We start from the raw sequence: 461,373 nt of genomic DNA, 5'->3' as shown, positions 1-461,373 counted from the left end.
CAAATCAGAGAAGGAAAAAATAAAGCTGAAATTTCAGCACTTTTCTCTTTGGATGGCTCATTAAAAGAGTTCATTTCAAACTGGCTAGATGAACAAGGTTTCAATATAGAAGACGATGGCTCTACTCTGATTCTCAAAAGAATTATTGACTCATCTGGACGAAGCCGTGCATTCATCAATGGCAGCATAGCCACCCTTAATCAAACAAAAGAATTAGGCAATCATTTAGTCGACATTCATGGTCAACACGCCCATCAATTGCTACTAAAAACGGGGGCGCAACGAGACCTTCTTGATCATCAAGCTCAACTGCAAGAGCAAGTGCTAACCGTTAAAGGTCTATATCAAGAGTGGCAAGCTGCCAAAAAACAATTAGAACTTGCGAAAAGTGCTGGTGAGAGCCTGCAAAAAGAACAAGAACGTCTGTCTTGGCAACTTGAAGAACTAGATCAACTTGCGCCCAAAGCAGGTGAATGGGCTGAAATTGATGTTGAGTATTCACGACTAGCCAATGCTGCTAAGTTGATTGAAGGGTCACAAAATGCTCTAGCAATGCTAAGCGAGCAAGAAGGCAATGCTGAAGAGCTTTTGGGAAAAGCTTTTACAGAAATCGAAGATTTAGCAAAACTTGATAGCCATCTTGAAGACGCAAAAATTTCATTAGAGTCAGCTCAAATACAAATCAGCGAAGCAACGCACAGCCTTAATCGTTACCTACAAAAGATTGACGTTGATCCAGACAGGCTAGCCGAAGTCGAAGAGCGCCTAAAAGCGTTACATAGCGCAGCAAAAAAATTCAAGGTAACGCCCGAAGAATTACCAACTATTTGGCTTGATATCAAAGAAAAGGTTAATGCCATTAAGGACTCTCAAGACTTAGCAGCCCTTGAAAAGAATCTTCTTACCACCCAAGCCGAATACAACAAAGCAGCAAAGTCATTGAGCCAAAATAGAAACAAAGCTGCGAAGATATTAGAAAAGCTCGTAACTGAAGCCATGCAAGATCTATCTATGGCAGGTGGTCAATTTGTCATCGGTATTGAGCCATTAGCTGAAGGTAACGCTTATGGCCTAGAAAATATTGAATTTTTAGTAGCAGGTCATCCTGGCGTTTCTCCAAAACCATTATCAAAAGTAGCATCAGGCGGTGAACTAGCGCGCATTAGCCTAGCTATCAGCGTGATCACTTCAGAAGCCAGTCAAATACCAACTTTGATTTTTGACGAGGTTGATTCAGGCATTGGCGGCGCTGTTGCTGAGACTGTTGGTAAGCGCCTCAAAGAACTTGGTCAGGCCCACCAAGTGTTATGCGTTACTCATTTAGCGCAAGTTGCTGCACAAGGTCACCAACATTGGAAAGTTGAAAAACAAAGTTCGGACAACTCCACCACATCTTCCATCACAAGCCTCAATCGCCAAGAACGTGTTGAGGAGATTGCGCGCATGCTTGGTGGCACAGAGATCACCGACACAACTAGACGTCACGCAAGAGAGTTACTGGGTCAGTAAAACCTTTTGCCATAGTGTTGTTACTGCCATCCTAGCGTCTTGCAAAGATGAATCCATGAGATCTGGGTGTATACGAGTTTTATCAGCGCCATCTAAACGTATTCGATGTTGATACTCACGATAAAGTCGGTACGCATTTGCCACAGATTGAGCTAAGCCCTCAGGAATTAACTTCTCTTCTGCTGCGTAACCCAATAAAGCAATGTTGCCCCAGTTGCCCACTAACTTACGATGCTCAGCACTAAAACGAAGTACCAAATATTGCACAATGAATTCAATATCAACCATGCCTCCAGAATCATGCTTGATATCAAACATTCCAGAATCATTCGGATGGCCATCACTCACTTTTTTGCGCATAGAGAGAATTTCTTGCTTTAAAAGTTGTTCATCTCTTGGTTGCGCAAGAACCTCGGAGCGGATCTCCTCAAACTTTTGCCCAATCATCACATCACCAGCGCAAAAACGTGCGCGAGTTAAAGCTTGATGTTCCCAAAGCCATGCAGAGTTATCCCCCTCTCGCAATTGATAGCGTTTAAATGCATCTATGCTCGTGACTAGCAAACCTGCTGCACCATTTGGTCTTAAGCGCGTATCAATTTCAAAAAGAACTCCAGCCGAGGTTGATGCAGTGAGCCATGCAATTAATCTTCTGGCAAACATGGCGTATCGCTCAGAAGCACCTTGGTCAGAATCTGGTGCGTCGTATAAAAACACAATGTCTAAATCAGAGGCATATCCCAACTCTTTGCCACCTAACTTACCGTAGGCAATGACAGCAAAAGCTGGTGGAGTATTTGGATTTAAACCATACTTATTCGCAACGATTGGCCAAACTCTTTCCAGAGTAATTCCCAATATCAAATCTGCTAAAGCTGACAAACGATCACTAACCTTCTCAATTGGTAAGGGCTTGTCTCTACCAATACCTAATTCAGCCAATAAAGTTAAAAATGTCTCGGTGTGATGTGTTTGCCTAAGAATGTCCATGGCCAACTCAGCTTGGTCACCATGCTGTGCAGCATCGTCTAACAAAACGTTTATTTGAGACCGTAACTTTGTCCAGTAAACATTAGGGTGATCTTCTGGCGAATATTGACCAAAACCATTCAATAAATCATCTAGTAAGTGTGGGTGTTTGATTAAATAGTCAGCACCCCATTTTGATGCGGCCATTAAATCAATTAATCTACCTAAAATATTTGGATACTCAACTAACAACGCTAAATAAGATGCGCGTCTAGAAATTGAGTCCAGCAGGTTCATCATGCGCACCATCACACGATCCGCCTGCTCTAGTGCCCAACCTTGTATACGAACATGCTCTGAAGATTGAGCCATTAACTGGATAAATCTTCTGCGCGCAGTATCAGACAAAGATCTCTGGCGAGCGCTGCCTACCCATGCAGCCCACCTCTCAGACAACTCTACATAGTCAGTTGATGGCGACCAAATAGTCGAAGCCTCATCACTAGACTCAGCTTCTACGCCCTGCTGCTTTAATACAAATGCGTTCTCAAATAAATTAGCCACATTGGCTCGATGCGAAGATAGTACTTTTCTAAACTCATCTAGATTTTGATGACCCATTGATAGAGCAATTCTTCCTTGTGATGCATCATCACCTGGTAAGTGGTGAGTTTGAGCATCTTCCCAATACTGCAAACGATGTTCTAACTTCCTCAAATAAAGGTAAGCATCTGTCAATTGCACAAGATCAGACTCACTGATGTAATTTCGCTCATGCACTGCCTTTAAAACCTCTAAAGTTGGCTTGATTCTTAAGCCTGGATCTTGACCACCGCGCACTAGCTGAAACATTTGCGCCATAAACTCAATCTCCCTGATGCCACCGCGCCCTAGTTTTATGTCTGCAGCCCTCTCAGGGTGCGCAATGCTTCTTTTTTCTGCCTCTTGCTGAATTTGGGCATGCAGTTCTCTAATCGCAGCTATCACGCCAAAATCCAAATAGCGCCTATATACAAAAGGTCTCACTAGATCCTGGAGGCCTTTTAGCGATGTTGCATGAGCTAAATCAAGCTCTGTCGGATAAATCATCCGCCCCTTAATCCACGCATAACGCTCCCACTCACGACCTTGAACACTGAAATACTCTTCGAGCATTCCTAGGCTACACACCAATGGTCCTGAATCACCATTGGGTCGCAAGCGCATATCAACCCTAAAAACAAATCCTTCAGACTTGAGTTCACTCAAAAGAGCAATCAATTTCTTACCCAATCGGGCATACCACTCATGATGAGAAATACTTTTTACTCCGCCTTGAGTATCCCCATCCTCTTCATACAAAAAAACCAAATCAATATCAGATGAGACGTTTAACTCTTTTCCACCCAACTTGCCCATACCAACAACAATCAACGGTAAAAACTGCCCATCTTTGGACTGCGGCTGACCTACCAAGGGATACATATCCTTGTGTAAGGCACTAATGCCTATCGCAATTGCTTTTTCTGCAAAGTAACTCATAGCCTCAGTCACTTCAAAAACATCGGCAAACCCACTCAAATCCCTTAAGGCCAACAAAAGCATCAATTTCTGCCGCGAAACCCTTAATTGAGCACCCAAAACCTCTAAATTGATAGGTTCTTGGCTCAGAACTTGGCTAGCGGGCTCAAGCAGTTTTTCAATAACAAGCGAGTTAATAGGGGTATTTATTCCACCTATCAGATCCTCTGCCCACTGCGGTTGAGCAGCCAACCAACGGCTTGCATAAGCAGAATGCTGGTGAAGAACCGAAAGTCGGGAATCATTAATCGTCATAGGTATCATGTTATCGCTATCAATACCTTCTCGGCTACAGCATAATTACGAAAATGTCTTGGTTAAGTCTTTCTACCATCTTAAAAAAGGTTCGCGAACATTCAATGGACGCGAATCAACTCCTTACATGGAAAAAAAGACTTAAATATGTCAGCCTTGCTGTTGGCATATTGTTTATTGCCATACACATTACTGTTAGATTCTTTTTATGGCCCCAAGTTGAGAGCCATAAAGCTACTTTTGAAGAACTTGTCAGTCAAAACATTGGCGCCCAGTTAAAGATTGAGGAAATCAAAACTGACTGGAACTTTCTATGGCCATCATTCAGTATTAAAAATATTGCCATATATGACCGCTCAGAAAAAAATTCCAGTCCCCGCCTAACCATTCCAGAACTCACCGGCAATGTTTCTTGGGAAAGTATCTGGACTTTTCAGCCACACTTTCATGACCTTAACTTTAATAATGCAACCATTTATGCGCATCGAAGCCAAAATGGCAACTGGGATATCGGCGGAATCAAGTTAGATAAAAAATCTGCTGGATACAAATCGGCAAACTGGTTTTTCGAGCAAGACAGCCTGAACATTAATGACGCAAAAATTATTTGGCTAGATCAACTCCATCAGAGTGCAGAATATCAAATTGAGATTCAATCACTGATTCTCAAAAATACTTGGTATAAGCACCGCCTGGAGCTAACTACAAAAACCCCATGGAATAAAGATTTAGCAAAAATAACTGCAAAATTTCGCCACAACGTTTTAGGTAATGCTGGCAACTGGCAAGACTGGAATGGTCGAATTGATTGGCAGATTAGTGACGTTAACCTGCAAAAAGTCAACCAACTATTTGATAGCTCAGTCAAGGTTATTGACGGCAAAATTAGCAGCGAAGGGTACGCTTACTTAGATAGCGGATCACTTGATGGTGGCGAAACTAACTTACAAGCCAGTCAATTACATTTTGAATGGGACAGGATTTCTAAACCATTAAAAATACATAGCCTTAATAGTGAAATCAAACAAGATACTCAAGGCAAAAAAATGTCTTTGAGCGCTTCTTCACTTAAATGGCAAATCGATAAAACATCTAAAGCAACAGAGCTCAATGACATTACCGTGTATTGGGAAAAAGCCAAAGACATCGACTCAATCAAACATGCTGGAATTAAAGCTTCAGAAATTGACTTAGGTTTGGTAGAGCAATTGGCGGGACAATTTCCACTACCGAAAGATATCAGCAGTTTTATAAAAAATTACCAACCAGAAGGTCAACTAGAAGACTTAGATGCAAGTTGGAATGCAGACACAAGCCAGTTACCTTTTGATATCTCATTGCCTGGATTTAATAAGTCGCATTACAAACTAGCATTTAAATTCTCAAAACTTTTCTTAAAGCCTGAAAGAAAAGATTTTCTAGCAGTCTCAAATTTGAACGGAAAAATATATGCCACCGAATTGGGTGGCGAAGTTAGCATCGCCGGCAAAAATACTTCATTTGTTCTACCTGGCATTCTAGAAAATGATCATCTAGCTCTTGATAAAGCTGATGGACTAATTGAATGGACAAAAAATCAAGAGTCCTTTAAATACGTAGCAAAAAATATGCGTTTAGAAAATGCTGACGCATCTGTCAATTTTGATGCTGAGTATCGCCCTTCCACAAAAAAAGTTGCCGAATTTCTGAGCATCAAGGGAAATATTGACCGCGCCGAAGTAAATAAAATTACCCGCTACTTTCCGTTGACTATGTCCAAAGATGCGCGCGCATACATCAGAGGTGCGCTGAAATCTGGATTCATTAGCAACGGCAGCATTAACATCAGCGGCAACCCTGAGCATATTCCATTTGACACAAAACATCCGGGCATCTTTGACCTACATCTACCAATCAAAAATGTTCAATACTCCCCAGCACCTAATGAAACAAAAAAACAGGGGCAATGGTCAGACTTTACTAACGTAACGGGGGTTGTTGCTTTCAAAGGTCCGCAACTGCAAGTGGACTTCACTCATGCAGTATTTGAAAGTGTTAACTTAAAAGATATTCATGGCAGCATATTAAATGTCGTCAGCCCTAATGCTGTTCTGAAGATAAATGGGGAAGCGTCTGGATCAAGTGAAGATCTTCTGAAATACTACATACAAAGTCCGCCAGGTTTAAAGTTACAAAAAACTGCCGAACAAATTAACTTAACTGGTAATGGAAAATTAAAAATCAATATTGATTTGCCATTAGCAAATACAGCAAAAACAACAATTCAGGGCAGCGTCTTCCTTGATAAAAATCAGGCGAACATCAATAAAACCATTGATGTTAGAGATATCACTGGTGAAATACTTTTTTCAGAAGACAATGTCTTAGGTAAAAACCTAAAAGCAAATTTATTGGGTGGCAACATTACATTTGAGAGTGGCAGCAACCTACCATGGAAGAATGCTGACGGCATGAAGGTTCATGGTCAAGTCAGGATTCAGCAACTCATTGATGTACTCAACGCTAACTCAGACGAGCAAATCAAAACACTTCAACAACAGTTAGACGGTTTGGCATCTTATGATGGATCTTTAGCGATCACTTCTGGCGGATACAAGCTAGATTTAGGACTCCAACTCAAAGATATGAGCTCAAACTTCCCAACCCCATTTAATAAAAAATTGGGCGAAGCACTTTCAGGAAAATTAACTCTTAATAACACCAAAGAAACCAACTTCGAAACAGTTGGTCAATTAAAAATCAGCAAATTGATCGATGCTAACTTTGTCTTTAAAGATAAATCAGATCTTCGCTTAGGCATTGGCATTAATACGCCTGGCTATGTACCTAGCAAAGGAGTTACCAGCGCAATTGTTTTTGATAACCTAGACACTAGCATTTGGCAAAACTGGCTATCAAAAACCTTTCCAGAGTCAACAAGTAACAAAAATCAAACGCAGAAAAAATCTGCAATCCAACTCAATGCAGTTTCTGCATATATCAAAAATTTAAGAGTTGCAGATCGAGATCTAAAAGATGTCAGCATCTTGGCAACACATGATGAGGATTTATGGCACGCTAGCATTAACTCATCTCTAGCCATAGGTTTAGTGCAGTGGCGCTCGGCGACTGCTGGTCTACCGCAAGGAAAACTCACAGCACGTTTGCAAAAACTTACTATTGAAAACTCAAGTTCTGGTGAAACCATTACAAAGAGTATTAATCAACGCATCCAAAAAATACCCGCCCTTGATATTCAATCAGATCAATTTATTCTTAATGGACAACCCTACGGAAAAATTGAACTATTAGCCAACAATGACAAGAATGACTGGAAAATTGAAAAGCTATCTTTAAAAACTGAGGATGCCGAAGTAAAAATTACTGGTCGGTGGATTCTTCCGAAGCAAGCCAAGAAACTTGACTCAGGTAGAACAGAACTTAATTTTGACCTTGATATTGATAATGCCGGCAAACTTTTATCAAAACTAGGCTTCCCAAAAGCGATTGACGATGGCTCAGGAAAGCTGGTTGGTCAACTTAGCTGGGCTGATGCACCTTATAAATATGATCTGCAAACATTACAAGCAGACCTATCACTAGATATTGTTAAAGGTACCATCTTGCAAGTAGATCCAGGCCTTGGCAGACTTTTAGGAGTGCTAAGCTTCCAAGGTTTAACAAGAATTGCAACATTGGATATTGGTGGCGTATTAAAACCAATCGTGACGCAAGGCACCCCATTTGACCGCATCACATCAAGAGGTACCATCACTAATGGTGTGGCTAATATTAAAGATCTGAATATGAAAGGTCCTCAAGGAAATGTTCGCTTGACTGGTCATGCAAATCTCTTGAACGAAACACAAGATATGCGTATTACCGTGTCGCCGAACTTTAATGCAGGTACAGCATCGCTTGGCTACACTTTCATTAACCCAATCATCGGATTGAGCACACTGGTGGGCCAGTATTTAATTGCAGACGAAGTTAGCAAACTATTTCAACTAGACTACTTAGTACAAGGAACATGGGCGACACCTCAAATTATTGCTTTGGATAACAAAGGTAACCCGCTTGACGAAAAACAACTCAAAGAAATCAGAGATAAATCCTTACTTCGTCAGCAGCAAAGTCCTAATAAGAAATAAAATTGGCGAATGAATAACAAAGGCCAACTAAATATCGCCAGCATCCAAATGGTTTCAAGTAGTTCAGTTGAAACTAATTTGGATGTCGCAGAGGAGCTTGTGGCTAAGGCTAAAGCTGCTGGGGCAGATTTAGCAGTATTACCAGAATACTTTTGCCTAATGGGCCACTCTGATACCGATAAAGTAAAGGTTCGTGAGACTTTTGGCTCTGGCTTTATACAAGACCGATTAAAGAAAATTGCACGCAACCATAAAATTTACTTAGTTGCAGGAACTATTCCACTAAGTAGCGAACAACCCAATAAGGTTAGAAACACCAGCTTAGTTTTCGATTGCCAAGGCGAAGTGATCGCTAGATACGACAAAATTCACTTATTTGGCTTCAAGCAAGGTGAGGAAGAGTACCAAGAATCGAACACCATTGAACCTGGCTCAAAACCTACAAGCTTTGAAATTCAGGTTAATAATGAAACTTGGCGGTTTGGCCTCACGGTCTGTTATGACTTGAGATTCCCTGAGCTTTATCGTGAAATTGGCATTGTTGATTGCCATATTCTTTCAGCAGCCTTTACCTACACGACAGGCAAGTCCCACTGGGAAATATTACTAAGAGCAAGAGCCATTGAAAATCAGTGCTATGTTTTAGCAAGCGCCCAGGGTGGTCGTCATGAGAACGGCAGAACGACTTGGGGACAAAGCATGCTCATTGACCCATGGGGTGAGATTAAATCTGAATTGAAAGATGGGCAAGGATTTGTAATCGGGCAATTAGAAAAAAGCACGATTCATGAAATTCGAGCAAAATTACCTTCACTTCAACATCGGACACTCTGATTAAGCAATGAATTCACCTTTGGCATTAGAAAATCCACTTCAGCTTAGTAGAGCTGATGCACTGAAAATTGCTAAAGACATTCTTTTGGCGCCGGCAGGCATTACAGAGCAAGATTTACAAAAAACTTTGTCTCACATGCATCAGCATCATCTAGATGATGCTGATTTATATTTCCAAAGAACTCACAACGAAGCTTGGAGTCTTGAAGAAGGTATCGTCAAATCTGGTAGCTTTAGCATTGATCAAGGCGTGGGTGTTAGAGCCGTTAGCCATGACAAAACTGCTTTTGCCTATTCTGATGAAATTAGCGCCACTGCATTAAAAAATGCCGCAGAAGCAACTCGAGTGATTGGTCCAAATAACAATAAGACTTATATCAGCCCCAAGTGGGCAACGCCAGCAACTCACGCCTTATATCAATCACTAAACCCTTTAGATAGCCTAGATGCAAAAGCAAAGATTGCCTTACTAGAGGATATTGAAAGAAAGGCAAAGGCTAAAGATCCACGTATTGTTCAAGTAATGGCAGGACTTGCCGGCGAATTTGATGTGGTTCTTGTCGCGCGCGCCAATGGTGTATTAGCTGCAGATATCAGACCGCTGGTACGTGTATCAATCACGGTAATTGCGGAACAGAATGGTCGCCGTGAAGTCGGGTCATCAGGTGGTGGTGGCAGATTTGATTATCACTTTTTTGTGACTGAGAAAATTGATCATTGGATCAATGAAGCCGTTAGATCTGCACTCGTTAATTTAGAGTCAAGACCAGCTCCTGCTGGACCCATGACTGTCGTGTTAGGTCCGGGTTGGCCAGGAGTGCTTCTACATGAAGCAATTGGTCATGGCCTTGAAGGTGACTTTAACCGCAAGGGGTCATCGGCCTTCTCAGGGAAAATTGGTCAAAGGGTCGCCGCCAAAGGTGTCACTGTTGTTGATGATGGCACGATTGCAGGACGTCGTGGCTCACTATCAGTAGATGATGAAGGCAACCCAACACAATGCACCACACTCATTGAAGATGGCATCCTAAAGGGATACATACAAGATAGCCTCAATGCTCGTCTCATGAAAATGCCAGTCACAGGCAATGCAAGACGTGAGAGCTACGCATCCCTACCAATGCCTCGCATGACAAATACCTATATGCTCGGTGGCAAAGATGACCCTAATGAAATCGTTGCAAGCATTAAAAAAGGCTTGTATGCCGTCAATTTTGGTGGCGGGCAAGTCGATATCACCAGCGGTAAGTTTGTGTTTTCAGCATCAGAGGCATACTGGGTCGAGAACGGCAAAATTCAATACCCCGTCAAAGGCGCAACGATTATCGGAAATGGCCCTGAATCACTCAAAGATATCAGCATGATTGGTAATGACATGGGCCTAGATAGCGGTATTGGAGTTTGCGGGAAAGATGGTCAAAGCGTCCCGGTAGGAGTTGGCCAACCAACCCTCAGAATCGACAATATGACCGTCGGTGGCACTACCCAATAGCGAAAACCACAAAAACTGTGCTACATTAACCACATGTCTGCAAATAACTTTTACTTCTTTTACTTTTGGTTCTCAGCCCTAGGCGGTCGAGAGGCGGAAATTCAAGCGTAAATTTCAAGCACTCAAAATAACCGCCGACGCAAACGGCGGTTTTTTTTTACACATATATGAATTTAGAAATAGCAAAAAGGGGTTAATGAAATGGTTGATAAAGCTCTTAGCAATCGAGATAGCTGGTATGCCAGCGTCGACAAAACATCTGAGACTGATGATGCGCGCATCCAAAATATTACGGTGCTGCCTCCACCAGAGCATTTGATTCGCTTTTTCCCAATTCAGGGCACATCTGTTGAAAAGTTAATCAACAAAACACGTAAGAAAATACGTGAAATCATGCACGGCAAAGATGATCGACTATTAGTGATCATTGGCCCTTGCTCTATTCACGATCCAAGCGCAGCTATTGACTACGCCACCAAACTTCTAGAGCAAAGAAAGAAGTATGAAGGCGAACTAGAAATTGTTATGCGCGTGTACTTCGAAAAACCACGCACAACGGTGGGCTGGAAAGGCTTGATCAACGACCCATACCTAGACGAGAGCTATAGGATTGATGAAGGCCTTCGCATTGCACGCCACTTGTTAATTGAAATTAACCGCATGGGTATGCCAGCAGGTAGCGAGTTCCTTGATGTTATCTCCCCACAATACATTGGCGATTTAATTTCTTGGGGCGCTATTGGTGCAAGAACAACGGAAAGCCAAATCCACCGTGAATTAGCCTCTGGTATCTCAGCACCAATCGGATTTAAGAATGGTACAGACGGCAACATCAAAATTGCTACTGATGCCATCCAATCAGCAAGCAGACCTCATCATTTCTTATCCGTTCACAAAAATGGTCAAGTGGCTATTGTTGAAACAAAAGGTAATGAAGATTGTCACGTTATCTTACGTGGTGGCAAAACCACAAACTATGATGCAGAGAGTGTTGCCAAAGCTTGCACTGAACTTGAGGCAGCAAAACTACCAGGTACATTGATGGTCGACTGTTCACACGCTAACTCAAGCAAGCAACATGAGCGTCAAATCGAAGTATCAAAAGATATCGCAGGCCAGTTAGCCGGCGGTTCAACACAAATTTTTGGTGTTATGGTGGAAAGTCACTTGTGCGCCGGAGCACAAAAGTTCACTCCAGGCAAAGACAATCCAAATGACCTTAAATATGCAACAAGCATTACTGATGCATGCATAGGCTGGGATGACTCTTTGAATGTTCTAGAGATACTTGCTGAAGGTGTAAGACAGCGCAGAAAAAAGAAGTAAGCAAATAAGCTATGACAACTAAGACCCTTCGGGGTCTTTTTTGTGATGCCACAAAACATCAGAGCCACCAGCCTCTTTGTTTAAGACTCGCGCCAAAACAAATAGCAAATCTGACAATCTATTGACATATTGGCGAGGTGTGTCATGAATAGGTTCATGACGTCCTAGCTTCACAATAGATCTTTCCGCACGGCGACACACAGTTCGGCAGACATGGGCTTGGGCAGCAGCACGAGTGCCTCCGGGCAAAATGAACTCTTCTAATCTTGGCAAAATGGCATTGTATTTTTTAAGCCAAATATCTAGTTGAGCTACCTGCTCCTCTTTTAACAAGGTGTAATTGGGAATACATAACTCCCCACCTAAATCAAATAAGTCATGCTGAATGGCAGAAAAAATATCCCTGAACTCTACGGCAACACTCTTAGGGATATCTTCAGTAATTAATACCCCAATTTCCGAGTTAAGCTCATCAACATCTCCCATAGCGCAAATACGTAGATGATCTTTATCTACACGTTGACCATCCCCCAAACCAGTGGTTCCGGAATCGCCAGTTCGAGTCGCTATTTGCGTTAATCGATTGCCCATAAGACTGATTATAGGGAAATAGCTAGAATAGAGTTAAACCACAAGAAAATAGAGACTCATGAACACACTCACTGATAATCCAATTACCCAAATAAAAAACCGGCAAGCTCAGCTAGTCAAGGCTTTAAAGCCACTTTTACCGGAGCATGCCCTACTTTGGGAGCCAGAAGACACGATTCCTTATGAATGTGATGGTTTGGCGGCTTACCGTCAAATGCCTTTAGCTGTTGCCCTTCCAGAAACTGAGGCCCAGGCTGTTGCAGTCATCAAAGTTTGTCAAAATTTGGAGATTCCCATCGTCCCAAGAGGGGCGGGAACCGGTTTATCTGGCGGAGCAATGCCAATTGCCCAAGGATTGGTCCTATCCTTGGCTAAATTTAAAAAAATATTACACATAGACCCTATTGCCAGAACAGCAGTCGTTCAACCTGGCGTTAGAAATCTAGCAATCTCTGAGGCGGTGGCTCATCATGGCTTGTACTACGCTCCAGATCCATCATCACAAATTGCCTGCTCGATTGGTGGCAATGTCAGCGAAAACTCTGGCGGGGTTCACTGTCTTAAATATGGCCTCACACTTCACAACATATTAAAAGTCCGAGCCATCTTAATTTCTGGAGAGGTAGTTGAGTTCGGTAGTCTCGCTCCAGATGCTCCGGGATTAGATTTAATGTCAATTTTGGTGGGTAGCGAAGGCATGCTCGCAGTGATTACAGAGGTAGTAGTCAAATTAGTACCTAAACCTCAACTAGCTCAAGTCATCATGGCTAGTTTTGATGATGTTGAGAAAGGCGGCAACGCAGTTGCAGCCATCGTTGCCGCAGGCATCATACCTGCCGGCCTAGAAATGATGGATAAGGCTGCGACTAGGGCTGTTGAGGAGTTTGTCCACGCAGGATATGACATCAATGCCGAGGCTATTCTTCTATGCGAATCTGATGGCACCCCAGAAGAGGTGGCTGAAGAAATCGAAAGAATGACAGAAGTTCTAAAAAATAGCGGTGCCATCAGAATACAAGTGTCACAAAGTGAAGCTGAACGTCTTAAGTTTTGGAGTGGTCGCAAAAATGCGTTCCCTGCTGCAGGTCGAATTTCTGCAGACTATTACTGTATGGATGGCACGATTCCGCGTCAGCACATCGCCACTTTACTCAAGCGCATTCAAGATATGGAAAAAAAATATCAACTGCGTTGCATGAATGTTTTTCATGCAGGTGATGGCAACATGCACCCACTGATTTTGTTTAATGGCTCTGACGAGGATGAATGGCATCGTGCTGAAGCATTCGGCAGTGACATTTTGGAAACATGCGTAGAACTTGGCGGGACAATCACTGGCGAACATGGTGTGGGCATCGAAAAGATTAACTCTATGTGTGTTCAATTTAGCGAATCAGAAAGAGAGCTCTTTTGGGGAGTAAAAGCAGCATTCGATCCAAAAAAACTTTTAAACCCTGATAAAGCAATTCCAACTCTTAATCGCTGCGCTGAATATGGTCGCATGCGCATCACAGGTGGTGCGCTACCTCATCCAGAATTGGAGCGCTTCTAATGAGCCACTCATTTATTCAAGATACGCAAGAGATTATTCGCAACACGATCGATTCAAAAGGTTTACTTAGAATCACAGGGGCAGGAACCAAAGATTGGTTCGGTGGGGAGCTCAAGGGGAATACGCTATCAACAAAAGGTTACCAAGGAATCATTAATTACCAACCTGATGAATTAGTAATCACAGTTAAATCTGGTACATCCATCAAAGAGGTTGAGTTAGCTCTTGATGAAAAAAATCAACAATTCGCATTTGAACCTCCTTACTTTGGTGAAAATGCCACCATCGGCGGCATGGTTTGTTCAGGGCTTGCTGGCCCAGGAAGAGTTAGCGCCGGAAGTTTGAGAGACTTTGTATTAGGCGCAAAGATCTTGGATGGTCAAGGGCAAGTGATGAACTTTGGTGGAACCGTGATGAAAAACGTTGCGGGATATGATGTATCAAGATTGATGCCTGGATCACTTGGCACCTTAGCATTATTACTAGACGTCTCCATTAAAGTTTTACCAAAACCAGTGGCTACAGCCACTCTTCGATTAGAGATCGAGCAAGACAAAGCCCTGCACACCATGAATTTATTAGCCAGCCAACCTTGGCCAATCAATGCGAGTTGCTGGCAAGGTGAACAAAATGGGGTTTTACACATTCGATTAAGTGGCGCCAAAGCTGCCGTAGAGTCAGCCACCAATTCTTTTAAGAAAAACTTAGGTATGCAATTACTTGAGCCTGAAGAAGCTAAAAAGTTCTGGGCAGCTCTTAAAGAGCACCAATCAGATTGGTTCAAATCAAGCAACGGCGAAGCCTCACCATTATGGAGGTTTGCGGTCGCGCCCACATCTAAACCTCTCGAGCTTACTGGATCCACCCTCATTGAGTGGCACGGAGGACAGCGCTGGTGGCAGGGTAAATTAGATGCAGCAACAGCCAAGGCAATAGCAGCTAAAGCGCACGGACATGCAAGCATATTTAGGTCAAGTGAAAAAGATATCGCAATGCTTAGCTCACTTAATGACAACCCATTAACAAAAGCCCTGGTACCGGTACAAGATCGTCTTAAAAAAGCCTTCGATCCACATGGCATTTTTGCTACAGGAAGGTTGGCTTAATATGCAAACAGAATTAGCTCCTCAATTTGCTGGGACTCCAGATGGCGTGATGGCCCAGAGCATTTTGAATAAATGTGTTCACTGTGGGTTTTGTACGGCAACATGTCCAACTTATCAAATACTTGGTGATGAATTAGATGGACCACGAGGTCGAATCTACCTAATTAAACAAATTGCTGAAGGCAGACCTGCAACTGAAAAAACGCGCGAGCACTTAGATCGTTGTCTAACCTGCCGAAACTGTGAAAGCACATGCCCAAGTGGCGTCGATTATGGACACTTAGTTGATATTGGTCGCAAATGGGCCGAAGAACAAACTAGTCCAAGACCTATCGTTGAGCGTCTTTTACGTAAAGCATTAGCTTTTGGTCTAACCAATAAAATTCTCTTTGAGAATGGCATGCGACTTGGCAGAATTGTTAGGCCACTGTTACCAAAGGTCATTCAACAAAAAATGCCACGTGGAAAACAACCAGGTTTACGCCCTCCTAGCAATCTTCACCACACCAAAATGTTAATGCTAGAGGGCTGCGTTCAACCCGGCATGCTACCTAATATCAATAACGCCACCGCTCGAGTGATGAGTCAATTAGGCGTTGATGTTCTAGTTGCAGCCAAAGCAGGATGTTGTGGCGCACTAAAATATCACCTCAATGAGCAAGAAGCTGGCTTAGCTGATATGCGAAGGAATATTGATGCTTGGTGGCCTTATGTTACGGGTGAAGCACCTGAATGCAATGGCCATAAAGTTCAAGCACTAATCATGAACGCATCTGGTTGCGGTGTCACCGTTAAAGAATACGGTCATATATTGCGCGACGATCCTCACTATGCAGAAAAAGCCAAAGTCATATCAGATCTTTGCAAAGATCTGATTGAGATACTGCCAAGTCACACACAGTCCTTAAAACAGCTAATTGGCGACAAGTCTAAGAAAGGTGTGGTCTATCACCCTCCTTGCACTTTGCAACATGGTCAAAAAATTAAAGGTCAGTTAGAAACTATGCTTGGGCAATTGGGTATTGCAATAAATACGTGCCAAGATAGTCATTTATGTTGTGGCTCGGCTGGAACCTACTCAATCTTGCAAGCTGGTTTATCCAAACAGCTCAAAGAACAAAAATTAAATCATCTTCAAAAAGCTGTTTCTCAGCATCAAGCAGATCGAATTGTGTCAGCGAATATTGGTTGTATTACACATTTACAAAATGAAAATACAACGGTTGAACACTGGATTGAACTGATTGATTCATTAATAGAGCAAAATGAGGGATATGTCCTTCATAAAAGCTAACTTAGAGAATATTAAAGAGCGTATCACTCAAGCCGCCAAGGCTTGTGGTCGCTCGCCAGAAGATATTCAGCTTTTAGCAGTTTCAAAAACATTTCCTGCAGAAGATGTAAGAACTTGCTTTGATAGCGGGCAGCGTGCCTTTGGGGAAAACTATGTCCAAGAAGGTGTGGCAAAAATTGCATCACTTCAAGATTTACGAGCTGAAATTAAATGGCATTTTATTGGCCCATTACAAAGCAATAAATCTCGCGATGTTGCCGAAAATTTTGACTGGGTTCATAGCATCGACCGCCTAAAAATTGCTCAAAGATTAAATGATCAAAGGCCATCTAACTTACCGCGATTGAATGTATGCATACAAGTTAACATCAGTGGCGAATCTAGTAAAAGCGGTGTGCAAGCCAATGATCTCATTGAGCTTTGTAAGCATATATCCGAGCTACCAAATCTTTTACTGAGAGGACTCATGAGCATTCCAGAGCCCACAGATGATGTAGCCCAACAAAGACAGGCTCATCACGAGCTACGCCAACTCCTTGAGATTTTGAAGTCAAGTGAGGAACTTGATCAATCTAAAATGCAACTAGATACCCTCTCTATGGGCATGTCTTCAGATATTGAAGCTGCGATAGCAGAAGGTAGTACGATGGTACGTGTTGGCACAGCAATTTTTGGCAAGAGAACCTATTTATGAATAACTTATCAACTCTAAAAATTAGTTTTATTGGTGGCGGCAACATGGCTAGCGCACTAATAGGCGGATTAATTAAAAAAGGGGTTGCTGCAAAAAATATTTTTGTTGCTGACCCTTATGATCAAACCCGTCAGCGTCTAGAGTCTGAGCTATCAGTTATTACTGCACAAAATATTAAAAAATTAGCAGCACACATCGAATCTTCTGACGTAATTGTGATGGCCGTAAAACCACAACAGTTCAAAGAAGCATCACTAGAACTTGCTGAAGTACTCAGTACTTTCAACACAAAACCTCTGTGTTTGAGTGTGGCAGCAGGAATTAGAACATCTGATATGGCAGCATGGCTAGGCCATACAAGATTAGTAAGAGCTATGCCTAATACACCTGCATTAATTAGCCAAGGTATGACTGGCTTATATACAAATGCCAATACTCCGAAGAGCGATAAAGAATTAGCTGAAAATATTTGTCAGGCAGTTGGCAAAGTTGTGTGGGTTGATAACGAAAAACAGATGGATGACATCACCGCTGTATCAGGTAGCGGCCCTGCATATGTTTTTGCATTTTTAGAGGCTTTAGAAAACGCTGGTATTGCTCAAGGACTAACACCTGCTCAAGCTCGTTTATTAGCTATACAAACCGTTCAAGGTGCAGCAAGTTTAGCTGCCCAATCTTCAGAACCACCATCAATATTGCGCGAGAAAGTCACCTCTAAAGGTGGTACAACTTATGCGGCTTTGCAGGTTCTTGAAAAAGAGTCTTGGGCAGAAATTATGGCTAAAGCTATTAAAGCTGCAAGCGCTCGTGGTGCTGAAATGGGTGATGAATTTAGCCGTCAGTAACTTAAGAAAAAGCCAAGGCTAAAAATAAAGCTGCCCCTAACCAATTGTTTCTTTTAAACGCCAAAAAGCATTGCTGAGGGGCTCGTGTAGACACTAGCTGATAGTAATAGACAATCAACCCCAAACCTAGAACCCAAAAAACCCAGAATAAACTCGACAAATCATGTCGTAGAGCAATCCAAGCAAAACTTGTCATAGTGATTGCATAACAAATCATCATCACCAAAACATCATGCTTACCAAAAGTAATAGCGGACGTTTTTATACCAATGGTTAAGTCATCCTCTCTATCAACCATGGCATATGCTGTGTCATAGGCTATGGCCCACGCAATATTAGCAATTACTAATAACCAAGCATCAACAGGAATACTGTTTTGTACCGCTGCGTATGACATCGGTATTCCGAAGGAAAATGCGATCCCTAATATTGCTTGAGGAATTGAAAAAAATCTTTTTGTGAATGGGTAAATTGCTGCAATCAAAACAGCAGGAATAGATAAAAGCTTGGTAAATAGGTTGAGTGGCAGAATTAGTAAAAATGAAATTAGCGCCAGAAATGCAGCAACCAACAAAGCCTCTTTGGGGCTCACTCGACCCGCTGTAACAGGTCTATCTTTAGTTCTAGAAACATGCTTATCAAAGTCTCTATCTGCATAGTCATTAATGGCGCAACCTGCACTACGCATTAAAAAACAACCCATTGAAAAAATAAGCAGATGAGCCAGCTGAGGATGCCCATTAGACGCCATCAATAAACCCCACAATGTCGGCCACAGAACTAATAATGTGCCAATTGGTTTATCAAAACGAATGAGCGCTAAATAGTCTGAAAACTTTGAAGCCATTACAAGAACTCAACCCCCGACAAACCACAAGATTTAATCGCATCAGCCAATGCATGCATGGCAGCAGTTCTTGCATAGCTTTTACGCCACGCTAAAACAACACGACGCTTTGGAATCGGGTTAGCAAATGGAATATATCTAATCAAACTATTCGGACTGTTCTGATCGACAATTGAAGTAATTGGCAAAATAGTAATTCCAATCCCACCTGCAACCATCTGCCTAATAGTCTCTAGCGATGAGCCTTCAAAGCTACTTAACTCACCCTCTTTTTGATGTCTTTGCATGTCAGGACAAATATCAAGCACTTGATCTCTAAAGCAATGTCCTTGACCCAATAATAGGGTTGTTTGCGACTGCAAATCAGCATGCTGAATCATCGCCAGACTTTCCCAAGGATGCCCCTGAGGAACGGCCACCATAAAACCTTCATCATATAAAGGCAACACCTCTAGCCCACCTTGCGGGAAAGGCTCAGCGAGTACTGCAGCATCTATATCACCCTGCTTCAAAAGCTCCAATAGTTTGACTGTGAAGTTTTCTTGTAAGTACAAAGGCATTTGTGGCAACAAGCTTCTACTGTTGGCAATTAACTTGGGTAGCAAATAAGGGGCAATCGTATAAATGCTGCCCAAACGCACAGGGCCAGATAAAGGATCTTGGCCATGCTGAGCCAAATGCTTGATTACCTGTGCCTCCTCTAACACCTTTTGAGCCTGATGAATGATGCTCTGACCCAATGGAGTAATAGCTAACTCAGCACCAGATCTCTCAAAGATCTGAATGTTTAACTCTTCCTCAAGCTTTTTAATTGCTACCGATAAAGTGGGTTGAGACACAAAGCAAGCATCAGCCGCACGACCAAAGTGTCGCTCTCTAGCTACAGCCACGATATAACGTAGTTCAGTTAATGTCATATTGAGAGGATATCAAGCTTTTAGATATTCAGCTCGACTACCTAACCATCTTGATAGATGCTGCTCGGCAATTTCTGGGTAATTCGATAACAAAGCCACAGAAAGTTGCTGTGTTTTTTCTATGAGCCACTGCTCTTTTTGTAAATCAATAAACCGCAACATAGCATCCCCTGATTGTTTAGAACCCAACAATTCTCCAGGGCCTCGCAAGGCTAAATCTCGTTCAGCAATTAAAAATCCATCTTGGGTTTCTTTAAGGGTTTGCAATCGCTCTTTTGCAGCCAACGATAACTCTTGACCATATAACAAAATACAAACAGACTCAGCCGACCCACGCCCTACTCGACCTCGTAACTGATGCAATTGCGCGTAGCCAAATCTTTCGGCATGCTCAATGACCATTAATGAGGCATTAGGGACGTCAACACCAACTTCTATCACTGTTGTAGCCACCAAGATTTGAATGTCCCCAGAAACGAAACTTTGCATCACTGAGTTCTTTTCTTGAGACTTCAACCTTCCATGCACCAAACCAATTTTGACATTTGGTAATGCTTTTACCAAAGCTTCATGTGTTTCCACAGCCGTCTTCAGTTGCAAGGTGTCCGATTCTTCAATGAGCGGGCATACCCAATATACCTGCCTGCCTTTAGCTAATTCTGCCAACAAGCCACTAACAACCTCCTGGCGCCTCTCATTTTTGACTAACTTTGTCACAATGGGGCTTCTTCCTGGCGGCAACTCATCTATGACCGATACTTCTAAATCAGCATAAAAAGTCATGGCTAAAGTTCTAGGGATTGGTGTAGCTGACATCATTAATTGATGACAGTGAACTTCAACATCATCAATTTTTTGCTGCAATTGCAAACGTTGCTTAACACCAAAACGATGTTGCTCATCAATCACAGCAAATCCAAGCTTGGCAAATTCAACACCCTCCTGAATTAAGGCATGAGTGCCAATAACCAGGTGCGCACCACCACTACTAATTTGCTCTTGAGCTTCCCTCTTTTCCTTTACCTTAAGTGATCCTGTTAACCATGCAATCTTCACACCCAAAGGCTCCAACCAGAGCTTTAATTTACGATAGTGTTGCTCGGCTAATATTTCTGTGGGGGCCATGATGGCAGCCTGGCATCCATGATCAATAGCATGCAAAGCTGCTAATGCAGCAATCACAGTCTTGCCACTCCCCACATCACCTTGCAACAAACGATTCATAGGATAGGCACGACTCAAATCTTGAATAATTTCCTGCCAAACTTTTTTCTGAGCTCCAGTTAGATCAAAGGGCAAAGATTTGATAAATTGATTCAAAACGCCCCGCTCAAGAGGTGCTGGACTCATTGATACTGCTTGCCTGTTTAAACGTTTTTGCCTTGCCTGCTGCAACGATATCTGTTGAGCCAACAACTCTTCGAGTTGCACGCGACGCCAGGCAGGATGTGTTCTATTTTGTATAGACTCCAAATCATCAGATTTGCTTGGCTGATGCAAAGTCTGTAAAGCTGAAATCAATGTAGGAATCGTTAAACCAGGAAAAGTCTTCGCAATTAGCTCATTTGGTAAAAATTCTTTTAAGCTGATTTGCAAACCTGGGTCTTGAATTGCTTTCGCAATTGCCTTACGAATCAATGTTTGACTAACTCCTGCCACAGTAGAGTAAACAGGGGTCAATGTAGACGGTAGCGGTGCATCAGGCGTCACTGCTTTAACTACTGGGTGAACCATCTCCGGACCATAATACCCGTCACGCACCTCACCCCTTACACGCAAGTGAGCCCCCATCGACATTTGCTTTTGCTGACTCGGGTAAAAGTTCAACCAACGTAAAAACAACTCTTGACCATCATCATCTCTAATTTGGACTAGCAACTGACGACGCGGACGAAACATCACCTCTTGTCGGATCACATACCCCTGAACTTGGTAGGTCAAACCGCCAAATGAGCCAATTGCCTCTGCAATGGTTGATAATTTGGTTTCATCTTCATAACGAATAGGTATATGGAGCGCACAATCCAAACTGGAGCGCAAGCCTAGCTTATCGAGAGGAGATGAATTGGTTTTACCGGTCATTAATTAAATAGTAATGTTCCAATGGGACTGTAATGCGTCTTTCTGACTTTAACTACAACTTGCCACCTGAGTTAATTGCTCAACACCCCCTGCCAGACAGAAGCTCAAGCAGGTTATTAGTACTTAATCAAACTATTAATCAAGAACCAATCATAGAAGATAAACAGTTTACCGACCTTCTTGAACTTCTTAAACCGAATGATTTACTCATTTTTAACGATACCAAAGTAATTCCGGCTCGACTTTTTGGTAAAAAAGAAAGCGGTGGAGCTGTTGAGGTTCTCCTAGAAAGAATCATTGACACAAACAAAGCAGTAGTTCAAATCAGAGCATCAAAGCCACCTAAACCTGGCAATCAAATATTGATCGGCCATGCAGATGATGGTTTTTCCATCAAAGTCATTGGTCGACAAGAGCTCAACAGTCCTTTTTACGAAGTGGAATTTTCATCAGCCTGCATTCCTCTTCTTGAGAAATATGGTCAACTGCCATTACCTCCTTACATCACACATCAAGCGAACTCTGATGACCAACAGAGATACCAAACAGTTGTGGCAAAAAATCCAGGCGCAGTAGCAGCACCCACGGCAGGGCTGCACTTTGATGAGCATTTACTTGAAAAAATCAAAGCCAAAGGAACGCAATACGCAACAATCACATTGCATGTTGGTGCAGGCACATTTACCCCCGTTCGCACAGAAGATTTATCCGAACACAAAATGCACAGCGAATGGTTCTCAATCCCCAAAGAAACTCAAATGGCGATTGATGAGGCTAAACGCCTAGGCGGCAGCATCATTGCTGTAGGCACCACCAGCCTCAGAGCCCTAGAATCAAGTGCAGAGCTCGGCATCACAGAGGGTGAGACCAGATTATTTATTACGCCAGGCTACACATTTAAAGTGATTGATAAGCTAATCACCAACTTTCATTTACCCTGCTCTACTTTATTAATGCTTGTGAGCGCTTTTGCTGGGGTTGAACCCATCAGAAAAGCTTATGATCATGCCATTACACAACAATATCGCTTCTTTAGTTATGGCGATGCTATGTTTTTAACTCGTCAATGAAACCACTTAACTTCAAACTCATCAAAAAAGATAGTCGTACACACGCTCGCAGAGGTGAAGTGAGTTTGCCGCATGGCAAAGTACAAACACCTATCTTTATGCCAGTGGGAACCTACGGCACAGTCAAAGGCATGACGCCAAGAGACTTAGAAGAAGCTCAAGCACAAATCATTCTAGGAAACACCTTTCACTTGTGGCTTAGACCTGGCCTTGAAGTCATTAATCAACATCATGGCTTACATGACTTCATGGGTTGGAAAAAGCCAATTCTCACTGACTCTGGCGGATTCCAAGTATTTAGCTTAGGCGCACTCAGAAAAATCACAGAAGAAGGTGTGGCATTTGCCTCACCCGTTAATGGCGATAAGCTATTCATGTCTCCTGAAATCTCCATGGAAATTCAGGCAGAACTCAATAGCGATATTGCAATGCAGTTTGATGAATGCACACCCTACGAAACAAACGGCATTCCTACCGATGAAAAAACCGTTAAAAACTCACTAGAACTATCACTTCGCTGGGGAGAGAGATCAATTAAGCGCTTTAGAGATCTTGATACTGGTAATGCTCTATTCGGAATTGTTCAAGGCGGGATGTTTGAGCATTTAAGAGATGTGTCACTAGACGGCGTTTCACAACAAGATTTCGACGGTATTGCCATTGGCGGCCTATCAGTCGGAGAACCAAAGCCAGAATTTGAAAGAATCTTAAGTCATATTGGACCCAAGCTTCCAGAAAACAAGCCTCACTATCTGATGGGCGTGGGCACACCAGAGGATTTGGTACTAGGAGTTAGCCAAGGTATTGATATGTTTGACTGCGTCATGCCAACACGCAACGCCAGAAACGGTTGGCTATTTACGCGTTTTGGTGACTTAAAGCTCAGAAATGCATCATTTAAAACAGACACCAGACCATTAGATCCAACTTGCAGCTGCTACACATGCCGTAACTTCTCTAGGTCATATTTACATCATTTACAAAAAGCGAATGAGATTTTAGGGTCGCAGTTAAATACGATTCATAACATCCACTACTACCTGAATTTAATGTCCGAAATACGGGATGCTCTAGATCAGGATCAATTCCCTGAATTTATTAAGGAATTCCACCAAAATCGCGCCATAGGCGTGCTTGAAACTACAGGGTAAAATCCTAGTTTCTAATTGGAGGAAATAACATGTTTATTAGCAACGCATATGCGCAAGCCGCTGGAGCGGAAAGTGGCGGCATTATGGGCTTTTTGCCATTAATTTTGATGTTTGCGGTGTTGTATTTTGTCATGATTCGTCCGCAAATGAAGCGCCAAAAAGAACTCAAAAACATGCTAGAGGCATTGGCTGTTGGTGATGAAGTTGTGACTGTTGGCGGCCTAATGGGCAAAGTAACAAATCTTAAAGACCCATATGTGACAGTTGAACTACTCCCAGGTACAGAAGTAAAAATGCAAAAAAGCGCAGTAACGGCTGTTTTGCCTAAAGGCACTATCAAAGCTATCTAAGAAAGATTTGGCATGAATCGTTACCCGCTGTGGAAATACCTAGTAATTGCTGTGGCTCTCTTAATTGGAGCCATTTATACCCTTCCTAATTTCTTTGGGGAGGCACCAGCTGTACAAGTTTCAGCGGGTAAAGTGACTGTCAAAATTGATTTGGGCACACAAGAACGCATTACTCAAATTTTGAGCAATGCACAAATCCAGCCCACAGGCATTCAATTTGAAAGAATTGGCGCTAACGGCACCATCAAGATCCGTTTAGATAGCACCGACAACCAATTAAAAGTAAAAGACACTTTACAAAAAGCACTCAACCCAGACAGTAATGACCCAAGTTATGTCATTGCATTGAATTTGATTTCTAACACGCCAGCGTGGTTAGGCTCTATGGGTGCCATGCCGATGTATCTAGGCTTAGACCTAAGAGGTGGAGTCCACTTCTTACTTCAAGTTGATATGCGTGGCGCACTACAAAAGAAAATTGAAAGCCTAAGCGCCGATGCAAGATCACAGCTACGTGAAAAATCAATTCGTCACTCTGGCGTAGAACGTCAAAATGATTCAATCATCATCAAATTTGCTAAAGAAGATGAGGCACTCGCGGCAAGATTACTACTCAATAAAAACATCCCTGACCTAGAGTTCAACTCACAAAAATCAGCGGATGGTTTTAAATTAGTTGGCGAATTTAAAGCTTCCGCCATCAAAGAAGTTCAAGAAAATGCGGTTAAACAGAACATCACCACGTTACATAATCGCGTCAACGAATTAGGCGTGGCAGAACCAGTTATTCAGCAACAAGGTCAAGATCGCATCATCGTTCAACTACCTGGCGTGCAGGATACAGCTAGGGCAAAAGACATTATCGGCAGAACCGCAACTCTAGAATCTCGCTTGGCCGATCCAGTTAAGACATACCTTCTATCTGGAGAACTACCTCCTCCAGGATCTGATGTTTTCAAAACTGGTGATGGTCGCCAAGTCGTTTTTAAAAAATCAGTGATATTTAGTGGCGACAGAATTACTAGCGCATCTGCAGGCTTTGATAACAATCAACGTCCATCTGTGAACATCACCTTAGATTCTGCTGGTGGCCGCGTAATGCAAGAAGTTACACGTGAAAACATTGGTAAACCAATGGGTATGATCTTGTTTGAAAAAGGTCGCGGAGAAGTTTTGACAGTTGCGACTATTCAAAGTGAATTTGGATCAAAATTCCAAATCACCGGTCAACCAAGCACTGAAAGCGCCAATGACTTAGCACTGTTGCTACGTGCAGGCTCACTAGCAGCCCCTATGGAAATCATTGAAGAAAGAACAATTGGTCCAAGTTTGGGTGCTGACAATATCGCCAAAGGTTTCAATTCAGTTATTTACGGATTTTGCGCTATCGCAATCTTCATGATTGCCTACTACCTACTTTTTGGCGCATTTTCAGTCGTCGCATTGGCAGTTAATTTATTTCTATTAGTCGCCATCCTCTCTATGCTGCAAGCCACCTTAACTTTGCCAGGTATTGCAGCTATGGCTTTAGCCTTAGGTATGGCGATTGACTCAAACGTTCTAATCAATGAACGTATTCGTGAAGAACTACGCTCAGGCGCCAGCCCACAAGCAGCAATTGCCACAGGCTTTGAAAAAGCATGGGGAACCATCCTTGACTCAAACATCACCACACTAATTGCTGGTGTTGCGTTGCTTGCATTTGGCTCAGGCCCAGTTAGAGGCTTTGCTGTTGTTCATAGCTTAGGTATTTTGACTTCAATGTTCTCTGCAGTTTTCTTTGCTAGAGGCCTCGCCAATCTTTGGTATGGCCGCAAAAAGAAACTTGAAAAACTATCTATTGGCCAAGTTTGGCGCCCAACTGAATAAAAGGAATATTAGCCATGGAATTTTTCCGTATCCGTCGTGACATTCCCTTTATGCGCCATGCATTGGTGCTAAATGTCATATCAGCGTTAACATTTGTTGCCGCGATCTTTTTCTTGAGCACTAAAGGTTTGCATCTATCAGTGGAATTCACAGGCGGCACTGTGATGGAAGTTAGCTATACACAAGCTGCCCCATTAAATTCAATCAGAGACGATTTAACTAAGTTGGGCTATCAAGATGTTCAAGTTCAAAACTTTGGCAGCTCTAAAGACGTTTTAATCCGTTTGCCACTACAAAAGGGGGCTGATGGCCAAGTTATTTCATCAGCACAACAAAGTGATCAAGTATTAACAACTTTAAAAGCCTCTCAAGATGACGTTAAATTAAAGCGCGTTGAATTTGTTGGACCGCAGGTTGGTAAAGAATTAGCAACAGATGGCTTGCTAGCGCTTTTATTTGTTGTCCTCGGCATCGTTATTTATTTATCTATTCGCTTTGAGTGGAAATTTGCTCTTGCCGGCATCTTGGCTAACTTACATGACGTCGTAATCATTCTGGGATTCTTCGCCCTCTTTCAATGGGAATTCTCCCTATCTGTTTTAGCGGCTGTTTTAGCAGTTTTAGGTTATTCAGTTAACGAATCAGTTGTTATTTTTGACCGTATTAGAGAAAACTTCCGCAAATACAGAAAGATGGAAGTTTCTGCAATTATTGATAACGCCATCACCAGCACCACCAGCCGCACAATCATCACTCACGGCAGCACACAAATGATGGTTCTTGCGATGCTTCTATTTGGCGGCCCTACTCTGTACTACTTTGCACTAGCTCTAACGATTGGTATTTTGTTTGGTATCTACTCATCTGTTTTCGTGGCTGCTGCTTTAGCAATGTGGTTTGGAATTAAGCGCGAAGATTTATTAACTCCAGAAACAAAAGCAAATCCTAATGCTAGCAATAGTGATGATCCAAACTTTGGCGCTCAAGTTTAAATAGCCAATATTGAGGCATTAAAAAAGCGGGCATTGCCCGCTTTTTTATTTGTAATGTAATTACATTACTAAATAGCCGCTGCCATACCTTTAGAGGCTTTCTTTGATAGATTAAATTGAAAAGCTGTAGCGCCAATTGCAAATAACCAAGGCAACAATTTCAACAGCCAGCCATCTATTGAACTTAAGGTAGAGGCAAACAGTGGCTCTTTAATCACCATTTGAACTGCAACAGCGAATAGAACAAAGCTGCCAACAAATACCGCATTAGGCCAACGATCTAGTATTTTTGTAACCATACTAGAACCAAAAATTACCACTGGGATGCTAATCAATAAGCCCATGATAATGAACCACCAATTGCCATTGGCAGCTGCCGCAATGCCCAATGCATTATCAATGCCCATCACTGCATCTGCGATCACTATCGTACTAATTGCGGACCAGAATGTATCCGCTGCTTTAACGTCTTCATGACTTTCCTGGAATGCTAGCTTCCAGCCAATCCAAACCAAGGCTACTCCACCCACCAATCTAAGCCCAGGAATCATCATTAAGTAAGTGATGATTGCAACAGAAACAAAGCGAATTGCGATGGCACCAAAAGTACCCCAAAAAATTGCTTTTTTACGCAAATCAGGAGGCAAACGATTTGCAGCCATGCCTATAACAAGGGCATTGTCGCCGGCCAATACAAGGTCAATCAAAATAATGGCAAGAACTGCCCAGACTGCATTTAAAGATAAAAAATCCACGGGAACGCCCTCTTAAAAGTTGGTCTCGCCAAGAACCCATTCCCCTCATATACCGGACATATTCATGTCGTATTGACGATATACAAGACTCACATATGTGAGCTGGCTACTCCCCAATGGTTTGAAGAAATTCTATCTGAATATTTTTAGGCTTGTACTGCTGATGATTTAACCCCTTGAACGTTAGGGGTACTTGATTAGTGACTTGCTTGAACAATAGCTAATATTTTTTGAGTTGCCCCAGTGTGTTGGTTAGCAAAATCTAGAGCATTGGTGCTCATGGCTTCTTTGAGCTCATGATTTAGAAAAAGTAATCCCATTGCTTGACTAAGACCTTCAATACCGTCGACTCTCAACCCAGCCTCAGCATCTATCACATCAATACCAGCTTGTTGGAAATTGAATGTATGCTGCCCCAAAATGATAGGCCTACCTAGCGCGCATGCCTCAATAAAATTTTGGCCGCCCAAAGGTTGCAAACTACCGCCCATCACCACGAAGTCAGATAAGGCGTAATAAAAACTCATCTCACCCATTGAGTCACCAAGCAAAATGCCTTGCTGATTAATTGCTGTAGCCAAATCTGCGTTAGTTTTCAGCAAAGACTTTCGTGCCACCTGAGGAAAACTCTTGGTTAATAATGCATACACATCATCAAATCGTTGAGGATGTCTTGGAACAATCAATAAGCAAATATTTTTTAAATCGGGGTGATCTTGTTTGAGTTTTTGCCAAGCAGCAACAATTAACTCTTCCTCGCCCTCACGTGTACTGGCAGCACAAACTATCTGCATGCCTGCATTTAATTCTTTTCTCAAAAGCAATGCTTCATTAACTTGAGAAGAATTAGCGGCAACATCAAACTTCAAGTTACCAGTTACCAATACATTATTTAAATGAAGTGATTGATAGCGCTTGGCATCCAAACCAGTTTGAGCCAATATCTTTGTAAAAGATTGATAAATGTATGTAGCAATTGCGCCAAAGCTAGCTGCTCTCTTGGCACTTCTATTAGATAACCTAGCATTTACTAGTATTGTGGGTATCTTATGACGTTTAGCAGATAAAACAAGCGTTGGCCAAACCTCTGTCTCCATAATTAAGCCAATTTGAGGAGAAAAATATCGGTAAAAGGCATTTACTGCCCACGAGACGTCATAGGGCAAATACACTTGTTGCAAACAACCGGATTTCAGATGTTGTTCAAATATTTGCTGCCCCGTAGCTCGTCCTGTAGGCGTCATGTGAGTTAACAAAATTGTTTTGCCACTAGCGATTAAAGCCTCCACAAGTGGTGCCGCAGCTCTAGTTTCCCCAACAGAAACAGCATGAAGCCAAATCAGGTTAGAAGTTTTTTGACAACTGTAAAACCCAAATCGCTCTGCCACATGCTGACGATAACCAGGTAATCTTCTACCCTTCCAATACAACCTAATTAATGCCACCGGTAATGCTAAATACCAAAGACATTCATAGAGCCACAATAGCAAACGAATCGAGATGCTCATCGTGACTCTAGTCTGATCAATCATTATTTTTTCAAACGCTTAGCAAGCTCAATAGCTTTACCAATGTATGAAGCGGGCGTCATTTTTAATAGAGACTGTTTTGCGTCATCAGGTATTGCAAGACCTTGAATGAACGTCTTAAGACCTTCAGGTGTAATTCCCTTACCGCGTGTTAATTCTTTTAATTGTTCGTAAGGGTTAGGAACACCATAACGACGCATCACGGTTTGAACCGGTTCAGCCAAAACTTCCCAACAGTTATCCAAGTCTTCAGCCAAACGAGTTGGATTGGTTTCCAATTTACCCAAACCTCTCAAAACACTGTCATAAGCCAATAAGCTATGTCCTAGAGCAGTACCTAGGTTACGTAAAACAGTTGAATCAGTTAAATCGCGCTGCCAACGAGATACAGGCAACTTCTCTGACAAATGCTTTAACAAAGCATTGGCAATGCCTAAATTACCCTCTGAGTTCTCAAAGTCAATTGGATTTACTTTGTGAGGCATTGTTGATGAGCCAATCTCACCAGCTTTAGTTTTTTGCTTGAAATAACCTACAGAAATGTAACCCCAAATATCTCTATTCAAATCAAGCAAGATCGTATTGGCTCTAGCAACTGCATCAAACAACTCAGCCATGTAATCATGCGGCTCAATTTGAATCGTATATGGATTAAATTGAAGACCTAAACGCTTCTCAACCACCTCTTTAGAAAAGCTCTCCCAATCAACATCTGGGTAAGCCGACAAATGCGCGTTGTAGTTACCTACAGCACCATTCATTTTTCCTAACAAAGGCACATTCTCAATATTGCGTATCGCGCGCTCTAAACGCATCGCCACGTTAGCCATTTCTTTGCCTAAAGTCGTTGGCGATGCAGGCTGACCATGCGTTCTAGATAGCATAGGGATATCAGCATTTAAAACAGCTAAATTAGTTAATGAAGCTAAAACTTCTTTTAACTTAGGCAAGATTACTTCTTCTCGAGCGCCTTTGAGCATTAAGCCATGTGAAGTATTGTTGATGTCCTCTGAAGTGCACGCAAAATGAATGAACTCACTCGCTTTTTCTAACTCAGCGTGACCAGCAACCTTTTCCTTCATCCAATACTCAACTGCTTTAACGTCATGATTTGTGACAGCCTCAATGGCTTTAATTCTTTGTGCATCAGCATCTGAGAAATCGGCCACAAGCTTTAATAAAACCGCTTCAGCAGCTGCGCTAAAACTAGGAAAATCAGGTAACTTTGCTTGAGATAAGGCAATTAACCAATGAACTTCAACTTGAACACGCTGGCGCATAAATGCCGCTTCAGATAACCATGGGCGCAAACCATCAGTTTTACCTGCATAACGACCGTCTAATGGGGATAAGGCACTTAATGTTGATAATTGAGTAGTCACAGCTAAATCCTAAAAAAATCGCTTAAAACATGATTTTAGTCGTTCTAGACGAACTTCCCTAAATAGCTATACTAATGACATGAAATTAATTGGATCCCTCACTAGCCCATACGTCAGAAAGACTTTGATTGTCTTTACTGAAAAAAAGATTGAAGTGCCTTTAGTTGTTGAAGATGTTTGGTCAAAAACATCAGAAATCACTTCATCAAACCCCCTAGGCAAGGTGCCGTGCCTAGTCATGGATGATGGCGGAGCCATGTTTGATTCACGCGTGATTGTTGAATACGCTGATACGCTAAGCCCCGTTAATAAATTAATTCCGCCAACAGGCAAAGATAGGGCAGCAGTCAAAACCTGGGAGGCACTGGCTGATGGGATTGTTGATGCAGCCTTACTTGTAAGGCTAGAGCCAACCTGGCATCCAGGCAATCAAGCGAGTCAACCATGGATTGATCGCCAACTCGATAAAATTAACCACGGCCTAAAAGCCATGTCTGATGGCTTAAACGATCACGAGTGGTGCTTTGGCAACCAAATGAGCTTAGCTGATATCGCAGTTGGCTGTGCTTTGGGCTATTTATTGTTTCGCTTTCCAAATATCAAATGGCAAGCCAGCTACCCTAATTTAGATAAGCTTTATCAAAAGCTTATGAAGCGCCCGTCTTTCATACAGACAAATCCGCCTCAGTAAAAATATTAGCTGTTAATTGGTAATAATGCCGCCGCCTAGGCAACGGTCACCGTTATAAATAACGGCTGACTGCCCAGGCGTTACAGCCCACTGAGCTTCATCAAAATTAAGCGTAAATAAATCTTCAGTTAAAGCTGTTAGTTGGCATGGCGCATCAACTTGTCTGTATCTTGTTTTAGCTGAGTAAGCTCCTAGAGTAGGGGCAATATCAGATGTCCAACTAATTTGTGACGCACTTAACAATGGGTTTAATAACCAAGGATGTTCATGTCCTTGAACGATATACAAGGTGTTACTCTGAATATCCTTCTTGGCAACAAACCAAGGATCGCCCGTGCCATCTTTACTACCGCCCATGCCAATACCTTTGCGCTGACCCAGGGTATAGAACGCCAAGCCAACGTGTTCGCCAACCGTTTTGCCATCCTCAGTTTTAATCGGACCAGGCTTATTGGGTAAGTAACGATTTAAAAACTCTCTAAATGGTCTCTCACCAATAAAACAAATTCCTGTTGAGTCTTTCTTGGCTGCATTAGGTAAACCAATTTTTTGAGCAATTTCGCGAATCACTGTTTTCCTAATCCCGCCCAAAGGAAAAATGACATGCTTTAACTGCTGCTGATTTAAGCGATACAAAAAATAGCTTTGATCTTTAGTCTCATCAATTGCCTTTAGCAAATGAACTTCATTGCCAACTCTGGCAGTTTTAGCATAGTGACCAGTAGCAATCGCCTCAGCACCCAAACTCATCGCATGATCTAAAAATGCTTTGAATTTAATTTCAGCATTACACAAAACATCTGGGTTTGGTGTTCGGCCAGCTGAATATTCTCTTAAAAATTCCGCAAAGACTCGATCTTTATATTCAGAAGCAAAATTAACTGCTTCCACATCAATACCAATTAAATCTGCTACAGAGACAACATCTAACCAATCTTGTCGCGAAGAACAATATTCGCTGTTGTCATCGTCTTCCCAATTTTTCATGAATAGACCAATGACTTTGTAACCCTGCTGTTTCAAAATCCAAGCTGCAACAGATGAGTCGACACCACCGGACATGCCAATCACTACCGTTGCCGGAGGCAATACGGGTGCGGCATCTAAAAAACTAGTGTCAAAAGCAGGGAAAGTCATAAAAATTGAGATCGAAGTTGCAAATTATAGCTAGCTAAAACAGCTAAATTAGGTAAAAAAACTCTAAAATTCGGGTTTTATCCGCTTAGAAATATCCCTAATTTAGGGTAATCTTAAACTTTTATATAACAACAGGGAGAAACCCATGCGCATTGGCGTGCCCTTAGAAACGCGGGCGAATGAAACGCGCGTTGCTGCAACACCTGAAACTGTGAAGAAATTCATTAGCCAAGGTCACACAGTCATAGTTCAAAGTAATGCTGGTCTAGCAAGTAGCCAACCTGATTCAGCTTATGAAGCTGTAGGTGCAACTATTGGTTCTGCTGCTGATGCACTTGGTGCTGAACTAGTATTAAAAGTTCGTGCACCAGACTCCAACGAATTAGCTCAAATGAATACTAATGCTGTTTTACTTGGCATGTTAGATCCATTTGATAACAGCAATAATGCAGCGATGGCTGCTAAAGGCATTACAGCCTTTGCACTAGAGGCAGCCCCAAGAACCACAAGGGCTCAGAGCCTAGACGTGCTATCTTCACAAGCAAATATTGCTGGATACAAAGCTGTGATGGTTGCAGCAAATGAATACCAACGCTTTATGCCAATGTTGATGACTGCAGCTGGTACCGTTAAAGCTGCTCGCGTATTAATTTTGGGTGCAGGTGTTGCAGGTCTTCAAGCCATCGCCACAGCAAAACGTCTTGGCGCGGTGATTGAAGCATCTGATGTTCGTCCTGCTGCTAAAGAACAAATTGAGTCATTAGGTGCTAAGTTTGTTGACGTGCCTTACGAGACAGAAGAAGAGCGTGAAATCGCTCAAGGTGTTGGCGGTTATGCTCGTCCAATGCCAGCTTCTTGGATGCAAAGACAAGCTGCTTTAGTAGCTGAGCGTGCAAAACAAGCTGATATTGTGATTGCAACAGCCTTAATTCCGGGTCGTAAAGCGCCAACACTGTTGCATTCTGAAACAGTTTCTCAAATGAAACCTGGTTCTGTAGTCATTGACTTGGCTGCTGGCAAAGGTGAGAACGGCGGCGGCAACTGTCCACTGACAGAAGCAGATAAAGTGGTGACAAAACACGGCGTAAAACTCGTTGGTTACACCAATTTAGCTAGCATGGTTGCTGCAGATGCCTCAGCTCTTTATGCACGCAACTTATTAGACTTCATGAAACTGATCATTGATAAGGAAGCCAAATTGGCGATCCCTACTGATGACGACATCGTTACAGCTTGCTTGATGTGTCAAAGTGGTCAAGTTCTTCGCCAGAACGCATAAGAAGAATTAAAAGGAAAAAATCATGGACATGATCAGCCCAACTATATATAACTTAATCATCTTCGTTTTAGCCATTTATGTTGGTTATCACGTTGTTTGGAACGTTACCCCTGCATTACACACACCTCTAATGGCTGTGACCAATGCTATTTCCGCCATCATCATCGTTGGTGCCATGCTAGCTGCTGCACTAACAGAAGGTGCTCTTGGCAAATCAATGGGTACGATTGCTGTAGCGCTTGCTGCTGTGAACGTATTCGGCGGCTTCTTGGTTACAAGACGCATGCTAGAAATGTTTAAGAAAAAAGATAAAAAAGCTAAGGGAGAAACAGCATGAGCTTAAATCTTGTCACGCTGCTCTATTTAGTAGCTTCTATCTGTTTTATTCAAGCCCTTAAAGGCTTATCTCATCCGACCACATCAATTAAAGGTAATTTATTTGGCATGACTGGTATGGCAATTGCTATTGCCACTACAGTTGGTCTAGTGATGATGCTTGCGCAAGAGTCTGCTGTTACTGGCATGACTTATGTACTAGCAGGCTTGGTCATTGGCGGCGGCGCTGGTGCCATCATGGCCAAACGTGTTGAGATGACAAAAATGCCTGAGCTAGTAGCTTTCATGCACAGCATGATTGGTTTAGCGGCTGTGTGTATTGCTGTTGCCGCTGTTGCAGAGCCAAATGCTTTTGGTATTGTTGCAGCAGGACAGCCTATTCCTTTGGGCAATCGTCTTGAACTATTCATCGGTACATTTGTTGGCGCCATTACTTTCTCAGGATCTGTGATTGCGTTTGGCAAACTATCTGGCAAATACAAATTCCGCTTATTCCAAGGTGCACCAGTAACATTCCCTGGCCAACATATGCTTAACCTAGCGTTAGCGATTGTGATGGTTGGTAGTGGTGTGATGTTTGCGATTGCACCAGGCGCTGAGCCAGCATGGAACTACTTTGTTGTGATGACAGTGGTAGCTTTTATTCTTGGCGTGCTAATCATCATCCCAATTGGCGGTGCTGATATGCCGGTGGTGGTTTCAATGTTGAACTCATACTCTGGCTGGGCTGCAGCAGGTATTGGTTTCTCATTAAACAACTCCATGTTGATTGTGGCAGGTTCATTAGTTGGCTCTTCTGGTGCCATCTTGTCTTACATCATGTGCAAGGCGATGAACCGTTCATTCTTCAACGTGATTCTTGGTGGTTTTGGTGGTGATGCTGCAGCAGGTGCTGCTGGTGGCTCGCAAGAACAACGTAACGTTAAGTCAGGCTCTGCTGATGATGCTGCGTTCTTAATGACTAATGCTGAAACAGTCATCATCGTTCCAGGTTATGGCCTGGCAGTTGCTCGCGCACAGCATGCCCTAAAAGAATTAACAGAGAAGTTAACTCACGCTGGCGTTACAGTTAAATATGCGATTCACCCAGTGGCTGGCCGTATGCCTGGCCACATGAACGTTCTTTTAGCTGAAGCTGAAGTTCCATACGATCAAGTATTCGAAATGGAAGACATCAATAGCGAATTTGGTCAAGCTGACGTTGTGCTTATCCTCGGCGCCAATGACGTTGTTAACCCAGCAGCTAGAACGCCAGGCAGCCCAATCTTTGGCATGCCAATTCTAGAAGCATACAAAGCTAAGACAGTGATTGTTAACAAACGTTCAATGGCATCTGGTTACGCTGGTCTGGATAACGAGTTGTTCTACATGGACAAGACAATGATGGTCTTCGGTGATGCGAAGAAAGTTATTGAAGACATGGTCAAAGCTGTTGAGTAATAACGTAGTGATTCAATGAATCTTTACTAACTTAAAAACCACTCTACGGAGTGGTTTTTTTGTGCCCATAAATTGATTGACGTATAGTCATCACATGAATATTAAAAAACGCTTATCAATCTCACAAATTAAAAGGCATGCCCTTTTAACTGCGGGTATATCTCCAAATGCATACGGTCAAAAGAAATCTACAAAATTAATCAAGAGCCGCAAAAACGCATTAGTCACGAGAGGACAAAAACACAAACATCAAAGTGATGGCCAATAAAAAGGCGCCTTGCGGCGCCCTTTTATTGAGTATGGACTCAAATTACATCATACCGCCCATACCACCCATGCCACCCATACCGCCGCCCATATCAGGCATTGCAGGAGCATCATCCTTTGGAGCTTCTACAACTGAGCAGTCTGTTGTTAACAACAAACCAGCCACAGAAGCAGCATTTACCAAAGCAGTCTTAGTTACTTTAGCTGGATCGATAACACCCATCTCAACCATGTCACCGTACTCACCACTTGCAGCGTTGTAACCATAGTTAGCTTTACCAGCTGCTACGTTATTAACTACAACACTTGCTTCATCACCAGCGTTAGAAACGATGATTCGTAGTGGCTCTTCCATAGCGCGCAACACAATGCTAATACCAGCATTTTGATCTGCGTTATCGCCTTTTAGTGATGTGATTGCTTGCTTAGCACGAACTAAAGCAACGCCACCACCAGGAACGATACCTTCTTCAACAGCAGCGCGAGTAGCATGCAATGCGTCATCTACGCGAGCTTTCTTTTCTTTCATTTCAACTTCTGTTGCTGCGCCAACGCGAAGAACTGCTACACCACCTGCTAATTTAGCAACACGCTCTTGTAGTTTTTCACGATCGTAGTCGCTTGTAGCTTCTTCGATTTGTGCACGGATTTGTTTAACGCGTGCCTCAATGTTTTTAGCATCACCAGCACCATCAATAATGGTTGTGTTTTCTTTACCAATTTCAACACGCTTAGCTTGACCCAAATCTTGCAAAGTTGCTTTTTCTAGTGTCAAACCAACTTCTTCAGCAATCACTTGACCACCAGTCAAGATAGCGATGTCTTCAAGCATTGCTTTACGACGATCACCAAAACCTGGAGCCTTTACTGCACAAGTTTTCAAAATGCCACGGATATTGTTCACAACCAATGTTGCTAATGCTTCGCCTTCAATATCTTCAGCAATGATCAACAATGGACGACCTGCTTTAGCAACTTGCTCAAGCACAGGCAACAAGTCACGAATGTTGCTGATCTTCTTGTCAAACAACAAGATGAATGGGTTTTCCAAAACAGCAACTTGCTTCTCTGGATTGCTGATGAAGTATGGTGACAAGTAGCCACGGTCAAATTGCATACCTTCAACAACGTCCAACTCATCAGCCAATGACTTACCGTCTTCAACAGTAATCACGCCTTCTTTACCTACTTTTTCCATCGCTTCTGCAATGCGCTCACCAATGCTGTAGTCGCTGTTTGCAGAAATAGAACCAACTTGAGCGATTTCTTTAGTAGTTGTACATGGCTTGCTAATCTTTGTAATTTCTTCGATAGCTGCAGTTACTGCCTTGTCGATACCGCGCTTCAAATCCATTGGATTGTGGCCGGCAACTACATACTTCATGCCTTCACGAACGATTGATTGAGCTAATACTGTTGCAGTTGTTGTACCGTCACCAGCGTTATCTGCTGTTTTAGATGCAACTTCTTTAACCATTTGTGCACCCATGTTTTGAAGCTTATCTTTAAGCTCAATCTCTTTAGCAACAGACACACCGTCTTTTGTTACTAATGGGCCACCAAATGAACGCTCTAGAACTACGTTACGACCTTTAGGGCCTAGAGTTACCTTAACTGCGTTAGCCAAAATGTTAACGCCTTCGACCATGCGCGTACGAGCGCTGTCACCAAAAAATACTTCTTTTGCTGCCATTTGAATTCCTTTCGATGTCTCTTATTAATTACTTCTGAACAACAGCCATGATGTCTTCTTCGCGCATCACGAGAAGCTCATTGCCATCAACTTTTACTGTTTGACCTGCATACTTGCCAAACAAAACACGGTCACCCACTTTGACGTCCAAAGGGATTACCTTGCCAGAATCATCTTTTTTACCTGTACCAACAGCCAAAATTTCGCCTTGGTCTGGTTTCTCTGCTGCTGTGTCAGGAATCACAAGTCCTGAAGCTGTTTTAGTTTCATTGTCTAAACGCTTGATGATCACACGATCATGTAAAGGGCGTAGATTCATATAGACTCCTTTAGTATGTTAGTAAGTATTAACTTATCAGTTAGTAAAAATAATTAATTATAATTTCCAGAAGTAGTTCAAACAGATTGTTAGCACTCTTACTGGTTGAGTGCTAATTATAAGGACGCTACCCCACCTTTTCAAGGGTAGTTACAACATCAACCCCTTAAAAAATCTTTCTCAGAGATGGATGCGGGAAAGTTTTTTCAAGGATTTTTACCTAAAACACACGCTATAAACCTAAAAAAACACATAACTTATTGATTTTTATTGGATTTAATTATGAAGCCCAAGTCTCGCTTATATACCTTAGTTAAAAATTGGAGCAAAAAACCTCCAACGGTTATTAAAGAGGCGGGAAATAGCAAGCTTTATGGTTCTGCTACCCAAAACATCAATCAACAAATTGAAAACTGGGGTCAAGCTCAAGACTTATTCTTCGAACTAGTTCTTGAGACTAAGACTCAATTGACGCAATTTGTCATTCTGAATTCATTGATTGATTGCCCAGAAGAAGATGTTTTAAGACTATTTAATGATGGCATTCGAGCATCCTGCTACTGGCACAGCTATAGCAAACCAACTGCAATCATGATTCCAGTTAAATGTGAGTGGTTAATAAACCAAAACATCCAAAAAGGTCTTCAAAACGCCTTGTTGAACTGCCACCTGCCAATTGGGCTCATCAATGTTGGCCTAATCAATAGACCAACAACAGACAACAAGATCACGTTTCAAGACTCCATCATCAAACTACAAAGATTAGGTGTATTGCTTCATCTAATGAACTTTGATGGCACGCAAATGGATTGCGAGTTATTAAACGATCACGACTTTAAATATGTTTATCTTTCAGGAGCGCTGTTAAGACAAGCAATTCCAGGCAGTCAATGTGAAGAAAAATTATCGGCTCTTATGAAGATCGCAAAAAAGTATGACTGCAAAGTAAGCGCGGGGCCAATCAAGCTGATATATGAAAAATTAGCTGCAGAAAAATGGGAGGTTGATAGTTATTTTGGGCAACACATCATGCCTGCAATGACTATTCATCAAGTGGTGAAGTTGGGCAAGAGTACAAAACAACAAACTGCTATGCGCAGTCACTTGAATAAGAAACCATCATGAAAACTGCTGCCAGAAAAAAGGTCCTGCTCGTTGACGACCACCCTGCAATGATTTGGGCACTAAAAAACATGCTCAGTGAAAATGCTCATTTTGAGATAGCAGGGGAAGCCACAAACGGCGAAGAATGTATCGAGTTCTCTAGGCTGAATCCTCCAGATCTCATCATTCTTGATTTAGACATGCCAAGAACTGATGGTCTTGATGTTATTCGTCGACTACGAATTGCATCATCACAGATTCGTATTCTGGTGGTGTCTAGTTTGGACCCCAAGATTTATGGCACCAGAATTAGAACAGTTGGGGGTCATGGATTTATCAGCAAAACAGCTAACTCAGACATTATCTTAGCGGCATGTCTAGCGGTATCTCAGGGCTACACGTTCTTTCATGTGAATGATGAGGGCGACCCTCCAAATAGTGATGAAGAAATCATTGCATCATTTTCTCCACGAGAATTCCAGGTCATGAAGTACCTAGCTGACGGCTATTGCAATTCTGATATATCTGAGTTTTTGCACATCAGCGGGAAAACGGTATCCACATACAAATACCGCGTATATAAAAAAATTGGCGTTAGCAACTTAGCTGACATGATTTCATTTTGCAGATCAAACAGAATTATCGATGTCTAACATCAATCCATTGATTCCCATATTGGCTGTTTTCAATCTAGCATTAATTGTTTACCTAATCCTAAAAAGTAAGCAAGTGCAAAAGCTCATACTGATCAAGTCAAGCGAGAATGAACAACTAAAAAAATTAATTACATCAAAAGATGTAACGCTATCAAACATCAGTCATGAAATTAAGAATCCAATTAGCGCCATCATTGGCATACATGAAAAAATATTAGCCAATAAGACACTGCCAACTTACGAGCACAGAATCCTTGAAAGTGCGAAAGAATCTGCACAATCAATGCTTGAAATGCTTAACCAGGTGCTAGATGCATCAAAGATTGCAGCAGGCAAAGTCCAACTTGAAGAAACAGCTAGCGACCTAAAGAATTTATTAAAAAATATTGATAGAACACTATCAATCGCCGCAACAAAATCTGAGGTGAAGCTCACGACACATATCTGCCCAGAAATTGCGCCTAGCCTAGTATTTGATGGGGTTAAGCTCAATCAGGTTCTTCATAATTTGATTAGTAATGCCATTAAATTTTCAAACAAAGGTCAAGTCATCCTCACAACACGAGTAATTGCTAATGATCACTTTGCACAAATAATTTATTTTGAAATCGCTGATGACGGCGTAGGTATGCCCTCAGAACAAATTAATAGACTCTTACGCCCTTATGAGCAGATAAACACCCAGCACCTAAACATTGAAAATATTGGGACTGGCTTAGGTCTAGGAATAACAGACCATCTACTAAAACTTATGCACAGTCAGATATCAATTGAGTCTGAAATTAATCAAGGAACTACAGCAAGCTTTCAGTTATTGCTAACTAGATCTACAGATGAGCCAAAGTATGGTTCAAAGACAGTCAAAGAGAGCTCACCCTTAACAAATGTGATCAAGAGTAAATCAGTACTAATTGTTGATGACCATGCCCCCAGTAGGTTAATTACAGAATCTCAATTTAAAGATATGGGCTACTGTGTACACAGTTATCAAAATGCGTTACTAGGGAAAGACTTCTTGTTAAACACTCCCTTTGACATATTGGTCACTGATTTTTCAATGCCAGAGATGGATGGTGAAAAATTAGCTCAAATGGCTAGAAACGCCTACGCTGAAAATATTCAGATATATGGAATCACCGCTCACACCGATGGAGCCAAGAAATTATTAGACCAAAATAGCCCTTTTGACTCTGTTTTGATTAAACCAGCATCAATATCTGACTGGAAAAGAGAGCTAAATTTGTATGACACCTATACAACCTCACTTGTACAGTTAGGCCAAGGTAAATCAGGTATTTATTTAACAATTGCGAAGGAGATACTCGCCTTTCAACAACAGGCAATTAGCTTACTTAATTCTGGGCTATTGGATCACCAAATAAAATTGCCTGAAAGAGAGGTAAAAGCTATGGCCCACAAAGTACTAGGTGGCGCAAACTTAACTAGAGATATGTATTTAATTAAAGTTGCAAGCCAATTTGAGAAGAGTTGCCCCCAACCTAATAAGCCGCTTTTTAGTGAGATGTGTATTGCACTTACCAAATCCAATAAAATTCTTAAAAAAATTATTACCGAAAAAACATTCATTAATTGAATTATTTTGGCTATATTATTAGCCATGCCAAAAAACAAAATCACTGTTGTCATAGTAAGCTTTCTGTGGGTCATAACTAGCTCTTATGCATCTACAGAAATCAAACTACCAATAGATGTTGAACGGGCTATCAGCAAAAGCAACATTCCTAAAGATGCTATTTCGATTTCTGTAAAAAAAGTTACCACCCAAGAGACTTCAACCAAAACATTTAAATCGGCTGATGTGATTGACTGGCAAGAAGATCTGGCAATGAATCCAGCTTCAACCATGAAGCTATTAACTAGCTTAGCGGCCATGGAAATACTAGGCCCTCAATATCGCTGGAAAACAGATATTTTTACCAATGGGAAAATTCAAGCGGAAACACTCAAAGGCGACCTCCTTATTAGAGGTAGTGGTGACCCCAAATTAATTCCAGAAGAAATTAACAAGATTTTGAATAATCTGAAAGATTTTGGAATCAAGAAAATTGATGGTGACTTGATTTTTGATCGTAGTGCCTACGACTCATCTGTCAAAGAGTCTTCATTCTCAGATGGAGAAACTACTAGGTCATATAACGTACTTCCAGATGCCCTTTTATTTGCATTCAATAGCTTTAGCTTTCAATTTTTCCCAAGCGTTGATAGTCAGTACGTCATCATTAAACAAACTCCTCGAATTGCCAACTTAAAAATTGATAACAATTTAAAAGTGGTGGAAGCCCCATGTAACGATTGGCGAAAAAATATATCCATGTCAATTAACATGGATAAGAATGGATCTTGGTTAGCAAGCTTTGATGGCGAGTTTCCCAATGGTTGCCCAACAGCTAATTGGAACGTCGTTGCATCAAATAGTGATGATTTTTTATCTCAGAGCATCATCGCTGCATGGGAAGATATTGGAGGCCGCTGGCTCAGAAAGCCTAAAGTTAGAGCTGCCACTATGGATAATTCATTTAAGCCGATCGTTACCCATCTGGGGGTCCCGCTACATGAATCAATCAAAGATATAAATAAGCTATCTAATAATGTGATGGCTAGGCAAGTTCTTTTGACAATTGCTCTTGAAAAGTCAGGCAGACCCAGCAATACCAGCAATGGAACTAAATTAGTTAAAGACTGGCTCAAAAAATATCAACTCGATATGCCGGAATTAATCATTGAGAATGGGTCAGGTCTTTCCAGAATTGAAAGAATCAGTCCCAAACATTTAAATCAAGTTCTCTTACTTGGCCTTAACTCTGCATCTAGAGACTACTATGTTGAGTCACTTCCGATTGCTGGTGTTGATGGCACGATGAAGCATCGACTTTTAGATAAATTCAGAAAATATGTGCCCAAAAGAAGCGAAACAGAAGCTTTAGAAAAAAATACATCTTCACTACCAAGCTCAATCAGAAAATATGGCGCGTATATTAAAACTGGATCTCTGGCAGATGTTAGATCAATTTCTGGCTACGTAGTCAGCAGAACCGGTCACACCTACACCGTGACATCATTTATCAATCATAAAAATGCTGGCTCTGGTCGAGGCATTCATGATGCATTATTAACGTGGCTTTTAGATGATGGGCCACTTCAATCATCAAGCTCCAGAACCCACTGAGGCCCTACCCAACCTATCCCTCACGGCATCCCACTGTTCAGAATCTGGTATTTTTTCAAAGTAAATAATATCTACGCTCAGTTGATCTAATGAGCGTAATGTTGCATATAAACATTTAGCCAACTCATGAGAGGCGCCCGGTAAAACAATCTCATCTAGATGACTTGATGAAGAAAAATCAATATTGATAGTGTTTTCAAAATGAGCCCAAGCCACTCGTTTACCAGAGCAATTGGTTAAGTTCATAGACTTAACATCATTGGGATCATATAAAACTAATTTAGTTCTTGGAGCGTAATGAGCACTCAAACTACCTGAAACTCTCGGCTGACTAGCGTCACCTTGCTTAAGAGGTTGCAAGCTTTCACCAGGGTTTAGATTACGTAAAACCTCATCAATCATTGCTTTTGATATGGCGCCCGGTCTCAATATCACTGCACCATGGCTATCCCATCGGGATAAATCAACAATCGTAGATTCAATTCCAACATCACATGCGCCACCATCCAGAATCAAAATTGATCCATCAGGAAACTCATCTCTCACATGATCTGCTGTTGTTGGAGAAATTCTTCCAAAACGATTAGCTGACGGTGCAACAAGTGCGCTATCGAATAACTTTAATAACTGCTGAGTAAGTGGATGATTGGGACAACGAACACCTACCGTTTCCTGGCCACCCGTAACCTCGAGCAAAACACTCTTTGCCTTAGGCAAAATAATCGTTAAAGGCCCAGGCCAAAATGCTTGGGCTAATGCCAAAGCTTGAGGAGAAACATCTCTAGACCAGTTAAGCAATACTTCTTGCCAAGCATTTTGCGATTCGAAGCTGCTCATGGTTGGCAAAGTTGGATTAGCAATGTGTACGATTAAAGGATGTCCACTAGGTCGCCCTTTTGCCGCAAAGACTTGATTCACTGCAAGAATGTTTTTTGCGTCTGCAGCAAGACCATAAACAGTTTCTGTGGGTATAGCAACCAGATGACCATCACGCAGTTGCTTAACTGCCGAATCGAGTAAATCAGGCATGATTAACGCGTAATACGCAATACCTTCACGGCACTTTCACATGCAATCTGTACATCGCCTGAAGTTGCTCCAACAAAATTTATATGGCCCATCTTTCTACCATGACGAGGCTCAGCTTTTCCGTAGAGATGCAATTTTGTTTTTGGCTCTTTAAGAATTTCATTCCAAAGTGGCTCAGACTGCTGGCCATTAATAAGCCACTCATCCCCCAGGATATTCAACATGATGGTTGACTGTACCAATTCAGTGCTACCCAGAGGAATCCTTGCCATCGCTCGAACTTGTTGCTCAAACTGACTAGTAATACATGCATTCTGTGTGTAGTGCCCAGAATTATGGGGACGTGGCGCAATTTCATTAGCAACAATGTCACCACTCTTCAACACAAAAAATTCCACACACAAAACACCAACATAATCCAAGCGCCTAATAATTGCCTTAGCAGCCTCAACAATTTTCTTTTCTTGCGTCGGGTTAATAGATGGGGCTGGAACTGTTGTTGTATGCAAGATACCTGACTTATGAATATTTTCAGCAACAGGGTAGGCCACCACCTGATCATCGTGACCTCGCACAACCAATGCAGAAACCTCAAAATCTAAATCCATGCGCTTTTCTAAAACGCAAATAACTCGATTAAATTTTTCCCAAGCCTGACTCAATTCTTCTCGAGTATGAACAGTAATTTGACCCTTACCGTCATAACCCATTCGAGCCGTCTTCAAAATACCAGGAAATAAATCATCAGGAACATGAGCAATATCAGAGTCATGCTCAATAACTAAGTGTGGGGCAGGTCCAATTCCAGCTTCATCTTTCCAAGTAGCCAAGAACTTCTTCTCAGCCACCCGATTTTGAGCAACCGATACACCAGAACTTGTTGGCGCAACATACACACCTAAAGACTCCAACTCATCTAATGCTTGCGCTGGGACATTTTCGAACTCTGTACTAACAGCTTGGCAAATAGATGCCATTTCTTTTAGGGCTGCATGATCAACATAATCAGCTTGTATGTGTTTCTCTGCCACTGCTCCAGCAGGACTGTTTGGGTCAGGATCTAATACACACACTTTATAACCCATTGCTTGGGCAGCATGAGTAAACATGCGACCCAACTGGCCACCACCTAAAATACCTAGGTATGAACCGGGCAAAATGGGGTCTAAACGATCAGCCATATCTTAAGAATGTCCTGGTAAATTCATGGCACGAGCTTTTTCAGTTTGAGTAGCTCGGAATGTGTCTAATTTTTTTGCCAAAGCAGCATCATTGACTGCCAAGTTGGCGATAACGTGTAAAGCTGCATTAGCCGCGCCTGCCTCACCAATAGCGAAAGTAGCCACAGGAATACCTTTAGGCATTTGCACGATGGAATACAAAGAATCTTCTCCACGCAAATACTTAGAAGCGACAGGCACACCAAAAATAGGAACGATTGTTTTGGATGCTAGCATGCCCGGTAAATGAGCAGCGCCACCAGCACCTGCAATGATCGCTTTTAAGCCGCGATCCTGCGCAGTTTGAGCATAAGCAAACATATCATCAGGCATACGATGAGCAGAAACTACTTTGGCTTCATAGGCAACACCAAATTCTTGCAAAATCTGAGCAGCGTTTTGCATGGTGTCCCAATCAGAGTTAGATCCCATCACTATTCCAACAATTGGTTTCTGGCTCATAGTTTTTCCTTTTTGCTTATGCAGTAGGTATTAAGCGGTTAAAGTTTCAAGTGCTTCACGGTATTTTGCAGCTGTTTTTTCAATGACATCTTGAGGCAACTGGGGTGCTGGAGCAGACTTATTCCATGGCTTACCATTGACCTGTGCCAACTCCAACCAATCACGCACAAACTGTTTATCAAAAGATGGTGGGTTTGAACCTACTTGATATGAACTAGCAGGCCAAAAACGTGAAGAGTCAGCAGTTAATACCTCATCCATAAGCACCAAGTTACCAGCCTCATCAAGACCAAATTCAAACTTGGTATCTGCAATGATGATGCCCTTGCTTGCAGCATAAATAGATGCTTCTTGATACAAACGAATGCTGACATCTCTAATCTTGGCTGCTAAATCTTTACCAATACGTGATTCAACGTCTGCATATGAAATATTTTCATCATGCTCTCCAACTTCTGCTTTAGCAGCTGGAGTAAAAATTGGTTCAGGTAATTTTTGAGCATTTTGCAAACCAGCAGGCAACTGAATACCGCAAACAGAACCCGTTGCTTGGTAATCTTTCCAACCACTACCAGATAAATATCCACGCACAACCGCCTCAACCATAATTGGCTTTAAACGCTTAGTCACAATCGCACGACCAGTTACTTGAGGCACTTCATTGGCTGCAACTACAGTTGCAGGATCAATTCCTGTCAAATGATTTGGAATTACATGACTTAACTTATCAAACCAAAAGTTAGCCATTTGATTAAGAACAATTCCTTTGCCAGGTATAGGCTCACCCATCACCACATCAAAAGCAGATAGGCGATCTGTTGTAATCATCAATAATTGATCATTGCCAATAGCGTAGATATCGCGAACCTTGCCCTTTGAGATTAAAGGTAAAGACTTGATTGAAGATTCGTATAGAGCTTGCATGTACACCTTATTTAACTAATTGAGCCAACTGACCTGCCTTATAGCGCTCAGCCATTTTTTCCAAAGGAATAGATTTAATTTTTCCAGCCTGACCTTCGCAACCAAAGGCCAAGTAACGTGCCTTACATATTTCTTTAGCTGCTTCGCGCGCAGGCTTCAAATAATCACGAGGATCGAACTTACTTGGGTTTTCAAATAAGTAACGACGGATAGCTGCGGTCATTGCCAAACGAATATCTGTATCGATATTAATTTTTCTAACACCGTGCTTAATGCCTTGTTGAATTTCTTCCACAGGAACGCCGTAAGTCTCTTTCATGTCACCACCAAACTCACGGATGATTGCCAACAACTCCTGAGGAACGCTAGATGAACCATGCATCACCAAATGAGTATTCGGGATACGTTGGTTAATTTCTTTGATGCGATCAATAGCAAGAATGTCACCAGTAGGTTTTTTAGTGAACTTATAAGCACCATGGCTTGTGCCAATAGCAATTGCTAAAGCATCACATTGGGTCTTCTTAACAAAATCAGCAGCCTGCTCAACATCAGTTAACAGTTGTTCACGTGTCATCGCACCTTCTGCACCGTGACCATCTTCTTTATCGCCCATCATTGTTTCCAATGAACCCAACACACCCAACTCAGCTTCAACTGTTACGCCAATTGAATGTGCAAATTTAACAACTTCTTGAGAAACCGCTACGTTGTATTCATAAGAAGCTACTGTCTTACCATCATCCATCAATGAACCATCCATCATCACAGATGTAAAGCCAGATCGAATTGCAGCCATACAAACTGCAGGACTCTGACCATGGTCTTGATGCATCACAACTGGAATATGCGGATACGCTTCAACAGCAGCATCAATCAAATGACGTAAAAATGCTTCACCTGCATACTTACGAGCGCCGGCTGAAGCTTGCATGATCACAGGCGCATTCACCTCATCAGCAGCAGCCATGATTGCTTGAACTTGCTCTAAGTTATTAACGTTAAATGCAGGTAATCCATAAGCGTTCTCAGCTGCATGGTCCAATAATTGGCGCATAGATACAAGTGCCATAACTCTTTCCTTAAATTAAAATTTATTTCACATCAACAATTTTTAACGTGTTAGTTCCACCAACTTGACCCATCGGCTCACCAACCGTTAACACAATCTTGTCACCCACATTAACTGCGCCCAACTTTTTAACGCAAGCCTCAGCCTGCTCTAAAGCTGTATCTCTATCGTTACTAGTATCCAAGTGCAATGGATGCACATTTCTATATAAAGCCATACTTCTCTGGCTGGTAACTTTAGTTGTTAATGCAAAAATAGGTACCTGAATTTTGTGGCGACTCATCCAAAGCGCCGTAGAGCCAGAATCAGTTAACGCCGCAATCGCTTTGACGCCCAAGTGATAAGCCGTGAACAAAGCGCCAAAAGCGATAGATTGATCAATGCGCGTGAATTTCTGATCAAAGAAATCCGCATCTAAATGATGTACTTCAGTCTTCTCTGCCTCAAGACAGATTGCAGCCATTTGCAGAACAGTCTCTACTGGATACTGACCTGATGCAGTTTCTGCTGACAACATCACTGCATCTGTACCATCTAATACCGCGTTAGCAACGTCACTAACCTCTGCTCTTGTTGGCACAGGATTAACAATCATTGACTCCATCATTTGCGTAGCGGTAATTACCACCTTATTAGCCTCACGGGCCATGCGAATCATTTTCTTTTGTAAAGCAGGCACAGTGGCATTACCCACCTCAACAGCCAAATCGCCACGAGCGACCATGATGCCGTCACTAACTTCCAGAATGCCTTCTAAGACTCCAGGTAAAACAGCTTCGGCACGCTCAATTTTGGCAATCAATTTAGTCTTATGACCAAGCTCTTGAGTTGCTTGATTTGCAAGATCTCTGGCAATCTTCATATCGTCTGCATTTTTAGGGAAGCTGATTGCTATGTAATCTGCGCCCAAACCTACAGCAGTTTTAAGATCTTCTTTGTCTTTATCAGTCAATGCTGGCGCAGTTAAACCACCGCCAGCACGATTAATACCTTTATTGTTCGACAGCTCACCACCCAACTCGACCACAGTATGAATGCAAGTGCCTTGAACTTCTTGAACACGAATCACCAACAAGCCATCGTTGAGTAATAGCTTGTCACCAACCTTAACGTCATTGGGCAAGTTTTTATAGTCCAAGCCGACTTTGTCTTGATTGCCCAAAGTACAGTTGGCATCTAAAGTAAAACGCTCACCTGCTTTTAAGATAATTTTGTTATTTTCAAATTTGCCAACCCTGATTTTTGGTCCCTGCAAATCTGCCATGATTGCTACTTCACGACCAACTTTTTTAGAAACCTCTCTAACAAGTTGTGCTCGAGCTTGATGATCTGCAGCTGTGCCATGAGAAAAATTCAGGCGCACCACATCGACTCCAGCCTCAATCAATTGTTTTAATGTTTCAGCACTGCTTGAGGCAGGGCCAAGTGTTGCAACTATTTTTGTGGCGCGTAATGTCATTCAGCTCTTTCAGACAAAATTGCAAATGCTGGCAACGTTTTACCCTCTAAGAACTCCAAGAAAGCGCCACCACCAGTTGAAATATAGTCAACTTGCTTATCAATTCCGTACTTAGCAATTGCAGCCAATGTGTCACCACCACCAGCAATTGAGAATGCTGGTGAATGAGCAATCGCAGCAGCTAACATTTTTGTACCGCCACCAAACTGATCAATCTCAAAAACACCAATTGGACCATTCCAAACAATCGTTCCTGCATGAGCAACAATGCTAGTCAACTCAGCAGATGTTTTTGGACCAACATCCAAAATCATGTCATCAGGCTGAACATCTGTTGAAGCAACTCTATTTGCACGAGCGAGTGGAGATAGTTCGTTAGCAACCACTACGTCAACTGGGATAGGCACGCTGGCGCCACGCTTAGCCATCATATCCATGATTGCTTTTGCCTCATTCACCAAATCCGGTTCCGCCAAAGATCTACCAATTGGTAAACCTGCTGCCAACATGAATGTATTAGCAATACCGCCACCAACAATCAGTTGATCAACTTTTTCAGCTAGTGACTTCAAAATGGTTAACTTGGTTGAAACTTTAGAACCAGCAACAATAGCCACCAATGGTCTCTTAGGATCTGTTAATGCTTTACCCAAGGCATCTAATTCAGCGGCCATCAATGGGCCCGCACAAACAACTGGTGCGTACTTAGCCATACCATGAGTCGTTGCTTCAGCGCGATGCGCAGTACCAAAAGCATCATTGACATAAACGTCACATAACTTAGCAATCTTTTGGGCTAATTCTTCGTTATTCTTTTTCTCACCCTTATTGAGTCTGCAGTTCTCAAGCAATACCAAATCGCCAGGCTGCAACTCAAACCCGCCATCTACCCAGTGACTAATCAATGGAACTTTTCTTTCCATCAATTCTGCGATTCTGTCGGCTACCGGAGCCAGCGTGTCTTCTGGTTTGAATTCGCCCTCAGTTGGACGACCTAAATGCGAGGTCACCATGACAGCTGCGCCAGCTTCTAGAGCCACCTTGATTGCCGGAATGGATGCACGAATACGGGTGTCCTCAGTAATATTTCCCGCTTCATCTTGCGGCACATTCAAATCTGCACGGATAAAAACACGCTTACCCTTAAGTTGACCTGCAGCGGCTAAATCAGATAGGCGATTAAATTTAAGTTTGGATGTACCTGGCATGATGATTATGTGAGTTTTAACTAAAAGACTAGAAACTCAGATTTTACCTTTTTACAGGACTTTCTGACCGTTTTTTAGGGCTAAATAAACCTTGCGCCCGTATAGACGACCATCCCCGAAATAATGGTGAAAACCATACTTTTAGTCGCCAAAAAACCCAATATTGAGGCTATTCCACCCCAAAGCTGAGGATTATTGAGTTCCATTTCAGCTGACCCCGGCGGAAAAAATATTTCAGGCACGATGACAGCCACCAAAGCAGCTGCTGGAGCATAACGGAGAGATTTTTGAATAGTTGGACTTAACTCAACCCTAGTACCCATCAATAAGAAAAAACCTCGGGTTAAGTATGTAATGGCAGTTAAACCAATGATGACGATCCAAGTTTCGAATGAAGTCATTGCGTAGACCTCCCGAAACGTCTCTCTAAATAAGACTCAGACACAATACCCACAATAATTGCCACCAAAACCGCAATGACTATATTTAGCTTATAAGGCAGATCTACTGTCGCCAATGCGGCAACTGCAGCAGCAATAGCAGCCAATCTTGATGACCATCCCTCCAACATCGGCAACAGAATCGCAATTAATGCCAAAGTACCCGCATAAGCCAAGCCCCATGAGCTAGGTATGAAAGACGCTAAAAATATCCCTGCCAATGAGCCCGTTTGCCAAACTGTCCAATTGGCTGCTGCCATACCAATAAAAAATGGCGCATGAGATGGATTGCCGTCTGCACTCGGGTATCGCGACATAAACAGTGCAAAGGTTAAATCGCCATTGATATATCCCAAAATGGAGCGCTTCCAGTAGGCTTTATCTTTGAAATATGGCTGAATCCCAGCACTAAATATGACAAACCTTAGATTAACAATGATGGCAGTTAAAAAGATGGTCCAAAAAGGAAAATTACCGGCAATTAGAGGCAAAGCTGCCAGTTGTGCGGAACCTGCATAGACCAGCAAAGACATGCCCACAGCCTCTGCGGTAGTGATATCTGATTTGGCCATCGCAATACCTGTCACCAAGGCCCATGTAAACACAGCAAATCCTGAGTGACCCATTGTTTTGAGTCCATCTATCAGAGCTTCTTGCTGTTGTTTCGACCAGGTCAAATCAGATTACCAATTTATTTTTTCAAAGTTTGATTATAGGTAGGGGCTTGCTTTTTAACATAGCCATCTCTACCCGCCTGTTTTACAATGGCATTTCGACTCATTTTTCTCAGAATTTAGGAAATACACCATGTCAATGGCAAATCGTGATGGCTTTATTTGGATGGATGGCAAATTGGTGCCATGGCGTGACGCGAACGTCCACGTTCTAACTCATACCCTTCACTATGGCATGGGTGTTTTTGAAGGTATCCGCGCATACAAAACTGATGCTGGTCCAGCCATTTTCCGCCTTAAAGAACATACACGTCGCTTATTTAATTCAGCAAAAATCTTCCAAATGAAGATGAATTACACAGAAGAAGAGATTTCTAAGGCAACGATTCAAGTTGTAAAAGAGAATAAATTGGCTTCTTGCTACATTCGCCCAATCGTATGGATTGGTTCAGAAAAATTAGGCATTTCTGCAAAAAATAATTCTACGCATGTGGCAGTTGCCGCTTGGGAATGGGGTGCATACCTTGGTGAAGATGGTTTAAACAAAGGTATACGCGTTAAAACTTCATCTTTCACAAGACACCATGTGAACGTATCCTTGGTTCGCGCTAAAGCATCTGGTTACTACATCAACTCAATCTTGGCCAATCAAGAAGTAACAGCTCATGGTTACGATGAGGCTCTTTTATTAGATACAGATGGCTATGTTTCAGAAGGATCTGGAGAAAACGTTTTTATCGTTAAAAACGGTATTGTTTACACACCAGATTTAGCATCATGTCTAGACGGCATTACGCGTGATGCTATTTTCACGATTGCCAAAGACCTTGGTATTGAAGTTCGCGAAAAACGCATTACTCGCGATGAAATGTATTGCTGTGATGAAGCCTTCTTCACCGGCACCGCTGCTGAAGTAACACCTATTCGTGAACTTGATGATCGCATGATTGGCGATGGCAAGCGCGGTCCAATCACAACAAAAATTCAACAAGTTTTCTTTGATGCAGTTGCTGGTAAGAGCGACAAATATCGCCACTGGTTAACTGTAGTTTGAGGTTGATATGAGTACAAAAAATATTGTTCAAGTTGATGGTCATAAGGACTTACCTTTACACTGCCCAAATCCAGGTTCACCGGCTTGGAGCTTACATCCTCGTGTCTTTCTAGATGTTGTATCAACAGGGCACGTTAAATGCCCTTACTGCAGCACTGAGTACCAACTAAAACCTGGTACTGAACCACACGGTCATTAATATGGCAAAAATTCTCATCATCGCCCCCAACTGGATTGGTGATGCGGTGATGACTGAGCCATTAATCACCCAGCTCAAAAAAAATCATCCCGATAGCGTTATCGATGTTATTGCTACCCCTTGGGTAGCATCCGTGATGCGAGCTATCCCAGCAATCAATGAAGTCATTATTGGAGACTTTAAGCACGGATTGTTACAGTGGGCAGAAAGAAAAAAATTGGCAAGTCAACTCAAACTCGCCGGTTATACCCATTCGTATGTTTTGCCAAACAGCTTTAAGTCTGCATTAATACCTTGGCTAGCCAAAATCCCAAACAGAATTGGCTACAAAGGTGAAATGCGCTGGGGCTTAATTACAGCGCCATTAGAAAATCCGTCGAGATCCAATAGACCATCGATGTCAACGCACTACTTTGCTCTTTCAGGCAATCAGGCAAATGACACATTGCAACCAAAATTAGAATTGCCTCGGCTTTTCTTGAATGAGATGAAAGAAAAACTTCAGCTCATTCAGAACCATGACAAGCTGTTTATTTTGTGCCCAGGCGCTGAATATGGTCCAGCTAAACAATGGCCAACGGAGCATTTTGGCAAACTTGCGCAAATGCTCGTAGAGCAAAATAACAATGCATTAGTTTTAATTCTGGGAAGCAAAAAAGAATCGTCATTAGCGGACGAGATCGTCAAGCTCAGCAACTCCAGTAATCAAGTTATCAACTGGTGTGGGCACACAACACTTGATGAAGCAATGGCGTGCATTGCGATTGCCGATAAAGTCATTAGCAATGACTCAGGACTTATGCATATTGCCGCCGCATTTAGACGCCCCCAAGTGGCGATATTTGGCTCTAGCGATCCGAGACACACACCGCCCTTATCCCCTGAAGCAAAAGTCCATTGGCTACAGTTAAAGTGCAGCCCATGCTTTAAAAGAACTTGCCCGTTAGGGCATCTAAAATGTTTAGTAGACATCCAACCTCAAGACGTCCTAAACTCTTTAAATAATTAACTCAACAAATACACCATGCCACGTCAAGCCCGCTTGTTCCAAATACCTGATGAAGTGCTTGATGCTTGGAGAGAATCTCTGCATCGCAACGACTTAGATGGCTCTATTGATTTATGGATGGATGAAGATTCCATCACATGTATTCTTCCTGGTGGCAAACGGTTGACTGGTCACGCTGAACTACGTGAAGGCTTAAAAAAGATTTTAGAAGATCACTTTTTATGGCTAGACCCCATCCAAGCAATTGGTCACACTGGTATTGGTATTGCATTCTTTGACACAACAGAGGCTGTCAGACTAGAGCCAGATCAAGTGGAGCCTGAGTTCTTTTTGAACTTCTCATATGTTCTAGTACAAAGCCCCATGGGATGGAGAATTGCTCACATACACGCAAGCCCTGCCCAAGAAGAACATATACAACTACCTAGCACCATTCACGGCTTTCATTAAATATGGATGAGCAGGTCATACGCTCACTTATTAAATGGCCTGATGTACCAGTTTGTCATGGATGGCTTGCATTTGACCGACGTGGTTCTTGGCGCATGCGCAATGAGTACGCGCAGGCTCATAACTTACCTGGCGACGCCATCCAGCACGAAGGCCTCATTCATTTCATTCAAAGAAATTTGGCACACAATGAATCTGGGGAGTGGTTTTTTCAAAATGGCCCTCAAAGGGTATACATTGATCTAGGCTACACGCCATTCATTGCAAGAATTTATCCATCAAAGGATGATTTATTACTAAAAACAACTGATGATCGAGAAATACAACCTATTGATATTTTTCTAGATGAATGCGGCCAAATTCTAATAAGCTGTCAATTTGAAATACAAAGTAGTAAAGATTTAACTGGTCCAATGACAACTTTTGAAAAAAGGTTAGAGACAGTTTTTGTTTTGCTGCATGACCATGACTTAGAAATTTTTTCTAAGAGCGCGCAATTTGCTAATGCCTGCGGTTATGCAGGCAAATGGTGCTGGCAAGGCAAAGATTATGAAATCAATTTAATTAGCTCGAAAGAAATTAAAAAGCATCACGGCCTTTTATTCTCTGCGCGCAATTCTTGACGATATAGCTCTTGTATTTGCCGAGCTCTAGCCTCAATTTCTGAGGCTTGATAAAAATCAGCATCACCCGCCGCTTTAGCAAACTTCATTTGCTCTAATGCCCCAACCCAAGCGCCTTGAGAGACATACTTCTCGGCCAGCGCTGCATGTTGTAAAGATTTTTTACCAGATTGGGCATAAGCTCTAGATAACAAATCCCACCACACAGAATTCTCTGGATGAGCTCTTGATTGAGTTTTAAGCCAAACAATAGCCTGCTCGTGCTGACCTGTTTTTAACTGCCCCTCAATGAGCAACATACTTAATGACCTAGATTGAGGGTAAAAAGCTTTTAAATTGGCAATCTGTTTGATGCCTTGCTCATATTGTGATTTTGCATACATCAACTCAATGGCAGTGCTCTCAAGCGACAAACTCCAGCGCTGAATAGGTGAACCATTTCCTGACATTGCCTGAATCAAATTTCTACTTTTTTGCAGGTAATTCTCTGCATCAATATTTTTCTGCTGTTTAAAACTCAAAAGCGCCAAACCGTAGCTACCCTCTAATTGTTTAGCAAGATCTTGCTTGCGCAATAAACTCTCGTAGTATTGCTTTAACTCTGGGTAGTTACTGGAACTAGTAGTTTGAGTTAACCGAGCTCTCGCCTTCAATAGATAAAACTCAATTGATGACGACACCTTCTGAGTAGCAAGACCTCTAACACGATCTTGCATGTCTGCAATACGGTCCGTTGTTAAAGGATGAGTTCTGACATAACCAGGAACGCCGCTTTCCATGATGCTATTGGCTCTTTGCATACGCTGGAAGAAATCTGGCATACCCTGAACATCAAAGCCACCTGCCTGAAGAATCTGAAAACCAACACGATCAGCCTCCCGCTCAGCATCTCTTGAGTATGACAACTGATTTTGTATGGCCAACGCTTGACCGCCTACTGCAAGACCTTGAGCGGCATTAGGGTTACGACTAACGGCAACTGCAGCTAGGATAATTGATGCCAGAGCAATCATCGAGTTAGTACCTTGCTGACCATACATCCTAGCAATATGCTTTTGCGTAACGTGCCCGATTTCATGTCCCAGAACTGAGGCCAACTCAGACTCTGTTTCCGCAGAGACAATTAATCCGGTGTGAACTCCAATGAAACCGCCGGGCAATGCAAACGCATTAATACTTTTATCTCTAACACCAAATAGTTCAAAATTAACAGCAAAGCTACCACCTCCCTCTAGGCCAGCGATACCTTGCTTTCTGGCAGAGCTAACTAAGTGCTGCCCGATATTATTTAGATAGTCATAAAAAACCGGATCTGATGAGTAATCTGGATCACGACGTATTTCACGCATGATGCGCTCACCTAATTGACGCTCATCCACTGGTGCTAGCGATGCGCTAGAAGAGTCGCCTAAATCTGGCAACACCAAAGTGGGTTGCTGCACTCTTTTACTAGCCGGTGTAAATTCAGATTTAGCCGCCGGCGTCTGCATGGCACGATTGATGTTCTCCTGAGCAGTGATATTTGCATCACTTTGTGCAAGCAAATAACTTGGCTGGAAAACTACCGCCAAAGCTATTGCCATCAATTTTTTCGAAAATTTATTATTTTTTCTATCCATATCTCTAATTATGGTACAAATAATGTATGAACAAACTAACTCATTTTGATGAAACTGGCCAAGCTCATATGGTTGATGTTGGGCAAAAAGCCAGCACACATCGCATTGCCACGGCCACAGGCTGTATTCAAATGCAAAAAAGTACATTTGATATGGTTATGTCTGGCACCCACAAGAAGGGTGACGTGATTGGTATTGCACGAATTGCAGCCATCCAAGCCACCAAAAAGAGCCCTGATTTAATACCTCTTTGCCACCCAATTGCGCTCACAAGAGTTGCTGTTGAATTTCAACCAGATGAAGCTAACTCAACCATTCATTGCACAGTAACAACTGAGAATATTGGTCAAACAGGTGTTGAAATCGAGGCGTTAACTGGTGTGCAAATTGGCCTACTAACAATCTACGATATGTGCAAAGCGGTAGACCGTGGCATGGTGATTAAAGAAGTAAAGTTGCTTGAGAAGAGTGGCGGCAAGTCTGGAACTTGGAAAGCGGCGTAATTAGTACTACTTAATTTGCAGTAATTAATACGCATTAAAAAAGGCAAACCATGGTTTGCCTTTTTCTTTGGATGAATCTTAAATTTACTTGCAATCAGCAGGCAACAACTTCGCTGGCAAAGTTGTTTCAGGTGATTTGCATGACCAAATACCCGCCCAAGGTTGCTCTTGCTTATCGCTCAAATCAACTGCTTTTACTCCTTCAGTGGCAGCGTTATTAACCGGAATAATACTTAACTGATTTGCACCCTCCGGAGCAACACTTGACTGATAAGTAATCAAGATAGCACCTGATTTTTGAATGCTTACTTCTTTAATACTGTTAGTTGAAGTTGACTTAAATGTAGCCTCAGTTGCCACACTCATATCTGTAGCGCCCTTACCTGCATATACTTCAGTCACAGCTAACTTTGCTCCAGCTGCAAGACTAAATCCTTCTGCAACACGAGTTTTAGCTATGTAATCCTGATACTTGGGAACTGCTATGGCTGCCAAAATACCAATAATGGCAATAACAACCATTAGCTCAATTAGTGTGAATCCATTTTTTTCTTTTAACTGCAAGTGACTTCTACCTTCATTCATATTTAACGACCTCCCAATTAAGACTCACCATCATCTCAGATGGTGAGCGTTTTGGGGGATGATATTGCTGTAGGAAAACTCTGATTTTTGTGTTGAATCAAACTACAGCAAATAATTATTTCTTTCGTTTACTACGTTTTGCTAACTCTCCAAAAATCATCACACCCAAAGCAGCAATGACTCCAGCTGTTGTTGAATAAGCCTCGATATGATTACCCACATATTGGATCAAACCAGGATCAGTAAAAATCATACCTCCGGCAATCCAACCTAATAAGCCAGCACCTAAGGTAACAATGATTGGGAATCGATCAATCAAATACAAAACTATTTGGCTACCCCCAACAATTAATGGAATAGAAACAAGCAAACCAAAGACGATATAACCAAACTGATGATGACCTGCATCCACTTGGCCTGCAGCACCAGCGATTGCAATAACGTTATCCACACTCATTGCGATATCAGCAACAATGATGGTTTTCACAGCGGCCCAAAGCTTGTCTGATGCCTCCAACTCATGGCCATCGTCATCTTCTGTTTGAACCATTAACTTATAACCAATCCATAACAACAAAAGACCACCAGTAAACTTTAAGAATGGTATTTTTAGCAATGTGACAGCAAAAACTACCAAAATAATACGTAATATGATGGCTCCAGCAGTTCCCCACATGATGCCGCGGCGACGCTGATTTGGATGTAAATTGCGGCAAGCCAACGCAATTACTACAGCGTTATCTCCGCCCAACAAAACATCAATCATGATGATTTGAGCAATCACCGCCCAATCAATTGTTGTAAAAAATTCCATGTCATCCTCTTTTTTTGTTTTATCAATAAAAAACGGGAGCTAGGCTCCCGTTTTGTTTGCCATTAGATGGATATTACAACAATGCTTTAAGCAATTTGCCCATTTCTGATGGATTACGTGTCACTGTAAAGCCACACTCTTCCATGATGGCCAATTTGGCATCAGCAGTGTCTGCACCGCCAGAAATCAACGCACCAGCATGACCCATGCGCTTACCTGCAGGAGCTGTAACACCAGCAATAAAGCCTACAACTGGTTTTTTCATATTAGCTTTGCACCAGCGAGCTGCTTCAGCTTCGTCTGGGCCACCGATTTCACCAATCATGATCACTGCATCTGTATCTGGATCATCATTAAAAGCCTTCATCACATCAATGTGTTTAAGACCATTAATTGGGTCACCACCAATACCAACAGCAGAAGATTGGCCCAAGCCGATTTCTGTTAATTGAGCAACTGCTTCATAAGTTAATGTACCTGAGCGGCTTACTACGCCGATACGACCCTTACGATGAATATGACCTGGCATGATGCCAATCTTGATTTCATCAGGAGTAATCAAACCTGGGCAGTTTGGTCCTAGCAACAAAGTTTTCTTGCCGCCTTTAGCTTCTTTAGCAGCCATTTTGTTGCGAACTTCCAACATGTCGCGAACAGGAATACCTTCTGTAATACAGATTGCCAAATCTAAGTCAGCTTCAACAGCTTCCCAAATAGCAGCTGCAGCACCTGCTGGTGGCACATAAATCACAGAAACTGTTGCACCTGTTTCAGCAGCAGCTTCTTTAACTGATGCATAAATAGGAATATCAAAAATTTTCTCGCCAGCTTTTTTAGGATTTACGCCAGCAACAAAACATTCTTTGCCATTTGCGTACTCTTGACACTTTTCAGTGTGGAACTGACCAGTTTTACCAGTGATACCTTGAGTAATAACTCGTGTGTTTTTATTAATAAGAATAGACATTTAAATTCCTTTCGTGGCCTGAGGCTTACTTAACTGCTGCAACAGCTTTAGTCGCTGCTTCAGCCATCGTGTCTGCACTAATAATCGGCAGGCCAGAATCAGCCAACATCTTCTTACCGAGCTCTTCGTTAGTACCCTTCATACGAACAACCAAAGGCACGCTCAAGTTCACAGCTTTACATGCAGTGATAACGCCATCTGCAATCACGTCACACTTCATGATGCCGCCGAAAATGTTAACCAAAATTGCTTTTACTTCTTTGTTCTTCAACATGATCTTGAATGCTTCAGTTACTTTTTCAGCTGTAGCACCACCACCAACGTCCAAGAAGTTTGCTGGCTCGCCGCCAAACAACTTAATTGTGTCCATTGTTGCCATCGCCAAACCAGCACCATTCACTAAACAGCCAATATTGCCGTCTAATGAAATGTAGGCCAAGTCAAATTTAGATGCTTCAACTTCAGCTGGATCTTCTTCATCAAGGTCGCGATAAGCCACGATTTCTGGATGACGGAATAGAGCATTTGAGTCAAAGTTGAACTTAGCGTCCAAAGCCTTGATATTGCCGTTACCTTCAAGAATCAATGGGTTAATTTCAACCAAAGATGCATCTGTATCCATATAAACTTTGTACAAGCTTTGCAACACAGCCTTAGCTTGAGCTTGTGAAGCCTCTGGAACGCCAATACCTTGCGCCAATTTAGCAGCGTCTGCATCTGTCAAACCTACCAATGGGTTCACAAACGCTTTAATGATTTTTTCTGGTGTCTTAGCAGCTACTTCTTCAATATCCATACCACCTTCACTTGACGCCATCACAACCACTGATTGTGTTGCACGATCTGTCAAGATACCAACGTAGTATTCTTTTTTAATATCTGCACCGTCTTCAACTAGTAGACGACGAACTTTTTGACCTTCTGGGCCAGTTTGATGAGTTTTCAACTGCATGCCCAAAATTTGAGACGCATATGTTTTTACTTCATCAAGGCTCTTAGCAACCTTAACACCACCACCTTTACCGCGGCCACCTGCGTGGATTTGAGCTTTAACAACCCAAACTGGTCCACCCAATTTCTTTGCAGCTTCAACAGCTTCATCAACGCTTAATGCTGGAATACCATTTGGTACTGGTACATTGAACTGACGCAAGATTTCCTTGCCTTGATACTCATGGATCTTCATTGAGGCTCCCTCTTTAATAGTCCGAAAATACTAATGTTTCTAACTTACTCAACTCTGTCTATTCTGTTTTTTTACTAACTAAGCTTCTCATTATCGCAATTTCGGGCTTCAGAATCATTTTTTCGGTATGTCCTTGGGGGTCAAAGGCATTCCAAACCATGTTGGATGGTATTTTTTTACAGCATCACCGTCGGTTCTAAGGGCATGGCAACGATTTAATTGGAATGGCATTTCCCCTGTACCGTGATCTGCCACCTTGATTACCTCACCAGCAAATGCCTGAATGGCTGCAGTTGGCAAGATGGTCGATAGCTCTGTCATATGTGAGCAACCGAGTATGCCTGCAAATTTCTCTTTGACTGCGCCACGGAACCCATTTAGTAAGTTAAGACCCACTAACATTTGATAATTTGGTTCTATTTTGGCGCAGTAACCAGCATATGGAACAGACTGCGCCCTAGCGCTAGCAGCCAAAACATTAAATTGATCATCAATAACCAAAGACAAAATCATGTGGTGTATGGGCTCACCCGCCAATTTAACGCCACTAGCAAGAGGAAAATCCTTTGCTTTGGTGTCAATTAAGCTGGCCTCAATATCCCAAAGCCCATCCTCTCGGCGATAGACCTGGGTTTTGATTTCACGGGTATGAATTAATTGGCGGGCTACTGGACAGGATGACATGTAGAAAGTCTACACCAGCAGAAATTTTTTAGATTAAAGACTCTTGATTGGGTGTAAATCGACCAGAAACGACCTTTGAAACAACATCTAATGGAAAACCTTTAGCCACAAGGTACCTCATTTGTTTAGCTCGATCTTTGGGTTCAACCGCAACAACACTCGAAAATTTTCTATCCCACAAAGCCCACGCACGCTCTAAATCTGATTGCTTGAGCTCTTCCTTAATTTTGCTAACGGTATGTGGATTGATTGACTGCTGCTTTAACTCATCAACAATCTTTAAGCTGCCGTATCTGTCGGATTTACGTCTAGCAAGGCCTTCTGCATAGCGCTCATCGGATAGCCAAGACTGCTTTTCTAACTTAATCAGTAACTCATCGACCTCATCTTCAGTTTCTGCATAAACCAAGAGCTTCTTACGAAGCTCTTGGCGACTATGCTCTCTTCTTGATAGATATCGTAGAGCTCGCCCCATGAGACTGGGGGCTTGACCTTTAGGCATCAGCCTCTTCTTTTAGCGTGATTACGCTACCGCTGTTAACACCCAACTTCTCACGAATTTTTTCTTCAATTTCTTTAGCAATTTCAGGATTTTCTTTTAAGAATTCGCGCGCATTGTCTTTACCTTGCCCAACACGCTCACCGTTGTAGCTATACCAAGCACCAGATTTTTCAACGATGTCACACTCAACCCCTAAATCAATGACCTCACCCTGTCTTGAAATACCTTCGCCATACATGATGTCAAAAATAGCCTCTCTGAATGGGGGCGAAACTTTATTTTTAACAACCTTGACACGGGTTTCATTACCAACAATCTCATCACCCTTCTTAATGCTACCAATACGGCGAATGTCTAAACGCATCGATGCATAAAACTTCAATGCATTACCGCCAGTTGTTGTCTCTGGAGAACCAAACATCACACCAATTTTCATACGGATCTGATTAATAAAGATCACCATTGAATTAGTGCGCTTGATAGTTCCTGTTAATTTGCGCAGAGCTTGGCTCATCAAGCGTGCTTGCAAACCTGGCAATGAATCCCCCATATCACCCTCAATCTCTGCACGAGGCACTAGGGCTGCTACTGAATCGATCACGATGAGGTCAATAGAACCTGAACGAACCAAAGCATCTGCAATTTCCAAGGCTTGTTCGCCTGTATCTGGCTGAGAAATCAATAGATTGTTTACATCTACACCCAACTTTGCTGCGTATTGAACATCCAACGCATGCTCAGCATCAATGAACGCACATGTGCCACCTAACTTTTGCATTTCTGCTACGGCGTGCAAGGTTAATGTCGTCTTACCTGAAGATTCTGGGCCGTAAATCTCAATCACGCGCCCCCTAGCCAAACCGCCAACACCCAAGGCAATATCCAAACCCAGTGAACCAGTTGAAACAACTTGAATGTCTTGGCCAATATCGCTGTCCCCAAGACGCATGATGGAACCCTTACCAAATTGCTTTTCAATCTGCGCAAGTGCTGCATTCAACGCTTTTTGCTTATCAGAGCTCATTCCTTCGATATCAGTGGGCGCTGATCCAGATTTCTTCTTATGGTCTTCCATAGTCGTCCTTATTTAAAATTAGGTGTATTTTTGTCATATAGTTAATTTACAGTGATTACTGTATATAAAAACAGTATTCTGCGCAAGCCATTTTTTTGTCCCGCTAGAATATGTATTAAAAACTAGTATTTTGCTGATGAATATCAGCAAATATCTGATTAACAAGCAGGATTTTGCTGATAAGGTTGTATGAGAATACTGATTGCAGAAGACGATAGCGTGTTAGCCGACGGGCTAACTAGGTCACTTAGACAGTCTGGTTACGCTGTAGACCATGTAAAAGACGGTCAATCAGCCGATCTTGCCCTGTCGGCACAAGCTTTTGATTTGTTAATTCTGGATTTAGGACTCCCCAAAATGACGGGCTTAGAGGTTCTCAAACGCCTAAGGTCCAGAAACTCGATGCTACCGGTCTTAATTTTGACCGCCGCCGACTCAACAGAAGAACGCGTCAAAGGTCTAGATCACGGCGCCGATGATTACATGGCGAAACCTTTTGCATTATCAGAACTAGAAGCTCGTGTTAGAGCGCTAACTCGCCGAGGAACTGGTGGTGGCCCAACTGTAGTTAAACATGGCCCTTTGCAATTTGATCAAGTCGGTCGCGTTGCCTACATCGATGAAAAAATGCTTGAGCTATCTGCTCGCGAGTTAGGTCTTCTTGAAGTACTTCTCAAGCGCGTAGGCCGCCTTGTTTCAAAAGATCAGTTGGTTGACCATCTATGCGAATGGGGCGAAGAGGTCAGCAACAATGCGATCGAAGTTTATGTTCACCGCTTGCGCAAGAAAATTGAAGTAGGCGGAATTAGAATCGCAACAATCAGAGGTCTTGGCTATTGCTTAGAAAAATTTCAAGCCCCTGCCGTAGCTAAATCTCCAGAAGCATAATTTTTTCCACATGGTAGATGTTCAGCCCGCATTAGATGCGGAACTACAAAAACTTCTACCGCCGGAGTCTTATGACTTGCGCCCAATTAATAAAGGGCCAAGATCACTATTTGGAGAAATCTTAGATTGGATGTTGGCGCCACTTTTACTTTTGTGGCCCATGAGTATTGCTGTTACATATTTAGTAGCACAATCTATTGCAAATGCACCTTTTGATAGAGGTCTAGAAAATAGCGTTCTGGCAATTTCTCAACAAATATCAGAAACAAATGGCCATATCTCTTTAACGCTACCGATGTCTGCAAGACAGATATTAAGAGCGGATGACAATGACACAATTTATTTCCAAGTGGTAGGTCAACATGGTCAGTTGATTGCTGGAGACAAAGATGTGCCACTACCCCACGATGGTGATGCGCTACAAGTGGGAGTTGTAACGTACAGAGATAGCAGAATTGCTGGCAATGAAGTTCGGGTTGCAGCCACTCAAATAATCTTATCCCCATCAAAAAATAGTCCGCCCATCCTGGTGCAGGTAGCTGAAACTCTTGAAAAAAGATCTCAGTTGGCCAATGAAATTATCAAAGGCGTCATCCTTCCACAATTTATTATTTTGCCGATTGTGGTTGTACTGGTTTGGTTTGGTCTAACCAGAGGTTTAGCCCCACTTAACGCCCTACAAAATAGAATTCGAAATCGTCGGGTAGATGACACAAGCCCGATCGAAGAAAGAGCCGCGCCACAAGAAATCATGCCGCTCATCTCCAGCTTTAATGATGTTCTATATCAATTAGAAGATTCAGTTCAGTCTCAAAAACGATTTATTGCTGATGCCGCACATCAATTAAAAACACCTCTTGCCGGTTTAAGAATGCAAGCAGAACTTGCTCAACGTGAAAGTAGTCCTGATGAACTACAACGCTCCTTGGAACAAATTGCAGACAGTTCAACGCGCGCTACTCGTTTAGTTCAGCAGTTACTCTCATTAGCGCGTATGGAGAACGCTTCCAACCTTAGCGAAAAAATTCTTTTTGATTTATCTCAAGCTGCTGAGGATGCAACTAAAAACTGGCTATCAGCAGCTTGGGAAAAAAATATTGACTTAGGATTTGTGCCACCCACCCAAGCACACAAAATATATGGCAATCCAGTGATGATCAAAGAGCTATTCAATAATCTCTTAGATAACGCCATTAAATATACCCCCGCGAATGGCAGCGTCACCGTTGACGTTAGACACTCGAATCGACCAGGCTTGCTGATTGTTGAAGTGAAAGATACTGGCCCTGGAATTCCGCCTGAAGAAAGACAACGTGTTTTAGAGCGCTTTTATCGAGTACTAGGTAGTGACATTGAAGGCAGTGGATTAGGCTTGGCAATTGTTAAAGAAATTGCAACCCAACATGGTGGCAAGCTAGAGATTTTAGAAAATGTGTACCAAGAAAACCCTCTCAAATACGGCACTTGTATGAGGGTTTATTTACCAGTAGGTCGCCCATGAAAACTTGGCCAAAAAATAAACGGCTCATCTTGATATTGCTAGTAATTTGGTTCATGACAACCTTAGTTGTAGGTCTTGCCCCAGAACCCTTACGATTTGACTTTTTTGGATGGAACTTTACTTATTGGTGGGGCGCCCAGGGTGCTTTATTTATTTATTTGGGTTTAATTTGGTTCTATGCCCACAAAATGCATCAGTACGAAAAGAAAAAAAATAAAACTGATTGACCAAAATTTATCTTCACCCCTCAAAAGCCAATACCTTTTCAATAGTCTGATTTTGAGATAGCGCACAAAGTACTATATAATCATGGTCTTTGGCGAATTAGCTCAGCCGGTTAGAGCGACGGAATCATAATCCGCAGGTCCGGGGTTCGAATCCCTGATTCGCCACCACTATTCTTCTTACGGCTTTTGCTTGTGAGACTGTCTCAAAGGGTTATTTAACCCTACCGCATTACAAGAATCATCAAAAATTAACAGATAAATCAGGTATTTACTTATTTTTTTGGGTTTTTCACCAACCTACAATAAACCCAATAAAATTTGAACTCACAAGGCTCAAAATGAATCCGACCAATCTACAGATCATCGCAACAACACTTTTTGTAATCGCCGTATTACATACATTCTCATCATCTTTTTTTGAAGGTTTAGCCCACAAGCACCCAAACCATTCTGGTCTTTGGCACCTTCTAGGTGAAGTAGAAGCTGTATTTGGTTTTTGGGCCATGATCTTGATTGTTTTTATGGCCATTACTTTAGGTGACCATAAACCTTCTGTGGAATATTTAGAAACACGCAACTACACAGAACCTCTATTTGTTTTTGCAATCATGGTGGTAGCTGCTAGCAAACCAGTTCTTCATTTTGCATCTGAATTAGTTAGATTGGTTTCAGCACTTTTAACGAAAATATTTTCTATCAATAGCATCATTACCAACTACTTCGTGACCCTAAGTTTGGTACCGCTACTAGGCTCGTTTATCACTGAGCCCGCAGCAATGACTTTGGCCGCATTACTACTAAAGAGAAAAATATTTAGTCAAACATCAGATATCAAGTTAATGTATTTGACGATTGGTGTTCTGTTTGTCAACGTGTCAATTGGTGGCGCGCTTACAAATTTTGCCGCACCTCCAATATTGATGGTTGCAAGCACGTGGGGATGGGATACAGCGTTTGTTTTTAATACATTCGGCATTAAGGCTGGCATAGCAGTTTTAACTAACGCCTTGCTAGTAACGCTCCTCATGCACAAATATCTACCTAAGGATAACCCCTCAGAAGATAAAGACGTCATGCCACTCGTTGTCATGCTTGTACACCTAACATTCTTAGCAGGCATTGTTATATTTGCTCATCACCCTGTAGTTTTTATGGGACTTTTATTATTTTTCATGGGCTACACACATGCCTATTCGAAATTTCAAAATCCGCTATTGCTAAAAGAAGCCTTGATGGTTGCCTTTTTCTTAGCCGGCTTAGTTGTTTTGGGTGGCATGCAGCAGTGGTGGCTTCAGCCCATCTTAGAAAAAATGAGTAGTACGCTTGTTTATTATGGTGCTACAGCACTAACTGCAATCACTGATAATGCTGCCTTAACTTATCTTGCTTCTCTTGTTGAGGGCACCAGCAATGAATTCAAATACGCTGTTGTTGCAGGAGCCATCACGGGAGGCGGTCTAACAGTGATCGCTAATGCGCCCAATCCTGCAGGCATGTCCATATTGCGCGAACACTTCCCCGAAGGTAGTGTGTCAGCTCTTTGGCTATTTGTGGCTGCTCTACCACCTACAATCATTGCTGTTCTAGCATTTCAAGTGCTCAAATAATGAAAAAAGTTTACGTAAAAACATTTGGCTGTCAGATGAATGAATATGACTCTGACAAAATGGTGGATGTCTTAAACCATCACGATGGAATGATTAAAACTGATCATCCAGAAGATGCCGACGTGATTCTTCTAAATACCTGCTCAGTTCGAGAGAAGGCACAAGAAAAAGTTTTTTCAGACTTAGGTCGCTTGCGTGAACTAAAAGCCCAAAAACCAAATTTACTAATTGGTGTTGGTGGATGTGTTGCCAGTCAAGAAGGCAAGCATATTGTTAATAGAGCTCCTTATGTTGATTTTGTGTTTGGACCACAAACACTACATCGACTTCCAGAGTTAATTGAGGCAAGACATCAAACAGGCTTACCGCAAGTAGATATTAGCTTTCCAGAAATTGAGAAATTCGACAATCTCCCTCCAGCAAAAGTCGAAGGTGGCGCAGCCTACGTATCAATTATGGAAGGCTGTTCAAAATATTGCAGCTACTGCGTCGTACCCTACACGCGTGGTGAAGAGGTTTCGAGACCTTTTGAGGATGTGCTCACAGAGGTTGCCGGTCTAGCGCAACAAGGTGTTCAAGAAATCCATCTGCTAGGTCAAAACGTAAATGCTTATCGTGGCAAGATGAGTGGCTCTGAAGAAATTGCTGACTTTGCCATGCTGCTTGAATATGTTTCAGATATTCCTGGGGTTGAGCGAATTAGATTTACTACTAGCCATCCCAAAGAATTCACACAACGCCTAATTGATGCTTACGCAAAACTACCTAAATTAGTTAATCACCTTCACCTGCCCGTGCAACACGGCTCCGACCGGGTGTTAGCTAACATGAAGCGTGGCTATACCGTTTTGGAATACAAAAGTGTCATCAAAAAGATTAAAGCAATTCGCCCAGATATAGTTATTTCAAGTGATTTCATCGTAGGGTTCCCAGGCGAAACTGATGAGGATTTTGACCAACTCATGAAGTTAGTCAAAGAAATTAAATTTGACAACAGCTACTGCTTTATTTACAGCGAACGTCCTGGCACGCCAGCAGCCAATCTCAAAGACGACACCCCTACCCAAGTAAAAAACGAACGCCTAAAAACACTTGTTGCCCAAATTGACCAACATGTCCTGGAAATCAATCGAAGCATGGTTGGTAAAACAGAAAAAGTCATGATGGAAAGCATGGCTCGTGATGGAATTCATTTGCAAGGTAGAACCGAAAATGGTCGTGTGGTGTTGATTGAGGTCAATAACGATCACGCAAAAAGATTGATTGGCAAACTTGAATCAGTCAAATTTACAGAAGCTATGGCACACTCATTACGCGGTGAGCTTATCATTCAAGAATGAAAGCCAAAGCCCCTCCTAAATTAGCACTAGAAATTCAGTTTGCCACTTCAGCCATGGCTCAAAAATGGCAAGACTTAATTACAAAAAGAAAAGTAGGCAATTGGATTAAAAAAGCTCTACAAGAAAATGCGACGATTACCGTTAGATTTGTTGGTCAAGCTGAAAGCAAAAAACTAAACGCTAATTATCGGAACAAGGATTACGCCACAAATATTTTGACGTTTCCCTATGAACTACAAAATGGCATTGACCATCTTTCAGCTGATTTAGTGATTTGTTTGCCGGTACTTGAAAAAGAAGCGAAACAGCAGAATAAAACACTTGAGCAACACCTCATTCATCTAATCGTGCATGGCACTCTTCATGCACAAGGATTTGATCATGAAGATGAAGTAGAAGCGGAAGCCATGGAACAACTAGAAATCTCCATACTCAAAAAGCTAAAACAGGCTAATCCCTACATATAATTTCATCTAAATAAGCTATGCTTATACATTATGACAACTGAACCAGAGTCGAAAAGCCTCCTAGAACGCCTCAGCGATTTGCTGTCGCCAACCCCTGCATCAGCATCAGAAAGAAGGGTTGAACTCCTCGAAACCCTCAGAGAATCTCATAAAGAGGGATTAATTGACGCAGATGCCCTAGCAATGATCGAGGGTGTTTTTCAAGTTGGGGAATTGGCTGCAAGAGACATCCTAGTGCCAAGGTCGCAAATCGATTGGATTGATATTAACGAATCAATCGAAGACACAATCGCTGAAGTGATTAAAGCAGCACACTCAAGATTCCCAGTTTATGAAGACAACCGCGATAACGTCATTGGCATACTTTTAGCAAAAGATTTATTGCGTCACTCCCAGGAAGATGACTTTCAGCTAAGAGATTGGCTCAGGCCCGCGGTATTTATTCCTGAATCAAAACGTCTTAGCGTCCTACTAAGAGACTTTAGAGAACACCGCAATCACATCGCCATTGTTGTTGATGAATATGGTGGCGTTGCAGGTCTTGTGACAATTGAAGACGTGTTAGAACAAATCGTAGGTGACATTGAAGACGAGCATGACACAGACGACATTGAAGACAACATCATCAAAGTCAGCGAATCCAAATTTAGAATTCGGGGCATCACAGAACTAGAGCAAGTAAACGACGCTTTAGGCACATCGTTTCAAGATGATGACAATGACACCTTAGCTGGATTCATTCTAAAAAACATAGGCAGAGTTCCTCATAAAGGGGAATCGATCAAAATTAATAACATTATTTTTGAGATTCAACGGGCTGACGCAAGACAGGTACACGTTTTACTCGCAACAAAAACTGAAATTGATTAAAAGCCTGCTGTTTTTCGCTCTAGGTAGCATCTGCTCTTGGCTAATTGAATTGCCATATGGCGGATGGTTTCTGATTGTTGGCTTAGCGATTTTTTTCCGTGCCATTTTTTCAGACGCACACCCATTTCGTTCTAGCTGGATTTTTTCCTTAGGCTACTTTTGTAATTCTTTATGGTGGATATTTGTTAGCCTACACGACATAGGCGGACTTCCAGCAGCACTCTCTATTTTTGCCGTTATTGTCCTATCAGCCTACTTAGGCTTGTTTTATGCTGCGGCAGTAAAACTGACCCATCTTTATCAATCCAACACCTTACGAATCATCGGAATTGCCTGTAGTTGGGTTATTTTCGAGTGGTTAAGAGGTCAACTATTCACAGGGTTTCCATGGGCTGGTTTTGCCGAATCACAAGTTGATGGCCCATTTTTTGCGTGGGCGCCACTCCTGGGGGGACTTGCATGCACATGGCTATGCGTAGCTTTAGCAGCTTACTTAAGCCTAGGTAAAAATAACTTCTTTACGAAGATTGTAGCCACTATCGCCGTCATTTCTGCCAGCCATGCAATAGGTCTTTTTTCATTTACCCAACCAATTGGTCGACCAATTGATCTGTCCTTAATTCAGGGTAACTTTGCACAAACCACCAAATTTGATCCAGCGAGTATTAGTCAACAAATTGAGTATTACTACGATGCCATCAAAAAAAGTAAAAGCTCTTTAATCATAGCCCCAGAAACGGCTATTCCAGTCCAACCAACCAAATTTGACCCACTATTTGAGAACCTTAAGCCAAAAAATAATTCTCAAAACATCATTCTTGGTGCGATTGGTATGGGCCCGAATGGGCAACTCTCCAACTCGGCAATAGGGCTAAAAAGTAAAGGTGAAAATTACCAATACAACAAGTCCCATCTAGTGCCATTTGGAGAGTTTGTGCCATGGGGTGCCCAATGGTTCGTTGATTTATTTAAAGTTCCTCTTGGTAACTTTTATCGTGGATCAGACAGACAAGCTCCATTCATCATTCTTCAAGGTATCGACGAGATTGCTGTTGGAATCTTGATTTGTTACGAAGATGTGTTTGGTAACGAATTAGCTGCCCGTCAAAGAAATTCTGCGGTTGACCACCACCTTTGGGTTAACTTGACCAATCTCGCTTGGTTTGGTGACAGTCAAGCTGCTGAACAACAACTTCGATTGGCTAGGTTAAGGTCTATCGAAACGGGCATCCCCACCCTAAGAGCTACGAATACTGGCATCACTTCAGTGATTGACCACCAAGGTCAAGTATTGCGCCAACTACCAAAATTTCAGCAAGGAATCTTAAAAGCAGAAATTCAGGCATATTCAGGCAAAACCCCCTATGTCTGGGTCGGAGATATTCCAATTCTGATGATCTGTGGCTTATTTTTAATCTTGGCTTGGCGCAAAAACAAAAAGTAGGCTTAACCTGGCAAGAAAGGTAAAATCTTAGGGTTCAGGAAACCTATCATATGCTTACCTTTCAGCAAGTCATTCTTACTCTACAAAATTACTGGGACCAACAAGGTTGCGCCCTACTTCAACCAGTCGACCTAGAGGTTGGCGCTGGGACATCCCATACGGCCACCTTCTTGAGATCTATTGGTCCAGAGCCATGGAAAGCTGCGTATGTCCAACCATCACGTCGCCCTAAAGACGGTCGTTATGGTGAGAATCCAAACCGACTTCAACACTACTATCAATACCAAGTAGTTTTAAAACCAGCTCCTGAAAACATTCTTGATCTTTATCTTGGTAGCTTAGAAGCGCTCGGGCTAGATTTAAAACAGAATGACATTCGCTTTGTAGAAGATGACTGGGAAAACCCAACGTTGGGCGCTTGGGGTCTTGGTTGGGAAGTCTGGCTTAATGGCATGGAAGTGACTCAATTCACATATTTCCAACAAGTTGGCGGTATCGATTGCAAACCAATTCTTGGTGAAATTACGTATGGCTTAGAACGTTTAGCCATGTATTTGCAAAAAGTTGAAAACGTATATGACTTGGTGTGGACTGATGGAGTCAGCTATGGCGATGTCTACCACCAAAACGAAGTAGAACAGTCTACCTACAATTTTGAGCACTCAAACGCTGACTTACTGTTCCAACAATTTGGTAACTATGAAAACGAAGCTAAGCGTCTGATGGATATTCCTTTGGCATTACCTGCCTATGAAATGGTTTTAAAAGCAGCCCACACATTTAACTTATTAGATGCACGTGGCGCCATCTCAGTTACCGAACGAGCTGCATATATTGGTCGTATTCGCAATTTATCTCGTAGCGTGGCCCAGGCCTACTATGAGTCTAGAGAAAAATTAGGTTTCCCTATGTGTCAAAAATTAGAGGGTGTTAAATGAGTACAGCACCTTTAATTCTCGAACTATTCACCGAAGAGCTTCCTCCTAAGGCTCTTAAAAAACTTGGCCAAAGTTTTTCAGAAACGATTGAACAATCTCTAAAAAGCCAAGGTTTATTAACTGAAGCTAGCGTGACGACAAGTTTTGCTACTCCACGCAGATTAGCTGTTCATTTATCCGCAGTATTAAACAAAGCACCTGATCGCGCAGTTAAAGAAAAACTATTGCCCGTATCTATTGCCTTGGATGCAGATGGAAAACCAACCGCACCCTTACTTAAAAAACTAGCCTCACTCGGTTACCCCGATGTGTCAGTCAGCCAGCTAGAAAGACAGGGGTCCGATAAATCTGAAGCATTCTATTTAACAATTGATGTGGCAGGCCAAACGCTTGCTGCTGGTCTCCAAACTGCTGTTGAGCAAGCCATTAGCAAACTGCCAATCCCTAAAGTCATGCGCTATCAAATAGCGCCAGGTACTGCTCAAGTTAAAGATGTTGAATTTGTAAGGCCTGCTCACGGCTTATTGGCTGTACATGGCACAACAACTATCTCAATTGAAGCGCTAGGTTTGCAGTCCAGTAACACCACCATTGGTCATCGATTCTTATCCAAAGGATCTATCACAATTGCTCATGCTGATGAATACGCTAACTCTCTTGAAAAAGAGGGGAAAGTAATTGCCAGCTACTCAGCAAGGATTGCAAAAATTCGTGATGCGCTAAACCAAGCCTCGAATGGACAATCCGTTTTAATGCCAGAGTCTCTTCTAGAGGAAGTTTGCTCATTAGTTGAATGGCCTGTTATCTACACCTGTGAGTTTGAAAAGGAATTCTTAGAAGTTCCTCAAGAATGTCTAATTTTGACAATGCAGACCAATCAAAAATACTTTGCCATGACCGATAAAAATGGCAAATTGAGTAATCAGTTTTTGATTGTTTCAAATATTGAAACAAAAACTCCAGAAGCAATTATTTCCGGAAACGAGCGTGTTGTAAGACCTCGCCTAGCAGACGCCAAGTTCTTTTACGAACAAGATCGTAAAAAATCTTTATTAGAAAGAACTCCTCTTTTATCTAAAGTTGTTTACCACAATAAGTTGGGCACTCAACTTGAGAGAACAGAACGAGTTGGCAAAATTGCTCAAAGCATCGCAACAGAACTCAAAAAAAATAACCCGGCGATCAGTATTGAATTAGCAGAGCGTGCAGCAAAAATTGCTAAAGCTGATTTGCTAACTGACATGGTTGGCGAATTCCCAGAATTACAAGGCATTATGGGTCGCTACTACGCCCTGAATGACAATGAGCATCCAGACGTTGCGGCAGCTTGTATGGAACATTACTCACCAAAATTTGCTGGTGATGCACTACCTAATACAAATACCGGAACAATTTTAGCCCTTGCAGATAAGCTAGAAACTCTAGTAGGCATTTGGGGAATTGGCTTAGCACCAACAGGCGAAAAAGATCCTTTTGCGCTTCGCCGTCATGCTTTGGGGATTTGCAGAATTCTTTTGGAGAAAAAATTACCGCTCAATGTTTGTAATTTAATCACCACAACTCTTGCAGCTTTTGCGCAGGACGAGGTCAAGAAAAATGTGGATGTTGCTGTTATTCATGGCTTCATCTTAGATAGGTTACGCGCTTATCTAAAAGATCAGAGCTTAGATGGCAAAAATTACTCTACTAATGAAGTTGAATCAGTTGTAAGTCAATTACCTGAAGTATTCAATGATGTTTTGGATCGACTCAAAGCTGTTAGATTGTTTGCTGCGCTAGATGAATCAGCAGCACTCGCTGCAGCCAACAAACGTATTGGCAACATACTGAAAAAAGTTGACTTCAAAATTCCAGAAACAATCAATCATGATTTATTAAGCGTTGAAGCAGAAAAATCTCTGGCTGCAGCGCTTGAGAACATCATGCCCCAGATTAATGCGTCTTTTAAGGCAGGTAACTTTACAGATGCTCTACAAGCATTTGCTACATTAAGAACTGATGTTGATAACTTCTTCAATGATGTGATGGTCATGGATCCAAATACGGCTCTAAGAGATAACCGTCTTGCCCTACTTACAAAAATGCATACCTTGATGAATCAAGTTGCAGATATTGGTAAATTGGCTGCATAGTTATGGCATCAAAACTTGCTTCTAAACTGGTCATACTTGATAGAGATGGCGTTATCAATGAAGATAGCGATCACTACATCAAATCGCCAGACGAGTGGAAACCTATTCCTGGCAGCTTAGAAGCAATCGCGAAACTCAATCAAGCAGGGTATCAAATTGCGGTTGCCACCAATCAATCAGGCATAGGTCGTGGCTTATATGATATGGACATCTTAAATGCCATCCACGAAAAGTTTCATCGCCTACTTAACAAAGTAGGCGGTCATGTTGATGCCATTTTCTTTTGTCCGCACACTGATGCAGACTCCTGTCATTGCAGAAAACCACTACCAGGCATGATTGAGCAGATTGCGCTGCGCTATGGCATCTCTATCAAAGGAGTGCCTATCGTTGGTGACAGCGTTAGAGATCTAGTTGCTGGTGTTGCTGTAGGTGCAGAACCACATTTAGTGCTAACAGGCAAAGGTGAAAAAGCCAGAGCCTCTGGAGAACTACCTCCTTACACAGCGATACACCAAGATTTAATGGCTTTTGCCAACCACTTCATACAACGCACATGATTGTTATCAAATCGAGTCTTTTCTTTTTATCCATGTTGGTTTTTACGCCAGCATATGCTGTGATGTGTATCGTAATTTTCCCGCTCATTTCTGCAGAAAAGCGCTATGAGTTAACTAAAGGTTGGAATATCACGATGACCTACCTTGCTAAAAAGATTTGCGGAATTGAATATGAAATCTTGGGCATGGACAACCTCAAAGCGATGCTTGATAAGCCGGTCATCTTATTATCCAAACATCAGTCTGCTTGGGAAACTATTGCATTTATTGCCCTCATACCAAAACAGTTGTGCTTTGTTTTCAAACGCGAATTACTTTGGATTCCTTTCTTTGGCTGGGCATTAGCGCTACTAAGAATGATTCACATCAATCGCTCGAATAAAGCTGCAGCGTCACAATCAATTGCTGGTCAAGGTAAAAAATACTTAGGTCAAGGTCTTTGGATCATCATTTTCCCAGAGGGTACGCGCACCAAAGTAGGTGCACATACACTTTACAGAAAAGGTGGAGCTCGTCTTGCAAGCGCAACAAAAGCTTGGGTAATCCCTATTGCTCACAATGCAGGCCATGTATGGCCAAGAAATAGCTTTCTCAAATATCCAGGAAAAGTAACAATTTCAATTGGACCAGCTATTTCATCTGAAAATAAATCAGCCGAACAACTACACCAAGAAACTGAAAAGTGGATTGAGGCTGAAATGCGCGTTATTGATGCGCCAGCTTACGCGCCCAAGTAATGTAATCATCTACAGCAATATCTTGAGCCCGTAGCGCCAAAGTCTCATCGGGCAAATCCAATTGATCTCGAACGCTAGATAAATTGTTACGTAGTACCTTCCTTCGCTGAGCAAATGCCATTGAAACAATCGTCTCTAGCGCGGCATACTCTTCTGAAGTCAACTTTAAATCAACTCTAGGAATCATCTTAACTACGGCAGAATCTACTTTTGGCGGTGGATCAAACGCCTCTGGCGGCACGTGTAGCACATTCTCCATGTGATAACGAGACTGCAACATCACTGATAAGCGACCGTACTCAGAATCCCCATGATGGGCCACCATACGCTCAATTACCTCAGCCTGAAGCATAAAAACTTGCTCATCGACATAATCTGCCGCACTCATCAAATGAAATAACAGCGGTGAGGAAATGTTGTAAGGTAAGTTGCCAACGATTTTGACGCGAGGCTCAACCAAATTAGCAATTTTTTGTTTAGCTAATTTCGCCCATTCCAAAAAATCAAACTTAAGTGCATCAGCCTCAAAAATTTGTAATGTTGCAATGTTTTGAGATTGCCAACGCTTCACCAAATCTCGATCTAACTCAACTACCGACAACTCATCCAATGAACCCAGTAAGGGTTTAGTCATAGCACCCAAACCAGGTCCAATTTCAATTACTTGATCAATTGGATGAGGTTGAATAGCACGAATAATGGAATAAATAATTCCAGTATCAACCAAAAAGTGTTGTCCAAAGCGCTTACGAGCCTGATGTGCCACTCTGATTCCTTGCCATTAAAGTTGCCATCTGTAAAGCAGCCAACATGCTTGTCACATCAGCAATATTTTTTCCCGCCAAATTGAGTGCAGTTCCATGATCAACAGAGGTTCTGATGATTGGCAAACCCAAAGTGACATTAACACCCTCTCCAAAAGTTGCGAATTTAAAGGGGGCTAAACCTTGATCGTGATACATCGCCAAAATAACATCTGCTTTTTGCAAATGATTGGGACTAAACATGGTGTCTCCTGCCAAAGGACCCACCAAAACGTAACCTTTTTGCCGCATCAACTCTATGGCTGGAACAATGACGTCAATCTCCTCACGCCCCATATGCCCAGATTCTCCAGCATGCGGGTTTAATCCAGAGACGTAAATAGTTGGTTGATTAATGCCAAATCTATCTTTTAAATCTTTACCAATAATCTCAATGGTCTTTTGCAGTAAATCAATCGATAAATGACTAGAAACATCGTGCAATGGAATATGAGTTGTCGCCAAAGCAACACGCAACATCTCTGGCAATAAATCAGATTTAAATACTGGTTTGCCACACAACATCATGACAACAAGAGACACTCCGCACTTTTCAGCGAGATATTCTGTGTGCCCACTAAATTTAATACCCGATTCTGAAATAACACTTTTTTGGACAGGCGCCGTTACCATTGCTTGGTAATGCCCATTAAGACAACCTTCGATCGCCTGATCCAAAGTATTTAATACGTAACTGGCATTAGCCCTATCTAGTTGACCAGGGACTACATTTGCCCGAAGAGGCGTATGTTGTACCGTCAATCGATCATGCAAATTTTTTGCAAATAGAGATTTATCACCAATTAGATTGATTTCTACATCTGGATTTTCTTGAAGAAATATCTCCGCTGCCCTCAGGCTGATCTCAGGCCCAATACCTGCAGGCTCACCTGTTGTAAGGGCTAATCGAATCATCTTTAATCAATTGAGCGAATTTCTACAGTCGCTGCATCTCTAATTTGTCTGAGCCAATCTTGATAAGCCTGATCAAGCTTTTTCTCGCGCAGAGTGGCACGAGCATAATCTCTTTGTTTATCAGCAGACAACTGAGCCTGACGACGTTCAATCACCTGAATTAAGTGCCAGCCAAACTCTGTTTTCACTGGATCACTCACCTCACCAACATTCAACTGATTCATTGACTGCTCAAACTCAGGAACCAACTCACCTGGCGACATCCAACCAAGATTTCCTCCATTTGGCGCAGAGCCATCTTCAGAATGTTTCTTTGCTAACTGAGCAAAATCCGCAGCTTTAACTTTAATTTGGTCTTTAAAGCTGTTAAGACGTCTTTGAGCTTCCAAATCAGTTACGCCATTACGATGCCTTAATAGGATATGTCTTGCCTGAGTTTGTGTAACCACAATATTCTGTGTGTTGGCAACAACAGAACCTTTACGATCAATCACCTTAATAATATGGAAACCTGCGCCACTTTGTAATACTCGCGACACCAATTGATTCGAACCAAGACCTTGAGTTGCATCAATGAATAACTGTGGCAATCTGTCCAAGGTTCTGTAACCTAAATCTTCAACCCTTACTCCAGAGCCGGGTGTTGCAATACGTTTGCCATAAGCTAAGAAGTCTTTTTCTGCTCCAGCATCCTTCAAAATATCTTCAGCTTTTTTCTTTGCAGAAGCTAACTCAGAATCGCTAGCATTAGCCGGTAGGCTCACCAACATTTGCGCCAAATAAATTTCATCATTACCGGCTTGCAACAATCTACCTCTGTCTTTTTCAGCAATGTAACTGTCAATCTCTGACTCGCTCACCTGAACCCTAGCATCGACCTCACGCTCACGAAGCCTCGCTAACTGGACCTCTTTTCGTAGCTCTTCTTTATATTTAGAAAAAGTGGTGCCCTCTTTTTCGACCTTATCCTTGAACTCTGTTGGACTTAATTTATTCTGCCCAGCAATATTGCCAATAATTCGATCCAAGTCTTTATCACTGACTTTAACGCCAGATTCTTTTGCAAGATTTAATTGAATACGCTCAGAAATCAAACGCTCTAAAACTTGATCCCTTAACTCATTACTTGGAGGCAAAGGTCTATTAGCTGCTTTAAATTGCCTCTCAATTAATGCAATCCGATTTTCCAACTCAAGCTTAGTCACCAAGCTTGTATCGACGATAGCAATCACCTGATCAATGGCACGATTTTTATTTTGCGCAAACCCTGTTTGCCCAATAATCATCAAACCTAATGCGCATAAAACAATCTTAACTAGCTTCATTCGTAACTTTCAAATGGTGAAATTGGTGCGGGATTTGAGTTAACTGGCTCATATCCAGGTATGTTAAATCGAATTAAATTAATTGGGTTACTGCCAAAACTTGAAAAACCCTTAAAGTCTAACTGCATATAAATTTCTGACGTGGCCAATGTTGATGTATTTTTAAAACGTCTCTGAACTACTCTCACCACCCAACAATCTGCATCATACTCAACACCAGTCACTCTATTTAGAACCTCATTCGAGATGAAGTCGTAGTTATACCTCGCAATACCATACCACTGACGAGCAATTGGCCACTGCCCAGAAACCTCATATTGATTTGTTGTTGTTGCCAAGTCGGATGGGTTAATGGTTTTCTTATAACTAACGTTTAACAATTTTCTTACTTCTGGACGATAGCTGGCTGTCACGCTTTGCTGCACTAGCTTAGAAATCTGTTCGTTGTATTGAACCAATCCGTCTACGTTAAAGTTACCCATTAATCTTGTAGATAATCCAGCAAGAATATCTGAACGTTTTGTTGAGTTTTGCTCGGCAGTCAAACCAACTTTTTGACCACTAATATCAATACGCTGAGCAACTACACCCCTAAGACGCTCTACTCCTGTATCGGCATCAAGAATTCTAGAGGTAATACCAAAAGTTACTTTATTGTTATCAGCAATACGATCGTTACCAGCAAACGAGTTTTCGCTAAAAATTTGAGATATACCGAAGCCAGCATCTGCTGTATCAAATAATGGCAAATTGTTTTGATAGGTATATGGTGTGTAGACATAAAAAGCCCTTGGCTCCAAGGTCATCAACATATTTTTTCCAACAATACCGTTTAACTCCAGCGCATCTCTCTCCAGTATGACTCCAGAATCTAAGCTAAATGTTGGCAAAGTAACATTTCGGCTAATATCAGCTTGTCCTGGGAATGGATCTACGCTGTACTGCGTTGACCTCAGAGTTACCTTCGGGGTCAAATAATAGCCCGGGGTCATAAATGGTTTAGCGACTGAACTAACCATGTATGCACGATTACCTTCTTTGAAAGTTCTTCCTGAATATAAGGAGTTGGCTGGGTCAAACAAACCTTTATAGGTAAATCTAGTTATGTCTGACTCAAATGAGAAATTTAGGCCATTCCAATTATTTTTAATGAACTTAGCGTTAACTTGAGGCTCTCGCTCATATGGCAACAAAATAGGATTTGTTGGATCAGGTTGTAGTGTTTGGAACTTTTGAACTCTTGTTAAAACACTCCAACCATTAATCGCATAACGAGCACCTACCTCTTGGTTATATTGTCGGTTGACAACACCATTTAGACTTTTACCTAAATCATCAACATAACGATCATCTGAAACACGACTGTAATCTGTATAAGCCACCAGACCTGGTCGAACTGTTTGAGCATGTTTAAGTCCGAACGCCCAACGATCCTTTCCATAAGCAGCATCAGAAATTGCCTCAGCCGTCAAAATACCTTGGTAATTTTTTTCTAGATAGCGGAACTCACCACCCAACTGCTCCCCACGATTTTGGATATACCTAGGGAATAAAGTCATATCTCTATTGGGTGCTAAATTTACGTAGTATGGAACCGTAATATCCCATCCAGAAACCCCACCACGCTTTACTCGACCATAAGTTGCAGATAAGAATCCGGATCTGCGTGATGAACCAGAAGGTAATGCAAATACTGGCGTATAAAAAACAGGGATGTCAAAGAAATGCAACACCCCATTAGTGCCAATAATTACATCGACGTCTCTTTCAACATCCATTTTGCTGGCAGATAAATACCAGTCAACATTATCTGGTCTACACGTTGTAAATGTAGGCTTCTCAAATTCAAATTCATTATTCTCTTTGAAGTCAACTCTAGAAGCTTTACCGCTAGCCCCAACCTCTTTCAACTCATATGTCGGCTCATCCATCCAGCCTTCTTGCGCGTCCAAGCGGATTTTTGCTTTAGGCCCCTTAAAAGACGTTGCATCCTTAATTAGGGATGCATTACCTTCTACGTCAGCAATATCTGTATCTGGGTCATAAGTAATTAAATCACCCTTAACAACGGTGCGATTTCTTCTAATGACCGCATCACCCTCAAGGCGCATTTGACGATCAACTACCCCATCTAATTTCTTAGAAGAGGTAAAGGTTGGAGCCAGATCATCTGGAACCACTGGACGAACCAACAATTGGTCCTCCAGCTTAAGATTTAGAGGCTCATCTAGCTTAGGGGATTCTTGAGCATGTAAAGCTGGTAAAGCAAAACCATATGCCAAAATCCCTAAAAACAATTTCTTGAATTTAGGGTGCTTTAAACCAGGAGATAGGCGCTTGGCGATAAAAGTTTTAGGCATAACTGTTAAGTGCTTTTATTATACGAATCCATGAACCCAGATAACCGCTTATCTCAATTAAATACTTGGCTAGGTACTTTAGCCTCCAAGTGGTCTTTAGACCTAACAACTACCCAACCAGCCTCGAGCGACGCCAGTTTTAGGCGTTACTTTAGGGTTTTAGGGAATAAAAATGGTCTCCAAACCAGCTTTATTGTCATGGATGCCCCACCAGCCACAGAGGATACCAAGCCATTTATTAACGTTTCCAAGCTCCTAGCCGATGCCAAACTAAATGTCCCAGTAGTTCTTGAAAAAGATATTGAGCAAGGATTTTTACTATTAACGGATTTAGGTAATCAGACATACCTATCAGTCTTAAATCAGCAAACTGCCCCAAAACTGTACCAAGATGCTAATAACGCTTTAATTCAAATGCAACTTGCCAGCAAACCCGGGCTTTTACCTGAATATGACAAAGCTCTATTGACCCGTGAACTAGACCTATTCCCAGAGTGGTACTTAGGTAAACACCTACAAATTGAACTAGATGCCAAACAAAAAGATGATTTGGCAAAGGTGTTTGACCTCATTTTGCAAAATAATCTTTCTCAAGCAAAAGTAATAGTCCATAGGGACTATCACAGTAGAAACCTAATGGTCACAGATCAGAATAATCCAGGTATTTTGGATTTCCAGGATGCTGTGTATGGTCCTATTACATATGATTTAGCCTCTCTTTACAGAGATGCTTATATTGAATGGGAAGAGCCAGAACAAATGGATTGGCTAATTCGGTATTGGGATAAAGCTCGAAAAGCTGGCTTACCAGTCCAAAACGAATTTGGTGACTTTTACCGTGACTACGAATGGATGGGTCTACAAAGACATCTCAAAGTATTAGGCATATTTGCAAGGCTTTACCACCGTGATGGCAAGGATGGCTATCTAAAAGACATTCCTTTGGTTTTCAAATACACAAGAAAAGTTGCGGAGAGATATATTGCCTTGAAACCTTTGGTGCAGCTACTAGATAGCATTGAAGGCATTCAAAGACCAGACGGACTGACCTTCTGATGCATAAAACCCAGACAATTCCTTGCATGGTATTAGCTGCTGGTCGTGGCGAAAGAATGCGCCCTCTGACTGACCATACGCCGAAGCCTTTACTGCAGGTAAAGGGGAAAGCATTGATTGACTGGCATATTGATGGGCTTGCTACCAATCATTTAACTAATGTTGTGATCAATCACGCTTGGTTAGGCGAAAAAATTATTCAACACTTTAGTCAAGATAGATTTAAAAAATTAAACATTCAGTTATCTGCTGAGAATGAGGCTTTAGAAACTGCAGGCGGACTTCGTCAAGCAATGTCTCTTATGAAAATTGATGATTACTTTTTTGCAATAAATGGAGATGTGTTTTGCCCGCAGTTTCCTTTTGAAAGAATTTTAGAAATCACGAATCAGCTAAGAAAACACAAGCAACCCCCAATGGCTTATCTTTTTTTAACTCAGAATCCCAGCCACCATCCTGAAGGTGATTTTCAGCTCAATGGTAATTTGGTAACAGACAAAACTAGCTCATCAATTAACCATACTTTTTCAGGGGCAGGCCTGTACCACCAAGATTTATTTAAAAGTATTAAGATGGGGTCTGTGGCAAAACTGGCGCCCATACTAAGATCAGCCATGAGTGAAAATTTGGTCTTAGGAGAAATGCTAAATGTTTTATGGGTAGACGTTGGCACCCCAGAAAGATTGGCTGAACTAAATAGCAATGACAATATTTAATCAAGAATTTCCCCAAGCACTTTATGCGCAAAGAAGAAATCGCGTAGCCGAATCTATTCTTGCAAAAAGTGGTGGCGGCATTCTGATCATTGATACCGCTGCTGAAAAATACCGCAATAGAGATAGCGACTTTCCATATCGCCATGATTCTGATTTCTACTACTTAACAGGTTTTGATGAACCAGGCGCAACACTGGTGATGATCGTCAAGTCAGATAAAACTGAAACCATTCTATTTTGTAGACCGAAAGATTTAGATAGAGAGATTTGGGATGGTTGGCGTCTAGGCCCTGAAGCAGCCCCTAAATATCTAGGAATTAATTCTGCATTTTCTAACGCACAATTAGATGAAAAAATGCCAACCTACTTAGCCAATCAAAATGCTATTTTTTCAAGATTGATTAATGCTGAGCCCATCAATAACCAATTAAAAAATTGGCTCAATGAAGTAAAAGGTATGGCAAGAACTGGCGCAAACACACCTGCAGTATTGTTTGATGCAGAAACGATTGTTCATGAAATGCGCTTATTCAAAGATCAACATGAAATCAACATCATGCGCCAAGCTGGGAAAATTGCAGCAAAGGGGCACATTAGGGCAATGCAAGCTAGTCGCCCAGGCCTACGTGAATACCATCTAGAAGCAGAGCTATTACACACTTTTAGATACGCGGGCGCACAAAGTGTTGCATACAACAGCATTGTCGCAACTGGCGCTAACGCATGCGTCTTACACCACAGAGCAGGCAATGCAGAATTAAAAGATGGTGATTTATGTCTTATTGATGCAGGATGCGAGTTAGATGGCTATGCCTCAGACATCACTAGAACTTTTCCAGTTAACGGAAAATTTTCAGGTGCACAAAAAGCGGTCTACGAAATTGTTCTAGCCGCACAAATAGCAGCAATAGATAAAACAAAACAGGGCTTAGACTTTCAAGCGCCACACGATGCTGCCTTACGCGTCTTAACCCAGGGCTTATTAGACTTAAACTTAATTGATCGCTCAACGATTGGCAGTTTGGATAATGCACTTGAAACCAAAGCTTATCAGCGTTTTTACATGCACCGCACTAGCCATTGGCTAGGCATGGACGTGCATGATGTTGGCCAATACAGAGAACCTGGTAGCAATACAGAGCCCAAAGCCTGGAGAACATTGATGCCGAACATGGTTTTAACCATCGAGCCCGGCTTATATATTAGAAAATCAGATGATGTTGACCCACAATATTGGGACATTGGCATCCGCATTGAGGATGATGCATTAGTTACTACTGGCGATTGTGAGCTAATGAGTAGAGATGTGCCAGTCAGCGTCAATGAAATTGAATACTTGATGAAACACTCATCATGAAAACAATCGCCATTATCGGTGCAGGCCCAGTCGGACTAGCGTGTGCCAGTTGGATTTTGCATAAGAAACCTGATGCCCATGTTCAGTTATATGATCGATTAGCTAGCGGTGATGCTGCGGTCACTCAGGGTGACAGTCGAGGTTTAGCGGTTTCTCAAGGCAGTCATTTACTACTAAAAACAATAGGTGCATGGCCAAATCAATCCCCATCGATTCATACTATTCACGTGTCTCATCGTGGTCATTTTGGTAGAGCCATTGTGCGCAGAGAAGAATTGCAGCAAGATGCCTTGGGGCATATTGTTAGATACGCAGATATCCATTTATCTCTTAGACACGCACTTCAAAAGATTGCAGCTAATTCTCCTCATTTCCAATGGCACTTTGATCAAAAAATTGATGCTTTAGATATTAGTAACTTAGCAGATGTAATTATTCATGCTGAAGGCGGGTTGTTTAAACAACAGGACTGGCAAGAAATCTATCGTGACTACCAGCAATCAGCAATCGTTGGCTGGGTTAGGATGAATCAATCAAACCATCATATGGCTTGGGAAAGATTTACCAATGAGGGGCCGCTTGCCCTACTACCTAGCCACAAGGGTCCTGAATACTTAAACCTTGTATGGTGCGGTAGCCCCGAATCAACTGATCGACGCCTCCAATTAGATGCCTCAGCTTTTTTAAGCGAGCTACAAACTTCATTTGGCACTCGCGCAGGAACCTTTTTAGAAGCTGGTGAGCTACGTAGCTACAACTTAGGATTAAATGCTAGAAAAAAAATAATTGATAAAAATGAAGTATGGATTGGTAATGCTGCACAAACCATGCATCCAGTTGCGGGCCAAGGACTTAACCTAGGGTTAAGAGATGCACACACCTTGGCTGACGTTCTCACAGAATCAGATAATGTGACCGAGGCACTCGAAAAATATCAAGAACTAAGAAAACGCGACAGAAATACAACGATTACTACGACAGATTTCTTAGCAAGAATATTTACATCAAAACTTAAACCAGTCATTTGGGCTAGAGGTATTGCACTATCAAGCCTACAACTGATGCCTCCTATTAAACAAGGCCTTACTCGCCAAATGATGTTTGGACAACGCTAGTCGCTATTTGCTTAAAATTTAAGCAAAAGTAAGCTTCTCATGTTAGAGTTGCGCCCTGATGAAATTAGGTCCGCACACACTTCCAAATAACTTATTTGTGGCCCCCATGGCAGGGGTAACGGATCGCCCATTTCGACAATTATGTAAAAAACTAGGGGCTGGCTACGCCGTTTCAGAGATGATTGCCTCTAATGCCATGCTCTGGAATAGCGCCAAAACTCTAAGAAGAGCCAATCACGATGGTGAAGTTGAACCCATATCGGTTCAAATAGCTGGAGCGGATCCTGAGATGATGGCTGAAGCAGCAGTTTTAAATATTGACCGTGGCGCACAAATTATTGATATCAACATGGGTTGCCCAGCCAAAAAAGTTTGTAATGTTGCATCGGGATCAGCTCTATTAAAAGATGAAGCCTTGGTAGGCAGAATCTTAGAAAAAATTGTCAATACAGTTAAGAGAGATTACCCCCTGGTGCCCGTCACATTAAAAATCAGAACTGGCTGGGATCGTGATAACAAAAACGCTTTAAAGATTGCTCAAATTGCAGTTAACAGTGGCATTGAAATGCTTACTATTCACGGTCGAACAAAAGCAGACCTATATCGTGGAGAGGCCGAATACGAGACAATTGCTGCAGTTAAATCCTCCATCAAAATACCAGTGGTTGCCAACGGCGACATTAATTCACCACATAAAGCTGCTCAGGTACTCAAGTTAACTGGGGCTGATGCATTAATGATTGGTAGAGCTGCTCAAGGACGTCCATGGATATTTAGAGAAATCTTGCACTACCTGCAAACAGGTACATTATTAGATGCTCCCAAAGTTGCGGAAATACAAGGTATTCTCAACAACCACCTCATTGATCACTATGAGTTTTATGGTGAATATGCGGGTGTTCGCACAGCACGTAAGCACATTGGCTGGTATTGCAAAGGGCTTAAAGGATCGCATGTGTTCAGGCATCACATGAATACAATTGATGACTGTCAAAAACAATTAGAAGCAGTAAATCAATTCTTTGATTCACTCAAAGAAGAATCAGAACATTTAATTTATTTAGAAGCAGCTTAATATGCAAGCCCCTCAACAACATCCAGTTAGCCAAACCATTGAAAAGCATCTCAAAAGATATTTAGATGATTTAGGTGACACCGCACCAAGCAATGTTTATCAAATGGTCTTGAGCGTGATGGAGAAACCAGTTCTTGAATTAATCATGAAACATGCTGGCCAAAATCAATCTCTTGCTGCCAACTATCTAGGCATCAATCGCAATACCCTTAGAAAGAAACTACTAGAACACGGTCTCTTATAACCTCCTATTTATTAACTTTTTTATTTTCAAAAGACTCTTATGATTCGTACAGCCTTACTTTCCGTTTCTGATAAATCTGGCATTGTTCCTTTTGCCAAATCACTACATGACTGTGGTGTTAAATTAATCTCTACTGGCGGCACAGCCAAGTTATTAGCTGAAAACGGCTTACCAGTAGTAGAGGTGTCAGAAATTACTGGCTTTCCTGAAATGTTAGATGGTCGTGTTAAGACACTCCACCCAATGGTTCATGGGGGCTTATTGGCTCGCAGAGATTACCCAGAGCACATGGCTGCCATCAAAGAACACGGCATTGGCGCAATCGATATGCTTGTGATTAATTTATATCCATTCCAAAAAACCGTTGCTCAAGAAGAGTGCTCTTTTGAAGATGCTATTGAAAATATTGATATTGGTGGACCAGCCATGCTTCGTGCCGCTGCCAAGAATCATAAAGATGTAACCGTCTTAATATCACCAACTGACTATGACGCCGTATTAGCAGAGATGCGTGCTAACAAGAATGAAGTTTCTTTTGCTACCAACTTCAAACTAGCTAAAAAGGTTTATGCTCACACAGCCCAGTACGATGGTGCCATTGCCAACTACCTATCAAGCCTTGGCGATAACTTAGAACACACTACTCGTAGCGAATATCCTCAGACGCTTCACTTGGCATTCGATAAAGTACAAGAAATGCGTTATGGTGAAAACCCACATCAAAGTGCTGCGTTTTACAAAGATACGCAATTAGTTCCTGGCGCCCTTGCAAACTATCGTCAGCTACAAGGCAAAGAATTGTCATACAACAATATCGCTGATGCGGATGCCGCATGGGAATGCGTTAAGAGCTTTGGTAACACTGTTACTAGCGGCCAACCAGCTTGCGTAATCATCAAACATGCCAACCCTTGTGGCGTTGCGGTAGCAAACTCTGCGCTTGAGGCTTACCAAAAAGCTTTTAAAACAGATTCGACTTCAGCTTTTGGCGGAATTATTGCCTTTAATAGGCCATGTGATGGTGCCACTGCCGAGGCAGTATCTAAACAGTTTGTGGAAGTGTTAATTGCCCCAGCTTTCTCACCAGAAGCTTTAGCAATTTTTGCTAGCAAGCAAAATGTTCGCTTATTAGAAATTGAACTTGCTGAAACAATCAATCCACAAGACATTAAACGTGTAGGCGGTGGCTTATTAGTGCAAAGTCCAGATGCTAAAAATGTACTACCAAGTGAATTACGCGTTGTTACAAAACGTCAGCCAACGCCTAAAGAAATGGAAGACTTAATGTTTGCTTGGCGTGTTGCGAAATACGTTAAATCAAATGCAATTGTTTTCTGTGGCGATGGCATGACACTCGGTGTTGGCGCTGGCCAAATGAGTCGTATTGACTCAGCCAGAATTGCTAGCATCAAAGCTCAAAACGCCGGTTTAACACTCCAAAATTCAGCTGTAGCTAGCGATGCATTCTTCCCGTTCAGAGACGGATTAGATGTTGTGGTGGATGCAGGCGCTACCTGCGTTATTCAGCCAGGTGGCAGTATGCGCGATGACGAAGTTGTTGCCGCGGCCGATGAACGTGGTGTAGCAATGGTCTACACAGGCACACGTCACTTCCGTCATTAATATGCGCATTTTAGGTATTGACCCAGCACTTCGCGTCAGTGGATTTGGCGTTATTGAAGTTCAGGGTCAACGTCTAAATTACATAGCATCGGGCACAATCGAAACAGGTGGAACTGAAATTTCAGTTCCACAACGATTAGCCACGCTGTACGCAGGCATTAGAGAGGTGGTTGATTTATACAAACCAGATGCTGCCTCGATGGAACAAGTTTTTTTAAACGTAAACCCAAGATCGACACTTCTACTTGGCCAAGCTCGCGGAGCAGCAATTGCATCTTTAGTGTCTGGTGGCTTACCCATGGTTGAGTTCAGCGCTCTAGAAGTTAAAAAAGCAATTGTGGGCTCTGGAAGAGCGAGCAAAAGCCAAGTCCAAGAAATGGTAAAACGTTTGTTAAAACTAAATAAAGTTGCCGGCACAGATGCATCTGATGCATTAGCTGTCGCTATTTGCGCAGCACATCACAGAGAACTTAATGAGCGACTACAACAATTTCGATAATCAGCTTAAGATGTCGACATGATTGGAAGAATACAAGGCATCTTAATTGCCAATACCCCGCCCAGACTTATTGTGGATTGCCATGGCGTAGGCTATGAAATTGACGTGCCCATGAGCACCCTTTATCAAATGCCAGCGATTGGCCAACAGGTTACGTTGCTCACTCATTTTGTGGTGCGCGAAGATGCCCAACAATTATTTGGGTTTGCCACCGACTCTGAAAGAGAAGCATTTAGATCTCTTATCAAAATTAGCGGTATTGGAGCAAGGACTGCTTTGTCACTGCTATCTGGCATGAGTGTTGAAGAGTTAGCACAAGCTGTCACGCTACAAGAATCTGCTCGACTCACTAAGGTTCCAGGTATTGGCAAAAAGACAGCTGAACGCCTGCTTTTAGAGCTTAAAGGGAAAATCGGTGCAGATATTGGCTTATCAAATCAAACTCATCAAACAGATAACCAACTAGAAATTCTGCAGGCATTAACGGCCCTAGGCTACTCTGATAAAGAGGCCCAATTGGCACTAAAACAAGTAATCCCAGGAAGCTCAGTGTCTGATGGCATCAGACTAGCCCTCAAGGCCTTATCTAAAGCGTAAGTAGATTGTCCAAATAGTAATAAACTCTACTCATGGCGATAAAAACTGACGACATCACCCCTTCGGCAAACAACCAAGAAGAACGCTTGGTTACAGCAGCCGCAAGCACTGATGACAATGCATTAGAGCGAGCGCTACGACCCAAACAATTAGAAGAGTATGTTGGTCAGAAAAAAGCTCGTGGCCAACTAGAAATTTTTATATCAGCAGCTAAACAAAGACAGGAAGCTCTCGATCATGTGCTTTTATTTGGCCCTCCTGGATTAGGTAAAACCACTCTGGCTCATATTATTGCCAGAGAGATGGGTGTCAACCTACGTCAAACGAGTGGGCCAGTGCTAGATCGCCCTGGTGACTTAGCCGCACTCCTTACCAATCTTGAAGCTAATGATGTTTTATTCATTGACGAGATTCATAGACTATCTCCAGTTGTAGAAGAAATTCTGTACCCAGCACTTGAGGATTACGCGATTGACATCATGATTGGCGATGGCCCAGCTGCCAGAAGCGTGAAACTAGATTTAAAGCCATTTACCCTAATCGGTGCAACAACACGCGCAGGAATGCTCACCAATCCACTCAGAGACCGATTTGGTATTGTTGCGCGCTTAGAGTTCTACACAGTTGAAGAGTTGTCATTGATTGTAAAACGCTCTGCTAATTTACTAAATGCTGGGTTAGATGATGGTGGCGCCCTAGAAATCGCTAAACGATCTCGTGGCACACCAAGAATTGCTAACCGCCTATTAAGGCGGGTCAGAGACTATGCTGAAGTCAAAGCCAATGGTCAAATTACGCAATCAATTGCTGATGCAGCCCTATCAATGCTAGATGTAGATGCAGTAGGTTTTGATGTTATGGATAGAAAGCTATTAGAAGCCATTGTCCATAAATTTGATGGCGGCCCAGTAGGCGTGGATAACCTCGCCTCCGCCATTAGCGAAGAGAGAGAAACAATTGAGGATGTTATTGAGCCTTATTTGATTCAACAAGGGTTCTTACAAAGAACACCTCGCGGCAGAGTAGCTACAGCTTTAGCTTATGCTCACCTTGGACTACCATCAACCTCGTCTAAAGATTTATTAAGCTGACCAGTTGAGCTCTCTAGGTGACTCACATCACCCCACTTAATTAACTCAAAACGTCCATTTTTATAGCTTAGTGTATTTAAGCTCGCATTAAGAATTTCAAAATCTCGTGCCTGCGCAAGCGTTTTGTTGGTCGCAGCTCGATTTAAACAATCAAGCACACCACCATGAGCCACTACAGCAATCTCCTGATCAGGATAGGCATCAGCCCAATGCTTAACAGCATCAACTACCCGGTCATAAAACTGCTGCAAACTTTCACCAGACTCAGGTTGAAAATCTACTTCTCGGTTTTTCCAAGCCGCATGATTGCGCGGATGGTTCTCTGCAATCTCTTGATGGCTTAAACCCTGCATGATGCCGTAATGCCTCTCACGTAACGCAGGATCAAAGATTAAATCGAGCTCATGATGCTCAGCAATTGGTTTAGCAGTATCAATGGCTCGACTTAAATCACTAGAAATAACAGCAGCCAAATTTTTACCAGCCATATGTCTAGCCAAGCATTCAGCTTGCCAAAAACCAGCATCATTTAAACCAATATCAATATGACCTTGCAATCGCTTTTCACGATTCCACATTGTTTCGCCATGGCGAATTAAATAAACAATCGTCATACTTGCTTAAGAAAGCGTGATTTTTGCAAATCTACGTTTGCCAACCTGAATAACAAATGTGCCAGCTTCAACTTTCAGGGACTTATCACTAACAGTAGTGCCGTCAATTTTTACTCCGCCCTGTTCTAAATTACGCATCGCTTCAGATGTACTTGGAACCAAGTTAGCCTGCTTCAGTAACTGTCCAATACCCAATGGTGCACCAGTTAATGTCACCTCTGGAATATCGTCAGGAACACCACCTTTTGCGCGGTGATTAAAGTCCTCTAAAGATTTTTCTGCTGCGGCAGAACTATGGAATCTCGCCACAATCTCTTGACCTAATGCAACCTTAAAGTCTCTAGGATTGCGCCCAGATGCTACCTCTTCTTTCATCTTAGCAATTTCAGCAAGTGGCTTAAACGATAAGAGCGTGAAATAACTCCACATCAAATCATCAGAAATACTCATTAACTTGCCAAACATATCATTAGGCGCTTCACTAATACCAATGTAGTTATTCTTAGACTTACTCATCTTGTCGACACCATCAGTGCCAACCAACAAGGGCATCGTCAAGATACATTGAGCTTCTTGACCATACTCTTTTTGCAACTCACGACCCACAAGTAAATTGAACTTCTGATCCGTACCACCCAACTCCAAATCACTCTTTAGCGCAACCGAGTCATAACCTTGCATTAACGGGTATAAAAACTCATGAACAGAAATTGGGATACCACCCTTATAACGCTTCGTAAAATCATCACGTTCTAACATGCGGGCAACGGTATATTTTGCCGCCAACTGAATCATGCCTCTAGCGCCTAAAGGATCGCACCACTCACTGTTGTATCTCACTTCAGTTTTAGATGGGTCTAAAACTAAACTTGCCTGCTGATAGTAAGTCTGAGCATTAACTGCAATTTCTTCTTTAGTCAGAGGCGGACGAGTTGCATTCCTTCCTGAAGGGTCACCAATCATGCTGGTAAAGTCGCCAATCAAGAAAATGACCGTATGGCCCAAATCCTGCAACTGACGCATCTTGTTCAAAACAACTGTATGACCCAAATGAATGTCAGGGGCAGTAGGATCTAAGCCTAACTTAATCCTTAACGGGGTTTTTGTAGCCTCACTACGGGCCAATTTAGAAACCCACTCCGCTTCCACCAATAATTCCTCGCAACCACGCTTGGTGACGGCTAAAGACTCCAAAACACGGTCTGTAATTGGATATTTAACTTGTTCTGTTTTATTCTCGTTAGCTAAAGACATAATCTATCGGTTACATTTATTTCCTAGAACATCATTGTCGCATCACTTAAGAGTCAACCCTATGAAGAATTACTATATTGGCATTATGTCCGGAACGAGCATGGATGGAATAGATGCCGTTTTAGCTGAGATTCCTAAATCCGGGAAAACCAAAATTTTGCTGCACGTTGAAGTGCCAATGGACAAAAATCTTCAGGAAACATACTTCAAACTCCAAGCGCCTAGTGATAATGAGCTACATATTGAGGCCCTAGCAGCCAATCAATTGGCACACCACTATCACCTAGCAGTCACGGAAATACTCAAAAAATCTAAGCTTGAAGCATCAGAAATCCAAGCGGTTGGAGCTCACGGACAAACCATTCGACATCAACCTCAATTACATGATGGCATTGGATATACCAAGCAGTCACTCAATCCTGCATTATTGGCAGAACTATCCAATATCGATGTGATTGCAGATTTTCGAAGTAGGGACATTGCCGCTGGCGGACAAGGCGCTCCATTAGTCCCGGCCTTTCATGCAACTCAATTTTCAAGCGATCAACCTGTTGCCATACTTAATATCGGCGGCATTGCAAATCTGAGCCTGATTTCCAACAAGATCATTGGTTTTGACTGCGGTCCAGGTAACGCCCTAATGGACTACTGGACTAATCACTCCCTAGGCAAGGCCTATGATGATGGTGGTCAATGGGCAGAGCAAGGTCAGCCCATTGAAAAGTTAGTAAATAGCATGCTAGCTGATCAGTATTTTGCAAAAAGAGCGCCTAAGAGCACAGGACGCGACCTTTTTAATCCTACCTGGCTCAAGCATCATCTAGAGCAAACTGGTAGCAGTAAAGCTAACCCACAAGACGTTCAAGCAAGTTTGTTAATGCTCACAGCTCAATCGATTGCTCAAGCTTTGAAGGAATATGCCCCAGAAACAAAACGCCTCTTGATTTGTGGGGGTGGTATTAAAAATACAGCCTTGATTAATTCCCTAAAAAGAATCTGCTCGTGGATTCCAAGCGCAGGCTTTCAAAGTACAGCAACAGAAGGCATTGATCCACAAGCAGTTGAAGCAGCCGCATTTGCTTGGCTGGCTTGGGCGCACAAAGAAAAACAGCCAGCAAATATGCCGGCTGTTACTGGTGCTAGAGGTCTGCGCCCGTTGGGCGCTTGCTACCCCGCTTAATTAGGCTGAGAAAGAAGATCCGCAACCACATGTTGTTGTGGCATTAGGATTTTTAATCACGAATTGAGAACCGTTGATATCTTCTTTGTAATCAATCTCTGCGCCAACCAAATATTGGAAGCTCATTGAATCAATCAACAAAGTCACATTACCTTTGGTTACCAATGTGTCGTCTTCATTAACAGCTTCATCAAATGTGAAACCATACTGAAAACCTGAACAACCACCACCTTGCACGAATACGCGCAATTTCAAATCTGGGTTGCCTTCTTCTGCAATCAAATCTGCCACTTTTGCTACAGCACTATCTGTAAAGATAAGTGGCATTGGTGGCTCTAAATTATCTGTTGCTTGTGTTGTTTGTGTAGCGGTCATCTTGGACTCCTTTTGTTACATAACTAATATTGTATGCCTCAATTCCAATATTTACTGTAGGGGCTTTATGGCAATAATGCGATGTGGGTTAATCCCGTATTTTCTGGCAAGCCAAACATGAGGTTCAAACACTGAACGCCTTGTCCGGATGCCCCCTTAACGAGGTTATCCTCAACCACCAAAATTACCAACATATCGCCACCTTGAGGGCGGTGTACTGCAATCCTAAGAGCATTACTACCTCTCACCGAGCGAGTCTCTGGTGTGCTGCCAGCTGGCATTACGTCAACAAACGGCTCACCCTCATAAAACTTCTCAAATAGGGCTTGATAGTCAACATCCTTGCCCTCGGGAAGAATTCTGGCATACAAAGTTGAATGAATACCTCTGATCATGGGTGTTAAATGAGGTACAAAAGTTAGCCCCACCGGTTTACCACCAGCAATCGCCGATAAACCCTGACAAATTTCAGGATGGTGCCTGTGGCCTTTAACACCATACGCTTTAAAGTTATCACCGGCTTCAGCTAATAAAGTGCCCACCTCAGCTTTGCGGCCAGCCCCAGAAACACCTGATTTTGAATCAGAAATTAAAGTACTCAAATCAACTAGGTTTTTGCCACCCGTTGATTTCGGTGATAACAATGGTGCATAACCTAACTGAACAGAGGTTGGGTAACAACCTGCCAAACCCACGACTCTTGCTTTCTTAATGGCTTCACGATTAATTTCAGCCAAGCCATATACAGCTTCTGCCAAGATCTCAGGGCAGGCATGTGGCATTCCATACCATTTTTCAAACTCTGCCGTATCTTTAAGGCGAAAATCCGCAGCTAAATCTAATACCTTCACACCAGCGGCAAGAAGTTCTTTAGCTTGAGCCATAGCAACGCCATGTGGTGTTGCAAAAAAAACAGCATCACACTCTGTTAATTTGGCCTCTTCTGGCGTCGTAAAGCATAAATCAACCCTACCCCTCAGAGATGGGAACATCTCAGCCACAGGCATTCCCGCCTCTTTACGAGACGTTATAGCCGTTAACTGAACCTTTGGGTGCTGTGATAACAAACGCAGTAACTCAACGCCTGTATAGCCCGTTCCACCAACAATGCCAACTTTGATCATTTAAATCCTCCAATATCGCTATTGTAGAAAAGAAAAAGCCGCGCAGTGCGCGGCTTTTCGTAGAACAGCAAAAAAAATTAACGTTTGCTGAACTGTTTGCGACGACGCGCGCCATGCAAACCAACTTTTTTACGTTCAACTTCACGAGCATCACGTGTTACGAAACCTGCTTTAGATAGCGTTGGCTTCAATGCTGCATCGTAGTCGATCAAAGCACGTGTCACACCGTGACGAACCGCACCAGCTTGACCTGTCTCACCACCACCTGACACGTTTACTTTAATGTCAAATGTTGTACCGTGATTAGTCAACTCTAAAGGCTGACGAACGATCATGCGTGATGTTTCACGAGCAAAGTATTCAGCAATTGGCTTGCCGTTTACAAGAATTTCACCTTTACCAGCCTTGATGAATACGCGGGCTACTGAGCTCTTACGACGGCCAGTACCATAGTTCCAGTTTCCAATCATATCGGCTCCTTAGATCTCAAGAACGCTTGGCTGTTGAGCCGCGTGTGGGTGGTCAGCTTCTGCATAAACTTTCAATTTCTTGATCATTGCATAGCCAAGTGGGCCTTTAGGCAACATGCCTTTAACAGCCTTCTCGAGAGCACGACCAGGGAAACGAGCTTGCATCTTGTCGAAGTTAGTTTCGTAGATGCCGCCAGGATAGCCACTGTGCGTGTAGTATTTTTTATTCAAGCCCTTAGTGCCAGTCACGCGCAACTTAGAAGCATTAATAATGACGATAAAGTCGCCTGTATCAACGTGTGGGGTGAATTCTGGCTTGTGCTTGCCGCGTAGACGGTGTGCCACTTCACTGGCGACACGACCGAGGACTTTGTCCGTAGCGTCAATCACGAACCACTCACGCTTCACCTCATGCGGTTTTGCTGAGAAAGTTTTCATGATTACCTTAAATTGTTAAGCCCTATCAAAACAACCATTACATCATTCCTTTGGCTCCGCTTATGTTTGCAGGCTCGCAGTTCAAATGAACAGTTGGCACATCACTTTTCCCATGGGCAAACTGGGAAAGCCTTCTATTGTAGCAAAAAAAAGCCCAGGAAACACTTCCTGGGCTGAAATCCACCTTTTTGGAGGGTGGAGGAGACAAACTGAGAATTAGCTAAAATCCCAAAAATTAGTTAATTCGATATGAAAATTATAGCTAGGCATATCAAATATGCAAGAAAGTTATTGTTTTTATTGACTATTTTATGTTTTGTCTAAGTCAAAAGCCTTATGATGAGGTTTATTAGTTAAGTTCAAAATTTGAGGAAAACATGCAAGCAACGATCAAATGGCTAGGAAAAGATGGCATGGCATTTAGTGCCGAAACAGGCAGCGGACACCTAGTCAATATGGATGGCGCGCCTGAAGCAGGGGGTAGAAACCTGGCTCCTCGCCCAATGGAAATGATGTTAGTTGGGGCTGGTGGTTGCACTTGCTTTGACGTAGTCATGATCCTAAAACGAGCTAGACAAGATATTCATGACTGCCAGGTCAGTTTAGAGGCAGAACGAGCCAATGAGGACCCAAAAATCTTCACAAAGATTCATATGAAATTTACCGTCACGGGGAAAAATCTCGAATTAAGCCGTGTTGAGAAGGCTGTTGCCTTATCTCATGATAAGTATTGCTCTGCCACCATTATGCTAGGCAAAACTGCTGAAATTACTCACAGCATTGAAATTGTAGAAATATAAAAAGTGCAGAGCCGGCTATTAAGCCGGATTCTGTCGCCCATACTTTCGTAAAGGGGCAATCATTCATCTAGTTTCACTGTTACCAGTGAACTCAAGCTCCCTACCCGCAAGCTCAGCGGACCGCCTCAACGCTTGCCTATTTGGGATTGCTCCGAGTGGAGGTTACCGCGTTTCACCGTAACTAAATACGCTCGTCTCTGTGGCCCTATTCCTCACGTCACCGTGGATGGCCGTTAGCCATCACCCTGTCCTATGGAGTCCGGACTTTCCTCTCCTTTGTTACCAAAGCAGCGATTGCCTTACCGACTCTGCGCCTCTAGTCTAACCGACTATTGACCAAGCAATGGTTTCGCCAGCACGTAATGGCACCACTGTGCCACTACCCATAGGGAATTCATCAGGTATTTGCTGAGTCTGGCGACGTAAAGTTAATTTCTTAGTATTTCTTGGTAAGCCATAAAAATCAGGTCCAAATTGGCTAGCAAACCCTTCCAAACGATTTAATGCATTAGCTGCATCAAATACTTCTGCGTACAAAGGCATAGCATGCCAAGCCGTATAACAACCTGCGCAACCACATGCATTTTCTTTAGTACCCTTCAAATGTGGCGCACTATCGGTTCCCAAAAAGAATCTGGAGTTACCAGAAATCGCAACTCGCACTAACTCCTGGCGATGCTCTTCTCTTTTTAAAATTGGCAAGCAGTAGTAATGAGGTCTTATACCTCCAGTAAATATCGCATTACGGTTGTACAACATGTGTTGCGGTGTAATGGTTGCAGCAATAGCGCCATACCTTTGGGTATCTGCTGACTCCACATATTGAGCTGCTTGTTTAGTAGTGATGTGCTCAAAAACCACTTTTAAGCCAGGATGTCTTGCGCGCAAAGGCTCCAATACTTGCTCAATAAAAACGGCCTCTCTATCAAATACGTCAATATCAGAATGAGTCACCTCACCATGAACCAAAAGTGGCATTCCGCAATTGGACATTGCATCAAGAGCACTTGCACATTTCTTAATATCTGTAACACCAGCATCACTATTTGTTGTAGCTCCCGCTGGGTACAACTTAAAGCCAACCACCCCAACTTCTTTAGCGCGCTTAACATCATCAGCACTGGTGTTATCAGTCAAATACAAAACCATCAATGGTTCAAAATTTGAGCCAGACGGCAAAGCATTCAAAATCCGAGTTTTATAAGCAACTGCCATGTCTGCATTAGTGACTGGTGGCTTCAAATTTGGCATGATGATTGCGCGCGCAAACTGACTGGCTGTATGCCTTAATAAATCAGGCAAAAACTCACCATCTCTTACATGCAAGTGCCAATCATCAGGCTGACAAATTTCAATCGTATTCACAGAACTCATTAATCAACTTTCACTATCAATTAGCAATATTCGAAAATCATTCACATTAGTTAATGTAGGGCCGGTGTGAACCAATGCATTCATTTTCTGAAAAAACCCATAACTATCGTGCTTACTCAAACAATCCCTTACAAAAAAATGCTGATCTTTCTCAGCATTCCTAAACCCCGATACAAACCAAGCACCTGCATTATCCTCACTACCGTCGATACCATCGGTATCTGCCGCTAATCCTGATAATGTTTTTAAATCTTCTGTAGCAGCAAATAGGGATAGCAAAAACTCACTGCAACGGCCACCGCGACCCTTGACCCCCGATGGAATCGTCACAGTGCACTCACCGCCAGACAGCAAAGCCACTGGCTTGTTAAATGGTTTGTCGTATAAATAAATTTCTCTGGCAATTGATGCTTGCATCAATGCCACATCTTTAGCCTCACCCATCACGGTATCGCCCAAAATAACAGGCTTAACACCTTTTGACTCGCAATATTTGGCAGCCACTTCTAAGCACGCGTGCGCTGTCGCAATTAGATGGTTATTACTTTGCTTAAAAATTGGATCATTTGACTTTGGTGTCTCCGGATGAACCCCACTTAAGCCATCGTTTAAATACTTAACAACGGATGCAGGTAACTGCCCACCCAGCAAACCATAATCTTTCAAAATCTGTAATGCATCACCAAATGTTGAGTCATCTGGCGCACAAGGTCCGCTAGCAATACTTGATGGATGATCACCAGTAACATCAGAAATTAAAAAAGCATCTATCTTGGCTCCACGCGCCACAGCTTCTCTAGCCATATGCCCACCCAAAATAGCAGATAAATGTTTACGCACAATATTCATCTGTCCGATTGGAGCGCCAGATCTTAATAGTGCCTGCGTGGTCAATCTCAAATCTTCAATAGTCAAACCATCGGCAGGTAGCGTCAATAAACTCGAACCGCCACCTGATATAAGTGCAATCAAATGATCGCCGGGTCGCAACGTCTTCACCAAATCCAAGGTGGCTTGCGCAGCTTTCATACCAGATTCATCTGGAACAGGATGCCCCGCTTCAACTACCTTAATAATTTTTGTTGGCAAGGCATGGCCATACCGAGTAATTACTTGACCCTCCAGTTGTGCTTTGGGCCAATTATTAGCAGCAAACGACTCCAAAGCCACTGCCATTGAAGCCGCGGCTTTGCCGGCGCCCAAAACCAAACAGCGCCCTTCCAAAGGTTTTGAAAACACCTTCTCAAGACTCATTGGTAAAACAACCAGTGGGTCTGCCGCCTTAAGCGCTACTTCAAATGCCCCTTTCAAGAAAGAAGCTGGATCTTTAATTGCCATATCAGGATATTAGCTCGATTTGGGATTGCTGTACTCGCCACATTTCAGCATAACGACCGCCATATGCCAATAGCTCTTCATGAGTTCCTCTTTCGATGATGCAGCCATCATCCATCACTAGAATTTGATGTGCATGAATAATCGTAGACAACCTATGTGCAATGATTAAAGTTGACCTATTCTGTGCTAAAGCAATTAATTCTTTTTGGATTGCTCTTTCAGTTTCAGAATCAAGCGCAGAAGTGGCTTCATCAAAAATCAATAAAGACGGATTCTTTAATAAAGTTCTAGCAATAGCCACTCTTTGTTTTTCGCCACCAGATAACTTCAAACCACGCTCACCAACAGTAGTCTGATAGCCATCAGGCAAAGACATAATAAATTCATGTATCTGAGCTAGGCGAGCAGCTGACTCAACCTGCTCTTGAGTTGCACCAGGACGACCATAAGCAATGTTATGTGCCACAGTATCATTAAATAAAACGGTGTCTTGAGGAACGATGCCAATTGCCTGTCTCAAACTTTTTTGCGTGACACTTTTTATATTCTGATGATCTAAATAAATAGCCCCATCAGTTACATCATAAAAACGGAATAACAATCTAGCCAGCGTACTTTTACCTGCGCCACTATGCCCCACCACTGCAGTTGTCTGACCGGGCGAAACCTCAAAACTAATATTTTTAATAATGCCTCTTGCAGGCTCATAAGAAAATGACACTTGGTCAAAGATAACCCGCGGCCCTAATGATTGGTTGGCTATTGATAAATCACTAGCATTAGGATCATCAGCAATTTCTTGATTAGTGCCCAAGAGGCTAAACATACGATCCATGTCTGTTAATGCCTGTTTTATCTCTCGGTAAATAACACCCAAGAAATTCAAAGGAATATAAAGTTGAATCATCAAAACGTTGACCAACACCAAATCACCTAGTGTCATTACACCGTCCGACACTCCTTGCGTGGCCAACCAAAGGATTAGTATTAAACCAACAGCAATGATAGTTTGCTGACCAGCATTTAATAAGGCCAGCGAACGCTGTGACTTAATCGCAGCCTCTCGATATCGATGCAGATTCTCATCGTATCGTTTTGATTCATATTGTTCATTCCCAAAATATTTAACAGTTTCAAAGTTAATTAGAGAATCAATAGCTCTCTGATTTGCCTTTGAGTCGAGTTCATTCATTTTTCTTCTGTACTGCGTACGCCACTCGGTAACAACAATGGTGTAAATCACATACAACACCAGAGCTATCAGCGTAATAACTGCAAACAAATAGTTATATGCCCAAATGAAATAACCCAATACCAAACATAATTCAACAATCGTTGGAATAATGCTGTACAAAGAATAAGAAATTAGCGACTGAATACCTCTGGTGCCACGCTCGATATCACGTGTCATACCCCCTGTTTGACGAGATAAATGAAACCGCAAAGATAAAGCATGCAAATGCTCAAACACCTTAAGTGCCACAGTACGTACAGCACTCTCTGTCACTCTAGAAAAGAGCAACTCTCTTAGCTCAGTAAATATAGAAGCTGATAAGCGCAATAACCCATAAGCCAATATTAGCGATACGGGCACAACCAATACAGCCTCAACCCCTAAAGGCACACTCATTGCATCAATCAGAGCTTTGAGCAAAATTGGGACACCAAGATTAGCTACCTTAGCAGCAATCAAGCATGTCAAAGCCAACCCAACGCGCCATTTAAAAGCCCATAAATATGGCAATAAATTAGCTATAACCTTCCAGTCGCTAGCTTTTTTATTATCAGGTCTGACTGAATTTTCGTCGTACGAGGCACGCCTCATATGCACACTCTTTCAAATTAAATAGGCAACTTCACAATCAATTGATTTTTGGTATTTCTTTATCTTTAACACTGATTGTTAATAAACTCATTGTGGCTCTAACGAAAACATATACCACCCAATTGAATACTTTTTTAAGATAGGATCTTTGGGCATAAACATTAGGCTCTACTTTAATCCCATTGTCATTTGCTTGATCAGCTATTTTCCAACGAATCTCTTTAATCACCTGGTGGTTTCTGATGATTAAATTTGCCTCATGATTTAACAAGAAAGATAGATGATCACAGTTAGATGATCCAAGCGTCGCCCACCTTCTATCAACAACCATTGCCTTAGTGTGCAGCAAGGCCTTGGGATATTCATATATAACAATATTTGCAGCCAGCAATTGACCGTACAAACTAGGAACTGCCCAATTTAAAATCTTGAACTCATCTGTTCCCAGCAACAAATTAACTGAAACACCACGCTTTGCCGCATTAACCAAAGCCTTTCTTAAGCGACGCCCTGGCAGGAAGTAGGGTGTTGCCAACCATATTTCATCTCGAGCCTGACCAATTGCCTTTAAATATGCTCGCTCAATATCACGACGATGATGCAAGTTATCTCTAGCTATGAATGCCAAACCCTCTTTATTGCCATGTCGCAATCCAAGAAAATGGCTCGAACTCCAAGGTAATTCTTGCGCAAGAATTCTCTTTAAAATATTTTTGGGGTGTAAAGCATTCGGCTGAAGCCGTTGCCATTGCCGAAGGAAGGTGGCATGTACTTTCTCCACGATTGCACCAGTCACCTCTAGAGCAAGATCCCAACGTATACCAGGCAATTGATTGCCTAGAACATCTTTTGAATCGTCACAAATATTCACTCCGCCAACAAATGCAACCAGCTCATCAACCACGATTAACTTTCGATGAGTTCTAGAAAATCCTAAAGTTCCAAACCAGGCAGGGTTGTAATAACTAAATTGAACGCCAGCGGATAAAAAATCTTTTTCATACTGAAAAGGCGATGAACCTAACCAGTCTAAGATTACCTTCACCTCTACACCTCTTTGAGCAGCAAGACAAAGAATATCGACTATTTTTTTTGCTTGAGAATCCGCTGAGAAAATATAAACCTCTAGATATATAGATTTTTTTGCGGCCGTCAAAACAGCCTCAACCCGCTCAAAATAATCTATACCTCCCTCAAGCAATTTGAGGGTTTGAATACTTTGCCAACGATCTCTTCGCAACAATGACATAAGACAATTCTAATCAGAATTTAGTCTTAATATTGCCTCTTGATTACTAGGGGAAAAACAAAGTTTGGCAGCCGACTGCATATCAAGCCACTGATGAGAGATATGCTCTCTTGGCGATAACTTAATAGGCATTTTGCTAGGTAATTGCAGCTTAAACCAATGCTCAGTATTTTGAGTAACACCATCAGGGTACCGGTGGCGCCACTCAGGATAAATTTCATAGTCAATATGATGATTCATTGATTGAAGAGCTCCATCTGGCAATTGATGAGTATCTATACCAGTCTCTTCAAACACTTCTCTAGCGGCCGCCATCTGCAACGGCTCATCAATTTGATTAAGGCTACCAGTTACAGATTGCCAGTAGCCATGATGATCTGCTCTTTCTATCAAGAGCACCTCGTTGCTAGTCGTGTAAATCACGACTAGTACCGAGATAGGGATCTTCATGCAGGCATCTGAGTGTTACGTAGACGAATGTGCAATTCACGTAACTGCTTTTCATCCACAGGGCTTGGTGCTTGAGTTAACAAACATTGTGCGCGCTGAGTTTTAGGGAATGCAATGACATCACGAATTGATTCCGCACCAGTCATCATCGTCACAATACGATCCAAACCAAATGCGATACCCCCATGTGGAGGCGCCCCGTATTGCAAAGCATCTAACAAGAAACCAAATTTAGCCTGAGCTTCTTCAGGGCCAATCTTCAATGCTCTGAAAACTTGGCTCTGAACAGATTCCTTATGAATACGAACTGAACCACCACCAATTTCCCAGCCATTAAGAACCATGTCATAGGCTTTTGCCAAGCACTTACCAGGATCTGTTTCTAAGTAATTTAAATGCTCATCTTTAGGACTTGTGAATGGATGGTGACAAGCAACCCAACGAGCCGCATCTTCGTCGTAATCAAACATTGGGAAATCAACAACCCACATTGGCTTCCAACCCTGCTCCATCAAGCCATTTTCTTTTGCCCATGCAGAATGGCCAATCTTCAAACGCAATGCGCCAATTGCATCATTAACAACTTTTTCCTTGTCAGCGCCAAAGAAAATAATGTCGCCATCTTTTGCATTGGTACGTTTTAGAATCTCAGCAATTGCGGCGTCATGAAGATTTTTAACAATCGGTGATTGCAAGCCATCACGACCTTTAGCAATCTCATTAACCTTAATCCAAGCTAAACCCTTAGCCCCATAAATTCCAACAAATTGGGTGTAATCATCAATATCGCTACGGCTGATTACTGAGCCACCTGGTATACACAAACCAACTACACGACCATTAGCTTGATTAGCTGGGCCAGAGAACACTTTGAAATCAACATCCTTCATAACGTCTGTTAATTCTGTGAACTCTAACTTCACACGCAAGTCAGGCTTATCCGAACCAAAACGTGCCATTGCCTCAGAGTAAGGCATCACTGGGAATGGATTCGCCAACTCAACATTCATGACTGTTTTGAAAATATGGCGAACCATGTTTTCAAAAAGATCTCTAATCTCATATTCATCCAAGAATGCTGTTTCACAGTCTATCTGAGTAAATTCAGGTTGACGATCCGCGCGTAAATCTTCATCGCGGAAACACTTAGTAATTTGATAGTAACGATCAAAGCCGGCAACCATCAACAACTGCTTAAATAGTTGCGGGGATTGAGGTAACGCAAAGAACTGACCATCATGTACACGTGATGGCACCAAATAGTCACGAGCACCTTCTGGGGTGCTCTTTGTCAACATGGGCGTTTCAATATCAATGAAACCAGCTTGATCAAGATATTTTCTTGTCTCAATAGCAACGTTATAACGTAGACGTAAATTCTTTTGCATTTGCGGACGACGCAAATCTAAAACACGATGAGTTAAGCGAGTGGTCTCTGATAGATTGTCATCTTCCAATTGGAATGGAGGAGTAACAGATGCGTTCAGAATATTTAACTCATGGCACAACAATTCCACTTTGCCACTAACCAAATCATTATTTTCAGTACCTGCTGGACGCGCACGAACCAAACCTTTGATCTGCACACAGAACTCATTACGCACTTGCTCAGCCATTGCAAACATATCGGCACGATCTGGATCGCAAACAACTTGAACAAAACCATCTCGGTCTCTTAAATCAATAAAAATAACGCCACCATGATCGCGACGACGATTGACCCAACCTGCTAATGTAACTTCTTGTCCGATTAAGGCTTCTGTGACTTGGCCACATTGATGGCTACGCATTGACATAAAACTTCCTACTTTGCTGATGGTACTGATTGACTTAAAGGGGGAACTGAGCCCATTGAAACAATGTGCTTAAGCGCTTCCTCAACACTCATTTCTAACTCGATGATGTCCGCGCGCGGAACAATCATAAAAAATCCAGAAGTTGGGTTGGGTGTTGTTGGTAAAAAAACATTGACGTGCTCAGCACCTAATTTTGCGGCAACCTCTTCCGCAGGGGTGCCTGTTACAAATGCGATCGTCCATGATCCGTTTCTAGGATATGGAATAAGCACTGCTTTTCTAAATGCATTGCCGTTACTTGAAAATAAAGTACCCGATACCTGCTTCACACTTGAATAAATTGATTTAACAATTGGTATGTGGGTAATGATTCGATCCCAAAGCTTAATCCACCATTGACCAGCGAAATTAGCTGCAAACACACCAGTAGCCAGAATGATTGCCAAAACAATCAAAATGCCAACGCCTGGTAGATCTCTGAACGACTGCAGAGCTGGTTTTAAAGCGGATGGCAATATCGCCATAAGAGCGCTCATTACAGAGCCAAAGACCCCATCCAACACAGATAGGCCCCAAGTCATCACCCAAATAGTGATGGCCAAAGGAGCCCAAACCAGCATGCCAGCAATAAAATATTTTTTCATGAAGCTTGAAATTATAGGGCTTAGCTAAGCCAAGTGAGCGTAAATAAGGTTCCGCCTAGTAAACCACTCAAGAAAAGAATGCTTCCCCAGATCAATTTTCTAGTTTGCTTTTGCTCTAAAAGCAGCTTAAGCATCAACTCTTGGGTGGCATCTTTGTCCTGATTTTGACTCTTATCCAACCACTGAGCAAGCAATCTAGGAATAGTAGGCACTAACTTAGCCCAGTGTGGCGCCTCGTCTTTAATGCGCTCTAAAAATCCTCGAATGCCAATTTGCTGATCAACCCAACGCTCTAAAACTGGTTTGGCAGTCTTCCATAAATCCATATCTGGATCTAATTGGCGACCCAGACCCTCAACATTCAACAAAGTTTTTTGCAATAAAGTTAACTGAGGCTGAATTTCAACATTGAATCTTCTGGAGGCCTGAAACAATCTCATTAAAACAATACCCAATGAAATTTCTTTCAAAGGACGATCAAAATAAGGCTCGCATACTGCTCTCACAGCACCTTCTAATTCTTCCACCCTCGTTTCTTTTGGCACCCAACCAGATTCAATATGTAATTCAGCTACTCGTCTGTAATTGCGATTAAAGAAAGCTAAAAAATTCTGAGCCAAATAATTCTTATCAGAATCAGATAACGCCCCCACAATTCCGAAATCTAGAGCAATGTATCTGCCAAAAGATTCTGGAGCAACGCTCACAAAAATATTTCCAGGATGCATATCGGCATGGAAGAAACCATCATGGAATACTTGCGTAAAGAATATTTCAACTCCATCAGATGCCAACTTCTTAAGATCAACACCTGCAGCCTTTAACTCTTCTAATCTTGAGATAGGGATGCCGTGCATCCTCTCCATGACCATCACATTGAGACCACATAAATCCCAATACATTTCAGGAATCATGAGTTTTTTAGAACCTTCAAAATTGCGACGCAACTGACTTGCATTGGCAGCCTCTCGCATTAGGTCTAATTCATCATGCAAATAAGTGTCAAATTCATCGACGTTTTCTTTTGGCTTCAACCGCTTGCCATCACGCCATAATTTCTCTACCAAACCGGCGAGCATTCTTAGTAATGCCAAGTCACTCTCAATAACAGGCAGTATCCCTGGGCGCAAAACTTTCACAGCTACTTGTTTGCCTTCCCACTCTGGATATTTATCCGTACCTCTTAGAACAGCAAAATGCACTTGCGCCACCGAAGCGCTAGCAACGGGTTTCTCATCAAATGAACTAAATACCTCTGATATTTTTTTACCCAATGAAGCCTCAATTAAAGACATGGCTTTCACTTGGGAGAATGGTGGCACTTGATCTTGTAACTTTGCCAATTCATCAGCAATATCAGTCGGCAATAAGTCACGTCGCGTAGATAGCACTTGACCAAATTTAACGAATATCGGCCCTAGTGCCTCTAGCGCCAAGCGCAAACTCTCGCCACGGGTATACGATCCTGGGGTCAACCAAGATGCGACAGTCAAAACAACTTTAATAAGACCTGGCTTAAGACTATCCCTAATAACTTTTAGAACACCGAATCTCCAAATCGTATAGAGAATTTTAGATAACCTTAAAAACTGCCTCACGAAGACTTCTCCAATAAACGCTCTATACGTTTTTCAATTCTATCCACGTCATCTCGTAGTCGACGCAAATCTTCTTTATAACGAACTAGTTCATCTGCCTTAACCAAGGTTGGCTTTTCATGCACTAAATATTCCAGAACACTAGCCCCAAAATCTTTGATGGCTGACTCACCAAATGATCGACCTTTTTTGGCCGACTGAACAATTCTGTGAGCTAGAGCATCTCCAACCAACTTAGATAAATCTTCCTCAAACTCCCAACGAAGTTGGCTAGCCAACTTTGACATTGCTTGCGCCAAATCGACATCACCAGAAACTTTAACGTGTTGAGCTGCAGCATCCTTACCGCCAGCAATATACGCATTTAAAACATCTGCTGAAATTGTTAAGGTGACATTAGGATCTTCGCCATCCTCTTTCGCCAATGAAAACTCAGCTTGGTCATTAATAAGTAGTGAGACTTGAGTAATGGGAAGAATAAATTTAACTTTTTTACCAATATGCTTACGCAAAAGGTCACTGGCCCAAGAATCTTGGGCCAGTAAGTAATTAAGAGTTTTAACTATTGCGTTCAGATTAAACCAACTGTTGTATACCCGCTAACACCCACCCACCTTGGCCATTAACAGGCTTGATTAAATTCCACACTTCTACAAATGATTCTGCAGGACCATCAGACTGCTCACGAATCATCCCTGAGAAACGCACACTTGCCATGTAAACATCAGAGCTTGACTCAATACCTAGTAAATCAGCTTCTAATGTTAATACCTCTGTGCGGTTTTGTAACGTAGCTCTCGCTTCTAAATCCTGCCTCAATTCTTCAAACATCTCAGCGGTGGCAAATTCTTTTAATTTTGCTAAATCACCCTGATCCCAAGCATCTTGTAAATGAACGAAATGTTTCTTTGCATTAATCAAGAAGGACTCTTGATCAAAGTTTTTAATAGCAGGATCGATTTCAGGGGCTGTTGAAGGAGCACTAACAGTAGCTGAACCAGACGATGTAGGTTCTTGTCGATCAAAGCGATCATTAGAATCCCATGCTGGTCCTCCAGCAGGACTCGTCTTATAGGTCGCTTGATTGCCAGAAAAACGTCTAAACAACCAAGCACCCACCATCACCACAAGCAAAACAACTAACAAGCCCATGAAGAATGAAGCTGCCGCTTCACCCAAACCAAAGTGTGACAACAACCAACCAAGTCCAAGGCCAGCTGCTAAACCACCCAAAATACCAGCCATACCAAAACCTTTTTTAGGTTGCGCTGCGGGCGCAGCAGGAGCTGGCTTTGCTGCAGGTGCAGGCGCTACTGCAGGAGCTGCCGGTTGGGCTGGCGCAGCTTGTTGCTTCTGGGTCACGCTTTGAGACTGCTTACCCATGCTCTTAGAACCCCCCAAACGTTTAGCATCAGCATTGAATGATGTGCCAGCTAAAACAAAAGAAGAGAGAACTAAACACACAAAACTTTTCTTCAAAACCATCTTTAACCTCTTTATTGAAATGAAGCAAACAATCAATTAATACTTATAACCAATGTGAAGAGCAACAATACCACCTGTTAATGAATGATATTCAACCTTATCAAAACCCACACTTTCCATCATGGTTTTTAAAGTCTCTTGATCTGGATGCATACGGATTGACTCAGCAAGATATCGATAACTATCTGCATCACCCGCCACCTTCTCACCAAGCCACGGCAAAATCTTGAATGAATATGCATCATAAATTGGCTTGAGAGCCTCAACTGGTTTTGAGAACTCCAAAACCATGACTTTTCCACCAGGCTTAATCACACGCAACATTTCTTTAAGTGCGACATCTTTATGGGTCATGTTGCGAAGCCCAAACGCTACTGTTGTTAAGTCAAAGTAGTTCGATGGAAAAGGAATTTGTTCTGCATCCACCTGAGCGCAGGGCAAGTGGTAGCCCTTGTCCAAAAGACGATTACGGCCAAACCCGAGCATTGACGCGTTGATATCAGTCAACCACACTTGACCGCCAGTTTCTCGCTCCAATCCAACTTGTTTAGCAAAACTCAAGGACAGGTCACCCGTGCCACCAGCGATATCTAAAACTTTTTGCCCTGATTTAACCGCTGCTTTACTAATAGTGAAATGCTTCCAAACTCGATGCAATCCACCCGACATCAAGTCATTCATGATGTCGTACTTGTTAGCTACAGAATGAAAAACCTCGGCAACCTTGCTAGCCTTTTCAGTTTCATCAACTGTTTTATATCCAAAGTGTGTTTGAGCCATATCTGATTAGTGTCCACATGAGTGACCAGCATCTTTGGTCATAGGCGCATCTCTATCAACGCCTTCTTTTTCTAATCGACCCAGATAGTCTTGCCACATAGCCTCATAGTTTTGGCACATTTCATAAAGATATTCCCATGAGTAAATGCCTGAGTCATGCCCATCAGAAAAGACAGGCTTAATTGCATAGTGTCCTACCTGCTCAATGTTATTAATCAACACATCTCTTTTGCCAGTTTGCAAAGTCTCTTGTCCAACGCTATGTCCACGAACTTCAGCAGATGGCGACCATACTCTCAAAAACTCAAATGGCAATTTATAAATATCCGCGCCATATACCAACTCTAGAACTTTCGATTGTTGATGAACCACAATATTTTGTGGCAATGGGGCTTTATTTGACATAGCTTTTAAACCAATACCCTTTCGATACCGCCTTGATTAGCACTCTTCACGTAATTGGCCATCCAATCCTCACCCAACAAGTGATTAGCCATCTCTACAACAATGTAATCAGCCTTGGTTTCAGAGTCGTCGTTATATCGAGACAAGCCCTGCAAACATGAAGGGCAACTTGTTAAAACTTTTACCTCTCCGTCAAAGTTGCTTCTTAAATCAGCCGCACCCTTGCGCATCTCGATTTCTTTACGGAAACGAATTTGCGTAGATATGTCTGATCGAGTAACTGCCAACGTGCCAGACTCACCACAGCATCGATCATTTTTTGAAATAACCGTGCCATCTTCAGCTGTCACAAGACTATTCACTGTTTTGAGCGGGTCTTGTAATTTCATTGGGCTATGACAAGGGTCGTGATACATGTATCTAACACCTTTAGCACCTTCTAACTTTATGCCCTTTTCTAGCAAGAACTCATGAATATCAACAATCCTGCAACCCGGGAAGATCTTGTCAAATTCATAACCAGATAACTGGTCGTAACATGTGCCACAAGAAACCACAACGGTTTTTATATCCAAATAATTTAGAGTGTTAGCCATACGATGGAAAAGCACTCGATTATCAGTAATGATCTTATCGGCCTTATCAAAATCACCAGAACCACGCTGAGGGTAACCACAACACAAGTAACCCGGTGGCAATACTGTTTGAACACCCGCATGCCACAACATCGCTTGCGTCGCTAAACCAACCTGTGAAAATAATCTCTCAGATCCACAACCTGGGAAATAAAAAACCGCTTCCGTATCTACCGAAGTTGTTTGAGGATTACGGATAATCGGAACAATGTCAGAGTTCTCAATATCTAACAAAGCACGCGCTGTTTTCTTAGGCAAGTTGCCAGGCATCTTTTTATTTACAAAATGTATGACCTGTTCTTGTAACGGTGGCTTACCCACTGTTGCACGCGGCTTAGCAGTCTGAGCCTTAGCAAACTTTTTCAAGAAATCGTGAGCCAACCTTTGAGCCTTGTAACCCCAGTCAATCATTAACTTACGTGTTAATTGAATCGTCTCTGGATTAGTTGCATTCAGGAAGAACATGGCTGCAGACGCACCTGGGTTAAAACGCTTTTGACCCATCTTGCGCAACAAGTTGCGCATATTCATGGTAACGTCACCAAAATCAATTTTGACCGGGCATGGAGTCACGCACTTATGACAAACAGTGCAATGCGCTGCCACATCATCAAACGCCTCCCAATGTTTCACTGAAACGCCACGTCTTGTTTGCTCCTCATACAAGAAAGCCTCTACTAATAATGATGTGGCCAAAATCTTGTTACGTGGGCTGTAAAGCAAATTAGCGCGAGGAACGTGTGTAGCACATACTGGCTTGCATTTACCGCAGCGTAAACAATCTTTAACGCTAGATGCAATATTGCCAATATCACTTTGCTGCATGATCAAAGACTCATGACCCATCAAACCAAAGCTTGGCGTGTAGGCATTTCTTAAGTCAGCACCAGGCATTAACTTACCCTTATTGAAACGACCCTCTGGGTCTACTTTCAATTTGTAAGATCTAAAGTCTTTAATTTCAGATTCAGTTAGGTACTCAAGCTTAGTAATACCAATACCATGCTCACCAGAAATGACGCCATTCAAAGATCTAGCTAACTTCATGATGCGATCAACAGCTTGATGCGCGTCTTGCAACATGTCGTAGTTATCAGAGTTCACCGGTATGTTGGTGTGCACGTTTCCATCACCAGCGTGCATATGTAATGCAACAAAAACTCGGCTACGCAACACTCGTTTATGAATTGCTTCACATTCTTTTAGGATAGGCTCAAATGAGGCGCCACTAAAAATTTTTCTCAGCTCAGCTCTAACCTCTAATTTCCATGACGCCCGCAAGCTTCTATCTTGTAAGCCAGAAAAATGCTGATTGATATTTCCAGCCCACTCAGACCATTCACTACGAACCGTGTCAATCAATTGCAATGCTTGTGAAACACGTCCCTCAAGCATTTCAGCCTCAGGTATGTCGTGACCATCATCAGACTTTCCTAAAGGCAGATTACCTTGTCTAAAAAAGCTTTCAAGCTCATTTAATAGTTGTAGCTTGTTTTTTAACGACAACTCAATATTGATTAACTCAATACCATCGGTGTACTCACCCATTCGATCCAAAGGAATCACAACGTCTTCGTTCACCTTGAATGCGTTTGTATGCTTAGCAATAGCAGCGGTTCTTGATCGATCTAACCAGAATTTTTTGCGCGCCTCTGGGCTAACCGCAACAAAACCTTCGCCCACTCTTGTATTGGCCAAACGAATCACTTCGCTTGCGGCTGTTGCCACAGCATTTTCATCATCACCAACAATGTCGCCAATCAATACCATTTTTGGCAAAACATTACGTTTTGATTTTGTGGCGTAACCAACAGCCTTCAGATAGCGCTCATCTAAGTGTTCTAAGCCTGCAAGAATTGCTCCACCCTGCTTGGTTTGTTGATCTAAATAAGCCTTTACTTCAACAATGCTTGGAATAGCATCTCTAGCTTGACCAAAAAACTCTAAGCAAACAGTTCGTATTTGCTTAGGCATGCGATGCAGTACCCACCTCGCACTTGTAATTAGACCGTCACAACCTTCCTTTTGAACACCAGGCAGACCAGCCAAGAACTTATCTGTAACGTCTTTTCCTAAACCTTCCTTACGGAAACGTTTACCCTCAATCCTTAATTCCTCAGTTTTGATAACTCGAAGACCTGGGGCATAAAGACCATCTGACCAAGTTAATTTGAATGTTGCAAAGTCAACATCATGAATCTTGCCCATATTGTGACCAATACGCTCAACATCCAACCAGTTACCTTCTGGATCAACCATTCTCCATGATGCTAGGTTATCTAAAGCAGTTCCCCACAACACAGCTTTCTTACCACCAGCATTCATGGCAATGTTTCCGCCAATGCAACTAGCTTCAGCAGAAGTTGGATCTACAGCAAATACGTTTCCAGACTTATCAGCAGCGTCAGAAACTCTTTTTGTCACGACCCCTGCGCCAGAGTAAATAGTGGCAACTTCATGATCCAAGCCCGGCAAACGCAGCATCTCAACAGAGCCCAGTGTCTCTAGCTTTTCAGTATTAATGACAGCTGACATCGGCGAGAGTGGCACAGCGCCACCCGTATAACCAGTACCACCTCCACGAGGAATAATCGTCAAACCTAATTCGATACACCCCTTAACCAAACCAGGTATTTCGTCCTCTGAGTCAGGTGTTAAAACCACAAATGGATACTCAACGCGCCAGTCAGTGGCATCTGTCACATGAGAAACGCGCGCCAGACCGTCATATGCAATGTTGTCTGTGGCAGTGTATTTACCCAATACTTTTTTTACTCGCTTGCGTAAAACAGCAACACGATCAAATTCAGCATTGAAAAATTCAACAGCATCTTTTGCACTACTTACCAACTTACCGACTTTGTCAGCCAAGTCAGTTGTCATACGCTTTTGAACTTCTCTTAGGCGGTGATGCAACGCCTCAATCAATTGTTTGCGACGATGTGGGTTATCCAGTAAGTCATCTTGTAAATAAGGATTGCGTTGCACAACCCAAATATCACCCAAGACCTCGTAAAGCATTCTGGCTGATCGACCTGTTTTACGACCTGACCTTAATTCATCTAAGATTTGCCATGCTTGCTCACCCAACAAACGAATAACAATCTCTCTATCTGAGAAAGATGTGTAGTTATAGGGAATTTCACGCAAACGCGGAGCATTTTGGGCATGCTCAGCAAAGCTATTCAGGGGCAAAGGTGCGTTCATATCACTGGCTTTAACTAAAACGCTATTTTAAAGGACTATGAGCCTAGTCGTCTCATTCTTGAATAACCCTTTAAAACATGCCCGTATTGCGGCGATCAAATTAGGCCCAACCATTGCCCAATAGCACTCCAAAAGCCATCCGGCACCATCAACAATGCATACGTCATGGTGAGATAACGCAAAAACTTACCAATAGCCATGTAAATTAAGCAAGGCACCCATGGCAACCTCAGCCAACCTGCCACAGCGCACAATGGATCACCCACTATTGGTAACCAAGACAAAAGCAGGGCTTGGGGGCCTAATTTCTCGAACCATTTCAATAACTTATGCTCTTTGGGGCCTAATAACTTCTCATGAGCTTTACTAGCCCCAAAGCCCATCAGCCAGTCCAACATCCCCCCCAAAGTATTACCAACTGTGGCAACTAATATTGCCACCCAAAACATATCGGGATTGAGCCTTAGATAGCCAAATAAAACAGGTTCAGAGCCCATCGGCAACAAGGTTGCTGATACAAATGAAACCGTAAATACTGCTGGTAACCCAACAATAGGTAACGAGAGCCAAACTAAAAAATTATGTAAATTGCTTTCCATGTTTGGTCATTTTAGGCTGATGACGTGATACGCTCACAGGATGCCAAAAGATTATTTAAGAAAAATTCTAACCGCTAAGGTATATGACGTTGCTCGGGAAACCGAGCTTGAGCTTGCCTCACACTTATCAGCTCGAATCAAAAATAAGGTCTTACTCAAGCGCGAAGATAACCAACCAGTGTTTTCATTCAAGCTCAGAGGCGCCTATAACAAAATGGCGCACCTTGGTTCAGCTGATTTAAAACGTGGAGTAATTGCAGCCTCAGCAGGTAATCACGCTCAAGGCGTAGCTCTTTCGGCTGCCAAATTGGGTTGCAAGGCCATCATTGTGATGCCTACGACCACGCCACAAGTAAAAATTGATGCCGTAAGATCTAGAGGCGGTAACTCTGTAGAAATTGTGCTTCACGGCGAGTCTTACAGCGATGCCTATCAACATGCTTTAGCACTTGAGAAAAAACATCACCTTACGTTTGTTCACCCATTTGATGATCCAGATGTCATCGCAGGTCAGGGCACGATTGCGATGGAAGTACTACAACAACATCAAGAACCTATTGATGCCATCTTCCTAGCAATAGGAGGAGGCGGTCTTGTTGCTGGTGTTGGCGCATACATCAAAGCTGTTCGCCCCGATATTAAAGTTATTGGCGTGCAAACAGTTGACTCCGATGCCATGAAAAAATCTTTAGAAGCAGGCAAAAGAGTTGAACTAAAAGATGTTGGCCTATTTTCTGACGGTACAGCAGTCAAACTTGTTGGCAAAGAAACGTTCAGGTTATGCCAAGAGGTTGTTGATGAAATCATTACCGTTGATACGGATGCAATATGCGCCGCGATTAATGACGTCTTTACTGACACTAGAAGCATTTTAGAACCCGCCGGCGCCCTTGCGCTTGCAGGCCTGAAATCTTATGTCGAACGCGAGAAATGCAAAGATAAAACCTTGGTAGCGGTTGCTTGTGGAGCAAATATCAATTTCAACCGCTTAAGATTCGTTGCTGAGCGCGCAGAAGTTGGCGAGGCTAAGGAAGCAGTTTTTGCTGTGACCATTCCAGAACAAAGAGGTTCTTTCAGGCGCTTTTGCGAATTGTTAGGCGACAGAAACGTCACAGAATTTAACTACCGGATTGCCGACTCTGATAAAGCACACATCTTTGTAGGCATTGCCACACAAAAAGCGACTGACAGCACACAAATAGCAAGGTCTTTCAAAAAATCTGGTTTTGACACAATTGATTTGACGCACGATGAATTAGCTAAATCTCATCTGCGTCATATGGTTGGCGGTCGATCAACGCTTGCAAAAAATGAATTACTTTACCGCTTTGAATTCCCAGAAAAACCTGGGGCGCTGATGAAGTTCCTAACGAGCATGGCTCCAAACTGGAATATCAGCTTGTTTCATTACCGGAATCATGGCGCCGACTATGGTCGAATTTTGGTGGGCATTCAAGTTCCAAGTAGCGATAAAAAAGAGCTGAAAAAATTCCTAGCAGGTCTTGGTTATCCTCATTGGGACGAAAGTGATAACCCTGCCTACAAACTTTTCCTAGCTTAAAAATGGCCTTCTCATTAGATGGAAAACTTGTTGTAGCCATCTCATCGAGGGCCCTTTTTAACTTCGAAGAAGAAAATCAAATTTTTGAAGCCACAGATGACAGCGCTTACATGCAATTGCAACTTGAGCGTATCGATCAAGCCGCCAAACCAGGTGTTGCGTATCCGCTAGTAAAAAAGTTACTTGGCTTTAACCAAGGTAAACAGCAAATGGTTGAAGTGGTCATTCTTTCAAGAAATGACCCAGTGAGTGGTCTGAGAGTTTTTAGATCTGCAAAAAGTGTGGGATTAGCTATCGAGCGTGGAGTATTCACTCGCGGCAGACCTCCCTATCACTACCTTAAATCATTACAAGCCAATCTATTCTTGTCTGCAAATGCAGATGATGTGCGAGCAACCCTTGATGCCGGCTTTCCTGCGGCAATGGTTTTTCCTCAAAGTAAGCAAATTGCAGAGTCCAATCCTGATGAGATTCGTATTGCCTTTGACGGAGATGCCGTGTTGTTTTCTGATGAGGCTGAGCAAGTCTTTCAAAGTAAAGGACTAGATGCTTTTGTGGCACATGAAAGCAAAAAGGTTGAAATACCTCTTCCGCCAGGCCCATTCAAGCCATTGTTAGAGGCTTTGCATCGCCTCCAGAACGCCACGAAACAAGATAATCGCCCGATGCGAATTAGAACAGCGCTGGTAACTGCACGATCTGCACCCGCGCACGAAAGAGCAATTAGGACTTTGATGGCATGGGGCGTGACAGTGGATGAAGCCATGTTTCTAGGTGGCTTAGCGAAAAAAGATTTTTTAAAAGAATTCCAACCCGATTTCTTTTTTGATGACCAATTAGGGCACTGCGAATTAGCTTCAGATGTTGCCCCAACGGGTCAGGTTCTATCTGGCATTGCCAATCAAATTAAAAAATAATCATGAGTCATTTAGAGCACGCTCCACTGGGTAAAAACTCAGAAAATCCGAACCAATACAGCCCAGATTTACTGTTTCCAATTAGTAGAGATGAAAATCGAGCCAAGCTAGGTATCCAATCTCAATCATTACCTTTTTTTGGCGTTGATATTTGGAATGCTTATGAATTAAGTTGGTTGAATGCCAAAGGCAAACCTCAACTGGCAATTGCCACATTTATGGTGCCAGCCAACTCACCTAATATCATCGAATCAAAATCTTGGAAACTTTATCTAAACAGCTTAAACAATCATCGCTTTCACTCTAACGATGAATTAATTGACACGCTACGAAAAGATTTATCAAAGGCAGCTGGCGCCACAGTTACAGTGCAACTCCACAGCCCAGAATCTCAGAGCGCTGGCGGGATGAAAGAGCTCCCAGGAAAACTTTTAGATCGATTAGATCTTGAAATTAATCCTTCGCAAAAACCAACATCAGATTTACTAAGCTCCGACCCAAGCTTAGGTTTAGTAGAAGAAACTTTGGTAACTCACCTACTTCGCTCAAACTGCCCAGTCACTGGTCAACCAGACTGGGCCAGCGTACAAATTAACTACGTAGGCCCCACGATTAATGAAGAGGGTTTACTACGTTACTTGCTCGCCTTCAGAGAGCATCAAGAGTTTCATGAGCATTGCGTAGAAAAAATATTCATCGACATTAAAAACAAATGCCGCCCTAACAAACTATCGGTTTATGCCCGATACACTCGCAGAGGCGGCATTGACATCAACCCATTCAGAGCTGATTACAACGCAGAGTGGCCTGATAACAAGCGCCACTCACGTCAATAGAAATTAAAACGGAATATCGTCGTCTATATCACCAAGACTAGGACTACTCATTGGCGCAGAGGATTTAGGCGCTGCCATTGATGGTGAGCCACCATCTGAAGAGCCTGGTGCACGACCACCTAACATTTGCATTGTTTCGGCAACAATTTCAGTAGAGTATTTTTCTTGACCACTTTGATCTGTCCACTTGCGTGTGCGTAAGCGACCTTCAACATACACCTGAGAACCTTTTTTCAAATACTTCTCTGCAACCTCGGCCACTTTGCCAAAGAATGCAACTCTGTGCCATTCTGTGTTTTCACGCATCTCGCCAGATTGCTTATCGCGATAACGATCTGTAGTTGCAATTGAAATATTTGTTACTGCATCACCACTTGGTAGGCGACGAGTTTCTGGATCACGGCCAACATTACCCACAATAATTACTTTATTTACTGATGCCATCTTTGTCTCCCGAAGAAAAAATTTGTTGTACCGAAATTAAATCATTTGTATCTATGTTAGATCCCCAAACTCAACCTTGAATAGGTTTTTGAGGCAACTCTCTCATAGATGAAGCAATTATAAGCCAGGCAAAAATCATGGCTGAACAGGCATAAAAAACTGATGCCTCACCCCAATTCTGTAATAGCCAACCGCCCAAGAGACCGCCTAAAAATAAACCAGTTGATTGAGTGGTGTTGTAAATACCCAAAGCCGTACCTTTTGCATGACTAGCCCACCTAGAAACTAGTGATGGTTGCATGGCTTCAAGAATATTAAATCCAATAAAGTAAACCAGTACCGCTAAAGCCAATCCAGGTAAACCAACAAAATTAGCCATCATTAATTGGGCCACTAACATGGCAGTAATACCCAAAATAAATGCCGGCTTCATACGTTTACGCTTCTCACTCATCATGATGATTGGAGCCATGAACGCAAAAGAGATTAAAACAGCAGGTAAATACAGTTGCCAATGCGCAGATAAAGGTAGATCAGCTCGAGCCAACAACCTAGGTAAAGTTAAAAATAGAGCAATTTGCGCGGCGTGTAAGACCAGTACGCCCACATTAAGACGCAAAAGATCTTTGTTAAAGAAAACTTCTGAAAACTTTGCTGTAAAAGGTGTTTGACTTAACTTGCTTTGCTCTGGCACCACGAATAAGGCTATTAACAAGGCTCCAATACCTAAAAAAGCCATGACATTGAACATACCATCCAAACCTATTGATTCATGCAAAGGAGAGGCCACAACCAAGGACAGCGCGAAAGTAAGCGCAATACTGCCTCCCACCATCGCCATAGCTCGAGTTCTAGTCTCTTCCCTAGTTAAATCAGCCAACCATGCTGTTACAGCAGCAGAAATTGCACCCGCCCCTTGAATCGCCCTACCAACTGTTATCCAAACTAAGTCGTCATGGCTAGCCGCAATAAAGGCGCCCAAGACAAACAATGCCAAGCCAAGAACCACAACAGGGCGACGACCGTATTTATCTGACAGCATGCCAAGAGGTATATGTAAGCAAGCCTGCACAAAGCCATAGATGCCTAAAGCCAAACCTACTAAAAGGGCCTGATCCCCGCCAGACAAGGATTTGGCGTGAATACTAAATACCGGCAAGATTAAAAAAAGGCCCAACATGCGTAGGGCAAAAATGCCGGCTAAAGCCAAAGATGCGCGAAGTTCTGATTTTTCCATAAAGAAGAGCTATATTAACTGGTTACGCAAAGAAAAATCATGGATACGATAAAAATTAGGGGTGCACGCACCCACAACCTAAAAAGCATCAACCTAGATATCCCAAGAGATCAATTGGTGGTCATAACTGGGCTATCTGGATCAGGCAAAAGCTCTTTAGCTTTTGATACCTTGTACGCGGAAGGTCAACGTCGCTACGTTGAGTCACTTTCCGCCTACGCCAGACAGTTTTTACAACTTATGGAAAAACCTGATGTTGACTCTATTGAAGGTTTATCGCCCGCAATATCTATTGAACAAAAAGCAACAAGTCACAACCCGCGATCAACTGTGGGTACCGTCACAGAAATCCATGACTATTTAAGATTACTTTTTGCACGAGCTGGTACACCCCACTGCCCAGAGCACCATTTACCTCTAGAAGCTCAAAGCGTATCTCAAATGGTTGATACCGTTATGGCAAAACCAGAAGATACAAAGCTGATGATTTTGGCTCCGGTGGTGAGTGAGCGAAAAGGTGAGCACGTTGACCTATTTGAAGATCTTCAAGCCCAGGGATTTGTACGTTTTAGAGTTCGCTCAGGTGGCGGCACCGCACAACATGCCACCGCAAAAATATATGAAGTAGACGATTTACCAAAATTAAAAAAGAATGAAAAGCATTCCATTGATGTTGTGATTGATCGCATCAAAGTTAAGGCGGATATACAACAACGCTTAGCTGAATCATTTGAAACAGCGTTAAGACTTGCAGATGGCAGAGCTATTGCGCTAGAGATGGATTCAAACGAAGAGCAACTCTTCTCCAGCAAATTTGCATGCCCTGTTTGCTCATACTCACTGCAAGAACTTGAGCCAAGATTGTTCTCATTTAACAACCCAATGGGCGCTTGCCCAAGTTGTGATGGCTTAGGTCACATTACTTTCTTTGACCCAAAACGAGTTGTTGCACACCCAGAACTATCTCTGGCATCAGGCGCAATCAAGGGATGGGATCGTCGTAATCAGTTTTACTTTAGGCTCCTACAAAACTTAGCAAAACATGCCAATTTTGATTTAGAAACGCCTTTTGAAGAACTGCCCAAGAAAGCTCAAGACTTAATTCTTTTTGGTTCAGGCAATCAAGATATTCCATTCGAATATCTCAATGAAAAGGGCAAAGTCATTGTGCGCGAGCATGCCTTTGAAGGCATTGTTGCAAATTTTGAAAGACGCTACAAAGAGACAGATTCAGCAACCGTTAGAGAAGAGTTAGCCAAATACCAAAACAATAAACCTTGCCCAACATGCGAAGGTACACGTCTGAGAACAGAGGCAAGAAACGTCAAAGTGGGTGATGGCTCCCAGTCTCGTGCCATTTATGAAATTAGCAATCTCCCACTCGGCAAAGCCCTCACCTATTTCAAGACACTAGAACTAAAAGGTGCAAAAAAGGAAATTGCTGGAAAAATTATTTCAGAAATCAGTTCCCGCCTAAGTTTCTTAAATGACGTTGGGCTTGATTATTTATCCTTGGACAGAAGTGCAGATACGCTGTCAGGTGGCGAGGCCCAGCGTATTAGATTGGCATCACAAATTGGTTCAGGATTAACTGGCGTCATGTATGTTCTTGATGAACCTTCTATTGGTCTACATCAACGCGATAATGATCGCCTCATTGGCACACTCAAACATTTGAGAGATTTAGGTAACTCTGTTTTAGTTGTTGAACATGATGAAGACATGATTCGCGCCTCAGATCATGTGATTGATATTGGTCCAGGTGCTGGGGAGCATGGTGGAAAGATTATTGCCCAAGGTACGCCAAAAGAAATTCAGGGACACCCCACATCACTAACGGGCGCATACCTGTCTGGCAAAGAATCAATCGCAGTACCTAAAAATCGCACTCCCATTGGCGATAAAAACTTAAAAATTATTGGTGCCACTGGTAACAATTTAAAAAATGTTGACGTTGAAATTCCTCTAGGTTTATTAACCTGCGTCACAGGTGTATCAGGCTCAGGCAAATCAACCTTAATCAATGACACACTTCATCATGCTGTTGCTCAGCATCTTTACGGCTCAAATGCAGAACCTGCTGAACACAAAGAAATTCAGGGCTTAGAGCATTTTGATAAGGTAATTAACGTTGATCAATCACCGATTGGTAGAACACCAAGATCCAATCCTGCAACATACACAGGATTGTTTACTCCAATTAGAGAGTTATTTGCTGGGGTACCTGCAGCTAGAGAAAGAGGCTATGAGGCTGGCAGATTCTCATTTAACGTTCGTGGTGGCAGATGCGAAACCTGTGAAGGTGATGGCGTTCTAAAAGTTGAAATGCATTTCTTGCCTGATGTTTACGTTCCTTGTGATGTATGTCACGGTAAACGATACAACCGTGAAACATTAGATATTCGCTATAAAGGCAAAAATATTCACGAAGTTTTATCCATGACAATCGAGCAGGCGCACGAGTTTTTTGATGCCGTTCCTACTGTCAAGAGAAAGCTAAAAACACTTCTTGATGTTGGTCTTGGTTATGTCAAGCTAGGTCAAAGTGCAACTACCTTATCTGGCGGAGAGGCTCAACGTGTCAAGCTATCACTTGAGCTATCTAAACGTGACACAGGTAGGACCTTATACATTCTTGACGAGCCCACCACTGGACTACATTTCCACGATATTCAACTGCTTTTAAAAGTAATACACACCCTGAAAAAGCATGGGAATACAATTGTCATCATCGAGCACAACCTCGATGTAATTAAGACGGCTGACTGGATTATTGATTTAGGCCCTGAAGGCGGTGGTGGTGGTGGCGAAATTATTGCCGTAGGAACCCCCGAAAATGTTGCTAAAGTAGCAAAAAGTTATACCGGCAAGTACTTAGCCCCCTTATTGAAATAAGGCCAAAGACATATACTTCTGTTATGAACAAGCAAACCGACCTGCAAAGACAAAGAGCCATTGACCTTGCTAGAGAAACTTTAGCTATTGAAGGCGAGGCCATACTAACCCTGCAGAAAAATCTAACCAATCAGAATGCTGAGCAATTTGCTCACGCGATTGAAATTTTATTAGCCTGCACTGGTCGCGTAGTGGTTTCAGGAATTGGTAAATCTGGTCACATTGGCAGAAAAATTGCTGCAACTTTTGCATCTACTGGGTCACCGGCATTTTTTGTACATCCAGCAGAAGCAAGTCATGGCGATTTGGGCATGGTTACACAACATGATGTATTTGTAGCTTTCTCAAACTCTGGTGAAACAAGTGAGTTAACAGCTATTGTTCCAATCATTAAACGCACTGGGGCCAAACTAATTGCTCTCACTGGCAATCCAAATTCATCTTTGGCAGTACTAGCTGACTCGCACCTCAATGTAGCTGTTGAAAAAGAAGCATGCCCACTTAACTTGGCCCCAACGGCCAGTACAACTGCCGCACTAGCCATGGGCGACGCATTAGCTGTGGCTCTTCTTGATGCTAGAGGATTCAAACCAGAAGACTTTGCAAGATCGCACCCTGGTGGCAGCTTAGGTAGAAAATTGCTCACTCATGTCAGAGATGTCATGAGAAGTGGCTCAGAAGCTCCCAAAATTAATATCAATGCCAGCATCACAGATGCCCTATTAGAAATCACAGCAAAACGAATGGGCATGACTGTTGTGACAGATGATGAAAATAAAGTTTTAGGTATTTTTACAGATGGTGACTTGCGTCGCTTAATCGAGAAAAATATTCAGTTCCAGAATACTTCCCTTAAAGCTGCCATGACTGCAAACCCCAGAACAATTTCACCTGATTTATTAGCAGCTGAAGCTGTTGAAATGATGGAGCGCCACCGCATTAACCAATTAGTTGTCGTCGATGGCCAACATCGTCTACTAGGCGCGCTTAACTTGCATGATCTTTTTGCGGCCCAGGTTATTTAATATGACAAATGCATTTAATCCAATGGTAACCAACCCTCTCACAAATCATCCACAAGCCATTGAGAGAGCTGCCAACATCAAATTACTTGTTCTTGATGTTGATGGTGTACTTACAGATGGAAGTCTACTTGTTGGGTCAGATGGAAAAGAGTTCCTAAAAACATTTGATAGCTTGGATGGGCACGGTATCAAACTACTTCAATCAACAGGCGTTACTGTTGCGATTATCACTGGTAGATCGTCTGGCATGGTCGAAGGTAGAGCCAAGGAACTCGGCATCAAAGAAGTACAAATGGGTGTTAGCAATAAGTATGAAGCCCTTCAACTTTTATTGAAGAAAACTGGTCATCAGCTATCAGAAACTGCTGCAATGGGTGATGATTGGCCAGATTTATCGATCCTGCCAAAAGTTCATCTAGCCGTTTGCCCAAATCAAGCACACGACGAAGTAAAGAAACGTACTCACTACATCACACAAAAAATTGGTGGTCACGGAGCCGTTAGAGAGTTATGTGACCTAATCTTGAAGGCACAAAATAATTACGAGCGGTTACTTCAAGAGTCTTTATAAATATGAGACTGATGGCATCAGCGCTTAAGTTTTTACCCATTTTCTTAATGGGTCTACTAACGCTCGGCACATACTGGCTAGTTCAAATCAACACCCCAGATATTGAAATCATCAAAGGGAAAAGACATGTGCCTGATTACATCATGGATGGTATTGTTGTAACAACTCTTGGCCCACAGGGTAACGCCCTATATCGCGTTGTCGGACAACGGCTCATTCATTATGAGGATGACGCAAGCTCAGAAATCTTCCAGCCCATCGCCAGACGTTTTCATGCTACCAAGCCACCCATCACGGTGCGCTCTGATAAAGGTTTTTTGAATGGCGATATGACGGTGTTGGATATGGTTGGCAACGCAAATCTAACAAGACCTGCACAAGTGGCCACCGCAACTCAAGTAGGCAGTGCTCGCTTACTAATGAGCTCCAATAAATTTACAGTTCTAATGAATGAGGACATTGTTAAAACAACGTTACCAGTGGTCTTAGAGCAAGGTTTATCAGTGATGACCTCACAAGAAGGTGCCATCTTTGACAATGTTCAACAAAAGCTCACCATGATTGGACAAGTTAAGGGACGTATTGAATCTGAGAATGCTGGCGGTAGCAGATGAAATTTTTATTCGCACTAAAAGCTTTATTCATGATGGTAGCAATCACCAGCATCACCCATGTCCACGCCGAAAAAGCTGATAAAGATAAGCCCATAGCGCTCAGCTCGGACAAGGCTCAATTTGATGACGTCAATCAAATTTATCACCTAGAGAATAATGTTCTTCTAATTAAAGGCACTCTCATTATTCGAGGCGAAAAAGCACACGTCAAAATTGATCCAGAAGGTTATCAATTAGCCACCATTTTTGCTAAACAAGGTGGCATAGCCACTCTAAGACAAAGGCGTGACACTGGCTTAGATGAGTACATTGAAGGTCAAGCTGACTGGATTCAGTATGACGCCAAATCCGAAACAGCTGTTTTAGTGGGCAAAGCTAAAATGAGTCAACTAAGCGGCACAAAAGTATCAGACCAAGTGAATGGTGATCGCATTCATTACGATGGCCAAACAGAAAAATATAATGCCCTCTCTGAGAAACTAGTTAAATCAACTTTATCTCCGCGCAGAAAAGAATCTTCAAGGAACATCTCACAATGAGCTCACAATCCGTTTTAACAGCTTTTGGCTTGCAAAAAAAATATGGTGCACGCACTGTTGTTAGAGATGTTGGTATTGAGGTTAAAAGTGGTGAAGTGGTTGGACTACTCGGACCCAATGGCGCAGGTAAGACAACTTCTTTTTACATGATTGTTGGCCTTGTTCCTTTAGATGGTGGCGAGATCACACTAAATAACCAAACTATTACCCACCTACCAATTCATGAGAGAGCCAAGCTGGGCTTGTCGTATTTACCACAAGAGGCATCGGTATTTAGAAAGCTAAACGTTGAGGAAAACATTCAAGCAGTACTAGAGCTACAAGAAGAGAATGGTCAACCTCTCTCTAAAAATGAAATTCAAAGACGTTTAGATTCTTTATTACAAGAATTACAAATATCCCACCTACGCAGTAATCCTGCCATGTCTTTATCTGGTGGCGAGCGTAGACGCGTTGAAATTGCCAGAGCGCTTGCATCTGAGCCAAAGTTTATTTTGCTCGATGAGCCATTCGCAGGTGTTGACCCAATCGCAGTTGGTGAAATTCAAAGAATTGTTCGTTTTCTTAAAGACCGTCAAATTGGCGTCTTAATCACAGACCACAATGTTCGAGAAACCTTAGGCATTTGTGATCACGCCTACATCATTAGTGAAGGCAAGGTCTTAGCATCTGGCAAGCCTGAATCAATTATTGGAAATGAGGCCGTTCGAAAAGTGTATTTGGGCGAAAACTTCAGAATGTGATTTTGATCAATATTTAATAAGCAAAATTCATACCAATCTATGATTAGCAGTCTAAAATGGCTGCATCATGAAGACTTCTCTCAATTTAAGGTTCTCACAAAACCTAACACTGACCCCCCAGCTGCAGCAATCAATCAAGCTGTTGCAATTGTCAGCAATTGAGTTAGAACAAGAATTAATTCAGGCTGCAGAGCAAAACCCACTGATTGAATACCAATCAGAATCATCAACCGCTCCCACAGATCCCATATCTCAGTTATCACACTTGAGTATTAGCTCACCAAGAAATCATGCTGAATGGGATGAAGAGGATGATCGCTTTGCAAAAATAAAAGCTCCGGAAACATTGTTAGATCACTTGCTAGGACAAATAAGAGTCCTAAGAATTTCTGATCAAGAGAAGGCATTGGTAGGTTTACTAGCTGGCAACCTAGATGACAGAGGTTATCTTGGTACAAGCTTAGAGGAATTGGCCGAAGAATTGTCCCCATACATAGACTTGGAGGATGGCAGCGAGCTAGAACAAACCAAACGTGCACTATCGAGACTTCAGCATCTTGACCCACCAGGCATCGGTGCAAGAGACTTAGCGGAATGCCTAAAACTTCAATTAGAAAATTTCAAAGACGCTGATCAATCAAATAAGTCTTGGCAAGTTGCGCACACTATTTGCCAAGACTATTTGGAAATCATGGCAACCAGAGACTGGTCCAGACTAAAGAAAATTCTCAAAATTTCTGATGCGGAGCTTGAATCTGCGGTCTCTTTAATCAAAAGCTTAAGACATAACCCCATTGAAGAATTCAATGAAGCAGTCGATAGCACACTGATTCCAGATGTCATTATTAAAAAAAATAACGGGGTTTGGGTGGCGGTGAGTAACCCTGATGCAACACCTCGAATTAGCATTCACGAAGAATATGCAAAAGTCATCAGAGAAAATAAAGGTCGAGACGGCATAGAGGGTATTAACCAAAAACTACAAGAGGCTAGATGGTTGGTTAAAAATGTGCTACAAAGAAGTGAAACCATCTTAAAAGTGGCAAGAGCTATCGTGGATAGGCAGCAAAATTTCTTCAATCATGGCGAAATAGCCATGCGACCGCTGGTTTTGCGAGAAATTGCAGACACCATTGGCATGCATGAATCTACAGTCTCGCGAGTCACCACTCAAAAATACATGGCAACTCCAATGGGGTGCTTCGAGTTTAAATATTTCTTCGGCAGTCAAGTAAGCACAGACAGCGGTGGGTCAGTTTCCTCAACTGCTATTCGAGCCCTTATTAAGCAATTAGTTGAAGAAGAAAACCCTCTTAAACCTTTATCAGACACACAAATTGTCGATCTTTTGGCACAAAAAAGTTTTGTCGTTGCCAGAAGAACCATCGCCAAATACAGGGAATCCCTACGCATCCCTGCTGTTCATTTGCGTAGGAAATAAAAAAGGGAAAAAACATGAATTTAAAAATCACAAGTCATCATGTAGAAATCACCCCAGCCATGCGCTCACACCTAGAAGATAAGCTTGCGCGCGTACTAAGCCATTTTGATCAAGTTCAAACGGTTTCGGCGATTCTTGCAATTAATAATGAAAAAGAGAAGGAATTGCGAAATCACGCAGAAATTACTATTCATCTCAAAGGTAAAGACATTTTTGCTGAGGCTCATCATGCCGACATGTACCACGCTATGGACCTAGTGGTAGACAAATTAGATCGCCAAATCATCAAACATAAAGAAAAAGTTCAAAATCATCACCATCAAACGATTAAAAACACTTGATTAAATAGGCCAAGGCAATCTTATAATGCACTGCACACATGAACGCCTTGGCCCAACTAATCACCCCCACCAATATCGCCCTTGATATTGATATTTCTTCACAGGAAGAATTATTCGCGTTTGTTGGGTCATTATTTGAAAAAAACCACGGTATTTCAGCAGCATTGGTTCAGTCTTGCCTACAAGACAGAGAATCATTAGGCTCCACAGGCTTGGGGAAAGGGGTTGCCATACCCCATGGTAGGGTTAAATCACTAACCAACGCTCATATAGCCTTTATACGCACTAAAAACGGTATTGACTTCAAGGCACCAGATGGCGAACCAGTCAAGGTATTGGTGATCATGCTTGTACCTGATGCAGCCACCCAAACACACTTAGAAATACTCTCCCACGTAGCTCAAACGCTTTCTGACACCTCTACAAAAGAATTGCTCTTCTCCGAGTCTAGCCCTGATAATATTTATCAATTGCTAACCGCTTGGAACCAATGAGATGACCCAGCCTTTAAATTTAGCAGGCGTAACAGCGCAATCGCTATTTGATGACAATTTCTCTGAGCTCAAACTAAGTTGGATCGCCGGCTTAGAGGGTGCAGATAAAAGCTTTGATCCAGAAGCAGTTAAGTTGGCATCCTCATCATCAGATTTAGTTGGTCACTTAAATTTAATTCACCCCGACCGAATGCAGGTCTTTGGCGTACCTGAAATTAATTATTACGAGAAACTAGATTCTGAGAATCGTAAACGCCAATTAGCAGGACTTATCTCTCTAAAACCACCCTGCCTGATCGTGGCTGATGGGTGCGAACCTCATGATGACATTGTTTTATATTGCCAACGCTCATCAACACCACTATTTAAATCACCAACCTCTGCAGCAACAGTCATTGATCGACTGCGCACCTATCTAACAAAGATTGGCGCACCCCGCGTCACCATGCATGGCGTTTTCATGGATATTCTTGGGATGGGGGTTTTAATCACAGGTGACTCAGGTTTAGGAAAAAGTGAATTAGGTCTAGAACTCATTTCCCGCGGTCACGGCTTGGTAGCAGATGATGCAGTAGATTTTGCTAGGCTTGGACCAGACTATATCGAAGGTCGATGCCCACCTATCCTAAGAGATCTCTTAGAGGTTCGTGGTCTAGGTCTTTTGGATATCCGCACGATTTTTGGTGAAACAGCGGTGCGTCGTCGAATGAAACTTCGCTTAATCGTGCAATTGGTTAGAAGGAACGATGGCGAGTTTGAAAGATTACCGATTGATGGCCAATCTATTGATGTATTAGGCCTTGGCATCAGAAGTGTAAAAATTCAAGTGGCAGCTGGTCGCAACTTAGCTGTTCTTGTTGAAGCCGCCGTTCGAAATACTATTTTGCAATTACGCGGAATTGATACTCTTAAAGAGTTCATGGAAAGACAGCGTAAATTGATGGCCACAGATGATTCAAACAAAAATCAAAATCGCCTTATTTAACTAACATGCGCGTCTTCATCATCACAGGGATATCTGGCTCAGGCAAATCAGTGGCCTTGAATGCCTTAGAAGATGCTGGCTACGATTGCGTTGACAATCTACCAGTTGATTTTATTCAAGATCTAATCCAATCATTAGGCAAACAAAATCGTGAAAAAGTGGCTATTGCAATTGATGCAAGACGTGGTCAGTCAATCAAAGATCTGCCTAAAACCATTGATGAGATAAAGAAATTTCATGATGTCAGAGTTCTGTTTTTAAACGCCAATACCGAAACTTTGGTTCAAAGGTATTCCGAAACAAGAAGAAGACATCCGTTATCTCAGTCAGACGACACACGCACACCACAAGTAGCTTTGATTGATGCCATCGAAAAAGAGCGCCTACTACTATCCGATCTAGCAGAAACAGCTCACAACATCGATACAAGCCATATCAAAGCTCACACTCTCAGATCTTGGATACAAGATCTATTGAAAGATGAAAGACCTGGGCTAACCATACTATTTGAGTCATTCGGTTACAAACACAGCGTACCCAGAGATGCCGATTTGGTTTTCGATGTTCGATGCTTACCCAATCCGCATTACGACCCTCAGCTAAGACCTCTGACAGGAAATGATCCTGAGGTAGCCAACTTCTTAAGAGAACATCCAGAAGTCCAGGCTATGGGTGACGATATTCGTCGGTTCATTGAAACGTGGCTACCCAAATACCAAGCTGATAGAAGAAGCTATTTAACGATTGCCATTGGATGCACTGGTGGCCAACATCGATCCGTGTATTTAACAAATTGCTTGTTTGATTATTTTGAGAAAAAAGCCACTCTGTCTAGCGAAAATACTTTTCACCTTCTCAAGCGTCATCGTGAGCTAGATCTTGGCTCTTCAAAAACGCACTAACTGGCTTAGGCAAACCAAGTTTTAGCGCATCACCTAAAGGCACCCAAGCTTGATCAACTTTAATTTTTTTGGGTTGGCTTGATAACAAAATTTTGTAGGGATGAATTTTTAAGTGGCGATGCGTTAATACATGTTTCACAGAATTTAATTTTTCAGCATCATTTTTATTAAAAATATTTTGCTCAGGGAAACTCCACAAACTTGCCCATATTCCATTCTCAGGGCGCTTCTCCAAAAAGACCTTACCTCTATAAATATAAATCCACCAATCCATCTCAATTTGCTGGACATTTATTTTTTTTACCTTAAGCGGTATTTGATTAACTTTGTTACTTAAGTTAGCTTGGCAACGATTTTTAAATAGGCATTCTTTTTTATCCAGGCGCATACAAACAGGTTGGTACTGTGTGCAATGTGTTGCACCAAAATCCATTAACCCCTGGGTATAAGAAACCAAGTCAGCGGATTTATTTGGCAATAATTGTTCCGCATGTGCCCACAAAGATTTAACTGCAGCACTTTTGCTCAAGTCATCGCCCACGCCCCATATCCTAGCTAACACTCTTTTGACGTTGCCATCCAATATTGCAGCCCGAACCCCATATGAAAAAACAGCAATGGCTGCTGCTGTTGATTTACCTATCCCAGGTAAACGCTCTAACAGCAAAGGATCGTTTGGAAAATTACCGTCATATTCATTAACTACAACTTGGGCACACTTATGTAGATTTCTGGCTCTTGTGTAATAGCCCATACCGCTCCATTCAGCTAAAACATCGTCAACCGATGATCCTGCTAAGACCTGGATATTGGGAAAGCGTTTTAAAAATGATTGATACCTATCAACCACCGTTGATACTTGTGTTTGTTGCAACATAATTTCAGACAACCAAACTCGATAAGCTGTTCGGTTGACTTGCCATGGTAGATGATGTCTACCCTGAGCTCGCTGCCAAGAAATTAAATCCTCAGTGAAATTTTTAATCTCAATAAACTTCATTATTTCTTTTGGCATTTAGAACAAAAATATGTAGATCTTTGTCCTTGCGTGATTTGCTTAATGGGTGTATTGCACTGAACACATGGCAATCCAGCCCTGTCATAGGCTTTAGTCTGCAACATAAAATGGCCTGGGTCACCGTGACTATCAACAAAATCTTTTAGGCTGCTACCTCCAGCCTTAATTGCCCTTGATAAAGTGTCTTTGACTGATTCAGCTAATTTTTTCGCACGGGGCAAGGTCAGCTTGCCCGCAGGCATCTCTGGATGAATACCTGCCATAAACAAGCTCTCAGAACAATAAATATTTCCAACGCCCACCACTGCTTGGCCAGACAATAGCCACTGCTTAATTGCAATCTGGCGCCCCTTGGCATGCTCATATAACAAATGACCAGCCCGATCACCACTAAATTCGTCAGAGAATGGTTCAACTCCTAATTTAGCAATCAATGGGTGTTTTTCTATCTCACCATCTTCATCAGGAGACCACAAAACTGCTCCAAACTTTCTGGGGTCATGTAGACGCAATAATTTTTTACCAAAAGCAATTTCCACACGATCGTGTTTTTTCAATTCATCTTTGGATGTCATCACTCTTAAAACGCCAGTCATACCCAAGTGAATGATTAAATGTCCATCATCCATCCTGAATAAAAGATACTTACCACGTCTCTTAATTTGATGAACTTTTTGCCCTATTAATATTTTTGCCAAATTTTTGGGTACAGGCCATCTCAGCCGTCCATCGTAAATTTTGACGTCTGTAACTTTTTGTCCTTGAATATAAGGCTCAATACCCTGTTTGGTAACTTCAACTTCTGGCAGTTCTGGCATATACCAATTGTAGGCTCTGAGATTAGAATGTGCTTATGACTAGAAAACTCACTATTTGGCTTTGCGCAATATTAATAATTGGTGGCGCTCATAACGCCTCATACGCTGCAAACGAAGGCTTGACTGCAGAACAAGTATTTCAAGTTTTAGCCTCTGAGATCAGTCTCCAACGGGGTGAAGCAGGTATTGCCTACCAAACCTACATGAGCATGGCTAGGAATTCATCTGATGGCAAGCTGGCTCAACGAGCCATGGAAATTGCAATTGCTGCCAATGCCCCTGAATTAGCGCTGGATGCAGCCAAACTTTGGGATCAAACCAACCCCAAAGAAGCAAAAGAAATTTTGATTACGCTATTCATGCTCAATCAACGCTGGGCAGAAAGCATCAAACCGGCTCAAGATTTATTAAAAACCCAGAAAAATCTAGCCAGCAAAGAAAAGCTAATTAATTCGTGGAAGCCCTTGTTAGCTAGAGCTCAAGATGAAGAGGCGAGCTTACTGGCTTTTTATCAAATACTATCAATATCGATTTCTCAAATTCAAGACATCGATATTCTTTATACATTTGCACTTGGCGCAGAAAAAACTAAGCAATATGACGCCATGGAAACAACTTTGCGAAAAATTATTGCAAAAAATCCCAATAATAAAAATGCTCTGAATGCTTTAGGTTATTCGTACGCCGATAGAGGCATCAAGCTAAATGAAGCTGTGAGTCTTCTGACTAAAGCTTATCAAGCTGATACAAACGACATGTACATTCTTGATAGCTTGGCTTGGGCTAACTATCGCTTGGGTAACAAAACGCTTGCCATTAAACAACTACAACAAGCCTTTATTACCAAACCGGAGGCAGAGATTGGCGCCCATTTAGGTGAAGCGTTATGGTCTACAGGTGATAAATCTGGAGCAGACAATGCATGGCGCAAAGCTGAAAGCTTAGATGCCAATAACAAAACTCTTAAAGAAACTCTCTCTCGTTTGTGGCCTGATCGAACACCAAGCAATAACTCAAAAGAAAAAATTTGGGATGGTCGATTCTCAGTCAAAGTACAAGGTAAAGACTCTAATAATGGCGGTAGCGGGTCTTTTACTTTAACCAGTGAAGCACAAATTGATATTTTGGATATTCGAAATCCTATCGGTGGCGCTATGGCAAAAATCACCATCAACCCCTCTGGTGCAAAACTTGAAGATGGCGATAAAGTGTTTGAAGCTCATGATGCAGACTCTTTGGTTCAAGGCTACTTAGGCTTGCCACTGCCCGCTAGAGGGCTATCTAAATGGTTAAGCGGGGAAGCCAGAACTGGCGCCCCAGCAAGCATTGAGCGTGATGAACAATTTCGTACTAGCAAAATGATTCAAGATGGCTGGCTGATGGCATTTAAGTGGACCGCAAAAAATCAACTCGAGAGAATGGAATTAAAGCGTAACTCCTCTTCAGGCGTCATTGAAATTAAATTAATTTTTGAACCTATTGATGACTAAGCCACTTCAATTAAAAGCGCCTGCAAAAGTTAATCGCTTTTTACACATCACCGGCCAAAGGCCTGATGGTTATCACCTTCTTCAAACTGTTTTCCAGCTTATTGACCTAGAAGACCACGTTACTATCGATTGCAGATTGGATGGTGCCATTGTCAGAACCAATGGCCCTTCTAATGTGAAGCCAGATGACGACCTAGTCATACGTGCAGCTAAATTACTAAAAGAAACCTCCCAAACCCCATTGGGCTGCAACATTCATCTAGAAAAGAATATCCCTATGGGAGCAGGCCTTGGGGGCGGCTCATCAGATGCGGCCACAGTACTTTGGGGGTTGAATGAGTTATGGAATACAGGGTTAACTCGCCAAGAACTGATGAATTTGGGTGTTCGATTAGGTGCCGATGTTCCATTTTTCTTACTGGGTCAGAACGCGTTTGCTGAAGGAATTGGCGAAATACTCCACCCAATTGAGTTACCAGAAACAACTCTATTAGTCATTTATCCCAAGGTTCACATCCCAACTGTTGATATCTTTAAAAGCCCTGATTTGACGAGAAATCACCCAGCCGTTACAATGTCAGACTTTATTGAATCAGCAAATTTTGACCAATTCGGCAGCAATGATTGCGAAAAGGTGGTGGTTCAAAAGTATCAGGAAGTTGCAGCAGCATTAGATTGGCTTCACCAAAAGGCTCCGTTATCGAGCCCAAGGATGTCTGGATCAGGTAGCAGCGTTTTTACAGCACTTGAGCCAAACTTAGCTAAAATTTTGCTAAATCAATTACCTAATCAATGGATCGGGTTTGTAGTAAGAGGGCTTCATCGCCATCCGTCATACAATCCAAGTTCATAGGAGTAGATGCGAGAGGGGAGTCGCCAAGCTGGTTAAGGCACCGGATTTTGATTCCGGCATGCGAAGGTTCGAATCCTTCTTCCCCTGCCAACACTTGTCGCATAATCTAACTACTCAATCAAAAATACCAAATATGACAAGAGGCCCCATGCAACATGAGACCATGATGGTTTTTACAGGCAACGCTAACCCTGCTTTAGCTAAAGCCGTCGCCGACCACCTACAACTACCTTTAGGCAAAGCCGAAGTAGGTAGATTCTCAGATGGGGAAATTCAGGTAGAAATTCAAGAGAACGTTCGCGGAAAGCATGTTGTGGTTCTTCAATCCACCTGTGCACCAGCAAACGATAACTTGATGGAGTTAATGATTATGGTTGATGCGCTAAAACGAGCATCTGCCGGAAGAATTACCGCAGTGATTCCTTACTTCGGTTACGCCCGTCAAGATAGAAGGCCCAGATCTGCACGCGTGGCTATTTCTGCGCGCCTTGTTGCTAATATGTTGCAACAAGTTGCCGGGGTTGATCGCGTGCTAACAATGGATCTCCACGCCGACCAGATCCAAGGATTCTTTGATATCCCAGTAGACAATATTTATGCTTCACCCATTTTGCTGAGCGACTTGCAAAGCAAAAAAGGGCCTGATTTGTTAGTGGTCTCGCCAGACGTTGGTGGTGTTGTCCGCGCTAGAGCCCTAGCAAAACAATTAGGCTGTGATTTGGCCATTATTGATAAACGCCGCCCTAAGGCAAACGTTTCCGAAGTTATGCATGTGATTGGCGAGGTAGACGGCCGTCACTGTGTAATCATGGATGACATGATCGATACAGGGGGCACGTTATGTAAAGCCGCTCAAGTTCTTAAAGAGCGTGGCGCAAAGAGTGTTGTAGCCTACTGTACACACCCTGTTTTATCAGGTGGCGCTGTAGGCCGAATTGCAGAGTCTCAACTCGATGAAGTTGTTGTTACGGACACCATCCCTTTGAATGATGATGCCAAAAAACTCAATAAAATCAGAGTATTATCCACAGCACCATTGCTTGCAGAGACACTCTCTCGCATCAGCACAGGTGATTCTGTGATGTCACTATTTGCTGATTCTTAATTTAATCGCTTAAAAACAAGCTTTTTGAGCTAGAATAGAGGGCTTTCCTGTTTGGTCGCGAACAGAAAAGCCCTTAATTTTTAACTATTTGGAGTTCACATGAAAGTTGTCGCTTACGAACGTAGCGTACAGGGAACGGGTGCGAGCCGCCGCCTGCGCAATGCCGGTAAAACACCTGGCATTATTTATGGTGGTAATGAAGCCCCTCAAGCTGTAGAGCTAGATCACAATGCACTTTTTCACGCTTTGCGTAAAGAAGCATTTCACTCATCAATCTTGGATATCGAAGTTGCTGGCAAGAGCCAAAAAGCTCTTTTGCGCGACTATCAAATGCACCCTTTCAAACCATTGGTTTTGCATATCGACTTCCAACGCGTAGATGCTAAACAAAAGATTCACGTTAAAGTGCCTTTGCACTTTGTTAATGCTGAAATCGCACCAGCCGTTAAATTGGGTGGCGCATTAATCAGTCATATTGCTACTGAAATCGAAGTAAGCTGCTTACCAGCAGACTTGCCAGAATTCATTCAAGTTGACTTGAGCAAAATCGAAGTGGGTCACGCTATCCACGTTAAAGATGTTGCCCTACCAAAAGGTCTTTCACTTGTTCCTCATCTTGAACATGAAAACCCAGTGGTTGTTAATGCTCGCGTTCCAACAGTTAAAGCGGAAACAACTGAAGCTCCAGCTGCTGCGGCACCTGAGGCAGCTAAAGAAGAAAAGAAATAATTCTTCTTGGCTCATAAAAAACCCGCGCATGCGCGGGTTTTTTTTCGAAGTGAAATTAGTCTAAAGTAACGCTATGTTCAAATTAATTATTGGCCTTGGCAACCCAGGCACAAAACATGAGAAAGATCGTCATAACGCTGGCTTTTGGGTTGTGGATGAACTGGCTCGTGCCCATGGTAGCCATTGGCAATTAGACAATAAGTTTTTTGGTGAAATTGCCAAAATTAAACTCAATGGCAACGACACATACCTACTTAAACCTAATACCTTCATGAATAGAAGTGGTCAGGCTGTCTCAGCAATTTGTCGCTTTCATAAGATTGTGGCTAAAGAAATTTTGGTTGTTCACGATGAGCTTGATTTAAAAGCTGGCGTAGCTAGACTGAAATGGGCTGGCGGCTTAGGTGGTCATAATGGTCTTAAAGATATCAGCGCTCACCTCAGCACAAATGACTACTGGCGCCTAAGAATTGGGATTGGTCACCCAAGAGATAGTCAGGATGGCGCTAAGAATCTAGATGTTGCGGACTATGTTCTAAAAAAACCGCGCCTTGAAGAACAAATTGATATCGACCGGGCTATTTCGTGTTTTTTAAAGGTTATGCCAAAGATATCAACTGGTGACATTAACAACGCCACCATGGAATTGCACAGCAATACTTAATTAGTTTTCTTTGCCAGTCAGCGCACGATACTTTGTCATTAACTGATCGTGGGTCTCAACGTGCTCTGGGTGTAAAGGGATGCAATCAACTGGACAAACCTGACGGCACTGCGGCACATCATAGTGCCCAACACACTCAGTACATTTATTAGGGTCAATCTCGTAGATTGTTAAACCCATAGTAATGGCGTCATTGGGGCACTCAGGCTCACATACATCACAATTGATGCACTCATCCGTAATCATTAACGCCATAACTTACCTAAACCCCATCAAATCTTTTTTGCGAGCCATTTTTCAACAGATGGGAAAACAAACTTACTAACATCGCCACCCAATAGGGCAATTTCACGAACAAAGGTTCCCGAAATAAATTGGTATTGATCCGATGGAGTTAAAAACAAAGTCTCAACATCAGGCAACAAATATCTATTCATACCGGCCATTTGAAACTCATACTCAAAGTCAGAAACCGCACGCAAACCACGAACAATTACTCGAGCATTGTTTTTTCTCACAAAGTCTTTCAAAAGACCGCTAAAACCCTCAACTCGAACATTACTGTAGTGACCCAATACTTCCTTAGCGATTTCTAGGCGCTCTTCCAAATTAAATATTGGTTTTTTATTTTTACTATCCGCAATACCAACAACCACCTCATCAAAAATTGATGAGGCCCTACGCACCAAATCTTCGTGCCCACGTGTAAACGGATCAAATGTGCCTGGATAAACTGCTACTGCCATAAATTCTCCCTTAGCTTTAAGTCAGTTTATATGGCTTTTGGAGCCAATAAACTACCAATTGCCATCCCGGAGCGTATGGTACGACGAATTTCCCATAAATCAGCATTTTTTGAAATTTCTTTTAGAAGTTGCTCAATAACAACATTTTTGGGATGCTCAACGTAGATAGCAGAACCAGTTGTTTTTCTATTAATTCTTACAGCCTGGGCTAGCGCTTTTAAATATAAATCTTCTTGAGAAAACGGTGGGTCAATAAAGGTGATATCGACTGATTCCTCCAACATATTTGCTACTTGATGAATAGCATCACCACGCATCAAATTTAATTCGCCTAGCACGCCATCTTGACTCAACAATTGATAATTTTCTTTAATTGATTGATGCGCTTTAGGAGATTGCTCAATCATATGAACTAGTTTGGCCCCCCTAGATAAAGACTCAAAACCGAGAGCACCTGTCCCCGCAAACATATCTAAACAAGTTAAACCATCGACACGCTGACCCAAACAATTAAACAAAGTTTCACGCGTTCGATCAGCTGTTGGTCGAAGCCCTAATACATCTGCAACCTTAATGCTTCTGCCACGCCAAGCACCACCAATGACCCTAACCTTACCGCTACTCATGGCGCACCAACTACTACAGTGGCCATGCGATTCATATCCAGATGTGCTTTAAAAGCTGCATTTACCTGCTCTTTGGTCACAGCTTTTAATTGATCTCTCCAAGTATCTAGAGTATCCAAAGGCAAATCATTCCAAGCGATACTAGCCACATTCTCTAGAATCTTACGATTACTATCAATTCTGAGCGGAAAGCCATTGATCAAATTGTTCTTTGCCGCCATCATCTCTTCATCAGTGGGGCCATGATCAATAAATTCAGAAATTGTTTTTTTCATCACATCAACTGCAAGATCTGCCTGAGATTTTTGCGTCTGCATACCTGCCACATAGGGGCCAACCTGACGACCTGGTGACACATAGCTATACACGCTGTAAGCGAGGCCTCTCTTTTCGCGAACCTCCTTAACCAACCTAGAAACAAATCCACCACCACCTAAAATATAGTTGCCTACTAGCATTGGAAAATAATCAGGATGCTTTCTAGAAATTGTAGGCATACCCATTGAAATATGGGCTTGTTGAGCGTTATGAGGAATTTTTATAATTTTTGAAGAATTAGGCTGAAACAAAGCTACCTCGGCAACACTTTGCTTGAGCTTTGCTTCTCTAGGAAGGCTAGACAAAAGTTTTTTCACCAACTCATCTGCTGATGCCTTGTCGATATCCCCAACAATGGATACCTTAACGCCTTTTTTAGCATATCTGTTGAAATAAAAATCTCTGACATCCTTCTGAGTAATAGCTTGAACTGTATCTATGCTTGTACTCAACCCGTATGGATGGCTACCATATATTTGACGATCAAACTCTTTACTCAAAATAACTTCTGGTTTGATTTGTGCCTCTTTAATCCCCATGATGGTTCGATCTTTTTCTCGGCTCAATACTTTTGAATCAAATAATGGCTCTTTTAGTATTTGCGCAGTCAAACTAATTAGTTCATTGATGCGCTTTACATCACTCAAACTCCTAATCCTCATACTAGTCCTCTCGGCTCCAGCATTAAAACTTAACACTGCGCCAAGATCCGCCAACCTATCTGAGATAGCAGCCTCGGTTAATACTTTTTTATTAACCACGGCTCCTTTATCAATCAGTGCCGCAGTCATCGAAGCTAATCCGATTTTTAACTGCGGATCACTAGCAGAGCCAACAGGCCAATCAACTTGCACATCAACCATTGGAATCGTCTTGGCCTCTACCAAATAAATAGAAACACCGTCGTGATTAACCCAATGCTCAATAGCAGTACTTGCTTGCACGGAAAACGATGCAATCAATCCAAGAAAATAAATCAGATATCTCATCTTAGTGCCTCATACCAGCTGGCGCTCTTTGTGCCGCTGCATTTTTTTCTTTAATGGATTGTGGCTCCAATGTAGCCACTGTTAGGGCATCATCAATGAAATATTTCTCTACAACTTTTTGTATGTCTGCTGATGTAACAGCTTGGATATTGAAAAGAATTTCATCTAAATACCTCCATGAGATCCCATTCATTTCTGACATGCCAATTTCCATTGCTTGCGCAAAGATTGAATCTCTTTTGTAAATTTGTGAAGACAATAATTGAGATTTCACACGATTCAACTCAGCCTCAGTCACACCTGATTGTCTAATTTCATTCAGAATCAATCTAATTTTTTTCTCTATCTCGGCAATCGTTTTACCTTTTGCTGGGCTTGCAGAAATACCGAATAATTGTGGCCCCCTACCTGTCATACCATACGATGCATCAACGCTATCAGCCAGACGCAGGTCTCTTACTAGGCTTCTATTTAGCCTTGAATTTGCATGCCCATCCAGTATTCCAGCAAGAACGCTTAAAGCATATGGGTCAATCTGCTTGACATCTGATGGCTCAATCTTAGGCACTTTCCAGGCAAACGTAACATCTGGATTTTCTGCAGGCGCTTTCACTTGAATGCGACGCACCCCAATTTGAGGTACCTCGTTTTGGGGCTTTCTATCCCTAATTTTTTTTGTAGGAATGACGCCATAGTATTTCTGCGCTAGAGCAAGAACCTCTGTTGGCACAACATCACCAGCCACAACCAGTACAGCATTATTAGGTGCATACCAATCTTGGTACCACTCCAAGGCATCCCGATAAGTCATGTTTTTTAGGTCATCCATCCACCCAATAATTGGGTTTCTATATGGGCTATTGATAAATGCTGCAGCTATTAATTGCTCATAAACTATTGCAGATGCTTGATCATCCGTTCTTAAACGACGCTCCTCCATCACCACCTGAATTTCTTTGGCAAACTCGTCCTCACTAATTTGCAAATTAGCCATTCGATCAGACTCTAATGCCATCATTTTTTCTAGATGACTTTTTTCAATTTGCTGAAAATACGCCGTGTAATCTTTACTTGTGAAGGCGTTATCTCTGCCACCTACTGCTGCCACTTGTTTTGAAAAATCACCTGGCTTTAATTTTTTAGTGCCCTTAAACATCATGTGCTCTAGCACGTGTGCAACGCCTGTCTTGCCGTTAACTTCATCAATTGAGCCTGCTCTATACCAAACCATATGCGCAACTGTTGGGGCTCGGTGATCTTCTTTGACAATCACCTTCATGCCATTAGAGAGCAAAAATTCATGGGTATTAGCCGTCTTTAACTCTTTCGCCTGAATGCCAATGCTTAACAAAAGGATTAGGCCAATTGAAAAAGTTAGGGCTAAGGTTCTCAGGGTTGTTAATATGCTCATAATTAATCAATTGTATCGGTCATGTTCGGATTACGTAAAACACTATCAAGCCTATTTAATAGGCAAAAAATTGACGAAGATTGGTATGAGTCTTTAGAAGAAACCTTGCTTTTGGGCGATGTTGGTATGAACGCCACTCAAAAACTCATCAAACAACTTCGATCCGAGGCCAAACTCCAAAAGGCAGAAACCGTCGACGACCTCAAAAATATTCTAGCCACACTAGTTCAAAGCAGTTTGAGCAAGCTTGAAAGACCCCACAATCCATTGGTTAATTTACCTAAGGATCCTAATTACCCACAAATTTGGTTAGTTGTTGGTGTTAATGGAGCCGGCAAGACAACGAGTATTGGTAAGCTATGCCATCACCTACAAAATCAAAATCATCGCGTCTTGCTAGGCGCTGGTGATACCTTTAGGGCTGCTGCAAGAGAGCAACTCATTGCCTGGGGCGAAAAAAATAATGTTGCAGTCATTGCGCAACAAAGTGGTGATGCTGCCGCTGTTGCACACGATGCCGTTAAAGCTGGTCAGTCACGGAATCAAGATATTGTGATTATTGATACGGCTGGACGCTTATCTACTCAAGCCCATCTAATGGATGAGCTTAAAAAGGTTAAACGGGTAATCACTAAAGCTCAAGACAATGCCCCGCACGAAACTGTCTTAGTCATTGATGGCAATACTGGGCAAAATGGCCTATCGCAAGTCAAAGCCTTCCACGAGGCATTGGAGCTATCAGCGATTATTGTTACCAAGCTTGATGGGACAGCTAAAGGTGGCATTCTCTGCGCAATTGCTGAAGAGTTTAGTGATAATCCGCCGAGCGTTTTAGCTGTTGGACTTGGTGAAAAGCTAGAAGATTTAAAACCATTTAACGCCTCTGATTTTGCTAAATCCTTGATTCCGCAGTAGTTTTTATCCATATAAATCATATGGTTACAGGCTAATTAGCACTCTAATCTGAGGAGTGCTAATATAGCGGTATGACACAAATGAATGCCTTAATTCCAACGCAACTAAATGTCGGCAGCTTAGATGCCTACATTTCTAGCGTCAATCGTTTGCCCATGCTAAGCGCTGCAGACGAGATACGCCTTGCGCGCGAATTCAGGGACCATGAAAACCTAGAAGCTGCTCGCACACTGGTGATGTCTCATTTGCGTTTAGTCGTATCTATTGCTCGCCAATATCTTGGGTATGGCCTACCTCATGCCGATTTAATTCAAGAGGGCAATATTGGCCTAATGAAGGCAGTAAAACGCTATGACCCTGAGCAAGGTACCAGATTGGTTACTTACTCTATTCATTGGATCAAAGCTGAAATACATGAGTACATTCTTCGCAATTGGAGAATGGTCAAAATTGCCACAACCAAAGCTCACAGAAAGCTATTTTTTAATTTGCGTAGCAATAAGCCTAGTCTTAATGCTCTATCTCCAACTGAGATTCAAAATCTAGCTCATGCACTCGATGTTCGCAATGAAGATGTGCGAGAAATGGAAAAGCGCTTATCTGGTGGCGATGTTGCAATTGAATCAAACGATGTCAGCGATGAAGATAGTTTTGCACCAATCAACTGGTTGTCAGATAACAGATATGAACCATCTGAAGTTATCGCTCAAGAACAACACCGCCAACTACAAGGCCCAGGTCTAGAAAAGGCTCTAGCAAGTCTTGACGAACGCAGCAGAAAAATAGTGTCGGCAAGATGGCTAGATGTATCAGATGACGGATCTGGAGCAACAACTCTCCATGACCTAGCTGCTGAATTTAATATTTCTGCAGAGCGAGTTCGTCAGATTGAAACAGCTGCTCTTAAAAAAATGAAGTTAGCACTTTCTGCCTAACTTCATTTCAAAAATTACTTAAGAAGCTTTTTTAAATCCTCAGCAATAGGCTTAGGGCCTTGCTGGTGCTTTAAAAACAATCGTAACTGTCCTGTGGTATCAAACACGTAACTGCCAGCAGTGTGGTCAATCGTATAAGTGCTTGCAGTTTTGCCAGGCACTTTGTTGTAAAAAACTTTAAAGTCTTTAGTGATTTTTTCAAGCGCAGCGGCATTTTCTGGGCGAAGACCTAAAAACCGCTTATCAAAAGAAGGAACATACTGAGATAAGAGTTCTTGTGTATCTCTATCTGGGTCAACGGTCACAAACAAAACTTGTACCTTGTCTGCATCTTTACCCAATAAATCCATAACGCCTTGCATCTCAGTCATAGTGGTCGGGCAAACATCTGGGCACTGCGTGTAGCCAAAGAACATGACAACTAAGCGGCCATTAAAGTCAGCCAACTGCCTCTTTTGTCCATGGTGGTCAACTAAGGAAAAATCTTTACCGAAAGCTTTGCTGCCAGTAATGTCCACATTGTTAAATTTGATAGCTTCTTGTGAGCAAGCTACAAGAAATGCACTAGCCAAAATAATTGCGATGGTTTTTATCAAAGAGATTTGGTAATTTTTCATGGCTTATAAATAATGATCAATGAGTAAGGCTGCAAACAATAGCGACAAGTAGATGATTGAGAACCTAAAGGTCTTTTTAGCTAAGTCATCGCTATATTTTTTATATAGGGCAATTGCATAAGCTAAGAAACAGCCCCCTAAAATCAGCGCACTAGCTAAGTAAAAGTACCCGCTCATTTGATACACAAATGGCAAGATGGTTGCCGCAATTAATATCAATGTGTAGAGCAATATATGCAATAAAGTAAACCTCTCACCATGCGTTACTGGCAACATAGGCAAGCCCGACTGCTTGTAGTCTTCTCGGCGATAAAGAGCTAACGCCCAAAAATGAGGTGGCGTCCAAGTAAAAATGATCAATACCAACAACCAAGCCTCAGCAGGAAAATCATTTGCAACGGCAGCCCAACCCAAAGCAGGTGGCATAGCGCCGGATAAACCACCAATCACAATGTTTTGAGGTGTTGCTGGTTTTAGCAATAAGGTATAAATAATTGCGTAACCAATAAATGTTGCCGCAGTAGCCCACATCGTTAATGGATTGGCAAAGTTCCATAAAAGAATCATTCCTGCAGCACCAATTACTAGAGCAAAAATAATTATTTGTACGTCTGTGATCTCACCCGTTGCAGATGGCCGCCATGCAGTTCTGCGCATTTTGGCGTCGACCTTTTGCTCAACCAAACAGTTCACTGCAAAAGCCGCTCCCGCTAAAAGCCAAATACCCAACGAGCCACCAATTAAAACTGGCAATGGCACCATGCCTGGTGTTGCTAAAAACATTCCAATAATGGCGCAAAACACAGCCAACTGCGTGACTCTAGGCTTTGTTAAAGCCCAATACTGGCGCCATCTTGGCATTACTTGCAGAGTATTTTTAGCCACGATCAAACTCCTCTGCACTCAAAGTTAACATTCTGACGAGAACCACGAGTATTGCTGCGGCACCACCAGTATGAAGTAAAGCAGCAATTAATGGCCAATCCAAAATAATGTTACTCATACCTGTAATTAATTGAATGATGCATAAACTCAATAATGTAAATGCCCAACGTCTTAGCTCTGGATTTGCTGAAACAATTGCTGCTCTCAAAGTTTTAAAACCTAAATAAAACAAGACACTCAATGCAAAAACCGCACCCACTCGATGAACCCAATGTATAGCTCTTAATCCATCAATACTTAAATGTGCACCATCCACCGTTTTACCTAACTCTCTCCACAAACCAAAACCTTCTGAAAAGCTCATTGCGGGAAATAATGATCCATGACATAAAGGAAAATCATCACATGCTAGGACAGCATAGTTAGTACTTACCCAACCACCCAAGAATATTTGGATGATTAACACCATCAGAGCAAACCAAATAGAACCTCTATTCATGCGATAAGTGCTAACTTTTTGATGTCCATATATGCCATGCTCTAACTTAGAACTTAAGCTTGATAAATAAGTTAAGAATGCCAATAGAGTCAAACCCAACATCAAATGTGTCGTAACAATAATTGGTTGCAACTTCAAGGTAACGGTCCACGCACCAAATGCACCCTGCACACAAACCAACAGCAAAATAAAACTAGCGGTGCTTGCAATGCGCATACCGAACTGCTGACGCTTTAACCATGCCCAAACTGTAATAACAATGATTAAGAAACCAACACCCATCGCAAAATAACGATGTAGCATTTCAATCCATGCCTTGCTGAGGGTAACGGGCCCTGTTGGCATTAAATTTTCTGCCGCGCGTATTTGATTAAGAGCTGCAACAGGATTGGATAAGCCATAGCAACCAGGCCAATCAGGACAACCAAGACCAGAATCAGTCAAGCGCGTGAATGCTCCAAACAATATCAAATCAAATGTGAAAAAAACTGTGAGCAATACCAAGCGGTGAAAACTAAATGTTTTAGATTTCCACCACAAAGCTAACAGTAAACATGCCCCGATTGCAAAACCAATTAACAGAAGCTGTATCCAAACAACCAAACTCATATCAATTAACCTTGCCTGTTGGATTCCACTTTAGTAACTTTTCCATATCTTTGGACATTTTCTTAAAGTCAGGAGCGTCAGGATTTGTGGCAAAGCGCATCATCCTGTCTCCATGAGGATCAATCAAATGAATTGCTGCTGATGCGTTATCTAACTGCAACCATTGCAATAACTTTTCTTTTTGAACTTGATCTTTAGGTAGCCGCACAAAAGTGAATCCTGCAACCTCTTTGTCATACGCTTTTTGCAATTCAGGATTTATTGTTTCGCCATCAGTTACCAACCATATCAATTGCAAACGTTGGCTCTCTTTACCCATCGCGACTCTTACCTGTCTCATCAAATATAGCAATGACACACAGGCATCATTTCCAACTTTGCACTCAGACGCAGGGCGAGCCAATAATAGGGTCCATTTACCTTGTATCTGAGCATCTAGTCCATCAATTGGCATCGACTGTACGGGGCTAACCAATTGCCCAATATTTGTTTTACCACCCTGTGGCTTGATAACGTAAAAAGTAAAATATGAAGCCAATACTGGTGCTGCGCATACCAATAACAGAAGAATCATCTGTATACGACCACGCTTTGTCGCAGCATCAATCCTTTGGCTACCGTTTGCGGGGATGAGTGGATCTAAATTATCTTTTTGCATCAAACTTTTTTCCTTAATAACCCACTAAATAACCAAAAAAAGATGGTTAATGTAGCTAACGAGAACCACTGAAATGCGTAACCTTTATGCTTTTCTGAACCATCTTGCATAGGCGCCCAATCACGTTGCAACCCATCATCTAAACCGCCATGCACTTGTCTTAATATAAATGGCAAATATGGCGTATTTAATTGTGCAGATTGTTTTTCAATATCAAGATTTTGCTGAATTTTTTGCTTCTGTGCCAAAGTATCCAAATTACCCACATTCATAACACGGGCTGGATGCTCAAAGACCAATCCCTCCACCTCCACCACACCAATTGGAGTAATTAAAGGCGGGACCTTTTCACGATCCAGGCCATCCCTCGGCACCCAACCTCTATTAATCCATATCAACTGATTGCTGTATTGCAACTTCAAAGGGGTTAAAACATAAAAACCAACAGTTATCCCTGTTTTAGGATCTCGCCCCTGTGGATGTGGGCGGTTTTCTAACCAAACTGTTGCATCTGGTATGTAAATACCTCTAGCAACCATGCGATGATGTTTGGCCTCTTCATATGTCCAATGTTTTGCATTTGCCAATAATGGTGCCGAACGTTCTTTTTTTGCTATATCTGCAGCTAAAGATAACTTTTGATCCATTCGATCAAGCTGCCAAAAACCCAATGCCATGGCAATAGCAAATGTCACTAAGGCGGAAAAAGTTGCGACAGGTCTTAATAAAACTAACTGTTTAAACATAAAGCAATGATACGATGCATACCTATGAATTGGATTATCCCTATCGCTTTTTTATTAATTTTAGGCAGCCTTGGCTCAGCACTCTTTTACATGATGCGTGACAAAGGCAAAAGCTCTAAAACCGTTTACTCTTTAATGCTAAGAATTGGCCTATCTATCGCCTTATTTATTGGCATATGGATAGCGCACTCTTTAGGATACATACAAAGCACTGGCATCAGAGTTGCTGGCTAGCTCCAAATTACTTACTCAGCTTTAATCTTTTTATTACTTAGCATTAAAAAACGCCGCTTAAGCGGCGTTTTTTAATGTGTGATTGTTTACATCCAGTAAACAACTACGTACAAACCTAACCAAACCACGTCCACAAAGTGCCAGTACCATGCAGCACCTTCAAATGCAAAGTGATTTTCAGGTGTGAAATGACCCTTCATTGTGCGGAACAAAACGACTGCCAACATAATGGCACCCATTGTTACGTGAAAGCCATGGAAACCAGTCAACATGAAGAATGTTGAACCATACACGCCAGAACTTAACTTCAAGTTTAGATCGCTATAGGCATGAATGTATTCATACACTTGGAAGCACATGAAAATTGCACCCAAAGCCACTGTAGCAGCCAAACCTTGAATCACTTGCTTGCGATGACCTTCACGCATAGCGTGGTGAGCCCAAGTAACAGTTACACCAGAACTCAACAACAAGATTGTGTTGATGGTAGGGATAGGCCAAGGACCCATCGTCTTAAAGCTATCTACCAAACCTGCTGGGCCAGCATTAGGCCATGTTGCAGCAAAATCAGGCCACAATAATTTGTTATCAATATCGCCCAACCATGGCATAGCAATGCTTCTTGCGTAGAACAATGCAGAGAAGAATGCACCAAAGAACATGATTTCTGAGAAGATGAACCAAGCCATTGACCATCTGTAAGATACATCAACGTTAACGCTATTCATACCAGTTTCAGATTCGTGAATAGCATCACCAAACCATGTGTATAGAGATGCGATTGTCCAAATCACACCAGCAAGACACAACAACATACCAAATGTGCTGCCATTAACCCACATGGAAGCACCGTAACCAAAACCTAATAAACCTAGGCTGGTAACAATTGGATGACGTGTTGGAGCCGGTACGTAGTAGTAAGGGGCTTTTGAAACACTGGAAGACATTCTCTCTCTCCTAAAAAATCAATTCGCTACAACTGCTTTGACAATCAATAACAAAACTGTCATAAAAATTACTGCGCCTAATATGCCCGCAAGAACAATATGAACAAAAGATACAGAAGACATATCTGCATCTTGACCAGATCTCTTACGTACTCCTAAAAATCCCCACAAGACTGCTCTCATAGAGATTAAAAACATCACGATGGAATTACGACTTTGCTTTTCCATACTTATATTTTCGATGGCTTACTGTTATGTTCGCCTGTAATTACTTTTTGACCATTACCCACCTCAAAGAAGGTGTACGACAAAGTAATGTTCTTTACGTCTTTAGGTAAAGCTGGATCAATTACAAAAACAACTGGCATCTCACGCGACTCATTGGGCTTAAGTGTTTGCTGCTCAAAGCAAAAACATTCCAACTTCGTAAAGTGCTGTGTTGCTTGTTTTGGCGCATAACTTGGAATCGCTTGCGCTGATACTGCTCTACCTTGTGTGTTTACAACTTCATAAACAACTTGAATCATTTCACCAGGATGAACCTGCATTGAATTTTTAACGGCACGGAATCTAAAAGGACCCTGTGTGTTTGAGTCAAATTCAACGGTGATCAAACGACTTTCATCAACTTGAGTGTTCTTGCTAACCGCTTTAACTGCGCGTGTACCGTAATCATTCTTACTGGTAACAACATTAATACCTGTTACCTCGCACAAAACCTTATACATTGGAATCAAGGCATAACCAAACGCAAACATCGCTGAGCTAATCACCACTAGCTTAAGCAGCATTTGACGGTTGTAATTGGTCAGATTAAAAGCCATTGATTAACCGAATATTGCTTTCTTAGCAAAAATACCAACAAAGAAAACCAAAACAACAGTAAACAAAACTAAGCCCAAGCGGCGATTACTCGCGCTTGGGTTTGTTTTATCTTGAACCGATTGACTCATAAGTTTCCGAATTCGGATTACTTAACTGTTGGAGGTGTTTCAAAAGTATGGAATGGTGCTGGAGATGGAACAGTCCACTCTAAGCCCTCTGCATTTTCCCACGCTTGCGCTTCAGCTTTCTTGCCACCACGATATGTTGGCAATACAACGAATAACAAGAAGTAAACCTGCATCAAACCGAAACCAAGGCCACCAATTGAAGCTACAGCATTGAAGTCTGCAAACTGAACTGGATAGTCAGCATAACGACGTGGCATACCAGCCAAGCCTAAGAAATGCATTGGGAAGAATGTTAGGTTGAAGAAAATCATTGAACCCCAGAAGTGAACCTTACCGCGGAATTCATTAACCATGAAACCTGTCCACTTTGGCGCCCAGTAGTAGAAGCCAGCAAATAGTGCAAACAATGAACCAGCCACTAACACATAGTGGAAGTGTGCAACCACGTAGTAGGTATCTTGAATCATGATGTCAATTGGAGCCATCGCACACATCAAACCTGTGAAGCCGCCCATTGTGAACACGAAAATAAAACCAATAGACCACAACATTGGGGTTTCAAATGTCATTGAACCCTTCCACATTGTTGCAACCCAGTTAAAAATCTTCACACCAGTTGGAACAGCAATCAACATCGTTGCATACATGAAGAACAACTGACCAGTTACTGGCATACCAGTTGCAAACATGTGGTGAGCCCAAACGATAAATGACAAGATCGCGATTGAACCTGTTGCATAAACCATTGAGCTGTAACCAAACAATCTCTTACGTGCAAATGTTGGAATAACTTCACTAATAATGCCAAACGCTGGCAAGATCATGATGTAAACCTCTGGGTGACCAAAGAACCAGAAAATATGCTGATACATCACAGGGTCACCACCACCTGCTGCTGAGAAGAAGCTTGTACCAAAGTGACGATCTGTAAGAACCATAGTGATCGCACCAGCCAAAACTGGCATCACAGCGATCAATAGATAAGCAGTAATTAACCATGTCCAACAGAACATTGGCATCTTCATCAATGTCATGCCAGGAGCACGCATATTAAGAATCGTCACAATGATGTTGATTGAACCCATGATGGATGAAGCACCCATCAAGTGAACAGCAAAAATTGCCATATCCATACCAGGACCCATTTGCACAGATAGGGGTGCATATAGCGTCCAACCGGCAGCAGTTGCGCCACCAGGAACAAAGAATGATGACAACAACAATGATGCTGCTACAGGCATGATCCAGAAACTAAAGTTATTCATACGAGCAAACGCCATATCTGAGGCGCCCACTTGTAGTGGAATCATGTAGTTAGCAAAACCAACGAAGGCTGGCATGATGGCACCGAACACCATCACTAAACCGTGCAAAGTTGTTAACTGGTTGAATAATTCAGGACGAATAAATTGCAAACCAGGTTGGAATAATTCCAAACGAATCAAAAGCGCCATCACACCGCCAGCCATCAAGCTAACGAATGAGAAGATTAAATATAAAGTTCCGATATCTTTATGGTTGGTTGCAAACAACCAACGGCGCCATCCATGTGGATGGTCATGTGCGTGATCATCGTGATGATCGTGTGCGTGGCTTACTGTGCTCATAGTCGCTCCAATTACCTATCTATATATGTTTATTTAGCTGCGCGTGCTGCAGTGAAGTCTTTAGGCTGGATTAATTCACCTGTCTTATTACCCCATGTGTTGCGTGTGTATGTCATAACGGCTGCCAACTCAACATCATTTAATTGATTCCACTTTGGCATTGCATTTTTACCGTTCAATAAAATTTTGTATTGACCTTCTTTAGCGCCCAAAACAACTTTTGATCCATCTAGTGCTGGGAATGCGCCAGCACCCTTACCATTAGGTTGATGGCAAGCTGCGCAGTTTGCGGCATAAACTTTTTCGCCACGTTGCTTCAACTCATCCATTGTGAATGTTTTGCTTGGGTCATCGGCCAAAGCTGCCAATTGTTTTTTCTTTTCAGAAACCCATGTTGCATAGTCTGTATCTGAAACAACTTTGACAACGATAGGCATGAACGCGTGTTCTTTGCCGCACAACTCTGAACATTGACCACGGAAAGTACCAACTTTTTCAGCACGGAACCATGTATCACGCACAAAACCAGGAATCGCATCTTGCTTTACGCCAAACGCAGGAATTGTCCATGAGTGAATAACGTCGTTAGCAGTTGTTACTAAACGGATTTTTTTGCCAACAGGAACAACCATCTCATTATCAACTTCCATGAGATATGTATCGCTCTTCTCTGCTTGGTTATTAATTTGTTCACGAGGTGTTGACAATGTTTGCAAGAATGAAATGCCTTCGCCTTCACCCTTGATGTAGTCGTAACCCCATTTCCACTGGTAACCAGTCACTTTGATTGTGATGTCAGCATTAGTTGTGTCTTTCATTGCAACAACAGTTTTTGTTGCTGGCAAAGCCATACCAATCACAATTAATAGTGGAACAACTGTCCAAATAATTTCTACAGTTGTGCTTTCATGAAAGCTCGCTGATTGATGGCCTAGTGATTTACGGTGCTTGTAAATCGAGTAAAACATCACGCCAAACACGGCTACGAAAATCACCACACAGATAATCAACATCATCCAGTGTAGAACTGCTACTTCTTCAGCAACTTTTGTCGCAGCTGGATGTAGGTTTAACTGAAAACGTGCTGGACCACCCGGCATGTCATTGATAGCCCAAGCTAAATTAGCTTGGAGCAAGCCTACTAAACCAAATAGCAAACCGGCTAATGATGTGCGTTGTTTCATCTTGATTCCCATTTAATAAATTCTTGATCTATTGCATCGCACGATTACCTGTGCACGTAATATCCGGTGATTATATTTGGTGAATTTGATCTAGCGCAATAAATTACTAAGCATTTTAGAGATTTAGATAGTAACCCTTAGCCAACAGGGTGTGTGAGCACTCGCTTACTTAGCGCTTTACTCTAACAATTTGATCGGGGCTAATTGTTGCAACACCGCCCTCGACCTTAGCCAAATCACTGGCTGGGGTCCACGCATGCCCATAAACCACTTCTAGAGTAATTTTTAAGGCCAAATCTGCGGGTAAATCTGAGCATTTAGGGGTTCTAGTATTTATCAAACCCAAATCAAAAGCATCAGCAATCAATAAATCTAAGGTTTCATAATCCAAGGTGATGTACTCCATGTCCATCACAGGCTCGGAAAATCCAGCCTTTAATAAAGCATCGCCCACATCATGCATATCCCATGGACTTGGGATACTTTTCAAATCTTCACTATCGAAGTAATTTGACATTTCTTTACCGGTGTCTGGTCCCAAGTAACTGAACATCAATAACGCATCTACTTTTAACAGCTCGCGCCACTTTTTAATTAGTAATCCAGGAGTCTTGTCATGCTGCAGCTCAAGGTTTGACCAAATTAAATCCACCTTACCTGCAACAGGTTCAAGACAAGGTCGATTCATCAAGTTAAGAAAGGCTTTTTTAAAGCCTTTTGCTATCAAATAAGGATTGGTCGAAAAATGCTTTGCCTTTGGATATCGTCTGCCAAGCAGCTCAATGTCAACTTGCCCTACGTGACAAATTGTTTGCGGCTCCATCCTGACAATCGACAGCTTATCTTCCATGCGCTTAGCAATCTCAAGCGATAGAAATTTAGGTAAGGTGTTAGACACTGTCGAGATTGTGGGCATATGCATGAGTATACTCAGCGACCCATGAAATTTCTGCTCCCAACTGCATGTATTGGCTGTAGCGAATTTCAAGCATCTAGGATTTGCGAAAAGTGCACCAACTTACTAAAGTCACATCAAAAAAACAGATGCTCACAATGCGCCCTGATTTGTGATGAAGTGCGTGGAATTTGCACTAATTGTGAAATTCAAACTCCACCATTTGATCAAACGATTTGCATTGACTGTTATGGTGGCTTACTAACCAATGCGGTTCATGACTACAAATACAAACATCAAGTAGCAATTGCTCGTGGCTTAGTTGACGCTTGGTTACAAATTCATCAATTTAATGATTTAACAAGCAATGTTGATCTTTTAATCCCAATACCTATGAGCTCTCAGAAATTAAATCAAAGGGGTTTTAATCAATCATGGGAATTGTGTAAATCGTTTTCAAAACAATTGAAGCTAGCGACCTCATCATCGCTTCTTTACAGAAGCCATATTGAAGGTAATCAAGCCCAAGCCACGCGTAAGGAGCGTATGGAAAGGCTTAAAACTGTATTTCATATTAATCAAGACAAAGTCAATATGATCAAAAATACTCGCGTTGCCTTGGTCGATGACGTCATGACAACTGGGGCCACATTCAGCACGATTGCTAAATTACTTAAAGATTTTGGCGCCCAAAGTGTTCATAATTGGGTAATTCTGAGAACTCCATATAAATAAAATGCTAAACGTTGTACTAGTCGAGCCAGAAATACCTCCCAATACTGGCAACATTATTCGCTTGTGCGCCAATACAGGCGCAAAGCTACATCTGATAGAACCACTTGGGTTTCCACTAGAAGATTCTCGACTAAAACGAGCTGGCTTGGACTATCACGAATACGCCAATATGAAAGTTCATGCCAATTGGCAGGCATTTTTAGAATCAGAAAAACCTTCGCAAGACAGAATGTTTGCCATTACCACCAAAGGCAAGGCACATCTTTCAGAATGCAAATTTCAAGAAAATGATTACCTGGTGTTTGGCTCGGAAACTAAAGGCCTCAGCCAAGAAGTGCGTGATTATTTTTTACCTGAAAGAGCTCTAAGACTACCTATGCGAGCCAACAGTCGCAGTCTTAATTTATCGAATGCAGCAGCCATCATGGTTTATGAAGCCTGGCGCCAGATGAATTTTATTGGCGGCGAATAATTTATCGAGACTCAGCTCGTGCGTCACGACTCATTAGTAATTTCACGGCTGAGGCAACGTCTTGTCCATTAAATAAAACTTCACACACCATATGCGTGATCGGCATCTCAATGCCTTTTGTTTTCGCCAAATCATTGACAGCTTGAGCGCATCGAACACCTTCTGCAACATGACCCAAAGCACTTAATACTTCGGATAATTTTTTGCCTGAGGCTAACTGCAAACCAACCTGTCTGTTTCTAGAAAGATCACCAGTTGCCGTCAGGATTAAATCTCCAACACCGGTTAAACCCATTGCTGTTTCAGACTTTCCACCCATCGATATGATCAACCGCATCATCTCTGATAAGCCTCTTGTGAGCACTGCAGCTCGAGCATTTAAACCAAGCCCCAGGCCATCACCAATACCTGTTGCTATCGCCAATACGTTTTTAATAGCGCCGCCTAACTCAACACCTACAACATCATCACTACCGTACACGCGCATATTGCCATGGTGAAAAACTTGTTGAATCAGAGTTACCAATTCTGCTGAACCACTTGCTGCAGTTAATGCACAAGGCATCCCTTTTGCAACTTCACTCGCAAAACTAGGGCCTGATAAAACGGCTAAATGGATACCACGATCCAAAGCATTAGCAAGCTTTAACTCCCGCTCAATCACTTGATGCGGCATGAGGGATGTACCTGGCTCTAAACCTTTGCATAACCAAACCCAATTTTTAGGAACGTTACTGAGTTTCAATAAGGCGTGAACAGTATCTTTAAGACCTGCAACTGGGGTTGCAATCACTACTAAATCTTGTTCGCTTGCATGAGTAAATATTGCTTCCCAATTACTACTAATTTTTAGTTGAGGAGGAAGATCAATGCTTGGTAAATATTTTTGATTACGATGAGTTTTACTCATCTCATCTGCCAAAGACGATGAGCGACTCCATAAAGCCACATCACAGTCCTTAGGATTCTTGGAGGCGTGCATGGCCATTGCTGTACCCCATGCACCAGCCCCAAGAAAAATCACTTTCATATTAATTCGGCAAAATAATGCCGCTATCGTTTGATGCAGGAGCTGCGGCAGCCTGCTGCAAACGCTGCTCATAAAGAGCGTGGAAGTTAATCTCAGCCAGATGAACTGGTTGGAAACCAGCGCGACTGATCATGTCTGCGATATTCGAACGCAAATATGGGAACAAAATAGTTGGGCATGCAATGCCTAATAGCGGATCAATCTGCTCTGGTGGCATTTGGCGAATTTCAAAAATACCGGCTTGATGAGCCTCAACCAAGAACAAAACTTTATCTTCAATTTTTGTTGTAACAGTGCCAACCAACGTGATGTGAAAGTTGTTCTCGTCTAGTTGGTTAGCCTGGATATCAACTTGAACTTCTAATTTAGGCTCACCTTGATTTAAAAGAATTTGTGGAGCATTTGGCTGCTCCAAAGAAATGTCTTTAAGGTAAATACGTTGAATTTGAAAACTTGGATTGTTGTCCGCTGTATTAGCTGAACCGTTTGCTGCTTCTGTCATGTTTTTCCTATTTATTTACTTTTATTTACTTATTTACCTAACAATGGGTCTAATTTACCCGCTTTATCTAGTGCTGATAAGTCATCAAATCCGCCCACATGAGTTTCATCAATAAAAATCTGCGGAACAGTGCGACGCCCAGTTCTAGTCATCATCTCTTCTCTTTTCGCGAGATCCTTATCCACCAAAATTTTTTCTGTAATGACTGCGCCCTTAGACGTTAATAATCTTTCAGCCATCACACAGTATGGGCAAACTTGTGTGCTGTACATAGTAATTTTTGGCATTTTCGACCTTTTATTACTTAACCAATGGCAAACCAGCCTGATTCCAAGCTGAAATACCACCTTCTAGACACATAATTTCTGAAAAACCAGCTTTTTTGAACTTTCCAATAGCGCTACTTGCTCTAGAACCACTTAAACAAACTAAAATAATAGGCTTATTTGTATCGAGTTTTAGATGTTTAAAGCCCTTTTCAAGCTCTGAAACTGGTAAATGTTTAGAATTTGCTATGTGTCCTGAACCGTATTCTTCAGCACTGCGTATATCAACAATTTGAGCCCCTTGTTGATTGACTGACTGAACGGCTGCATGAACGCCTAGCCATTGTTGATTAAAGCGACCCAATAACTGGGGCAAAGCCAAGGCCAAGCCAGAAGTTACTAAAGTTGCTAGTAGTAATAGATTATTTGTATTTGTAAAGAAGTCCATCAGTAAATTATAGAATGTGAATATGAAACAACTCGTACTTATCCGCCACGGCGAATCCCAATGGAACCTAGAAAACCGTTTTACCGGCTGGGTTGATGTAGATTTAACACCAACTGGTGTTCAACAAGCTATCCAAGCTGGTGAGAGTTTAAAGGCTGCCGGCTATGATTTTGACATTGCTTACACATCTGTGCTGAAGAGGGCAATTCGTACTCTTTGGCATGCTCAAGAAGCCATGGATAGATTGTGGTTACCAGTTGTTCACAGCTGGCGCCTTAATGAGCGTCACTATGGCGCCCTCGCAGGCCTCAATAAGGCTGAAACTGCTGCTAAGTATGGTGATGAACAGGTACATATTTGGAGACGCTCTTACGATGTAAGACCGCCACTATTGGACCCTAACGATCCAAGAACCTCATATAACGACCCACGTTACGCCAAACTAAAACGTGAAGAAATACCTTTGGGTGAGTGTCTTAAAGACAATGTTGCTCGTGTTTTACCGCTTTGGGAAGAATCAATCGCTCCGGCGCTTCGCTCCGGCAAACGGGTATTAATTGCAGCCCATGGCAACAGTATTCGATCACTAGTAAAGTATCTAGATGAAGTTTCTGATTCAGACATCATGGAAATCAACATTCCAAACGGCGTTCCATTGGTTTATGAACTAGATGACAACCTAAAACCCATTAAACATTTCTATTTAGAAAAGTAAATTATGTATCGGTCAATTAAGAGTATTGCCCTTGTTTGTACAGGCCTGATTGCAGGTGTTGCGCTAACTCTGCAACTTTCTGCAACAGCTCAACAGGGCAACTCTAATTTGCCGCTTGATGAGCTACGCAATCTGTCGAATGTTTTTGGGCAAATTAAACGAGATTATGTTGAGCCTGTCGAAGATAAGAGATTATTAACCGATGCAATCAAAGGCATGGTGAGTGGTCTTGATCCCCATTCTTCATATCTAGACAAAAAAGATTTTGCTGAGATGCAAGAGCACACTCAAGGCAAGTTTGCTGGCTTGGGTATTGAAATCACATCAGAAGATGGTGTTGTTAAAGTTCTAAATCCAATTGAAGATACCCCAGCTGCTAGGGCAGGACTTCAGTCGGGCGACTTAATTACCAGACTAGATGACAAACCTGTTAGAGGCATGACTCTAGACCAAGCTGTCAGACGTATGCGAGGTGAGCCTGGCACAAAAATCACTTTAACTATTTTTAGAAAAAGTGAAGATAGAACTTTTCCTGTAACGATTACACGCGCTGAAATTAAGGTTCAATCTGTTAAAGCTAAGTTACTTGATGCTGGCATTGCGTATGTTCGTATTACAAGCTTTCAAGAAAGAACCATCCCTGATTTAGCTAAGAAGCTCAACGAGCTAGCTGCTAAAGATTCTCAAATCAAAGGTCTCGTATTAGACCTAAGAAACAATGGTGGCGGCCTGTTGCAAGGTGCAGTTGGTGTATCAGCAGCATTCTTACCAACTGGAACTTTGGTGGTATCAACCAAAGGTCAATCTGAAGATGCCAAACAAATATTTAAGGCTAATGTAGATAACTACAGATTATCTGAAAACAATGACGTATTGGCCGACCTAGCTCCAATCTTCAAAAAAGTACCGATGGTGGTATTGGTAAACGCCTTCTCTGCATCTGCATCAGAAATTGTTGCAGGCGCACTCCAAGACCACAAACGCGCAACAATCATTGGTAAAACAACTTTTGGTAAAGGCTCAGTACAAACAGTTCGTCCACTTAGCGCAGATTCCGCTCTTAAATTAACAACTGCTTACTACTACACACCATCAGGTAAATCTATCCAAGCGTTTGGTATCAAGCCTGATATTGCCGTTGATCAAAATGCAGAGGGTGACCCAGACGACGTTCTCATTACCAGAGAAATCGACAGCGAAAAGCATCTTAAAAACAAGCAATCTTCTGAAGAAAAATTAATCAATGAACGTGAAAAACGTAGACTTGAAGAATTGCAACGCATTGAAGAAATTAATGCGAAAAAGACTCCAGAAGAAAAAGAGAAGGATCGCAAGAAGCGTCCTGCTGAATTTGGCTCTGCTGAAGATTTCATGCTGACACAAGCTGCTGCTTATCTAAAGGGTCAGCCTATCAAGAAATCTAAATCTCGCTTGGAATAATTAGAGCGACGCATGAACGACCAAGACCTTCTTAGATATTCACGCCACATCCTACTTGATGATATTGGCATTGAAGGTCAAGAAAAAATACTGGCCGCTCATGCGATAGTGATTGGCGCCGGAGGTCTAGGATCAGCAGCCGCGCCGTATTTGGCTGCGGCAGGCGTCGGCAAAATTACCTTGATTGATCATGACACTGTGGATTTAACAAATCTACAACGTCAGATCATGCACAACCAAAACTCTGTGGGTCAAGCCAAAGTTCAATCTGGTAAAGCTATGCTTCTGAATCTAAATCCTCATGTTCAAGTAAATGCTTTACAAGAGAAGGCTACTGCTGAATTATTAGATCAGCTATTGCCTACAGCAAGTGTTGTTTTAGATTGCAGCGACAATTTCACCACCAGACACATGGTAAATGCCGCATGCGTTAAACACAAAGTGCCTCTTGTCAGTGGGGCTGCGATTAAATTTGATGGTCAAGTAACTGTTATTGATCCACGCCAAACAGGCACTCCGTGCTACGCATGTTTATTTCCAGCGGACCAAGAATTTAATGAAGTTCAATGCTCAACGATGGGTGTATTTTCACCGCTAGTGGGCATCATTGGTAGCATTCAAGCTGCAGAAGCGCTTCAAGTGATTATGCAAATTGGTGAGCCTTTGGTGGGTAAATTACTACTGTGGGATGCGAGGTCTTCGCAAGTTGATCAAATTGCATTACACCAAAGAGATGATTGCCCCATCTGCTCAAGGCATCAATAAGTACTGGTCTATACAGCGTTAATTTTTTGTAAAGCTGCTTGTAATTCTTCTGGTTCAATAGCGTTCAATAATTCATCTACTGACTGCTTCAATACACTCATATCTGATCTAAGAATCTCTTTCTTCACAGACAAGAGTTGATTAAAGTGCATTGAAAAATCAGTTAAGCCCATGCCTAATAAAACTTTGGTCATTGATGGCTCGCCTGCCATCTCGCCACATACAGAAACCGGCATGTTGGCAGCCTTAGCCTCTCTGATAACCCCTGCAATCAATCTCAACACTGCGGGGTGCAGTGGGTCGTATAGATGCGCAACAGCATTGTCAGCCCTATCAATTGCCAATGTGTACTGAATTAAATCGTTTGTGCCAATTGATAAAAAATCCAAACGGCGAATAAATAATGGCAATGAAAGCGCTGCCGCAGGAATCTCAATCATTGCACCCACTTGTACATTCGGGTCAAAAGATACGCACTCATTTTCAAGTTGTTTCTTTGCCACATTGATCAATTCCAAGGTTTGATCAATTTCCTGGGCATGCGCCAACATTGGAATCAAGATTTTCATCTTGCCGTATGCAGACGCACGCAAGATGGCTCTGATCTGAATCAAGAACATCTCAGGCTCAGAAAGTGACCAACGAATAGCGCGCAGACCTAGTGGCGACAAATAATGACCGCCCTCATCCTGACCATCTAGCGGTTTATCAGCGCCAATATCAATTGTTCTGATGCTAACTGGCAAACCCTTCATAGCCTCAGCGGTTTTTCTGTATGCCCAAAACTGCTCTTCCTCGCTAGGCATATCACCTTTGCGATTCATGAATAAGAATTCAGATCTAAATAAGCCAATACCTACCGCACCAGAATCTAACGCCTGCTCAGCATCATCTGGCATCTCAACGTTAGCCATCAAATCAATTGGCACACCATCCAAAGTAAGTGTTGGCGTGTACTTGAGTCTTAATAATTTTTTCTTTTCTAACTTACGCTCTGATTGAAGATGTCGATACTCTTCCAGAATCAATGGACTAGGGTCAACAATCACGATGCCGCGGTCACCATCAATAATGATCCAATCATCTTGACGGATTAATTCACTTGCCCTTCTAACACCCACGGCCGCTGGGATATCCAAACTCCTAGCAACAATTGCAGTATGAGATGTACGACCACCCAAATCTGTAATAAATCCGCCAAATGCTAAATCTTTAAAACGCATCATGTCAGGCGGTGCAATATCATGCGCCACAACAATGACTTCGCTTAGCTCACGATTTTCTGAAACGGTTTTATAGAAGGATGAAAGTGTTTGATGATTTTCACCATGATGGAGAACTTTCATCACTCGCTCAACAACTTGCCTAATATCTGCAGCGCGCTCACGCAGATATTCATCTTCAATTTCAGCAAATTGCTCTAATAAATCCTCTAACTGTGTGGCTAACGCCCACTCAGCGTTATATCTTCGACCCTTAATCAACTCTAACGGCTTTTCGGTCAGAGTGGGGTCAGCCAAAATCATGCCGTGCACATCTAAGAATGCGCCCATTTCTTCTGGAGCGGCATCAGGCAAGCTGGCTCTTAAACTTTTTAATTCCTGTCTAACAACTTCAAATGCATTGAGTAAGCGTGTTTGTTCTACTTGTTCTGCACCTTCATCCACCAAATAATGCTTCACATCCATGGCAGACGGCGCAATACGTAGCGCCTTGCCAATTGCAATGCCGTTGGTAACAGGAATGCCGTGCAGCGTAAATGACAAACTACTCACCCTCTCCGAATCGATCGTTGATCAATGCTTCTAAGGCGGCAAAAGCCTCTTCAGCTTGCTCACCTGTTGTCTCAAGCACAACAGAACTACCCATACCAGCAGCCAACATCATGACGCCCATAATACTTTTTGCATTAACCCTGCGACCACCCTTAGATAAAAAAATCTCACAAGGGTACTTTGCCGCTAACTGCGTTAATTTGGCAGAAGCTCTAGCATGCAAACCCAATTTATTAATAATATTAATTTCTGCACTAGGCATTTTTTATTCCTTAACTTCCGAAGTCTTATTTGATACGGCATCCGTAGCAGGGGTTAAATGGCCAATCGGAATAATTCCCTGCTGACCGCCATACATGGCTTTTTGCATAGCAGAATCTAAAGAATCCGCTCTATATGAAATCGCGCGCATTAACATTGGCAAGTTAACTCCAGCAATCACTCGCACACGGCCATTGAATTCTGGTTTATGAGCCAAGCGGTTTGCAACGTTGGCTGGAGTCGCCCCCATGATGTCGGTCAAAACCAACAACCCATTTTCAGAACTAATCGTATGTGCAGCTTCCACAGCTCGCTCTAACGTGATCTTTGCATCTTCGTGCGCCATCACATCAACTGCTACCAGCCGACTAGGAACTTCGCCATAAACATGTTTAGCAAACTCTTTGAGAGCTGAAGCCAAAGGAGCATGGGCAATGATTAGTATTCCGGCCATATTAATTTAATTTTTTTTCTAAACTCTTTAACCACTGACTCGCAACATCGTGTCCAGTTTGGTTCGTGATTTCTACAAAACATGTTGGACTTGTAACGTTAATTTCTGTTAAGTACTCACCAATAAAATCCAAGCCAACTAAATGCAACCCTCGCGCAGCTAATTGTGACCCAACTTGATGAGCGATATCAAATTCTTTTTGCGTTAATTTTTGTGCAACACCTTTACCACCGGCAGCTAAGTTACCTCTGACCTCACCACCTTGAGGAATCCTAGCTAATGAATATGGCACAGGCTCGCCATCTATTAATAAAACTCGCTTGTCACCATCAACTATCTCAGGGATAAACTTTTGCACCATTAATGCTTTACTACCATTCTCACCTAGCGTTTCAACAATACTAGCAAGATTCAAGCCATCAGCCTTAATCCTAAACACACCCATACCACCCATACCATCTAAAGGTTTAATGATGATGTCTTGGTGCTGCTGATGAAACTCCTTTATATCTGCTAAGTCTCTAGTAATAATTGTTGGCGGAGCAAACTGCAAAAACTCTAATAACGATAACTTTTCAGAGTGGTTTCTGAGGGCTTCGGGGCTATTAAAAACACGCGCACCTTCTAAAACTGCCGCCGACAAAAACCAAGTGGCCGTTACGTAAGCCATATCAAAAGGCGGGTCCTTACGCATCACAACAGCATCAAAGTCTGCCAAGCGCTTGGTGGCAGTTTCTAATGGGATAAACCAATCTTGAGCACCACGATTTAATTCAATATGCAAACATTCAGCTTTAATTGATGATGCAACACTTTTGATGTCATAAGTATGACAATGCCATACCTGATGTCCAGCCTTTTGGCAGGCATCCATCATTGCCAAAGTACTATCTTTTTCAACTGCAAACTCAATTAATGGGTCTGCAATAAATAGTATTTTTTTCATTAATTTTCAGCCTCAGGGTCTGTCCGCTCAAGCTCAAGAGAAGCCGCTAACAAGGCCAATCTAGCTACCACACCATATAAATAGAAGCGGTTCGGTACAGCCACACCTGGTTTAGCTGCCACATCAGGTATTGCGTTGTGATCAAATGCCAAAGGCACAAAATGCATACCTGGTGCATTAAGATTTTCATCAACACCGCGGCCTGTATGTACTCGGTAAAAACCACCAACCACATATCTATCCATCATATAGACAACAGGCTCTGCTACAGCTTCATTAATTTTTTCAAAGGTGTAAACACCTTCTTGCACAAGTACGTCAGCAACCTCTAAACCCTCTTTGACAACGCTCATTTTGTTGCGCTCTTTACGGTTTAGATCTTTGACCTCACTAGCATCTTTAACTGTCATGATGCCCATGCCATAGGTGCCAGCATCTGCCTTAACAATCACATATGGCTTTTCTTTAATGCCATATTCACGATATTTACGAGTGATTTTTTTCAAGATGCTGTCAACGCTCTCTTGCAAACATTCTTCTCCAACACGCTCATGGAAATTAATACCGTTACATTTCGTAAAGAATGGATTAATCATCCAAGGATCAATATCAATCACTTTTGAGAATTTTTTCGCCACATCATCATAAGCATCAAAGTGATTTGATTTACGACGCACAGCCCAACCAGCATGCAATGGTGGCAATAGGTACTGCTCATACAGGTTTTCTAATATCGGCGGAATACCACCTGATAAATCATTATTTAAAAGAATCGTGCAAGGATCAAAATCTTTTAACCCCAAACGACGACCCTTCATACCGATTCTCGACAAAGGCTCAAGAATTAATCTCTGGCCATCAGGTAAATCAATTGGAGTAGCTTTTGTAATTTCTTCTGAAAGGGTCCCCAAACGAACATTCAAACCTGTTTGACGCAAGATTGATGCTAAACGTGCCACGTTCTGTAAATAGAACATATTGCGCGTATGACGCTCAGGTATTAACAATAAATTTTTAGCATCTGGGCAAATCTTTTCAATCGATGCCATCGCTGCTTGAACAGCCAAAGGCAACATTTCTGGTGAAAGATTATTAAATCCACCAGGGAACAAGTTGGTGTCAACTGGAGCCAACTTAAAGCCCGCATTTCTAAGGTCAACAGAGCAATAAAAAGGAGGTGTGTGCTCTTGCCACTCGAGCCTGAACCAACGCTCAATTGCAGGCGTAGCTTCTAAAACCTTTTGCTCTAATTCAAGCAAAGGACCATTTAGGGCAGTAATTAGATGTGGGACCATATTGTCATTCTAAGACAGATAAAAAAAGAGCGGGTTCTTATTCAAGAAACCGCTCTTTAAATCCCCAATAATGCTGCAATTATTGGGGTTATTCCACACTACATTTCTACAGATTTACTACAAATACTGATTAAGCCTCGTATGCAGTTTCACCGTGAGAAGTAATATCAAGACCTTCACGTTCTTCATCTTCTGGCACACGTAGACCAATCACAAGATCAACCAACTTGTACGCAACAAGAGAAACCACACCAGACCATACGATCGTTGTTAATACAGCCTTAGCTTGAATAAACACTTGGCCAACAATTGAATAGTCAGGAGCCACTGCGTTAGCAACGTAGTCGTAGATGCCTGTACCACCCAATGATGGGTCAGCAAATACACCAGTCAATAGAGCACCTAAGATACCGCCAACACCGTGAACGCCGAACACGTCCAATGAGTCGTCTGCGCCCAAGATTTTCTTAAGACCAGTTACACCCCACAAGCATAGGAAACCAGCGATGAAACCGATTACCAAAGCACCTGCTGGGCCTACGAAACCAGCTGCTGGAGTAATAGCAACCAAACCAGCTACCGCGCCAGATGCACCACCCAACATAGATGGCTTGCCTTTTGCGATCCATTCAGCAAATGTCCATGCCAATACAGCAGCAGCAGTTGCCAAGAATGTGTTCACGAAAGCTAATGCAGCGCCACCGTTTGCTTCCAATGCTGAACCAGCGTTGAAACCAAACCAGCCAAACCACAATAGTGAGGCACCAACCATGGTCATAGTTAAGCTATGTGGCTTCATTGCTTCTTTACCGAAACCGATACGCTTACCGATTACATAAGCACCCACCAAACCAGCAACCGCTGCGTTGATGTGAACTACAGTACCGCCAGCAAAGTCTAGTGCGCCCATTTGGAACAACCAACCTGCTGTTGCAGTTGCCGCTTCAGCAGCTTTTGCATCAGTAAATGCGTCAGGACCAGGCCAGAACCAAACCATGTGAGCAACTGGTAGGTAGCTGAATGTGAACCATAGAACAATGAACAACAATACTGCTGAGAACTTAGCGCGCTCTGCGAATGCACCGATGATCAAGCAGCAAGTAATAGTTGCAAATGCGCCTTGGAATGCAAAGTAACCAAACTCTGGCACAACAACACCTTTACTAAATGTTGCAGCAACTGAGTCAACCGTAATGCCTGATAAGAGGATACGATCAAATCCACCAAAGAATGCGCCACCTTCTGTGAACGCAATACTGTAGCCATAAACCGCCCACAGCACTGCTACTAGTGAGAAGATCACCAAACATTGCATCAACACAGACAACATGTTTTTGCTACGCACTAAACCGCCGTAGAACAAACCAAGGCCTGGCAATGTCATCAAAATAACTAATGCTGTTGAGATCAACAACCAAGCTGTGTCGCCCTTGTTAGGAACGGCAGCTGGTGCTGCAGGAGCAGCAGGTGTTGCAGCAGCTGCAGCAGGAGCAGTAACCGCTGGCTTAGCGTCATCTGCAGCATAAGCTGTTGATGAAACTGCCATTGATACTGTACCTAGTGCTAGCGCCGCTGCGCCGGCTGCGAGTAGACGTTTAATCCAATGTGTCATTTTCTTACCTCGCTTTAAAGGGCAGACTGACCGGTTTCACCGGTACGAATGCGGATAACTTGTTCAACAGATGAGACAAAAATTTTGCCGTCACCAATCTTGCCGGTCTTAGCTGATTTTTCAATCGCTTCGATTGCTCGCTCAACAATGCCATCATCAACTGCTGCTTCGATTTTGACCTTTGGCAAGAAATCAACAACGTACTCAGCACCGCGATACAACTCAGTGTGACCTTTTTGTCGACCAAAGCCTTTAACTTCAGTAACGGTAATGCCTGAAACGCCAACTTCTGATAGCGCCTCACGCACTTCGTCAAGCTTGAAGGGCTTGATAATTGCTGTGATTAATTTCATACGTTTCTCCGTGAGATCGCTGGGTTAGAAAGCTTTGGTTAGAGATACTGCTACGCCGTCTTTGTACAATTTTTTTGTAGAAGGCGATGTACCAACTGCCCAATCTTTTGTACCAGCACTCAAATCATTCCAGTAATACTTCACCCCAAAAACAAATCCGTTGTAATCGTATGCCAAACCAACGTTGTAATCAGAATATCCAACCTTACCTGTATAGCCAGTATTTCTTGCTCCTTCTTTAAAGTCTGTATAGCCAGCATGTGCTGATGCTGTTAACTTAGGTGCAACTTCTTGAGCTAATGTTAAATCGTAGTAGACAGTACCACTTGCATCACCACCACTTTTTGTAGTGCCAAAATAATTTTTACCAATTACATATGACACCTTCAATGTTGCAGGACCATAGCCTAAACCTACATAAGCCTCTTCAGTATTTACAGCGCCAGATTGCAATGATCCAGGGTATTTATATGAAATCAAGCCAAAGTCTGTTGCCACTCCAGCAATTTCCGTCTTATACCCACCATATAAATCCAGCTCCAATGAGCCTGCTGTTGTAGCAGCAAATGAAGACACGTTTGAACCCCATGTTCCAATATAGAAACCAGAGCTATGTGCCACATCAAAACCACCTTGGAAAGCTGGGTCCAAATCGTTTTGTGAAATACCACGGAAACGGTAATCGCTGGTGATGCCGAAGTTACCAGTTACCACGAAGTCTGGTGTCGCAGCAGGTGCTGGATCAGCAGCCATTACAGCGCCAGAAGATAAAGTTGCAGCTGCTGCTAATGCGATCGCTGAGAGAGTTAAGTAAGTTTTCATGTGTTGCACTCCTAATAAACAATCAAAGGGAAATTCCTTGCAGGTTATTAAGCAAAAGGTGTGCCAGTTATTTTTTTATTATTAAATTCATATACTTGCACCAAATAAATTATTTTTATTAATTTTTGGCTGTTGCTTGCACCAAATTTGTTAATGCCTCATGCACCAATATTGTGCCTCATTTTGGTGCATCCTTTTTTCGTAAATTTGGTAAAAAGAGAACATTAAAGATTTATCTGGAGACACCATGAATCCGCAAGACATCATGCAGAAGATGCAAACTATTGCTAACGATATGCAAAACAAGGTTGGTGATGCAATTCGACAATCGCCTGCAAAAGACATGGAAAAAAATGTTCGCAGCCTAATGACTCAAGGTTTTCAAAAACTTGATTTAGTTACCCGCGAAGAATTCGATCTGCAAACTCAAGTGCTAGCAAAGACTCGCGCAAAACTTGAAGAGCTAGAAGCTAAAGTGAGTGCTTTAGAAAATAAGAAATAATTCTTAGCTTTAAATTAGTTTTGGTTTGGTTTATTAGGTTTCGTTAGGCTTTGTTTGGTAATGTTTTAGCTGCCCGCCAAATGGTGTTTGAGTGGCTTGGGGTAAAACAAGAACCAAAGATATGAAATCACTTGCAGTATCAAAAATGCAAAGAATACTTGCCTGAAGGCATCTGGTTTAGTGGCGCCCGCTGCTGTTAATACATCAATGCCCCAACCAATACCCCATTGGAAAATAAATGCCCCAACAAAGATGAGCAAGTTATAGCTGGTACTTGCTATACCTGCATTACGTGTTGGGAAAACAGTAATCACAGTACTCTGCCCCAAGATATGGCCCGTTGCTGTCACAGCTAAGAGTATCCACAGTATCCAGCTATATTGAATGGTTAATGTAATAGCAAACAACTGAGCAACTAATCCAACTGCTAACAACCACTTGACGTAATTAAGTGTTTTGTACCCTTTGCTATTTGCCCTTGGAATGAACCATGCATTGAATGCATAACCAAGCAACATCACACCATTAAATAAAAATAGTATCTGCGCACTCTGTTCTGGGTCATATCCCAAAACCTGAATCATCCATGGACCAATCCATAAGGTTTGTAATGACAAAAAACCACCATGGTTAACAATGCCGATTGGCAACATTCTGATAAAGAATGAATGCTTCAGGATATCTTTTAAGCTAAACGATTTTTCTTCGGCGCTTGAGTTTTGATTATTCGATATTGGATGATCATCAAATGTTGGCAAACCAAATCTGATTGCAATAAAACTCAGGGCTACTAACAAAGCAGTTACCCAAAACACTCCTCGCCAACCTATATGAGGTAAAGCCAACTGTACGGGCACAGTTGTAACCAATGCCCCCATAGTGCCAAACACCAACATGGCAGAAGCTAACTGTCCTTGCTGCTCGATTGCGAACCATCTGCGATAGGCCGTAAAGGATGCCATCAAGCAAGCAGAGACCCCAACACCAATCAACAACCTACCAACAGTTAAACCTAGTAAGCTTTCTGCGTAAGCAAAAGTAATTGCACCTACTAATGCAATTAGCAATAAAACACTCTCAGTACGTCGCGCGCCAAATTTATCAAGAGCCACACCAAGTGGAATTTGCATAGTTGAAAAACCAATGAAATAGGCAGCTGACAGAAGCCCCAACTGTGAGTTGCTGATACTCAAATCTTGCATGAGCTCAGGAGCAATCACAGCATTAACTGATCTAAACGCATATGACAAAAAATATCCGAATGCAAAACAAGCAAAGACTCTAAATGCCCATACTCCTCGCATTGGTAGATTTGGTTGATTAGTCATATTTGTTTTATCTTTTTTTAGGCTTTGTTAATACGGCTTAAAACCTGTAAAGAACATCTCGTGCTCGTCAGATCGCAGTATTTTTTCAACAGCCAGATTGTTCTTAAGGCTTTGCAAAATACTTTGCTGATAAATCTGTATCTGGCCATCAGGCAAATTACGCTGCACCACTCTAAATCTTAATAATCGTTGCTGCCCATCGGGGCCAAGGCCTTGAATCACCCACTCTTGTGCTGGCAAGTCATAGCTGGGTTGTCCTGCTGTTTTAATGCTGATAGTTTTTGGCGTTGGAGCTTGATTGGTCTTGAGGTTACTCAACATACCGTTCTGTAAAAAATCTTTGAGCACCTTCAGATCAATGCCTTTTGCAGTAGCTGGAATATTAATAACACCAACAGCAAATAGTGTGGCATTTACTCGAGATGCTTCCATGGTCATGGTTAATTTTTGACTGTTAAACATGACTGTTTTTTCTGCTCGACTTGGCTTGCCTGGATACAAGGCTTCATACAGCAAATCATCAGAACGAACCGTTCTCCAATCCAAAGATGGCGTACAGGCCACTAGTGATATGCCAATTAGTATTGAGCTAAATAATTTGAACAACATGGAATGTGTAATTTGCATAAAATAGGATTATGCCCACTCCCATGAATTTGAGCGTATTTATGAATATTCGTCAGTTTTTTCTAGTTGTATTAATGTCTGTAGCAGGCATCTTGGTTGGTTGCTCATCCAATACACAACAAGTGATGCCAACATTCAAGGTATCTGAAATTTCTGGCAAAACAATCACTCAAGATAACTTCAAGGGCAAAGTTACCATCATCAATTTTTGGGCAACTAGCTGCACCACCTGCGTTAAAGAAATGCCTAAACTTGTAGAGACCTACGATAAATACAAAAGTAATGGCTTAGAGTTCATGGCTCTTGCCATGTCTTATGACCCACCAATGTATGTTGTTAATTTTGCAGAAACCAGAAAACTGCCATTCATCGTCGCAATGGATTCTGATGGTAGTGCAGCAAAGTCTTTTGGAAAGATACAGCTAACGCCAACCACCCTTGTAATTAACAAACAAGGAAGAATTATCAAACGTTATGTTGGAGAACCTGACTGGTCAGAGTTTTATCAAGTGATTGAGAAATCTCTAGCTGAGAACAGCTAAAGATTTCTGAACTACCAAATAGCTTGTTATTTAATTAAACAACGCCCGCTTTGTGGGCTTGTTGGTCTGCGTGATAACTAGAGCGCACCATCGCACCTACTGCAGCATGCGTAAAGCCCATCGCATAGGCTTCTTTTTCAAACATAGCAAACGTATCAGGGTGCACATAACGGCGCACAGGCAAATGGTGGCCTGATGGCGCCAGATACTGACCAATAGTTAGCATGTCAATATTGTGAGCACGCATATCCTTCATCACCTCTAGGATTTCTTCATCCGTTTCGCCCAAGCCAACCATCAAGCCACTCTTGGTAGGCACATCTGGATAACGTTCTTTAAAGTCTTTCAACAACTTTAATGAATGCATGTAATCAGAACCTGGTCTTGCTTCTTTGTACAAGCGAGGCACAGTCTCTAAGTTGTGGTTCATGACATGAGGTAAGCCATTCGCAAAAATATCTAGCGCTTTATCTAAACGGCCGCGGAAGTCAGGAACTAAAACTTCAATTCTGGTCTCTGGCGACAACTCATTAGTTTTAGTGATGCAATCAACAAAATGTTGTGCGCCACCATCTCTTAAGTCATCACGGTCCACACTCGTTATCACCACATACGACAACTTTAATGCTGCAATTGTTTTAGCCAAGTTAAGTGGCTCATCCACGTCTAAGGGATCAGGGCGACCATGGCCTACATCGCAAAATGGGCAACGACGCGTACATTTATCACCCATGATCATGAATGTAGCCGTGCCTTTGCCAAAACATTCACCAATATTCGGGCAGCTAGCTTCTTCACATACAGTGACTAACTGGTTATCACGCAATATTTTCTTGATCTCATGAAAACGAGAATTACCTGAGGCTGCCTTTACTCGTATCCAATCTGGCTTTTTAAGCACCTCTTCAACAGGCACAATCTTGATAGGTATGCGTGATGTTTTATCTGCAGATTTTTGCTTTTGATTTGGATCGTAGGCCTTAGTCATGACCGCACCTCTAATTGTTGAGATAAATGGCTCAATATGTTTTTTGCCACAATATTGATATTGTCGCTCACACCAAGGGTGCGCAGATCAATTGTCTTTAAACCCGCATAACCACAAGGGTTGATTGCCTCAAATGGCTGTAAATCCATTGCCACATTTAATGCCAAGCCATGATAACAACATTGTTTAGTTACCTTTAAACCCAATGCGGCTATTTTTGCGCCAATTAAGTCGGGAGGAATATCGCTACCCTCATCTAGGTAAATTCCGGGCGCGCCAGGCTTTCTAATCCCTACAACTCCAGAATCAGCCAAAGTATCAATAATGGCTTGCTCAATACGATTAACTAGGTCTCTCACAAATAAGCGGCGACGGCGCAAATCAAGAAGCAAATAAACAACCACCTGGCCTGGGCCGTGATAGGTAATTTGCCCTCCACGATCAATCGGCACTAAAGGTATATTTGTATCAGGCTTTAGTAAATGAGCAGGATCTCCAGCCTGCCCCAAGGTGTATGTCGGCGGATGCTGTAATACCCAAATCTCATCCGGGGTCTCTTCTGTGCGAGATGCCGTGAAGGACTTCATTGCTTCATAAGTAGGCAAATACTCCTGCACCCCTAAATGCCGAATTATTATTTTCATTATTTATAAGACAACACTAACCATCGGGTGTGTTGATAAGGTGCGATAGAGTTCATCTAACTGCTCTCTACTAACTACTCTAACTGTCACGGTTAAACCTAAGTAGTTACCATTTTTAGAGGGTCTACGCTCAATGGTCCCAACATCAAACTCAGGATCAAAGTTCAAGACTACTTTTTCAATTGCTTCTTGATAACCATCAACAGCCTTACCCATTACCTTAATTGGGAAATGACAAGGGTATTTAATGAGAGATTCTTCGACTGGAATATCCATCACTTACTCTCATTAACTGGAGTTGGTTGACCATGCCACGCACGAACAATCAGATCTCTGATGCAATGCAACTTACGATGGAAAAAATGATCTGCACCAGGAATAACTTGAACAGTAAGCTCCTGAGGTCTAGCCCAATCAAGAACACTTGTTAACGGAATAACGTCATCCACCTCACCATGTATCACAATCGTATCTTTTGGAACAGGTGCGACATCCCACTTACTTGTAGCAGATCCAACCATAATCAATCGTTCTGGCGCTTCATTCTTTTCGGTTAACTCTTTAACCACATAGCTACTGACATAACTACCAAATGAAAAACCTGCCATCGCTAATGGCAGCTCATCGACAAGCTGTGGCCATGCATGCCCTTCTAATTCTTGAATGCCCTGCCAGCTAAACGGATCTTTCATCCATGCTATTACAGCAAGAAGATCTTGGGCTTCCCCTTTGCCATCATCATGCACACCTTCGGTAGCACCAACACCTCTAAAGTTAGGTCTTAATGTGACATATCCAAGTTGTGCAAAGGTACGCGCCAATGTCTGTGCCACCTTGTTATCCATCGTGCCACCCAACAAAGGATGAGGATGGGCCACCAAAGCAATTCCTCTAGGTCTGTAGCTACCAGGCGCATGCCTCACTTCATCAGGCAAGTCTAGCGATGCCTCAATGAGACCAACTGGTCCTTGAAAATTAATTTTGATTGTGCGACTCACTCAGTACCTTATCAACTGATTAATCAATTTTTAAACGTTCTACTACTTTTCCGTTAATGAAATGACTATCAATAATTTCATCAATATCTGTTTGATCAACTGCCGTGTACCAAACACCCTCTGGATACACAACCATCACAGGACCATGTGCACATCTATCTAAGCAGCCTGCTTTGTTGACTCTGACCTTGCCTGCGCCGTTTAAGGATAGCTCCTTGCAACGCTGTTTGGCATAGTCAAACAAGCCAACCGCATTGTGGGCAGCACAACAGTCGTCACCGTTTTCACGCTTGTTTAAACAAAAAAATAAGTGGTATTTGTAATAGCTCATATTGAAAATTATATAGATGACCTAGCTTTTAGGCCTTTTACCAAAGATAAAGCTGCACCAATAGGCCAAATCCACGCCAACCAAGACATTAAATGGTTGAAATGAATCAAGCGCCCCTGACGCCACTCTTGGATTGTGACTAAATAGTAGGGATTTTTTGGAAATACATTCACCAAAAATATCATCAACCCTAAAGATAAAATCGCTAACCCGTATTGCCAAGATCTCTTGAGTTGAATTAATCCAGCTAACAAGATACTTGAAAAAATCATCCCCCAAAATGCTGGTGGTGTTAGCCAAGAAAAACTCTTATCTATGCCAAACTGCATGCCAGAAAATAAAGCCTTAAAGATGATTGTCATTAACAGTAGGGCTAACAATATTTTCAACTTTGGCGCAGCTGGCTTCATCGACAAGCTAATACACAAACCAGCGCCTAGCCACGCTAGCATGGTCGTGATCATCTCAATAGCAGCAAAATTAAATGAAGTATTTTGTATAACAGGAATCAACCAAACAAAACCCCAATCACCCATTGCCAACCAAGCTTGCTGAGGATAAATTTGAGACCAAGGAAATGCTAAAACTAACAGAATTCCACTAGTTCTAAATCCAAACCACTCAATCCTACGACGCTGAAAGCCACTGCCAGACAACCATTTTGGATCTAGAGGCATTGCTAATAAAGCACCCAATATAGCGCCACCAATATTTGCAAACCAATCAACATTACTAGGTATGCGAGTGCCCAACCAGGTTTGTAGCGACTCTAAAATTCCTGATAAGAGTGCGCCCAACAACATGGCCACAATCAGAGCTCTGTATAGCTTTAACCTTGGATAAACAGCAAATACCGTAAAAAAGCCTAAAGGGACGTAACCCAAAATATTTGTAAATACATCAAACGATGTGATGTATTTAGGTATTGGTGCGGTGACCCAATCCAATATACCCGCTCCAACACTCACATTAAAGTTATACGGATAAATACTCGCATAGATAATTAGCAAGACATACCCTAACCCAATCATTCTGGCGGTGGGCATCGGTAAATCTGGCCAATTTAAGCGTTGTGGTCTTTGAAAATTGTCTGACATATGCACATAGTACCTACAATACAGATATGACTATTAATTGGATCTTAGAGCGCGTCGAAGAAAGTGCCTCAACCAACGAAGACCTAATGTCTCGTTGGAGAGATGGCGCACTCTGGGAACCCGTTGCTAGAGTAGCCGCCAAACAGTCTGCAGGACGCGGCAGAATGGGTAGATCATGGGTAAGTCACGCCAACCAAGCGCTTACTTTTTCCGTTGCTTACCCATTCAAAAAACCTATTGCAGAGTTGTCGGGGTTAAGCCTTGCCTGTGGGCTTGGTGTTATTAAAGGCATTAGTGAAGGCACAGGCATTGCAGAAGAATCTCTAAAAGAATTGGGGCTAGGTCTCAAATGGCCTAACGATATCTTTTTAGGTGAGGCCAAATTGGGTGGCATGCTAATTGAAGGCGGCCAAATTAATACAACTCAACCTACTTGGCTTGTAATTGGCATTGGCATAAATTTAATAACAGATTTAACAATTGAACAGAATATTGGTAGATCAATGGCAAGCACCAGTCAAATAACTAATGCATCAAAAATTGATGCTGATGTATTGTGGCTCTCAATCATTAAAGAACTTGGCAACATTCTTGAAACTTTCGAGAAGAGTTCATTCAAAGCTTTTCAGAGCGAATGGAATGAATGGGATATTTTTAAAAATCAGGTGTGTCAAATTTCTCAACAAGATAAAATTTCCATCGAAGGAATTGAACGTGGTGTTGATGATGCCGGCCACCTACTCATTGAAACCGCCAATGGCGTTGAACGAGTGATTAGCGGCGATGTATCTTTGAGGAAATCTTCATGAGCATTTTGTTAATTGATGCCGGAAATACTCGTATCAAATGGGCTATCTCCTCTGGGGCTTCCAGTGAGATTAATGTCGGCTTTAAAACTTCTGATGTTTTTAACAACTTAAGTTCTGAGGATCTCTCAAGCGTACCCAACTCAGCGGAAATTACCCACATCATTTGCTCAAGCGTTATTAGCAAAGAAAAGACCCTAGAGCTCAAAAACATTTGTCAACACTTGATGCCATCAGCACATTGGCATCAAATTACTGGCACCTCTGCACTCAATCAATTGCCTACGAAATATAAAAACCCAGAGCAATTGGGGGCTGACAGAAGAGCCATGCTCTTAGGCGCACAACAACTATTTAGTGGCAAAAATATCTTGGTTATTGGTACTGGTACAGCAACAACTATCGATCTACTTGCAAATCAAGAGCACCTAGGCGGATGGATTCTTCCAGGCATCACACTGATGGCAGAAATGCTTTCTAGCAACACCGCCAACTTACCAAACATTTTTGAAAAAATTAGGTCTTTATCTAAGATTGAGCCTGCGCTCAGCACCGAAGAAGGTATTCACCATGGTATTTTTGCCTCGCAGGCAGGAGCCATATCTATCGCTGAACAATATGCGAAACATAATAATATTCAGTTGGATTTAACTGTTCTAAGTGGCGGGAATGCAAACCTTATTAGCCACCACCTAGACAACCAAAATATTCTTGTGACGGAGCCTCAATTAGTACTTAAAGGACTTTTGGCTTGGTACCTAATAAATAATGCATCTTGAATATGAAACTCAAAGTAAGCTTAATTATTACGATCAGTATTGCTAGCATCTTAGGCCTACTGATGATGCTTGCGCCATTATCAACACAACAATTAATAGCATCGTGGCTAGAAACTGCTTATCAAGAATATGTAGCACCAAGTGATGCCAATCAAATTAAGTTATTAGGCCCCGCCAGCTCAAGATCTAATCTTGTTAAGTAAAGCTGTTGTTGATCGATCATGAATAAATGGAATGGCATATGCCTTGCCGCCCCAAGTTTTAACTAAAGCAGTCTCAGCCAAATCATCAATTTGATAGTCGCCACCCTTGACGTAGATATCAGGTTTTACCTTAGCGATTAGCTCTACTGGTGTTTTTTCACCAAATAGCACAACTAGATCAACAGAATCAAGTGCAGCCAAGAGAGCCATTCTGTCTGCTTGTTGATTTAAGGGGCGATCATCTCCCTTGCCCAACAATTTGACAGAGCTATCTGCATTTACACCTACAACCATGCTCGCACCCAAGCTTCTAGCTTGAGCAAGATAACTCACGTGCCCCCTGTGCAAAATATCAAAAACACCGTTTGTAAAAACAATTGGTTTTGGCAATTGGCTAAGCTTGCTCTGTAAATCTTCTGCGGAGCAAATTTTCTTCTCAAATGCGGGCAAAGGTAAATTATTCAAGTCTAATGATGTCATAGGTAACATCTTACAACCGACTAGATATTTTCTAAATTATTTAATAAATATTGAGCATGTTGTTCTATCTTATGCTGCTCAGCCACATCAATTTTGTTGAGATTTGCCCTCATTAATCGAGTTCTTGGATTTTTCTCTAGCTCAGCTTTGTGCTTGATTAAAAAGTTCCAATACAGGCTAGTCATTGGGCATGCGTTTTCACCATATCGCTCACTTGGCTTATACGCACAACTATCGCAATAATTACTCATACGCTTAATGTAGGCTCCACTTGCAATGTATGGCTTGCTAGTAAACCTAGGTCCATTTGCAAACAATGCCATTCCTGAAGTATTTGGCAACTCTACCCACTCAATTGCATCGACATACACAGCCAAATACCAAGCACATACGTCTTTAGGCAATATTTCAGCCAACAAAGCAAAGTTACCTGTAACCATCAAACGCTGTATGTGGTGTGCATAACCAAACTTCATGGTTTGATTAATTGCATCTTGCATGCATGCCATTTTAGTTTCGCCACTCCAATACCACTTAGGCAAGCTTCTTTGATGATCATAGAAATTCGCTTTTGCCATTTTTGGCATATCTAGGTAATACATGCCTCGAACAAACTCTCTCCACCCAAGTATTTGACGAACAAATCCTTCCACGGCATTAATTGAAATATTTTTTTGTTTCCAAACCTTAATGGCTGCATCTACCACTTCTTTTGGATCAATCAACTTCAAATTCAAAGATGCCGACAATATCGAATGCCAACCAAATGGCGTATTGGTCCACATAGCATCTTGATACTGTCCAAAAGATGGCAGGCGATGCTCCATGAAATGCTCCATGGCTTTTAATGCTTGATCTCTAGTAACAGGCCAGCCAAAGTTTTCAAGTTGCCCAGGATGATTGCTGTACTGTTCTTTTACTTCAGCAATCACCTCTTTGGTTATGTCATCTGGCTCAAACCATAATGGATCAATGATTAAACCTGGACCTTTTTTTGAATATGCACCTCGATTTTGATCATCAAAATTCCACTGGCCACCTTCGGGCTCATCGTTCGCCTGCATCATGACTTGATGCTTCTTACGCATATACCGATAGAAATATTCAAGCCTTAATTCTTTTTTATCTCCTGCCCACTTTTTAAATTCATCTACCTCACAGTAAAAGTGGTTGTCTTGCCTTAAATCCAGATGAATGTTTAATTCATGCGCCAGACTCTCTAGATCGGCCTTGAGCCTTAACTCGCCTGGCTCGACGCATATTAAATGGGTAAATTGATTTTTTTGTATATGTTGCTTTAGCTCTGCAACAATCGGTTGTTTTGATTTCGCTATATAAGTGAGGGGATATTTCTTACTTTTTAAGTCTTTAGCAAAGTGCCTCATGGCTGACAAAAATAATGCGATCTTTGCTTGGTGAGACCACACATAATTCGCCTCACAGACAGACTCAATCATGATCACATGATCATTTTCTGGGCTGAAATTATTAAAGGCCGAACTATCGGCCTTTAATTGATCTCCTAAAACTAATACAAGCTTTTTCAACTTGTTAGATATCCGAACGCTTGGATCGCCAATCTTTTACATTAAATGAGATGTCATTTAATGCATTAATTACCTTGATTCCCTCTGGAGCACGTTTACGTAGGGCTTGATTTTCACCACCAACCCATAACTCAATACCTGGCGCTAGTTTTGACTTAAGCTCATTTAAGCCATCCACTACCTGATTTTGGTTCATCTGTGATGAAAATGACAACGCAATCACATCAGCTTTTTGTGCACGTGCTGCTTGAGCGATTTCTAGAATTGGTGTTTGTGTTCCTAAAGAAACACATACACAACCTTCTAATGCCATCAGAGCTTCAGCCATTAACAAGCCCAAACTGTGATGCTCTTGCGGGAATGTCGTTAACAAAATTCTTGGTCTAGCCAAATCTTCACTTTGACCCGTATGACCTCGTGGCACCGAATTAATTGCTGTTCTTAATAGATGTTTGATTTGTTCAGTAAAGAGATGCTCTTCATGGATCTCTAATTTGCCGTCTGCCCAGTAATCACCAATATTTTTAATGAGGGGCGAAACCACTTCAATCACAAAACGATCTAAACCGATTTTCATGAGAGTAGTTGATAAGGCTAGACGCAAAGCTTCAGTTTGATGCGATCTCAGTAAATCTAAATAGCGATCCATTTCTTGCTGAGAAATCACCATACCCACGCTTTGAGTAGGCTCTGCTTGCAATGACTTGGCACTTAATTCTTTTAAAGCTTCTATTGGTAAAGGAACAACTCTTCCTGGGCGATGACCTAGATCCAATAAACGCTTTAAAAGACGTAACTTTTCAATTTGATCAGCAGGATAGACCCGATCATCATTGCTATCCCTAAGTGGATTAGGGAAGCCATAGCGTCTCTCCCAAACCCTAAGGGTGTCTTTGGCGATACCAGTGTCACGCTCTACTGCGGCGATGCTGAGCATGTCTGGCAAATTAGTAAATCTAACATTCATATGTGAATACTCACGATTAGCCGCCAGGTTAATACCTGGATCGACAAGCAAATTCTACACTGTCCTAGACATTATTTGCATTTTTTTTATTTTTTATGTAATATCGAGTCATATATGTTTTTCGTCCTAGACAAAAACCATTCTTGTCTAAGGGTCTTTAAACAAAAAAATAATACGGGTCGAGGAGACAAACCCAATGTTGGTCGATTTTAAAAAAAGACCGTTTATCCCGCAACAGGCCACAGACCTGGGGAATTTCTTTTACAAAATTAACTTTATCGCGTTGATTTTGATAGGTTTAATGTGGTTTTCTTGGCCCAAGGAGGCTCGAGCTATGAGTTGTCCAGCGTCACTTTCGTTCACCTTCCCAAGACTTCAGGACGAAGCTCCTCAAAACCTATGCCAATACCAAGGGAAAGTAATCTTGGTCGTTAACACAGCAAGTTACTGTGGATTTACTGGTCAATACGACGGACTTGAAAAGCTCTTTGCACAATACAAAGACAAAGGTTTTGTAGTGCTAGGGTTCCCGTCTAACGATTTTGGTAAGCAAGAACCAGGATCTAACAAGGAAATCGCTGAGTTTTGCCACAACACTTATGGGGTGAAATTCCCAATGTTTGCCAAAACATCTGTGAGTGGTAACGACGCCAACCCTCTATTTAAATTATTAATTGAAAAAACAAACACCAAGCCACGCTGGAATTTTTATAAGTACTTAATAGATCGTCAAGGCAATGTGGTTGAGGCATACAGCAGCATGACCTCACCTAGCAGCAAAACAATGACTGCTCAAATCGAAAAGTTACTTCAGGAAAAATAATCATGAATGCACCAGAGAACATTTTTCTACCGGACGTTCAGGCAAGTCTTGATGAACGCAACATTGTTATTCAAAAGGTGGGCATTAAATCGGTACGCCATCCAGTAACTCTGCAAACGCAGACTGGCACACAACCCAGTGTTGCAATGATTGATATGACTGTGATGTTGCCCAGCAATGTTAAAGGTACTCACATGTCTAGATTTTTGGAAGTTCTACAAAATCACCATGAACCTCTTAATCTTGCCAGCGTCAAAACAATGATGGTGAACATGCTCAATAGGCTTGAGGCGGAAGAGGGGCATTTAGATTTGAAAATGCCACTTTTTTTAAAAAAGGTGGCTCCAGTATCTGGCGTTGAAAGTCTTTTGGATTATGACCTTCACATTAAAGCTGCCTTTAAAGATGGCGGCTTGAAATACACCTTGCAAGTGCAAGTGCCAGTGACTAGCTTGTGCCCTTGCTCTAAGAAGATTTCTGAATACGGCGCACATAATCAGCGCTCACACATAGTTATAGCCGCAGAGTTAACTGAGGATATGGCTGCAGAAGATTTAATCAAAATTGCTGAACAAGCAGCATCTTGCGAATTATGGGGATTATTGAAGCGCCCAGATGAGAAATACGTCACAGAGCGAGCATACGACAATCCTAAGTTTGTTGAAGACCTAGTCAGAGATATCGCTGTGGCTTTAGAGCAAGAACGCAAAGTCATCGCATACGAAGTGTCATCAGAAAATTTTGAATCTATACATAACCACTCAGCTTATGCGTGGCTAAGTAACGATAAGAGAAATAGACACTAACCCTTTTAAACCACAAGACATGAAACCTGCTGAGCACCATTTCTCTCCCTCCCTTTTTATTGCTCACAGGCGTCTTGTGGTTTTCTTCTATTTAGCGCAAAGTGAATCAACATGAAAATCGCCGTTGTAGGTGCAGGCATATCTGGTTTAGGGTGCGCATACGCTCTTAGCAAATTACCAAATGTTGAATTAACAATATATGAGGGTGGCGACCATATTGGCGGCCACAGTAATACTGTTGATTTAACTTTAGATACTGGCATTGGCCCAGTCACGCATGGCATTGATACAGGTTTTCTAGTTTTTAACCAAAGAACTTACCCAAGACTTCTAAGGCTCTTTCATGAAATTGATGCCCCCATAGCAAAATCAGATATGTCATTTTCTGTATCCATCCCCAACCCGGATGGACAAAATCTGGAATGGGCTGGCACAGATTTAAATTCGCTATTTGCGCAAAGAGAGAACCTATTTAACTTTAGCTTTCTAGTAATGGTGAAAGACATCATTAGGTTTAATAGCCTATGCACAAAGCTAGCTTTAGATAAAAAACTGGATCAACTTAATTTAACTGTTGGCGAATTCATTAAAAAGCATGGGTTCAGCCAACAATTTCAAGATTGGTATTTTTTACCAATGGTAGGTGCCATCTGGTCTTGCCCTGTTGAGCAAATGCTGGAATTTCCTATTTCCACTATGATTCGCTTTTGTCACAATCACGGTTTGATAAAAATTACTGACAGACCTCAATGGCTCACTGTTTCAGGCGGATCAAGAGAATATGTCAAAAGAATTTGTGAAAAAATAAAAATTTCTGGTGGTAATTTTAAAAGACTAAAAGTTGATTCAATTAAAAGACTGAACAATCAAGTTCAAGTTTTCACTAGCCAGTCATCTGAGATTTATGACCATGTTGTGATGGCAACGCATAGTGATGAGACACTACAAATGCTTGCCGACCCAAGCAACGATGAACACTCAATCCTTAGCTCGATTAACTACCAAAAAAATCGCGCTGTATTGCATACAGATGCATCTGTATTACCAAGCGAAAAAAGATGCTGGGCTGCCTGGAATTACACCACTGATGCCTCAACAAAGACACAAAATCAACGCGTTTGCGTGAACTATTTAATTAATAAACTTCAGCCATTGCCCGGGGCTTGGAACAATCAACCAATCATTGTTAGCCTTAACCCGGTAACGGAACCTGCATCAGAGACCATCAGGGCCGATATTGAATATGCTCACCCCATATTCGATCAAGCAGCAATCAATGCGCAATCTAATTTGCCACTCATTCAGGGCACGAAAAATACTTGGTTTTGCGGAGCTTGGACAGGTTATGGTTTTCATGAGGACGGTTTACGCTCAGGGGAGTTGGTTGCTGAAGCAATTCACGAACTACTCCACTTACATCACCACACATCGGCACTTGCATGAGCATTGCAAAGATTTGCTTCGGTCAGGTTAGACATGCACGCTTAAAGCCGGCCAAGAACTCTTTTGCATATTCAGTTTTTACTTTGCGCATCCCCATGCGTAAAAGAATGTATAGCCCTGTTGGCATAGGTCAATTTGGTTTAGGTGACAATCAATTTTCATGGCTATCTTTTTACGATAGAGATCATGGTGATGGTAGAGATAACTCTCTTGAGTGGGCAACTAGCTTAGTTAAGAACCAAGGTATTACAGATATTGATGGTGAAGTTTGGTTACAAACATTCCCTCGTGTACTGGGCTATGTTTTTAACCCAGTTAGCTTTTGGTTTTTTGAAAATGCAATAGGTCAGACCAAAGCAATTTTGGCAGAGGTAAATAATACTTTTGGCGAGAGACATTGTTATTTGCTAGCCCACCCAGATAGTAAAAATATTGAGTGGGGTGAAAGCCATGTATCCAATAAAGTTTTTCATGTTTCGCCATTTTGCGAAGTAAAAGGCCATTACGTTTTTAGGTTTTTTTCAAAAAATTCGCCCAAACAGCACGTTGCACGTATTGAGTACCATGATCAAGGGCCGCTACTCATTACTAGTGTTAATGGTGTTGAGCACAATATCAGTATTAAAAATTTAATCTGGTCCGCCATCAGATATCCCGCAATGAGTATTGGTGTTATTGCACGAATACATTGGCAAGCATTACGTTTATGGCTAAAAGGGGTGCAATTTCATTCCAAGCCAGAACCACCATCTGTGGAAGTTAGCAAATGACCTCAAATATTCATGCTGTTTCAAATGTATCGGCAACGCTTCCTTGGCACGCAAGAACCATTTTGTCGTTATTGGAAAAAATTCGGGTAGGGCAATTAACTCTTGTTAGCCCAGATGGTGAAAAATTTATATTTAGAGGCTCACAGTCAGGGATTGAGGCAAGCATCCAAATTCATGATTGGGCAGTTTGCAAGGCCTGCTTAAAATCTGGCGATATTGGCTTAGCAGAAACATATATTGATGGTCTATGGGACTCAACTGATGTCCAATCACTACTGAGATTATTCCTTGTCAACCGACAAGTAATTGAAAAAGCAATTTACGGCAGTTGGTGGGGCAGGTTGGGCTACCGCATCAAACATTGGCTCAACAAGAATTCAAAAGCTGGTAGCAAAAAGAATATTCATGCCCACTACGATATTGGCAATGCCTTTTATTCCTTGTGGCTGGACCCTGGCATGACTTACTCGAGCGCATGCTTTAAGGATCAAGACACATCACTGATTGAAGCTCAAGAAGCAAAATACCAACGCATCATTGATTCAATAAATGTTAAGTCTGGCGACAATATTCTTGAAGTAGGTTGCGGCTGGGGTGGATTGATGGAAGCTGCATCTAAGAAAGGTCTCCACATTGATTGTCTGACTATTTCTAAAGAGCAGGCAACTTACGCGCAAAACCGCGCAGAACGCATCAAATCAAATACTTCTGGCGATGTAAACATTCTGATTCAAGACTATCGTGACCATGAAAAGCAATATGATGGTATTGCCTCGATTGAAATGTTTGAGGCAGTTGGCGAGAAATATTGGGCCACATATTTTGAGATGATTCAAAGATGTCTCAAGCCTGGTAAAAAGGCTTGTATACAAACCATTGTTATTGCAGATAATCTGTTCGATAAATATCGCAGAAGCTCAGACTTTATTCAACAATATGTTTTCCCTGGCGGTATGCTGCCCTCAATCACAAAATTTAAAGAGGCGGCACAAAGCAAAGGATTGATTGTTGAAGATGTTTATCAGTTTGGGCAAGATTATCAAAAAACACTTTGTTTATGGCATCAAAAATTTAATCATCACTTGCAAGAAATTAAACAACAAGGCTTTGATGAAAAATTTATACGTCTTTGGAACTTATATTTAATGTATTGTGCAGCTGGATTTGCAGAAAAAAGTACTGATGTAGTTCAGTTCACCTTATCTAAGCCAGCAAACAATGCCATTAAATAAGCCCGTTATTAGCTTTTATAACAAGCGCATTTGGGTTATCGGCGCATCAAGTGGTATTGGCCTTGCTTGCACAAAAGACTTCTTAAGTCACGGCGCAAAGGTCGCCATCAGTGCTCGCAGAGCAGATCTCATACAAGACATTAATGATGCCTATCCGAAAGATCAAGTTTTAGCCTTAACGCTGGACGCGCGTAATCATTCTGAGCTAACTAATGCCTATAAAACTATTAATGCTAAATGGGGCGGTTTGGATTTAATGGTTTTTGTTTCTGGCATCTATGAACCTATGCGAGCTGATAATTTTGATTTATCTAAGGCAAAAAATATCATCGACCTAAATGTTTTGGGGCCTATGTCAGCATGTGAGGTGGTGCTCCCTGACTTTATAGCCAATCAATCAGGCGGGATTGCTATAGTTAGCAGCGTGGCTGGTTACAGTGGGTTACCAAAAGCACTTGCCTATGGCCCCAGTAAGGCAGCCATGATTAATTTCTGCGAAAACCTCTATTACGACTTAAAACCAAAAGGTATATCTGTCTATATGATCAATCCTGGCTTTGTAGCTACTGATGCTACAGCCAATAATGATTTTCATATGCCAGCTTTAATCACACCAGAAAAAGCCTCTGAATATATTCTTGATGGAATTCAAGCGGGTAAATTTGACATTCACTTTCCAAAAAGGTTTTCGTTATTTCTTAAATTCCTGAGAATTTTGCCGTATTCAATTTATTTTTATTTGCTAAAAAAATTCATAAGAATATAAATGACTAGCTTGCGTATCCAAAATGTAATTGCTCAATTTGAGTCACTAAGCCCTGAATCCATCAATCAATTAACCAATCTATACGCCAACGATGCACTCTTCAAAGATCCATTCAATGAAGTTAGCGGGCATAACGCAATAAAACACATATTTCTACATATGTTTAATCAGGTTAATAACCCAAGATTTGTCATCAAAAGCGTTTTGGAAGATGGCCATCATGCATCACTCACTTGGGAGTTTGAATTTCAATTTAAGTCTTCGCCCAATCAGTCAGAAATCATTAAAGGTTGTACTTGGTTTACCTTTGATCAGCAAGACTTAATTATTGAGCACAGAGATTACTGGGATGCCGCAGAAGAACTCTACGAAAAACTACCTCTAATTGGTAGCTTGATGAGGTGGTTAAAAAAAAGGGCCAAGCATTAAGCTTAGCCCAATCATTAGTTCATTGATTACCAATCAACGTTTTTCTTTTCTGGCTTTCTCGACCAAATAATCCATCACCTGAATGGCTCTTGCTTTAGAGCCACCGGCTATCGAAGGCGATGTGATGTACTTACCTTGTATTGCCACAGTTGGCACACCATCAATCCTGTAGGCTTGAGCAATTTGATTGCCAGACCTAGCCTTTGAAGTTACCGTAAAAGACTTGAACGCTTTTAAAAAAGCTTGCACATCAACGCCTTGAGACCCAACCCAATCAGTGATTTCAGCCTCAGACAATAATTTCTTTTTACTAACATGCATTGCATCCATCACTTTTGCATGTAAATCAGATCTACCCAAAGACTCCAAAGCATAGAAGAGTTGACTGTGAATCAGTAAGTCATCTCTAAATGCAACTGGGACTTTTCGCACAACAACATCCTTACTTTGTCGTTTGATCCAGGCGCTTAGCTCAGGTTCAAAATCGTGACAGTGAGGACAGCCGTACCAAAAAAATTCTAAAACCTCTACTTTGCCTTTTTGTTCAACTACTTGGGCTACCGGCAAAGTTCTGTAATCAAAGCCCTCTTCAATGGGTCGACCCTGAGCCAAGACCAATCCAGCAGAGCAAATTAAGAGAAAACTTATTAAAACTTTTTTGGCTAGTATTTGCATATCAAGACTCTTTGTTTTGATAAATTAATTATTTTTGTTTATACGAATAACTGTCGCAGCAATGCCAGCACCCTGTAATCTTGAGCGCGCTTTTGCAACATCCTCTTGCAACACAAATGGCCCAACACGAACTCGCCACAACACTGCACCTTCAACTTCTCGCTCCGAGATCAACGCCTCTAAACCTTGCATAGCCAAAGTTGCTTTTTGTCTTTGAGCTTCATCTTGATTTCTAAAGGCGCCTGTTTGTAACCAATACTCAGGCCCTTGAGTCGCCGCTGCAATATTAGCAATAGGATCTTTACCAGCCACCTCGCTTGGTAGCGGCACCTTACTTTGCAGTGACTTATTTAAGTTAGGTTTCTCTTCAACCTGAACCTCACCTTCCTCAATTGCCTCAGCGGGTTTCGCTTTGCCGTTTAATTCTGGTGCACGTAAGTTTAATTTTGGCTCAGGAGCACCTTTAGTCAAAGTAACCGCAACTCCCACTGCAATTGCTAGACCCAACAATAAACCCAACACAAAACCCATCAAAGTTCCACCTGATGATTTATTTTGCAGTCGGTTATCTGTTTGTTTATTTGTATTCATAGAGCTATCTTACCTCTTACATCTTCTCTGGTGCAGATACACCCAAAATAGCCAGGCCATTTGCTATTACCTGCTTGGCTGCTGATAACAAAGCCAATCTTGCCAAGCGCAATGCTTCATCATCGACAAGCACACGATCAGCGTTGTAGAAAGTATGGAAGTCACCAGCTAAATCTCTCAAATAGAAGGCCACTGAGTGCGGGGTCATTTCCTTGGCTGAATCAGTCAACATATCTGAGTACTCAGCCAAACGTCTTAACAAGGTATCTGATGCAGGACTATTTAAACCCTCTAATGAAACATTTTTTAATGACGCCTCATCACCCGCCCATTGACGCAAAATTGAGCAAATACGAGCATGCGCATATTGAACATAAAAAACAGGATTTTCATCATTTTGTTTTAAAGCCAAATCAACATCAAAGACAAACTCTGTATCAGCTTTGCGAGAGATTAAGAAGAATCTAACCGCATCTCTACCTTTGCGAATTGCATCATCTCTCTCTGAGGCCGGGGTTTCCTCAGAAACGCCACCTGACCACTCGATCAGATCTCTCACCGTAACATATGATCCAGCGCGCTTAGATATCTTGACCTCTTCGCCACCCTTCATCACCGTTACCATCTTATGCAACACATATTGTGGGTAATCTTTAGGAATATCCCAACCACGTTTTTGTGCGACGCCCTGTATACCTGAGCGAACTCGAGCAATCGTTCCATGGTGGTCACTACCCTGAATATTGATCACGTGTGTAAATCCGCGAGACCACTTGCTTGCATGATAGGCAACATCGGGAACAAAATAGGTGTAACCACCATCGGATTTACGCATGACGCGATCTTTGTCATCGCCATCCTCAGTGGTTCTTAACCATAGCGCACCCTCTGACTCATAGCTTTTATTAATTGATTGCAAATCGCCAACAACTGCCTCGACACTACCATCGCTGTACAAAGATGACTCAAGGTAATAGCAATCAAATTTGACACCGAATGACTGCAAATCAATATCTTGTTCACGACGCAAGTAAGCCACTGCAAATTTTCTAATTGATTCAATATCATCAATCTGGCCTGAACCTGTAACAGGTTCACCATCAGAGGCAACCACGGTCGACTTAGCCAAGTAGTCTCTTGCAATATCAGCAATGTATTCGCCGTTATAAGCAGATTCAGGCCATGCTGCATCACCAGGCTTTAGACCTTTTGCTCTAGCTTGAACGGAAATAGCCAAGTTCTGAATTTGTACACCAGCATCGTTGTAATAAAACTCTTTATGTACAGACCATCCCTGAGTTTTTAATAAATTTGATAATGCATCACCCAAGGCAGCTTGCCTACCATGCCCCACATGTAAAGGACCTGTTGGGTTAGCTGAAACAAACTCGACTAAAACCTTTTTACCATTTTCAGATTGCTGACCAAAGCAATTGCCCTCAGCAAAAATTTTATGAATAACTTGCAACTTAGCTGCTTGAGTTAAACGCAAATTAATAAAACCTGGACCAGCAATTTCAACACTAGCTAATAAATCTTTATAACCAGGCTGCGCTTGCAATTGATCCACAAAAGCCTGTGCTAACTCTCTCGGATTTGTTTTCCAATTTTTGGCTAACTGCATCGCGATGTTTGTAGCTATATCACCATGCTCCGCCACTTTTGGACGCTCCAAATGAGGAGTAGGCAAAACATCCAAGGAAACATCTCTGCTCTTGGCAATCTCAGCCAATGCGCTTTGCATCAATGTAGTAATTTGTTGTTTAATGACTGGTAGCATAGATATTCAGTTTATCAGTTCGCTTTAATGTTAATCTTTGACTATGTTATATAAATTTCAATGCAAAAAATCTGCTGACGTTTTAATGCTAGAAGATCTCACATCTAGAATCTTTGAGATTCTAGATAGACCACTTGAGGCAAGAGGTGTTTTTCTGATTGAACAGTTGCCCGTTGCCATTGAAAAGCTCGAAGCAGCTATTGCAGAAGACGAAAAACTAAGAAAAGAAATGCTTGAGGAAAAATCAGAAAACAAAGAGGGTTCACCCCCCAAGGTTAAACATGATCGATTGGGGCAAAGAGCATTCCCATTCATACAATTACTCAAAGCAGCCTTAGCTAATCAAGAAATGGTTATTTGGGGCGTCTAGCAAAATCATCTTGCTGATCCTCACCAATACGGCCCACATCAAAATATTGCGCATGCGGACTAGCTAGATAGAAACCGCTAACACTAGATGCTGGCGTCATAGCCATTGACTCTGTCAAAGCCATATCAATCTCACCCGCACTCAAGCACTCAAACATTTCCTTCTTGACCAAATGATCTGGGCAAGCTGGGTAACCTGGCGCAGGTCTGATACCTTGATATTTTTCCTGAATCAACTCTTCATTTGTCAAAGACTCCGAAGCAACATAGCCCCAAAGCTCAGTTCGCACCCGTTGATGCATTTTTTCAGCAAAAGCCTCGGCCAATCTATCAGCCAACGCTTTAAGCATGATTGCACTATAGTCGTCATGCTTAGACTCAAATTCTTTCAACTTTTTCTCAATTGCATGACCAGCGGTTACCGCAAACATACCTACATAGTCAGCAACACCAGAATCTTTTGGCGCAACAAAGTCAGCTAAACAGCGATTAGGTTTTTTAACCCCGTCAACCACAGGGCGATCTGCTTGCTGCCTATAGTTCTTCCAAGTCAACAAAACCTTCTGGCGTGATTCATCAGAATAAATTTCAATATCATCGCCAACACTATTAGCTGGATACAAGCCTACCACTGCATGCGCTTGCAGCCAACGCCCCTGAATAATTTTTTGAAGCATGCTTTGTGCGTCTGCATAAACTTTTTTGGCAGACTCACCAACCACTTCATCATCTAATATTTGAGGAAACTTTCCAGCCAAGTCCCATGTTTGGAAAAATGGCGTCCAGTCTATGCAAGTCGCAATTTCTGCCAAATCATAATTCTTAAAAACACGGCGCCCAATAAACTTTGGCTTAACAACAAGCTCTTTTGACCAATCAATTTTTTCTTTATTGGCGCGCGCCTCTTCTAAGCTAATTGTTGGCAACTGCTTTTTATTGGCATGTTGATCACGTATACGATCATATTCAGCATTTAAATCGTCAATGAATTTCTTAGCGCCATCGTCTGACAACAAGCCTGAGGCAACAGATACGGCTCTAGATGCGTCCGGCACATAGACAACAGGACCTTCATAATGTGGTGCAATTTTTACTGCGGTATGCACACGTGAAGTTGTCGCTCCGCCAATCATTAGAGGCATTTTTTTGCCTCTAAAATAATCGTCTCGCTGCATCTCTTGAGCAACATAAGTCATTTCTTCGAGAGAAGGTGTAATCAAGCCAGATAGGCCAATCATGTCAGCCTTTTCTTCTTTTGCTTTATTCAAAATTTCATTACATGGCACCATGACACCCATGTTCACAACGTCAAAGTTATTACATTGCAATACAACCGTAACGATGTTTTTACCGATATCGTGAACATCACCCTTCACTGTTGCCATAATAATTTTTCCACGTGAGCGCACATCGCCGCCACGTTGCAAAATTTGACGCTTCTCTTCCTCAATATATGGCACCAAATGTGCGACCGCTTGCTTCATTACGCGCGCACTCTTAACCACCTGTGGCAAGAACATCTTTCCCTCACCGAACAGATCGCCAACCACATTCATGCCGTCCATTAAAGGACCTTCAATTACCTCAATAGGTCGACCACCGGCGTTGGCAATTTCCAAGCGCATCTCTTCAGTGTCTTCAACAATATGAGACGTGATTCCATGAACCAAGGCATGCGTTAATCGCTCCCGCACCGAAGCCTCTCTCCAGGCTAATGTTTCTTCAGCTTTAGCACCACCACCCTTGTATTCATCGGCAATCTCTAAGAGTTTTTCCGTCGGGGTCTTACCATCTTTTTCTTTAAAACGATTCAAGACCACGTCTTCAACGCGCTCTTTTAACCTCTCGTCTAAGTCAGCATACACACCCAACTGACCGGCATTAACAATACCCATATCCAAACCAGCACGTATAGCGTGGTAAAGGAATACTGTATGTATCGCTTCACGAACAACGTCATTACCGCGGAATGAGAAGCTGACATTTGAAACGCCACCGCTGACTTTGGCGCCAGGTAAATTTTGTTTAATCCAAGCCGTAGCATTAATAAAATCATTGGCATAGTTATCATGCTCTTCAATGCCTGTGGCTATAGCAAAAATATTTGGATCAAAAATTATGTCTTCTGCCGGAAAGCCAAGCTCATTAACCAAGATGTTGTAACTGCGCTGGCAAATTTCAATTTTGCGCTCGTATGTATCAGCTTGACCCTTTTCATCAAATGCCATCACAACAGTTGCGGCACCATAACGTCGTATTAATTTGGCTTGTTGTCTGAATGGCTCCTCTCCTTCTTTCATGGAGATAGAGTTAACAATCGCTTTACCCTGCACGCATTGCAAACCAGCCTCAATAACTGACCACTTTGATGAGTCAATCATCACTGGCACTCTTGAAATATCTGGCTCAGATGCAATCAAATTTAAAAAACGCACCATCGCAGCTTTTGAGTCCAACATGGCTTCATCCATGTTGATGTCAATAACTTGCGCGCCATTCTCAACTTGCTGCCGTGCAACTGACAAAGCTTCGTCATATTGACCATTCAAGATCATTCTTGCAAATGCCTTTGAGCCTGTCACATTGGTACGCTCGCCAACGTTAACAAAACCAACGTGAGCGCTGATGTTGCATGGCTCAAGACCTGATAAACGCATCGGTGGAATCTTGACTGTACTCATCACACAGACTCCTTGTATGCATCCCAGCGACGTGCGGGTCTTTTTGATACAAGCTCTGCAATAGCCTTAATGTGGGCAGGAGTTGTACCACAGCATCCGCCCACCAAATTCACTAAACCATCTTTTGAAAATTCATCTAGAAGTCTTGATGTCATTTCTGGCGTTTCATCAAATCCTGTATCACTCATTGGATTCGGTAAACCAGCATTTGGATAACAAGAAACAGCAACATCACAAACCTTGGCTAACTCAGCAATATATGGTCGCATCAAAGTGGCGCCCAATGCGCAGTTCAAGCCAAATGTGAGTGGCTTAGCATGACGCAAGCTATTCCAAAAAGCTTCAACTGTCTGGCCAGACAAGATTCTGCCGGAGGCATCAGTCACAGTTCCAGAAATCATGATTGGCAATCTAACGCTCGACTCTTCGAAGAACTCATCAATGGCAAACAGGGCAGCTTTTGCATTGAGTGTGTCAAAAATTGTCTCAACCAACAGCACATCTGCACCACCCTCATACAAAGCCTGAACTTGCTCTTTGTAGGCCACCCTTAATTGTTCAAAGGTAACGTTTCTGGCACCAGGATCATTTACATCAGGCGAAATGCTGGCAGTTTTTGGAGTAGGGCCAACAGCACCAGCAACAAAGCGCGGTTTTTCCGGCGTCGAGAACTCATCACACGCTTGTCTTGCCAGTTTTGCCGCTGCAATATTCATTTCTCTGGCAAGCTCTGGCATCTTGTAATCATCTTGTGCAACTGTTGTTGCGCCAAACGTGTTGGTTTCAATTAAATCTGCACCAGCTGCCAAATATTGTCTGTGTATATCAAGAATGATTTCTGGGTGAGTTAAGTTGAGTAATTCGTTGTTGCCCTTAAGGTCAATTGGATGATTCTCAAAACGCTTAGACTCTGGCAAGCCACGGTAGTCTTGCTCCGACAATTTACGTTGCTGAATCATGGTACCCATAGCACCATCCAAGATCAAAATTCGATCTTTTAATAATTGAGGCAAAACAGCGCCACGCGTATAAAGCATAGGTAAAAACTCTTGATTTAGCAGCAAATGATTGCGGCAAATGGATTAAACCTATATTTTATCGGTATTACGCATATTTATCTGATTACATTAACTTTTTTATTAAGGGAGTCATCATGTTTGGTGCTATGCCGGATTTCAACCAAAGCCTTGAAATGTTTAAAACAATGTGGGGTAACTCACCGACTCCTGGCGATTTGAGTGGGTTTGGTGCAGGCATTGGCGGTGGCGCAGCCATGCCAACCCTAGACATTGAGGAACTAGACAAGCGTATTCAGGACCTAAAAAGCGTAGAAAACTGGCTTCAACTCAATATGAGCGTGCTCAGAAGCACCATCCAAGGCCTAGAAGTACAAAGAGCCACCCTGGCTGCCCTGAAAAGCTTTAGTGCAGCTATGACACCAGAAGCTATGGCAGAAGCTAGCAAAGCAGCACAAAAAGCAGCCAATCAAGCAACCCAAGCTGCCACTGAAATGGCCAAAGAAATGGCTACTGGTAGCTTTTCTGATAAAAAAACTGCCAAACCCCGTCAGAAGAAACCTCGCGCGACAAGCACCCGACGCGCCACAGGTAGTTAAGATGCGCAATGGCTTCGCCCATTGCAAACGTTAACTGATGTAGATCTAACTCTCTTTTGAACAAAACGGGAATCAAATCTCTCGCAGTTTGAGGCGCTTGCTGACAGGCAGCCATTGTGTCAGCAAGCCTATCTTGATGATGCTTCTTTAATTGCTCAACCCGCAAATGGAGCCCCTGAAATGGCTTGCCATGGGAAGGGAGCACCAAGATTTGTAACGGTAGACCTACAAATCGCTCCAAAGACGATAAATACAAGCCCAAAGGATCGGCATCTGGCTCGGTATCAAAAACGCTAACGTTCGTTGAAATTCTGGGTAAAACCATATCCCCAGAAATCAATAAATTATCTTTAGCGTTCCACAAAGAGGCGTGCTCTGGGGCATGACCATAACCTGATATGACCTGCCAAACGCCATCACCTATGATGATTTCTTCACGGTCAATAATTCTTCTAAATCTTGGGGGCACACTAGGAACCATTTGGCTGAAATAGTTCGCCCTAGCTCTGATTTTTACCAAATCATCTTCTTGATTTAGTCCGTGCTTAGCAAAATGATCTGCGGCACCGCCACCTCCAGCCGCCGAACCAATATTTGCCCCTTCAGGGCTTGATAGCCATTTTGCTAGCAAGTAATCCGTCATGGTCATCCATAGTGGCGCAGACCACCTTTCACACAACCAAGATGCAAGGCCTATATGATCAGGATGCATATGAGTAACGATTACCCTAACAATCGGCAAACCTTCTAACTCAGACTTAAAAATACTTTCCCAGGCATCTTTGCTTGCTTGATTAGCAACCCCACAATCAACCACCGTCCAACCGTGTTGCCCATTAAAAACATCTTTAATCAGCCACAGATTGATATGGTCTAAAGCAAACGGCAAGGGCATCCGCAACCACTTAACGTTTGCATCGATCTTTTTAGAACGCCCCAATAGAGGCAATTCATCATTAAATGGGTATGTAAGTGAACTCATCAGTAACGTTATATCAAATAAATAAACCACACCCTATAAAGACATTAAGTCATGAAAAATTCCGCCGAAACCTAAAGTCACTGTAACATTCTTACTGTGATGCCAATATTGCAATAATCTATTTGCCAACAGATAAAGATTTAATTATGACGACATCAAATAATCCATACATCCTATCCAAGTTACTTGAAAATAATCAGGATTGGGTTGATTCCGTCACCAAAGCTGATCCTAATTATTTTTCTAGACTAGTCGATCAACAAGCGCCTGAGTACCTTTGGATTGGTTGCTCAGATTCAAGAGTTCCTGCCAATCAAATTACGGGACTAGCCCCCGGCGAAGTATTTGTTCACCGCAACATAGCTAACGTTGTTGTTCATACAGATTTAAACGCACTATCAGTGATTCAGTTTGCCGTAGACCAAATCAAGGTAAAACATATCATTGTTGTAGGCCACTACGGATGCTCAGGAGTTCGTGCGGCACAAATCAAGGCACGAATTGGTATTGCAGATAATTGGATTCGACATGTTCAAGATGTTCAAGATAAACACGGAAAATATCTTGGGCAAGTACTAAAAGAAACTGATCAATTTGATAAATTATGTGAATTAAATGTCATAGAACAAGTGATGAATGTATGCCAAACAACCAGCGTCCAAGATGCTTGGTCAAAAGGGCAAGAAATCACCATTCATGGTTGGATTTATGACTTAAAAGATGGGCGCGTTAGAGACTTGGGTATCAGTATTAAAAATGCCACAGAACTCTCTAATAGATATCAAGCAATCTTGGAAAAGAACTACCCTCAAAGTGAACAGCGTTAATACGCCGCAAAGACCAGCATCTCCTTGCATTAACTTATGCAAAATGGATGATGCCGATCAATATTGCCTAGGCTGCCAAAGAACTTTGGACGAAATTGCAGCTTGGTCTGAATTAAGCGATGCAGAAAAAGAAGTGATCTGGACCGAATTAGATAAGAGACGCACTAATTTGCATGAATGAGTTCGCGCTTCCAACAGGAATAAAAGTTTTTGAAAGAGGTTGGCTGTCAGCCAACAATATTTTATTTTGGTCAAACGATGATGTATCGATCGTAGATACTGGCTATGTTGCTCACCAAGAGCAAACTCTATCCTTAGTTAGAAACGCTCTCAAAGCTGAAGGCTTATCCAAGCTAGATAAAATTGTTAACACGCACCTTCACTCAGACCACTGTGGCGGAAATGCAATTTTGGTTAATGATTTTCAATCTAGCATCTATGTACCCGCTTATGAATTTTCTGCCGTTTATGACTGGAATGAAAATTTATTAAGCTTTAAAAATCTTGGTCAAAACTGCCCCGCTTTTCAATGTCACCATTCTTTAGAACCGGGCAAAAGAATATTGCTTGGTGCATACATGTGGGAGATTCTTGCTGCACCAGGGCACGACCCCCACTCAGTTATTCTCTATCAAGAAGACCATCAATTACTTATCTCAGCCGATGCACTCTGGGAAGATGGATTTGGCGCAATATTTCCTGAACTTGATGGGGAAGATGGATTTGAAGAGGTGGCTAGAACACTCGATTTGATCGATCAATTAAAAATTAAGTTAGTAATTCCAGGTCATGGGAAGTTATTTACAGATGTCAAAACATCACTAGCCAAGGCAAGAAGTCGCTTGGATTACTTAGCTACTGACAAAGCAAGAAATGCTAGGCATGCCGCTAAAGTTTTACTTAAATTTAGACTACTTGAGTGGCAATCACTAGAACTACATCTTGTGCACGAGTGGATTAAAGAAACACCACTTATGAAAGCCATTGCGAAAGAATTGAATCAGTCAATTGATCAATTGGCTGATTGGCTGCCACCAGCTTTAACCAAAGCCGGTGGCGCCAAAATAGATCAAAACATCTTAATCAATCAAGATTGATTAGTCGGCGTATACACCAGCCTTTTTAATGATTGGAGTCCACAAATCAATTTGAGCTTTTAAGTGAGCTTTGTGTCCTTCAGGGCTAGCATTTTTATCATTAGGTACGTTTGCACCCAACTCTGCCATCTTAGCTTTGTAACCCGCATCATTGATGCCTGCCTTGATTGCAGCTGATAATTTATCTGTAGCTGCTTTTGGTGTACCTTTTGGCGCATAGACACCATGCCAAACGTTCACTTGGAAGTTTTTCAAACCTTGCTCATGCAATGTTGGAATATCTTTAAATGCAGGAATACGTTGCATCGTTGTCGCACCGTACGCTTTAACAGAACCCGCCTTTAGTTGGCCTGCCAAATTAGTTGTTTGGTCACACATCAATTGAACTTGACCACCAATTAAGTCTGTTAACGCTGGCGCTGTACCTTTGTATGGAACAGTTGTCATGTCCTGCTGAATGGTGCTCATGAATAACAAACCGCATAAATGGCTAGCTGAACCAATACCTGCATTGGCATAAGCTACTTTGGATGCATTAGCTTTAATGTAAGCAAGTAACTCTGTGTAATTTTTTGCTGGCAAATCTTTATTTGCCACCATGACCATTGGTACATCAGCAACTTGACCTAAATGTTCATAGTCAGTATTAGGATCAAAACCTAAATTTTTATACAAAGCTGGTGCAGTAGACATACCAATGTGGTGAATCAATACTGTATATCCGTCTTTAGGTGCATTAAGCACTTTCTTTGCTGCAATAGTGCCGCCAGCACCAGGTGAGTTATCAACAATCACTTGTTGCTTGAGAGTTTTGCCCATTGCTAAAGCAAGTTCTCTAGCCACTTTATCTGTTGGGCCACCAGCTGCAAATGGAACAACCATCGTAACTGGTTTGTCTTCTGGGAATGCAGCTTGAACACCGCCTGATAGAGCAGTTGCTACGACGCCCATTGTTAGCATCGCATGACGAATTGTCTTGTTCATATATATCTCCTTAATTGTTGTCGCTGTACAAAATTACTAATTTGACTCTTTAATTGTAAGGAATTATTAAGGGAAGTTGCAAAAACATTAAGTCCAAATTACTAGAACTTACCCTTATAACTCAGCGGTTTTTAGCGAAAAATCATCTGAAAAAACCCTATTGTGGTCAGAGGTAATCACAACACCATCTTTTTGTGCGCGTTTTGCAATTTTTAAAACCATCTTATCTTTACTGATAAGCATCGCTGGTTTGAGGGTGTAGGCTAAGTTTATAAATACTTGATCATCCCTGTCTTTACATTTCCAAGGGGCAATATCTAGCACTTCATCATTTATTAATCTTGACCATGAGCGCCACTGAAACATGATTTCATCTTGCTTCTCTTGTGATAGTAAAAATTGTTGACGCCCAATCACATCAAGAAACTCTGCCAAAGTTTTTTGTGTCGCAACAGCATCTAAGCTTCCTGCCATAAGAGCAGCTCTTAATGGATGAGCCCTGCTGTCATCAAAAACCAAAACATCCAAAAGAATATTTGTATCTAAAACAACAACTGGCTTCACTCAACTGTCACCGATTTAGCCAGATTTCTTGGTTTATCGACATCAGTGCCTCTGGCGCAAGCCGTATGATAGGCAAGCAACTGCAAGGGAATAACGTGCAATATTGGAGACAAGTCGCCGTAGTGCTCAGGCATACGAATCACATGGATGCCATCCTCAGCAACAATGTGGGTATCAGAGTCTGCAAAGACATATAAACGTCCGCCACGCGCCTTAACTTCTTGCATATTAGATTTAAGTTTTTCCAATAATGCATCGTTAGGTGCCACTGTTACCACAGGCATTTGCTCGGTGACCAAAGCCAATGGACCATGTTTTAACTCACCGGCTGGATATGCCTCAGCATGAATATAAGAAATTTCTTTTAATTTGAGTGCGCCCTCTAAAGCTATTGGATAGTGCAATCCACGCCCCAAAAATAAAGCGTTTTCACACTTAGCAAATGCCTCACTCCAAGCAATGATCTGTGGCTCTAAAGCCAATGCAGCATTGATAGCAGATGGCAGATGGCGCAAACGACTAAACGCATCATGCTCTTGATTGTTAGTTAGTTGCTTTTTATTTTTTGCCAAAGTAAGTGCTAGCAAATACAAACCAACTAGTTGAGTAGTAAATGCTTTAGTTGATGCAACTCCAATTTCGGTGCCTGCATGCGTTAAAAAACGATATTTTGTTTCTCGCACCATCGCACTTGTTGCAACATTACAAATGGCTAAAGTTTCTGTATGCCCTAAAGATTGCGCATGTCGCAAAGCCGCTAGCGTGTCTGCAGTCTCACCTGACTGAGAAACAACGACCACCAAAGCATTAGGATTAGGCACTGTTTTTCTGTATCGATATTCACTAGCAATTTCAACCTGAGTAGAAATTCCAGCCAAATCTTCTAGCCAGTACTTAGCAGTACTAGCCGCATAGTAACTGGTGCCACACGCCAAAATTAGTATGCTATTAATTTTTTCTAAATCTTCAGGCTTAGCATCAAACAATGATGAATCAGCACTTTGCGCATGCCCCAAAGTATCAGCAATAGCTCTTGGCTGCTCAAATATTTCCTTTTGCATGTAATGCTGATATGGACCCAAATCTACTGCGGCAGTTTGAGCGGGTACTGGTTTTTGAATCCTTGTTTGAGGATTTCCAGCAAGATTAGTAATGCTAATACCATCAGTTGTTAAAACAGCAACATCGCCTTCTTCCAAATAAGCCATGGCTGTAGCATGCTCTGCTACTGCCAGCGCGTCGGATGCCAAGAAGTTTTCTTCTTTGCCGTAGGCCACTACCAATGGTGAGCCAGCCCTAGCGCCGACCAAAACATCAGGGGCGTCTTGCGCAATCACGCCAATTGCATAAGCTCCATGCAAACGAGGAATCACAGTTCGAACAGCAATAGCCAAATCACGAACATTCATCTTTGTATATGCTTGATGAATTAAATGTGCGATGACTTCTGTATCCGTTTGAGAAACAAATATATATCCTGATGCCTGAAGCTCCTGGCGAAGCTCTTCATAGTTCTCAATAATGCCGTTGTGAACCAAACCAATTAGGTTGTTAGAAAAATGTGGGTGGGCATTAACTGTGTCTGGTTTGCCATGGGTCGCCCATCTAGTGTGGGCAATACCAATATTGCCCGACATTTTTTCACCTTGCTCACCCAAATCAGCAACGCGCTCTGTAGTTCTTGCTCGAACTAATTCATTATTTGAAATTAATGCAAAACCGCAAGAGTCATAGCCACGATATTCCAAACGACGCAGACCTTCGACAAGAACTTCAACAATATTTCTTTTAGCTATCGCGCCCACAATGCCGCACATGACTGCTTCCTATCAATTAATCGTTCTATTTACTTTTTTTAACGGGTCTTTGCCATTTAAGTGAGACTTGCTTAGCTCTTGTAACAGTTAGCTGATCTGGTGGAGCATCTTTTGTTAATGTCGTACCAGCGCCTAGAGTAGCACCCTTACCAACTGTAACTGGAGCTACTAATTGAGTATCTGAGCCGATAAAAGCTTCGTCTTCAATAACAGTTCTATGCTTATTAACACCATCGTAATTACAAGTGATTGTTCCCGCACCCACATTAACTCTTTTACCAATCGTTGCATCACCGATGTAAGCCAAATGATTTGCTTTACTTTGTGAGGCTATTTGACTGTTTTTAACTTCCACAAAATTACCAATGTGCACTTCTTCAGATAATTCTGTACCAGGACGTAATCTTGCATAAGGCCCAATAATGCTATTTGCACCAACTTTGGCTTGATCAATATGTGTATAAGCGTTAATTACCGCACCTTGTTCTATGTGAGCATCACGAACGACACAATAAGGTCCGACTGATACACCATCAGCCAAAGTAACTTTGCCCTCAAAAATGCAGCCAACATCAATTTTGACATCTTGACCACAAGTCAATTCGCCACGAATATCAATTCTTGCAGGGTCCAATAAAGTGACCCCCAAATCTAACAATCGATTAGCAAGCTCTAGTTGCCAAGTACGCTCAAGCTCTGCCAACTGAGCTCGACTGTTTACACCAACAGTTTCCCAGCCAAATTCTGGGGCAGTAGAACAAACAGGCACACCCTCTCTAACTGCCATCTCAATAATATCGGTCAGGTAATACTCGCCTTGCGCATTATTAGGGCTGAGCGCGCCTAACCAACGCTTTAGGTGAGCAGTTGGAACAGCCATTAGACCTGTATTTATTTCTTTAATAAGCTTTACTTCAGGACTAGCATCTTTTTCTTCAATAATTGACTGAATACCACCATCCTGATTTCTAACGATTCGACCATACCCCGTAGGATCAGCCATCTCTTGGGTTAGCAAAGCCAAAGCGCCTGTTGATGCCAACTTTGATAATTTTTCAAGAGTTTGCGTTTGAATTAGCGGCACATCACCGTAAAGTATTAATGTGTCTTTCGCATCATCTAAGAAATCAGCCGCCTGCAAAACAGCATGGCCCGTACCCTTTTGCTCTAGTTGATACGCAGTTTTAGTAACCACCCCTGATTTTTCAAGGTAGTCTTTAACCAAATCTCCACCATGCCCCAAAACAACAACTGTCTGATGTTCACCCGCCATAGCTTCTGCACTTGCAATAGCGTGTGCAAGCATCGGTCGGCCCGCAATTGGATGGAGCACTTTTGGCAAAGAGGAGCGCATGCGCTTTCCTTGTCCAGCGGCTAATATGACGATATTCATTGTTAATAATTATATGAGTTTATTTAAAGTGCACCAAACTCTTAGATGGCTGGCTCTTGGGGCAATTACAAGCCTCCTACTTGCCTGTAGCGCGGTACGCTTTGCCTACAACCAAGGTGATGTGCTATCGCGGTGGTGGATTGATGACCATATTGGTCTGACACAAGAGCAAGATTACCTTATCAGAGAGGCCCTTGATCGTCATTTTTGGTGGCACAGAACAGCTCAACTACAAAACCTTGCTGTAACACTTGAAGAAATTGAGCAAAAACTTAGCAAAAACATCTCAAAGAAAGATGTCGCCTACTTTTATGGAAATATCAAAAATCATAGCTATACGATTGCATACAAAGTAACGCCAGACATAGCTAGACTTTTCATGAGCCTTGAAGCTTCTCAAATTGAGAATGTTCAAAAACGAATGGCACAAAATAATGAGAAATTTATCAAAGAGTGGCTGCCCAAGGATAAAGCCGACCAAATCAGGGTGCGAATAGAAAAAACCATTCAAAGAGCTAAGTGGCTATTCGGGAAACTCAACAAAGATCAAGAAGAAAAAATTAAGTCACACATTATTGCCAATCCAATTGATATCAATTTAATTTATCAAGATAGATTGCGTCGCCAACAAGATTTGATTCGTGTAATGAGCGAAATCACTAGAAAGAAGCTTAATCAAAAAGAATCAGAAGCCTTGATTACTGATTACATCAAACATTTTGAATACGGAAGATCTAAAGAGCAGCAAGAGGCAACAAAGAGGCGCGAAGAAATCGCGACTGGGCTAGCAGTATTCGTTGTCGAAATCACAACCGATGATCAAAAAAGGTATGCTTCTGAAAGAATAGCCACTTGGTTAGGTGACATTAACTCTTTAATCAAAGAGTCATCTGCACTGGCTGCCAAGAGATCTGCTCTTCCAAATCGTTAGAGCCACTTGTATCAGTTAAATTTTTGAAATCAAATTGCTGCCCATCCATAAGATGTGATGGCACAACATTTTGCAAGGAACTAAATAAGCTCTCAACGCGCCCCGGGTATTTCTTTTCCCACTCACGCAACATGGCTTTCATGGCATTACGCTGTAAATTCTCTTGGCTTCCACACAAATTACAAGGAATAATTGGGAAAGCCATTTGCTCTGCATATCGCTCTAAATATTTTTCTGGCACATAAGCCAAGGGTCTAATAACTATATGCTTGCCATCATCTGATCTTAGCTTTGGCGGCATACCCTTAAGTTTTCCACCATGAAACATATTCATTAGAAGCGTTTCTAAAATATCATCACGGTGGTGTCCTAGAGCAATCTTTGTTGCGCCTAACTCTGTGGCAACGCGGTACAAAATTCCACGGCGCAAACGAGAACATAAGCCACAAGTTGTTTTACCCTCTGGAACAACTCTTTTCACAATGCCATATGTATCTTGTTCTTCTATATGAAATGGAATTCCCAGTTTCTTTAAGTAATTAGGAAGAATATCTTCTGGGAAGCCAGGTTGCTTTTGATCTAAATTAACCGCCACCAAATCAAAGTTAATCGGAGCACGCTCCTTGAGCTTCATCAATATATCCAACATAGCGTAGCTATCTTTGCCACCCGACAGGCAAACCATAACCTTATCGCCATCCTCGATCATGTTGTAATCAACAATAGCCTGCCCAGTTAGACGGCATAACTTTTTGTCTAACTTATTTTCTTCGTAAGCTACTTTGCGAGGATCTTTCATTCTTTAATCAAAAATATTTCAACGCCTACTGCGTCACAATCAGGGTATACATCTGGCTTAGCTGTTGATACTCTAACAGCCCTAACCCTTGGGTGCTTTAACATTATTTTTGCAACATCATCGCACAAGGTTTCTTGTAAGTGTATGTGTCCTTTTGATACGCGCTCCACTATGCTCTGGCGCATAAAATCATAATCAACAACCTCTTCTAGGCTGTCATGAGTAGGCGTGTTTTCTATTAATGGCACAAATAAGTCAACATTAATTAATACGCGTTGCTCGCCACGCTTTTCGAAGTCATGAACGCCAATGTTGATATAAATTTCGTAGTTACTTAAAAATAATCTACGACAGTCCATTAATCTTGGATGAGATAGCAAAGCCTGCATTTTTTACTCCGTCAAAAACATCACGTCTCGATCAGTCGACAATAAATGTTGGCCGCCGTCTACGTACAAAGTTGTGCCAGTTACGGCATTTGAATTAGCCAAGTAAATCACCGCTCCCGCAATATCATCGGGAGTTGATGACTTACCCAATGGCGTCATACTGTGAGCCTTAACAAAACCATCCTCAGACTGATCACCGGAAACCATCGTAATTCCTGGAGCCACACCAACTACCCTCAAGTTTGGCGCAAATGATTGTGCCAACAAAGTGGTTGCCGAGTGTAATGCAGCTTTCGATAGCGTGTAAGACAAAAAGTCTGGATTTAAATTAGCCAGCTTTTGATCCAACAAATTAATCACAACACCACTAGGGCCAACAGCATCTTGAGCCCTATTTTTTGCATGCAAGCGATATAAGTCTCTAGACAAAATTAGTGGAGCGGCTACGTTTGTCAACATATGTCGATCTAAGGCAGCATAACTAAAACTAGAGGCAACATCATATTGAAACAATGAGGCATTGTTAACCAGACAAGTTGGCAAACCTAGAGACTCAACACATCTCGCTATTAATTGATTAGCCTCATCCTCTTTTGATAAATCTGCCTGCAAGGCCACGCCACGCTGGCCAGTTGCAAGAATATCTTTAACTGTTTGCTCCGCCGCATCCTTAGAGTTTCCATAATGGATTGCCACATCCCAACCATCTTTAGCCAAGCCGATAGCTATCGCCCGCCCAACACGTTTTGCGGCACCTGTTACTAAGGCAATTTTCTGATTTTTCATAATTTTTGCAGCTTTATCTATAAGAGTTGTAGACTCGCGAGGTATGGATATTACCCCTAGTACAGCAGAAACGTTGCATAGCCAACTTTTGGCTCAAAAAATTCAGCAAGAAATTATTGCCAATAATGGGGCAATTTCTTTTTCTAAGTATATGGAAATGGCGCTCTACACGCCAGGATTAGGCTATTACGCGGCAGGCAGAACCAAGCTTGGCCAACACGGCGACTTCACTACAGCCCCTGAAATCAGCCCACTTTTTGGGGCAACAATCACACAAACACTATTACCGGTGATTGAGAAACTCAAGGCTGAAAATCAACCAGTAAATATTCTGGAATTTGGTGCAGGCTCAGGAGCCTTAGCTCAATCGATATTAGATGCTCTTGAAAATGAAGATGTCGTAATCGACAGTTACAACATTCTTGATTTATCAGCGGATCTAATTGAGCGCCAACAGAATAGGTTAAAAGGCCGCCCCGAAAATATTTGTTGGCTTAACCAACTACCAAAAAAATTTACAGGAATTATTCTGGCCAATGAGGTTTTAGATGCCATGCCCGTTGAATTAGTCACATTTGTTGATGGTCAATGGCATTACAAGGATGTTTGTATTAATCAAAGCTCCCTTGACTCTATTGCATTTACTTTTTGTCCTGGAGCCAAAGTTCCAAATGAGCTAATCCCAAATTATCTACATGCATCTAGCTTATTAAATGGCTACACCACTGAAATACATCCTCAAAGTCAGGCATGGATTAAGACTTTAGGGCAATGCCTTGATCAAGGCATTTTCTTGACCTTTGATTATGGCTTCCCAGAACATGAGTATTACCACCCACAACGCGGGCAGGGAACTTTGATTGGGCACTACCGTCATCACACAATTCAAGACCCATTTTATTTTCCAGGGTTATGCGACTTAACATCTCATGTTAATTGGACCTTGATTGCACAAACCAGTATTGAACATGGATTTGATTTTTCAGGCTACACCAGCCAAGCTTCTTACCTGATGGATGCAGGCATTGGGCAGCTGCTACTTAGCACGGCGAACCCAACAGACACACAAAACTTCATGCCACTAGCTAATGGCATACAAAAGTTGTTGTCTGAGGCTGAGATGGGGGAGCTATTCAAAGTTTTATGCGTATCAAAGAAGATGAATATCTCTGAAGCTGAATTACCAGGCTTTAGGTCTAGACCAAGGCCTCTTTAATAGCATCGCGCCTCGCATCATCAATCGCTCTCTTAATTAACTCTCCAGAGCCCTGCTGAGTAAAGCGTGCCGCAATATCGGCCACATTAACTTTTTTTGCAGCCACGTGTGATTGAAGCAATATATCCACAGGGTCACCAATTAATTGTGCAACCATAATTAATTCATTAAATCGATCTGGTTTTCTCCAAACATCTACCCGATCCAATATTTGCAATATATCTGCAGCGCTAGTTAACCCTCGCCCAATTGCTTCATGAATTTCACTGCCCAAAAGTGCGTAATCCCTACATTCAGAAGGTATGCCCCACTTTAAACACCAATCATTAATGCTTGCCCTGTTCAATCCAGCAAACAAAATAGCGCAACGCTGTTGCAAATTAAAATCTGATGATGCAGATTGGTCAATTAAGTCAAAAAACTTTCGATTGTTTTTAGTAAGTAACTCTGATGGGAAAAATTTCTCAAACACCCCAATGGTTTCCAAAACATCAAACATCCGAGAAGGTCTTTCAGAAAGAAAACCTCTCGAAAACTCTTGCCACACTCTTTCTTTAACTAATGCATCTAACTCGCCACTTTGGCCGATCTCCTTGAGTAATGCCAAGGTATTTGAAGCTACGCAGAATTCTGGGAATCGAGCTGAAAACCTTGCAATTCTTAATAGGCGAACGGGGTCCTCAGTAAATGCGTCACTGACATGTCGGAATATTTTGTCTTGTAAATCTTTTTGTCCGCCAAAAGGGTCAATCACTGGGCCAGTTACCAAGCCATTAGCGTCTACTTCTCTGGCCATTGCATTGATTGTTAAATCACGCCTAGCTAAATCTTCTTCTAAGGTCACATGCTGATCAGCATGAAAAACAAAACCTTTATACCCAGGCGCTGTTTTTCTCTCTGTTCTAGCAAGGGCATACTCAGCATGCGTATCTGGGTGCAAAAAAACCGGAAAATCTTGCCCAACAGACTTAAAGCCTTTAGCAATCATTTCTTGGGGCGTGGCACCAACAACGAGATAATCAAGGTCTTTAACAGGAAGCCCTAATAACTCATCACGTATTGCACCACCAACAACGTAGGTTTTCACTGAAGTAAAACTTCCAAAGGTTGCGGTGTTATTCCAAATGTTTTTTCAAGAGCATTCTCAGCCCCCAATGGCAGCACATTATCTTGTTGCATAGAAGCCAAATTATCACGTGACATCAATGTGGGTCCTGGCATAAATTCCAACATATAAGCCTGTAAATATCCCAACACACGAGGAATCGGCACAATCCAACTAGATTTTTTAACCTTCTCTCCTGCAAACTTAACCAATTCTGCCAAGGTATAAACCCTAGAACCAACCAGATCAAAAGTCTGCCCTATCGTGTTCCCCATATTGATAGCCCTAACAAATGCTTCTGCAACATCCCCCACATAAACAGGCTGAAACTTGGCGCCAGCTCCCGCTAACGGCATAACAGGGGCAAATTTTTGCAATGTGCCAAATAAATTGATAAATGAATCATCCTCACCAAAGATCACAGATGGTCTAAAAATAGTCCAATTCAGAGAACTATTTTTAACAAGTGCCTCACCCTCGCCCTTACTGCGTTGGTACATAGAACAACCAGCAGTATCCGCACCCAAGGCACTCATATGTATATAGCGGCACAAATGATTATTTGTCATTGCGGTAATAATTTTTCTAGGTAATTCAACATGATTTTTTTCAAAGCCCGGCCCATATGGCACGCCTTGTTTGTCATGAAGAACGCCAACTAAGTTAATGACAACGCCATCCTTACCAATGCGCTGACATAAATCATTTAAAACAACGGGGTCATGTACGTTAGCCTCTATAACTTGCACATTTGGCAACACCCACAAGTCTTTTGCATAAATTGATTTACGCGTTGGCAAAACCACTTTGTAGCCTGCGCTCGCTAATTTACTAGCAACTTGTCTACCTACAAAACCACTACCGCCAATTAATAAAACATTTGATGATGTCATGGCAACTCCGACAAAACAGAAGCCTTAGGCGAAACCATTCCTAATTTCTGTTTAAGGGATGGCGACTTTGATGATGATAAAGCTGTGTAGTAACTGGCATTAGCTAAAACATTTTTTACATATCCACGAGTTTCATTAAATGGAATAGTTTCAGCAAAAATTGCTCCCTCAACGGTTCTGGGAAGTTTTTCTCGCCAGAGTTTTGGTCGGCTAGGGCCAGCGTTGTATGCTGCTGAAGCCAATGCAAACGAACCATCCAAATCCTGCAAAACCATATTTAAATAATTACTGCCTAAGGTTAGATTTGTTTTCATATCATCTAACTCACTAACCTTAAAGTTGGTCATACCAATTTTCTTTGCCACATACTTGGCAGTTGATGGCATCACTTGCATCAAACCAGATGCGCCAACACTAGACTTTGCGGCCATGATAAATCTTGACTCTTGCCTGATCAAACCATATGCCCAATTTGAATCAAGACCAATCGAATTAGCAATCGGACTCAATGACTCTTTAAATGGCGTTGGATAACGCAAGCCAAAATCATGTTCAGCCTTTGTTCGATCAGCAGTGTTAACGGCTCGGTCATATAAACCAATTCTCTTTGCATGCTCTGCGGCTGCTATCAGCTGTTTATCACTTAACGTTCTAAGTTCCCAATTCCACTCACGATTACCCTCAAAACGTAAGCCCATGTCATAGAAGCGAACAGCCCTAGCAAAACCTTTGTTTTCACTCATCTGCTTAACAAGTGACTCGTCAGGAATAACTCGCTTTGGCACATGAATCTTCATACCCAAATCTTCTCTTGCTAACTGACCATAAAAATTGAATTGCTCAATTAAAGCTTGGAAGGTTTCTTTTGCTAAAGCTTCGTCGCCCAATTCTTTTTGGGCTCTTCCATACCAATATGTCCAAGCTGGGTCACGCTTTCTAATTGCTGGAGACATACCCTCAATAGACTCTTTAACCAGCCTCCAATCACCTTCACGCAGAGCAGTTCTAACTTTCCACTCCTGAGACTCTGGCGACAGTAATTGGTGATGGCCCGCCTCATGCTGCAAGCGATATGCCTTGATTGCATTTCTGTCTAATTTTTTTGCTAAAAATTGACCAATTACACCCCATGCAGCAGCAGTATTTTCTCGACCAGTGCGCCATTCTTTTTTTTCAAACTCTCTAAATGCCTGAGCAGGGTCAGTTCTCGCTTTTTTTACCGTATCAGCAATCGGGTCATCCACACCAAACTTCTTGGCTAGTCCTTCGTAATTATTTTCAAGCGCAATCCTGCCCATTGCTGCAACTTCTTGTTTTGACAATCCTCCAGCTCTATATATGCCTTGCGCAGCCTCAGGACAAGCCTCACCAAAATACTGGGCATCCAATAAAATATTTTTTAACTCGTGTCCTAACTGTTTTGAATCCTCGCCTTTCGCCTGCCTTGACTGTATGGCATAACACTTCACTTGAGTGTCATCATTCAAAACGAACTGAACATACTCTCTATCAAAGTTAGCCCAATCTTTTCTTTTGCCTAAAACTAAGAGCCAGTCATTGCGTAAACGATCAGCTATCGCGCTACCCGCATTAACTTTTAAAAATGCTTCAACTGCAGCATCTGCAGATGAATCAACCCTTGCTTGAGCACCCTTGTCATAAATCTGGGGTTTTATTTGGTAATACAGCACATAATCAGATAAGTCGTGACTCTCTAATTTAGAGCCTAAAGTTCTGGTCTTAGCGACATCATTTACTTTTGCAGCCTCTCGTAACTCAACAAAAAGCTTATCCTCAGCACTTAAGTCAGCCGCCGGAACAACCTTCTTGGGGGATGATGTATTTTTAACTGGCTTTGAATGTGAAGGTGCAGAAAGCGTTATGGCAGCCAAAAATAGGGCTGTGCTTAATTTATTTATTAATTTGGTGTTTTTTCGATGTAGCATACCCTTAATCATGCCTTATTTTTTCTACTTTTGAGTAGCCTGTGAAAACTTTAAATAATCTTAGACAAAACCTGCTAGAGATAAGACTAAGGTCTAACAGGGATGACGCCCAACGAAAATGCCTAGAAAATAAAGTTGCATCGTTTTTTGAACAACTTAATGATTGTTGCGTAGCTATTTATTGGCCCATCAACAGTGAGTTCGATTTACGCCCGCTTGCATTAAATTGGGCAAGATATCACCCCAACAGAGCAATTGCACTCCCAATAGTTCAGCTTAACGAACCTCTAAAATTTGGCCTCTGGACCGAGAGCACTGCAATGCAAAAAGGCCCCCAAGGAATTAACGAGCCTATTGTTAACTCTAACTATGCGCAACCAGACATCATCATTGCCCCTTGCCTTGGCTGGTCTGATCAAAATAAACAACTTTGGCGTATCGGATATGGTGGCGGGTACTACGATCGAACACTTGCGCTATATAAAAATAAGCAACATAACGTTCAATCAGTTGGCGTGGCTTACAACACTCAAAAAGTTGCAGAGGGCGATTGGCGTCCTCAAGAACATGACCAAGCGCTAGATTTAATAATCAGCGCCTAGCATTAAATTAAATTTAAGTTTTTAGCGATGTTTAATGTTGTATCAGCTTGATTGAGACTATAAAAATGCAAGCCTGGCGCCCCGGCAACCGTTAACTGATCGCACAAATCAGTCACAACATCCAAACCAAATGCTTTAATTGAAGCCGTATCATCACCAAACGACTGCAAACGCAAACGAATCCAACGTGGCACTTCAGCGCCACATGCATCTGAAAAGCGTAGCAACTGAGTACTATTTGTAATGGGCATAATGCCAGGAACAATAGGCTGATCAACCCCTAACTTAGCTGCCTCATCAATAAACCTAAAATAGGCGTCACTATTAAAAAAGTACTGGGTAATTGCAGAGTCTGCGCCAGATTTCATTTTGTTGGCAAACCTCAAAACATCATCGGTCATTGACTTTGCCTGTGGATGCATTTCTGGATAAGCGGCCACTTCAATATGAAAATGACTATCTGTTTCACTACGAATAAATGAGACTAACTCATCAGCATGATGAAATTCGCCATACTGGCCCATGCCAGAAGGCAAGTCACCGCGTAAAGCAACTATGCGGTTAATGCCAAGCGCTTTATATTGCGCGAGCAACTCTCTAATCTTTTCTTTCGAACTGCCAACACAAGATAGATGGGGCGCAGCCTGTTGGCCGGCCTCATGTATCTCTTTAACAGTTGCTAGCGTTCCATCTTGAGTGGAACCGCCAGCACCAAACGTTACTGAAAAAAACGTGGGCTTAAGCGCTGTCGCCAACTGTTCACGGACAGAACGTAACTTTGCAGCACCTTCTGCAGTCTTTGGCGGGAAAAACTCAACGCTCAATTCCATCTAATTTCTTTCTTTAGCATTAACTAATTAGTAACGATATGTTTCAGGCTTGTAAGGGCCTTCTTTCTTAACATTGATGTATGTTGCTTGCTGATCAGTTAACTCAGTCAACTGAGCATTCAACTTCTTCAACTGCAAACGCGCCACCTTTTCATCAAGATGCTTAGGTAGTGTATATACACCAACTGGATACTTACCAGTATCTGCAGTAGTCCACAATTCAATTTGAGCAATTGTTTGATTTGCAAATGACGAGCTCATCACATATGAAGGATGGCCTGTGCCACAACCCAAGTTCACTAAGCGGCCCTTAGCCAAAATAATGAGGCGCTTTTCTGGTTGACCATTGCTTGCAGGGAAAATCACATGATCAACTTGCGGTTTAATTTCTTCCCACTTGTATTTTTCAATGCCCGCAATATCAATTTCATTATCAAAGTGACCGATGTTACAAACAATGGCTTGATCTTTCATCTTAGCCATATGGTCATGAGTAATAACATGGTAGTTGCCAGTAGCCGTTACAAAGATATCAGCTTTATCTGCTGCGTAATCCATTGTTACAACACGATAACCTTCCATAGCTGCTTGTAGCGCGCAAATTGGATCTACCTCTGTTACCCAAACCTGCGCAGACAATGCGCGCAACGCTTGTGCAGAACCTTTACCCACATCACCATAACCAGCAACAACAGCCACCTTACCAGCCACCATTACATCGGTTGCACGCTTAATACCGTCAACTAAAGACTCACGGCAGCCGTACAAGTTATCAAATTTACTCTTTGTTACTGAATCATTAACGTTGATGGCTGGGAACTTTAATTCGCCTTTAGCATGCATTTGATATAAACGATGAACACCAGTTGTTGTTTCTTCTGTAACACCTTTTACTTTTTCTAGGCGCACTGAGTACCAAGTAGGATCTACTTTTAACTTGGCCTTGATTGAAGCAAACAAAACAGTTTCTTCTTCGCTAGTTGGGTGATTTAAAACTGATTGGTCTTTTTCAGCTTTTGTACCCAAGTGCAATAACATCGTTGCATCACCACCATCATCCAAAATCATGTTTGAATAGCCACCGTCTTGCCATTCAAAAATGCGGTGTGTGAATTCCCAGTATTGCTCTAATGTTTCACCCTTAATAGCAAAAACAGGTGTGCCGTTGGCAGCAATTGCTGCTGCAGCATGATCTTGCGTAGAGAAAATATTGCAAGAGGCCCAGCGCACTTCAGCACCGAGAGCCTCCAAAGTTTCAATCAATACCGCTGTTTGAATCGTCATGTGCAATGAGCCTGTGATGCGTGCGCCACGCAAAGGCTGACTTGCAGCGAATTCTTCACGAATTGCCATCAAACCAGGCATTTCTGTTTCAGCAATAGCGATCTCTTTACGACCCCAATCAGCCAAAGAAATATCGGCAATGGCACAGTCTTTAAGAATGTTTAAATCTGTAGGTTTGTTCATGTTCACTCCAAGCTATTAGGGAAGTTCTTGGAGAGCAAATAAAAAAGCTCGCCAACCAATCACTTCACAGGTTAGCGAGCGTCGTTGCTAAAGGCATTTGCCTCCCTCTAAGCCTAGGGCGTTTGGCTTTGCCAAACACCTCGCAACGCTCCTTAGAGGTTTTGAAAAATTATAAACCAGCCGCAGCTTTTAATGCTGCTGCCTTGTCTGTAGCTTCCCAAGTGAACTCAGGCTCTTCACGACCAAAATGTCCATAGGCTGCCGTCTTACGATAAATTGGTCTCAACAAATTGAGCATCTTCACGATACCTTTTGGTCTTAAGTCGAAGTGAGCACGCACCAACTCAGCAATCTTCTCGTCAGAAATCTTGCCCGTGCCATATGTGCTAACCATTACTGAGGTCGGCTGAGCTACACCAATTGCATAAGAAATCTGCACCAAACACTTACTCGCCAAGCCCGCAGCAACAATATTTTTTGCCACATAACGACCTGCGTAAGCAGCTGATCGGTCAACTTTAGAAGGGTCTTTACCTGAGAATGCGCCGCCACCGTGAGGTGCTGCACCACCATAGGTATCCACAATAATCTTACGACCGGTTAAACCGCAGTCACCTTGAGGTCCACCAATCACGAAACGACCTGTTGGGTTAACCAAATATTTAATCTCGCCTTTGATTAGCTCTTTTGGCAAAACTGGTTTGATGATTTCTTCAATCACAGCCTCACGCAATTTCTCTAAAGAAATGTCTGGTGAGTGTTGTGTTGATAAAACGATTGTGTCAATTGAATCAGGCTTACCGTCAACATATCGCAAAGTAACTTGTGACTTTGCATCAGGGCGCAACCAGTTTAAGCGGCCATCGCGACGCAAATCAGCCTGACGCTCAACCAAACGATGTGACAAATGAATTGGCAAAGGCATCAATTCTGGTGTTTCATCAACCGCATAACCAAACATCAAGCCTTGGTCGCCTGCGCCTTGATCCAAACCATCATCATGCGCTTTATCTACGCCTTGGGCGATATCTGGGCTTTGCTTGTCATATGCCACCAATACCGCACAACCTTTGTAGTCGATACCGTACTCTGTATTGTCGTAACCAATTTGACGAATCGTGTCACGCGCCACATTAATGTAATCAACGTTCGCCGTCGTTGTAATTTCGCCAGCAAGAACTACTAAACCGGTATTACAAAGAGTTTCAGCTGCAACGCGTGCGGTTGGATCTTGCGCCAAAATAGCGTCAAGGATTGCGTCAGAAATTTGATCAGATACTTTATCTGGATGACCTTCAGAAACTGACTCTGAAGTAAAGAAATAATTGTTAGCCATTTGCTGCTCCTTAGTTAAATAACCGACAACACGTGCCGAGTATTACTAAGTGCGGCGACGCTTTAGCGGATAGTTTTAATTCGCCCCGCAAGTTGTCTTAACTCGGCGAATAGCCTAAATTCTATAACATTCTCATTTTTGGGCGCAAGCCTGTATATTTACCCCTATGACAAAGCTAACTTTACGTTTTACCAAGATGCATGGCGCTGGCAATGATTTCATAGTGCTTGATGGCCTCTCACAAGACCTGTCTCAAATTACAAAGGAGCAGTGGGTAAAGCTTGCGCATCGCCAATTTGGGATTGGAGCAGATCAAATTCTCTTAGTTGAAAAGCCAACGGTACCCAATGCAGAGTTTCGCTATCGAATTTTTAACTCCGATGGCTCAGAAGTTGAGCAATGCGGCAATGGATCTCGTTGCTTTGTGCGTTTTGTTAGAGAAAAAGGGCTCACAAGCAATAAAACAGTCAAAGTACAAGTGGCTCACACCATACTGAGCCTTACTGAAACTCATGATGGTCAAGTTGTTGTGAACATGGGTGCACCTATTTTGACCCCCGCTGACATTCCATTCATGGATGCTGGTTTAAATTCTAAAAAAGAGGGCTCTACCACTCTGTATGAGCTACCACTATCAAATGGGTCGGCTTGGATCTCTGCCGTATCTATGGGGAATCCTCACGCCGTTCAAATCGTCAGCGATGTAGACTCAGCGCCCGTGACAACCGCAGGTGCAGAAATTGAAAAGCACGCAGCCTTTCCGAAGAAAGTAAACGCTGGTTTTTTACAAATCCTCAATAGAAACGAAATTAAGTTGCGCGTCTTTGAAAGAGGCTCGGGCGAAACTTTAGCCTGCGGTACAGGTGCCTGCGCTGCAGTGGTCTCAGGGATCCTTCGCGGTCAATTAGATTCCCCTGTCCTCGTGCATACACGTGGCGGAGATCTATCTATTGAATGGGATGGAAAAACATCCCTTCAGAGTGATGTGATGATGACAGGTCCAGCGGTAACTGTTTTCGAGGGTGTAGTTACCCTCGAATAATCTTTAATTAATGCCGTATTTGTCACGGTAAGCTTTTACTGCTGGCAAATATTGTTGCAATGCCGAGTCTTTGCTGGACTCTAAGAAGAGCATCAAGCTTGCTAAGTTTGCAATTGAGACTACTGGCATGCCAAATTCTTTTTCCACGTTTTGAACTGCTGACGTATCTGCAACTTCAGTGGCTGTGCCAGCTCTTTCCATCCGATCCAAAGCAATCAAAACTGCTGCAGGAGTAGCACCTGAGTGCTTAATGATGTCAACAGACTCTCTTACAGAGGTACCTGCTGAAATAACATCATCAATAATCACAACACGCCCCTTTAAAGGAGCACCAACTAATGTGCCACCCTCGCCGTGATCTTTAGCTTCTTTACGATTAAAGCAAAATGGTACAGGGCGCCCCATTCCCGCCAAAGCCACAGCCGTCGTGGCTGCAAGAGTAATGCCCTTATAGGCGGGGCCAAACAACATGTCAAACTGAATGCCCGAACTGATTAGTGCTTTTGCATAAAACTCACCAAGAGCCTTTAACAAAGCGCCGTCATTAAAGCCACCAGCATTAAAAAAATATGGGGATAATCGTCCTGCCTTTGTTTTAAATTCGCCAAAAGCTAGAACCTTGGCATCTAAGGCAAAATTGATAAATTCGTTTTTAAAGTTTTCTTGATTGGAAGTCATAACCGAGATGTTACGCATCATTACCGCCAACCTCAATGGGATTCGTTCAGCTGCTAAAAAAGGTTTCTTTGAATGGGTTGACGCTCAAGCCCCAGACATCCTTTGTATTCAAGAGCTTAAAGCTCAGGAGGCCGATTTAGATAGCGCCCTCCTAAGTCCAAATGGTTACCATGGTTTTTTTCAATATGCACAAAAAAAAGGGTACAGCGGGGTTGGTTTGTACTCAAAACAAAAACCAGACAGTGTAAAAATCGGCTTTGATGATGGTGAATTTGATGCTGAAGGGCGATATGTTGAAGCAAGATTTGGCAAGCTGATTGTTATTTCGGCCTACTTTCCGTCTGGATCTAGCGCACCTGAAAGACAGGAGGCTAAGTTTAGGTTTTTAGATTTATTTATGCCCCATTTGGAAGCCTTAAAAAATGAAGGGCTTGAAATCATTTTATGTGGCGATATCAATATTGCTCATAAAGAAATTGATCTTAAAAACTGGAAGGGCAATATTAAAAACTCTGGATTCCTACCAGAAGAAAGAGAGTGGATGACTCAACTCTTCGATCGTGTGGGCTTTATTGATGTTTACAGGCATTTACACCCAAATACAGAAGATGAGTGCTACACCTGGTGGAGCCAACGAGGGCAGGCTTATGCAAAAAATGTTGGGTGGCGTATTGATTACCAAATAGCAACGCCTACTATTGGCACCAAAGCACAAAGAGTTGAGATATATAAATCAGAAAAATTTTCTGACCATGCGCCCCTGATTGTTGATTACGAGAATCTATAAATCAAGGTTTGTAATTAGGCAAACGATCAATTGTGGTGTTCTTAGCTCGCGCATACAAAATTAAAGCATCCATCATGTTTCTTTGGATTTCATAAATACGCGAATCACCCGATGGGTGCGTAGATAACCATTCAGGTTGCTTATCTTTATCTTGCGATAGCTGACCCATTTTTTGCCATAAAGAAACTCCAGCACGTGGATCATAGCCAGCTCGAGCTGCTATATCCATCCCAACTAAATCAGCGTCTTTCTCATCAGCTCGCGAGAAACTCAAACCTAATATTTGCAAACCCTGGCCCAAGGCTTGACTACCCACATTACCCAAACCCAAAGCTGAGGATAAAACGTTTGCACCCAAATTACCTATTTGGGCTTTAGCAATTCGGTCGCGCGCATGCTCCCTTAAAGCGTGAGCAATTTCATGACCCATCACCGTAGCAACCTCATCATCATTTAGCTTCAACTTTTCCAGAATGCCCGTGTAAAAAGCAATTTTTCCACCAGGCATGCAAAACGCATTGACCTCATCAGAGACAAATAAATTAATCTCCCACTTCCATGCCTGAGAGTCAGGATTCCATGCGTACGCATGTGGAAGAATTTTTTTTGCAATCGCTCTTAAACGAATAACTTGGGGATGATTTTCAGGAGCCAATGCATTTTTTTGTGAAGCTTTTTGCTTCATGCTGTTGTATTGTTTTGTTGCAGATTGCTCTAACTGACTTGCCGGCACCATGTTTTTTAAACTAGATCCATCGCCAACTTTTACTCCGTCTGCGGGCCCAACATGCCTTGGCGATGAAGCACAAGCAGTCAAAATCACAAACAGTGCCGTAGCACTATATGTTTTCAAATTTTTAAAAAAATTAGCTGTCATTTAATTACGCGGCTTTTTCAAAACCAGACTGCTTTTCTTTATTCCAAGGTGCAATTTTAGGCAATAACAACAAACCAGGTATCGCCAAAATAAAACAGATGACAAAGAAGTTGGTCCAGCCTGTTAACTCAACAATGTAACCTGTTAAAGCATTAATAAATGTTCTTGGCACCGCAGATAAACTCGTAAATAGAGCAAATTGAGTTGCGGTAAATCTTGGATTAGTTTCCAGCGCAATATACGATGTGAAAGCGGCCGTTCCCAGCCCAACTGATAATGCTTCAAATCCAATTACCCAGGTTAGCACCCATAAATCCGCACCGGTTTGAGCCAAAATTGCAAAACCAATAATAGCAATCGCTTGTAAAAAACCAAACAACCAAAGCGCTTTATTAACGCCAGTTTTGAGCATCCAATAGGCTCCCAAGATACCACCCAGGATGCTTGCCCACAAACCTGCATTTTTTGCTACCAACCCGATTTCTGTTCTTGTGAATCCAAGCTCAATGTAAAAAGGTGTAGCTAATGCAGTAGCCATTGAGTCACCTAGTTTGTATAAAAAAATAAATGCCAAGACTAAAACCGCATGCTGCCATCCACGCCTTTGCATAAATTCATTGAATGGTTCTATCACGGCCTCTTTCAATGTTTTTGGTGCCGGACCATACATCTTTGGCTCAGATACCAACAACGTTGTCAGAATTCCTGGCAACATAAATAAGCCAGTAATTAAAAAGACCCAATCCCAAGTCATCAAATCTGACAATATTAAAGATAGTGATCCAGGAACTAATGTTGATAATTTATATGCATTAACAAAAAGTGCTGTGCCAGAACCCATCTGCTCTTCAGTTAACCACTCACGTCGATGCGCATCTACAACAACATCTTGGCTGGCTGACAAAAATGAAACGATGGATGCAAGAAAGACAACTGTCCAAATTTCAGTTCGTGGATTAAATTGCCCCATCAATATGACAGCAATCATCACTGCAACTTGAGTCGCAATCATCCACCCACGTCGACGCCCTAAAAAAGGCAAGTTAAATCGATCCATGGCGGGCGCCCACAAAAACTTCCAGGTATAGGGCATCCCAACCAGAGCAAATAAACCAATGGCTTTTAGATCTACGCCTTCGCTTTTTAACCAAGCTGACAAGAGGTTATAAAGTATGAATAAAGGTAATCCACTAGAGAAGCCTAGAAAAACACAAACTAATAATGCTTTAGTTTTACTTGGCCCGACGTGCTCGATAGATTGCAAGACTACCTCTTAAATTAGGTAAAAATTGAACGGCTTGGCCATCATGAAGGACAACTCTATCAAGCAACTGCAAACCAACGGCTGGTGCTAACGCTTCAAAATCTGCAATTGTGAGTACTCGAACGTTTGGCGTGTCATACCATTGGTATGGCAAAGATTTAGAGACGGGCATGCGCCCCAAAGCAACAGATGCCCGATGAGACCAATGTCCAAAATTTGGGAAAGACACAATGCACTCATTACCTACACGAGCAATCTCACTCAAGATTCTTGCAGTTTGATGTATGGTCTGCAATGTTTGAGACAAGATTACCGTATCAAAACTGTTGTCTTCAAATAATGCTAAGCCACCCTCTAGGTTTTGCTGAACAATATTGAGCCCTTTTTGTGCGCAAGCCAAAACCTTGTCATCAGCAAGCTCAACGCCATAGACATGGGCTGATTTTGACTCTTTCAAATAATTCAAAAGCGTGCCATCCCCACAGCCCACATCTAATACCTGTGAGCCAGGCTTAATCCACTTGGCAATTGCCGCAAAATCAGAACGCATCATGGATTAACTCCCATGGCTATTTGCTCAAAATAAGCTCTCACTAAACCGTGGTAACGAGGATCTTCTAATAAGAATGCATCATGACCGTGTGGCGCATCAATTTCACCATAACTAACATCTAGCTTGTTATCAAGCAATGCCTTAACGATTTCTCGGCTACGATCTGGCGCAAAGCGCCAATCAGTTGTGAAGCTCACCACTAAGAACTTCGCAACAACATCCTTCATCGCTGCACTTAAATTATTGGCATAAGCCTTGGCAGGATCAAAATAATCCAATGCTCGCGTAATTAAGAGATAAGTGTTTGCGTCAAAATAATCTGCGAACTTTTCACCTTGATAACGCAGATAGCTTTCAACCTCAAACTCAACATCAAAACTAAAGTTATATTCATCAGAGTCGCCTTCGGCTCGACGCAACTCTCTGCCGAACTTTTCAGCCATATCATCATCTGATAAATAAGTGATATGACCAATCATTCTGGCAACTCTTAAACCTCTGCGTGGCTTAACGTTATGCGCGTAATAATCACCACCATGGAAATCAGGGTCGCTCAAAATCGCGCTTCTAGCCACCTCATTAAATGCGATATTTTGTGCAGATAATTTAGGCGTTGAAGCCACTACTATGCAGTTGGCGACTCTATTGGGATACATCATGCTCCAAGCCATGGCTTGCATACCACCAAGGCTACCACCCATGACTGCCGCAAACTTTTCTATCTGAAAGTGATCCGCCACCCTAGCCTGAGCATTTACCCAATCTTCCACCGTGACCACAGGAAAAGATGCTCCATAAGGCTTACCCGTTGCAGGATTGATACTCATTGGCCCAGTTGAACCAAAACATGATCCTAGGTTATTAACCCCGATCACAAAGAATTTATTTGTATCTACTGGCTTACCAGGGCCAACCATGTTGTCCCACCAACCAATATTTTCTGGATCATCCGCACTAATGCCAGCAACGTGATGCGAGGCATTAAGAGCATGACAAATTAAAACTGCATTATTTTTCTCAGCATTTAATTGGCCGTAAGTTTCTACAACCAAGTTGTAATCGGCAATGCTTGCCCCGCTTTGCAAACTAAGTGGTTCTGCAAAGTGAAGGATTTCTGGCTTAACAACTCCTAAACTCATACTGAGAATAAAACTCTCATAGGTAAGTCACTAAACTCAGTAGGCGCCTTTTTAAAGCCGCTTCGCGCATAGCGATGCCAACGGCCGACCACATAACTAATCATCATCGCAGCTCTTGAGCTAACCTCATTGCCATCTGCCGACTGAGGGAAACGGCCTTGTGTTTGTGCGATACGCAAAGACTGCTTCAACGAAGACTCAATGCGCTCAAAAATTTGAGCAATACGGTCCTGCAAGCGCTCATCCTCTAACCACAAGGCGTCGCCTAACAAAACTCTGGTCATACCAGGATTCTTTTCGCCAAAACCCAGCAAAACCATCAAAATTTCCTGTGCCTGACGGTCTCCCGCCTCCTCGCGCTCAGTAATCTGATTAATTAAACCAAAGATTGTTTGCTCAATAAAGGCAATCAAACCCTCAAACATTTGGGCTTTACTTGCAAAATGTCGGTATAAAGCTGCTTCTGAAACCTCTAATCGCGCAGCCAAAGCTGCAGTTGTGACACGGTCCCCCTTGGGGTTCTCCAACATCTCAGCTAGAACCTGAAGAATTTGAATTCTGCGCTCACCTGGGCGCGGGCGTTTACGAACCGGCGCCTCCGCATCCTGGTTAGAGTCATTGGTCATAGGCACTTGATTAAATGGTGAGTTCATTTGAGTTTCTGCCAACTTTTAAATAATTGATGCATTGATTGTACTTCTAGAGATACATTACCTCGATTATGGGTGTAAGTCCTAACATGTCTTTTAAACCAGACTGTCTTTAAGCCCAATTTTGAGTATTCAGATAAATGCCCCAAGGTGTCATCCACTAAAACGGCTCTATGAGGGGCACAACGATACTTTCGAAGCAGTCTTCTAATCATTAAATGATCCGGCTTTGGGCGCCACTGCTGGTGAACCTCCATATCTTCAATGGCCTCAACCGCTTCAAAACAACCCACAATACCTAACTCTTGAAGAACTTTTTGAGCATATGCTCGAGGCGCATTGGTCAGCAAAATCTTACGCCCTGGCAACCTATTTAATAGCTGTCTAAGCCCCTTTTTACCGCTGACAATATTCGATAAATCATCTAGATGTGAGCCGCTTAACTCATCAAAGCGATGGGTTTCATATAAAAACTCATGTGGGTCTATCGCATGATGCTTTACCAACCCCAACAAAGTCGCACCATACTGTTGCCAGTAACGATTGCGTACTTGGCTGGCCGCTTCTCGATCTAAATGCAAACGACGAGCTACAAAGCTCGTCATTGCGTCATTAATGTAGGGAAATATATCGCTAGATGCGTCGTGTAGCGTATTGTCTAAATCAAAAAACCATAAAGGTCGACGCATGGAAAAATCAATGTGAACGAATCATTGTGCCAAAGGCTTGCTCTGTCAAAATTTCCAAAAGCAATGAATGCTCAATACGACCATCAATGATATGCACTGAATTTACGCCACTCTTAGCTGCATCTAACGCAGAAGAGATCTTAGGCAACATGCCACCTGAAATCGTGCCATCTGCAAACAATGCATCAATTTCTCTAGCTGTTAAGTCAGTTAACAAGTTTCCGTTTTTATCCATCACGCCTGGGATATTAGTCATCATCACTAATTTTTCAGCTTTTAAGATTTCCGCCATTTTGCCAGCAACCAAATCAGCGTTGATGTTGTAGGCCTGTCCATCTTCACCAAAACCAATTGGTGAAATAACTGGAATAAACGCATCGTCTTGCAAGGCTTTAACAACTGCTGGATTGATTGATTCAATTTCACCAACAAAACCAATATCGAGCATCTCACCCGCTTTTTCTTTGTTGGGGATCATCATCTTGCGCGCATGAATCAAACCACCATCTTTACCAGTTAAGCCAACTGCTTGACCGCCAAAATGATTGATCAACATCACGATATCTTGCTGAACTTCGCCACCAAGAACCCACTCCACCACTTCCATGGTTTCTTCATCAGTCACACGCATGCCCTGAATAAAAGTTCCTGCCTTGCCAACCTTCTTAAGAGCATCATCAATCTGTGGTCCACCGCCGTGAACAACCACTGGATTCATACCTACAAGTTTTAACAAAATTACATCGCGAGCAAAGCCCTCTTTTAGGCGCTCTTCTGTCATGGCATTTCCACCGTACTTAATCACAATGGTTTTGCCATGATATTTTTTGATGTACGGTAAAGCCTGCGCCAAAACCTCGGCTTTAATTGCAGGGGATACGTCTTGAAGTTCTTTTAGCGGTGCGTTCATGCGCGTGATTCTAAGACCAGAACCCCTACTTGGCTATATTTTTAAGACCAAAACAACACTTTTTTTAAAAAGTCCTGTCAAAAAGCAAAAAGGGGCACCTAAGCACCCCTTAAATCAGCTCTACAAGTACTTAGAATGAAGCTCTAAGCCCCGCTCGCAAACTTCTTGAGCCCACCATAGCAACATCTCGCATTACTGATGAGGCATTACGAGCAACTTCATTAGTCAAGTTATCTACCCGAACAAACCAATAGGCAGACTTAAATCCCTGAATAACAGTTTTATAAGATGCGCCCACGCCAACCATTGTGTAACTTGGCGTCGCCCCCAAGCTGTCGTCATAGCGGTTTTGGGAAGCGGCATAGCGCACATCTAACTGACTTGAGTATCTACCTTCTGTGTAAATGAGTGATGCGTCCAAACGCAATGGGGCAATTCTTGGCAAGGATCCTCCCGTTGTTCGGTTTTCTCCACGCACATAGTCTGCCTTCCAACTCAAATCAATCTGACCAGCCTTGGCAAAAACACCTTTTAACAACGGAAATCGACCATCCGCTTCTAAGCCATATAAACGAGCCTTGATGCCTTCGAATCTATATTCATCAGATACTAATTGCGGCATCAAACCAATGAAGTTTGAAAACTCTGTCACAAATGCACCCAATCTAGTTTTTGACTCTGCTGTTTTATAAGTAAGCGCTAAATCTAGCGTTATACCTTTTTCCATTTTCTGATTTGGGTCACCAATTTCATGCATACCTGTTGCATGGTGAAGCCCGTTAGAAAACAACTCATAGTACGTTGGTGCACGCTCGGTGTATGAGAAGTTCGATGTTGCAGTCCATAGACTATTTAGCCCCTGGCGATAACCCAATGATGTAGAAAACGGTTTAAATTTCTTCTCGCCAACGCTAGCGTCACCATCACTACCGTTACCAGCAATCCCCTTAATGCGCACATCTTCAACACGAGCACCCAAATTAACTGCGCTATCTTTACTAAAGCTTAGCTCCTCAAATATATAAAGAGCCCTAGTATTTGTATCAGCATTAGGAACAAGTGGAGCATCTCCAGTCATGCGCAGTTGACTACTTGATGCTTGGATTCCCCATGCGCCCTTTAATTGACCAAAGGCTGTATTAACAGGCACCAAAGTGCCGCCAAAGTGACCTTCCCAACCTTTATTTTTGAAAGTTGCCTCAATTGCGGAGCCTACCAATTCATCATGCTTGTAATCTGTGTGAGATATCGAACCATGTAATGAGCTAATTAATCCTAACTTGCCATCCAAGCTCCTTTGCTCTGCTGCAAAAGTTACTCTATCTTGCTGCATTTTGATGCGCGTAGGGCTACCATTTTCAAAAAGGCTTGTGCCGTAATCATTACGATATGTGTCCAGAGACAACCCCGCATAGCCATGTTCTGATGTGGCAGACGCCCCCACTGACCCAGACTGTTGATCAGAATTAGAGTTCAATAATTTTGACCCTTCTTTTATTGCATCAGACCTAAGTACATTTCCGGGAATGCGCAAGTTATCAGTTTTTCTGTATGCAGCATCGGCGTGTATTGCCAATTGGCCATTACCTGTATTTAAGAGTGCGGCGCCAGCTCTTTCCATCTCTGGGCCACCCGCACGAAACTCAGCTCGGCCATCAACGCCATTAATTGGAGACCTTGGTATACGGTTATCAATAATGTTCACAGCACCACCAATTGCACTGCCACCATACTGAAGTGCCGCTGGCCCACGCACCACCTCTATTTGCTCAACCAACAATGGATCGATAGCAACAGCATGGTCTGCAGATAATGATGAAACATCGAGGCTCGCGCCACCGTTGTTCATGATGCGCACACGATCGCCATCTAACCCACGCACTACAGGACGACTAGAGTTTGGCCCAAAGTTGGTCGAACTAATACCAGGCAAATGATTAAGTGTCTCGCCTAAGGTGCTACTTTGCTTTTTGGCAAGCTCATCGCCCCGCAAAACACTCACAGGCGCAACTAGATCATTAATATCACTGCCTAATGGATTGGCTGTCACCACAACCGCATCTAATGTTTGATGAGCAAAACTGGCTTGGTTACTAATCACCAACAAAACCGCTGTCGCAACGACAGAACGTTTTAATACTTTCATGTAAATCTCCTAACAATACGCAAAACGCCAGCTTGGCTGGCACTAGGTTTAAGCGTGGCTGTTAGGTGGGCCTCTGGCATCGAATGCGCTGTAGGCTTCTATCGAGGCTTGTTGTGATTCGTAAAACTTTTCCGCAACGTGTTTGGCATGACTTAGCAAGTTAGCCTCAGGTGTCCCTGCTAATGCATGTGCCAACGTTAATGAGTCATAAGCTGCGCAATGGTGAAAATCTTTTTGTTGGGCAGTTGGCTGATCTTGATTTAAATGACCATTTGATTCGAAAGAAACAACTTGCTCAATATGGTGTGCGTGCTCAATGGCGTGAGCAAAGCCTTGCCACTGGGCTTGTAAAAGCCCAATGCAAAGGAGTAACGCTATTGAAATTAGTCTAAGTGACCTAGTCACTTTGTTGCCTTACTATGGATTAGTTACCAAATAACTTCTGGCGCAACTCACGACGCTCTTGAGCCTCAAGAGATAAATTAGCAGTAGGTCTTGCTAATAAACGCGGGATACCAATTGGCTCACCAGTTTCTTCGCACCAACCATACTCACCAGATTCAATACTCAAAAGAGATTGCTCTACTTTTTTCAAAAGCTTGCGTTCACGATCACGGGTACGCAACTCAAGCGCGTGCTCTTCTTCAATCGTTGCTCGATCAGCTGGATCAGGAACCAAAACATTCTCACGCAAATGCTCAGTTGTTTCATTTGCATGCATCAAAAGATCAGCTTTGAGTGCCAATAACTTAGTTTTAAAAAACTCTAACTGAGCAGCGTTCATGTAGTCTTTTTCAGACATCTTCAACAAATCTGCTTCGGTCAATGGTTTCTTGCTCATTTCATGTCCTTTCAGGACTTTTAGTCTTATAACGCCACACTTTTCGACGCCCAAATATTACATAACTTATAAATGGCTCCGGGCGCGGAATTCTACTCTAATCCCATTAGATTACACCAAACATGTTTCTAATCCACCTAATAAAACATCTTTAGGTAAATCCGTCCCAATAAAGACCATTCTGGTTTCCTTCTTTTCTTTGCCCCATGGAGCCCCTAGGTCAGAACCCATCATTTCGTGAACACCTTGAATAATCACTTTGCGAGGCCCACCCTTGATATACAAAACTCCCTTATATCTCAACATCTTAGCCCCAAAAACAGACAATATTCCACCCAAAAAATCTTCTAATTTTTGCGAATCAAAAGGTCGATCACTCTTAAAAACAAATGATTGAATTTTGTCAGTATGGCTTTTTCGAACAAATTGAACAGCCTGAGTTTGGCCATGGTGATGATCATGGTTGCAATCTGGACCATGTTCATGATGATCGTGACCACAATTAGCGTGATCGTGATCGTCTTGCTCCAAGAAATGGGGGTCGATCTCCAATTTATCGTTAAGGTTAAAGCCTCTTAAATCAAGCACTTGATCCAATGGCACTCCACCTTGCGTAATTCCAGTAATAGGCGCCCGTGGATTCATATGCATTAGGCGATGTTTTAATGCGTCAACTGCATTTGCACTAACCAAGTCTGTTTTAGTAATAAAAATGCGATCTGCAAACCCAACTTGTTGCTGAGCCTCTTCATGTTTATCTAGTTGCTGATTGCCATGCTTTGCATCCACCAAAGTAACTACGGCATCAAGTATGTAATGGCTTGCGACTTCATCATCCATAAAAAATGTCTGTGCAACAGGGCCCGGGTTGGCAACGCCAGTAGTTTCAATAACTACTCGATCAAATTGAATCTTTTTATCTTTACGTTGCTCAAATAAATCATTCAGAGCATCAACCAAGTCTCCACGAATAGTGCAACAAACACAGCCATTACTCATTTGAACAATTTGCTCATTGCTGTCTTGAACCAGAATATCGTTATCGATATTTTCTTCTCCAAATTCATTTTCAATCACAGCAATCTTGTTGCCATGGTTCTCATGAAGAATGTGCTTTAAGAGAGTAGTTTTGCCACTACCCAAAAAACCGGACAAAATTGTTACTGGTATTAGTGCCATGCTGTAATCCTTGTTTAATTTTTTAATTATGAGGCAATCATTGCTTCTTAGCTATGCCCTTTGAAGCATCAAGCCTTTTAGATAATCACCCTCAGGAAAGCTTGTTAATAAGGGGTGATCGGCTCCCGAAGACAACCTCTTCATTAAACGAAAATCCATTTCAAAATCAGATGAATGAGTCATTGCCTCAGCACTTGCCATCGCCACAGTTTTTTCAAATAATGCTGAATCAACAGCCCCAGAACATGAGAACGTGAACAACAAGCCGCCAGGCCTTAACAATTGCATTCCTGCGCGATTAATTTCTTTATAAGCTCGCAAGGCTTTATCTAAATGATGTGATGATGGGGCAAACTTTGGGGGATCCAAAACAACAATATCAAACTGCCTACCTTCTTTTCTAAACTGGGTTAGAACTGCAAAGGCGTCAGAATCCAACCAAGTTGCACGACTTGCATCAAAACCATTCAGAACCATTTGCTTTTGCGCCATTGCCAATGCCTCACCAGATGAATCTACTGAGGTAACGTGCTTGGCTCCACCCTTTAAGGCCGCTAAAGAAAAGCCGCCTGTATAGCAAAACATATTTAGAACTTCTTTATCTTTTGCTAGCTGACTTAATAAGTCTCTACTATCTCTTTGGTCAACATAAAACCCGGTTTTATGTCCGTTCAATACATCAACGCTGTATAAAACTCCGCACTCATTTACCTCAATTGGTGCATCAGGCATCTCGCCAAATAAAACTCCAACATGTGGCTCCAAACCTTCTCTAGCTCGAACTGCAGCATCAGACCGCTCCACAATTCTCTTGCAATTGGTTTGTTTAACTAAGGCCTGCACAATGGCATCTTTCCAGTGCTCCATCCCCACAAATAAAAATTGGCAAACCAGCGTGTCAGCATACTGATCTACAACCAAGCCCGGTAAGCCATCGCTCTCGCCAAAAATTAAACGTATCGCATTGGTATTTTTAACCCACTGGGCGCGATGTTCTATCGCTTTTGAAACGCGCCCCTTAAAAAACGCATGGTCAATAACTTTTTTTTCATCCCAAGTCAGAATACGAACTCTAATTTGCGAACTAGGACTATATAAGCCCTTGGCAAGAAATTTTCCATCGTGACTTAATACGTTAACTGTTGAACCGGGATATACCTTGCCCTCAAAACGGTCGATAGCATTTGAATAAACCCATGGGTGGCGCCTCAATACAGGGCGCTCTTTGCCGGACTTTAATACGATACTTGCTTGCATTATTGACTCTTCTTGTTTTTAGCTCTGGGGTGCGCCAAATCATATGCTTGGGCCAAATGTTGGAAATCCAAAGCCGTGTAAATTTGTGTACTGGTAATGCTTGCATGACCCAGCATTTCTTGTACGGCCCGCAAATCACCAGACGATTGTAAAACGTGGCTTGCAAAACTGTGCCTCAACATATGTGGATGTACATGTGTTGGCAAGCCAGCTTTTATAGCCAATTCTGCCAAATGTTTTTGAATGGTTCTCGCAGACACTCTTTTGCCTTGCTTGTTAATGAATAAAGGCTGAGGGACTTCTTGTTGCTCATTAATATGGTCGGCTCTAACCGTTATCCACTCACGCAACGCATTAATCGCAGCTGTACCTACAGGCACAGTTCTTCTTTTTTTGCCCTTACCTAACACCATTACTTCACCAGCCTCAAAATCAATCCAACCAGCCGATGAATATTCTTTTGTGTCAACTGGAGTTAAATCAATACCAAGCAGCTCAGACAAGCGCAAACCTGAGGAATAAAGTAATTCAACAATTGCACGATCTCTAGCCCTTAAAAATAAATCATTTTGTATGGCTTCTTGATTGGCGCTCTCAACAAGGCTTATTGCATTTTCAACTGATAGAGCTTTAGGCAATGGCTTGGCTCTCTTAGGAGCTCTAACATCGCTCAAAGGATTTGTTTTAACCAAACCTTTTTGATTGGCCAACCATAAATAAAAGCCACGCCAAGCAGACAAGGTTCTAGCAATACTACGGGGTGCATGTCCTTCTGCGTGTAACTTTGCCACCCAGTTTCGAACTTGATCAGAGCTTAAATCTGAAAACTTCAAACCAACTTCTTGCAATCGACTCAATAGGTAGTCGAGGTCTTTCTTATAAGCAGCTATCGTATGCTTTGATACCTGTCGTAGAACATGAAGTTCGCGCAGGTATTCCTCCGCGAGGCTTTCGTTCATGTCTAATCCTATTCCTTAGATCTGGTAATTGCTGCCGACGCCAACTCACCGATTTGATCTAAATAGACACTGCCCATATCAGCGGTGAACTTTTCTGGGTGATGACTCGCCAACAAAATCTGAGCATTTACATTTGACAAATTAATCACTGCCAAGCTTTTTATCTCATCATTTAGATGAGGCTCAAACGCACTTCCAGCCTTATCTGCACTACCACAATAGCTTGGCAAATCGAGGCCATCAACTAACTTCACCAATTCAATACCAAACACACTTGCCAAGCCATCAGCAATCGTGGATCTGACGTCAGACTCTGACTTAGCCAAAAGCAAACTTTTTAACCAAGCAATCATCAGACCTTGTGTTTTGTCATTTTGACTACCGAATCTGAGCATCTCTGAAAGGCGCTGATTTAAGGCTTGATTTTGTTGACGCAAAACACCTAACTGACGCTCTTGCAATGAAATCGCTCTGTCACCATGCGGGTTTTTTAACTGAATCTCAGATAAAAGTTCTGCATGTCTGTCAAAAAAGCCCGGCGTTGCTTTGAGCCACTCAGCAACCAAAGCTTCACGCTCTTGTTGCTCAATCGAATTAGTTTCATTTTGTGTCATGTTTTGCTCAACTTATCTGTTAACAACTTATTAACTTGTTGTGGATTAGCCTTACCTTGAGTGGCTTTCATAATTTGGCCAATCAAAGCATTAAATGCCTTTTCTTTTCCAGCCCTAAATTCTTCAACTGATTTTTGATTTGCTGATAGAACTTGGTCAATAATTGCTTCAAGAGCTCCACTATCGCTAATTTGCTTAAGCCCCTTGGCTTCGATGATTCGATCAACAGCATCAACATCTGTTGCTCTCTCATCCCACATCACTGCAAATATTTCTTTGGCAATCTTGTTAGAAATAGTTCCATCAGCAATCCGCTCAATTAGCTTTGCTATTTGTTGTGGGTTTAATGGTGATTGATCTGCGCTAATGCCATCTTTATTAAGGGCAGATGCAAACTCTCCAGCCATCAAGTTAGCTGCGGCTTTAGCTTGATCTTTATTGAGCTGCTTAACCAACGCCTCGTAAAACTCAGCTGTCGACTTTTCTTGGGTCAGCACTTGGCAATCATATGCGGATAAACCAAAACTAGCCTGCCAACGTTCCGCCTTCTGAGCAGGTAACTCAGTCATTTCAGCACGTTCTTTAGCAATCCACTCTTCAGAAATGATTAATGGCAACAAATCTGGATCAGGGAAGTAGCGATAATCGTTAGCATCCTCTTTACTACGCATGCTACGAGTTTCTTTTTTATCTGGATCGTACAAACGAGTTTCTTGAATAACTCTGCCGCCATCCTCAATTAACTCTATTTGTCTTCGTACTTCATACTGAATAGCTTCTTCTAAAAATCTAAAGGAATTCAGATTTTTAATTTCGCAACGTGTGCCAAATTCAGCTTGCCCCTCTGGGCGAACAGAAACGTTGGCGTCGCAACGGAATGAACCTTCTTGCATATTGCCATCACACACACCCAACCAGACAACCAAGCTATGCAATGCCTTTGCATATGCAACTGCCTCTGCAGCACTTCGCATATCTGGCTCAGTCACAATTTCCAATAAAGGTGTACCAGCTCTATTAAGGTCTATGCCACTAGAAGGCTCACCATGTGGGCCACGAAAATCTTCATGCAGTGACTTGCCCGCATCTTCTTCAAGATGCGCTCTTGTTAATTGAACAGTTTTAGCAACGCCATCTAAAACAATATTGACCTTGCCACCCTGTACAACCGGAATCTCAAATTGACTAATTTGATACCCTTTTGGTAAGTCTGGATAGAAATAGTTCTTACGAGCAAAAATACTAAATGGCGCAACATGCGCACCCACAGCCAAACCAAATCTAATTGCGTGGGCAACTGCTTCTTTATTTAAAACAGGTAGCACACCAGGCAAGGCTAAATCAACAGCGCAAGCTTGACGATTTGGTTCCGCGCCAAAATTAATTGAAGCGCCACTAAAAATTTTTGAGTTTGTTCTTAGCTGCGCATGGGTTTCCATGCCGATCACAACTTCCCACTTCATCACAAACCACCTTTCTGAGAGAACGGTGATTGCGCCTTGTGCCAATCAGTCTCCAACTGATAAGCATGTGCAACTTGTAAAAGTTGGGCTTCGGAAAAATAATTGCCAATTAACTGAATACCGACTGGCATCTGATTGTCACCAAACCCACAAGGCATGCTCATTGCAGGCAAGCCAGCCAAATTCGGTGAAAGCGTATAAATGTCTTCTAGATACATTTGCGTAGGGTCTGAAACCTTTTCACCAATTTTCCCAGCAACTGTAGGTGCAACTGGGCCAGCAATAATGTCGCAAGACTCAAATGCATTCTGGAAATCTTGCGCAATAATTCTGCGGATACGCTGCGCCTTCAAATAATATGCATCGTAATAGCCATGTGATAGAACATAAGTTCCAATCATGATTCTGCGCTTTACCTCTGCGCCAAAACCTTCCGACCTTGATCGCTTATACATATCCAGTAAATCATCATATTTATCTGCGCGGTGACCATATCGCACACCATCAAAACGACTTAAGTTACTAGATGCCTCAGCCGGTGCAATCACGTAATAAACAGGAATCGATAATTCTGTTTTTGGCAAAGTAACTGGTACGCACTCTGCGCCCATTTTTTTTAGTTGTTCAATTGCAGCCTCAACAGCCTGACGAACATCAGAGCTAAGTCCATCACCAAAATATTCTTTTGGCAAACCAACTCTTAAGCCCTTTAAAGGCAAGCCGGCTTCACCACTCCAGGTCTTGCCTAAATTTTTTGTGTAATCTTCTTTTGCTCTATCCAAGCTTGTTGAATCTTTAGCATCATGCCCAGCCATGACATTCAACATGATTGCGCAATCTTCTGCCGTTTTTGCCATGGGGCCCGCTTGGTCTAGCGAAGATGCATAAGCAATCATGCCAAATCGAGACACTTTTCCGTAAGTCGGCTTTATCCCAGTAATGCCACATAGTGATGCTGGCTGTCTAATTGACCCGCCCGTATCGGTACCTGTAGCCGCAAGGGATAAACCAGCTGCAACTGCAATCGCTGAACCACCTGATGACCCCCCTGGGACTCTATCAATAGCCCATGGATTTTTTGCAACGCCTGCGTATGAACTCTCATTAGTTGAGCCCATCGCAAATTCATCCATATTCACCTTGCCCAAGCAAACCATGCCCGCTCCACGCAACTCAGCGACAACATGTGCATCAAATGGGCTAAGGTAATTAGTTAATATTTTTGAGCCAGCTGTTGTTTTCCAATGCTTAGTAACAAATACATCTTTATGAGCAAGAGGTATGCCCATCAACAATGACTTGTTTCCACTTGCCAGTTGCTCATCAGCCAACTTGGCCTCATGCATTGTTTGCTCTTCATTAAGGTCAACAAATGCATTTAATTCAGCAGCACCCGAGATGCGTTGCAAGAAATAAGCTGCCAACTCTTGACTGCTAACTTCTTTTGTCTGCAAGCTAGTAGATATCTCTTTAATTGTTTTGGTATGCCAGCTCATTCAATCACCTTTGGCACCAAAAACAAACCATCATGCTCTGCTGGCGCATTTTTCATATAAGCATCGCGCTGATCTAACTCAGTTACAACATCGTCACGCAACGGTTGCGCAATAGTCATAATTTGCTCAATTGGATGAGCTAACGGTTCAATGTCATCTGTATTGACTGCCTGCATTTGCTCTACCAAGTTAAAGACTTTTTGTAGTTGCTCAAGAGTTGCCTTAGCCTCATCTTCTGAGATGGCTAAATGGGATAAATGCGCTATGCGCTTAACGTCTTCGAGATTCATTTGTCCTGCTGCGGTATCATTAAAGGGTTCATTAACGTATTAATTAATCTATTTTCCCACTTATATTATGTTTGGTCTCTTTCGCAACTACTTTTCTAATGACTTAGCCATCGACTTAGGCACTGCCAACACCCTGATTTACATGCGTGATAAGGGCATTGTCCTCGATGAACCATCTGTTGTGGCAATTCGCCAAGAAGGCGGCCCTAACGGTAAAAAGACTATTTTAGCCGTTGGTAAGGAAGCCAAACAGATGCTTGGCCGCGTTCCAGGCAATATTGAAGCAATTCGCCCTATGAAAGATGGTGTTATTGCTGATTTCACCATCACAGAACAAATGCTTAAGCAATTCATCAAAATGGTTCACGAGACCAAATTGCTTAAACCTAGCCCTAGAATCATTATTTGCGTGCCTTGCGGCTCCACTCAGGTAGAAAGACGCGCAATTCGTGAATCAGCATTAGGCGCTGGCGCATCTCAGGTGTACCTCATCGAAGAGCCTATGGCCGCAGCTATTGGCGCCGGATTACCAGTTTCAGAGGCTTCTGGCTCGATGGTTGTTGATATTGGTGGCGGCACCACAGAAGTTGGTGTTATGTCCCTTGGCGGCATGGTTTACAAGGGCTCCATCCGCGTTGGTGGAGATAAATTTGATGAAGCCATCATCAATTACATCCGCCGCAACTACGGCATGTTAATTGGCGAGCAAACATCTGAAGCCATCAAAAAGACTATTGGCTCGGCCTTCCCTGGTTCTGAGGTAAAAGACATGGAAATTCGTGGTCGCAACCTATCTGAAGGTATTCCAAGAAGCTTTACCGTTACTAGCAACGAGATTTTGGAGGCCCTAACAGATCCTCTCAATCAAATTGTTACCGCTGTTAAGGTTGCACTGGAGCAAACACCCCCTGAGCTAGCATCAGATATCGCCGATCGCGGCATGATGCTTACAGGCGGCGGCGCGCTATTGAGAGACTTAGATCGTCTCTTGCTTGAGGAAACAGGCTTGCCAGTGCACGTTGCTGAAGATCCTTTGACATGCGTTGTTAGAGGCTCAGGCATGGCTTTAGAGCGCATGGACAAACTAGGCGGCGTATTCTCACAAGAATAAGTCGCCTAAGCAGCTACCGAGATTTAATTGCAGCTTAGTCCACCTCCACTATTTAAACAAGGCACGCCAGCTTTAATCAAGCTGGCTGCTTGCCTTTTGGTCAGCCTAATTTTGATGGTAGTGGATTATCAATTCAAAGCAATGGGGCACGTACGTTCAATTGCGAGTTTTCTGCTGACTCCTTTCGAAGCCATCATGCTTGCGCCAAGAGATGGTCTCATAGCCAGCTACGACTACCTAACCACTAAAGGTTCACTTGAGCAAGAAAACGAAGCTCTAACAAAGCGAGTGGCTGAATTAACCTTGCTGGCCAATCAATCTGAATTATTCATGTCAGAAAATGCACAGCTAAGAAAACTAATTGGTATACAAGAACAAACTCGCTTCAAAATATTAATTAGTCAAATTCTCTACAGCCCCAATAACCCGCTTTCGCAGCGAGTTGTGATTGACAGGGGTGCAAGTAGCAACATCACCCCGGGCCAAGCCGTTGCCGACCACCAAGGAATTGTTGGGCAAGTTGTTCGAGTGATGGAAAAAAAATCTGAAGTGGCTTTATTGGACGATCGTGACATGGTGATTCCAATTCAGGTTGCTAGAAACGGCTTAAGAGGAGCATTACACGGCAACGGCAGGGGTAGACCTTTAGAGTTAAGACACATGGCAGCTGTAAGTGATTTACAGGTCGGCGATGTATTAATGACCTCAGGTATAGATGGTGTTTATCCACCAGGATTTGCCGTAGCCACTGTCGATAAAATTGATCGTAATGTAGATAAAAATTTTGCTTACGTCTACTGCTCACCAGTAGGCGGGGTCAATCGTTTTAGGCACGTCATGATTCTTTTTTATGATGCAGGTTTTGGACCTAGACCAGACCCGTCTAAAGCTATTAAACCTGTAGAAAACAAATCTAACCGCTTATACAGAGGCAAGCCATGATTGAAAGCGGTTACATTCTTCGACCTGCCAACCCATTATTTATAGGCTTTAGCTTATTTGCAGCTCTATTGCTTAATTTTTTACCCCTGGGCAATGCTCCCTGGGTGCCCGACTGGTTATTAATTTGCTTGGTCTTTTGGACAATCTACCAACCTCGCAGAGTGGGAGTGGTTTGGGCATTTTCGTTGGGGCTCATTATGGATGTACACAACGGTAGCCTATTAGGCCAGCATGCATTTATGTACCCAGTAATCGCTTTCTTTGGTATTTACTGGCAAAGGCGTGTTTTAGGCTTTGCCAGAGTTCAGCAAGCACTACATCTTTTACCTTTGTTTTTTGCAGCCTCAATTTGGCCGCTTGCAATTAGATGGATTGCATCAGGTGAACTACCTCTGTGGGCGTGGGCTAGTTTATTTTCCGCTTTTATCGAGGCGCTATTGTGGCCTGTTGCAGTGTGGCTTTTGTTAGCCCCTCAAAGACGACCTACTGATGTTGATCTAAATCGTCCGATTTAATTGACTAAATGAATAGATTTGGCAAATCCCAACCAACGGTCAAGTCTTTCCAAGACAGGCTTGGCATTGCTATGCTGTTCGTTTTGGTGTGCTTCTCAATTTTGTTATTACGCTTCATCTGGCTTCAAGTATTTACTCATCATCGCCACTCTGCTGCAGCCGAAAATAATCGTATAGCGCTAGTGCCAGTGCCAGCCAATCGCGGCTTAATTATTGACCGTAATGGTATTGTGATTGCTAGGAACTATTCAGCATACACCCTCGAAGTAAATCCTTCGCAAGTTGAAACAAGCCTCACTGAGTTACTTGATGAACTCTCAACGGTTATTGATATTCAACCGAAAGATAGACGTAATTTTTTAAAGCTTGCTGGTGAATCTAAAACATTTGATTCTTTTCCAGTTAGAACTTTATTAAGTGATGTAGAGGTTGCCAGATTTACTGCTCAACGATTCAGATTTCCAGGGGTTGAGATTAGGGCACGCCTCTTTAGGCAATACCCTTATGGTGAATTAGCATCACATCTAATTGGCTATATTGGCCGCGTCTCGCAAAAAGATCGAGAAAAATTAATTGCTGAATTGGACTCGAGCAAAAGCTTAGACGAAGATTGGGCTCAAAGAAAAAATATTAATCTGCTTGGCATGCCTTATATCGGGAAGATTGGCGTAGAACAAAGCTATGAATATGCACTAAGAGGCTCTCCTGGCTTTGAACAAGTTGAGATTACTGCTGGGGGGCGCGCAGTTAGAACCCTTTCAACATCTTCATCTACTCCAGGTAAAAATCTTGTTTTGTCGGTTGATATCAAGTTACAAGCTCTTGTTGAAGAACTTTATGGAAAACGACGTGGCGCTTTTGTAGCGATTGAACCAGAAACAGGCGACATTCTCGCCTTCGTATCTAAGCCTAACTTCAATCCAAATGATTTCGTTGAAGGTATTGATGCAGGAACCTGGAAGGCTCTTAATGAATCACTTGAAAAGCCTCTCTACAACAGGCCTTTAAAAGGTATCTATCCGCCAGGCTCTACATACAAGCCATTTATGGCGCTAGCCGCTCTTGAAACTGGCAAGCGAACCCCAAGTCAATCCATTTCAGATCCTGGTTTTTTTACTTTTGGCAATCACACCTTCAGAGATGACAAAGTTGGTGGTCACGGTAGTGTAGATATGGCTAAATCCATTGTCGAATCTTGTGACACCTACTATTACCACTTGGCCAGAGACATGGGCGTCAACATGATGCATGACTTCATGAAGCCACTTGGATTCGGTCAAATTACCGGTATCGATCTCGAAGGTGAAATCCGTGGGATCTTGCCATCCACAGCTTGGAAAGAGCGCTCATTTAAAAAACCTGAACAACAAAAATGGTACGAAGGAGAAACCATTTCTCTCGGTATTGGGCAGGGATACAACAGCTTTAGTATTTTGCAGTTGGCGCACGCCACAGCAAATCTGGCCAATCAGGGTGTGGTGATGAAACCGCATCTTGTTAAGTCAATCGAAGATCCGATCAGTAAACAACGGACTCTTACAACACCCAAAGAGAGTTATAAGATTCCTCTTAAAAAAGAAAACATTGATGTAATTACTAATGCAATGCTTGACGTTAATAGGTTTGGAACTTCGGCGGCTGCTTTTAAAGGTGCCTCATACAATGCGGCTGGCAAAACAGGGACAGCGCAAGTATTTAGCTTAAATTCAAAGTCATACAGTCACAGTAGCACGCCAGAGTTTTTACGGGATCATGCTTTGTACATTGTTTTTGCACCAGCTGAAAAACCAAAAATTGCCATTGCGATGGTGGTAGAAAATGCTGGGTTTGGTGCAGCACAAGCGGCACCTATTGCTCGTAAAGCACTTGATTACTATATTGAAGGGCGTTGGCCTAAGGAGATTCCAGAGTGGAAAAACGCTCCTTAATTAGTCGCTTTGATTTTTTATGGTCTGGCCTAGATAAAACTCTTGGGCTAATAGTGCTTGGTTTAGTAGCCATCAGCATGGTGACATTCATTTCTGCAAGCAGCGGTACGCCTGTTAAATTCATTGATCAACTTCGCAATTTAGCTTTGGCCTATTCTGTGATGCTACTGGTTTCAAAAATTCCCCCTAAGTGGTTGGAAAAATCTGCCGTTTGGATATACAGCTTAGGTATTGCATTGCTGCTTGCTGTAGCTGCTTTTGGCTTAATCAAAAAAGGTGCGCGTCGCTGGGTGAATATTGGTGTAGTGATTCAACCATCAGAAATCATGAAAATTGCTATGCCATTGATGTTGGCCTGGTATTTTCAGCGCAGAGAAGGTGTGCTTAAAAACTGGGACTACGCAGTTGCTGTGCTTTTACTCGCATTACCAGTAGCATTAATTGCCCGTCAACCAGATCTTGGTACTGCTCTTTTGGTTGTAGCAGCAGGACTCTACGTGATTATCTTGGCAGGGTTTCCTTGGAAGTACATCATTCCGGTTGTTGCATTAGGAACCTTTTGTATTTTGCTAATCATTATTTTTGGATCATATATTTGCGATCCTCAACTAGCTTGGCCAATATTGCACGACTATCAAAAACATCGCATTTGCACATTATTAGATCCAAGTACTGATCCATTGGGTAAAGGTTTTCACACCATTCAATCAGTTATTGCAATTGGGTCAGGTGGCATCTTCGGAAAAGGGTGGCTAAACGGCACACAAGCTCACTTAGAATTTATTCCAGAAAAACATACTGACTTTATTTTTGCAGTCTTTTCTGAAGAATTTGGCTTAATCGGTAATGTAGTTTTATTAGCATTATTCGCAGCGCTAATCCAAAGAGGATTTGCCATATCGTCTAATGCACCAACCTTATTTACAAGACTGTTAGGCGGCTCTATTACTCTTATTTTCTTTACCTATGCTTTTGTAAATATGGGCATGGTCAGCGGACTACTACCTGTTGTTGGTGTACCACTTCCATTCATTAGTTATGGTGGTACTGCACTTGTGACTCTTGGGGTTGGGGTTGGCATCTTAATGAGTATTCACCGATACAGGCGCCTAGTTCAAAGCTAATAAAAAAGCCCAGCAATGCTGGGCTTTTTTTATCGCCACTTGGCTTATTTTTTGCGCTTGTTTACCGCATCTTTGAATGCTTTACCAGCTGTGAACTTAACAGTTTTAGCAGCAGCAATCTTGATCGCTTCACCAGTTTTAGGATTGCGGCCAACACGTGCAGCACGCTTACCTGAACCAAATGTACCAAATCCAATTAATTGAACGCTATCACCTTTAGTAACAGCTTTTTTAATGTTGTCCATAATTGAGTTCAAGGCAAACTCTGCCTTTGCTTTAGACAATTCTGATTCTTCTGCAATTGCAGTAATAAGTTCTGCTTTATTCAATTTATGCTCCTTATCAATCGTTGTATGATGAGTTGTACGTAATTAATACGCCGTTTAAATTGTAACCACAATTTTTGTAATATAAATGGCTTTTTTAATAGGTTTTATATAGAAAAATCCTGTTTTTCTATGCTCTTATATCAAAAGTAATAATGTCAAATCTTTTAGTGGGCGCCTTTATAGTTTTTTGCTCTGCAGCACTTTATGCAATCTTCTTTGGCCTTAACTCTTTTTTATTTCAATCCCTAATTTTTTCTTCAGGGGTCTCTTGGATTTTTCTCCCTGCAGGATTACGACTCGTACTAACTCTATTGTTCGGCGGCAAAGGTGCGCTAGGGATTTCAATAACATCTATATTAATTGGAATATTTTTTTACTTTTCAGATCCCATCATTGCACTTGGGGCAGGCATCTTGGGAGGTCTTGCACCATACATAGCTCGTTTAACTGTGTTCAAAGATTTGAACGTGATGACAAACCTAGCAAATCTTGATGGCTCTAAATTGCTTAACTGCATCTTTATTTACTCTCTTATCAGCCCCATATTGCATCAGGCTTGGTTCACTTTAACAATCCCAAACAATTATTTTTGGGATAACTTGGGGGTGATGATCATTGGCGATTTAATTGGCTCGCTAATCATTGTTTATCTATCCAAAGGTCTAATTTTTATCTCGAAAAAATATTCAAAGACCTGATCGCACCCACTAGCTATAAGCCCTGCTGTAAGTAGTGATTTTCAATGTTTTATGATTGAGTCTCTTTCAAAAGAAGAGAGTCAACATGACAAAACAAGACACAAAATTCCTCACAAAGGATAGCAGTCAAGAAACAGCTCAACTGATTGATAGCAAACAATTGGTTGGCAAACTGGGGTACTTAAATATTTTGCACGAAGGAGAGGTTTATCGCCTTCGTGTTACAAAATTTAGAAAATTGATTTTGACTAAGTAGTCACTCCACAACAATCACATCAGAAACAAAATGCCCAGTGTCACCAAAACAACTGGTGGGAACTCCCACGTGCTCTTTATAGACTAATGCAACGCGCTTACCCATACTGTCGTTAATTTTTTTGACAACCATCTCATCATGAACGGTAAAGTTAAATTTTTCTGTAAGAGTTCCTGGAATGTTAATCATTGCCAGCTCACCCTCCCAAGTTTTGCAAATCCAACCTTTTTTAGAAAATTTTTGCACGTAACCAGCACGTTCGCCAGCTGAGTAGTTCCACGTTAATGTCAACCAGGTATAAATGCAGAACAAGCAGGCTGCCAAAAAGATAATTGCTAAAAAACGTTTCATAGCTTCTCCAATGAAGCATCCTGCCATACAGGATGCTTTTGCATAATACTCAAGAACAATTCTGACTCCATCCAATCATTTAACCATTTTTTAAGAGGTTCTAATTGATATAGGCTAAACAATGTTTCATCAACCATATGAAACTGTCTGATAAATGGAAATATTGCTACATCTGCCATTGAAAGTTTGGCCCCAAGCAAAAATTGTGCTTTCATGAGTCGATCATTCAAAGGTCTTAAATGTTGATTCAAAGCACTTGTTAAAACATCCACAGGATTTAGTTCGGGAAACCTGCTCGGATATTTGTATTGATCTAATATTTTTTTAAATGAGCTATCGTTGGCGTCTATCAACGTATTTACATCTACAGTATTTTCATCAGTTAACCAACCGTCTGGATCATGTTGGGACAACGCCCACCTCATGATGTCTAAACTTTGCTCTAGGACCAAGTTGCCATACTGCATAACGGGCACAGTAGCCTTAGGAGATATCGCCACCATTGATGGGGGCTTTTCTTTAAGAGAAATTTCTCTAATTTCTACAGGTATACCTGCATAGGCAAGAGCCATCCTTGCCCTCATTGCATAAGGGCAACGCCGATATGAATACAGTATAGGTTTATTGGCTAACGGTATTAATGCCATTTTTTTCTAGCATTTTTACTAAAGCATAGATTGCTTGATTAGCAGATACACTCAAGCCGTACTCTGCCCCACGTCGAACAATTAACCCATTCAAATAATCTATCTCGGTAAGCTTACCTTTTGCCAAATCTTGTGCCGTAGATGATTTCTGACCTGACATGGTGACGCCAATTGCATGATTTACCTGGTCTGCCTCTGCAGAGCTAATTACGACACCTTCTTTTTCTGCAACCATTAAGCATTCTTTTGTAATTTGATTGATGAGGCTCACAACCTCTGATGTGCTCACCATCTTTCCATATTGAATTTGACCAATTGCAGAAATTCCGTTGTAACTACAGTTAACTAAAAACTTAAGCCAAAGATCTTTTTTGATATTGCTTGATATCTCGCAGGGTATCTTTGATTTCTGAAAAAAGTCTGATAGCTCATTCAATTCATTTGACTTACCGCCCAAGGATCCAAGAACAAGCTCACCACGACCAAAATGTTTTAACTTTCCTGGGCCAACCATTGCAGTTGCAACATAAACAACTGTTGGATAGGTCGGGTTATCTACTAGCTTGGTTATGCGCTCCGCATTATCTACACCATTTTGCAAGCTCAGTATCACAGCATTTTTATTTAAGTATGTCTTAACATGATTGATTACTGATTCTGTATCGGGAGATTTAACACAGCACAAAACAATGTCAGCGCTAGCAAGAGGCAAATAGTCAGATTGGGCCTTAACTGCAACATACTCTTGAAATCCTTGGCAATCCATATACAAACCATTTTTACTAATAGCCTCTACATGATTGGCTCTAGCAATCAGTGTTACATCATGACCAGCTCTTGCAAGCATTCCACCAAAGAAACAGCCTACCGACCCAGCACCCAGAACAACAATTTTGGGAGATTTATTCAAATTTAAGTTCTCAATAAATAAAAATTATTTAGTAATTAATTATTTCTGCTCTCAAGTTTTTCACTAAGCTCTTGCACGGTCGCAATCAACATGGCCAACTCTTTTTCTTTCATCATGTCTATTTTTTGATGCAGCAGCTCAATCTCTAACTCAGCCTTAACATTTACTTCAAAATCATTATTAGCTTGATGTCGATCTATATCAGCCTGCCTATTTTGACTCATCATGATTGCAGGTGCTGTATATGCCGCCTGAAAAGACAAAATCAAATTTAGCAAAATAAATGGATATGGGTCCCAAGGACCATTATTGATTGAATTAAATGATATCCAACCAATAATACAAATGGTTTGGCCAATGATAAATTTCCAAGAACCAACCGCTTTAGCTACTTGATCTGAAATTTTCTGCCCCAGAGTTAGCTCTGCTGGGCTATCAGCATGTAACTTTGTTTGATGTGGATATCTTTGTCGATGTTTGCGCCTATGTTCTCGCAAACCTTCTAGTATTTTTAACTCTTGTTGTGTTGGCGTAATTACTGACATAGCGAACTCCATTTAATTCTCACTATGTTTACTTTACGCCAAAAACAAAACCACCCGAAGGTGGTTTGTAGATTCTTGGTGGCCCGGGGCGGAATCGAACCACCGACACAAGGATTTTCAATCCTCTGCTCTACCGACTGAGCTACCAGGCCAAGAAACGAGGATTATATACGAAACCTTTGATTAAACCCTAAAATCTGGATTAATCGCCCTTGAAGTGCCCAACATCAATACCCAATGCTTTTAGTTTTCTATATAAGTGGGTTCTTTCTAGGCCAGTTTTTTCTGAAACCTTTGTCATACTGCCGGCAGCACCCGCTAAATGGTATTCAAAATAAGCTTTTTCAAACAAGTCTCTGGCTTCTCGCAATGGCAAATCAATATAACTAAGATTAAATGTCTCTGCTTCTGGCTGTTGTGGGGCTGCACTTTCTTGTTGCTTTAAATTTGTTGCCGCCACAGGTTGTGATTCAACCTTAGCCGGCGTTGCAAATAAATCTTTAGGTGGGGCTTTTTCTAGTGCCTGCTCAACTGTTTTAAGTAATTTCTGTAAAGCAATTGGCTTTTCTAAAAAATTAACAGCTCCAATGCGAGTGGCTTCAACAGCAGTATCTATCGTTGCATGCCCTGACATCATAACCACCGGCATAGTTAGTTGGCCGTTTGTAGACCACTCTTTCAAAAGAGTTACGCCATCAACATCGGGCATCCAAATATCCAAGAGTACTAAGTCTGGCTCTAGGTTCTCTCTTGCATTTCTCGCTTCTTGAGCATTTTGCGCAGCAATGACCGAATGACCCTCATCAGTCAAAATCTCATTGAGCAACTCTCGAATGCCCATCTCATCATCAACAACCAAAATACTTGCCATAACTTACTTTACTCTACCAGTTGATTGAAATATATAGAAACTTCTGCGCCTATAACTTGATTTTCTTCCATGCGATTTCGCAATTCAATTCTCGCACCATGTTCGTCAACAATTTTTTTCACCATTGCCAAGCCCAAACCCGTGCCCTTAGCTTTCGTCGTCACATATGGTTCAAATGCTCTACTCAAAATTCTTGGGGCAAATCCTGTGCCAGCATCTAATATGCTTAACTTAACAATTCCTGGGCCAGCATTTGCACTTTCAGGATATGGCAAAAACTCTGTTTTAACCAAAATAGCAAACTGATTATTTTGGTGTGCCTCTACACTTGCATCAATACCGTTCTGTATTAAGTTGTGAACAACCTGCCTGATCTGTGTTGCATCAGCCAAAATTAATGGGCAGGATGCGTCTAAGTCTGCCTTAACGGGGCTACCCTCATAAAGCCCCAAAACATCTATAACTAAATTATTGACAGACAAACTTTGTAAATTCGCTTCCGGAGTTTTAGCAAAATCTCTGAAGTCATTCACCATCTGTTTCATAGCTTGAACTTGCGTCACAATCGTTGAAGTGCTGCGTTCTAAAAACTCCTGCTGGTTGGCGTCCAAATGCTCTTTCAACTTTAACTGCATTCTTTCGGCAGATAACTGAATTGGTGTTAGTGGATTTTTAATCTCATGAGCTAGGCGCCTTGCAACTTCCCCCCAAGCAATTGACCTCTGCGCAGTTATCACCTCAGAAATATCGTCAAACACAATAATGTGTAAATGGCTTGGCAATGTTGTCCCTCTAACCAACAATGTGATTCCGTTTTCATGTTGTGCATCTATGGTCGCAGGGTCATCTAAGATGATTTGCTTTTGCCAATGCTCTGAGTTGTCGACGCTAGAAATCTTATGTTCGTTGAAAGCATCTTTAATAGCCGCTTCAAACTTTTGCAAGCGCTCTAAATGACCTAAGTTTTTTCCAATTAAATTATCTAAAGATGTACCAAAAATTCTAGAGGCGCCTGGATTTGAAATGACTAATTGATAATTTGCATCTAAAACGCAAACACCTGCTGTCAAATTTGATAAAACACTTTCAGAAAATGCTTTGGCGTCCTCAAGAGAATTTCGGGCTTCCAATAGTTGCCTAGTCATCACATTGAACTGCTTCGTTAATAGTCCAAGTTCATCACCAGTATTAATTTCAGGTTTTGGAGAAAGATCGCCCTCCGCAACCGCTTTAGTCCCCTTAAGTAACATAATTAAGGGGTAAGCTAATTGTCTGCCTAGCAGCAATGCCAAAGTCATGGCTATAAATAAAGCCAAGAACAATGTGATTGTTAGGGTGCCGATATACATTTTTCTGAGCCCAGTTCGACCCAGAGCTTTTTCCTGGTACTCAACATAAGCTTCTTGAACAGCTAGCGCGTTGTTACTTAGATTTACCGGCATCTCTTTAACTAACAACAAGAACTTGTCTTCTGATTGCTCACGCAGGTTAAATGTGCCCAAATTATTTGAGCCAGTTATAACAACCGGCATAACCAATTTAATCGTGTACGAAGTTTTATTAATGGCTTGGTTAGGCTCATCTACTTGAGAGAAATACCCCAAGGATTTTGCTTGTTGCAACTTATCGGCCTGAACCATTTCTGAAACATATGAACTCAAGCCCAAGCTAGCGCTAGAAATAACTTTTCCAGCACTGGTAAATAACGTGACCTCCTGAATGTCGATTAATTGGCGCTGACGTGATAACACCAAAGTCATGCCACCCTCACCAGATGATCTTGATGCAGATTGAATCTGATTAGCTAAATCTCGACCCTTAAGTAATAAATCTGCTTTAGCAGTTTCTATAGTTGAGCGCCCTAAATTTAAACCTGCCTCTAACGCCTTTTCAACCTTTACATCAAACCAAGACTCAATACTGCGAGACACAAACTGTAGAGATACGCCATACAAAATTGCTCCTGGCAACACACCCACCAAAGCAAAAAACATGGCTAATTTAGCAACAAGTCTTGCACCAAAGTATTTTTGTCTCCACCGGATAGCAATACTTGTTATCAAAACAATAATGACAGCAAGAAAAATAATGCCCACCAAAATATTTGCGGCATACAACCATGCAAAATATTCATCAAAAAATGAAGTATTTGCTGAGGCAACCGCCAAAAGACCCAGCAAAATCAAAGCTAAAAAAACAACTATGCCCACTAAGAATGGTTTAGCTAATAGCTTTAGCATGACTATTGTCCACCTAAAGCTTTAAGCGAAAAATCAAAGCGATACCACTCACTTTGTAGATTCCAAGACTTAGAGTTAATTGCATTCACCTGAAAAGGCTTAGCCAACTGATTCGTATCTAAGCGCATACGTATTGAGGCTTGGTATGTTTGTGCTGGGTCTAAAAGACCAGGCTCAATCACAACCCAGTCTTCTAGTGTTTTAACTGCAATTAATGCTTGCTTGAGTGAGGACGCACTAAAACTAAAGTTACCCAAAGTAACTCTATATTGATTAGTTAAAGCCTGATAAGAAATCTTTGAAACGCGCTGCGCCTCAAGCAGTTTTGCATCAAACCAATACCACCTTGATTTTGTGACATAAAAATCTGTCACGAAATGCAATGTAACGCCCTTGTTGACCAATTGCTCAAGCGTTGGATTGAGCTCTAGTGCAATATCAGCGTTTAAAGCCCAAGATTTATCTAGTTGCTGAAGGTTAACTTTATTAAAGATGATTTGATCTGCACGCACACTCCCCATCGATGCAATCATCGAGAATGTAATTACAAATATCAGCCTTAGTATTTGATGCATGCGTATTGGTTATTACTTTTTTTCTTTCTCAAACAGGGCATAAAAGAAGCCATCGTGCTCTTTAGATGGCAATATTTGTCCCGGGGCATCTAATCGTAACGCATTTGGCATAGAACTCAACCACCAGCGTGCTTGCAACTCCCCTTCTTCTGGAAAAACCGAACATGTCACATATAGCAACTTACCGCCCGGCTTAAGCAAAGACCAAAGTGCCGTTAATATTTTCCTTTGCATTACCTGTAAATTTTTAATATCTACTTCTTGGCGTAAATATGTAATATCTGGGTGGCGCCTAACAATTCCCGATGCAGAACAAGGTACATCAGCCAATATTGCATCATATAGCTCGCCATCAAACCAGCTTTCCGGTTCTGATGCATCACCTACCAAAACTCGAGCATTCTCTAATTTCAAACGATCTAAGTTTTCTTGAATTCTTTTAGCTCTTGCAGGATCAATCTCCAGTGCATCGAGTTGAATATCAAATAATTCTAGTAACTGAGCTGTTTTTCCACCTGGGGCAGCGCATGCGTCTAAGACCTTTGTACCCGGTTGTAAATTCAACAAGGTGCCGGCTAACTGTGCCCCTGCATCTTGAACAGAACATGCACCCTCAAAAAAACCAGGTATTTGACTTACCGGGACAGGTGTAATTAATTCAATCGCATTGTTTAACCGAAGTCCTGCAATTGAACTGATTTTTTTATGGCAAAGACCAGCATCATCAAGCCTTTTTAAATATAAGTCTTGTTGCTCTATGGCAGTCTGCCTTTGGTTAAGTCGCAACGTAAGAGGCGGCCGATCCTTCGAAGATTGAATAATATTTTGAGCCTGCTCAGAATATGCATGTTTAATTTTTCGCAACCACCAATCAGGATAAGAAGGGTTTTTGTCTTCTGATATCTCTTGATATAAGTTTTCGTTTCTTAAAACTCTGCGCAATACGGCGTTAATTAACCCTTTTGCATAAAACAAGTTTTTATCTAAATGGCAAACGTTGACTGCTTCATTAACCAGCGTATGCATTGCGTACATGGGTTCATGATCTTTTTCGGGAACCAATGCAATAGCAGCCCACAAAACATAAAGGGTTAGTCCTGATGGAGTTTTTTGGACGTACTGATTAAGAACTTCTTGTACCCAATAGCCTCGCCTTAAAGCCTGAAACGTAATACTTTGAACCGCAGGACGTAACCCTATTGGAACTATTTGTATAGCAGAGGTTAAAGATGTGCCATCTTGAACCTCTTGTAATACTTTGGCTGACTCAAAAAGCGCTTTTGATAGGCTTGCGCCTTGTTGTTTATTCTCAGACAGGGTAAGTTCCAGTTCTTGCCATTTCCATCAAGCGCGAGACTCTGTCATCGGTTGGTGGGTGTGTTGAAAAAAGGCCTGACAATCCTCCGCCAGAGAGTGGGTTCATGATCATCATTTGCGCTGTTTCTGGGTGATTCTCAACAGCATTAAAAGATCTATCGGTAGCATAACGGTGTATCTTTTCTAACGCCACCGCAAGCGACTCAGGATCGCCGCTAATTTCTGCGCCCCCTCTGTCTGCCTCATACTCGCGGGCACGAGAGATTGCCATTTGTATAAGGCTTGCGGCTAAAGGCGCCAATATAGCCACCAAAATGCTGGCAATTGGATTAGATGGGCGACCTTCAGAATCTCTACCACCAAAGAACATTGCAAAATTTGCTAGAGCAGACAATGCTCCTGCCATCGTGGCAGATATCGTTGAAATCAAAATATCACGATGCTTCACATGCGCCAACTCATGCGCCATCACTCCACGAATTTCTCTCTCAGAGAGTATTCGAAGAATTCCAGTTGTCGCAGCAACCGCAGCATTTTCAGGGTTACGACCAGTAGCAAATGCATTGGGTGCATCTTCTTCAATTAAATAAACTTTTGGCATCGGCAGCCCCGCTTTACCCGCAAGCTCTTTGACCATTCGATAAAAATGGGGCGCGGTCACCTCATCTACTTCCCGCGCATTCATCATGCTAAGAACCATCTTGTCGGAGAACCAATAGCTGAAAAAGTTCATGCCAAAGGCTAAAAGCAGCGCCATCAACATGCCTTGCTCACCACCAATCATTCCGCCAACAACAATAAATAGGGCGGTAATGCCTGCCATCAATATGGCCGTCTTAAACCAATTAAACATCTTGCAAATCTCCGCTAGGTGAATTCCTGTAAATTCTAGATTCAGAAAATGGCTCTAGCATCATATGTGTGTAATTGTTGATTTATTCAAGGGGTTGTTAATTTAAAACATCCCCAACTTGCCACCCCATAGCCTTGGCCAGCTGATCGGCTGGCGCTTTCTTGCCACCCGGCTTTTGTAGCTCTACTAATAGAATGCTGCCTAAACCAGCCGCCACCTCAACCCCGTCACGACTTATGTCAAGAATTTCTCCTGATGGGCGCGACATATTATTTGTAGATGAAAGTTTTGAGAGCCAAGCCTTAATCATTGATTCATTTTTTTCAAACAAAGCTCCTGGGAAAGGATTAAAAGCCCTAATTTTTTGATCTATTTCTTTTGCTTTGGCTGTCCAATCGATTCTGGCTTCTTCTTTTAATATTTTTTTAGCGTAAGTAACGCCATCAATTGCCTGAGGCTTGCTGACTAACTCACCATTAAGCTCAAAGTCATTCAATGCTTTCACAATCATTTCACCACCAAGTAATGCCAATGAATCATGCAATGAGGCTGTGGTTTCTTTGTCTGAAATGGGTATTTCCTTCATGGATACCACTGGACCAGTATCAAGGCCCAAATCCATTTGCATGATGGCAATGCCTGTCGCACTGTCACCAGCTTCAATGGCTCTATGTATTGGGGCGGCACCCCGCCACCTAGGCAACAACGACGCATGTATGTTTAAACAACCAGCCCGATTTGGTTTTTCTGCTATCTCAAAAACCTCTTTCGGCAAAATCAAACCATATGCGGCAACAACCATGACATCAAATTCACACTCACTTAATTCTTTCAGCGCATTAGTTGCTTCAGCAGAGCACTTGCCATCCAACCTTAAAGATGTGGGCTGTATAACTTTAATTTGTTTTTCTACCGCAAACTGCTTGACTGGGCTGGCCTGTAGGTTCATGCCTCGGCCCGCTGGTCTATCAGGCTGAGTCATCACCATCACAACCTGATGGCCGGAGCCATAAATGTGCTCTAGAGCAACCCTAGCAAATTCTGGTGTGCCGGCAAAAACCACTCTGAGCATTAAATCTCACCCGCTTTAGATTTCTTCTTGAGTTTTCCAGCAATTCGCATTCGCTTTAATGAAGATAAATACTCAACAAAAACTTTGCCCTTTAGATGATCCATTTCATGCTGAATACAAACAGCCATTAAACCATCGGCATGTATCTCAAAAGACTTACCATCTATATCTAAGGCCCTAACCTTCACCTCTGAAGGGCGCAATACCTCGTCATAAAAATCTGGCACAGACAAACATCCCTCTTGCCACACTTTCTTTTCTTCACTAGCCCAAGTTATTTCTGGATTAATAAAAACCTGCAATTGATTTCTCTCATCCGACAAATCTATAACAATGACTTGCACATGGGCATTAACCTGCGTTGCCGCCAAACCAATGCCTGGGGCCTCGTACATTGTTTGCGCCATATCAGAAACCAATTGCTTAATCTTTTGATTTATTTCAGCAACGGGTTTAGCCACAGTATGTAAGCGTGGATCAGGGTAATGAAGGATAGGTAGTACAGCCATTTCAGAAAATTCTTACATAAAGTTCAGGGATTGCTGATTGCTTGAAAAAATAGAATTCCAGACAATTTAGTGATGCTTCCAATTATCTCAATCAATCAAAAACACCCCTATTATCCAAGCAGATTACTAGATTTGTCTGATGCCCCGAAAGAAATTTACTGTCTAGGCAACATTAAGGCGCTAAAAATGCCCAGTGTTGCAATTGTCGGCTCTCGCAAAGCATCTAATCAGGGTCTTAAATATGCCCGAACCTTTTCACAGGCACTAGCTAATCAAGGATTTTGTATTGTTTCTGGTTTAGCCGAGGGCATCGACGCAGCAGCTCACCTGGGAGCATTAGAATCTAACCACCCAATCCCAACAATTGCTGTCTGTGGCACTAGTCTGGATAAGTGCTACCCCAACAAGAATCGAGCTTTATTTCAACAAATCAATCAAATGGGCCTACTAATTTCAGAGTATCCAGTAGGCACCGCCACAAAACCATTCTTCTTTCCCCAAAGAAATAGGTTAATTGCTGCATTGTCTTTGGGCACACTTGTGGTGGAAGCCGCCATTAAGTCTGGGTCATTGATTACTGCAAAATGTGCCAATGAGCTTGGTAGGGAGGTTTTTGCCATCCCCAACTCAATCTCACGACCGAGCTCAGCTGGCTGCCACCATCTCATTAAAGATGGCGCAAAGTTAACCGAAAAGCCCTCTGACATCGTTGATGAAATGAGATTTTTTCTTAAAACATGGTCCTATAAATAGCAATTTTTTGAATTTTTTCCTAATTTTGCATTTATCGGTTAATAATAAAAAAAGGAAATTAATTTAATTTGACCCCTCGGGAAGTCTTTAACGTGGCAAAAACTAGCACTCAATCCGGGCCCAATAAGGCTTTAATCATTGCTGAAAAACCATCAGTTGCGGCTGACATTGCTCGTGCTTTGGGTGGATTTACTAAGCATGAGGATTACTTTGAAAGCGATGAGTTCGTCGTTTCATCTGCTGTAGGCCATCTTTTAGAGATAGCCGCTCCAGATGCGTATGAGGTTAAACGTGGCAAATGGTCTTTTGCAAACTTACCCGTTATACCGCCTCACTTTGACTTAAGACCCATTGCTAAAACTGAAGCGAGACTAAAAGTTTTACAAAAACTGATCAAACGTAAAGACATCAATCGTTTAATTAATGCATGTGACGCGGGGCGTGAAGGTGAGTTGATTTTTAGATTGATTGCGCAACATACCAAGGCACCTCAAAAAATTGAACGCTTATGGTTACAGTCCATGACACCTCAAGCGATTCGTGATGGTTTTACAAAATTACGTAGTGATGAAGAATTACATAACATAGCAAATGCAGCGCGCTGTCGTTCAGAATCAGATTGGTTGGTTGGCATCAATGGCACGCGCGCCATGACTGCATTTAATAGCAAAAGCGGTGGCTTCTTTTTAACAACAGTAGGACGCGTACAGACGCCAACCTTATCAATTGTGGTTGAAAGAGAAGAACTTATCAGAAAGTTCATTTCTAGGGACTACTGGGAGGTAACTGCTGAGTTCATCTGTGCTGCTGGCATATATCAAGGCAAATGGTTTGACCCTAAATTTAAAAAAGAGTCTAAAGATACTGCGGTAGATCCTGAGAAAAAAGACAACCGCTTGTGGAGTGAGGCTGCGGCTGCAAGTATTGTTGCCGCATGTCATGACAAGAGTGGCAAAGTCACTGAGGAATCAAAACCTAGCACTCAAGCAGCGCCACAACTATTTGATTTAACTAGCTTGCAAAGAGAGGCGAATGCCCGATTTGGTTTTTCAGCAAAGAATACTTTGGGTCTTGCACAAGCGCTTTACGAAAAGCATAAAGTTCTGACATACCCAAGAACTGACTCACGAGCGCTTCCGGAAGACTATTTACCTACAGTTACAAGCACGTTAGAAATGCTTGCCGATAGTTCAGACAACTATTACCCATTTGCGTCACAAATTTTGAATAACTCTTGGGTAAAACCAAATAAAAAGATTTTTGATAACAGCAAAATTTCTGATCACTTTGCCATTATTCCAACGCTACAAGCACCCAAAAATCTTTCTGAACCAGAGCAAAAGTTATACGACCTAGTTGTGCGCCGCTTTATGGCAATATTTTTCCCTGCGGCAGAATTTAAAGTTACCACCCGTATTACTGAGGTCAGCGGTCATTTATTTAAAACAGACGGCAAAATTTTGACAAGCCCCGGCTGGTTAGCTGTTTATGGCAAATCCATACAAGATGACAAAGAGTTGGTGCCTGTTGCGCCAAACGAAAAAGTTCAAACAGAATCTGTCAGCCCTGTACCACTAAAAACAAAACCACCCGCACGGTATACGGAAGCCACGCTACTTTCTGCCATGGAAGGTGCGGGTAAATTAATTGATGATGATGACTATCGTGAAGCGATGTCAGAAAAAGGCCTTGGTACACCAGCAACCAGGGCAGCCATCATTGAGGGCTTGCTTGCTGAAAAATATATGGTTCGAGAAGCTAGGGAATTAATACCTACAGCCAAAGCTTTTCAATTGATGACTCTATTGCGTGGACTTGGCGTTGAAGAACTTACCCAACCTGCATTAACTGGCAATTGGGAACATAAGCTTGCCTTAATGGAAAAAGGCCAAATTGACCGCAACACTTTCATGCAAGAAATTGCTCAAATCACACAACGTATCGTCAAACGCGCAAAAGAATATGACAGCGACACGATTCCAGGTGATTATGCTGACCTAAAAACCCCTTGCCCGCACTGTGGTGGATTGGTAAAAGAAAACTACAGGCGCTTTGCTTGTGAAAAGTGCGGTTTTTCTATTAGCAAAATACCTGGGGGCAGGGCCTTTGAATACGATGAAGCTGAGGCTTTAATTGCCAACAAAGAAATTGGCCCACTTCAAGGCTTCAGAAGCAAAATGGGGCGCCCATTTGCTGCCATCATTAAATTAGTAACAATTCCAGAAGATGACAAAGATTATCCAAATGCTGGCTTCAAATTAGAGTTTGATTTTGGCAATAGCCAAGATGACGATACTGAGGAGGTGGATTTCACGGGTCAAACTGCTTTGGGGGCATGCCCTAAGTGCTCCGGCGCAGTCTATGAACATGGCATGAAATATCTATGCGAACGCAGTGTTGGGCCGAGTAAGTCATGTGATTTTTCAACAGGTAAAGTTGTTTTGCAGCAAGAAATTTCTCGAGAACAAGTTGCTAAGTTGCTAAGCGAAGGTAAAACAGATTTACTAACCAACTTTAAGTCTTTGCGAACAGGCAGAGGATTTAAAGCTTATCTTGCTCGTCAGGCAGATGGAAAAATTGGCTTTGAGTTCGAGGCGCCAGCCAAAAAACGCGCCGGCAGCAAGGCTGAGGCTAAATCATCTGATAAACCTGCGCCGGCCAAGCGCGCCCCAGCTAAAAAACGCTCATCAAAAAAAGCTGATTGACGCAACTCTTCTGTCAGGTGTTCAGAATACATCTGGCAGGCTAGGGCGGACCACATTACCCCTCTAGAACCTAATGCAGTTAAAACATATAGGCCGGGGTGACCCTTAACTGGCCCCATCACTGGTAGTCGATCTTTGGCAACGCATCGGATTCCAACAAATGCATCTATTGGCTTTAGCTCTGAGCCATCATATAAATCACCAAACATTTCCTGAATTAGCGTTTGGTTTTCTAAATGACTTTTTTTCCACATTACCAAGTCATCTTCGTTTTCATCATACGTTGAACCAACCGACCAATGATATGAGCCGTCATCTTGTTGTGTTGGTGGCAAGCAATAAACTTTCCCTGATATCGCAACAACTGGTTTTGTTTGCGCCCAAGTACTATTAGGTCCATAGCTAAATGTTGATAACTGTCCCCTAACTGGCTTTAAGGGCAACTCAATTCCAGCGCTTGCGGCAACAGTTCTTGCCCCCAACCCATTTGCTAGAAATATTCGCTTGGCCGATCCAATCAACTCTTGGTTGACTCCATAAACGTGCCAATATTTATCTTTGTATTGAATACCTGTGACAACACAAGACCATCTTTTTTGTTTTTCTTGTAACTTGCCCAAATGGTCCTCAGCAATTTTTTTTAAATTAACCCAGCCCCCTTCAGGAAAAAACGTGCCCGCTAAGGATGCACCTACAATACCCAAGGATTCACTTGCTTCTAATGGCCTAGCCATTTCTGCATTAAACCCCTGAGATAGCAAGCGCTCACTCATTATTTTTTTATCAAACCCTTTTGGCTCTCGAGGCAAATGTAAAACCCCAGATTTTGACCAATAATCCGTCCATATTTCTCGCGCCTCTTTGAATGCAAGCATAGTCAAACGTTGCAATCTTGATGCACCACGACCGATATATGGGTGACATAGAGCAAACCCATGCCCACTTGTACCGCAGCCTGGACCAGGAGCCCCGTCAACCACCAAGAAACTTTCTATGTCATTGTTTTTTATAGATTTTACTATAGCTGCACCGGCTACTCCCGCACCAATAACAATTGCATCATAGGGTTTTTGGTCTTTTGGAATATTCATGGCTGCCTTTATAATGCATCTCTTAACGTATTGAACAATATTCATGCAATTAATGTGGGTCTCTGGTCCAACGGGCCGGGTTAGAAAGATATCTATTACTTTGAGAACGGTCTCGATGGCCGTAGGTATTTTTGCAGCCTTCTTAATTGCAGTTGGTGGCATTTTGCATTTTGTTGGCTTAAGAATTGCTATTGAGGCTAGACCTGAGTTAGCCCGCGCCATGGGCGGGGTTTTAACTCAAGCAGAGCAGGACAAAATTGAAGAGTCCTACAAAGAACGTTTACGCCTAATCCAAGAAAAGCTTCAGGCAACCACCGATGAAATCACTCAAATCCAAAAGCTCAAAGATCGCTTTATGGAAATGGCAACGCCAGCTGCGGTTAAGTCACAAATTCCAACGTCAACTAGTGGGCGAGGCGGCCCCCTAAAACTAGTTGATAACAAGAACAAAGCTCCGGTAGATTTAATTGATGCTCTAGATGAGTCGCTGCAAGACGTCAATGAGTTCAAGCGTAGCGTTGCTGAAATTAATGCCCTGTGGGCAAAACAACTAACTTGGCTCAATAGTCTTCCAACAGGCACCCCTATCAAGGGCGCTTACAACCTGAGCAGTGGATACGGCCTAAGAATCGACCCTTTTACACAAGCCATGGCTAGACATGAGGGCTTAGATTTTTCTGCATCTGTAGGCACGCCTATAGTTGCATCAGCGGCTGGAGTAGTTAGTAGATCAGGTTGGGACTCGCAATATGGCAATGTAGTTGAGGTAAATCACGCTGAAGGTTTTAAAACGCGGTACGCACACGCTAGCCAGCTAGTGGTTCGTGTTGGGCAAACCGTTAAACGCGGTGACGTGCTAGCAAAGGTTGGCAATACCGGTAGATCCACAGGACCTCATTTGCACTATGAAGTTATTAAGGCGGGCGCGCATATCAACCCCGTCAATATGTTTCCTAAAAATCGTTAATTTGTCGTATTCATATCAAACAAAAAGCCCCATCTAGGGGCTTTTTGCTATTTACTACACCAGGCTCTATTAATTCGCTAAGCGAGCCTCTAGTGCATTTTTAGTTTCTACCAACTCTTTTGGCAAGTGGTATGACAACTGTTCAAATAGCTGATCATGTAACTTCATTTCTTCTTGCCATGCAGCTTTATCAATAGATGTTACTTTATTGAATTGGTCTGCACTGAAATCTAAGCCAGTCCAATTGATGTCGCTGTGTGTTGGTGTTGTACCAAAAATGTTTTCTTGGCCTTTTGCTTTACCTTCAATACGCTCAAGCATCCATGCCAACACGCGCATATTTTCACCATATCCAGGCCACACAAATTTGCCAGCCTCATCCTTGCGGAACCAGTTAACGCAGTAGATGCTTGGCAACTTCGCGCCTTCAGACTCTAGCTTTTTACCCATGTTCAACCAATGTTGGAAGTAGTCGCTCATATTGTAACCAGCAAATGGCAACATGGCGAACGGGTCACGACGCACAACGCCTTGCTGACCAGCGGCGGCAGCTGTGGTCTCAGAGCCCATTGTGGAAGCCATGTATACGCCCTCTACCCAGTTGCGAGCTTCAGTTACTAAAGGCACCGTTGTTGAACGACGACCACCAAAAATAAATGCATCAATCGCAACACCGTCTGGATTATTCCATTCTGGATCAATCACTGGATTATTGGTTGCCGCCACAGTAAATCGGGCATTTGGATGAGAAGCTTTTCTACCTGCAGCCGAATCAGCTGGAGTCCAATCCTTACCCTGCCAATCAATTAAATGATCTGGGGCTTTGTCTGTCATGCCTTCCCACCAAACATCACCATCATCTGTTAATGCAACGTTTGTGAAAATTACATTTTCATTTAGTGATGCCATGCAGTTGGCATTGGTTAAAGTATTTGTGCCAGGAGCAACACCAAAATAACCGGCTTCTGGATTGATAGCAAACAAACGTGTTTTGCCTGTCACAGGGTCTTTACGTGGCTTAATCCAAGCAATATCGTCACCAATCGTTGTTACTTTCCAGCCTTGGAAACCTTGTGGCGGAATTAACATCGCAAAGTTTGTTTTTCCGCATGCCGATGGGAATGCTGCTGCAACGTGATACTTTTTACCCTCTGGAGATGTCACGCCCAAAATCAACATATGTTCAGCTAACCAACCTTGGTCGCGACCCATTGTTGATGCAATACGCAAAGCAAAGCACTTTTTACCTAACAATGCATTGCCGCCATATCCTGAACCATAAGACCAGATCTCACGAGTCTCTGGATAATGCACGATATATTTAGTGCTATTGCATGGCCAAGATACGTCTTTTTCGCCAGCCTCTAATGGTTTGCCAACTGTGTGTACGCAAGGCACAAAATCACCGTCGGAACCTAAAACATCAAACACACCCTTACCCATGCGCGTCATGATGCGCATGTTAATTGCAACATATGCGCTATCAGATAACTCAACACCAATATGTGCAATCGGTGAGCCTAATGGTCCCATTGAAAATGGCACAACATAAAGAGTTCTACCTCTCATGCAACCTTGGAATAAAGGCTGAAGTGTCTTGCGCATTTCTGCTGGGTCCATCCAATTATTTGTAGGACCAGCATCTTCTTTATTTTTTGAACAAATATATGTTCTGTCCTCAACACGAGCAACGTCACTTGGGTCAGAGCAAGCTAAATAAGAATTTTTTCTTTTTGCTGGATTTAGCTTTTTTAGCGTTCCTGCGGCCACCATATTGGCGCATAAACGGTCGTATTCTTCTTCAGATCCATCACACCAATAGACGTTATCAGGCTGTGTTAATGCGGCAATTTCTGCCACCCAGTCAATTAACTTCTGATGTTTAACATAAGACGGCACGTTAAGGGCGGCCACACCTTTCATCGTAGGTTGATTCATGGTTAAGTTAGTAGTTTTGGAATACCGTAAGGATACCACTTGGGACCCTTTTTAGCCTTACAAAGGACAGTTAAGAATTCTCTTAACTAACCAAGCAAACCACCCGAAAATGCAGTCTCTGCATCGGCTCTACCTTGCTGATAAGTCAGGGGCATCAACTCATGATGAGCGTAATCCCAGCTAGAAATTGGTACTGGGCGGGACGGCTGAACATAAGTCAGCCTGAGACCCGGTAACTCTTTGATTAAATAGTCGGGCTGAGAGTATCTTCTTGTTAAAAGCACCAACACTTCACTTCGTGGCATTCCCTCTGGGGCAGGGCTTAAACCATCAATTGGGACGTTATCCACTAAACCACCATCTAATACAGCTTGCCCACCTCGATACATGACAGGTGTAAATGGTGGCGTACATGATGATTGCAAAATCAATTCGATTAAATCATCTTCACTTGAACAATCTTGGGCTCGGATAAATTCACGGGTAAAGCCTATAGTCTTGCCCAAAGTGGGGTGCAAGCTCTTTTTAAAATACTTCTCTAAGTTATAGACAGTTAATCCAACAGCCACCGAAAGCCTTGGCCCTAACCATGCGGGTGTTTTAGCCAAGCCAATTTCTATCTCTGGGCCTCTTTTAATTAAATCAAAGCCTCCACCAAGAATATTTTTTAGGGCTGTGCGATAAATTTGATGGTGCGGAAAGACCGGATCAGATGAAAACAAATTTGCCCAATTTGCGTTTTTCCTAACTTTTTCCAAGGCGTGAGCATAATAATTTAAACCCCACTCAGCGCCACTTTTTCCTGGTCGAGCATAAAAAAGGCACGCCGTCGCTGCTCCCGCACTTATTGCAATTAACTTTTTTGGTGTCTGAGGGATTTTTTCGTTAAGCACATGCCAAAAACCTGCCTGCCACCAACAACGATTACCACCGCCCGCCAGTACCACTTGATCAAATTGGGAAATCACCGCTTACTTACCAATACAAAAAGTACTAAAAATTTTGCCTAATAAATCATCTGGCAAGAACTCTCCTGTAATTTTTGATAATGCGTCTTGAGCCAAACGCATCTCTTCGGCCGCCAGATCAACGGAAGCTGTTTCTCTCTTTAGTAATACCAAGGCATTGTTAATAAACTGCTCTGCCTCCAACAACGCTTCAATATGTCGTTGACGCGCAAGTATTCCACCTTCGGCATCTGGTTGCCAACCAGCCACACTTAATAACTCTTGCTTTAGAGCCTCCAGACCAAGGCCTGTTTTAGCAGAAACATAAAATTCATTTTGAGTATTCTTGTGACAGCTTGAAGCTCGGTCTAACTTATTCCAAACTATCTTTATCGGGACTTGTTTCGTCGCTATGTCTTTAATCTTATTAATTAGCTCTTGATCAAGCGCTGAAATTTCAGCACCATCACTAACATCCATTAGATGCAACACTAAATCAGCTTGCTCTATAGACTTCCAGGTTCTTTCTATGCCAATTTGCTCAACACTGTCGGTTGTTTCTCTTAAACCAGCGGTGTCAATAATATGTAATGGCACACCTTCTATTTGAATTGTTTCTTTTAGACGATCTCTGGTTGTGCCAGCAACTTCAGTAACAATTGCCACCTCTTCGCCAGCCAATGCGTTCATCAATGAACTCTTACCCACATTGGGCTGACCAACCAAAACAATCGTTAAGCCATCTCTAATTACTGCACCTTGTTGAGCAGATTTTTTAACATCCTGAATATTGCTAAGAATATTTTTTAATCGATTGAAAACATCGTGTTGCTCAATAAAATCTATTTCCTCTTCTGGGAAATCAAGCGTTGCCTCCGTAAGTGCGCGCAACTCAATTAGTGCCTCTAAAAATATTTGGATTTTTTTAGAAAACTCGCCCTTTAAAGACTTTGCCGCTCCTTTGGCAGCCAGTGCACTACTGGCATCAATTAAATCTGCAATCGCCTCCGCTTGCGCCAAATCAATCTTATTGTTTAAGAAAGCTCGCTCCGTAAACTCTCCAGGTGCGGCCAAGCGCAAACGATGAGGTTTACCAATTTTCAAACAGTGTTCAATTAAAAGATTTAATGCAGCAACACTGCCATGACACTGGAGTTCCAACACATCTTCACCCGTGTAGGAATTAGGCCCCGGAAAAAATATTGCTAAGCCCTCATCTATTAAATCACCTTGATCATCTTCAAAGGTTAAGAGAGTGGCATGGCGCGGATGAAGATCTTTGTGGCAAAGGGCTTTGCTAATCTGCAAAACCCCTTCGCCAGATAAACGAATAATTCCTACGCTAGCGCGACCCTTCGCTGTTGCTAAAGCAATGATGGGATCGCGTTGTCTATTCATTGTTATGCGGCTTTACTACCACCATAAATTTTATTAATTTGCCACTGTTGCGCAATCGACAAAATGTTGTTTACAACCCAATACAGAACCAAACCTGCTGGGAAGAAAAAGAACATAAATGAAAACACAATTGGCATGAGCATCATCAACTTAGCCTGAACTGGGTCTGGCGGAGTTGGATTAAGCTTAGTTTGTACAAACATAGATATTGCCATCAAGATTGGCAGCAAGCCTATTGGGGCACCAAACCAAACGCCAAACAATGTATCTGGTTTTGATAAATCCTGTATCCACCCCAACCATGGTGCAGCACGCATTTCTACTGACGCCAATAAAACCCAGTACAAAGCAATAAACACAGGAATCTGAATTAGCACAGGAAAACAACCGCCCAATGGATTGATCTTCTCTTTGCGATACATTTCCATCATTGCTTGATTCAATTTTTGTGGCTCACCCTTATAGCGCTCTTTCATTTCTAAAAGTCTAGGCTGAACTTCCTTCATTCTTGCCATTGACTTATAGCTTGCGGCTGATAGCGGGAAGAAAACTAACTTAATAAAAACAGTTAATAAAATAATTGCCCAACCCCAGTTGTTTACAAGAGCGTGGATTTTTTCCAATAACCAAAATATCGGTTTTGCCAAAATGGTTAACCAACCATAGTCTTTTACTAACTCTAGTCCTGGCGCCACGTTTTCTAGCACGCGCTCTTCTTGTGGGCCAACAAATAATTTAAATGTTTCTACTTTTTCTTGCCCAACACCAAACGCATCTAATTTAGATTTAACGCCAACACGAAATTGATTCTTGTCTAATTTTTCAACATACAAATCTTTTGAGTAGGTAGTAGGGGGAACCCATGCGGAAACGAAATAGTGTTGCACCATCGCTACCCAAGCTGTCTCTCCAGCTGGCTGTGTAGATGGAACTTTTGATTTTCCTTTTTCAATATCAGAAAAATCAATTTTGTGGAATTTTTCAGCATCTGTATAAACAGCTGGGCCAGTAAAAGTGCTGTAGAAAGAGCTCTCTTCAACCTTGCCCTTAAATGATGGTTTGCCACCGTCTCGCACAAGCTCTGCATATAAAGTTGCATCTAAATTTTGAGCACTAATATTTTTAACTGTGTGCTTTGCCTCTACAACATAAGAGCCCTTATTTAAGGTATAGGTTTTTTCTAGGCGCACACCATTTTTTTCTGCAACTAGTGTGATTGAGTTATTGGCCTGATTTTTTGTAGCAGTAAAAACTTGGGTATGGTTTGGTAGCTCCGCACCTGAACCAGATACCAAGCCAGTTCTCGCAAAATATTTTCTATCGTTGCTGCGGTCAAATAATAGAACTGGTGATTTATCTTCTTCTAAATGCTTTAACAGGCGCGCCTTACTAACTACGCCACCCAATGTATCTACTTCAAGCTCTAAAACATCATTTTTTAAAGTTAAAAGCTCTCCTGATTTAGGGGCGCTTGTTTGCGTTGGTGCAGCCAAGGCAGTTCCACTTGGCTTTGGCAAATCTTTAGTCCCATTATCTGTAGCGACCGCTTGTTGTTTTGCTGGTGCAGTTGATTTTGAAAACAAGGAGCCTTGGCCTGTTTGCTCTTGCCATGCATTAAATAACAATAATGCGGAAATAGTAAAGATGGCCCAAAGTAGCGTTTTTCTGATGTCCATTGAATTTTTTCTGTATTTAATTACGTAAGCGAGAATTGTAGTGTGAGATTGTTACTTCTTAACGGTCTTTTCTGGAACCGGATCAATGCCGCCTTTTGACCAAGGGTTGCATCGCAAAATTCTATAAATTGCCAACCCCGTTCCCTTTATTGAACCATGCTTTTGTAACGCCTCTATTGCATAACAAGAGCAGGTTGGATGAAATCTGCACTGTGACCCCCAAAAAGGACTCAGCGTCAGCTGATACAACTTAACTAAACCTTGAAGAAACTGACTTATCACTTGCGCAACCTTAAAGAAGCAAGTTCTTTACGGATTTCTAATCGCTCAGACTCTCTCAATTTGTTCTTTGTTTTATCCCCAATTTTTTTTCGCAACCTCAATACCACTGCTTGCGCCGCCTCAGTATCTGGAGACTGCCTGTAAGCCTCTCTCATCAACCGCTTTATCTTATTTCTGTCGACGGCTCTTTTAGCCAGTTTCTTAGGAACAGTTAAAGCAAAGCCATCATATTCATTCAAAATATGACACGCAATAAATTTTGTGGTTTTAGGTTTTTGAGCTAATACTGCTCGTATTAGTGTTGCGTCAGAAAGACGTGTAGAGCGAGGCAACGATTTGCTCGCTCTACAGTTTTCATTACATTGCTGCTGTTTAAACAGCGAGGCGTTTACGTCCCTTGGCACGGCGCGCATTCAAAACATGGCGACCACCTTTTGTTTTCATGCGAACACGAAAACCGTGGGTGCGTTTACGACGAGTTACGGATGGTTGATATGTACGTTTCATAATTATTTCCTAGCGAACCTTAGATTCTCGCTTTTTAATATGTGTTAGTCAATAGATATTTGCATAATATATTTTTATTCACAACCATATCCTGTTGTTTTTAATATATTTTTTAGGTTATTAACAAGTTATCCACAGGTTATCCCCTGACTTATCCTTTGTGGATAACTTTTAAGAGCATCTACAATCCATCCGTGATTACTAATACTCTAATAAATTCATCCTTAAAAACAAATTCGGCTCTTGAGTCATTTTGGGAATTTGTGACAAATTCTTTTTCAAAAGAGCTTTCGCCCCAGCAATTTAAAACCTGGATCAAGCCCCTGTTTGCCTTAAATTTTGATGAATCAACCAATATTTTAGAACTTGCGGCACCCAACAGGTTTAAGCTTGATTGGGCAAAAAATCAATTTAATCAAAGATTTATTGAACTGGCTCAAAATCATTTTGGCAAAGCTATTGTGATTGAGTGGGTGCTAGACCCAAAAATCAAATTGCTAAACACGGAAGAAAAACACCCTGAGTTCATCAGCGAAACAAATAGTGATGGATCTCAAATATCGGTGGGCGTTAATGAGCCTCCAAACGAAATTAATGAATTACCAAGTATTGGCATAGATGGCCGATCAAGGCTCAACCCAAACTTAACTTTTGATAGTTTTGTTACTGGTAAAGCAAATCAGCTTGCCAGAGCTGCTGCTATACAAGTTGCCAACAATCCTGGCTCGTCATACAACCCCATGTATTTGTATGGTGGTGTGGGTCTTGGTAAAACCCATCTGATTCATGCGATTGGCAATCACTTGTTACAGGAAAAGCCTAAAGCAAAGATTAGATACATCCATGCTGAACAATACGTATCGGATGTGGTCAAGGCCTATCAACAAAAGTCGTTTGACAAATTCAAGCAGTATTACCACTCACTAGACTTGCTTTTAATTGACGATATTCAATTTTTTGCTGGAAAACCAAGATCTCAAGAAGAATTTTTTTATGCCTTTGAAGCGCTAACTGCCAATAAGTCTCAGGTCATCATGACCAGCGACACCTATCCAAAGGAAATTTCAGGAATTGATGATCGTTTAATTTCGCGTTTTGATTCTGGCTTAACTGTAGCAATTGAGCCGCCAGAACTAGAAATGCGAGTGGCTATCTTAATGAAAAAAGCCCTATCTGAAGGATTACCTCTAAGCGAGGATGTTGCTTTTTTTGTTGCAAAGCATCTGCGTTCAAACGTTCGTGAATTAGAAGGCGCTTTAAGAAAAATTTTGGCTTATGTTCGTTTTCATGGCAAAGAAATCACGATTGATGTTGCCAGAGAAGCCTTAAAAGACTTGCTTTCGGTACAGAACAGACAAATTTCAGTTGAAAACATTCAAAAGACTGTTGCTGATTTTTATAATATAAAAGTTGCTGACATGTACTCAAAAAAACGTCCTGCTAACATAGCACGACCTAGGCAAATTGCCATGTACATAGCAAAAGAATTGACTCAAAAAAGCCTACCTGAAATTGGTGAGCTTTTTGGTGGTCGTGATCACACAACCGTATTACATGCCGTAAGAAAAATTGCTGATGAACGATCTAGAGATAGTCAGTTAAATCATGAATTACATGTGTTGGAACAGTCTTTGAAAAACTAGTTTTTAGGGTGTGGATATGTTTGTGGACAGCTTATGTATAACTATGGGAATAAGTACTTGGATGAGTTGTTGATAGATTGTGGACAATTCATCTATTCATGCAAAAATGGAGAAGTTATTAAACTTTATCCAAAGGCTATCCAAAAGATATCCACAAGGTTTTAATGAAGGTAAAATACTGATTAATAAATGTTTTTTTAGTTATCCACAGAATTTAGCTGCTTTACTAACTACTACTATAAATATATATACATATAAACAATTACAGGAATAAGAACCATGGAGCTGGTCAGCACATCAAGAGACAAATTGCTTAAGCCACTACAACTAGTCAGTGGTATTGTTGAACGCAAACATACGTTGCCAATTTTGGCTAACTTGCTTTTCAAAAAAAATGGCAATGCTGTTTCATTAATTTCTACAGACATTGAAATTCAAATTACAACTCATGCAGATTTTGGAGTTGGTGCAGACAACTTAAGTACAACAGTTGGTGCTAGAAAATTAGTAGATATCTTGCGTGCTTTACCAGAAGGGCCAATGAGTCTTTCTTTGAAAGATAGTAAGATGGTTGTGCAAAGCGGAAAAAGCCGTTTTACTCTGCAAACATTGGCAGCCAATGAATTTCCAATCATGTCTGAATCTACAGATGTTTCTGCTAGCTGGGAAATGTCTCAAAAATCATTGAAGCAATTGATTAGCCAAGTACACTTTGCTATGGCTCAACAAGATATCCGTTATTACTTAAACGGTATGTTGTTTGTTTTAGAAGGCCAAAGAATTATTGCTGTAGCAACAGATGGACATAGATTGGCTTACAGTCATGTTGATTTAGACAAAGCACCTACAGGTAATGGACAGAAGCAAGAAGTCATTATTCCTCGTAAGACTATTCTTGAGTTACAACATTTGTTAGATGACTCAGATGATCCAGTGGTTATTTCTTTAGCAAGTAATCAAATTAAATTTAACTTTGGTGACGTTGAACTACTTTCAAAATTAGTAGAAGGTAAGTTCCCAGATTTCCAACGCGTCATTCCAAAAGGTCAAAATAATAAATTGGTCGTTGATAGAGAAGCTTTGCAAGCCTCTTTGCAACGTGCTGCAATTTTGACAACGGATAAATTCAAGGGTGTGCGTTGTGTTCTTTCTGATAATTGTTTGACTATCCAATCAACCAACGCAGAACAAGAAGAAGCGCAAGAAGATATTGAAACTCAATACAGTGGTGACAAAATTGATATTGGTTTCAATGTTTCATACTTGTTAGATGTATTAGCCAATTTAAAGAGTGAGTCTATTCAGATTAGCTTAGGTGACTCAAACAGTAGCGCAGTTATTACCCTTCCAGACCAAGAAGGTTTCAAATACGTAGTAATGCCAATGCGTATTTAATAGATTTAGTAGAAAAGATTAATCAATGACCGCTGAAGTAAAAACACCAGAACAACAGTATGGCGCATCCTCTATTCAAATTTTAGAAGGTTTAGAGGCAGTAAGAAAAAGACCAGGTATGTACATCGGAGATACATCTGATGGCACTGGTCTTCATCATTTGGTTTTTGAGGTTTTAGATAACTCAATCGATGAAGCGTTAGCAGGACATTGCTCTGAAATTACCGTAACAATTCATACTGATAATTCAATATCCATTATTGATAATGGTCGAGGCGTACCAACAGGTATTAAGTATGACGACAAGCACGATCCAAAGAGAAGTGCTGCTGAAATCGTTATGACTGAGTTACATGCAGGCGGTAAGTTTGACCAAAATAGTTACAAAGTTTCGGGCGGTTTGCATGGTGTAGGTGTTAGTTGTGTCAACGCATTATCCAAATGGTTACGTTTAACGGTAAAACGTGATGGCAAAGTTCATTTTATGGAGTTTGCTAGAGGGGTTGTTCAAAATCGTGAGTTAGTTGAAGAGTCTGGAGGCATGACTTCGCCAATTAAAGTTATTGGTGAAACTGACAAGCGCGGTACAGAAGTACATTTTTTAGCGGATGCTGAGATTTTTGGTAACGTTGAATACCACTATGAAATCCTTTCCAAACGCATCAGAGAACTTTCTTTCTTAAACAATGGCGTACACATTCGTTTAATTGATCAAAGATCAGGTAAAGAAGAGAATTTTGCTTTTTCTGGTGGCGTTAAGGGTTTCGTCGACTACATCAACAAAAGTAAAACAGTTCTACATCCAAATATTTTCTATGCTGAGGGCGAACGCCCGTCTGACTTAGGCGGAACAATTACTGCAGAAGTTGCCATGCAGTGGAATGATGGCTTCAATGAACAAGTGCTTTGTTTTACGAACAACATTCCTCAACGAGATGGGGGAACGCATTTAACAGGTTTGCGCGCAGCAATGACTCGAGTCATCAATAAATATATTGATGAAGAGGAATTGGCTAAAAAAGCTAAAGTTGAAATCACAGGCGACGATATGCGCGAAGGTCTAACTTGCGTGCTATCAGTAAAGGTACCTGAGCCTAAATTTTCAAGTCAAACTAAAGACAAATTGGTTTCAAGTGAGGTTCGTGGGCCAGTTGAGGAAATTGTTAGCACCTTGTTAACAGACTATTTGCAAGAAAACCCTCAAGACGCAAAAATTATCTGCGCAAAAATTATTGAAGCTGCAAGGGCCAGAGAGGCTGCGCGCAAAGCGCGCGACATGACTCGTCGTAAAGGTTTATTGGATGGTTTAGGACTGCCGGGTAAATTGGCTGATTGCCAAGAAAAAGATCCCGCAAATTCAGAATTATTTATTGTCGAGGGTGATTCAGCGGGTGGTTCTGCAAAACAGGGCCGCGATAGAAAATTCCAAGCAATTTTGCCGCTCAAAGGAAAAATTCTTAACGTTGAAAAAGCACGCTTTGACAAAATGCTTAGTAGCCAAGAGGTGGTTACATTAATTACTGCACTTGGAACTGGTATTGGTAAAGAGGAATACAACGCTGACAAGCTGCGTTATCACCGCATCATTATCATGACCGACGCGGACGTTGACGGTAGCCACATCAGAACATTGCTTTTGACTTTCTTCTATCGTCAAATGCCAGAGTTAGTTGAGCGCGGGCACATTTATATTGCTCAACCACCACTATATAAAGTTAAGCAAGGTAAAAATGAGCAGTACATCAAAGATGATGTTGCTTTAAATGCTTACTTGCTAAATCTAGCACTAGAAAACGCTAGCATTGTTTTGGCAAACGGTTCAATTATCGATAACGAGCGTCTAACAAGCTTATCTACTGACTATCAAACGATTCAAAGCATTGTTGATCGTTTGTCTAGAACTATGGATGAAGGTGCATTACGCGCTATCGCTAATGGCGTGCGCCTTAATTTAGATACCGAAGAACAAGCGAATAAGTCCGCAGAGGAATTAAACAATTATTTCTTGGCCCTAAATGATCGATTGGCAAAGCCACAAATCATTGTGCAAAAGGATGAGCGCACTGAGCGCTATCGTTTGATGCTATCGCGTAGAGTTCATGGCAACACGAAGTTATCAATTATTGATTCTGACTTTGTACATGGCGCAGATTATGAAGCCCTGGCTAAAGCATCTGCAGCATTAACGAATGTCTTGGGTGCGGGCGCTACTGTTAAGCGTGGTGACCCAGATAAGTCAATCAAAGAGGCGGCAGTTAAAGACTTTAGAGAAGCAATGGAGTGGTTGTTGGCAGAAGCAGAACGAGGTGTTAGCCGTCAACGATACAAAGGTCTTGGTGAGATGAATCCTGAACAGTTGTGGGAAACCACCATGGACACAAATACTAGAACCTTATTAAAGGTACAAATTGAGGATGCTATTGCCGCCGACCAAGTATTTACTACTTTAATGGGTGATGAGGTTGAGCCAAGAAGAGCCTTTATTGAAACTAACGCTTTAATTGCAAGAAATATTGATGTCTAAAAAATCTAAGCTTGAACAGTTAATTAAAGTAAAACAATCAGAGGTTCATGGCAAAGGTGTTTTTGCTGTGACCGATATTCCTAAAAACACAAAAATTATCGAATATACGGGCGAGAGAATTTCTTGGAAGGTAGCAGAAGAACGCCACCCACATGATCCAAAGCAACCAAATCACACGTTTTATTTTGGTCTAGAGGATGGGTCAACCATTGATGCAAAGTATGGCGGCAATGAGGCTATGTGGATTAACCATTCTTGCAAACCCAACTGTCAGGCGCTAGAAGAAGACTTTGGTAAAACCACAAGAGTTTTTTTGTATGCCAAGAAAAAAATTAAAAAAGGCGAAGAGCTTTTTTATGACTATGGCTTAGTTGTTGATGAAAAAATGACAAAGCAACTTAAAAAAGATTATGAGTGTCGCTGCGGAGCTAAACATTGCCGCGGTACTATGTTGGCAACAAAATAAAACAGCGATGCTGTTCATTTCTATACAAGATCTTGAATTAGCCATTAATTTTTGGCGTAACAAATCACCGTCGCAGGGTGAAGCTCTTCAATTGTGTCCGCAAGCCTCCGCGTTGGCGAAGCCTTATGCCCTCATGATTATTCAGGGGGCGCAGCGTTTACCGATAGAGGCTTTAAGCGATAACGCAAAATTAGCTTGGGCTGAATATTTGCAAAACCGAGATCGCTATGGCGCAGGCCAATAATCAAGATCAAATCTTTGATCAACCATTTGATTACATTATTGTTGGCGCGGGTAGCGCTGGATGTGTATTGGCAAATAGGCTTTCAAGCAACCCCAGTCTTCGAGTCTTATTAATTGATGCTGGTTCCAAGGATGCCTACCCTTGGATACACATACCGGTTGGCTATTTGTATTGCATTAACAACCCTAAAACTGATTGGCTATTTAAAACATCTAATCAACCAGGTTTAAATAATCGAAGTCTTATTTATCCTAGAGGAAAGGTGCTTGGAGGATCTTCCTCTATTAACGGCATGATTTACATGCGCGGCCAAGCAGAAGACTATAACGCCTGGGCTGAAACAACTGGCGACTCATCTTGGGGGTGGGATGCCGTATTGCCACTTTTTAAGAAGATGGAAGATTATCATGGTGGTGCTAATGAGTTTCATGGGGCCGGTGGGCCTTGGCGCGTAGATAAACAAAGATTGAGTTGGAAAGTTTTAGATGTCTTTCGATTGGCTGCATCACAGGCTGGCATACCTGCTGTAGACGATTTCAATCGTGGCGATAATTTTGGATCATCGTATTTTGATGTTACTCAAAAAAATGGCTGGCGTCTAAACGCATCCAAAGCGTTTTTAAATCCGATTAAAACTAGGAAAAATTTAATCGTGCTGACCAATGCATTGGTTGACCATCTGGTAGTGGATGGCAAGCGTTGCTCAGGAGTGAAATTCAAACATGCCGGTCAAACATTTTTTGCTAAAGCATCTAAGGAAACTTTGTTGTCTGCCGGTGCGATTGGTTCTGTACAAATATTAGAGCGCTCTGGAATTGGTAACGCAGACCATTTGAAATCGATAGGTATAAATGTTGCTCATGATTTACCGGGAGTTGGAGAAAACCTTCAAGATCATTTGCAGATTCGAATGGTTTATAAAATCAATCGTCTCAAAACACTAAATACTATTGCCTCAAATTGGTGGGGAAAACTATTAATTGGGTTGCAGTATTTATTAACAAGATCTGGCCCCATGTCTATGGCGCCCTCACAACTAGGCTTGTTTGCTCATTCATCAAGTGAGCATGTTCGCCCCAACATCCAATACCATGTACAACCATTATCCTTAGATAAGTTTGGCGACCCTTTGCACACATTTAATGCTTTCACCGCCAGCGTTTGTAATTTAAGGCCAACATCAAGAGGGTCTGTTCATATTCGATCAAAAGACCCCGAGGCTTCGCCGCTCATCAATCCAAATTACTTGGATGCTAACGAAGATAAAAAGGTGGCCGTTGATGCGGTTAGATTTACAAGGCAAATTATTGCGCAGTCAGCGTTTGCTCAATATGCCCCAACAGAGCTAAAACCAGGGAAACAATTTACTACCGACAAGGAATTGTTGGGGCAAGTGGGTGAAATTGGCACAACCATTTTTCATCCGATTGGCACTTGCAAAATGGGTAAGCCAGATGATCCGATGGCGGTAGTAGATTCAGACCTAAAAGTTATTGGACTAACTGGCCTGCGAGTGGTTGATGCAAGTGTTATGCCGACTATTACCTCTGGAAATACGGCAGCCCCCACTATGATGATTGCAGAAAAAATTTCTGCCTTGTTGTTGGCCCAGTAAATTGATGGAAATTGATTTATTTAACTGGGGCACTCTACTCCTTCTTTTTGCGGCTGGGTGTGCGGGCTTTATTGATGCGGCCGTTGGCGGGGGTGGTCTCATACAAGTCCCAGCTTTATTTGCCGCCTTGCCTCAATCGATGCCCGCAACCTTACTCGGCACCAATAAATTAGCATCGATTGGCGGAACATTAATTGCCGCTAAAAAGTATTTAAAAGCAGTTAAATTACCTTATTTCATTCTAATTCCTTGCATTGTGACCGCATTTGTTGGCTCCTTTGGGGGCGCATATGTGGTCCGCAACATTGCCTCCGGTCAGTTTAGGGTTGCATTGCCAGTCATTTTGTTTGCCTTATTTATTTATACCTTGCTGAGACCCTCAATTGGATTAACCCATGCGCCCTCAGATCTTGGGGTAAAAAAGATTTTTCAGGCGATAGCAATGGGCGGGGTTATTGGCTTTTATGATGGTTTTTTTGGACCCGGTACGGGGAGCTTTTTGCTGATGGGCTTTATTCGGATATTCGGATTTGATTTCTTGCATGCATCTGCCGCTAGCAAGTTGGTAAATGCGGCAACAAATTTAGCAGCCATCATTCTATTTGGCGCATTTGGGCACATAGTAGTCTTTTTGGGTTTGGCGATGATGCTAGCAAATATGGTTGGTGGTTATGCTGGGTCGCACTATGCTTTGCGTTATGGCAATGGTTACATTAGAGCATTATTTATGTTTGTGGTTGCGCTGTTGATTCTTAAAACCGGTTTTGATGCATTGGGCACACTTAAGTTATAGCCTGTTAGTTGTTTCACGTGAAACAAACCGGAGTTTAATGATTGAGGGCTTTTGCTTTGGGTGATATCATCGCCGCCCTAGCTTGGTGATTTTCTATGGACTTTTCAGTTAAATTTGATGTGATCGTAATTGGTGGTGGGCACGCTGGCTCGGAAGCTGCTTTGGCAGCAGCCAGAATGGGTTGCCGCACCCTATTATTGACTCATAGCATAGAAACCCTGGGTGCGATGAGCTGTAATCCTTCAATTGGCGGCATTGGTAAGGGCCACCTAGTTAAAGAGATTGATGCCTTGGGCGGTGCCATGGCAGAAGTAACGGATTTGGCTGGAATTCAGTTCAGAATGTTGAATTCCAGTAAGGGCCCCGCTGTAAGAGCCACTCGCGCACAGGCTGATCGAGCTTTATATAAAACTGCAATGCGCAGTAAATTAGAGAATCAGAAGAATTTAACAATATTTCAAGCGGCTGTTGATGACTTAATTGTCAATGGTGACGAAGTTTGTGGCGCCATAACCCAGTTGGGGTTGAGTTTTTATGCCTCAAAGGTTGTTTTAACCGCAGGAACTTTTTTGGATGGCAAAATTCACGTAGGATTGGATAATCATTCTGGCGGTCGCGCTGGTGATCCAGCTGCTATTAGGCTGTCTAGTAGGCTTAAAGAGTTAAAACTGCCCCAAGGCAGGCTAAAAACAGGTACCCCTCCAAGAATTGACGGGCGCACCATTAATTTTTCCGTAATCCAGGAGCAGCCTGGAGACTTGGATCCACTACCTGTTTTTTCATATTTGGGTCGACCAGAGTTCCATCCGAAGCAACTGCCCTGCTGGATTACGCATACAAATCAAAAAACGCATGACATTATTCGTGGTGGTCTAGATCGCTCCCCAATGTATACGGGTGTTATTGAGGGCGTTGGGCCAAGATATTGCCCGTCGATTGAAGACAAAATCCATCGTTTTTCAAGTAAAGATAGTCACCAAATTTTTTTAGAACCTGAGGGCTTAACAACCCATGAGTTTTATCCGAATGGCATTTCAACAAGCTTGCCATTTGATGTTCAGTGGGATTTGGTCAGAAGTATTCGTGGGCTAGAAAATGCGATGATTGTTCGCCCTGGATACGCTATTGAGTATGACTATTTTGATCCGCGAGGCCTTATGCCAAGCTTGGAAACCAAGGGAATCAAAGGTTTATTTTTTGCCGGACAGATTAACGGTACGACTGGATATGAAGAGGCGGCAGCACAAGGCCTGTTGGCTGGTATCAATGCAGCTCTGAGCGCTAAAGGCCGTGAGGCTTGGTATCCAAAGCGCGACCAAGCTTATTTGGGCGTGTTGGTAGACGATCTAATTACCAAAGGTGTTCAAGAGCCCTATCGAATGTTTACCAGTCGTGCAGAATATCGTTTAAGTCTCCGAGAAGACAATGCAGACGATCGTTTAACAGAAATTGGACGAACATTGGGCCTTGTTGATGATCGCCGATGGGAGTTTTTCTGCCGCAAAAAAGAGGCTGTTTCACGTGAAACACAGCGGCTTAAATCAACTTGGGTGAGTCCAAAGCTGATTAGCCCTCAGGAATCAGAGCTTTTACTTGGGCAGGTCATCACACACGAGTACTCTTTGGCTGAGTTATTAAAACGACCTGGGATAACCTATGAAACACTCACCACGGCATTTGAGGGTCGGTGGGCTGCCGAGCCACTTGATCAAGATGTTGTTTTAAGGGATCAAATTGCCGAACAGGTTGAAATAGGCGTTAAATATCAAGGGTATATTGATAGGCAGGCAGCTGAGATTGCCCGGCATACATTTCATGAGGAAATGGTTTTGCCGGGCGACATTGATTACGCCAGCGTCCTTGGCTTATCAAAAGAAGTGCAGCAAAAGCTCAATTTACATAAACCAAGCACCTTAGGCCAGGCATCAAGAGTATCTGGGGTTACACCAGCAGCGATTTCATTGTTGTTAATTCATCTTAAAAAAGGATTGGGTCGTCGCCCAATGGCGCATTAATGTCAGATGACTCAACAAAAAAAGCTCTTCTAATAGACCTACTGGCGGGTATACAAAAACTAAATATTGATGTTAACCAGGAGCAGGCAGAGACATTAATAGATTATTTGCTTGAGTTTCAGCGTTGGAATAAGACGCATAATTTATCGGCAATTCATGATCTTAATGATTCCCTAGTTTTGCATTTGTTGGACTCCCTATCAGTTCTGGGATATCTAGATGCTTATGTTGCAAGCATTGACGACCCATCTTCATTCAGTCTCGCTGATTTAGGTACTGGCGGTGGTTTGCCAGGCATCCCTCTAGCAATTTGCCGCCCCAATTGGCAACTGCATTTAATGGAGGCGGTGCAAAAGAAAGCGGTATTTTTGCAACACATTGTTAACAAGCTGTCATTGGCAAATGTTATGGTGCACGCAGCCAGAATCGAGGTTAGCTCGCCAGCTCTTGAAAATCAGATAAGCTGTTGTATTTCAAGGGCTTTTTCAGATTTTGGCAAGTTTTTGACCTTGTCTGCGCCGATGTTAAAAGCCGGTGGCTTGGTGTGGGCTATGAAGGCTAAGTTATTGGAGGATGATTTGAAAACCATTCCTTCAGATTGGGAAATTAAGAAAAATTACCTCTTGAGCGTACCTGGTTTAACAGCAGAAAGAAGGCTATTCGAGTTGGGTCGCGTGAGAGAATTGAGTGCTTGAGTTAATAATTAAATAAAGATTTTCATGGCAAAGATTTTTTGTGTAGCAAATCAAAAGGGTGGCGTAGGAAAAACCACAACTACAGTTAATTTAGCTGCGAGTTTGGCTGCTCAGAACCAACGCGTTTTGGTGGTGGACCTTGATCCTCAGGGCAACGCTAGCATGGGCTCGGGTATAGATAAAATGGGCCTAGAGCAAAGTGTCTATCACGTTTTAATCGGCATGTCTGATGTTGCTAGTGCCAGAGTCAAATCTGAAACAGGTGGTTATGACGTATTGCCAGCAAACAGAGATTTGGCTGGCGCAGAGGTTGAGTTGGTTGAGTTTGAGCAGCGCGAGGAGTTATTAAAAAATGCGCTAGCCCCAGTTTTGGCCGATTATGACTTTGTCTTGATAGATTGCCCCCCGGCCTTATCACTTTTAACTTTGAATGGTCTATGTGCAGCTAATGGCGTAATCGTGCCTATGCAGTGCGAGTACTTTGCTTTAGAGGGCTTGTCTGACTTGGTTAATACCATTAAGCAAGTTCACGCTAATTTGAATCCAAGTTTGACCATTATTGGTCTGCTGCGGGTCATGTTTGATCCTAGAACAACCTTACAGCAACAGGTTTCAGACCAATTAATGGCGCATTTTGGCGATAAGGTTTTCAATACGATTATTCCAAGAAACGTTAGATTGGCTGAAGCCCCCTCTTATGGAATGCCCGGTGTAAATTTTGATAAGAGTTCGCGCGGTGCGCAAGCTTATATGCAATTTGGCGCTGAAATGATTCAGCGCATTAAAACTATGTAATGGAAAAAAATGACTGCAATTAAGAAAAAAGGTTTGGGTAGAGGCTTAGAGGCATTGTTAGGTGCAAACGATAAGCCTGCGACATCAAATCAAGGTGTTGCAATGCTTAAGTTGGGGCAATTGCAGGCCGGTAAGTATCAGCCTCGTAAAAATATGGTTGATGGACCTCTTCAAGAGCTTGCACAAAGCATTAAAGAACAAGGGGTTATGCAACCATTGTTGGTTAGACCGATTGCGGGCGGCAAGTATGAAATTATTGCTGGTGAACGCCGCTATCGCGCAGCCACAATAGCTGGTCTAGCCGAGGTGCCAGTGCTCATTAAGCAGGCTGATGATCAGGCAACGGCTGCAATGGCGTTAATCGAAAATATTCAGCGTGAAGACCTAAATGCCATAGAAGAGGCAAATGGTCTTCTAAGGTTGATAGATGAGTTTGGTTATACCCATGACAAGGCAGCGCAAGCTGTTGGAAAGTCCCGTAGCGCTGTCACGAATCTTTTGCGCTTAGTTCAGTTGACTAATCCTGTTCAGCAAATGCTTATAAAGGGCGAGATAGACATGGGCCATGCCCGCGCCCTTCTGCCTTTAGATGGTGCCCAGCAAGTTAGTTTGGCCCAAAAAATTGCCATTCAGCAGCTATCCGTCCGCGATGCCGAAAAATTGGCAACCCAATTTGTTTTAGCGAAAAAATCTCCCGGCAAGGCTAAGCAGTCTTTAAAAGTAGACCCGGACTTGAAAATGATTCAGGACAAGCTTTCTGATCAGATTAATTTGGCTGTAGAAATTAAGCAAAAACGTCGTGGCGGTGAAATATGTATCAAATTTAGTCAATTTGATGAGTTAGACAGTCTATTCAAGCGTTTAGGCATCGAATAGCGCTAATCTTTATGAATTACATTGACCCCAAGCCTGTAGATTCTGTAAAATCTGCGGGCTTTATGTCTGGAGATGAGCAAAAAGCTCAATCTGTTAGAAATGCTAATTGGGACAGTGAGTTAGAGGGCTCGGAAGAGTTTCCACCGCCACTGAGTAAGGCTGAATTAGAAGCCCTTTTGGGCTCAAATGCCTTAATACCGAGCAAGATAACAGTTAAGCGTTTGTTATTTCTTCAGGGCTTAGTTACTCTGCTCTCGTGGATAGCATGGTCAGCAAAGGGTAAGCCGTTTGGCTTAGACTCTGCCGCCATATCTGCATTGTTAGGTGGTTTGGCGGCAATAGTTCCGGCAACGCTATTTGCAATGCGAGCAAAGGTACTAAGTAGTAGAACAAACGTTATGGGCGCCTCGGTTTTTGCGCTGGTAACAGGAGAATTAATAAAGATCATTGCCACCGTAGCAATGTTCGTTTTGATAATAGTTTTGTATCCAAAGTTGGATTGGTTACCGCTGTTATTAACTTATGTGCTGGCGCTAAAGTGTTATTGGTTAGCTTGGGTACTAAGAAAATAATGGCATACAAGGATAGAGGGAAGTAAACGATGGCAACAGAAGCGACTGGAAAGGCGTTAACGCCTACGGAGTACATTGCTGAGCATTTGCAAAACTTAAATACTTTGCATGCTAAGCAAGAGGCTATTGTTGATTTTTCAGTTATTAACTTAGACACAGTATTTTGGTCATTGTTAATGGGTTTGTTGGTGGTAGGCTTTTTATTGTTGGCGGCTCGTCGTGCAACATCAGGTGTACCGGGTCGTTTCCAAGCATTGGTTGAGATGCTAGTAGAAATGGTTGAGTCACAATCTAAGAGCATTGTTCATGGCGACCGCTCTTTTATTGCTCCTCTAGCATTGTTTGTTTTCTGTTGGATTATCTTGTTGAACACATTGGACTTGGTGCCAGTTGATTGGGTTCATGGCATTAATGGTTTCTTAGGAATTTTTGGCCATGTGCATGTTCCACACCACAAGCTAGTTCCGACAACGGACTTAAACGGCACATTGGGTTTATCAATGTCAGTTTTAGTATTGATGATTTTCTATAGCTTTAAGGCTAAAGGTGTGGGCGGTTTTGTGCATGAGTTACTTTCAGCCCCGTTTGGAGCTAAGTGGTACTTGGCGCCATTTAATTTAGTGTTAAACATTATTGAATTTATTGCTAAGGCCGTTTCATTGGGTATGCGGTTATTTGGCAACATGTATGCAGGCGAATTGGTTTTCTTGCTAATCGCTCTGTTAGGCGGCATCTGGCATTTTGGTGTCGACTTGTCTGTTCTAGGTTTTGTCGGCCACGTAATTGCTGGTTCAGCCTGGGCAATTTTCCATATTTTGGTTATTTTGTTGCAAGCCTTCATCTTCATGATGTTGACGTTGGTCTATATCGGCCAGGCACATAGTCACCACTGATTTTTTATTAACTGTTTTTTTACTTAGGAGTCAACATGCAAGCATTTCTAGCGCAAATTCAAGGTTTAACAGCAATCGGTATCGGCATCATCATTGGTTTGGGTGCTATCGGTGCCTGTTTAGGTATCGCATTGATGGGTGGTAAGTACATTGAAGCTTGTGCACGTCAACCAGAATTGATGGAGCCACTACAAACTAAGATGTTCTTGTTGGCAGGTTTGATCGACGCTGCGTTCTTGATCGGTGTTGGTGTTGCAATGTTGTTTGCATTCGCAAACCCATTGTTAGCAGTAATTAAGTAATTAGCGTAGTTATTGACGGGCGCAATTTGAGCGCCCGTGGATATTTGTCATCGTGACCGAAAGGAACTAAACGTGAACCTAAACGCGACGCTATTCGCGCAGATGGTCGTCTTTTTCATTTTATGGTGGGTAGTGGCTAAATTTGTTTGGCCTCCACTAGTAAAAGCATTAGACGAGCGAGCCACAAAAGTGGCAGATGGTTTAGCAGCCGCAGAGCGCGGCAAGGCTGATCTCGAGTCTGCAAAAAAACGCGCTGAGCAAGCATTATCAGAAGCACGTAACGAAGGTACTCAGCGTATTGCTGATGCAGAAAAACGCGCTCAACAATCAGCGGAAGAAATTAAAGCTAACGCACAAGCAGAAGCAGCTCGCATCATTGCCCAAGCTAAAGCAGAAGCAGAGCAACAAGTGTCTCGTGCAAGAGATGCGCTTAGAACTGAAGTGGCTACTTTAGCTGTTAAGGGTGCTGAGCAAATTTTGCGTCGTGAAGTAGATGCTAAAGTGCACGCTAGCTTGTTAGATCAGTTAAAGGCAGAGCTCTAATATGGCAGATTTAGCCACCATAGCCCGCCCTTATGCTGAGGCACTTTTCCGTAGTGCAAAGCCTGCAGATTTATCTGCATGGGCTGAGCAGTTAGAGGAGTTGGCTCAGGTTGCTGGTAATGCAGATTTGTTAGCCGTAGCTAATAATCCAAAGTTGTCTTCAGCAGATTTGCTACAAATTTTATTGAGTAGCATCAAAGCTAAGCCGTCAGACGTGGTCAAAAATTTTGTTGAAGTGTTGACGCAAAATCACCGTCTATTAGCTTTGCCAGAAATCTCTGCTCAATTCACAGCTTTGAAGAATGCTCAAGAAGGTGCTGCAGAAGTTCTGATTACAAGTGCATTCCCGCTTAATGGCGAAGAATTGAATGCTTTGTTATCAACATTGAAGAAGCGCTTTGGTGGAAAAGAGCTACGTCCTACAGTTACTGTAGATCCAGAATTGATTGGCGGTGTTTGTGTACAGGTGGGTGATGAAGTTTTAGATACTTCAGTTAAAGCCCGCTTAGTTTCAATGCAAGCCGCTCTTAGCGCATAACCGAATAAGATCCCAGGAGTAAGCAAATGCAACTCAACCCATCAGAGATCAGTGAACTGATCAAGAGCCGAATTAGCGGTGTAGGCGTAGGCGCCGAAGTCCGTAATCAAGGCACAGTAATTTCCGTAACAGACGGTATTTGCCGCGTACATGGCCTTTCAGGCGTTATGCAAGGTGAAATGCTTGAGTTCCCAAATAACACATTAGGTCTTGCGCTTAACTTAGAGCGTGATTCTGTTGGTGCTGTTATTTTGGGTGAATATGAGCACATCAGTGAAGGTGACCCAGTTAAATGTACTGGCCGCATTCTTGAAGTTCCAGTTGGTCCAGAGTTGTTGGGTCGTGTTGTTAATGCATTGGGTCAGCCTATTGATGGTAAAGGTCCAATCAACGCTAAGCTAACAGACGTTATTGAAAAAGTTGCGCCAGGCGTTATTGATCGTCAATCAGTTAGCCAGCCAGTGCAAACAGGTTTGAAGTCTATTGATGCGATGGTACCTATTGGTCGCGGCCAACGTGAGTTGATCATTGGTGACCGTCAAACAGGTAAAACAGCAGTAGCCGTTGACGCGATCATTAACCAAAAAGGTAAAGGCGTATATTGCGTTTACGTAGCGATCGGTCAAAAAGCATCAACAATTGCAAACGTATTGCGCAAGTTGGAAGAGCACGGCGCGATGGAGTACACAGTGATTGTTGCTGCTTCTGCTTCTGAATCTGCAGCGATGCAATATTTGTCAGCATATGCTGGTTGCACAATGGGCGAATACTTCCGCGATCGCGGTGAAGATGCGCTAATTGTTTATGATGACTTAACAAAACAAGCTTGGGCATATCGTCAAGTTTCATTGTTGTTACGTCGCCCACCAGGACGTGAAGCTTATCCTGGCGACGTATTCTATTTGCACTCACGTTTGCTAGAGCGCGCTGCTCGTGTTAACGAAACTTATGTTGAGAAGTTCACTAATGGTGCCGTTAAAGGTAAAACAGGTTCATTGACAGCGTTGCCTGTTATTGAAACTCAAGCTGGTGACGTTTCTGCATTCGTTCCAACAAACGTGATTTCTATTACTGACGGCCAAATCTTCTTGGAAACAGACTTGTTTAACGCGGGTGTTCGCCCAGCGATTAACGCGGGTATTTCTGTTTCACGTGTGGGTGGTGCAGCTCAGACTAAAGTTATTAAGAAGTTGTCAGGCGGTATTCGTACTGACTTGGCGCAGTATCGTGAATTGGCTGCATTTGCGCAGTTTGCTTCTGATTTGGATGAGGCAACACGTAAACAGCTAGAGCGCGGTCGTCGTGTTACTGAATTGTTGAAGCAAGCTCAATACCAGCCACAACAAGTTTGGCAATTGGCAGCTTCATTGTTCGCAGCTAATAATGGCTTCTTGGACGATTTGGATGTGAAACATGTATTGGCCTTCGAAAAAGGTTTGCATGACCATCTTAAGAGCAAGTTTGCTGCTTTAGTTGGCCGTATTGAAGATACTAAGGATCTCTCGAAAGAAGACGAAGCCGCATTGCGTGCTGCAATCGAGGACTTTAAACGTTCAGCTTCTTTCTAAGAAGCGAGGAGAGCCGAGATGGCCGGAACAAAAGAGATACGGACAAAGATCAAGAGCGTACAAAATACGCGCAAGATCACTAAGGCGATGGAAATGGTCGCCGCATCTAAGATGCGGCGTGCCCAAGAGCGCATGCGCAATGCCCGTCCTTACTCTGAAAAAGTAAGGAACATTGCTGCCAATTTGGGTAAAGCTAATCCAGAGTACCGCCCTGCTTATTTAGTAGAACGTGAAGTTAAAAAAGCGGGTGTGATTGTTGTAACAACTGACAAGGGTCTATGCGGTGGTTTAAATACCAACGTATTGAGAGCTTTGACAAACACAATGAAAGACCTTGATGGTCAAGGTGTTGAGTTGTCATGTACAGCAATCGGTATGAAGGGCTTCCAGTTCTTAAATCGAATTAAAGCGAAGCTTGTTTCTCATGTAACTCAAATGGGAGACACGCCTCACCTAGAGAAACTCATTGGTGCTATCAAAGTTCAATTGGATGCATATGAGAATGGTGAAGTGGATGCTGTTTATTTGGCATACACAAAGTTCATCAACACAATGAGACAAGAGCCAGTGGTTGAAAAACTATTGCCTTTGTCAGGTGAGCGCTTAGAACAAACAGCTGAAGAGTCTCGTGAGTATGGTTGGGATTACTTGTATGAACCAGATCCTCAGTCAGTTGTTGACGAATTGTTGAAACGTTATGTTGAAGCATTGATTTACCAAGCAGTTGCAGAAAATATGGCATCTGAGCAATCTGCTCGTATGGTTGCCATGAAGGCTGCTTCTGATAATGCGAAAAACGTGATTGGTGAGTTGCAGTTGGTTTACAACAAAACACGTCAAGCAGCCATTACCAAAGAGTTGTCCGAGATCGTCGGCGGCGCTGCGGCAGTTTGATAACGAATATTGTAAAAAATTAGTGATCGGAGAAATACGATGAGCAACGGAAATATCGTTCAGTGCATTGGTGCGGTGGTGGACATTCAGTTCCCACGTGACAACATGCCTAAAGTTTATGATGCATTGGTGTTGGAAGAAAGCACTGAAGCTTCATTTGCTGAAAAGGGTTTAACTTTTGAAGTGCAGCAGCAATTAGGTGACGGCGTTGTCCGTACGATTGCTCTAGGCTCAAGCGATGGCTTGCGTCGTGGCATGGCAGTTTCAAATACAGGTAAAGGTATTTCTGTGCCAGTAGGCCCAGCTACTTTGGGCCGTATTATGGACGTGTTAGGTCGCCCTATTGACCAAGCTGGTCCAATTGGTACAGATGAGCGTCGTGCGATTCACCAATCTGCGCCTAAGTTTGATGAGTTGTCTCCTTCAGTTGACTTGTTGGAAACAGGCATTAAGGTTATTGACTTGGTTTGCCCATTTGCTAAGGGCGGTAAAGTTGGTCTGTTCGGTGGTGCGGGTGTAGGTAAGACCGTTAACATGATGGAATTGATCAATAACATCGCTAAGCAACACTCAGGTTTGTCAGTGTTTGCTGGTGTGGGTGAGCGTACTCGTGAAGGTAACGACTTCTATCACGAGATGAAAGACTCAAACGTTTTGGATAAAGTTGCGATGGTGTTCGGTCAGATGAACGAGCCACCTGGTAACCGTTTACGTGTTGCGTTGACAGGTTTGACAATGGCTGAGCGTTTCCGTGACGAAGGCCGTGACATTTTGTTCTTCGTTGACAATATTTATCGTTACACATTGGCTGGTACTGAAGTATCTGCTTTGTTGGGTCGTATGCCATCAGCTGTGGGTTACCAACCTACATTGGCTGAAGAAATGGGCCGCCTACAAGAGCGTATTACTTCAACTAAGACTGGTTCTATTACATCTATTCAGGCCGTTTACGTTCCTGCGGATGACTTAACAGACCCATCTCCTGCTACAACATTCTTGCACTTAGACTCAACAGTTGTGTTGTCTCGTGATATTGCTGCTTTAGGTATCTATCCAGCGGTTGATCCACTTGACTCAACAAGCCGTCAGTTGGATCCACAAGTGGTTGGTGAAGAGCACTATAACGTTGCACGCGGTGTTCAAACAACATTACAACGTTACAAAGAGTTGCGCGACATTATTGCTATTTTGGGTATGGACGAATTGTCACCAGAAGACAAGCAAGCTGTTGCACGTGCTCGTAAGATTCAACGTTTCTTGTCACAACCGTTCCACGTTGCGGAAGTATTTACTGGTTCTCCAGGTAAATATGTTCCATTGAAAGAAACAATCCGCGGCTTCAAGATGATTGTTGATGGTGAACTTGACCACTTGCCAGAACAGGCATTCTATATGGTTGGTGGCATCGACGAAGCTATCGAAAAAGCTAAGAAGTTGCAGTAATACCAAGGAACGCACATGTCTAACATCCACGTTGATGTAGTGAGCGCTGAACAATCTATTTTCGGGGGCGAAGCTAAATTTGTAGCTTTGCCAGGCGAAAGTGGTGAGTTGGGTATCCTTCCAGGACACACCCCGCTGATCACAAGAATTCGTCCAGGCGCTGTACGTATTGAAAAAGCTGACGGCGAAGAAGAGTTTGTTTTCGTTGCTGGTGGCATTCTAGAGGTTCAACCAAATAAAGTAACAGTACTTGCTGATACTGCTATTCGTGGGCATGACCTTGATGAAGCTAAGGCACTAGAGGCGAAAAAAGCTGCTGAAGAAGCAATGCAAAATCGTAGTACTGATATTGATTTTGCTCATGCTCAATCAGAGTTTGCAATGGCTGCTGCTCAATTGGCTGCTATTGCTAAGTTACGTCAAAAAAGATAATTGGCTTTAATTAACGATCGATTCCTGCGCGCATGCTTAAAGCAGTCAACAGATAGAACTCCTATTTGGTTGATGCGCCAGGCAGGTCGTTATTTGCCTGAATACAACGCAACGCGTGCTGTAGCTGGAAGTTTTCTCGCGCTTGCAAAAAATCCTCAATTAGCAACAGAAGTTACATTACAGCCTTTGGATAGATATCCATTGGATGCTGCCATTCTATTCTCAGATATTTTGACAATACCCGATGCAATGGGTTTGGGTTTAACTTTTGAGGCCGGTGAAGGGCCTCGTTTTAGCAAACCCTTGCGAGATGAGCAGGCAGTCAATAACTTGAGAGTTGCTGATCTTAATGAGTTGAAATATGTTTTTGATGCTGTTTCAGAAATTAGAAAAGCATTGATACAAGATGGTCAGCAAAGAGTTCCGTTGATCGGATTCTCAGGTAGCCCATGGACTTTGGCTTGTTATATGGTTGAGGGCTCTGGCTCGGATGATTTTAAGCATACGAAGGGCATGCTTTATCAGCGTCCGGACTTGATGAAGAAAATTCTAGATGCAAATATTCAATCAGTAGCAGCGTATTTGACAGCTCAAGTCGATGCGGGCGCACAAGCGTTGATGATATTTGATACTTGGGGTGGCTTGTTACCAGATGGTTGGTATCAAAAAACCTCGTTAGCTAGCATGAAAGCTGTCATTGATTTATTGCCCCGTGAAAAAGATGGCCAAAGAATTCCTATATTAGTTTTTACTAAAGGCGGTGGAATTTGGTTAGAAGACATAGCTTCTTCAGGCGCAGATGTTATTGGCTTGGATTGGACGGCCTCTGTTGCCAAATCACGTAAGCGCTTACTAGCAGTGAATAAGCCGTTGGCGCTTCAAGGAAACTTTGATCCTTTGGCGTTGTTTTCAAGTCCTGAGCAAATCAGTCAAGAGGCAAAAAGAATTTTAGATGAGTTAGCAGAGTCCCCATCTTTGGGTTCTGGATTACATTCATTGGATGGACATGTGTTTAATTTGGGACATGGTATCTCACAATTTACCAACCCAGACCATGTTACCGCTCTAACTGAAACTGTTGTGAGCCACTCAAAAACACTTAGAAATCAATAAAATTTCAGCATGTGAGTAGTAACTTATGCACAGGTTAAGTTTTGTGCAGCGAAGCAATTAATAAATCATAAAAATGGCTTCAAACCCTTTTGTGATTTTATAAAGTATTGATTTATATGAGTAAAAATTTACTTTTTAGAAATCAATTAGCTAATAAAAAAGTTTTAGCCGATAAAAAACTGTGATAATTAACCACTTATCCACAAGGTTTTCCACAGATAAATTAAGCTTTTAAAAAAGTCATTAGCCCCAATGCTCTTCATCGTAGACTTAAAGTAAAACATGAGCTTTTTGCAAAATTCCGAAAAACAAATAATTGTTGAGGTGGCTTTAGATAACCCGATCAATAAACTATTTGATTACAGGTGGAATAACTTATGTCTAGATATAAAACCACAAAGAGGTCAAATTATTGCAGTCAACTTCGGAAGAAAAGATTGTGTTGGCGTTGTCATGAGCATTAAAGAGCGCTCTGATTATGATTTAGATAAATTAAAAGATGTTCAAGGCTTAGCCCCAATAAGTCCTTTGTCAGAAGACTTATTGGGAATGTCAGAGTTTGCGGCTAGTTATTATCAGCGCACGATTGGCGAAGTTCTATTGCCCGCCATACCAAAGTTGTGGCGTCAAAAAAATAAGTGGGATCTCCTCAGTAAAGAAAAAAGAAAAAAGAAAAAAGAATTAGATATAAAAGAAACGTCAACTAAAGAAATTGCGTTAAATACACAGCAGCAAGAAATTGTTAGTAACTTAATAGCTAAAACCGTTAGTCAAGAATATTCATGCAATTTATTGCAAGGAGTAACGGGCAGCGGTAAAACGTTAACGTATTTACGCTGGTTGGAAAAAGTATTGGAAACACCCGATTCACAGGTGTTAATCATGGTTCCGGAAATCAATTTAACTCCTCAAATGGAGTCAACCATACAAGGCGCTTTTCCGAATAAAAAGGTGGTGGTGCTGCACAGCGGATTAACTGACAGGAGTAGAGCCGATCATTGGGCCTGTGCGCACGCTGGAGATGCACAAATTATTCTCGGAACTCGCATGGCCATCATGGCATCAATGCCCAATCTGAAGGCCATTGTTGTAGATGAAGAGCACGATCTATCTTATAAGCAACAAGAGGGTGTTAGATACTCCGCTAGAGATCTTGCAATTTGGCGAGCTAAAAAATTATCGATACCAGTGCTCTTGGTATCCGCAACGCCTAGTTTAGAGACTTGGTTTCATGCAGAAGAATCAAGATACCAAAAGCTAACTTTATCGAACCGAGCCGCAAAAGATTCTGAGCCACCTATTATTGAGTTGGTCGATATAAAGCAAGATAGAAAGATTAGCCAACAAAGCGATCATGGTTTTAGCGCCTATCTATTAGAGGCATTGCAAAAAAATATTGATCTTGGTTTGCAAAGCCTTATTTATATTAACCGGCGTGGTTATTCACCGGTTATATCTTGCGAAGCATGTGGTTGGATTTCAGATTGTCAAAAATGTTCTGCACATATGGTCCTGCATAAGATTGCTGAACATAAAAAAAATCTGTGCTGCCATCACTGTGGACTAATAAAGCAAATACCAAAAGCATGCCCAGACTGCGGCAATGCTGATTTGCAACCTATTGGTAAGGGAACGCAAAAAGTTGAGGAATTTTTAGTTAAGACTTTTCCACGGGCAAAGATATTGCGTATAGATGCTGACACAACTCGCAAAAAAGGAAGCGCAGATAATCTTTTTGGTGCGATACATGATGGTGATGCTGACATCATTGTTGGAACACAAATGATTACTAAGGGGCATGACTACAAGGCAGTATCTTTGGTTGGTGTAATCGATGCTGATGCCAGTTTGTTTTCACAAGACTTTAGAGCTGGTGAGCGTTTATTTGCCCAGCTAATGCAGGTGGCAGGTCGTGCGGGACGTAGTGAAAAAACTGGTCAGTCAAAAGTGATTATTCAAACACGATATCCAAATGCTGCTCCATATACATACTTAAAGACAAATGATGTAGATGGTTTTTTAGAAGAGCTTAAAAATGAAAGAGAGTTAGTTGGGCTGCCACCATTCTCATATCAAGCCCTCGTTCATGCAGAGCATAAAACAATAATGGCAGCGATTGACATGTTAAGAGAGGCTGTTAACTTTTCAAAAGCTGATCAAAATTGGCCACAAAACGTTTCACTAAGTGATGTTATACCCAGAGCAATGGTGCGAGTTGCTGGAAAAGAACGTGCTCAGGTCTTAATTGAAAGTGGTAATCGTCAGTCTCTACAACTGGCAATTCAAGTGATGCAACATTACCTAACAGAGCAAAACACAAAAAGAAAAGGGGTCGGCTGGTATATCGAGCGCGACCCCATATTGATCTAATAAATCTTTAGATTACGCGTATTCTGCAATTGGAACGCACGTGCAGAAAAGATTTCTGTCACCGTAGACATTGTCTGCTCTACCAACTGGTGGCCAGTATTTATTTTTTCTCAAGCGACCAACCGGATAAGCGGCTTCTTCTCGGCTGTATGAATGATCCCAATTATTAGCCAAAACCACCTCAGCTGTGTGCGGAGCATTCTTCAAAGGGTTGTCATCCTTATCATAAGCACCGTTAACAACTTTTTTGATTTCTTCTGCGATAGTAGTCATTGCTTCAATAAAGCGGTCTAATTCAAATTTAGATTCACTTTCTGTTGGCTCAATCATTAATGTGCCAGGCACTGGAAAGCTCATAGTTGGCGCATGGAAACCAAAATCCATTAATCGTTTAGCAACGTCCTCATTACTGATGCCAGACTCTTTTTGTTGTGGTCGCAGATCCAGAATACATTCATGTGCAACCAAGCCAGCATTGCCTTTGTATAAAACAGGGAAGTAGCTCTCTAGTTTTTTGGCAACGTAGTTAGCAGAAAGAATCGCTGTTTCTGTAGCTTTAGCAAGGCCGGCAGAACCCATCATGGCTACGTACATCCATGAGATAGGCAAAATAGAAGCTGAACCGAATGGAGATGCACTAATACGCATCCAATCTAAATCATTCCACTTTGAGGCAGTGCCTGCTGTAAATGAGCATGGCAAAAATTTGGCTAGATGAGAGCGAACGGCAACTGGTCCAACACCTGGGCCACCACCACCATGAGGTATGCAGAAAGTTTTGTGTAGGTTGAGATGGCTAACGTCACCGCCAAAATGGCCTGGTGCTGCTGTGCCAACCAAAGCGTTCATGTTGGCGCCATCGATATAAACTTGACCGCCGTGTTGGTGAATGATGTCGCACAATTCTTGAACGCCTTCTTCAAACACGCCGTGAGTACTTGGATAAGTAATCATGATTGCTGCCAAATTATTTGAGTGCTCTTCTGCTTTTGCCTTTAGGTCAACTAAGTCAACGTTACCATTAGCATCACAGTTGACCACTACCACTTGCATACCAGCCATTTGCGCCGACGCAGGATTCGTTCCGTGCGCTGAAGATGGAATAAGACAGATATTTCTGTGACCTTCGCCACGAGACTCATGGTAGGCATGTATTACCAATAGACCTGCGTACTCACCTTGAGACCCGGCATTTGGTTGTAAAGAAACTGCATCGTAACCGGTAGCCGCACACATCATCCGCTCGGTGTCTTCAATTAGCTTTGCGTAGCCAGCCCATTGTGATTCCGGTGCTAATGGATGTATTTGAGAAAAGCTTGGCCATGTGACTGGCATCATTTCGCTAGTAGCGTTAAGTTTCATTGTGCAAGAGCCCAATGGAATCATGGTTCTGTCTAGCGCTAAATCTTTATCAGCCAAACTACGGAGGTAGCGAAGCATTTCGTGTTCTGAGTGATAACGATTAAAAGTTGGATGTGTTAAGTATTCACTGGTTCGAATTAGCGAATTTGGAACTGCATTTGTAACTGTTGCATCAAGAGCATCAATGTCTAATGCACCCTTTCCGCCAAAAATAGACCACAATAAATGAAGTTCATTGCGGCTAGTGGTCTCGTCAATAGAGATACCAACATGTTGATCATCAATGAATCTTAAATTGCACTCTGATGCTTCAGCGGCTTTATGGATTTTTGCTGCATCACTTGTCTTAATAGTGAGAGTGTCAAACCAATGTTGGTTAACAATTTCAAACCCAAGCTTTTTAAGAGCCAAGGCAATAATGCTCGTTTGACGGTGAACCTTAAGCGCAATTTTCTTTAAACCGCTAGGGCCATGGTAGACCGCATACATACTTGCCATTACTGCAAGTAAAACTTGGGCGGTACAAATATTTGAAGTGGCTTTTTCGCGGCGTATGTGTTGCTCTCGAGTTTGAAGCGCTAAACGGTAAGCGGGCTGACCTTGTGCGTCAACTGTTACACCAACCAAGCGCCCAGGCATACTTCTTTTTAGGGCATCTTTTGTTGCTAAATAGCCAGCAGATGGTCCACCAAAGCCTAATGGAACGCCAAAGCGTTGTGCGCTGCCAATTGCAACATCTGCGCCCCACTCACCCGGTGGAGTTAAAAGAGTTAGTGCTAATAAGTCAGCCGCTGCAATTAACAAACCACCTTTGGCATGAACAGCTTCAGCAATTGCTAAATAAGTATCTTTTTCTTCAATAGAGCCATCAACGCCTGGATATTGAATAAGCACGGCAAATGCATCAGCCGTTAGGGCGTCATTCAGATTGCCAACTTGAATGTTGATGTTTAAAGGTTTTGCGCGCGTTTTGATTACTGCCAAAGTTTGAGGGAGTACATCATTGGCAACAAAAAACGTTGTCGATTTTGATTTGCAGGTTCTGAGTGCTAATGTCATTGCCTCGGCTGCTGCCGTACCCTCATCAAGCATAGAGGCATTGGCAATATCCATGCCTGTTAAATCAATCAACATTTGCTGAAAGTTAACGATGGCTTCTAGACGACCTTGAGAAATTTCTGGTTGATATGGTGTGTACGCTGTGTACCAGGCAGGATTTTCAAGAATATTCCTTTGAATCACACCAGGCGTGATGTTGTTGTAATAGCCTTGACCAATAAAAGATTTAAAAACTTTATTTTGATTGGCAATACTTGCCAATAACTCTAGAGCTTCAGTCTCGCTTTTTGCATCACTGTAAGCGCCAAGGGGTAGCTTATCTTTGCTGCGAATTTTGTTTGGAATAACAGAATTGATTAAATCTTCACGCTGGGTAAATCCCAAAAAATTCAACATAGATGCTTCATCATTAGATGATGGGCCAATGTGGCGCCCTAAGAAAGCATCGTGATTTTCTAGAGTGGTCAAAGAGCTTTTCATTATTTATGCACCAATATTTTTGCCATAAGCTTCTGCGGTTAGCAAGCCATCAACTTTGCTAATGTCAGCAGGTTTGATTTTGAATAGCCAAGAATCATATGCATCAGAGTTGACTGCTTCTGGAGTTGCTGTAACGGCATCGTTAATTGCAATAACTTCGCCTGCAACCGGCGCATAGATATCACTCGCAGCTTTTACAGACTCAACAACTGCACAAGCATCGCCTGCGTTAAAACTTTTGCCCACTTCTGGCAACTCTAAGAAAACAATGTCACCTAATGCTTCTTGAGCATGATCAGTAATGCCAACAGTGATAGTGCCATCGGCTTCTTTGCGAATCCATTCATGTGATTCTGTGTAGTGTAGGTTTTGAGGGATATTCATAGGTTTCTCCAAAAATTAAACCAAGGCTTTGCCATGGCGTACGAAAGGGGCTTTTACAACAATAGCGTTAAGTTCTTTGTCGCGAATAACAACTTGGACAATATCGCCAACTTCGCTATTAATTGGCAATTTTGCTAGTGCAATAGATTTTTGTAGGGATGGGCTAAATGTACCGCTGGTAATTTCACCTTGCCCCTTAGTTGATTTAACAATTTGATGGGCACGCAAGACACCTTTGTCTTGTAGGATTAATCCCATAAACACAAATTGTTGAGGCGTTTTTTCAAGAGCTGATCTGCCAATGAAATCTCTATCTGTAGATCTATCAATGGTCCAAGATAAGCCAACGTCTAATGGGCTGGTTTGATCATTCATATCTTGACCATACAGATTCATGCCAGCTTCGAGTCTTAATGTGTCTCTTGCGCCTAGGCCCGCAGGCTGGGCGCCAGCATCGACGAGTAGATCCCATGCTTTAGCGGTGTTTGCTAGAGGTATTAACAATTCAGCGCCATCTTCACCGGTATAGCCAGTTCTGGCAATCATGATTTCGCCCAAGGAAGTTTCTACGCATGCCGCATGAAAAACTTTTAATTCGCTGGCTGAATTCGCTAGCTCTGGAATAGCTTGTTTAATTAAATTCAATGCATTGGGTCCCTGAACGGCAATCATGCCTTGGGGATTCTGACTATTATTTAAATCCGCCCGGCGAGGTATTAATTTGACGTCGCCAAAAGCACTTGCTTGCTTTGTGAGCCATTCAAGATCTGTGTGAGCAGTTGCTGCATTAATAACTAGTCTGTAATTTGGATCTAGACGATAAACAATCAAGTCATCAATGACGCCAGCGTGCTCGTTCAATAGGCATCCGTATAGAGCTTGACCATTATTTTTTAGTTTGTTGACGTTATTGGCGACTACTTTCTCTAAGAAAGACTTTGCATCTTTACCAATTACGTCTACCGCAGCCATGTGTGATACGTCGAAGATACCGCAATTTGTTCGTGTAGCAAGATGCTCTTCGATTTGCGAGCCGTAATTAACCGGCATTTCCCAGCCACCAAAGTCAACAAGCTTGGCGCCAGCATTTTTGTGAGTTTCAAAAAGAATTGTGCGTTTTAGATTTGTAGGGACAGCCGACATCCAAACTCCTTAAAGGAATTGATGCCCCCCTGTCCTGTTACCTGAGAGATTGAGGTACGCAAACCTTTTGAGTACCTTTAGCCCCTTCGGTGGGCAATTTAATGCCGCTCTCCAGAGTGTAAATATCGACGGTCCATTTGCCTGAGCGTTCATGGGCATTGCGCCTTCGGCGTTGGGTAAACCAAACTCTCCCATCGATGCAATATTGTACCTAAGGTCTCTTCATCCACCAAAAATCCTTTTTTGCACATTATTGGTGCAAAAAGTGCCAAATTGATGAACCGGGGCAATTCATAATCCATACGTTTGTTAAAGCCTTACATGGAGAAGCTTTATGGAAAATTTTAAAACTGGTGTAGATGCCCTTTTTATTATGACTGGCGCCATTATGGTGCTTGCTATGCACGCAGGATTTGCATTTTTAGAACTTGGAACAGTTCGTAAAAAAAACCAAGTAAATGCTCTCGTAAAAATATTGATCGATTTTGCAGTTTCTACGATCGCATACTTTTTTATTGGTTACAGCATTGCATACGGCGTTAATTTCTTTGCTAGCGCAGAGGTATTGGCTCAAAAAAATGGTTTTGAGTTAGTTAAATTCTTCTTTTTATTGACGTTTGCAGCAGCAATCCCAGCAATTATTTCTGGGGGTATTGCAGAGCGTGCAAAATTTAATCCTCAATTGATCGCCACATTTATTTTGGTTGGTTTTGTATACCCAATTTTTGAAGGCATGGTTTGGAATCAACAATTTGGTTACCAGGCTTGGATCAAGGCAGTAACCGGTGAGGAGTTCCATGACTTTGCTGGTTCTGTGGTGGTTCATGCTGTGGGTGGTTGGATTGCCTTGCCGGCTGTAATTTTGTTGGGTGCTCGCCATGGTCGCTATACAAAGGATGGCCGAATTTCAGCTCATCCGCCATCAAATATCCCATTTTTAGCCCTGGGCGCTTGGGTGTTAGCGGTGGGTTGGTTTGGATTTAATGTGATGAGTGCGCAAACAGTTGATAAGCTAAGTGGCTTAGTAGCTATGAACTCATTGATGGCGATGGTTGGCGGAACCTTGGTTGCATGGTTATTAGGTAAAAATGACCCAGGATTTAGCTATAACGGGCCTTTGGCTGGTTTGGTGGCAGTTTGTGCGGGCTCAGATTTGATGCATCCAATGGGCGCACTGATTGTTGGCGGTGCGGCAGGAGGTTTGTTCGTTGTAATGTTTACATTGGTACAAAACCGTTGGAAGATTGACGATGTGTTGGGTGTTTGGCCCCTACATGGGTTATGCGGTGCTCTAGGCGGTATAGCTGCAGGCATATTTGGACAAAAAGAATTAGGTGGTTTGGGTGGCGTTAGTTTTTCAGCCCAATTAATCGGCACACTTACCGGCGTTGCTTTTGCTGCAATAGCAGGTCTTGTTGTTTATGGTGTACTCAAGACGGTTTTGGGTTTGCGTCTGAGTCAAGAAGAAGAGTTTGATGGTGCTGACTTAGCTATTCACAGAATTACAGCCACCCCTGACCGTGAATCTAACTGGTAATTTTTTAATTTATTTGGATAATCGGAGCTATGACTTTAAAAGTACTCATAGTTCCGGTAACCCCTTTTGAGCAAAACTGCTCAATATTGATTTGTGAAGAAACCAATCGTGCTGCGATTGTTGATCCTGGTGGCGACATTCCTAAAATATTAGATGCATTAAATAAGTCAGGCGCCACACCAGAAAAAATTCTCTTAACGCATGGCCACATAGATCATTGTGCTGGAGCTGTGGCTTTAGCCAAGGAATTAAACGTTGAGATTGAAGGGCCACACAAAGACGAGGCATTTTGGCTAGATCAATTACCACTTCAAAGCCAGCGTTTTGGATTTCCTAAGGCTGATGCCTTTGCGCCCAACAAGTGGTTAGATGATGAAGATGTTGTTAGCGTGGGAAAAGTTTTGTTAACCGTTAAACATTGCCCAGGTCACACCCCGGGACATGTGGTTTTTTATAGTCCTGAAGATCATTTGGCAATTGTTGGAGATGTCTTGTTTGCAGGCTCCATCGGACGCACAGATTTTCCGCGCGGAAATCATGCAGATTTAGTGGGCGCCATTAGAGGCAAATTGTTCCCGCTGGGTGACAATATAGCCTTTGTCCCTGGACACGGGCCGATGTCTACATTTGGTGATGAAAGAAAGAACAACCCCTATGTTGGGGATGGCGCGTATTAAGCTTTTGCAGAGCCTGTGCGGTGCGTTCTGTTGTATAAACAACTAGCGCAAATCCAGCGTTGTTTACGATTGCTTGTAGGTATCCATGTACCACCTTCAAGGGGTTTTTCTCTGCTGCAAGAAGAGCAAAATTTCATGACTCTTGTATTGCTTTCCAAGGTGGTTGGTGGCGTTGACATATGAACTTCTCTATTAGTATTAGCCATCTATTTTAACGGCTTTTTAAAAAACGCCCTTTCGGGCGTCTTTTTGTCTCTATTTAACTTAAAACTACTTTTATTGAATCTGCTGTTTTGTTGCCTTCGAAATCAAGCCAGCACTTGTTTTCAGTGTCATAGAGCTTGCAAAGTTTGGCAGTTTCAAAGTACCAAGCCCATGAGAATTTTTGCACAATAATGCGGCCCGGCAACATGGTTTCAAGCTTTGATTGAGCTTGCTTCAATTGATAAAGGGGTACGCTCATATCAACGTGATGAGCAGTATGTTCCATGATGTGGTGCATCCAAGCACCCCACTTGAATGGGAACGCTAAATGAACTGTTGTTGATACAAATGGTTGCGCGCGTAGCCATTCGGATTTATCTGAATACCAAGAAACACTTGGATGAGTGTGGTGCACATAAACCACAAAGCCAATCATGGCATTCCAGAAAATGAAAGGAATGACAAAGCCCATCACAATCGTAAGTAAAACAGATTGATCTGTAGCAAGTGCCGCATAAATTAGTGCTGCGTTCCAGATCACTGCAAACACTGAAACTAAAACGTTATCCCACAAGAATGCTGGGCGAGTTGCAGGCATGTTTTTCTTATTTGGGAAAAACATTTTTTTCCACCAAATTTCTAGGAAGTAATAAAGGGCTGGGCCCCAACCGCTTCTGTAGTGGCGTTCAAGAGCCTTTTGACCATCAGTAAGGTTGTTGTATTCCTCAAGCGATAGTGGCGCCCATACAAAGTCAAAACCTTTTAAATTTGTTTGGCCATGGTGAACTACGTTATGACCAACTTCCCACAAGCTGTATGGTGTAAGAGATGGTAAAAATGCTAGGCGACCTAATAATTTGTTCAAGCCTCTGTGAGGTGTAAAGCTTTGATGACAGGCATCATGACCAAGAATGAAAATGCGGCCAATCATGAATCCTGAGAATAGAGCTAAAAAAAGCTTTACTAAAAAAGATTCGAAGTAAACGGTGCCAACGATGCCGGCTGTCAAAATAACCGTGTCGAGTAGCTGTAAAGCGATTGCTTTAACTACAACTCTTTCTGTTAGTGGTGTTAGCCAAGACCTAATTACCTTACGATGTGGAATTGGCTGGCCAACTGGTATTGGTTGATCAATATTTAATTCAGCTGTATTTGATGACATGGCGACCTTTTATAGCGCGGAATTCAAGATAGCGGTATTTTAAGGGTTTTTAGGCAAGTTTGCCTTGTTTCATGGGTATTTATTGAGCTAGGTCATGGTGCGACCGACAGGAATCGAACCTGTATCGAGAGCTTCGGAAACTCTAATTCTATCCATTGAACTACGGTCGCAATATGTAAGATTGTAAGGCTGACAATGATTATCCTCGCTATAATGTCGCGAGCTAGATAAAAAGGGAAATCCGAAATGAGTGAAGAACACGGAAATTTGATTAAATCTCCTAAACAGTTGGTTGTAATGGTTTTTGCGAGCTTTTTTGTGCCATTAATCATTATTGCCCTATTAATGGTTTATGTTGGTAGCGGTAAAAAACCAGGTGCCAATCCCGATGCAGCAGCTGAAGCAGCTAATCAATTAATCAAACCAGTAGCCTTGTTAGACTTTAAGGATGCCTCTGGCCCGAAAGTATTCAAAACAGGTGAAGAAGTTTATAAACAAGCTTGCGCCTCATGCCACGCCTCTGGCGCGGCTGGAGCCCCGAAGTTTGGTGATGCGGGTGGTTGGTCTGCTCGTTTAGGCCGTGGTTATGACGGTTTACTAAGTTCTTTGGTAAAGGGTAAGGGTGCTATGCCAGCTCGTGGGGGCACAAATCCAGATGATATTTCTGATTATGAGTTAGGTAGAGCTGTTGTTTATTTAACAGCTTCTGCTGGTGGCAAGTTCGCAGAGCCTAAGGCGCCAGAACTGCCTAAGGCTGCTGAAGAAAAGAAATAAGTTTCCTTGCATGGTTAAAACCCCCGAATTCGGGGGTTTTTTTATGACTGCTTTAACTCCAGTAGATGTTTATATGCGTCCTTTTTGGGCATTCCAGTCACTTTAGAGATTATTTCTGATAGATCTTTGTGCCCTATTTCATTATCAATCGCTTTAATCCAAGCCAAGGTTGCTTCATCAAATTCGGATTCGACTGGCTTTTTGGGGGAAGCCTCAACACCAAGAACGTACTCACCCTGCCAAGATTTAACTTGATTTAACCATTGGGTGATTTCATCAGATTTAAGAATCGTTATTTCTTCAAAAATTTTGGTGAGTTCTTTTGCAATAAATATTCGCTGAGTTGCAGCAGTTTTTTCAGCAAGAGCTTTTAAGGTGGCTTCGATTCTGTGGGGCGCCTCGTAAAAAAAGCTGGCAACATTTGAGTTAACTGCAAAGTTAATCATCGCGTCTCGTTGCGTCGCCTTGGCAGGCAAGAAGCCTAGAAATTGAAATGAACCATCGCTATTGTTTAGAAACTCACCTGACGCAGATATTGCGGTGATAACTGCGCATGGACCAGGCAATGGAATAGCCAAGAAGCCAGCTTGCCTTACCTCGTCACAAAGAGTGGCACCCGGGTCCGATATTCCGGGTGAGCCCGCATCAGAGATGTAAGCCCATCTCTCCCCTTGTGCCAACTTATTAATAATGTGTTGGCTGGCTGACTTTTCATTATGTTCATGCACGGCGTATAAAGGTTTAGAAATCCCATAGGCATTTAATAGCGCGCTGCTGTGACGCTTATCCTCACAAGCAATACCGTCGACTTGCATAAGAATATGTAAGGCTCTAATAGTGATGTCCGCAAGGTTTCCAATTGGGGTTGCAACAAGATATAAGGCGCTAGTTGGAAAGTTTTGGCCTTGTGCGTATTTAAAGAGATCCATTCTGCTACCCGTTTTATTGGGCCAAATTAATTGAGTAAAACTGATGATGCATCAAAGATCGTGCGCTTGCAATTTTCAGGGTAATTTGACGTAAGATGTCGCTAGTGTCGCTTTCTTGGGGGCATAATCTAGGCATGAATATGGATACCAAAAATAAATTAGGGCAACGCATACAAAATCACTTCGAAGATAGCATTGCTACAAAGCAAAAAGCTGCAGAGGTGTTGCCCTCAAAAATCATTGATGCAATTAACTTGATGTATTTGGCCTTAATGTCAGGTAAAAAAATCTTGGCGTGTGGTAATGGTGGTTCTGCTGCTGACGCGCAGCATTTTGCCGCAGAGTTGGTTGGTCGTTTTGAGCGTGAAAGACGAGAGCTTCCCGCTATTGCATTAACAACAGACTCGTCTATTTTGACGGCAATTGGCAATGATTACAGCTACGACGTGATCTTCAGTAAGCAAGTAAATGCCTTGGGTCAAACTGGTGATATTTTGTTGGGCATATCTACATCTGGTAACTCTAAAAATGTTATCGCTGCAATTGAAAGTGCGCATGCTAAGGGCATGAAGGTTGTTGCATTTACAGGTAAGGACGGCGGCAAAATTGGAGCCCTTTTAAAGGATGGCGATGTCCATTTGTGTGTCCCTGCAAATAGAACTGCACGTATACAAGAAACCCATTTGCTTTTGTTACATTGTTTATGTGATGGCATAGATCATTTAATGCTTGATTAAAGAAGAGGAAGAAATGAATAAGAATTTAAAGCGTCAAACGATAAAGTTGATGGCTGCTTCATTAAGCGTGACTGCATTGGCTGGTTGCTTCCCTCTTGTTGCCGGAGGCATGGCTGGCGGCGCTCTAGTAATCGCAGACAGAAGAAACCCTGGTACGCAATCTATTGATAGAGGCATACAGTTGGAAGCCGAAAGTTTTTTGATTAAAAAATATGGCGATAACGTTCACGTTAATGTCAGCGTATTTAATCGTCGCGTCTTGTTAACTGGTGAAACTAGAACAGAGCAACTAAAGTCAGAGGTTGCAAGTAGCGTTAAAGCAATGAAAAATGTTTCTGATGTTTTTAACGAGTTAGTTGCTGCCCCATTAAGTGGATTAAGCGCACGCACCAACGATGCTTATTTAACAACAAGAATTAAAGGCGCTTTCTTGGCAGATAAAAATGTGCCATCAAACTCCATGAAAGTTGTCACTGAGGCTGGCAAAGTTTATTTGATGGGTATTGTTACTGAGGCTGAGGCTAACGTAGCAGTTAACATTGCGCGAGAAGTTCCAGGTGTTAAACAAGTAACAAAAGTATTTGATTTAATTTCTGAGGCGGATAAACGTCGCTTAGATGGTGCGAATAAATAAAACCTAGCGACCATTAATAAAAAAGCTCAGAAATTTCTGAGCTTTTTTATTTGGGTGATAGTGCAAAAGATCTAATTTGAGAAATTAAAAATTTAGAGTGCTGAATATTTTTCTTAACCGCGTAATCAATGTCAGCAGCTTGTGCGTGAACAGCCTCTGCAACAATGCTGCTGTTGTTTGGTTTGGCTAGTTTTAAATATGCATCCGCCTCGCCATATGAAAATTCGATTTCCATCCCTGCTTTTTCAGCGATGTGCATCATCACCTTATTTCTAGATAAGCAGTGCACGTACAGAATTTCAATATTGGTATTTCTTGCATGAGTTGCTGCACGTTTAAATAGAGCAGAGCCAATACCCATGCCGCGCCCCTCTGTGCTCACAGATACGCCAAATTCAGCAGTTCTATTGGTGGCTTGTTTCAAGGCGGGGTAAGCTAGGTGTGCGCATGCAATCAAATTAAGTTGCTTATCAAATACCCCAAAAACTGAATCGTTTGAAAAATCGATGTGTGCGACATAGTTGTTAATAACCTCATCGCTTGTGTGTAGGCCAAACCTTAGGCTTCTATCCTTATCGGAGAGCGCCAAAAGATGTAAGCGAATTTTTTCCCTGTGTCCTGGGTGCAATTCCCTGACCAGAATATTAGGTAATTTAAGTGTTTTGGCTATTTCAAACATATTGCCCCTTGAGTGTTGCGGTGCAGTATCAATTTTAGGCTGAGAATCAACGAAAAACTAGGTAAATTTAAGGGTTTACCCTAATATTTTTATATCCCTATGTTTTTAAAGAGAAATATTTGTAAATTTAGTAATAAATAAATTTTTTTTGAGCAAATTAGTAAATATTTCTGCAAAAGGTGTTGACATGTTGTTTTAGGTCAGGCATAGTCTCGTTTCTCTGCTGAATGCGTTTTGAAATAAACAAAAAGCAAACAGCCTTCTTTAAAAAGTAGTCAACCGATAAATGTGGGTACTGAGAAAAGACATCCAGTCCTTCGGGACAGATATAAGCAGTACTCACAAAACAGTAAATTTGGTTCCGGTCGAAAGACTGGAGTCGATTCTGAATGAGTGAGCGACGATGCAGTAATGCATCACAGGAATTAAACTGAAGAGTTTGATCCTGGCTCAGATTGAACGCTGGCGGCATGCCTTACACATGCAAGTCGAACGGCAGCACGGGTGCTTGCACCTGGTGGCGAGTGGCGAACGGGTGAGTAATATATCGGAACGTACCTTATTGTGGGGGATAACGCAGCGAAAGCTGTGCTAATACCGCATAATCCCTAAGGGGGAAAGCGGGGGACCGTAAGGCCTCGCGCAATTAGAGCGGCCGATACCTGATTAGCTAGTTGGTGAGGTAAAGGCTCACCAAGGCAACGATCAGTAGCTGGTCTGAGAGGACGATCAGCCACACTGGGACTGAGACACGGCCCAGACTCCTACGGGAGGCAGCAGTGGGGAATTTTGGACAATGGGGGCAACCCTGATCCAGCAATGCCGCGTGAGTGAAGAAGGCCTTCGGGTTGTAAAGCTCTTTTGTCAGGGAAGAAACAGCAGCTCTAACACAGTTTGCGAATGACGGTACCTGAAGAATAAGCACCGGCTAACTACGTGCCAGCAGCCGCGGTAATACGTAGGGTGCAAGCGTTAATCGGAATTACTGGGCGTAAAGCGTGCGCAGGCGGTTATGTAAGACAGGCGTGAAATCCCCGGGCTTAACCTGGGAATTGCGCTTGTGACTGCATAGCTAGAGTATGTCAGAGGGGGGTAGAATTCCACGTGTAGCAGTGAAATGCGTAGAGATGTGGAGGAATACCAATGGCGAAGGCAGCCCCCTGGGATAATACTGACGCTCATGCACGAAAGCGTGGGGAGCAAACAGGATTAGATACCCTGGTAGTCCACGCCCTAAACGATGCTGACTAGTTGTTCGGGAATTTATTCCTGAGTAACGTAGCTAACGCGTGAAGTCAGCCGCCTGGGGAGTACGGTCGCAAGATTAAAACTCAAAGGAATTGACGGGGACCCGCACAAGCGGTGGATGATGTGGATTAATTCGATGCAACGCGAAAAACCTTACCTACCCTTGACATGCCACTAACGAAGTAGAGATACATTAGGTGCCCGTAAGGGAAAGTGGACACAGGTGCTGCATGGCTGTCGTCAGCTCGTGTCGTGAGATGTTGGGTTAAGTCCCGCAACGAGCGCAACCCTTGTCTCTAGTTGCTACGCAAGAGCACTCTAGAGAGACTGCCGGTGACAAACCGGAGGAAGGTGGGGATGACGTCAAGTCCTCATGGCCCTTATGGGTAGGGCTTCACACGTCATACAATGGTGCATACAGAGGGTTGCCAACCCGCGAGGGGGAGCTAATCTCAGAAAATGCATCGTAGTCCGGATCGTAGTCTGCAACTCGACTACGTGAAGCTGGAATCGCTAGTAATCGCGGATCAGAATGTCGCGGTGAATACGTTCCCGGGTCTTGTACACACCGCCCGTCACACCATGGGAGTGGGTTTTGCCAGAAGCCGTTAGCCTAACCGCAAGGAGGGCGACGACCACGGCAGGGTTCATGACTGGGGTGAAGTCGTAACAAGGTAGCCGTATCGGAAGGTGCGGCTGGATCACCTCCTTTCTAGAGAAAAGATGTTGATTCTTTAGTGCCCACACTTATCGGTTGATAAAGAGAGAAATGCCGCGGGTCTGTAGCTCAGGTGGTTAGAGCACCGTCTTGATAAGGCGGGGGTCGAAGGTTCAAGTCCTTCCAGACCCACCACAGATTAGCAGCAAGCCTGGCAATAAGTATTAGCTGGGGGATTAGCTCAGCTGGGAGAGCACCTGCTTTGCAAGCAGGGGGTCGTCGGTTCGATCCCGTCATCCTCCACCATCTACTTATAACGGCAAAGATAAGTGCATCAAGGTGTATTTATCTTTGCCATTAATTGGCTGTTCTTTAAAAATTTGAGTAAGCAATGCGTATATTGAATTTATTGAGAGTTCAATATACATGGGTAGTTGATTAAATCAACAACAAATAGTTCTTCAAGTAATTAGTTTTACTTGGATTACGGCACAAACATATCGCAACAAGTAGTTAGTAATATAGAGAAGAACTTATAACTTGTACCAGTGGTGCTCGTTATAGGATCAAGCGAATAAGTGCATGTGGTGGATGCCTTGGCGATTACAGGCGATGAAAGACGTTATAGACTGCGATAAGCTACGGGGAGTTGTCAAATAAGCTTTGATCCGTAGATTTCTGAATGGGGAAACCCACCTCTTTTGAGGTATCCGTAACTGAATACATAGGTTACGCGAAGCGAACCTGGTGAACTGAAACATCTAAGTAGCCAGAGGAATAGACATCAACCGAGATTCCCAAAGTAGTGGCGAGCGAAATGGGAGAAGCCTTCTAGTATTAATTAGTCTGTTATCAGAACGGAATGGAAAGTCCGGCAATAAAGGGTGATAGCCCCGTATGGGAAAACCGATTAATCGAACTAAGCTAGAGACAAGTAGGGCGGGACACGTGAAATCCTGTCTGAATATGGGGGGACCATCCTCCAAGGCTAAATACTCGTAATCGACCGATAGTGAACAAGTACCGTGAGGGAAAGGCGAAAAGAACCCCGGGAGGGGAGTGAAATAGATCCTGAAACTGCATGCATACAAACAGTAGGAGCCTCGTAAGGGGTGACTGCGTACCTTTTGTATAATGGGTCAGCGACTTACATTCAGTAGCAAGCTTAACCGTATAGGGGAGGCGTAGCGAAAGCGAGTCCGAATAGGGCGCTAGTTGCTGGGTGTAGACCCGAAACCAGTTGATCTATCCATGGCCAGGTTGAAGGTGCGGTAACACGTACTGGAGGACCGAACCCACTAACGTTGAAAAGTTAGGGGATGAGCTGTGGATAGGGGTGAAAGGCTAAACAAAACTGGAAATAGCTGGTTCTCTCCGAAAACTATTTAGGTAGTGCCTCGTGTATCACCTTCGGGGGTAGAGCACTGTCATGGTAGTGGGGTCCATTGCGGATTACTGCGCCATAGCAAACTCCGAATACCGAAGAGTGCGAGCACGGGAGACAGACGACGGGTGCTAACGTCCGCCGTCAAGAGGGAAACAACCCAGACCACCAGCTAAGGTCCCTAAAACGGGCTAAGTGGGAAACGAAGTGGGAAGGCTAAAACAGTCAGGAGGTTGGCTTAGAAGCAGCCATCCTTTAAAGAAAGCGTAATAGCTCACTGATCGAGTCGTCCTGCGCGGAAGATGTAACGGGGCTAAGCCAGTTACCGAAGCTGTGGATCACGTAAGTGATGGTAGGAGAGCGTTCTGTAAGCCTGTGAAGGTGTGGTGTGAACCATGCTGGAGGTATCAGAAGTGCGAATGCTGACATGAGTAGCGATAAAGGGGGTGAAAAGCCCCCTCGCCGTAAGCCCAAGGTTTCCTACGCAACGTTCATCGGCGTAGGGTGAGTCGGCCCCTAAGGCGAGGCAGAGATGCGTAGCTGATGGGAAACAGGTTAATATTCCTGTACCATTGTTAAATGCGATGGGGGGACGGATCGCGGAAGGTTGTCCGGGTGTTGGATGTCCCGGTCCTTGCATTGGAGAAGGCTAGTAGGCAAATCCGCTAGCGTAATTCAAGGATGTGAGGCGAGCGAATTTATTCGCGAAGCAATCGGAAGTGGTTCCAAGAAAAGCCTCTAAGCTTCAGTTTAACAAGACCGTACCGCAAACCGACACAGGTGGGCGAGATGAGTATTCTAAGGCGCTTGAGAGAACTCAGGAGAAGGAACTCGGCAAATTGGTACCGTAACTTCGGGATAAGGTACGCCCAAGTAGCTTGACTATGAACAATAGAAGGGCAAAAGGGTTGCAATAAAATGGTGGCTGCGACTGTTTAATAAAAACACAGCACTCTGCAAACACGAAAGTGGACGTATAGGGTGTGACGCCTGCCCGGTGCTGGAAGATTAAATGATGGGGTGCAAGCTCTTGATTGAAGTCCCAGTAAACGGCGGCCGTAACTATAACGGTCCTAAGGTAGCGAAATTCCTTGTCGGGTAAGTTCCGACCTGCACGAATGGCGTAACGATGGCCACACTGTCTCCTCCTGAGACTCAGCGAAGTTGAAATGTTTGTGATGATGCAATCTACCCGCGGCTAGACGGAAAGACCCCATGAACCTTTACTGTAGCTTTGCATTGGACTTTGAACCGATCTGTGTAGGATAGGTGGGAGGCGTTGATATCAGGATGCTAGTTCTGATGGAGCCGTCCTTGAAATACCACCCTGGTTTGTTTGAGGTTCTAACCTTGTCCCATTATCTGGGTCGGGGACAGTGCATGGTAGGCAGTTTGACTGGGGCGGTCTCCTCCCAAAGTGTAACGGAGGAGTACGAAGGTACGCTTGGTACGGTCGGACATCGTGCCTAAAGTGCAATGGCAAAAGCGTGCTTAACTGCGAGACCGACAAGTCGAGCAGGTGCGAAAGCAGGTCATAGTGATCCGGTGGTTCTGTATGGAAGGGCCATCGCTCAACGGATAAAAGGTACTCTGGGGATAACAGGCTGATACCGCCCAAGAGTTCATATCGACGGCGGTGTTTGGCACCTCGATGTCGGCTCATCTCATCCTGGGGCTGTAGCCGGTCCCAAGGGTATGGCTGTTCGCCATTTAAAGAGGTACGTGAGCTGGGTTTAAAACGTCGTGAGACAGTTTGGTCCCTATCTGCCGTGGGCGTTGGAAATTTGACGGGGGCTGCTCCTAGTACGAGAGGACCGGAGTGGACGTACCGCTGGTGTACCTGTTGTTTCGCCAGAAGCATCGCAGGGTAGCTATGTACGGAAGAGATAACCGCTGAAAGCATCTAAGCGGGAAACTTGCCTGAAGATGAGATTTCCCGGAGGTTTAACCTCCATGAAGGGTCGTTGAAGACCACGACGTTGATAGGTCAGGTGTGGAAGCGCAGTAATGCGTTAAGCTAACTGATACTAATTGCCCGTTAGGCTTGATCCTATAACCAGCACATTTGGTGCTGATATGTAGTGCCTGTTTTTGATAGGTCACTACCCAATTGCTTACTCGAATTTGGTTATTTGTTGATTTAACAAGTAACCTACCCTCTATGCCTGGTGACAATAGCGAGTTGGAACCACCCCTTCCCATCCCGAACAGGACCGTGAAACGACTCTACGCCGATGATAGTGCGGATTACCCGTGTGAAAGTAGGTAATTGCCAGGCACCTTTTAGAAACGCCCAGATCAAGCTGATCTGGGCGTTTTGCTTTGTATTTTGTTAGTGAGTTTTACGTCGAGATATTTGACAAAAGTTGTTGATTTAAGTAATAATATGCGGTTCACGGGGAGGTGCCCGAGTGGCTAAAGGGGGCAGACTGTAAATCTGTTGGCTTACGCCTACGTTGGTTCGAATCCATCCCTCCCCACCAGTTGTATGTAGTTGTAGTTGAGTTGTTGTTGTGGGTGAGTGAAGTGCCTGGCGGGTGTCGTATAACGGCTATTACCCTAGCCTTCCAAGCTAGAGACGAGGGTTCGACTCCCTCTACCCGCTCCAGTAATGGTGGCATTTAGTTTGCTCATGTGGCTCAGTGGTAGAGCACTCCCTTGGTAAGGGAGAGGTCGGCAGTTCGATCCTGCCCATGAGCACCAGAGTTTAGTATTCATTTAATTGAGGCTGAAAAAATGGCAAAAGAGAAATTTGAGCGGACGAAACCGCACGTAAACGTAGGCACAATTGGTCACGTTGACCACGGTAAAACAACATTAACTGCAGCGATTGCTACAGTGTTGTCAGCGAAGTTTGGTGGCGAAGCAAAAGCTTACGACCAAATTGATGCGGCACCAGAAGAGAAGGCACGCGGTATTACGATTAATACAGCACACGTTGAGTACGAGACAGCAAACCGTCACTACGCACACGTTGACTGCCCAGGTCACGCTGACTACGTTAAGAACATGATTACTGGCGCGGCCCAAATGGACGGCGCTATTTTGGTTGTGTCTGCAGCAGACGGTCCTATGCCACAAACACGTGAGCACATCTTGTTGGCACGCCAAGTGGGCGTTCCATACATCATCGTGTTCATGAACAAGTGCGACATGGTTGACGATGCAGAGTTGTTAGAGCTAGTAGAAATGGAAGTTCGTGAGTTGTTGTCTAAGTATGACTTCCCAGGCGATGACACACCAATCGTTAAAGGTTCAGCTAAGTTGGCTCTTGAGGGCGACAAAGGCGATCTAGGCGAAGGCGCGATCATGAAGTTGGCTGAAGCATTGGACACATACATTCCAACACCAGAGCGTGCTGTGGATGGCGCGTTCTTGATGCCAGTTGAAGACGTATTCTCTATTTCTGGTCGCGGTACTGTTGTGACTGGTCGTATTGAGCGCGGTATTATTAAGGTTGGTGAAGAGATTGAAATTATCGGTATCAAGCCAACATTGAAGACAACATGTACAGGCGTTGAGATGTTCCGTAAGTTGTTAGACCAAGGTCAAGCTGGTGACAACGTAGGTATCTTGTTGCGCGGTACAAAGCGTGAAGAAGTTGAGCGTGGTCAAGTATTGGCTAAGCCAGGTTCTATTACGCCACACACACACTTCACAGCTGAGGTGTATGTATTGAGCAAAGATGAAGGTGGTCGTCACACACCATTCTTCAACAACTATCGTCCACAGTTCTACTTCCGTACAACTGACGTAACAGGTTCTATCGAATTGCCAAAAGACAAAGAGATGGTGATGCCTGGTGATAACGTTACGATTACAGTGAAGTTGATCGCTCCGATCGCGATGGAAGAAGGTCTTCGTTTCGCGATCCGTGAAGGCGGCCGTACTGTAGGCGCTGGTGTTGTTGCTAAAGTTTTAGATTAATGAACGTAAGGGGCGTAGCTCAATTGGCAGAGTGTCGGTCTCCAAAACCGAAGGTTGGGGGTTCGATGCCCTCCGCCCCTGCCACAGCAAACTGAAAAATATGTCGCAAACATCAGTCGAACAAGAAAATAAAACTAGCTGGATGATTATCCTGGCTGGTTTTATTGTCATTCTTTCTTTAGTCGCTTATTACACGTTAGCTTCTCAAACTATTTGGGTGAGATTGGCTGTGCTATTGGGTGGCTTTGCGGTAGCAGTTGTTCTTGCTGCTGTGTCGGCTGATGGAAAGCGCTTTTTGGCTTATGCCAAAGATTCAGTTGCTGAGGCTAAAAAAGTTGTATGGCCAAGTCGTAAAGAAGCAACGCAAATGACGCTAGTTGTTTTTGCATTTGTTGTTGTTATGGCTTTGTTCTTGTGGGCAGCTGACAAACTCATTGAGTGGTTGGTTTTCTCTGTATTCCTCGGTTGGAAGTGAGTAAAAGATGTCTGAACAAGCAATCATCAATACACAAACTACTGGCAATATGCGCTGGTATGTTATTCATGCTTACTCTGGTATGGAGAAGAGTGTGCAAAAAGGTTTAACAGAGCGTATTGCACGTTCTGGAATGGCTGATAAGTTTGGCAAGATTTTGGTGCCATCTGAAGAGGTTGTAGAAATCAAGAGCGGTCACAAGGCTGTTTCTGAGCGCCGCTTCTTCCCTGGTTATGTTCTTATCGAAATGGAAATGACTGATGAGACATGGCACTTGGTAAAAAATACGCCAAAAGTGACTGGCTTTGTTGGTGGAGTTAGAAATAAACCATCACCAATTTCACCAGCTGAAGTGCAAAAGATCATGGATCAAATGCAAGCTGGTGTTGATAAGCCAAAACCAAAAACATTGTTTGAAGTGGGTGAAATGGTTCGCGTTAAAGAAGGTCCATTCACAGACTTCAACGGCAACGTAGAAGAAGTTAACTACGAAAAATCTCGTTTGAGAGTTTCAGTAACAATCTTCGGTCGTGGCACACCTGTAGAGCTAGAGTTCGGTCAGGTAGAAAAGATGTAAAGATTTACAGGCCTGTGAAAACAGGTTTGTATGAGGAGCTGAGTTAGGGTCGCCGCTCTAACAAGGCGTTTTACTCAACGGTGGTCTTTTTAAAAAAGATGCGCCTAAATTGGAGTGTAAAAATGGCAAAGAAGATTATTGGCTTTATTAAGCTACAAATCCCAGCCGGTAAAGCGAATCCATCGCCACCAGTTGGTCCTGCGTTAGGTCAACGCGGTTTGAACATCATGGAATTCTGTAAAGCGTTTAATGCTCAAACTCAGAGCATGGAGCCTGGTTTACCAATTCCAGTAGTGATCACTGCGTTCGCAGACAAGAGCTTCACATTTGTGATGAAGACTCCTCCAGCAACAGTTTTGATTAAGAAAGCTGCCAAGTTGGAAAAGGGTTCTGCACGTCCACATACAGACAAGGTTGGCAAGATTACTCGCGCTCAAGCTGAGGAAATTGCTAAGGCAAAAATGCCTGACCTTACAGCAGCAGATATGGATGCAGCTGTTCGCACAATCGCTGGTAGCGCCCGCTCTATGGGTATCACTGTGGAAGGACTCTAATCATGGCTAAAGTTTCTAAACGCGTAGCTGCTTTTCAAGCAAAAGTAGACCGTAACAAGTTTTACCCAATTGATGAGGCATTAAGCCTTGTTAAAGAATTTGCAACAGCTAAATTTGATGAGTCTATCGACGTTGCTGTGCAATTAGGTATTGATGCTAAGAAATCTGACCAAGTTGTTCGTGGTTCAGTGGTGTTGCCTGCTGGTACAGGTAAATCAGTTCGTGTTGCAGTATTTGCTCAAGGTGAGAAAGCTGAACAAGCTAAAGCCGCAGGTGCAGAGATTGTTGGCATGGATGATTTGGCTGATCAAATTAAAGCTGGCAAGATTGATTTTGATATTTTGATTGCATCTCCAGATGCGATGCGCATCGTGGGTACATTGGGTCAAATTCTTGGTCCAAGAGGTTTGATGCCTAACCCTAAGGTTGGTACTGTGAGCCCAGACGTTGCTGGTGCAGTTAAAAATGCTAAAGCTGGTCAGGTGCAGTTCCGTGTTGACAAAGCCGGTATCGTTCACGCAACGATTGGTCGTCGCTCATTTGAACCTGGTGCGTTGAAAAATAACTTATTGGCATTGTTGGATGCTTTGAACAAAGCTAAGCCAGCTGCTAGTAAGGGTGTTTATTTGAGAAAAGTTGCCGTAAGCAGCACGATGGGTGCTGGCGTACGTGTTGACCAAAACTCATTGGCTGCTTAATAGCGGCCATTAAAAGAACTTTGGGTTAAGCGCAAAAGAAATTTTGCGCTTGAACATCAAAGACCGTTGGTGAGTTAGAGATAACTCTTAATGCCAGAAATGGTGCCAACGCAGATGGCGATCCTGAAAAGAATTCGCCTGTGTGCAACCCCTAACTGGTAACAGTTAGGTTAATAGGAGTTAAACAGTGCCTTTAAATATGGAAGACAAAAAGGCGGTCGTGGCTGAAGTGAGTGCAGAAGTTGCACAAGCTCAAACCATGGTGCTAGCTGAATACCGCGGTATTCCAGTGGGCGAACTGACTACTCTTCGAGCTCAAGCTCGTGCAAATGGTGTTTATCTTCGCGTTATGAAGAACACATTGGCACGTCGTGCAGTTCAAGGTACGTCATTCGAATCATTGGCCGGTGAGATGGCTGGTCCGCTTATTTACGGTATCTCCGCAGACCCAGTTGCGTCAGCAAAAGTTTTAAACGACTTTTCAAAGACGCAAGCAGCTTTAGTAATCAAAGCGGGTTCATACAACGGCAAGGTGATGGATGCAGCAGCAGTTAAAGCTTTGGCATCTATTCCTGGACGTAATGAACTTATCGCGATGTTGCTTGGCGTTATGCAAGCCCCAGTTTCTGGTATGGCTCGTGTATTGGCAGCGGTTGCAGAAAAGAAAGCTAAAGAAGCTGCGTAATTGCAGTCTTACTTTAATTAATTAAAGAAATTTGAATTAGGAGTTTTAAAAATGGCAGTTACTAAAGACGACATTCTAGAAGCCGTTGGCAATATGTCTGTAATGGACTTGAACGATCTAGTAAAAGCATTTGAAGAAAAATTTGGTGTATCAGCAGCTGCAATGGCTGTTGCTGCTCCTGGCGCAGGTGGTGGTGCCGCTGCTGGTGCAGCTGAGCAATCAGAGTTCACAGTTGTGTTGGCTGAAGCTGGCGCAAACAAAGTGAGCGTGATTAAAGCTGTTCGCGAAATCACTGGCTTGGGCTTGAAAGAAGCTAAAGACTTAGTTGATGGCGCACCGAAGCCAATCAAAGAAGGCGTTGACAAAGCAGCAGCTGAAGACGCTAAGAAGAAGCTTGAAGAAGCTGGCGCTAAAGTCGAACTTAAGTAATAGGTTTGATGGGCAGCTTTTGCTGCCCGGTTTGCTTAGAAGGCAAACCAGATATTAATTAGTTGGTATCTGGTTTGCCTTTTGATACGACTGCAAAAGGCAAGTTTGGTCGGGTTATGCATCTGCATACCGTCAGCCACGATTGGTAGAGGCCAATCACCAAATCTCTGTTCAGTCGCTTAAATTCGGAGATGACATGGCTTATAGTTTCACCGAACGCAAGCGTATCCGTAAAAGCTTCGCGAAGCGCCCTAATAATCATCAAGTACCTTACTTGTTGACAACACAACTTGAGTCTTATGCAAAATTTTTGCAAGAATCAAGATCACCTGCTGAACGCATCAATGAAGGTTTGCAATCTGCATTCACTTCGATATTCCCAATCGTGTCAAACAATGGTTTTGCGCGCATGGAATTTGTTCAGTACAACCTTTCAACTCCACCGTTTGATGTTAAAGAATGTCAACAACGTGGTTTGACATATCACTCAGCCTTGCGCGCAAAAGTTCGCTTGATCATTAATGATCGCGAAGCGCCTACAAAGGTAAAAGAAGTAAAAGAGCAAGAAGTCTACATGGGTGAAATTCCATTGATGACTGATACTGGCTCATTCGTAATCAATGGTACAGAGCGTGTAATTGTTTCTCAGTTGCATCGTTCTCCTGGCGTGTTCTTTGAGCATGACAAAGGCAAGACACATAGCTCTGGAAAATTATTGTTCTCAGCACGTGTGATTCCTTACCGTGGTTCATGGTTAGATTTTGAATTTGACCCTAAAGATATTTTGTATTTCCGTATTGACCGTCGTCGCAAGATGCCAGTCACTATCTTGCTTAAAGCAATTGGTATGAGCGATGAGCAGATTTTGGAAAACTTCTTCGGCTTTGATGATTTCAAGTTGCAAGCAGCTGGCGCGCAAATGAACTTTGTGGCTGAGCGCTTAAAAGGCGAAGTTGCACGTTTTGATATCACAGATAAGTCAGGCAACGTTGTTGTTGCAAAAGACAAGCGTATTAACGCAAAAAATATTCGTGATCTTGAAGCAGCAAAAACAACAGCCATTAATGTGCCTGATGACTATTTAATTGGTCGCGTTGTTGCGAAGAACATTGTTGATGCAGATACTGGCGAAGTATTGGCAACAGCAAACGAAGAAATTACAGAAACTCTATTAGCCAATTTGAGAGAAGCTGGCGTTAAAGAGTTACAAACAATTTACACAAACGATCTAGATCAAGGTTCATTCATTTCTCAAACATTGCGTATTGATGAAACTGCCGATCAAATGGCTGCTCGTATTGCTATTTACAGAATGATGCGTCCTGGTGAGCCTCCAACAGAAGATGCTGTTGAAGCTCTATTCCAGCGCTTGTTCTACAGTGAAGATACATATGATCTTTCACGTGTAGGTCGCATGAAGGTTAATAGCCGTTTAAACCGTCCAACAATGGATGGCGCAATGGTTCTTTCTAATGAAGACATCTTAGACACGATTAAGTTGCTTGTTGACTTAAGAAACGGTAAAGGCGAAGTAGACGATATCGATCACTTAGGTAATCGTCGCGTTCGTTGCGTTGGTGAGTTGGCTGAGAATCAATTCCGTGCAGGCTTGTCACGTGTTGAGCGTGCTGTTAAAGAGCGCTTAGGTCAAGCTGAAACAGAAAACTTGATGCCTCATGACTTGATTAATAGCAAGCCAATTTCTTCTGCTATTCGTGAGTTCTTTGGTTCATCACAGTTGTCACAGTTTATGGACCAAACTAACCCATTGTCAGAAATCACGCACAAGCGTCGTATTTCAGCGTTGGGCCCTGGTGGTTTGACACGTGAGCGCGCAGGCTTTGAAGTGCGTGACGTGCATCCGACACACTATGGTCGTGTTTGTCCGATTGAAACTCCAGAGGGTCCAAACATTGGTTTGATTAACTCTTTGGCTTTGTTTGCTCGTTTGAACGAACATGGTTTCTTGGAAACTCCATATCGCAAAGTTGTTAATAGCAAAGTAACAGATCAAGTTGATTACTTGTCTGCGATTGAAGAAGCTAAATACGTGATTGCTCAGGCAAACGCATCGATTGATAAGTCAGGTAAGTTAACAGACGAGTTAGTTTCTGCTCGTGAAGCTGGCGAAACAATGATGGTAAGTCCAGAGCGTATTCAGTACATTGACGTTGCGCCAAGTCAGATTGTTTCTGCTGCGGCTTCATTAGTGCCATTCTTAGAGCACGATGACGCGAACCGTGCGTTGATGGGTGCGAACATGCAACGTCAAGCTGTGCCATGTTTGCGCGCAACTAAGCCATTGGTTGGTACTGGCCTAGAGCGTACTGTTGCAGTTGACTCAGGTACTGTCGTTATGGCAACTCGTGGCGGTAAAGTTGATTATGCTGATGCCAACCGTATTGTGATTCGTGTTAATGACGAAGAAACAGCTGCTGGTGAAGTTGGTGTTGATATTTACAACTTGATCAAGTACACGCGTTCTAACCAAAACACAAACATCAACCAACGTCCTATCGTTAAAGTGGGCGACATGGTTGATCGTGGTGACGTGATTGCTGACGGCGCATCTACAGATTTGGGCGAGTTAGCTTTGGGTCAAAACATGGTTGTGGCATTTATGCCATGGAACGGCTACAACTTCGAAGACTCAATCTTGATCTCTGAAAAAGTTGTATCTGACGATCGCTACACATCTATTCATATCGAAGAGTTGTCAGTGGTTGCTCGTGACACAAAACTAGGACCTGAAGAAATTACACGCGATATTTCAAACTTGGCTGAAACTCAGTTGAGCCGTTTGGATGAAAGCGGTATTACATACATTGGTGCTGAAGTAGAAGCCGGTGACGTGTTAGTTGGTAAGGTAACGCCTAAGGGTGAGACTCAGCTAACTCCAGAAGAAAAACTTTTGCGCGCGATTTTCGGTGAAAAAGCTTCTGACGTTAAAGACACTTCATTGCGTGTTCCATCAGGTATGACTGGTACTGTGATTGATGTTCAAGTGTTTACACGTGAAGGTATTGAACGTGATGCACGTGCTCAGTCAATTATTGATGAAGAATTAAAGCGCTATCGTTTGGACTTGAATGACCAGTTGCGTATTGTTGAAGGTGACGCATTCAGCCGTTTAGAAAAATTGTTGTTAAACAAGGTTGCTAATGGCGGTCCTAAGAAGTTGGCAAAAGGTACAAAGATCACTAAAGATTATTTAGCTGATCTTGAGAAATATCATTGGTTTGATATTCGTCCTGCCGATGAAGATGTTGCGGCTCAGGTAGAAGCTATTAAAGAAGCTATCGAAGCTAAGCGTACACAATTCGATCAAGACTTTGAAGAGAAGCGTAAGAAGTTAACGCAAGGTGACGAATTGGCTCCAGGCGTTATCAAGATGGTTAAGGTTTACTTGGCTGTTAAGCGTCGTTTGCAACCTGGTGACAAGATGGCTGGTCGTCACGGTAACAAGGGTGTGGTTTCAAAGATCACTCCTGTAGAAGACATGCCTTACATGGCCGATGGTACGCCGGTTGATATCGTGTTGAACCCGTTAGGCGTTCCTTCACGTATGAACGTAGGTCAAATTCTTGAGGTTCATTTAGGTTGGGCTGCGCTTGGTATTGGTAAGCGTATTCAGGACATGTTGAAAGCTCAAGCCAAAGCTGAGCAATTACGCAAATTCTTGAAGCAGCTTTATAACGAAACTGGTCGAGTAGAAGATATCGACAGCTTTACAGATGAGCAAGTTCTTGAGTTGGCAAATAACTTAAGAGATGGTGCTCCATTTGCAACGCCAGTATTTGATGGTGCAACTGAGGCTGAAATTGCCAAGATGTTAGAAATGGCTTATCCAGCAGAAGTGGCTAAAGAGTTAGCAATGACTCCATCACGTCAACAAATTACATTGTTCGACGGTAGAACTGGTGATGCGTTTGAGAGATCTGTAACTGTTGGTGTAATGCATGTCTTGAAACTACATCACTTAGTTGATGACAAGATGCATGCTCGTTCTACAGGCCCTTACTCATTAGTAACGCAACAACCATTGGGCGGTAAAGCCCAATTTGGTGGTCAGCGTTTCGGTGAGATGGAAGTTTGGGCTTTGGAAGCCTACGGTGCGTCATATGTGTTGCAAGAAATGCTCACAGTTAAGTCAGATGACGTTAACGGTAGAACCAAAGTTTACGAAAACATCGTTAAAGGCGAGCACAGCATTGATGCTGGCATGCCTGAGTCCTTCAACGTGCTGGTGAAAGAAATCCGCTCGTTAGGTATCGATATCGACATGGAGCGCAGCTAATATGAAAGCATTGCTAGATCTATTTAAGCAGACGCATGGCGAAGAGCAGTTTGACGCCATTAAGATTGGTTTGGCTTCACCAGAAAAGATTCGTTCATGGTCTTTTGGTGAAGTTCGCAAGCCAGAAACAATTAACTATCGTACGTTCAAGCCTGAGCGCGACGGTCTTTTCTGCGCCAAGATTTTTGGCCCTATTAAAGACTACGAATGCTTATGCGGCAAATACAAGCGCTTGAAGTATCGCGGCGTTATTTGTGAAAAGTGCGGTGTTGAAGTTACTTTGGCTAAAGTGCGTCGTGAGCGCATGGGCCATATTGAATTAGCTGCCCCTGTTGCGCATATCTGGTTCTTGAAATCATTACCTTCTCGTTTAGGTATGGTTTTGGACATGACTTTGCGTGATATTGAGCGCGTTCTTTACTTTGAAGCATATGTGATTGTTGATGCAGGCTTAACGCCAGAAGGCGCTATGCGTCGCGGTCAAATCATGTCTGAAGATGAGTACTACGCCAAATTAGAAGAGTTTGGTGAAGGCGCATTTACAGCCATCATGGGTGCCGAAGGTGTTCGTGAATTACTACGCTCAATCGACATCGATCGTGAAGTTGAAGTATTGCGTGCCGATTTGAAGGCAACTGGCAGTGAAGCAAAGATCAAGAAATTTGCTAAGCGTTTGAAAGTGCTTGAGGCATTCCAACGTTCTGGTATCAAGCCAGACTGGATGATCATGGAAGTATTGCCAGTGTTGCCGCCAGAGTTGCGCCCATTGGTGCCTTTGGATGGCGGTCGTTTTGCAACTTCTGACTTAAACGATTTATATCGTCGCGTTATCAACCGTAACAATCGTCTAAAGCGTTTGTTAGAGTTGCGCGCACCAGAAATCATCGTACGTAACGAAAAGCGTATGTTGCAAGAAGCCGTTGACTCATTATTGGATAACGGTCGTCGCGGTAAAGCAATGACAGGTGCTAATAAGCGTCCGTTGAAGTCTCTTGCAGAGATGATTAAAGGTAAGGGTGGTCGCTTCCGTCAAAACTTGTTGGGTAAGCGTGTTGACTACTCTGGTCGTTCAGTGATCGTTGTGGGTCCAACATTAAAGCTACATCAGTGCGGCTTGCCAAAATTGATGGCTCTTGAATTATTCAAGCCATTTATTTTTAACAAGTTAGAAACATTAGGTATTGCTACAACAATTAAGGCTGCCAAGAAAGAAGTAGAAAACCAAACGCCAATCGTTTGGGATATCTTGGAAGAAGTGATTCGTGAGCATCCTGTCATGCTTAACCGTGCGCCTACATTGCACCGTTTAGGTATTCAGGCATTTGAGCCAATGTTGATTGAAGGTAAAGCGATTCAGTTGCATCCGTTAGTTTGTGCGGCATTCAACGCCGACTTCGACGGTGACCAAATGGCTGTACACGTGCCTTTGTCATTAGAAGCTCAGATGGAAGCTCGTACATTGATGTTGGCTTCTAACAACATCTTGTTCCCAGCTAACGGCGAACCTTCAATTGTTCCTTCACAAGACATCGTGTTGGGCTTGTACTACACAACGCGTGAAGCAATTAATGCTAAGGGCGAAGGTATGACTTTTGCTGATATTAGCGAAGTAATCCGTGCCTATGAGAACAAGCAAGTTGAGTTGGCTACACGTATTGCTGTGCGTATTACAGAATATGATTTAGTTGATAAAGATGCTGAAGGTGATGCTCGTTTTGCTAAGAAAGTGACATTGCGTCATACAACAGTTGGCCGTGCCATGTTGTCTGAAATTTTGCCTAAAGGCATGTCATTTGACAGTATCAACAAGCCACTTAAGAAGAAAGAAATTTCTCGCTTAATTAACTTGTCATTCCGCAAGTGCGGCCTAAGAGAAACTGTAATTTTTGCTGATAAGTTATTGCAATCAGGTTTCCGTTTGGCTACTCGTGCTGGTATCTCAATTGCAATTGATGACATGTTGATTCCAGCTCAGAAAGAAGCAATTATTTCTGAAGCGGCTGGTAAAGTGAAAGAGTATGACAAGCAATTTATGTCAGGCTTGGTAACTAACCAAGAGCGTTACAACAACGTGGTTGATATTTGGGGTGCAGCTGGCGATCAGGTTGGTAAGGCCATGATGGAACAGTTGTCTCAGGAAAATGTGATTGACCGTAATGGTAAGCAAGTAAAGCAAGAGTCATTCAACGCTATTTACATGATGGCTGACTCAGGTGCTCGTGGTTCTGCTGCTCAGATTCGTCAGTTGGCGGGTATGCGTGGTTTGATGGCCAAGCCAGATGGTTCAATTATTGAAACTCCAATTACAGCTAACTTCCGTGAAGGTCTGAACGTTCTTCAGTACTTCATTTCAACTCACGGTGCGCGTAAAGGTTTGGCTGATACGGCGTTGAAGACAGCTAACTCAGGTTATTTGACACGTCGTTTGGTTGACGTGACACAAGACTTGGTTGTGTTGGATGATGATTGCGGTACAACTAATGGCGTTTCTATGAAAGCCTTGGTTGAGGGTGGTGAAGTTATTGAGCCATTAAGCGATCGTATCTTGGGCCGTGTATGTATCGGTGATGTTGTAAATCCTGATACACAAGAGACTGTGATTTTCGACGGCACAATGTTGACTGAAGATGATGTTGAATTAATCGACTCATTAGGTATCGACGAAGTTAAAGTTCGTACACCTTTGTCATGCGCTACACGTTTTGGTTTGTGCGCTAAGTGTTATGGTCGTGACTTGGGTCGCGGCACAATGGTTAACTCTGGTGAGGCAGTGGGTGTTATTGCTGCTCAATCAATCGGTGAGCCAGGCACACAGTTGACAATGCGTACGTTCCACATCGGTGGTGCGGCGTCTCGTGCGGCTGTAGCAAATAACGTTGAAGCAAAATCAAACGGTGTATTGCGTTTCACACCAACAATGCGTTTTGTGACTAATGCTAAGGGTGAGCAAATTGTTATTTCTCGCTCAGGTGAAGCATTGATTACAGACGACAATGGTCGTGAGCGTGAGCGTCATAAGATCCCTTACGGTGCAACATTGGCGCTAAAAGAAGGTGCTGCTATTAAGGCTGGCGCAACTTTGGCAACATGGGATCCATTGACTCGCCCAATCATTACTGAGTACTCAGGCGTTGTTCGTTTTGAAAACGTTGAAGAGGGTGTAACAGTTGCTAAGCAAGTTGACGAAGTAACTGGCTTGTCAACATTGGTGGTTATTGATGGTAAGCGTCGTAGCGCGGCTTCAAAGGGTGTACGCCCAATGATTCGTCTATACGATGCTGCTGGCGCAGAAGTATTAATCGCTGGCACAGACCATCCAGTAACTATTGGCCTACAAGTGGGCGCCTTGATCACTGTTAAAGATGGTCAGACTGTTCACGTGGGTGAGGTGTTGGCTCGTATTCCTATTGAAGCTCAAAAGACTCGAGACATTACGGGTGGTTTGCCTCGTGTGGCAGAACTATTCGAAGCTCGCTCTCCAAAAGATGCGGCAATTTTGGCGAAAGTTACAGGTACTGTTTCTTTCGGTAAAGAAACTAAAGGTAAGCAACGTCTTGTTATTACAGACATGGACGGCGAATCACATGAGTTCTTGATTCCAAAAGAGAAGCAAATTTTGGTTCACGATGGTCAAGTTGTTAACAAGGGTGAAATGATTGTTGAAGGCCCTGCTGATCCGCACGATATTCTTCGCTTGAAGGGTATTGAGGAGTTGGCAACTTACATCGTTGATGAGGTTCAAGATGTTTACCGTTTACAGGGTGTGAAGATTAACGACAAGCACATTGAAGTGATTGTTCGTCAAATGTTGCGTCGTGTTCAGATTACTGACGCTGGCGATACAAAATTCATCACTGGTGAACAGGTTGAGCGTTCAGACATGTTGGATGAAAACGACCGCATGATTGCGGAAGGTAAGCGTCCAGCTTTGTATGACAACGTACTTTTAGGTATTACAAAGGCCTCTTTGTCTACAGACAGCTTTATTTCTGCTGCTTCCTTCCAGGAAACAACAAGAGTTCTTACAGAAGCTGCCATTATGGGCAAAGTCGACGGTCTTCGTGGCCTCAAAGAAAACGTCATTATTGGTCGTCTCATCCCTGCCGGTACCGGTTTGGCTTACCGTCGCGCACGCAAAGTACGCGAACAGTTGGACCGTGAACGTGCAGAAATGATTGCTGCTGAAGAGGCTAAATCTGAGGAAATTGCAGATTTAGAGTCAACAGGAGAGGCTGAATAAGGCCAAAAAAGGACTAAATAGACCTAAAAAGTCAGCTTTTGCCGTCTTGACGGCAGGAGCTGACCGGTCTAGAATGTCGAGTTCTTCGCAAACCGCAGAATTTTCTGCTTTGAAAGTAAGCTATGCCAACAATTAACCAATTGCTCAGAAAGCCTCGTACTTCTGAGATCGTAAAAAGTAAAAGCCCAGCGCTAGAGAATTGTCCTCAGCGCCGCGGTGTATGTACTCGTGTGTACACAACTACTCCTAAGAAGCCTAACTCGGCTTTGCGTAAAGTAGCTAAAGTACGCTTGACCAATGGATTTGAAGTGATTTCCTACATCGGTGGTGAAGGCCACAATTTGCAGGAACACTCAGTGGTTCTTATCCGCGGTGGTCGTGTGAAAGACTTGCCAGGTGTGCGTTATCACATCGTGCGTGGTTCACTTGACTTACAAGGCGTTAAAGACCGTAAGCAATCTCGCTCCAAATATGGTGCGAAGCGCGCTAAGAAAGCTTAATAGCTTTTTTGCGTATGTAGCAAGCTCAATAAGAGCTTGCTAAGTAAGTGGTTACTTCGGATCAATTGTGATCTAGTTGAGTAACTTTGAGGAATGGTCCTCTAACTGAATAAAATTAGGAGTTGTAATGCCGCGTCGTCGCGAAGTACCCAAGCGTGAAATTCTTCCGGATCCAAAGTTTGGAAACGTAGAAGTTGCTAAATTTATGAACGTTTTGATGTTGGATGGTAAAAAATCCGTTGCAGAACGTATCGTTTATGGCGCTTTCGAGCACATCGAAAAGAAAGCCAACAAAGAACCCCTAGAAGTTTTCTCAATTGCAATGGGCAATGTAAAGCCTATCGTTGAGGTTAAGAGCCGTCGTGTTGGTGGTGCTAACTACCAAGTTCCTGTTGAGGTTCGTCCATCACGTCGTCTAGCCTTGGCTATGCGTTGGTTGCGTGAAGCAGCTAAGAAGCGTGGCGAAAAATCTATGGCTCAACGTCTTGCTAATGAGTTGATCGAAGCGTCTGAAGGACGCGGCGGTGCAATGAAAAAGCGTGATGAAGTTCACCGTATGGCAGAAGCTAACAAAGCTTTCTCTCATTTCCGTTTCTAACAGCTCAGAAAAGACGAGGACAAAGTGGCACGTAAAACCCCGATTGAGCGATATCGCAATATTGGTATTTCCGCACACATTGATGCAGGAAAAACTACAACAACAGAACGTATCTTGTTTTACACAGGCGTTAATCACAAGATTGGCGAAGTGCATGATGGCGCAGCTACCATGGACTGGATGGAACAAGAGCAAGAGCGTGGTATCACCATTACTTCAGCAGCTACAACAGCTTTCTGGAAGGGTATGGCTGGTAACTACCCAGAGCACCGCATCAACATCATCGATACCCCAGGCCACGTAGACTTCACAATTGAAGTTGAGCGTTCAATGCGCGTATTGGATGGCGCTTGCATGGTTTACTGTGCGGTGGGTGGTGTTCAACCACAATCAGAAACAGTTTGGCGTCAAGCAAACAAGTACAAAGTTCCACGTTTAGCGTTTGTAAACAAGATGGACCGTACTGGTGCTAACTTCTTCAAGGTTTACGATCAAATGCGTTTGCGTTTGAAAGCAAATCCAATTCCTGTGCAGATTCCTATCGGTGCAGAAGAAAACTTTAAAGGCGTTGTTGACCTTATCAAGATGAAGGCGATCTTCTGGGATGAGGCATCACAAGGTACTAAATTTACTTACGAAGATATCCCTGCAGAATTACAAGCTAGTGCTGCTGAGTGGCGCGAGAAGATGGTAGAGGCTGCAGCTGAATCATCTGAAGAGTTGATGGATAAGTATCTTGGCGGTGAAGCGCTAAGCGAAGAAGAAATTAAAAAAGCATTGCGTACACGTACGATTGCAAGTGAAATCGTTCCGATGATGTGTGGTACAGCATTTAAGAACAAAGGCGTGCAAGCTATGTTGGACGCCGTGATTGATTTCATGCCTTCTCCAGTAGATATTCCACCTGTAACAGGTGAATTGGAAAATGGCGAGCAAGGTGACCGCAAGGCTAGCGATGATGAGAAATTCTCAGCGTTAGCGTTCAAGATCATGACTGACCCATTTGTTGGCCAGTTAATTTTCTTCCGCGTTTACTCTGGCGTTATTAATTCAGGCGATACGATTTACAACCCAATTAAGGGTAAGAAAGAGCGTATCGGACGTTTGTTGCAGATGCATGCAAACCAACGTGAAGAAATTAAAGAAGTTCGAGCTGGTGACATCGCTGCTGCTGTAGGTTTGAAAGAAGCTACAACAGGCGAAACATTGTGTGATCCAGATAGCATCATTATTTTGGAGCGCATGGTATTCCCAGAGCCAGTTATTTCTCAAGCGGTTGAGCCAAAAACTAAGGCTGACCAAGAGAAGATGGGCTTGGCATTGAACCGTTTAGCACAAGAAGATCCTTCATTCCGCGTTAAGACTGACGAAGAATCTGGCCAAACAATTATTTCAGGTATGGGCGAGCTCCACTTGGAAATTTTGGTTGACCGTATGAAGCGTGAGTTTGGTGTTGAGGCAACTGTTGGTAAGCCACAGGTTGCATACCGCGAAACAATCCGCAAGGTTTGCGAAGAGGTTGAAGGTAAGTTTGTTAAGCAGTCTGGTGGTCGTGGTCAGTATGGTCACGTTGTGTTGAAGTTAGAGCCACAAGAGCCAGGTAAAGGTTATGAATTCGTTGACGCTATTAAAGGCGGTGTAGTTCCACGTGAATACATCCCAGCGGTAGACAAAGGTATTCAAGAAACATTGAACAATGGTGTATTGGCTGGCTACCCAGTTGTAGACATCAAAGCAACATTGTTCTTCGGTTCATACCATGACGTTGACTCAAACGAAAATGCTTTCAGAATGGCCGGTTCTATGGCGTTCAAAGAAGGTATGCGTAGAGCTAACCCAGTATTGTTAGAGCCAATGATGTCTGTAGAAGTTGAGACACCAGAAGAGTTCATGGGTAACGTAATGGGTGACTTGTCATCTCGCCGCGGTATTTTGCAAGGTATGGATGACATTCCTGGCGGCGGCAAGATTGTTCGCGCTGAAGTACCTTTGGCTGAGATGTTTGGTTACTCCACTGGATTACGTTCATTGACTCAAGGTCGTGCAACTTACACCATGGAATTTAAACATTATTCCGAGGCTCCTAAGAACGTGGCTGACGCAGTGATTGCTGCAAAGTCTAAGTAATTTTTAATTAACAATTATTTGAATTAAAGGCTGAAAAAATGGCAAAAGAGAAATTTGAGCGGACGAAACCGCACGTAAACGTAGGCACAATTGGTCACGTTGACCACGGTAAAACAACATTAACTGCAGCGATTGCTACAGTGTTGTCAGCGAAGTTTGGTGGCGAAGCAAAAGCTTACGACCAAATTGATGCGGCACCAGAAGAGAAGGCACGCGGTATTACGATTAATACAGCACACGTTGAGTACGAGACAGCAAACCGTCACTACGCACACGTTGACTGCCCAGGTCACGCTGACTACGTTAAGAACATGATTACTGGCGCGGCCCAAATGGACGGCGCTATTTTGGTTGTGTCTGCAGCAGACGGTCCTATGCCACAAACACGTGAGCACATCTTGTTGGCACGCCAAGTGGGCGTTCCATACATCATCGTGTTCATGAACAAGTGCGACATGGTTGACGATGCAGAGTTGTTAGAGCTAGTAGAAATGGAAGTTCGTGAGTTGTTGTCTAAGTATGACTTCCCAGGCGATGACACACCAATCGTTAAAGGTTCAGCTAAGTTGGCTCTTGAGGGCGACAAAGGCGATCTAGGCGAAGGCGCGATCATGAAGTTGGCTGAAGCATTGGACACATACATTCCAACACCAGAGCGTGCTGTGGATGGCGCGTTCTTGATGCCAGTTGAAGACGTATTCTCTATTTCTGGTCGCGGTACTGTTGTGACTGGTCGTATTGAGCGCGGTATTATTAAGGTTGGTGAAGAGATTGAAATTATCGGTATCAAGCCAACATTGAAGACAACATGTACAGGCGTTGAGATGTTCCGTAAGTTGTTAGACCAAGGTCAAGCTGGTGACAACGTAGGTATCTTGTTGCGCGGTACAAAGCGTGAAGAAGTTGAGCGTGGTCAAGTATTGGCTAAGCCAGGTTCTATTACGCCACACACACACTTCACAGCTGAGGTGTATGTATTGAGCAAAGATGAAGGTGGTCGTCACACACCATTCTTCAACAACTATCGTCCACAGTTCTACTTCCGTACAACTGACGTAACAGGTTCTATCGAATTGCCAAAAGACAAAGAGATGGTGATGCCTGGTGATAACGTTACGATTACAGTGAAGTTGATCGCTCCGATCGCGATGGAAGAAGGTCTTCGTTTCGCGATCCGTGAAGGCGGCCGTACTGTAGGCGCTGGTGTTGTTGCTAAAGTTTTAGATTAATTAGTTTTGTAGAAAACGGTGGCGTGAATGTTGCACGCCACCGAGCTCTTTAAGTTATATCGCGACAACATCGCACTGCTCTTTAGGATAAAAAATGCAAAATCAAAAAATTCGTATCAGATTAAAAGCTTTTGACTATCGTTTAATCGACCAGTCAGCAGCTGAAATCGTAGACACAGCCAAGCGCACTGGCGCGGTTGTTAAGGGTCCAGTACCTTTGCCAACACGTATTGAGCGTTTTGACATCCTACGTTCACCACACGTTAATAAGACTTCACGTGACCAATTAGAGATCCGCACGCACTTGCGCTTGATGGATATCGTTGATCCTACTGAAAAAACTGTTGATGCGTTGATGAAATTGGACCTTCCAGCTGGTGTAGACGTAGAAATTAAGCTTCAGTAAGCAAAAAACTGCTATTGCGGGGTCTTAAAAAAGGCGCTACAATAGCGGGCTTTCCAGAAATATCTGGAAAAAGTAGTTAATTAAGCATTATTTATAAATTTCCGCTGACCAATCGTAGTCAGCATTGGAGTAATGATATGAGCCTAGGCTTAATCGGCCGCAAGGTTGGTATGACCCGCCTCTTTACGGATGAGGGTGATGCTGTACCGGTCACAGTTATCGATGTTAGCGATAACCGCATTGCGCAAGTAAAAACCGAAGAAACTGACGGTTATACAGCTGTTCAGTTGGCATTTGGTACTCGCCGTGCTTCACGCGTTGTAAAACCTCAAGCTGGTCACTATGCAAAAGCAGGTGTATTGGCAGGTAGCGCATTAAACGAATTCAGAATCGATGCAGCTAAAGCTAGTGAGCTTAAAGTTGGCGACGTTATCGGTCTTGATACATTTGCAGTTGGCCAAAAGGTTGACGTGCAAGGTACAACGATTGGTAAGGGTTACGCCGGTACTATTAAGCGCTACCACTTCGCTTCTGGTCGCGCATCACACGGTAACTCACGTTCACATAATGTTCCTGGCTCTATCGGTATGGCTCAGGATCCAGGTCGTGTTTTCCCAGGTAAGCGCATGACAGGTCACTTGGGTGACGTGACACGCACAGTTCAAAATCTTGAAGTTGCTCGTATCGATGCAGAACGTAAATTGCTCTTGATTAAAGGTGCAGTTCCTGGTTCTCGCGGTGGCAAAGTCATCATCACACCAGCAGTGAAAACTGCTGCTGCTAAATAAGGAGCGCGCACATGGAATTAAAGCTCCTACAAGCTGACGGAAAACTGGGTGCAGGCGTTGCTGCTTCTCCAGAAGTTTTCGAGCGTGAATATAACGAAGCATTGATTCACCAGATCGTTGTTGCTTATCAAGCCAACGCTCGTAGTGGTAATCGTGCTCAAAAAGACCGTGAACAAGTTAAACATACTACTAAGAAGCCATGGCGCCAAAAAGGTACTGGCCGTGCTCGTGCTGGTATGTCATCTTCACCATTGTGGCGCGGGGGTGGTCGTATATTCCCTAACTCACCTGAAGAAAACTTTTCACAAAAAGTTAACAAGAAGATGTATCGCGCAGGTATGCGTTCAATCTTCTCTCAGTTGGCTCGCGAAGGTCGTTTAAACATCGTTGAGAGTTTTTCAGTTGATGCTCCAAAAACTAAGTTGCTAGCTGAAAAAGTTAAAGCAATGGGCTTGGAGTCAGTTTTGATCATCTCTGATAAGGTTGATGAGAACTTGTATTTGGCTTCACGTAACTTGCATAAAGTTGGTGTAGTTGAGGCGCAACATGCTGATCCGCTTTCATTGATCCACTTCCAAAAAGTGTTGATCTTGAAATCTGCTGTTGCTCAAATTGAGGAGATGCTCAAATGATCGCTACACGTAAAAATGATCATCGCTTGATGCAAGTGTTGGTTGGCCCAGTTATTTCTGAGAAGGCAACATTTGTTGCTGACAAGAATGAGCAAGTGGTTTTCCAAGTTATGCGCGATGCTAACAAGTTAGAAATCAAAGCTGCAGTTGAACTATTGTTCAAAGTGCAAGTGGAATCAGTGCAGGTTGTTAATCAAAAGGGTAAGGCTAAGCGCTTTGGTCGTTTTGAAGGTCGTCGCAACCACACTAAGAAGGCTTATGTTTGCTTGAAGCCTGGTCAAGAAATCAATTTTGAAGCGGAGGCTAAGTAATTATGCCGCTAATGAAGACTAAACCGACTTCACCTGGACGTCGTTCCATGGTGAAAGTGGTGAATCCAGATTTGCACAAGGGTAAACCTTTTGCAGGTTTGTTAGAGCCACAACATCAAAAATCAGGTCGTAACAACAACGGCCACATCACTACTCGTCATAAGGGTGGTGGTCATAAGCATCACTATCGTATCGTTGACTTTAAGCGTAACGATAAAGATGGTATTCCAGCAAAAATTGAACGTCTTGAATACGATCCTAACCGCAGCGCAAACTTAGCATTATTGCTATTTGCAGACGGTGAGCGTCGTTACATCATCGCTCCTAAGGGTGCGGTTGTTGGTCAAGCGATCATGAGTGGTTCAGAAGCGCCTATTAAAGTTGGTAACAACTTGCCATTACGTAACATTCCAGTGGGTAGCACAATTCACTGCGTAGAAATGTTGCCTGGTAAAGGTGCTCAAATGGTTCGTACAGCTGGTGGTTCAGCCGTTCTTTTGGCTCGTGAAGGTGTTTACGGTCAAGTACGTTTGCGCTCTGGTGAAGTACGTCGTGTACACATTGAGTGTCGTGCAACGATTGGTGAAGTAGGTAATGAAGAGCATAGCCTACGTCAAATCGGTAAAGCGGGTGCAACTCGCTGGCGCGGTATTCGTCCAACAGTTCGCGGTGTTGCAATGAACCCAGTCGATCACCCACATGGTGGTGGTGAAGGTCGTACAGGTGAAGGTCGTGTTCCAGTATCTCCATGGGGCACACCAACTAAGGGTTACAGAACACGTCGCAATAAGCGTACGACAAGCATGATTGCTCAACGTCGTCAAAAGCGCTAATAGAATAAGGAAATAGACATGACGCGCTCAGCTAAAAAAGGTCCATTCTGCGAAGTAACCCTTGTTAAAAAGGTTGAAACTGCAGTAGCCAACAAAGATAAGAAGCCCATCAAGACATGGTCACGCCGTTCGACCATTCTTCCAGACTTCATTGGTCTCACAATTGCCGTCCACAATGGTCGTCAGCATGTACCTGTGTACATCACTGAAAACATGGTTGGACATAAATTAGGTGAGTTTGCCCTAACGCGCACCTTCAAAGGTCACGCGGCAGATAAGAAAGCGAAGAAGTAAGAGGACGATGATGGAATCTAAAGCTATTCACCGCAGCGCCCGCATTTCAGCGCAAAAAACACGTTTGGTTGCTGACCAAATTCGTGGTTTGCCAATTGCACGCGCTTTAAACATTCTCACTTTCAGCCCTAAAAAAGCTGCATTCATCATGAAAAAAGTAGTTGAGTCTGCTATCGCTAACGCGGAGCACAACTCAGGTGCTGATATTGATGAGTTGAAAGTGAAAGCAGTCACAGTTGATAAGGCAACATCGCTCAAGCGTTTCACAGCTCGTGCTAAAGGCCGTGGCAACAAGATTGAAAAACAAACTTGTCACATCACTGTGACTTTGAGCAATTAAGGAAGAGACATGGGTCAGAAAATACATCCAACCGGATTTCGTCTCTCGGTAAGCCGTAACTGGACTTCACGCTGGTACGCTAACAGCACCGACTTTGCAAAAATGTTGCAAGAAGATGTTGAAGTTCGTAGCTACCTTAAGAAGAAATTGAAAAATGCATCAGTTAGCAAGGTTGTGATTGAGCGTCCTGCAAAGAACGCAAAGATCACAATTTATAGCTCACGTCCTGGTGTTGTTATTGGCAAAAAAGGCGAAGACATCGAAGTATTGCGTAAAGAGTTGCAAAAGCGCATGGGTGTTCCAGTTCACGTCAATATCGAAGAAATTCGTAAGCCAGAAGTTGATGCTCAGCTAATTGCTGATTCAATTACTCAGCAACTTGAAAAACGTATCATGTTCCGTCGCGCCATGAAGCGTGCGATGCAAAGCGCTATGCGTCTTGGTGCTCAAGGTATCAAGATCATGAGCGCAGGTCGTTTGAATGGTGCTGAAATTGCTCGTACAGAATGGTATCGTGAAGGTCGTGTGCCTCTTCATACATTAAAGGCTGATATTGAGTACGCAACTTCAGAAGCTGAAACAACATACGGCATTATCGGTGTGAAGGTTTGGGTTTACAAAGGCGACACATTGGGTCGTGCAGATGTAAACGCAGTAGCACCTGCAGCACCAGAAGCAGATCAAGAGAAAAAGACTCGTCGTCCAAGCACACGTGCTCCACGTAAAGCTAAGGAAGACGGAGATAAGCCAGCAGCTGATGCTAAGCCAGCAGTAAAACGCGTGCGCAAAGTAACTAAGCCTGCTGAGAAGGCTGGAGAATAATTATGTTGCAACCAAAACGTCGTAAGTACCGTAAGGAACAAAAAGGCCGTAACACTGGTGTTGCCACACGTGGTAGCAGCGTGGCTTTTGGTGACTTTGGTTTGAAAGCAGTTGGTCGTGGTCGATTGACAGCTCGTCAAATTGAATCAGCGCGTCGCGCAATGACACGTCACATTAAGCGTGGTGGTCGTATTTGGATCCGTATTTTCCCAGACAAGCCAATTTCTCAGAAGCCTGCAGAAGTTCGTATGGGTAACGGTAAAGGTAACCCAGAGTACTACGTAGCTGAAATCCAACCAGGTAAAGTTTTATACGAGATGGATGGTGTTGACGAAGTATTGGCGCGCGAGGCATTTAGACTTGCTGCAGCTAAGTTGCCTATTCAAACTACATTTGTTGTGCGCCAAATCGGCGCCTAATCTGGACGGGACAAAATGAAAGCTTCCGATTTAAACGCTAAAGACGTTAACTCTTTAAACAATGAGTTATCTGAATTGCTAAAAGCCCAATTTAAATTGCGTATGCAAAAGGGTACTCAGCAACTTTCAGATACTAGCCAACTTGGCAAAGTAAAGCGCGATATTGCTCGTGTTAAGACTGTTATTGCCCAGAAAGCGAGCCAAAAATGACTGAAACTAAAAAATCATTACGTCGTACTTTGATCGGTCGCGTAGTAAGCGACAAGATGCAAAAGACTGTAACAGTATTAGTTGAGCGTCGTGTTAAGCATCCTTTGTATGGCAAATATGTTGCTAAATCAAAGAAATACCATGCTCACGATGAGACAAACCAGTACAAAGACGGTGATACGGTTGAGATTTCTGAATCAAAACCAATTTCACGCAGCAAGTCTTGGGTTGTTACACGTTTAGTTGAAGCAGCTAAGGCTGTTTAAAAACGAACAAAACAGGCTTGCAAGTATCTTGTGAGCCTGTTATAGTAGAGGGCTTTCCAAGGCTTTATTTTGGAAAGAAATTGATTCAGTAGTATAAATCCGGGGTTTTGGTCGCAAGACTGGGATCCCTCAACGGAACCAAGACTGAATGCCTATGGCGCTCAAGTTGGGGATAAAAAGATGATTCAAACTGAAAGCAGACTAGAGGTTGCCGATAACACCGGTGCCCGCGAAGTATTGTGCATCAAGGTGCTCGGTGGTTCAAAACGCCGTTACGCCAGCATTGGTGACATTATTAAAGTGACGGTTAAAGACGCCGCTCCGCGTGGTCGTGTTAAAAAAGGTGATATTTATAACGCCGTGGTGGTTCGCACTGCCAAGGGTGTACGCCGTCCAGACGGTTCACTAATTAAATTTGACTCCAATGCGGCTGTTTTGCTTAACGCAAAACTAGAGCCTATTGGTACACGTATTTTCGGGCCAGTAACACGCGAATTGCGTACTGAACGCTTCATGAAAATCGTTTCTCTCGCACCAGAAGTTATCTAAGAGGTCGATATGAACAAGATTCGTAAAGGCGATCAAGTAGTAGTTATTACTGGTCGTGACAAAGGTAAAAAAGGTACTGTGACGCAAATCCTCGAGGGTAAGTTACTCGTTGAGGGCGTTAACGTATACAAGAAGAACGTTAAACCAAACCCAGCTGCTGGTACAACTGGTGGTGTAGTTGATAAGACTATGCCTATCGATGTATCTAACGTTGCTTTGGTTGACGCTAACGGCAAACCTTCACGTGTTGGCATTAAAGAAGCTGACGGCAAGAAGGTTCGCTACCTCAAGACAACTGGCGCTGTATTAGCTGCCTAAGACGAGGATTATTAAATATGTCAGCACGTCTACATAACTTCTATAAAGAAAAAGTTGCAGCCGACTTGATGCAAAAGTTTGGTTACAAGTCTGTTATGGAAGTTCCACGCATCACAAAAATCACATTGAACATGGGTTTGGGTGAAGCAGTTAACGATAAAAAAATTATTGAGCACGCGGTTGGCGATCTAACAAAGATTGCTGGTCAAAAGCCTGTTGTTACTAAAGCGCGTAAAGCTATTGCGGGTTTCAAAATCCGTCAAGGCTACCCAATTGGTGCAATGGTTACTTTGCGTGGTCAAACAATGTACGAATTCCTTGATCGTTTTATTACGGTTGCATTGCCACGTGTACGCGACTTCCGCGGTATCTCTGGTAAAGCATTCGACGGTCGTGGTAACTACAACATTGGTGTTAAAGAGCAGATCATTTTCCCTGAGATTGAGTACGACAAAATCGACTCACTTCGTGGTTTGAATATCAGCATTACCACCACAGCTAAAACCGACGATGAAGCAAAAGCTCTTTTGTCGGCCTTTAAATTCCCATTCCGCAACTAAGAGGTCATCGTGGCTAAATTAGCATTGATTGAACGCGAAAAGAAGCGTGCCAAGACTGTCGCTAAGTACGCTGGTAAGCGTGCAGAATTGAAGGCGATCATCGATGACGTCTCAAAAAGCGAAGAAGAACGTTATGAAGCTCGTTTGAAATTACAACAGCTTCCACGTAACGCAAGTCCAACTCGCCAGCGTAATCGCTGTGCATTAACTGGCCGTCCACGCGGCACGTTCCGCAAGTTTGGCTTGGCCCGTAGCAAAATCCGTGAGATCGCCTTCCGTGGCGAGATCCCTGGTGTAACCAAGGCCAGCTGGTAAGCGGCGAAAGATTAGGAGAACACATGAGTATCAGCGATCCAATCGCCGACATGTTGACGAGAATCCGCAACGCGCAAGCGGTGCAGAAGCCTTTCGTTGCCATGCCTTCTTCAAAACTTAAAGTAGCAATTGCTAACGTTCTAAAGGACGAAGGCTATGTTGACAGCTTTGAGATTGCTGGAGAAGCGGCTAAACCCGTATTGAAGATCAATCTTAAGTATTACGCAGGTCGTCCTGTTATCGAGCGCATTGAACGCGTTTCAACACCAGGTTTGCGTATTTACAAAGGCCGCCATGACATTCCGCAAGTGCTGAATGGTTTAGGTGTAGCAATCATTTCAACGCCACAAGGCGTGATGACTGATCGCAAAGCTCGCGCTAATGGCGTGGGTGGCGAAGTTATCTGCTACGTAGCTTAATAGGGAGACTAAGATGTCAAGAGTCGGTAAGAGTCCTATTGAGTTGCCAAAAGGCGCAGAGGTACAAATTGCAGCAAGCCACGTGACTGTTAAAGGTCCATTGGGCACGTTGTCGCACACATTGCATCCACTAGTTGGTTTGCAACAGCAAGACGGCGTATTGCAAGTGGTTTGCAATGATGAATCAGCAGAATCAAATGCTTTGTCAGGCACAACACGTGCTTTGGTAAGCAACATGGTTAAAGGCGTTACAACAGGCTTTGAGCGCAAGCTTAGCTTGGTAGGCGTTGGTTACCGTGCTTCTGTTCAAGGTAATGCATTGAAATTGCAATTAGGTTTCTCACATGATGTGATTCATGATTTGCCAGCAGGTGTTAAGGCAGAAACTCCATCACAAACTGAGATCATTATTAAAGGTGCCAACAAGCAACAAGTTGGCCAGGTAGCTGCAGAAGTTCGCGCATACCGTCCACCAGAGCCATACAAAGGTAAGGGTGTTCGTTACGTGGATGAAGTGGTGCGCCTCAAAGAAACCAAGAAGAAGTAATCGGGGTTAGATATGAACAAAAACGAAACACGAGTTCGCCGCGCCCGCCAAACCCGCATCAGAATCGCGGAACAATTGGCGCATCGCTTGACGATTTATCGCTCGAATCAGCATATCTTTGCTCAGCTATACAGCCCATGTGGCACCAAAGTTCTTGCTTCAGCTTCTACTATGGAAGCCGATATTAAAAAAGCATTGAACGGTAATGGTGGTAACAGTGCTGCTGCTCAGCAAATTGGCAAAACTATTGCTGAACGCGCCATCAAGGCAGGTGTTACAGAAGTAGCATTTGACCGTGCTGGTTTCCGTTATCACGGCCGCGTGAAAGCGTTGGCAGAGGCTGCGCGTGAAGCCGGCCTTAAGTTCTGATCGCGAAGGCTCAAGGAAATAATATGGCAAAGATGCAAAATAAAGTTCAATCTGAAGAGCGTGATGATGGTTTGCGTGAAAAGATGATCGCTGTAAACCGAGTGACCAAAGTTGTTAAAGGTGGTCGTATTCTCGGTTTCGCTGCACTAACAGTAGTTGGTGATGGTGATGGTGGCATCGGTATGGGTAAAGGCAAATCAAAAGAAGTGCCAGTAGCCGTACAAAAGGCAATGGACGAAGCACGTCGCAAGATGTTTAAAGTTTCTCTACGCAGTGGCACATTGCAACACACAGTGGTTGGTGAGCATGGTGCATCACGCGTTTTGATTTCTCCAGCTAAAGAAGGTACTGGCGTTATTGCTGGTGGCCCAATGCGTGCGGTGTTTGATGTGATGGGTATTACTAACGTGGTTGCAAAATCACTTGGTTCAACTAATCCATACAACATGGTTCGTGCAACATTGGATGGCTTGCGCAAAATGAGCACTCCTTCAGAAATCGCTGCTAAGCGTGGTAAGTCTGTAGAGGAGATCCTAGGTTAATCGCCGGGAATGAAAATATGAGCACAGTAAAAATTCAACTTGTACGTAGCCTTATTGCTACACGTGAAGATCATCGCGCAACAGTTCGTGGTTTAGGTTTGCGTCGCGTGAATTCTGTTTCTGAATTACAAGACACGCCAGCTGTACGCGGCATGATTAACAAAGTGTCTTACTTGGTAAAAGTAATCAAGTAATACTTAGGGATAGTTATGGAACTCAATAAAATTAAACCAGCAGAAGGTGCTAAGCACGCTAAGCGTCGCGTAGGTCGTGGCATTGGCTCAGGCTTGGGCAAAACAGCTGGTCGTGGCCATAAAGGTCAAAAGTCTCGTTCAGGCGGTTTCCACAAAGTTGGTTTCGAGGGCGGTCAAATGCCTTTGTACCGTCGTTTGCCTAAGCGTGGTTTTATTTCTCTAACAAAGCAATTTGATGGCCAAGTAACTTTGGGCGCTCTACAAAAGCTTGGTTTGGCTGAAGTTGACTTGGTTGCTCTTAAAAAGAGTGGTCTAGTTTCTGGCTTAACAAAGAGCGTAAAAATCATCAAAACTGGTGAGTTATCAATGGCAATCACGGTGCGTGGCTTATCAGCTACAGCAGGTGCTAAAGCTGCCGTTGAAGCTGCTGGTGGCAAATTTGTTGAAGCAGCATAAGAGTTAATTAGTTTATATGGCCATTGCGACACCTAACGCATCAAGCTTGAAATCAGGAAGCAAGTTCGCCGACTTACGTCGTCGCTTGATGTTCTTGGTTTTGGCTTTGGTCGTCTATCGCATTGGTGCACATATTCCTGTTCCTGGTATTGATCCAGACCAGTTAGCTCAGTTGTTCAATAGCCAAAGTGGCGGTATTTTAGGTATGTTCAACCTGTTTTCAGGTGGCGCACTTTCTAGATTTACTGTTTTTGCTTTGGGTATCATGCCTTACATTTCTGCATCAATCATCATGCAGTTATTGACGATCGTACTTCCTTCGCTAGAGTCATTGAAGAAGGATGGTCAGGTAGGCCAAAGAAAAATTACGCAGTACACACGTTACGGTACTGTTGTATTGGCTACATTCCAAGCTTTGGGTATTGCGATTGCATTAGAAGCGCAGCCAGGCTTAGTGATCGACCCTAGTTTTGTATTCCGCCTAAATACAGTTATTACTTTGGTAACTGGAACTATGTTCTTGATGTGGTTAGGCGAGCAAATTACTGAGCGTGGTCTAGGCAATGGCATTTCTATCATCATTTTTGGTGGTATTGCAGCTGGCTTGCCAAATGCTCTTGGCGGTTTATTTGAACTAGTTCGCACTGGATCAATGAGCGCTATTTCTGCGATTTTGATTGTTGCAATCGTAGTTGCAGTTACATATTTTGTGGTTTTTGTGGAACGTGGTCAGCGTCGTGTGTTGGTTAACTACGCTAAGCGTCAGGTTGGTAATAAAGTGTATGGTGGCCAATCTTCACATCTACCTTTGAAGTTAAACATGGCTGGTGTTATCCCGCCAATTTTTGCTTCATCTATTATTTTGTTCCCAGCAACAATTGCTGGTTGGTTTACAGCAGGTGAAACAACTAACCCTGTTACTTTGTTTATTAAGGATTTGGCTGCAACTTTGTCGCCAGGTCAGCCTGTATATATTTTGATGTATGCATTAGCAATTATTTTCTTCTGTTTCTTTTATACAGCGATGGTTTTCAACAGCCGTGAAACAGCAGATAACTTGAAAAAGAGCGGTGCGTTTGTTCCTGGTATTCGTCCTGGTGATCAAACTGCTCGTTATGTTGACAAAATTTTGACACGCTTGACCTTGATTGGTGCAGCTTATATGGTTTTAGTGTGTTTGTTACCAGAGTTTTTAGTGTTGCGTTGGAATGTGCCGTTCTACTTTGGTGGTACATCACTTCTCATCATCGTAGTCGTAACAATGGACTTCATGGCTCAAGTTCAGTCTTACATGATGCAGCAACAATATGATTCACTATTGAAGAAGGCTAACTTCAAGATGGGTAACTCGTAAGCTATATGGCAAAAGATGATGTCATTCAAATGGCTGGCGAGATTGTGGAAAACTTGCCTAACGCTATGTTCCGTGTGAAGTTAGAAAACGGTCATGTAGTGTTAGGACATATCTCGGGAAAAATGCGTATGCACTATATCCGCATTCTTCCTGGTGACAAAGTTACTGTGGAGCTTACTCCATACGACTTGTCAAAAGCGCGAATTGTGTTCCGCGCGAAGTAGTAACTAATTGTATAGAAGAGGTTAATTATGAAAGTTTTGGCATCTGTAAAGTGTATCTGCCGCAACTGCAAGATTATTAAGCGCAAGCGCGTGGTTCGAGTGATCTGTTCATCAGATGCTCGTCATAAGCAGCGTCAAGGTTAATAAAAAGGAACGTTACACATGGCACGTATTGCTGGGGTAAATATCCCTAATCACCAACACACCGTTATTGGTTTAACTGCTATTTTTGGCATTGGCAACTCACTTGCTCGCAAAATTTGTGATGCATCAGGTGTTGCTATTGATAAAAAAGTTAAAGATCTTAGCGATGCTGACTTAGAGAAGCTTCGTGAAGAAGTAGGCAAATTCACTGTAGAAGGTGATTTGCGTCGTGAAGTGACAATGAACATTAAGCGCCTAATGGACTTAGGTTGCTACCGTGGTCTGCGTCATCGCAAAGGCTTGCCAATGCGCGGTCAACGCACACGTACTAATGCTCGTACACGCAAAGGCCCTCGTAAGGCCGGTATTGCACTTAAGAAATAATTAGGAAGAGCTGACAATGGCAAAACCACAACAAAATAACGCGGCTCGCGCCCGTAAAAAAGTTAAAAAGAATATTGCTGACGGTATCGCACACGTTCACGCATCATTCAATAACACAATCGTGACTATTACTGATCGTCAAGGCAATGCATTGTCTTGGGCTACATCAGGTGGTCAAGGTTTTAAAGGCTCACGTAAATCTACACCGTTTGCTGCTCAGGTTGCTGCTGAAGTTGCAGGCCGTGCTGCGATTGAGTGTGGCATCAAGAATTTAGCAGTTGAGATCAAAGGCCCAGGCCCAGGTCGCGAATCTGCTGTTCGTGCTTTGAATGCTCTTGGCATCAAAATCACGGAAATCCAGGACGTTACGCCAGTTCCACACAATGGCTGCCGTCCTCCAAAACGTCGTCGTATCTAATTTTTTAATCAAGACCACCGTCCATTGCTTGTAAAGAATGGACTCACCCTCAGTTCTTGAACTGAAGGCAAAGAAAGGAAGCAATCGTGGCACGTTACATAGGCCCTAAAGCCAAACTATCTCGTCGGGAAGGTACCGACTTATTCTTAAAGAGCACACGTCGCTCTTTAGCCGATAAATGCAAGCTTGACACTAAGCCAGGTCAACATGGCCGCACATCAGGTGCGCGTACATCTGACTACGGTAATCAATTACGTGAAAAGCAAAAAGTTAAGCGTATCTATGGTGTATTGGAGCGTCAGTTCCGTCGCTATTTCGCAGAAGCTGAGCGTCGCAAAGGCAACACAGGTGAGAACTTGCTCGTGTTGTTAGAGTCACGCTTAGACAACGTTGTATATCGTATGGGTTTTGGCTCAACACGCGCTGAAGCACGTCAATTGGTTTCTCACAAAGCTATTTTGTTGAATGGTAATGTTGCAAACATTCCTTCAATGCAAGTTCGTCCTGGTGACGTAGTAGCGATTCGTGAAAAAGCCAAGAAGCAAACTCGTATTCAAGAGTCTTTAGGTCTTGTTGCTCAGTCTGGTCAAATCAGCTGGGTTTCAGTAGACGCAACTAAATTAGAAGGCACATTTAAGCAAGCGCCTGATCGCGACGAAATCGGTGGCGATATCAATGAAAGCTTGATCGTCGAACTTTACTCACGTTAATGTGTCGCCCTCTTAAGGAATAAATATATGCAAAACACACTGCTGAAGCCGAAAATTATTTCTGTTGAAGCGCTTGCAGAAAACCAAGCGAAAGTTGTTATGGAGCCGTTTGAACGCGGCTATGGCCATACCTTGGGTAATGCCTTGCGCCGTGTGCTTTTGTCGTCCATGGTAGGTTGTGCTCCAACTGAAGTCAGCATTGCTGGCGTAGTTCACGAGTATTCAACAATTGACGGCGTTCAAGAAGATGTCGTTAACCTACTTTTGAACCTCAAAGGTATCGTTTTCAAATTAGAACAACGTGATGAAGTAACAATTAACTTGCGCAAAGAAGGCGCTGGTGTTGTTACAGCAAAAGATATTGAATTGCCACACGATGTTGAAATTATCAATCCTGATCACGTAATCGCACACTTATCTGCAAATGGTAAGTTGGACATGCAAATCAAGGTTGAAAAAGGTCGTGGTTACGTTCCTGGTAACGTACGTAAGTATCAAGATGAGTCTTCAAAGACTATTGGTAGCATTGTTCTAGATGCATCATTCAGTCCAGTGCGTCGCGTAAGCTATGCAGTTGAATCAGCTCGTGTTGAACAACGTACAGACTTAGACCGTTTGGTTATGACAATTGAAACTAACGGTGTTTTGACGCCTGAAGAAGCAATTCGTCAATCAGCAAGCATTTTGGTTGATCAACTAGTTGTGTTCGCACAATTAGAGGGTACACAAGCTACAGGTGATTCAGCTCCAAATCGTTCACCAGCTGTAGATCCAATGTTGATGCGCCCAGTTGACGATCTAGAGTTGACAGTTCGTTCTGCTAACTGCTTAAAAGCTGAAAACATTTACTACATCGGTGACCTCATTCAACGTACAGAGAACGAGTTGTTAAAGACTCCAAATCTTGGCCGTAAATCATTGAATGAAATTAAAGATGTTTTGGCCGCTCGCGGTCTGACCTTGGGCATGAAGCTAGACAACTGGCCTCCTGCTGGTCTTGAGAAATAATAGAAAGGAAGAGCCACCATGCGTCACGGAAACGGACTTCGTAAATTAAATCGTACATCCTCACATCGTTTAGCGATGTTGCGCAACATGTCTAATTCATTGTTGCAACATGAGGTTATTAAAACAACTTTGCCTAAAGCTAAAGAGTTGCGTCGTGTTGTAGAGCCACTTATTACTTTAGGTAAAAAAGACAACTTGGCAAACCGTCGTTTGGCATTTGATCGTCTACGTGACCGCGAAATGGTTACTAAGCTTTTCACAGAGCTTGGCCCACGTTACGCAACACGTCCAGGTGGTTATTTGCGCATTCTTAAGTTTGGCTTCCGCGTTGGTGATAATGCACCGATGGCGTTAGTTGAACTTTTGGATCGCCCAGAAGTTGCTGAAGAAGCTGCAGCAGAGTAATTTTTACTCTGATCCAAAAAAGCCTGGTTTTTGCCAGGCTTTTTTGTTTGGATGATAATAAGTTATGGATTCGATCTATTTGCTCATAACTACAGTCGCCAGCGCAGAAGAGGCAAAAAATTTGGCGCAAAAAACTGTTGAGAATGGTTTGGCAGCCTGCGCCCAGGTTCAGGCAACATGTCACTCAGTTTATAAGTGGCAAGGAAAGCTAGAGTCCGCTACTGAATACCCGATTCATTTCAAAACAAATGAATCTAAAAAATGCGCTTTGTTTCAATTTATTAAAGAGCAACACTCTTACGATGTGCCAGAAATTATTTCTCTGAAATTAGATGATGTTGATCCTATGTATGCAACATGGCTCAATGCGCAATTGGCCACAAAATAAATGATTAAAAAAATATTAGTTTCATTAAGTTTAATTTTTGCTTCACTGGGTGCGTGTGGGCAAAACTTTTTGCCTCCAGAGGAAGCTTTCAAAGTTGTTGCTGAATATGCTACTGCTGATCAAGCACTGCTCACGGTAAAGCCAGCTAAAGGCTACTACATTTACAAAGAATCTTTGAAGTTTCAGATAACTAAGTCAGAGACTGGTGTTACGTTGGGAGTTCCTGGGCTTCCGCAGGGAAAAATAAAGTTTGATGAAAACTTTGGCAAAAATTTAGAAACATATCCAAAAGAATTTGGTATTACTTTACCCATAGTAGGTAATAAGAATGCTTCAGGATTTGTTTTACAAATGGAGTTACAGGGTTGCGCTGAAAAGGGTATCTGTTATCCGCCAATGACACTCACGGTCACACTGGCAAGTTTGCATGCAATTGTGGATGGTGTTTTGCAAGAAGATGTTGTCGAGCCAAATAAGCCAATTCAAAGTTTTGGCTTGATTGATTTGTGGTCGGCAAGAGATGATGCAGGCTTATTAGCAACAATGCTGCAAAGCATATCGCCTGTAATTTTATTGGGCGCATTTTTTATATTAGGTTTGGCGATGGCATTGACGCCTTGCGTTTTGCCGATGTTACCGATTATGTCGAGTGTTGTTTTTGGCTCAAAAAATAACCAGCATCAAAGTGTTTCAAAAATAAGGTCATCGATTCTGGCTATTTCTTATGTGTTAGGAATGGCCATCATGTATAGCTTGGCCGGAATGGCCGCGGCAGCCCTTGGAGCAAATATTCAGGCGTGGTTATTGAATCCTTGGGTTTTAGGAATCTTCGCCCTCATGTTAGTGGCCTTATCAGCTAGTTTGTTTGGTTTTTATGAATTGCGATTGCCCCAAGCTTGGCACAATAAAATTGATCGTATTGCAGGTAAGCAAGAAGGCGGCAGTGTGCTGGGTGCTTTTTTCTTAGGCGCGATTTCAACATTAATTGCGAGCCCTTGTGTTACGGCGCCACTAGCTGGAGTTTTAGCATTCATTGCGCAAACTGGATCAATCCCTCTCGGCGGTCTTTTGTTGTTTGTTATGGCCTTGGGTATGGGTTTGCCGCTAATGCTATTTGCGATTGGTGCAAGAGGTTTGGTTCCTAAGGCTGGCCCATGGATGATTTTGGTACAAAGAATATTTGGTGTTTTGTTATTGATCCTGGCTGTATGGGTTGTGTCTCCAATTTTTATGTCTAATAAGAGTGCTGACTCAATAAACACTCATCAGATCAAATCTGGTTTGATATTCGATCGAGTTTCAACATCTGCACAATTAACTGCTGTATTAAAGAGTTCGGCAGCTAATGGCCAACCTGTATTGTTAGATTTCTATGCTGATTGGTGTGTTACATGCAAAGAGATGGAGCTACTAACTTTTTCAGATCAAGAAGTCACAAATGTATTAAAGACATATCGATTGGTACAAATTGATATGACGAAAAATACTGCTGACCATCAGGTTATTTTGAAACAGTATGGTTTGTTTGGACCGCCTGCCATTCTGTTTTTTGACAAGCAAGGGCAAGAAAAAAGCTCCAAGAGAGTGATTGGCTTTATGAAAGCCGATCGATTCTTGGAGCGATTGAAATAGCTACTGGTTATTTCTGCTGCAAAAGACGCGCTGCATCTCTAGCAAAGTAGGTCAAGATACCATCAGCCCCGGCGCGTTTAAATGCTAATAGTGATTCCATCATCACGGCATCGCCATCTACCCAGCCATTAATTGCTGCTGCTTTAATCATGGCGTATTCGCCGCTAACTTGATAGGCAAATGTTGGGTAGCCAAGCTCATCTTTAACTCTGCGAACAATATCTAGATAGGGCATGCCTGGTTTAACCATAACCATGTCAGCACCTTCTTCAATATCAAGGCTTACTTCACGAATGGCTTCATCAGAATTGGCCGGATCCATCTGATAAGTTTTCTTGTTGCCTTTACCTAGGTTGCCGGCTGATCCAACTGCATCCCTGAATGGGCCATAAAAAGCTGAAGCGTATTTTGCAGAGTAGGCCATGATTTGAGTGTGTATAAAACCATGTGCTTCTAATGCATCACGAATGGCGCCGATTCTGCCATCCATCATGTCTGAAGGCGCCACCATATCAACACCAGCATGTGCATGAGTGAGTGCTTGCTTAACTAGAGCCTCAACTGTGATGTCGTTAATCACATACCCATTCTCATCAATAATGCCATCTTGACCATGGCTTGTATAAGGATCTAAGGCAATGTCAGTCATGATGCCAAGGTTAGGAAAATGCTTTTTAAGCTCTTTAACTGCTAAAGGAATTAGGCCGTTCGAGTTATAGGCTTCTTTGCCATCAGCTGTTTTAAGTTCAGAGCTAATGACTGGAAATAGAGCCATCACAGGGATGCCTAATTTGACGCAGTCTTCAGCTATCGGCAAGAGTAGATCCAATGAAACTCTGTTCACCCCTGGCATTGATTTAACCTCTTCTTGACGATTTTTGCCCTCAAGTAAAAATACAGGGTAAATAAAGTCATTAGAAGAAAGTTGATTTTCTTGAACTAGGCGGCGTGACCAATCTGTTCTGCGAAGTCTACGAGGACGGTGAAAGAGTTGCATATAAAACCTTATGAAGAAAGTTGGGGTTTTAGATTTTTAGAAATACGATTTTCGTTACTGGTATGAGCTGATGACGGCTCAATCCCTAGCCATCCAGAAATCATGGCATCTGCCTCAACTAAACCTATTCTTTTGGTGCTTGAGAACAGTTGGGCTGTATACGGCCCGTGTGGATTAAGCTCTTTGAGCTTATTTTGAAGCTTTTTAAGCGCAAGTCTACTTTCAGATTGATTCAGTTTGTCGCACTTAGTTAGTAATACATGGATAGGTCTGCCAGTTGGACTGAACCATTCAATCATTTGTTGGTCCAAATCAGTCATTCCCCTGCGGGAGTCCATGATCAAAATCATGCCCTTCAAATTCGGTCGGGTTTGAAGGTAGGTGGACAAGAGATTATTCCAGTGAGACTTAGTTTTGAAGTCTACTTGAGCAAAACCGTAACCCGGTAAATCAACTAAATTCGCTAAATTGGTCTTATCTTTCGTTAAAATACCGAAAAAGTTGATATGTTGCGTTCTTCCTGGGGTTTTACTGGCAAAAGCTAGACGATTTTGTTGGCAAAGCACATTAATTGCAGTTGATTTGCCCGCATTCGAGCGACCAGCAAAAGCCACTTCAGGGATTTCCCAGGTCGGCAAATCCACCAAATGGTTAATTGTTACGAGAAATTGTGCTTGATGTAAGGTAGACATAGGTGTTTAAAAGGTTAGACCTATTGTAAAATCTCTCGCTGATAATTAGTTGTTTAATTGAAAATAAAGATTAAGCAATCATTCGCATCATAAACATAGGGTTATAAGACCATGCGTCAAACAATTTCTGCCACATTTAAAACTTTAGCCATGACATTGGGTTTGGCTATGGCTGGTGTTACTTATGCTAACGAACCAGCTGCTGCACCAGCTAAACCGGTAGTAGATGCTGCTAAGGGTGAAGCTTTGTACAACTCAGGCGACTCAAAGCGCGGTATTGCTGCTTGTATGGGATGCCACGGTGCTAACGGCGTGAGTGGCGGTGGCGCGTATCCTAAATTGGCTGGTCAGCACGCGGCTTACATTGTGAAGCAGTTGAAAGATTACAAAGGTGGTAAAGAGCGTCCTAATGCAGTTATGTCAGCGTTTGCAGGCTTGTTAAGCGATGAAGATATGCAAAACATTGGTGCTTACCTAGAGAAACAAACACCAGGTTTAGGTACTGCTAAAAACAAGGCAAGTATTGAATTGGGTCAAAAGATTTATCGTGGCGGTATTGCATCTAAGCAAGTAGCTGCTTGCGCAGGTTGTCACGCTCCTAACGGTGTGGGTATCCCAGCGCAATATCCACGTCTTTCAGGTCAGTGGGCAGAGTACACAGAAGCGCAATTAGTTGCGTATCGTCAAGGCGATCGTAAGAACAGCGCGCAGATGACTGGAATTGCATCTAGAATGTCAGATGCAGAGATCAAGGCTGTAGCAGACTACATCGCTGGTCTACGTTAATAGTCTCTCTGTAGTTACTAGCTCTCAGTAAGAAGAGCCCACGAACTAAGTTTGTGGGCTTTATTTTTTATAGATAAGGTATGGCAATTAGTTCTATAGCAGCAGATGGCTCTTTGAGAAAATTTAACCGCGCAAGCGTAGAGCTTTTGTCATCTATGCGCTTTGCGATAGCGTTGCTAACCATCATTTCAATTGCTAGTGTGATTGGTACGGTTATTAAGCAGGGTGAGCCCTACAACAATTACGTTAATCAATTCGGACCATTGTGGGCAGAAATATTCAATGGCTTAAGCCTTTTTGCTGTTTATACAGCATGGTGGTTCTTATTAATTTTGGCATTTTTGGTGGTGTCAGTTTCATTTTGTGTGTTGCGTAATGCGCCAAAGATGTTGGTAGATATCAAAGCATGGAAAGATCATGTGCAAGAGGGTGGTCTGCGTGCGTTGCATCATCATTTTGAATTTCCAATCCAGTCATCTCATCAAAATAGCGCAGAGCAGATCGCTAAGCGATTAGCAAAAGATGGTTACGCAGTCAAAACATTAATTGCTGAAGATCATTCAAAAGTGGTTGCTAAAAAAGGCGCTGCAAATAAATGGGGTTATATATTTGCCCATAGCGCCATTGTTTTAATTTGTTTGGGCGGCTTATTGGATGGTGATTTATTCACCAAGGGCCAAATTTGGTTTGGCGGTAAAAGTGTTTTACCGCCTAGCACTCAAGGAATGTTGATTGCAGATATTCCTAATAATCATAAGTTGAGTGCAGCGAATCCAAGTTACAGAGCAAATATTTTTGTGCCAGAGGGGCAAGTTAGTACAACAGCTCTTTTGAATGCAACAAACGGCAGCATTATTCAAGAGCTTCCTTTTTCAGTTGCTTTAAAGAAATTTCATGTTGAGTATTACAGCACCGGAATGCCCAAACTCTTTATGAGTGAAGTTGTTATTAAAGACTTAGATACGGGTAAAGAAACTGAAGCAAAAATTAAAGTGAATGAGCCACTGATTCATCGTGGTGTTGCCATTTACCAATCTAGTTTTGAAGATGGTGGTTCAAAATTAAAGTTACGCGCATATCCAATGCACGGGCCAGCTAACTCTGTTAAATCAAGTTTCATCATTAATGGAGAAGTTGGTCAAAGCACGGTACTTAAATCAAGCGATGGAACTTCGTACACATTAGAGTTCACTGGTTTTAGGCCGACCAATGTTGAGAATATTTCTAACGCATCAGGTCAGGTAGATGCCAGAGGTGTAGCTAAGAAGTCAGATGATCAAGGTTTGGCAAAAACCCTGAATGATCGACTAGGTTCTGGTGCAAAAACTAGCAAACCAACAGAATTAAGAAATGTAGGGCCGTCTGTGCAATATAAGTTACGTGATGCGGCGGGGCAAGCTCGTGAATACAGTAACTACATGCAGCCACTTTCAATTGATGGCATGCCAATGTTCTTGTTAGGTGTGCGTGAGAGTTCTGCTCAAGAATTTAGATACTTGCGTATACCAGCAGATAGCAATTTGTCTTTGAATGAGTGGCTAGCACTAAGAAGTCTTTTACAAGATGCAGGTGCACGACAAAGAGCTGTACAGCGTTTTGCTAATGCGATTGGTCAGCAACCGGGGTTCTCCGGTTCTCCGCAAATGATTACACAGTTAAAGGAAAGTGGCAGCCGATCAATTGAGTTATTTGCTGGCGCTACTAAATTTGCTGCTGATCAAGCCAAAGAAGCTGGAATAACTCCAGGTGGCTTTGCAGCGCTTGGTGGGTTTATAGATAAGGCAGTGCCTGAGGCTGAGCAACAAAAAGCTGCAGAGGTTGTATTAAAGGTCCTCAATGGGGTTATTTGGGAGTTGTGGCAAGAAGCTAGATCTCAGCTTGGTTTACCGCCTGCAAAAAATAATGAAGAAAGTCAGCGTTATATCCAAGCGGCCACTTCAGCTTTGTCAGATGTTAATTTTTATCCTGCGCCGCTCAGTTTTCAGCTAGATGATTTCACGGAAGTCAAAGCCAGTGTCTTTCAGGTAACAAAGTCACCTGGAAAGAATATGGTTTATCTGGGTTGTTTATTTCTTGTGCTTGGCATCTTTGCCATGTTCTATCTCCCGGAGCGCAGAATTTGGGTAAGAAGTTTGGCAAATGGGAATAACCTTTTTGCCATGTCAACTTCGCGCAAAACTCTCGATTTTGAGAAAGAATTCCAAAAGTATCAGAAAGACTTTAAATAATGGAAACTAAATACGTTAGTCATATTCAGGGTGGTTGGGCGCAATCTCTTAAGCAAAATTTCTTTGGAATTTTTAAGGCTTTAAAGGTTGTTGATTACATCTTTGCATTTGCATTGGTTGCTGGTGCTATTTTTGCGGAAATGCGTTTTTCTGAGCATATGGATGCCTATGAGCAGGCTATCTTATTTGCCTCTGTGCCAGTATTGGCTATTCTGGGTTGGGCATGGGCGCCAATTAGAAACTTAATGGTTGTATCCACCATATTAAGTTTTGTAGCGATCTATTTTTATCAAACACCTGAAGGTGGGTCCTTAGCCAGAGCTGAGCAGGCTTTCTTTTTGAAGTACATGTTATCTAGCCAGTCTGCCATTTTGTGGATGAGCGTGTTCTTTACTTTGAGCACATTGTTTTACACATTAATGTTGGCATTTCGTTCTCAGTCGATGGGGCCTGCGGCATCTAAGCTTTGTTGGGCAGCTGTATATATCGGCTTAACAGGTATGTTGGTGCGTTGGTATGAATCTTATTTGATGGGCGTAGATATCGGCCATATTCCGATTTCTAATTTGTATGAAGTCTTTATTTTATTTTGCTTAATTACAGCATTGTTTCACCTTTACTATGAGGCTCGTTATCAATCGTTGGTATTGGGCTCATTTGTTTTGTGGATTATTGCAGCCGCTGTAGGTTTTATTCTTTGGTACAGCGTTGCTCGCGATGCGCACCAAATTCAACCTCTAGTACCTGCTTTGCAAAGTTGGTGGATGAAGATACACGTACCAGCTAACTTTATTGGTTATGGCACATTTGCGCTTGCTGCAATGATTGGTGTGGCTTATTTACTCAAGAGTAAAAACATTTTGGCTGATCGCTTGCCTAGTCTTGAGCTATTAGATGATGTGATGTACAAAGCCATCGCAGTTGGTTTTGCATTCTTTACGATAGCAACTATCTTGGGTGCTTTGTGGGCAGCAGAAGCTTGGGGCGGTTATTGGAGCTGGGACCCTAAAGAAACTTGGGCATTAATTGTTTGGTTAAATTACGCTGCCTGGTTGCACATGCGCTTAATGAAAGGCTTGCGCGGAGTTGTTGCCGCATGGTGGGCTGTGGTTGGTCTATTGGTAACCACTTTTGCTTTTATTGGTGTCAATATGTTCTTGTCAGGCCTGCATAGCTACGGCACTTTGTAATACAGAACAATTGGTGTGAAAAGGTTTTGCCTGAGTTTTTTAATAATTAATCTGGCAAAACTTTTTCGTTGGCGAACAAGCTCTCAATAGTTTCTCGCGCACGAATCAAGTGCACCTGAGATCCATCTACCATCACTTCGGCAGCTCTACCTCTGGTGTTGTAATTAGAGCTCATCGTAAATCCATAAGCACCAGCAGAAAGAATGGCTAACTGATCTCCAGGCTCTACTGCTAAAGAACGATCTCTACCTAACCAGTCACCAGATTCGCAAATAGGGCCAACAATGTCATATGTAACGGCAGGCGCATTGCTATTTGATTTAACTGGAACGATTGCGTGGAATGCCTCATACATGGCAGGACGCATTAAATCATTCATAGCGGCATCAACGATGCAAAAGTTTTTTGTTTCGCCTGGTTTTAAATATTCAATGGTGGTTAACAATAGACCAGCATTGCCAACCAAGGATCTGCCAGGCTCAAAAAGAACCTCTAAGTGACCAAAACCTTTTGACTCAATATGGTTGAGTAATGTATTTGCGAACTCTGTAATGGCCGGTGGAGTTTCATTGGTATAGCTAATGCCTAGACCGCCGCCAATATCTAAATGATGAATCTTGATACCACATGCGTCTAATTGCTTAATCAGATCTAGAACGCGATCGAGCGCATCCATGTATGGGCTGATCTCTGTAATTTGTGAACCGATATGGCAATCGATGCCAACAATTTGGCAGTGAGGCATTTTGGCTGCTTCTTGATATGTTTTGATTACATCGTCATAAGCAATACCAAATTTATTACCTTTTAAACCAGTAGAGATGTAAGGGTGTGTCTTTGGATCAACATCTGGATTAACGCGCAGAGAAATAGGAGCTTTAACGCCTAGGCTGCCTGCCACAGAATTTAAACGAGTTAACTCTGGAATAGATTCCAAATTAAAACATTTGACCCCAGCTTTTAGTGCCGCAGTCATCTCTTCGGTGCTTTTGCCAACACCAGAAAATACGACTTTGTTAGCAGATCCCCCGGCAGCCAATACACGAGCTAATTCACCTGCGCTCACAATGTCAAAGCCAGCCCCCAACTTTGCAAACAAGTTCAAGATGGCCAAATTGCTATTTGCTTTCATGGCATAGTGAACGCGAGCGCGTCGCTCGCCATTGGGGCGAACACAAGCTGCCTCGTAAGAATTAAATGCATCGCTGAGTGCTTGTTTGCTGTAAACGTATGTTGGAGTACCAAATTTTTGCGCGATAGCACTCAATGGCACGTTTTCAGCATGCCATTCTTGATCTTTGATGCAAAAACCGTTGAGTGAGGGAATTAAGCTCATTTTGAATCCTTGGCTGGAGGCCATTGTTTTTCTGTGGGCTCAGCCTTTTCAGGGGCAACAGGCGGTGGTGGAACCTTTGGAAGAACAAGAGGTCCACGAATCCCGCAACCTAGAAGGGATATTGTTGCGCAAAGAAGGCAAGTCCTAGATACAATAAAACGCATATTCATTAGTTTAAAAGTGATCGCTGACTATAGCATGGCGGATATCAAAAATATGAACAAAACCACTCAAGTTGTAGAAACTTTATCTGACAGTAGTTTTCACGCTATTGCCGAAAAAACATTGAAGGCGATTGAAATGTCGCTTGAAGAGGCTTTTCAGGAATCGGATCTTGACTTAGATATTGCTCGCCAAGGCGGTAATGTTGTCAATATCCAATTTGAAGACAAGAGCGTTATTGTGGTTAATACACAAGCGCCACTACAAGAAATTTGGGTGGCCGCCAAAGAAGGTGGATTTCACTATCGTTGGGCAGGAACATTGGCAGCACCATTATGGTTAGACACTAAAAGTGGTGCGGAATTATTTTCAGAGTTGAGTAGATTGGCGAGCCAACAAGCAAAAACACCACTGCAAGTGGTGTATTGCCCCTAATTAATCAAGTACTGTTGTTTTGCCAAAGAATGGCGTGAACTCCGGAATGGTCCAATCACCATCTTGTTGAACAACGCCAGAGGGAACTGCTCTACCTGACTCAGGTGTGCCGTTAAGTGCAGTTTTCATGTAACGAATCCACATTGGTAGAGCTAGTCCACCACCTGTTTCTCGATCACCTAAGCTCTTAGGTTTGTCAAAACCAATCCATGCCACCGCAACAACATTGGGGTTATAACCAGCAAACCACGCATCCATCGATTCATTGGTGGTGCCTGTCTTACCTGCAATATCGCTTCTGCCTAAAGCAGGCCTAGAGCTTGCCGCAGTACCTGTCTTGGTAACTTCTTGTAAAAGACTATCCATCACAAAGGCAGTTCTTGAGTCCAACACTTTCAATTTGCTATCACCTGCAATCGACGGTGTTGCTTCGAATAAAACATTACCTTTTGCATCAATGACTTTACTAATTAGGTAAGGTTCTACTCGATAACCACCATTAGCAAAGACACCATAGCCCGTGGCAAGTTGTAACGGAGTAACAGATCCAGCACCTAATGCCATGGTGAGATAAGCAGGGTGTTTATCTGCTTCAAAGCCAAAACGTTGAATGTAGTCTTGAGCGTAACGGGGACCTATTTTTCTAATTACCCGAACAGACACTAAGTTTTTAGATTTTGCTAGAGCAGTGCGTAGGCGCATTTGACCTTCGAACTTACCATCGTAGTTCTTTGGTTCCCACATCTGACTGCCTGTTTCTAAGCTGCTAATTGACAGCGGCGCATCATTAACAAGAGTATTGGGCATGATGCCTTTTTCAAGAGCTGCTGCATACACAAATGGTTTGAATGATGAGCCTGGTTGGCGTTGTGCCTGTGACACATGATTGAATTTGTTGCGGTTATGATCAAAGCCACCAACTAAGGCTCTGATGCCACCATCGTGAGCATCCAAGGCTACAAAAGCTGCCTCAACTTGTGGCATTTGCGCAAGAATCCAGCGTCCATCAGAAGGTAGTACACGAATAATTGCCCCTGGCCTAATTTGTTGCTTCGGTTGAGCCTTATCCGATAGTGCAACTGAGCCAAGTTTCAAATCTTCACCTTTGATTGTGACGGTGTCCCCGGTGGCAATCACTGCCTGAATTTCTTTAGGTGTGGCCTGTATCACCACGCCAGCTAATAAATCATCGCTACTTGGGTGATCACTTAGTACATCGTCAATTGCGCGTTGTCTTTCGGTATTGTCATCAGGAAGTTTGATGTAACCCTCAGGACCACGATATTTATGACGTAACTCATAATCCATCACACCTTTACGTACTGCTGAGTAAGCGGCATCTTGTTCGGCACGACGAATCGTTGTGATGACAGTCATCCCTTGGGTATAAATGCTGTCGCCGTATTCGCTAATGAGTAGTTGGCGCACCATCTCTGCTGCATAGTCAGCCTTAGTGGCAAACTCTTTGCCAACGCCACGAACATGTAATGTCTCTGCAAGAGCTAATTCGTATTGATTAGGCGTAATCATCTTTAAATCACGCATTCTTTGCAAAATGTATTCTTGACGGATTTTGGCGCGACGATAGTTAACAACTGGGTTGTATGCAGATGGAGCTTTAGGTAAGCCAGCTAACATGGCAGCTTCGGCAATTGATATTTCTCTGACATCTTTGCCGAAATATATTTGTGCAGCACTACTAAACCCGTAAGCTCTTTGACCCAAATAAATTTGATTCATGTAAAGCTCAAGAATTTGTTCTTTAGATAGATTGGCTTCAATCTTCCACGCTAGTAATACTTCATAAATTTTTCTGCTGAATGATTTTTCGTTACTCAAGAAGAAATTTCTGGCAACTTGCATGGTGATGGTCGAAGCGCCTTGAGCTAGTCTGCCTCGTAAGTTGGCAAGGGTTGCTCTTAAGACCCCCCAGTAGTCAACGCCACCATGTTCATAAAAGCGCTCATCCTCAATTGCAACCACTGCATTTTTTAAATACGATGGAATTTCATTGATGGCAATCACGTTACGGCGCTCTTCACCAAATTCGCCAATGAGTGCATTGTCTGCCGTATAAATTCTGAGAGGAACTTTAGGTTTGTAGTCAGTGATTGTGTCTAAATCAGGCAAGTTAGGTCTTGCCACGATCAAAGCATATGCAATCACCAAGCCAATCAGTATTAGTCCTGCGCTGCCTAGAAAAAATCCCCAACGAATAAAGTAAGCTCGCCAGTCGCGAGATTCATTTCTACGATGACGACCGCTACCTATGCGTGATGGTGGACGTACGGGCTGACGAGATTGGCTCATGTGGTGATTATAGAGATAGCTGTGAAAACAGGGGTATTAAAAATGAGTAGGATTTATCTGTATTAAAAATCAGAAAATTCTGACAAAAAATCAGCAATTGGCTGATTTTTAAGCTTTAAACAAGTCTAGACAATAGACCTATGTTTAAACGATCAATTACCGCTGATTTATATGCCCCCAAAAATATTGCTGATGAGCTTGACGCTAAATCACCGGGTTTTCAATACTATTGGCGCAGATTCATCTTAGATAACTGGCAAAAATATCAATTGCCCCTTGCAGCTGGAATATTTTTAGTGGTTCTTTGCATCGTTTTCTTGCTTGATCATATTCGAACAGTTGCGCAGCAAGAGTTGAGTCTAATGATTCAGCGTCAGCAATTACAAATTCAAGCACTGCAAGCAGAAATGAAACAGCGTGCTATCAAACAATTCACTCAAAATGATGCAGTCAATGATGTAAATAATGATGATGAGTTAGCGATCCCAGAAGTTAAGTACTGGGGCATGATGCGTGTTGGGTCTTCTACAAAAGCGCTTATAGAAATAAACCATCACCAAAAGTTACTAAAGGTGGGGCAAGAAGTTGATGATGGTTGGCTCGTTAAAAACTTTGATCAAGAGTTGATTTGGTTTGAGTCCAAGCAAGGCCGTTTATTAAAAATTTCTATGGAGGTGCCATCTTGAAGAGTAAGAGGTTATTAATGCAGATGGCATTGTTTGGATTTTGTTGGTCAATTGGTGTTCAGTCAAAAGGCTCGAAGTCAGTCTTAGACGAACTACAGCCAATCACGCTGAATTTTTCGTCCATTGATTTGAGGCAGTTATTTCAGATCCTGGCAGAGATGCGAGGTATCAACTTAATCTTGAGTGAAAAAATTCAGGGTAAAACAAACATACATATGAACCAAGTGCCATGGCAAACAGTTTTAGATAGCGTTGTTGCTAGTAAAACCTTGGGATATAAATTGGACAATGGTGTTTTGTGGGTTGCTCCTTATGAGGAGTTGGCTAATTTTGAAAAAAGGATAAAAGACCGACTGCAACAAGAAGATCAGGCTATTCAGTCAGAAACTGGTTTGCGGCAAATCATGATTGAAGCAAGAATTGTTGAGGCTGAGAGGCGCTTTGCGCAAAATCTAGGAGCCAAGCTAGGTTATCAAGATCCTTCAGGACAGATCAAAATTGGCAGTCAATTGCCTGCAAATGGTTTAAATGGTTTTGGAGCGGGAACTGCAGCAATAAGTCTATTGGGTAAGCAAGCATCTCAAGCTTTGCACATGGAGCTATCAGCTCTTGAGTCGAGTGGTTTGGGAGACATTATTTCTAACCCACGTGTTTTAGCAGCTGAAAATAGTCAGGCTTTGATTGAGCAAGGTACAGAATTACCCTATCAATCATCTGCGGGGCAGGGCGCCACAAAGGTTCAATTTAGAAAAGCCAATCTGCGCTTAGAGGTTAAGCCCAGGATCCAGAAGAATCAGATGATTGTCCTAGAGGTCGACATCAATAAGGATAGTGTGGGTTTAAAAACTGAGCAGGGCTTTGCTATTGATACAAAACACGTCAAGACTCAAGTTTTGGTAGAAAGCGGTGGCACCGTGATTTTGGGTGGAATTTTTCAAGAGATGGAGCGAAAAGATGATGCCAAGGTGCCTTTTTTGGGGTCAATTCCAATCTTGGGAATGCTATTTAGGCAAGAATCAAAATTCAAAGATAAAACCGAGTTATTAATTTTTTTAACGCCAACTTTGGTTTCTAGTCAAAAGGCTCAGTAGAATCACACTTGTGAACAGTATTCCTGAAAATATCTTTTTAGTCGGTGTCATGGGGGCGGGTAAAACCACCGTAGGACGTTTATTGGCTAAAAAGTTGGGTAGACGTTTTGTAGATTCTGACCATGAGATTGAGGCTCGCTGTGGCGTGCGCATCCCAACCATTTTTGAGATGGAAGGTGAAGAAGGCTTCAGAAAACGAGAAGCTCAGGTTATAGATGATTTGACGCAAGAAAAAAATTTGGTTTTGGCTACTGGTGGTGGTGCAGTCTTATTGCCAGAAAACCGCCAACATTTACACGAGCGAGGGGTGGTGGTTTATTTGAGAGCCACTCCACACGAGCTGTGGTTAAGAACTAGAAACGATAAAGGTCGTCCTTTGTTGAACAACAATGATCCAAAGGGTACTTTAGAAAAACTCTTTGCTATTCGTGATCCTTTGTATAGAGAAACTGCTCATCATGTGATTGATACTGGTAAGCCCAGTGTTACGCAGTTGGTGAATACATTAATAATGCAATTTGAGTTATCGGCATGAACACACTTCAATTAGATCTTGGTGAGCGTAGTTACCCAATACATATTGGCGCAAATTTATTGGCGCAGCCTGATTTATACAAAAAACACTTAAAGGGCTCATTAACTGCCGTGGTCACCAATGAGACCGTTGCTCCTTTATATGCTGATAGAGTTGTTAAAACACTTGAATCTCTGGGCCAAAAAGTAAAGCTGATTGTTTTGCCAGATGGTGAGGTATTTAAAACCTGGGAAGTTTTGCAAAAGATTTTTGATGGTTTATTGGAATGCTCTGCAGATAGAAAAGCCACTTTAGTTGCATTAGGTGGAGGTGTGATCGGCGATATGACTGGTTTTGCTGCTGCTTGTTACATGCGTGGCATTCGTTTTATTCAAGTACCCACAACTTTGTTGTCTCAAGTTGACTCATCAGTGGGTGGTAAAACAGGGATTAATCACCCCTTGGGTAAAAATATGGTGGGGGCTTTTTATCAGCCTCAAGCAGTGATTGCAGACTTGGATACATTAAAAACATTGCCACCTAAAGAGTTGGCGGCTGGTTTGGCTGAGGTTATCAAGCATGGCGCTATTGCTGATGCAGAGTTTTTAACTTGGATAGAAAACAATCAAAATGCGCTGAATGCGTGTGATCCTAAAGCCATGGAACATGCTGTGAGACGTTCTTGTGAGATTAAATCTCAAGTTGTTGCTCAAGATGAAAAAGAGGGTGGGCTGCGCGCTATCCTAAATTTCGGGCATACCTTTGGTCATGCCATTGAGGCTGGCATGGGCTATGGCCAGTGGCTGCATGGTGAGGCTGTTGGATGTGGCATGGTTTTGGCAGCAGACTTATCGGTGCGTGTAGGCCTTTTGTCAGAAGCTGATGCGTCACGCCTTAAAAAAATCACAGCTGCATTGCGCCTACCAACGGTGCCGCCAAAGCTAGGTATCAATCGCTACATGGAACTCATGAGTGTTGATAAAAAGGCTGAGGGTGGTGAGGTTCGTTACATTTTGCTCGACGGATTTGGGCGAGCAAAAATTCAAGCCGTTGATGATGCCTTGGTGATACAAACGCTTCAAGCAGCTGGTGCAGGCTAAATTTATTACTTATGAGTTTGGCATGTTACGCAGCTAAGCCTCATGAAACTCTTGGTCGACTTCACCAAGAGCCGACCGAGCCGACTCAATCAGGGCGTAATCCTTTTCAACGAGACCGTGACAGAATTATTCATTCAACGGCATTTCGTCGCCTCGAATATAAAACCCAAGTTTTTTTAAATCATGAGGGCGATCACTTCAGAACTCGCTTAACGCACAGTTTAGAAGTGGCTCAGATTGCCAGAGCTGTTGCTAGGCGTTTACAACTCAATGAGGATTTGGTTGAGGCAATATCTTTAGCTCATGATTTGGGGCACACCCCGTTTGGGCATGCTGGGCAGGATGCTTTGAATGACTGTATGAAAGACCACGGTGGTTTTGAGCACAATCTTCAAAGTTTGTGGGTGGTTGATTTTTTAGAAGAGCGTTATGCCCTGTGGAGTGGTTTAAATCTTTCGTTTGAAACTCGTGAAGGCATTTTGAAACATTGTTCAAAAAACAATGCACAAAAACTCGGTTTGTTGGGCGAGCGTTTTATACATGGCCATCAACCAAGCCTTGAGGCTCAGTTAGCAAATTTGGCCGATGAAATTGCTTATAACAATCACGACATAGATGATGGTGTTCGTTCGGGGCTACTGAGTATTGAGCAGCTCGATGAGGTTGCATTGTGGCGTGGACAAAAAGAAAAAGTGTTGAAAAATTTCCCAGATTTATCCGGGCGCCGTTTGGTTTATGAGGTGGTGAGACACATCATTCACATACTTGTAGATGATCTAGTCAAAGAAACTCAGCATCGTATATCACAGGTTAATCCAGGGTCGATTCATGATGTCAGGGTCGCTAAACCTTTGGTTGGGTTTTCTGCAGAAGTCCGTGAGCAAGCAACGGAGATGAAGAGGTTTTTATTTAAAAACCTATACAGACATCCTCAAGTACAGGCAATGACGCAAGAAGCCAGCGGCATGATTAAGGCATTGTTTGCTCATTACGAACAATTTCCAAATCACCTGCCACAAGTTTTCCGCGTGGAGGATGATTTGTATCGACGCATATCTCATTACATTGCTGGCATGACAGATCGTTTTGCTAGCAAAGAGTTCCAAAAACTACTGACTACGCAACATGGCTAGACTTCCTCGAGTCGTCTTGGCAGGATATCCGCTTCACATCATGGTGAAAGGGCATAACTCACAACCTATTTTCACAAACGATGAAGAAAAGCGTTCTTATCTAGAGTGGCTAAGAGATGCTGCAAGAGAGTATGACTTAGCTATTCATGCTTATGTTTTGATGCCTAATCACGTTCATATTCTCGCCACACCAAAAAATGAGGTGAGTGCATCGCGTGTCATGCAATCGGTCGGGCGCCGTTATGCCCAAATGTTTAATCACGCACATGGCACAACTGGTACGGTTTGGGAGGGGCGTTATCGATCTTGTTTGGTCGACCCTGATGCTTATTTTCTTTTGTGCCAAAAATTTATTGAGCAAAACCCTTTAAGGGCAGGATTGGTTCAAAAACCAGAAGATTGGCATTGGTCTAGTTACCGCCATCATGTTGGCGCTGAAACAATCCCATGGATTTCAGATCACCCTAGTTACTGGGCCTTGGCTAATACACCTTTTGAGCGCCAGCTAACTTGGCAAAAGGCAGTATTAGAGATAATTAATAAAACAGAAGTAGAAAAAGTAAGTAGTCACTTAAATTTCGGCTGGCCATTAGCTTCTGATCAACTACTTAAGCAATTGACGCCGAAAATCAATCGACCAGTGGTGCCAAGGCAGGCTGGCAGACCTAAAAAAGTCACTAACAAGTAGCAATTTGTCACAAATTGGTGCAAATAATTGACTATCCTGAACGACTATGTCCCTAATTTTATTTATCGATTGCGCTGCAGATAATAAATTAGTGACAGACACCAATTATTTTCTATTGCGCATGCACGGGTAATCCCCTATAGTTCATCAAAACCTCAATTTTTACGGGGATAAGTCTCCTAAAAGAGACCATTGATTACTTATCAAGGGAATACCGTGACTACTTCACCTTCAATGCGCCCAGCTGCGCAAGGTCTATATGACCCAGTAAACGAACATGACGCCTGTGGCGTGGGCTTTGTTGCCCACATCAAGGGAAAAAAGAGCCACGACATCGTGACTCAAGGTCTCAAGATTCTTGAGAACATTGATCACCGTGGCGCCGTGGGCGCTGATCCTTTAATGGGTGACGGTGCAGGTATCTTGATTCAGATTCCAGACCAGTTCTACCGTGAAGAAATGGCCAAACAAGGTGTGACCTTGCCTCCTGCTGGTGAGTATGGTGTTGGTATGGTTTTCATGCCAAAAGAAAGTGCATCACGATTAGCCTGTGAGCAAGAATTAGAAAGAACAGTTCGTATTGAAGGTCAAGTGGTGTTAGGTTGGCGTGATGTGCCAGTTGATGCGAACATGCCAATGTCGCCAACAGTACGCAAGACTGAGCCAGTGATTCGTCAGATTTTCATTGGTCGCGGACGTGACATCATGACAACCGATGCCCTAGAGCGTAAGTTGTATGTGATTCGTAAAACAGGTAGTCATGCGATTCAAGCACTACAGTTACAGCACGGTAAAGAGTATTTTGTTACTTCAATGTCAGCACGTACAGTGGTGTACAAAGGTTTGCTATTGGCTAACCAAGTGGGTGCGTACTACGACGATCTTAAAGACTCAAGAGTTGTTTCTGCATTAGCACTAGTACATCAACGTTTCTCAACCAACACATTCCCAGCATGGGAGTTGGCTCACCCGTATCGCATGATCGCTCACAACGGTGAGATCAATACGGTGAAGGGTAACGTTAACTGGATCAACGCTAGAACAGGAGCAATTAGCTCACCTGTTTTAGGTGATGATTTACAAAAATTATGGCCATTGATTTATCCAGGTCAATCAGACACAGCTAGTTTTGATAACTGTTTAGAGTTGTTAGTGATGGCTGGTTATCCAATGGCTCACGCCATGATGATGATGATCCCTGAAGCATGGGAGCAACACACATTAATGGATGACAATCGTCGTGCATTCTACGAGTACCATGCTGCGATGATGGAGCCATGGGATGGTCCTGCAGCGATTGCATTTACTGATGGTCGTCAAATTGGCGCAACGCTAGACCGTAATGGTTTACGTCCAGCTCGTTACTATGTCACTGATGATGATTTGGTCATCATGGCTTCTGAGGCAGGCGTTTTGACTTTCCCAGAAAACAAGATTGTTAAAAAATGGCGTTTGCAACCAGGCAAGATGTTCTTGATCGACATGGAACAGGGTCGCATTATTGATGACGTTGAATTAAAAGATGCTTTGGCTAAAGCCAAGCCATATAAGAGCTGGATTGATGCAGTTCGTATCAAGCTAGATGAAATTGATGTTGCGCCTGAAGATAGCAAGTCAGATGCACAAAATATTCGTCCAGCAGCTAGCTTGTTGGATCGCCAACAAGCATTTGGCTACACACAAGAAGATTTGAAGTTCTTGATGGCGCCGATGGCTTCATCAGGTGAAGAGGCTATTGGTTCTATGGGTAATGACAGTCCATTGGCTGTTTTATCTAACAAAAATAAAACTCTTTACAACTACTTCAAGCAATTATTTGCGCAAGTAACAAATCCGCCAATTGACCCTATTCGTGAAAACATGGTCATGTCATTGGTGTCATTCGTGGGTCCAAAGCCAAACTTATTGGACACAAATAACATCAACCCGCCGATGCGTTTAGAAGTGTCACAACCAATTTTGGATTTTGATGACATTGCTAAGATTCGTCACATTGAGCATTACACAGGTGGTAAGTTCCGCTCATACGAGTTGGATATTTGTTACCCATCAGCATGGGGCAAAGATGGTGTTGAAGCTCGCTTAGCATCTTTGTGTGCTGAAGCAGTTGATGCTGTGAACTCTGGTTACAACATTTTGATCATCAGCGATCGTCAAGTGGCAGCTGATCATGTGGCTATTCCAGCATTGTTAGCAACATCAGCCATTCATCAACATTTGGTTGAAAAAGGTTTGCGTACTAGCACCGGTTTAGTTGTTGAAACTGGTAGCGCACGCGAAACACATCACTTTGCATTGTTAGCTGGTTATGGTGCAGAAGCAGTTCATCCTTACTTGGCAATGGAAACATTGGTAGATATGGCCAAGGGTCTAAAGGGTGATCTATCAGCTGAGAAAGTGGTGAAAAACTTTACGAAGGCTGTGGGTAAAGGTTTGCAAAAAGTTATGTCTAAGATGGGTATTTCTACATACATGTCTTACACGGGCGCGCAGATTTTTGAAGCCATCGGCTTGTCATCAGAGCTTATTAATAAGTACTTCAAAGGCACAGCTTCTAACGTAGGCGGCATTGGTATTTTTGAAGTTGCTGAAGAAGCATTGAAGATGCACAGTTTGGCGTTCGGCAATGATCCAACCTTAACTAACATGTTGGATGCTGGTGGTGAGTATGCCTTCCGTATTCGCGGTGAAAACCACATGTGGACTCCAGACTCAATTGCTAAGTTGCAGCACTCAACACGTCAGGGCCCAGAAAAGGGTGGTTACCAGACATATAAAGAGTATGCAAACATCATCAATGATCAAAGCAAGCGTCACATGACTTTGCGTGGTTTGTTTGAGTTCAAGATTGATCCAAGCAAAGCAATTCCATTGGATGAAGTTGAGCCAGCAAAAGAAATTGTTAAGCGTTTTGCTACAGGTGCGATGTCATTGGGTTCTATCTCAACTGAAGCGCACGCAACTCTAGCGATTGCCATGAACCGTATTGGTGGTAAATCAAATACTGGTGAGGGTGGTGAAGATAACAAGCGTTATCGCAATGAGCTTAAAGGAATCCCTGTTAAAAAAGGCGAGACTCTTGCAAGTATTCTTGGTGATGATGTTATTGAAGCAAACATCCCATTGAGTGAGGGCGATTCTTTACGTTCTAAGATCAAGCAAGTTGCATCAGGTCGTTTTGGCGTAACTGCTGAGTACCTAACATCTGCTGATCAAATCCAGATCAAGATGGCTCAAGGTGCTAAGCCAGGTGAAGGTGGTCAGTTGCCAGGTAGCAAGGTATCGGATTACATCGGTAAATTGCGCTATTCAGTACCGGGCGTAGGTTTGATTTCTCCTCCTCCGCATCACGATATTTATTCAATTGAAGATTTGGCTCAGTTGATTCACGATTTGAAGAATGTGAACAGTAAAGCTGATATTTCAGTGAAGTTGGTGTCTGAAGTTGGCGTTGGTACTGTTGCAGCTGGTGTTGCTAAAGCTAAAGCCGATCACGTGGTGATTGCTGGCCATGATGGCGGTACAGGTGCATCACCTCTATCTTCAATCAAGCACGCTGGTAGCCCATGGGAACTAGGTCTTGCAGAAACACAGCAGACCTTGGTATTGAACGGCTTGCGTAGCCGTATTCGTGTTCAAGCAGACGGTCAAATGAAAACCGGTCGTGACGTTGTGATTGGTGCTTTGTTGGGTGCTGACGAATTTGGTTTTGCTACTGCACCATTGGTGGTTGAGGGTTGCATCATGATGCGTAAGTGTCACCTCAATACATGCCCAGTAGGTGTTGCTACTCAAGACCCAGAATTGCGTAAGAAATTCTCAGGTAAACCAGAGCATGTTGTGAACTTCTTCTTCTTTATTGCTGAAGAGGCGCGCGAGATCATGGCTCAATTAGGTATTCGTACATTTGACGAATTAATTGGCCGCACAGAGTTCTTGGACACGAAGAAGAGCATTGAGCACTGGAAAGCACGTGGATTAGATTTCACGAAGATTTTCCAAGCGCCAGCAGTCGAAGCTGGTGTGCCACGTTTCCAAGTTGAAACTCAAGATCATGGTTTAACAACTGCGCTAGACCATACCTTGATTGAAAAATCAAAAGCAGCACTTGAAAAAGGTGAGCGCGTTTCATTCATTCAACCAATCAAGAACGTTAATCGTACGGCTGGTGCAATGTTGTCTGGTGAAGTGGCTAAACGATATGGTCACGAAGGTTTGCCTGATGACACTATTCATATTCAATTGAATGGCACAGCTGGTCAAAGTTTTGCTGCCTTCTTGGCGCATGGTGTGACCATGGATTTGGTTGGTGACGGCAACGACTACGTTGGTAAAGGTTTGTCAGGTGGTCGTGTGATTGTTCGTGCACCGCATGAGTTCCGTGGCGATACATCGCAAAACATCATTGTTGGTAATACTGTTTTGTACGGCGCAATCGCTGGTGAGGCATTCTTTAATGGTGTTGCGGGTGAACGTTTTGCTGTTCGTAACTCTGGCGCTATCGCTGTTGTTGAAGGTACAGGCGACCACGGTTGCGAGTACATGACTGGTGGCACAGTGGTTGCGCTTGGTTTAACAGGACGCAACTTCGCAGCTGGTATGAGCGGTGGTATTGCTTATGTTTATGACGAAGATGGCTTATTTGCTAAACGTTGCAATACAAGTATGGCAACTTTAGAGGTGGTTCTAACTTCTGCTGAACAAGAAGCAAAAGTACCTAAGTCTGAATGGCATGCGCCAGTGAACGTTAAAGAAGGTGGCGAGCGTCTAACAGATGAAGCAATCTTGAAGAACTTAATTGAGCGTCACTTCAAACACACAGGTTCAGAACGTGCAAAAGCAATTTTGGCTGACTGGGATAAGTCACGTGCACGTTTTGTCAAAGTATTCCCAACTGAATACAAGCGCGCGTTAGGTGAGCTTTGGGAGAAGTCTCAAGGTAGCAAGCAAGCGGCTTCCGTTTAAGTGACCTGTTAAGAGATAAAGGAATAAAGATGGGTAAAGTTACTGGATTCATGGAATATGATCGCTTAAGCGAGCATTACGAAGAGCCAAAAAAACGCGTTAAGCATTACAAAGAGTTTGTAATGACTTTGACTGATGATGAAGCAAAGGTGCAAGGTGCCCGTTGTATGGACTGCGGTATTCCGTTCTGTAATAACGGCTGTCCTGTTAACAACATCATTCCTGACTTTAATGATTTGGTGTATCAGCAAGATTGGAAGAATGCTATTGATGTATTGCATTCAACTAACAACTTCCCTGAGTTCACGGGCCGTATTTGTCCAGCACCATGTGAAGCAGCTTGTACGCTAGGTATTCATGAAGAGCCTGTTGGTATTAAATCAATTGAGCACGCCATCATTGATAAAGCATGGGCAAATGATTGGGTAAAACCTCAAGTTGCTAAACAAAAGACCGGTAAGAAAGTGGCGATTGTTGGTTCAGGTCCTGCAGGTATGGCGGCAGCTCAACAATTGGCGCGTGCAGGCCACGACGTTACTCTTTATGAAAAAAATGATCGCGTTGGTGGCTTGTTGCGTTACGGCATTCCTGACTTCAAGATGGAAAAAGGTTTGATCGACCGTCGTGTTGAGCAAATGAAAGCTGAAGGCGTCAAGTTTGAAACTGGCACTTTTGTTGGCAAAGATACTTTAGGTAAAGAAGTAAAAAATTACTCTAAGAAAACAGTTTCTCCAGAGCAGCTACAAAAAGATTTTGATGCAGTTGTGATTACTGGTGGTGCTGAGCAGCCACGTGATCTACCAGTGCCTGGTCGTGAGTTATCAGGTATTCACTTTGCTTTGGAATTCTTGATTCCTCAAAATAAAGAGGTTGCAGGTGATAACAAAAATGAAATTCGTGCTGATGGCAAGCATGTGGTGGTGATTGGTGGTGGCGATACTGGTTCAGACTGTGTTGGCACATCAAATCGTCATGGCGCTGCTTCAGTAGCCCAGTTCGAATTGTTGCCACAACCTCCAGAGCAAGAAAACAAACCATTGGTATGGCCTTACTGGCCAACTAAGTTGCGCACCTCTTCATCGCATGATGAAGGTTGTGATCGCGATTGGTCTGTTGCAACAAAACGTTTTGAAGGCAAGAACGGTAAAGTTGAAAAATTGATTGGTGTTCGTCTTGAGTGGAAAGACGGCAAGATGCAAGAAATCCCGGGTAGCGAATTTGAAATGAAAGCTGACTTAGTATTTTTGGCAATGGGCTTCGTTTCTCCAACCCAACAAGTCTTGGATGCATTTGGTGTTGAAAAAGATGCCCGCGGTAATGCAAAAGCATCTACAGAGGGTGAGAAGGCTTATTACACCAATGTGCCAAAAATCTTTGCAGCTGGCGACATGCGTCGCGGTCAATCATTGGTAGTTTGGGCGATTCGTGAAGGTCGTCAATGTGCTCGTGCCGTTGATGAGTTCTTGATGGGTAGCAGCGTTTTGCCACGTTAATTACCCAATACCGACACGGTATTGATACACTGCCACTATGAGTCTAAGGATATCGTAGTGGCAGAACCAACAAAACATATGAATCAAACTGATTCCATCGTCTCGTTAAAAGGAGTTGATTTTTCATACGCTCCTGGTGAGAGGACCATCCTTTCTGGTTTGAATATGGAGTTTCCTCGTGGCAAAGTAGTTGCTGTGATGGGTGGTTCTGGCTGTGGCAAAACCACAGTTTTGCGCCTTATTGGCGGTCAAGTGAATGCCCAACAAGGCCAAGTCTTATTTGAGGGGCAAGACGTTGGTCAAATGAACGCCCAGCAGTTGATGGCAGTAAGACGTCGCATGGGAATGTTGTTTCAGTTTGGCGCGCTGTTTACAGATATGAGTGTTTTTGAAAACGTGGCTTTCCCATTAAGAGAACACACGAAGGTTAGTGAAGAAACATTGCGTGACTTAGTTTTAATGAAATTAAATGCTGTGGGTTTGCGTGGTGCTAGAGATTTAATGCCATCACAAATTTCTGGTGGTATGGCAAGACGTGTAGCCCTGGCAAGAGCTATTGCATTAGATCCTCCACTAATCATGTACGACGAGCCATTTGCTGGCTTGGATCCTATTTCTTTAGGTATCACTGCGCGTTTAATTCGAGACATGAACCAAGCTTTGGGTGCTACGAGTATTTTGGTAACTCATGACATTCCTGAAACTTTTGAAATCGCTGATTACGTTTACTTCATCGCTAATGGAAAAATTGCAGCAGAGGGAACGCCAGATGATCTTAGAGCATCGACAGATCCATTTGTGCAGCAATTTGTTTCTGCAAATCCAGATGGTCCTGTGCCTTTCCACTATCCAGGCAAAACATTGCTAGAAGATTTTGGGGCAAGCGTATGAGTATCGTTCTAAATACATTAGCAACTTTAGGTGCATTTGTTCGTGAGAACTTAGTGGGTCTGGGGTATGCAACACGTATGTTCATAGCCATCATGCGTCGTTCGGCACTTTTGTTGAAAAGACCACGTTTAGTGACAGATCAAGTTCACTTTGTTGGCAATTACTCATTTGTGATTATTGCTGTATCTGGCTTATTTGTAGGTTTTGTATTGGGCTTGCAGGGCTATTACACCTTAAATCGTTATGGTTCAGAGCAGGCATTGGGTTTGTTGGTGGCTTTATCACTGACAAGAGAATTAGGACCCGTTGTAACAGCATTGTTATTTGCAGGTCGTGCCGGCACTTCATTAACTGCTGAAATTGGTTTGATGAAAGCTGGTGAGCAATTAAGTGCCATGGAAATGATGGCAGTAGATCCTCTAAGTAGAGTGATTGCGCCGAGGTTGTGGGCAGGCATTATTGCTATGCCAATTCTTGCAGCTATTTTTACCGCTGTGGGTGTTATGGGCGGCTATTTGGTGGGTGTACCACTTATTGGAGTTGATGACGGTGCTTTTTGGTCTCAAATGCAAGCCGGTGTGGATGTGGTTAAAGACATTGGTAATGGCGTCGTTAAAAGTATGGTGTTTGGTGTTGCAGTGACTTTTATTGCTCTTTACCAAGGTTTTGAGGCAAAGCCAACTCCTGAGGGTGTTGCAAGAGCCACTACTAGAACCGTTGTGATTGCGTCTTTAGCCGTTTTAGCCTTAGATTTCTTATTAACCGCAGTGATGTTCTCAAGCTGATAAAGTCTTATAAAATCTGTAAACAAATATGAAAAAACAATCTTTAGATATCTGGGTCGGTTTATTTGTAGCCATGGGGCTCTTGGCCCTGCTATTTTTAGCTCTAAAAGCTGGCAACATGAGTGCCTTTACATTTGAGCCAACTTACCAAGTAACCGCACGTTTTGACAATATTGGTGGATTAAAGCCACGTGCACCTGTTAAGAGTGCTGGCGTGGTGGTGGGTAGAGTTACTGAAATTAAATTTGATGATCAAACTTATCAAGCCACTGTGGTGATGACTTTGGAGACACGTTATAAGTTTCCCAAAGACAGTTCAGCAAAAATCTTGACCTCTGGCCTCTTAGGCGAGCAATATATTGGCTTAGAGGCTGGTGGCGATGAGAACATGATTGCGCAGGGTAGTAAGTTGACGCAAACTCAGTCAGCAATTGTTCTTGAGAACCTAATCAGTCAATTCTTATATAGCAAAGCATCTGATGGCGCGCCATCAGATAAAAAATAAAATAGGCGGATTGATAACAGTGATGTTTGGACAGCTGAACAAGAAATTAATCAAAATACTCATGTGGGTGAGTGTTGCTTTGGTTGCTGGTTGTGCAACAACTCAGCAAACAGAGCGAGTTGCCAAAATTGATCCATTTGAGTCTATTAATCGCGCAGTTTTTACTTTTAACGAAAATGCAGATGAGTATGTGATCAAGCCTGCTGCAGAGGCTTATCAATTTGTTTTGCCAGAATTTGTAAGAACTGGCGTTACTAATTTCTTTAGCAATATTGGTGACATCTTTGTTGCTGTAAATAATCTATTACAAGGCAAGCCTGGTAATGCCGCTAATGATATTGGTCGATTCTTAGTGAACTCAACCATTGGTATTCTGGGCTTGTTTGATGTGGCCACAGAAGCTGGCTTAGAAAAAAATAAAGAAGACTTTGGCCAAACTCTTGGGGTATGGGGTGTGCCATCCGGTCCTTATGTGGTGTTGCCATTATTTGGCCCAAGCTCAATTAGAGATACCGCTGGTTTGGTGGTTGATATCAAAACTGACTTTATTTTGAACAGCAATCAGCTCAATCATGACCAAAAGGTTGGTTCAACAGTGCTAAGAGTTGTGAACCAGCGCGCTAATTTGCTCAACGCGAGCCAATTGTTAGAAGACGCAGCATTTGATAAATACTCATTCTTGAGAGATTCGTACTTACAAAGACGATTCAATCAGGTGCATGACGGCAATCCGCCACTATCAGCTGACTAATTCGATATCTGGCTAATTGGGCTAAGTGGTTCAATTAGCAATACAATTTAACTATTCACATTATTTAACTCATTAATTTATGCGCGTTTCTTTGTTTAAAGTATTTTTTGCGTTTTTAGGACTTTTTATTTGGTCTAGTTCAGGCATTGCTCAAAATACCAATACACCTGATGGTTTGGTGAAGTTTGTTGTTGAAGACGTTATGACCGTGATCAAAAACGACAAAGCGATTCAAAGTGGCGATTTAAGAAAAATCAATGCTTTGGTTGATCAGAAAATTTTGCCTTACAGTGACTTTCAAAAAACAACTCAGTTGTCGATGGGTAGAAATTGGTCGAAAGCTTCGCCACAGCAACAAGCTCAAATCACTCAAGAATTTAAAACTCTTTTGATTCGTATTTATGGCGGAGCATTGGCTCAAATTAAAGATCAGAAAGTTCAATACAAACCATTTAGAGCGGCAGCAGATGACACAGATGTGATTGTTAAAACTGTTGTGATTGGTAAGGGTGACCCAATTCAACTCGACTACCGCCTTGAGAAAACTGCTAATGGCTGGAAAGTCTATGACATTAATATTTTGGGCGCTTGGCTAGTTGAGTCCTATCGCAACCAATTTAATGATCAGGTGAGTAAGGGCGGTATTGATGGCTTGATTCAGTTTTTGCAACAACGCAACAACGCCTTATCTGCCGCAAAATAAAAGTATTTATGACGACTCAATTTCAACTTCCAGTAGAGATCTCTCACGGTAATGTGGAAGCGGTCCTTGCGCAGGGTATTGCTGCGATCGATACATTGCAAGGTGAAAATCAGTTAACAATAAATTGCCAAGCTCTTTCAGTCTTTGACTCGAGCGCATTGAGCGTAATTTTGTCGATGCGTAGACACGCACAGATCAAGTGCGTTGATATCAAGTTGCAATCAATTCCAGAAAAACTAGCTAGTCTTGCCCAAGTCTACGGCGTAGCTGATGTCGTGCTTGTATGAGTGCGATTTCTTTTAAACATCTCACCAAAAATTATGGTTCTTTATTTGCTCTAAACGATGTTAGTTTAGATATTGAGGAAGGCGAGTTCTTTGGTTTACTTGGCCCCAATGGTGCAGGTAAAACTACTCTTATATCAATTTTGGCTGGATTGTGCCGACCAAGCGCTGGATCGGTTGAGGTGATGGGGCATGATGTTCAGACAGATTTTCGGGCAGCAAGGCGCTTACTTGGCATCGTGCCACAGGAGCTTGTTTTTGACCCATTCTTTACCGTTAGAGAAACACTTCAATTTCAGTCAGGTTATTTTGGAATAAAAAATAATGGTGATTGGATTGACGAGATTCTTCATCATTTAGGTCTTGCGGATAAGGCCAACAAAAATATGCGTGCTTTATCAGGCGGCATGAAGCGACGTGTGTTGGTGGCGCAAGCCCTTGTTCACAGACCGCCTGTGATTGTTTTGGATGAGCCAACGGCCGGTGTTGATGTGGAATTGCGCCAATCATTATGGAAGTTCATTAGTCGTTTAAATCAAGAAGGTCATACGATTGTTTTGACGACCCATTATTTGGAAGAGGCCCAAGAGTTATGTGGGCGCATTGCCATGCTTAAGAAGGGTCAAATCGTAGCGCTTGATACCACTGCTAATTTATTGGCAAGAGTCAATAATTCGCAAACCAAGGATGGTGACTTAGAAGATGTCTTTATGCAAATCATGAGTGAGGGGCGTTAATGGGTCAGCTACGTTCATCCCCATTTGCATACGCTAGCGGTTTCCAGGCTCTTTTTTATAAGGAAGTAAAACGCTTTTGGCGAGTTAGCTTCCAAACAGTGGCTGCGCCAGTTTTGACAGCGATTTTATATTTGATGATTTTTGGGCATGTGCTGGAAGATCACGTCAAAGTTTATGGCGCCATTAGTTACACCTCGTTCTTGATTCCTGGTTTAGTCATGATGAGTCTTTTGCAAAATTCTTTTGCAAACACCTCTTCGTCATTAATTCAATCAAAAATTACAGGTAATCTAATTTTTGTATTGTTAGCACCTTTATCGCATTTGGAATTTTTCATGGCCTACGTTCTGGCCGCTATGGTCAGAGGCTTGGTAGTTGGCTTGGGTGTATTTTTAGCGACTTGTTGGTTCACAGATATTTCATTTCAGATGCCGCTATGGATTTTGGTATTTGGTTTATTAAGTGCTGCGGTGTTAGGTGCACTAGGATTAATTGCGGGTATTTGGGCAGAAAAGTTTGATCAGTTGGCAGCTTTTCAGAATTTCTTCATCATGCCTGCAACCATGTTGTCGGGCGTTTTTTACTCTATTCATACTTTGCCTACAATTTGGCAAAGTATTTCTCACTTCAACCCATTCTTTTACATGATTGATGGATTTAGATATGGGTTCTTTGGTGTTTCAGATGTATCGCCATGGTTTAGCTTAGCAATTGTGGGCTCATTTTTCTTATTGGTTGCTATAGTAGCCATTAGATTGCTAGCAACTGGATACAAGTTACGTCACTAATCATTTAAAGAACTAACAAGTCGTCAGAAGAGATAGATAAAATGTTGCCAACACCAGAGCAAGTCAAAGAGTACATTGCCAAGGGAATTAACTGTTCTCACTTGGAGGTTGAGGGTGATGGACAGCATTTTTTTGCAACGATTGTGAGTGTTGAGTTTGATGGTTTGAGGTTAGTGCAACGCCATCAAAAAGTTTATGCAGCGTTGGGTGATCGCATGAAAGCAGAAATCCATGCGTTGTCATTTAAGGCATTAACGCCAGCAGAATATGCTGCTGGTAAGTAATCAAAAAAGGTTAAAACAGAATTGGATAAGTTATCAATACAAGGTGGTCAACCCTTAAAAGGTGAGATCACTATCACGGGTGCAAAAAATGCAGCTTTGCCAATTCTGTGCGCAGGTCTTTTAAGTGCTGAGCCAATTACTCTGCGTAACTTGCCAGATTTACAAGACGTTAGAACCATTCTAAAAATCTTGGCGCAAATGGGTTTGAAGGTGACCTTCCCCAATCCTGATGATCGCTCAGTAGTGATTTTGGATGGCGCGGATATTCACACGCCAGAGGCTTCGTATGATTTAGTGAAGACTATGCGTGCCTCTATCTTGGTATTGGGCCCTTTATTAGCGCGATTCGGTCACGCTAAAGTATCTTTACCAGGTGGCTGTGCGATTGGTGCACGCCCAGTGGATCAGCACATCAAAGGCTTAAAAGCCATGGGCGCAGATATCCATATTGAGCATGGCTACATTGAAGCCAAATTTGGTAAAAATCCAAATGCCTTGGTGGGCGCCAAGATCTTGACAGACATGATCACGGTGACCGGTACCGAAAACTTGATGATGGCTGCCGTATTAGCTGAAGGCGAGACCGTTTTAGAAAATGCCGCTCGTGAACCAGAAGTTACAGATTTGGCTGAGTTACTCATTAAGATGGGCGCCAAAATTACCGGCGTAGGAACTGATCGCTTGGTTATTCAAGGTGTTAAGAAGCTTCATGGAGCTGAGCACAGCATCATCGCCGACCGTATTGAGACTGGCACATTCATGTGTGCTGCTGGTGCGATGGGTGAGATTGGCGCTGATTTGATGATTAAAAATGCACGCCCTGATACATTGGAAGCAGTGATTGATAAGTTACGTGAAGCCGGTTTACAGATTGAACTCGGTAAAGACTGGATACACGTTAAGATGAATAAAAGGCCTAAAGCTGTCAGCTTTAGAACTTCTGAGTACCCGGCATTCCCGACTGATATGCAAGCCCAGTTCATGGCTATGAACGCCGTGGCAACAGGCACCTCTCGCGTGACTGAAACCATCTTTGAAAACCGCTTTATGCATGTCCAAGAGTTAAATCGCTTGGGCGCACAAATTGTGATTGAGGGTAATACCGCCATTACTGAGGGTGTAGATGGTTTATCTGGTGCGATTGTGATGGCTACAGACCTAAGAGCATCAGCCAGTCTTGTGATTGCTGGATTGGCTGCCCAGGGTGAGACCATTGTGGATCGTATTTATCATTTGGATCGCGGTTACGATCGAATGGAACGAAAATTGGCCGCAGTAGGCGCTAACATCGTTCGCGTGAAATAATAGAGCTATGTCTAATATGATTACCTTAGCCCTATCAAAGGGCCGCATCTTTGATGAAACTTTGCCAATGTTGGCAAAAGCTGGCATCACTGTTTCTGAAGATCCAGAATCTTCTCGCAAATTAATCTTGCCAACCTCAAGCCCTAACTTAAGGGTCATCATTGTTAGAGCCTCTGATGTGCCAACTTATGTGCAGTACGGTGCTGCCGATATTGGTGTGGCTGGATATGATGTTTTAGCTGAGCATGGCATGGACGGCTTGTATGCTCCGATTGACTTGGGTATTGCTAAATGTCGTTTGTCTGTGGCGGTCAGAGATGGTTTTGACTACGTTAGCGCAGTGCGTCAAGGCGCACGCTTACGCGTGGTAACAAAATATGTAGAACAAGCTAGAGAGCACTTTGCCAATAAGGGTGTGCACGTCGATCTAATCAAGTTATATGGTTCGATGGAGTTGGGCCCATTAGTTGGCTTGGCTGATGCGATTGTTGACTTGGTTTCGACAGGTAATACGCTTAAAGCTAATCAACTCAAGGAAGTTGAAGTGATTAGCCAAATCAGTTCACGATTGGTAGTTAACCAGGCTGCGTACAAACGTCGTCGTGAGCAATTGCAACCTTTATTGGATGCATTTTCAAAGGTTTAAGACAAAAGATGTCAGTTAATTTAGTTCGCCAACTCAATAGTCATGATGCTGACTTTGCTCAAGCACTAAAGAAGCTCTTGGCTTTTTCTGCTGCAGATGATGCAGCGATTGAGGCGGCGGCGGCAAAAATTTTGGCAGATGTGCAAGCCCGCGGTGACGAAGCTGTTCTTCAGTACACCCAGCAGTTCGATCGTTTATCGAAAGACCAAGCTAATTCAGTTAAAGCGCTAGAAATATCAAAAGCTGATTTGATGGCAGCACTTAATGCTTTGCCTCAAAATCAACGAGAAGCATTAGAAGCTGCTGCACAACGAGTAAAAAGTTATCACGAGCGTCAAAAAATTGAGTCTGGGTGCCATAGTTGGGACTATGCCGATGAAGATGGCACAAGACTTGGTCAAAAAGTCACTCCGCTAGATCGAGCTGGCTTATATGTGCCAGGTGGAAAGGCGGCGTATCCCTCATCTGTGCTCATGAACGCTATACCTGCCAAGGTAGCGGGTGTGAGTGAAGTCATCTTGGTTGTGCCAACACCTGATGGTGTGCGTAATCAATTGGTGTTGGCTGCAGCAGCGGTGGCAGGAGTTGATCGTGCATTTACGATAGGTGGCGCGCAAGCGATTGGTGCCTTGGCGTATGGCACGGCAACTATTCCTGCGGTTGATAAGATTGTAGGCCCAGGTAACGCGTATGTGGCTGCTGCGAAGAGACGGGTATTCGGTACGGTGGGCATCGATATGATTGCTGGCCCATCAGAAATCTTGGTTTTATGTGATGGCAAAACGAATCCTGATTGGGTGGCGATGGACTTGTTCTCACAAGCTGAGCATGATGAATTAGCGCAATCAATTCTTCTTTGCCCAGATCAAGGGTTTATTGATCAAGTACAAAAAAGTATTAATCAATTTTTGCCAGAAATGCCAAGACAAGCAGTGATTAAAAAATCGTTGCAAGACCGTGGAGCAATGATTTTGGTCAAGGACATGGAAGAGGCTTGTGAGATTGCCAATTCCATTGCTGCTGAGCATTTAGAAATCTCAGCAGAAAATCCACGCAAGTGGGCTGAACTTATTCGTCATGCGGGCGCCATCTTTATGGGCCCATACACCAGTGAATCCTTGGGTGATTATTGTGCTGGTCCGAATCACGTATTGCCAACTATGAGAACATCTCGGTTCTCATCGCCACTCGGTGTTTATGACTTTATCAAGCGATCAAGCATGATTGAGGTGAGCGATCAGGGTGCGCAGCATCTTGGAAAAATTGCCAGCACTTTAGCTCATGGCGAAGGCTTGCAAGCTCATGCAAGAGCAGCAGAGCTTAGACTCAAGAAATAGAAATCAACAAAAACTATCCATAAAGTAATGGCACACAATTCGTGTGCCATTACTTTTGGCGATTTGATTTTTTGCTTATAAAAAATATAAAATTATTTTTTAGGAGACATCAAATGAGTGCGGTCATTTTTAGTACCTTGCAATATGCCAAAACATTGCAAGCAGTTGGATTTACGAAAGAGCAATCCGAGACCTTATCTGAAGGAATTGGGTATAGCTTGCACACTACCCAGGACTTGGCAACAAAAAATGAATTGTATGAAGTGCGAGATCAGTTAAATCAAAAAATAGATGAGAAGTTTCACTATTTAGATGAAAAGTTTAATCATCTCAACGATAAGTTTAATTACCTCGATAACAAAGTTGGCCACCTGGAGGAAAAAATGGACTGCATGCCTGATTTGTTAACGAGTAAATTATTTAATCGTTTGGGTGGCTTGATCGTAGCTTGTATGTCTGTAGGTATTAGTGCTTTAGCCTACTTCACAAGAGCAATTTAATTAATAATTTCTTTAAGTGCTTCAATCAGTTTGGCACACTGCTCATCAGTGCCAATCGTGATGCGCAAGTGTTGGTCAATGCGTGGCATCTTAAAGTAACGCACGATGATGTGCTTGTCTCTTAGAGATGTCGCAATCTTGGAAGCATCATGCTGAGGGTGTTTGGTAAAAATAAAATTAGCGCTGGATGGGATTGTTTCAAACCCTAATTGATCTAAAGACTTCACTAGCTCAGTTCTTGTTTGAATAACTGCTTGGCTAATTTTCTGTAAATAAGCTTGATCTTCAACTGCGGCGATGGCGCCAGCCATCGCTAGTTTGTCGATTGGATAAGAGTTAAAGCTATTTTTGACTCGCTCTAAACCTTCAATGAGCTCAGGGTGACCCACTGCATAGCCCACACGTAGACCTGCGAGAGCATACGATTTAGAAAGAGTATGCGTTACCAATAGATTGTCATATTGATTAACAAGTGAGACCGCAGATTCTGTTCCAAAATCAACATAAGCTTCATCAATTACAACGACGCTATTTTTATTGCCGTCTAAAAGGTCTTTGATATTTTTTAAGCTAAGAGCACGCCCAGTTGGTGCATTGGGGTTTGGGAAGATAATCCCGCCATTTTTGCCACCATTTTTATTTAAGTAAGCGTCTATGGAGATTGAAAAGTCCTCATTCAGAGGAACGTTTTCAAAAGCTATGTCGTAGAGATTGCAGTAGACAGGATAAAAGCTATAGGTGATGTCTGGAAACAAAATGGGTGCATCGTGTTTTAGTAAGCCTAAAAATGCATGAGCTAATACTTCGTCTGAGCCATTGCCAACAAAAATTTGTTGGGGGTTAAGTCCATGAACTTTGGCAATAGCTTGTTTTAGAGCATCAGAGTTTGGGTCTGGATACAGGCGTAAAGCATCTGTATTGGCGCTGGCAATTGCGGCCAGTGCCTTGGGTGATGGCCCGTAAGGACTCTCATTGGTATTGAGCTTAATCAGTTGGCTTAATTTGGGCTGTTCGCCGGGTACATACGGCGTTAATCCTTTGACAGTGTTGCTCCAAAAACGGCTCATCTTGATGGCTTACCTTATTAATCCAGTAGTTTTAACGATTTTTTAGCTAAATTCTTTAAGAATCAGCATCTTCAGAACAGTACCACAGGGTGGAAATTCATGAGGACGGTGATATTATGACGGCATGCGCACTGTAGATGTCACAAGAAACACTTCGGAAACCCAAATTCAGATTGCCCTCAATCTAGACGGCACGGGTAAAGCTCAACTTAATTCTGGGGTTCCTTTCCTAGATCACATGCTCGATCAGATTGCTCGTCACGGCATGATTGATCTTACTGTGACTGCAAAAGGTGACACACACATTGATGATCACCACACTGTAGAGGATGTTGGCATCACTCTGGGTCAGGCTATTGCCAAGGCAGTGGGCGATAAAAAAGGCATCACTCGTTACGGACATTCTTATGTGCCGTTGGATGAAACTTTGTCACGTGTTGTGATTGATTTCTCAGGGCGTCCTGGTTTGGAGTTCCATGTGCCATTCACACGTGCTCGTGTGGGTGACTTTGACGTGGATCTCACGATTGAATTTTTCCGCGGATTTGTTAATCACGCTGGCGTGACTTTGCATATCGACAACATTCGTGGCATTAATGCTCACCACCAAATTGAAACAGTATTTAAGGCCTTTGGTCGTGCTTTACGCATGGCTTTGGAATTAGATCCTCGTGCCAGTGGTGTGGTTCCTTCTACAAAAGGTAGCTTGTAAGCCTTTAATTACCTTTTAAGCATTAGGTTCAGACCTTGTCTAAAAATTCACCAAGCATTGCCATTGTTGATTACGGAATGGGTAATTTGCGCTCTGTTGCGCAGGCTTTGATGCATGCCGCACCAGAGGCTAATGTCAAGATTTCCTCAAGTGCCGCAGAAATTAAAGCAGCTGATAAGGTGGTTTTACCTGGTCAAGGAGCGATGCCTGACTGTATGTCGCATTTGCAAGAATCTGGTTTATTGGATGTTGTTCTTGAGGCGAGCCGCACAAAACCCATGTTAGGTGTTTGTGTGGGCGAGCAAATGTTATTTGAGACCAGTGCAGAAGTCAGATTTGACGCACCCAAAGGTACAGATGTCACGCCTGGCTTAGGTTTATTGCCAGGTAAAGTGATTCGTTTTGACTTGGCTGGTAAAAACCAAGCTGATGGTTCGCACTTTAAAGTGCCACACATGGGTTGGAACCAAGTACAGCAAACTAAACAACATCCACTATGGGATGGCATACCAGACAACAGCTCTTTTTACTTTGTGCACAGTTACTATGCAGTACCAGCAAATTCAGCTCATACTGTAGGTGCTACAGATTATGGAAATCTATTTACTTGTGCTGTTGCAAAAGACAATATCTTTGCAACCCAGTTTCATCCAGAAAAAAGCGCACACTTAGGTTTACGTTTGTATCAAAACTTTACTCGTTGGCAACCTTAATTTATTAAATATTCATCATGTTGTTAATACCTGCAATTGATCTTAAACAAGGCCACTGTGTTCGTTTAGAGCAAGGTGACATGGATAAAGTGACAACGTTCTCGGAAGATCCGGGTGCGATGGCGAAGCACTGGGTTGAGCAAGGTGCCCGACGTTTGCACTTGGTGGATTTGGACGGTGCTTTTGCGGGCAAACCTAAAAATGAATCTGCTATCAAATCCATTCTCAAAGCTGTGGGTGATGACATTCCAGTTCAGTTGGGTGGCGGTATTCGTGACCTAGAAACAATCGAGCGTTTATTGGATGATGGTTTGAGCTACGTGATCATTGGTACAGCCGCTGTTAAAAACCCAGGCTTCTTGCAAGATGCTTGTGTGGCTTTCCCAGGGCACATCATTGTTGGCTTGGATGCCAAAGAAGGCAAAGTGGCAACAGATGGTTGGAGTAAGTTAACAGGTCACGAAGTAGCTGATCTGGCTAAGAAATACGAAGACTATGGCGTAGAGGCCATCATTTATACCGATATTGGTAGAGATGGCATGTTGCAAGGTATCAATATGGATGCCACAGTTAAATTGGCTCAAGCCGTGAACATCCCAATCATTGCAAGCGGTGGCTTAACTAATATGAATGATATCGACGCTCTTTGTGCTGCTGAGCCTGAGGGCGTCATGGGTGTGATTGCTGGTCGTGCCATTTATACAGGCAGTCTTGATTTAGCAAAAGCGCAAAAATATGCCGATGAAAAAAGCAACTAAGCTAAGTTAATAAAACAAGTAAATACTCATGCTCTCAAAAAGAATCATTCCTTGTTTAGATGTCACAGCCGGTCGGGTTGTGAAGGGAGTGAATTTTGTTGAGTTAAGAGATGCCGGAGATCCAGTTGAAATCGCTAAGCGCTACGATGACCAGGGTGCAGATGAGATTACTTTTTTAGATATCACGGCGACATCTGATGAGCGCGATCTAATTTTGCACATCATTGAAGATGTGGCATCCCAAGTATTTATTCCGTTAACTGTTGGCGGTGGTGTTAGAGCTGTTACTGATGTGCGTCGTTTATTAAATGCTGGCGCCGATAAAGTCGGTATGAACTCTGCTGCGGTAGCCAACCCTGATTTGGTATCAGACTCTGCTGCGAAGTATGGTTCGCAATGTATTGTTGTTGCAATTGACGCTAAACAAACGGCGCCTGGTTTATGGGAAGTATTTACCCATGGTGGTCGCAAGAACACAGGCATCAATGCAGTTGCTTGGGCGCAAGAAGTGGCTAAGCGTGGCGCGGGTGAGATTCTGCTGACTAGCATGGATCGAGATGGCACTAAAAATGGGTTTGATCTGGAGTTAACTAGAGCTGTGAGTGATGCAGTGCCTGTTCCCGTGATTGCTTCAGGTGGTGTGGGTAACTTACAGCATTTGGCTGATGGCATCACCAAAGGGCATGCAGATGCTGTTCTGGCAGCAAGTATTTTTCACTTTGGTGAATATACCGTTGGTCAAGCTAAGCAGTTGATGGCAGATCAGGGCATACCTGTGCGCATTTAATTGATAAAGATAACGGAACCAATATGAGTAATAACACTTCGCAGCAAAATTGGTTAGACCAAGTTTCTTGGAACGAACAAGGTTTGGTTGCGGTGATCGCTCAAGAGTTTGATACGGGTGATGTCCTCATGATGGCTTGGATGAACAAAGAGTCATTGCAGTTAACCCTTGAAAAAGGTGAAGCTATTTACTGGTCACGTTCCAGAAAAAAGATCTGGCACAAGGGTGAAGAATCTGGTCATGTGCAAAAAGTGAAAAGTATTCATTTAGATTGTGATGGCGACACTATTCTGATCAAGGTTGATCAAAAAGATCGTATTGCTTGTCACACAGGTGCGCATAGCTGTTTTTTCTTGGATTTAGAAAAAACACCAGCAGGACCTGTTTGGAAAAAATAGTTTAGAGTGCTTGAAATAACATCAATTAAGCTAACTAATTAAGTCGACTCAAATAAAGACAGACAGCAATGACTGAACAAGCTAAAAATACTAACAACATGGATGCTATCAAACGACTAGCTGATGTGGTCGATGCACGTCGAGCTGATTTTTTGGCCGGTAAAGCTGACCCTGACATTTCTTATATTGCTAAATTGTTTAGCAAGGGTGATGACGCTATTTTGAAAAAAATTGGTGAGGAAGCTGCTGAAACGGTCATGGCTGCAAAAGACAGTCGTTTTGCTAATTTGGCCCCTGAGATGCAATCAAAATTAGTGGGTGAGATCGCTGATCTTTGGTTCCACTGTTTTGTGGCTTTGTCACAATTTAATTTGCGCCCTGAAGATATCATTGCAGAGCTTGAGCGTCGTGAGGGTGTTTCCGGTATTGCTGAAAAAGCAGCTAGAAAAGCTTAATTAGCCAATCAGCAGAGATCAGTAATGAGCCACGAACATTCAGAAAACTGCATTTTTTGCAAAATTGTTTCAGGTCAGATTCCGAGTAAAAAAGTCTATGAAGATGAGGAGCTTTTTGCTTTTCATGACATTAACCCATCTGCCCCTATTCACTTTCTGATTATCCCTAAGCGTCATTTTTCAAATTTAATGACAGCAACTAGCGCAGATGAGGCATTACTGGGTAGAATGATGACCATTGCACCGCGCCTTGCTCTAGAGCAAGGATGCCGCCCTGGCGACTCCGGGGGCTTTCGTGTGATGATCAATAACGGTGCTGATGGTGGTCAAGAGGTATACCATTTGCATATGCATGTGATGGGTGGCCCCCGTCCTTGGAAGAAAAATTAAATTAGGAGCAAATAATGGGTTCATTTAGCGTTTGGCATTGGATTATTGTTTTAGTGATCGTTTTATTGGTATTCGGTACTAAAAAACTACGCAACATTGGTTCAGATCTTGGTGGCGCTGTTAAAGGTTTTAAAGATGGTATGAAGGGCGCTGAAGAAAAATCAGCTGAGCCTACCCAAATTCAGGGTCAGAATGATGGTAAGACAGTTGATGTTCAAGCCAAGGATGTGAACAGGGGTTAAGTTAGTGGCCAGCAAAATGGCCACTACACCAACTGTTGATTCAATTCATCATATTTAAGCATCTAACATGATCGATCTTGGAGTTTCCAAGCTCGCCCTCATTGCGGTAGTCGCGTTGGTGGTGATAGGTCCTGAGCGTTTACCTAAGGTTGCCCGCATGGCGGGTAACTTAATGGGGCGCGCTCAGCGTTATATGGCTGAAGTTAAAAGTGAAGTTAACCGCCAGGTTGAGTTGGATGAGTTAAAGAAAATGCAGGAAGCTGCAACCAGTGCAGTTAAAGATGTTCAGTCCAGCATGAATGACATTGGCACAACACTCAATGAAGCCAAAAAAGATCTAGGAGATGCAAATACATCTCAATCATCGAGTGCTTTTGATAGCTATGATGACTTTTCTGATAACGGTGGTTACGCGATTCGTGAGCCGAAAACTAACCTCAGACAAGGTAGAGACAGTTGGGGGGTAAAAAAATCAGCGATGCCTCAGTGGTATAAAAAAACTGCTGGTGTAAAAACAAAGATTCAATCAGGCGCAGCAAGGGTAAAGCGTTTTAGACGTGCTGCTAGCCAACAAAAAGCACCTAAGTCATTTTTTTAGACTAATCGAAACAGTAAAACAAATAAAAAAATGTCAGCACAACAAACACCTGAGCAAACACCAGAGTCAGATAAGGAAGAGGGGATACAAGAAACCTTTCTGACTCATTTGTTTGAGTTGCGTGATCGTTTGATCAAATCAGTGGCAGCTTTGTTGGTTGTGTTTTTAGGTTTGGTTTATTGGGCGCCAGATATCTTCCATCTGTTTTCTAAACCATTATTAGACGCATTGCCCAATGGTGGAAGAATGATCGTGACAGATGTCACCGGCTCCTTCTTCGTGCCCATGAAAGTCACCATGTTGGTAGCCTTCTTAGGCGCCTTACCTGTCATCATGTACCAGTTGTGGGCTTTTATTGCCCCTGGTTTATACAAGCATGAGCGCCAATTAATATTGCCAATTGTTACCAGTAGCTACATACTTTTTATAGCTGGTATGGCTTTTGCCTACTTTTTGGTGTTCCCAACGGTCTTTCAGTTTATGGCGCACTACAACGCACCCTTGGGTGCGGACATGGCAACTGACATTGATAAGTATCTTAGCTTTGCAATGACCACCTTCTTGGCGTTTGGTTTAACTTTTGAGGTGCCAGTTGTTGTGGTTGTACTAGTCAAACTTGGTATGGTCAGAATCAACAAGCTTAAAGAAATTCGTCCATACATCATCGTAGGTGCTTTTGTGATTGCTGCTGTGGTCACGCCACCTGATGTTCTATCTCAGCTATTACTTGCTATACCACTCTGCCTATTGTACGAATTAGGTATTTTGGTGGCCAGGTTCTATGAGCCAAAGTTGGAATCACAAGAGTGATTTACCTAATTTGGTGAATACATCCTTCTAAGTAACTGATTTAATTATATTTTTCTAATTAAAAAATCTCTAACCTGGCAAATCAAATAAGTAGGCATTAAAAATCGTTGTTTTTTGGCAACAAATAACCCTATTTGACGGTTATGTCATCGTTTTATCATGCAAAGTGAGGCAGAATCAACATAGTACCTAGGAATCTAGGTGCGTTTATTTCACATTAATGGAGATTTACGAATGAAAAAATCACTTATCGCATTGGCTGCTTTGGCAACTGTTGCAACAGCTGCTCAAGCTCAGTCTAGCGTGACTTTGTACGGTATCGTTGACATGGGTGTTATGAGTTCTAATCCACATGACACAGCAGCTGGTAAAACAGGCTCTACACTTGCTACTACTTCTGGTGCTTTGTCTACATCACGTTGGGGTGTGCGTGGTACAGAAGATTTAGGTGGTGGCCTTAAAGCTAGCTTTAACCTTGAATCTGAAATTGCTGCCGGAACTGGCGTAGCTGGTGGATCTGTTGTTGCATCAGGCGCAACCACGACTGGTGTTTTGTTTCACCGTGCTTCAAACGTTACTTTAGAGAAGTCTGATTTAGGTTCTATTCAATTGGGCCGCATGAATCGCCTTGAGTATGATGCGGTGATTGCAAATGATGCGTTCGGCGCTGCTAACTTTGGTGGTGCGGTACGTGTTGCATATATCGGTTCTGGTGCAGTTCCCGGTACTGGTGATGTACGTACAGCAAACGCTGTTGTATTGAAATCAGCTAATTTAGGTGGTTTAGTTCTTGCTTACCAACATCAATTTGGTGGCCAGGCTGGCGATAATTCATATTGGTCAGGTGATGCAGTGTCAGCAACTTATACTGCGGGTAAATTACAAGGTGTTGCTTCATGGTCACAAAACAATAACGCAGGCGGCACAAAGAATGATAGCGTTAGAACTTTTGGTTTGAATTATGACTTCGGCGTAGTTAAAGCTTACGTTGGTCACATTGAAAGAGTTGTTTCTAATGACACTGATAAAGTTAAATCTCAGTATGTTGGTTTGAAAGCTCCAGTTACTGCAAAGATTTCTGCATTTGGTCAATATACTAAAGTTTCTAATGCAGCAGCAGCTACGGGTGACTACGCAGCAGTCGCTAATAACGATGCAAAAGTTTATGCGGTTGGTGTAACTTATGCATTTAGTCCTCGTACTACTGGTTATGCTATGCATGGCACATCTCAAAATGATGGCACTGCAAAAGTTTATGTTTCTAACTTGGCAGCAGGCGCAGCAGCGGGTAAAGATCAAACTGCGACAGTTATCGGTATCCGTCACTCATTCTAATTTCTCGCTGGTTTAACCAGTTAGATTTAGTTTGATTAAAACCCACTCTGAAAAGAGTGGGTTTTTTCATTTCTAATAATTAACAGTCCAAATATTCAAAAATTAACTGAGAAAAATAGCTACAAATACTGCTGTCTCAAAATGGAACACTTTTCCAATTTCAGTTGATCTAATAAGACCTTTAAACCCTATATTTCTTAAAGTTCTAGCCAAAAAACAGCCTAGCATTCAAAACAAGGGTTTTCCCTATAGACGCTATACGTCGCATCATTGATGATTCATTCATAAATGAAAAATTGCATATTTGCGATTTAAGTAACTTGTGGAGAGAAAGATGCAAAAATCGTTGCACATTAATGCTGATAAATGTACTGGTTGTCTGCAATGTGAAATGGCCTGTAGTTTTGAGAACTATGGCGTATTCAATACAGCGCAATCACGTATCAAAGTCTTTGACTTCCATCACACTGGTAAAAAAGTACCTTACACATGTACGCAATGTGATGAAGCTTGGTGTTTACACGCTTGCCCAGTAGAAGCTATTCAAGTCGATGCTGCTTCTGGTGCCAAAGTGGTTCATGAAGATATTTGCGTTGGTTGCAAAGTTTGCACAATCTCTTGCCCATTCGGAACAATCAACTACGTTCAGGAAACTGGTAAAGTTCAGAAGTGTGACTTGTGCGATGGCAATCCTGCCTGTGCGGATGCATGCCCAACTGGTGCAATCACTTATGTGGATGCTAACTGGACTGGTTTAGACAAAATGCGCGAATGGGCCGATAAAGTCGGTAACCAAGCAGCGGGCGCATAAGTAAACAATATTATTGGAGAATCAATATGGCATGGGCTGGAAAATTACTACGTGTAAATCTAACAACAGGTACATGTAAATCTGAACCCCTCAATATGACATGGGCCAAAGATTATTTGGGCTCACGTGGTTTGGCGACAAAATATTTCACGGAAGAAGTGGATGCGAAAGTTGATCCGCTATCAGTGGAAAACAAAATTATTTGGGCAACAGGCCCTCTAACAGGAACAATGGCTTCAACTGGTGGTCGTTACACAGTTGTAACTAAAGGCCCTCTGACTGGCGCGATTGCCTGTTCTAACTCCGGTGGTTACTGGGGTGCAGAACTGAAGTTTGCTGGTTGGGACATGGTGATTTTTGAAGGTAAATCACCAAAGCCTGTTTACTTATTTGTCGAAAATGACAATGCACAGTTGTTAGATGCTGACTACATTTGGGGTAAAACAGTTTGGGATACAGAACCTGCTATTAAAACTAAACACCAAGATCCATTGATTCGTGTTTCTTCAATTGGCCGTTCTGGTGAAAATGGCGTTTTGTACTCCGCGATTGTTAATGACTTGCACCGTGCCGCTGGTCGTTCGGGTGTTGGTGCTGTAATGGGCAGTAAGAACCTTAAAGCTATTGCTGTTCGCGGTACTAAAGGTGTTGGTAACGTTAAGAATCCAAAAGCTTTCATGGCTGCTGCAAAAGAAGCTAAGAAAGTATTGGCTGGTAACGCCGTAACAGGCCAAGGTTTGCCTGCATACGGTACGCAAGTATTGATGAACGTGATTAACGAAGTGGGTGCTTTGCCAACACGTAATCACAGAGATGTGCAGTTTGAAGGTGCTAAGGATATTTCTGCTGAAGCAATGGCAACACCAAGGGCAACAGACGGTAAGGCGCACTTGGTAACAAACCAAGCTTGCTTTGGTTGCACAATTGCTTGCGGCCGTATTTCTAAGATTGATGAAACACACTTTACGGTTCAAAACCGTCCTCAATATTGGGGTGCTAATGGTGGCTTAGAGTACGAAGCTGCATGGGCACTAGGTGCTGCAAACGGTGTTAAAGATCTTGAGGCATTACAGTTTGCTAATTTAATCTGTAACGAAGATGGTATTGATCCAATTACATTTGGTGCCACAGTTGGTGCCGTGATGGAATTGTATGAAATGGGTGTTTTGACTAAAGAGCAAATTGGTATCGAAGCACCATTTGGTTCAGCTGAGGCTCTTTGCCACCTTGCAGAAATCACTGCACGTAGCGAAGGTTTTGGTAAAGAGATGGGTTTAGGCTCTAAGCGTTTGACAGAGAAATATGGTCACCCAGATTTGTCAATGTCTGTTAAAGGTCAAGAGTTCCCTGCTTACGATGGTCGTGTGATCCAAGGTATTGGTTTGGGTTATGCAACATCTAACCGTGGCGCTTGTCATTTACGTGGTTACACGATTGCTTCAGAAGTTCTTGGTATTCCAATCAAGACTGAGCCAACAGATACAGATGGTAAACCAGAGTTGCTAAAAGCTTTCCAAGATGCAACAGCTGCATTTGATGCTGCTGGTATTTGTATCTTCACAAGTTTTGCTTGGACGCTAAATGATGTTGCTCCACAAGTTCAAGCTGCTTGCGGTGATGAGTTCACAGTTGAGAACTTGACACTCATCGGTGAGCGTATTTGGAATATGGAAAAAGACTTTAACTTGCGCGCAGGTTTCACACGTAAAGATGATGCATTGCCAAAACGTTTGATGACTGAAGCTGCTAAGACAGGTCCAGCCAAAGGCGTGGTGAGCGGATTGGATAAGATGTTGCCAATCTACTACCAAGTTCGTGGTTGGGACGAAGAAGGTCGCATCAAGCCTGAGACACGTAAGCGTTTAGGTTTGTAATCTTTTTCAGAAGTTTGAGGCGGCCTCTTGATTAATAAGGCCGCCTTTTTATATGGAGTTTTCTGATGAAACACGTAATTCTAGGTAATGGTCCAGCCGGCGTTATTGCTGCTGAAACAATTCGTCAACATAACCCTTCTGATGAAATCATCATGGTTGGTTCTGAGCCAGAGCCACCTTATTCCAGAATGGCAATTCCTTACTTGCTTGTTGGCAACATCAAAGAAGATGGTACCTACCTACGGAAGACAAAAAATCACTTTCAGAACTTGAATATTCAAGAGGTAAGTGGCTTAGCTGAAACTATTGATGTCAAAAATAAACAAGTTAAATTGGCCGGTGGTAAATCATTAGCTTATGACAAGTTATTAATCGCTACAGGTTCTCAACCTGTACGCCCTCCAATCCCTGGCATTGACTCTCCAGGAGTTCACCCATGTTGGACGTTGGAAGATGCTAGAGCTATTCAGAAGCTAGCTAAACCAGGTGCGCGAGTATTGCAAATGGGCGCTGGTTTTATTGGCTGCATTATTTTGGAAGCATTAGCAAGCCGTGGTGTTGATCTTACAGTTGTTGAGATGGGTAACCGCATGGTGCCTCGTATGATGACTGAAGGTGCGGGTACTCTAATTAAAGAGTGGGTGCAAGCTAAAGGGGTTGCTGTTTATACAGATACACGCGTTGAAGCAATCACACCAGTTAAATCATCAGGTGGCATTGTTTCTAAAATTGCTGGGGTATTTGGTGGTTCTAATGCGTCACCACTAGAAGTTAAGTTGTCTAACGGTAAAACAATTGAAGTAGATTTGGTAATTTCAGCAACTGGTGTGCGCCCAAATATTGCATATCTAAAAGACTCAGGTATTGAAATCAATACTGGTATCTTGGTTGATAACAAAATGCAAACATCAGTACCTGATGTGTATGCAGCGGGTGACGTTACTGAGAGTGTTGATTTCTCAACTGGTAAGCGCATTGTTAATGCGATTCAACCAAATGCTGCTGAGCAAGCAAAAATTGCTGGTGCAAACATGCTTGGCCGAAAGGCTGAGAGCCAAGGAACTATTCAGATTAACGTATTAGATACGCTTGGATTAATTTCTTCTTCATTTGGCCAATGGTGGGGTGTTGAAGGTGGCGATCATGTGGAGTTGCGTGATGCTAAGAACTTCAAATACATGCGCCTGGAATTTAATGGCGATGTATTGATTGGTGCAACGAGCTGTGGTTTAACAGAGCACGTTGGAGCATTCCGTGGTTTGATTCAAACACGAGTGCCACTAGGCGAGTGGAAAGATCACTTGATGCACGATCCTACAAAAATCATGGATGCATACTTAGCTAAGGCCCAAGCACGATCTCAGTGGATGAGTTAAATTAATGTGATGAAAATCACATTTAAGTTATTTGCAACATTATCTGATTACCTGCCGCCAGAGCGGCAGGGCAACATTCTTCCAATAGAAGTTCCTGAGGGAACTTCTATTATGGATATTGTTAATAAATTCCAACTACCAGTAAAACTAGTACATCTAGTTTTGGTTAATGGTAAATACATCAAAGCAGAAGAGCGAGATACATATCCTCTAAAAGAGGATGATGTTCTTGCTATTTGGCCTCCAGTTGCTGGTGGCTAATGTCGGAAGTTAATCAAGAGAACTTTCATCAATATCATAGATTGATGGGGTGCACAGTTGAAGAGCTAATCAGTTGGTTGCCAGCTGCAACCAACTACAAAGTATTCAAGATCAACCAACAATTCCCTAATCAGATTGACTTTCCTGAGGATGGCATCAAAATAGTAGCTAACCCACAGAAAAGTCGTCAAATTGCACTTTTAGTTATCCCAGTTCTCGCTGTGGTTTTTAGCTTTGACGCAAAATGGGATAAGCTGGCATGCGATCAATTCATGAAGCGTTTTGATATGTATACTCAGCGCGGTGGTGGATAAACCAGTTAAGAGATTACATAAAGAAATTTATTAAAAAATAAGCAGGAGCACTCATGAAATTAACAAAATTAATACCGGTTTTATTTATGAGCCTTTCGGCTTCCTTGACGGCGGCTCCATTTGCGTATGTTCCCAATGAGGGATCTGGCACTATTTCGATCATTGATACTCAAACTGATGCAACGGTAGGGGAGATTCCAATTGGCGGTAAGCCGCGTGGTATTGCCATCTCACCTGATGGTAAGAGGCTCTATGTTAGTGAGCAAAAAGGTGAGCATGTTGATGTCATAGATACCGCTACCAAAAAGTTTATTAAAAAAATACCAGTAGGTGATTCTCCGGAAGCTGTCTATGTCAATCAGGATGGCTCTTTGATTGCCGTAGCAAACGAAGAAGCTAATACAGTCTCACTCATTGATGCAAAAGCCCTAAAAATTAAAGCAACCATCAAATTGAGCGGTAAAAACCCAGAGCATGCGGTATTTAGCCCAGACGGTAAACTTATTTTTGCCTCAGCAGAAGAGGCTGATAAGGTCGATGTGGTGAGTGTTGAACAGAAAAAGCAAATTGCTCAAATTGATGTCGGTTTGAGACCCCGTGGTATTGCATTTACTCCAGACGGCAAGAAAGCATTCGTGGCCAGTGAGTTAGTTGATACCTTATATGCAATTGACGTTCAAACACTTAAGGTAATTGGCAAGGTAAAGACTGGGGTGAGAGTTAATGGTGTCACAATGCACCCCAATGGTAAAACTGTCTATGTAACGAATGGTGGTGATGCCAATGTTTCATTTGTGGATACTGAAACCCTAGGAATTAAAGCTAATGTGCCAGTAGGTAAGCGCCCCTGGAACATGGCTATTACTGCTGATGGTAAGAAGCTTTATGTTGCAGCAGGGCGTAGTGATTTAGTTAATGTGATTGATACCGATGCTGCCAAAACCATTAAAGAAATCCCAGTGGGTAAATTACCATGGGGTGTGGTAATCAAGTAAATATTTAGATATAAATATTAGAAAAACAAAAACAACAAAAAAAGGTCTACATATGTAGACCTTTTTTGTTACCCAAGAAATCATTTAATGAAAATCATGAATTAACACTTAGACCCTTGTCGGGATATATCTACCAATAGATTTAATTGAGGTTCTACAGTACATTTCCACCATCTTAAAAAGGCTTTGGAAATGAAAAAAACGTATTTAGCAACAGCCGTTGCAGCATTATTTGCTACATCAATTACATCAGCTATTGCAGCAGATACATTGCTTGATGATGTGGTGGTATCAAGCAGCAGGTCAGAGCAAAGAAGCTTTGATGCGCCTGCATCCATTCAATCAGTTAATCGAGAAGTTATTCAAGATTCTGGTCCTCAGGTAAATATGTCTGAGGCATTAAATAAAGTGCCAGGGGTTGTTGCTCTTAATCGACAAAATTATGCACAAGATTTACAGATTTCAATTAGGGGTTTTGGTGCCAGAACGGCATTTGGTGTAAGAGGTGTCAGAATCATTGCAGATGGTATTCCTGCGACCATTCCAGATGGCCAGGGGCAAAGTTCAACTGTTAGTTTGACATCAACAGATCGTATTGAGGTCTTAAGAGGGCCTTTAGCCCAGTTATACGGAAACTCTGCTGGGGGTGTTATTCAAACTTTTACACGTGAGGCACCTGAGAAACCAGAGTTGATGGCTCAAGGACATTTTGGCTCATATGACACATACAGAACAGATTGGCAGTATGCAGATAAGATTGGCCAGTTTGGATTGGTTGCTGACTACAGCACATTTAAAACTGACGGATTTAGACAAAATAGTCAAACCGAAAGAAACCAATTTAATGGTAAGTTGACTTATCAGCATAATGATCAAACTAAAATTGATGTGATTGCCAACATTTTTGATATGCCTTATGCATATGATCCTGCGGGCTTAAGCCAAGCGGATGCCATGGCTACACCCGAGAAATCAAACAATACAGCAAGGCAAAGAAAGATTATCAAACAAAGTCAAATTGGTACTGTTTTGACGCATTCTTTGGATGGTGTTTCAAAAATTACTGCTCGTTTGTATGGGGGTAACCGTGAAAATACTCATTACAACGCCGCAACAGCTTGGGTTGGTTTAGATCGTGATTATTATGGTTTAGGTATTAGCTACTCTACAAAATCAAAAGTTTTAGGAAAAGAGACTGCATGGATTGTTGGCTTTGATTTTGATAAATCTACTGAGGTTAATCAGGCTGGTAGTTCTACAAATGGGGAAAAAACATCAACCCTAACTCGAAATGAAGATCGTTTAGCCCAAAATAGAGATTTTTATGCTCAAGCCAGCATGCAATTAAATGAGAAGTGGTCTATGTTGGGTGGCGCAAGGTCAACAGAAGTAAAGTTGAGCAGTAGTGGGTTGGGTGGTTATACAGGTGCACCTATCGGCTCTTTGGGCGATGTTAGTTTTAATGCCACCAATCCTGTATTAGGATTGACATTCCATGCCCAAGATAACATGAATATCTATGCTAACTACGGGCGTGGTGTAGAGACCCCAACTTTAGCTGAGATGAGTTATGACTCTAGTCTTAACAATACATTTAATACTAATTTAAAAGCCTCCAAGAGTGATCACTATGAAGCTGGCATGAAGTGGTTGCCAAATAATAGAAGCCGCTTAGACGTAGCGGCATTCTACGTTAAATCATCTGATGAAATCATTACAGCAACATCATCAAGTGGCAAAACAGCCTTCACAAACTCTCCGGGTGGCACCACTAGAAAAGGGCTTGAGTTAGCCTATCAAAATCAATTTGTCCCTGCTATGAAATTTAATTTCACAGGCACATTAATTGATGCTGAATTCAACGATGGATTTACATACAGCTCATTTGGTACGAAAACTGTAAGTGCTGGAAATAAGATTCCGGGGATTCCTAATGGAATGATGCTATCTAGCCTACAGTGGTCATCAACTGATTTTAATCGTAATAAATACCGTCAAATACTTGGGACGCTAGCCACACTTGAGTGGTTTGCTGCAGGAGAGTTGCATGGCAGAGACACAAATGATCAAATTTATAAGGCTGGGGGATACTCTGGATACAACTTTAGATTAGCTCATCGTCTAGATGTGAATCGAATTACTTGGACAGCCTATACCCAGGCTAATAACCTGACTGACAAAAAATATATGGGCTCTGTGATTGTTGGCAATTCAACGCCTTTCGAGCCTGCGCCAGGGCGGAATTGGATGGTTGGTCTAAATGCAACAGCAAGGTTCTAAGCTATTTAAGGCTTAATCAAATCATGTCTCAGCGCAATCAAAGTCAAATCTGATTGTGTTGAGGCATTTAATTTTTGTTTGATGTTGTATAGATGTGTGCCCGTCGTTCTTGGAGAGACGTTTAATATCTCAGCTACATCATTTGCACTTGCACCTTTTGCAAGGTGTATAAAAACCTCAAACTCTTTCTCAGATAAAACATCAATCGGATTTGGGTCTAAATTTTCTTGCCGTTCTGCAATTAAATCCTTCAAATGAGGGTCAATAAATAACTGCCCTGCATTAATTGCCCTAATAGCTGTAATTAGGGAATCAGGCGCACTTCTTTTCGAAAGGTAAGCGCTAGCCCCTGCATGCATCATGTGACGGATATAACTTGGATCTTCGTGGGCAGATAAACCTAGTATTTTGGTATCTGGTTTGTGGCTAATGATTCTTCTTGTGGCTTCTATGCCGCTGATACCACCCATTGTTAGGTCAATTACCAAAACATCAAATTCAAGTCTCTGATTAAGGATGAGTTCACAGGCGGCTTCACCAGAATCAGCTTCTGCAATGACCTCAATATCAGTTTCGTTTTCAAGAAGCATCTTGAAGCCCATTCTGACGAGAGCGTGGTCATCGGCTAAAACAATCTTAATCATGATTTTGGTATTTTAAGTTGTACGATAAGACCGCCACTAGAGTGTATTTCAAAAGATAGCTCACCACCTAAAAAGTGAGCTCTTTCTTGCATGCCTTCAATACCAAAGTGACCAGTATTACTTAGTTGATTAGGTGATTGCCCATCATTCTTGATAGCTAAGATGATTGAGTCAGATGTTTCATCTAAGTTGACGTCAATCTTAGTTGGATTTGCATGCTTGAGAGCGTTATTAATCGCTTCCTGAGCAATTCTATAAATAGCTAACTCTATGTCTTCCGATTTTTTAGAAAAATTAACACTTAAGCTAAATTGCACATTTGAGTTTGCGGTCTTAAGGCGATTAAACATATCAAGTAGCGCGCCCTCAAGTCCTAACTGATCAATGGCAATAGGTCTTAATTTGGGTATAAGACGTAACATGCCATCGTATGTTTCACCGGCCGCCTGAACTAGTAGTTGAGTTGATTGTTGTAATTGTGGGTTATCTTTAGCTTGTTTATCTATAGAGCTAGCAATAGCTCTAATAGCTGTTAGCGATTGGCCCAGCTCATCGTGTAATTCTCTAGCTAAGTCTTTGCGTTCATTTTCAATATGAGTTTGTAGCTGATGTGCAAATTGCTTTTGACTGCTTAATAGAGCCTCGGCTTTAGCTTTTTCCTCTTTAGCCACGATGGTTTCATTTACAGATCCAACCATCTTGTTAAAAGCGTTGCCAATCGAGGATGCTTCTTTGCCATGCAGGTTATCAAGACGAATCTTGTGATTGCCTCTCTCAAGAGCTTGGATGGCTTCTCTGATTGTTTCAAAAGGTTTTACCCATCTACCAATAAAGAAGAAGCCAACAATATTTGTAATGAGTAGGGCAAATAAGCCAGAAATCATTAATTCAGTTAATTCATCCCAACCATCCAGTATGGCTCGCGAAGGATCGGGAGTAACTGTGATAACCCCATCATTTAAGACAATCACTTTTGGATCAACCTTGGGCATGATTAGGTCAGCGTAAAACTGAGGGGCAAATCTATCTTTTTTATAAGGTGATGGCGGTGATTGATAAATTAGGTTTTGTTGTTGGTCTCGGTATTCAATCTCGTTAGCACGCACCCGACCTAATTGTTGTAAAAAACTAACTACTTGCTTGTCATCTGAGTATCTATAAATGACACCTACTTGACCTAGTACTTGAGCGGCCACACGATTAGCTGCTTCGATCTCTTCCCATACGCTACGGCGCGTATTGTTAATTTCCCGCCCCATCATGATTGATACAAAAATGATGATGAGAACTGCGAAAAATAAGTTGGCTTTTAGTCTTAAGCTCATATGAATAAAAATGGGCAGATATATTTGTTATATCTGCCCATTATTTTATTTTGTTTAAGTTAATTATGGTGAAACAAACTTAACACTATGCTTTTTGAAGATATCATCTAACTCACCACTACGACGCAGCTGATCTAAAGCTACCGCAAGAGCTTCGCCTAAATCTGGGCGATCAGCTTTGATAGCCATACCCACAATCCAACCTTTTGGAGGAAGAATTGGTGACTCAACAGGCACTAATTGAGCTGATGAAAGCTTACTTAGGCTTGCTTCAAGTTCAGCGCGACGAGCAGCAATTACATCCACTTCGCCTTTGATCATCAAATCAGCACATTCTTGTGCGGTATTCATGATACGAACATACTTAGTTAAGCTACCGTTGTCCGTTACAAAGAAAACGTTAGCACCAGCCTCACCTTTGGCGGCACATAATTTCTTACCAACTAAGTCTTTTAGGTTAGAAAAATCAGGCACACGTTTAGTGTCGATTGCTAGTAAGACGCTTTCACGATAGTACGGTGCAAAGAAAGTCACCTGCTTATTGGCATTGGTTAGCAATGGATCAATAGGTACATGCAACATCACATCAGCTGGGCCATAACCTAAGTAGTGACCTTTCCAAACCATATTGCGTAGGTCGTCATTAAGATTTTCACCCGCATCAAATGGCAATAGAGAAAGCTTTACACCTAGCTTTTTAGCCAGTGCTTCAGCGATATCAACATCAATACCTTGAGGGGCAGTACGACCATTTGAGAATGGTGCAAAGTCGTTGTAGACAGCAACTTTTAGAATGCCTTTAGATTTAACGCTTGCCAAATCAGCAGAAGCTGTGAAGCTAAGCGTTAAACCAATAATGCCAGCAATCAAACTGTGTAATAGGTGTTTCTTATTCATGTACGTCTCTTGTCTCTAATTATTTAAAACAACAGTATTACTCAGTTTAGAAATTATTTCTCGCGACGTGTTTCTAAGTAAGCTTTAATCGCCCAAACAGCTTCTTGTTGCATCACACCTTCGAATGGAGGCATGTAAACGGCACCGTTACGAACGCGACCGTGAAGAACTGTAGTTTTAAAGTAGTTGTCGATTTCGTTAAAGCAAGCTGCTTTTTTAGCTGCGTCAGCAAGACCAGTACAGTCTGAGTCTAGTTTTCTTAAGTCTGGAGCAATACCGCCAGAAATAGCTTCTAAACCGTGGCAACGTGCACAGTTTTGGTTGTATGCAGATGAACCCACACGAACGATCTCACCATCTTTAGTATCTCTGTATGGATTTGTTTCTTTCCATGTTGCACCCAATTGTGGCAACTTTGATGTATCAACTGCTTGCGGTGTTACATCACCATGAGCAAAACTAACTTGGGCTAAAACAGCTAAACCCAAAGCTACTAATAATTTATTTAAAACCTTCATGAAACTCTCCCAACCAAGAAGTAATAATCGAAATTTGTAAAAGGCAAAAGCGCTTTTAAGACCCTCAATTTTGTCATATAAACAATATCTATATGGGCTTACAGGTGATTAGGGTAAATACTTAAATCAACCAAATTTAAGAATAAATCACGATTAATTTGATGAAATCGATGATTTGTTCATTTCTTGGGTTTCAATTTCGCGCCAAACACGCTGAATATTGAGTGGGTGAAGCCTTTTGTAACCCTTAATTTTGGCGAATTGTTCTAAATTGAGACACTTATCTGCATCCGCCTCATTTCCGCCTGCCAAAAAGTCTTTTCTAACGATTGACTCAAGTTCATTCAGATAGTCGTTGGTCAACTTTAGTTGATCTTGAGTTGTTTGAGATTGATTAATTTTGATATTTCTTAAGTATGGGCCTGTGCCGATAACCACTCGTGGGTTGAGTTCTTGCAGTTTATGTATTGCAGCTTGCCATTTGAGAACTGAACCATCAATTAAGTCTGGAATAGATTGATGACTGATTAACCCACCTGCAAACAACATTTTTAGTTGTGGATGCCACAAAACTAAATCACTTTCAGTTCTTGCCTGGAATTCAAATAATTGCCACTCTGGGTAGCCAGGTAAACCAAGACCAATGTTTAGAGCAATACTGGGAGTTTGTATGGCAGTCTTGGCGAGTTCAGAGTTATTGAGAGATTCTGATAAACGTTTTCTGCAATTAGGACAACGCTCAATCATGTTGGCTTGAGTAATTGATGTTGCATAAATCTGAGTTTGTGCATTCGAGAGGGTGCTGTTACCTAAAGCATGCTCAGGTCTGGCTACAGAGTTAATGATCACATCAGGATGACTCTTTAACCGAGGCTCTACTTTTTTAAGCGCTGATAACAGTGCTCTCGTATATCTGGCATCAGGTCCTGGATCAACCAACAAAAAACCGGAGTCATCAACTATTGCTAAAGAGCGTACGCCAATCTCTTGGCCTAGCTTCTGCAAATAGCCATTCGTTTCCTGAAGAACATAGACTCTGCGCTCGCCAGCATTGTTTGGGTGCTGATACTGTCCAACACGTTCAACATGAAAGTTGATCGGTTGATTTGGTGATGCATGCGTGAGAGATGTGCTGATGCTTAGTATTAAAAATAGCAAAAACGCATACATGCAAAGCTTCTTAAAAGTAACTTTTAAGAAGCTATTAATCTGAAAAATACTGAGACTGTCATACCAAATTACAAACATCATTCATCTTCGCACAATTTAGCTAATTGGCGTTAATAAGCGGAATTTTTGCAGATAGACCAAAGCCACCATGTTCAACTTGCGGGATGATGGTTAACTCGACGCCAATTGACCAGAGACGCTCTTGTAAACCAGCTAAACCATTGCCACGCTGTTGAGTGCTTTGGTTCCAGTCAGGAATTCCCACGCCATTATCTATAACCGACCAGTAGATATATGCAGTATCAGTATGTATATCAATAGTGACATGGCTGGCATTGGCGTGTTTGGCAATATTGGTAAGCGCCTCTTGGGTGATTCTAAAAACTGTTAAAGCAATGTTTTGCGCAAAATTAATATCACCTAACTCAATAGAGTAATTAAATTGGCATTCATTGCCAGTGGTTGATTGCCAACCGTTGATTAAATTGAGTAGTAAATTTTTTAAAGAATTGTTGTCAATATTCAACAAATGTTCTTGAGGTCTAAGCTCTTTTAATATTTTCTTTAATTCTTGATCAATATCTTTAGTAGCTAAAGTGATGTCATTGATAGCTTGGTTGGCATTATCGGTATTGGTGTCACCCAAGGTTTTTTGTAGGTAACTGGTGTTGTAACGAATCACAGCAATCTTTTGACCTAACTCATCATGAAGATCTCGAGAGATTCTTGCTCTTTCATCTTCTTGTGAACTCACCAATTTGGCACTTAACATTTGCCTAGAGTTTTCTAGTTGCATCAATGATTGAGACAGTGCATTAATAGCATCATTGACAGCTTTTACTTCTGAGATCTTTGACTCTTTTAAAACACCGTCATACTTATTGTGAGCTAAATCTTCTAATTGACCCAATGCTTCTTTTAGGGGGTTTAGGGCGCGTTGTAAAGTTAACTTAACACCTATGTGAAGTGCTGCTGTTAACGCAACCAACATTAAAAATGAGCCAAATAACGCAGCAGCAGCTTCGTTTTGTTCGCTGGCTGTGTCTGGGCTGATGTACACGGTAATAGTTCTATCTGGACCTTTAATAACCCAGGATGCAGAAACTAAATCATCAGTTGTGGGTTCATGAAAAATCCCAATCAATCGGCCTAACAAATTACCAGCAATAGTAATGTGTTTATCAGGATTACTTTGAGCAATGATTTGGCCCTTGGCATCTTTAAAAGTAATCTTGATATGCCTAAATTCATCAGATTGACTAAAAGCAATTAATTGATTGAGTTGAGGCGTAAAGTCATTGAGGCCAGCCTGTTTTAAGTGATCTAATTCTTGCGAGAGCAGTAGTAACTGCTCTGTGCCTTTTTTCTCTCGCTGAATGCTAATAGTTGCTTGCACTAGTGCAATTAATAAAAAAATACTCAACAAGGCAATAGCTAAACCAGCTAAGCGTTTTCCGATGTATTGGTTGAGCCTCATTGAATTAATTTAATTACTCTTCAGTAGCTTGTTTTGTATGGCGTACTGGGTCAGTTGTGCACCATTCTCAATAGCTAGTTTTTTATAAATTTGAGTTTGATAGTTGTAAATAGTTTTGGGGCTCAAATGAAACTGAGCTGCAATGTCCTTGGCACTGACACCCTCAGCTAACTTCAGAAGAATGCCGAATTCTCTCGCGCTCAATTGCTCATGTAGGGCGCCATCATTTGCTCCAAGTAATCCTTGTAAATCTTTGCTGATAACAACTTCATCATTCATTACATAGCTGATGGCGTTGATTAGTTCATCTGGCTCGCTACTTTTACTTAAAAAACCATTAGCGCCAAAATCCAGAGCTTGTTGAATCAATGTTGGGTTGTCGTGCATCGACAACATAATAATTTTTGTATTAATTTTTTTGGCGCGTAAGCGCTTTAGAGTCTCAAGCCCACCGACGCCAGGCATTGAGATGTCCATAATCAAAACATCAGCCGCATGATCCTGAAACCAGTTATAGGTGTCCTCGCCGTTATCAAACTCGGTAATAACCTCAATGTCGCTTTCTAGCGACAGTAGGCGCTTGTATCCAGAGCGAACCACGGGGTGATCATCAGTAATTACCACTAGCAAGGACATTTTGGGAACTTTTCCTATTTCTTTGTATCTATTCAAGAATTATCGTTCAAGCTTATTAAATTTGTCACATTTAGAAGAATCATGCAAACCTTAAAAAAAAATAAAAAAATAGCCTGTTTATTAACTCCAATTGCATTGGCTAGCGCTCAACTCATCATGACAACAGCTCATGCAGATGATGTTGTTGGTACGTTGCCAACTGTTGAGGTGGTTGGTGTATCTCCGGTGGCAAGTTTTAATATTCCTTTAAATCAATATCCAGGCAACATTCAAGTTCTAAGAGAAAACGATATTGAGTCACAAAAATCTAGCTCATTCTCAGAATTGCTAGGCAGAAGTGCTACTAGCGTTACATTGAATGAGATTCAAGGCAATCCATTCCAGCTAGACCTTAACTATCGTGGTCAGCGCTTGTCATCAGTATTGGGCTCTGCGCAAGGTATTTCAGCTTACTTGGATGGTGTACGTATTAACGAAGCCTTTGGTGACGTGATTAGTTGGGATATGTTGCCGGAGTCAGCTATTTCAACAATCACGATGATTCCTAGTTCAAACCCTATGTACGGTATGAACACTTTATCTGGTGCTCTAGTGATGACCACAAAAAATGGTCTAACGCACGAGGGCAATGAAGTTGAATTAACAGCGGGTAGTTTTGGTAGGCAAAGAGCTGATGTGGGCGTAGGCAGAAACCTTGGCAATGGTTACCACGCCTATGCAGCGGCTACAACATTTAGAGAAGATGGCTGGAGAGAGAAGTCAGACAGCAAGTTGACGAATGCTTTTATTAAGTTTGGTCGTGACACAGAAAAAACAAGTTGGAACGTCTCAGTAATGGGGGGCGCTAGTGATCTAAAAGGTAACGGCTTAGTCCCCCGCGATATGTACACAACTAACTATCGTCAAGGCTACACTTTCTACGACATCACAGAAAACAAATCACAACAAGTTAGCTTTGCTGGAACACACAAACTAAGCAATGAAGAAAAACTCAGCCTCACAACTTGGTATCGTCATGCAAAGCGTAAAGGCAACAATGGTGACGTGAACGAGGCTTATCGAGAATATTTGGAATGTACCGAAAACTTAAGTTTATATGATTCAACATGTGTAACTAAATTCGGTGGTACTGCTGCAAGTGGCGGCTCCGCTGGGGTTGCCGGTACTGAACCTGAAAATGCTGTCATCAACAAAAATGCCAGCAAACAAGAAACTTATGGCATTACATTTCAATGGGATAAGCAGTTAGGAGCACATAAGCTTCTAACTGGTTTAACAGTTCAGCAATCAATAACCCGCTATCAGCAATGGACGGCGGATGCTCAATTTGATAATTCTAGAGTTGCAATCATCGAAGGGGCTTTTCAAAATCAAGCAGATCATAAAGGTAAAAATAATCAATACGCATTATTCATTGGGGATGTATTCACGCCTGTACCAGGTACTTTGCTAATGGGTGCTTTGCGTTATGACTATGCAAAAGTAAAAAATGATTTAGTCAGTTGGGATGAAGCTGGAGATGATCATGCGACGGCAGAATCATTTACTTACAAAAAGCTCAATCCTTCATTTGGCTTTTCGCAAATCTTGAGTAAAAAAATTACAGTGTTTGGGAACTGGTCACAAGGCATGCGTGTTCCAACCGCATTTGAGTTGGGCTGTTCAAATCCTGACTATCCGTGCAGGGTGCCTACTGGGTTGCAAGATGACCCATATTTGAAACCAATTATTTCTCAAACAGCAGAAATAGGTTTGAGATTATTCCCCACAGAGAAAACTAGAGTGACGATTGCTGCTTTTAGTAACCTTAACAAGGATGATGTAATGTTTGTGCGTGCGCCAAATAATACAGTTGGCAATCAAGGCATCTTCCAAAATATTGGTAATACACAGCGTGATGGTATTGAGTTGACAGCACGTCATCGTGAATCTCGTTGGGAACTCGGGGCTTCTTATACATATTTGAAGGCTCGCTATAAATCAAACTTGGAGTTGCCATCGCTTGAGGGTAATATCAATGTCACGCCTGGCACTCGTATTGCTGGCTTACCTGAACATTTTTTTAAGTTTGCAGCTATGTACCGAGTTACTTCTCAAGTTCGTATTGGTGGTGATATTCAGTTATACGGTAGTCAAGTTGTTGCTGGTAATGAAACGAAAAATACAACGGCAGACAATAATCAGGCTATTGGCAAAAACAAGCTAGCAGGCTATAGCATCCTGAACCTGAATGCCAATTATGAGTATGTCAAAGGCTTAAATTTCTTTGCTCGTGTCAATAATGTATTCGACAAAAAATATGCATCATATGCAAGCCTGGGTTACAACATGGTCGAGAATGGGCAAATTGCAACAGATGCAGATCAAGTTAAAGGTTCAGTCTTCTACGCCCCAGGCGCACCAAGAGCAGTATTCGGTGGCGTACGTTACGAGTGGAAGTAATGACTATTTGATTACTTAAGGTTATTAATCATTAGTAATCTTTAAGGGCCGCATCGCGGCCCTTATTCTTTTTGAAAAATCTATTTATCAATCTGCTTGTCTAAAAAGTTCATAATCAGGAAAAATTCCCAATTTGAGCTTTTGTGAACAAACTATTTTTCTCTTTTTATGCTGGGTTATTTCTTTGTGCTTCTGCCTTAGCTGAAACCTCTATGGAGATTGAGGTGGGGCCAGGGTATGGTTTAAACGGTAATCCTAATTCAATGCGTTATGAGTTTCAGTTAGAGACGGATGTCTCTGAGGATTGGGAAGTGGATGTATTTCAAAGGGTGGCTAAACCTGTTGGTTACGCTAAGTGGGATCAGAAAACAGAATTTGGCATAAAGCGTTCTTGGGAGATGCCATTCTTTAGATTGGCATTTGGGCGTAATAGTGAGTTAGATAAAGCCTACAACTACTACAACTTGATGCCTGGAGTTGCTTTTAAGTTATCACCTGACTGGACGATGAAACTGGCTTATCGTTATATCCACAGTGTGCCTAGCGAATCTGAAACTACTATTTCAAGAACCTACAGAACTGCATTTGAATACCGCTTAGATAAAAAGAACAAACTAAAGCTTAAGTGGGATCACGAGCGTCGTGAGATGAACGAGTTTGCATTTGGTTGGGCTTACTCCTTTTAGATCATGGCTATCCTGGCTGCTAACAAGTTGATTTTTATATATTTGCGTATCAAATACTTAATAAAAGTCGCTAACTAATTAAGTGCTGAACTAAAGATTGCTTGTCACTGAGCAAGACAGTTGGCGTAATTCGCACTAATATAGTGCCAATAGTTGTGTGCTCAAGATAAGAGGTTTACTTTGATTAAGTTTGTAAAACATTTAATAACTGTTTTGGTAGTTGGAACAGGCGCATCGCATGTTGCTCTAGCAGCATCCGATTTAGCAAAGCTATCTGATGGGGATAAGTACGAGTCTTTGGCTTGGCCCCAACTCAAAAAAGACTACTTAAAAGGTGGCAAGGTTGAGTTTGATAAACGCATCATTGTTACTGGCCCTGATTTTGCTGAAGATGCGATGAACGTGCCTGTGCAATTTGACGCCACCAAATTAGAAAAAGTTGGTGGCGGCATCGAGCAAATTGTTGTTTTAGTTGATCGCAATCCAATTAAAAAAGTATTGGTATTTGAGCCAAATAAAGTTAAAGCAATTTTGTCGTTTCGATTTAAGTTAGAGCAATCTTCGCCAGTTCGTGTGGCAGTACAAACAAAAGATAAAGTTTGGCATGTGGGTCACACATGGGTAGAGGCATCAGGTGGTGGCTGTACGGTTAACGGCGCCAGCCGTAATGATGGCTCTTGGTCAAAAACATTAAATGAAGTGAGCACACGTTATTTCATGAGCAAGAATGGTGACAACATTCGTTTGCGTACACGTGTGATGCATCCAATGGATACAGGCTTAGTTGCTGGCGTACCAGCTTTCCACTTAGAAGACTTGGTCTTATTAGATGGGCAAGATAAAACTTGGATGCGCTTGCAAACATTTGAGCCTGTCTCAGAAAACCCTTTGTTTTCATTTGATCTGCCAAGCAATGCTCCGGTTGAGCGTTTACGTTTGGTAGGCAGAGACAACAACGGTAATAAGCTGAACTCAGCAGTTCGCTAATTAGATAATTACAAATTTGACACTGAGTTCGGCTTATTACAAATACAGATATTGATTGGTTGGTTATGCAACGTAACAAAACATCTACAAAAATAATTAAAACTGCGCTGGCAGTTTTTTACACATTCGCTTTTATACAGTTATCTTTTGCAGCCAACTTAGATTACAAATTAGATGCAAAGCAAATAGCAAAAGACACCTATGTATTTGAGGGTGTTAATGATGACTTTTCTAAATCTAATGGTTGCAACATCATTAATACGGGTTTCATTGTGACCAATGAGGGTGTTGTTGTTATCAATACAGGTGTATCGAAGTTGTATGGTGAGCAGCAACGTCAAGCGATTGCAAAAGTAACTAATAAAAAAATTAAATTAGTTTTAAACCTCAACTTGCACCCAGATTATTTCTTAGGTAACCAAGCTTATGCTGATGTACCTATTGCTGCATTGCCTGCATCGATTCAAGGTATGAAGGAAGAGGGGGCATCGTACACAGATAACTTGTACCGCATTTGTGGTGATTGGATGACTGCAACTGAGTCAAAGCCTGCTACACAGGTTATTCAACCGGGCCCTATGAATATCTCTGATGCCAATCATCAGTTGGAGTTAATTCAGTTCAATGGCCATACTGCTGCTGATCTTGTTTTATGGGATAAAACAACTGGCGTTGTATTTGTTGGCGGTCTTGTATTTGCAGATCGTGTGCCCACCACACCTCACGCAAATATTTCAGAATGGTTTAAGAGTTTAGAGACTGTCTCAAAATGGAACACATCTAAGCAAATCAAGGCTCTAGTGCCTAGTCATGGTCCTTACAACAAGGGCTTAGAAGGTATCGAACAGACCAAAGAGTACCTCACTTGGCTTGATCAAAGTTTCAAAAATGCTGCGCTGCAAGGAATGGATATCAGTGAGGTATTGCGCCTGCCAATCCCTTATAAATTCAGGGGTTTCGCGGCATTGAAGCCTGAGTATCTACGCAACGTTACGCACCTCTACCCAAGTTACGAAAAAGAAATATTCAAAAAATAACTAAAAGACTAGGGAAAGCACTTAGTTTGTTCAACTAGTTATTTTGGGAAAAATTCCTCACAATCGCTTCAAGTCATGATTTTCATGACTGGGATTTCTTTACTTAGGAGAGAAAAAAATGCGTAAATCGCTATTATCAGTATTGGTGCTAGCAGCTATCGGTTCAGGTGCAGCTAATGCAACTGTGACTGATGCAATGTTGGAAGGCAAAGACACTAAGAGTGTTTTGAACTGGGGTATGACACGTGACGGTCAGCGTTTCTCTACTCTAAACAAAATCAATGACAAGAACGTTAACAAGTTGGTTCCAGCTTGGTCTATGTCATTCGGTGGTGAAAAGCAACGTGGTCAAGAATCTCAGCCATTGATTCACAATGGCAAGATGTTCGTGACAGCTTCTTACTCACGTATCTTCGCTGTTGACTCAAAGACAGGTCAAAAATTATGGAAGTATGAGCACCGTCTACCAGACGGCATCATGCCTTGCTGTGACGTTATTAACCGCGGCGCAGCTTTATATGACAACCTAGTTATTTTCGGTACATTGGATGCGCAAATCGTTGCTCTTGACCAAAATACAGGTAAGGTAGTTTGGAAAGAAACAGTTGACGACTTCAAAGCTGGCTACTCAATGTCAGCAGCTCCATTGATCGTTAACGGCTTGGTAATCACTGGTGTGTCTGGTGGTGAGTTCGGTATTATCGGTCGCGTTGAAGCGCGTGATGCTAAGACAGGTAAGATGGTTTGGTCACGTCCTACAGTTGAAGGTCATATGGGTTACAAATATGACGCAGCTGGTAAAGCAATTGAAAATGGCGTATCAGGCACAACTGGTGCAACATGGCCAGGCGAAATGTGGAAATCAGGTGGCGCAGCTACATGGTTGGGCGGTTCATACGACGCTAAGACTGGTTTAGTGTACTTTGGTACAGGTAACCCAGGCCCATGGAACAGTGCTGTTCGTCCAGGCGACAACCTATTCTCATGCTCAACAGTAGCTATCGATCCTAAGACAGGTAAGATTGCTTGGCACTATCAAACAACACCACACGATGGTTGGGACTTTGACGGTGTTAACGAATTAGTTACATTCGACATGAACGGTAAGCGTATGGGTGCTAAGGCTGACCGTAACGGTTTCTTCTACGTTCTTGATGCTAAATCAGGTAAGTTAGAAAACGCTACACCATTCGTTAAGAAGATTACTTGGGCTACAAGCATTGACTTGAAGACAGGTCGTCCTAACTACGTAGCTGATAACCGTCCTGGTGATCCTGCTAAGAGCGCTGATGGCAAAAAAGGTAAGTCAGTATTTGCTGTACCTTCATTCCTAGGTGGTAAGAACCAAATGCCTATGGCTTACAGCCAACAAACAGGCATGTTCTATGTACCTGCTAACGAATGGGGTATGGAGATCTGGAACGAGCCAGTTAGCTACAAAAAAGGTGCTGCTTACTTAGGCGCTGGTTTCACAATCAAGACTTTGAATGACGGTCCAATCGGTGCATTACGCGCTATTGATCCTAAGACAGGTAAGATTGCTTGGGAAATTCCTAACAATGCTCCACTATGGGGTGGTGTTATGACTACAGCTGGTAACTTAGTATTCTGGGGTACTCCAGAAGGCTACTTGAAAGCAGCTGACGCTAAGACTGGTAAAGAATTGTGGAAATTCCAAACTGGTTCAGGCATCGTAGCTCCTCCGATCACTTGGGAACAAGATGGTGAGCAATATGTTTCTGTAGTATCTGGTTGGGGTGGTGCGGTTCCATTGTGGGGCGGTGACGTTGCTAAGAAAGTTTCTTTCTTAGAACAAGGCGGCTCTGTTTGGACATTCAAACTAGCTAAGTAGTAGAAGTAAAAACAACTAATTAGGGTTAACCCTAGTTAGTTGTTGTAAATAAGCAACAAATATAAGACCCTAGTGCGAAATCATTAGGGTCTTATTTAAAAGATTATTAACATTAATAATGTAGTAACACATTACATTTTTAAAAAGAGAGAAAAACACATGAAAAAACATTTATTAGCTCTTGCAGCATTGGCAACAGTGTCTGGTGCAGCTTTTGCACAAAGCAATGTTACTGTTTACGGTTTCATCGATGCCGGTATCTTGACAACAAACAATGCTACTGGTGGCAAAAATGCAACTATGGCTACAAGTGGTCAATGGTTCCCAAGCATGATTGGTTTCACTGGCTCTGAAGATTTGGGCGGTGGTTTGAAGGCAAATTTCAACCTACAAGGTAGTTTGACTAACCAAACTGGTGCTGCTGGTGATGCAACAAACTCATCAGGCACTAGCCTATTTGGTCGTTATGCAACAGTTGGTTTGTCAGGCGCATACGGTAAGTTAGATTTGGGTCGCCAGATCGATATTATGTTCTTGCAATCATTTGTAAATGGCGTAATCCCAACACATACAAACTCATTGGCTGTTAATGGTCTGTTGGCATACGGTACAGCTGCAAATACAAACTCATCAACATCAGGCGCATTCGTTAACAATGCTGTAGCTTATGTTTCACCAAGTTTTAACGGTTTAAAATTGCAGGTTCAAAGTTCCGTAGGTGGTCAAGCTGGCGACAAGACAAAAGCTAGTCAAACAGCAGGTATTTTGAACTATGACGCAGGCTCATTGAGTCTGTCAGCTGGTTACGAAGTTGCAAATGATGCATCTGGTGGTACTGCTGCTAAGAAATCTCTAGTAGGTGCTAAATATACTATTGGTCAAGTTTTGTTAGCGGCGCAATACCATACATATGAACAGGGCGTGGCTGCTGGTAAAACAGTTGATGCTCGTGGCTATGAAATTGGTCTTGGTTATCAGTTGACTCCAGCAACTTTAGTTGCTGTTAACTACGAAGATATGAAGGATGACAAAGCTACAACAGATAAGAGCCCTAAAATTGTTTCTTTGAAAGCTAAATATGACTTGTCAAAGCGCACTTATTTATACGGAACAGTAGCTAACTTTAATAAAGATGCAGCTGGTGCAATTTACCAAGGCTACGCATCAACTAAAGGTTCAAACACAAAATCAGCAAACAACATTGGTTTGGGCGTAGTTCACTCATTCTAATTTCCCCACAAAGGAAACAAGAAAAACAAACCACCCTCCGGGGTGGTTTTTTTACAAAATTAATTTAATTGTTTGATCATTTCAATTTATTTATTGGAGTTTTAAATGAAGACATTAATCAAATTAGCATTACCAGTAGCTATGTTGGTATCTGCTCCAGCATTTGCTGATCAAGCATTGGCAACTAAAAACGGTTGTACAGCTTGTCACGCTGCTGATAAGAAATTAGTTGGTCCTGCATTCCAAGACATCGCTAAGAAATACGCTGGCGATGCTGGTGCTGTAGATAAGATGGCTGCAAAGATTAAAGCTGGTGGTAAAGGTTCTTGGGGTCCAGTTCCAATGCCTGCACACCCACAAATCAACGATGCCGATCTTAAAACTTTGGCAGTATGGGCGCTAAAAGGTGGCCCAGCCAAGTAATACCTAGTATCCAAATAGAGACTACTAGCAATCCCCCTAGCCATAACTTTGGCTTCGGGGATTTTTCTTTTTTAAAGTTTTCTTCGTTTACTAACTCTTGCTCTGCCAATTCAATGACGTGATCAGGCATAAGCTTTAAAGCTAAAGCTATTAATATAGGCAATAGGATCATTTCATCTAGGTAACCTAGAACTGGAATAAAGTCCGGTATCAAATCAATTGGGCTTAGTGCATAAAGAACAATCAGGCCAATCAATAATTTCACATAAATTGGGCATTCAGGATGCTGATACGCAGTCCACAGCAATGTCACTTGTTGCTTAATCCGTTTAGCCCAGGCGTTAATTTTTTGCAGCATTGTTCTCTAGTTATAAATTATTTTTATGTGACTTGCTGGGGATATTTATTTGACCAAAATCGGCTCAATCTTAATATTGCCTTGTTTAGCATCTTGCACGTCAGAGCATGTCATATACGCCAAGCTGTCACCGAATCGATCAAACAGACCATTGTTCAATAAAAACTTGTTTTGAACCGCGTAAGCCAGTTTTTCTGATCTAACTGTATTGTCACAATCGCTGAAGATAGTGTCACCAAATTTTTTGTATTGCAGTACATGAACCATTTCATGAAGAAGAAATGATAGGTCTCTGGTTGAGTCCAGATCTAAAGTATTTTTTAGAAAAATTGTATTTTTAGGAATGTCATAGAAGGCCACCATGCCCGAACATTCATCTGGTTCGGTGGGGCATTGCATGGTGATAATCTCCTCTTGGGAGATGCTTTTAACCGCTGCCATTTGATCAGCCGGAATGGCAGGCAAACCAGATAAACGAGATGCTGCAATCATCAAGCTAACCATCACTGATTCGGTGACCATCGTTGCCTCTTATAAGAATAGTTAACTACTGCAAATGTTCTGAAACTATTCTATGACTAAACCAATTTCTTTGCAGACAGTACAAAAATAAGCTTGATAAAGTTAATAAGGTCGATAGTGTCGATAAGGCCTGCAGTATTGGATTACTTAACGCTGATTAAGTTATAGCTTAGCTTGCCACCCGTCATCGCGTAGCCAGGAACAGTTTCTTCACGGTCAAACTTAACCAAGCCAACACCTTTACAGTAGTACTCATTGCTAACTAATGGAACATCACTAAAGCCGTTGACTGGATCAGTAAAGATCTTGATGGAGGCGGTACCTTGTACGTGGATACAGTCTGTGAACTTGCCATAAGGCACTTCAACCTCTTGATTCAACGCCTCAATACGATAAGTCATGATAGCTTTGTGTGAGTTCTTGAGATGGTAGGGGAATTCATTAGGGTGTCTAACGAGGTAGGGCACTGTTAGAGCCTCCCAAGTGGTTCCCACTTGGATTGGGTTTTTGAAAATATATCTTCTTGCTGGATCTAATTGAGCCTGTTCTTGATTGTCTAGACGGCTCGCTACACGATAGATGCCAGTGTCATCTCTTCTGATGTAGTACTCCACACCATCAGCACTGCGACGAACCCAAGTAGTTTCACCATCAAAATTGATTTTTCTGTCAGTTGAAAGAGTAATGGTTGGATGTATCTCAGGATCTTTCATTTCTGTTTCGACTTCATAAACCCAAGCCTTGCCAGGTTTTAATGGGAAGTAGTCAGAAGAATCGATTTCTGATTTGCTGCAAGAGAGCAAAGATATTGCTGTTGCCAATAGCAACAGCTTTGGTAATTGTTGATGGATTGTATTAATCATTAGGTAGCCTCATGAGTTCGTATGTAGAGATACAACTCGGGATTATTTTTCTGGAAGTTGCGGAGCTGGTAAATCGCCTAATTTCACTTTAGGAGGTTCATCACCGCCAGATCTCAACCAGTTATTGCTCTTAGGCCCACGTAATGGCTCTAAGCTACCAATTTGAGAATTGCCGTTACGAGTTTTTTTCATGCCATCTTCAAACAAGCTATGAAGACCTTTTTCATATGGGAATCTAAATGCCCGTGGCTCACCCTGTGGTTTGTTATCAACCAACTCTTGTAACCAAACAAAAATTTCACCTTTGGTTTTGTCTTTAACAGGTTCTTCAATCACGGCTGCTAATAGAACAAATTTAGGTGGAATAGAGTCAGCAGTTGCCCAACCTTGCGTCATCTTCAAAGCATCAAAACTAATGAAGTAGGCAGCACTTGTAAAAATAACGAGCAGTAGCTTTACTTTTTTGTTAATGGGGCTAAACAAGCAAATACAAAGTAACAAAAATCCCAGTACTGCAAAACCAATGGATAAAGTCAGAATGACGTTGGCGTTCATTTGGAGTTCCTTTCAACAATTGTTTTTGGCAACGTGCTGGTGCCCAATACTTGACCTGTGCCATTGAGCGTAAATCTCACGGCTGTTCTTTCATCACCTTTTTTAGGTAATGTGACGTTGCCGTAATAAATGACCTCTGCACGGGGATTAACTTTCACGACAGATACACTCGCCTCAACAGGCTTTTGATTTTTACTGTCGTAATAATGAATATTGACGGTGTATTCACCTGCGGCAAATCCGCGGATGGTGACAACTTCTTGATTAAGTGGGTTAACAACTAACTTATTGTTAACCACAATCGAGTCATTGGCTAAACCTCGATCGTCACGATCTAAATGCATAAGACCAGCATCTCGATTTCTAAACCAAACTACATTGCCAGCTGGATCTTGTACCCAAGTATCTAAGTCATTGGGATCCATATCTGGCCAAGTAACGGAAATAATAAATTCTGCATGTGCAGGGATATCGCCACTTTTGCCAGATTTTGGATTAAACGCCAAGATCGCAATCACAAAACAAAAAACAAACGCTATCAACATGTTGAACAACATGTCGTAGAACGGATCTGTTTCAGTCTCGCGAGGAGTTTTTCTAGAAATGCCCATTAACTTAAGCCAAGCTTCTTTCTAGATCTTGTTCAACAGTTTCAATCGCGTATGCGGTTAAGTAATCAGCAAATCGATCCAAACGCATCAGTTGCAAACCTAAAAGCATATTGGCTGCTAAACCAGTCATGGTGGTAAGTAGTGCAATACCTAAGCCACCTGTTAGCGTTTTAAGAATCGTTGATGTTTGGCTAGCATCAAAGCTATCCAAAGAACCTAATTGCAAAGCCATGATTGAAAAACCAATCACCTTACCTAGCAAACCTAGTTTGAGTAGCACGCCGTTGATCCACCAAGTCATTTCATGGGCAGAGGAAGCTTTTTCTCCAAACAATGCCACTAGTTGAGAGTTATTGCGCCAGTCGGTTTTCTTATTAACTAAGCCAGTAAATAAATCTTTGATCCAGGAAGTTTCTTCTTGCAAGATAGTGTCTTTAGAAGATTGATCCGCAATCAATCTTCTAAAGCGGCAAACTTGCTCGTACTGCCAAGCTAAATGATGTGCTCTAAAGCCAACCCAAATTGTTGAGCCTATGAATAACACAATAATCAATGCTGTTAGGTAGGTTGGGTCTGCAGCTAATAGTGATGCCCAAACACCTTTGACATACAAAAGATAAAAAGAAAAGATTAAAAGGCCTGCGTAGGCTGCCCACAAATAGAAAATCGGTTCTGCTTTAAATGTTGTATCTGTTGCTACTGTAGGAGGACGTTTGAATCCAGGGAAGTAAATGAATTGGCTTAATTTCACGGTCCGCCTTTTTAAAGGGTCTAATTACTGATAACTAACAACTATCAAATATGTATAACTCAAAAATATACCTGAATTACCAATATCTTGTTGGCAGTGCACAAATTGAATGGGGTCAATAAATTCGGTTGCATTGCAACATTTAATTTCATAGCTAGCAGGATTCATAACCATCACTACTTTTTATGATTTAATCGGTTTAGTTGATTCAATAATTAAATACCTATTCAAATATGGGTGAACGAGGAGCGGTATGACAGATAGTTTGCGTAACCATCGATACACAACAGTAGCGATTATTCTTCACTGGTTAATTGGGCTATGCATCATTGCTGAGTTAGCTTTAGGTTTATGGATGGTTGAATTGCCCAAGTCACCACCAGGTATACGTGCTGAATACTTCAATCTGCATAAATCTATTGGTCTAGTGCTGATTGCCTTGATTGCTATTCGTATTTATTGGCGTGCTACCCATCGCCCACCAGAGCTTCCTGCAAGCATTGTGGCTTGGCAGGTCAAGCTATCTAAAGCCGTTCACCATTTGCTCTACGTATTGATGGTTTTAGTACCGGTAACTGGTGTTTTGGGTTCTATATATTCAAAATACCCAATCAAGTTTTTTGGAACACCGCTCCCAAGGATGGCTGAGCCAGATGCCGTTTTGAAAGAGTTATTTAGCGATACGCACGTCTTTTTGACAAAGATAATGATTGCAATTGTTGTTCTGCATATTGTTGCGGCATTGAAACACCGCTTCATTGATAAAGATGGAATTCTCCAAAGAATGTCACCATGCTCCAAGTGTTCAAAATAAATATTGTTTTTAACATTTAGAAGTATCTGAAAAAGCCAGTTTTCAAAACTGGCTTTTTTGCTATAGACAACCCCGCAAAGTAGCTATCTAAGGGTTTTGGAGTCGATATTTATTGGGTTTTTTGTGGTTTTTTCAGAATGAAAAGTTTTATCATTGTCGTATATGAAACAACTGACTATACGAGATATCCGCAAAAGTTGGCTCCAAAATGGTGTTTTACCAACGCCTGAGCAAAAGGATCTTTTGTCGTCTGCTATTTATCGTTCATGGCAGCGTTGTATCAGTCTAGGTTTATCAGCGCAGCATAACGTGGGATTGAGCCAAATTATTGAAGGCTCATTACTGCAAGCAAAAATTGAAAAAAACGAAGACTTCATTCGTTTAGCTGGCCCAACCATGAACTACCTCTATGGTTTGATTGCTGGATTAGGTGGAGTTGTTTTATTGGCTGATCATAAGGGCACCATCATTAAATCAATGGGCGACCCTGACTTTGTTGATAAGGCTGATCGCGTTCTACTAAAAACCGGAGCATCATGGTTAGAGTGCGATCGTGGCACCAACGCAATCGGCACTGCATTAGCAGAAGCATCAGCAGTGTTTGTAAACGGCACAGAACATTTTTTTGATGTGAATAGTTTCTTAAGCTGTGCGGCTGCTCCTATTTTTATGCCTGATGGATCTGTATCGGGTGTATTAGATATATCAAATGATAAAAATGTACATTGCACACACACCATGGGTTTGGTGATGGCGGCGGTACATTCAATTGAGAAGCAGTTATTTCAGCATCGCGAATCTGAATATTACTTGGTGGCGCATATTCATCCATCACGTGAAGGTTTGGGATCTATTGCAGAGGGCCTACTAGGTATTGGTGAAGATGGTTTGATATTGGGCGCTGATCGAATGGCTTTATCGTATTTGGGTCTAAAAGGTTTCGATATTGGCGCCGTGAAGATTCAGCAATTGATTAAGTGTCCTTTGAGCGATTTGTTCACACATGCTGGTAAGCCTAGTCATGATTCAATCACTTTGCCAACATTCATGGATAGACAGCTTTGTCTTCGTCTTAAATTTAGCAAAGCATACAAGGGTAATATCAATGCTGTTGTTCAAGAACCTCAGCAAAAATCTGCACTCGACTTATCCACTGATCTGACAATTGAGTCAGCATGTTTGAGAGATGTTTCTAAGCAAACAGTATTGCAAGTTTTAGAGCGCTCAAACGGCAACGTTAGTTTGGCTGCCAAAACCCTTGGCATTAGTCGTAGTACCTTGTATCGCTATCTCAATAAATAATTTTTAACAAAACATCAATCACAACAATTGTTGTGATTGATGTTTCATGATCATCGAACACTCTTCGGTTTAGGGCGTTTGCCGATTTGTATTTCAAGGTCGATATCTTTACCTTTTCTATTTACTAAAGCACTAGCTTTGCTGCCCGGCGCTAGTTTGGAGATGTTGTTGAGTAGCTCGGTAATATTTGAAACATTTTTATTGTCAATTTTCTTTAGGACATCACCTGGCTGAATACCTGCTTTGTCTGCAGGACCACCCTTTAAGACACCGTTGATTAAAACGCCATCGGTTTTAATGTTTAGAGTTTGTGCGACATCTGCGGTGATGTTTTGTGGTTCAACGCCAATCCAACCGCGAATCACACCGCCGTTTTTAATGATTGATTCCATCACCTCTTTAGCAGTGCTCACTGGGATCGCAAAACCAATACCCATTGAGCCGCCACTTCTTGAGTAGATGGCGGTGTTAATACCAATTAAATGACCTCTTGTATCAACTAAAGCACCACCTGAGTTACCAGGGTTAATGGCTGCATCGGTTTGAATAAAATTTTCAAAAGTATTAATGCCTAATTGTTCTCTGCCTAGTGCAGACACAATGCCTGATGTCACTGTTTGACCAACTCCAAATGGATTGCCGATCGCTAACACCACATCACCCACTCGAACAGATTCAATCTTTCCAAATGTAATTGGATTAGGTAAGTTTGGGACATTAATTTTTAACACTGCCAAATCAGTATCTGGGTCCCTACCGATTAATGTGGCGCGTGTTTTTCTGCCATCAGCAAGCGCAACTTCAATCTGATCAGCGCCCTCAATCACATGTTGGTTGGTGAGCACCAAACCTTCGGAGCTAACAATGACACCAGAACCTAAGCTTGGATTTGTGTCTTCACTATTCGGGGCTTGATCACCGAAAAAGAAGTTGAACCAAGGATCGTTTTGATGCGGACCATTTTGATTGTTAGATTTATTTCTTTTTTTCTCTTTGGCGATATTTTTACTGGTGAAAACATTGACCACTGCTGGCATTGAACGTTTGACTGCTTCATGATGTGATCCAGGATTTGGAGTGCTGGGGTCAATGTTGGATTCTTTCACGGTAACCGTGCTTAATAACCCGCCACCTAGATTATTAAAACCGCTACTATCTAACCAATGTGGTTTAAATGTGCCAACAATGAATAGAATAGCCAACAATGCTGTGACTATTTGCGCGAAGAGTAACCAGAGTCGTTTCACCATATGGCTAGATTAACGGATTACATTTAAAAAAACAGCTACTTAATCAATATTTAAAAAATGAAGACATCTACAAAAACAGTGAAGACATCAAAAAAGCCTCAATCATCTAATGATGGGGTGATTTCTAGGGATGATTTATCGGAGTATTTATTTGATTACTTGGGGGTAGCCAAAATCAAAGATTATTGCCCAAATGGTTTACAGGTTGAGGGTAAGCCTCAAATTAAGAAAATCATTACAGGAGTTACGGCAAGCCTCGCGCTCATTGAACGAGCCATAGGAGAAAAGGCGGATGCTATTTTGGTCCACCATGGTTGGTTTTGGAAAAGTGATGATAGTAGGGTGGTTGGCCAGCTACATGACCGCCTTAAGTTACTAATGTCTCATGACATTAATTTATTTGCCTACCACTTACCGTTAGATGTTCATCCTCAACTGGGTAATAACGCTCAATTAGCAAACATGATGGGGTGGACAGTGGCTAAACCATCAAAAAGATCCCCCTTGGCTACTTTGGGGGTGATGGATGGTCTCATTTGGGAAGGAAAGCCAGCAGCTAGCCAAAAAACTTTAGGGCAGTTAGCTAGAAGTTTGGCCAGTCGTTTGGGGCGTGATCCATTAGTGGTGGGGGACCAAAATCAACCCATTAAGCGTATTGCTTGGTGCACAGGTGGAGCACAAAATTACATTAAAGAGGCATCTTTGATGAAAGTGGACGCTTACATCAGCGGTGAAATATCTGAGTCTACTTTCCATGCTGCCAATGAAATGGGCGTGGCTTACATAGCTGCTGGTCACCATGCTACAGAGCGCTATGGTATCCAGGCGCTAGGCCAGCATTTACAAAAAACCTTCCGAATCAAGCATCAGTTTATTGATTTGCCTAATCCCGTCTAACTGATAGCGTCCACTACAAAGACTAAAACTAGATCTCTTCCAATGGCTGGTTTTCGTAAGCCTTTGTAAGTTGGCGACTTTTTTCCATTTTTTGCATGTTTTTTGGGCTTATGGGGTTTAAATCGGGGGGTCGCCTTCGCTATAATCTCCAGTTGACGTCAAAAATATAGCCCTACTATAGGAAAATCAGTAATGAGTGATCAATGCATGGATAAGAGCCGTCGTAATTGGCTCATCGCAACATCAGTTGCCGGTGGTGTAGGTACAGCAGCAGTGGCCCTACCTCTAGTGAGCACATTTGCTCCATCAGAAAAAGCTAAAGCAGCCGGTGCTCCAGTGGAAATGGACATCAGCGGTATGCAACCTGGAGAGCTACGCACAGTTGAGTGGCGCGGTAAACCTGTATGGGTTGTGCGTCGTACACCAGAAATGCTTGAGTCACTCAAGAAAATCGAAGGCGATTTAGCCGATCCTAAGTCTGAGCGTAATCCAAAAGATTTGACGCCTGCTTATGCTCAAAATTCACATCGTTCTATCAAGCCTGAGTACTTGGTAGCTGTTGGTATCTGTTCTCATTTGGGTTGTTCACCAATTACCAAGTTTGAAACAGGTGCTCAACCATCATTGCCAGACAATTGGACAGGCGGTTTCTTGTGCCCATGCCATGGTTCAACATTTGACTTGGCTGGTCGTGTATTTAAAAACAAACCTGCACCAGATAACTTGGAAGTGCCGCCACACATGTATTTGAGCGACACAAAGTTGTTAATCGGTGAAGATAAGAAAGCGTAAGGAGTAAACAATGGCATTTCATGAAAAAGAAGTTCCAGCGAATGCTTCGCGCGGACAAAAATTAATGGCATGGGTAGACTCACGTTTCCCATTAACAGCGACTATTGAAGGTCACTTAACTAAGTACTACGCACCAAAGAACTTTAACTTCTGGTATTTCTTTGGTTCATTGGCAATTTTGGTTTTGGCGATTCAGATCATCACAGGTATTTTCTTGGTGATGCACTACAAGCCAGACGCAGAAAAAGCTTTCCAATCTGTTGAATACATCATGCGTGAAGTACCTTGGGGCTGGTTAGTGCGTTACTTGCACTCAACAGGCGCTTCAATGTTCTTCGTGGTGGTTTACTTGCACATGTTCCGCGGCATGATCTACGGTTCATATCGCAAACCACGTGAGCTAGTTTGGATCTTTGGTTGCGCAATCTTCTTGTGCTTGATGGCTGAAGCTTTCATGGGCTACTTATTGCCATGGGGTCAAATGTCATATTGGGGCGCTCAAGTGATTGTGAACTTGTTTGCAGCTATTCCATTGGTTGGCCCAGATCTTTCATTGTGGATTCGTGGTGACTATGTGGTGGGTGATGCAACTTTGAACCGCTTCTTCTCATTCCACGTGATTGCAGTACCTTTGGTATTGATTGGTTTGGTAGCGGCTCACATCATCGCATTGCATGAAGTAGGTTCTAACAACCCTGATGGCGTTGAGATTAAAGAAAACTTGGATGCAAACGGTGTGCCTGTTGACGGTATTCCTTTCCACCCATACTACTCAGTACATGACTTGTTAGGTGTTGGTGTGTTCTTGATGGTGTTTGCATTTGTGGTGTTCTTTGCTCCTGAGATGGGCGGTTACTTCTTAGAGCACAACAACTTCATCCCAGCAGATCCTTTGAAGACTCCTCCGCACATTGCGCCGGTTTGGTATTTCACACCGTTCTATTCAATGTTGCGTGCCGTAACTTCTGAGTTCTTGATCCCAATGTGGCTTTTCGCTGCAGTGCTTTTGGGTAAAGTGATTCGCGGTACAACAGACAAGAAACTGCAAGGCATTTGTGCTGGTATCTTGGTTGCACTTGGTGCAGGTTTCTTCTTGTTTGATGCGAAGTTCTGGGGCGTGATTGTGATGGGTGGTTCTGTGGTGATTTTCTTCTTCTTGCCATGGTTAGATAACTCACCTGTTAAATCTATTCGCTACCGTCCACAAGGTCAAAAATACATCTACGGTGTATTTGTAGTGACATTTGTTATTTTGGGTTACTTGGGTATTCAGCCACCATCACCAATCGGTGAGAAGGTGTCTCAATTGGGTACATTGATTTATTTTGGTTTCTTCTTGGCAATGCCATGGTGGAGCAAGATGGGTCAGTTCAAACCAGTTCCAAGTCGCGTTAATTTTGTTGCGCATTAATCGCGAGCACCCATAAGGAAAATGAAAATGAAAAAAATCGTATGGCAAATCCTAGGTGGTCTCGCAGTCGCATTGACCATGAATGCTGTTCAAGCAAGTAGCAGCAGCTACCCATTAGATACAGCACCTAAGCGCGTAAATAGTGAAGCTGCTTTGCAAAATGGCGCAAAACTATTTGTTAACTACTGCTTGAACTGCCATGGTGCAGTGAGCATGCGTTACAACCGTTTGCGCGACATTGGTTTAACTGATGAGCAAATTAAGCAAAACTTATTGTTCAGCGGTGAGAAGGTTGGCGACATGATGACTGTTGCGATTTCACCAAAAGATGCAAAAGCTTGGTTTGGTGCAATGCCTCCTGATCTATCAGTGATTGCTCGCGCTAAAGGTACAGACTACCTTTACACATATTTGCGCACTTTCTACAAAGATGAGACAAAAGCAACTGGTTGGAACAACATGGCTTTTCCAAGCGTTGGTATGCCTCACGTGATGTGGGAATTGCAAGGTGTTCGCACAGCTAAATATGCTGAAGAAAAAGATCCGCATGATGCTACGAAAACAGTGCATGTATTTAAAGGCTTTGAACAAGTTAAACCAGGTAAGTTGAACTCTCAGCAGTTTGATGACGCAATGGGTGACTTGGTTGCTTATCTCCAGTGGATGGGTGAGCCTGCACAATTAGATCGTAAACGTCTAGGTGTTTGGGTATTGATGTTCTTGGCAGTATTTACAGTATTGGCTTGGGGCTTGAATAAGTCTTACTGGAAAGACATCCACTAAAAATAATTAGGAGATATACCCTATGATGGTTTTATATTCGGGCACAAATTGCCCGTTCTCTCAGCGTTGCCGTTTGGTTTTGTTTGAGAAGGGCATGGACTTTGAGATCCGTGATGTGGATCTCTTTAATAAGCCAGAAGATATTTCTGTGATGAACCCGTATGGCCAAGTACCTATCTTGGTTGAACGTGATTTGATTCTTTATGAATCAAACATCATCAATGAATACATTGATGAGCGTTTTCCACATCCGCAGTTGATGCCGCCTGACCCTGTTGCGCGCGCACGTGCTCGCTTGTTCTTGTTCAATTTTGAAAAAGAACTATTTGTACACGTATCAACTTTGGAAAATGAAAAAGGTAAAGCTGCGGAGAAGAATCACGAAAGAGCTCGTTTAGCGATTCGTGATCGCTTGACTCAGTTGGCACCAATTTTCATCAAGAATAAGTACATGTTGGGTGATGACTTCTCAATGCTAGATGTGGCGATTGCTCCATTGTTATGGCGTTTAGAGCATTACGGTATTGATTTGTCACGCAACGCTGCGCCTTTGATGAAATATGCAGAGCGTATCTTTAGCCGTCCTGCGTATATTGAAGCGTTGACTCCTTCAGAGAAAGTGATGCGTCGCTAATTAGGTAACTAATTAGCTATCACTGCTCAATGGATTTCATGAGCGAAGTTCCAAGTACTAAACCTTACCTGATCCGTGCGCTACACCAGTGGTGCGTGGATCATGGTTTTACGCCATACATTGCTGTGTTTGTGACTGAGCAAGTTCATGTTCCCATGGACTACGTTAACAATAATGAAATTGTTTTAAATATCAGTCCAGACGCGTGCCAACATCTATCGATGGATAACGATTGGATCACGCTCAAAGCTCGCTTTGCTGGTGTGCCTAGAGATATTCATGTTCCGATGAGTCATGTGATGGCGATTTATGCCAAAGAAAACGGTCAAGGAATGTCTTTCCCAGTTGAGAAAACAACGCCACCTGAACCAACAGCAGATAAAAATATAGGAATTTCTAAAGGAAGACCTAGCCTAAAGCTAGTGAAATAAGTTAGAATATTGGGCTTAGGTGATGTTCAAAGCAAATTGTTTTGAATATCCTAATAAGTAGCAAATAAGTAATAAATAAGTAATAAAGCGATCCAATAAAACCAGTTAAATCAGATGGTTTTACTCAATCGCCCCCTTAGTTAAATGGTATAACACTTGACTTGTAATCATGGATTGGCAGTTCGATTCTGTCAGGGGGCACCAAAAAATCCATATAATTCAATGTAAGTATCTCACAATGTGAGAAATATCAACTTTTTGATGCAGCGCAACAAAAAGACCTTGAATTGTCATATTTATTCCCTAAAATAGAGTTTGTGCAGTGCAATATGTGCGCTGCAAAAATATTAACCAACCTCATTGGAGTAAACATGAACCAAGATCAAATCACAGCAAAATTTGCAGAAATCCAAGGCGAGAGCTTGAACACAGCATTTGCATTGAGTACAAAAGCTTTAGAGCGCGCTCAACAATTAGCAGACATCAACTTCTCAGCTACTAAAGCTGTTATCGAAGAAGCTCAAGACGGTTTAGAGCAAGCTTTGACAGTTAAAGATCCACAAGCTTTCGTTTCATACGTACAAAGCGATGCATTGGCACCTTTAGGTAACAAATTAGCAGCTCATCAACGTGCTGTTGCTAAGATTGTTCGCGAAGGTCAAGTTGAGTTGGCAGAAGTTGCTGAAGCTCAATTAGAGCAGTTCCAAGAAGGCGTACAAAACTGGGTTGACACATTTGCTGCTAACGCACCAGCTGGTTCAGACGTTTTTGTTAACGCATTGAAAACTTCTGTAGGTTCAGCTTTGCAGGGTTTCGAGCAATTCCAAGCTGCTGCTAAAGAAGCTGCTGCAGTTGCTGAGCAAAATGCTGAGCAAGCTGTTGAAGCTATCCAAGGTTTTGCTAAGCAAGCTAAAACAGCTGCTGCTTCAGTTAAGCCAGCTACACGCGCTGCTGCAAAGAAGCCAGCTGCACGTCGCGGTCGTAAGTAATTAGCGACAAGCTACACCTCATCAGTGAGAGCTGATGAAATAAAAAAACCCGCAGAAATGCGGGTTTTTTTATGAGGAAAAATAAATCAATTAGTCATCATCAGCCACATCAGTTAACTTAGAAGGCAAAGACTTATTAGGTTTAACTCCCAATTTTTTAACATTCTCAGCCGTACGAATTAAATTGCCACGACCTGTCTTCAGTTTGCCAACCGCATCTGAGTAACTGATTTGGGCTTGCTCAAGACGTTGTCCCACCTTATCCAAATCTTCTACGAAACCAACAAATTTGTCGTAAAGGGATGCGCACTGACGAGCAATCTCTTGAGCATTGCGATTTTGTTGTTCCTGGCGCCATAAATGTGCCACTGTTCTAACTGTTGCCAATAGCGTGCTTGGGCAAACAATCACAATATTCTTTTTAAGGGCATCTTGATAAATCTCTGGAGCATGTCTCATGGCCGCTAAGAAAGCAGGCTCAATCGGAATAAACATAAGAACAAAATCAATTGAACCTACACCATACAAATCTTGATAGTTCTTGGCAGACAAACCTTGAATATGTTGCTTGATCGACAGAACATGGCTATTAAGTTCGCTGATCTTTACACTCTCATCATCTGATTGCATATAACGTGTATACGCAGTAATAGACACTTTGCTATCAATGACTAGATGTTTAGATTCAGGTAAGCGAATTACAACGTCTGGTTGCAATCTGGAGCCGTCACTGATTGTTTGGGTGTCTTGAACTACATACTCTTCGCCTTTGCGTAGACCCGAGTTTTCTAAAATAGTCTCAAGAACGAGTTCACCCCAATCACCCTGTGTTTTTGATTCACCTTTGAGTGCGTTGGTGAGCGCACGAGTTTCATCAGTCATGCGTAAATTAAGGCCAGCAAGCTTCTCAACCTCTTGCTTTAATGCAAAACGCTCCCTTGATTCTGACTGATAAGTTTCATCGACTTGTTTACGAAAATCGGTCAGTTTTTCTTGTAGGGGTTTGAGTAAGGTGTCTAGATTTTGCTGATTTTGCTCAGCAAAACGACGCGACTTCTCTTCTAAGATTTCATTGGCAAGATTTTTAAATTGATCTGATAGAACAGCTTTGGCTTCTTGGGCTGATTGCTGCAATGTACTTAATTTGTCAGCACTTTGACGACGTTCAGCCTCCAGTTCTGTTTCTGCTTTTACTCTTGCCTGGCTTTGTTGCCAGGCGTAGTAAAGGCTAAAAATAGCAATGAGACAAAAAAGGGCTAAAAGTGAAAAAGCGATAGTTGTATCCATATCGCTATGCTAAACCAATGCTAGCTCTTCTGAAGAGCTAGTTGAAAAAATTATGATTTCAGAAGCTGTTGTAATTCACCGCTTTGGTACATCTCAGTCATGATGTCTGAGCCGCCAATGAATTCACCTTTGATATACAGCTGTGGGATTGTTGGCCAGTTGGCATATTCTTTGATGCCTTGGCGAATATCTTCATCTTGCAACACATTGACCGTATAAGGATTGGTCACGCCACAAGCTTGCAAAATCTGAATAGCTCTACCTGAGAAGCCACATTGTGGAAATTGGGCGCTACCCTTCATGAATAGTACAACTGGGTTGCTTTCAACGATTTGTTTAATTTGTGCTTGAACGTCCATGATGCTTCCTTATGAATATGTCTTATTTTAGCCAAGCTTGGCTGAAGCTGCTCGCTTAATACCCGCAAGATCAAGGTGGGCTTTTATATCAACAAATTTACAATCAGTGAGTAACTGGCAAACCGCTTCTGATTGATCGTAACCGTGCTCAACCAAGATAAGACCGCCTGCATTTAAATGGGTCTGCGCTTGCTGAAATATCTGGCGATAAGCACTTAAGCCATCCTGATTATCGGTAAGGGCTGAGGAGGGCTCAAAGCGCAAATCACCCATCGATAGATGTTGATCTCCTCTTGGGATATACGGCGGATTACTCACAATTACATCAAATTTATCAGTGACACCATCAAACCAACTACCTTGATGAAATTGAACCGTCTTCAAATCTAACAATTCAGCATTCCTCTTGGCAATCGCTAGGGCACCAGTGCTGATGTCAACACAAGTTACAAGAGCACGCGGGATGTTCTTGGCAATCGCTAAACCTATGGCGCCACTGCCTGTTCCCAAATCTAAAACTTTGGGAGCGGAGATTTGGCAGCCATTTGCTAAATCTAAAAAATCAATCACTAACTCAACCAACAGCTCAGTTTCTGGTCTAGGAATCAATACACCTGGCCCAACAGTTAGCTCAATATTGAAAAACTCTTTTTTGCCTGTGAGGTAAGCAACAGGGTGACCTAATAATCTCTTTTTCTCAAGATCAAGCCAATCATCAACCAGTGCTTGCGGTAAAGAATCTCTATCCCTGCTAATTAGAGAAGATTTAGGCCAGCCTAAATGTTTTTCTATTAAATTTGCCAAGAGAACCTTGGCATCTACTTTATCTAAAGCAGTTGTTTGAAGAAGTTCGGAGATGCTTGGCACAAATATCAGATATCAAATATCAATTGACGATTAAATATCGCCTAAGCTGGCTAATAATTCTGCCTGATGTTCTGCAGCCAGTGCACCCAATAGTTCCTGAATATCACCATCCATCATCGCATCAATTTTGTACAAAGTTAGATTGATACGATGATCGGTGATACGGCCTTGTGGAAAGTTATAGGTTCTAATGCGATCGCTACGATCACCTGATCCCACGAGACTCTTGCGAGTTTCAGCTTCTTTATCGTGCGCAGCGCGACGCTTGGCGTCCATGATGCGCGAGACAAGCACTTTCATGGCCTGCTCTTTGTTACGGTGTTGACTTCTATCGTCTTGGCACTCAACAACGGTGCCAGTAGGGATGTGGGTGATACGAACTGCTGAATCAGTTTTATTAATATGCTGACCACCCGCACCAGAAGCTCTAAAAGTATCAATGCGCAAATCTGCAGGATTGATTTCAATATCGCTGATTTCATCTGCTTCAGGCATTACTGCAACAGTACATGCTGAAGTGTGTATACGACCTTGGGTTTCTGTTTGTGGCACACGCTGCACACGATGACCGCCAGATTCAAACTTAAGTTTTGAGTAAGCACCTTGACCAACGATGCGCAAAATCGCTTCTTTATAACCACCTAAATCAGACTCTGAGGCGCTCACTACCTCTACTTGCCAACGCTGACGCTCTGCATACCTTGTGTACATTCTGAAAAGATCTGATGCAAAGAGGGCGCTTTCATCACCACCTGTACCTGCGCGGATTTCTAAGAAGATATTTTTATCGTCATTAGGATCTTTAGGTAATAGCAGGCGTTGCAAATCAACTTGCATTTGTTCCATGCGGGTTCTTGCTGATTTAATTTCTTCTTCAGCAAAGTCCTTCATTTCAGGATCAGATTGCATGGCTAGTGCTGCTTGTTCGTCAGCCTCAGCTTGTAAATACAACTGAAATTGTTCGACAACAGGAGATATCTCCGCATGCTCACGATTGAGTTTGCGGTACTGATCCATGTCCTTGGTGATTTCTTCCTGGACTAACAATGAGTTTAGTTCTGCTAGTCGAGCATCTAACTGCTCGAGCTTAGCTTTCATACTTGGTTTCATCTATTTATCGGAGTTGGTTGCGCGGAATAAGCCTGGCAATATTTTCATGAGGGCTTCGCGTTCTTCGCCCTGTGCGTGTTGCAGTGCATGTAATGAGCCATGCAAAAACTTATTAGTTAAACCTTGAGCCAAAGCATCCAAAACAACTTGAGGATCTTCTCCTCTGGCTAGCAATTTACGAGCACGCTCAAGTTCATAAGAGCGCAGATCTTCGCCACGTTGACGCAAGTCCTGAATCAATGGCACTGTGCCACGAGTTTCTAGCCAGTGCATGAAGTGCGACACACGTGTCTCAATGATTGCTTCAGCTTGACCAACCGCTGCCTGACGAGAGTCAGCGCCTGCTTGCACAATATCGCTTAAATCATCAACGGTATAGAGGTATACATCATTGAGGCGTCCTACAGCAGCTTCAATGTCGCGCGGGACTGCTAAGTCAACCATCACAACTGGGCGATGACGGCGCGCCTTGATGGCATGCTCCACCATGCCTAAACCAATGATGGGTAGTGTGCTGGCAGTACAAGAGACAACAATGTCAAAGTCTTGTAGGCGAGTTGGCAAATCTGATAAACGAAGTGATTCTGTTGCTAGACCTTGCTCTGATAATTGATCGGCTAATTCTTGGCCACGTTCTAGGGTGCGGTTTGCAACAGCGACTAATTTAGGTTTACGGGCTGCAAAGTGCGTGGCGCACAAATTGATCATTTCGCCAGCGCCAATAAACAATACTTTTTGATCGGAAACGCTTTCAAAAATTCTCTCAGACAAACGCACAGCTGCTGCTGCCATCGAAATCGAGTGTGCGCCGATTTCAGTGGTACCTCGAACTTCTTTAGCTACCTGAAATGTTTTTTGAAATAGTTGATTTAAATATGTGCCAAGTGAACCAGCTTCATCTGCGCAACGCACCGCATCTTTGAGCTGACCCAAAATTTGAGTTTCACCCACCACCATGGAATCTAAACCGCATGCCACACGAAACGCATGGCGTACTGCCAGTGATTGAGGTAGCACATAAACGTGAGGCAACAACTCTTCGCTATCAATCCCACGAGACTTAGCTAACCATTCAATGGTTGTTCTTTTCAAAGCAGATGGCTCATGAGAGCTTTCATCATTGGCAGCGCAGTACAGTTCTGTTCTATTACAGGTCGATAGAATCGTTGCTTCTGGTAATTGTGTTTCAGATACACTCGCCAAATGATCTTTCAGATGATGTAACGCAGGCTGAATCATCTCAGGTGCGAATGCTACCTGTTCACGTACCTGAATCGGTGCCGTGTGATGATTAATACCCAGTGTCAAAATCTGCATAATGAAATTATAAGTTTTTCATGGAGTTAGGATGAGTTTTCTAGCATTTTTAGTCTTTGGCGGATTTGTTGGTTTTTTAGCTAGTTACTTGCATCCTAAAAAATCTAGCAAAAAGACATCCCTGTTCTCTCGAATCTTGATGCCAGCCACTCTTGGGGCAACATCATCCGCGATTGCATCGATTTTGGGTCAAAGCTTGGGATGGTTTAAGTCTGGCCAAGTTTTAGAGTGGTTAGGCGCAATGATATTTGCGATTTTCTGCGTTTTTTTGTTCAAAATAGGCCAAAAATGATCAAAAAACACCATGAAACAGCAAAAAACTGAAAAACGCTAAAAAGCAGGTGGAAATTTAAAAAAGGGCTCAAAAGAGCCCTTTTCAATCAAAACTTAACCACCTAAATCAGGCGGTACCTAATTAAACGTTGAATAAGAAGTTAAGAACATCACCGTCTTTGACAACATATTCTTTGCCTTCGGCACGCATTTTCCCTGCTTCTTTGGCACCAGCTTCACCCTTGTAGGTGATGAAGTCGTCATAAGAAATGGTTTGAGCACGAATAAAGCCACGTTCAAAGTCAGTATGAATCACACCTGCTGCTTGAGGAGCTGTGTCGCCAATATTGATTGTCCAAGCGCGAACCTCTTTAACTCCAGCTGTGAAGTAGGTCTGTAATCCTAATAGGCTAAAGCCTGCACGAATCACGCGATCTAACCCAGGCTCATCCATGCCCATATCTGCCAAGAATGCTTTCTTATCAGCATCATCAAGCTCGGCGATTTCGGCCTCAATAGCAGCGCATACAGCCACTACAGGGGCCTTTTCTTTGGCTGCATGAGCCTTGACTGCATCAAGGTGAGGGTTGTTCTCAAAGCCGTCTTCTTTGACGTTAGCAACGTACATCACAGGTTTGGCTGTGATTAAGCAAAATGGCTTTAAAAGAGCTAAATCTTCATCGCTCAAACCCATTGCGCGCACTGGCTTGGCTTCATTTAATTGAGCCTGTACCTTTGCAAGTAATGGAGCTAAAGCATTAGCTTCTTTGTCGTTGCCTGATTTAGCAGCTTTTGAGTAACGGGCGTAGGCCTTATCAACAGTACCTAGGTCAGCAAGTGCTAACTCAGTATCAATCACGCCAATATCTGAAATAGGGTCTACTTTGCCGGCCACGTGAATCACGTTGCCATCTTCAAAGCATCTCACTACATGAGTGATGGCATCTGTTTCGCGAATATTAGCTAGGAACTGGTTGCCCAAGCCTTCACCTTTGGATGCTCCAGCCACAAGACCTGCAATGTCAACAAATTCGACAACGGCAGGAAGAATGCGTTCAGGTTTGACAATCTCAGAGAGCTTTTCTAAGCGGGGGTCAGGAACCTCGACCACGCCCACATTAGGCTCGATTGTGCAAAAAGGATAGTTCTCTGCGGCGATACCAGCTTTGGTAAGCGCATTGAACAGGGTAGATTTGCCGACGTTAGGCAGGCCGACGATGCCACATTTTAAAGACATAGGGCGTTATTATTCCATGTATGAAGACTTATGACCTTATTATCGTTGGAGCAGGCATTGCCGGGAAGGCAACTTCGTTGCGTTTGGCGCAATTAGGTTTGAAAATTTTACACATAGCGCCAAGCTTTGATACTGGATTTGTTGGCAACGATGCACAGGTTTGGGATAGTCGTATTTACGCACTTTCAGCGAGTACTAAACAACTGCTTGAAAAAATACATGTTTGGGATGCATTGGATGCTGGCCGCATTCAGGTGGTGAGTGATATGCGCATTTATGGCGATAGTGGGGCGGTGGGAGATGAGTTACATTTCTCTGCCTACAGCGCCACAGTGCCTCAATTAGCTTGGATCGTTGAATCTGGACATATTGAAAAAACATTGGACCAAGCATGCAAGTTTCAAGGTTTGATAGAGCGCGTAACTGATAAGTTAGTTGATTTCAAATCTGATCAAGAATCTGTCACCGTCACAACAGAGTCGGGTGAAACCTATGGTGCTAAATTACTTTTAGCCGCTGATGGGGCGCGTTCATTGATTCGTGAAAAGTTGCAAATTGAAACAGCGATTAACGCGTATGAGCAAACCGCGATAGTGGCTAACTTTGAAATTGAAAAGCATCATCAAGGGGTTGCTTGCCAATGGTTTTTGCCAGGCGGAGAAATTTTGGCGCTATTACCTTTACCAGATAAAAAGGTATCAATGGTTTGGTCTGCTAAAACTGAGCATGCTGAACAATTAAAAAGACTTAGTGCAGATGAGTTGTGTGAAAAAGTAGCTAAAGCTGCTAGTGGTCAAGTTTTTGAAAAAACTGGGACTCTAAAAATGCTAACTGCGCAACAAGGCTTTCCTTTGCGGCGGATGAGGGCAAAGCGAGTCATTGCCCCTAGTGATTGCCCAAGAATTATTTTGATTGGTGATGCTGCTCACGTGATGCATCCCTTGGCAGGTCAAGGCTTGAACCTTGGATTGCGGGATGTGGCTAGCTTAGGCGAAATCCTAGAAAGTAAGGAGACGTTCCGAGAAATCGATAACCCTGTCATACTGCGAAGGTATGAGCGAGCTCGCAGCGGTGATACGGATATATTGTTATTTGTAACAGATCAGTTACAAAAAATATTTTCGTCAGAAGCCAGTCGTTTAAAAGAGTTGCGCAATATCGGAATGCGTTGGTGTAATCGTAGTAATTTCTTAAAGAGACAATTAATTAAAAAGGCATTATCTTGAACATTAAATTATCAAAAATATCCGTTCTATTTGGATTCTTAATCGCCTGTTACATGGGTGGTGCAGCTGCTCAGAGTAGCACTGAACAAAAAGTTAAAGCGGAAATGCAAAAACAAATTGGCGATCGCGCCAAGGTTGAAAGTGTTAGACCTGCACCTGTTGCTGGTTTGTATGAGGTGGCAATTGGTAAAGATGTTATTTACACCGATGCAAGTGCTAGATATTTGATTCAAGGTGAGATCGTGGATTTGAAGTCTGGCACCAACCTAACCGAGCAACGCATCAATGAATTGAATTTAATTAAGTGGTCTGACTTGCCATTAGCTGATGCCATCAAAACAGTGAAAGGTAATGGTTCTAGACAATTGGCAGTTTTTGCTGATCCACACTGTGGCTATTGCAAGCGTCTGGAGAAAACGCTGGCAGATCTTGAGAATGCAACTGTGTACACGTTCTTAATTCCAATGCTTTCTGCAGATTCTCATACAACATCAAAGAAAATTTGGTGTTCTGCTGATAAATCTAAGACTTGGTCAGACTGGATGAACAATGCTGTTGCACCAACAGGTAAAACAGACTGTACAAACCCATTGGAAAGAAACATTGCTCTAGGCAAAAAAATTGGTGTAACTGGTACACCAGCAATCTTCTTTACAGATGGTTCAAGAATCACTGGTTCAGTGCCGCTGGCTCAAATTGAAAAGAAACTTAAATAACTAATTTGATAAATGGTTTTTTGAATTGGCTCATTTAAGATATCGCATCAATCCAATTGATTTAAATGGTCACCGCTATGGGGTGACCATTTTTATTCCTAAATCATTAACAGTATCTCCGCTTAAGGTGCAGTTGCCATCTTGGATACCTGGTAGCTACATGATTCGGGATTTTTCAAAGCACCTAGAATCATTTATTGCTAAGCCAGCTGGCTCAAAAAACAAACCAATTGTCGTAAAAAAATTAGATAGTCATACTTGGGAGATTGCTGCCCAAGGTGATGTTGAGGTGTCATATCAAGTCTACGCATTTGATACATCTGTCAGAACTGCATACTTAGACCAAACTCGTGGTTTCTTTAACGCCACTAGTCTTTGCTTAAATGTTTTGGGCGCCTCACACCTACCTTGTGAGCTAGAGTTGGTTAAACCCCTCTCGAAGAATAGCTATGATTGGTCAGTCGAAACAACTTTGCCGGCGCGTCAAGTGGATCGTCAAGGTTTTGGTCTTTATAAGGCCGCTAATTACGATACATTGATTGATCATCCAGTTGCCATGGGCCAGTTCCAAGTTGTTAGTTGGACCTCCTATGGAACCCCGCACCGCATGGTTATCCAAGGTTTGATTGACTCTGTTGATCAAAAGCAATTGGCTAAAGATTTAAAAGCCATTTGTGATGCGCACATTGCCTTCTTTGATCCAGTTAAACCGCGCGCACCATTTAAGCAATATTGTTTCATCGTAAATGCAGTTGGCGATGGTTATGGTGGTCTAGAACACCGAGATAGTACGGTTTTGTTGTGTAAGCGGGATGATTTGCCGTATCAAGGCCAAAACCTAAAAAAACATCCGGCTTACGAGGACTTTTTAGGTTTGTGTAGCCATGAGTATTTTCATTCATGGATGGTTAAACGCATTAAGCCCCGAGCATTTGATCCTTATCGGTTAGATCAAAAGAATCACACGGGATTGCTTTGGTTATTTGAGGGATTTACCAGTTACTACGACGACCTTCAATTGTTAAGAAGTGGCCGCATTGATATAACTCGCTACTTAAAGCGGATTGAAAAAACTTGGAACATGGTTTTACGTGGACCGGGGCGCCATAAGCAAAGTTTGTCTGAGAGCTCATTTGATGCTTGGACAAAGTATTACCAGATGGATGAGAACACACCCAATGCTGTGGTGAGTTACTACGCCAAAGGTTCGCTATTGGCATTGGCTCTAGACATAAAAATTCGTGACCATACTAAGCAAAAGCAATCACTCGATGATGTGATGAGGCATTTGTGGGAAATGTATCAACTAACAGAAGCTGGTATGGCGGAAGATGATTTTGATCGCGCTATTGAGTTTGTGATTGGACCAAGTTTTACAAAAACATGGATGCAAATGAAATCTGATTATGTCGATGGTATGAAAGACATACCTTTGGATAGTCTTTTAACATCCCTTGGGTTGAAAGTTGCATTAAAAGAATCATTACCAAGTGAACACCCAGAAACTGCCAAGCAGTTATTGGGTATTCGAGTTACTACCCAGCAAGGTTGGGTTAAATTAACACATGTATTGGATGGTGGATTGGCGCAGCAGGCTGGCTTGGCCGCAGGCGATTACATCTCTTCCATCAATGGCGAACGTGCAACATCAGGTCGCTTGGATCATCTACTAACGCAATTAGTTCAAAAGTTGTCTAGAGGCCAAGCAGTTAAAGTGGTCGCTTACCGTCATGAACAAGAGTTTATTGCCACATTCCAAGCGAGATCGGATATCGCAGCTTGTCAACCAAAGCAATACACGATATCTGTAAAGTAATTCATGTCGATCATGTTGCCGACGTTTGCTATTGGTTCACACTTACCGCCCGATTGGAAAAAACTGATTGCTGAAGATTTAGAAAATCATCGTTTTGACCTATTAGAAAAACAAGTCAATCAAGCCTATAAAGATTTAGGTGAGCAAATTGCACCAACCCAAGAAAACATTTTTAGAGCTTTAAAAGAAACCCCTATTAATCAGGTAAGGGTTGTGATTCTCGGGCAAGATCCCTACCAAACACCTGGCTTGGCACAGGGCTTGGCGTTCTCGATTCCCAAAGAAATTAAGCCAGGATGGAAAGCATTCCCGAGTTCATTAAGAAATATCAGTAAAGCGTTGGCCTTGGATGGTTACCAAGCTTTATTGCATGGTGATTTGAGCGGCTGGGCTAAGCAAGGTGTTTTATTACTCAATGCCACACTAACAGTGCAATTGAATTTGGCTGCCTCACATGCACAATTTGGTTGGCAGGAGTTAACAGATGCTTTGCTATATCGCTTGGCTAAGACGCAATCAACGATTTGGTTATTGTGGGGCGCTCACGCTCAGAAGAAAAAAGCCTTAATTGAATTGGCGGCGCAAGAAAGCGGGCTGCATCAAACTATTTTGACCGCTTCACATCCATCAGGCTTGAGCGTTTATAAAACTGCTGAGCCATTTATCTATCCGGGTGACCAACAATCATGCAGCCACTTTAGAAAAGTGAATGAGCATCTTATCAATCAAGGTTTGACACCAATTCACTGGTCTTGATGTCACTACTGCAGCAATAAGTATTGCTTAAATTTTTTATTATTTGCCAAATAATTCAGCGAGTGCGATGCCCGGATCGGGTTGGCGCATAAAAGCTTCGCCAACTAAAAATGCATGCACTTGTGCAGCACGCATTAATGCCACATCCTCTTTGGTCAAAATACCACTTTCAGTGACCACTCGTTTTTCTTTAGGAATATCTTTTAGTAGCGATAGTGTTGTTTCTAGGCTAACTTCAAAAGTGCGAAGATTGCGATTGTTGATGCCTAGTAATGGGGTGTTTAGTTTGAGGGAGCGCTCTAGCTCATAGGCGTCATGAACCTCTACCAAAACATCCATGTTTAATTCGTGGGCAATGCTCTCAAAATCCTTCATCTGCGCATCATCTAATGCTGCTGCAATTAAAAGAATCGCATCTGCTCCCATCGCGCGAGCTTCATACACCTGATAAGGATCCACCAAAAAATCTTTGCGCAAGACCGGGATGGTGCAAGCTTGACGAGCTTCTCTTAGGTACCGGGCAGAACCTTGAAAATAATCTTTATCAGTTAGCACTGATAAACAAGCTGCGCCATTCTTTTCGTACGATTTGGCAATCTCTGCCGGATCAAAGTCCTCACGAAAGACCCCTTTACTCGGGCTTGCTTTTTTAATCTCTGTGATTACGCCAGCATGACCATTAGCAATTTTCTTTTCGATATTGGCTGCAAAACCTCTTGGCTTTAAAGAACTCTCTTGCAGGCTGGCTTCTGCATCAGAACGCAAAACATGCATTGCTACTTGCGATGAGGCTTTAGCTACCTCATCAAATTTAGTGGCCAAAATACGTTTAAGAATATCGCTCATGAAATTTCAAATATTTAATAACTATCTTAACTAGCGATAGAGGCTAATTGTTGTGTTGTTTGGATAAATTCATCTAGCTTGGCTTTGGCCTTGCCTGATGAAATTGAGTCTTTAGCCAACTCAATACCATGACCAATATCTTTAGCAATATCAGCGGCGTAGAGTGCTGCGCCAGCATTAAAGCAAACGATGTCTCTTGCCGGACCTGGTTCGTTGTTGAGTACGCCTAAAACAATTGCCTTTGATTCATTAGCATCGGCAACTTTAAAACTTTCTGTTTTTGTAACTTTGAAGCCAAAATTCTCAGGGCGAACTTCGTATTCTTTCACTTGACCATCTTTGAGCTCACCAACCATCGTTGGAGCTTCTAGAGATATTTCATCTAAACCATCTTTGCCATAAACCACCAAGGCATGTTTCATACCTAATTTTTGTAGCGCTCTAATTTGTAGCCCTACTAAATCAGGGTGAAAAACACCCATTAGCATGTGTGGCGCATTAGCTGGGTTTGTTAAGGGACCCAAAATATTAAAAATGGTTCGAACACCCATTTCTTTGCGAACCGGCGCCACATTCTTCATTGCTGGATGGTGATTGGGTGCGAACATAAAGCCTATGCCACATGTATCAAGTGATTTAGACACCTGAGGTGCTTGCAAGGTAATTTGTACGCCCATAGCCTCTAAAACATCAGCTGCACCAGACTTGCTGCTAACACTTCGGTTGCCATGCTTGGCTACTTTTGCACCAGCACCAGCAGCGACAAACATCGCAGTGGTGGAAATATTAAATGTGTGAGCTCCATCGCCACCTGTGCCAACAATATCTACAAAGTGGCTGTTATCGGCCACTTGAACTTTGGTGGCAAATTCACGCATCACCATTGCTGCTGCCGTGATTTCTCCGATAGACTCTTTTTTGGTGCGTAGACCAGTCAATATGGCAGCAGTTAGCATGGGAGATAGTTCTCCAGACATGATTGAGCGCATGATTTGCATCATGTCGTCATGTGCAATTTCCTGGTGCTCAATTAAGCATTGCAAAGCTTCTTGAGGGGTGATGGCCATAATGTTTTAAATAGAGTTAGGTTAAGCCAATGTTGCTTTGGTAGTTTTTAAGAAATTATGAAGTAATTCATGTCCATACTCAGACAAAATGGACTCGGGGTGGAATTGCACCCCTTCCACTGCAAATTTCTTGTGACGTACACCCATGATCTCGCCATCATCAGTCCAGGCAGTTACCTCTAAATCTGCTGGCAGGCTTTCTTTTTCGATTGCCAATGAGTGATAGCGCGTGACCGTGAAGTCTTTTGGCAAATCCTTAAAGACTCCTTGTTGAGTGGTGTGCACGGTATCTGTTTTGCCATGCATGACTCTCTTTGCACGAATCACCTTGCCGCCAAAAGCTTCACCAATAGCTTGATGACCTAAGCAAACACCTAAAAGCGGCACTTTGCCTGCAAAGTGCTGTAACGCGGCCACTGATATGCCGGCTTCTTTGGGGCTGCAAGGGCCTGGTGAAACACAGATGTGATCTGGTTTCATGGCTTCGATTTCAGCAATGGTGATTTCGTCATTACGAAACACCCGAACATCTGCACCTAGCTCGCCAAAATATTGAACTAGGTTATATGTAAAGGAGTCGTAGTTATCAATCATGACTAGCATCTAGACCTCCTTGAACCATTTCGGCTGCGCGCAATACAGCGCGAGCTTTGGCTTCTGTTTCTTTCCATTCTGATTCTGGGTCGGAGTCAGCCACAACGCCTGCACCTGCCTGAGCATGAACCATGCCGTCTTTAATAATTCCTGTGCGAATCACAATCGCCACATCCATGTCACCTGAAAAAGATAGATATCCTGCAGCACCACCATAAACACCACGTTTCACAATTTCCATCTCATCAATGATTTCCATCGCGCGAATTTTTGGCGCACCAGATAATGTTCCTGCTGGGAAGGTGGCTTTTAATACATCCATATTGCTAGCGTTATCAAGTAGCTCGCCTTCAACAGAACTCACAATATGCTGCACGTGAGAGTATTTCTCAATCACCATTCTGTCGGTTACTTTAACGCTGCCGTTTTTAGCAATTCTGCCAACGTCATTACGCGCCAAATCAATCAACATCACGTGTTCTGCAATCTCTTTTGGATCCGCAAGTAGTTCTTTGGCTAGTTCAGCATCATGCTCAGGGCTTGTGCCACGAGGTCTTGTGCCGGCAATAGGGCGAACAATCACAAAGCGCTTCTCTTTACCATCAACTTGACGTTGTTCTTGGCGAACCAAAATTTCTGGTGATGATCCAACTACTTGGTGATCGCCAAAATCATACAAATACATGTATGGAGAAGGATTTAGAGAGCGCAAGGCTCGATAAAGCGATAGGGGTGATTCTGTATAGGGTTGGCTAATACGTTGACCAATCACTACCTGCATGCAGTCGCCTGCCAAGATGTATTCTTTGGTGCGTTTCACTGCATCCATAAAATCTGCCTTGGCAAATTTACGAATCGCTTCCGTTTTTTGTGTAGCACCAGTGCTAGGTTTTTTAATAGATGCATCAAGGCTTGTGTGAAGCTCTTTGAGTCTTGCTTGTGCTGCCTCATAAGATTGAGGTTCCTGAGGGTTGGCGTAAACAATTAAATAAAGTTTGCCAGCCAAGTTATCAATGACTGCTAACTCTTCAGTCAACATTAGTTGAATATCAGGCGTATTAATTTCATCTGGCAAATCATGTTTTGCCAATCGTGGCTCGATATAACGAATCGTGTCGTAGCCAAAGTAACCAGCTAGACCTCCACAAAACCTAGGTAACCCTGCCTGAAGCGCCACCTTGAAGCGCGCATGGTAGTTGGCTATGAAATCCAACGGGTTGCCATGATCCGTTTCAACAACCTGACCGTCTGTAATAACTTGTGTGAGGGTATTGTTAGGTCCGCCAGATACCTTGATCAAGGTCTTGGCATGCAAACCAATAATCGAATATCTGCCAAAGCGTTCACCACCTACTACTGACTCGAGTAAGAAAGTATTGGTAGACCCATGTGCTTGGGTTAACTTTAAATAAAGAGACAGGGGAGTCTCTAAGTCAGCTAATGCTTCAGAAACTATAGCAACACGGTTATAGCCTTGTTTTGCCAAGGCATCGAAGTCTTTGCGTTGCATCAGGCTTTTCCTAGTTCCTCGCGCATTTTGTCGATGATGGCTTTGTAATCAGGTTTGCCAAAAATGGCAGAGCCTGCAACAAAAGTATCAGCGCCAGCTGCGGCGATTTCTCGAATATTCTCAGCCTTAACTCCGCCATCAACCTCTAGGCGAACTTTGCGACCTGATTGAGCCTCGTATGCCAAAAGCTTGGCTTTGGCTGCACGCAACTTATCTAGTGTGCTTGGGATAAATGATTGACCACCAAATCCAGGGTTGACCGACATGAGTAGCACCAAGTCCACTTTATCCAAGACGTAATCAAGGTGGCTTAATGGGGTGGCTGGATTAAATACCAAGCCAGCTTGGCAACCACTGTCTCTGATAAGACCTAAAGTCCTATCAACATGGCTGCTAGCCTCAGGGTGAAAACTAATCAAATTGGCACCTGCTTTAGCAAAGTCAGGCACGATTCGGTCCACCGGTTCAACCATGAGGTGTACGTCGATACAGGCAGGTTGACCGTCTTTAACAGCGTGGGAGCGAATAGCCTCACAAACTAAAGGGCCAATGGTTAGATTGGGCACATAGTGGTTATCCATTACGTCAAAGTGGATCCAATCGGCTCCGGCAGCCAAGACGTTCCTGACTTCTTCGCCTAGGCGGGCAAAGTCCGCCGACAAAATGGATGGGGCAATGAGGTATGAATTTGAGGTATTTGTATTAGCCATAGTGTGATTCTATCGTGGTCTGGCTTGCAGTAGCGTGTTCTATAGCGGAGAATCTCACACATGGAACAACATCAATTCAGTGTACAGGTCAAAGTGGCTTATTTGCCGGATGAGTCAGATGCCGAAAATCGCCAGTTTGCCTTTGCTTATACGATCACCATTAAAAATATTGGGCAGCTGCCTGCCCAGTTGATTGCGCGTCATTGGATCATCACTGATGGCGATAATGATGTTCAAGAAGTCCGTGGTTTAGGGGTTGTGGGGCAGCAACCATTATTACGCCCTGGAGAGCAATTCGAGTACACCAGCTGGGCCACTCTACCAACCCCTATGGGTACTATGAGGGGTGACTTCTTTTGCGTCAGTGAAGACGCTCAGTTTTTCCAGACTCCGATTCCTGAATTTGCCTTGGTCATGCCAAGGACTCTGCATTGATTGATCTGCTGTTGAGCGCGCCAGGAAGTATTATTTGTCTTTTCGGCCCATCATGGTCCAAACAACAATAATTACTAGTATGACTAAGGCAACACCCGCTTCTAAGGCAAATAAAAGCATGGGAAATTCATCGAATAAGTCGCTCAATTGGGGATTCCTTTCTGGAAATCATGTTTTATGCAGCAAGCATAGTACTTTTTCGAAGTTTAATTCTTTCCTTGCTTATGGTTTATTAAGCCTAGTTTTATCGTCTTGTGTCAGTCAACCCTCATACACACATAAGTCTGCTCAAAACACTGCATCTGAAGCCAGATCATCAAGTTATAGCTCAAACGTTGCAAAGTTAACTGTTGCTTCTTGGAGTGATTTACCTGGCTGGTATGACGATGATTTAAGTGCTGCTTGGCCAGCCTGGAAAAGAAGTTGTCAGGGACTTATGAAGCGCAACCCAAGTGGTTTAGATTGGCGTGCTGCGTGTAGAGCAGCAGAGAAAGTGAATAGTTCAAGCAATCAATCGATTCGTGATTATTTTGAATCTAATATGAAGGTCATGGAGATTCGCCATCAAACAGGATCTTCTGCTGGAAGTGCACATGGCTTGGTGACTGGTTACTATGAACCCTATTTAAATGGGTCAAGGCAAAAGGGTGGTGCATATCAAACGCCATTACACCGTTATCCAGATGCATGGAAAAAACGTAAGCCTAGCGAGCTACCGACTCGTGCTGAATTATTTTCAAGTGGGCAACTGAACGGTCAAGAAATTGTTTGGGTAGATGATGCTGTGGCTGCCGCTTTTATGCAGGTTCAAGGTTCAGGGCGCATTCGTATGACGGATGGCAAGATTATTCGTTTAGGTTTTGCGGGCACCAATGATCAACCCTTTAAATCTTTTGCACAGTGGCTTCTAGATCGTGGTGAGATTACTCGAGCTACTGCAACCATGCAGGGTATACAAGCTTGGGCTAAAAAGAATCCTAACCGTGTACAGGAGATGCTTAACGCCAACCCTCGCTATGTTTTTTTTAGAGAGATGCCAGCAAGCCCGGATGCAAATATTGGACCTATTGGAGCTTTAGGGGTGCCATTAACCTCTGAGCGCAGTATTGCTATCGATACCAAGGCTTTGCCCTTGGGCGCACCTGTTTACATTGCAACAACTTATCCGCTGACTCAAAAACCTTTACAGCGTTTAATGATGGCTCAAGACACTGGAACTGCCATAGTGGGTGCTGTTCGAGCTGATTTTTATTGGGGTACTGGGGATCAGGCTGGTGAGTACGCTGGTCGTATGAAGCAACAAGGCAGAATGTGGGTTTTCATGCCTCGCTGACACCTTCGTGACACAAGGTGCTAGCATCTTAGTAATCCTGCTATTTTTACAATTTCTGATTGTTCAAAGAAAGACAAATGATGAGTTACGAAACTATTTTGACTTCAACTGATGGCCGTGTGGGCGTAATTACTCTGAATCGGCCTAAGGCTCTTAATGCACTCAATGATCAATTGATGGATGAGTTGGGAGCAGCTTTGTTATCTTTTGATGCAGACAACAATATTTCTTGCATCGTTATTACCGGTAGTGAAAAAGCTTTTGCTGCTGGGGCAGACATTGGCATGATGTCTAAATATAACTTTACTGATGTTTATAAGTCTGACTACATCACTAAAAATTGGGAAACAATTCGCAAAATTCGTAAACCAGTGATTGCTGCTGTGGCTGGTTATGCTTTGGGTGGTGGTTGTGAGCTAGCGATGATGTGTGACTTCATTATTGCGGCAGATAACGCTAAGTTTGGACAGCCAGAAATCAAGCTTGGCATCATTCCTGGCGCTGGTGGCAGTCAGCGTCTACCAAGAGCTGTGTCTAAATCAAAAGCAATGGATATGTGCTTAACTGCTCGTATGATGGATGCGAATGAAGCGGAGAGAGCTGGCTTGGTTTCAAGGGTTGTGGCTGCTGATAAGTTGCTTGAAGAAACAATGGCTGCCGCAAAAATAATTGGCGAGATGTCTTTGCCAATTGTGATGATGGTTAAAGAAAGTATTAATGCGTCTTTTGAATCATCACTCAGTGAAGGCATTCATTTTGAGAGACGTCTTTTCCATTCAACCTTTGCTACTGAAGACCAAAAAGAAGGCATGGCAGCATTTGTTGAAAAGAGACCAGCTAAATTTAAGCACCAATAAACCTATTGAGTGTTATCTAGGCAACAATTAATGCGCTTTAGGGTTAGACAATTTATTGGTTTGGTGTGTGTGGCACTATTGGCATCTTGTGCCACGATGGAGTCCGGAGATACTCACGTTCCACCTGCCGAAAAGGTAGATAAATTTTCGAATTTAAACGAGGCGGGTAATTTGCCCAAAGCCTGGCAGGTTTGGAGAATTACCCCTCAGAAAAATAAAACCGAATACAAGCTAAAGCAGTATGAAGGTAAAACAGTTTTGCATGCGAGCGCCAACGTGGCCGCATCGGGTTTGGTGTTGCCTCTAAAGCCAAGGTCACCCGATCAGCTATTTCTTAATTGGGAGTGGAAGGCTCTTAGTTACATACCCAATGCAGATAATCACGATTCTTCTGTAGATGACGCTCCTTTAAGAATTTTGGTGGCGTTTGATGGTGACAAAACTAAATTACCAGTAAAAGATCAGATGATTTTTGAGATGGCAAAAATTGTGAGCGGTCACGATATGCCTTATGCCAGTTTGATGTATGTTTGGGCAGCTAAAACCCCGATTGAAACCATCATTACAAGTCCCAGAAGCTCAAGAATCAAAATGATTGTGGTTAATGCTGGCAAGGATGAACTCGGCCAATGGCAGCGCCATCATCGCGATTTATCAAAAGATTTTCGCGCAGCTTTTAATGAAATGCCAGGTAAGGTGATTGGCTTAGGTTTATTAACGGATACAGATAACACAAAGACACAAGTCGATGCTATTTATGGTGATATCGAACTGAGTAAAACACCAAATATTTCAAAGAGCAAATAACGGTTACGCTAAGTAACGTTGCACCAGTTTGACCCAATAGCTACTACCAAGAGGTAGCAACTCATCATTAAAGTCATAACAAGGGTTGTGAAGTTGGCATGGACCTAAACCATGACCCTGTGAGCGATGATCGCCGTCTCCATTACCAATAAAGACATAGCAGCCAGGTTTTTCTTGCAACATAAAAGCAAAATCTTCTGCGCCCATGGTTGGGTCAATTCTTGGGTTGACCTTATGCTCGCCAACGAGTTCTTTCATCACCTCAATAGCAAATTCAGTTTCATTGTTGTGATTGATTGTTGGAGGGTAATTTCTTGAAAACTCAACTTCCGCAGAGCAATCAAAAGCTTGAGCAACTGCTGCAGCTACTTGATGTAGACGCATTTCAATTAGATCTAACACTTCGTGGGTGAAAGTTCTGACTGTGCCACCAATCCAAGCGCTGTTTGGAATGATATTGCTAGCATCTCCTGCGTGGAATTGAGTAATAGATAAAACAGCTGCATCGATTGGGCGTTTGTTACGAGTAATGATGCCTTGTAGTGCGCTAATCATTTGACTAGCAGCAAACACAGGATCTGCGCTGGTATGCGGTAGTGCAGCATGACCACCTTTACCATTAACGGTAATTACAAATTCATTACTAGAGGCCATAATTGGACCTGGTGTCACACCAAACTCACCAACCGCTAGTCCTGGCCAATTGTGCATGCCAAAAATAGCATCACAAGGAAATAAGTCAAACAGTCCATCACGAATCATTTCTCGCGCGCCACCACCACCTTCTTCGGCAGGTTGAAAAATTAGGTGAACAGTTCCCTTGAAGTCACGATGTTTTGATAAATATTCTGCAGCACCTAGGAGCATCGCCACATGACCATCATGGCCACATGCATGCATTTTTCCTTCATGTTTTGAAGCGTGTTCAAAATGATTATGTTCTTGAAGCGGAAGCGCATCCATGTCGGCGCGTAAGCCAATTGATTTGCCTTTACCCAAAGATCCTTCAATTGTGCCAACAACACCAGTTTTACCGAGACCACGATGGGTTTTAATGCCCCATGCTTCAAGTTGTTTGGCAATGACTTCTGCCGTACGATTTTCTTGAAAGCACAACTCAGGATGAGCATGAATATCTCTCCTAATAGCCTTAATGGTTGCGGCTGACTCAAGAATTTCTGGTAGAAGTTTCATAAGAACAATCTTTAATGCCTAATGCTAAATCATATCTCTTATCAAGGATATTGACAGACAATTTGGTAATCCCTCTACTTTAGTGCAGTATTGAGTATGTGCCTATTTAATTCAATTTCTTAGCCCAATTGTATGAGTCAAGATAAACCATGGCTAGATAGTTATCCTGAAGGCGTACCTCATCAGGTTGACTATTCTCAGTATGAATCTTTAAACCATATGTTTGAAGATTCATTTGACCTATATGCCAACAGAGTGGCTTTTACTTGCATGGGTAAAACCCTCACTTATCAAGAATTAAATGTGCGATCTATGCAATTCGCAGCATATTTGCAATCTACTGGGTTAAATCAGGGCGACCGTGTTGCGATCATGATGCCCAATCTTTTGCAATATCCTATAGCTATCCTTGGTGCGCTCAGAGCTGGCATGGTGGTGGTGAGTGTTAACCCACTTTACACACCTAGAGAACTTCTTCATCAACTGAAGGACAGTGGCGCAGATGCGCTAGTCATCTTAGAAAATTTTGCCCACGTTTTTGAAAAAGTCCAAGATCAGGTTGATATTCAACATGTACTTGTAACTAGTATGGGTGAGTTGATGGGGGTCAAAGGAATTCTGATTAATTGGGTTGTTAGAAAAATTAAAAAGCTTGTTCCTAAATGGAATTTAGCCAATTACATCAGTTTTAAAAATGCTTTGGCTATTGGTGATCGCCACTCATATATAAAACCTCAAGTTGGTCATAACGATATTGCCTTTTTGCAATACACAGGCGGTACTACCGGAGTATCTAAAGGGGCTACTTTGCTACACCGTAATATTTTGGCCAATATCATGCAAATTGAGTTGTGGCTCGAGCCAGGCTTAAGAGGTAAAACAATCGACCAGCTAATTTTTGTTTGTGCCTTGCCGATGTATCACATCTTCGCTTTAACGGCCTGCTGTATGTTTGGTATCAGGGCAGGTGGTTTAAATATCTTGGTGACTAACCCCAGGGATATTTCAGGCTTTATCAAGTTACTCGCTGGATTGAAGACATTTCATATTTTCCCTGCGGTCAACACCTTGTTTAATGCTTTGATGAATCACCCTCAATTTAAAAAAATTAACTTCTCAAGTTTATTGGTAGCAATTGGTGGCGGGGTGGCGGTGCAACGCGTGGTGGCTGATCGTTGGTTGGCATTAACTGGTAAGTCAATTGCTGAGGGTTATGGCTTATCTGAAACTTCGCCAGTATCTTGTTGTAACACGCCTCTTATTGATGGCTTTACTGGACACATTGGTTTGCCATTGCCAGGTACTGATGTATCGATTCGAGATGATGCAGGGCGACAACTGCCAACAGATATGCCCGGTGAAATTTGTATTCGTGGTCCGCAAGTAATGGCAGGTTATTGGCGTAGCCAAGATGAAACTAACAAAGTCATGACGGTTGATGGTTTCTTGAAAACCGGAGACATAGGCGTGATGGATGCAAGCGGTTATGTAAAGATCATTGACCGCAAAAAAGATGTGGTGATTGTGTCTGGATTTAATGTTTATCCAAATGAGGTTGAGGAAGTGGTGGCGATGCTGCCTGGTGTCTTTGAGTGCGCTGTAGTGGGTGTGCCAGATGAACACTCTGGTGAAGTTGTGAAGGTCTACATTGTTAAGGGCGATGCCAACCTAACTGAGCAGCAAGTTATAGCGCATTGTAAAGAGCAGTTAACTAATTACAAACGACCTAAGTACATTGAATTTATCAACGAACTACCTAAAAACACAGTTGGAAAAACACTCAGGCGTGAATTGAGGAATCGCTAGGCAATTGAATAAAGCTGGCAGCTTTTGTTAAAGCCTCTTTGCTGTAGGGAGTTTTGATTTCTGATTGATTCAGTTTAGGAATCACACCTAGTAAGGGTGCTGGAATCAATGTTTTTAAAGTATCAATATTTTCATGAAGTAGTTGCATATCATTGTTGCAGTTAGCTACCCAACCAGCCAATACCAAGCCTCTATGCTCAATTGCCTCAACGGTTAGCAGTGCATGATTAATACATCCTAATTTCATCCCAACCACCAAGATGACTGGCAGCCCGATATCTTTAGCAAAATCGGCACTATTCTTGCCATCATGAAATGGCACCTTAAAGCCACCAACACCCTCAACAACCATGGCATCTGTTCTTTCTGCCATTTGTTGGTAACCACTTAGCATGACCTCATAACTTAGATGAATTTTTTGTGCTTGAGCAACAAGATGTGGTGCCGCAGGAGTGCTCAATTGGTAAGGGCATATTTGTTGATTTGCATCACTAAGATTACTTAGATAAGTTGATGCCATTGATAAAGTCATCAAATCTTCGTTTTGAAGTTGCCCATTGATTTCTTGAAGGCCGGCCACTACTGGTTTGTATGCGCCTACAAGAGAATGCTGTTCTTGTAGTTTCAGAATCAATGCGCCTGACACCAAGGTCTTGCCAACTTCAGTATCGGTGCCAGTGATAAAGAATCCAAATTTAGAAGGCATGCTCTACCTCACTAATTGCATTGATTAATTCATCAATTTGTTCTCTGGTGTGCGAAGCCGATAGTGTGATGCGAAGGCGAGCTGTACCTGCAGGTACAGTGGGCGGCCTGATGGCTGGTACCCAAATATTTTTTTTATAGAGCGCTTCTGCAACACGAAGGGCATCTTCATTTTGACCAATTACTATTGGTTGAATGGCAGTTGATGATTTAACCAATTGCCATTTATGTAACTTTAGATGCTTTCGCCAATAGGCAATATTTTGATGCAGGGCGTTTCGATATTGTTCTTGCTGAATCAATTCAAGGCTCTTGAGTAAGCCATGAGCAATTGCAGGTGGGCTTGCAGTTGTATAGATGTAAGCACGTCCTTTTTGTAAAATCCATTCTGTCAAATGCTTATGAGCAGCAATGAATGCGCCACTGAGGCCAGCAGCCTTACCCAGAGTGCCAATGTAGATGACTCTATTGGCTGAAGTATTCCCAGCATCAATCTTGAATGAGTCCAAAATGCCGTGACCGGAATCGCCCAGAACGCCAAAGCCGTGAGCGTCATCAATTAATAACAAGGCATCATATTTTTCAGCCAGTGCTAGCAGTTGATCAACGGGGGCGATATTGCCATCCATGCTGAAAACGCCATCAGTGACAATTAATTTAAATCGGCTCTTATCTTCTGAGAGTAATTTTTGAAGAGCACCTAAATCTTGATGAGGGTATACAAAGACTTTGGCATTATTTTGTTTGCTAGCAAGACGCACACCATCAATTAATGATGCGTGGTTGAGCTCTTCAGAAAAGATGCTCATCGTTTGGTTTTCACCTAAACCTGCAGAGATCCCTGTGATGGCTGCCATATTAGCCATGTAACCAGTGCTAAAAAATAAACCTTTGACGTTAGGGATGTGTTTGGCTTGGGTTGCTGCTAATGCTTGTTCCAGTTGATCATGAGCTGTGTAATGACCACTGATCATGTGTGAGGCGCCACTGCCCCCGCCGTAGATGTTGACGCCATCAATCATGGCAGACGCAATTTCTGGATGATTGGCTAAGCCAAGATAATCATTGCTGCAAAAAGTAAGTACGTCCTGACCATTGATTTTCATCACTGGCGCGCTAGGGCTATCGCTAACTTTCAGTTTTCTACGTAGTGATTGATTCTCTAAGTCATTCAGAAGAGATTCGTAGTGTTGAATATAGCGATTACTCATGTCTTTATTTTAGGCAGTTTGCCACATTAAGCATGATTTATTAAAACTTGCTCAAGCGTTGTTTGAATGCCTTTGGATAAGTGGCTTAGTTCACTATCACTTAATACGTAAGGTGGCATGATGTAGATTGTGGAGCCAATCGGTCTAACTAATACTTCATGGGACAAGGCTTCTTTGAAGAATGCTTTAGCAAAGCCATTTTTTAGTGCTGAAGCTTTTATATCAAACGCAAAAATCATGCCTTTTTGACGAACGTGCTCAATGCGCGCATCTTGCCTAGTCCAATCAAAAGCAGCAGAAATTTTTTGCGCCAATACTTCATTTTTCTTCAGAACTTGCTCATTCTCAAAAATATCAAGAGTGGCAAGGGCTGCTCTACACGCCAATGGATTTCCTGTGTAGGAGTGTGAGTGTAAGAACCCTTTTGTGATGTCATCGTGATAAAACGATTGATAAATCTCATCGGTGGTCATGACCAAAGAAAGTGGTAGGTAGCCACCACTGATACCTTTTGATAAGGCTAGGAAGTCTGGCCAAATATTGGCTTGCTCAACGGCAAAAAAAGTTCCAGTTCTGCCACAGCCAACAGCGATTTCATCAGCGATAAGATGCACTTGATATTGATCGCACAGCTCACGAGCACCAGTTAGATAGCTGGCATCGTACATCGCCATACCAGTGGCACATTGAACCAGTGGCTCTAATATCAATGCTGCAATGTTCCCTTGATGTTGTTGCAGAGTTTTTTCCAGATCAGCCAAGGCAAGTTTGGCAACATCAGACGCGGATTCACCATTTTTAGCATTTCTACAGTCTGGGCTTGCAACAATGTGTGCTTGTTTGGTGAGTGGGCCATAGGCGTCTTTAAAAATCGCTACATCAGTCACTGCAAGTGCACCTAGGGTTTCGCCGTGATAACTATTTTTTAAACAAATAAATTCTTTTTTGTTTTCAAAGCCACGATTACGCCAATAGTGAAAACTCATTTTTAAAGCAATCTCAATGGCTGATGCGCCATCGGATGCGTAAAAGGTATGCCCTAGTTGATGTTGCGTGAGAGCACTTAGTCGTTCCGATAATTCAACCACTGGTGGATGTGTAAAGCCTGCCAGCATGGCATGCTCAAGTTGGTCTAGTTGATCTTTAAGGGCTGCATTGATGGTCGGATTGGCGTGGCCGAATAAATTCACCCACCATGAGCTAACAGCATCTAAGTAGCGATTGCCATCTTGGCCGTAAAGCCATACACCCTGCCCATGAGAGAGAGCTACCAAAGGAAACTGTTCATGATGTTTCATTTGTGTGCATGGATGCCACACAGCTTTTAAGCTGCGTTCTACCCATTGGTTAGAGGTGAAAGCTTTTTTAATCATTCAGCTTTTATACCTGTTTCTTCAATTAATTTCGACCATCTTTTTGAGTCAGACTGTATTAATCGATTCAGTGCATCAGGACCTTGAGGGTTAGCTTCTAAACCAATGCTAGATAAACGTTTTTTAACTTCAGGAAGATTAAGAATTCTTTTGGTTTCTGCTGCTATCTTTTGTACATCTTCAGGACGCATACCGGCTGGCCCCATCAATGAGAACCATGACGTAACTTGAAAGTTCTTCAGTGCTGGAACACCAGATTCGCTCAGTGTTGGGATGTCTGGAGCATAGCTTGATCGTTGAAGATTGGTTATACCAATTGCTTTTAAGTCTCCAGACTTAATGAGCGGTAATGCGGATGCCAAATTATCAAAACTCATATCCACACGTCCACCTAATAAATCTGGCATTGCTTGAGCTCTTCCCTTATAAGGGATGTGTTTTATTTTTGTCTTAGTGAGTTGTTGAAATAATTCGCCAGATAAATGGATTGAGGTGCCAATGCCGGAAGATGAAAAACTTAATTGATTAGGTTTTGATTTGGCTAGCGCAATTAAACTTTTTGCATCGTGAGCTGGTACATGTTTGTTTAGTACCAATACATTGGGCGTGCTGGCAAGAAATGTAATGGGCTCTAAATCTTTATGAGCATCATAGTTAAGATTTTTGTATAGATAGGGATTGATCGTCAGTGTGCCAACCGTACCAATTAAAAGGCTATGTCCGTTGGGAGTTGCTTTGGCTACTAAATCGGTCCCAATATTGCCGCCAGCCCCTGGTTTATTTTCAACAACTATTTGATTGTTATAGTCTTTTTGCCAGTATTCGGCCAAAATGCGCGCAAGGATATCTGGGGCTCCGCCAGGCGTGAAGGTCACGATGATACGCACAGGTTCGCTTTGAGCGTTGGGCCATGATTTCTCGGCCATGGTTGCCGTGGTCAGGAATAGTAAAGAAATGAAAGTTAGGATATGACGCATAGGCTCTATTTGAACACTTCGACCTGTATCATTAGCAATTATTACTAAGAATTCCCCTAAAAAGCGTATGTCTACTTCTGTTGAACAAGTATTAGAACTTTATGAACTACCTATGAACGAGTTGATGGCTCGCGCTGCTGCCGTTCATCGTGAAAATTTTCCAGAGGGTGATATTGAGCTAGCTACTTTGTTATCAATTAAGACAGGTGGTTGCCCTGAAGATTGTGGTTACTGCCCTCAAGCGGCTCGTTATCAAACAGATGTCAAAGCAACCAAAATGATGGATGTAGAAGAAGTTTTAGAAGCGGCGCGTGCTGCTAAACAAGCTGGCTCTAATCGTTTTTGTATGGGTGCGGCTTGGCGCGAACCCAAAGATCGTGACATTGAAAAAGTAGTTGCCATGATCAAAGGAGTTAAGGATCTTGGTTTAGAAACTTGTGCAACTTTGGGCATGTTAGCTCCTGAGCAGGCCAAAGCATTGGGTGATGCTGGTTTGGATTACTACAACCATAATCTAGATACCAGTGAAGATTTTTATGGCTCTGTAATCAATACACGTCAGTATCAAGATCGCTTAGATACATTACAAAGCGTACGCAGTGCCGGTATGTCTGTGTGTTGTGGCGGCATTATAGGTATGGGTGAGACTCGCAAACAGCGCGCAGCATTTATTGCTAAATTAGCAAATCTAAATCCTTATCCAGAGTCAGTGCCTATCAATCATCTAGTGCCTGTAGCAGGTACTCCATTGGCCGAGCAGAAAGGTGTTGATCCACTAGAGTTTGTGCGCACAATTGCGATTGCTCGCATCACTATGCCTACGGCTCGCGTGCGTTTATCCGCGGGGCGTCAAGAGTTGGGTAGAGCTGTGCAAGCCATGTGTTTCATGGCTGGTGCCAACTCCATTTTCTACGGCGATAAATTATTAACAACAGACAACCCAGAAGCTGATGCTGATCGCGCATTGTTGGCAGAGCTTGGTTTGAAAACAAAAACTGCCTGTAAAGCAGAGGTTCTTGTTTAGTCGAACAATCTTAAAAAGCAACTTATTTAGACGGCGATCATTGGTCGCCGTTTGATTTTGCGCAACCAATTTCGTAATACCTCAACTGATCAATTCAAATGATTCAATAAGCGTATAAGATATTGCTATGGGTTCTGATGTCAAACTAAAACATAGTCCGCTCGATGGATTCATTATTGAATTTGATCGCGCCTTGCGCTCGATTGTGGGCGCTACACCAATGCGTAGACCTGTTCCTCAATCAGCACCTACGGAAAATCTCACTACTCAAGAAAAACAACATGCGGCTGGATTGATGCGTGTTAATCATGTGGGTGAGGTATGCGCTCAAGCTTTGTATCAGTCGCAAAAACTACATGCGAAAAGCTCTGATTTAAAAGATAAGTTAGAGCATGCTGCTATTGAAGAAGAAGACCATTTGGCTTGGTGCGAGCAGCGTTTGAGCGAGTTAGATTCAAGACCTAGCTTGCTTAACCCATTGTGGTACGCGGGCTCATTTGTATTGGGCAGCGTAGCTGGTTTGGCGGGCGATAAAGTTAGTCTTGGTTTCGTTTCTGAGACTGAAAAACAGGTTGAAAATCATTTAGATGGCCATTTGACGGAGTTGCCGACAAATGACTACCGTTCAATGGCAATTGTGGCTCAAATGAGAGAAGATGAGATCGCTCATGGTCAAATGGCCAGGGATGAAGGTGGTATTGATCTACCAAATCCAGTCAAAACTGCCATGAAAATGATGGCAAAAGTCATGACAAGTACAGCTTATCGCCTATAACCCTAAGCTAGTTTCTTAAGAGTACTTTCCACCCCTATGTTTTTATTGGAAATTTACCCTTAAAATATCATCAACATGAGCTCCTAAGTACTTGTTCTAGCTAAAGAATTTTCAAAAAAAGTACCTAAAACACTTGACCATGAATTACGCATCCTCTACAGTGGGGAAAAGTGTGAAAAAGTGGGGAAAAATACGTGTTTCAAGGTGCTTCTGCATTAACTCTCGATGCTAAGGGTCGCATGTCGATTCCTTCAAGGCATCGTGACGCCTTGCAATTGCAAGGTGAGGGCAGAGTTACGCTCACAAAACACCCCGATGGTTGCTTGCTACTATTCCCAAGATCTGAGTGGGAAGCATTTAGAAGCCGTATCGCACAACTGCCAATGGATGCACATTGGTGGCGCCGTATATTTTTGGGTAATGCCTCTGATGTTGACATGGATGGTTCAGGTCGCATCTTGGTGAGTCCAGAATTGCGCGCTGCTGCAAATATAGAACGCGATGTGATGCTTTTAGGTATGGGTAGTCACTTCGAATTATGGGATGCCTCAACCTATGCTCAAAAAGAGCAAGTTGCAATTGCACAAGGCATGCCAGATGCACTCAAGCAATTTACCTTCTGATGTTGGCCGACCATGACATACACCCATCGCCCAGTATTACTGGCCGAGGCAGTCACCTCGGTATTGGGGGATTCGACTTCATCAAGTGCCACATCAAAAATAATTATCGATGGCACATTTGGGCGTGGTGGTCACAGCAGAGAAATACTCAAGAATTTGAATCAAGCATCAAAGCTGATTGCCTTCGACAAAGATTTGCAGGCGATCGCCGAGGCAAACACGATTACAGATCCACGTTTTCAAATTATTCACGAGAGCTTTGCCTCGATGGGCGAGCACGTACCAGCCGAAACAGCAGATGCCATCTTGATGGATTTAGGAATCAGCTCTCCGCAAATCGACGATCCAGATCGTGGCTTTTCCTTTCGCCAAGATGGTCCTTTGGATATGAGGATGGATACAACTCGCGGTCAGAGTGCGGCGGAGTGGTTGGCAACAGCAGAACAAAAAGAAATAGCGAGGGTCATTAAGGACTATGGGGAAGAACGGTTTGCTGTACAGATTGCAAAGGCGATTGTTACTCGCAGAGAGCAAGGCGAGTCACTCACTAGGACAAGAGAACTCGCGTCGCTCGTGGCTAGTGTCGTCCGCACCCGCGAGGCGGGCCAAGATCCGGCCACGCGCACCTTTCAGGCTATACGGATTTATATCAACCAAGAGCTTGCCGACTTGGAGGGTGGGTTGAACGCAGCATTTAACTGCTTGAAACCTGGCGGCTTATTAGCCGTCATTAGTTTTCATTCTTTAGAGGATCGAATTGTTAAGCAATTCATGCAGGGCTTGTCACAGGTTTCTGTGCCAAGAGGTTTGCCGTTGACTGAAAACCAAATGCCAAAACCATTTGCTGAACTATTGGGCCGTATTAAACCTAGCGAACAAGAAGTTCAGGAAAATCCACGCGCACGTTCTGCCATTTTGAGAGTGATGCGCAAAATTAAAAATAAAACTGTGGGAGGTTTGGCATGAACCGTTCCACAATTATTTTGTTGGTTATTTTGATGTTGTGCGCATTGTCTTTGGTGGCTGCACAACAAAAGACCAGATCTTTGTATGTTGCCTTGGAACGCGCTCAAACAGAAGAGCGTCGCTTAAATCAAGATTGGTTACGTCTTGAATATGAGCAACGTAATTTATCTAAAGCAGCTAGGATTACCGATATTGCCCGCAAGCAATTGCATATGCAATTAATTAATCCTGGACGCACCCAATATGTGGTGGTGGATTAATGGCACAAATTTCATTTTCATCCACGCCTAATTTAGTTTTGCGCCTACCTATGTGGCGTTCAAGATTAGTTTTATTTTTAATCTTTGTTGGTTTTACAGCTTTGGTTGTTAGAGCAATCTGGGTTCAAGGTTTTGGTAATTCTTTTTACGAAGAAAAAGGTAATAAGGCGACACTACGTTCTATTGAGATGCCTGCTAGCCGAGGAAAAATCTTGGATCGTAATGGCGAGGTGTTGGCAACAAGCTTGCTTGCCAAAGCCATCATTGCCTTCCCAGAAGCTGTTCCTGAAGATTTGTCAAAAGAAAAACTTACTCAGTTAGCTAGATTGCTTGAAATTGGAGAAGGCGAGTTAAAGAAAAAATTATCGTCAGACCGTACTCAAATATTTTTGAAGCGTCAGGTTGATCTTGATGTAGCAAAACAAATCAAAGAGTTGGGTATACCTGGTATTGCGCAAAACAATGAGTACAAGCGCCTTTACCCTGAAGGTGAGGCGATGGCTCACATCGTTGGCTTCACGAATGTTGAAGATCGTGGTCAAGAAGGTATGGAGTTAGCCAAAGAAAAAGAGTTGGCTGGCCAACCTGGGCGCCGTCGTGTGATTCAAGACCGTCTAGGTAGGTATGTAGAAGGTTTGGGAATTATTCATCCACCTAGAGATGGTGCAGATTTACAGTTATCGATTGATAGCAAAGTGCAGTTCTTAGCTTTTAATGAATTAAAGGCAATTGCTGAAAAACACCGTGCAAAAGCTGCGGGTGCTGTGGTGTTGGATGTTCAGACAGGTGAAATTTTGGCATTAGCTAATTGGCCAACATACAACCCAAACTCCAGAACTAATTTAAGTGGTGAGCAATTAAGAAATCGAGTTCTTACCGATACCTTTGAGCCAGGTTCAACCATGAAGCCATTTTCAATTGCTTTGGCTTTGGAAAAAGGAATAGTTCAACCAAATACATCGATGGCAATTGGTAAATCAATTGTGATTGGTAAAAAAGCTATTACTGATACACACCCATATGGTGTGTTGACAGTATCTGAAGTGATTCAAAAATCAAGCAACATTGGCACAGCAAAAATCGCGATGCAACTTCAGCCTCAAGAAATGTGGGAAATGTTCCAAGCAGTCGGTTTGGGCCAGGCGCCAACAATTGGTTTCCCGGGCGCGGTAGCTGGTCGTTTGCGCCCATACAAAAATTGGGTGCCAATTGATCAAGCAACTATGTCTTACGGCTATGGTTTGTCTGCATCTTTATTCCAAATGGCTCGTGCCTACAGTATTTTTGCTCGCGATGGTGAGTTGGTGCCAACAACCATTTACAAAACCAATGCAACACCTAAGGGAACTCAAGTTATTTCTCCTAAGACCGCAATACAGATGCGCGAAATGCTTGAGTTGGTAACTCAAACAGGTGGTACAGCAACAACTGCCCAGACTCTAGGTTACAGAGTGGGTGGTAAGACGGGTACTGCTCATAAGGTTGAGGGCAAAGGTTACGCAGGTAACAAATACCGAGGTTTCTTTGTTGGTATGGCTCCAATGAGTGCGCCGCGCATTGTTGTTGCGGTGATGGTTGATGAGCCAAGTGCTGGTGGATATTACGGTGGTGTAGTAGCTGCACCAGCATTTGCAAATATTGTTGCTGGAACCTTAAGAAGTATGAATGTTTTACCTGATGCAGCAGTAAAGCAAATGGTTGATAAAGATTTACAAGGTTTGTCAGTAGGCGCAAGCCAAAAGGTCTCGTTTAGTCGATGAACGCTATGTTGCCTACTCACTCACTTCCACTTGATATGTTGTTATCGCAGCATGTGAGTGCGCAGGCGCAATTCACAAGTGATACACGCACGTTAAAAGCGGGTGATGTGATGTTGGCTTACCCAGTGGGTAATGCGCATCAAATTAGTGATAGCAGAATATATATTTCTCAAGCGCTGGACTTGGGAGCTGCTTTAGTCTTGTATGAGCCAAGCGGTTTAACTAAAGAGCAAGTAGAGATTTGCAAAGATCCTCGCTGCGTACCGATAGCAGATTTGGCAAAAAATGCTGGCAGCATTGCTGCTAATTGGTATCAAAACCCAAGCCGTCAAATGAGGGTGATTGGTATCACCGGAACCAATGGCAAAACAACAGTTAGTCAGTGGATTGCGAACGCATTGCATGATTCAAAGCAACCATCAGCCGTTGTGGGAACCTTGGGTGCTGGTTTATTAAATGAAATCAAACCCACAGGATTTACTACGCCTGATGCTGCACGTTTACAGTCTTTATTAAAGAACATTAAAGATCAGGGCGCTGCGAGCGTGGCGATGGAAGTTTCATCACATGCATTGGATCAAGGTCGCATTAATGGTGTTGAATTTGACACTGTGGTCATAACAAATCTCAGTCAAGATCATTTGGATTACCACGGCACCATGTCTGAATATGCTGCTGCGAAGAAAAAAATAATTAATTTGCCAGGCATCAAACATATTGTGATCAATGCAGATGATGCGTTTGGACGAGAGTGTCTACAAGACTTGGCAAATAGAGTTGCAAACACAAACATCACGGTTTGGGCTTATGGAACACAAGCGGAAAATTTATTAGCTTTGCCATGCTTTGTTAATAAAAATTACAAAAAAGTGTTGGCCAGCGATATTCATTTAATGAATCAAGGCATGAGTTTTAACCTGAATGTCTCTGGCGAAGATTTAGGCTTAGTGCAAACAAACTTTGTTGGTGCGTTTAATGTGAGCAATGCCTTAGCTGTTTTTGCTTGCATGGTTGCCGGTGGTAAGTCGTGTGATCAAGCCAAAGAAACTGTTGCTCAGTTAAAGCCGGTAAAGGGTCGTATGGAATTGGTAAGCCAATCTTCATCTACTCCAATGGCAATTGTTGACTTTGCTCATACGCCAGATGCTTTAGAGCAAGTTCTTAAAACACTCCAAGTGATGGCACGTGAGCGCAAGGGCCAGTTATGGTGTGTATTTGGTTGTGGTGGTGATCGTGATGCGGGTAAGCGTCCAATGATGGGGCGTATTGCAGAACGGTATGCAGATCAAGTAATGATCACAAGCGATAACCCACGTAGCGAAAACCCAGAGCAAATCATTGCAGAGATTTTGGGTGGTTTTGAAAATCCAGCTCGTGCACAGGTTAATCCTGATCGCGCCACAGCTATCTTGCAAACTGTTCGTCAGGCTAAGGCGCAAGACATTGTTTTAGTGGCGGGCAAAGGTCACGAGGAAACTCAAGAGATTGCCGGGAAGAAACATCCTTTTTCTGATCAGATGCATTTGCAACTAGCAATGGGAGGTTTGGCTAAATGAGCCAATTAATGACTCTCTCCCAACTTAAAGAGTATTTGCCTAATGCGCAGTGGATAAATGGTGTTGCTAGCGAACAAGAGATCAAACGATTTATTAGTGATAGCCGTCAAGTAACGGTTGGCGATGTTTTTATTGCTATTCGTGGTGAAAAATTTGATGCGCATGACTTTTTAGAAGATGTTAAGAGTCAAGGCGCAGTTGCTTGCATCGTAAGTTCTGTGGACAAACTACCCAAAGATTTATTAGGCATTTTGGTGAAAGATACCCAGCAAGCATTACAGCAGCTTGCTACCTGCTGGAAAAAGACTTGTGATCAGCAACAACTTAAGCATTCTGTTGTTGTTACGGGTAGCAATGGAAAAACTACTGTTAAGGGCATGATTCAGAGCATATTTAATGCTGCAGTTGGCGAGAATAAAGCCTTGGCAACGCAAGGTAACTTTAATAACGAAATTGGTTTGCCGTTGACTTTGCTACGCTTAAATTTGCAACACCAATTGGCTGTTATTGAGTTGGGCATGAATCACCCTGGTGAAACTGCACTTTTATCAAATATCGCTCAAGCAAATATTGCATTAATAAATAACGCTCAGCGTGAGCATCAAGAATTCATGGCAACTGTTGAAGCGGTTGCTAAGGAGCACGGTCTTGCTATTGAGGCTTTGCCAAGAAATGGCACTGCAGTATTTCCTGCTGACTCTGAGTACACCAATTATTGGAAAAAAGTTGCAGGTAGCAGAGCTGCGATTGATTTTGCATTTAATGCACCAGCCACTGTTAATGGTGAGTGGTTAGATTCAAGCGCCAATCAATTAAAAATTAATACACCTCAAGGCTCTATTAATGTGCGCTTGCAGATTTTGGGTGAGCACAATGCACGTAATGCCGTAGCGGCAACCGCGGTAGCAATTGCTGCGGGTATTCCTTTGGCAACTATTCAGTCTGGATTGGAAAAGTTTGAGCCAGTGAACGGCCGCATGCAAAAGCATCAAATTGATTCACACACAACAGTCATTGATGACAGTTACAACGCCAATCCTGATTCTGTTCGTGCCGCAGTTGATGTGTTGTCAACCATCAATATGCCTGCTTGGTTGGTATTGGGTGATATGGGTGAGGTTGGAGAGCAAGGTCCAGAATTTCATCGCGAAGTTGGCAGTTATGCTGGAGAAAAAGGTATACAAAAATTATTTGCTACTGGTGAGCTAAGTAAAGAGGCGGTGACTGCTTATGCAAATACGCCAAATGTAAAAGGAACTGCACATCATTTCTCTGATGTTCAAGACCTATGCGCGGAGCTTAAAAAATCACTAATTGCTAGAAGAAACAATGAAGAGACGACGATTCTTGTAAAAGGATCTCGTTTTATGTGCATGGAAAGAGTGGTTAAAGCTCTTGCTGAGGAGATTCACTGATGTTGTTATGGTTAGCCCAACTCTTGCAAGATGACTTAAGTTTTTTACGTGTCATTAATTACATTACCTTTAGAGCGGTGATGGCTACATTGACTGCAGGTTTGATTGGTTTGTTCTTTGGGCCTTGGGTGATTCGTCGCTTAACTGCCATGAAAGTTGGTCAAGCAGTCCGCACAGATGGACCACAGACTCATTTAGTTAAAACAGGTACGCCTACGATGGGTGGGGTTTTAATTTTGATTGGCATTGCAATCTCAACATTGTTATGGGCTGATCTATCCAATCGTTTTATTTGGATTGTTTTGATTGTTACTTTAGGTTTTGGTGCCGTTGGCTGGGTTGATGACTACCGCAAGGTTGTCTATAGAGATCCTAAGGGCATGCTTTCTAGAGAAAAATATTTCTGGCAATCGTTGATTGGATTATTTGCTGCTATTTATTTAGCTTTCTCAGTTTCAGAAGTTAATAACTTAAAAGTTCTAGAACTTTTCTTAAATTGGGTGCAAAGCGGTTTCTCAATCAACTTGCCAGCCAAGTCAAATTTATATGTGCCTTTCTTCAAAGAAGTTAGTTATCCGTTGGGTGTACTTGGCTTCATTGTGTTGACATATTTAGTGATTGTTGGCAGCTCAAACGCCGTCAACTTAACAGATGGCTTGGATGGCCTGGTAATCATGCCTGTGATTTTGGTAGGCGCAGCACTGGGTGTCTTTGCTTATGTCATGGGTAATGCAATCTATACGAAATACCTTTTATTCCCATACATTCCGGGCGCTGGTGAGTTAATGATTTTCTGCGGTGCCATGAGTGGTGCTGGCTTGGCGTTCTTGTGGTTTAACACTCATCCAGCTCAAGTATTTATGGGGGATGTGGGCGCATTGGCGTTGGGTGGCGCGTTAGGAACAGTTGCTGTGATTGTTCGACAAGAAATCGTCCTTTTTGTAATGGGTGGAATTTTTGTTGCCGAGACTGTATCGGTCATGTTGCAAGTTGCTTGGTTCAAGTTCACCAAAAAAATGTATGGCGAAGGTCGTCGAATTTTCAAGATGGCACCTTTGCATCATCACTTTGAATTAAGTGGCTGGAAAGAAACTCAAGTTGTGGTGCGATTTTGGATCATCACAATTTTGTTGGTATTGATTGGTTTGTCTAGCTTGAAGTTGCGATAGGAAATAAGAGTGATTCAGTTACAACATCCATTTGGCAAAGAGCGTACTCAGAATTTGAGTATCTTGGTGCTTGGCTTGGGAGAGTCGGGTGCTGCCATGGCTCGTTGGTGTGTCACTCAGGGTGCAATCGTATCTGTCGCTGACACTCGATCTGAGAATCAGCTATCTGAGAATGCTAAAAAATATCAACAGCAAGTCAAAGACCTTGGTGTTAAGAATATTCATCTAGGTGGTTTGTCATCAGATTTGCTGAGCGGAATTGATTTAATTGCTATTAGCCCAGGCTTGTCACCTTTACAAGAGCCTGTTCAATCATTCTTGGTAAATGCTACTGAGAAAGAAATACCAGTTTGGAGCGAGATTGAGTTTTTTGCTCAAGCCTTACAAGCATTAAAAGATGAGCAAAATTACTCAGCAAAAATTATTGCAATTACAGGCACAAACGGAAAAACAACAACGACTGTTCTGACGGGATTATTGTGCGAGCGTGCTGGCATGAGTGTTGCCGTTGCTGGAAATATTAGTCCTGCAGCGCTTGATAAGTTATTAGATATTGAAGTATTACCTAGCATCTGGGCCTTGGAGTTATCTAGCTTCCAACTAGAGCATACGTATAGCCTGAATGCTGATGCTGCGACTGTATTAAATGTCACGCAAGATCATCTTGACTGGCACGGTGATATGCAGCAATACATTGCTGCTAAAGCAAGAATATTTGGCGAAAACACTGTTGCTGTATTAAATCGTGATGATGAAGCTGTTGCAGACATGGCTAAAGATCTTAAGTCTCAGCGTATTGTTACTTTTGGTGTTGAGGCGCCGCTTGAAGAAGATGCTTTTGGTATTTTGCATGACACGGCTGCAGGTGGTATTGACTGGCTCGTTTGGGCTGAGCCTGACCTTGAAGCGCTTGAATTAAAAACCAAACGTCGTCGTAAAAAAACAGATGCTGATGATGAGCCTTTGCGTTTAAAACGTTTAATGCCTGCGGATGCTTTGCGTATCAAAGGTCGTCATAACGCTAGCAATGCTTTGGCAGCAGTAGCAATGGCAAGTTCTATTGGCTTGCCAATGAGTCCTTTGTTGCATGGCTTGCGCGAGTACGAGGGTGAAGCCCATCGAGTCCAGAGCGTATCAATTATTGATGGTGTTGAGTACATCGATGACAGTAAAGGTACTAATGTGGGGGCCACATTAGCAGCGCTTAATGGATTGGGTGATGCAAGTCAGCGCGCCAGAATTATTTTGATTGCTGGTGGTGAGGGTAAGGGGCAAGATTTTTCACCGCTATCTGATGCTATTGCTAGACATGCGAAAGCAGTAATTCTGATTGGTAGAGATGCGCCACTTATTAAGCAGGTGTTAAGTAATACAGCTGTGCCCCTGATTGATGCCGGCACTTTAGAGGTGGCGGTTCAGGAGGCTAATAAGTTGGCAGTATCTGGCGACTTAATTTTGTTATCGCCGGCTTGCGCAAGCTTTGACATGTTTAAAGACTACGCGCATCGCGCACAAGTTTTTATTGACGCAATTAATGAATTGGCAACTTTAAATGGACAGGTGAGCGCATGATTCAAATGTTCAAACGATTTAGTTTAAGTAGTATCAGTGGTGTAAAAGGTGGCATCAAAGAAAGTTTTGAAGATTTTCGTTTGGGTCTTCGTGATGCAACCACGGTTGTGCGTCCAACTCGCTCACGCATGATGGAATACGATCAACCGTTGTTGTGGGCTGTTTTATTGCTAGTAACACTTGGTTTAGTGATGGTTTATTCGGCATCTATCGCTTTGCCGGATGGTCCTAAATATGCAAAATACAGCAGCAGTCACTTTTTAGTCCGTCATGCCTTGTCAATTGCCATGGCATTTTGTATTGGCATCTTTGCCTTTAAGGTTCCGCTGAAGGTCTGGGATCGTTTAGCTCCTGCCATGTTTGCGCTGGCTTTTGTACTCCTTATATTTGTTCTGATTCCTGGTGTTGGTAAAGGTGTTAATGGTGCGCGCCGTTGGATTCCATTGGGCATCACTAATTTCCAACCATCAGAACTGATGAAGTTATCTGTGGTGTTGTTTACGGCCTGGTACACGGTACAAAGACAAGATTATTTGCATCACTTATTAAAAGGCTTAGCTCCTATGGGGGCAGCTGTGATTGCAGTGGGTGTCTTATTGTTATTACAGCCAGACATGGGCGCCTTTATGGTGATTGCTGTGATTGCCATGGGCCTTCTGTTCTTGGGTGGTATTAGTGGTAAGTTATTCAGCGCTTTGATTGGTTTAGCGATTGGTAGTTTTGCAACCATCATCATTTTCTCTCCATTCCGAAGAGATCGAATCTTTGCGTATCTAGATCCTTGGAACGAATCATTTGCTGCAGGTAAGGCATATCAACTGACGCACTCACTCATGGCATTTGGTCGAGGTGAGTGGTTTGGTGTTGGTTTGGGTGGCAGCGTAGAAAAGCTTCACTATCTTCCTGAGGCCCACACAGACTTTATTTTGGCTGTGATTGGTGAAGAATTAGGTTTTGTGGGCGTTACTGTTGTTATTGCGATTTTCTACTGGATTGTCAGAAGAGCTTTCTTAATTGGTAGAACTGCATTGCAGCTAGATCGAAGCTTTGCTGGCTTGGTTGCAAAAGGCATAGCGATTTGGATTGGCTGGCAAGCATTTATCAATATGGGCGTTAACTTGGGCTTATTGCCAACAAAAGGTTTGACATTGCCATTTGTTAGTTTTGGTGGATCTGGGTTGATGATGAATGCTGTTGCAATCGCCATTCTTCTAAAAATTGATTACGAAAACAGAATCTTGATGCGAGGTGGCAAGTTATGACCATTGCGCGCACTCCAACTTTATTGGTAATGGCTGGCGGCACAGGGGGGCATATTTTCCCTGGTCTAGCTGTTGCTGAATATTTGCGTGAGCAAGGTTGGAATGTGTCTTGGTTAGGTAATCCACAAGGCATGGAATATCGCTTAGTACCACCAAAAGGATTCAAGTTTGAAGGCATACAGTTTGGCGGGTTAAGAGGCAAAGGGCTTAAAACGATTGCTTTATTGCCATTCAATTTGCTACGTGCATTTTGGCAAAGTGTTCAGGTACTACGTCGTGTACAACCAGATGTTGTTTTAGGTATGGGTGGTTATGTGACTTTCCCGGGGGGCATGATGAGTGCATTGCTGGGTAAGCCATTGGTTTTGCATGAGCAAAACTCAATTGCAGGTCTGGCAAATAAGGTACTAGCTAAAGTAGCAGATAAAACTTTGTGCGCTTTTCCGAAGGCGCTGCCAGGTGCAACATGGGTTGGTAATCCACTGCGTGCAGGTATGGATGAAATTGCTACGCCTGCTAATAGATATGGTTCAAGAAGTGGACGCTTAAATATTCTTGTGGTGGGGGGGAGTTTGGGCGCCGCAGCGCTAAATGATGTTGTGCCACAAGCACTAGCAAAAATTCCAACTGAATCTAGACCTGTGGTGATTCACCAAGCTGGCGAAAAGCATGTTGAAGCATTACGTCAAAAGTATTCTGATTTAAATGTTCAGGCAAGTGTGCAACCATTTATTGATGACATGGTGTCGGCATATGCTGAAGCTGACTTAGTGATTTGTAGAGCTGGTGCGATGACTGTTGCTGAATTATCAGCCGTGGGTGTTGCCTCATATCTAGTGCCGTTTCCTTTTGCTGTTGATGATCACCAAACAGCAAATGCAAAGTTTTTATCTGATGTTGGAGCTGCAGTGTTGATGCCGCAATCACATATGACTGCTGATGCGCTAGCTGGCTATTTACAAACTGTGACTCGTTCAGATTTGCAAAAAATGGCAGAAGCAGCTCTTCGTCAAGCAAAACCTCGCGCTACAGAAGATGTTGCTGAGGTATGCAAACAGTTAACCAAGGAAGTTGTCCGCTAATGAAACATATTCTTCACCAAATTCATTTTGTTGGCATCGGCGGTGCTGGCATGAGCGGTATTGCTGAGGTGCTATTGAATCTTGGCTATAAGGTCAGCGGGTCTGATATTGCAGAGAGTTCAACGACTAAGCGTTTGCGCGAATGTGGTGCAGAAATTCATATTGGGCATGATGCTAAAAATGTCACTAGTGCAGAAGCTGTGGTTATTTCAACAGCTGTCACAGGGGATAACCCAGAAGTATTAGCAGCACGTGCTGCACGTATTCCAATTGTGCCAAGAGCTGTGATGCTCGGTGAGTTAATGCGCTTAAAGCAGGGTATTGCTATAGCGGGTACTCATGGCAAAACTACCACCACAAGTTTGCTAGCGTCTGTGTTAGCGGAGGGTGGTCTAGACCCTACATTTGTGATTGGCGGCAAATTAAATTCTGCTGGTGCAAATGCACGTCTGGGCACAGGTGATTTTATTGTTGCTGAAGCAGATGAGTCTGATGCTTCATTCTTAAATTTATTGCCTGTCATCGAAGTTATTACCAATATCGATGCTGATCATATGGACACATATCAGCATGATATGTCTAAATTAAAGCAGGCCTTTGTACAGTTCACTCAGCGGATGCCATTCTATGGTGTGGCAGTGCTTTGTGTTGATGATCAAAATGTTAGAGATATTCTACCGTTTGTGTCTCAGCCAATGCTTTGTTATGGGTTATCTGAAGATGCTGATGTTAGAGCTATTGAAGTTCAAGCAGATGGCTCTCAAATGCATTTTGTGGCCTTACGCCACACTGTGCGTCGTCATGGCGAAAAACCAGGCGCATTAAAAGTAACATTGAACTTGCCTGGTTTACATAATGTGCGTAATGCATTGGCAGCGATAGCGATAGCCACAGAGTTGGGCGTATCTGACGATGCAATCATTAAAGCACTGAAAGAATTCCGTGGAGTTGGTCGTCGCTTCCAGAAATATGGTGAAGTGACTCTACCCCAAGGTGGTACTTGCACAGTGATTGATGATTATGGTCATCATCCAGTTGAAATGGCAGCAACTTTGGCTGCAACCAGAGGTGCTTTCCCAGGACGTCGTTTGTTGTTGGCATTCCAGCCACATCGTTTTACAAGAACAAGAGATTGCTTTGGTGATTTTGTCAAAGTACTTCAGGGTGTTGATGCTTTAGCACTCACTGAGGTTTATCCAGCTGGTGAGGCACGTATTCCTGGTGCTGATGGCGAAAGCTTAATTAAAGCCCTAGGAAAAGCGAAAGACGCAAATCGTTTATTGGATGTCAACGCTACCCAATTTGTAAAAGATGTAAACGACTTGCCAGGTTTGGTTTTAAGTATGGCTCGTGATGGTGATGTTGTGATCACAATGGGTGCAGGCTCAATTTCTGCTGTGCCAGGTAAGTTAGCAGGAGGTGCGTATGCCTAATTCAATGACGCCATGGAGTGAGTTGGTACAAAAAGATTTGGCCCAAGTGAATGTTGCAAGCCTTGGCAAAGTAGGAGTTTTGCTTGGTGGCAAATCAGGTGAGCGAGAAATTTCTTTGATGTCCGGTAAAGGTGTTTTAGAGGCACTTCTATCTAAGGGTGTGAAGGCTCATGCTTTTGACCCAGCAGAGCAATCGATTTCTGATTTAGCTAAGCAGCAATTTGACCGAGTATTTATTGCTCTTCACGGGCGCTATGGTGAAGATGGGACCATGCAAGGTCTATTGGAGCAGATGAAGTTGCCTTATACGGGCAGTGGTGTATTGGCTTCTGCATTAGCAATAGATAAGCAAGCAACTAAGCGTTTGTGGTCTAGCTTTAATTTGGCAACACCTAAATTTGCCATGTTAAATGCTAATAGTGATTGGAATCAGATTGCAAAAGATTTGGGTTTGCCAATCATCGTTAAGCCAGCTAGAGAAGGTTCATCGCTTGGTTTAAGCAAGGTGACAAATGTTGCAGATTTACCAAAAGCCTATGAAATGGCAGCGAAGCTTGATAGAGATGTCATGGCTGAGCAATGCATCATTGGCGAAGAGTTAACTTGCCCGATTGTTGGTGATGGTGTCAATGCGCAACCATTGCCAGTGATCAGAATTGTTGCTCCAGATTCTAATTACGATTATCACAATAAATATTTCTCTGATGACACAAGATATCTTTGCCCAACTGGCTTAGATGTATCTTTAGAGAAAAAAGTACAAGACTTGGCATTAAGCGCCTATCGTGCATTGGGTTGCAAAGGTTGGGGTCGTGCAGATGTGATGATTGATAACCAAACCGGTCAACCATATTTATTAGAAATGAATACGGCGCCTGGCATGACTGGTCATTCATTGGTGCCAATGGCTGCAAGAGCCGCAGGTGTTGAATATGCTGACTTAGTCTTATGGTTATTAAGTAAGGCAGGTGTGAATTCATGAAATTCTTGCGCGCCGCCTTCTCTTTGATTGCTTCTATATCGGCCACTGTATTTGGCCCGATTTGGAGCCATCCAAGAACATTGCGCGCAATTTCAAATGTATTGTTGTTAATTGCACTTTTATCAACTTGTGCATGGTTACTTTTCTGGTTGGGGCAAAAGCCAGTATTTACTCTGAATCACCTCACTGTTGAATCTTTAGATGGCCGTGAATTAAAGCATGTCAATTTGCCAACCATTAAAGCAAGGGCTGTTGATCAGGTGCGCGGCAACTTCTTTACTGTTCGTTTAGATCAGGCACGTCAAGCATTTGAGAGTATGCCTTGGGTAAGAAGGGCCAGTGTGCGTCGTGAATGGCCTAACGGAATTGTGGTGGCAATCGAGGAACACCAGCCTTTGGCAGTTTGGGGTGGTAGTGATACACCTAAATTAATGAATACCTATGGCGAAGTCTTTGTTGCCAATATGGCTGAGGCTGAAGATGGTGCGTCATTGTTGAGATTCAGTGGCCCTGAAGGTAGTAATCAAGAGGTATTCAAAAAAGTACAAAAAATAAATACTTGGTTTGAGCCATGGAACGTCAAGGTTCAAGGTCTTGATTTGTCATCTCGTTATGCCTGGAAAGTAAAACTGAGTAATGGATTATTAATTGAGTTGGGTCGCGAATTAGATGAGCGTGACTCTAAGCAAATTCAATTAAGTGTTGAACGTTTATTAAAGAGTTGGCCGCAAGTAGAAGAGAAGTGGGGCCAGCGTATTGACTCAATTGATCTTCGTTATGCCAATGGCTATGCAATACATATAGGAAAAAAACTGTGAGCGTAATTAGTAAAGACACCAAAGATTTAATTGTTGGTTTGGATATTGGCACATCCAAGGTGGTTGCTTTGGTTGCTGAGTTAAATCCTGACGGTCAGTTCAATGTTGTTGGACTTGGTCAAGTGGCATCAAAAGGCCTAAAAAAAGGTGTTGTGGTCAACATTGAAGCTACTGTTCAGTCAATTCAGAAAGCGCTTGAAGAAGCAGAAGTGATGGCTGATCGCCGTATTGCACAAGTCTTTACTGGTATCGCGGGTAACCATATTCACAGCTTTAACTCAACAGGCATGGTGGCAATTAGAGATAAAGAAGTATCGCCAAGTGATGTAGAGCGTGTGATTGAGACTGCAAAAGCAATCAATATTCCAACTGATCAGCAAATTATTCACATCCTTACTCAAGAATTCATCATTGATGGACAAGAGGATGTGCGTGAACCTATTGGTATGAGTGGTATTCGTCTAGAGGTAAAAGTACATATTGTTACTGGTGCTGTAAGTGCGGCACAGAACATTGTGAAATGCGTACGTCGTTGCGGTCTAGAAGTTAATGACTTGATTTTGCAACCTTTGGCTTCGAGTGTGGCTGTATTAACAGAAGATGAAAAAGAATTAGGTGTTGTATTGGTTGATATTGGTGGCGGCACAACTGACATCGCCATTTTCAGCCAAGGTGCAATTCGTCACACAGCCGTGATTCCTATTGCTGGTGATCAAATTACTAATGACATTGCAATGGCATTACGTACACCAACGATTGAAGCGGAAGACTTAAAGATTCATTTTGGCATTGCTCGCCAAAGCATGGCAAATCCAAACGAAAGTATTGAGGTCCCAGGTGTTGGCGATCGTGAAGCACGCTCAATGTCACGTCAGGCATTGGCAGCAGTAATTGAGCCGCGCGTTGAAGAGTTGCTGAGCTTGGTGCGTCAAGTGGTTCGTGATTCAGGCATGGAAGATTTAGTTTCTTCTGGAATCGTGTTAACTGGGGGTACTGCATTAATGCCGGGCGTAGTTGAGTTGGCGGAAGAAGTTTTTGCTAAGCCGGCTCGCGTAGGTGTGCCTGAGTACAAAGGTCATCTGAGTGAAATTTTAAGAAGTCCTCGTTATTCAACGGGTCTAGGTTTGTTAATGGAAGGTCGCGTGCAGTTAGTACGTGGTCGTCGAGTTGCTCAATCAGGTACGTGGCAAAACATTATGTCGCGTATGCGTGAGTGGTTCATGGGTAATTTTTGATATTAAGAATTAAGTATTGCAGTTTTTATTTTGTCGTCGTCAACCGTAGTTATAAGGAGGTAGTATGGAATTTGAAATGTTAGATACAGAACCGGCGGGTAAGACCATTATTAAAGTGGTCGGCGTGGGCGGTGCAGGCGGTAACGCTGTGCAGCACATGATTCGTCGTGGTGTACAAGGTGTTGAGTTCATTTGCATGAACACAGATGCAGGTGCACTTCAACGTTCTAAAGCAGGTCTTAATATCCAGTTGGGTGCCACTGGTCTTGGTGCTGGCGCTAAACCTGAAGTAGGTGCATCTTCAGCAGTAGAAGCTAAAGCTCGTATTGCTGATGCTCTACAAGGTGCACACATGGTATTTATCACTGCAGGTATGGGTGGTGGTACAGGTACAGGTGCAGGCCCAATCGTTGCTCAAGTAGCTAAAGAAATGGGTATCTTGACTGTTGGTGTGATTAGCAAGCCATTTGACTTTGAAGGTTCTAAGCGCGCTAAAGTTGCTGAGGCGGGTGCTCATGAGTTGGAAAACTATGTAGATTCATTGATTGTTGTTCTCAATGAAAAACTATTTGAAGTAATGGGCGAAGATGCTGAGATGGATAAAGCATTTGGTTGTGCAGATGACGTATTGCATAACGCTGTTGCTGGCATTGCTGAAATCATCAATGAACAAGGTTTGATCAACGTTGACTTTGAAGACGTGAAAACTGTGATGAGTGAGCAAGGTAAAGCGATGATGGGTACGGCAACTGTATCTGGTATGGACCGTGCTCGTTTAGCTGCTGAAGCTGCTGTTGCATCACCATTGTTAGAAGGTGTTGATCTATCAGGTGCTCGCGGTGTGTTGGTAAACATCACTGCAAGTCGTTCTCTCAAGTTGTCAGAAACTCGTGAAGTAATGGGTGCTATTCGTGGCTACGCTGCTGATGATGCTACTGTTATTTTTGGTACTGTTTATGACGAAAGCTTGGGTGATGCATTACGTGTAACAGTAGTTGCTACTGGTTTGAATGGTGGTAAGCGTAAAGAAAAGCAACCAGAAGTAATTTGGCGTAATACACAAGCAACAGGTACTTATGATGCAGCGCCAACGATGGCTGACTTGAGTTCATTTGCTCCGCAAAGTGCTACTGCTTCAATGGCAATGGCAAATACTGCGGCCGCTCCTGCTCCAGTAATGCCAGCAAGCTCTGCTTCTGATTATGCTAAGTATGATGTGCCTAAGGTTTTTCGCAGCAATCGTGAATCTGCTGAACCACGTTTGGGTGCGAATAGCTCACCAGAAGCACAAGCAATGATGGATAAGGGTGCTGATTACTACGATATTCCAGCCTTTTTGCGCAAGCAAGCTGACTAAGAATACATAGTAATTTAGAAAATCTATATAAAACAAAGGCATACAGATGCCGATGGTAACGCGCCTCCTGCGAAATGACGACGCATGCGATACCATCGGTATTCTGGCAAATATAAATGCCAATAATTGCTATTAATAAATAGCCTTAATTTTTGATGGAGACAAAAAATGATTACTGTAGGACAACAACTACCTAATGCAACAATTCATGAGTTTTTAGAGGTTGCTACTGAGGGATGCTCTGTAGGGCCTAATGCTTTTGAAGTAAGCAAATTAACAGCAGGTAAGAAGATTGTTATTTTTGGTTTACCTGGTGCATTTACGCCAACATGCTCTGCACAACATGTCCCTGGTTATGTTGCTCAGTATGATGCGATTAAAGCAAAAGGCGTTGATGAAATTTGGTGTTTGTCTGTGAATGACGCTTTTGTGATGGGTGCTTGGGGTAAAGATCAAAAGGTTAATGGCAAAGTACGAATGATGGCTGATGGTTCTGGTGAGCTCACGAAAAAGTTAGGCTTGGAATTAGATCTAACAGCTCGTGGTTTAGGTGTTCGTTCACAACGTTATTTGATGATTGTTGATAACGGTGTGGTTAAACATTTAGCCGTTGAAGGACCTGGTAAATTTGAAGTGAGTGATGCAGCTTCTGCATTAAAAGCACTCTAATTAATATAAATAATGATGTTAAATCAACGCACCATTGCGGCTCCTGTTAAAACTGTAGGCATAGGTTTGCATACGGGCCGTAAGGTGACGTTGAAATTAAGCCCAGCCCCGATCAATACTGGAATTATTTTTCATAGGGTTGATATACCTAATTCATTAGGTATTAAAGCCCAAGCTCATGCAGTTACTGATACGCGCTTAGCCACTGTTTTGCAAAACGGTGACACAAGAGTGTCGACTGTTGAGCATTTGCTTTCAGGTTGTGCGGGCTTAGGTATTGATAACCTCATTATTGAGTTAGATTGTGAAGAAGTGCCGATCATGGATGGTAGTGCAGCTTCATTTTTGTTTTTGATTGAGTCTGCTGGTTTGCAAGAACAAGATGCTCCACGCCAATTTATTGTGATTAAAAAGCCAATTGAAGTTAGGGATGCCGGTAAATTGGCAAGGCTAGAGCCATTCAATGGATATAAGTTAGATTTCACAATTGACTTCAAGCATCCCGCGGTCGATAAGACTGGGCAAAGGCATGTGATTGACTTTGCTGATAGTACATATGCTAGAGAGATTGGCCGTGCTAGAACTTTTGGCTTTGCCCATGAAGTAGAGGCTTTGCGAGAGATGGGCTTGGCTCGTGGCGGTAGTCTAGATAATGCGATTGTTTTGGATGAGCACCGCATTTTAAATAACGAAGAACTACGTTATGACGATGAGTTTGTGCGCCACAAAATCTTGGATGCTATTGGCGATTTGTATTTGGCTGGTCATCCAATTGTCGGTGCTTATGTTGCTGAAAAATCTGGTCATGCCATGAATAATGCTCTATTGCGAGCCATGTTTGCCGACCCAACTTCATATGAAGTTTGTACTTTTAGTGAAGCAGACGCACCTAAGGCTTACATACAGGCAGGTAGACCTCTTTTTGCCTAGATTGGCTTTAAGAAGTTTTATTAACTTCTTTTAAGTTTACTTAAAAATATCTAAATACAGCTTTAATTTCATCTTCTTCGCTTAAGAAGATTTCTTACCGCAGCTTTGAGCGGTGATTCCCCATCTAGTTTGTCGAGTAAGCCCGCCCATGATTTTTGAGCAACTTCTGTAAAAACAGGCGGTTTATTGGAGTAATGATCGCTATTTAGCCCATCTATCGAGAGCTCTTTGGGAGACTGTTTGATGCTTAAAAACTGTACAGCCCAACCCTGTTCTTGAAGATTTAATAGGATTGAAGGCAGTTTTTGTTGCAATCTAGTGGCTACAGTGGAGTGATTGGTATAGATCTTTAGTTCTCCGTTGCCTTCAGAAAAACCACCAACTTTGACAAGGTCAGCAGCCTTCTCAAGCCCATTTTTATTGAGGCTGAGCCTTAAAGCCTGCTGCAAAAGAAGGCTGTTTTCAGCTTTTTGAAGAATTTCTCCTAGAGGGCTATTTTCTTCAATGCAATCTAATGCCTCGCGAGCATTCGCAGAACCCCTTCCGGGTGCTAAACTTTGAGGCTTAAATTTCCTCGCAAAAGTCATGGTTACTGGTCTTCTTAAGAAAATATTTGGCAGCCGAAATGATCGGCTCTTAAAACAATATAAGCGCATTGTCGCTCAGATTAATAGTCTAGAGCAGGGTATGACCTTGCTTGACGATGCTGCATTGCAAGCTAAAACAAGTGAATTCAAGTCCAAATTAGCTGCTGGTCAGACTTTAGATGATATTTTGCCTGAGGTATTTGCTGTAGTTCGTGAGGCGAGTAAGCGTGTGATGGGCATGCGTCACTTTGATGTCCAAATGATCGGTGGTATTGCCCTACACCAAGGCAAGATTGCAGAAATGCGAACAGGTGAGGGTAAAACTCTTACGGCGACATTGCCAGTTTATTTAAATGCACTATCTGGTCGTGGTGTACATGTTGTAACAGTTAACGATTACTTGGCACAGCGAGATGCTGAGTGGATGGCGAAGTTATATAACTTCCTTGGTTTAACTGTTGGGATTAATTTATCTCAAATGGATCACGAAGCTAAACAAAAGGCTTATGGTTCAGATATTACCTACGGTACCAATAACGAGTTTGGTTTTGATTATTTGCGTGACAACATGGTTCAGGACTTGGACCAGCGTGTGCAGCGTGGTTTGGCTTATGCGATTGTGGACGAAGTTGACTCAATTCTGATTGACGAGGCTCGCACGCCATTAATCATCTCTGGTCAAGCTGAAGACCATACAGATGTGTATGTCACCATGAATGCCTTGCCGCAGTATCTGACGCGTCAAATCGGTGAAGAAAAAGCGGATGGTACAGGCATTGTTACTCCTGGCGATTACATCGTTGATGAAAAGAGTCATCAGGTATTTTTGACAGAAACTGGTCATGAGAAAGCCGAGCAAGCGTTAACGAAGTTAGGCTTGATCAAAGAGGGTGAGTCACTTTACGCACCACAAAATATTACTTTGATGCACCATGTGTATGCAGCCCTACGTGCTCATACCTTATTCAATAAAGATCAGCATTACGTCGTTCAAAATGGCGAAGTTATCATCGTTGATGAGTTCACTGGTCGTTTGATGCAAGGTCGTCGTTGGTCTGATGGTTTGCATCAAGCAGTAGAGGCCAAAGAGGGTGTGGCAATTCAGCATGAGAACCGCACGTTGGCCACTATTACATTCCAGAACTACTTCCGCATGTACGGCAAGTTGGCTGGTATGACAGGTACTGCAGATACTGAAGCATATGAGTTTCAGGAGATTTATGGTCTTGAGACTGTCATTGTTCCTCCTAATCGCATCAATGCACGTATTGATAAGCAGGATCAAATCTATCGCTCATCGATGGAGCGTTACAACGCAGTTATTAAAGATATTCAAGATTGTTACGAACGTGGTCAACCAGTATTGGTTGGTACGACTTCGATTGAAAATTCAGAATTAATTTCATCTTTGTTAGACAAGGCACAGTTACCACATCAAGTGCTCAATGCCAAACAGCACGCGCGCGAGGCTGAGATCATTGCTCAGGCTGGTCGACCAAAGATGATCACGATTGCTACGAATATGGCGGGTCGTGGTACTGACATCGTTTTGGGTGGTAACGTTGAAAAGCAAGCAGCATTAATTGAAGCTGATGCTGCAATTGCTGATGCAGATAAAAAATCACGTATTCAAAAGTTGCATGATGAATGGCAAGGTCTACATGACCATGTGGTGTCTGCAGGTGGTTTACATATCATCGGTACAGAGCGCCATGAAAGTCGTCGTGTTGACAATCAATTAAGAGGCCGTTCTGGTCGTCAAGGCGACCCTGGTTCTTCAAGATTCTATTTGTCATTAGATGATGCACTGCTACGTATCTTTGCCGGTGAAAGATTAAAAGCAATCATGGATCGCCTGCGCATGCCTGAGGGTGAACCAATTGAAGCGGGCATGGTGACGCGCTCAATTGAATCTGCGCAACGCAAGGTGGAGGCGCGTAACTTTGATATTCGTAAGCAATTATTGCAATACGATGACGTGGCTAATGATCAACGTAAAGAAGTTTATAGACTGCGTAACGAAGTTCTAGAATCAAAAGATGTTGGTGAATTGATTGCTAATTTGCGCGAATCATATTTCACTGATTTATTTCATGAGTACATTCCGCAAGGCTCGGTTGTTGAGCAATGGGATGTTGCTGGCTTGACTCAAGTGCTAACTAGCGAGTGGGGTGTCAGTGTTGATCTTCAGTCTGAAATTGATGCGGCTGATTCAATTGAAACTGATGAGTTACTTGTTAAAGTGCTAGAAGCTGCTAAGAATGCCTATGACAGCAAAGTTGCAATGGTTGGTAGAGAATCTTTTGCTAACTTTGAGCGTTCTGTAACTTTATATAGTTTAGATACTCATTGGAGAGAACATTTAGCAGCATTAGATCATTTGCGCCAAGGTATTCACTTACGTGGATATGCTCAAAAAGATCCTAAGCAAGAGTATCGTCGTGAAGCATTTGAATTGTTTGCACGTTTATTAGATAGCGTGAAATTAGATGTAACACGTACGATCATGGTTGTGAAGATCCAAACTGCAGCTGAATTAGAGCAAGCCTCTGAATCTATCCAAGAAGATTTGGCTGATGTAAAAGGTGTTCAGTATCAACATGCTGATGCTAATTCTGCTGATGCAAATGAATCTGAAGAATCTACTCAACAAGCAGCGCAACAACCAATGCAGTCTGGTTCAAAGGTTGGGCGA

General features: G+C 42.6%; 468 protein-coding genes, 11 tRNA genes, 3 rRNA genes, 1 other RNA gene, 2 pseudogenes and 2 riboswitches (2 of these 487 only partly in view). Of the genes and pseudogenes, 285 read left to right on the top strand and 200 right to left on the bottom strand.

Annotated elements, in window-relative coordinates:
- A protein-coding gene (recN, locus tag CFR83_RS05935) for a DNA repair protein RecN (protein WP_088813064.1) crosses the window boundary here: on the top strand, positions 1-1,509 show its 3' portion. 159 nt of this gene lie to the left of the window's left edge; 1,509 of the gene's 1,668 nt are visible here — the last part of the coding sequence; the start codon falls outside the window, past its left edge; the stop codon is at positions 1,507-1,509.
- On the opposite strand, the gene glnE is transcribed toward recN, so the two are convergent.
- Positions 1,495-4,293 (bottom strand): bifunctional [glutamate--ammonia ligase]-adenylyl-L-tyrosine phosphorylase/[glutamate--ammonia-ligase] adenylyltransferase, encoded by a 2,799-nt coding sequence (gene glnE, locus CFR83_RS05930; protein WP_088813215.1) that lies wholly within the window; start codon positions 4,291-4,293, stop codon positions 1,495-1,497. The genes recN and glnE overlap by 15 nt on opposite strands.
- Before the next feature lie 53 nt (positions 4,294-4,346).
- On the opposite strand from glnE, the gene CFR83_RS05925 reads away from it, so the two are divergent.
- The 4 genes from CFR83_RS05925 (at position 4,347) to CFR83_RS05910 (ending at position 12,075) form a co-directional block, all read left to right on the top strand.
- Positions 4,347-8,423, top strand: coding sequence for a YhdP family protein (locus tag CFR83_RS05925; RefSeq protein WP_088813063.1), 4,077 nt, complete (start codon positions 4,347-4,349; stop codon positions 8,421-8,423).
- 9 nt (positions 8,424-8,432) lie between these two features.
- Entirely contained in the window at positions 8,433-9,257 is an 825-nt protein-coding gene (locus tag CFR83_RS05920; RefSeq protein ID WP_088813062.1) for a carbon-nitrogen hydrolase family protein, read from the top strand.
- Positions 9,258-9,264: 7 nt separating this feature from the next.
- On the top strand, positions 9,265-10,749 hold the full coding sequence (tldD, locus tag CFR83_RS05915; protein ID WP_088813061.1) for a metalloprotease TldD: 1,485 nt from the start codon (positions 9,265-9,267) through the stop codon (positions 10,747-10,749).
- Positions 10,750-10,950: 201 nt separating this feature from the next.
- Positions 10,951-12,075 (top strand): 3-deoxy-7-phosphoheptulonate synthase, encoded by a 1,125-nt coding sequence (locus tag CFR83_RS05910; protein ID WP_088813060.1) that lies wholly within the window; start codon positions 10,951-10,953, stop codon positions 12,073-12,075.
- 18 nt (positions 12,076-12,093) lie between these two features.
- On the opposite strand, the gene CFR83_RS05905 is transcribed toward CFR83_RS05910, so the two are convergent.
- Positions 12,094-12,666 (bottom strand): cob(I)yrinic acid a,c-diamide adenosyltransferase, encoded by a 573-nt coding sequence (locus CFR83_RS05905; RefSeq protein WP_088813059.1) that lies wholly within the window; start codon positions 12,664-12,666, stop codon positions 12,094-12,096.
- Between the two features lie 58 nt (positions 12,667-12,724).
- Here CFR83_RS05905 and CFR83_RS05900 point away from each other — a divergent pair, with 58 nt between their 5' ends.
- The 5 genes from CFR83_RS05900 to proC are packed head-to-tail and all read left to right on the top strand — an operon-like array spanning position 12,725 to position 18,157.
- The gene (locus tag CFR83_RS05900; RefSeq protein ID WP_088813058.1) at positions 12,725-14,218 is read left to right on the top strand and encodes an FAD-linked oxidase C-terminal domain-containing protein; all 1,494 of its coding nucleotides are present in this window, start codon (positions 12,725-12,727) and stop codon (positions 14,216-14,218) included.
- The gene (glcE, locus tag CFR83_RS05895; protein WP_088813057.1) at positions 14,218-15,324 is read left to right on the top strand and encodes a glycolate oxidase subunit GlcE; all 1,107 of its coding nucleotides are present in this window, start codon (positions 14,218-14,220) and stop codon (positions 15,322-15,324) included. The genes CFR83_RS05900 and glcE overlap by 1 nt, the downstream gene beginning before the upstream one ends.
- A 1-nt stretch (position 15,325) precedes the next feature.
- On the top strand, positions 15,326-16,618 hold the full coding sequence (gene glcF, locus CFR83_RS05890) for a glycolate oxidase subunit GlcF (protein ID WP_088813056.1): 1,293 nt from the start codon (positions 15,326-15,328) through the stop codon (positions 16,616-16,618).
- Positions 16,599-17,312, top strand: coding sequence for a YggS family pyridoxal phosphate-dependent enzyme (locus tag CFR83_RS05885; RefSeq protein WP_088813055.1), 714 nt, complete (start codon positions 16,599-16,601; stop codon positions 17,310-17,312). The genes glcF and CFR83_RS05885 overlap by 20 nt, the downstream gene beginning before the upstream one ends.
- Positions 17,309-18,157 carry a pyrroline-5-carboxylate reductase gene (proC, locus tag CFR83_RS05880; protein ID WP_088813054.1) on the top strand — a complete coding sequence of 283 codons (849 nt, stop codon included), beginning with the start codon at positions 17,309-17,311 and terminating at the stop codon, positions 18,155-18,157. The genes CFR83_RS05885 and proC overlap by 4 nt, the downstream gene beginning before the upstream one ends.
- A gap of 1 nt (position 18,158) precedes the next feature.
- Here the strand turns inward: proC and ubiA are convergent, their stop codons facing one another.
- From ubiA to recG, 3 genes are read right to left on the bottom strand one after another with little or no spacing between them, the layout of a single operon-like run.
- Positions 18,159-19,004 carry a 4-hydroxybenzoate octaprenyltransferase gene (gene ubiA, locus CFR83_RS05875; RefSeq protein ID WP_088813053.1) on the bottom strand — a complete coding sequence of 282 codons (846 nt, stop codon included), beginning with the start codon at positions 19,002-19,004 and terminating at the stop codon, positions 18,159-18,161.
- Positions 19,004-19,921, bottom strand: coding sequence for a LysR substrate-binding domain-containing protein (locus CFR83_RS05870; RefSeq protein WP_088813052.1), 918 nt, complete (start codon positions 19,919-19,921; stop codon positions 19,004-19,006). Before CFR83_RS05870 ends, ubiA begins: the two co-directional genes overlap by 1 nt.
- Positions 19,922-19,933: 12 nt before the next feature.
- Entirely contained in the window at positions 19,934-22,003 is a 2,070-nt protein-coding gene (recG, locus tag CFR83_RS05865) for an ATP-dependent DNA helicase RecG (protein WP_088813051.1), read from the bottom strand.
- Positions 22,004-22,035: 32 nt separating this feature from the next.
- Here recG and queA point away from each other — a divergent pair, with 32 nt between their 5' ends.
- The 5 genes from queA to secF are packed head-to-tail and all read left to right on the top strand — an operon-like array spanning position 22,036 to position 27,435.
- Complete coding sequence (queA, locus tag CFR83_RS05860; protein WP_088813050.1) at positions 22,036-23,073, top strand: tRNA preQ1(34) S-adenosylmethionine ribosyltransferase-isomerase QueA; 1,038 nt, start codon at positions 22,036-22,038, stop codon at positions 23,071-23,073.
- On the top strand, positions 23,070-24,224 hold the full coding sequence (gene tgt / locus CFR83_RS05855; protein ID WP_088813049.1) for a tRNA guanosine(34) transglycosylase Tgt: 1,155 nt from the start codon (positions 23,070-23,072) through the stop codon (positions 24,222-24,224). Before queA ends, tgt begins: the two co-directional genes overlap by 4 nt.
- Before the next feature lie 29 nt (positions 24,225-24,253).
- Positions 24,254-24,574 (top strand): preprotein translocase subunit YajC, encoded by a 321-nt coding sequence (gene yajC / locus CFR83_RS05850; RefSeq protein WP_088813048.1) that lies wholly within the window; start codon positions 24,254-24,256, stop codon positions 24,572-24,574.
- 12 nt (positions 24,575-24,586) lie between these two features.
- On the top strand, positions 24,587-26,443 hold the full coding sequence (secD, locus tag CFR83_RS05845; RefSeq protein WP_088813047.1) for a protein translocase subunit SecD: 1,857 nt from the start codon (positions 24,587-24,589) through the stop codon (positions 26,441-26,443).
- Positions 26,444-26,457: 14 nt separating this feature from the next.
- Complete coding sequence (gene secF, locus CFR83_RS05840; protein WP_088813046.1) at positions 26,458-27,435, top strand: protein translocase subunit SecF; 978 nt, start codon at positions 26,458-26,460, stop codon at positions 27,433-27,435.
- Positions 27,436-27,503: 68 nt separating this feature from the next.
- Here the strand turns inward: secF and CFR83_RS05835 are convergent, their stop codons facing one another.
- The 3 genes from CFR83_RS05835 to purB form a co-directional block, all read right to left on the bottom strand.
- Positions 27,504-28,190, bottom strand: coding sequence for a TerC family protein (locus CFR83_RS05835; protein WP_088813045.1), 687 nt, complete (start codon positions 28,188-28,190; stop codon positions 27,504-27,506).
- Positions 28,191-28,387: 197 nt separating this feature from the next.
- Positions 28,388-29,698, bottom strand: a complete 1,311-nt coding sequence (locus CFR83_RS05830; RefSeq protein WP_243383359.1) for a 3-deoxy-D-manno-octulosonic acid transferase — start codon at positions 29,696-29,698, stop codon at positions 28,388-28,390.
- A 23-nt stretch (positions 29,699-29,721) separates the two neighbouring features.
- On the bottom strand, positions 29,722-31,101 hold the full coding sequence (gene purB / locus CFR83_RS05825; protein ID WP_088813044.1) for an adenylosuccinate lyase: 1,380 nt from the start codon (positions 31,099-31,101) through the stop codon (positions 29,722-29,724).
- Between the two features lie 79 nt (positions 31,102-31,180).
- Here purB and CFR83_RS05820 point away from each other — a divergent pair, with 79 nt between their 5' ends.
- Complete coding sequence (locus tag CFR83_RS05820; protein WP_088813043.1) at positions 31,181-31,792, top strand: glutathione S-transferase N-terminal domain-containing protein; 612 nt, start codon at positions 31,181-31,183, stop codon at positions 31,790-31,792.
- 12 nt (positions 31,793-31,804) lie between these two features.
- Here the strand turns inward: CFR83_RS05820 and mnmA are convergent, their stop codons facing one another.
- Positions 31,805-32,881, bottom strand: a complete 1,077-nt coding sequence (mnmA, locus tag CFR83_RS05815; RefSeq protein WP_423808379.1) for a tRNA 2-thiouridine(34) synthase MnmA — start codon at positions 32,879-32,881, stop codon at positions 31,805-31,807.
- A gap of 193 nt (positions 32,882-33,074) precedes the next feature.
- Here mnmA and CFR83_RS05810 point away from each other — a divergent pair, with 193 nt between their 5' ends.
- The 4 genes from CFR83_RS05810 to CFR83_RS08380 all read left to right on the top strand — a co-directional run bounded on the left by CFR83_RS05810 (position 33,075) and on the right by CFR83_RS08380 (position 36,252).
- Positions 33,075-34,208 (top strand): Re/Si-specific NAD(P)(+) transhydrogenase subunit alpha, encoded by a 1,134-nt coding sequence (locus CFR83_RS05810; RefSeq protein ID WP_088813041.1) that lies wholly within the window; start codon positions 33,075-33,077, stop codon positions 34,206-34,208.
- Between the two features lie 22 nt (positions 34,209-34,230).
- The gene (locus CFR83_RS05805; protein ID WP_088813040.1) at positions 34,231-34,545 is read left to right on the top strand and encodes an NAD(P) transhydrogenase subunit alpha part 2; all 315 of its coding nucleotides are present in this window, start codon (positions 34,231-34,233) and stop codon (positions 34,543-34,545) included.
- Entirely contained in the window at positions 34,542-35,984 is a 1,443-nt protein-coding gene (locus CFR83_RS05800; protein ID WP_088813039.1) for an NAD(P)(+) transhydrogenase (Re/Si-specific) subunit beta, read from the top strand. Before CFR83_RS05805 ends, CFR83_RS05800 begins: the two co-directional genes overlap by 4 nt.
- Positions 35,985-36,078: 94 nt before the next feature.
- Positions 36,079-36,252 (top strand): hypothetical protein, encoded by a 174-nt coding sequence (locus CFR83_RS08380; protein ID WP_165765054.1) that lies wholly within the window; start codon positions 36,079-36,081, stop codon positions 36,250-36,252.
- 42 nt (positions 36,253-36,294) lie between these two features.
- Here the strand turns inward: CFR83_RS08380 and groL are convergent, their stop codons facing one another.
- Positions 36,295-37,944: a chaperonin GroEL gene (gene groL / locus CFR83_RS05795; protein ID WP_088813038.1), complete on the bottom strand. Its 1,650-nt coding sequence runs from the start codon at positions 37,942-37,944 to the stop codon at positions 36,295-36,297.
- A gap of 28 nt (positions 37,945-37,972) precedes the next feature.
- Positions 37,973-38,263, bottom strand: coding sequence for a co-chaperone GroES (gene groES, locus CFR83_RS05790; protein ID WP_088813037.1), 291 nt, complete (start codon positions 38,261-38,263; stop codon positions 37,973-37,975).
- 282 nt (positions 38,264-38,545) lie between these two features.
- On the opposite strand from groES, the gene CFR83_RS05785 reads away from it, so the two are divergent.
- The 4 genes from CFR83_RS05785 to dacB are packed head-to-tail and all read left to right on the top strand — an operon-like array spanning position 38,546 to position 43,210.
- Positions 38,546-39,388, top strand: coding sequence for an EAL domain-containing protein (locus tag CFR83_RS05785; RefSeq protein WP_088813036.1), 843 nt, complete (start codon positions 38,546-38,548; stop codon positions 39,386-39,388).
- Positions 39,385-40,020, top strand: coding sequence for a response regulator (locus CFR83_RS05780; RefSeq protein ID WP_088813035.1), 636 nt, complete (start codon positions 39,385-39,387; stop codon positions 40,018-40,020). The genes CFR83_RS05785 and CFR83_RS05780 overlap by 4 nt, the downstream gene beginning before the upstream one ends.
- Positions 40,013-41,617 (top strand): ATP-binding response regulator, encoded by a 1,605-nt coding sequence (locus CFR83_RS05775; RefSeq protein ID WP_088813034.1) that lies wholly within the window; start codon positions 40,013-40,015, stop codon positions 41,615-41,617. The genes CFR83_RS05780 and CFR83_RS05775 overlap by 8 nt, the downstream gene beginning before the upstream one ends.
- A 24-nt stretch (positions 41,618-41,641) precedes the next feature.
- Positions 41,642-43,210 (top strand): D-alanyl-D-alanine carboxypeptidase/D-alanyl-D-alanine endopeptidase, encoded by a 1,569-nt coding sequence (gene dacB, locus CFR83_RS05770; RefSeq protein WP_088813033.1) that lies wholly within the window; start codon positions 41,642-41,644, stop codon positions 43,208-43,210.
- Here the strand turns inward: dacB and CFR83_RS05765 are convergent.
- From CFR83_RS05765 to CFR83_RS05725, 9 genes are all read right to left on the bottom strand, one after another.
- The gene (locus CFR83_RS05765) at positions 43,190-44,239 is read right to left on the bottom strand and encodes an L-threonylcarbamoyladenylate synthase (protein ID WP_088813032.1); all 1,050 of its coding nucleotides are present in this window, start codon (positions 44,237-44,239) and stop codon (positions 43,190-43,192) included. The genes dacB and CFR83_RS05765 overlap by 21 nt on opposite strands.
- 2 nt (positions 44,240-44,241) lie before the next feature.
- Positions 44,242-45,420, bottom strand: coding sequence for a 5-(carboxyamino)imidazole ribonucleotide synthase (locus CFR83_RS05760; protein WP_088813031.1), 1,179 nt, complete (start codon positions 45,418-45,420; stop codon positions 44,242-44,244).
- Positions 45,421-45,423: 3 nt separating this feature from the next.
- A complete protein-coding gene (gene purE / locus CFR83_RS05755) occupies positions 45,424-45,921 on the bottom strand; it encodes a 5-(carboxyamino)imidazole ribonucleotide mutase (RefSeq protein ID WP_088813030.1) in 498 nt (165 codons plus the stop codon).
- Positions 45,922-45,951: 30 nt separating this feature from the next.
- A complete protein-coding gene (locus CFR83_RS05750; protein ID WP_088813029.1) occupies positions 45,952-46,845 on the bottom strand; it encodes a phosphoribosylaminoimidazolesuccinocarboxamide synthase in 894 nt (297 codons plus the stop codon).
- A 7-nt stretch (positions 46,846-46,852) separates the two neighbouring features.
- On the bottom strand, positions 46,853-47,917 hold the full coding sequence (gene fba, locus CFR83_RS05745) for a class II fructose-bisphosphate aldolase (RefSeq protein WP_088813028.1): 1,065 nt from the start codon (positions 47,915-47,917) through the stop codon (positions 46,853-46,855).
- 22 nt (positions 47,918-47,939) lie between these two features.
- Positions 47,940-49,376: a pyruvate kinase gene (pyk, locus tag CFR83_RS05740; protein ID WP_088813027.1), complete on the bottom strand. Its 1,437-nt coding sequence runs from the start codon at positions 49,374-49,376 to the stop codon at positions 47,940-47,942.
- Positions 49,373-50,584 carry a phosphoglycerate kinase gene (locus tag CFR83_RS05735; RefSeq protein WP_088813026.1) on the bottom strand — a complete coding sequence of 404 codons (1,212 nt, stop codon included), beginning with the start codon at positions 50,582-50,584 and terminating at the stop codon, positions 49,373-49,375. Before CFR83_RS05735 ends, pyk begins: the two co-directional genes overlap by 4 nt.
- An 80-nt stretch (positions 50,585-50,664) precedes the next feature.
- On the bottom strand, positions 50,665-50,985 hold the full coding sequence (locus CFR83_RS05730; RefSeq protein ID WP_088813025.1) for an AzlD domain-containing protein: 321 nt from the start codon (positions 50,983-50,985) through the stop codon (positions 50,665-50,667).
- Positions 50,982-51,701 (bottom strand): AzlC family ABC transporter permease, encoded by a 720-nt coding sequence (locus CFR83_RS05725; protein ID WP_133062465.1) that lies wholly within the window; start codon positions 51,699-51,701, stop codon positions 50,982-50,984. The genes CFR83_RS05730 and CFR83_RS05725 overlap by 4 nt, the downstream gene beginning before the upstream one ends.
- 130 nt (positions 51,702-51,831) lie before the next feature.
- Here CFR83_RS05725 and CFR83_RS05720 point away from each other — a divergent pair, with 130 nt between their 5' ends.
- The 5 genes from CFR83_RS05720 to CFR83_RS05700 are packed head-to-tail and all read left to right on the top strand — an operon-like array spanning position 51,832 to position 55,033.
- Positions 51,832-52,752 (top strand): branched-chain amino acid transaminase, encoded by a 921-nt coding sequence (locus CFR83_RS05720; protein ID WP_088813023.1) that lies wholly within the window; start codon positions 51,832-51,834, stop codon positions 52,750-52,752.
- Positions 52,753-52,759: 7 nt separating this feature from the next.
- Positions 52,760-52,951, top strand: a complete 192-nt coding sequence (locus CFR83_RS05715; RefSeq protein ID WP_088813022.1) for a zinc-finger domain-containing protein — start codon at positions 52,760-52,762, stop codon at positions 52,949-52,951.
- Between the two features lies 1 nt (position 52,952).
- Positions 52,953-53,960 carry a lipopolysaccharide heptosyltransferase II gene (gene waaF, locus CFR83_RS05710; protein ID WP_088813021.1) on the top strand — a complete coding sequence of 336 codons (1,008 nt, stop codon included), beginning with the start codon at positions 52,953-52,955 and terminating at the stop codon, positions 53,958-53,960.
- A gap of 15 nt (positions 53,961-53,975) precedes the next feature.
- Complete coding sequence (locus CFR83_RS05705) at positions 53,976-54,410, top strand: nuclear transport factor 2 family protein (protein ID WP_088813020.1); 435 nt, start codon at positions 53,976-53,978, stop codon at positions 54,408-54,410.
- A 2-nt stretch (positions 54,411-54,412) separates the two neighbouring features.
- Positions 54,413-55,033 (top strand): DUF2946 family protein, encoded by a 621-nt coding sequence (locus CFR83_RS05700; protein WP_088813019.1) that lies wholly within the window; start codon positions 54,413-54,415, stop codon positions 55,031-55,033.
- Here CFR83_RS05700 and CFR83_RS05695 read toward each other — a convergent pair.
- Entirely contained in the window at positions 55,000-56,652 is a 1,653-nt protein-coding gene (locus CFR83_RS05695) for a M48 family metallopeptidase (protein WP_243383356.1), read from the bottom strand. The two genes, CFR83_RS05700 and CFR83_RS05695, sit on opposite strands and share 34 nt — an antisense overlap.
- A gap of 26 nt (positions 56,653-56,678) precedes the next feature.
- On the opposite strand from CFR83_RS05695, the gene moaC reads away from it, so the two are divergent.
- A complete protein-coding gene (gene moaC, locus CFR83_RS05690; RefSeq protein WP_088813018.1) occupies positions 56,679-57,155 on the top strand; it encodes a cyclic pyranopterin monophosphate synthase MoaC in 477 nt (158 codons plus the stop codon).
- 84 nt (positions 57,156-57,239) lie between these two features.
- On the opposite strand, the gene CFR83_RS08455 is transcribed toward moaC, so the two are convergent.
- From CFR83_RS08455 to recA, 7 genes are all read right to left on the bottom strand, one after another.
- Positions 57,240-57,740 (bottom strand): pilin, encoded by a 501-nt coding sequence (locus CFR83_RS08455; protein WP_088813017.1) that lies wholly within the window; start codon positions 57,738-57,740, stop codon positions 57,240-57,242.
- Between the two features lie 115 nt (positions 57,741-57,855).
- A complete protein-coding gene (locus CFR83_RS05680) occupies positions 57,856-58,554 on the bottom strand; it encodes a TerC family protein (protein WP_088813016.1) in 699 nt (232 codons plus the stop codon).
- Positions 58,555-58,627: 73 nt separating this feature from the next.
- Positions 58,628-59,521, bottom strand: coding sequence for a succinate--CoA ligase subunit alpha (gene sucD, locus CFR83_RS05675; protein ID WP_088813015.1), 894 nt, complete (start codon positions 59,519-59,521; stop codon positions 58,628-58,630).
- 25 nt (positions 59,522-59,546) lie between these two features.
- Positions 59,547-60,707, bottom strand: coding sequence for an ADP-forming succinate--CoA ligase subunit beta (gene sucC / locus CFR83_RS05670; protein ID WP_088813014.1), 1,161 nt, complete (start codon positions 60,705-60,707; stop codon positions 59,547-59,549).
- A 114-nt stretch (positions 60,708-60,821) separates the two neighbouring features.
- Positions 60,822-61,391, bottom strand: coding sequence for a DUF2889 domain-containing protein (locus CFR83_RS05665; protein ID WP_088813013.1), 570 nt, complete (start codon positions 61,389-61,391; stop codon positions 60,822-60,824).
- Positions 61,392-61,419: 28 nt separating this feature from the next.
- Positions 61,420-61,893, bottom strand: coding sequence for a recombination regulator RecX (gene recX / locus CFR83_RS05660; protein ID WP_088813012.1), 474 nt, complete (start codon positions 61,891-61,893; stop codon positions 61,420-61,422).
- Entirely contained in the window at positions 61,886-62,968 is a 1,083-nt protein-coding gene (gene recA / locus CFR83_RS05655) for a recombinase RecA (protein ID WP_088813011.1), read from the bottom strand. The genes recX and recA overlap by 8 nt, the downstream gene beginning before the upstream one ends.
- 189 nt (positions 62,969-63,157) lie before the next feature.
- Between recA and CFR83_RS05650 the strand changes: the two genes are divergently transcribed.
- The 13 genes from CFR83_RS05650 to CFR83_RS05590 all read left to right on the top strand — a co-directional run bounded on the left by CFR83_RS05650 (position 63,158) and on the right by CFR83_RS05590 (position 75,679).
- Complete coding sequence (locus CFR83_RS05650) at positions 63,158-63,856, top strand: response regulator transcription factor (protein WP_088813010.1); 699 nt, start codon at positions 63,158-63,160, stop codon at positions 63,854-63,856.
- A gap of 10 nt (positions 63,857-63,866) precedes the next feature.
- The gene (locus tag CFR83_RS05645; protein WP_088813009.1) at positions 63,867-65,357 is read left to right on the top strand and encodes a sensor histidine kinase; all 1,491 of its coding nucleotides are present in this window, start codon (positions 63,867-63,869) and stop codon (positions 65,355-65,357) included.
- A complete protein-coding gene (locus CFR83_RS05640; protein WP_088813007.1) occupies positions 65,354-65,584 on the top strand; it encodes a DUF4212 domain-containing protein in 231 nt (76 codons plus the stop codon). The genes CFR83_RS05645 and CFR83_RS05640 overlap by 4 nt, the downstream gene beginning before the upstream one ends.
- Before the next feature lie 91 nt (positions 65,585-65,675).
- Positions 65,676-65,752 (top strand) — tRNA-Met (locus CFR83_RS05635).
- A 170-nt stretch (positions 65,753-65,922) separates the two neighbouring features.
- The gene (locus CFR83_RS05630; protein ID WP_088813005.1) at positions 65,923-67,191 is read left to right on the top strand and encodes a putative Na+/H+ antiporter; all 1,269 of its coding nucleotides are present in this window, start codon (positions 65,923-65,925) and stop codon (positions 67,189-67,191) included.
- Positions 67,188-68,531, top strand: coding sequence for a tRNA (N6-isopentenyl adenosine(37)-C2)-methylthiotransferase MiaB (gene miaB, locus CFR83_RS05625; RefSeq protein ID WP_088813212.1), 1,344 nt, complete (start codon positions 67,188-67,190; stop codon positions 68,529-68,531). Before CFR83_RS05630 ends, miaB begins: the two co-directional genes overlap by 4 nt.
- Complete coding sequence (gene ybeY, locus CFR83_RS05620) at positions 68,528-68,998, top strand: rRNA maturation RNase YbeY (protein WP_088813004.1); 471 nt, start codon at positions 68,528-68,530, stop codon at positions 68,996-68,998. Before miaB ends, ybeY begins: the two co-directional genes overlap by 4 nt.
- Positions 68,999-69,028: 30 nt before the next feature.
- Positions 69,029-69,868 carry an HlyC/CorC family transporter gene (locus CFR83_RS05615; protein ID WP_088813002.1) on the top strand — a complete coding sequence of 280 codons (840 nt, stop codon included), beginning with the start codon at positions 69,029-69,031 and terminating at the stop codon, positions 69,866-69,868.
- Positions 69,861-71,312 carry an apolipoprotein N-acyltransferase gene (lnt, locus tag CFR83_RS05610; RefSeq protein ID WP_165765053.1) on the top strand — a complete coding sequence of 484 codons (1,452 nt, stop codon included), beginning with the start codon at positions 69,861-69,863 and terminating at the stop codon, positions 71,310-71,312. The genes CFR83_RS05615 and lnt overlap by 8 nt, the downstream gene beginning before the upstream one ends.
- A 50-nt stretch (positions 71,313-71,362) precedes the next feature.
- Entirely contained in the window at positions 71,363-72,250 is an 888-nt protein-coding gene (glyQ, locus tag CFR83_RS05605) for a glycine--tRNA ligase subunit alpha (RefSeq protein ID WP_088813000.1), read from the top strand.
- Entirely contained in the window at positions 72,247-74,382 is a 2,136-nt protein-coding gene (gene glyS, locus CFR83_RS05600) for a glycine--tRNA ligase subunit beta (protein ID WP_088812999.1), read from the top strand. Before glyQ ends, glyS begins: the two co-directional genes overlap by 4 nt.
- A gap of 2 nt (positions 74,383-74,384) precedes the next feature.
- Positions 74,385-74,942, top strand: a complete 558-nt coding sequence (gmhB, locus tag CFR83_RS05595; protein WP_088812997.1) for a D-glycero-beta-D-manno-heptose 1,7-bisphosphate 7-phosphatase — start codon at positions 74,385-74,387, stop codon at positions 74,940-74,942.
- Complete coding sequence (locus CFR83_RS05590) at positions 74,939-75,679, top strand: lysophospholipid acyltransferase family protein (RefSeq protein WP_088812996.1); 741 nt, start codon at positions 74,939-74,941, stop codon at positions 75,677-75,679. The genes gmhB and CFR83_RS05590 overlap by 4 nt, the downstream gene beginning before the upstream one ends.
- Here CFR83_RS05590 and rsmA read toward each other — a convergent pair.
- From rsmA to CFR83_RS05570, 4 genes are read right to left on the bottom strand one after another with little or no spacing between them, the layout of a single operon-like run.
- Complete coding sequence (gene rsmA / locus CFR83_RS05585) at positions 75,648-76,451, bottom strand: 16S rRNA (adenine(1518)-N(6)/adenine(1519)-N(6))-dimethyltransferase RsmA (protein ID WP_207758568.1); 804 nt, start codon at positions 76,449-76,451, stop codon at positions 75,648-75,650. The genes CFR83_RS05590 and rsmA overlap by 32 nt on opposite strands.
- Positions 76,426-77,397, bottom strand: a complete 972-nt coding sequence (gene pdxA / locus CFR83_RS05580) for a 4-hydroxythreonine-4-phosphate dehydrogenase PdxA (protein ID WP_088812993.1) — start codon at positions 77,395-77,397, stop codon at positions 76,426-76,428. The genes rsmA and pdxA overlap by 26 nt, the downstream gene beginning before the upstream one ends.
- Before the next feature lie 2 nt (positions 77,398-77,399).
- Positions 77,400-78,722, bottom strand: coding sequence for a peptidylprolyl isomerase (locus tag CFR83_RS05575; RefSeq protein WP_088812991.1), 1,323 nt, complete (start codon positions 78,720-78,722; stop codon positions 77,400-77,402).
- Entirely contained in the window at positions 78,719-81,082 is a 2,364-nt protein-coding gene (locus tag CFR83_RS05570; RefSeq protein WP_088812990.1) for an LPS-assembly protein LptD, read from the bottom strand. The genes CFR83_RS05575 and CFR83_RS05570 overlap by 4 nt, the downstream gene beginning before the upstream one ends.
- Before the next feature lie 30 nt (positions 81,083-81,112).
- Here CFR83_RS05570 and CFR83_RS05565 point away from each other — a divergent pair, with 30 nt between their 5' ends.
- The 10 genes from CFR83_RS05565 to ruvB are packed head-to-tail and all read left to right on the top strand — an operon-like array spanning position 81,113 to position 90,455.
- On the top strand, positions 81,113-82,138 hold the full coding sequence (locus CFR83_RS05565) for an aminoglycoside phosphotransferase family protein (protein ID WP_088812988.1): 1,026 nt from the start codon (positions 81,113-81,115) through the stop codon (positions 82,136-82,138).
- Entirely contained in the window at positions 82,138-82,854 is a 717-nt protein-coding gene (gene murU / locus CFR83_RS05560) for an N-acetylmuramate alpha-1-phosphate uridylyltransferase MurU (protein ID WP_207758553.1), read from the top strand. Before CFR83_RS05565 ends, murU begins: the two co-directional genes overlap by 1 nt.
- The gene (locus CFR83_RS05555; RefSeq protein WP_088812987.1) at positions 82,841-84,211 is read left to right on the top strand and encodes an aminopeptidase P N-terminal domain-containing protein; all 1,371 of its coding nucleotides are present in this window, start codon (positions 82,841-82,843) and stop codon (positions 84,209-84,211) included. The genes murU and CFR83_RS05555 overlap by 14 nt, the downstream gene beginning before the upstream one ends.
- A complete protein-coding gene (locus CFR83_RS05550) occupies positions 84,208-85,326 on the top strand; it encodes an FAD-dependent monooxygenase (RefSeq protein WP_088812985.1) in 1,119 nt (372 codons plus the stop codon). The genes CFR83_RS05555 and CFR83_RS05550 overlap by 4 nt, the downstream gene beginning before the upstream one ends.
- A gap of 58 nt (positions 85,327-85,384) precedes the next feature.
- Positions 85,385-86,401, top strand: a complete 1,017-nt coding sequence (gene dusB / locus CFR83_RS05545) for a tRNA dihydrouridine synthase DusB (RefSeq protein ID WP_088812984.1) — start codon at positions 85,385-85,387, stop codon at positions 86,399-86,401.
- 1 nt (position 86,402) lies between these two features.
- The gene (locus CFR83_RS05540) at positions 86,403-86,645 is read left to right on the top strand and encodes a helix-turn-helix domain-containing protein (protein ID WP_088812983.1); all 243 of its coding nucleotides are present in this window, start codon (positions 86,403-86,405) and stop codon (positions 86,643-86,645) included.
- 39 nt (positions 86,646-86,684) lie between these two features.
- Positions 86,685-88,268 carry a bifunctional phosphoribosylaminoimidazolecarboxamide formyltransferase/IMP cyclohydrolase gene (purH, locus tag CFR83_RS05535; RefSeq protein ID WP_088812981.1) on the top strand — a complete coding sequence of 528 codons (1,584 nt, stop codon included), beginning with the start codon at positions 86,685-86,687 and terminating at the stop codon, positions 88,266-88,268.
- Between the two features lies 1 nt (position 88,269).
- Positions 88,270-88,767, top strand: coding sequence for a crossover junction endodeoxyribonuclease RuvC (ruvC, locus tag CFR83_RS05530; protein WP_088812980.1), 498 nt, complete (start codon positions 88,270-88,272; stop codon positions 88,765-88,767).
- Positions 88,768-88,785: 18 nt separating this feature from the next.
- On the top strand, positions 88,786-89,364 hold the full coding sequence (gene ruvA, locus CFR83_RS05525) for a Holliday junction branch migration protein RuvA (RefSeq protein WP_088812978.1): 579 nt from the start codon (positions 88,786-88,788) through the stop codon (positions 89,362-89,364).
- A gap of 32 nt (positions 89,365-89,396) precedes the next feature.
- The gene (gene ruvB / locus CFR83_RS05520) at positions 89,397-90,455 is read left to right on the top strand and encodes a Holliday junction branch migration DNA helicase RuvB (RefSeq protein ID WP_088812976.1); all 1,059 of its coding nucleotides are present in this window, start codon (positions 89,397-89,399) and stop codon (positions 90,453-90,455) included.
- Here ruvB and CFR83_RS05515 read toward each other — a convergent pair.
- Complete coding sequence (locus CFR83_RS05515; RefSeq protein WP_088812974.1) at positions 90,410-91,069, bottom strand: histidine phosphatase family protein; 660 nt, start codon at positions 91,067-91,069, stop codon at positions 90,410-90,412. The genes ruvB and CFR83_RS05515 overlap by 46 nt on opposite strands.
- Positions 91,070-91,075: 6 nt before the next feature.
- Positions 91,076-92,323 (bottom strand): tyrosine--tRNA ligase, encoded by a 1,248-nt coding sequence (gene tyrS, locus CFR83_RS05510; protein ID WP_088812973.1) that lies wholly within the window; start codon positions 92,321-92,323, stop codon positions 91,076-91,078.
- 61 nt (positions 92,324-92,384) lie between these two features.
- On the opposite strand from tyrS, the gene CFR83_RS05505 reads away from it, so the two are divergent.
- Positions 92,385-93,503, top strand: coding sequence for an anhydro-N-acetylmuramic acid kinase (locus CFR83_RS05505; RefSeq protein ID WP_088812971.1), 1,119 nt, complete (start codon positions 92,385-92,387; stop codon positions 93,501-93,503).
- Here CFR83_RS05505 and erpA read toward each other — a convergent pair whose 3' ends face one another.
- From erpA to rplM, 4 genes are all read right to left on the bottom strand, one after another.
- Complete coding sequence (gene erpA, locus CFR83_RS05500) at positions 93,504-93,878, bottom strand: iron-sulfur cluster insertion protein ErpA (protein WP_088812969.1); 375 nt, start codon at positions 93,876-93,878, stop codon at positions 93,504-93,506.
- Between the two features lie 65 nt (positions 93,879-93,943).
- Entirely contained in the window at positions 93,944-95,002 is a 1,059-nt protein-coding gene (argC, locus tag CFR83_RS05495; RefSeq protein ID WP_088812968.1) for an N-acetyl-gamma-glutamyl-phosphate reductase, read from the bottom strand.
- Positions 95,003-95,079: 77 nt separating this feature from the next.
- Positions 95,080-95,472: a 30S ribosomal protein S9 gene (gene rpsI, locus CFR83_RS05490; protein WP_088812966.1), complete on the bottom strand. Its 393-nt coding sequence runs from the start codon at positions 95,470-95,472 to the stop codon at positions 95,080-95,082.
- 9 nt (positions 95,473-95,481) lie between these two features.
- Positions 95,482-95,910 (bottom strand): 50S ribosomal protein L13, encoded by a 429-nt coding sequence (gene rplM / locus CFR83_RS05485; RefSeq protein ID WP_088812964.1) that lies wholly within the window; start codon positions 95,908-95,910, stop codon positions 95,482-95,484.
- A gap of 377 nt (positions 95,911-96,287) precedes the next feature.
- On the opposite strand from rplM, the gene CFR83_RS05480 reads away from it, so the two are divergent.
- Positions 96,288-96,710 (top strand): OsmC family protein, encoded by a 423-nt coding sequence (locus tag CFR83_RS05480; protein WP_088812963.1) that lies wholly within the window; start codon positions 96,288-96,290, stop codon positions 96,708-96,710.
- A 3-nt stretch (positions 96,711-96,713) separates the two neighbouring features.
- On the opposite strand, the gene rnpB is transcribed toward CFR83_RS05480, so the two are convergent.
- From rnpB to CFR83_RS05405, 15 genes are all read right to left on the bottom strand, one after another.
- Positions 96,714-97,020: RNase P RNA component class A (gene rnpB / locus CFR83_RS05475), an RNA gene on the bottom strand.
- An 11-nt stretch (positions 97,021-97,031) separates the two neighbouring features.
- On the bottom strand, positions 97,032-98,084 hold the full coding sequence (gene pyrC / locus CFR83_RS05470) for a dihydroorotase (RefSeq protein WP_088812961.1): 1,053 nt from the start codon (positions 98,082-98,084) through the stop codon (positions 97,032-97,034).
- A 3-nt stretch (positions 98,085-98,087) separates the two neighbouring features.
- Entirely contained in the window at positions 98,088-99,422 is a 1,335-nt protein-coding gene (locus CFR83_RS05465; RefSeq protein WP_088812960.1) for a glycerate kinase type-2 family protein, read from the bottom strand.
- 1 nt (position 99,423) lies between these two features.
- Complete coding sequence (locus tag CFR83_RS05460) at positions 99,424-101,247, bottom strand: ABCB family ABC transporter ATP-binding protein/permease (RefSeq protein ID WP_088812958.1); 1,824 nt, start codon at positions 101,245-101,247, stop codon at positions 99,424-99,426.
- A 37-nt stretch (positions 101,248-101,284) separates the two neighbouring features.
- Positions 101,285-102,496 carry a phospholipase D-like domain-containing protein gene (locus CFR83_RS05455; protein WP_088812956.1) on the bottom strand — a complete coding sequence of 404 codons (1,212 nt, stop codon included), beginning with the start codon at positions 102,494-102,496 and terminating at the stop codon, positions 101,285-101,287.
- 9 nt (positions 102,497-102,505) lie between these two features.
- Positions 102,506-102,946: a dihydroneopterin triphosphate diphosphatase gene (nudB, locus tag CFR83_RS05450; protein WP_088812954.1), complete on the bottom strand. Its 441-nt coding sequence runs from the start codon at positions 102,944-102,946 to the stop codon at positions 102,506-102,508.
- Positions 102,943-104,742 (bottom strand): aspartate--tRNA ligase, encoded by a 1,800-nt coding sequence (aspS, locus tag CFR83_RS05445; protein WP_088812953.1) that lies wholly within the window; start codon positions 104,740-104,742, stop codon positions 102,943-102,945. The genes nudB and aspS overlap by 4 nt, the downstream gene beginning before the upstream one ends.
- An 8-nt stretch (positions 104,743-104,750) precedes the next feature.
- A complete protein-coding gene (locus CFR83_RS05440; protein WP_088812951.1) occupies positions 104,751-105,386 on the bottom strand; it encodes a DUF502 domain-containing protein in 636 nt (211 codons plus the stop codon).
- Between the two features lie 20 nt (positions 105,387-105,406).
- Positions 105,407-106,984, bottom strand: coding sequence for a ubiquinone biosynthesis regulatory protein kinase UbiB (gene ubiB / locus CFR83_RS05435; RefSeq protein WP_088812949.1), 1,578 nt, complete (start codon positions 106,982-106,984; stop codon positions 105,407-105,409).
- Positions 106,981-107,526, bottom strand: a complete 546-nt coding sequence (locus tag CFR83_RS05430) for a ubiquinone biosynthesis accessory factor UbiJ (RefSeq protein WP_279304983.1) — start codon at positions 107,524-107,526, stop codon at positions 106,981-106,983. The genes ubiB and CFR83_RS05430 overlap by 4 nt, the downstream gene beginning before the upstream one ends.
- A gap of 34 nt (positions 107,527-107,560) precedes the next feature.
- Positions 107,561-108,469 (bottom strand): Tim44 domain-containing protein, encoded by a 909-nt coding sequence (locus tag CFR83_RS05425; protein ID WP_088812946.1) that lies wholly within the window; start codon positions 108,467-108,469, stop codon positions 107,561-107,563.
- Between the two features lie 36 nt (positions 108,470-108,505).
- On the bottom strand, positions 108,506-109,249 hold the full coding sequence (ubiE, locus tag CFR83_RS05420) for a bifunctional demethylmenaquinone methyltransferase/2-methoxy-6-polyprenyl-1,4-benzoquinol methylase UbiE (RefSeq protein ID WP_088812944.1): 744 nt from the start codon (positions 109,247-109,249) through the stop codon (positions 108,506-108,508).
- Positions 109,250-109,255: 6 nt separating this feature from the next.
- Positions 109,256-109,654, bottom strand: coding sequence for a gamma-butyrobetaine hydroxylase family protein (locus CFR83_RS05415; RefSeq protein ID WP_088812942.1), 399 nt, complete (start codon positions 109,652-109,654; stop codon positions 109,256-109,258).
- A gap of 5 nt (positions 109,655-109,659) precedes the next feature.
- A complete protein-coding gene (locus CFR83_RS05410) occupies positions 109,660-113,496 on the bottom strand; it encodes a DUF3683 domain-containing protein (RefSeq protein ID WP_088812941.1) in 3,837 nt (1,278 codons plus the stop codon).
- Between the two features lie 95 nt (positions 113,497-113,591).
- A complete protein-coding gene (locus CFR83_RS05405) occupies positions 113,592-114,095 on the bottom strand; it encodes a YqaA family protein (protein WP_088812939.1) in 504 nt (167 codons plus the stop codon).
- A gap of 40 nt (positions 114,096-114,135) precedes the next feature.
- Between CFR83_RS05405 and ilvA the strand changes: the two genes are divergently transcribed.
- From ilvA to queF, 3 genes are read left to right on the top strand one after another with little or no spacing between them, the layout of a single operon-like run.
- Positions 114,136-115,656: a threonine ammonia-lyase, biosynthetic gene (gene ilvA / locus CFR83_RS05400; protein ID WP_088812937.1), complete on the top strand. Its 1,521-nt coding sequence runs from the start codon at positions 114,136-114,138 to the stop codon at positions 115,654-115,656.
- 2 nt (positions 115,657-115,658) lie between these two features.
- Positions 115,659-116,573 (top strand): 5'-nucleotidase, encoded by a 915-nt coding sequence (locus CFR83_RS05395; protein ID WP_088812935.1) that lies wholly within the window; start codon positions 115,659-115,661, stop codon positions 116,571-116,573.
- 2 nt (positions 116,574-116,575) lie between these two features.
- Positions 116,576-117,409: an NADPH-dependent 7-cyano-7-deazaguanine reductase QueF gene (queF, locus tag CFR83_RS05390; RefSeq protein ID WP_088812934.1), complete on the top strand. Its 834-nt coding sequence runs from the start codon at positions 116,576-116,578 to the stop codon at positions 117,407-117,409.
- 3 nt (positions 117,410-117,412) lie between these two features.
- On the opposite strand, the gene ssb is transcribed toward queF, so the two are convergent.
- On the bottom strand, positions 117,413-117,853 hold the full coding sequence (gene ssb, locus CFR83_RS05385; protein ID WP_088812932.1) for a single-stranded DNA-binding protein: 441 nt from the start codon (positions 117,851-117,853) through the stop codon (positions 117,413-117,415).
- 70 nt (positions 117,854-117,923) lie between these two features.
- Positions 117,924-119,090 carry an MFS transporter gene (locus tag CFR83_RS05380; protein WP_088812930.1) on the bottom strand — a complete coding sequence of 389 codons (1,167 nt, stop codon included), beginning with the start codon at positions 119,088-119,090 and terminating at the stop codon, positions 117,924-117,926.
- A gap of 39 nt (positions 119,091-119,129) precedes the next feature.
- Here CFR83_RS05380 and uvrA point away from each other — a divergent pair, with 39 nt between their 5' ends.
- From uvrA to rapZ, 11 genes are all read left to right on the top strand, one after another.
- Positions 119,130-121,985, top strand: coding sequence for an excinuclease ABC subunit UvrA (uvrA, locus tag CFR83_RS05375; protein WP_088812928.1), 2,856 nt, complete (start codon positions 119,130-119,132; stop codon positions 121,983-121,985).
- Between the two features lie 23 nt (positions 121,986-122,008).
- Positions 122,009-123,010, top strand: coding sequence for a KpsF/GutQ family sugar-phosphate isomerase (locus CFR83_RS05370; RefSeq protein WP_088812926.1), 1,002 nt, complete (start codon positions 122,009-122,011; stop codon positions 123,008-123,010).
- A gap of 1 nt (position 123,011) precedes the next feature.
- Positions 123,012-123,581 carry a KdsC family phosphatase gene (locus CFR83_RS05365; RefSeq protein WP_088812924.1) on the top strand — a complete coding sequence of 190 codons (570 nt, stop codon included), beginning with the start codon at positions 123,012-123,014 and terminating at the stop codon, positions 123,579-123,581.
- Positions 123,582-123,592: 11 nt separating this feature from the next.
- Positions 123,593-124,195: an LPS export ABC transporter periplasmic protein LptC gene (gene lptC / locus CFR83_RS05360; RefSeq protein ID WP_165765052.1), complete on the top strand. Its 603-nt coding sequence runs from the start codon at positions 123,593-123,595 to the stop codon at positions 124,193-124,195.
- Complete coding sequence (lptA, locus tag CFR83_RS05355; RefSeq protein ID WP_088812921.1) at positions 124,192-124,734, top strand: lipopolysaccharide transport periplasmic protein LptA; 543 nt, start codon at positions 124,192-124,194, stop codon at positions 124,732-124,734. The genes lptC and lptA overlap by 4 nt, the downstream gene beginning before the upstream one ends.
- Positions 124,731-125,477, top strand: coding sequence for an LPS export ABC transporter ATP-binding protein (lptB, locus tag CFR83_RS05350; RefSeq protein WP_088812919.1), 747 nt, complete (start codon positions 124,731-124,733; stop codon positions 125,475-125,477). The genes lptA and lptB overlap by 4 nt, the downstream gene beginning before the upstream one ends.
- A 67-nt stretch (positions 125,478-125,544) precedes the next feature.
- Positions 125,545-126,918, top strand: coding sequence for an RNA polymerase factor sigma-54 (gene rpoN / locus CFR83_RS05345; RefSeq protein ID WP_088812918.1), 1,374 nt, complete (start codon positions 125,545-125,547; stop codon positions 126,916-126,918).
- A 14-nt stretch (positions 126,919-126,932) separates the two neighbouring features.
- The gene (gene hpf / locus CFR83_RS05340; protein WP_088812916.1) at positions 126,933-127,259 is read left to right on the top strand and encodes a ribosome hibernation-promoting factor, HPF/YfiA family; all 327 of its coding nucleotides are present in this window, start codon (positions 126,933-126,935) and stop codon (positions 127,257-127,259) included.
- Between the two features lie 38 nt (positions 127,260-127,297).
- Complete coding sequence (locus CFR83_RS05335; protein ID WP_088812914.1) at positions 127,298-127,753, top strand: PTS sugar transporter subunit IIA; 456 nt, start codon at positions 127,298-127,300, stop codon at positions 127,751-127,753.
- 1 nt (position 127,754) lies between these two features.
- Positions 127,755-128,738: an HPr(Ser) kinase/phosphatase gene (hprK, locus tag CFR83_RS05330; protein WP_088812912.1), complete on the top strand. Its 984-nt coding sequence runs from the start codon at positions 127,755-127,757 to the stop codon at positions 128,736-128,738.
- A gap of 5 nt (positions 128,739-128,743) precedes the next feature.
- Positions 128,744-129,640 carry an RNase adapter RapZ gene (gene rapZ / locus CFR83_RS05325; RefSeq protein ID WP_088812910.1) on the top strand — a complete coding sequence of 299 codons (897 nt, stop codon included), beginning with the start codon at positions 128,744-128,746 and terminating at the stop codon, positions 129,638-129,640.
- Here the strand turns inward: rapZ and mutY are convergent.
- Positions 129,594-130,655, bottom strand: a complete 1,062-nt coding sequence (gene mutY, locus CFR83_RS05320) for an A/G-specific adenine glycosylase (protein ID WP_088812908.1) — start codon at positions 130,653-130,655, stop codon at positions 129,594-129,596. The two genes, rapZ and mutY, sit on opposite strands and share 47 nt — an antisense overlap.
- Complete coding sequence (gene mutM / locus CFR83_RS05315) at positions 130,640-131,476, bottom strand: bifunctional DNA-formamidopyrimidine glycosylase/DNA-(apurinic or apyrimidinic site) lyase (protein WP_088812907.1); 837 nt, start codon at positions 131,474-131,476, stop codon at positions 130,640-130,642. Before mutM ends, mutY begins: the two co-directional genes overlap by 16 nt.
- A 35-nt stretch (positions 131,477-131,511) precedes the next feature.
- On the opposite strand from mutM, the gene CFR83_RS05310 reads away from it, so the two are divergent.
- The 6 genes from CFR83_RS05310 (at position 131,512) to pth (ending at position 136,317) form a co-directional block, all read left to right on the top strand.
- On the top strand, positions 131,512-132,966 hold the full coding sequence (locus CFR83_RS05310) for a lipoprotein insertase outer membrane protein LolB (protein WP_088812906.1): 1,455 nt from the start codon (positions 131,512-131,514) through the stop codon (positions 132,964-132,966).
- Positions 132,956-133,819 (top strand): 4-(cytidine 5'-diphospho)-2-C-methyl-D-erythritol kinase, encoded by an 864-nt coding sequence (gene ispE, locus CFR83_RS05305; protein ID WP_088813210.1) that lies wholly within the window; start codon positions 132,956-132,958, stop codon positions 133,817-133,819. Before CFR83_RS05310 ends, ispE begins: the two co-directional genes overlap by 11 nt.
- 13 nt (positions 133,820-133,832) lie before the next feature.
- Positions 133,833-133,909, top strand: a tRNA-Gln gene (locus tag CFR83_RS05300).
- 58 nt (positions 133,910-133,967) lie between these two features.
- A complete protein-coding gene (locus tag CFR83_RS05295) occupies positions 133,968-134,924 on the top strand; it encodes a ribose-phosphate pyrophosphokinase (protein WP_088812905.1) in 957 nt (318 codons plus the stop codon).
- Positions 134,925-135,023: 99 nt separating this feature from the next.
- Entirely contained in the window at positions 135,024-135,653 is a 630-nt protein-coding gene (locus tag CFR83_RS05290; RefSeq protein ID WP_088812904.1) for a 50S ribosomal protein L25/general stress protein Ctc, read from the top strand.
- 73 nt (positions 135,654-135,726) lie between these two features.
- Positions 135,727-136,317: an aminoacyl-tRNA hydrolase gene (gene pth / locus CFR83_RS05285; RefSeq protein ID WP_088812903.1), complete on the top strand. Its 591-nt coding sequence runs from the start codon at positions 135,727-135,729 to the stop codon at positions 136,315-136,317.
- Here the strand turns inward: pth and CFR83_RS05280 are convergent, their stop codons facing one another.
- The 5 genes from CFR83_RS05280 to CFR83_RS05260 are packed head-to-tail and all read right to left on the bottom strand — an operon-like array spanning position 136,318 to position 140,407.
- Entirely contained in the window at positions 136,318-136,572 is a 255-nt protein-coding gene (locus CFR83_RS05280) for a YfhL family 4Fe-4S dicluster ferredoxin (protein WP_088812902.1), read from the bottom strand.
- A 17-nt stretch (positions 136,573-136,589) separates the two neighbouring features.
- Positions 136,590-137,063, bottom strand: a complete 474-nt coding sequence (gene coaD / locus CFR83_RS05275) for a pantetheine-phosphate adenylyltransferase (RefSeq protein ID WP_088812901.1) — start codon at positions 137,061-137,063, stop codon at positions 136,590-136,592.
- Positions 137,064-137,089: 26 nt separating this feature from the next.
- Positions 137,090-137,689, bottom strand: a complete 600-nt coding sequence (gene rsmD / locus CFR83_RS05270) for a 16S rRNA (guanine(966)-N(2))-methyltransferase RsmD (RefSeq protein ID WP_088812900.1) — start codon at positions 137,687-137,689, stop codon at positions 137,090-137,092.
- Positions 137,686-138,996 (bottom strand): M16 family metallopeptidase, encoded by a 1,311-nt coding sequence (locus CFR83_RS05265; protein WP_088812899.1) that lies wholly within the window; start codon positions 138,994-138,996, stop codon positions 137,686-137,688. The genes rsmD and CFR83_RS05265 overlap by 4 nt, the downstream gene beginning before the upstream one ends.
- Position 138,997: 1 nt before the next feature.
- A complete protein-coding gene (locus CFR83_RS05260; RefSeq protein ID WP_088812898.1) occupies positions 138,998-140,407 on the bottom strand; it encodes a M16 family metallopeptidase in 1,410 nt (469 codons plus the stop codon).
- Positions 140,408-140,428: 21 nt separating this feature from the next.
- Here CFR83_RS05260 and ftsY point away from each other — a divergent pair, with 21 nt between their 5' ends.
- Both ftsY and rpoH read left to right on the top strand, forming a co-directional pair.
- Positions 140,429-141,322 (top strand): signal recognition particle-docking protein FtsY, encoded by an 894-nt coding sequence (gene ftsY, locus CFR83_RS05255; RefSeq protein ID WP_088812897.1) that lies wholly within the window; start codon positions 140,429-140,431, stop codon positions 141,320-141,322.
- 71 nt (positions 141,323-141,393) lie between these two features.
- Positions 141,394-142,257 carry an RNA polymerase sigma factor RpoH gene (gene rpoH / locus CFR83_RS05250; RefSeq protein WP_088812896.1) on the top strand — a complete coding sequence of 288 codons (864 nt, stop codon included), beginning with the start codon at positions 141,394-141,396 and terminating at the stop codon, positions 142,255-142,257.
- 14 nt (positions 142,258-142,271) lie between these two features.
- On the opposite strand, the gene CFR83_RS05245 is transcribed toward rpoH, so the two are convergent.
- From CFR83_RS05245 to CFR83_RS05225, 5 genes are read right to left on the bottom strand one after another with little or no spacing between them, the layout of a single operon-like run.
- Entirely contained in the window at positions 142,272-142,874 is a 603-nt protein-coding gene (locus CFR83_RS05245) for an SCO family protein (protein WP_088812895.1), read from the bottom strand.
- Between the two features lie 3 nt (positions 142,875-142,877).
- On the bottom strand, positions 142,878-143,759 hold the full coding sequence (cyoE, locus tag CFR83_RS05240) for a heme o synthase (RefSeq protein ID WP_341476335.1): 882 nt from the start codon (positions 143,757-143,759) through the stop codon (positions 142,878-142,880).
- A complete protein-coding gene (locus CFR83_RS05235) occupies positions 143,752-144,867 on the bottom strand; it encodes a COX15/CtaA family protein (protein WP_088812894.1) in 1,116 nt (371 codons plus the stop codon). The genes cyoE and CFR83_RS05235 overlap by 8 nt, the downstream gene beginning before the upstream one ends.
- Position 144,868: 1 nt before the next feature.
- The gene (locus CFR83_RS05230) at positions 144,869-145,525 is read right to left on the bottom strand and encodes an SCO family protein (protein ID WP_088812893.1); all 657 of its coding nucleotides are present in this window, start codon (positions 145,523-145,525) and stop codon (positions 144,869-144,871) included.
- Positions 145,525-146,271 (bottom strand): SURF1 family protein, encoded by a 747-nt coding sequence (locus CFR83_RS05225; RefSeq protein ID WP_088812892.1) that lies wholly within the window; start codon positions 146,269-146,271, stop codon positions 145,525-145,527. Before CFR83_RS05225 ends, CFR83_RS05230 begins: the two co-directional genes overlap by 1 nt.
- 24 nt (positions 146,272-146,295) lie before the next feature.
- Between CFR83_RS05225 and CFR83_RS05220 the strand changes: the two genes are divergently transcribed.
- Positions 146,296-146,505 carry a twin transmembrane helix small protein gene (locus CFR83_RS05220; RefSeq protein WP_088812891.1) on the top strand — a complete coding sequence of 70 codons (210 nt, stop codon included), beginning with the start codon at positions 146,296-146,298 and terminating at the stop codon, positions 146,503-146,505.
- Between the two features lie 86 nt (positions 146,506-146,591).
- Here the strand turns inward: CFR83_RS05220 and CFR83_RS05215 are convergent, their stop codons facing one another.
- The 7 genes from CFR83_RS05215 to CFR83_RS05190 form a co-directional block, all read right to left on the bottom strand.
- Positions 146,592-147,452 carry a cytochrome c oxidase subunit 3 gene (locus CFR83_RS05215; RefSeq protein WP_088812890.1) on the bottom strand — a complete coding sequence of 287 codons (861 nt, stop codon included), beginning with the start codon at positions 147,450-147,452 and terminating at the stop codon, positions 146,592-146,594.
- 18 nt (positions 147,453-147,470) lie between these two features.
- Positions 147,471-147,680: a DUF2970 domain-containing protein gene (locus CFR83_RS05210; protein ID WP_088812889.1), complete on the bottom strand. Its 210-nt coding sequence runs from the start codon at positions 147,678-147,680 to the stop codon at positions 147,471-147,473.
- Positions 147,681-147,682: 2 nt separating this feature from the next.
- A complete protein-coding gene (locus tag CFR83_RS05205; RefSeq protein WP_088812888.1) occupies positions 147,683-148,276 on the bottom strand; it encodes a cytochrome c oxidase assembly protein in 594 nt (197 codons plus the stop codon).
- 3 nt (positions 148,277-148,279) lie between these two features.
- On the bottom strand, positions 148,280-148,405 hold the full coding sequence (locus CFR83_RS08430; protein WP_243383352.1) for a cytochrome oxidase small assembly protein: 126 nt from the start codon (positions 148,403-148,405) through the stop codon (positions 148,280-148,282).
- Between the two features lie 17 nt (positions 148,406-148,422).
- A complete protein-coding gene (ctaD, locus tag CFR83_RS05200; protein ID WP_088812887.1) occupies positions 148,423-150,012 on the bottom strand; it encodes a cytochrome c oxidase subunit I in 1,590 nt (529 codons plus the stop codon).
- A 29-nt stretch (positions 150,013-150,041) separates the two neighbouring features.
- A complete protein-coding gene (gene coxB, locus CFR83_RS05195) occupies positions 150,042-151,196 on the bottom strand; it encodes a cytochrome c oxidase subunit II (protein ID WP_088812886.1) in 1,155 nt (384 codons plus the stop codon).
- Between the two features lie 169 nt (positions 151,197-151,365).
- Positions 151,366-152,112, bottom strand: a complete 747-nt coding sequence (locus CFR83_RS05190; RefSeq protein WP_133062464.1) for a methyltransferase domain-containing protein — start codon at positions 152,110-152,112, stop codon at positions 151,366-151,368.
- A gap of 24 nt (positions 152,113-152,136) precedes the next feature.
- Between CFR83_RS05190 and CFR83_RS05185 the strand changes: the two genes are divergently transcribed.
- Positions 152,137-152,826 (top strand): ComF family protein, encoded by a 690-nt coding sequence (locus CFR83_RS05185; protein ID WP_165765051.1) that lies wholly within the window; start codon positions 152,137-152,139, stop codon positions 152,824-152,826.
- Between the two features lies 1 nt (position 152,827).
- Positions 152,828-153,298: a tRNA (uridine(34)/cytosine(34)/5-carboxymethylaminomethyluridine(34)-2'-O)-methyltransferase TrmL gene (gene trmL, locus CFR83_RS05180; protein WP_088812883.1), complete on the top strand. Its 471-nt coding sequence runs from the start codon at positions 152,828-152,830 to the stop codon at positions 153,296-153,298.
- Position 153,299: 1 nt separating this feature from the next.
- Here trmL and CFR83_RS05175 read toward each other — a convergent pair whose 3' ends face one another.
- From CFR83_RS05175 to CFR83_RS05160, 4 genes are read right to left on the bottom strand one after another with little or no spacing between them, the layout of a single operon-like run.
- Positions 153,300-154,328: an NAD(P)H-dependent glycerol-3-phosphate dehydrogenase gene (locus CFR83_RS05175; RefSeq protein ID WP_088812882.1), complete on the bottom strand. Its 1,029-nt coding sequence runs from the start codon at positions 154,326-154,328 to the stop codon at positions 153,300-153,302.
- Position 154,329: 1 nt separating this feature from the next.
- The gene (gene secB / locus CFR83_RS05170; protein ID WP_088812881.1) at positions 154,330-154,830 is read right to left on the bottom strand and encodes a protein-export chaperone SecB; all 501 of its coding nucleotides are present in this window, start codon (positions 154,828-154,830) and stop codon (positions 154,330-154,332) included.
- A 29-nt stretch (positions 154,831-154,859) separates the two neighbouring features.
- Entirely contained in the window at positions 154,860-155,117 is a 258-nt protein-coding gene (gene grxC, locus CFR83_RS05165; protein WP_088812880.1) for a glutaredoxin 3, read from the bottom strand.
- Positions 155,118-155,130: 13 nt separating this feature from the next.
- Positions 155,131-155,544, bottom strand: a complete 414-nt coding sequence (locus tag CFR83_RS05160; RefSeq protein WP_088812879.1) for a rhodanese-like domain-containing protein — start codon at positions 155,542-155,544, stop codon at positions 155,131-155,133.
- Between the two features lie 22 nt (positions 155,545-155,566).
- On the opposite strand from CFR83_RS05160, the gene gpmA reads away from it, so the two are divergent.
- The 3 genes from gpmA to CFR83_RS05145 are packed head-to-tail and all read left to right on the top strand — an operon-like array spanning position 155,567 to position 158,464.
- Positions 155,567-156,259, top strand: a complete 693-nt coding sequence (gpmA, locus tag CFR83_RS05155) for a 2,3-diphosphoglycerate-dependent phosphoglycerate mutase (protein WP_088812878.1) — start codon at positions 155,567-155,569, stop codon at positions 156,257-156,259.
- A gap of 3 nt (positions 156,260-156,262) precedes the next feature.
- Entirely contained in the window at positions 156,263-157,699 is a 1,437-nt protein-coding gene (locus CFR83_RS05150; RefSeq protein WP_088812877.1) for a S41 family peptidase, read from the top strand.
- A gap of 12 nt (positions 157,700-157,711) precedes the next feature.
- On the top strand, positions 157,712-158,464 hold the full coding sequence (locus CFR83_RS05145; RefSeq protein ID WP_088812876.1) for a HesA/MoeB/ThiF family protein: 753 nt from the start codon (positions 157,712-157,714) through the stop codon (positions 158,462-158,464).
- 8 nt (positions 158,465-158,472) lie between these two features.
- On the opposite strand, the gene ptsP is transcribed toward CFR83_RS05145, so the two are convergent.
- The 8 genes from ptsP to CFR83_RS05105 form a co-directional block, all read right to left on the bottom strand.
- Positions 158,473-160,230, bottom strand: a complete 1,758-nt coding sequence (gene ptsP / locus CFR83_RS05140) for a phosphoenolpyruvate--protein phosphotransferase (RefSeq protein WP_088812875.1) — start codon at positions 160,228-160,230, stop codon at positions 158,473-158,475.
- Between the two features lies 1 nt (position 160,231).
- Positions 160,232-160,501 (bottom strand): HPr family phosphocarrier protein, encoded by a 270-nt coding sequence (locus tag CFR83_RS05135; RefSeq protein WP_088812874.1) that lies wholly within the window; start codon positions 160,499-160,501, stop codon positions 160,232-160,234.
- A gap of 3 nt (positions 160,502-160,504) precedes the next feature.
- Entirely contained in the window at positions 160,505-160,954 is a 450-nt protein-coding gene (locus CFR83_RS05130) for a PTS sugar transporter subunit IIA (RefSeq protein WP_088812873.1), read from the bottom strand.
- A 1-nt stretch (position 160,955) separates the two neighbouring features.
- Positions 160,956-161,900, bottom strand: a complete 945-nt coding sequence (gene gshB, locus CFR83_RS05125; protein WP_088812872.1) for a glutathione synthase — start codon at positions 161,898-161,900, stop codon at positions 160,956-160,958.
- Positions 161,900-163,195 carry a glutamate--cysteine ligase gene (gene gshA, locus CFR83_RS05120; protein WP_088812871.1) on the bottom strand — a complete coding sequence of 432 codons (1,296 nt, stop codon included), beginning with the start codon at positions 163,193-163,195 and terminating at the stop codon, positions 161,900-161,902. The genes gshB and gshA overlap by 1 nt, the downstream gene beginning before the upstream one ends.
- Positions 163,196-163,325: 130 nt before the next feature.
- Positions 163,326-164,807, bottom strand: a complete 1,482-nt coding sequence (locus tag CFR83_RS05115) for an ammonium transporter (protein ID WP_088812870.1) — start codon at positions 164,805-164,807, stop codon at positions 163,326-163,328.
- A gap of 14 nt (positions 164,808-164,821) precedes the next feature.
- Positions 164,822-165,160 carry a P-II family nitrogen regulator gene (locus tag CFR83_RS05110; protein ID WP_088812869.1) on the bottom strand — a complete coding sequence of 113 codons (339 nt, stop codon included), beginning with the start codon at positions 165,158-165,160 and terminating at the stop codon, positions 164,822-164,824.
- Between the two features lie 24 nt (positions 165,161-165,184).
- On the bottom strand, positions 165,185-165,982 hold the full coding sequence (locus CFR83_RS05105; protein WP_088812868.1) for a TorF family putative porin: 798 nt from the start codon (positions 165,980-165,982) through the stop codon (positions 165,185-165,187).
- Positions 165,983-166,229: 247 nt separating this feature from the next.
- Between CFR83_RS05105 and CFR83_RS05100 the strand changes: the two genes are divergently transcribed.
- The gene (locus CFR83_RS05100) at positions 166,230-166,484 is read left to right on the top strand and encodes an accessory factor UbiK family protein (RefSeq protein WP_243383351.1); all 255 of its coding nucleotides are present in this window, start codon (positions 166,230-166,232) and stop codon (positions 166,482-166,484) included.
- 65 nt (positions 166,485-166,549) lie between these two features.
- On the opposite strand, the gene CFR83_RS05095 is transcribed toward CFR83_RS05100, so the two are convergent.
- Together CFR83_RS05095 and CFR83_RS05090 are read right to left on the bottom strand one after the other, a co-directional pair.
- Positions 166,550-167,812, bottom strand: a complete 1,263-nt coding sequence (locus CFR83_RS05095) for an MFS transporter (RefSeq protein WP_088812867.1) — start codon at positions 167,810-167,812, stop codon at positions 166,550-166,552.
- 27 nt (positions 167,813-167,839) lie between these two features.
- Entirely contained in the window at positions 167,840-168,439 is a 600-nt protein-coding gene (locus CFR83_RS05090) for a hypothetical protein (protein WP_133062463.1), read from the bottom strand.
- Between the two features lie 11 nt (positions 168,440-168,450).
- Here CFR83_RS05090 and CFR83_RS05085 point away from each other — a divergent pair, with 11 nt between their 5' ends.
- Positions 168,451-168,981, top strand: a complete 531-nt coding sequence (locus CFR83_RS05085) for a TlpA family protein disulfide reductase (protein WP_243383349.1) — start codon at positions 168,451-168,453, stop codon at positions 168,979-168,981.
- A gap of 34 nt (positions 168,982-169,015) precedes the next feature.
- Here CFR83_RS05085 and lipA read toward each other — a convergent pair whose 3' ends face one another.
- Genes lipA through CFR83_RS05055 form a run of 6 tightly spaced genes read right to left on the bottom strand, consistent with a single transcriptional unit; the run spans position 169,016 to position 173,039 of the window.
- Positions 169,016-169,969: a lipoyl synthase gene (gene lipA / locus CFR83_RS05080; protein WP_088812865.1), complete on the bottom strand. Its 954-nt coding sequence runs from the start codon at positions 169,967-169,969 to the stop codon at positions 169,016-169,018.
- Positions 169,966-170,613: a lipoyl(octanoyl) transferase LipB gene (gene lipB, locus CFR83_RS05075; RefSeq protein WP_088812864.1), complete on the bottom strand. Its 648-nt coding sequence runs from the start codon at positions 170,611-170,613 to the stop codon at positions 169,966-169,968. Before lipB ends, lipA begins: the two co-directional genes overlap by 4 nt.
- Before the next feature lie 3 nt (positions 170,614-170,616).
- Complete coding sequence (locus CFR83_RS05070; protein WP_207758552.1) at positions 170,617-170,889, bottom strand: HP0495 family protein; 273 nt, start codon at positions 170,887-170,889, stop codon at positions 170,617-170,619.
- Entirely contained in the window at positions 170,889-171,599 is a 711-nt protein-coding gene (locus CFR83_RS05065; RefSeq protein ID WP_423808378.1) for an alpha/beta hydrolase, read from the bottom strand. The genes CFR83_RS05070 and CFR83_RS05065 overlap by 1 nt, the downstream gene beginning before the upstream one ends.
- A gap of 31 nt (positions 171,600-171,630) precedes the next feature.
- Entirely contained in the window at positions 171,631-171,942 is a 312-nt protein-coding gene (locus tag CFR83_RS05060) for a (2Fe-2S) ferredoxin domain-containing protein (RefSeq protein WP_088812861.1), read from the bottom strand.
- 8 nt (positions 171,943-171,950) lie between these two features.
- Positions 171,951-173,039, bottom strand: a complete 1,089-nt coding sequence (locus tag CFR83_RS05055; protein ID WP_088812860.1) for a VanZ family protein — start codon at positions 173,037-173,039, stop codon at positions 171,951-171,953.
- Between the two features lie 26 nt (positions 173,040-173,065).
- Between CFR83_RS05055 and CFR83_RS05050 the strand changes: the two genes are divergently transcribed.
- Genes CFR83_RS05050 through CFR83_RS05040 form a run of 3 tightly spaced genes read left to right on the top strand, consistent with a single transcriptional unit; the run spans position 173,066 to position 174,827 of the window.
- On the top strand, positions 173,066-173,848 hold the full coding sequence (locus tag CFR83_RS05050) for a biotin--[acetyl-CoA-carboxylase] ligase (RefSeq protein ID WP_088812859.1): 783 nt from the start codon (positions 173,066-173,068) through the stop codon (positions 173,846-173,848).
- Complete coding sequence (locus CFR83_RS05045; protein ID WP_088812858.1) at positions 173,845-174,624, top strand: type III pantothenate kinase; 780 nt, start codon at positions 173,845-173,847, stop codon at positions 174,622-174,624. Before CFR83_RS05050 ends, CFR83_RS05045 begins: the two co-directional genes overlap by 4 nt.
- A 2-nt stretch (positions 174,625-174,626) precedes the next feature.
- Positions 174,627-174,827, top strand: a complete 201-nt coding sequence (locus CFR83_RS05040) for a hypothetical protein (RefSeq protein WP_088812857.1) — start codon at positions 174,627-174,629, stop codon at positions 174,825-174,827.
- Here CFR83_RS05040 and rfaE2 read toward each other — a convergent pair.
- The 3 genes from rfaE2 to CFR83_RS05025 are packed head-to-tail and all read right to left on the bottom strand — an operon-like array spanning position 174,804 to position 177,872.
- A complete protein-coding gene (rfaE2, locus tag CFR83_RS05035) occupies positions 174,804-175,307 on the bottom strand; it encodes a D-glycero-beta-D-manno-heptose 1-phosphate adenylyltransferase (protein ID WP_088813206.1) in 504 nt (167 codons plus the stop codon). The genes CFR83_RS05040 and rfaE2 overlap by 24 nt on opposite strands.
- Before the next feature lie 20 nt (positions 175,308-175,327).
- The gene (locus tag CFR83_RS05030) at positions 175,328-176,854 is read right to left on the bottom strand and encodes a cryptochrome/photolyase family protein (RefSeq protein WP_088812856.1); all 1,527 of its coding nucleotides are present in this window, start codon (positions 176,852-176,854) and stop codon (positions 175,328-175,330) included.
- 4 nt (positions 176,855-176,858) lie between these two features.
- Positions 176,859-177,872 carry a MerR family transcriptional regulator gene (locus CFR83_RS05025; protein WP_243383348.1) on the bottom strand — a complete coding sequence of 338 codons (1,014 nt, stop codon included), beginning with the start codon at positions 177,870-177,872 and terminating at the stop codon, positions 176,859-176,861.
- Positions 177,873-178,122: 250 nt separating this feature from the next.
- On the opposite strand from CFR83_RS05025, the gene CFR83_RS05020 reads away from it, so the two are divergent.
- The 7 genes from CFR83_RS05020 (at position 178,123) to CFR83_RS04990 (ending at position 184,090) form a co-directional block, all read left to right on the top strand.
- Positions 178,123-178,644, top strand: coding sequence for a glutathione peroxidase (locus CFR83_RS05020; RefSeq protein ID WP_423808377.1), 522 nt, complete (start codon positions 178,123-178,125; stop codon positions 178,642-178,644).
- A 2-nt stretch (positions 178,645-178,646) separates the two neighbouring features.
- On the top strand, positions 178,647-179,450 hold the full coding sequence (gene folE2, locus CFR83_RS05015) for a GTP cyclohydrolase FolE2 (protein ID WP_088812853.1): 804 nt from the start codon (positions 178,647-178,649) through the stop codon (positions 179,448-179,450).
- Between the two features lie 111 nt (positions 179,451-179,561).
- Positions 179,562-180,893, top strand: a complete 1,332-nt coding sequence (locus tag CFR83_RS05010) for an NAD(P)/FAD-dependent oxidoreductase (RefSeq protein WP_088812852.1) — start codon at positions 179,562-179,564, stop codon at positions 180,891-180,893.
- Positions 180,890-181,663 (top strand): DUF1365 domain-containing protein, encoded by a 774-nt coding sequence (locus CFR83_RS05005; RefSeq protein ID WP_088812851.1) that lies wholly within the window; start codon positions 180,890-180,892, stop codon positions 181,661-181,663. Before CFR83_RS05010 ends, CFR83_RS05005 begins: the two co-directional genes overlap by 4 nt.
- Positions 181,660-182,895, top strand: a complete 1,236-nt coding sequence (locus CFR83_RS05000; protein WP_088812850.1) for an SAM-dependent methyltransferase — start codon at positions 181,660-181,662, stop codon at positions 182,893-182,895. Before CFR83_RS05005 ends, CFR83_RS05000 begins: the two co-directional genes overlap by 4 nt.
- Positions 182,882-183,661 carry an SDR family NAD(P)-dependent oxidoreductase gene (locus CFR83_RS04995; RefSeq protein ID WP_088812849.1) on the top strand — a complete coding sequence of 260 codons (780 nt, stop codon included), beginning with the start codon at positions 182,882-182,884 and terminating at the stop codon, positions 183,659-183,661. Before CFR83_RS05000 ends, CFR83_RS04995 begins: the two co-directional genes overlap by 14 nt.
- Positions 183,662-184,090 carry a nuclear transport factor 2 family protein gene (locus tag CFR83_RS04990; protein WP_088812848.1) on the top strand — a complete coding sequence of 143 codons (429 nt, stop codon included), beginning with the start codon at positions 183,662-183,664 and terminating at the stop codon, positions 184,088-184,090.
- A 33-nt stretch (positions 184,091-184,123) separates the two neighbouring features.
- Here the strand turns inward: CFR83_RS04990 and CFR83_RS04985 are convergent, their stop codons facing one another.
- Genes CFR83_RS04985 through argS form a run of 3 tightly spaced genes read right to left on the bottom strand, consistent with a single transcriptional unit; the run spans position 184,124 to position 187,136 of the window.
- A complete protein-coding gene (locus CFR83_RS04985; protein ID WP_088812847.1) occupies positions 184,124-184,765 on the bottom strand; it encodes a thiol:disulfide interchange protein DsbA/DsbL in 642 nt (213 codons plus the stop codon).
- Positions 184,766-184,789: 24 nt separating this feature from the next.
- Positions 184,790-185,356: an SPOR domain-containing protein gene (locus CFR83_RS04980; protein ID WP_088812846.1), complete on the bottom strand. Its 567-nt coding sequence runs from the start codon at positions 185,354-185,356 to the stop codon at positions 184,790-184,792.
- Positions 185,357-185,372: 16 nt separating this feature from the next.
- Entirely contained in the window at positions 185,373-187,136 is a 1,764-nt protein-coding gene (argS, locus tag CFR83_RS04975; RefSeq protein WP_088812845.1) for an arginine--tRNA ligase, read from the bottom strand.
- A 43-nt stretch (positions 187,137-187,179) separates the two neighbouring features.
- Between argS and CFR83_RS04970 the strand changes: the two genes are divergently transcribed.
- Positions 187,180-187,506 (top strand): DUF1840 domain-containing protein, encoded by a 327-nt coding sequence (locus CFR83_RS04970; RefSeq protein WP_088812844.1) that lies wholly within the window; start codon positions 187,180-187,182, stop codon positions 187,504-187,506.
- On the opposite strand, the gene metH is transcribed toward CFR83_RS04970, so the two are convergent.
- Complete coding sequence (metH, locus tag CFR83_RS04965; RefSeq protein WP_088812843.1) at positions 187,490-190,186, bottom strand: methionine synthase; 2,697 nt, start codon at positions 190,184-190,186, stop codon at positions 187,490-187,492. The two genes, CFR83_RS04970 and metH, sit on opposite strands and share 17 nt — an antisense overlap.
- Positions 190,186-191,223, bottom strand: a complete 1,038-nt coding sequence (locus tag CFR83_RS04960) for a homocysteine S-methyltransferase family protein (protein ID WP_088812842.1) — start codon at positions 191,221-191,223, stop codon at positions 190,186-190,188. Before CFR83_RS04960 ends, metH begins: the two co-directional genes overlap by 1 nt.
- A gap of 116 nt (positions 191,224-191,339) precedes the next feature.
- Here CFR83_RS04960 and CFR83_RS08355 point away from each other — a divergent pair, with 116 nt between their 5' ends.
- On the top strand, positions 191,340-191,801 hold the full coding sequence (locus CFR83_RS08355; RefSeq protein WP_133062462.1) for a PhaM family polyhydroxyalkanoate granule multifunctional regulatory protein: 462 nt from the start codon (positions 191,340-191,342) through the stop codon (positions 191,799-191,801).
- On the opposite strand, the gene CFR83_RS04955 is transcribed toward CFR83_RS08355, so the two are convergent.
- On the bottom strand, positions 191,713-192,783 hold the full coding sequence (locus tag CFR83_RS04955) for an MBL fold metallo-hydrolase (RefSeq protein WP_088812841.1): 1,071 nt from the start codon (positions 192,781-192,783) through the stop codon (positions 191,713-191,715). The genes CFR83_RS08355 and CFR83_RS04955 overlap by 89 nt on opposite strands.
- 146 nt (positions 192,784-192,929) lie before the next feature.
- Here CFR83_RS04955 and can point away from each other — a divergent pair, with 146 nt between their 5' ends.
- The 3 genes from can to CFR83_RS04940 are packed head-to-tail and all read left to right on the top strand — an operon-like array spanning position 192,930 to position 194,707.
- The gene (gene can, locus CFR83_RS04950; RefSeq protein ID WP_088812840.1) at positions 192,930-193,610 is read left to right on the top strand and encodes a carbonate dehydratase; all 681 of its coding nucleotides are present in this window, start codon (positions 192,930-192,932) and stop codon (positions 193,608-193,610) included.
- The gene (locus CFR83_RS08425; RefSeq protein ID WP_279304976.1) at positions 193,597-193,791 is read left to right on the top strand and encodes a DUF1289 domain-containing protein; all 195 of its coding nucleotides are present in this window, start codon (positions 193,597-193,599) and stop codon (positions 193,789-193,791) included. Before can ends, CFR83_RS08425 begins: the two co-directional genes overlap by 14 nt.
- Positions 193,784-194,707: an MBL fold metallo-hydrolase gene (locus CFR83_RS04940; RefSeq protein ID WP_088812838.1), complete on the top strand. Its 924-nt coding sequence runs from the start codon at positions 193,784-193,786 to the stop codon at positions 194,705-194,707. The genes CFR83_RS08425 and CFR83_RS04940 overlap by 8 nt, the downstream gene beginning before the upstream one ends.
- On the opposite strand, the gene CFR83_RS04935 is transcribed toward CFR83_RS04940, so the two are convergent.
- The 4 genes from CFR83_RS04935 to glmU form a co-directional block, all read right to left on the bottom strand.
- Positions 194,708-195,691: a tripartite tricarboxylate transporter substrate-binding protein gene (locus tag CFR83_RS04935; protein ID WP_088812837.1), complete on the bottom strand. Its 984-nt coding sequence runs from the start codon at positions 195,689-195,691 to the stop codon at positions 194,708-194,710.
- A gap of 114 nt (positions 195,692-195,805) precedes the next feature.
- Positions 195,806-196,255 (bottom strand): putative toxin-antitoxin system toxin component, PIN family, encoded by a 450-nt coding sequence (locus CFR83_RS04930; RefSeq protein ID WP_088812836.1) that lies wholly within the window; start codon positions 196,253-196,255, stop codon positions 195,806-195,808.
- A complete protein-coding gene (glmS, locus tag CFR83_RS04925; RefSeq protein ID WP_088812835.1) occupies positions 196,252-198,072 on the bottom strand; it encodes a glutamine--fructose-6-phosphate transaminase (isomerizing) in 1,821 nt (606 codons plus the stop codon). The genes CFR83_RS04930 and glmS overlap by 4 nt, the downstream gene beginning before the upstream one ends.
- Before the next feature lie 25 nt (positions 198,073-198,097).
- Positions 198,098-199,465, bottom strand: coding sequence for a bifunctional UDP-N-acetylglucosamine diphosphorylase/glucosamine-1-phosphate N-acetyltransferase GlmU (glmU, locus tag CFR83_RS04920; RefSeq protein ID WP_088812834.1), 1,368 nt, complete (start codon positions 199,463-199,465; stop codon positions 198,098-198,100).
- 13 nt (positions 199,466-199,478) lie between these two features.
- Here glmU and CFR83_RS04915 point away from each other — a divergent pair, with 13 nt between their 5' ends.
- Positions 199,479-200,396 (top strand): DUF6279 family lipoprotein, encoded by a 918-nt coding sequence (locus tag CFR83_RS04915; RefSeq protein WP_133062461.1) that lies wholly within the window; start codon positions 199,479-199,481, stop codon positions 200,394-200,396.
- On the opposite strand, the gene ttcA is transcribed toward CFR83_RS04915, so the two are convergent.
- The 3 genes from ttcA to CFR83_RS04900 are packed head-to-tail and all read right to left on the bottom strand — an operon-like array spanning position 200,344 to position 202,370.
- Complete coding sequence (gene ttcA, locus CFR83_RS04910; protein WP_088812832.1) at positions 200,344-201,195, bottom strand: tRNA 2-thiocytidine(32) synthetase TtcA; 852 nt, start codon at positions 201,193-201,195, stop codon at positions 200,344-200,346. The two genes, CFR83_RS04915 and ttcA, sit on opposite strands and share 53 nt — an antisense overlap.
- The gene (locus CFR83_RS04905; protein ID WP_088812831.1) at positions 201,192-201,584 is read right to left on the bottom strand and encodes a dihydroneopterin aldolase; all 393 of its coding nucleotides are present in this window, start codon (positions 201,582-201,584) and stop codon (positions 201,192-201,194) included. The genes ttcA and CFR83_RS04905 overlap by 4 nt, the downstream gene beginning before the upstream one ends.
- Positions 201,585-201,587: 3 nt before the next feature.
- The gene (locus CFR83_RS04900; RefSeq protein WP_088812830.1) at positions 201,588-202,370 is read right to left on the bottom strand and encodes an SDR family oxidoreductase; all 783 of its coding nucleotides are present in this window, start codon (positions 202,368-202,370) and stop codon (positions 201,588-201,590) included.
- Positions 202,371-202,413: 43 nt separating this feature from the next.
- On the opposite strand from CFR83_RS04900, the gene CFR83_RS04895 reads away from it, so the two are divergent.
- Positions 202,414-203,586 (top strand): class I SAM-dependent methyltransferase, encoded by a 1,173-nt coding sequence (locus CFR83_RS04895; protein ID WP_088812829.1) that lies wholly within the window; start codon positions 202,414-202,416, stop codon positions 203,584-203,586.
- Here the strand turns inward: CFR83_RS04895 and CFR83_RS08350 are convergent.
- The 3 genes from CFR83_RS08350 to CFR83_RS04885 are packed head-to-tail and all read right to left on the bottom strand — an operon-like array spanning position 203,567 to position 207,530.
- Positions 203,567-204,673, bottom strand: a complete 1,107-nt coding sequence (locus CFR83_RS08350) for a tRNA nucleotidyltransferase/poly(A) polymerase-related protein (RefSeq protein WP_133062460.1) — start codon at positions 204,671-204,673, stop codon at positions 203,567-203,569. The genes CFR83_RS04895 and CFR83_RS08350 overlap by 20 nt on opposite strands.
- Positions 204,670-205,584 carry a complex I NDUFA9 subunit family protein gene (locus CFR83_RS08345; RefSeq protein WP_133062459.1) on the bottom strand — a complete coding sequence of 305 codons (915 nt, stop codon included), beginning with the start codon at positions 205,582-205,584 and terminating at the stop codon, positions 204,670-204,672. Before CFR83_RS08345 ends, CFR83_RS08350 begins: the two co-directional genes overlap by 4 nt.
- A complete protein-coding gene (locus CFR83_RS04885) occupies positions 205,581-207,530 on the bottom strand; it encodes a lytic transglycosylase domain-containing protein (protein WP_088813205.1) in 1,950 nt (649 codons plus the stop codon). Before CFR83_RS04885 ends, CFR83_RS08345 begins: the two co-directional genes overlap by 4 nt.
- A 41-nt stretch (positions 207,531-207,571) precedes the next feature.
- Between CFR83_RS04885 and CFR83_RS04880 the strand changes: the two genes are divergently transcribed.
- Positions 207,572-208,132: a 5-formyltetrahydrofolate cyclo-ligase gene (locus CFR83_RS04880; protein ID WP_088812828.1), complete on the top strand. Its 561-nt coding sequence runs from the start codon at positions 207,572-207,574 to the stop codon at positions 208,130-208,132.
- Positions 208,133-208,134: 2 nt separating this feature from the next.
- On the opposite strand, the gene metF is transcribed toward CFR83_RS04880, so the two are convergent.
- From metF to metK, 3 genes are all read right to left on the bottom strand, one after another.
- Positions 208,135-208,962, bottom strand: coding sequence for a methylenetetrahydrofolate reductase [NAD(P)H] (metF, locus tag CFR83_RS04875; protein ID WP_088812827.1), 828 nt, complete (start codon positions 208,960-208,962; stop codon positions 208,135-208,137).
- Positions 208,963-208,989: 27 nt separating this feature from the next.
- Positions 208,990-210,429: an adenosylhomocysteinase gene (gene ahcY / locus CFR83_RS04870; protein ID WP_088812826.1), complete on the bottom strand. Its 1,440-nt coding sequence runs from the start codon at positions 210,427-210,429 to the stop codon at positions 208,990-208,992.
- A gap of 69 nt (positions 210,430-210,498) precedes the next feature.
- Positions 210,499-210,589, bottom strand: a riboswitch (S-adenosyl-L-homocysteine riboswitch).
- 9 nt (positions 210,590-210,598) lie between these two features.
- Positions 210,599-211,765: a methionine adenosyltransferase gene (gene metK / locus CFR83_RS04865; protein ID WP_088812825.1), complete on the bottom strand. Its 1,167-nt coding sequence runs from the start codon at positions 211,763-211,765 to the stop codon at positions 210,599-210,601.
- A 166-nt stretch (positions 211,766-211,931) separates the two neighbouring features.
- On the opposite strand from metK, the gene dapF reads away from it, so the two are divergent.
- Positions 211,932-212,807 (top strand): diaminopimelate epimerase, encoded by an 876-nt coding sequence (gene dapF / locus CFR83_RS04860; RefSeq protein ID WP_088812824.1) that lies wholly within the window; start codon positions 211,932-211,934, stop codon positions 212,805-212,807.
- A gap of 3 nt (positions 212,808-212,810) precedes the next feature.
- Here the strand turns inward: dapF and pyrE are convergent, their stop codons facing one another.
- Positions 212,811-213,485, bottom strand: a complete 675-nt coding sequence (gene pyrE, locus CFR83_RS04855) for an orotate phosphoribosyltransferase (protein ID WP_088813204.1) — start codon at positions 213,483-213,485, stop codon at positions 212,811-212,813.
- A 7-nt stretch (positions 213,486-213,492) separates the two neighbouring features.
- Between pyrE and CFR83_RS04850 the strand changes: the two genes are divergently transcribed.
- Positions 213,493-214,272, top strand: a complete 780-nt coding sequence (locus CFR83_RS04850) for an exodeoxyribonuclease III (RefSeq protein ID WP_088812823.1) — start codon at positions 213,493-213,495, stop codon at positions 214,270-214,272.
- 1 nt (position 214,273) lies between these two features.
- Here CFR83_RS04850 and CFR83_RS04845 read toward each other — a convergent pair whose 3' ends face one another.
- The 17 genes from CFR83_RS04845 to gatC form a co-directional block, all read right to left on the bottom strand.
- Positions 214,274-215,149 (bottom strand): M48 family metallopeptidase, encoded by an 876-nt coding sequence (locus CFR83_RS04845; protein WP_088812822.1) that lies wholly within the window; start codon positions 215,147-215,149, stop codon positions 214,274-214,276.
- Positions 215,150-215,153: 4 nt separating this feature from the next.
- A complete protein-coding gene (locus tag CFR83_RS04840) occupies positions 215,154-216,413 on the bottom strand; it encodes an AmpG family muropeptide MFS transporter (RefSeq protein ID WP_207758551.1) in 1,260 nt (419 codons plus the stop codon).
- Positions 216,382-216,966 carry a methionine biosynthesis protein MetW gene (gene metW / locus CFR83_RS04835; protein ID WP_088812821.1) on the bottom strand — a complete coding sequence of 195 codons (585 nt, stop codon included), beginning with the start codon at positions 216,964-216,966 and terminating at the stop codon, positions 216,382-216,384. The genes CFR83_RS04840 and metW overlap by 32 nt, the downstream gene beginning before the upstream one ends.
- The gene (gene metX, locus CFR83_RS04830; RefSeq protein ID WP_088812820.1) at positions 216,963-218,105 is read right to left on the bottom strand and encodes a homoserine O-succinyltransferase MetX; all 1,143 of its coding nucleotides are present in this window, start codon (positions 218,103-218,105) and stop codon (positions 216,963-216,965) included. Before metX ends, metW begins: the two co-directional genes overlap by 4 nt.
- Positions 218,102-218,758 carry a nucleoid occlusion factor SlmA gene (slmA, locus tag CFR83_RS04825; protein ID WP_207758565.1) on the bottom strand — a complete coding sequence of 219 codons (657 nt, stop codon included), beginning with the start codon at positions 218,756-218,758 and terminating at the stop codon, positions 218,102-218,104. The genes metX and slmA overlap by 4 nt, the downstream gene beginning before the upstream one ends.
- A complete protein-coding gene (locus CFR83_RS04820) occupies positions 218,755-219,444 on the bottom strand; it encodes a pyrimidine 5'-nucleotidase (protein WP_088812819.1) in 690 nt (229 codons plus the stop codon). The genes slmA and CFR83_RS04820 overlap by 4 nt, the downstream gene beginning before the upstream one ends.
- Positions 219,445-219,451: 7 nt before the next feature.
- Positions 219,452-220,354, bottom strand: coding sequence for an acetylglutamate kinase (gene argB, locus CFR83_RS04815; RefSeq protein WP_088812818.1), 903 nt, complete (start codon positions 220,352-220,354; stop codon positions 219,452-219,454).
- 130 nt (positions 220,355-220,484) lie between these two features.
- The gene (locus CFR83_RS04810; RefSeq protein ID WP_088812817.1) at positions 220,485-222,500 is read right to left on the bottom strand and encodes a TonB-dependent receptor; all 2,016 of its coding nucleotides are present in this window, start codon (positions 222,498-222,500) and stop codon (positions 220,485-220,487) included.
- Positions 222,501-222,548: 48 nt separating this feature from the next.
- Positions 222,549-222,905 (bottom strand): hypothetical protein, encoded by a 357-nt coding sequence (locus CFR83_RS04805; protein WP_088812816.1) that lies wholly within the window; start codon positions 222,903-222,905, stop codon positions 222,549-222,551.
- A gap of 19 nt (positions 222,906-222,924) precedes the next feature.
- The gene (gene dksA / locus CFR83_RS04800) at positions 222,925-223,341 is read right to left on the bottom strand and encodes an RNA polymerase-binding protein DksA (protein ID WP_088812815.1); all 417 of its coding nucleotides are present in this window, start codon (positions 223,339-223,341) and stop codon (positions 222,925-222,927) included.
- Positions 223,342-223,452: 111 nt separating this feature from the next.
- Positions 223,453-224,520, bottom strand: a complete 1,068-nt coding sequence (locus CFR83_RS04795; protein WP_088812814.1) for a CobW family GTP-binding protein — start codon at positions 224,518-224,520, stop codon at positions 223,453-223,455.
- A 51-nt stretch (positions 224,521-224,571) separates the two neighbouring features.
- Positions 224,572-225,777, bottom strand: coding sequence for a class I SAM-dependent rRNA methyltransferase (locus tag CFR83_RS04790; protein ID WP_088812813.1), 1,206 nt, complete (start codon positions 225,775-225,777; stop codon positions 224,572-224,574).
- The gene (xerC, locus tag CFR83_RS04785) at positions 225,777-226,736 is read right to left on the bottom strand and encodes a tyrosine recombinase XerC (protein WP_088812812.1); all 960 of its coding nucleotides are present in this window, start codon (positions 226,734-226,736) and stop codon (positions 225,777-225,779) included. Before xerC ends, CFR83_RS04790 begins: the two co-directional genes overlap by 1 nt.
- An 8-nt stretch (positions 226,737-226,744) precedes the next feature.
- Positions 226,745-227,350 carry a DUF484 family protein gene (locus CFR83_RS04780; RefSeq protein WP_088812811.1) on the bottom strand — a complete coding sequence of 202 codons (606 nt, stop codon included), beginning with the start codon at positions 227,348-227,350 and terminating at the stop codon, positions 226,745-226,747.
- Positions 227,347-228,816 carry an Asp-tRNA(Asn)/Glu-tRNA(Gln) amidotransferase subunit GatB gene (gene gatB, locus CFR83_RS04775; RefSeq protein WP_207758564.1) on the bottom strand — a complete coding sequence of 490 codons (1,470 nt, stop codon included), beginning with the start codon at positions 228,814-228,816 and terminating at the stop codon, positions 227,347-227,349. Before gatB ends, CFR83_RS04780 begins: the two co-directional genes overlap by 4 nt.
- Positions 228,813-230,309: an Asp-tRNA(Asn)/Glu-tRNA(Gln) amidotransferase subunit GatA gene (gene gatA, locus CFR83_RS04770; protein WP_088812809.1), complete on the bottom strand. Its 1,497-nt coding sequence runs from the start codon at positions 230,307-230,309 to the stop codon at positions 228,813-228,815. Before gatA ends, gatB begins: the two co-directional genes overlap by 4 nt.
- Positions 230,306-230,599 (bottom strand): Asp-tRNA(Asn)/Glu-tRNA(Gln) amidotransferase subunit GatC, encoded by a 294-nt coding sequence (gene gatC / locus CFR83_RS04765; protein ID WP_088812808.1) that lies wholly within the window; start codon positions 230,597-230,599, stop codon positions 230,306-230,308. Before gatC ends, gatA begins: the two co-directional genes overlap by 4 nt.
- A 67-nt stretch (positions 230,600-230,666) precedes the next feature.
- Here gatC and CFR83_RS04760 point away from each other — a divergent pair, with 67 nt between their 5' ends.
- The 5 genes from CFR83_RS04760 to rodA are packed head-to-tail and all read left to right on the top strand — an operon-like array spanning position 230,667 to position 236,219.
- A complete protein-coding gene (locus CFR83_RS04760) occupies positions 230,667-231,710 on the top strand; it encodes a rod shape-determining protein (RefSeq protein ID WP_088812807.1) in 1,044 nt (347 codons plus the stop codon).
- 27 nt (positions 231,711-231,737) lie between these two features.
- A complete protein-coding gene (gene mreC, locus CFR83_RS04755) occupies positions 231,738-232,652 on the top strand; it encodes a rod shape-determining protein MreC (protein ID WP_088812806.1) in 915 nt (304 codons plus the stop codon).
- Positions 232,649-233,167 (top strand): rod shape-determining protein MreD, encoded by a 519-nt coding sequence (mreD, locus tag CFR83_RS04750; protein ID WP_088812805.1) that lies wholly within the window; start codon positions 232,649-232,651, stop codon positions 233,165-233,167. The genes mreC and mreD overlap by 4 nt, the downstream gene beginning before the upstream one ends.
- Positions 233,168-233,175: 8 nt before the next feature.
- Positions 233,176-235,095, top strand: a complete 1,920-nt coding sequence (mrdA, locus tag CFR83_RS04745) for a penicillin-binding protein 2 (protein WP_088812804.1) — start codon at positions 233,176-233,178, stop codon at positions 235,093-235,095.
- Positions 235,077-236,219 (top strand): rod shape-determining protein RodA, encoded by a 1,143-nt coding sequence (gene rodA, locus CFR83_RS04740; protein WP_088812803.1) that lies wholly within the window; start codon positions 235,077-235,079, stop codon positions 236,217-236,219. The genes mrdA and rodA overlap by 19 nt, the downstream gene beginning before the upstream one ends.
- Positions 236,220-236,263: 44 nt before the next feature.
- Here rodA and CFR83_RS04735 read toward each other — a convergent pair whose 3' ends face one another.
- Complete coding sequence (locus tag CFR83_RS04735) at positions 236,264-236,548, bottom strand: HU family DNA-binding protein (protein WP_088812802.1); 285 nt, start codon at positions 236,546-236,548, stop codon at positions 236,264-236,266.
- A gap of 152 nt (positions 236,549-236,700) precedes the next feature.
- Here CFR83_RS04735 and CFR83_RS04730 point away from each other — a divergent pair, with 152 nt between their 5' ends.
- Together CFR83_RS04730 and hemP are read left to right on the top strand one after the other, a co-directional pair.
- Positions 236,701-237,246 carry a hypothetical protein gene (locus CFR83_RS04730; RefSeq protein ID WP_088812801.1) on the top strand — a complete coding sequence of 182 codons (546 nt, stop codon included), beginning with the start codon at positions 236,701-236,703 and terminating at the stop codon, positions 237,244-237,246.
- 85 nt (positions 237,247-237,331) lie between these two features.
- A complete protein-coding gene (gene hemP / locus CFR83_RS04725; RefSeq protein WP_088812800.1) occupies positions 237,332-237,502 on the top strand; it encodes a hemin uptake protein HemP in 171 nt (56 codons plus the stop codon).
- Here the strand turns inward: hemP and CFR83_RS04720 are convergent, their stop codons facing one another.
- The 12 genes from CFR83_RS04720 to def all read right to left on the bottom strand — a co-directional run bounded on the left by CFR83_RS04720 (position 237,503) and on the right by def (position 247,392).
- Entirely contained in the window at positions 237,503-237,853 is a 351-nt protein-coding gene (locus CFR83_RS04720) for a hypothetical protein (RefSeq protein ID WP_207758550.1), read from the bottom strand.
- Positions 237,850-238,500, bottom strand: a complete 651-nt coding sequence (locus tag CFR83_RS04715; RefSeq protein WP_088812799.1) for a glutathione S-transferase N-terminal domain-containing protein — start codon at positions 238,498-238,500, stop codon at positions 237,850-237,852. The genes CFR83_RS04720 and CFR83_RS04715 overlap by 4 nt, the downstream gene beginning before the upstream one ends.
- Positions 238,475-239,410 (bottom strand): ketopantoate reductase family protein, encoded by a 936-nt coding sequence (locus tag CFR83_RS04710; RefSeq protein ID WP_165765050.1) that lies wholly within the window; start codon positions 239,408-239,410, stop codon positions 238,475-238,477. The genes CFR83_RS04715 and CFR83_RS04710 overlap by 26 nt, the downstream gene beginning before the upstream one ends.
- Before the next feature lie 35 nt (positions 239,411-239,445).
- Positions 239,446-239,955 carry a DUF1003 domain-containing protein gene (locus tag CFR83_RS04705; protein WP_088812797.1) on the bottom strand — a complete coding sequence of 170 codons (510 nt, stop codon included), beginning with the start codon at positions 239,953-239,955 and terminating at the stop codon, positions 239,446-239,448.
- Between the two features lie 76 nt (positions 239,956-240,031).
- A tRNA-Phe gene (locus CFR83_RS04700) sits at positions 240,032-240,107 on the bottom strand.
- Between the two features lie 50 nt (positions 240,108-240,157).
- Positions 240,158-240,826: a response regulator gene (locus CFR83_RS04695; protein ID WP_088812796.1), complete on the bottom strand. Its 669-nt coding sequence runs from the start codon at positions 240,824-240,826 to the stop codon at positions 240,158-240,160.
- A gap of 8 nt (positions 240,827-240,834) precedes the next feature.
- Positions 240,835-243,066, bottom strand: coding sequence for a sensor histidine kinase (locus tag CFR83_RS04690; RefSeq protein ID WP_088812795.1), 2,232 nt, complete (start codon positions 243,064-243,066; stop codon positions 240,835-240,837).
- Between the two features lie 2 nt (positions 243,067-243,068).
- Entirely contained in the window at positions 243,069-243,641 is a 573-nt protein-coding gene (locus tag CFR83_RS04685) for a DUF4390 domain-containing protein (protein WP_088812794.1), read from the bottom strand.
- Between the two features lie 12 nt (positions 243,642-243,653).
- On the bottom strand, positions 243,654-244,958 hold the full coding sequence (gene rsmB, locus CFR83_RS04680; protein WP_088812793.1) for a 16S rRNA (cytosine(967)-C(5))-methyltransferase RsmB: 1,305 nt from the start codon (positions 244,956-244,958) through the stop codon (positions 243,654-243,656).
- Complete coding sequence (gene htpX, locus CFR83_RS04675) at positions 244,951-245,811, bottom strand: zinc metalloprotease HtpX (RefSeq protein WP_088812792.1); 861 nt, start codon at positions 245,809-245,811, stop codon at positions 244,951-244,953. Before htpX ends, rsmB begins: the two co-directional genes overlap by 8 nt.
- Positions 245,812-245,908: 97 nt before the next feature.
- Entirely contained in the window at positions 245,909-246,883 is a 975-nt protein-coding gene (fmt, locus tag CFR83_RS04670; RefSeq protein WP_088812791.1) for a methionyl-tRNA formyltransferase, read from the bottom strand.
- A complete protein-coding gene (gene def / locus CFR83_RS04665; protein WP_088812790.1) occupies positions 246,883-247,392 on the bottom strand; it encodes a peptide deformylase in 510 nt (169 codons plus the stop codon). Before def ends, fmt begins: the two co-directional genes overlap by 1 nt.
- A 72-nt stretch (positions 247,393-247,464) precedes the next feature.
- Between def and dprA the strand changes: the two genes are divergently transcribed.
- Positions 247,465-248,145 carry a DNA-processing protein DprA gene (gene dprA, locus CFR83_RS04660; RefSeq protein ID WP_088812789.1) on the top strand — a complete coding sequence of 227 codons (681 nt, stop codon included), beginning with the start codon at positions 247,465-247,467 and terminating at the stop codon, positions 248,143-248,145.
- A 92-nt stretch (positions 248,146-248,237) separates the two neighbouring features.
- Positions 248,238-250,850, top strand: a complete 2,613-nt coding sequence (locus CFR83_RS04655; protein WP_088812788.1) for a DNA topoisomerase III — start codon at positions 248,238-248,240, stop codon at positions 250,848-250,850.
- A 38-nt stretch (positions 250,851-250,888) separates the two neighbouring features.
- Here CFR83_RS04655 and CFR83_RS08420 read toward each other — a convergent pair.
- Positions 250,889-251,941: pseudogene (locus CFR83_RS08420) on the bottom strand (FAD-dependent oxidoreductase); the annotation flags it as partial.
- A gap of 43 nt (positions 251,942-251,984) precedes the next feature.
- Here CFR83_RS08420 and CFR83_RS04645 point away from each other — a divergent pair.
- Positions 251,985-252,908 carry a M23 family metallopeptidase gene (locus tag CFR83_RS04645; RefSeq protein WP_108720859.1) on the top strand — a complete coding sequence of 308 codons (924 nt, stop codon included), beginning with the start codon at positions 251,985-251,987 and terminating at the stop codon, positions 252,906-252,908.
- A gap of 69 nt (positions 252,909-252,977) precedes the next feature.
- Here CFR83_RS04645 and CFR83_RS04640 read toward each other — a convergent pair whose 3' ends face one another.
- The 7 genes from CFR83_RS04640 to rpmH all read right to left on the bottom strand — a co-directional run bounded on the left by CFR83_RS04640 (position 252,978) and on the right by rpmH (position 259,656).
- Positions 252,978-254,846 (bottom strand): phosphoenolpyruvate carboxykinase (GTP), encoded by a 1,869-nt coding sequence (locus tag CFR83_RS04640; protein WP_088812786.1) that lies wholly within the window; start codon positions 254,844-254,846, stop codon positions 252,978-252,980.
- Between the two features lie 86 nt (positions 254,847-254,932).
- The gene (locus CFR83_RS04635; protein ID WP_423808376.1) at positions 254,933-255,811 is read right to left on the bottom strand and encodes a patatin-like phospholipase family protein; all 879 of its coding nucleotides are present in this window, start codon (positions 255,809-255,811) and stop codon (positions 254,933-254,935) included.
- 6 nt (positions 255,812-255,817) lie between these two features.
- Positions 255,818-257,191, bottom strand: coding sequence for a tRNA uridine-5-carboxymethylaminomethyl(34) synthesis GTPase MnmE (gene mnmE / locus CFR83_RS04630; RefSeq protein WP_088812784.1), 1,374 nt, complete (start codon positions 257,189-257,191; stop codon positions 255,818-255,820).
- A 2-nt stretch (positions 257,192-257,193) separates the two neighbouring features.
- Positions 257,194-258,867, bottom strand: a complete 1,674-nt coding sequence (gene yidC, locus CFR83_RS04625; RefSeq protein ID WP_088812783.1) for a membrane protein insertase YidC — start codon at positions 258,865-258,867, stop codon at positions 257,194-257,196.
- Positions 258,868-258,918: 51 nt separating this feature from the next.
- Positions 258,919-259,149, bottom strand: coding sequence for a membrane protein insertion efficiency factor YidD (yidD, locus tag CFR83_RS04620; RefSeq protein WP_243383344.1), 231 nt, complete (start codon positions 259,147-259,149; stop codon positions 258,919-258,921).
- On the bottom strand, positions 259,146-259,562 hold the full coding sequence (locus CFR83_RS04615; protein ID WP_088812782.1) for a ribonuclease P protein component: 417 nt from the start codon (positions 259,560-259,562) through the stop codon (positions 259,146-259,148). Before CFR83_RS04615 ends, yidD begins: the two co-directional genes overlap by 4 nt.
- Complete coding sequence (gene rpmH, locus CFR83_RS04610) at positions 259,522-259,656, bottom strand: 50S ribosomal protein L34 (protein ID WP_088812781.1); 135 nt, start codon at positions 259,654-259,656, stop codon at positions 259,522-259,524. Before rpmH ends, CFR83_RS04615 begins: the two co-directional genes overlap by 41 nt.
- A 194-nt stretch (positions 259,657-259,850) precedes the next feature.
- On the opposite strand from rpmH, the gene dnaA reads away from it, so the two are divergent.
- The 22 genes from dnaA (at position 259,851) to priA (ending at position 283,385) form a co-directional block, all read left to right on the top strand.
- Positions 259,851-261,299 (top strand): chromosomal replication initiator protein DnaA, encoded by a 1,449-nt coding sequence (dnaA, locus tag CFR83_RS04605; protein ID WP_279304975.1) that lies wholly within the window; start codon positions 259,851-259,853, stop codon positions 261,297-261,299.
- A 279-nt stretch (positions 261,300-261,578) separates the two neighbouring features.
- Positions 261,579-262,694: a DNA polymerase III subunit beta gene (gene dnaN / locus CFR83_RS04600; protein ID WP_088812779.1), complete on the top strand. Its 1,116-nt coding sequence runs from the start codon at positions 261,579-261,581 to the stop codon at positions 262,692-262,694.
- A 25-nt stretch (positions 262,695-262,719) separates the two neighbouring features.
- Positions 262,720-265,218, top strand: coding sequence for a DNA topoisomerase (ATP-hydrolyzing) subunit B (gyrB, locus tag CFR83_RS04595; RefSeq protein WP_088812778.1), 2,499 nt, complete (start codon positions 262,720-262,722; stop codon positions 265,216-265,218).
- A complete protein-coding gene (locus tag CFR83_RS04590; protein ID WP_088812777.1) occupies positions 265,211-265,684 on the top strand; it encodes an SET domain-containing protein in 474 nt (157 codons plus the stop codon). The genes gyrB and CFR83_RS04590 overlap by 8 nt, the downstream gene beginning before the upstream one ends.
- Positions 265,685-265,691: 7 nt before the next feature.
- Positions 265,692-265,928 (top strand): DUF3717 domain-containing protein, encoded by a 237-nt coding sequence (locus CFR83_RS04585; RefSeq protein WP_088812776.1) that lies wholly within the window; start codon positions 265,692-265,694, stop codon positions 265,926-265,928.
- Positions 265,912-267,543, top strand: a complete 1,632-nt coding sequence (locus CFR83_RS04580; protein ID WP_088812775.1) for a GMC family oxidoreductase — start codon at positions 265,912-265,914, stop codon at positions 267,541-267,543. The genes CFR83_RS04585 and CFR83_RS04580 overlap by 17 nt, the downstream gene beginning before the upstream one ends.
- Positions 267,544-267,547: 4 nt before the next feature.
- Positions 267,548-268,336: a TSUP family transporter gene (locus tag CFR83_RS04575; RefSeq protein WP_088812774.1), complete on the top strand. Its 789-nt coding sequence runs from the start codon at positions 267,548-267,550 to the stop codon at positions 268,334-268,336.
- Between the two features lie 95 nt (positions 268,337-268,431).
- Entirely contained in the window at positions 268,432-270,351 is a 1,920-nt protein-coding gene (gene mnmG, locus CFR83_RS04570) for a tRNA uridine-5-carboxymethylaminomethyl(34) synthesis enzyme MnmG (protein WP_088812773.1), read from the top strand.
- Complete coding sequence (gene rsmG / locus CFR83_RS04565; RefSeq protein WP_088812772.1) at positions 270,351-271,046, top strand: 16S rRNA (guanine(527)-N(7))-methyltransferase RsmG; 696 nt, start codon at positions 270,351-270,353, stop codon at positions 271,044-271,046. The genes mnmG and rsmG overlap by 1 nt, the downstream gene beginning before the upstream one ends.
- Before the next feature lie 24 nt (positions 271,047-271,070).
- Positions 271,071-271,841, top strand: a complete 771-nt coding sequence (locus CFR83_RS04560; RefSeq protein ID WP_088812771.1) for a ParA family protein — start codon at positions 271,071-271,073, stop codon at positions 271,839-271,841.
- A 9-nt stretch (positions 271,842-271,850) separates the two neighbouring features.
- Positions 271,851-272,717, top strand: coding sequence for a ParB/RepB/Spo0J family partition protein (locus tag CFR83_RS04555; RefSeq protein WP_088812770.1), 867 nt, complete (start codon positions 271,851-271,853; stop codon positions 272,715-272,717).
- Positions 272,718-272,728: 11 nt separating this feature from the next.
- On the top strand, positions 272,729-273,289 hold the full coding sequence (locus CFR83_RS04550; protein WP_088812769.1) for an ATP synthase subunit I: 561 nt from the start codon (positions 272,729-272,731) through the stop codon (positions 273,287-273,289).
- Between the two features lie 29 nt (positions 273,290-273,318).
- Positions 273,319-274,182 carry a F0F1 ATP synthase subunit A gene (gene atpB / locus CFR83_RS04545; protein WP_088812768.1) on the top strand — a complete coding sequence of 288 codons (864 nt, stop codon included), beginning with the start codon at positions 273,319-273,321 and terminating at the stop codon, positions 274,180-274,182.
- Positions 274,183-274,217: 35 nt separating this feature from the next.
- Entirely contained in the window at positions 274,218-274,484 is a 267-nt protein-coding gene (gene atpE / locus CFR83_RS04540; RefSeq protein ID WP_088812767.1) for a F0F1 ATP synthase subunit C, read from the top strand.
- A 72-nt stretch (positions 274,485-274,556) separates the two neighbouring features.
- Positions 274,557-275,027 carry a F0F1 ATP synthase subunit B gene (locus tag CFR83_RS04535; RefSeq protein WP_088812766.1) on the top strand — a complete coding sequence of 157 codons (471 nt, stop codon included), beginning with the start codon at positions 274,557-274,559 and terminating at the stop codon, positions 275,025-275,027.
- A gap of 1 nt (position 275,028) precedes the next feature.
- A complete protein-coding gene (locus tag CFR83_RS04530) occupies positions 275,029-275,565 on the top strand; it encodes a F0F1 ATP synthase subunit delta (RefSeq protein WP_088812765.1) in 537 nt (178 codons plus the stop codon).
- 26 nt (positions 275,566-275,591) lie between these two features.
- Positions 275,592-277,133: a F0F1 ATP synthase subunit alpha gene (atpA, locus tag CFR83_RS04525; protein ID WP_088812764.1), complete on the top strand. Its 1,542-nt coding sequence runs from the start codon at positions 275,592-275,594 to the stop codon at positions 277,131-277,133.
- Between the two features lie 18 nt (positions 277,134-277,151).
- On the top strand, positions 277,152-278,027 hold the full coding sequence (gene atpG / locus CFR83_RS04520) for a F0F1 ATP synthase subunit gamma (protein WP_088812763.1): 876 nt from the start codon (positions 277,152-277,154) through the stop codon (positions 278,025-278,027).
- Positions 278,028-278,066: 39 nt separating this feature from the next.
- Complete coding sequence (gene atpD / locus CFR83_RS04515; RefSeq protein WP_088812762.1) at positions 278,067-279,470, top strand: F0F1 ATP synthase subunit beta; 1,404 nt, start codon at positions 278,067-278,069, stop codon at positions 279,468-279,470.
- Between the two features lie 15 nt (positions 279,471-279,485).
- Positions 279,486-279,902: a F0F1 ATP synthase subunit epsilon gene (locus CFR83_RS04510; RefSeq protein ID WP_088812761.1), complete on the top strand. Its 417-nt coding sequence runs from the start codon at positions 279,486-279,488 to the stop codon at positions 279,900-279,902.
- Positions 279,903-281,015, top strand: coding sequence for a uroporphyrinogen decarboxylase (gene hemE / locus CFR83_RS04505; RefSeq protein WP_088812760.1), 1,113 nt, complete (start codon positions 279,903-279,905; stop codon positions 281,013-281,015).
- Between the two features lie 282 nt (positions 281,016-281,297).
- Positions 281,298-283,385, top strand: a complete 2,088-nt coding sequence (gene priA, locus CFR83_RS04500) for a replication restart helicase PriA (protein WP_088812759.1) — start codon at positions 281,298-281,300, stop codon at positions 283,383-283,385.
- Between the two features lie 12 nt (positions 283,386-283,397).
- Here priA and gcvP read toward each other — a convergent pair whose 3' ends face one another.
- Genes gcvP through gcvT form a run of 3 tightly spaced genes read right to left on the bottom strand, consistent with a single transcriptional unit; the run spans position 283,398 to position 287,813 of the window.
- A complete protein-coding gene (gene gcvP, locus CFR83_RS04495; RefSeq protein ID WP_207758549.1) occupies positions 283,398-286,286 on the bottom strand; it encodes an aminomethyl-transferring glycine dehydrogenase in 2,889 nt (962 codons plus the stop codon).
- A 3-nt stretch (positions 286,287-286,289) separates the two neighbouring features.
- On the bottom strand, positions 286,290-286,670 hold the full coding sequence (gene gcvH / locus CFR83_RS04490; protein ID WP_088812757.1) for a glycine cleavage system protein GcvH: 381 nt from the start codon (positions 286,668-286,670) through the stop codon (positions 286,290-286,292).
- Between the two features lie 15 nt (positions 286,671-286,685).
- On the bottom strand, positions 286,686-287,813 hold the full coding sequence (gene gcvT / locus CFR83_RS04485) for a glycine cleavage system aminomethyltransferase GcvT (protein WP_088812756.1): 1,128 nt from the start codon (positions 287,811-287,813) through the stop codon (positions 286,686-286,688).
- Positions 287,814-287,932: 119 nt separating this feature from the next.
- A riboswitch (glycine riboswitch) is annotated at positions 287,933-288,017 on the bottom strand.
- A 130-nt stretch (positions 288,018-288,147) separates the two neighbouring features.
- Between gcvT and CFR83_RS04480 the strand changes: the two genes are divergently transcribed.
- Both CFR83_RS04480 and CFR83_RS04475 read left to right on the top strand, forming a co-directional pair.
- Positions 288,148-289,350 carry an ammonium transporter gene (locus CFR83_RS04480; protein WP_088812755.1) on the top strand — a complete coding sequence of 401 codons (1,203 nt, stop codon included), beginning with the start codon at positions 288,148-288,150 and terminating at the stop codon, positions 289,348-289,350.
- 29 nt (positions 289,351-289,379) lie between these two features.
- On the top strand, positions 289,380-290,027 hold the full coding sequence (locus tag CFR83_RS04475; protein ID WP_088812754.1) for an MBL fold metallo-hydrolase: 648 nt from the start codon (positions 289,380-289,382) through the stop codon (positions 290,025-290,027).
- On the opposite strand, the gene CFR83_RS04470 is transcribed toward CFR83_RS04475, so the two are convergent.
- From CFR83_RS04470 to CFR83_RS04460, 3 genes are all read right to left on the bottom strand, one after another.
- Positions 290,024-290,233, bottom strand: a complete 210-nt coding sequence (locus CFR83_RS04470; protein ID WP_133062458.1) for a hypothetical protein — start codon at positions 290,231-290,233, stop codon at positions 290,024-290,026. The two genes, CFR83_RS04475 and CFR83_RS04470, sit on opposite strands and share 4 nt — an antisense overlap.
- A 53-nt stretch (positions 290,234-290,286) precedes the next feature.
- Positions 290,287-291,393, bottom strand: coding sequence for a fatty acid desaturase (locus tag CFR83_RS04465; RefSeq protein WP_088812752.1), 1,107 nt, complete (start codon positions 291,391-291,393; stop codon positions 290,287-290,289).
- Between the two features lie 95 nt (positions 291,394-291,488).
- Positions 291,489-291,563, bottom strand: a tRNA-Arg gene (locus CFR83_RS04460).
- A gap of 76 nt (positions 291,564-291,639) precedes the next feature.
- Between CFR83_RS04460 and CFR83_RS04455 the strand changes: the two genes are divergently transcribed.
- Complete coding sequence (locus CFR83_RS04455; RefSeq protein ID WP_088812751.1) at positions 291,640-292,167, top strand: c-type cytochrome; 528 nt, start codon at positions 291,640-291,642, stop codon at positions 292,165-292,167.
- A gap of 41 nt (positions 292,168-292,208) precedes the next feature.
- Here the strand turns inward: CFR83_RS04455 and rsmI are convergent, their stop codons facing one another.
- Positions 292,209-293,096, bottom strand: a complete 888-nt coding sequence (gene rsmI / locus CFR83_RS04450) for a 16S rRNA (cytidine(1402)-2'-O)-methyltransferase (protein ID WP_088812750.1) — start codon at positions 293,094-293,096, stop codon at positions 292,209-292,211.
- A gap of 134 nt (positions 293,097-293,230) precedes the next feature.
- Between rsmI and CFR83_RS04445 the strand changes: the two genes are divergently transcribed.
- Complete coding sequence (locus CFR83_RS04445; protein WP_088812749.1) at positions 293,231-293,833, top strand: phosphoheptose isomerase; 603 nt, start codon at positions 293,231-293,233, stop codon at positions 293,831-293,833.
- Between the two features lie 13 nt (positions 293,834-293,846).
- Positions 293,847-294,467, top strand: a complete 621-nt coding sequence (locus CFR83_RS04440) for a BON domain-containing protein (RefSeq protein WP_088812748.1) — start codon at positions 293,847-293,849, stop codon at positions 294,465-294,467.
- Between the two features lie 46 nt (positions 294,468-294,513).
- On the opposite strand, the gene CFR83_RS04435 is transcribed toward CFR83_RS04440, so the two are convergent.
- Positions 294,514-295,146 (bottom strand): GNAT family N-acetyltransferase, encoded by a 633-nt coding sequence (locus tag CFR83_RS04435; RefSeq protein ID WP_088812747.1) that lies wholly within the window; start codon positions 295,144-295,146, stop codon positions 294,514-294,516.
- Between the two features lie 427 nt (positions 295,147-295,573).
- Between CFR83_RS04435 and CFR83_RS04430 the strand changes: the two genes are divergently transcribed.
- The 53 genes from CFR83_RS04430 to dsbD all read left to right on the top strand — a co-directional run bounded on the left by CFR83_RS04430 (position 295,574) and on the right by dsbD (position 335,029).
- Positions 295,574-297,106 (top strand): 16S ribosomal RNA (locus CFR83_RS04430).
- A 64-nt stretch (positions 297,107-297,170) separates the two neighbouring features.
- A tRNA-Ile gene (locus CFR83_RS04425) sits at positions 297,171-297,247 on the top strand.
- Between the two features lie 35 nt (positions 297,248-297,282).
- Positions 297,283-297,358 (top strand) — tRNA-Ala (locus CFR83_RS04420).
- A gap of 258 nt (positions 297,359-297,616) precedes the next feature.
- Positions 297,617-300,488, top strand: a 23S ribosomal RNA gene (locus tag CFR83_RS04415).
- Between the two features lie 112 nt (positions 300,489-300,600).
- Positions 300,601-300,714: ribosomal RNA gene (rrf, locus tag CFR83_RS04410) — 5S ribosomal RNA — on the top strand.
- The 16S, 23S and 5S rRNA genes sit together here with 5 tRNA genes alongside, the layout of an rRNA operon.
- Before the next feature lie 119 nt (positions 300,715-300,833).
- Positions 300,834-300,919: transfer RNA gene (locus CFR83_RS04405), tRNA-Tyr, on the top strand.
- 50 nt (positions 300,920-300,969) lie between these two features.
- Positions 300,970-301,044, top strand: a tRNA-Gly gene (locus CFR83_RS04400).
- A gap of 20 nt (positions 301,045-301,064) precedes the next feature.
- A tRNA-Thr gene (locus CFR83_RS04395) sits at positions 301,065-301,139 on the top strand.
- Positions 301,140-301,172: 33 nt separating this feature from the next.
- The gene (gene tuf, locus CFR83_RS04390; protein WP_088812735.1) at positions 301,173-302,363 is read left to right on the top strand and encodes an elongation factor Tu; all 1,191 of its coding nucleotides are present in this window, start codon (positions 301,173-301,175) and stop codon (positions 302,361-302,363) included.
- Between the two features lie 8 nt (positions 302,364-302,371).
- A tRNA-Trp gene (locus tag CFR83_RS04385) sits at positions 302,372-302,447 on the top strand.
- A gap of 16 nt (positions 302,448-302,463) precedes the next feature.
- Positions 302,464-302,838: a preprotein translocase subunit SecE gene (secE, locus tag CFR83_RS04380; protein WP_088812746.1), complete on the top strand. Its 375-nt coding sequence runs from the start codon at positions 302,464-302,466 to the stop codon at positions 302,836-302,838.
- Between the two features lie 7 nt (positions 302,839-302,845).
- Positions 302,846-303,415 carry a transcription termination/antitermination protein NusG gene (gene nusG, locus CFR83_RS04375; protein WP_088812745.1) on the top strand — a complete coding sequence of 190 codons (570 nt, stop codon included), beginning with the start codon at positions 302,846-302,848 and terminating at the stop codon, positions 303,413-303,415.
- Between the two features lie 122 nt (positions 303,416-303,537).
- Positions 303,538-303,969, top strand: a complete 432-nt coding sequence (gene rplK / locus CFR83_RS04370) for a 50S ribosomal protein L11 (RefSeq protein ID WP_088812744.1) — start codon at positions 303,538-303,540, stop codon at positions 303,967-303,969.
- 2 nt (positions 303,970-303,971) lie between these two features.
- Complete coding sequence (gene rplA / locus CFR83_RS04365) at positions 303,972-304,667, top strand: 50S ribosomal protein L1 (RefSeq protein WP_088812743.1); 696 nt, start codon at positions 303,972-303,974, stop codon at positions 304,665-304,667.
- 187 nt (positions 304,668-304,854) lie between these two features.
- Complete coding sequence (gene rplJ, locus CFR83_RS04360; protein ID WP_088812742.1) at positions 304,855-305,352, top strand: 50S ribosomal protein L10; 498 nt, start codon at positions 304,855-304,857, stop codon at positions 305,350-305,352.
- 51 nt (positions 305,353-305,403) lie between these two features.
- Entirely contained in the window at positions 305,404-305,781 is a 378-nt protein-coding gene (gene rplL / locus CFR83_RS04355; RefSeq protein WP_088812741.1) for a 50S ribosomal protein L7/L12, read from the top strand.
- A gap of 196 nt (positions 305,782-305,977) precedes the next feature.
- On the top strand, positions 305,978-310,078 hold the full coding sequence (gene rpoB, locus CFR83_RS04350; protein ID WP_088812740.1) for a DNA-directed RNA polymerase subunit beta: 4,101 nt from the start codon (positions 305,978-305,980) through the stop codon (positions 310,076-310,078).
- Position 310,079: 1 nt separating this feature from the next.
- On the top strand, positions 310,080-314,318 hold the full coding sequence (rpoC, locus tag CFR83_RS04345; RefSeq protein WP_088812739.1) for a DNA-directed RNA polymerase subunit beta': 4,239 nt from the start codon (positions 310,080-310,082) through the stop codon (positions 314,316-314,318).
- Between the two features lie 122 nt (positions 314,319-314,440).
- On the top strand, positions 314,441-314,818 hold the full coding sequence (gene rpsL / locus CFR83_RS04340) for a 30S ribosomal protein S12 (protein WP_088812738.1): 378 nt from the start codon (positions 314,441-314,443) through the stop codon (positions 314,816-314,818).
- Between the two features lie 127 nt (positions 314,819-314,945).
- Positions 314,946-315,416, top strand: coding sequence for a 30S ribosomal protein S7 (rpsG, locus tag CFR83_RS04335; protein ID WP_088812737.1), 471 nt, complete (start codon positions 314,946-314,948; stop codon positions 315,414-315,416).
- 24 nt (positions 315,417-315,440) lie between these two features.
- Positions 315,441-317,543, top strand: a complete 2,103-nt coding sequence (gene fusA / locus CFR83_RS04330) for an elongation factor G (protein ID WP_088812736.1) — start codon at positions 315,441-315,443, stop codon at positions 317,541-317,543.
- A gap of 38 nt (positions 317,544-317,581) precedes the next feature.
- The gene (gene tuf / locus CFR83_RS04325) at positions 317,582-318,772 is read left to right on the top strand and encodes an elongation factor Tu (RefSeq protein WP_088812735.1); all 1,191 of its coding nucleotides are present in this window, start codon (positions 317,582-317,584) and stop codon (positions 318,770-318,772) included.
- Positions 318,773-318,866: 94 nt separating this feature from the next.
- Positions 318,867-319,178: a 30S ribosomal protein S10 gene (gene rpsJ / locus CFR83_RS04320; RefSeq protein WP_011901899.1), complete on the top strand. Its 312-nt coding sequence runs from the start codon at positions 318,867-318,869 to the stop codon at positions 319,176-319,178.
- Between the two features lie 137 nt (positions 319,179-319,315).
- Positions 319,316-319,966 (top strand): 50S ribosomal protein L3, encoded by a 651-nt coding sequence (gene rplC, locus CFR83_RS04315; protein WP_088812734.1) that lies wholly within the window; start codon positions 319,316-319,318, stop codon positions 319,964-319,966.
- Between the two features lie 11 nt (positions 319,967-319,977).
- Positions 319,978-320,598, top strand: a complete 621-nt coding sequence (gene rplD / locus CFR83_RS04310; RefSeq protein WP_088812733.1) for a 50S ribosomal protein L4 — start codon at positions 319,978-319,980, stop codon at positions 320,596-320,598.
- Complete coding sequence (gene rplW, locus CFR83_RS04305) at positions 320,595-320,909, top strand: 50S ribosomal protein L23 (protein ID WP_088812732.1); 315 nt, start codon at positions 320,595-320,597, stop codon at positions 320,907-320,909. The genes rplD and rplW overlap by 4 nt, the downstream gene beginning before the upstream one ends.
- Positions 320,910-320,911: 2 nt before the next feature.
- Positions 320,912-321,742, top strand: coding sequence for a 50S ribosomal protein L2 (gene rplB / locus CFR83_RS04300; RefSeq protein ID WP_088812731.1), 831 nt, complete (start codon positions 320,912-320,914; stop codon positions 321,740-321,742).
- 18 nt (positions 321,743-321,760) lie between these two features.
- Entirely contained in the window at positions 321,761-322,036 is a 276-nt protein-coding gene (gene rpsS, locus CFR83_RS04295; RefSeq protein ID WP_088812730.1) for a 30S ribosomal protein S19, read from the top strand.
- Between the two features lie 10 nt (positions 322,037-322,046).
- A complete protein-coding gene (gene rplV, locus CFR83_RS04290) occupies positions 322,047-322,376 on the top strand; it encodes a 50S ribosomal protein L22 (protein ID WP_088812729.1) in 330 nt (109 codons plus the stop codon).
- Between the two features lie 9 nt (positions 322,377-322,385).
- The gene (gene rpsC, locus CFR83_RS04285) at positions 322,386-323,198 is read left to right on the top strand and encodes a 30S ribosomal protein S3 (protein WP_088812728.1); all 813 of its coding nucleotides are present in this window, start codon (positions 322,386-322,388) and stop codon (positions 323,196-323,198) included.
- Positions 323,199-323,200: 2 nt separating this feature from the next.
- Positions 323,201-323,617 carry a 50S ribosomal protein L16 gene (gene rplP / locus CFR83_RS04280; RefSeq protein ID WP_088812727.1) on the top strand — a complete coding sequence of 139 codons (417 nt, stop codon included), beginning with the start codon at positions 323,201-323,203 and terminating at the stop codon, positions 323,615-323,617.
- A gap of 15 nt (positions 323,618-323,632) precedes the next feature.
- The gene (gene rpmC, locus CFR83_RS04275; RefSeq protein ID WP_088812726.1) at positions 323,633-323,827 is read left to right on the top strand and encodes a 50S ribosomal protein L29; all 195 of its coding nucleotides are present in this window, start codon (positions 323,633-323,635) and stop codon (positions 323,825-323,827) included.
- Positions 323,824-324,093 carry a 30S ribosomal protein S17 gene (rpsQ, locus tag CFR83_RS04270; protein WP_088812725.1) on the top strand — a complete coding sequence of 90 codons (270 nt, stop codon included), beginning with the start codon at positions 323,824-323,826 and terminating at the stop codon, positions 324,091-324,093. The genes rpmC and rpsQ overlap by 4 nt, the downstream gene beginning before the upstream one ends.
- 180 nt (positions 324,094-324,273) lie before the next feature.
- Positions 324,274-324,642, top strand: a complete 369-nt coding sequence (gene rplN / locus CFR83_RS04265; RefSeq protein WP_088812724.1) for a 50S ribosomal protein L14 — start codon at positions 324,274-324,276, stop codon at positions 324,640-324,642.
- Between the two features lie 9 nt (positions 324,643-324,651).
- Positions 324,652-324,960 carry a 50S ribosomal protein L24 gene (gene rplX, locus CFR83_RS04260; RefSeq protein WP_088812723.1) on the top strand — a complete coding sequence of 103 codons (309 nt, stop codon included), beginning with the start codon at positions 324,652-324,654 and terminating at the stop codon, positions 324,958-324,960.
- A 17-nt stretch (positions 324,961-324,977) separates the two neighbouring features.
- Positions 324,978-325,520: a 50S ribosomal protein L5 gene (gene rplE, locus CFR83_RS04255; RefSeq protein WP_088812722.1), complete on the top strand. Its 543-nt coding sequence runs from the start codon at positions 324,978-324,980 to the stop codon at positions 325,518-325,520.
- A 9-nt stretch (positions 325,521-325,529) separates the two neighbouring features.
- Complete coding sequence (gene rpsN, locus CFR83_RS04250; protein WP_088812721.1) at positions 325,530-325,835, top strand: 30S ribosomal protein S14; 306 nt, start codon at positions 325,530-325,532, stop codon at positions 325,833-325,835.
- A 23-nt stretch (positions 325,836-325,858) separates the two neighbouring features.
- Complete coding sequence (gene rpsH, locus CFR83_RS04245; protein WP_088812720.1) at positions 325,859-326,254, top strand: 30S ribosomal protein S8; 396 nt, start codon at positions 325,859-325,861, stop codon at positions 326,252-326,254.
- 13 nt (positions 326,255-326,267) lie between these two features.
- A complete protein-coding gene (rplF, locus tag CFR83_RS04240) occupies positions 326,268-326,801 on the top strand; it encodes a 50S ribosomal protein L6 (protein ID WP_088812719.1) in 534 nt (177 codons plus the stop codon).
- Between the two features lie 12 nt (positions 326,802-326,813).
- Positions 326,814-327,170, top strand: coding sequence for a 50S ribosomal protein L18 (gene rplR / locus CFR83_RS04235; protein WP_088812718.1), 357 nt, complete (start codon positions 326,814-326,816; stop codon positions 327,168-327,170).
- 23 nt (positions 327,171-327,193) lie between these two features.
- Positions 327,194-327,712 (top strand): 30S ribosomal protein S5, encoded by a 519-nt coding sequence (gene rpsE / locus CFR83_RS04230; protein WP_088812717.1) that lies wholly within the window; start codon positions 327,194-327,196, stop codon positions 327,710-327,712.
- A gap of 17 nt (positions 327,713-327,729) precedes the next feature.
- On the top strand, positions 327,730-327,906 hold the full coding sequence (rpmD, locus tag CFR83_RS04225) for a 50S ribosomal protein L30 (RefSeq protein ID WP_088812716.1): 177 nt from the start codon (positions 327,730-327,732) through the stop codon (positions 327,904-327,906).
- Between the two features lie 15 nt (positions 327,907-327,921).
- Positions 327,922-328,362, top strand: coding sequence for a 50S ribosomal protein L15 (gene rplO / locus CFR83_RS04220; RefSeq protein ID WP_088812715.1), 441 nt, complete (start codon positions 327,922-327,924; stop codon positions 328,360-328,362).
- Positions 328,363-328,378: 16 nt separating this feature from the next.
- Entirely contained in the window at positions 328,379-329,716 is a 1,338-nt protein-coding gene (gene secY, locus CFR83_RS04215; RefSeq protein WP_088812714.1) for a preprotein translocase subunit SecY, read from the top strand.
- Between the two features lie 5 nt (positions 329,717-329,721).
- Positions 329,722-329,940, top strand: coding sequence for a translation initiation factor IF-1 (gene infA / locus CFR83_RS04210; RefSeq protein ID WP_088812713.1), 219 nt, complete (start codon positions 329,722-329,724; stop codon positions 329,938-329,940).
- 27 nt (positions 329,941-329,967) lie between these two features.
- Positions 329,968-330,084 (top strand): 50S ribosomal protein L36, encoded by a 117-nt coding sequence (gene rpmJ, locus CFR83_RS04205; protein ID WP_012357167.1) that lies wholly within the window; start codon positions 329,968-329,970, stop codon positions 330,082-330,084.
- Positions 330,085-330,102: 18 nt separating this feature from the next.
- The gene (rpsM, locus tag CFR83_RS04200) at positions 330,103-330,468 is read left to right on the top strand and encodes a 30S ribosomal protein S13 (RefSeq protein ID WP_088812712.1); all 366 of its coding nucleotides are present in this window, start codon (positions 330,103-330,105) and stop codon (positions 330,466-330,468) included.
- A 16-nt stretch (positions 330,469-330,484) separates the two neighbouring features.
- A complete protein-coding gene (rpsK, locus tag CFR83_RS04195) occupies positions 330,485-330,886 on the top strand; it encodes a 30S ribosomal protein S11 (RefSeq protein ID WP_088812711.1) in 402 nt (133 codons plus the stop codon).
- A gap of 86 nt (positions 330,887-330,972) precedes the next feature.
- On the top strand, positions 330,973-331,596 hold the full coding sequence (gene rpsD, locus CFR83_RS04190; RefSeq protein ID WP_088812710.1) for a 30S ribosomal protein S4: 624 nt from the start codon (positions 330,973-330,975) through the stop codon (positions 331,594-331,596).
- A 27-nt stretch (positions 331,597-331,623) separates the two neighbouring features.
- The gene (locus CFR83_RS04185) at positions 331,624-332,604 is read left to right on the top strand and encodes a DNA-directed RNA polymerase subunit alpha (protein ID WP_088812709.1); all 981 of its coding nucleotides are present in this window, start codon (positions 331,624-331,626) and stop codon (positions 332,602-332,604) included.
- A gap of 18 nt (positions 332,605-332,622) precedes the next feature.
- Complete coding sequence (rplQ, locus tag CFR83_RS04180; RefSeq protein WP_088812708.1) at positions 332,623-333,009, top strand: 50S ribosomal protein L17; 387 nt, start codon at positions 332,623-332,625, stop codon at positions 333,007-333,009.
- 64 nt (positions 333,010-333,073) lie between these two features.
- Complete coding sequence (cutA, locus tag CFR83_RS04175; protein ID WP_088812707.1) at positions 333,074-333,397, top strand: divalent-cation tolerance protein CutA; 324 nt, start codon at positions 333,074-333,076, stop codon at positions 333,395-333,397.
- Positions 333,398-335,029 carry a protein-disulfide reductase DsbD gene (gene dsbD / locus CFR83_RS04170; RefSeq protein ID WP_088812706.1) on the top strand — a complete coding sequence of 544 codons (1,632 nt, stop codon included), beginning with the start codon at positions 333,398-333,400 and terminating at the stop codon, positions 335,027-335,029.
- A gap of 7 nt (positions 335,030-335,036) precedes the next feature.
- On the opposite strand, the gene hemB is transcribed toward dsbD, so the two are convergent.
- Together hemB and yihA are read right to left on the bottom strand one after the other, a co-directional pair.
- A complete protein-coding gene (gene hemB, locus CFR83_RS04165) occupies positions 335,037-336,026 on the bottom strand; it encodes a porphobilinogen synthase (RefSeq protein ID WP_088812705.1) in 990 nt (329 codons plus the stop codon).
- Positions 336,027-336,034: 8 nt separating this feature from the next.
- Complete coding sequence (gene yihA / locus CFR83_RS04160; protein ID WP_088812704.1) at positions 336,035-336,718, bottom strand: ribosome biogenesis GTP-binding protein YihA/YsxC; 684 nt, start codon at positions 336,716-336,718, stop codon at positions 336,035-336,037.
- Positions 336,719-336,829: 111 nt separating this feature from the next.
- Between yihA and CFR83_RS04155 the strand changes: the two genes are divergently transcribed.
- The 3 genes from CFR83_RS04155 (at position 336,830) to ccsB (ending at position 340,922) form a co-directional block, all read left to right on the top strand.
- Positions 336,830-337,504 (top strand): c-type cytochrome, encoded by a 675-nt coding sequence (locus CFR83_RS04155; protein ID WP_423808374.1) that lies wholly within the window; start codon positions 336,830-336,832, stop codon positions 337,502-337,504.
- A gap of 80 nt (positions 337,505-337,584) precedes the next feature.
- Positions 337,585-339,732, top strand: a complete 2,148-nt coding sequence (locus CFR83_RS04150; RefSeq protein WP_088812703.1) for a cytochrome c biogenesis protein ResB — start codon at positions 337,585-337,587, stop codon at positions 339,730-339,732.
- Positions 339,732-340,922, top strand: coding sequence for a c-type cytochrome biogenesis protein CcsB (gene ccsB / locus CFR83_RS04145; protein ID WP_088812702.1), 1,191 nt, complete (start codon positions 339,732-339,734; stop codon positions 340,920-340,922). Before CFR83_RS04150 ends, ccsB begins: the two co-directional genes overlap by 1 nt.
- Before the next feature lie 46 nt (positions 340,923-340,968).
- Here the strand turns inward: ccsB and lysA are convergent, their stop codons facing one another.
- Entirely contained in the window at positions 340,969-342,258 is a 1,290-nt protein-coding gene (gene lysA / locus CFR83_RS04140) for a diaminopimelate decarboxylase (RefSeq protein WP_088812701.1), read from the bottom strand.
- Complete coding sequence (lptM, locus tag CFR83_RS08500; protein WP_423808373.1) at positions 342,255-342,422, bottom strand: LPS translocon maturation chaperone LptM; 168 nt, start codon at positions 342,420-342,422, stop codon at positions 342,255-342,257. Before lptM ends, lysA begins: the two co-directional genes overlap by 4 nt.
- A gap of 52 nt (positions 342,423-342,474) precedes the next feature.
- Here lptM and cyaY point away from each other — a divergent pair, with 52 nt between their 5' ends.
- Positions 342,475-342,855 (top strand): iron donor protein CyaY, encoded by a 381-nt coding sequence (gene cyaY / locus CFR83_RS04135; RefSeq protein WP_088813197.1) that lies wholly within the window; start codon positions 342,475-342,477, stop codon positions 342,853-342,855.
- On the opposite strand, the gene CFR83_RS04130 is transcribed toward cyaY, so the two are convergent.
- A complete protein-coding gene (locus tag CFR83_RS04130; protein ID WP_088812700.1) occupies positions 342,856-345,165 on the bottom strand; it encodes a penicillin-binding protein 1A in 2,310 nt (769 codons plus the stop codon).
- 140 nt (positions 345,166-345,305) lie between these two features.
- Between CFR83_RS04130 and CFR83_RS04125 the strand changes: the two genes are divergently transcribed.
- The 21 genes from CFR83_RS04125 (at position 345,306) to CFR83_RS04025 (ending at position 366,351) form a co-directional block, all read left to right on the top strand.
- Entirely contained in the window at positions 345,306-345,851 is a 546-nt protein-coding gene (locus CFR83_RS04125) for a hypothetical protein (protein ID WP_088812699.1), read from the top strand.
- A gap of 17 nt (positions 345,852-345,868) precedes the next feature.
- On the top strand, positions 345,869-346,942 hold the full coding sequence (locus CFR83_RS04120) for a type IV pilus secretin PilQ (RefSeq protein WP_088812698.1): 1,074 nt from the start codon (positions 345,869-345,871) through the stop codon (positions 346,940-346,942).
- A gap of 10 nt (positions 346,943-346,952) precedes the next feature.
- On the top strand, positions 346,953-347,477 hold the full coding sequence (locus CFR83_RS04115; RefSeq protein ID WP_279304974.1) for a shikimate kinase: 525 nt from the start codon (positions 346,953-346,955) through the stop codon (positions 347,475-347,477).
- Positions 347,474-348,556 carry a 3-dehydroquinate synthase gene (gene aroB / locus CFR83_RS04110; RefSeq protein WP_088812697.1) on the top strand — a complete coding sequence of 361 codons (1,083 nt, stop codon included), beginning with the start codon at positions 347,474-347,476 and terminating at the stop codon, positions 348,554-348,556. Before CFR83_RS04115 ends, aroB begins: the two co-directional genes overlap by 4 nt.
- 11 nt (positions 348,557-348,567) lie before the next feature.
- Positions 348,568-349,689: a deoxyguanosinetriphosphate triphosphohydrolase gene (locus CFR83_RS04105; RefSeq protein ID WP_088812696.1), complete on the top strand. Its 1,122-nt coding sequence runs from the start codon at positions 348,568-348,570 to the stop codon at positions 349,687-349,689.
- A complete protein-coding gene (locus CFR83_RS04100) occupies positions 349,682-350,377 on the top strand; it encodes an REP-associated tyrosine transposase (RefSeq protein WP_088812695.1) in 696 nt (231 codons plus the stop codon). The genes CFR83_RS04105 and CFR83_RS04100 overlap by 8 nt, the downstream gene beginning before the upstream one ends.
- Positions 350,378-350,611: 234 nt before the next feature.
- Positions 350,612-355,342, top strand: a complete 4,731-nt coding sequence (locus tag CFR83_RS04095; protein ID WP_088812694.1) for a glutamate synthase-related protein — start codon at positions 350,612-350,614, stop codon at positions 355,340-355,342.
- A gap of 29 nt (positions 355,343-355,371) precedes the next feature.
- Complete coding sequence (locus CFR83_RS04090; protein WP_088812693.1) at positions 355,372-356,835, top strand: glutamate synthase subunit beta; 1,464 nt, start codon at positions 355,372-355,374, stop codon at positions 356,833-356,835.
- Between the two features lie 78 nt (positions 356,836-356,913).
- Positions 356,914-357,726 (top strand): ABC transporter ATP-binding protein, encoded by an 813-nt coding sequence (locus tag CFR83_RS04085; protein ID WP_088813195.1) that lies wholly within the window; start codon positions 356,914-356,916, stop codon positions 357,724-357,726.
- Positions 357,723-358,511 carry a lipid asymmetry maintenance ABC transporter permease subunit MlaE gene (gene mlaE, locus CFR83_RS04080; RefSeq protein WP_088812692.1) on the top strand — a complete coding sequence of 263 codons (789 nt, stop codon included), beginning with the start codon at positions 357,723-357,725 and terminating at the stop codon, positions 358,509-358,511. The genes CFR83_RS04085 and mlaE overlap by 4 nt, the downstream gene beginning before the upstream one ends.
- Positions 358,512-358,539: 28 nt before the next feature.
- Positions 358,540-359,016: an outer membrane lipid asymmetry maintenance protein MlaD gene (gene mlaD / locus CFR83_RS04075; RefSeq protein WP_088812691.1), complete on the top strand. Its 477-nt coding sequence runs from the start codon at positions 358,540-358,542 to the stop codon at positions 359,014-359,016.
- Positions 359,017-359,038: 22 nt separating this feature from the next.
- Complete coding sequence (locus tag CFR83_RS04070) at positions 359,039-359,767, top strand: MlaA family lipoprotein (RefSeq protein WP_165765049.1); 729 nt, start codon at positions 359,039-359,041, stop codon at positions 359,765-359,767.
- A 79-nt stretch (positions 359,768-359,846) separates the two neighbouring features.
- Positions 359,847-360,470, top strand: coding sequence for an MlaC/ttg2D family ABC transporter substrate-binding protein (locus CFR83_RS04065; protein WP_088812689.1), 624 nt, complete (start codon positions 359,847-359,849; stop codon positions 360,468-360,470).
- Positions 360,471-360,478: 8 nt separating this feature from the next.
- Positions 360,479-360,757, top strand: coding sequence for an STAS domain-containing protein (locus tag CFR83_RS04060; protein ID WP_088812688.1), 279 nt, complete (start codon positions 360,479-360,481; stop codon positions 360,755-360,757).
- A complete protein-coding gene (locus CFR83_RS04055) occupies positions 360,754-361,491 on the top strand; it encodes an ABC transporter ATP-binding protein (RefSeq protein ID WP_088812687.1) in 738 nt (245 codons plus the stop codon). The genes CFR83_RS04060 and CFR83_RS04055 overlap by 4 nt, the downstream gene beginning before the upstream one ends.
- Complete coding sequence (locus CFR83_RS04050; protein ID WP_088812686.1) at positions 361,491-362,279, top strand: ABC transporter permease; 789 nt, start codon at positions 361,491-361,493, stop codon at positions 362,277-362,279. The genes CFR83_RS04055 and CFR83_RS04050 overlap by 1 nt, the downstream gene beginning before the upstream one ends.
- A 41-nt stretch (positions 362,280-362,320) precedes the next feature.
- The gene (locus CFR83_RS04045; RefSeq protein WP_088812685.1) at positions 362,321-362,563 is read left to right on the top strand and encodes a BolA family protein; all 243 of its coding nucleotides are present in this window, start codon (positions 362,321-362,323) and stop codon (positions 362,561-362,563) included.
- 21 nt (positions 362,564-362,584) lie between these two features.
- Positions 362,585-363,868, top strand: coding sequence for a UDP-N-acetylglucosamine 1-carboxyvinyltransferase (murA, locus tag CFR83_RS04040; protein WP_088812684.1), 1,284 nt, complete (start codon positions 362,585-362,587; stop codon positions 363,866-363,868).
- A 7-nt stretch (positions 363,869-363,875) separates the two neighbouring features.
- Positions 363,876-364,514 (top strand): ATP phosphoribosyltransferase, encoded by a 639-nt coding sequence (hisG, locus tag CFR83_RS04035; protein ID WP_088812683.1) that lies wholly within the window; start codon positions 363,876-363,878, stop codon positions 364,512-364,514.
- Positions 364,515-364,522: 8 nt separating this feature from the next.
- Positions 364,523-365,851 (top strand): histidinol dehydrogenase, encoded by a 1,329-nt coding sequence (gene hisD / locus CFR83_RS04030; protein WP_088812682.1) that lies wholly within the window; start codon positions 364,523-364,525, stop codon positions 365,849-365,851.
- A gap of 113 nt (positions 365,852-365,964) precedes the next feature.
- The gene (locus tag CFR83_RS04025) at positions 365,965-366,351 is read left to right on the top strand and encodes a CCDC90 family protein (protein ID WP_088812681.1); all 387 of its coding nucleotides are present in this window, start codon (positions 365,965-365,967) and stop codon (positions 366,349-366,351) included.
- Here the strand turns inward: CFR83_RS04025 and hisC are convergent.
- A complete protein-coding gene (hisC, locus tag CFR83_RS04020) occupies positions 366,348-367,418 on the bottom strand; it encodes a histidinol-phosphate transaminase (RefSeq protein ID WP_088812680.1) in 1,071 nt (356 codons plus the stop codon). The genes CFR83_RS04025 and hisC overlap by 4 nt on opposite strands.
- 124 nt (positions 367,419-367,542) lie before the next feature.
- On the opposite strand from hisC, the gene hisB reads away from it, so the two are divergent.
- The 18 genes from hisB to CFR83_RS03930 all read left to right on the top strand — a co-directional run bounded on the left by hisB (position 367,543) and on the right by CFR83_RS03930 (position 382,527).
- Positions 367,543-368,130 (top strand): imidazoleglycerol-phosphate dehydratase HisB, encoded by a 588-nt coding sequence (hisB, locus tag CFR83_RS04015; RefSeq protein WP_088812679.1) that lies wholly within the window; start codon positions 367,543-367,545, stop codon positions 368,128-368,130.
- Between the two features lie 35 nt (positions 368,131-368,165).
- The gene (gene hisH, locus CFR83_RS04010; protein ID WP_279304973.1) at positions 368,166-368,843 is read left to right on the top strand and encodes an imidazole glycerol phosphate synthase subunit HisH; all 678 of its coding nucleotides are present in this window, start codon (positions 368,166-368,168) and stop codon (positions 368,841-368,843) included.
- Positions 368,844-368,860: 17 nt separating this feature from the next.
- Positions 368,861-369,601 (top strand): 1-(5-phosphoribosyl)-5-[(5-phosphoribosylamino)methylideneamino]imidazole-4-carboxamide isomerase, encoded by a 741-nt coding sequence (gene hisA / locus CFR83_RS04005; protein ID WP_088812677.1) that lies wholly within the window; start codon positions 368,861-368,863, stop codon positions 369,599-369,601.
- Positions 369,602-369,629: 28 nt separating this feature from the next.
- Positions 369,630-370,388, top strand: a complete 759-nt coding sequence (hisF, locus tag CFR83_RS04000) for an imidazole glycerol phosphate synthase subunit HisF (RefSeq protein WP_088812676.1) — start codon at positions 369,630-369,632, stop codon at positions 370,386-370,388.
- A gap of 23 nt (positions 370,389-370,411) precedes the next feature.
- Positions 370,412-370,786 (top strand): phosphoribosyl-AMP cyclohydrolase, encoded by a 375-nt coding sequence (gene hisI / locus CFR83_RS03995; protein WP_088812675.1) that lies wholly within the window; start codon positions 370,412-370,414, stop codon positions 370,784-370,786.
- A gap of 68 nt (positions 370,787-370,854) precedes the next feature.
- Positions 370,855-371,241 carry a phosphoribosyl-ATP diphosphatase gene (locus CFR83_RS03990; protein WP_088812674.1) on the top strand — a complete coding sequence of 129 codons (387 nt, stop codon included), beginning with the start codon at positions 370,855-370,857 and terminating at the stop codon, positions 371,239-371,241.
- A 24-nt stretch (positions 371,242-371,265) separates the two neighbouring features.
- Positions 371,266-371,631: a histidine triad nucleotide-binding protein gene (locus CFR83_RS03985; RefSeq protein WP_088812673.1), complete on the top strand. Its 366-nt coding sequence runs from the start codon at positions 371,266-371,268 to the stop codon at positions 371,629-371,631.
- Positions 371,632-371,645: 14 nt separating this feature from the next.
- Positions 371,646-371,873, top strand: coding sequence for a Sec-independent protein translocase subunit TatA (tatA, locus tag CFR83_RS03980; protein WP_088812672.1), 228 nt, complete (start codon positions 371,646-371,648; stop codon positions 371,871-371,873).
- 67 nt (positions 371,874-371,940) lie between these two features.
- Positions 371,941-372,471 carry a Sec-independent protein translocase protein TatB gene (gene tatB / locus CFR83_RS03975; protein ID WP_088812671.1) on the top strand — a complete coding sequence of 177 codons (531 nt, stop codon included), beginning with the start codon at positions 371,941-371,943 and terminating at the stop codon, positions 372,469-372,471.
- 30 nt (positions 372,472-372,501) lie between these two features.
- Positions 372,502-373,281, top strand: coding sequence for a twin-arginine translocase subunit TatC (gene tatC / locus CFR83_RS03970; RefSeq protein ID WP_088812670.1), 780 nt, complete (start codon positions 372,502-372,504; stop codon positions 373,279-373,281).
- Positions 373,282-373,515: 234 nt separating this feature from the next.
- A complete protein-coding gene (locus CFR83_RS03965) occupies positions 373,516-374,616 on the top strand; it encodes a porin (RefSeq protein WP_088812669.1) in 1,101 nt (366 codons plus the stop codon).
- 334 nt (positions 374,617-374,950) lie between these two features.
- Positions 374,951-375,427 (top strand): 4Fe-4S dicluster domain-containing protein, encoded by a 477-nt coding sequence (locus tag CFR83_RS03960; RefSeq protein ID WP_088812668.1) that lies wholly within the window; start codon positions 374,951-374,953, stop codon positions 375,425-375,427.
- 26 nt (positions 375,428-375,453) lie between these two features.
- Positions 375,454-377,301, top strand: a complete 1,848-nt coding sequence (locus CFR83_RS03955) for an aldehyde ferredoxin oxidoreductase family protein (RefSeq protein WP_088812667.1) — start codon at positions 375,454-375,456, stop codon at positions 377,299-377,301.
- Between the two features lie 65 nt (positions 377,302-377,366).
- Complete coding sequence (locus CFR83_RS03950; protein WP_088812666.1) at positions 377,367-378,677, top strand: NAD(P)/FAD-dependent oxidoreductase; 1,311 nt, start codon at positions 377,367-377,369, stop codon at positions 378,675-378,677.
- Positions 378,678-378,686: 9 nt separating this feature from the next.
- Positions 378,687-378,938: a MoaD/ThiS family protein gene (locus tag CFR83_RS03945; RefSeq protein ID WP_088812665.1), complete on the top strand. Its 252-nt coding sequence runs from the start codon at positions 378,687-378,689 to the stop codon at positions 378,936-378,938.
- The gene (locus CFR83_RS03940; RefSeq protein ID WP_088812664.1) at positions 378,938-379,252 is read left to right on the top strand and encodes a hypothetical protein; all 315 of its coding nucleotides are present in this window, start codon (positions 378,938-378,940) and stop codon (positions 379,250-379,252) included. Before CFR83_RS03945 ends, CFR83_RS03940 begins: the two co-directional genes overlap by 1 nt.
- Before the next feature lie 53 nt (positions 379,253-379,305).
- Positions 379,306-380,247, top strand: a complete 942-nt coding sequence (locus tag CFR83_RS03935) for a YVTN family beta-propeller repeat protein (RefSeq protein ID WP_088812663.1) — start codon at positions 379,306-379,308, stop codon at positions 380,245-380,247.
- Between the two features lie 192 nt (positions 380,248-380,439).
- Positions 380,440-382,527 (top strand): TonB-dependent receptor family protein, encoded by a 2,088-nt coding sequence (locus CFR83_RS03930; RefSeq protein ID WP_088812662.1) that lies wholly within the window; start codon positions 380,440-380,442, stop codon positions 382,525-382,527.
- 5 nt (positions 382,528-382,532) lie between these two features.
- On the opposite strand, the gene CFR83_RS03925 is transcribed toward CFR83_RS03930, so the two are convergent.
- The 7 genes from CFR83_RS03925 to CFR83_RS03895 all read right to left on the bottom strand — a co-directional run bounded on the left by CFR83_RS03925 (position 382,533) and on the right by CFR83_RS03895 (position 389,194).
- Entirely contained in the window at positions 382,533-383,171 is a 639-nt protein-coding gene (locus CFR83_RS03925; RefSeq protein ID WP_088812661.1) for a response regulator, read from the bottom strand.
- Positions 383,168-384,496, bottom strand: coding sequence for a histidine kinase (locus tag CFR83_RS03920; RefSeq protein ID WP_088812660.1), 1,329 nt, complete (start codon positions 384,494-384,496; stop codon positions 383,168-383,170). Before CFR83_RS03920 ends, CFR83_RS03925 begins: the two co-directional genes overlap by 4 nt.
- Before the next feature lie 63 nt (positions 384,497-384,559).
- Positions 384,560-385,393 carry a substrate-binding periplasmic protein gene (locus CFR83_RS03915; protein WP_088812659.1) on the bottom strand — a complete coding sequence of 278 codons (834 nt, stop codon included), beginning with the start codon at positions 385,391-385,393 and terminating at the stop codon, positions 384,560-384,562.
- Between the two features lie 53 nt (positions 385,394-385,446).
- Positions 385,447-385,911: a cytochrome c-550 PedF gene (pedF, locus tag CFR83_RS03910; RefSeq protein ID WP_088812658.1), complete on the bottom strand. Its 465-nt coding sequence runs from the start codon at positions 385,909-385,911 to the stop codon at positions 385,447-385,449.
- Positions 385,912-386,064: 153 nt separating this feature from the next.
- Complete coding sequence (locus CFR83_RS03905) at positions 386,065-387,081, bottom strand: MBL fold metallo-hydrolase (protein WP_088812657.1); 1,017 nt, start codon at positions 387,079-387,081, stop codon at positions 386,065-386,067.
- Positions 387,082-387,181: 100 nt separating this feature from the next.
- Positions 387,182-388,558 (bottom strand): sensor histidine kinase, encoded by a 1,377-nt coding sequence (locus CFR83_RS03900; protein WP_088812656.1) that lies wholly within the window; start codon positions 388,556-388,558, stop codon positions 387,182-387,184.
- Positions 388,559-388,567: 9 nt separating this feature from the next.
- Positions 388,568-389,194: a response regulator transcription factor gene (locus CFR83_RS03895; protein WP_088812655.1), complete on the bottom strand. Its 627-nt coding sequence runs from the start codon at positions 389,192-389,194 to the stop codon at positions 388,568-388,570.
- 81 nt (positions 389,195-389,275) lie between these two features.
- On the opposite strand from CFR83_RS03895, the gene CFR83_RS03890 reads away from it, so the two are divergent.
- The 7 genes from CFR83_RS03890 (at position 389,276) to CFR83_RS03860 (ending at position 397,851) form a co-directional block, all read left to right on the top strand.
- Entirely contained in the window at positions 389,276-391,636 is a 2,361-nt protein-coding gene (locus tag CFR83_RS03890) for a TonB-dependent receptor (protein WP_088812654.1), read from the top strand.
- A gap of 143 nt (positions 391,637-391,779) precedes the next feature.
- Positions 391,780-392,322 carry a hypothetical protein gene (locus tag CFR83_RS03885; protein ID WP_088812653.1) on the top strand — a complete coding sequence of 181 codons (543 nt, stop codon included), beginning with the start codon at positions 391,780-391,782 and terminating at the stop codon, positions 392,320-392,322.
- A gap of 180 nt (positions 392,323-392,502) precedes the next feature.
- On the top strand, positions 392,503-393,309 hold the full coding sequence (locus CFR83_RS03880; RefSeq protein WP_243383341.1) for a quinoprotein dehydrogenase-associated SoxYZ-like carrier: 807 nt from the start codon (positions 392,503-392,505) through the stop codon (positions 393,307-393,309).
- Between the two features lie 65 nt (positions 393,310-393,374).
- Entirely contained in the window at positions 393,375-394,346 is a 972-nt protein-coding gene (locus tag CFR83_RS03875; protein WP_088812652.1) for a quinoprotein relay system zinc metallohydrolase 1, read from the top strand.
- Positions 394,347-394,464: 118 nt separating this feature from the next.
- Positions 394,465-396,198 (top strand): PQQ-dependent methanol/ethanol family dehydrogenase, encoded by a 1,734-nt coding sequence (locus CFR83_RS03870; RefSeq protein ID WP_088812651.1) that lies wholly within the window; start codon positions 394,465-394,467, stop codon positions 396,196-396,198.
- Positions 396,199-396,357: 159 nt separating this feature from the next.
- Positions 396,358-397,428, top strand: coding sequence for a porin (locus CFR83_RS03865; protein WP_088812650.1), 1,071 nt, complete (start codon positions 396,358-396,360; stop codon positions 397,426-397,428).
- 105 nt (positions 397,429-397,533) lie between these two features.
- Positions 397,534-397,851 (top strand): c-type cytochrome, encoded by a 318-nt coding sequence (locus CFR83_RS03860; RefSeq protein ID WP_088812649.1) that lies wholly within the window; start codon positions 397,534-397,536, stop codon positions 397,849-397,851.
- Here the strand turns inward: CFR83_RS03860 and CFR83_RS03855 are convergent.
- The 6 genes from CFR83_RS03855 to CFR83_RS03830 all read right to left on the bottom strand — a co-directional run bounded on the left by CFR83_RS03855 (position 397,805) and on the right by CFR83_RS03830 (position 401,511).
- A complete protein-coding gene (locus CFR83_RS03855; protein ID WP_088812648.1) occupies positions 397,805-398,209 on the bottom strand; it encodes a YkvA family protein in 405 nt (134 codons plus the stop codon). The two genes, CFR83_RS03860 and CFR83_RS03855, sit on opposite strands and share 47 nt — an antisense overlap.
- Positions 398,210-398,254: 45 nt before the next feature.
- Positions 398,255-398,731: a hypothetical protein gene (locus CFR83_RS03850; protein ID WP_088812647.1), complete on the bottom strand. Its 477-nt coding sequence runs from the start codon at positions 398,729-398,731 to the stop codon at positions 398,255-398,257.
- A 143-nt stretch (positions 398,732-398,874) separates the two neighbouring features.
- Positions 398,875-399,594, bottom strand: a complete 720-nt coding sequence (locus CFR83_RS03845; protein ID WP_088812646.1) for a hypothetical protein — start codon at positions 399,592-399,594, stop codon at positions 398,875-398,877.
- Positions 399,595-399,636: 42 nt separating this feature from the next.
- A complete protein-coding gene (locus tag CFR83_RS03840; RefSeq protein WP_088812645.1) occupies positions 399,637-400,149 on the bottom strand; it encodes a hypothetical protein in 513 nt (170 codons plus the stop codon).
- Positions 400,146-400,760, bottom strand: a complete 615-nt coding sequence (locus tag CFR83_RS03835) for a hypothetical protein (RefSeq protein WP_088812644.1) — start codon at positions 400,758-400,760, stop codon at positions 400,146-400,148. The genes CFR83_RS03840 and CFR83_RS03835 overlap by 4 nt, the downstream gene beginning before the upstream one ends.
- A 4-nt stretch (positions 400,761-400,764) precedes the next feature.
- Positions 400,765-401,511 (bottom strand): hypothetical protein, encoded by a 747-nt coding sequence (locus tag CFR83_RS03830; RefSeq protein WP_243383340.1) that lies wholly within the window; start codon positions 401,509-401,511, stop codon positions 400,765-400,767.
- Positions 401,512-401,764: 253 nt separating this feature from the next.
- Between CFR83_RS03830 and CFR83_RS03825 the strand changes: the two genes are divergently transcribed.
- Together CFR83_RS03825 and CFR83_RS03820 are read left to right on the top strand one after the other, a co-directional pair.
- Positions 401,765-402,325: a cytochrome b gene (locus CFR83_RS03825; RefSeq protein WP_088812643.1), complete on the top strand. Its 561-nt coding sequence runs from the start codon at positions 401,765-401,767 to the stop codon at positions 402,323-402,325.
- A gap of 162 nt (positions 402,326-402,487) precedes the next feature.
- Complete coding sequence (locus CFR83_RS03820; protein WP_088812642.1) at positions 402,488-403,627, top strand: sigma-54-dependent Fis family transcriptional regulator; 1,140 nt, start codon at positions 402,488-402,490, stop codon at positions 403,625-403,627.
- A 50-nt stretch (positions 403,628-403,677) separates the two neighbouring features.
- On the opposite strand, the gene CFR83_RS03815 is transcribed toward CFR83_RS03820, so the two are convergent.
- Positions 403,678-404,877 (bottom strand): S1C family serine protease, encoded by a 1,200-nt coding sequence (locus tag CFR83_RS03815; RefSeq protein WP_088812641.1) that lies wholly within the window; start codon positions 404,875-404,877, stop codon positions 403,678-403,680.
- 120 nt (positions 404,878-404,997) lie between these two features.
- On the opposite strand from CFR83_RS03815, the gene CFR83_RS03810 reads away from it, so the two are divergent.
- From CFR83_RS03810 to CFR83_RS03775, 8 genes and pseudogenes are all read left to right on the top strand, one after another.
- Entirely contained in the window at positions 404,998-405,774 is a 777-nt protein-coding gene (locus tag CFR83_RS03810; protein WP_088813192.1) for a Nif3-like dinuclear metal center hexameric protein, read from the top strand.
- A 192-nt stretch (positions 405,775-405,966) separates the two neighbouring features.
- Positions 405,967-406,566, top strand: a complete 600-nt coding sequence (gene petA, locus CFR83_RS03805) for a ubiquinol-cytochrome c reductase iron-sulfur subunit (protein WP_088812640.1) — start codon at positions 405,967-405,969, stop codon at positions 406,564-406,566.
- 10 nt (positions 406,567-406,576) lie between these two features.
- On the top strand, positions 406,577-407,977 hold the full coding sequence (locus CFR83_RS03800) for a cytochrome b (protein WP_088812639.1): 1,401 nt from the start codon (positions 406,577-406,579) through the stop codon (positions 407,975-407,977).
- Between the two features lie 27 nt (positions 407,978-408,004).
- On the top strand, positions 408,005-408,760 hold the full coding sequence (locus CFR83_RS03795; RefSeq protein ID WP_088812638.1) for a cytochrome c1: 756 nt from the start codon (positions 408,005-408,007) through the stop codon (positions 408,758-408,760).
- A gap of 22 nt (positions 408,761-408,782) precedes the next feature.
- Complete coding sequence (locus CFR83_RS03790; RefSeq protein WP_088812637.1) at positions 408,783-409,394, top strand: glutathione S-transferase N-terminal domain-containing protein; 612 nt, start codon at positions 408,783-408,785, stop codon at positions 409,392-409,394.
- Between the two features lie 38 nt (positions 409,395-409,432).
- A pseudogene (locus CFR83_RS03785) lies at positions 409,433-409,771 on the top strand (ClpXP protease specificity-enhancing factor); the annotation flags it as partial.
- 184 nt (positions 409,772-409,955) lie between these two features.
- Positions 409,956-410,029 (top strand) — tRNA-Thr (locus CFR83_RS03780).
- A 167-nt stretch (positions 410,030-410,196) separates the two neighbouring features.
- Positions 410,197-410,814 carry a phasin family protein gene (locus CFR83_RS03775; RefSeq protein WP_165765048.1) on the top strand — a complete coding sequence of 206 codons (618 nt, stop codon included), beginning with the start codon at positions 410,197-410,199 and terminating at the stop codon, positions 410,812-410,814.
- Between the two features lie 90 nt (positions 410,815-410,904).
- Here CFR83_RS03775 and rmuC read toward each other — a convergent pair whose 3' ends face one another.
- Genes rmuC through hemA form a run of 5 tightly spaced genes read right to left on the bottom strand, consistent with a single transcriptional unit; the run spans position 410,905 to position 415,754 of the window.
- A complete protein-coding gene (gene rmuC / locus CFR83_RS03770; RefSeq protein WP_088812635.1) occupies positions 410,905-412,101 on the bottom strand; it encodes a DNA recombination protein RmuC in 1,197 nt (398 codons plus the stop codon).
- Positions 412,102-412,151: 50 nt separating this feature from the next.
- Positions 412,152-412,460: a Grx4 family monothiol glutaredoxin gene (gene grxD / locus CFR83_RS03765; protein ID WP_088812634.1), complete on the bottom strand. Its 309-nt coding sequence runs from the start codon at positions 412,458-412,460 to the stop codon at positions 412,152-412,154.
- Between the two features lie 27 nt (positions 412,461-412,487).
- A complete protein-coding gene (gene prmC, locus CFR83_RS03760) occupies positions 412,488-413,327 on the bottom strand; it encodes a peptide chain release factor N(5)-glutamine methyltransferase (protein WP_341476334.1) in 840 nt (279 codons plus the stop codon).
- Positions 413,328-413,357: 30 nt separating this feature from the next.
- Positions 413,358-414,437 (bottom strand): peptide chain release factor 1, encoded by a 1,080-nt coding sequence (gene prfA / locus CFR83_RS03755; protein WP_088812632.1) that lies wholly within the window; start codon positions 414,435-414,437, stop codon positions 413,358-413,360.
- Complete coding sequence (gene hemA, locus CFR83_RS03750) at positions 414,438-415,754, bottom strand: glutamyl-tRNA reductase (protein ID WP_088812631.1); 1,317 nt, start codon at positions 415,752-415,754, stop codon at positions 414,438-414,440.
- Between the two features lie 31 nt (positions 415,755-415,785).
- Between hemA and CFR83_RS03745 the strand changes: the two genes are divergently transcribed.
- Complete coding sequence (locus tag CFR83_RS03745; RefSeq protein WP_088812630.1) at positions 415,786-416,046, top strand: hypothetical protein; 261 nt, start codon at positions 415,786-415,788, stop codon at positions 416,044-416,046.
- Positions 416,047-416,169: 123 nt separating this feature from the next.
- Here CFR83_RS03745 and ychF read toward each other — a convergent pair whose 3' ends face one another.
- On the bottom strand, positions 416,170-417,264 hold the full coding sequence (gene ychF, locus CFR83_RS03740) for a redox-regulated ATPase YchF (protein WP_088812629.1): 1,095 nt from the start codon (positions 417,262-417,264) through the stop codon (positions 416,170-416,172).
- 20 nt (positions 417,265-417,284) lie between these two features.
- Between ychF and CFR83_RS03735 the strand changes: the two genes are divergently transcribed.
- From CFR83_RS03735 to CFR83_RS03720, 4 genes are read left to right on the top strand one after another with little or no spacing between them, the layout of a single operon-like run.
- A complete protein-coding gene (locus CFR83_RS03735) occupies positions 417,285-418,490 on the top strand; it encodes a UbiH/UbiF family hydroxylase (protein ID WP_088812628.1) in 1,206 nt (401 codons plus the stop codon).
- Positions 418,487-419,206, top strand: a complete 720-nt coding sequence (locus CFR83_RS03730) for a DsbC family protein (RefSeq protein WP_243383339.1) — start codon at positions 418,487-418,489, stop codon at positions 419,204-419,206. The genes CFR83_RS03735 and CFR83_RS03730 overlap by 4 nt, the downstream gene beginning before the upstream one ends.
- A gap of 25 nt (positions 419,207-419,231) precedes the next feature.
- Complete coding sequence (locus tag CFR83_RS03725; protein WP_088812626.1) at positions 419,232-421,022, top strand: M61 family metallopeptidase; 1,791 nt, start codon at positions 419,232-419,234, stop codon at positions 421,020-421,022.
- A 12-nt stretch (positions 421,023-421,034) separates the two neighbouring features.
- The gene (locus CFR83_RS03720; RefSeq protein WP_088812625.1) at positions 421,035-421,778 is read left to right on the top strand and encodes a uracil-DNA glycosylase; all 744 of its coding nucleotides are present in this window, start codon (positions 421,035-421,037) and stop codon (positions 421,776-421,778) included.
- A 39-nt stretch (positions 421,779-421,817) separates the two neighbouring features.
- Here CFR83_RS03720 and trpC read toward each other — a convergent pair whose 3' ends face one another.
- From trpC to rpe, 5 genes are read right to left on the bottom strand one after another with little or no spacing between them, the layout of a single operon-like run.
- Positions 421,818-422,624, bottom strand: a complete 807-nt coding sequence (trpC, locus tag CFR83_RS03715) for an indole-3-glycerol phosphate synthase TrpC (protein ID WP_088812624.1) — start codon at positions 422,622-422,624, stop codon at positions 421,818-421,820.
- Between the two features lie 26 nt (positions 422,625-422,650).
- Positions 422,651-423,691 (bottom strand): anthranilate phosphoribosyltransferase, encoded by a 1,041-nt coding sequence (gene trpD, locus CFR83_RS03710; RefSeq protein WP_088812623.1) that lies wholly within the window; start codon positions 423,689-423,691, stop codon positions 422,651-422,653.
- A 21-nt stretch (positions 423,692-423,712) separates the two neighbouring features.
- Entirely contained in the window at positions 423,713-424,294 is a 582-nt protein-coding gene (locus tag CFR83_RS03705; RefSeq protein WP_088812622.1) for an anthranilate synthase component II, read from the bottom strand.
- On the bottom strand, positions 424,278-425,795 hold the full coding sequence (gene trpE, locus CFR83_RS03700) for an anthranilate synthase component I (RefSeq protein WP_088812621.1): 1,518 nt from the start codon (positions 425,793-425,795) through the stop codon (positions 424,278-424,280). Before trpE ends, CFR83_RS03705 begins: the two co-directional genes overlap by 17 nt.
- Entirely contained in the window at positions 425,795-426,505 is a 711-nt protein-coding gene (gene rpe, locus CFR83_RS03695; protein ID WP_088812620.1) for a ribulose-phosphate 3-epimerase, read from the bottom strand. Before rpe ends, trpE begins: the two co-directional genes overlap by 1 nt.
- 60 nt (positions 426,506-426,565) lie before the next feature.
- Here rpe and apaG point away from each other — a divergent pair, with 60 nt between their 5' ends.
- From apaG to CFR83_RS03675, 4 genes are all read left to right on the top strand, one after another.
- Positions 426,566-426,940 (top strand): Co2+/Mg2+ efflux protein ApaG, encoded by a 375-nt coding sequence (apaG, locus tag CFR83_RS03690; RefSeq protein ID WP_088812619.1) that lies wholly within the window; start codon positions 426,566-426,568, stop codon positions 426,938-426,940.
- Between the two features lie 118 nt (positions 426,941-427,058).
- On the top strand, positions 427,059-428,273 hold the full coding sequence (gene mltA, locus CFR83_RS03685; RefSeq protein WP_088812618.1) for a murein transglycosylase A: 1,215 nt from the start codon (positions 427,059-427,061) through the stop codon (positions 428,271-428,273).
- Positions 428,274-428,353: 80 nt separating this feature from the next.
- A complete protein-coding gene (locus CFR83_RS03680; RefSeq protein ID WP_165765058.1) occupies positions 428,354-429,130 on the top strand; it encodes an enoyl-CoA hydratase in 777 nt (258 codons plus the stop codon).
- A 30-nt stretch (positions 429,131-429,160) separates the two neighbouring features.
- A complete protein-coding gene (locus CFR83_RS03675; protein WP_088812616.1) occupies positions 429,161-429,937 on the top strand; it encodes a DUF3047 domain-containing protein in 777 nt (258 codons plus the stop codon).
- A 3-nt stretch (positions 429,938-429,940) separates the two neighbouring features.
- Here CFR83_RS03675 and CFR83_RS03670 read toward each other — a convergent pair whose 3' ends face one another.
- Positions 429,941-431,131, bottom strand: a complete 1,191-nt coding sequence (locus CFR83_RS03670) for a M20 aminoacylase family protein (protein WP_088812615.1) — start codon at positions 431,129-431,131, stop codon at positions 429,941-429,943.
- A gap of 132 nt (positions 431,132-431,263) precedes the next feature.
- Here CFR83_RS03670 and CFR83_RS03665 point away from each other — a divergent pair, with 132 nt between their 5' ends.
- Positions 431,264-432,937, top strand: a complete 1,674-nt coding sequence (locus CFR83_RS03665) for a long-chain-fatty-acid--CoA ligase (RefSeq protein WP_088812614.1) — start codon at positions 431,264-431,266, stop codon at positions 432,935-432,937.
- Here CFR83_RS03665 and bioD read toward each other — a convergent pair.
- Genes bioD through CFR83_RS03645 form a run of 4 tightly spaced genes read right to left on the bottom strand, consistent with a single transcriptional unit; the run spans position 432,912 to position 437,203 of the window.
- A complete protein-coding gene (bioD, locus tag CFR83_RS03660; RefSeq protein WP_088812613.1) occupies positions 432,912-433,643 on the bottom strand; it encodes a dethiobiotin synthase in 732 nt (243 codons plus the stop codon). The two genes, CFR83_RS03665 and bioD, sit on opposite strands and share 26 nt — an antisense overlap.
- Positions 433,633-434,853 carry an aminotransferase class I/II-fold pyridoxal phosphate-dependent enzyme gene (locus CFR83_RS03655; protein WP_088812612.1) on the bottom strand — a complete coding sequence of 407 codons (1,221 nt, stop codon included), beginning with the start codon at positions 434,851-434,853 and terminating at the stop codon, positions 433,633-433,635. Before CFR83_RS03655 ends, bioD begins: the two co-directional genes overlap by 11 nt.
- 26 nt (positions 434,854-434,879) lie before the next feature.
- Positions 434,880-436,226: an adenosylmethionine--8-amino-7-oxononanoate transaminase gene (gene bioA, locus CFR83_RS03650; protein ID WP_088812611.1), complete on the bottom strand. Its 1,347-nt coding sequence runs from the start codon at positions 436,224-436,226 to the stop codon at positions 434,880-434,882.
- A complete protein-coding gene (locus CFR83_RS03645) occupies positions 436,223-437,203 on the bottom strand; it encodes a Bug family tripartite tricarboxylate transporter substrate binding protein (RefSeq protein WP_088812610.1) in 981 nt (326 codons plus the stop codon). The genes bioA and CFR83_RS03645 overlap by 4 nt, the downstream gene beginning before the upstream one ends.
- Positions 437,204-437,270: 67 nt before the next feature.
- Between CFR83_RS03645 and bioB the strand changes: the two genes are divergently transcribed.
- From bioB to lpxC, 19 genes are all read left to right on the top strand, one after another.
- Positions 437,271-438,227: a biotin synthase BioB gene (bioB, locus tag CFR83_RS03640; protein ID WP_088812609.1), complete on the top strand. Its 957-nt coding sequence runs from the start codon at positions 437,271-437,273 to the stop codon at positions 438,225-438,227.
- 127 nt (positions 438,228-438,354) lie between these two features.
- Entirely contained in the window at positions 438,355-439,002 is a 648-nt protein-coding gene (gene coq7 / locus CFR83_RS03635) for a 2-polyprenyl-3-methyl-6-methoxy-1,4-benzoquinone monooxygenase (protein WP_088812608.1), read from the top strand.
- A 194-nt stretch (positions 439,003-439,196) separates the two neighbouring features.
- Positions 439,197-439,625: a division/cell wall cluster transcriptional repressor MraZ gene (mraZ, locus tag CFR83_RS03630; RefSeq protein WP_088812607.1), complete on the top strand. Its 429-nt coding sequence runs from the start codon at positions 439,197-439,199 to the stop codon at positions 439,623-439,625.
- Positions 439,626-439,637: 12 nt separating this feature from the next.
- Entirely contained in the window at positions 439,638-440,591 is a 954-nt protein-coding gene (gene rsmH, locus CFR83_RS03625; protein ID WP_088812606.1) for a 16S rRNA (cytosine(1402)-N(4))-methyltransferase RsmH, read from the top strand.
- Positions 440,588-440,851 (top strand): cell division protein FtsL, encoded by a 264-nt coding sequence (ftsL, locus tag CFR83_RS03620; RefSeq protein WP_088812605.1) that lies wholly within the window; start codon positions 440,588-440,590, stop codon positions 440,849-440,851. Before rsmH ends, ftsL begins: the two co-directional genes overlap by 4 nt.
- Complete coding sequence (locus tag CFR83_RS03615; RefSeq protein WP_088812604.1) at positions 440,851-442,611, top strand: peptidoglycan D,D-transpeptidase FtsI family protein; 1,761 nt, start codon at positions 440,851-440,853, stop codon at positions 442,609-442,611. Before ftsL ends, CFR83_RS03615 begins: the two co-directional genes overlap by 1 nt.
- A complete protein-coding gene (locus CFR83_RS03610; RefSeq protein ID WP_088812603.1) occupies positions 442,608-444,167 on the top strand; it encodes a UDP-N-acetylmuramoyl-L-alanyl-D-glutamate--2,6-diaminopimelate ligase in 1,560 nt (519 codons plus the stop codon). Before CFR83_RS03615 ends, CFR83_RS03610 begins: the two co-directional genes overlap by 4 nt.
- Positions 444,164-445,582 (top strand): UDP-N-acetylmuramoyl-tripeptide--D-alanyl-D-alanine ligase, encoded by a 1,419-nt coding sequence (locus CFR83_RS03605; protein ID WP_088812602.1) that lies wholly within the window; start codon positions 444,164-444,166, stop codon positions 445,580-445,582. Before CFR83_RS03610 ends, CFR83_RS03605 begins: the two co-directional genes overlap by 4 nt.
- The gene (mraY, locus tag CFR83_RS03600) at positions 445,582-446,751 is read left to right on the top strand and encodes a phospho-N-acetylmuramoyl-pentapeptide-transferase (protein WP_088812601.1); all 1,170 of its coding nucleotides are present in this window, start codon (positions 445,582-445,584) and stop codon (positions 446,749-446,751) included. Before CFR83_RS03605 ends, mraY begins: the two co-directional genes overlap by 1 nt.
- A gap of 9 nt (positions 446,752-446,760) precedes the next feature.
- The gene (gene murD / locus CFR83_RS03595; protein ID WP_279304972.1) at positions 446,761-448,323 is read left to right on the top strand and encodes a UDP-N-acetylmuramoyl-L-alanine--D-glutamate ligase; all 1,563 of its coding nucleotides are present in this window, start codon (positions 446,761-446,763) and stop codon (positions 448,321-448,323) included.
- Entirely contained in the window at positions 448,320-449,585 is a 1,266-nt protein-coding gene (gene ftsW / locus CFR83_RS03590) for a putative lipid II flippase FtsW (protein WP_088812599.1), read from the top strand. The genes murD and ftsW overlap by 4 nt, the downstream gene beginning before the upstream one ends.
- Positions 449,582-450,667, top strand: a complete 1,086-nt coding sequence (gene murG, locus CFR83_RS03585) for an undecaprenyldiphospho-muramoylpentapeptide beta-N-acetylglucosaminyltransferase (protein WP_088812598.1) — start codon at positions 449,582-449,584, stop codon at positions 450,665-450,667. The genes ftsW and murG overlap by 4 nt, the downstream gene beginning before the upstream one ends.
- Positions 450,667-452,100, top strand: coding sequence for a UDP-N-acetylmuramate--L-alanine ligase (gene murC / locus CFR83_RS03580; protein WP_088812597.1), 1,434 nt, complete (start codon positions 450,667-450,669; stop codon positions 452,098-452,100). The genes murG and murC overlap by 1 nt, the downstream gene beginning before the upstream one ends.
- Before the next feature lie 4 nt (positions 452,101-452,104).
- A complete protein-coding gene (locus CFR83_RS03575; RefSeq protein ID WP_088813190.1) occupies positions 452,105-453,082 on the top strand; it encodes a D-alanine--D-alanine ligase in 978 nt (325 codons plus the stop codon).
- Complete coding sequence (locus CFR83_RS03570) at positions 453,079-453,900, top strand: cell division protein FtsQ/DivIB (RefSeq protein WP_088812596.1); 822 nt, start codon at positions 453,079-453,081, stop codon at positions 453,898-453,900. Before CFR83_RS03575 ends, CFR83_RS03570 begins: the two co-directional genes overlap by 4 nt.
- A gap of 5 nt (positions 453,901-453,905) precedes the next feature.
- Positions 453,906-455,135, top strand: coding sequence for a cell division protein FtsA (gene ftsA, locus CFR83_RS03565; protein WP_088813189.1), 1,230 nt, complete (start codon positions 453,906-453,908; stop codon positions 455,133-455,135).
- 64 nt (positions 455,136-455,199) lie between these two features.
- On the top strand, positions 455,200-456,492 hold the full coding sequence (gene ftsZ, locus CFR83_RS03560) for a cell division protein FtsZ (protein WP_088812595.1): 1,293 nt from the start codon (positions 455,200-455,202) through the stop codon (positions 456,490-456,492).
- Between the two features lie 168 nt (positions 456,493-456,660).
- On the top strand, positions 456,661-457,161 hold the full coding sequence (locus CFR83_RS03555; RefSeq protein ID WP_088812594.1) for a peroxiredoxin: 501 nt from the start codon (positions 456,661-456,663) through the stop codon (positions 457,159-457,161).
- A gap of 15 nt (positions 457,162-457,176) precedes the next feature.
- The gene (gene lpxC, locus CFR83_RS03550; RefSeq protein ID WP_088813188.1) at positions 457,177-458,091 is read left to right on the top strand and encodes a UDP-3-O-acyl-N-acetylglucosamine deacetylase; all 915 of its coding nucleotides are present in this window, start codon (positions 457,177-457,179) and stop codon (positions 458,089-458,091) included.
- A 68-nt stretch (positions 458,092-458,159) separates the two neighbouring features.
- Here lpxC and CFR83_RS03545 read toward each other — a convergent pair whose 3' ends face one another.
- On the bottom strand, positions 458,160-458,678 hold the full coding sequence (locus CFR83_RS03545) for a DciA family protein (RefSeq protein WP_088812593.1): 519 nt from the start codon (positions 458,676-458,678) through the stop codon (positions 458,160-458,162).
- On the opposite strand from CFR83_RS03545, the gene secA reads away from it, so the two are divergent.
- Positions 458,677-461,373, top strand: partial view of a preprotein translocase subunit SecA gene (gene secA / locus CFR83_RS03540; protein ID WP_088812592.1) — the 5' portion only. 63 nt of this gene lie beyond the right edge of the window; the window shows 2,697 of its 2,760 coding nt (coding positions 1-2,697); it begins with the start codon at positions 458,677-458,679; its stop codon lies off the right edge, out of view. The two genes, CFR83_RS03545 and secA, sit on opposite strands and share 2 nt — an antisense overlap.

It is taken from the genome of Polynucleobacter victoriensis (genome assembly GCF_900187875.1).
GTDB classification, from domain to species: domain Bacteria; phylum Pseudomonadota; class Gammaproteobacteria; order Burkholderiales; family Burkholderiaceae; genus Polynucleobacter; species Polynucleobacter victoriensis.
This window is presented reverse-complemented; position numbering and strand designations above follow the sequence as displayed.

Excerpts from the sequence above, each read along its gene's own strand:
- CFR83_RS05440 (WP_088812951.1), bottom strand. The coding sequence starts at position 105,386 with ATGAAAAAATATTTTATTGCTGGCATGCTGGTTTGGGCTCCTTTGGCC.
- rpmJ (WP_012357167.1), top strand. The coding sequence starts at position 329,968 with ATGAAAGTTTTGGCATCTGTAAAGTGTATCTGCCGCAACTGCAAGATT.
- CFR83_RS05380 (WP_088812930.1), bottom strand. The coding sequence starts at position 119,090 with ATGGAAAAATCAGAACTTCGCGCATCTTTGGCTTTAGCCGGCATTTTT.
- CFR83_RS05245 (WP_088812895.1), bottom strand. The coding sequence starts at position 142,874 with ATGAAAAATTACCAAATCTCTTTGATAAAAACCATCGCAATTATTTTG.
- CFR83_RS03775 (WP_165765048.1), top strand. The coding sequence starts at position 410,197 with ATGAACCAAGATCAAATCACAGCAAAATTTGCAGAAATCCAAGGCGAG.
- hprK (WP_088812912.1), top strand. The coding sequence starts at position 127,755 with ATGACCCAGCCTTTAAATTTAGCAGGCGTAACAGCGCAATCGCTATTT.
- CFR83_RS05565 (WP_088812988.1), top strand. The coding sequence starts at position 81,113 with ATGAACCCAGATAACCGCTTATCTCAATTAAATACTTGGCTAGGTACT.
- CFR83_RS04185 (WP_088812709.1), top strand. The coding sequence starts at position 331,624 with ATGCAAAACACACTGCTGAAGCCGAAAATTATTTCTGTTGAAGCGCTT.
- CFR83_RS05205 (WP_088812888.1), bottom strand. The coding sequence starts at position 148,276 with ATGGCTTTTAATCTGACCAATTACAACCGTCAAATGCTGCTTAAGCTA.
- ftsW (WP_088812599.1), top strand. The coding sequence starts at position 448,320 with ATGATTCAAATGTTCAAACGATTTAGTTTAAGTAGTATCAGTGGTGTA.
- CFR83_RS04470 (WP_133062458.1), bottom strand. The coding sequence starts at position 290,233 with ATGGCTAATACTAATAGAGAAGTTCATATGTCAACGCCACCAACCACC.
- mutM (WP_088812907.1), bottom strand. The coding sequence starts at position 131,476 with ATGCCAGAACTGCCAGAAGTTGAAGTTACCAAACAGGGTATTGAGCCT.
- CFR83_RS04615 (WP_088812782.1), bottom strand. The coding sequence starts at position 259,562 with ATGCGCGCCGTGCCAAGGGACGTAAACGCCTCGCTGTTTAAACAGCAG.
- CFR83_RS05115 (WP_088812870.1), bottom strand. The coding sequence starts at position 164,807 with ATGACACATTGGATTAAACGTCTACTCGCAGCCGGCGCAGCGGCGCTA.
- rplB (WP_088812731.1), top strand. The coding sequence starts at position 320,912 with ATGCCGCTAATGAAGACTAAACCGACTTCACCTGGACGTCGTTCCATG.
- hisD (WP_088812682.1), top strand. The coding sequence starts at position 364,523 with ATGTCAGTTAATTTAGTTCGCCAACTCAATAGTCATGATGCTGACTTT.
- glmS (WP_088812835.1), bottom strand. The coding sequence starts at position 198,072 with ATGTGCGGCATTGTGGGCGCGATAGCTAAAAGAAATATTGTTGAAGTT.
- groES (WP_088813037.1), bottom strand. The coding sequence starts at position 38,263 with ATGAATCTACGCCCTTTACATGATCGTGTGATCATCAAGCGTTTAGAC.
- glnE (WP_088813215.1), bottom strand. The coding sequence starts at position 4,293 with ATGACGATTAATGATTCCCGACTTTCGGTTCTTCACCAGCATTCTGCT.
- CFR83_RS03965 (WP_088812669.1), top strand. The coding sequence starts at position 373,516 with ATGAAAAAATCACTTATCGCATTGGCTGCTTTGGCAACTGTTGCAACA.
- CFR83_RS05910 (WP_088813060.1), top strand. The coding sequence starts at position 10,951 with ATGGTTGATAAAGCTCTTAGCAATCGAGATAGCTGGTATGCCAGCGTC.
- CFR83_RS04155 (WP_423808374.1), top strand. The coding sequence starts at position 336,830 with ATGCGTCAAACAATTTCTGCCACATTTAAAACTTTAGCCATGACATTG.
- infA (WP_088812713.1), top strand. The coding sequence starts at position 329,722 with ATGGCAAAAGATGATGTCATTCAAATGGCTGGCGAGATTGTGGAAAAC.
- rplV (WP_088812729.1), top strand. The coding sequence starts at position 322,047 with ATGGAATCTAAAGCTATTCACCGCAGCGCCCGCATTTCAGCGCAAAAA.
- tuf (WP_088812735.1), top strand. The coding sequence starts at position 317,582 with ATGGCAAAAGAGAAATTTGAGCGGACGAAACCGCACGTAAACGTAGGC.
- CFR83_RS03735 (WP_088812628.1), top strand. The coding sequence starts at position 417,285 with ATGAAGACTTATGACCTTATTATCGTTGGAGCAGGCATTGCCGGGAAG.
- CFR83_RS08345 (WP_133062459.1), bottom strand. The coding sequence starts at position 205,584 with ATGACATCATCAAATGTTTTATTAATTGGCGGTAGTGGTTTTGTAGGT.
- argB (WP_088812818.1), bottom strand. The coding sequence starts at position 220,354 with ATGAACGCACCGCTAAAAGAACTTCAAGACGTATCCCCTGCAATTAAA.
- metF (WP_088812827.1), bottom strand. The coding sequence starts at position 208,962 with ATGGAATTGAGCGTTGAGTTTTTCCCGCCAAAGACTGCAGAAGGTGCT.
- hpf (WP_088812916.1), top strand. The coding sequence starts at position 126,933 with ATGAATTTAAAAATCACAAGTCATCATGTAGAAATCACCCCAGCCATG.
- CFR83_RS04065 (WP_088812689.1), top strand. The coding sequence starts at position 359,847 with ATGCGCGTTTCTTTGTTTAAAGTATTTTTTGCGTTTTTAGGACTTTTT.
- CFR83_RS03795 (WP_088812638.1), top strand. The coding sequence starts at position 408,005 with ATGAAAAAAATCGTATGGCAAATCCTAGGTGGTCTCGCAGTCGCATTG.
- aspS (WP_088812953.1), bottom strand. The coding sequence starts at position 104,742 with ATGTCAATGCGTAGCCATCAATGTGGCCAAGTCACAGAAGCCTTAATC.
- rplD (WP_088812733.1), top strand. The coding sequence starts at position 319,978 with ATGGAATTAAAGCTCCTACAAGCTGACGGAAAACTGGGTGCAGGCGTT.
- CFR83_RS05905 (WP_088813059.1), bottom strand. The coding sequence starts at position 12,666 with ATGGGCAATCGATTAACGCAAATAGCGACTCGAACTGGCGATTCCGGA.
- CFR83_RS05805 (WP_088813040.1), top strand. The coding sequence starts at position 34,231 with ATGGACATGATCAGCCCAACTATATATAACTTAATCATCTTCGTTTTA.
- CFR83_RS04705 (WP_088812797.1), bottom strand. The coding sequence starts at position 239,955 with ATGTCAGTAATTACGCCAACACAACAAGAGTTAAAAATACTAGAAGGT.
- nusG (WP_088812745.1), top strand. The coding sequence starts at position 302,846 with ATGTCTGAACAAGCAATCATCAATACACAAACTACTGGCAATATGCGC.
- CFR83_RS03655 (WP_088812612.1), bottom strand. The coding sequence starts at position 434,853 with ATGAGTAATCGCTATATTCAACACTACGAATCTCTTCTGAATGACTTA.
- CFR83_RS04025 (WP_088812681.1), top strand. The coding sequence starts at position 365,965 with ATGAGTGCGGTCATTTTTAGTACCTTGCAATATGCCAAAACATTGCAA.
- CFR83_RS05335 (WP_088812914.1), top strand. The coding sequence starts at position 127,298 with ATGAACGCCTTGGCCCAACTAATCACCCCCACCAATATCGCCCTTGAT.
- CFR83_RS04560 (WP_088812771.1), top strand. The coding sequence starts at position 271,071 with ATGGCAAAGATTTTTTGTGTAGCAAATCAAAAGGGTGGCGTAGGAAAA.
- atpB (WP_088812768.1), top strand. The coding sequence starts at position 273,319 with ATGGCAACAGAAGCGACTGGAAAGGCGTTAACGCCTACGGAGTACATT.
- CFR83_RS05870 (WP_088813052.1), bottom strand. The coding sequence starts at position 19,921 with ATGACATTAACTGAACTACGTTATATCGTGGCTGTAGCTAGAGAGCGA.
- hisG (WP_088812683.1), top strand. The coding sequence starts at position 363,876 with ATGTCTAATATGATTACCTTAGCCCTATCAAAGGGCCGCATCTTTGAT.
- def (WP_088812790.1), bottom strand. The coding sequence starts at position 247,392 with ATGGCTGTACTACCTATCCTTCATTACCCTGATCCACGCTTACATACT.
- CFR83_RS05425 (WP_088812946.1), bottom strand. The coding sequence starts at position 108,469 with ATGGTTTTGAAGAAAAGTTTTGTGTGTTTAGTTCTCTCTTCTTTTGTT.
- CFR83_RS05020 (WP_423808377.1), top strand. The coding sequence starts at position 178,123 with ATGTGGTTTTCTTGGCCCAAGGAGGCTCGAGCTATGAGTTGTCCAGCG.
- CFR83_RS05190 (WP_133062464.1), bottom strand. The coding sequence starts at position 152,112 with ATGCCCACAATCTCGACAGTGTCTAACACCTTACCTAAATTTCTATCG.
- slmA (WP_207758565.1), bottom strand. The coding sequence starts at position 218,758 with ATGAACTCACCATTTAATCAAGTGCCTATGACCAATGACTCTAACCAG.
- CFR83_RS04985 (WP_088812847.1), bottom strand. The coding sequence starts at position 184,765 with ATGCAAATACTAGCCAAAAAAGTTTTAATAAGTTTTCTCTTAATTTGC.
- CFR83_RS05185 (WP_165765051.1), top strand. The coding sequence starts at position 152,137 with ATGAAATTTCTGCTCCCAACTGCATGTATTGGCTGTAGCGAATTTCAA.
- rpsQ (WP_088812725.1), top strand. The coding sequence starts at position 323,824 with ATGACTGAAACTAAAAAATCATTACGTCGTACTTTGATCGGTCGCGTA.
- CFR83_RS05260 (WP_088812898.1), bottom strand. The coding sequence starts at position 140,407 with ATGAGCATATTAACAACCCTGAGAACCTTAGCCCTAACTTTTTCAATT.
- coaD (WP_088812901.1), bottom strand. The coding sequence starts at position 137,063 with ATGGCAGTAGCAGTTTATCCAGGCACATTTGATCCGTTTACACGTGGG.
- CFR83_RS05295 (WP_088812905.1), top strand. The coding sequence starts at position 133,968 with ATGCAACATGAGACCATGATGGTTTTTACAGGCAACGCTAACCCTGCT.
- tatC (WP_088812670.1), top strand. The coding sequence starts at position 372,502 with ATGTCAGCACAACAAACACCTGAGCAAACACCAGAGTCAGATAAGGAA.
- pyrE (WP_088813204.1), bottom strand. The coding sequence starts at position 213,485 with ATGACTTCCAATCAAGAAAACTTTAAAAACGAATTTATCAATTTTGCC.
- secD (WP_088813047.1), top strand. The coding sequence starts at position 24,587 with ATGAATCGTTACCCGCTGTGGAAATACCTAGTAATTGCTGTGGCTCTC.
- pyk (WP_088813027.1), bottom strand. The coding sequence starts at position 49,376 with ATGACATTACGCGCCACAAAAATAGTTGCAACACTTGGCCCTGCCTCA.
- mreD (WP_088812805.1), top strand. The coding sequence starts at position 232,649 with ATGATTGAAAGCGGTTACATTCTTCGACCTGCCAACCCATTATTTATA.
- rpoC (WP_088812739.1), top strand. The coding sequence starts at position 310,080 with ATGAAAGCATTGCTAGATCTATTTAAGCAGACGCATGGCGAAGAGCAG.
- CFR83_RS05050 (WP_088812859.1), top strand. The coding sequence starts at position 173,066 with ATGACTATTAATTGGATCTTAGAGCGCGTCGAAGAAAGTGCCTCAACC.
- rplK (WP_088812744.1), top strand. The coding sequence starts at position 303,538 with ATGGCAAAGAAGATTATTGGCTTTATTAAGCTACAAATCCCAGCCGGT.
- CFR83_RS05410 (WP_088812941.1), bottom strand. The coding sequence starts at position 113,496 with ATGAACGCACCTTTGCCCCTGAATAGCTTTGCTGAGCATGCCCAAAAT.
- CFR83_RS03960 (WP_088812668.1), top strand. The coding sequence starts at position 374,951 with ATGCAAAAATCGTTGCACATTAATGCTGATAAATGTACTGGTTGTCTG.
- CFR83_RS05130 (WP_088812873.1), bottom strand. The coding sequence starts at position 160,954 with ATGGCCGGAATACTAATCATTGCCCATGCTCCTTTGGCTTCAGCTCTC.
- rpsK (WP_088812711.1), top strand. The coding sequence starts at position 330,485 with ATGGCAAAACCACAACAAAATAACGCGGCTCGCGCCCGTAAAAAAGTT.
- CFR83_RS03985 (WP_088812673.1), top strand. The coding sequence starts at position 371,266 with ATGAGCCACGAACATTCAGAAAACTGCATTTTTTGCAAAATTGTTTCA.
- CFR83_RS05085 (WP_243383349.1), top strand. The coding sequence starts at position 168,451 with ATGCCCACTCCCATGAATTTGAGCGTATTTATGAATATTCGTCAGTTT.
- CFR83_RS05455 (WP_088812956.1), bottom strand. The coding sequence starts at position 102,496 with ATGTCATTGTTGCGAAGAGATCGTTGGCAAAGTATTCAAACCCTCAAA.
- rmuC (WP_088812635.1), bottom strand. The coding sequence starts at position 412,101 with ATGGATACAACTATCGCTTTTTCACTTTTAGCCCTTTTTTGTCTCATT.
- gcvH (WP_088812757.1), bottom strand. The coding sequence starts at position 286,670 with ATGAATATCCCTCAAAACCTACACTACACAGAATCACATGAATGGATT.
- dacB (WP_088813033.1), top strand. The coding sequence starts at position 41,642 with ATGCCAAAAAACAAAATCACTGTTGTCATAGTAAGCTTTCTGTGGGTC.
- ctaD (WP_088812887.1), bottom strand. The coding sequence starts at position 150,012 with ATGAGCACAGTAAGCCACGCACACGATCATCACGATGATCACGCACAT.
- mutY (WP_088812908.1), bottom strand. The coding sequence starts at position 130,655 with ATGCCAAAAGAAATAATGAAGTTTATTGAGATTAAAAATTTCACTGAG.
- CFR83_RS03615 (WP_088812604.1), top strand. The coding sequence starts at position 440,851 with ATGGCACAAATTTCATTTTCATCCACGCCTAATTTAGTTTTGCGCCTA.
- mrdA (WP_088812804.1), top strand. The coding sequence starts at position 233,176 with ATGAATAGATTTGGCAAATCCCAACCAACGGTCAAGTCTTTCCAAGAC.
- CFR83_RS04130 (WP_088812700.1), bottom strand. The coding sequence starts at position 345,165 with ATGAGCCAATCTCGTCAGCCCGTACGTCCACCATCACGCATAGGTAGC.
- rpsM (WP_088812712.1), top strand. The coding sequence starts at position 330,103 with ATGGCACGTATTGCTGGGGTAAATATCCCTAATCACCAACACACCGTT.
- CFR83_RS03925 (WP_088812661.1), bottom strand. The coding sequence starts at position 383,171 with ATGATTAAGATTGTTTTAGCCGATGACCACGCTCTCGTCAGAATGGGC.
- rpoB (WP_088812740.1), top strand. The coding sequence starts at position 305,978 with ATGGCTTATAGTTTCACCGAACGCAAGCGTATCCGTAAAAGCTTCGCG.
- tyrS (WP_088812973.1), bottom strand. The coding sequence starts at position 92,323 with ATGTCTTTAGCTAACGAGAATAAAACAGAACAAGTTAAATATCCAATT.
- CFR83_RS05715 (WP_088813022.1), top strand. The coding sequence starts at position 52,760 with ATGAGTACAAAAAATATTGTTCAAGTTGATGGTCATAAGGACTTACCT.
- CFR83_RS05070 (WP_207758552.1), bottom strand. The coding sequence starts at position 170,889 with ATGGATATTCCAGTCGAAGAATCTCTCATTAAATACCCTTGTCATTTC.
- CFR83_RS03570 (WP_088812596.1), top strand. The coding sequence starts at position 453,079 with ATGAAATTCTTGCGCGCCGCCTTCTCTTTGATTGCTTCTATATCGGCC.
- CFR83_RS03820 (WP_088812642.1), top strand. The coding sequence starts at position 402,488 with ATGAAACAACTGACTATACGAGATATCCGCAAAAGTTGGCTCCAAAAT.
- CFR83_RS03875 (WP_088812652.1), top strand. The coding sequence starts at position 393,375 with ATGCAACGTAACAAAACATCTACAAAAATAATTAAAACTGCGCTGGCA.
- trpD (WP_088812623.1), bottom strand. The coding sequence starts at position 423,691 with ATGGCCATCACCCCTCAAGAAGCTTTGCAATGCTTAATTGAGCACCAG.
- CFR83_RS05570 (WP_088812990.1), bottom strand. The coding sequence starts at position 81,082 with ATGCCTAAAACTTTTATCGCCAAGCGCCTATCTCCTGGTTTAAAGCAC.
- proC (WP_088813054.1), top strand. The coding sequence starts at position 17,309 with ATGAATAACTTATCAACTCTAAAAATTAGTTTTATTGGTGGCGGCAAC.
- rpsC (WP_088812728.1), top strand. The coding sequence starts at position 322,386 with ATGGGTCAGAAAATACATCCAACCGGATTTCGTCTCTCGGTAAGCCGT.
- CFR83_RS04575 (WP_088812774.1), top strand. The coding sequence starts at position 267,548 with ATGGAAATTGATTTATTTAACTGGGGCACTCTACTCCTTCTTTTTGCG.
- mnmG (WP_088812773.1), top strand. The coding sequence starts at position 268,432 with ATGGACTTTTCAGTTAAATTTGATGTGATCGTAATTGGTGGTGGGCAC.
- rplP (WP_088812727.1), top strand. The coding sequence starts at position 323,201 with ATGTTGCAACCAAAACGTCGTAAGTACCGTAAGGAACAAAAAGGCCGT.
- CFR83_RS04045 (WP_088812685.1), top strand. The coding sequence starts at position 362,321 with ATGTTGCCAACACCAGAGCAAGTCAAAGAGTACATTGCCAAGGGAATT.
- rpsJ (WP_011901899.1), top strand. The coding sequence starts at position 318,867 with ATGCAAAATCAAAAAATTCGTATCAGATTAAAAGCTTTTGACTATCGT.
- yajC (WP_088813048.1), top strand. The coding sequence starts at position 24,254 with ATGTTTATTAGCAACGCATATGCGCAAGCCGCTGGAGCGGAAAGTGGC.
- CFR83_RS05720 (WP_088813023.1), top strand. The coding sequence starts at position 51,832 with ATGTCAATGGCAAATCGTGATGGCTTTATTTGGATGGATGGCAAATTG.
- CFR83_RS04900 (WP_088812830.1), bottom strand. The coding sequence starts at position 202,370 with ATGAAAAATCAGAAAATTGCCTTAGTAACAGGTGCCGCAAAACGTGTT.
- rpoN (WP_088812918.1), top strand. The coding sequence starts at position 125,545 with ATGAAGACTTCTCTCAATTTAAGGTTCTCACAAAACCTAACACTGACC.
- CFR83_RS04960 (WP_088812842.1), bottom strand. The coding sequence starts at position 191,223 with ATGCTTTATACGCGTGGCGCTGTTTTGCCTCAATTATTAAAAGATCGA.
- fmt (WP_088812791.1), bottom strand. The coding sequence starts at position 246,883 with ATGCTCAGAGTGGTTTTTGCCGGCACACCAGAATTTGCTAGGGTTGCT.
- CFR83_RS03665 (WP_088812614.1), top strand. The coding sequence starts at position 431,264 with ATGAGTCAAGATAAACCATGGCTAGATAGTTATCCTGAAGGCGTACCT.
- CFR83_RS04475 (WP_088812754.1), top strand. The coding sequence starts at position 289,380 with ATGACTTTAAAAGTACTCATAGTTCCGGTAACCCCTTTTGAGCAAAAC.
- metW (WP_088812821.1), bottom strand. The coding sequence starts at position 216,966 with ATGATGCGTTCTGATTTTGCGGCAATTGCCAAGTGGATTAAGCCTGGC.
- secY (WP_088812714.1), top strand. The coding sequence starts at position 328,379 with ATGGCCATTGCGACACCTAACGCATCAAGCTTGAAATCAGGAAGCAAG.
- CFR83_RS05590 (WP_088812996.1), top strand. The coding sequence starts at position 74,939 with ATGATTGTTATCAAATCGAGTCTTTTCTTTTTATCCATGTTGGTTTTT.
- CFR83_RS05395 (WP_088812935.1), top strand. The coding sequence starts at position 115,659 with ATGGCCTTCTCATTAGATGGAAAACTTGTTGTAGCCATCTCATCGAGG.
- lptM (WP_423808373.1), bottom strand. The coding sequence starts at position 342,422 with ATGCGTTTTATTGTATCTAGGACTTGCCTTCTTTGCGCAACAATATCC.
- CFR83_RS04090 (WP_088812693.1), top strand. The coding sequence starts at position 355,372 with ATGGGTAAAGTTACTGGATTCATGGAATATGATCGCTTAAGCGAGCAT.
- CFR83_RS05280 (WP_088812902.1), bottom strand. The coding sequence starts at position 136,572 with ATGGCGTTAATGATTACGGATGAGTGCATCAATTGTGATGTATGTGAG.
- CFR83_RS05550 (WP_088812985.1), top strand. The coding sequence starts at position 84,208 with ATGAAAACAATCGCCATTATCGGTGCAGGCCCAGTCGGACTAGCGTGT.
- CFR83_RS04550 (WP_088812769.1), top strand. The coding sequence starts at position 272,729 with ATGAATTACATTGACCCCAAGCCTGTAGATTCTGTAAAATCTGCGGGC.
- tatB (WP_088812671.1), top strand. The coding sequence starts at position 371,941 with ATGATCGATCTTGGAGTTTCCAAGCTCGCCCTCATTGCGGTAGTCGCG.
- CFR83_RS05045 (WP_088812858.1), top strand. The coding sequence starts at position 173,845 with ATGAGCATTTTGTTAATTGATGCCGGAAATACTCGTATCAAATGGGCT.
- hisB (WP_088812679.1), top strand. The coding sequence starts at position 367,543 with ATGCGCACTGTAGATGTCACAAGAAACACTTCGGAAACCCAAATTCAG.
- atpA (WP_088812764.1), top strand. The coding sequence starts at position 275,592 with ATGCAACTCAACCCATCAGAGATCAGTGAACTGATCAAGAGCCGAATT.
- can (WP_088812840.1), top strand. The coding sequence starts at position 192,930 with ATGACGACATCAAATAATCCATACATCCTATCCAAGTTACTTGAAAAT.
- CFR83_RS03845 (WP_088812646.1), bottom strand. The coding sequence starts at position 399,594 with ATGATTAATACAATCCATCAACAATTACCAAAGCTGTTGCTATTGGCA.
- secF (WP_088813046.1), top strand. The coding sequence starts at position 26,458 with ATGGAATTTTTCCGTATCCGTCGTGACATTCCCTTTATGCGCCATGCA.
- metX (WP_088812820.1), bottom strand. The coding sequence starts at position 218,105 with ATGAGTTTAGGAGTTGTTAAGCCAGAAATCCTTCACTTTGCAGAACCA.
- CFR83_RS03825 (WP_088812643.1), top strand. The coding sequence starts at position 401,765 with ATGACAGATAGTTTGCGTAACCATCGATACACAACAGTAGCGATTATT.
- CFR83_RS03905 (WP_088812657.1), bottom strand. The coding sequence starts at position 387,081 with ATGTATGCGTTTTTGCTATTTTTAATACTAAGCATCAGCACATCTCTC.
- hemP (WP_088812800.1), top strand. The coding sequence starts at position 237,332 with ATGACAAAACAAGACACAAAATTCCTCACAAAGGATAGCAGTCAAGAA.
- CFR83_RS03860 (WP_088812649.1), top strand. The coding sequence starts at position 397,534 with ATGAAGACATTAATCAAATTAGCATTACCAGTAGCTATGTTGGTATCT.
- CFR83_RS04790 (WP_088812813.1), bottom strand. The coding sequence starts at position 225,777 with ATGCAAGCAAGTATCGTATTAAAGTCCGGCAAAGAGCGCCCTGTATTG.
- CFR83_RS04895 (WP_088812829.1), top strand. The coding sequence starts at position 202,414 with ATGGATATTACCCCTAGTACAGCAGAAACGTTGCATAGCCAACTTTTG.
- rplC (WP_088812734.1), top strand. The coding sequence starts at position 319,316 with ATGAGCCTAGGCTTAATCGGCCGCAAGGTTGGTATGACCCGCCTCTTT.
- rsmG (WP_088812772.1), top strand. The coding sequence starts at position 270,351 with ATGTCAGATGACTCAACAAAAAAAGCTCTTCTAATAGACCTACTGGCG.
- CFR83_RS03890 (WP_088812654.1), top strand. The coding sequence starts at position 389,276 with ATGCAAACCTTAAAAAAAAATAAAAAAATAGCCTGTTTATTAACTCCA.
- rplR (WP_088812718.1), top strand. The coding sequence starts at position 326,814 with ATGAACAAAAACGAAACACGAGTTCGCCGCGCCCGCCAAACCCGCATC.
- rpoH (WP_088812896.1), top strand. The coding sequence starts at position 141,394 with ATGACACAAATGAATGCCTTAATTCCAACGCAACTAAATGTCGGCAGC.
- gcvP (WP_207758549.1), bottom strand. The coding sequence starts at position 286,286 with ATGAAAAGCTCTTTGACCACTCTAGAAAATCACGATGCTTTCTTAGGG.
- CFR83_RS04715 (WP_088812799.1), bottom strand. The coding sequence starts at position 238,500 with ATGGCATTAATACCGTTAGCCAATAAACCTATACTGTATTCATATCGG.
- CFR83_RS04095 (WP_088812694.1), top strand. The coding sequence starts at position 350,612 with ATGCGCCCAGCTGCGCAAGGTCTATATGACCCAGTAAACGAACATGAC.
- cutA (WP_088812707.1), top strand. The coding sequence starts at position 333,074 with ATGGATTCGATCTATTTGCTCATAACTACAGTCGCCAGCGCAGAAGAG.
- CFR83_RS04085 (WP_088813195.1), top strand. The coding sequence starts at position 356,914 with ATGAATCAAACTGATTCCATCGTCTCGTTAAAAGGAGTTGATTTTTCA.
- CFR83_RS05630 (WP_088813005.1), top strand. The coding sequence starts at position 65,923 with ATGAATCCGACCAATCTACAGATCATCGCAACAACACTTTTTGTAATC.
- gshA (WP_088812871.1), bottom strand. The coding sequence starts at position 163,195 with ATGGTCCCACATCTAATTACTGCCCTAAATGGTCCTTTGCTTGAATTA.
- waaF (WP_088813021.1), top strand. The coding sequence starts at position 52,953 with ATGGCAAAAATTCTCATCATCGCCCCCAACTGGATTGGTGATGCGGTG.
- CFR83_RS03935 (WP_088812663.1), top strand. The coding sequence starts at position 379,306 with ATGAAATTAACAAAATTAATACCGGTTTTATTTATGAGCCTTTCGGCT.
- queA (WP_088813050.1), top strand. The coding sequence starts at position 22,036 with ATGCGTCTTTCTGACTTTAACTACAACTTGCCACCTGAGTTAATTGCT.
- CFR83_RS03990 (WP_088812674.1), top strand. The coding sequence starts at position 370,855 with ATGACTGAACAAGCTAAAAATACTAACAACATGGATGCTATCAAACGA.
- CFR83_RS05105 (WP_088812868.1), bottom strand. The coding sequence starts at position 165,982 with ATGAAAACTTACTTAACTCTCTCAGCGATCGCATTAGCAGCAGCTGCA.
- purH (WP_088812981.1), top strand. The coding sequence starts at position 86,685 with ATGATTCGTACAGCCTTACTTTCCGTTTCTGATAAATCTGGCATTGTT.
- CFR83_RS04905 (WP_088812831.1), bottom strand. The coding sequence starts at position 201,584 with ATGCAGGCTTTGCTATCTCATCCAAGATTAATGGACTGTCGTAGATTA.
- CFR83_RS05615 (WP_088813002.1), top strand. The coding sequence starts at position 69,029 with ATGACAACTGAACCAGAGTCGAAAAGCCTCCTAGAACGCCTCAGCGAT.
- CFR83_RS05415 (WP_088812942.1), bottom strand. The coding sequence starts at position 109,654 with ATGTCAAATAAAGCCCCATTGCCACAAAATATTGTGGTTCATCAACAA.
- cyaY (WP_088813197.1), top strand. The coding sequence starts at position 342,475 with ATGAACAAAACCACTCAAGTTGTAGAAACTTTATCTGACAGTAGTTTT.
- CFR83_RS05750 (WP_088813029.1), bottom strand. The coding sequence starts at position 46,845 with ATGCAAGCTCTATACGAATCTTCAATCAAGTCTTTACCTTTAATCTCA.
- CFR83_RS04530 (WP_088812765.1), top strand. The coding sequence starts at position 275,029 with ATGGCAGATTTAGCCACCATAGCCCGCCCTTATGCTGAGGCACTTTTC.
- CFR83_RS05370 (WP_088812926.1), top strand. The coding sequence starts at position 122,009 with ATGAACAAGCAAACCGACCTGCAAAGACAAAGAGCCATTGACCTTGCT.
- argC (WP_088812968.1), bottom strand. The coding sequence starts at position 95,002 with ATGATCAAAGTTGGCATTGTTGGTGGAACGGGCTATACAGGCGTTGAG.
- CFR83_RS04105 (WP_088812696.1), top strand. The coding sequence starts at position 348,568 with ATGAGTTTGGCATGTTACGCAGCTAAGCCTCATGAAACTCTTGGTCGA.
- CFR83_RS05110 (WP_088812869.1), bottom strand. The coding sequence starts at position 165,160 with ATGAAATTAATCACAGCAATTATCAAGCCCTTCAAGCTTGACGAAGTG.
- hisF (WP_088812676.1), top strand. The coding sequence starts at position 369,630 with ATGCTCTCAAAAAGAATCATTCCTTGTTTAGATGTCACAGCCGGTCGG.
- rpsS (WP_088812730.1), top strand. The coding sequence starts at position 321,761 with ATGACGCGCTCAGCTAAAAAAGGTCCATTCTGCGAAGTAACCCTTGTT.
- mnmE (WP_088812784.1), bottom strand. The coding sequence starts at position 257,191 with ATGAATAGACAACGCGATCCCATCATTGCTTTAGCAACAGCGAAGGGT.
- yidC (WP_088812783.1), bottom strand. The coding sequence starts at position 258,867 with ATGGACATCAGAAAAACGCTACTTTGGGCCATCTTTACTATTTCCGCA.
- rapZ (WP_088812910.1), top strand. The coding sequence starts at position 128,744 with ATGCGCGTCTTCATCATCACAGGGATATCTGGCTCAGGCAAATCAGTG.
- CFR83_RS03850 (WP_088812647.1), bottom strand. The coding sequence starts at position 398,731 with ATGGTCACCGAATCAGTGATGGTTAGCTTGATGATTGCAGCATCTCGT.
- CFR83_RS04995 (WP_088812849.1), top strand. The coding sequence starts at position 182,882 with ATGCCATTAAATAAGCCCGTTATTAGCTTTTATAACAAGCGCATTTGG.
- CFR83_RS04510 (WP_088812761.1), top strand. The coding sequence starts at position 279,486 with ATGTCTAACATCCACGTTGATGTAGTGAGCGCTGAACAATCTATTTTC.
- CFR83_RS03705 (WP_088812622.1), bottom strand. The coding sequence starts at position 424,294 with ATGCTAGTCATGATTGATAACTACGACTCCTTTACATATAACCTAGTT.
- CFR83_RS03930 (WP_088812662.1), top strand. The coding sequence starts at position 380,440 with ATGAAAAAAACGTATTTAGCAACAGCCGTTGCAGCATTATTTGCTACA.
- CFR83_RS03865 (WP_088812650.1), top strand. The coding sequence starts at position 396,358 with ATGAAAAAACATTTATTAGCTCTTGCAGCATTGGCAACAGTGTCTGGT.
- rpsL (WP_088812738.1), top strand. The coding sequence starts at position 314,441 with ATGCCAACAATTAACCAATTGCTCAGAAAGCCTCGTACTTCTGAGATC.
- grxD (WP_088812634.1), bottom strand. The coding sequence starts at position 412,460 with ATGGACGTTCAAGCACAAATTAAACAAATCGTTGAAAGCAACCCAGTT.
- htpX (WP_088812792.1), bottom strand. The coding sequence starts at position 245,811 with ATGTTTAATTGGTTTAAGACGGCCATATTGATGGCAGGCATTACCGCC.
- ruvC (WP_088812980.1), top strand. The coding sequence starts at position 88,270 with ATGCGCATTTTAGGTATTGACCCAGCACTTCGCGTCAGTGGATTTGGC.
- coq7 (WP_088812608.1), top strand. The coding sequence starts at position 438,355 with ATGGGTTCTGATGTCAAACTAAAACATAGTCCGCTCGATGGATTCATT.
- atpE (WP_088812767.1), top strand. The coding sequence starts at position 274,218 with ATGCAAGCATTTCTAGCGCAAATTCAAGGTTTAACAGCAATCGGTATC.
- CFR83_RS05780 (WP_088813035.1), top strand. The coding sequence starts at position 39,385 with ATGAAAACTGCTGCCAGAAAAAAGGTCCTGCTCGTTGACGACCACCCT.
- CFR83_RS04940 (WP_088812838.1), top strand. The coding sequence starts at position 193,784 with ATGAATGAGTTCGCGCTTCCAACAGGAATAAAAGTTTTTGAAAGAGGT.
- dnaN (WP_088812779.1), top strand. The coding sequence starts at position 261,579 with ATGGAGCTGGTCAGCACATCAAGAGACAAATTGCTTAAGCCACTACAA.
- CFR83_RS04915 (WP_133062461.1), top strand. The coding sequence starts at position 199,479 with ATGAGTTTATTTAAAGTGCACCAAACTCTTAGATGGCTGGCTCTTGGG.
- CFR83_RS05150 (WP_088812877.1), top strand. The coding sequence starts at position 156,263 with ATGTATCGGTCAATTAAGAGTATTGCCCTTGTTTGTACAGGCCTGATT.
- rplF (WP_088812719.1), top strand. The coding sequence starts at position 326,268 with ATGTCAAGAGTCGGTAAGAGTCCTATTGAGTTGCCAAAAGGCGCAGAG.
- ychF (WP_088812629.1), bottom strand. The coding sequence starts at position 417,264 with ATGTCTTTAAAATGTGGCATCGTCGGCCTGCCTAACGTCGGCAAATCT.
- CFR83_RS05575 (WP_088812991.1), bottom strand. The coding sequence starts at position 78,722 with ATGAAGCTAGTTAAGATTGTTTTATGCGCATTAGGTTTGATGATTATT.
- hisI (WP_088812675.1), top strand. The coding sequence starts at position 370,412 with ATGAGTAATAACACTTCGCAGCAAAATTGGTTAGACCAAGTTTCTTGG.
- CFR83_RS04435 (WP_088812747.1), bottom strand. The coding sequence starts at position 295,146 with ATGTTTGAAATAGCCAAAACACTTAAATTACCTAATATTCTGGTCAGG.
- CFR83_RS05645 (WP_088813009.1), top strand. The coding sequence starts at position 63,867 with ATGGTAGATGTTCAGCCCGCATTAGATGCGGAACTACAAAAACTTCTA.
- CFR83_RS03575 (WP_088813190.1), top strand. The coding sequence starts at position 452,105 with ATGACGCCATGGAGTGAGTTGGTACAAAAAGATTTGGCCCAAGTGAAT.
- CFR83_RS05760 (WP_088813031.1), bottom strand. The coding sequence starts at position 45,420 with ATGGCTGATCGTTTAGACCCCATTTTGCCCGGTTCATACCTAGGTATT.
- CFR83_RS05920 (WP_088813062.1), top strand. The coding sequence starts at position 8,433 with ATGAATAACAAAGGCCAACTAAATATCGCCAGCATCCAAATGGTTTCA.
- glyS (WP_088812999.1), top strand. The coding sequence starts at position 72,247 with ATGAGTACAGCACCTTTAATTCTCGAACTATTCACCGAAGAGCTTCCT.
- metK (WP_088812825.1), bottom strand. The coding sequence starts at position 211,765 with ATGGCTAACAATTATTTCTTTACTTCAGAGTCAGTTTCTGAAGGTCAT.
- CFR83_RS05925 (WP_088813063.1), top strand. The coding sequence starts at position 4,347 with ATGTCTTGGTTAAGTCTTTCTACCATCTTAAAAAAGGTTCGCGAACAT.
- rplE (WP_088812722.1), top strand. The coding sequence starts at position 324,978 with ATGTCAGCACGTCTACATAACTTCTATAAAGAAAAAGTTGCAGCCGAC.
- rsmD (WP_088812900.1), bottom strand. The coding sequence starts at position 137,689 with ATGAGTAGCGGTAAGGTTAGGGTCATTGGTGGTGCTTGGCGTGGCAGA.
- lptB (WP_088812919.1), top strand. The coding sequence starts at position 124,731 with ATGAGCTCACAATCCGTTTTAACAGCTTTTGGCTTGCAAAAAAAATAT.
- rpsH (WP_088812720.1), top strand. The coding sequence starts at position 325,859 with ATGAGTATCAGCGATCCAATCGCCGACATGTTGACGAGAATCCGCAAC.
- CFR83_RS04150 (WP_088812703.1), top strand. The coding sequence starts at position 337,585 with ATGGCAATTAGTTCTATAGCAGCAGATGGCTCTTTGAGAAAATTTAAC.
- dsbD (WP_088812706.1), top strand. The coding sequence starts at position 333,398 with ATGATTAAAAAAATATTAGTTTCATTAAGTTTAATTTTTGCTTCACTG.
- erpA (WP_088812969.1), bottom strand. The coding sequence starts at position 93,878 with ATGACCGCTACACAAACAACACAAGCAACAGATAATTTAGAGCCACCA.
- rpmC (WP_088812726.1), top strand. The coding sequence starts at position 323,633 with ATGAAAGCTTCCGATTTAAACGCTAAAGACGTTAACTCTTTAAACAAT.
- hemA (WP_088812631.1), bottom strand. The coding sequence starts at position 415,754 with ATGCAGATTTTGACACTGGGTATTAATCATCACACGGCACCGATTCAG.
- metH (WP_088812843.1), bottom strand. The coding sequence starts at position 190,186 with ATGAGTACAGTCAAGATTCCACCGATGCGTTTATCAGGTCTTGAGCCA.
- ruvA (WP_088812978.1), top strand. The coding sequence starts at position 88,786 with ATGATTGGAAGAATACAAGGCATCTTAATTGCCAATACCCCGCCCAGA.
- rplQ (WP_088812708.1), top strand. The coding sequence starts at position 332,623 with ATGCGTCACGGAAACGGACTTCGTAAATTAAATCGTACATCCTCACAT.
- CFR83_RS04845 (WP_088812822.1), bottom strand. The coding sequence starts at position 215,149 with ATGACAGCTAATTTTTTTAAAAATTTGAAAACATATAGTGCTACGGCA.
- rpmH (WP_088812781.1), bottom strand. The coding sequence starts at position 259,656 with ATGAAACGTACATATCAACCATCCGTAACTCGTCGTAAACGCACCCAC.
- ftsL (WP_088812605.1), top strand. The coding sequence starts at position 440,588 with ATGAACCGTTCCACAATTATTTTGTTGGTTATTTTGATGTTGTGCGCA.
- gatA (WP_088812809.1), bottom strand. The coding sequence starts at position 230,309 with ATGAGCTGGCATACCAAAACAATTAAAGAGATATCTACTAGCTTGCAG.
- coxB (WP_088812886.1), bottom strand. The coding sequence starts at position 151,196 with ATGAAACAACGCACATCATTAGCCGGTTTGCTATTTGGTTTAGTAGGC.
- CFR83_RS05160 (WP_088812879.1), bottom strand. The coding sequence starts at position 155,544 with ATGGACTTCTTTACAAATACAAATAATCTATTACTACTAGCAACTTTA.
- CFR83_RS05265 (WP_088812899.1), bottom strand. The coding sequence starts at position 138,996 with ATGAGATATCTGATTTATTTTCTTGGATTGATTGCATCGTTTTCCGTG.
- ubiE (WP_088812944.1), bottom strand. The coding sequence starts at position 109,249 with ATGGCTCAAACACACTTTGGATATAAAACAGTTGATGAAACTGAAAAG.
- rsmH (WP_088812606.1), top strand. The coding sequence starts at position 439,638 with ATGACATACACCCATCGCCCAGTATTACTGGCCGAGGCAGTCACCTCG.
- CFR83_RS05365 (WP_088812924.1), top strand. The coding sequence starts at position 123,012 with ATGACAAATGCATTTAATCCAATGGTAACCAACCCTCTCACAAATCAT.
- argS (WP_088812845.1), bottom strand. The coding sequence starts at position 187,136 with ATGCTACCAGTCATTAAACAACAAATTACTACATTGATGCAAAGCGCA.
- mltA (WP_088812618.1), top strand. The coding sequence starts at position 427,059 with ATGGGAAATTCATCGAATAAGTCGCTCAATTGGGGATTCCTTTCTGGA.
- pedF (WP_088812658.1), bottom strand. The coding sequence starts at position 385,911 with ATGAAGGTTTTAAATAAATTATTAGTAGCTTTGGGTTTAGCTGTTTTA.
- gpmA (WP_088812878.1), top strand. The coding sequence starts at position 155,567 with ATGAAACAACTCGTACTTATCCGCCACGGCGAATCCCAATGGAACCTA.
- nudB (WP_088812954.1), bottom strand. The coding sequence starts at position 102,946 with ATGAAGATCCCTATCTCGGTACTAGTCGTGATTTACACGACTAGCAAC.
- murU (WP_207758553.1), top strand. The coding sequence starts at position 82,138 with ATGCATAAAACCCAGACAATTCCTTGCATGGTATTAGCTGCTGGTCGT.
- lptA (WP_088812921.1), top strand. The coding sequence starts at position 124,192 with ATGAAATTTTTATTCGCACTAAAAGCTTTATTCATGATGGTAGCAATC.
- CFR83_RS05095 (WP_088812867.1), bottom strand. The coding sequence starts at position 167,812 with ATGACTAATCAACCAAATCTACCAATGCGAGGAGTATGGGCATTTAGA.
- ccsB (WP_088812702.1), top strand. The coding sequence starts at position 339,732 with ATGGAAACTAAATACGTTAGTCATATTCAGGGTGGTTGGGCGCAATCT.
- CFR83_RS05505 (WP_088812971.1), top strand. The coding sequence starts at position 92,385 with ATGAAGAATTACTATATTGGCATTATGTCCGGAACGAGCATGGATGGA.
- CFR83_RS04970 (WP_088812844.1), top strand. The coding sequence starts at position 187,180 with ATGTTATATAAATTTCAATGCAAAAAATCTGCTGACGTTTTAATGCTA.
- CFR83_RS08355 (WP_133062462.1), top strand. The coding sequence starts at position 191,340 with ATGTTTGGTGCTATGCCGGATTTCAACCAAAGCCTTGAAATGTTTAAA.
- rpsI (WP_088812966.1), bottom strand. The coding sequence starts at position 95,472 with ATGATTGGAAACTGGAACTATGGTACTGGCCGTCGTAAGAGCTCAGTA.
- glcE (WP_088813057.1), top strand. The coding sequence starts at position 14,218 with ATGAGCCACTCATTTATTCAAGATACGCAAGAGATTATTCGCAACACG.
- CFR83_RS05820 (WP_088813043.1), top strand. The coding sequence starts at position 31,181 with ATGAAATTAATTGGATCCCTCACTAGCCCATACGTCAGAAAGACTTTG.
- CFR83_RS04645 (WP_108720859.1), top strand. The coding sequence starts at position 251,985 with ATGCAATTAATGTGGGTCTCTGGTCCAACGGGCCGGGTTAGAAAGATA.
- lysA (WP_088812701.1), bottom strand. The coding sequence starts at position 342,258 with ATGAGCTTAATTCCCTCACTCAACGGTTTTTGCATCAAAGATCAAGAA.
- CFR83_RS04125 (WP_088812699.1), top strand. The coding sequence starts at position 345,306 with ATGTTTAAACGATCAATTACCGCTGATTTATATGCCCCCAAAAATATT.
- ahcY (WP_088812826.1), bottom strand. The coding sequence starts at position 210,429 with ATGAACAAACCTACAGATTTAAACATTCTTAAAGACTGTGCCATTGCC.
- CFR83_RS05225 (WP_088812892.1), bottom strand. The coding sequence starts at position 146,271 with ATGTTTAAACAGTTAGTTTTATTAAGACCTGTCGCAACTTTTTCCGCC.
- CFR83_RS05885 (WP_088813055.1), top strand. The coding sequence starts at position 16,599 with ATGTCCTTCATAAAAGCTAACTTAGAGAATATTAAAGAGCGTATCACT.
- rsmI (WP_088812750.1), bottom strand. The coding sequence starts at position 293,096 with ATGGATCTCTTTAAATACGCACAAGGCCAAAACTTTCCAACTAGCGCC.
- CFR83_RS03940 (WP_088812664.1), top strand. The coding sequence starts at position 378,938 with ATGTCGGAAGTTAATCAAGAGAACTTTCATCAATATCATAGATTGATG.
- queF (WP_088812934.1), top strand. The coding sequence starts at position 116,576 with ATGAGTCATTTAGAGCACGCTCCACTGGGTAAAAACTCAGAAAATCCG.
- CFR83_RS04810 (WP_088812817.1), bottom strand. The coding sequence starts at position 222,500 with ATGAAAGTATTAAAACGTTCTGTCGTTGCGACAGCGGTTTTGTTGGTG.
- CFR83_RS05695 (WP_243383356.1), bottom strand. The coding sequence starts at position 56,652 with ATGGATAGAAAAAATAATAAATTTTCGAAAAAATTGATGGCAATAGCT.
- tuf (WP_088812735.1), top strand. The coding sequence starts at position 301,173 with ATGGCAAAAGAGAAATTTGAGCGGACGAAACCGCACGTAAACGTAGGC.
- CFR83_RS05460 (WP_088812958.1), bottom strand. The coding sequence starts at position 101,247 with ATGAGGCGTGCCTCGTACGACGAAAATTCAGTCAGACCTGATAATAAA.
- rplN (WP_088812724.1), top strand. The coding sequence starts at position 324,274 with ATGATTCAAACTGAAAGCAGACTAGAGGTTGCCGATAACACCGGTGCC.
- CFR83_RS03800 (WP_088812639.1), top strand. The coding sequence starts at position 406,577 with ATGGCATTTCATGAAAAAGAAGTTCCAGCGAATGCTTCGCGCGGACAA.
- ubiA (WP_088813053.1), bottom strand. The coding sequence starts at position 19,004 with ATGGCTTCAAAGTTTTCAGACTATTTAGCGCTCATTCGTTTTGATAAA.
- bioD (WP_088812613.1), bottom strand. The coding sequence starts at position 433,643 with ATGCCTTCTAAATTTGGATTCTTTATCACTGGCACCGATACTGAAGTT.
- sucD (WP_088813015.1), bottom strand. The coding sequence starts at position 59,521 with ATGTCTATTCTTATTAATAAAAACACACGAGTTATTACTCAAGGTATC.
- lpxC (WP_088813188.1), top strand. The coding sequence starts at position 457,177 with ATGTTAAATCAACGCACCATTGCGGCTCCTGTTAAAACTGTAGGCATA.
- CFR83_RS03555 (WP_088812594.1), top strand. The coding sequence starts at position 456,661 with ATGATTACTGTAGGACAACAACTACCTAATGCAACAATTCATGAGTTT.
- apaG (WP_088812619.1), top strand. The coding sequence starts at position 426,566 with ATGGAACAACATCAATTCAGTGTACAGGTCAAAGTGGCTTATTTGCCG.
- ilvA (WP_088812937.1), top strand. The coding sequence starts at position 114,136 with ATGCCAAAAGATTATTTAAGAAAAATTCTAACCGCTAAGGTATATGAC.
- sucC (WP_088813014.1), bottom strand. The coding sequence starts at position 60,707 with ATGAAGATCCATGAGTATCAAGGCAAGGAAATCTTGCGTCAGTTCAAT.
- CFR83_RS05640 (WP_088813007.1), top strand. The coding sequence starts at position 65,354 with ATGAAAACTTGGCCAAAAAATAAACGGCTCATCTTGATATTGCTAGTA.
- CFR83_RS03920 (WP_088812660.1), bottom strand. The coding sequence starts at position 384,496 with ATGAGCTTAAGACTAAAAGCCAACTTATTTTTCGCAGTTCTCATCATC.
- CFR83_RS03790 (WP_088812637.1), top strand. The coding sequence starts at position 408,783 with ATGATGGTTTTATATTCGGGCACAAATTGCCCGTTCTCTCAGCGTTGC.
- CFR83_RS04720 (WP_207758550.1), bottom strand. The coding sequence starts at position 237,853 with ATGAAACGTTTTTTAGCAATTATCTTTTTGGCAGCCTGCTTGTTCTGC.
- CFR83_RS03900 (WP_088812656.1), bottom strand. The coding sequence starts at position 388,558 with ATGAGGCTCAACCAATACATCGGAAAACGCTTAGCTGGTTTAGCTATT.
- CFR83_RS04585 (WP_088812776.1), top strand. The coding sequence starts at position 265,692 with ATGCTGTTCATTTCTATACAAGATCTTGAATTAGCCATTAATTTTTGG.
- CFR83_RS05010 (WP_088812852.1), top strand. The coding sequence starts at position 179,562 with ATGAAAATCGCCGTTGTAGGTGCAGGCATATCTGGTTTAGGGTGCGCA.
- CFR83_RS05480 (WP_088812963.1), top strand. The coding sequence starts at position 96,288 with ATGCAAGCAACGATCAAATGGCTAGGAAAAGATGGCATGGCATTTAGT.
- recX (WP_088813012.1), bottom strand. The coding sequence starts at position 61,893 with ATGCCTAAAGGTCAAGCCCCCAGTCTCATGGGGCGAGCTCTACGATAT.
- CFR83_RS05000 (WP_088812850.1), top strand. The coding sequence starts at position 181,660 with ATGACCTCAAATATTCATGCTGTTTCAAATGTATCGGCAACGCTTCCT.
- folE2 (WP_088812853.1), top strand. The coding sequence starts at position 178,647 with ATGAATGCACCAGAGAACATTTTTCTACCGGACGTTCAGGCAAGTCTT.
- CFR83_RS08430 (WP_243383352.1), bottom strand. The coding sequence starts at position 148,405 with ATGAGTCAATCGGTTCAAGATAAAACAAACCCAAGCGCGAGTAATCGC.
- CFR83_RS04935 (WP_088812837.1), bottom strand. The coding sequence starts at position 195,691 with ATGAACAAGACAATTCGTCATGCGATGCTAACAATGGGCGTCGTAGCA.
- CFR83_RS04760 (WP_088812807.1), top strand. The coding sequence starts at position 230,667 with ATGTTTGGTCTCTTTCGCAACTACTTTTCTAATGACTTAGCCATCGAC.
- murG (WP_088812598.1), top strand. The coding sequence starts at position 449,582 with ATGACCATTGCGCGCACTCCAACTTTATTGGTAATGGCTGGCGGCACA.
- CFR83_RS03835 (WP_088812644.1), bottom strand. The coding sequence starts at position 400,760 with ATGGGCATTTCTAGAAAAACTCCTCGCGAGACTGAAACAGATCCGTTC.
- rpmD (WP_088812716.1), top strand. The coding sequence starts at position 327,730 with ATGAGCACAGTAAAAATTCAACTTGTACGTAGCCTTATTGCTACACGT.
- gmhB (WP_088812997.1), top strand. The coding sequence starts at position 74,385 with ATGGCATCAAAACTTGCTTCTAAACTGGTCATACTTGATAGAGATGGC.
- CFR83_RS05310 (WP_088812906.1), top strand. The coding sequence starts at position 131,512 with ATGACTAGAAAACTCACTATTTGGCTTTGCGCAATATTAATAATTGGT.
- prfA (WP_088812632.1), bottom strand. The coding sequence starts at position 414,437 with ATGAAACCAAGTATGAAAGCTAAGCTCGAGCAGTTAGATGCTCGACTA.
- glcF (WP_088813056.1), top strand. The coding sequence starts at position 15,326 with ATGCAAACAGAATTAGCTCCTCAATTTGCTGGGACTCCAGATGGCGTG.
- fba (WP_088813028.1), bottom strand. The coding sequence starts at position 47,917 with ATGGCACTTGTATCTATGCGCCAATTATTGGACCATGCAGCTGAGAAC.
- CFR83_RS05100 (WP_243383351.1), top strand. The coding sequence starts at position 166,230 with ATGAATCCGCAAGACATCATGCAGAAGATGCAAACTATTGCTAACGAT.
- uvrA (WP_088812928.1), top strand. The coding sequence starts at position 119,130 with ATGGATACGATAAAAATTAGGGGTGCACGCACCCACAACCTAAAAAGC.
- CFR83_RS08455 (WP_088813017.1), bottom strand. The coding sequence starts at position 57,740 with ATGAATGAAGGTAGAAGTCACTTGCAGTTAAAAGAAAAAAATGGATTC.
- CFR83_RS05220 (WP_088812891.1), top strand. The coding sequence starts at position 146,296 with ATGAATTGGATTATCCCTATCGCTTTTTTATTAATTTTAGGCAGCCTT.
- pth (WP_088812903.1), top strand. The coding sequence starts at position 135,727 with ATGTTCAAATTAATTATTGGCCTTGGCAACCCAGGCACAAAACATGAG.
- lptC (WP_165765052.1), top strand. The coding sequence starts at position 123,593 with ATGGCATCAGCGCTTAAGTTTTTACCCATTTTCTTAATGGGTCTACTA.
- CFR83_RS08380 (WP_165765054.1), top strand. The coding sequence starts at position 36,079 with ATGAATATTAAAAAACGCTTATCAATCTCACAAATTAAAAGGCATGCC.
- dapF (WP_088812824.1), top strand. The coding sequence starts at position 211,932 with ATGACAAAGCTAACTTTACGTTTTACCAAGATGCATGGCGCTGGCAAT.
- lipB (WP_088812864.1), bottom strand. The coding sequence starts at position 170,613 with ATGAAAATAATAATTCGGCATTTAGGGGTGCAGGAGTATTTGCCTACT.
- ruvB (WP_088812976.1), top strand. The coding sequence starts at position 89,397 with ATGGCGATAAAAACTGACGACATCACCCCTTCGGCAAACAACCAAGAA.
- ssb (WP_088812932.1), bottom strand. The coding sequence starts at position 117,853 with ATGGCATCAGTAAATAAAGTAATTATTGTGGGTAATGTTGGCCGTGAT.
- gyrB (WP_088812778.1), top strand. The coding sequence starts at position 262,720 with ATGACCGCTGAAGTAAAAACACCAGAACAACAGTATGGCGCATCCTCT.
- rplO (WP_088812715.1), top strand. The coding sequence starts at position 327,922 with ATGGAACTCAATAAAATTAAACCAGCAGAAGGTGCTAAGCACGCTAAG.
- gatC (WP_088812808.1), bottom strand. The coding sequence starts at position 230,599 with ATGAATCTCGAAGACGTTAAGCGCATAGCGCATTTATCCCATTTAGCC.
- CFR83_RS04055 (WP_088812687.1), top strand. The coding sequence starts at position 360,754 with ATGAGTGCGATTTCTTTTAAACATCTCACCAAAAATTATGGTTCTTTA.
- hisC (WP_088812680.1), bottom strand. The coding sequence starts at position 367,418 with ATGAGCCGTTTTTGGAGCAACACTGTCAAAGGATTAACGCCGTATGTA.
- CFR83_RS05290 (WP_088812904.1), top strand. The coding sequence starts at position 135,024 with ATGAAAGTTGTCGCTTACGAACGTAGCGTACAGGGAACGGGTGCGAGC.
- CFR83_RS03815 (WP_088812641.1), bottom strand. The coding sequence starts at position 404,877 with ATGGTGAAACGACTCTGGTTACTCTTCGCGCAAATAGTCACAGCATTG.
- ftsZ (WP_088812595.1), top strand. The coding sequence starts at position 455,200 with ATGGAATTTGAAATGTTAGATACAGAACCGGCGGGTAAGACCATTATT.
- CFR83_RS04100 (WP_088812695.1), top strand. The coding sequence starts at position 349,682 with ATGGCTAGACTTCCTCGAGTCGTCTTGGCAGGATATCCGCTTCACATC.
- tatA (WP_088812672.1), top strand. The coding sequence starts at position 371,646 with ATGGGTTCATTTAGCGTTTGGCATTGGATTATTGTTTTAGTGATCGTT.
- CFR83_RS05175 (WP_088812882.1), bottom strand. The coding sequence starts at position 154,328 with ATGAAAGTGATTTTTCTTGGGGCTGGTGCATGGGGTACAGCAATGGCC.
- CFR83_RS05775 (WP_088813034.1), top strand. The coding sequence starts at position 40,013 with ATGTCTAACATCAATCCATTGATTCCCATATTGGCTGTTTTCAATCTA.
- CFR83_RS04120 (WP_088812698.1), top strand. The coding sequence starts at position 345,869 with ATGCAGATGGCATTGTTTGGATTTTGTTGGTCAATTGGTGTTCAGTCA.
- CFR83_RS03645 (WP_088812610.1), bottom strand. The coding sequence starts at position 437,203 with ATGCGTCATATCCTAACTTTCATTTCTTTACTATTCCTGACCACGGCA.
- murC (WP_088812597.1), top strand. The coding sequence starts at position 450,667 with ATGAAACATATTCTTCACCAAATTCATTTTGTTGGCATCGGCGGTGCT.
- trpC (WP_088812624.1), bottom strand. The coding sequence starts at position 422,624 with ATGAGCGATATTCTTAAACGTATTTTGGCCACTAAATTTGATGAGGTA.
- CFR83_RS05405 (WP_088812939.1), bottom strand. The coding sequence starts at position 114,095 with ATGGAAAGCAATTTACATAATTTTTTAGTTTGGCTCTCGTTACCTATT.
- trmL (WP_088812883.1), top strand. The coding sequence starts at position 152,828 with ATGCTAAACGTTGTACTAGTCGAGCCAGAAATACCTCCCAATACTGGC.
- CFR83_RS05465 (WP_088812960.1), bottom strand. The coding sequence starts at position 99,422 with ATGGCAATTAAAGATCCAGCTTCTTTCTTGAAAGGGGCATTTGAAGTA.
- dksA (WP_088812815.1), bottom strand. The coding sequence starts at position 223,341 with ATGAGCAAGAAACCATTGACCGAAGCAGATTTGTTGAAGATGTCTGAA.
- hisA (WP_088812677.1), top strand. The coding sequence starts at position 368,861 with ATGTTGTTAATACCTGCAATTGATCTTAAACAAGGCCACTGTGTTCGT.
- CFR83_RS03955 (WP_088812667.1), top strand. The coding sequence starts at position 375,454 with ATGGCATGGGCTGGAAAATTACTACGTGTAAATCTAACAACAGGTACA.
- bioB (WP_088812609.1), top strand. The coding sequence starts at position 437,271 with ATGTCTACTTCTGTTGAACAAGTATTAGAACTTTATGAACTACCTATG.
- CFR83_RS05055 (WP_088812860.1), bottom strand. The coding sequence starts at position 173,039 with ATGTCAGACAATTTTCAAAGACCACAACGCTTAAATTGGCCAGATTTA.
- pdxA (WP_088812993.1), bottom strand. The coding sequence starts at position 77,397 with ATGATTCGATTAGCCCTTACAACAGGTGAGCCTGCAGGTATTGGGCCT.
- CFR83_RS04060 (WP_088812688.1), top strand. The coding sequence starts at position 360,479 with ATGACGACTCAATTTCAACTTCCAGTAGAGATCTCTCACGGTAATGTG.
- CFR83_RS03545 (WP_088812593.1), bottom strand. The coding sequence starts at position 458,678 with ATGACTTTTGCGAGGAAATTTAAGCCTCAAAGTTTAGCACCCGGAAGG.
- CFR83_RS04685 (WP_088812794.1), bottom strand. The coding sequence starts at position 243,641 with ATGCATCAAATACTAAGGCTGATATTTGTAATTACATTCTCGATGATT.
- CFR83_RS05705 (WP_088813020.1), top strand. The coding sequence starts at position 53,976 with ATGCCACGTCAAGCCCGCTTGTTCCAAATACCTGATGAAGTGCTTGAT.
- CFR83_RS05090 (WP_133062463.1), bottom strand. The coding sequence starts at position 168,439 with ATGCAAATTACACATTCCATGTTGTTCAAATTATTTAGCTCAATACTA.
- ybeY (WP_088813004.1), top strand. The coding sequence starts at position 68,528 with ATGAAAGCCAAAGCCCCTCCTAAATTAGCACTAGAAATTCAGTTTGCC.
- CFR83_RS03720 (WP_088812625.1), top strand. The coding sequence starts at position 421,035 with ATGTTGCCGACGTTTGCTATTGGTTCACACTTACCGCCCGATTGGAAA.
- CFR83_RS04440 (WP_088812748.1), top strand. The coding sequence starts at position 293,847 with ATGAATAAGAATTTAAAGCGTCAAACGATAAAGTTGATGGCTGCTTCA.
- CFR83_RS05680 (WP_088813016.1), bottom strand. The coding sequence starts at position 58,554 with ATGGAATTTTTTACAACAATTGATTGGGCGGTGATTGCTCAAATCATC.
- CFR83_RS05700 (WP_088813019.1), top strand. The coding sequence starts at position 54,413 with ATGGATGAGCAGGTCATACGCTCACTTATTAAATGGCCTGATGTACCA.
- secE (WP_088812746.1), top strand. The coding sequence starts at position 302,464 with ATGTCGCAAACATCAGTCGAACAAGAAAATAAAACTAGCTGGATGATT.
- recG (WP_088813051.1), bottom strand. The coding sequence starts at position 22,003 with ATGACCGGTAAAACCAATTCATCTCCTCTCGATAAGCTAGGCTTGCGC.
- CFR83_RS04455 (WP_088812751.1), top strand. The coding sequence starts at position 291,640 with ATGAGTGAAGAACACGGAAATTTGATTAAATCTCCTAAACAGTTGGTT.
- atpD (WP_088812762.1), top strand. The coding sequence starts at position 278,067 with ATGAGCAACGGAAATATCGTTCAGTGCATTGGTGCGGTGGTGGACATT.
- grxC (WP_088812880.1), bottom strand. The coding sequence starts at position 155,117 with ATGCCAAAAATTACTATGTACAGCACACAAGTTTGCCCATACTGTGTG.
- CFR83_RS05060 (WP_088812861.1), bottom strand. The coding sequence starts at position 171,942 with ATGAGCTATTACAAATACCACTTATTTTTTTGTTTAAACAAGCGTGAA.
- CFR83_RS05800 (WP_088813039.1), top strand. The coding sequence starts at position 34,542 with ATGAGCTTAAATCTTGTCACGCTGCTCTATTTAGTAGCTTCTATCTGT.
- CFR83_RS05515 (WP_088812974.1), bottom strand. The coding sequence starts at position 91,069 with ATGACGATTGTTTATTTAATTCGCCATGGCGAAACAATGTGGAATCGT.
- CFR83_RS04640 (WP_088812786.1), bottom strand. The coding sequence starts at position 254,846 with ATGAATCAACCTACGATGAAAGGTGTGGCCGCCCTTAACGTGCCGTCT.
- rpsG (WP_088812737.1), top strand. The coding sequence starts at position 314,946 with ATGCCGCGTCGTCGCGAAGTACCCAAGCGTGAAATTCTTCCGGATCCA.
- bioA (WP_088812611.1), bottom strand. The coding sequence starts at position 436,226 with ATGATTAAAAAAGCTTTCACCTCTAACCAATGGGTAGAACGCAGCTTA.
- CFR83_RS04885 (WP_088813205.1), bottom strand. The coding sequence starts at position 207,530 with ATGCTACATCGAAAAAACACCAAATTAATAAATAAATTAAGCACAGCC.
- CFR83_RS03680 (WP_165765058.1), top strand. The coding sequence starts at position 428,354 with ATGAGTTACGAAACTATTTTGACTTCAACTGATGGCCGTGTGGGCGTA.
- CFR83_RS04590 (WP_088812777.1), top strand. The coding sequence starts at position 265,211 with ATGTCTAAAAAATCTAAGCTTGAACAGTTAATTAAAGTAAAACAATCA.
- CFR83_RS05230 (WP_088812893.1), bottom strand. The coding sequence starts at position 145,525 with ATGCAAAAAGATAATTTAGATCCACTCATCCCCGCAAACGGTAGCCAA.
- CFR83_RS05040 (WP_088812857.1), top strand. The coding sequence starts at position 174,627 with ATGAAACTCAAAGTAAGCTTAATTATTACGATCAGTATTGCTAGCATC.
- CFR83_RS04820 (WP_088812819.1), bottom strand. The coding sequence starts at position 219,444 with ATGCGTCGACCTTTATGGTTTTTTGATTTAGACAATACGCTACACGAC.
- rplX (WP_088812723.1), top strand. The coding sequence starts at position 324,652 with ATGAACAAGATTCGTAAAGGCGATCAAGTAGTAGTTATTACTGGTCGT.
- recA (WP_088813011.1), bottom strand. The coding sequence starts at position 62,968 with ATGGAAGACCATAAGAAGAAATCTGGATCAGCGCCCACTGATATCGAA.
- CFR83_RS05145 (WP_088812876.1), top strand. The coding sequence starts at position 157,712 with ATGAACGACCAAGACCTTCTTAGATATTCACGCCACATCCTACTTGAT.
- dprA (WP_088812789.1), top strand. The coding sequence starts at position 247,465 with ATGCTTCCAATTATCTCAATCAATCAAAAACACCCCTATTATCCAAGC.
- CFR83_RS05810 (WP_088813041.1), top strand. The coding sequence starts at position 33,075 with ATGCGCATTGGCGTGCCCTTAGAAACGCGGGCGAATGAAACGCGCGTT.
- CFR83_RS04980 (WP_088812846.1), bottom strand. The coding sequence starts at position 185,356 with ATGAATACAAATAAACAAACAGATAACCGACTGCAAAATAAATCATCA.
- CFR83_RS03945 (WP_088812665.1), top strand. The coding sequence starts at position 378,687 with ATGAAAATCACATTTAAGTTATTTGCAACATTATCTGATTACCTGCCG.
- dusB (WP_088812984.1), top strand. The coding sequence starts at position 85,385 with ATGAAATTAGGTCCGCACACACTTCCAAATAACTTATTTGTGGCCCCC.
- CFR83_RS04465 (WP_088812752.1), bottom strand. The coding sequence starts at position 291,393 with ATGTCATCAAATACAGCTGAATTAAATATTGATCAACCAATACCAGTT.
- CFR83_RS03855 (WP_088812648.1), bottom strand. The coding sequence starts at position 398,209 with ATGCTGCAAAAAATTAACGCCTGGGCTAAACGGATTAAGCAACAAGTG.
- pyrC (WP_088812961.1), bottom strand. The coding sequence starts at position 98,084 with ATGAGTTCTGTGAATACGATTGAAATTTGTCAGCCTGATGATTGGCAC.
- CFR83_RS05235 (WP_088812894.1), bottom strand. The coding sequence starts at position 144,867 with ATGAGTTTGGTTGTTTGGATACAGCTTCTGTTAATTGGTTTTGCAATC.
- CFR83_RS05005 (WP_088812851.1), top strand. The coding sequence starts at position 180,890 with ATGAGCATTGCAAAGATTTGCTTCGGTCAGGTTAGACATGCACGCTTA.
- CFR83_RS04580 (WP_088812775.1), top strand. The coding sequence starts at position 265,912 with ATGGCGCAGGCCAATAATCAAGATCAAATCTTTGATCAACCATTTGAT.
- atpG (WP_088812763.1), top strand. The coding sequence starts at position 277,152 with ATGGCCGGAACAAAAGAGATACGGACAAAGATCAAGAGCGTACAAAAT.
- CFR83_RS05765 (WP_088813032.1), bottom strand. The coding sequence starts at position 44,239 with ATGCCTGATTTACTCGATTCGGCAGTTAAGCAACTGCGTGATGGTCAT.
- CFR83_RS03670 (WP_088812615.1), bottom strand. The coding sequence starts at position 431,131 with ATGAAACTTCTACCAGAAATTCTTGAGTCAGCCGCAACCATTAAGGCT.
- rpe (WP_088812620.1), bottom strand. The coding sequence starts at position 426,505 with ATGGCTAATACAAATACCTCAAATTCATACCTCATTGCCCCATCCATT.
- trpE (WP_088812621.1), bottom strand. The coding sequence starts at position 425,795 with ATGCAACGCAAAGACTTCGATGCCTTGGCAAAACAAGGCTATAACCGT.
- rplL (WP_088812741.1), top strand. The coding sequence starts at position 305,404 with ATGGCAGTTACTAAAGACGACATTCTAGAAGCCGTTGGCAATATGTCT.
- CFR83_RS04695 (WP_088812796.1), bottom strand. The coding sequence starts at position 240,826 with ATGGCAAGTATTTTGGTTGTTGATGATGAGATGGGCATTCGAGAGTTG.
- mraY (WP_088812601.1), top strand. The coding sequence starts at position 445,582 with ATGTTGTTATGGTTAGCCCAACTCTTGCAAGATGACTTAAGTTTTTTA.
- rpsE (WP_088812717.1), top strand. The coding sequence starts at position 327,194 with ATGGCAAAGATGCAAAATAAAGTTCAATCTGAAGAGCGTGATGATGGT.
- CFR83_RS04990 (WP_088812848.1), top strand. The coding sequence starts at position 183,662 with ATGACTAGCTTGCGTATCCAAAATGTAATTGCTCAATTTGAGTCACTA.
- ftsY (WP_088812897.1), top strand. The coding sequence starts at position 140,429 with ATGTTCGGATTACGTAAAACACTATCAAGCCTATTTAATAGGCAAAAA.
- CFR83_RS05735 (WP_088813026.1), bottom strand. The coding sequence starts at position 50,584 with ATGCCAGGTACATCCAAACTTAAATTTAATCGCCTATCTGATTTAGCC.
- CFR83_RS04850 (WP_088812823.1), top strand. The coding sequence starts at position 213,493 with ATGTTACGCATCATTACCGCCAACCTCAATGGGATTCGTTCAGCTGCT.
- rplM (WP_088812964.1), bottom strand. The coding sequence starts at position 95,910 with ATGAAAACTTTCTCAGCAAAACCGCATGAGGTGAAGCGTGAGTGGTTC.
- mlaE (WP_088812692.1), top strand. The coding sequence starts at position 357,723 with ATGAGTATCGTTCTAAATACATTAGCAACTTTAGGTGCATTTGTTCGT.
- moaC (WP_088813018.1), top strand. The coding sequence starts at position 56,679 with ATGAACAAACTAACTCATTTTGATGAAACTGGCCAAGCTCATATGGTT.
- CFR83_RS05555 (WP_088812987.1), top strand. The coding sequence starts at position 82,841 with ATGACAATATTTAATCAAGAATTTCCCCAAGCACTTTATGCGCAAAGA.
- aroB (WP_088812697.1), top strand. The coding sequence starts at position 347,474 with ATGAACACACTTCAATTAGATCTTGGTGAGCGTAGTTACCCAATACAT.
- mlaD (WP_088812691.1), top strand. The coding sequence starts at position 358,540 with ATGAAAAAACAATCTTTAGATATCTGGGTCGGTTTATTTGTAGCCATG.
- tldD (WP_088813061.1), top strand. The coding sequence starts at position 9,265 with ATGAATTCACCTTTGGCATTAGAAAATCCACTTCAGCTTAGTAGAGCT.
- CFR83_RS03950 (WP_088812666.1), top strand. The coding sequence starts at position 377,367 with ATGAAACACGTAATTCTAGGTAATGGTCCAGCCGGCGTTATTGCTGCT.
- ttcA (WP_088812832.1), bottom strand. The coding sequence starts at position 201,195 with ATGAAAGATCCTCGCAAAGTAGCTTACGAAGAAAATAAGTTAGACAAA.
- CFR83_RS04070 (WP_165765049.1), top strand. The coding sequence starts at position 359,039 with ATGTTTGGACAGCTGAACAAGAAATTAATCAAAATACTCATGTGGGTG.
- CFR83_RS03605 (WP_088812602.1), top strand. The coding sequence starts at position 444,164 with ATGAGCCAATTAATGACTCTCTCCCAACTTAAAGAGTATTTGCCTAAT.
- CFR83_RS03915 (WP_088812659.1), bottom strand. The coding sequence starts at position 385,393 with ATGAATAAGAAACACCTATTACACAGTTTGATTGCTGGCATTATTGGT.
- CFR83_RS05650 (WP_088813010.1), top strand. The coding sequence starts at position 63,158 with ATGAGAATACTGATTGCAGAAGACGATAGCGTGTTAGCCGACGGGCTA.
- purE (WP_088813030.1), bottom strand. The coding sequence starts at position 45,921 with ATGAGCCAGAAACCAATTGTTGGAATAGTGATGGGATCTAACTCTGAT.
- lipA (WP_088812865.1), bottom strand. The coding sequence starts at position 169,969 with ATGACTAAGGCCTACGATCCAAATCAAAAGCAAAAATCTGCAGATAAA.
- CFR83_RS03610 (WP_088812603.1), top strand. The coding sequence starts at position 442,608 with ATGAACGCTATGTTGCCTACTCACTCACTTCCACTTGATATGTTGTTA.
- CFR83_RS05135 (WP_088812874.1), bottom strand. The coding sequence starts at position 160,501 with ATGCCTAGTGCAGAAATTAATATTATTAATAAATTGGGTTTGCATGCT.
- rplA (WP_088812743.1), top strand. The coding sequence starts at position 303,972 with ATGGCTAAAGTTTCTAAACGCGTAGCTGCTTTTCAAGCAAAAGTAGAC.
- CFR83_RS04795 (WP_088812814.1), bottom strand. The coding sequence starts at position 224,520 with ATGGCACTAATACCAGTAACAATTTTGTCCGGTTTTTTGGGTAGTGGC.
- CFR83_RS04555 (WP_088812770.1), top strand. The coding sequence starts at position 271,851 with ATGACTGCAATTAAGAAAAAAGGTTTGGGTAGAGGCTTAGAGGCATTG.
- rplW (WP_088812732.1), top strand. The coding sequence starts at position 320,595 with ATGATCGCTACACGTAAAAATGATCATCGCTTGATGCAAGTGTTGGTT.
- CFR83_RS05830 (WP_243383359.1), bottom strand. The coding sequence starts at position 29,698 with ATGAGCATCTCGATTCGTTTGCTATTGTGGCTCTATGAATGTCTTTGG.
- groL (WP_088813038.1), bottom strand. The coding sequence starts at position 37,944 with ATGGCAGCAAAAGAAGTATTTTTTGGTGACAGCGCTCGTACGCGCATG.
- CFR83_RS05900 (WP_088813058.1), top strand. The coding sequence starts at position 12,725 with ATGAACACACTCACTGATAATCCAATTACCCAAATAAAAAACCGGCAA.
- CFR83_RS05210 (WP_088812889.1), bottom strand. The coding sequence starts at position 147,680 with ATGGAAAAGCAAAGTCGTAATTCCATCGTGATGTTTTTAATCTCTATG.
- CFR83_RS04050 (WP_088812686.1), top strand. The coding sequence starts at position 361,491 with ATGGGTCAGCTACGTTCATCCCCATTTGCATACGCTAGCGGTTTCCAG.
- priA (WP_088812759.1), top strand. The coding sequence starts at position 281,298 with ATGAGCTTTTTGCAAAATTCCGAAAAACAAATAATTGTTGAGGTGGCT.
- CFR83_RS05785 (WP_088813036.1), top strand. The coding sequence starts at position 38,546 with ATGAAGCCCAAGTCTCGCTTATATACCTTAGTTAAAAATTGGAGCAAA.
- CFR83_RS05540 (WP_088812983.1), top strand. The coding sequence starts at position 86,403 with ATGCAAGCCCCTCAACAACATCCAGTTAGCCAAACCATTGAAAAGCAT.
- rfaE2 (WP_088813206.1), bottom strand. The coding sequence starts at position 175,307 with ATGACATCATTAGACTTGAATAATTTACCTTTGCCCGCATTTGAGAAG.
- CFR83_RS04955 (WP_088812841.1), bottom strand. The coding sequence starts at position 192,783 with ATGAGTTCACTTACATACCCATTTAATGATGAATTGCCTCTATTGGGG.
- CFR83_RS03745 (WP_088812630.1), top strand. The coding sequence starts at position 415,786 with ATGAGTTTTCTAGCATTTTTAGTCTTTGGCGGATTTGTTGGTTTTTTA.
- CFR83_RS04480 (WP_088812755.1), top strand. The coding sequence starts at position 288,148 with ATGGAAAATTTTAAAACTGGTGTAGATGCCCTTTTTATTATGACTGGC.
- yihA (WP_088812704.1), bottom strand. The coding sequence starts at position 336,718 with ATGTCTACCTTACATCAAGCACAATTTCTCGTAACAATTAACCATTTG.
- secB (WP_088812881.1), bottom strand. The coding sequence starts at position 154,830 with ATGACAGAAGCAGCAAACGGTTCAGCTAATACAGCGGACAACAATCCA.
- tgt (WP_088813049.1), top strand. The coding sequence starts at position 23,070 with ATGAAACCACTTAACTTCAAACTCATCAAAAAAGATAGTCGTACACAC.
- CFR83_RS05730 (WP_088813025.1), bottom strand. The coding sequence starts at position 50,985 with ATGACTTCATTCGAAACTTGGATCGTCATCATTGGTTTAACTGCCATT.
- glyQ (WP_088813000.1), top strand. The coding sequence starts at position 71,363 with ATGCTTACCTTTCAGCAAGTCATTCTTACTCTACAAAATTACTGGGAC.
- CFR83_RS03840 (WP_088812645.1), bottom strand. The coding sequence starts at position 400,149 with ATGAACGCCAACGTCATTCTGACTTTATCCATTGGTTTTGCAGTACTG.
- CFR83_RS04445 (WP_088812749.1), top strand. The coding sequence starts at position 293,231 with ATGAATATGGATACCAAAAATAAATTAGGGCAACGCATACAAAATCAC.
- CFR83_RS04690 (WP_088812795.1), bottom strand. The coding sequence starts at position 243,066 with ATGCTAAAGCTATTAGCTAAACCATTCTTAGTGGGCATAGTTGTTTTT.
- CFR83_RS04730 (WP_088812801.1), top strand. The coding sequence starts at position 236,701 with ATGTCAAATCTTTTAGTGGGCGCCTTTATAGTTTTTTGCTCTGCAGCA.
- CFR83_RS04780 (WP_088812811.1), bottom strand. The coding sequence starts at position 227,350 with ATGACACAAAATGAAACTAATTCGATTGAGCAACAAGAGCGTGAAGCT.
- petA (WP_088812640.1), top strand. The coding sequence starts at position 405,967 with ATGAGTGATCAATGCATGGATAAGAGCCGTCGTAATTGGCTCATCGCA.
- hemB (WP_088812705.1), bottom strand. The coding sequence starts at position 336,026 with ATGCAACTCTTTCACCGTCCTCGTAGACTTCGCAGAACAGATTGGTCA.
- xerC (WP_088812812.1), bottom strand. The coding sequence starts at position 226,736 with ATGAACGAAAGCCTCGCGGAGGAATACCTGCGCGAACTTCATGTTCTA.
- CFR83_RS05665 (WP_088813013.1), bottom strand. The coding sequence starts at position 61,391 with ATGTCATCCTGTCCAGTAGCCCGCCAATTAATTCATACCCGTGAAATC.
- glmU (WP_088812834.1), bottom strand. The coding sequence starts at position 199,465 with ATGAATATCGTCATATTAGCCGCTGGACAAGGAAAGCGCATGCGCTCC.
- gcvT (WP_088812756.1), bottom strand. The coding sequence starts at position 287,813 with ATGTCGGCTGTCCCTACAAATCTAAAACGCACAATTCTTTTTGAAACT.
- CFR83_RS05215 (WP_088812890.1), bottom strand. The coding sequence starts at position 147,452 with ATGTCTTCCAGTGTTTCAAAAGCCCCTTACTACTACGTACCGGCTCCA.
- CFR83_RS03675 (WP_088812616.1), top strand. The coding sequence starts at position 429,161 with ATGCGCTTTAGGGTTAGACAATTTATTGGTTTGGTGTGTGTGGCACTA.
- gshB (WP_088812872.1), bottom strand. The coding sequence starts at position 161,900 with ATGAAAAAAATACTATTTATTGCAGACCCATTAATTGAGTTTGCAGTT.
- CFR83_RS03895 (WP_088812655.1), bottom strand. The coding sequence starts at position 389,194 with ATGTCCTTGCTAGTGGTAATTACTGATGATCACCCCGTGGTTCGCTCT.
- CFR83_RS03870 (WP_088812651.1), top strand. The coding sequence starts at position 394,465 with ATGCGTAAATCGCTATTATCAGTATTGGTGCTAGCAGCTATCGGTTCA.